This is a genomic window from Aquamicrobium terrae, from assembly GCF_040545735.1.
Taxonomy (GTDB): Bacteria; Pseudomonadota; Alphaproteobacteria; order Rhizobiales; family Rhizobiaceae; genus Mesorhizobium; species Mesorhizobium terrae_A.
Genome location: NZ_JBEPML010000004.1, coordinates 1 through 348677, shown reverse-complemented (window position 1 = coordinate 348677; position 348677 = coordinate 1). Strand labels below are relative to the sequence as shown.

Annotated in this window: 318 protein-coding genes and 3 pseudogenes; 138 read left to right on the top strand and 183 right to left on the bottom strand. The window is 64.7% G+C overall.

What is annotated here, in order from left to right; all coding sequences use genetic code 11:
• Nucleotides 1–165: 165 nt before the first annotated feature.
• The 3 genes from ABID37_RS08740 to ABID37_RS08730 all read right to left on the bottom strand — a co-directional run bounded on the left by ABID37_RS08740 (nt 166) and on the right by ABID37_RS08730 (nt 2332).
• Nucleotides 166–630, bottom strand: a complete 465-nt coding sequence (locus ABID37_RS08740) for a DUF6644 family protein (RefSeq protein WP_354193865.1) — start codon at nt 628–630, stop codon at nt 166–168.
• An 8-nt stretch (nt 631–638) separates the two neighbouring features.
• Nucleotides 639–1019 carry a DUF6152 family protein gene (locus tag ABID37_RS08735; RefSeq protein WP_354193864.1) on the bottom strand — a complete coding sequence of 127 codons (381 nt, stop codon included), beginning with the start codon at nt 1017–1019 and terminating at the stop codon, nt 639–641.
• A 341-nt stretch (nt 1020–1360) separates the two neighbouring features.
• Nucleotides 1361–2332, bottom strand: coding sequence for a glucokinase (locus ABID37_RS08730; protein WP_354193863.1), 972 nt, complete (start codon nt 2330–2332; stop codon nt 1361–1363).
• 264 nt (nt 2333–2596) lie between these two features.
• Here ABID37_RS08730 and ABID37_RS08725 point away from each other — a divergent pair, with 264 nt between their 5' ends.
• The 11 genes and pseudogenes from ABID37_RS08725 (at nt 2597) to ABID37_RS08675 (ending at nt 16246) form a co-directional block, all read left to right on the top strand.
• Nucleotides 2597–3715, top strand: a complete 1119-nt coding sequence (locus ABID37_RS08725) for a GntR family transcriptional regulator (RefSeq protein ID WP_354193862.1) — start codon at nt 2597–2599, stop codon at nt 3713–3715.
• 149 nt (nt 3716–3864) lie between these two features.
• Nucleotides 3865–5415: a CehA/McbA family metallohydrolase domain-containing protein gene (locus tag ABID37_RS08720; protein WP_354193861.1), complete on the top strand. Its 1551-nt coding sequence runs from the start codon at nt 3865–3867 to the stop codon at nt 5413–5415.
• A 110-nt stretch (nt 5416–5525) separates the two neighbouring features.
• A complete protein-coding gene (locus ABID37_RS08715; RefSeq protein WP_354193860.1) occupies nt 5526–6884 on the top strand; it encodes an extracellular solute-binding protein in 1359 nt (452 codons plus the stop codon).
• A gap of 16 nt (nt 6885–6900) precedes the next feature.
• Nucleotides 6901–7887, top strand: a complete 987-nt coding sequence (locus tag ABID37_RS08710) for a carbohydrate ABC transporter permease (protein ID WP_354193859.1) — start codon at nt 6901–6903, stop codon at nt 7885–7887.
• Complete coding sequence (locus ABID37_RS08705; RefSeq protein ID WP_354193858.1) at nt 7884–8711, top strand: carbohydrate ABC transporter permease; 828 nt, start codon at nt 7884–7886, stop codon at nt 8709–8711. Before ABID37_RS08710 ends, ABID37_RS08705 begins: the two co-directional genes overlap by 4 nt.
• A gap of 11 nt (nt 8712–8722) precedes the next feature.
• Nucleotides 8723–10252: a sulfatase gene (locus tag ABID37_RS08700; protein WP_354193857.1), complete on the top strand. Its 1530-nt coding sequence runs from the start codon at nt 8723–8725 to the stop codon at nt 10250–10252.
• On the top strand, nt 10249–11226 hold the full coding sequence (locus ABID37_RS08695) for a DUF4432 family protein (RefSeq protein ID WP_354193856.1): 978 nt from the start codon (nt 10249–10251) through the stop codon (nt 11224–11226). The genes ABID37_RS08700 and ABID37_RS08695 overlap by 4 nt, the downstream gene beginning before the upstream one ends.
• A 5-nt stretch (nt 11227–11231) precedes the next feature.
• A pseudogene (locus ABID37_RS08690) lies at nt 11232–12281 on the top strand (ABC transporter ATP-binding protein); the annotation flags it as partial.
• A 277-nt stretch (nt 12282–12558) separates the two neighbouring features.
• A complete protein-coding gene (locus ABID37_RS08685; RefSeq protein WP_354193855.1) occupies nt 12559–14109 on the top strand; it encodes a sulfatase family protein in 1551 nt (516 codons plus the stop codon).
• 108 nt (nt 14110–14217) lie between these two features.
• A complete protein-coding gene (locus ABID37_RS08680) occupies nt 14218–15078 on the top strand; it encodes a formylglycine-generating enzyme family protein (protein ID WP_354193854.1) in 861 nt (286 codons plus the stop codon).
• Nucleotides 15079–15181: 103 nt separating this feature from the next.
• The gene (locus ABID37_RS08675; RefSeq protein WP_354193853.1) at nt 15182–16246 is read left to right on the top strand and encodes a DNA topoisomerase IB; all 1065 of its coding nucleotides are present in this window, start codon (nt 15182–15184) and stop codon (nt 16244–16246) included.
• Nucleotides 16247–16342: 96 nt separating this feature from the next.
• Here ABID37_RS08675 and ABID37_RS08670 read toward each other — a convergent pair whose 3' ends face one another.
• The 3 genes from ABID37_RS08670 to ABID37_RS08660 all read right to left on the bottom strand — a co-directional run bounded on the left by ABID37_RS08670 (nt 16343) and on the right by ABID37_RS08660 (nt 20042).
• On the bottom strand, nt 16343–17386 hold the full coding sequence (locus ABID37_RS08670; RefSeq protein WP_354193852.1) for a glutathione synthetase: 1044 nt from the start codon (nt 17384–17386) through the stop codon (nt 16343–16345).
• Nucleotides 17387–17394: 8 nt separating this feature from the next.
• Nucleotides 17395–19182: a flavohemoglobin expression-modulating QEGLA motif protein gene (locus ABID37_RS08665; RefSeq protein ID WP_354193851.1), complete on the bottom strand. Its 1788-nt coding sequence runs from the start codon at nt 19180–19182 to the stop codon at nt 17395–17397.
• An 83-nt stretch (nt 19183–19265) separates the two neighbouring features.
• Nucleotides 19266–20042 carry an N-formylglutamate amidohydrolase gene (locus tag ABID37_RS08660; RefSeq protein ID WP_435521547.1) on the bottom strand — a complete coding sequence of 259 codons (777 nt, stop codon included), beginning with the start codon at nt 20040–20042 and terminating at the stop codon, nt 19266–19268.
• Nucleotides 20043–20332: 290 nt separating this feature from the next.
• Here ABID37_RS08660 and ABID37_RS08655 point away from each other — a divergent pair, with 290 nt between their 5' ends.
• The 3 genes from ABID37_RS08655 (at nt 20333) to ABID37_RS08645 (ending at nt 23033) form a co-directional block, all read left to right on the top strand.
• On the top strand, nt 20333–21538 hold the full coding sequence (locus ABID37_RS08655; RefSeq protein ID WP_354193849.1) for an NAD(P)/FAD-dependent oxidoreductase: 1206 nt from the start codon (nt 20333–20335) through the stop codon (nt 21536–21538).
• A 123-nt stretch (nt 21539–21661) separates the two neighbouring features.
• Nucleotides 21662–21967, top strand: coding sequence for a putative quinol monooxygenase (locus ABID37_RS08650; protein WP_354193848.1), 306 nt, complete (start codon nt 21662–21664; stop codon nt 21965–21967).
• 187 nt (nt 21968–22154) lie between these two features.
• A complete protein-coding gene (locus tag ABID37_RS08645) occupies nt 22155–23033 on the top strand; it encodes an alpha/beta hydrolase (protein WP_354193847.1) in 879 nt (292 codons plus the stop codon).
• 13 nt (nt 23034–23046) lie between these two features.
• Here ABID37_RS08645 and ABID37_RS08640 read toward each other — a convergent pair whose 3' ends face one another.
• A complete protein-coding gene (locus tag ABID37_RS08640) occupies nt 23047–24192 on the bottom strand; it encodes a PQQ-dependent sugar dehydrogenase (RefSeq protein ID WP_435521545.1) in 1146 nt (381 codons plus the stop codon).
• Between the two features lie 381 nt (nt 24193–24573).
• On the opposite strand from ABID37_RS08640, the gene ABID37_RS08635 reads away from it, so the two are divergent.
• Complete coding sequence (locus ABID37_RS08635; protein WP_354193846.1) at nt 24574–24957, top strand: VOC family protein; 384 nt, start codon at nt 24574–24576, stop codon at nt 24955–24957.
• A 57-nt stretch (nt 24958–25014) separates the two neighbouring features.
• Complete coding sequence (locus ABID37_RS08630) at nt 25015–25677, top strand: glutathione S-transferase family protein (protein ID WP_354193845.1); 663 nt, start codon at nt 25015–25017, stop codon at nt 25675–25677.
• Between the two features lie 74 nt (nt 25678–25751).
• On the opposite strand, the gene ABID37_RS08625 is transcribed toward ABID37_RS08630, so the two are convergent.
• Nucleotides 25752–26738 (bottom strand): LysR family transcriptional regulator, encoded by a 987-nt coding sequence (locus tag ABID37_RS08625; RefSeq protein WP_354193844.1) that lies wholly within the window; start codon nt 26736–26738, stop codon nt 25752–25754.
• On the opposite strand from ABID37_RS08625, the gene tmpA reads away from it, so the two are divergent.
• Entirely contained in the window at nt 26719–27882 is a 1164-nt protein-coding gene (gene tmpA / locus ABID37_RS08620) for a 2-trimethylaminoethylphosphonate dioxygenase (protein WP_354193843.1), read from the top strand. The two genes, ABID37_RS08625 and tmpA, sit on opposite strands and share 20 nt — an antisense overlap.
• Nucleotides 27879–28487 carry a (R)-1-hydroxy-2-trimethylaminoethylphosphonate oxygenase gene (gene tmpB / locus ABID37_RS08615; protein WP_354193842.1) on the top strand — a complete coding sequence of 203 codons (609 nt, stop codon included), beginning with the start codon at nt 27879–27881 and terminating at the stop codon, nt 28485–28487. The genes tmpA and tmpB overlap by 4 nt, the downstream gene beginning before the upstream one ends.
• 47 nt (nt 28488–28534) lie before the next feature.
• Here the strand turns inward: tmpB and catB are convergent, their stop codons facing one another.
• Complete coding sequence (gene catB / locus ABID37_RS08610; protein WP_354193841.1) at nt 28535–29173, bottom strand: type B chloramphenicol O-acetyltransferase; 639 nt, start codon at nt 29171–29173, stop codon at nt 28535–28537.
• Nucleotides 29174–29721: 548 nt separating this feature from the next.
• Here catB and ABID37_RS08605 point away from each other — a divergent pair.
• From ABID37_RS08605 to ABID37_RS08575, 7 genes are all read left to right on the top strand, one after another.
• Complete coding sequence (locus tag ABID37_RS08605) at nt 29722–31068, top strand: extracellular solute-binding protein (RefSeq protein ID WP_354193840.1); 1347 nt, start codon at nt 29722–29724, stop codon at nt 31066–31068.
• Between the two features lie 97 nt (nt 31069–31165).
• Complete coding sequence (locus ABID37_RS08600; RefSeq protein ID WP_354193883.1) at nt 31166–32473, top strand: carbohydrate ABC transporter permease; 1308 nt, start codon at nt 31166–31168, stop codon at nt 32471–32473.
• Between the two features lie 7 nt (nt 32474–32480).
• Complete coding sequence (locus ABID37_RS08595) at nt 32481–33305, top strand: carbohydrate ABC transporter permease (protein WP_354193839.1); 825 nt, start codon at nt 32481–32483, stop codon at nt 33303–33305.
• Nucleotides 33305–34363 carry an ABC transporter ATP-binding protein gene (locus tag ABID37_RS08590; RefSeq protein ID WP_354193838.1) on the top strand — a complete coding sequence of 353 codons (1059 nt, stop codon included), beginning with the start codon at nt 33305–33307 and terminating at the stop codon, nt 34361–34363. Before ABID37_RS08595 ends, ABID37_RS08590 begins: the two co-directional genes overlap by 1 nt.
• Nucleotides 34360–35121: a glycerophosphodiester phosphodiesterase gene (locus tag ABID37_RS08585; RefSeq protein ID WP_354193837.1), complete on the top strand. Its 762-nt coding sequence runs from the start codon at nt 34360–34362 to the stop codon at nt 35119–35121. The genes ABID37_RS08590 and ABID37_RS08585 overlap by 4 nt, the downstream gene beginning before the upstream one ends.
• Nucleotides 35118–36110, top strand: coding sequence for a LacI family DNA-binding transcriptional regulator (locus ABID37_RS08580; protein WP_354193836.1), 993 nt, complete (start codon nt 35118–35120; stop codon nt 36108–36110). Before ABID37_RS08585 ends, ABID37_RS08580 begins: the two co-directional genes overlap by 4 nt.
• Entirely contained in the window at nt 36110–36964 is an 855-nt protein-coding gene (locus tag ABID37_RS08575; RefSeq protein ID WP_354193835.1) for an inositol monophosphatase family protein, read from the top strand. Before ABID37_RS08580 ends, ABID37_RS08575 begins: the two co-directional genes overlap by 1 nt.
• Here the strand turns inward: ABID37_RS08575 and ABID37_RS08570 are convergent.
• The 9 genes from ABID37_RS08570 to ABID37_RS08530 form a co-directional block, all read right to left on the bottom strand.
• Entirely contained in the window at nt 36937–37824 is an 888-nt protein-coding gene (locus ABID37_RS08570; RefSeq protein WP_354193834.1) for a glycerophosphodiester phosphodiesterase, read from the bottom strand. The genes ABID37_RS08575 and ABID37_RS08570 overlap by 28 nt on opposite strands.
• 94 nt (nt 37825–37918) lie before the next feature.
• On the bottom strand, nt 37919–38806 hold the full coding sequence (locus ABID37_RS08565) for an FAD:protein FMN transferase (RefSeq protein WP_354193833.1): 888 nt from the start codon (nt 38804–38806) through the stop codon (nt 37919–37921).
• 42 nt (nt 38807–38848) lie between these two features.
• Nucleotides 38849–39424 (bottom strand): nitrous oxide reductase accessory protein NosL, encoded by a 576-nt coding sequence (locus tag ABID37_RS08560; protein ID WP_354193832.1) that lies wholly within the window; start codon nt 39422–39424, stop codon nt 38849–38851.
• Complete coding sequence (locus ABID37_RS08555; protein WP_354193831.1) at nt 39421–40242, bottom strand: ABC transporter permease; 822 nt, start codon at nt 40240–40242, stop codon at nt 39421–39423. Before ABID37_RS08555 ends, ABID37_RS08560 begins: the two co-directional genes overlap by 4 nt.
• Nucleotides 40239–41138 carry an ABC transporter ATP-binding protein gene (locus ABID37_RS08550; RefSeq protein ID WP_354193830.1) on the bottom strand — a complete coding sequence of 300 codons (900 nt, stop codon included), beginning with the start codon at nt 41136–41138 and terminating at the stop codon, nt 40239–40241. The genes ABID37_RS08555 and ABID37_RS08550 overlap by 4 nt, the downstream gene beginning before the upstream one ends.
• Nucleotides 41104–42435 (bottom strand): nitrous oxide reductase family maturation protein NosD, encoded by a 1332-nt coding sequence (locus tag ABID37_RS08545; RefSeq protein ID WP_354193829.1) that lies wholly within the window; start codon nt 42433–42435, stop codon nt 41104–41106. The genes ABID37_RS08550 and ABID37_RS08545 overlap by 35 nt, the downstream gene beginning before the upstream one ends.
• A gap of 2 nt (nt 42436–42437) precedes the next feature.
• The gene (gene nosZ, locus ABID37_RS08540) at nt 42438–44390 is read right to left on the bottom strand and encodes a TAT-dependent nitrous-oxide reductase (protein WP_354193828.1); all 1953 of its coding nucleotides are present in this window, start codon (nt 44388–44390) and stop codon (nt 42438–42440) included.
• 17 nt (nt 44391–44407) lie between these two features.
• The gene (locus ABID37_RS08535) at nt 44408–46534 is read right to left on the bottom strand and encodes a 4Fe-4S binding protein (RefSeq protein ID WP_354193882.1); all 2127 of its coding nucleotides are present in this window, start codon (nt 46532–46534) and stop codon (nt 44408–44410) included.
• A gap of 472 nt (nt 46535–47006) precedes the next feature.
• Nucleotides 47007–47891 carry a DMT family transporter gene (locus ABID37_RS08530; RefSeq protein WP_354193827.1) on the bottom strand — a complete coding sequence of 295 codons (885 nt, stop codon included), beginning with the start codon at nt 47889–47891 and terminating at the stop codon, nt 47007–47009.
• Nucleotides 47892–48176: 285 nt separating this feature from the next.
• Here ABID37_RS08530 and ABID37_RS08525 point away from each other — a divergent pair, with 285 nt between their 5' ends.
• Nucleotides 48177–48551 (top strand): hypothetical protein, encoded by a 375-nt coding sequence (locus ABID37_RS08525; protein ID WP_354193826.1) that lies wholly within the window; start codon nt 48177–48179, stop codon nt 48549–48551.
• 26 nt (nt 48552–48577) lie between these two features.
• On the opposite strand, the gene phnE (ABID37_RS08520) is transcribed toward ABID37_RS08525, so the two are convergent.
• The 5 genes from phnE (ABID37_RS08520) to psrA all read right to left on the bottom strand — a co-directional run bounded on the left by phnE (ABID37_RS08520) (nt 48578) and on the right by psrA (nt 53158).
• A complete protein-coding gene (phnE, locus tag ABID37_RS08520) occupies nt 48578–49417 on the bottom strand; it encodes a phosphonate ABC transporter, permease protein PhnE (RefSeq protein WP_354193825.1) in 840 nt (279 codons plus the stop codon).
• 9 nt (nt 49418–49426) lie between these two features.
• On the bottom strand, nt 49427–50254 hold the full coding sequence (gene phnE / locus ABID37_RS08515; RefSeq protein ID WP_354193824.1) for a phosphonate ABC transporter, permease protein PhnE: 828 nt from the start codon (nt 50252–50254) through the stop codon (nt 49427–49429).
• Entirely contained in the window at nt 50254–51006 is a 753-nt protein-coding gene (gene phnC / locus ABID37_RS08510) for a phosphonate ABC transporter ATP-binding protein (protein WP_354193823.1), read from the bottom strand. Before phnC (ABID37_RS08510) ends, phnE (ABID37_RS08515) begins: the two co-directional genes overlap by 1 nt.
• 65 nt (nt 51007–51071) lie before the next feature.
• Entirely contained in the window at nt 51072–51986 is a 915-nt protein-coding gene (locus tag ABID37_RS08505) for a phosphate/phosphite/phosphonate ABC transporter substrate-binding protein (RefSeq protein ID WP_354193822.1), read from the bottom strand.
• Nucleotides 51987–52036: 50 nt separating this feature from the next.
• Nucleotides 52037–53158: an iron-containing alcohol dehydrogenase PsrA gene (psrA, locus tag ABID37_RS08500; RefSeq protein ID WP_354193821.1), complete on the bottom strand. Its 1122-nt coding sequence runs from the start codon at nt 53156–53158 to the stop codon at nt 52037–52039.
• Nucleotides 53159–53250: 92 nt separating this feature from the next.
• Here psrA and ABID37_RS08495 point away from each other — a divergent pair, with 92 nt between their 5' ends.
• The 3 genes from ABID37_RS08495 (at nt 53251) to phnY (ending at nt 57110) form a co-directional block, all read left to right on the top strand.
• Complete coding sequence (locus ABID37_RS08495; protein ID WP_354193820.1) at nt 53251–54153, top strand: LysR substrate-binding domain-containing protein; 903 nt, start codon at nt 53251–53253, stop codon at nt 54151–54153.
• Between the two features lie 101 nt (nt 54154–54254).
• The gene (phnA, locus tag ABID37_RS08490; protein ID WP_354193819.1) at nt 54255–55514 is read left to right on the top strand and encodes a phosphonoacetate hydrolase; all 1260 of its coding nucleotides are present in this window, start codon (nt 54255–54257) and stop codon (nt 55512–55514) included.
• A gap of 138 nt (nt 55515–55652) precedes the next feature.
• On the top strand, nt 55653–57110 hold the full coding sequence (phnY, locus tag ABID37_RS08485) for a phosphonoacetaldehyde dehydrogenase (protein WP_354193818.1): 1458 nt from the start codon (nt 55653–55655) through the stop codon (nt 57108–57110).
• 102 nt (nt 57111–57212) lie between these two features.
• Here phnY and ABID37_RS08480 read toward each other — a convergent pair whose 3' ends face one another.
• On the bottom strand, nt 57213–58097 hold the full coding sequence (locus ABID37_RS08480) for a LysR family transcriptional regulator (protein WP_354193817.1): 885 nt from the start codon (nt 58095–58097) through the stop codon (nt 57213–57215).
• Nucleotides 58098–58253: 156 nt separating this feature from the next.
• Between ABID37_RS08480 and ABID37_RS08475 the strand changes: the two genes are divergently transcribed.
• A complete protein-coding gene (locus tag ABID37_RS08475) occupies nt 58254–58817 on the top strand; it encodes a LysE family translocator (protein WP_354193816.1) in 564 nt (187 codons plus the stop codon).
• Between the two features lie 11 nt (nt 58818–58828).
• Here the strand turns inward: ABID37_RS08475 and ABID37_RS08470 are convergent, their stop codons facing one another.
• On the bottom strand, nt 58829–60832 hold the full coding sequence (locus tag ABID37_RS08470; RefSeq protein ID WP_354193815.1) for a transcriptional regulator: 2004 nt from the start codon (nt 60830–60832) through the stop codon (nt 58829–58831).
• 125 nt (nt 60833–60957) lie between these two features.
• On the opposite strand from ABID37_RS08470, the gene ABID37_RS08465 reads away from it, so the two are divergent.
• Nucleotides 60958–62046, top strand: coding sequence for a PLP-dependent cysteine synthase family protein (locus ABID37_RS08465; protein WP_354193814.1), 1089 nt, complete (start codon nt 60958–60960; stop codon nt 62044–62046).
• Nucleotides 62047–62059: 13 nt separating this feature from the next.
• Nucleotides 62060–63547 (top strand): pyridoxal phosphate-dependent decarboxylase family protein, encoded by a 1488-nt coding sequence (locus ABID37_RS08460; RefSeq protein ID WP_354193813.1) that lies wholly within the window; start codon nt 62060–62062, stop codon nt 63545–63547.
• 68 nt (nt 63548–63615) lie between these two features.
• On the opposite strand, the gene ABID37_RS08455 is transcribed toward ABID37_RS08460, so the two are convergent.
• Both ABID37_RS08455 and ABID37_RS08450 read right to left on the bottom strand, forming a co-directional pair.
• A complete protein-coding gene (locus tag ABID37_RS08455; RefSeq protein ID WP_354193812.1) occupies nt 63616–64848 on the bottom strand; it encodes an MFS transporter in 1233 nt (410 codons plus the stop codon).
• Between the two features lie 139 nt (nt 64849–64987).
• The gene (locus ABID37_RS08450) at nt 64988–65434 is read right to left on the bottom strand and encodes a VOC family protein (RefSeq protein ID WP_354193811.1); all 447 of its coding nucleotides are present in this window, start codon (nt 65432–65434) and stop codon (nt 64988–64990) included.
• A 130-nt stretch (nt 65435–65564) separates the two neighbouring features.
• Between ABID37_RS08450 and ABID37_RS08445 the strand changes: the two genes are divergently transcribed.
• The gene (locus ABID37_RS08445) at nt 65565–66026 is read left to right on the top strand and encodes a MarR family winged helix-turn-helix transcriptional regulator (protein WP_354193810.1); all 462 of its coding nucleotides are present in this window, start codon (nt 65565–65567) and stop codon (nt 66024–66026) included.
• A gap of 25 nt (nt 66027–66051) precedes the next feature.
• On the opposite strand, the gene ABID37_RS08440 is transcribed toward ABID37_RS08445, so the two are convergent.
• The 19 genes from ABID37_RS08440 to ABID37_RS08350 form a co-directional block, all read right to left on the bottom strand.
• On the bottom strand, nt 66052–66954 hold the full coding sequence (locus ABID37_RS08440; RefSeq protein ID WP_354193809.1) for a dihydrodipicolinate synthase family protein: 903 nt from the start codon (nt 66952–66954) through the stop codon (nt 66052–66054).
• 52 nt (nt 66955–67006) lie between these two features.
• Nucleotides 67007–67708 carry a GntR family transcriptional regulator gene (locus ABID37_RS08435; RefSeq protein ID WP_354193808.1) on the bottom strand — a complete coding sequence of 234 codons (702 nt, stop codon included), beginning with the start codon at nt 67706–67708 and terminating at the stop codon, nt 67007–67009.
• Nucleotides 67709–67815: 107 nt separating this feature from the next.
• Nucleotides 67816–69279: an aldehyde dehydrogenase gene (locus ABID37_RS08430; protein WP_354193807.1), complete on the bottom strand. Its 1464-nt coding sequence runs from the start codon at nt 69277–69279 to the stop codon at nt 67816–67818.
• A 55-nt stretch (nt 69280–69334) separates the two neighbouring features.
• Nucleotides 69335–70171: an alpha/beta fold hydrolase gene (locus ABID37_RS08425; RefSeq protein ID WP_354193806.1), complete on the bottom strand. Its 837-nt coding sequence runs from the start codon at nt 70169–70171 to the stop codon at nt 69335–69337.
• A gap of 13 nt (nt 70172–70184) precedes the next feature.
• Nucleotides 70185–70787, bottom strand: a complete 603-nt coding sequence (locus ABID37_RS08420; RefSeq protein ID WP_354193805.1) for an amino acid synthesis family protein — start codon at nt 70785–70787, stop codon at nt 70185–70187.
• Between the two features lie 59 nt (nt 70788–70846).
• Nucleotides 70847–72052 (bottom strand): iron-containing alcohol dehydrogenase, encoded by a 1206-nt coding sequence (locus ABID37_RS08415; protein WP_354193804.1) that lies wholly within the window; start codon nt 72050–72052, stop codon nt 70847–70849.
• 10 nt (nt 72053–72062) lie between these two features.
• Nucleotides 72063–72794 carry an amino acid ABC transporter ATP-binding protein gene (locus ABID37_RS08410; RefSeq protein ID WP_354193881.1) on the bottom strand — a complete coding sequence of 244 codons (732 nt, stop codon included), beginning with the start codon at nt 72792–72794 and terminating at the stop codon, nt 72063–72065.
• Nucleotides 72795–72822: 28 nt separating this feature from the next.
• Nucleotides 72823–73512 (bottom strand): amino acid ABC transporter permease, encoded by a 690-nt coding sequence (locus ABID37_RS08405; RefSeq protein ID WP_354193803.1) that lies wholly within the window; start codon nt 73510–73512, stop codon nt 72823–72825.
• Between the two features lie 88 nt (nt 73513–73600).
• Nucleotides 73601–74458, bottom strand: a complete 858-nt coding sequence (locus ABID37_RS08400; RefSeq protein ID WP_354193802.1) for an ABC transporter substrate-binding protein — start codon at nt 74456–74458, stop codon at nt 73601–73603.
• Between the two features lie 350 nt (nt 74459–74808).
• Nucleotides 74809–76023: a pyridoxal phosphate-dependent aminotransferase gene (locus ABID37_RS08395; protein WP_354193801.1), complete on the bottom strand. Its 1215-nt coding sequence runs from the start codon at nt 76021–76023 to the stop codon at nt 74809–74811.
• A gap of 36 nt (nt 76024–76059) precedes the next feature.
• Nucleotides 76060–77574: an aldehyde dehydrogenase family protein gene (locus tag ABID37_RS08390; RefSeq protein ID WP_354193800.1), complete on the bottom strand. Its 1515-nt coding sequence runs from the start codon at nt 77572–77574 to the stop codon at nt 76060–76062.
• Between the two features lie 136 nt (nt 77575–77710).
• Entirely contained in the window at nt 77711–78088 is a 378-nt protein-coding gene (locus ABID37_RS08385) for a nuclear transport factor 2 family protein (RefSeq protein WP_354193799.1), read from the bottom strand.
• Nucleotides 78089–78102: 14 nt separating this feature from the next.
• The gene (locus tag ABID37_RS08380; protein ID WP_354193798.1) at nt 78103–79407 is read right to left on the bottom strand and encodes an aminotransferase class III-fold pyridoxal phosphate-dependent enzyme; all 1305 of its coding nucleotides are present in this window, start codon (nt 79405–79407) and stop codon (nt 78103–78105) included.
• Nucleotides 79408–79447: 40 nt separating this feature from the next.
• Nucleotides 79448–80647, bottom strand: coding sequence for a M20 family metallopeptidase (locus ABID37_RS08375; RefSeq protein ID WP_354193797.1), 1200 nt, complete (start codon nt 80645–80647; stop codon nt 79448–79450).
• Between the two features lie 102 nt (nt 80648–80749).
• Complete coding sequence (speB, locus tag ABID37_RS08370) at nt 80750–81706, bottom strand: agmatinase (RefSeq protein WP_354193796.1); 957 nt, start codon at nt 81704–81706, stop codon at nt 80750–80752.
• Nucleotides 81707–81742: 36 nt separating this feature from the next.
• Nucleotides 81743–82651 carry an ABC transporter permease gene (locus ABID37_RS08365; RefSeq protein WP_354193795.1) on the bottom strand — a complete coding sequence of 303 codons (909 nt, stop codon included), beginning with the start codon at nt 82649–82651 and terminating at the stop codon, nt 81743–81745.
• A gap of 9 nt (nt 82652–82660) precedes the next feature.
• Nucleotides 82661–83923 carry an ABC transporter permease gene (locus ABID37_RS08360; protein ID WP_354193794.1) on the bottom strand — a complete coding sequence of 421 codons (1263 nt, stop codon included), beginning with the start codon at nt 83921–83923 and terminating at the stop codon, nt 82661–82663.
• Nucleotides 83924–83931: 8 nt separating this feature from the next.
• Nucleotides 83932–85041 carry an ABC transporter ATP-binding protein gene (locus ABID37_RS08355; RefSeq protein ID WP_354193793.1) on the bottom strand — a complete coding sequence of 370 codons (1110 nt, stop codon included), beginning with the start codon at nt 85039–85041 and terminating at the stop codon, nt 83932–83934.
• 84 nt (nt 85042–85125) lie between these two features.
• Nucleotides 85126–86205: an ABC transporter substrate-binding protein gene (locus tag ABID37_RS08350; protein ID WP_354193792.1), complete on the bottom strand. Its 1080-nt coding sequence runs from the start codon at nt 86203–86205 to the stop codon at nt 85126–85128.
• A 154-nt stretch (nt 86206–86359) separates the two neighbouring features.
• Here ABID37_RS08350 and ABID37_RS08345 point away from each other — a divergent pair, with 154 nt between their 5' ends.
• From ABID37_RS08345 to ABID37_RS08330, 4 genes are all read left to right on the top strand, one after another.
• Nucleotides 86360–88009: a 5-guanidino-2-oxopentanoate decarboxylase gene (locus ABID37_RS08345; RefSeq protein WP_354193791.1), complete on the top strand. Its 1650-nt coding sequence runs from the start codon at nt 86360–86362 to the stop codon at nt 88007–88009.
• Nucleotides 88006–89451 (top strand): FAD-binding oxidoreductase, encoded by a 1446-nt coding sequence (locus ABID37_RS08340; RefSeq protein WP_354193790.1) that lies wholly within the window; start codon nt 88006–88008, stop codon nt 89449–89451. The genes ABID37_RS08345 and ABID37_RS08340 overlap by 4 nt, the downstream gene beginning before the upstream one ends.
• Nucleotides 89452–89455: 4 nt before the next feature.
• The gene (locus tag ABID37_RS08335; RefSeq protein WP_354193789.1) at nt 89456–90241 is read left to right on the top strand and encodes an IclR family transcriptional regulator; all 786 of its coding nucleotides are present in this window, start codon (nt 89456–89458) and stop codon (nt 90239–90241) included.
• A 280-nt stretch (nt 90242–90521) separates the two neighbouring features.
• A complete protein-coding gene (locus tag ABID37_RS08330) occupies nt 90522–92468 on the top strand; it encodes an oxidoreductase (protein WP_354193788.1) in 1947 nt (648 codons plus the stop codon).
• Here the strand turns inward: ABID37_RS08330 and ABID37_RS08325 are convergent.
• The 5 genes from ABID37_RS08325 to ABID37_RS08305 form a co-directional block, all read right to left on the bottom strand.
• Nucleotides 92457–93269, bottom strand: coding sequence for an ABC transporter permease (locus tag ABID37_RS08325; RefSeq protein ID WP_354193787.1), 813 nt, complete (start codon nt 93267–93269; stop codon nt 92457–92459). The genes ABID37_RS08330 and ABID37_RS08325 overlap by 12 nt on opposite strands.
• Nucleotides 93266–94099, bottom strand: coding sequence for an ABC transporter permease (locus ABID37_RS08320; RefSeq protein ID WP_354193786.1), 834 nt, complete (start codon nt 94097–94099; stop codon nt 93266–93268). The genes ABID37_RS08325 and ABID37_RS08320 overlap by 4 nt, the downstream gene beginning before the upstream one ends.
• Before the next feature lie 20 nt (nt 94100–94119).
• Entirely contained in the window at nt 94120–95223 is a 1104-nt protein-coding gene (locus ABID37_RS08315) for an ABC transporter substrate-binding protein (RefSeq protein WP_354193785.1), read from the bottom strand.
• A gap of 37 nt (nt 95224–95260) precedes the next feature.
• Entirely contained in the window at nt 95261–96346 is a 1086-nt protein-coding gene (locus tag ABID37_RS08310) for an ABC transporter ATP-binding protein (protein WP_354193784.1), read from the bottom strand.
• A gap of 105 nt (nt 96347–96451) precedes the next feature.
• Nucleotides 96452–97351 (bottom strand): LysR substrate-binding domain-containing protein, encoded by a 900-nt coding sequence (locus ABID37_RS08305; protein WP_354193783.1) that lies wholly within the window; start codon nt 97349–97351, stop codon nt 96452–96454.
• Nucleotides 97352–97446: 95 nt separating this feature from the next.
• On the opposite strand from ABID37_RS08305, the gene ABID37_RS08300 reads away from it, so the two are divergent.
• The 3 genes from ABID37_RS08300 to ABID37_RS08290 are packed head-to-tail and all read left to right on the top strand — an operon-like array spanning nt 97447 to nt 101345.
• On the top strand, nt 97447–99027 hold the full coding sequence (locus ABID37_RS08300; RefSeq protein WP_354193782.1) for a zinc-binding metallopeptidase family protein: 1581 nt from the start codon (nt 97447–97449) through the stop codon (nt 99025–99027).
• A gap of 13 nt (nt 99028–99040) precedes the next feature.
• On the top strand, nt 99041–99967 hold the full coding sequence (locus ABID37_RS08295) for a dimethylarginine dimethylaminohydrolase family protein (protein ID WP_354193781.1): 927 nt from the start codon (nt 99041–99043) through the stop codon (nt 99965–99967).
• A gap of 1 nt (nt 99968) precedes the next feature.
• A complete protein-coding gene (locus ABID37_RS08290; protein ID WP_354193780.1) occupies nt 99969–101345 on the top strand; it encodes an FAD-binding oxidoreductase in 1377 nt (458 codons plus the stop codon).
• Nucleotides 101346–101408: 63 nt separating this feature from the next.
• Here the strand turns inward: ABID37_RS08290 and ABID37_RS08285 are convergent, their stop codons facing one another.
• From ABID37_RS08285 to ABID37_RS08260, 6 genes are read right to left on the bottom strand one after another with little or no spacing between them, the layout of a single operon-like run.
• Complete coding sequence (locus tag ABID37_RS08285; protein WP_354193779.1) at nt 101409–102197, bottom strand: dimethylarginine dimethylaminohydrolase family protein; 789 nt, start codon at nt 102195–102197, stop codon at nt 101409–101411.
• Nucleotides 102194–103366 carry a M20 aminoacylase family protein gene (locus ABID37_RS08280; protein WP_354193778.1) on the bottom strand — a complete coding sequence of 391 codons (1173 nt, stop codon included), beginning with the start codon at nt 103364–103366 and terminating at the stop codon, nt 102194–102196. Before ABID37_RS08280 ends, ABID37_RS08285 begins: the two co-directional genes overlap by 4 nt.
• A gap of 1 nt (nt 103367) precedes the next feature.
• Nucleotides 103368–104180 (bottom strand): ABC transporter permease, encoded by an 813-nt coding sequence (locus ABID37_RS08275; RefSeq protein WP_354193777.1) that lies wholly within the window; start codon nt 104178–104180, stop codon nt 103368–103370.
• Nucleotides 104181–104903 (bottom strand): ABC transporter permease, encoded by a 723-nt coding sequence (locus tag ABID37_RS08270; protein ID WP_354193776.1) that lies wholly within the window; start codon nt 104901–104903, stop codon nt 104181–104183.
• A gap of 55 nt (nt 104904–104958) precedes the next feature.
• Complete coding sequence (locus ABID37_RS08265; protein ID WP_354193775.1) at nt 104959–105741, bottom strand: transporter substrate-binding domain-containing protein; 783 nt, start codon at nt 105739–105741, stop codon at nt 104959–104961.
• Nucleotides 105742–105778: 37 nt separating this feature from the next.
• Entirely contained in the window at nt 105779–106552 is a 774-nt protein-coding gene (locus ABID37_RS08260; protein ID WP_354193774.1) for an ABC transporter ATP-binding protein, read from the bottom strand.
• A gap of 225 nt (nt 106553–106777) precedes the next feature.
• On the opposite strand from ABID37_RS08260, the gene ABID37_RS08255 reads away from it, so the two are divergent.
• Genes ABID37_RS08255 through ABID37_RS08230 form a run of 6 tightly spaced genes read left to right on the top strand, consistent with a single transcriptional unit; the run spans nt 106778 to nt 113289 of the window.
• Nucleotides 106778–107422 carry a TetR family transcriptional regulator C-terminal domain-containing protein gene (locus ABID37_RS08255; RefSeq protein ID WP_354193773.1) on the top strand — a complete coding sequence of 215 codons (645 nt, stop codon included), beginning with the start codon at nt 106778–106780 and terminating at the stop codon, nt 107420–107422.
• A 1-nt stretch (nt 107423) separates the two neighbouring features.
• Nucleotides 107424–108620, top strand: a complete 1197-nt coding sequence (locus ABID37_RS08250) for a pyridoxal phosphate-dependent aminotransferase (protein WP_354193772.1) — start codon at nt 107424–107426, stop codon at nt 108618–108620.
• Nucleotides 108617–110260, top strand: a complete 1644-nt coding sequence (locus ABID37_RS08245) for a 5-guanidino-2-oxopentanoate decarboxylase (protein WP_354193771.1) — start codon at nt 108617–108619, stop codon at nt 110258–110260. The genes ABID37_RS08250 and ABID37_RS08245 overlap by 4 nt, the downstream gene beginning before the upstream one ends.
• Before the next feature lie 55 nt (nt 110261–110315).
• Nucleotides 110316–111104, top strand: a complete 789-nt coding sequence (locus tag ABID37_RS08240) for an enoyl-CoA hydratase-related protein (RefSeq protein ID WP_354193770.1) — start codon at nt 110316–110318, stop codon at nt 111102–111104.
• 14 nt (nt 111105–111118) lie between these two features.
• Nucleotides 111119–111862, top strand: coding sequence for an NAD(P)H-dependent oxidoreductase (locus ABID37_RS08235; RefSeq protein ID WP_354193769.1), 744 nt, complete (start codon nt 111119–111121; stop codon nt 111860–111862).
• Entirely contained in the window at nt 111859–113289 is a 1431-nt protein-coding gene (locus ABID37_RS08230) for an aldehyde dehydrogenase family protein (protein ID WP_354193768.1), read from the top strand. Before ABID37_RS08235 ends, ABID37_RS08230 begins: the two co-directional genes overlap by 4 nt.
• A 50-nt stretch (nt 113290–113339) precedes the next feature.
• Here the strand turns inward: ABID37_RS08230 and ABID37_RS08225 are convergent, their stop codons facing one another.
• From ABID37_RS08225 to ABID37_RS08210, 4 genes are read right to left on the bottom strand one after another with little or no spacing between them, the layout of a single operon-like run.
• Complete coding sequence (locus ABID37_RS08225) at nt 113340–114953, bottom strand: ABC transporter ATP-binding protein (RefSeq protein ID WP_354193880.1); 1614 nt, start codon at nt 114951–114953, stop codon at nt 113340–113342.
• Between the two features lie 10 nt (nt 114954–114963).
• A complete protein-coding gene (locus ABID37_RS08220; protein WP_354193767.1) occupies nt 114964–116094 on the bottom strand; it encodes an ABC transporter permease in 1131 nt (376 codons plus the stop codon).
• Nucleotides 116087–117010 carry an oligopeptide ABC transporter permease OppB gene (gene oppB / locus ABID37_RS08215; protein ID WP_354193766.1) on the bottom strand — a complete coding sequence of 308 codons (924 nt, stop codon included), beginning with the start codon at nt 117008–117010 and terminating at the stop codon, nt 116087–116089. Before oppB ends, ABID37_RS08220 begins: the two co-directional genes overlap by 8 nt.
• Before the next feature lie 59 nt (nt 117011–117069).
• Entirely contained in the window at nt 117070–118665 is a 1596-nt protein-coding gene (locus ABID37_RS08210; protein WP_354193765.1) for a peptide ABC transporter substrate-binding protein, read from the bottom strand.
• Between the two features lie 345 nt (nt 118666–119010).
• Between ABID37_RS08210 and bcsN the strand changes: the two genes are divergently transcribed.
• From bcsN to ABID37_RS08185, 5 genes are all read left to right on the top strand, one after another.
• A complete protein-coding gene (gene bcsN, locus ABID37_RS08205) occupies nt 119011–119919 on the top strand; it encodes a cellulose biosynthesis protein BcsN (RefSeq protein ID WP_354193764.1) in 909 nt (302 codons plus the stop codon).
• Between the two features lie 197 nt (nt 119920–120116).
• The gene (bcsA, locus tag ABID37_RS08200) at nt 120117–122306 is read left to right on the top strand and encodes a UDP-forming cellulose synthase catalytic subunit (RefSeq protein WP_354193879.1); all 2190 of its coding nucleotides are present in this window, start codon (nt 120117–120119) and stop codon (nt 122304–122306) included.
• Nucleotides 122303–124627, top strand: coding sequence for a cellulose biosynthesis cyclic di-GMP-binding regulatory protein BcsB (locus tag ABID37_RS08195; RefSeq protein ID WP_354193763.1), 2325 nt, complete (start codon nt 122303–122305; stop codon nt 124625–124627). Before bcsA ends, ABID37_RS08195 begins: the two co-directional genes overlap by 4 nt.
• Nucleotides 124624–125655 (top strand): family 8 glycosyl hydrolase, encoded by a 1032-nt coding sequence (locus ABID37_RS08190; RefSeq protein WP_354193762.1) that lies wholly within the window; start codon nt 124624–124626, stop codon nt 125653–125655. The genes ABID37_RS08195 and ABID37_RS08190 overlap by 4 nt, the downstream gene beginning before the upstream one ends.
• On the top strand, nt 125646–127799 hold the full coding sequence (locus ABID37_RS08185) for a cellulose synthase (RefSeq protein WP_354193761.1): 2154 nt from the start codon (nt 125646–125648) through the stop codon (nt 127797–127799). Before ABID37_RS08190 ends, ABID37_RS08185 begins: the two co-directional genes overlap by 10 nt.
• 27 nt (nt 127800–127826) lie before the next feature.
• Here ABID37_RS08185 and ABID37_RS08180 read toward each other — a convergent pair whose 3' ends face one another.
• The 3 genes from ABID37_RS08180 to ABID37_RS08170 all read right to left on the bottom strand — a co-directional run bounded on the left by ABID37_RS08180 (nt 127827) and on the right by ABID37_RS08170 (nt 130094).
• Nucleotides 127827–128522 (bottom strand): RES family NAD+ phosphorylase, encoded by a 696-nt coding sequence (locus tag ABID37_RS08180; protein ID WP_435521546.1) that lies wholly within the window; start codon nt 128520–128522, stop codon nt 127827–127829.
• A complete protein-coding gene (locus ABID37_RS08175) occupies nt 128516–128926 on the bottom strand; it encodes an antitoxin Xre-like helix-turn-helix domain-containing protein (protein WP_354193759.1) in 411 nt (136 codons plus the stop codon). Before ABID37_RS08175 ends, ABID37_RS08180 begins: the two co-directional genes overlap by 7 nt.
• An 85-nt stretch (nt 128927–129011) precedes the next feature.
• Complete coding sequence (locus ABID37_RS08170) at nt 129012–130094, bottom strand: site-2 protease family protein (protein ID WP_354193758.1); 1083 nt, start codon at nt 130092–130094, stop codon at nt 129012–129014.
• A 394-nt stretch (nt 130095–130488) separates the two neighbouring features.
• Here ABID37_RS08170 and hutW point away from each other — a divergent pair, with 394 nt between their 5' ends.
• Genes hutW through ABID37_RS08145 form a run of 5 tightly spaced genes read left to right on the top strand, consistent with a single transcriptional unit; the run spans nt 130489 to nt 135764 of the window.
• Nucleotides 130489–131889 (top strand): heme anaerobic degradation radical SAM methyltransferase ChuW/HutW, encoded by a 1401-nt coding sequence (gene hutW, locus ABID37_RS08165; RefSeq protein WP_354193757.1) that lies wholly within the window; start codon nt 130489–130491, stop codon nt 131887–131889.
• Nucleotides 131886–132416 (top strand): heme utilization cystosolic carrier protein HutX, encoded by a 531-nt coding sequence (hutX, locus tag ABID37_RS08160; protein ID WP_354193756.1) that lies wholly within the window; start codon nt 131886–131888, stop codon nt 132414–132416. Before hutW ends, hutX begins: the two co-directional genes overlap by 4 nt.
• 1 nt (nt 132417) lies before the next feature.
• Nucleotides 132418–133110: an NAD(P)H-binding protein gene (locus ABID37_RS08155; protein ID WP_354193755.1), complete on the top strand. Its 693-nt coding sequence runs from the start codon at nt 132418–132420 to the stop codon at nt 133108–133110.
• 28 nt (nt 133111–133138) lie between these two features.
• On the top strand, nt 133139–133492 hold the full coding sequence (locus ABID37_RS08150) for a hypothetical protein (protein WP_354193754.1): 354 nt from the start codon (nt 133139–133141) through the stop codon (nt 133490–133492).
• A 46-nt stretch (nt 133493–133538) separates the two neighbouring features.
• Nucleotides 133539–135764: a TonB-dependent receptor plug domain-containing protein gene (locus ABID37_RS08145; protein ID WP_354193753.1), complete on the top strand. Its 2226-nt coding sequence runs from the start codon at nt 133539–133541 to the stop codon at nt 135762–135764.
• A 109-nt stretch (nt 135765–135873) separates the two neighbouring features.
• Here the strand turns inward: ABID37_RS08145 and ABID37_RS08140 are convergent, their stop codons facing one another.
• The 5 genes from ABID37_RS08140 to ABID37_RS08120 are packed head-to-tail and all read right to left on the bottom strand — an operon-like array spanning nt 135874 to nt 137800.
• Nucleotides 135874–136086, bottom strand: coding sequence for a hypervirulence associated TUDOR domain-containing protein (locus ABID37_RS08140; protein WP_354193752.1), 213 nt, complete (start codon nt 136084–136086; stop codon nt 135874–135876).
• Nucleotides 136087–136126: 40 nt separating this feature from the next.
• Nucleotides 136127–136600, bottom strand: a complete 474-nt coding sequence (locus ABID37_RS08135) for a DUF1801 domain-containing protein (protein WP_354193751.1) — start codon at nt 136598–136600, stop codon at nt 136127–136129.
• 51 nt (nt 136601–136651) lie between these two features.
• Nucleotides 136652–137017, bottom strand: a complete 366-nt coding sequence (locus tag ABID37_RS08130) for a DoxX family protein (RefSeq protein WP_354193750.1) — start codon at nt 137015–137017, stop codon at nt 136652–136654.
• Between the two features lie 28 nt (nt 137018–137045).
• The gene (locus ABID37_RS08125) at nt 137046–137477 is read right to left on the bottom strand and encodes an SRPBCC family protein (RefSeq protein ID WP_354193749.1); all 432 of its coding nucleotides are present in this window, start codon (nt 137475–137477) and stop codon (nt 137046–137048) included.
• Nucleotides 137474–137800 (bottom strand): ArsR/SmtB family transcription factor, encoded by a 327-nt coding sequence (locus ABID37_RS08120; RefSeq protein WP_354193748.1) that lies wholly within the window; start codon nt 137798–137800, stop codon nt 137474–137476. Before ABID37_RS08120 ends, ABID37_RS08125 begins: the two co-directional genes overlap by 4 nt.
• Before the next feature lie 191 nt (nt 137801–137991).
• Here ABID37_RS08120 and ABID37_RS08115 point away from each other — a divergent pair, with 191 nt between their 5' ends.
• The 3 genes from ABID37_RS08115 to ABID37_RS08105 are packed head-to-tail and all read left to right on the top strand — an operon-like array spanning nt 137992 to nt 140539.
• Entirely contained in the window at nt 137992–139563 is a 1572-nt protein-coding gene (locus ABID37_RS08115; RefSeq protein WP_354193747.1) for a VOC family protein, read from the top strand.
• Nucleotides 139544–139861 (top strand): GNAT family N-acetyltransferase, encoded by a 318-nt coding sequence (locus ABID37_RS08110; protein WP_354193746.1) that lies wholly within the window; start codon nt 139544–139546, stop codon nt 139859–139861. The genes ABID37_RS08115 and ABID37_RS08110 overlap by 20 nt, the downstream gene beginning before the upstream one ends.
• A gap of 39 nt (nt 139862–139900) precedes the next feature.
• Nucleotides 139901–140539 carry a hydrolase gene (locus ABID37_RS08105; protein WP_354193745.1) on the top strand — a complete coding sequence of 213 codons (639 nt, stop codon included), beginning with the start codon at nt 139901–139903 and terminating at the stop codon, nt 140537–140539.
• 12 nt (nt 140540–140551) lie between these two features.
• Here ABID37_RS08105 and ABID37_RS08100 read toward each other — a convergent pair.
• Nucleotides 140552–140994 (bottom strand): annotated as a pseudogene (locus ABID37_RS08100) (DUF1810 domain-containing protein).
• 154 nt (nt 140995–141148) lie between these two features.
• Here ABID37_RS08100 and ABID37_RS08095 point away from each other — a divergent pair.
• Both ABID37_RS08095 and ABID37_RS08090 read left to right on the top strand, forming a co-directional pair.
• Nucleotides 141149–141499 (top strand): MbcA/ParS/Xre antitoxin family protein, encoded by a 351-nt coding sequence (locus ABID37_RS08095; RefSeq protein ID WP_354193744.1) that lies wholly within the window; start codon nt 141149–141151, stop codon nt 141497–141499.
• Nucleotides 141500–141505: 6 nt separating this feature from the next.
• Nucleotides 141506–142003, top strand: a complete 498-nt coding sequence (locus tag ABID37_RS08090) for an RES family NAD+ phosphorylase (protein WP_354193743.1) — start codon at nt 141506–141508, stop codon at nt 142001–142003.
• 176 nt (nt 142004–142179) lie between these two features.
• Here ABID37_RS08090 and ABID37_RS08085 read toward each other — a convergent pair whose 3' ends face one another.
• From ABID37_RS08085 to ABID37_RS07990, 20 genes and pseudogenes are all read right to left on the bottom strand, one after another.
• A complete protein-coding gene (locus tag ABID37_RS08085; RefSeq protein WP_354193742.1) occupies nt 142180–142662 on the bottom strand; it encodes a transposase in 483 nt (160 codons plus the stop codon).
• 333 nt (nt 142663–142995) lie between these two features.
• The gene (locus ABID37_RS08080) at nt 142996–143745 is read right to left on the bottom strand and encodes an ABC transporter ATP-binding protein (RefSeq protein WP_354193741.1); all 750 of its coding nucleotides are present in this window, start codon (nt 143743–143745) and stop codon (nt 142996–142998) included.
• Entirely contained in the window at nt 143742–144575 is an 834-nt protein-coding gene (locus tag ABID37_RS08075) for an ABC transporter ATP-binding protein (RefSeq protein ID WP_354193740.1), read from the bottom strand. The genes ABID37_RS08080 and ABID37_RS08075 overlap by 4 nt, the downstream gene beginning before the upstream one ends.
• Nucleotides 144572–145489, bottom strand: a complete 918-nt coding sequence (gene nikC / locus ABID37_RS08070; protein ID WP_354193739.1) for a nickel transporter permease — start codon at nt 145487–145489, stop codon at nt 144572–144574. The genes ABID37_RS08075 and nikC overlap by 4 nt, the downstream gene beginning before the upstream one ends.
• Nucleotides 145490–145494: 5 nt before the next feature.
• Complete coding sequence (locus ABID37_RS08065) at nt 145495–146538, bottom strand: ABC transporter permease (RefSeq protein ID WP_354193738.1); 1044 nt, start codon at nt 146536–146538, stop codon at nt 145495–145497.
• Nucleotides 146539–146577: 39 nt separating this feature from the next.
• Nucleotides 146578–148221, bottom strand: coding sequence for an ABC transporter substrate-binding protein (locus ABID37_RS08060; RefSeq protein WP_354193878.1), 1644 nt, complete (start codon nt 148219–148221; stop codon nt 146578–146580).
• A 282-nt stretch (nt 148222–148503) separates the two neighbouring features.
• Nucleotides 148504–149748 (bottom strand): annotated as a pseudogene (locus tag ABID37_RS08055) (malic enzyme-like NAD(P)-binding protein); the annotation flags it as partial.
• A 105-nt stretch (nt 149749–149853) separates the two neighbouring features.
• A complete protein-coding gene (locus tag ABID37_RS08050) occupies nt 149854–150867 on the bottom strand; it encodes an NAD(P)-dependent oxidoreductase (RefSeq protein ID WP_354193737.1) in 1014 nt (337 codons plus the stop codon).
• A 61-nt stretch (nt 150868–150928) separates the two neighbouring features.
• Nucleotides 150929–151303, bottom strand: a complete 375-nt coding sequence (locus tag ABID37_RS08045) for a RidA family protein (RefSeq protein WP_354193736.1) — start codon at nt 151301–151303, stop codon at nt 150929–150931.
• 32 nt (nt 151304–151335) lie between these two features.
• Entirely contained in the window at nt 151336–151734 is a 399-nt protein-coding gene (locus ABID37_RS08040) for a GlcG/HbpS family heme-binding protein (RefSeq protein ID WP_354193735.1), read from the bottom strand.
• Nucleotides 151735–151758: 24 nt separating this feature from the next.
• A complete protein-coding gene (locus ABID37_RS08035; protein ID WP_354193734.1) occupies nt 151759–152724 on the bottom strand; it encodes an ornithine cyclodeaminase family protein in 966 nt (321 codons plus the stop codon).
• Nucleotides 152725–152732: 8 nt separating this feature from the next.
• Nucleotides 152733–153896, bottom strand: coding sequence for a 3-hydroxy-D-aspartate aldolase BhcC (gene bhcC / locus ABID37_RS08030; RefSeq protein ID WP_354193733.1), 1164 nt, complete (start codon nt 153894–153896; stop codon nt 152733–152735).
• A gap of 37 nt (nt 153897–153933) precedes the next feature.
• Nucleotides 153934–154908 (bottom strand): beta-hydroxyaspartate dehydratase BhcB, encoded by a 975-nt coding sequence (gene bhcB / locus ABID37_RS08025; RefSeq protein WP_354193732.1) that lies wholly within the window; start codon nt 154906–154908, stop codon nt 153934–153936.
• A gap of 3 nt (nt 154909–154911) precedes the next feature.
• Entirely contained in the window at nt 154912–156084 is a 1173-nt protein-coding gene (locus tag ABID37_RS08020; RefSeq protein WP_354193731.1) for a pyridoxal-phosphate-dependent aminotransferase family protein, read from the bottom strand.
• Between the two features lie 101 nt (nt 156085–156185).
• Entirely contained in the window at nt 156186–156929 is a 744-nt protein-coding gene (locus ABID37_RS08015; RefSeq protein ID WP_354193730.1) for a hypothetical protein, read from the bottom strand.
• A gap of 1 nt (nt 156930) precedes the next feature.
• Entirely contained in the window at nt 156931–158331 is a 1401-nt protein-coding gene (locus tag ABID37_RS08010; RefSeq protein ID WP_354193729.1) for an amidase, read from the bottom strand.
• A gap of 1 nt (nt 158332) precedes the next feature.
• Nucleotides 158333–158731, bottom strand: coding sequence for a RidA family protein (locus ABID37_RS08005; protein WP_354193728.1), 399 nt, complete (start codon nt 158729–158731; stop codon nt 158333–158335).
• A gap of 18 nt (nt 158732–158749) precedes the next feature.
• Nucleotides 158750–160252: a leucyl aminopeptidase family protein gene (locus tag ABID37_RS08000; RefSeq protein ID WP_354193727.1), complete on the bottom strand. Its 1503-nt coding sequence runs from the start codon at nt 160250–160252 to the stop codon at nt 158750–158752.
• A 4-nt stretch (nt 160253–160256) separates the two neighbouring features.
• Entirely contained in the window at nt 160257–161186 is a 930-nt protein-coding gene (locus ABID37_RS07995; protein WP_354193726.1) for a polysaccharide deacetylase family protein, read from the bottom strand.
• A 22-nt stretch (nt 161187–161208) separates the two neighbouring features.
• Nucleotides 161209–162399, bottom strand: a complete 1191-nt coding sequence (locus ABID37_RS07990) for a urate hydroxylase PuuD (protein WP_354193725.1) — start codon at nt 162397–162399, stop codon at nt 161209–161211.
• Between the two features lie 150 nt (nt 162400–162549).
• Here ABID37_RS07990 and ABID37_RS07985 point away from each other — a divergent pair, with 150 nt between their 5' ends.
• On the top strand, nt 162550–163443 hold the full coding sequence (locus tag ABID37_RS07985) for a LysR family transcriptional regulator (RefSeq protein WP_354193724.1): 894 nt from the start codon (nt 162550–162552) through the stop codon (nt 163441–163443).
• A 23-nt stretch (nt 163444–163466) separates the two neighbouring features.
• Here ABID37_RS07985 and ABID37_RS07980 read toward each other — a convergent pair whose 3' ends face one another.
• The 8 genes from ABID37_RS07980 to ABID37_RS07945 form a co-directional block, all read right to left on the bottom strand.
• On the bottom strand, nt 163467–163964 hold the full coding sequence (locus ABID37_RS07980) for a DUF2165 family protein (RefSeq protein WP_354193877.1): 498 nt from the start codon (nt 163962–163964) through the stop codon (nt 163467–163469).
• A gap of 137 nt (nt 163965–164101) precedes the next feature.
• Nucleotides 164102–165367: an amidohydrolase family protein gene (locus ABID37_RS07975; RefSeq protein ID WP_354193723.1), complete on the bottom strand. Its 1266-nt coding sequence runs from the start codon at nt 165365–165367 to the stop codon at nt 164102–164104.
• Nucleotides 165368–165374: 7 nt separating this feature from the next.
• Nucleotides 165375–166946, bottom strand: a complete 1572-nt coding sequence (locus ABID37_RS07970; RefSeq protein ID WP_354193722.1) for an ABC transporter ATP-binding protein — start codon at nt 166944–166946, stop codon at nt 165375–165377.
• A gap of 14 nt (nt 166947–166960) precedes the next feature.
• The gene (locus tag ABID37_RS07965; protein ID WP_354193721.1) at nt 166961–167971 is read right to left on the bottom strand and encodes a BMP family protein; all 1011 of its coding nucleotides are present in this window, start codon (nt 167969–167971) and stop codon (nt 166961–166963) included.
• 40 nt (nt 167972–168011) lie between these two features.
• Entirely contained in the window at nt 168012–168911 is a 900-nt protein-coding gene (locus ABID37_RS07960) for an ABC transporter permease (RefSeq protein ID WP_354193720.1), read from the bottom strand.
• Nucleotides 168908–169963: an ABC transporter permease gene (locus ABID37_RS07955; protein ID WP_354193719.1), complete on the bottom strand. Its 1056-nt coding sequence runs from the start codon at nt 169961–169963 to the stop codon at nt 168908–168910. Before ABID37_RS07955 ends, ABID37_RS07960 begins: the two co-directional genes overlap by 4 nt.
• 308 nt (nt 169964–170271) lie before the next feature.
• On the bottom strand, nt 170272–171573 hold the full coding sequence (locus tag ABID37_RS07950) for a glucoamylase family protein (RefSeq protein WP_354193876.1): 1302 nt from the start codon (nt 171571–171573) through the stop codon (nt 170272–170274).
• Nucleotides 171574–171646: 73 nt separating this feature from the next.
• Nucleotides 171647–172498 carry an IclR family transcriptional regulator gene (locus tag ABID37_RS07945; protein WP_354193718.1) on the bottom strand — a complete coding sequence of 284 codons (852 nt, stop codon included), beginning with the start codon at nt 172496–172498 and terminating at the stop codon, nt 171647–171649.
• 221 nt (nt 172499–172719) lie between these two features.
• On the opposite strand from ABID37_RS07945, the gene ABID37_RS07940 reads away from it, so the two are divergent.
• From ABID37_RS07940 to ABID37_RS07890, 11 genes are all read left to right on the top strand, one after another.
• Complete coding sequence (locus ABID37_RS07940) at nt 172720–174309, top strand: ABC transporter substrate-binding protein (RefSeq protein WP_354193717.1); 1590 nt, start codon at nt 172720–172722, stop codon at nt 174307–174309.
• A 93-nt stretch (nt 174310–174402) separates the two neighbouring features.
• Nucleotides 174403–176463, top strand: coding sequence for a hydantoinase/oxoprolinase family protein (locus ABID37_RS07935; protein WP_354193716.1), 2061 nt, complete (start codon nt 174403–174405; stop codon nt 176461–176463).
• 1 nt (nt 176464) lies between these two features.
• The gene (locus tag ABID37_RS07930) at nt 176465–178129 is read left to right on the top strand and encodes a hydantoinase B/oxoprolinase family protein (RefSeq protein ID WP_354193715.1); all 1665 of its coding nucleotides are present in this window, start codon (nt 176465–176467) and stop codon (nt 178127–178129) included.
• Between the two features lie 13 nt (nt 178130–178142).
• The gene (locus tag ABID37_RS07925) at nt 178143–179453 is read left to right on the top strand and encodes an NAD(P)/FAD-dependent oxidoreductase (RefSeq protein WP_354193714.1); all 1311 of its coding nucleotides are present in this window, start codon (nt 178143–178145) and stop codon (nt 179451–179453) included.
• Between the two features lie 29 nt (nt 179454–179482).
• Entirely contained in the window at nt 179483–180994 is a 1512-nt protein-coding gene (locus ABID37_RS07920) for an NAD-dependent succinate-semialdehyde dehydrogenase (RefSeq protein WP_354193713.1), read from the top strand.
• A gap of 40 nt (nt 180995–181034) precedes the next feature.
• Nucleotides 181035–182015, top strand: a complete 981-nt coding sequence (locus ABID37_RS07915) for an ABC transporter permease (protein WP_354193712.1) — start codon at nt 181035–181037, stop codon at nt 182013–182015.
• Complete coding sequence (locus ABID37_RS07910) at nt 182012–182929, top strand: ABC transporter permease (RefSeq protein ID WP_354193711.1); 918 nt, start codon at nt 182012–182014, stop codon at nt 182927–182929. The genes ABID37_RS07915 and ABID37_RS07910 overlap by 4 nt, the downstream gene beginning before the upstream one ends.
• A gap of 6 nt (nt 182930–182935) precedes the next feature.
• Nucleotides 182936–183967 carry an ABC transporter ATP-binding protein gene (locus ABID37_RS07905; protein ID WP_354193710.1) on the top strand — a complete coding sequence of 344 codons (1032 nt, stop codon included), beginning with the start codon at nt 182936–182938 and terminating at the stop codon, nt 183965–183967.
• Nucleotides 183964–184992, top strand: a complete 1029-nt coding sequence (locus tag ABID37_RS07900) for an ABC transporter ATP-binding protein (protein WP_354193709.1) — start codon at nt 183964–183966, stop codon at nt 184990–184992. Before ABID37_RS07905 ends, ABID37_RS07900 begins: the two co-directional genes overlap by 4 nt.
• A gap of 61 nt (nt 184993–185053) precedes the next feature.
• Nucleotides 185054–185434, top strand: coding sequence for a LysR substrate-binding domain-containing protein (locus ABID37_RS07895; protein WP_354193708.1), 381 nt, complete (start codon nt 185054–185056; stop codon nt 185432–185434).
• A 95-nt stretch (nt 185435–185529) separates the two neighbouring features.
• A complete protein-coding gene (locus ABID37_RS07890) occupies nt 185530–186450 on the top strand; it encodes a LysR substrate-binding domain-containing protein (RefSeq protein WP_354193707.1) in 921 nt (306 codons plus the stop codon).
• 13 nt (nt 186451–186463) lie between these two features.
• Here the strand turns inward: ABID37_RS07890 and ABID37_RS07885 are convergent, their stop codons facing one another.
• The 15 genes from ABID37_RS07885 to ABID37_RS07815 form a co-directional block, all read right to left on the bottom strand.
• Nucleotides 186464–187252: an ABC transporter permease gene (locus tag ABID37_RS07885; protein WP_354193706.1), complete on the bottom strand. Its 789-nt coding sequence runs from the start codon at nt 187250–187252 to the stop codon at nt 186464–186466.
• Nucleotides 187253–187258: 6 nt separating this feature from the next.
• A complete protein-coding gene (locus ABID37_RS07880; RefSeq protein WP_354193705.1) occupies nt 187259–188143 on the bottom strand; it encodes an ABC transporter permease in 885 nt (294 codons plus the stop codon).
• The gene (locus ABID37_RS07875) at nt 188136–189224 is read right to left on the bottom strand and encodes an ABC transporter ATP-binding protein (protein WP_354193704.1); all 1089 of its coding nucleotides are present in this window, start codon (nt 189222–189224) and stop codon (nt 188136–188138) included. The genes ABID37_RS07880 and ABID37_RS07875 overlap by 8 nt, the downstream gene beginning before the upstream one ends.
• A 2-nt stretch (nt 189225–189226) precedes the next feature.
• The gene (locus ABID37_RS07870; protein ID WP_354193703.1) at nt 189227–190306 is read right to left on the bottom strand and encodes an extracellular solute-binding protein; all 1080 of its coding nucleotides are present in this window, start codon (nt 190304–190306) and stop codon (nt 189227–189229) included.
• 48 nt (nt 190307–190354) lie between these two features.
• The gene (locus tag ABID37_RS07865; RefSeq protein ID WP_354193702.1) at nt 190355–191620 is read right to left on the bottom strand and encodes an NAD(P)/FAD-dependent oxidoreductase; all 1266 of its coding nucleotides are present in this window, start codon (nt 191618–191620) and stop codon (nt 190355–190357) included.
• Between the two features lie 4 nt (nt 191621–191624).
• Nucleotides 191625–192014 (bottom strand): RidA family protein, encoded by a 390-nt coding sequence (locus tag ABID37_RS07860; RefSeq protein ID WP_354193701.1) that lies wholly within the window; start codon nt 192012–192014, stop codon nt 191625–191627.
• Between the two features lie 92 nt (nt 192015–192106).
• Nucleotides 192107–192802 (bottom strand): class I SAM-dependent methyltransferase, encoded by a 696-nt coding sequence (locus ABID37_RS07855; protein WP_354193700.1) that lies wholly within the window; start codon nt 192800–192802, stop codon nt 192107–192109.
• 3 nt (nt 192803–192805) lie between these two features.
• Complete coding sequence (locus tag ABID37_RS07850) at nt 192806–194056, bottom strand: BtaA family protein (protein ID WP_354193699.1); 1251 nt, start codon at nt 194054–194056, stop codon at nt 192806–192808.
• Entirely contained in the window at nt 194053–195078 is a 1026-nt protein-coding gene (locus ABID37_RS07845) for a glycosyltransferase family 4 protein (protein ID WP_354193875.1), read from the bottom strand. Before ABID37_RS07845 ends, ABID37_RS07850 begins: the two co-directional genes overlap by 4 nt.
• A gap of 24 nt (nt 195079–195102) precedes the next feature.
• Nucleotides 195103–195939, bottom strand: coding sequence for a UDP-2,3-diacylglucosamine diphosphatase (locus ABID37_RS07840; RefSeq protein WP_354193698.1), 837 nt, complete (start codon nt 195937–195939; stop codon nt 195103–195105).
• Nucleotides 195940–195993: 54 nt separating this feature from the next.
• Nucleotides 195994–196752, bottom strand: coding sequence for an iron ABC transporter ATP-binding protein (locus ABID37_RS07835; protein ID WP_354193697.1), 759 nt, complete (start codon nt 196750–196752; stop codon nt 195994–195996).
• Complete coding sequence (locus ABID37_RS07830) at nt 196749–197720, bottom strand: iron chelate uptake ABC transporter family permease subunit (protein ID WP_354193696.1); 972 nt, start codon at nt 197718–197720, stop codon at nt 196749–196751. The genes ABID37_RS07835 and ABID37_RS07830 overlap by 4 nt, the downstream gene beginning before the upstream one ends.
• A 43-nt stretch (nt 197721–197763) precedes the next feature.
• Complete coding sequence (locus ABID37_RS07825) at nt 197764–198726, bottom strand: ABC transporter permease (protein WP_354193695.1); 963 nt, start codon at nt 198724–198726, stop codon at nt 197764–197766.
• Nucleotides 198727–198800: 74 nt separating this feature from the next.
• Complete coding sequence (locus tag ABID37_RS07820; protein ID WP_354193694.1) at nt 198801–199640, bottom strand: siderophore ABC transporter substrate-binding protein; 840 nt, start codon at nt 199638–199640, stop codon at nt 198801–198803.
• A gap of 149 nt (nt 199641–199789) precedes the next feature.
• Nucleotides 199790–201760: a TonB-dependent receptor domain-containing protein gene (locus ABID37_RS07815; protein WP_354193693.1), complete on the bottom strand. Its 1971-nt coding sequence runs from the start codon at nt 201758–201760 to the stop codon at nt 199790–199792.
• Between the two features lie 482 nt (nt 201761–202242).
• On the opposite strand from ABID37_RS07815, the gene ABID37_RS07810 reads away from it, so the two are divergent.
• A complete protein-coding gene (locus ABID37_RS07810; protein WP_354193874.1) occupies nt 202243–203010 on the top strand; it encodes an AraC family transcriptional regulator in 768 nt (255 codons plus the stop codon).
• Between the two features lie 30 nt (nt 203011–203040).
• Here the strand turns inward: ABID37_RS07810 and ABID37_RS07805 are convergent, their stop codons facing one another.
• From ABID37_RS07805 to ABID37_RS07785, 5 genes are all read right to left on the bottom strand, one after another.
• On the bottom strand, nt 203041–203646 hold the full coding sequence (locus tag ABID37_RS07805) for a histidine phosphatase family protein (RefSeq protein WP_354193692.1): 606 nt from the start codon (nt 203644–203646) through the stop codon (nt 203041–203043).
• A complete protein-coding gene (locus ABID37_RS07800; RefSeq protein ID WP_354193691.1) occupies nt 203646–204746 on the bottom strand; it encodes an ABC transporter ATP-binding protein in 1101 nt (366 codons plus the stop codon). Before ABID37_RS07800 ends, ABID37_RS07805 begins: the two co-directional genes overlap by 1 nt.
• A complete protein-coding gene (locus ABID37_RS07795; RefSeq protein WP_354193690.1) occupies nt 204743–206425 on the bottom strand; it encodes an ABC transporter permease in 1683 nt (560 codons plus the stop codon). Before ABID37_RS07795 ends, ABID37_RS07800 begins: the two co-directional genes overlap by 4 nt.
• Before the next feature lie 117 nt (nt 206426–206542).
• Nucleotides 206543–207658 (bottom strand): ABC transporter substrate-binding protein, encoded by a 1116-nt coding sequence (locus ABID37_RS07790; RefSeq protein WP_354193689.1) that lies wholly within the window; start codon nt 207656–207658, stop codon nt 206543–206545.
• A 31-nt stretch (nt 207659–207689) separates the two neighbouring features.
• Complete coding sequence (locus ABID37_RS07785; protein WP_354193688.1) at nt 207690–208526, bottom strand: MurR/RpiR family transcriptional regulator; 837 nt, start codon at nt 208524–208526, stop codon at nt 207690–207692.
• 296 nt (nt 208527–208822) lie between these two features.
• On the opposite strand from ABID37_RS07785, the gene ABID37_RS07780 reads away from it, so the two are divergent.
• Complete coding sequence (locus tag ABID37_RS07780) at nt 208823–209986, top strand: cytochrome P450 (protein ID WP_354193687.1); 1164 nt, start codon at nt 208823–208825, stop codon at nt 209984–209986.
• A gap of 162 nt (nt 209987–210148) precedes the next feature.
• Nucleotides 210149–211216, top strand: a complete 1068-nt coding sequence (locus ABID37_RS07775) for a tellurite resistance/C4-dicarboxylate transporter family protein (protein WP_354193686.1) — start codon at nt 210149–210151, stop codon at nt 211214–211216.
• A gap of 35 nt (nt 211217–211251) precedes the next feature.
• Here the strand turns inward: ABID37_RS07775 and ABID37_RS07770 are convergent, their stop codons facing one another.
• The 4 genes from ABID37_RS07770 to ABID37_RS07755 form a co-directional block, all read right to left on the bottom strand.
• Nucleotides 211252–212094, bottom strand: a complete 843-nt coding sequence (locus ABID37_RS07770; protein WP_354193685.1) for a carbohydrate ABC transporter permease — start codon at nt 212092–212094, stop codon at nt 211252–211254.
• Complete coding sequence (locus ABID37_RS07765; RefSeq protein WP_354193873.1) at nt 212091–212948, bottom strand: carbohydrate ABC transporter permease; 858 nt, start codon at nt 212946–212948, stop codon at nt 212091–212093. The genes ABID37_RS07770 and ABID37_RS07765 overlap by 4 nt, the downstream gene beginning before the upstream one ends.
• 108 nt (nt 212949–213056) lie before the next feature.
• Complete coding sequence (locus tag ABID37_RS07760) at nt 213057–214349, bottom strand: ABC transporter substrate-binding protein (RefSeq protein WP_354193684.1); 1293 nt, start codon at nt 214347–214349, stop codon at nt 213057–213059.
• 82 nt (nt 214350–214431) lie between these two features.
• Nucleotides 214432–215538: an ABC transporter ATP-binding protein gene (locus ABID37_RS07755; protein ID WP_354193683.1), complete on the bottom strand. Its 1107-nt coding sequence runs from the start codon at nt 215536–215538 to the stop codon at nt 214432–214434.
• Between the two features lie 179 nt (nt 215539–215717).
• Here ABID37_RS07755 and ABID37_RS07750 point away from each other — a divergent pair, with 179 nt between their 5' ends.
• Nucleotides 215718–216563 (top strand): metallophosphoesterase family protein, encoded by an 846-nt coding sequence (locus ABID37_RS07750; RefSeq protein ID WP_354193682.1) that lies wholly within the window; start codon nt 215718–215720, stop codon nt 216561–216563.
• Nucleotides 216564–216621: 58 nt separating this feature from the next.
• On the opposite strand, the gene surE is transcribed toward ABID37_RS07750, so the two are convergent.
• The gene (surE, locus tag ABID37_RS07745) at nt 216622–217371 is read right to left on the bottom strand and encodes a 5'/3'-nucleotidase SurE (protein WP_354193681.1); all 750 of its coding nucleotides are present in this window, start codon (nt 217369–217371) and stop codon (nt 216622–216624) included.
• 221 nt (nt 217372–217592) lie between these two features.
• Between surE and ABID37_RS07740 the strand changes: the two genes are divergently transcribed.
• Nucleotides 217593–218579, top strand: coding sequence for a sugar-binding transcriptional regulator (locus tag ABID37_RS07740; protein ID WP_354193680.1), 987 nt, complete (start codon nt 217593–217595; stop codon nt 218577–218579).
• A 44-nt stretch (nt 218580–218623) separates the two neighbouring features.
• On the opposite strand, the gene ABID37_RS07735 is transcribed toward ABID37_RS07740, so the two are convergent.
• From ABID37_RS07735 to ABID37_RS07700, 8 genes are all read right to left on the bottom strand, one after another.
• Nucleotides 218624–219175 carry a hypothetical protein gene (locus ABID37_RS07735; protein ID WP_354193679.1) on the bottom strand — a complete coding sequence of 184 codons (552 nt, stop codon included), beginning with the start codon at nt 219173–219175 and terminating at the stop codon, nt 218624–218626.
• Nucleotides 219172–220974 (bottom strand): ABC transporter ATP-binding protein, encoded by a 1803-nt coding sequence (locus ABID37_RS07730; protein ID WP_354193678.1) that lies wholly within the window; start codon nt 220972–220974, stop codon nt 219172–219174. The genes ABID37_RS07735 and ABID37_RS07730 overlap by 4 nt, the downstream gene beginning before the upstream one ends.
• Nucleotides 220975–221001: 27 nt before the next feature.
• Nucleotides 221002–222237, bottom strand: coding sequence for a metal-dependent hydrolase family protein (locus tag ABID37_RS07725; protein WP_354193677.1), 1236 nt, complete (start codon nt 222235–222237; stop codon nt 221002–221004).
• Entirely contained in the window at nt 222237–223181 is a 945-nt protein-coding gene (locus ABID37_RS07720) for a succinylglutamate desuccinylase/aspartoacylase family protein (protein ID WP_354193676.1), read from the bottom strand. The genes ABID37_RS07725 and ABID37_RS07720 overlap by 1 nt, the downstream gene beginning before the upstream one ends.
• A gap of 11 nt (nt 223182–223192) precedes the next feature.
• The gene (locus ABID37_RS07715) at nt 223193–224050 is read right to left on the bottom strand and encodes an ABC transporter permease (RefSeq protein ID WP_354193675.1); all 858 of its coding nucleotides are present in this window, start codon (nt 224048–224050) and stop codon (nt 223193–223195) included.
• 3 nt (nt 224051–224053) lie between these two features.
• Nucleotides 224054–225034 carry an ABC transporter permease gene (locus tag ABID37_RS07710; protein ID WP_354193674.1) on the bottom strand — a complete coding sequence of 327 codons (981 nt, stop codon included), beginning with the start codon at nt 225032–225034 and terminating at the stop codon, nt 224054–224056.
• Nucleotides 225035–225188: 154 nt separating this feature from the next.
• On the bottom strand, nt 225189–226724 hold the full coding sequence (locus tag ABID37_RS07705) for an ABC transporter substrate-binding protein (RefSeq protein ID WP_354193673.1): 1536 nt from the start codon (nt 226722–226724) through the stop codon (nt 225189–225191).
• Nucleotides 226725–226779: 55 nt separating this feature from the next.
• Nucleotides 226780–227766: a GntR family transcriptional regulator gene (locus ABID37_RS07700; RefSeq protein ID WP_354193672.1), complete on the bottom strand. Its 987-nt coding sequence runs from the start codon at nt 227764–227766 to the stop codon at nt 226780–226782.
• A 199-nt stretch (nt 227767–227965) separates the two neighbouring features.
• Between ABID37_RS07700 and ABID37_RS07695 the strand changes: the two genes are divergently transcribed.
• Both ABID37_RS07695 and ABID37_RS07690 read left to right on the top strand, forming a co-directional pair.
• Nucleotides 227966–228931, top strand: coding sequence for an aldo/keto reductase (locus tag ABID37_RS07695; RefSeq protein ID WP_354193671.1), 966 nt, complete (start codon nt 227966–227968; stop codon nt 228929–228931).
• A complete protein-coding gene (locus ABID37_RS07690) occupies nt 228931–230100 on the top strand; it encodes a hypothetical protein (RefSeq protein WP_354193670.1) in 1170 nt (389 codons plus the stop codon). Before ABID37_RS07695 ends, ABID37_RS07690 begins: the two co-directional genes overlap by 1 nt.
• A 118-nt stretch (nt 230101–230218) precedes the next feature.
• Here the strand turns inward: ABID37_RS07690 and ABID37_RS07685 are convergent, their stop codons facing one another.
• Together ABID37_RS07685 and ABID37_RS07680 are read right to left on the bottom strand one after the other, a co-directional pair.
• Complete coding sequence (locus ABID37_RS07685) at nt 230219–230845, bottom strand: UdgX family uracil-DNA binding protein (RefSeq protein WP_354193669.1); 627 nt, start codon at nt 230843–230845, stop codon at nt 230219–230221.
• A gap of 29 nt (nt 230846–230874) precedes the next feature.
• Nucleotides 230875–231843 (bottom strand): SDR family oxidoreductase, encoded by a 969-nt coding sequence (locus tag ABID37_RS07680; protein ID WP_354193668.1) that lies wholly within the window; start codon nt 231841–231843, stop codon nt 230875–230877.
• Nucleotides 231844–232027: 184 nt separating this feature from the next.
• On the opposite strand from ABID37_RS07680, the gene ABID37_RS07675 reads away from it, so the two are divergent.
• The 3 genes from ABID37_RS07675 (at nt 232028) to ABID37_RS07665 (ending at nt 235260) form a co-directional block, all read left to right on the top strand.
• Nucleotides 232028–232534 carry a YciE/YciF ferroxidase family protein gene (locus ABID37_RS07675; RefSeq protein WP_354193667.1) on the top strand — a complete coding sequence of 169 codons (507 nt, stop codon included), beginning with the start codon at nt 232028–232030 and terminating at the stop codon, nt 232532–232534.
• 73 nt (nt 232535–232607) lie between these two features.
• Complete coding sequence (locus ABID37_RS07670) at nt 232608–232775, top strand: hypothetical protein (protein ID WP_354193666.1); 168 nt, start codon at nt 232608–232610, stop codon at nt 232773–232775.
• 208 nt (nt 232776–232983) lie between these two features.
• The gene (locus ABID37_RS07665; protein ID WP_354193665.1) at nt 232984–235260 is read left to right on the top strand and encodes a TonB-dependent receptor family protein; all 2277 of its coding nucleotides are present in this window, start codon (nt 232984–232986) and stop codon (nt 235258–235260) included.
• Nucleotides 235261–235276: 16 nt separating this feature from the next.
• Here ABID37_RS07665 and ABID37_RS07660 read toward each other — a convergent pair whose 3' ends face one another.
• The 5 genes from ABID37_RS07660 to ABID37_RS07640 all read right to left on the bottom strand — a co-directional run bounded on the left by ABID37_RS07660 (nt 235277) and on the right by ABID37_RS07640 (nt 241012).
• Nucleotides 235277–236230 carry a sugar-binding transcriptional regulator gene (locus ABID37_RS07660; protein ID WP_354193664.1) on the bottom strand — a complete coding sequence of 318 codons (954 nt, stop codon included), beginning with the start codon at nt 236228–236230 and terminating at the stop codon, nt 235277–235279.
• A gap of 204 nt (nt 236231–236434) precedes the next feature.
• Entirely contained in the window at nt 236435–237427 is a 993-nt protein-coding gene (locus ABID37_RS07655; RefSeq protein ID WP_354193663.1) for an ABC transporter permease, read from the bottom strand.
• Nucleotides 237428–237441: 14 nt separating this feature from the next.
• Nucleotides 237442–238965 (bottom strand): sugar ABC transporter ATP-binding protein, encoded by a 1524-nt coding sequence (locus ABID37_RS07650; RefSeq protein ID WP_354193662.1) that lies wholly within the window; start codon nt 238963–238965, stop codon nt 237442–237444.
• A gap of 21 nt (nt 238966–238986) precedes the next feature.
• Nucleotides 238987–239934 (bottom strand): substrate-binding domain-containing protein, encoded by a 948-nt coding sequence (locus ABID37_RS07645; RefSeq protein WP_354193661.1) that lies wholly within the window; start codon nt 239932–239934, stop codon nt 238987–238989.
• A gap of 106 nt (nt 239935–240040) precedes the next feature.
• The gene (locus ABID37_RS07640; protein ID WP_354193660.1) at nt 240041–241012 is read right to left on the bottom strand and encodes a carbohydrate kinase family protein; all 972 of its coding nucleotides are present in this window, start codon (nt 241010–241012) and stop codon (nt 240041–240043) included.
• A gap of 254 nt (nt 241013–241266) precedes the next feature.
• Between ABID37_RS07640 and ABID37_RS07635 the strand changes: the two genes are divergently transcribed.
• From ABID37_RS07635 to ABID37_RS07625, 3 genes are all read left to right on the top strand, one after another.
• Complete coding sequence (locus ABID37_RS07635) at nt 241267–242301, top strand: zinc-dependent dehydrogenase (protein ID WP_354193872.1); 1035 nt, start codon at nt 241267–241269, stop codon at nt 242299–242301.
• Complete coding sequence (locus ABID37_RS07630) at nt 242294–244024, top strand: glycerol-3-phosphate dehydrogenase/oxidase (RefSeq protein WP_354193659.1); 1731 nt, start codon at nt 242294–242296, stop codon at nt 244022–244024. The genes ABID37_RS07635 and ABID37_RS07630 overlap by 8 nt, the downstream gene beginning before the upstream one ends.
• A gap of 108 nt (nt 244025–244132) precedes the next feature.
• Nucleotides 244133–245770, top strand: coding sequence for a GMC family oxidoreductase (locus tag ABID37_RS07625; RefSeq protein ID WP_354193658.1), 1638 nt, complete (start codon nt 244133–244135; stop codon nt 245768–245770).
• Between the two features lie 152 nt (nt 245771–245922).
• On the opposite strand, the gene ABID37_RS07620 is transcribed toward ABID37_RS07625, so the two are convergent.
• The 7 genes from ABID37_RS07620 to ABID37_RS07590 all read right to left on the bottom strand — a co-directional run bounded on the left by ABID37_RS07620 (nt 245923) and on the right by ABID37_RS07590 (nt 253700).
• Entirely contained in the window at nt 245923–246525 is a 603-nt protein-coding gene (locus ABID37_RS07620; protein ID WP_354193657.1) for a glutathione S-transferase family protein, read from the bottom strand.
• Nucleotides 246526–246541: 16 nt separating this feature from the next.
• On the bottom strand, nt 246542–247894 hold the full coding sequence (locus tag ABID37_RS07615) for an MmgE/PrpD family protein (RefSeq protein WP_354193656.1): 1353 nt from the start codon (nt 247892–247894) through the stop codon (nt 246542–246544).
• Between the two features lie 26 nt (nt 247895–247920).
• Nucleotides 247921–249279, bottom strand: a complete 1359-nt coding sequence (locus ABID37_RS07610) for an MmgE/PrpD family protein (protein WP_354193655.1) — start codon at nt 249277–249279, stop codon at nt 247921–247923.
• A 143-nt stretch (nt 249280–249422) separates the two neighbouring features.
• The gene (locus ABID37_RS07605; protein WP_354193654.1) at nt 249423–250178 is read right to left on the bottom strand and encodes an amino acid ABC transporter ATP-binding protein; all 756 of its coding nucleotides are present in this window, start codon (nt 250176–250178) and stop codon (nt 249423–249425) included.
• Between the two features lie 21 nt (nt 250179–250199).
• Nucleotides 250200–251303 (bottom strand): amino acid ABC transporter permease, encoded by a 1104-nt coding sequence (locus ABID37_RS07600; protein WP_354193653.1) that lies wholly within the window; start codon nt 251301–251303, stop codon nt 250200–250202.
• Nucleotides 251304–252503 carry an amino acid ABC transporter permease gene (locus ABID37_RS07595; protein ID WP_354193652.1) on the bottom strand — a complete coding sequence of 400 codons (1200 nt, stop codon included), beginning with the start codon at nt 252501–252503 and terminating at the stop codon, nt 251304–251306.
• A 162-nt stretch (nt 252504–252665) separates the two neighbouring features.
• Nucleotides 252666–253700, bottom strand: a complete 1035-nt coding sequence (locus ABID37_RS07590; protein ID WP_354193651.1) for an amino acid ABC transporter substrate-binding protein — start codon at nt 253698–253700, stop codon at nt 252666–252668.
• Nucleotides 253701–253920: 220 nt separating this feature from the next.
• Here ABID37_RS07590 and metC point away from each other — a divergent pair, with 220 nt between their 5' ends.
• From metC to ABID37_RS07570, 4 genes are all read left to right on the top strand, one after another.
• Nucleotides 253921–255081: a cystathionine beta-lyase gene (gene metC / locus ABID37_RS07585; protein ID WP_354193650.1), complete on the top strand. Its 1161-nt coding sequence runs from the start codon at nt 253921–253923 to the stop codon at nt 255079–255081.
• 36 nt (nt 255082–255117) lie between these two features.
• Nucleotides 255118–255777 (top strand): GntR family transcriptional regulator, encoded by a 660-nt coding sequence (locus ABID37_RS07580; protein WP_354193649.1) that lies wholly within the window; start codon nt 255118–255120, stop codon nt 255775–255777.
• 268 nt (nt 255778–256045) lie between these two features.
• A complete protein-coding gene (locus ABID37_RS07575) occupies nt 256046–257425 on the top strand; it encodes an MmgE/PrpD family protein (RefSeq protein ID WP_354193648.1) in 1380 nt (459 codons plus the stop codon).
• A 188-nt stretch (nt 257426–257613) separates the two neighbouring features.
• Nucleotides 257614–258324: a GntR family transcriptional regulator gene (locus tag ABID37_RS07570; RefSeq protein ID WP_354193647.1), complete on the top strand. Its 711-nt coding sequence runs from the start codon at nt 257614–257616 to the stop codon at nt 258322–258324.
• Between the two features lie 5 nt (nt 258325–258329).
• On the opposite strand, the gene ABID37_RS07565 is transcribed toward ABID37_RS07570, so the two are convergent.
• Nucleotides 258330–259361, bottom strand: coding sequence for an AbrB family transcriptional regulator (locus tag ABID37_RS07565; RefSeq protein WP_354193646.1), 1032 nt, complete (start codon nt 259359–259361; stop codon nt 258330–258332).
• A gap of 145 nt (nt 259362–259506) precedes the next feature.
• Nucleotides 259507–260589, bottom strand: coding sequence for a 4-oxalomesaconate tautomerase (locus ABID37_RS07560; protein WP_354193645.1), 1083 nt, complete (start codon nt 260587–260589; stop codon nt 259507–259509).
• 110 nt (nt 260590–260699) lie between these two features.
• On the opposite strand from ABID37_RS07560, the gene ABID37_RS07555 reads away from it, so the two are divergent.
• Nucleotides 260700–261599, top strand: coding sequence for a LysR family transcriptional regulator (locus ABID37_RS07555; RefSeq protein WP_354193644.1), 900 nt, complete (start codon nt 260700–260702; stop codon nt 261597–261599).
• 37 nt (nt 261600–261636) lie between these two features.
• On the opposite strand, the gene ald is transcribed toward ABID37_RS07555, so the two are convergent.
• Complete coding sequence (ald, locus tag ABID37_RS07550) at nt 261637–262755, bottom strand: alanine dehydrogenase (RefSeq protein ID WP_354193643.1); 1119 nt, start codon at nt 262753–262755, stop codon at nt 261637–261639.
• A 485-nt stretch (nt 262756–263240) separates the two neighbouring features.
• On the opposite strand from ald, the gene ABID37_RS07545 reads away from it, so the two are divergent.
• Nucleotides 263241–263771 (top strand): MgtC/SapB family protein, encoded by a 531-nt coding sequence (locus ABID37_RS07545; RefSeq protein WP_354193871.1) that lies wholly within the window; start codon nt 263241–263243, stop codon nt 263769–263771.
• A 97-nt stretch (nt 263772–263868) separates the two neighbouring features.
• On the opposite strand, the gene ABID37_RS07540 is transcribed toward ABID37_RS07545, so the two are convergent.
• The 6 genes from ABID37_RS07540 to ABID37_RS07515 form a co-directional block, all read right to left on the bottom strand.
• Nucleotides 263869–264078, bottom strand: a complete 210-nt coding sequence (locus ABID37_RS07540) for a CsbD family protein (protein WP_354193642.1) — start codon at nt 264076–264078, stop codon at nt 263869–263871.
• A gap of 109 nt (nt 264079–264187) precedes the next feature.
• Nucleotides 264188–265165, bottom strand: coding sequence for a 2-hydroxyacid dehydrogenase (locus ABID37_RS07535; RefSeq protein ID WP_354193641.1), 978 nt, complete (start codon nt 265163–265165; stop codon nt 264188–264190).
• A gap of 120 nt (nt 265166–265285) precedes the next feature.
• Entirely contained in the window at nt 265286–266569 is a 1284-nt protein-coding gene (locus ABID37_RS07530; RefSeq protein ID WP_354193640.1) for a TRAP transporter large permease, read from the bottom strand.
• A 12-nt stretch (nt 266570–266581) separates the two neighbouring features.
• A complete protein-coding gene (locus ABID37_RS07525; protein ID WP_354193639.1) occupies nt 266582–267082 on the bottom strand; it encodes a TRAP transporter small permease in 501 nt (166 codons plus the stop codon).
• Nucleotides 267079–267888, bottom strand: coding sequence for a maleate cis-trans isomerase family protein (locus ABID37_RS07520; protein ID WP_354193638.1), 810 nt, complete (start codon nt 267886–267888; stop codon nt 267079–267081). Before ABID37_RS07520 ends, ABID37_RS07525 begins: the two co-directional genes overlap by 4 nt.
• Nucleotides 267885–268865: a TRAP transporter substrate-binding protein gene (locus tag ABID37_RS07515; RefSeq protein WP_354193637.1), complete on the bottom strand. Its 981-nt coding sequence runs from the start codon at nt 268863–268865 to the stop codon at nt 267885–267887. The genes ABID37_RS07520 and ABID37_RS07515 overlap by 4 nt, the downstream gene beginning before the upstream one ends.
• A gap of 307 nt (nt 268866–269172) precedes the next feature.
• Here ABID37_RS07515 and ABID37_RS07510 point away from each other — a divergent pair, with 307 nt between their 5' ends.
• Entirely contained in the window at nt 269173–270102 is a 930-nt protein-coding gene (locus tag ABID37_RS07510) for a LysR family transcriptional regulator (protein WP_354193636.1), read from the top strand.
• A gap of 64 nt (nt 270103–270166) precedes the next feature.
• Here ABID37_RS07510 and ABID37_RS07505 read toward each other — a convergent pair whose 3' ends face one another.
• The 5 genes from ABID37_RS07505 to ABID37_RS07485 form a co-directional block, all read right to left on the bottom strand.
• Nucleotides 270167–270802: an SRPBCC family protein gene (locus ABID37_RS07505; protein WP_354193635.1), complete on the bottom strand. Its 636-nt coding sequence runs from the start codon at nt 270800–270802 to the stop codon at nt 270167–270169.
• Between the two features lie 30 nt (nt 270803–270832).
• Nucleotides 270833–272116, bottom strand: a complete 1284-nt coding sequence (locus tag ABID37_RS07500) for an ArgE/DapE family deacylase (RefSeq protein WP_354193634.1) — start codon at nt 272114–272116, stop codon at nt 270833–270835.
• Nucleotides 272117–272156: 40 nt separating this feature from the next.
• On the bottom strand, nt 272157–273470 hold the full coding sequence (locus ABID37_RS07495) for a TRAP transporter large permease (RefSeq protein WP_354193633.1): 1314 nt from the start codon (nt 273468–273470) through the stop codon (nt 272157–272159).
• A 6-nt stretch (nt 273471–273476) separates the two neighbouring features.
• Nucleotides 273477–273992 (bottom strand): TRAP transporter small permease, encoded by a 516-nt coding sequence (locus tag ABID37_RS07490; protein ID WP_354193632.1) that lies wholly within the window; start codon nt 273990–273992, stop codon nt 273477–273479.
• Nucleotides 273993–274054: 62 nt separating this feature from the next.
• Entirely contained in the window at nt 274055–275065 is a 1011-nt protein-coding gene (locus ABID37_RS07485) for a TRAP transporter substrate-binding protein (RefSeq protein WP_354193631.1), read from the bottom strand.
• A gap of 231 nt (nt 275066–275296) precedes the next feature.
• Between ABID37_RS07485 and ABID37_RS07480 the strand changes: the two genes are divergently transcribed.
• Genes ABID37_RS07480 through ABID37_RS07470 form a run of 3 tightly spaced genes read left to right on the top strand, consistent with a single transcriptional unit; the run spans nt 275297 to nt 278995 of the window.
• Nucleotides 275297–276166 carry an FAD binding domain-containing protein gene (locus tag ABID37_RS07480; RefSeq protein WP_354193630.1) on the top strand — a complete coding sequence of 290 codons (870 nt, stop codon included), beginning with the start codon at nt 275297–275299 and terminating at the stop codon, nt 276164–276166.
• Entirely contained in the window at nt 276163–276651 is a 489-nt protein-coding gene (locus ABID37_RS07475) for a (2Fe-2S)-binding protein (RefSeq protein WP_354193629.1), read from the top strand. Before ABID37_RS07480 ends, ABID37_RS07475 begins: the two co-directional genes overlap by 4 nt.
• A 1-nt stretch (nt 276652) precedes the next feature.
• Entirely contained in the window at nt 276653–278995 is a 2343-nt protein-coding gene (locus ABID37_RS07470) for a xanthine dehydrogenase family protein molybdopterin-binding subunit (RefSeq protein ID WP_354193628.1), read from the top strand.
• Nucleotides 278996–279127: 132 nt separating this feature from the next.
• Here ABID37_RS07470 and ABID37_RS07465 read toward each other — a convergent pair whose 3' ends face one another.
• The 4 genes from ABID37_RS07465 to ABID37_RS07450 all read right to left on the bottom strand — a co-directional run bounded on the left by ABID37_RS07465 (nt 279128) and on the right by ABID37_RS07450 (nt 282688).
• A complete protein-coding gene (locus tag ABID37_RS07465; protein ID WP_354193627.1) occupies nt 279128–279811 on the bottom strand; it encodes a GntR family transcriptional regulator in 684 nt (227 codons plus the stop codon).
• 84 nt (nt 279812–279895) lie between these two features.
• Nucleotides 279896–280228: a cupin domain-containing protein gene (locus ABID37_RS07460; protein WP_354193626.1), complete on the bottom strand. Its 333-nt coding sequence runs from the start codon at nt 280226–280228 to the stop codon at nt 279896–279898.
• 26 nt (nt 280229–280254) lie between these two features.
• On the bottom strand, nt 280255–281910 hold the full coding sequence (locus ABID37_RS07455; protein WP_354193625.1) for a thiamine pyrophosphate-binding protein: 1656 nt from the start codon (nt 281908–281910) through the stop codon (nt 280255–280257).
• On the bottom strand, nt 281900–282688 hold the full coding sequence (locus ABID37_RS07450; RefSeq protein WP_354193624.1) for an SDR family oxidoreductase: 789 nt from the start codon (nt 282686–282688) through the stop codon (nt 281900–281902). Before ABID37_RS07450 ends, ABID37_RS07455 begins: the two co-directional genes overlap by 11 nt.
• Before the next feature lie 154 nt (nt 282689–282842).
• On the opposite strand from ABID37_RS07450, the gene ABID37_RS07445 reads away from it, so the two are divergent.
• Nucleotides 282843–284300 (top strand): aldehyde dehydrogenase family protein, encoded by a 1458-nt coding sequence (locus tag ABID37_RS07445; RefSeq protein WP_354193623.1) that lies wholly within the window; start codon nt 282843–282845, stop codon nt 284298–284300.
• Nucleotides 284301–284384: 84 nt separating this feature from the next.
• On the opposite strand, the gene phnF is transcribed toward ABID37_RS07445, so the two are convergent.
• Complete coding sequence (phnF, locus tag ABID37_RS07440) at nt 284385–285149, bottom strand: phosphonate metabolism transcriptional regulator PhnF (protein ID WP_354193622.1); 765 nt, start codon at nt 285147–285149, stop codon at nt 284385–284387.
• A gap of 106 nt (nt 285150–285255) precedes the next feature.
• Here phnF and phnG point away from each other — a divergent pair, with 106 nt between their 5' ends.
• The 13 genes from phnG to phnN all read left to right on the top strand — a co-directional run bounded on the left by phnG (nt 285256) and on the right by phnN (nt 295876).
• On the top strand, nt 285256–285711 hold the full coding sequence (gene phnG, locus ABID37_RS07435; RefSeq protein ID WP_354193621.1) for a phosphonate C-P lyase system protein PhnG: 456 nt from the start codon (nt 285256–285258) through the stop codon (nt 285709–285711).
• Nucleotides 285711–286328: a phosphonate C-P lyase system protein PhnH gene (gene phnH / locus ABID37_RS07430; protein WP_354193620.1), complete on the top strand. Its 618-nt coding sequence runs from the start codon at nt 285711–285713 to the stop codon at nt 286326–286328. The genes phnG and phnH overlap by 1 nt, the downstream gene beginning before the upstream one ends.
• A 2-nt stretch (nt 286329–286330) precedes the next feature.
• The gene (locus ABID37_RS07425) at nt 286331–287440 is read left to right on the top strand and encodes a carbon-phosphorus lyase complex subunit (RefSeq protein WP_354193619.1); all 1110 of its coding nucleotides are present in this window, start codon (nt 286331–286333) and stop codon (nt 287438–287440) included.
• Nucleotides 287437–288315 (top strand): alpha-D-ribose 1-methylphosphonate 5-phosphate C-P-lyase PhnJ, encoded by an 879-nt coding sequence (locus tag ABID37_RS07420; RefSeq protein WP_354193618.1) that lies wholly within the window; start codon nt 287437–287439, stop codon nt 288313–288315. Before ABID37_RS07425 ends, ABID37_RS07420 begins: the two co-directional genes overlap by 4 nt.
• The gene (gene phnK, locus ABID37_RS07415; protein WP_354193617.1) at nt 288312–289130 is read left to right on the top strand and encodes a phosphonate C-P lyase system protein PhnK; all 819 of its coding nucleotides are present in this window, start codon (nt 288312–288314) and stop codon (nt 289128–289130) included. Before ABID37_RS07420 ends, phnK begins: the two co-directional genes overlap by 4 nt.
• Before the next feature lie 10 nt (nt 289131–289140).
• Nucleotides 289141–289851, top strand: coding sequence for a phosphonate C-P lyase system protein PhnL (phnL, locus tag ABID37_RS07410; RefSeq protein ID WP_354193616.1), 711 nt, complete (start codon nt 289141–289143; stop codon nt 289849–289851).
• A 2-nt stretch (nt 289852–289853) separates the two neighbouring features.
• The gene (locus ABID37_RS07405; protein ID WP_354193870.1) at nt 289854–290552 is read left to right on the top strand and encodes a DapH/DapD/GlmU-related protein; all 699 of its coding nucleotides are present in this window, start codon (nt 289854–289856) and stop codon (nt 290550–290552) included.
• Nucleotides 290553–290640: 88 nt separating this feature from the next.
• A complete protein-coding gene (phnC, locus tag ABID37_RS07400; RefSeq protein WP_354193615.1) occupies nt 290641–291495 on the top strand; it encodes a phosphonate ABC transporter ATP-binding protein in 855 nt (284 codons plus the stop codon).
• A 28-nt stretch (nt 291496–291523) separates the two neighbouring features.
• Nucleotides 291524–292513, top strand: a complete 990-nt coding sequence (gene phnD / locus ABID37_RS07395; protein ID WP_354193614.1) for a phosphonate ABC transporter substrate-binding protein — start codon at nt 291524–291526, stop codon at nt 292511–292513.
• A gap of 80 nt (nt 292514–292593) precedes the next feature.
• Nucleotides 292594–293424: a phosphonate ABC transporter, permease protein PhnE gene (gene phnE, locus ABID37_RS07390; protein WP_354193613.1), complete on the top strand. Its 831-nt coding sequence runs from the start codon at nt 292594–292596 to the stop codon at nt 293422–293424.
• On the top strand, nt 293424–294128 hold the full coding sequence (locus tag ABID37_RS07385) for a DUF1045 domain-containing protein (protein WP_354193869.1): 705 nt from the start codon (nt 293424–293426) through the stop codon (nt 294126–294128). Before phnE (ABID37_RS07390) ends, ABID37_RS07385 begins: the two co-directional genes overlap by 1 nt.
• A 1-nt stretch (nt 294129) precedes the next feature.
• Complete coding sequence (locus ABID37_RS07380; protein WP_354193868.1) at nt 294130–295269, top strand: alpha-D-ribose 1-methylphosphonate 5-triphosphate diphosphatase; 1140 nt, start codon at nt 294130–294132, stop codon at nt 295267–295269.
• On the top strand, nt 295259–295876 hold the full coding sequence (gene phnN, locus ABID37_RS07375; protein WP_354193612.1) for a phosphonate metabolism protein/1,5-bisphosphokinase (PRPP-forming) PhnN: 618 nt from the start codon (nt 295259–295261) through the stop codon (nt 295874–295876). The genes ABID37_RS07380 and phnN overlap by 11 nt, the downstream gene beginning before the upstream one ends.
• A gap of 106 nt (nt 295877–295982) precedes the next feature.
• On the opposite strand, the gene ABID37_RS07370 is transcribed toward phnN, so the two are convergent.
• Genes ABID37_RS07370 through ABID37_RS07355 form a run of 4 tightly spaced genes read right to left on the bottom strand, consistent with a single transcriptional unit; the run spans nt 295983 to nt 300293 of the window.
• Complete coding sequence (locus ABID37_RS07370; RefSeq protein WP_354193611.1) at nt 295983–297671, bottom strand: dipeptide ABC transporter ATP-binding protein; 1689 nt, start codon at nt 297669–297671, stop codon at nt 295983–295985.
• Nucleotides 297668–298567 carry an ABC transporter permease gene (locus ABID37_RS07365; protein ID WP_354193610.1) on the bottom strand — a complete coding sequence of 300 codons (900 nt, stop codon included), beginning with the start codon at nt 298565–298567 and terminating at the stop codon, nt 297668–297670. The genes ABID37_RS07370 and ABID37_RS07365 overlap by 4 nt, the downstream gene beginning before the upstream one ends.
• Nucleotide 298568: 1 nt before the next feature.
• Nucleotides 298569–299540, bottom strand: a complete 972-nt coding sequence (locus ABID37_RS07360; RefSeq protein ID WP_354193609.1) for an ABC transporter permease — start codon at nt 299538–299540, stop codon at nt 298569–298571.
• Between the two features lie 51 nt (nt 299541–299591).
• Nucleotides 299592–300293: a creatininase family protein gene (locus ABID37_RS07355; RefSeq protein ID WP_354193608.1), complete on the bottom strand. Its 702-nt coding sequence runs from the start codon at nt 300291–300293 to the stop codon at nt 299592–299594.
• A gap of 192 nt (nt 300294–300485) precedes the next feature.
• On the opposite strand from ABID37_RS07355, the gene ABID37_RS07350 reads away from it, so the two are divergent.
• From ABID37_RS07350 to ABID37_RS07330, 5 genes are all read left to right on the top strand, one after another.
• Nucleotides 300486–301058 carry a MarR family winged helix-turn-helix transcriptional regulator gene (locus ABID37_RS07350; RefSeq protein WP_354193607.1) on the top strand — a complete coding sequence of 191 codons (573 nt, stop codon included), beginning with the start codon at nt 300486–300488 and terminating at the stop codon, nt 301056–301058.
• Between the two features lie 78 nt (nt 301059–301136).
• The gene (locus tag ABID37_RS07345; protein ID WP_354193606.1) at nt 301137–302717 is read left to right on the top strand and encodes an ABC transporter substrate-binding protein; all 1581 of its coding nucleotides are present in this window, start codon (nt 301137–301139) and stop codon (nt 302715–302717) included.
• Nucleotides 302718–302787: 70 nt separating this feature from the next.
• On the top strand, nt 302788–303747 hold the full coding sequence (locus tag ABID37_RS07340) for an isoaspartyl peptidase/L-asparaginase family protein (protein ID WP_354193605.1): 960 nt from the start codon (nt 302788–302790) through the stop codon (nt 303745–303747).
• Between the two features lie 221 nt (nt 303748–303968).
• Nucleotides 303969–304541 (top strand): hypothetical protein, encoded by a 573-nt coding sequence (locus tag ABID37_RS07335; protein WP_354193604.1) that lies wholly within the window; start codon nt 303969–303971, stop codon nt 304539–304541.
• A gap of 12 nt (nt 304542–304553) precedes the next feature.
• The gene (locus tag ABID37_RS07330; protein ID WP_354193603.1) at nt 304554–304850 is read left to right on the top strand and encodes a DUF3175 domain-containing protein; all 297 of its coding nucleotides are present in this window, start codon (nt 304554–304556) and stop codon (nt 304848–304850) included.
• A gap of 59 nt (nt 304851–304909) precedes the next feature.
• Here ABID37_RS07330 and ABID37_RS07325 read toward each other — a convergent pair whose 3' ends face one another.
• Nucleotides 304910–305407: a hypothetical protein gene (locus ABID37_RS07325; protein ID WP_354193602.1), complete on the bottom strand. Its 498-nt coding sequence runs from the start codon at nt 305405–305407 to the stop codon at nt 304910–304912.
• Nucleotides 305408–305768: 361 nt separating this feature from the next.
• On the opposite strand from ABID37_RS07325, the gene ABID37_RS07320 reads away from it, so the two are divergent.
• The 3 genes from ABID37_RS07320 (at nt 305769) to ABID37_RS07310 (ending at nt 309390) form a co-directional block, all read left to right on the top strand.
• Nucleotides 305769–306728, top strand: a complete 960-nt coding sequence (locus tag ABID37_RS07320) for a TAXI family TRAP transporter solute-binding subunit (RefSeq protein WP_354193601.1) — start codon at nt 305769–305771, stop codon at nt 306726–306728.
• 174 nt (nt 306729–306902) lie between these two features.
• Nucleotides 306903–309011 carry a TRAP transporter permease gene (locus ABID37_RS07315; protein WP_354193600.1) on the top strand — a complete coding sequence of 703 codons (2109 nt, stop codon included), beginning with the start codon at nt 306903–306905 and terminating at the stop codon, nt 309009–309011.
• A gap of 10 nt (nt 309012–309021) precedes the next feature.
• Nucleotides 309022–309390 (top strand): DUF1850 domain-containing protein, encoded by a 369-nt coding sequence (locus ABID37_RS07310; RefSeq protein ID WP_354193599.1) that lies wholly within the window; start codon nt 309022–309024, stop codon nt 309388–309390.
• 31 nt (nt 309391–309421) lie between these two features.
• Here the strand turns inward: ABID37_RS07310 and ABID37_RS07305 are convergent, their stop codons facing one another.
• From ABID37_RS07305 to ABID37_RS07265, 9 genes are read right to left on the bottom strand one after another with little or no spacing between them, the layout of a single operon-like run.
• Nucleotides 309422–310246, bottom strand: coding sequence for a sugar phosphate isomerase/epimerase family protein (locus tag ABID37_RS07305; RefSeq protein WP_354193598.1), 825 nt, complete (start codon nt 310244–310246; stop codon nt 309422–309424).
• Nucleotides 310247–310250: 4 nt separating this feature from the next.
• Nucleotides 310251–311423: a dihydrodipicolinate synthase family protein gene (locus tag ABID37_RS07300; protein ID WP_354193597.1), complete on the bottom strand. Its 1173-nt coding sequence runs from the start codon at nt 311421–311423 to the stop codon at nt 310251–310253.
• Nucleotides 311420–312436 (bottom strand): Gfo/Idh/MocA family protein, encoded by a 1017-nt coding sequence (locus ABID37_RS07295; protein ID WP_354193596.1) that lies wholly within the window; start codon nt 312434–312436, stop codon nt 311420–311422. The genes ABID37_RS07300 and ABID37_RS07295 overlap by 4 nt, the downstream gene beginning before the upstream one ends.
• On the bottom strand, nt 312433–313278 hold the full coding sequence (locus ABID37_RS07290) for a shikimate dehydrogenase family protein (RefSeq protein ID WP_354193595.1): 846 nt from the start codon (nt 313276–313278) through the stop codon (nt 312433–312435). Before ABID37_RS07290 ends, ABID37_RS07295 begins: the two co-directional genes overlap by 4 nt.
• Nucleotides 313275–314039 (bottom strand): enoyl-CoA hydratase/isomerase family protein, encoded by a 765-nt coding sequence (locus ABID37_RS07285; protein WP_354193594.1) that lies wholly within the window; start codon nt 314037–314039, stop codon nt 313275–313277. The genes ABID37_RS07290 and ABID37_RS07285 overlap by 4 nt, the downstream gene beginning before the upstream one ends.
• Nucleotides 314036–315562, bottom strand: a complete 1527-nt coding sequence (locus ABID37_RS07280) for an acyl CoA:acetate/3-ketoacid CoA transferase (protein WP_354193593.1) — start codon at nt 315560–315562, stop codon at nt 314036–314038. The genes ABID37_RS07285 and ABID37_RS07280 overlap by 4 nt, the downstream gene beginning before the upstream one ends.
• A 3-nt stretch (nt 315563–315565) precedes the next feature.
• The gene (locus tag ABID37_RS07275) at nt 315566–316840 is read right to left on the bottom strand and encodes a TRAP transporter large permease (RefSeq protein WP_354193592.1); all 1275 of its coding nucleotides are present in this window, start codon (nt 316838–316840) and stop codon (nt 315566–315568) included.
• 2 nt (nt 316841–316842) lie between these two features.
• Nucleotides 316843–317379: a TRAP transporter small permease gene (locus ABID37_RS07270; protein WP_354193591.1), complete on the bottom strand. Its 537-nt coding sequence runs from the start codon at nt 317377–317379 to the stop codon at nt 316843–316845.
• 38 nt (nt 317380–317417) lie between these two features.
• The gene (locus tag ABID37_RS07265) at nt 317418–318392 is read right to left on the bottom strand and encodes a TRAP transporter substrate-binding protein (protein WP_354193590.1); all 975 of its coding nucleotides are present in this window, start codon (nt 318390–318392) and stop codon (nt 317418–317420) included.
• Between the two features lie 211 nt (nt 318393–318603).
• Here ABID37_RS07265 and ABID37_RS07260 point away from each other — a divergent pair, with 211 nt between their 5' ends.
• The 5 genes from ABID37_RS07260 to ABID37_RS07240 are packed head-to-tail and all read left to right on the top strand — an operon-like array spanning nt 318604 to nt 323037.
• A complete protein-coding gene (locus tag ABID37_RS07260) occupies nt 318604–319710 on the top strand; it encodes an acyl-CoA dehydrogenase family protein (RefSeq protein WP_354193867.1) in 1107 nt (368 codons plus the stop codon).
• 8 nt (nt 319711–319718) lie between these two features.
• Entirely contained in the window at nt 319719–320489 is a 771-nt protein-coding gene (locus tag ABID37_RS07255; protein WP_354193589.1) for a 3-ketoacyl-ACP reductase, read from the top strand.
• On the top strand, nt 320489–321019 hold the full coding sequence (locus ABID37_RS07250; RefSeq protein ID WP_354193588.1) for a MaoC family dehydratase: 531 nt from the start codon (nt 320489–320491) through the stop codon (nt 321017–321019). The genes ABID37_RS07255 and ABID37_RS07250 overlap by 1 nt, the downstream gene beginning before the upstream one ends.
• A 28-nt stretch (nt 321020–321047) precedes the next feature.
• The gene (locus ABID37_RS07245; RefSeq protein ID WP_354193587.1) at nt 321048–322199 is read left to right on the top strand and encodes a LacI family DNA-binding transcriptional regulator; all 1152 of its coding nucleotides are present in this window, start codon (nt 321048–321050) and stop codon (nt 322197–322199) included.
• Between the two features lie 13 nt (nt 322200–322212).
• Nucleotides 322213–323037, top strand: coding sequence for an aldo/keto reductase (locus ABID37_RS07240; protein WP_354193586.1), 825 nt, complete (start codon nt 322213–322215; stop codon nt 323035–323037).
• A gap of 65 nt (nt 323038–323102) precedes the next feature.
• On the opposite strand, the gene ABID37_RS07235 is transcribed toward ABID37_RS07240, so the two are convergent.
• The 5 genes from ABID37_RS07235 to ABID37_RS07215 form a co-directional block, all read right to left on the bottom strand.
• Complete coding sequence (locus tag ABID37_RS07235; RefSeq protein ID WP_354193585.1) at nt 323103–324035, bottom strand: LysR family transcriptional regulator; 933 nt, start codon at nt 324033–324035, stop codon at nt 323103–323105.
• A gap of 119 nt (nt 324036–324154) precedes the next feature.
• A complete protein-coding gene (locus tag ABID37_RS07230; RefSeq protein ID WP_354193584.1) occupies nt 324155–325654 on the bottom strand; it encodes a tripartite tricarboxylate transporter permease in 1500 nt (499 codons plus the stop codon).
• A gap of 10 nt (nt 325655–325664) precedes the next feature.
• The gene (locus tag ABID37_RS07225; RefSeq protein ID WP_354193583.1) at nt 325665–326153 is read right to left on the bottom strand and encodes a tripartite tricarboxylate transporter TctB family protein; all 489 of its coding nucleotides are present in this window, start codon (nt 326151–326153) and stop codon (nt 325665–325667) included.
• Between the two features lie 93 nt (nt 326154–326246).
• Entirely contained in the window at nt 326247–327194 is a 948-nt protein-coding gene (locus ABID37_RS07220) for a Bug family tripartite tricarboxylate transporter substrate binding protein (RefSeq protein ID WP_354193582.1), read from the bottom strand.
• A gap of 64 nt (nt 327195–327258) precedes the next feature.
• Nucleotides 327259–328422, bottom strand: coding sequence for a mandelate racemase/muconate lactonizing enzyme family protein (locus tag ABID37_RS07215; RefSeq protein WP_354193581.1), 1164 nt, complete (start codon nt 328420–328422; stop codon nt 327259–327261).
• Nucleotides 328423–328817: 395 nt separating this feature from the next.
• Here ABID37_RS07215 and ABID37_RS07210 point away from each other — a divergent pair, with 395 nt between their 5' ends.
• From ABID37_RS07210 to ABID37_RS07140, 15 genes are all read left to right on the top strand, one after another.
• On the top strand, nt 328818–329975 hold the full coding sequence (locus tag ABID37_RS07210; RefSeq protein ID WP_354193580.1) for an osmoprotectant NAGGN system M42 family peptidase: 1158 nt from the start codon (nt 328818–328820) through the stop codon (nt 329973–329975).
• A gap of 249 nt (nt 329976–330224) precedes the next feature.
• Nucleotides 330225–331790: an ABC transporter substrate-binding protein gene (locus ABID37_RS07205; RefSeq protein WP_354193579.1), complete on the top strand. Its 1566-nt coding sequence runs from the start codon at nt 330225–330227 to the stop codon at nt 331788–331790.
• Between the two features lie 71 nt (nt 331791–331861).
• Complete coding sequence (locus tag ABID37_RS07200) at nt 331862–332809, top strand: ABC transporter permease (RefSeq protein ID WP_354193578.1); 948 nt, start codon at nt 331862–331864, stop codon at nt 332807–332809.
• A complete protein-coding gene (locus ABID37_RS07195) occupies nt 332806–334602 on the top strand; it encodes a dipeptide/oligopeptide/nickel ABC transporter permease/ATP-binding protein (protein ID WP_354193577.1) in 1797 nt (598 codons plus the stop codon). The genes ABID37_RS07200 and ABID37_RS07195 overlap by 4 nt, the downstream gene beginning before the upstream one ends.
• On the top strand, nt 334599–335396 hold the full coding sequence (locus tag ABID37_RS07190; RefSeq protein WP_354193576.1) for an ATP-binding cassette domain-containing protein: 798 nt from the start codon (nt 334599–334601) through the stop codon (nt 335394–335396). The genes ABID37_RS07195 and ABID37_RS07190 overlap by 4 nt, the downstream gene beginning before the upstream one ends.
• A 5-nt stretch (nt 335397–335401) precedes the next feature.
• Nucleotides 335402–336202, top strand: coding sequence for a FadR/GntR family transcriptional regulator (locus ABID37_RS07185; RefSeq protein ID WP_354193575.1), 801 nt, complete (start codon nt 335402–335404; stop codon nt 336200–336202).
• 119 nt (nt 336203–336321) lie between these two features.
• The gene (locus tag ABID37_RS07180; RefSeq protein WP_354193574.1) at nt 336322–338097 is read left to right on the top strand and encodes an N-acetylglutaminylglutamine amidotransferase; all 1776 of its coding nucleotides are present in this window, start codon (nt 336322–336324) and stop codon (nt 338095–338097) included.
• Nucleotide 338098: 1 nt separating this feature from the next.
• Entirely contained in the window at nt 338099–339892 is a 1794-nt protein-coding gene (gene ngg / locus ABID37_RS07175) for an N-acetylglutaminylglutamine synthetase (RefSeq protein WP_354193573.1), read from the top strand.
• Nucleotides 339893–340203: 311 nt separating this feature from the next.
• Complete coding sequence (gene kdpF / locus ABID37_RS07170; protein ID WP_354193572.1) at nt 340204–340293, top strand: K(+)-transporting ATPase subunit F; 90 nt, start codon at nt 340204–340206, stop codon at nt 340291–340293.
• A 7-nt stretch (nt 340294–340300) separates the two neighbouring features.
• A complete protein-coding gene (kdpA, locus tag ABID37_RS07165) occupies nt 340301–342004 on the top strand; it encodes a potassium-transporting ATPase subunit KdpA (RefSeq protein WP_354193571.1) in 1704 nt (567 codons plus the stop codon).
• 23 nt (nt 342005–342027) lie between these two features.
• Nucleotides 342028–344088, top strand: coding sequence for a potassium-transporting ATPase subunit KdpB (gene kdpB, locus ABID37_RS07160; RefSeq protein ID WP_354193570.1), 2061 nt, complete (start codon nt 342028–342030; stop codon nt 344086–344088).
• 12 nt (nt 344089–344100) lie between these two features.
• Nucleotides 344101–344670 (top strand): potassium-transporting ATPase subunit KdpC, encoded by a 570-nt coding sequence (gene kdpC / locus ABID37_RS07155; protein WP_354193569.1) that lies wholly within the window; start codon nt 344101–344103, stop codon nt 344668–344670.
• A 104-nt stretch (nt 344671–344774) separates the two neighbouring features.
• Nucleotides 344775–347471 carry a DUF4118 domain-containing protein gene (locus ABID37_RS07150; RefSeq protein ID WP_354193866.1) on the top strand — a complete coding sequence of 899 codons (2697 nt, stop codon included), beginning with the start codon at nt 344775–344777 and terminating at the stop codon, nt 347469–347471.
• On the top strand, nt 347468–348157 hold the full coding sequence (locus ABID37_RS07145) for a response regulator (RefSeq protein ID WP_354193568.1): 690 nt from the start codon (nt 347468–347470) through the stop codon (nt 348155–348157). Before ABID37_RS07150 ends, ABID37_RS07145 begins: the two co-directional genes overlap by 4 nt.
• A gap of 317 nt (nt 348158–348474) precedes the next feature.
• Nucleotides 348475–348677 (top strand): helix-turn-helix domain-containing protein (locus tag ABID37_RS07140; RefSeq protein ID WP_354193567.1); only part of this gene is annotated, 203 nt, incomplete at its 3' end.

The following is a 348677-nucleotide window of genomic DNA, read 5'->3' as shown; positions in this document are numbered from 1 at the left end:
GCATTTCTAACTTGCCGCGCCCTGCCTTCCCAAGCGTGGGAGGCGACATTTCTATTTTGCACAACCCGCGACATTTCTACATCGCCGCCACATGACATGTAGCGGCCATTTAGTAATGCGACAGTTGGGCCAGTTAGAGATGCGCCCCCTTTCACGCTCTATCAGCTAGATAAAGCCGATCCAGCGACCGGCGACGATCGCGGATATCCAGATCAGGATCGACAATGCCGCCCCGATCCTGGTCGGCACAGGGGCCTCGTTACTGTCTAATGCGACACGCCATCCCGGGCTCGCATGAAGCGCCAAGGCATTGGCGATGCCGGCAACGAGCAGACCGAGTTTTGTCAGAAAGGCTGGGTTGGCCGCATATTCGACGGCGTCGACCGAGAAGATGATGAACCCTGTGACAATCGAAAATACGACGCCGACCATCGCCGAGCGGGCCAGGAACGGCCCCAGGACGGACAGCCGGGGCTCACGAAACAGACCGAGGATGCGCAGGTCGAGCAAAATTATCGAGCCGGCCAGCACGCCGATCGAGAGTATATGGGCAGCATTGGCGAAAATATAGAGCGTTGGCCTGGTGATCAGTGCCCGAGCCAACGCTGTCTCGGACAACCACTCCAGCACGGTCGAGCCTACCGGTTTTCGATCAGTTGCGGATAGAGATCGTAGTTCTGTCCGTCGATCGTTATTCTGACGGCCTTGATCACCAGTTTGCTTTCGTCAAGCGAGCGATGGCCAAGGATGACCACTTCATCGCCGATTTCCGCCTCGCCTTCCACAAAGCCTGCGCGCTGGGTCTGGTTGGGGTTGCCCAGTTCAACATCCCAAACCTTTCCGTCGATCTCCACGACGAGCGAGGGATGCGGTGGCGCAAAGGAAATCGACTGGATGGTGCCGGTCATTTCAATCTGTTCGTCCTCGGCCCAGGACCACCCATGGTGCGCTACAGCCGAGGTGGAGATTGCCAGAACCATCGCGGCGGCAAAGCCACCGATCAGCTTTCTCACGATCATGCTCGCCTCCTGATTGCTTTATACCGTATCTGATGAAGTATACCGGCTCCCGAAAGTTCCCCAATACAATTAATTGCGACACTCAGGATGGCTGGCATGGCCTCGCCGTCTGCTTTTGGCGAATGGGAAGCAGCGGTGGAGTGACATAGAGAGGCCCGACAGCCGTCATTCGACTGTTCGACATCTTGAATCGACACGTATTGGTGGTTTTCAGGTCGAGCGGTATTTTTGGGAAGCCATCCTTAAAAGAGAACCTTCAGCCGAAGGTCGCAATGCCCGTTTGCTGGCCGCCATGCAGCCGACATGTGAGGAAGGCGCGCGGCGTTGCCGCCGTTTTTATTTCAACGCGCGGCAGCCGATAGTCGCATCCATTCGGCGCAGCCATGCAGGGCGCTGGCATCGTCGCTCAGCAGATGGACGGGAAAGCGCTCCATCAGCCCGGCCATGCGGCCCTTGGCCCCGAAAGCCTGCCGGAAGGCCGGCCCGCTTTCCAACAGCGGCGCCAGCGCGCGCGTCACGCCGCCGGCGAGATAGACGCCGTCATAAGGCAGGTAGGCCAGCGCCAGGTCGCCGGCGAGGCGGCCGAGCAGGCGCAGGAACACATTTGCCGCGGCCAGGCAGCGGTCGTCGCTGTGCGCCACGGCACATCTTGAAATGTCGGCTCCAGCATCGAATCGCGGCTCGACGCCCTCGCGGGCGCATTGCCACCTGTAGATCGAAACCAGGCCGTTGCCGGAAAGGGCGCGCTCCACCGAGGCGCGGCCGTTTATGCGCGACAGCGCCTCCTGCAACGAAAACTCTTCTGCGCCGGCCAGCGCCAGCGTCATGTGCCCGCATTCGGCGGCGACCACATGCGGCACGCCGTCGAAGAGCGAGGGACACCACGCGGCGGCGTTGAAGCCGGTGCCCGCCCCCAGAACCAGACGCGGCGCGCCCTTTGTCCCGCCATCGCCTTGTGCGAGACGGCGCGTGCGCAGCTTTTCGGCCTGCCCGAGGGAAAAGCCCAGCGCCTCGAAATCGTTGATGAACTCGACCCGTTCCGCCCTGCAACCTGTCAGCACCCTGCCCCGTTCAATGGTCCAGTCGCGATTGGTCAGCGTTGCGCCCTCGGCCGTCGTCACCGAGGCGAGCGCGATGCACACGGCATCGACCGATGCCTGCCCTGCCCGGGCCAGATAGGCGGCGGCCACGGCGTAGAAATCGGCGAAGTCGTCATTGCGGTAGATGGCGACGGTTTCGGTCAGAAGCAGGCCCTCGTGCACCAGGCCCATGCGCGTGTTGGTTCCTCCGACGTCACAGGCAAGAGCGATCATGATGCGGCGGCCACCTTGTGATGTGGAATGCTGGGCGGGATGAAGGGCTGGAACTGCGTTTCTGGCGGGAAGATAGCTGCGCCATACAAATTGTAAAGTTCAATTTGTATTTTGGTGTGCTATGGTTACGGTCGTGAGTCTGCCGCAAATGGCGGAAGCACCCGAGGAGGCGCGGATTGCGCCGTCGGAGTTCGAAATGTATCCCGTTACAGGCGCCGGGAAACCGGCGAATCGCCCGGGGAATTGACAAGTCGAGGCACAGCATTGCGAGCCGCACCCGCCAATGTCGTACTGACCGCCCTTCGCGAGCAGATCGCGCAGCTGGACGACGGTGCCCGGCTTCCCACCGTGCGCGAGCTGATGCGCGCCCATCGCGTCAGCCAGGCGACCGTGCAGGAGGCGCTAGGGGAACTCAGGCAGGCCGGGCTCCTGACCTCGCAGGTCGGGCGCGGCACCTATGTGGTGAAAAACGGCGCGCCGGTCATTCGCGCGCCCGTGGCGGAAGCGCCTGAGAGCGCGCCCGACGACCGGCTGGAGAGCCTGCTGATCCTGTCCAACGCCAGCCTCAACGAGCGCTGCATGCTGGTGCAGAACCATATTGTCGAGGAACTGTCGCGCTCGGGCAGCAAGGTCGTGCAGATCTCCTATCACAACACCGGCCATCTCCTGGACATCCTCACCTCGATCCCGCGTTTCGACGCCGCTATCCTGCAATCGCACTATGAGAGCATCCCGATCCGACTGCTCAGCCTGCTCCAGGGCAAGGCGCGGGCGCTGGTGGTTGACGGGCACACCGTTTCCGGTGTCGATATCGACCGCGTCGGCACCGACTGGGAGGACGCGCTGGACATGGCGCTGGAGCATCTGGCCGGCATGGGGCACCGCTCCGTGGCGCTTGTGTCGCTGGATTCTATGGCCCAGCCCATCCTTGCCGTGCGCCGGGCCTTCGAGCGCGCCGGACGCCGCAAGGCGCAATGGCAGGAGACGCGGACCATCATGCTGCGCGGCGTCCACAACCCGACCCATGCGGTGGGCGACGCGCTGAAGGAGGCGCTTTCGGGGCTTATGGACGGCAAGGGCCGCCTGCCCTTCAGCGCCATGGTCACGCTCGGCCTGTCCGATTCCTTCGGCATAAGGCGCTGCCTGGACGAGCTGGGCATAGGCCGTCCGCGCGATCTGGCCGTGTTCCTCCTCGGCCATCATGACGTGCCGAGCGAGCATTTCGGGGTCATGAGCATTGCCGGCAGTTCCTATCTGGAAGGCGCGAGGCGGCTGATCGAGACCATCCGCCGGCGGCTGGAAGCGCCGCAGGCCGCGCCGCAGATCGTTTATCTGGAATGCGCGCGGACCCTCCGCGAAAGCACCGCCGCGCCCGCTCCCTGACCGTCCGCCCCCCTGTAAAATCGCTCTGCCCGCGATTCCGTGCTTGCGCCGTCGGACATGTATGATACGCTACAATACATATTGAACTTGAACCGGCGGGCTGCGGCCATGCCGGGGCCGGACCGGCGCGGAGGAGGCGCGAGGGACGCATGATCGGTGAACGTCTGCCGGAAAGGCTGTCTCCGCTGGCTGCGCGCTTCGGCCTGCGCCCCTGGTACGGCGACATCCACAATCATTGCGGCATCTCCTACGGCCATGGCAGCCTGGAAGCCGCGTTGCGGCGGGCGCGCCGCCAGCTCGATTTCGTCTCCGTCACCGGCCATGCCTACTGGCCGGACATGCCGGTGGACGACGCTAGCGTCGCCCATATCGTCGATTTCCACGTCAAGGGCTTCGCCCGCCTCCAGAAGCTGTGGGCCGGCCATTTCGAGGAACTGGCGAGGGCCGACGAGCCGGGTGTCTTCACCGTCTTTCCCGGTTACGAGATCCATTCCTTCGCCCATGGCGACTACACGGTCGTCTATCGCGACATCGCCGGCCAGCCGCTGATCGAGGCGGAAACCCCGGCAGAACTGCATAGGTTGCTGCGCGCCGCCGTGGGCGACGGGGCCTTCGCCTTCCCGCACCATATCGGCTACCGGCTCGGCGCGCGCGGCGTGAACTGGGATTCGGTGGTCGCCGAGCTGTCGCCGGTCATGGAGATCGTCTCCATGCACGGCTGCTCCGAAACTTCGGTCATGGACCGACCCTTCCTGCATTCGATGGGTCCGAGCGACGGGTTCTCGACGGCCCGTCACGGCCTGTCGCGTGGCCACCGTTTCGGCTTCCTCGGCAACACCGACCATCACAGCGGCTATCCGGGCTCCTACGGCCATGGCCGTTCGGCCGTCTACGCGGCCGAGAACGACCGCGACGCCCTGTGGGAGGCCATCAACGGTCGCTGCACCAATGCGCTGACCGGCGACAGCAGCCATCTGTTCCTCGCCGTCGGCGATGCCGTGCAGGGCGCCACGGTGGCGGCGGGCGGCAATGCGGAGCTGGAGCTGGAAGCCGTCGGCGGCGGCTTCATCGATTGCATCGACGTCATCCGCAACGGGGATATCGTCGCCCGCGTCACGCCCGACCTCGCCCCCTCCCCGATCGAGGTCGCCAACGGCTCGATGGAGACGCTGCTGGTGCTGGAGCTCGGCTGGGGCGCGCGTGGCTCCTTCCACGACTGGACCGGCACGCTGGAACTGCTCGACGGCGAGATCCTGGGCGTGGAGCCGCGCCTGCGCGGTCCGGAGGTGGTGTCGCCGCTGGAGGGCGACGGCGATGGCGAGGACGAGGCCCGCGTCGAACTCGACGGCAGTCGCATTTCGTTTGCCCTGCGCGCCATGGCCAACCCGAACAATTCCACCGCCGCCACGCAGGCGATCGCCGCCCGCATCCGCATCCGGCCGGATTCGCGCGTCAGGCTGACGGTGGACGGGCAGGTGTTCGAGGCCAGCGCCGAGCGTCTTTTGCAGGGCGCGCTGTCGGGAAATCTGGGTCCCATCGACAGCCCCGCCTTCCGCCTGCACCCGCTGCCGCGCCCGCATCAGTGGCAGTGGCATGGCTCGATCGGCATCGAGCCGCTGCGGCGCGGCGAATGGCTCTATGCCCGCATGCGGCAGGCCAACGGGCAGTGGAACTGGGCGAGTCCGATTTTCTGCGAATGAGGGGGATCATGGCAAAGGCATCCAATAAAGAGAGGCCGGCCATTTTGCCCTTTGCATGACGGCCCGCAGACCGGGCCATAAATTGGTGGCGCAAATTGGGAGTATTTGAAGTGACCAGGAACATCCGCATTCCAAGACGAACCCTCCTCAAGGGGCTCGGCGCAGCCGGTCTGGGCGGCGCGCTGGCGCCGCTGTCGTGGCGGCCGCTCCATGCGGCCAGCGTGGCCCCCATCACCATCGTCATCAACCAGTCGCCGTGGTTCGACAGTTTCCGCAAGACCGTCGAGGCCTATGAGGCGGCAACGGGCAACAAGGTGGAGCTGGACGTCAACCCCTTCGCCGGCTCGCTGGAGAAGCAGCGCAATTCGGTGCGCTCCAGGGAAGGCCAGTACGACATCCTGATCATGAATTCTGGCTGGTTCACCGAAATGTATGCCGGCGGCTTCGTCGATGCCATCACCGACATCGACCCGGGCTTCCAGCTCGACCCGGACCTCTACACGCTCAACGACACCATCTATTACAATGCCCAGAAGAAGTCGCTGACCAGCGACGGCAAGCTGATGTCGATCCCGGTCTCGCCGCTGATCCCCATGCTCTACTATCGCGGCGACCTCTACGAGGAAGCCGGCCTCACCGTGCCGAAGACCTTCGACGAGCTGGAGGCCAACGCCAGGAAGCTGCACAACCCGCCCGGCATGTATGGCATCGTCCAGCGTGGCGCGCGCGGCCCGGCCACCGTCTCCTACGACTTCTATCCCTATCTCTACGGTTTTGGCGGCGGCATCTTCAAGAACCAGTCGGAAGGCGATTTCACCGTCACGCTGAACTCACCCGAAGGCCGCGCGGCACTCGACTACTATATCCGTCTGGCCAAGGAAGCCGGCCATCCCAAGACCGCCGCCAACGACCAGGCCAATGTCATCCAGGCCATGGTGACGGGTACCGCGGCCCATGTCATGATGGTGATCTCGGCGGTGTCGCAGATGGACGACCCGGACAAGTCGGCGGTCGTCGACAAGGTCGAATACGCCGTGCCGCCCTCCGCGCCCGGCCTGCCCACCGCGCCGGCGCTCGGCCACTGGCTGGCCGGCATTTCGCGCAACGTGCCGGACGAGCGCAAGCGCGCGGCGGTGGAGTTCCTGCGCTGGTTCCAGACCAAGGACGCGCAGCTCGAGACCGCCAGGGCCGGCGGCGTTCCGGTGAACGCCGCGGTCTACAAGGAGCCGATCGCAGAGGAGCGCCAGTATCGCTGGATGAAGCCGTTGGCGCAGGCGCTGCCGCACGCCGTCAATTCCTACCAGTTCCCCGAGGCCAGCGAGGTCATCGCGGTGCTGGAACTGGGCCTCAACCGCGCGATTGCCGGCGAGATCGGCAGCGTGGAGGCGCTGAACGGCATGGCCGGCGAGATCGAGAAGATCATGGCCGGCCACAATTACAGCACCGGGCAGTTGAGCCCCTTGCAGTAGCCCCGGAGGTGAACCGGTGACGACAAGCCAAGCCTCCGCGCGGGCGGCAACCCCGCCCGGCTCCGCCCGCAGCGCGGCCGGGCACGACGCCTCCGGGTGTGACGCCTCGGGTTATGACGCCTCTGGGCGAGGTGACCAGCGCCTGTGGCGCTGGATTACCTTCGCCCCGGCGCTGGCGATGATGGTGGCGCTCAGCGTGCTGCCCATCGCCAACCTTGTCGTGACCAGCTTCCAGAACATAACGTGGGCCGACGGGCAGGCGACGCGAAGCTGGGTGGGCCTTGCCCATTACAGGGCGCTGTTCTCCGACAATCTGTTCGCCGCCGGCCTTTCCAATACCGTCATCTTCGCGCTCGCCGCGGTGGCCGGCCAGATGGTGCTGGCCTTCGCCATGGCGCTGATGGTCTCGAAGATCGGGCGCGGACGCGTGCTCTACCGGGCCATCTTCATCCTGCCGCTGCTCATTCCCGGCATCGTCATCGGCGCGATCTGGAAGCTGATGCTGAATTTCGACTTCGGCCTCGTCAACAAGGCGCTCGGCCTGTTCGGCGTGATGCCGCATGACTGGCTGGGAAGCCCCGAGACCGCCCTGCTTTCGGTCATCGTGGTCGATATCTGGCACTGGACGCCGTTCTGCTTCCTGCTCTTCCTCGCCGGCCTGGAATCGCTGCCGCAGGATGTGTTCGAGGCGGCGAAGATGGACGGCGCGGGGCCGTGGCAGGAACTGGCTTATGTCACCCTGCCGCTGATGGTGCCGACCATCATTGTCACCTTCGCCTTCCGCCTCATCGTGGCGTTCAAGGTGTTCGACGAGGTCTATCTGCTCACCGGCGGCGGACCGGGCACCTCCACCGAGGTGCTGAGCTTCACGCTCTACCAGCGCTTTTTCACCGAGGACAAGGCCGGCTACGGCTCGGCCATGTCGGTGGCGATCATCTTTCTCGTCTCGATCCTGCTGGTCGTCGCCATATCGGCAAGACGCGGAACGGGGAGGCAGCCATGAGACGCCCCCTCCCCTCCTCGCTCATGCTGCATCTGGCGCTGGCGCTGTGCGCTCTGGTCGTCATAGCGCCCATCGTGTGGACCGTGGGCGCCGCCTTCCGCACGCAGATCTCGCTGCTCATGGGTCACATGACCTTCACGCCGATCTGGAACAATTTCAACGAGGTGCTGTGGTCGAAGACCTCGGACTTCCTGCTCAATTACCGCAATTCCATCATCGTGGGCGTGGCGAGCACCGTGCTGTGCGTGGTGGTGGCCACGCTCGCCGCCTTTTCGCTCAACCGGCTGAACTGGCCGGGCTGGGTGGTCCACATCTTCCTCGCCTGGACCATGATCTTCCACATGATCCCGCCGGTGGCGCTGGCCAGCGCCTGGTTCGCCATGGCGCGCACCGTGGGGCTTGAAAACACCTTCACCGGCCTCATACTGGCCCATGCCACGCTCAACCTGCCGATCGCCATCTGGCTGATGGCCGTGTTCATCCGCGAGGTGCCGAAGGAGCTGGAGGAAGCCGCCATCATGGACGGGGCCTCGACGCCGCGCGTGCTGTGGCATGTGGTGCTGCCGCTGATCACGCCGGGCCTCGCGGCCACCTCGATCCTCACCTTCATCTCGTCGTGGAACGAGTTCGCCGTGGCGCTGACCATGACCATGAAGCAGACGGCCACCGTGCCGGTGGCCATCGCCAAGTTCGCGCAGGACTACGAGATCCAGTACACGCAAATGGCGGCCAGCGCCGCGCTCGCCATGCTGCCGGCGCTGATCGTGCTTTTGATCGCGCAGCGCTATATCGTCAGCGGCCTGACGCAGGGCGCGGTGAAATAGGTCGGATCGCCATGAAAGCCGTCTTCATCCTGTTCGATTCGCTCAACCGCCATATGCTCGGCGCCTATGGCGGCGCGCGCGTGCCCACGCCCAATTTCGACCGGCTGGCGGCGCGTTCGGTCACGTTCGACCGCCACTATGTCGGCTCCCTGCCCTGCATGCCGGCGCGGCGTGACATGCTGACCGGGCGGCTGACCTTCCTGCACCGCAGCTGGGGGCCGCTGGAACCGTTCGACAACGCCTTCCCCGAAATACTCAGCCGGCAGAAAAAGACCTACAGCCATCTGGTCACCGACCATTTCCACTATTGGGAAGACGGCGGCGCGACCTATCACAACCGCTATGATTCCTACGAATTCGTGCGCGGGCAGGAAGGCGACCGCTGGAAGGCGATGGTCGCGCCGCATTGGGAGCGGCTGCGCGAGACCTATCACGCCCGCCAGTACAGCGAGGAGCCGCGCTCCTACCACCGCCAGAACATGGTCAACCGCGAGTTCATCAGGCAGGAGAAGGATTTTCCTTCGGTGCGCTGCTTCGCGGAAGGCTTCGAGTTCCTCGACCGCAACCGCGACGCCGACAACTGGCTGTTGCAGATCGAGACCTTCGACCCGCACGAGCCCTTCACCGCGCCGGAACGCTTCAAGGCGCCCTTCGACACCGGCTGGAACGGGCCGATCCGCGACTGGCCGCGCTATGGCCGCGTCGATGAATTGCCGGCCGAATGCGAAGAGCTGCGGGCCAATTATTATGCCGTCGTGTCGATGTGCGACCATCTGCTGGGCCAACTGCTCGACTATTTCGACGAACACGACCTGTGGAAGGACACCGCGCTGGTCGTCACCTCCGATCACGGCTTCCTGCTCGGCGAGCATGATTTCTGGGCCAAGAACCGCATGAACCTCTATGAGGAGGTGGCGCACATCCCGCTGTTCCTGCACGACCCGCGCCATCCCGGCCGTGCCGGGCAGCGCTCGGGCGCGCTCACCCAGACGATCGACATCGCGGCCACCTTCCTCGACCTGTTCGGAGCCGAGCCGCCGCCGGAGAACGAGGGCTTTTCGCTGGCCGGCATGGCCGATGGAACCGAGCGCCGCAAGGGCGCGCTGTTCGGCTATTTCGGCGGCGCGGTGAACGTCACCGACGGCCGCCATACCTATCACCGCTTCCCGGAGGACCTGTCGAAGCAGGCGCTCTACCAGTACACGCTGGTGCCCACTCACATCTTCTCGCCCTTCACGCCGCAGGAGCTGGCCGACATCGAGCTTGCGCCACCCTTTTCCTTCACCAAGGGGGCGTCGCTGCTCAAGGTGCCGGTCATCGACCGCTCGCCCATGTACAACAATTACGGGCCGGGCAGCCTGCTGGAATCCGAGACCCGGCTCTACGACCTCGCCGCCGATCCGGGGCAGGACCGCCCGCTTGACGATCCGGCGCTGGAAACGCGCATGGTGGCGCTGATGGCGGAACTGATGCGGGCCAACGGCGCGCCGTCGGAAGCCTTCACGCGCCTTGCGCTCGACAAGGGCGTCGGTCCGTCATGAACATCGCGGCCACCACCGGGTTCGAGGCGGCGCGGCTGCGGTCCCTGACCGGCGATCTCGCACAGATCGCTTCAGTGCGGCGCATCGCGCTCGACGACGGGCCCGGGCACGGGGCCCGGATGCTCGCCTTCTCCACCGGCGGCGGGCTCGACTTCTGGGTGGCGGCGGACCGGCCGCTCGACATTGCCACCCTCTCCTGGCGCGGCGTACAGCTCGGCTGGCAAAGCCCGGCCGGCCCCGGCGCGCGCCCCGCGAGCGCAGGCGCCGATGGCGGCCGCAGCTTTGACCGCGCTTTCGGCGGATTCCTGGTGACCTGCGGGCTGGAGCATATCCGCCAGCCGGCGGACGGGCACCCGCTGCACGGCTCCCTGCCCTACTCGCCCGCCCGGCTGCGCGCCTATGGCGAGGACTGGGAGGCCGCCGAGCCGATGCTCTATTGCGAGGGCGATGTGGTGCAATGGCGCAATGGTGCGGACGCCTATCTCCTGAAGCGCCGCATCGAGGCGCCCATCGGCGGCGCCGGCCTGCGCATCCTCGACCGCATCGAGAATATCGGCCCCGAGCCGCTGCCGCTCTGCCTGCTCTATCATTTCAACCTCGGTTATCCCGCCGTCGCGCCGGGAACGGTGCTCGAACTCGATGGCGAACGGCTTCTGGGGCCACTTGCCATGCCGGAAGAAGAAGGCCCGGTGCCTGCCAGTCTGCACCTGCTGCAAGCCGGAGCGGTGGCCGAATGCCGGGTGCGTGGGGGCGGCACGCAGGTGCGTTTTCGGTGGCGTTCGGACTGCTTGCCCTACCTTCAGCTTTGGCGGGACCTGCGGCCGCGCCGGGGCGTGTTTTCGGTGGAGCCCTGCACTGTCGGGCGCCGTGCGGACGGCTCCAATGCCGACGCGCCGCTGCTGGAGCCGGGAGAAACGGCGAATTTCGCGATTGAGGTCGGCATAGAGGCGACCGGTGAGGACAAACAAGGATAAGGCTCATGGCTGAGGTCAATCTGCGCGGCGTGCGCAAAGCCTATGGTGCGGTGGAGGTGTTGCGCGGCATCGACTCCGACGTTGAGGACGGCGAGTTCGTCGCGCTGGTGGGGCCGTCCGGCTGCGGCAAGTCCACGCTCCTGCGCATGATCGCCGGGCTGGAGGACATTTCGCAAGGCGAGATCCGCATCGACGGCCGCCTCGTCAACAATGTGCCGCCCAAGCAGCGCGACGTGGCCATGGTGTTCCAGAACTACGCGCTCTATCCGCACATGACCGTGGCCCGCAACATGGGCTTTTCGCTGAAGCTCGCCGGCAAGAAGCAGGCGGAGATCGACCAGCGCGTGGCTTATGCCGCCGGCATTCTCGATCTTGCCCATCTGCTCGATCGTTATCCGCGCCAGCTTTCGGGCGGCCAGCGCCAGCGCGTGGCCATGGGCCGCGCCATCGTGCGCGACCCGCAGGTGTTCCTGTTCGACGAGCCGCTGTCCAATCTCGACGCCAAGCTGCGCGTGCAGATGCGCGCCGAGATCAAGGCGCTGCACCAGCGCCTGCGCACCACCACCGTCTACGTCACCCACGACCAGGTGGAGGCCATGACCATGGCCGACAAGATCGTCGTCATGCGCGACGGCTCGGTCGAGCAGGCCGGCGCGCCGCTCGACCTCTACGACCGGCCGCAGAACATGTTCGTCGCCGGCTTTATCGGTTCTCCATCCATGAATTTCATCGAGGGGCGGATCAAAGACGGCGGGTTCAGCGCGGCTTGCGGAATTGTTGCGCCGGCTAACGGACCGGGTGTCGATACCGGGCGCGAAAATGTGGTGCTGGGCATCCGTCCGGAACATCTGCTGCTCGACCCCTCGGGCGTCGAGGCAACCGTCACCGTGATCGAGCAGACCGGCTCCGAGACCTTTCTGCTTCTCGATGTCGCCGGCCAGCGGATCACCTATCTCGGCCGCGACCGCATCGCCATCAGGCCGGGGGAGACGGTGCGTATCCTGCCCGACCCCGGCCGGCTGCACTTCTTCGACGGCGAAAGCGGCCGGCGGCTGGACGCGCGGGCCGATACCTCGTTGCCCCTCCCCTCCCCTGCCCCTTCGGCGGGGCGGGGCGGCTCGCCGCACAAGCCGCAGCCGGGCGAGGAGCCCGCGCCGCGCCGCAAAGCCGGTCTTGGCAGGGTAGCGGCGGGCATGCTCTTTGCTGTCGGCATCCGCAGCGACGGCTACCGGCCAGAGCTTCACTATATGCGCGGTTCCGGCCCCGCCTCGGCGCGCGCCCGCGCCGAGGCCGAAGCGCACTGAACCCCGCCTGGACGCACGCAGGAACGACATGACCGCACGACCCAACATCCTCTTCATCATGTCGGACGATCACGCCGCGCGCGCGATCTCCTGCTACGGGGCCGGGCTCAACAGCACACCCAATATCGACCGCATCGCCGGCGAAGGCATGCGCCTCGACCGCTGCTATGTCACCAACTCGATCTGCACGCCGAGCCGCGCCTCGATCCTCACCGGCACCTACAACCATGTGAACCGGGTCACCACGCTCGACACCTATATCGACAACCGCCTGCCGCATGTGGCGAAGCACCTGCGCCAAGCCGGCTACCAGACGGCCATGTTCGGCAAGTGGCATCTTGGCGAGGGCAAGGCGCATCAACCGACAGGCTTCGACGAATGGTCGGTGTTTCCGGGTCAGGGCGAGTATTTCGACCCGCTGATGATCGGGCCTGACGGTGCGGAGGTCGTTTCCGGCTACGCCAGTGATATCGTCACCGACAAGTGCATCGATTTCCTGAAGCGGCGCGATCCCGACCGGCCCTTCTTCATGATGTGCCATCACAAGGCCCCTCACCGGCCCTTCGAGCCCCATCCGCGTCACCGTCATCTCCACGCCGACGGCAAGCTGCCGGTGCCGGAGACCTTCGACGACGCCTATGACAACCGCGCCGCGGCGGCGGCGGCCGCGAAGATGCGCATCCGCCGCGACATGACCTACAGGGACCTCGGCCTTGCCCAGCCTGAAGGCGGCGCGGAGGTCGGCGAATTGCTGGTCGCCGGCCGCAGGGACCGCAAGATCCCCGATCTTTCGGCAGGCGGCGAACTGCGTCTGGTCGATGCGGCGACGGGTGAGACCCACGTCTTCACCGATCCGGCCGAGCTCGCCCTGTTCAAGTACCAGCGCTACATGATGCGCTATCTGCAAACCGTCGCCGCCATCGACGAGAATGTCGGCCGCCTGCTCGACCATCTCGACGCCGTGGGGCTGACCGACGACACCATCGTCATCTACACTTCCGATCAGGGCTTCTTCCTCGGTGAGCATGGCTGGTTCGACAAGCGCTTCATGTATGAGGAATCGTTGCAGATGCCGTTCCTCATCCGCTATCCCGGGGTCATCGTGTCCGGCTCCATATCGGATAGGATCGCCATGAATGTCGATTTCGCACCGACCTTCCTCGACTATGCCGGCGCGCCGGTGCCGAACTACATGCAGGGCACCAGCCTGCGCCCGCTGCTGGAGCGGACGGCGGGTGAAGACTGGCAGGATGTCGCCTATCATCGCTACTGGATGCACAAGGACGATTTCCACAACGCCTTCGCCCATTACGGCGTGCGGGATTCCCGCTACAAGCTGATCTATTGGTACAACGATCCGCTTGGCGAGACCGGCGCGAACCATGGTGACGAGCCGCCGGAATGGGAACTGTTCGATTGCGTGGCCGACCCGTTCGAGCTGTGCAACCGGGCGGACGATCCGGCCTGTCGGGACATTTCCCTCGCCATGCTGGACAAGCTCGACGCCAAGATGGCCGAGATCGGCGACCTGCCCGAGCATGACAGCCGCGCGTTGCGCGCCAGCCTTGGCGGCATCTGAGGCGGCATGACCTGCTGTGCCCACTCCCGTTCATCCGGATCGCGGCGGAGCGCGGAGCCGGAGGCCGGGGCCGCGCAAGGCAAGGAAATTGCGGATGGCCCTGCCCGCGTGCGGTTCGAGGCTACAAAAAGCTTCGTTGGCACCGACCGCCCGCTGATCGCCGAGGACGGCGAAGGCCCGGCTCGGCCGGTGCGTCTCGACGCCTTCGAAATCGAGATCGAGACGGTGACTAACGACCGTTTCGCCGCCTTCGTGGCCGCGACGGGCTACGTCACCGAGGCCGAGCGCTTCGGCTGGTCGCCGGTGTTCATCGGCCTGCTTGCCGAAGGCGCCGGCTATTTCGCCAATGAGGGCCGCACACCATGGTGGGTGCGCGTGGACGGCGCCTGCTGGAAGGCCCCGGAAGGACCGGAAAGCGACCTGTCCGGCCGGGGCGACCATCCCGTGGTGCAGGTGTCGTGGAACGATGCACGGGCTTTCGCGCGATGGTGCGGCGGCCGCCTGCCCACCGAGGCGGAATGGGAACACGCCGCGCGCGGCGGCCTTGGTGACGTGCGCTATCCGTGGGGCGACGCCGAGCCCGACGACAACACTGTTTATTGCAACATCTGGCAGGGCGGCTTTCCCCACGGCAACACGCTGGCCGACGGCTATTTCGGCACCAGTCCGGTCCACGCTTTCGAGGCCAACCGGGCCGGCCTCTACGGCATGGCCGGCAATGTGTGGGAATGGACGCAGGATGGGTTTCGCGTGCGGTCACTGTCGAAGGCCGCGAAGGCGCGCAACCGGCACGCGGCGACGCAGCACGAGAAGGTGCTGAAGGGTGGCTCCTTCCTGTGCCACAGCTCCTATTGCCACCGCTACCGCATCGCCGCGCGTTCGGCGCTGGCGATGGATTCCTCCACCAGCAATGCCGGCTTCCGGCTGGCCTACGATATCGATCCGCAGCCCGGTTCTGACCCTGGCTGATGCCGGCCGCCTTCGGGGTGCCCGCCGGTCATTGTTTTGCCGGCGGAACCAAAGCGCATGGCCGCAATTTCCGTACATGTGAGAGCGGGAACCCGGTACGAGCATGGATATCAGGGAAGAACCGGCCCTTTCGGCAGAACGCGTGGGGCTGACTTATGTCAGCGATACCGAACCGGGCTATCGACGCAAGCGTGCGGGAACGGGCTTCTGCTACGTCACCCCGCAAGGTGGCCATGTGAAGGACAAGGCCACCCTTTCCCGGATCAGGGCGCTGGTGATCCCGCCGGCCTGGACCGATGTCTGGATATGCAAGGAGCCGTCCGGCCATCTTCAGGCCACCGGGCGTGATGACCGGGGCCGCAAGCAATATCGCTACCACGACAAATGGACAGAGTGCCGTAACGCCACCAAGTTCTGCAGCCTCACAGGCTTTGCGCAGGCCCTGCCCGACCTCAGAGAGCAGGTGAGTGCCGATCTTCGCCGTCACGGGCTACCGCAGGAACGGGTGCTGGCGGCCGTGGTCCGGCTTCTCGACAACACCCTCGTGCGGGTGGGAAACGAGGCCTATGCCCGGCAGAACAAGAGTTTCGGGCTGACCACGCTGCGCTCCCGCCATCTGGAGGTCGAAGGCGCCGAGATACGGCTCTCGTTCATGGGAAAATCGGGAAAGAAGTGGAATTTGAGCCTCCACGACCGCAGGATAGCCAAGCTCATCCGCACGATCCAGGAACTGCCGGGACAACGTCTGTTCCAGTATGTCGAAGACGGCGTCCGGCATCAGGTCTCTTCCCAGGATGTGAACGACTACATCGCCGACGCGATCGGGCCGGATTTCACCTCGAAGGATTTTCGGACGTGGGGCGCCACGGTCTCGGCGGCACTGGCGCTCGAAAAGACGGCACTGCCGGCATCAAAGCGGGGCAAGACCAAGGCGCTCAATGCCGTGATCGACAAGGTCGCGAGGCTTCTTTGCAACACGAGGGCCGTGTGCCGCAGCTGCTATATCCATCCGGCAATCCTTGCCGCGTGGGAAGAAGGCCGTCTTGCGGCCGGAATGCGGGCGATCCGCCAACGGCAAACCCGTCCTTGCAAGGGGCTCGGCGAGGGCGAAACCGTCGTCCTGCGCTGGCTTTCGCGGCATAAGGATGAGCATTTGAGCCAAGGCTGACGTGGACAGCCGTGGAGAACGAAAACACCTGGTGCGCCAAGTGTTTATCGACGAACCTTGGAATGTGCCGGTAGCTGCTTAGCCCCATTTCTGATGCTAGAGCGTGGCCAGTTCGCGGTTCGACAGCTGGCGGCCGTAACCGTCGCGGATGGTTATTTTCTCTTCAAGCGCGGCGATGACCGCATCGCAGAAACTGACCCCCAGAAGTTCGGAGACATTGTTCAGGCCTCCCGGCGTGAAGGTGTTGATCTCCAGAATCTTGTCGCCGACAATATCGAGGCCGACCAGGAACATGCCGTCCTGCATCAGCTTCGGCCGCACGGCATCAGCCACGGCAAGGACCGCGTCGGTGATCTCTGCCTGAACCACTGTGCCGCCGCGATGTACGTTCGACCGGGTTTCGCCGTCGGCGGGGATACGGCGAAAAGCGGCATATTTCCCCTCATGCATCAGCGGCCTGCCGTTCATCAGGAAAAACCGGATGTCTCCCTCGGTCGCCTCGGGCAGGTAGCGCTGGGCGATGAGATAGCCCTCGCCGCTCACGGCCTCGAATATCTGGTTGAGATTGGCGTCGCCGGGCGATGCGATCTTGAAGACATGCTTGCCGCCTGACCCTTGCAGCGGCTTGACGATGACGCCCTTCTTCTGGGCCTGGATGAAGTCGCGGATTTCATCGATGCTCTTCGCGATCAGCGTTTCGGGCCGCACCGCGTGCGGGAAATCCTGGAAATAGAGCTTGTTCTGTGCCTTGGCCAAACCATCGGGATCGTTGACGACGACGACGCCACGGGCCGCGGCCAGACGACCGAACAGCGTGCCGACATGCGCCGCCCATGGGCGCTCGCTGGCATCGAGGGAAGGATCGTTGCGCAGGAACAGCACATCGATCTCGTCTGTAGCAAGGCGCCTGGTTTCTCCCTCCGATTGCAGGGCTTTGAAGAAAGTCTCCGCCTTCTTGTACTTGCCGGACGGCGGCGTCAGGGCGCGGATGATCAGGGAATCGTCCGGGCACAGCACGAAATCCTCCGGCGTAACGTAGCAGATCTCGTGTCCACGCATGAGCGCCGCAAGCGCCAGGGTGGTCGTCGTGTATGCCGGGCTTTCGCCTTCGATGGAATTGACGAAGAACGCGATGCGCATCGTGGCTCCTATGCGTTGATCATGTCGATGGGAGAAAGGCCGGAACGGGCCTTATCAAGTCGTTCGGCCGCCCCCTTGCGTGAGAGGAACAGAGGCAGGATCCGGGCCGGTTTCAGGAGCCCGCGGCTCTCCAGTTCCTGAATGACCGGAAAATGCGACGCGGCGATCTTGCCGGACCAGAACGGATCGAGGCTGCCGCCGTCCTCGAGGTGGGCCAGAATCTCGAACAGCCCGCGCAGATAGATGGCGTCCTTCACGAAGCCGCCGCCGCGATAGACGCGCAAGGTCAGCGTAAAGGCAGTGTGCTCGCTGAAGCCGTGATCGCGGACCATGGCGTCGAAGGTCGTCTTGAAGCTCGCCCCCTCAAGCATCATGGCGCAGGCGATCACCCGCGCTGCGATGAGGCGCAACCGCGTGGCCGTCATGCCGCCGACGAGATATTCGGCCAGAACGGCCAGCCCTTCCTGCAATCCTTCGTATCCGGCCAGCCCGGACCGGAAAAGACGCAATCCTTGTGCAGACCCGTTGAAATAGGTGAGAAGGTGGACACCGATCTCGTGGCTGAGAAGCGCCTCGACCCTGTGGCGGGGCACCGCCATTCCCTTGGCGATGAGCAACCGGCATCCGGTCACCATCATGCCGGACGGCAGGTCCTCCCGCAACTCGATCCGCGCGTCAAAGCCGGCATTGTCGTCACCATAGGCAGCGATCATCGCTTCGGCATGTTTCTTGATCGTGGTGGAACTCACCTGCCCGGGAGGAGAATCGCTCCGGCGGATGCGGCTCTTCGCGAGGATGCCTTTGGCGGCGTCGAGGAGTGAAGGCTCGACGGACCCATAGAGCGCTCTTCCGAGCTCACGGAAGCGAGCGGTCTCCCGTGCCGCGATCATGGAAAGCTGCAGGTCGATCTCCAGCCGCCGTTCCTCGTAAAGCCGGGACAGAACCGGATCCTCGAAGCGATCGAGATCGATCGAATAAAGCGCCCGTTTCTGTCGGTCCACGTCGACCGTCAAGGGCCGATAGAGAAATCGCGGGAAGCGCTTGTACCCACTTTCGGCGAATTGCTCGAAAGCCGGGCTCGCGTTGATCGGGGTAACGGAAAGCAGGAAGTCGAATGATCGGGCGACCTCGTCGATGGCGTAGTCGGCCCGCGTCACCGTATCGATGAAAACCTTTCGTCCCAGGGCACGATGGGTCGCGGGATTCATGATGCCGGACTTGCGGACGAAGGCGGCAATGCCCTGAAGGATGGAATCCACCATGTTCGCAACGACGCGCTCGGAGAGATCCGGGTAAATCGTCTTTCCGTCCGGCGCGCGGTAGATGGGTGCAAAGGCTATGTGAAGCACGGGATAGCCCGTGAGACGGGAAACCAGCGGGGCGCCGGGCTTCTTTTGTGCAATCGTGGCCTTCGTGATCTGCGGCAGGCGGAATTTGACGTCGACGCCCTGGATGGCGCTGGCCGTGGCCGCGAGCGCCGCCTGCGCGGAGTTCTCCTCGGAGGCGGCGAGTTCGATCTCGAACGGCGGGAGCCGGGACGCATCCTCCGCCAGCGAATCCACGGGGAGTTCCGCCACCTCGATGACGAGGAAGGTGCCAAACCGTTCGATCATCACATCCGCCACTTCCGCGATGATCGCACGCGCTTCGCTCTGGGTGCGGAACAGAAGATGGGAGGCATTGGCCGATGCGACCGCCCGCGCGGCGGCGGCGGAGCGGACAAGCCGATGAATGACGATGAATGGCAGCGGACGATCTATATGGAGGCGCGCGCCTCGACCGAGATCGCACCGCAAGGACTCTCCGTTTGCCAGTGCCTGCCGGATTCGCTCGGCAAGCGGGGCCGCATCCGGCCTGTTCGATCGCTTCCGCCCGGCTGTCACAGGATCGCCCTCAGTCTGTCCTCCAGAACCGGGAGCGTGGCGCTGAGAGCGGCACGCAATTGCTCCAGCGTTTCGGGCAAGGGCTCGCCTGTCCATTCGTCCATGAACACTTTCTTGAACTCGACGGCGATCGCGCAGCCCGTGTGTGAAAACCGCTCATGGACGAAGCGGGTTTGCTCCCCCTTGCCCTCGAATGCCACATTCTCCCTTACGTCGAGATAGGACCCCTGCACCTTCCGCGAAGAAAGCACGTCCATGAAGACATCAAGCAGAGGCGCCCATCGTGCCCGATCCATCGAGAACGTTCCGATGTTGATAACCGGGGCCTTATGCGGGTCCGTCGGCCGGGCGCCTGCCCCGTCGCGTCGATGATTGTAGGAATGGACGTCGAGAAGCACGAAACCGCCATGCATGGCCTCGATGCCGGCCAGCATCTGTTCCAGCATCCCATAGTAGGCGTCATGAAGGGCAAGCGATGCATCGATGACAGGCTGTGGCGGGGCGTCTTTCCACACCTTGAGGCCCCAGGCCTGTTCCGGCCGAAGATAGACCGCCATGTCGCGTGCCCGGTTCAGATCGATCTCGAAGCGGGAGCGGTGAAAGACGATACGGTTGGGAACATCGCGAATGAAGTATTCGGTGAACGGGTCCTCTTCCCGCAAGCGCTCGGCTTGCGGAAGGGCAAGCCGGCCCATGAGGTCGGCGCGGACATGACCGCCATTATGGATTGCCGTTCCAATCAGCGGTGAAAAGCTGCGCTCCACGCTCCACAGCGGCTCGCAAGGCCGAACCGGAAGCCCTGGATATGCGACATCGCTGCTATACGGTTCCAAATCGTCCCCATCTCAAAGCCAACCGACCCGGCTTTCCCGGCGCTTGCGAACAGAACGATTTGATATGAATTGGGGTTCCGCCCCAGTGGAATGAAACGGTGCATTTGCTTCCGGGAGTTTTCCAGCGAAGCAGGCCCGATGCTTCATGCTTTGCCAATGCCGCTGCGGGGGGCGTCGAAAGTGGAACCGCAACCCACGGCGTTCGTTGAACAGCTTTCCGGGGGGACAGTATGCGCAAGCTCGATCTACGGACTGGAAGGACGGTCTGGAGTTCCTATCGTTCTCAACGAATTTCTGAAGAGCCGCTGACGCGTGATTTCCGCACGGACGTGCTTGTCATCGGCATGGGCATATCCGGTGCGATGACGGCCGATCTGCTGACGGAAGCCGGACACGGCGTTATCATGATCGACCGCCGGGGACCTTCTCTCGGCTCAACGCGTGCAACGACCGCCCTGGTTCAGTTCGAAATTGACGTGCCACTTGCAAAACTGCGGCGAACCATCGGAACAGATAGGGCAACACGTGCGTGGCAACGCGCAAGGCTGGCCGTTGCCAATTTGCGCGGACGGATCGAGGAGTTGCAAATCCCCTGCCGGATGAAGGATCGCCCGACGCTCTATCTTGCCGGCAACGTGCTGAGCGGAAGCAGTCTCAGGCAGGAAGCGGAGATACGGGCCGCAGCCGGCCTTTCGGCGCGGTATCTCACGGCATCCGAACTCAAAGCCGGTTTCGACCTCCAACGCGAAGGCGCGATCCTTTCCGACGGCAATCTGGCGCTCGATCCGGTCAAGCTCACTTCAGGCTTGCTTTCGCATGCACGGGCCCGTGGTGCCCAGCTCTTCGCCCCGGAAGAGGCGGTCGAAATCCGGTATCGCCGGGAGTTCGTCGAGGTGATGACACGATCTGGTCATCGGATCGAAGCGCGTTATGTCGTGCTTGCAACAGGCTATGAGCTGCTGGACGTCGCCAGGAATGATCGACACGAGATCATATCCACCTGGGCGATTGCAACGCGCCGGCACCCCAAGAGCAAGCTTTGGCCGGGCGAAGGCCTGATCTGGGAAGCTTCCGACCCCTATCTCTATCTGCGCACGAGGCATGACGGTCGCATTATTTGTGGCGGCGAGGATGAGGAGTTCAAGGATGAGGCTACTCGTGACGCGCTGATCCCTGAGAAGACCGAGCGCATCGTCGAAAAGCTTGGCAAGCTGCTTCCCGCAATCGACCCCACGCCGGAATTTGCATGGGCCGGAAGCTTCGGCACCACCCGCACCGGCTTGCCTCTGATCGGTCCGGTCCCCCGCAAGCCGCGCATTTTTGCGCTCATGGGCTATGGCGGCAACGGCATCACCTTCTCGCGTATCGGCGCAGAACTGATACGCAGCGCACTGGCGGGGCATGAGGATATCGATGCCGATCTTTTCCGGCTGTGAGTTCGGGCCAGGCCCATCCTCAAAGCGAAACTTCTGCAGAATATGACCTGCAAGGTAATGGATCAGGGCCGCCGGGCCTGACAGTCTCAGCCTGAAGGCAGCCGCTGGAAAAGGATGAACTTGATGGAAACCTATATCATACGCTTTACCGTGCGCCCCGGCCAGCGCGAGCGCTTTCTGGGGTTGCTGACCGCGGTTCTGGAGCAGATGCGGAAAGAGAAAACCTTTATTGATGCACGTCTTGCCCAGGTCGCAGACAAGCCGAACGAATTCGTGCTGCACGAGACATGGGCCAGCCGCGAGGACGTGGTCAACGTGCAGCTAAACCGTCCTTATCGGCGGGATTGGCACGCCGCCTTGCCCGATCTTCTCGAATGTGAGCGCGACATCACGATCCTCTCGCCTTGTTGGCCTGCCATGTCGGCCTGATGTTTGCCTGGCCCGGTGGAATTCTGATCCGCCCTACCCCCGGACATGCCCAAGCTCATGATCGTACGATTATCTTGACTAGTTTAATCATATTATAGCAAGGGTAGCTTGTACGATCAGCCAACTTCGACGGTTCGCTATTCGGCTTCAGCGCCACCAGCCCCGCTACCTAAATTGAGTACCCCTTATGCTTGAATTTCCCGCTCACAGGCGCGCCTTCCTCGCCGGGCTGCTGTCCATAATGGGTAGCAAGGCCTTCGCGCAGCCTCGAATATCGGAAGCGGAACTGGCCATCTTTTCAACGGAGCCGGCGACGCATGCCCTGGCGAGGCGATTGGTGCACACCGGCGAAGGACGTACCTATCAACTGTTCACGGCAATGCCCCGGCATCCGTCGCCGGCCGGCGGCTATCCTGTACTTTACATGCTGGACGGCAATGCAGCCTTCAATGCGCTCACGGTCGCGCTTCTTGCCAGCGCACCTCAACTCGTCCTGGTCGGGGTCGGCTACGACACCCCTCTGCGCGTGGATGTGAACCAGCGCTCACTGGACTATACGCCTCCCGTCGGTGAAGAACCGGTCAAGGATCCTGGTCGGGCCGGCAGGATGATCGGAGGCGCAGACCGTTTTCTGACCACCCTGACGGGCGAACTTCGCGACGAAGCGGAGCGTGGCGTCGACGTGAATCCTGACCGTCGCGCCATCTGGGGACATTCCTACGGAGGCCTGTTCGCGCTCTACGCTCTGTTCGCGCGGCCCGAAGCGTTTGCCCGGTATTGCGCGATCAGCCCATCCGTGGGCTGGCACGAAGGAAGGCTCCTTGCATTCGAGCAGGCTGCGGGCCCCCTGAAATCGGCGAAAGATGTGCTGATCGCACTCGGAGACAGCGAGCGGCGGCGTGGCGACAACAGTCCTCCCGCCCCCTCGCCGCGCACCATGGAACTTGTGGAGCGTCTTCGCTCGAAGTCCGCGATCGACCTCCAGAGCCATGTCCTGAAAGGTCTCGGCCATGGCGCGACCATGGCGGCGTCGCTTCCGCTGTCGCTGCCATTTGCGGCCGCCTGACCAGAAAAGAACGTCAGCCTGACGGCGTCAGGCGCAGCAGCCGTCCGGGATTGTCGTCCTCGATGACCCAGACAGCGCCGTCGGGGGCGACGGCGACATCGCGGATGCGTGCGCCCATGCTCCAGCGCTCGGCTTCGTCGGGGCGGCCGTCGGCATTGAATGCGATGCGCACAAGCACGCGGGCCGAAAGCCCGCCGATCAGCGCAGAGCCCTGCCATTCCCGGAACATGGCGCCCTCGTAGAAGGCAAGGCCAGCCGGTGAGATGACGGGATTCCAGTAGACGGCCGGCGCCGCGAATTCGGGCCGGGTATCGTGGTCGGGAATGGCGACGCCGCTGTATTCGCTGCCATTGGAAACGATCGGCCAGCCATAGTTCCGGCCTTGCTCGATCAGGTTCAGTTCGTCGCCGCCGCGCGGTCCCATCTCGTGCTGCCAAAGGCGGCCGTCCGGTGCGAAGGCGAGGCCGTAGGGATTGCGATGGCCTGTCGTCCATGTCTGCGCCTGCACGCCGCCCTGCCCGGCAAGCGGGTTGTCCGACGGCGTGCTGCCGTCGAGATTGAGCCGCAGCACCTTGCCACGTGCCTGTTCGGGATCCTGTGCGCTTGTGGGTCGCATGCGTTCGCCGACCGTCAGGAACAGATGGGTTCCCTGCGGGTCGAAGGCGATGATGCCGCCCGGATGGCCGCTGCCACCTCCCGGTGTTTGCCGCCAGATCACCGCGGCGTCGGCGAGCGTCGCCTCATTGTCCGAAACGGAAAGCGTGGCGCGCGACAGTGCCAGGCGGTTGCCGCCGGCGTCGGGTTCGACATAGGTGAAATAGACCGTCGAGCTGGATTCGAAATCCGGCGCGACGGCGATGTCGAGCATGCCGGTCTGGCCGGATGCCGCAACCTCGGGCACATTGCCGACCTCGATTTTCCCGCCGGTCGGGGTGACGAGAAAGGCCCGGCCCGGCTTTTCGGTGACGAGCATCCGTCCATCGGGCAGGAATGCGATGGCCCAGGGCGTATCGAACTCGGCAACGGCCTGTGCGGCGAAGGGCGGGTTGGTGCTTGCCGGCCGGTCACCGGCATTGATCCTTTGGGCCTGTGCGGCGCTGTTGAACATCAGCGCAGCGGCCAGCGCTGCCGTCGCCAGAGATGTTTTGTGCCGGGTCATGATGCCTCCGATGAGCAAATCTTGTCTTGGCAAGCGTCCGGTGAATTGCAGGGGCGGCGCTTCCGATCCCCGTCCCTGCCCGACAGGACCACAATCGATGGACAAGATAACGACCGGGAGCGGATATTGATCGGTCAACGGGATCAACTTGTCGTCATAAACTGCACTCCTCAATTGGAAAATGGCGCGGCCGGATTCCGGAAACCTGTTCACGCTGCCGGCCGCATGACAGGCCGGTGCCTGGCGAAAGCATCGCCGGACCGCATCGATAACGGCTTCACAACACGGAACTATAGACGGCTGATCATACTTTTTCGTTCGGGGGTGTCGGAACCGAAGCGTCTCATGCGTCCTAATGGTATCAGCAACAGGAGACATCCGATGAGTGGAATTCAGGAAAAGGCTTCCTCGGCCATCGTTGCGGTGGGCGACATCGAGCGGGCGCGGCGCTTCTACAGCGATATGCTGGGGCTGGAACTCGTGCAGGACGGCATGGAAGACGTGCTGGTCTACAAGACCGGCGCGACGCATCTCGTCGTCTACCCCTCCGAATTTGCAGGCACCAACAAGGCCAACGCCGTGGTCTGGGACTGCGGTGCCGATCTGGATGCCATCGCGGCCGATCTGCGCGCCAAGGGTGTGCAATTCGAACGCTACGAGATGGAGGGCGTGACCTACAAGGACGGCGTCCACGACGCGGACGGGTTCAAGATGGTCTGGTTCAAGGATCCCGACGGCAACATCCTGCATCTGAACAGCGCATGAGATACGTCGCCAACCCGCTGCGAAAGCGGCCCCGGCCGCCAACAGGAAAGTGAGCCCATGCCCAAACCGTTGATCATCTGGACCTATGACTGGGTGCCGGGAGGAAAAGGCAGCCCACGCGGCCATGTCCGCGACATCAGGTTGCGTTGGGCCTGCGAGGAAGCCGGGATTGCCTATGAGGTCCGCACCGTTCCCTTCGACGAGCGCGGTCCGGAGCATTTCGCGCGCCAGCCCTTCGGGCAAGTGCCATTTCTCGAAGACGACGGCATCGTGATCTTCGAGAGCGGCGCCGCGCTCCTGCATCTGGCCGGCAAGAGCGACGTGCTGATGCCGCGTGACCGGCAGGGCGCGGCGGAAACGCTCCAATGGATTGTCGCCGCGCTGAACTCGATCGAGATGGTGACGGTGCCGTGGTGGTTCATTGGCTTGTCGACGTCCGGCGACAATCCGCTCGAAGGCTGGATGGCCATGCGGCTGGAACATCTCGAAAAGGTGCTTGCCACCCGCGAGTGGCTGGCGGCCGGCCGCTTTACCGCTGCCGACATCCTCATGGCGGACGTGCTGCGCATCCCGAAAGTCCGCGGGTTCGGAACCTTCCCGGCCCTCGGCGCCTATGTCGAGCGCGCCTGCGCCCGTCCGGCCTTCAGGAAGGCGAAAGACGACCAGATGGCGCATTTCGCCGCGGCGGACACATGCAGAGCGGAAGTGCCCATGAAATGACGGTTCAAAGGCTCAGGACGGGATGCCCCGTTTGAGCCGGCGCCGCAGGTTCATCCGCATCCCGGGCGCGACCTTCATCCAGCGGCAGGTTTAGTAAGAATATCCTTCAAGACCTTGAATTCCCTGAAATTCGGCCGGCGAAGCGGCCACATGATCCAGTAACCCATATCCATGGAAAGGCTTCCGGCCTCGAGGCGGACCAGCCGGCCGGCTTCGAGTGCCGAATGACAGAGCGGCAGCGAGCCGAGCAGCACGCCGGCGCCCGCCTCGGCGGCGCGAAGCGCTTGCACGAAGGTGTCGAAGCGCAGCACCGGGACGGGTGGCGGCTGCGCTTCGGCGGCAAGCGCCCAGTCCCGCCAGCCGAGCCTAGGGCCCGATACGGCAATGCGGGGAAGATCTTGCCAGTCGCGCCCTGTGCTGTGCACTAGGCCGGGCGCGGCGACTGGCGCAAGTTCCTCGCTGTAGAGCCGGTCCGCCTTCATGTCCGGCCAGATACCGGCGCCGAAACGGATTTCGATGCCCGCCTCGCTGCGCGGATAGTCAGGCAGGCGCTGGATCGTCTCGAACGATAGCTGGAGCTGCGGCAAAGCTTGTGCAATTCGAACCAGGCGCGGCGCGACCCACAGTTCGATGATGGACGAAGAAGCCGCGATGGTGAGTTTGCGGCGTGGCGCGGAAAACAGGTTGGCCGTCGAATGGGCAAGCTGGTCGAGCGCGGCCTGCACATGGGGCAGCCAGGTTTCGCCCTGGGTGGACAGGCTCACGCCACGCGCCTGCCGGTCGAAAAGCTGCGCGCCGATCCGCAGCTCGAGATTGCGGATGCGCTGGCTGACGGCAGCCTGCGTCAGGCCCAGCTCACCGCCGGCGGCTGTGAAGCTGCCCAGCCGCGCCGCCGCTTCGAACACGCGAATCCATTCAAGCGGTGGGAGGTCGCCGGAGGCTTTAGTCATAATGAAAACAGGGTCATGTTGTTGGAAATTGTTGATTGTCATTATGCCTTGCCAGGACTTCAATGTCGATGACATGAACCTGGAGGCAAAAATGCTGTCGAAAGCGGACATTCTCGACGACGGAAAATCAATCGCCCTGACATGGTCCGATGGTGTCGTGCGGCGCTTCCATGCGATCTGGCTTCGCGACAACGCTCGTGACGAGCAGACGCGCGCGCCCGGCAATGGACAACGGCTGATCACGCTCGGCGACATCCCGGCCGACACCGTGGTGTCCCGTGCAGAAATCCGCGACGGTGCGCTTCATGCGACCTTTCACCCGGAAGGCCGGACGATTCCCTTCGACAGCGCATGGCTGGCCGACCATGCCTATGACGGTCCGGCGCCCGCCGTCGCGGGATGGACGGCGCCCAATATCGAGACCTGGGATGCTTCGCTTGGCGACAACATCCCGCTGGCGGCGTTCTCCGAGGTTTCCAGTGACAATGACGCTCTGGCGCGCTGGCTGGCGGGCGTGCGCCGCTACGGTTTCGGCAAGCTCGCCGGCGGGCCGGTGAAGCCCGAGGCCTTGCTGGAGGTCGCCGCGCTGTTCGGCTATGTGCGCGAGACCAACTATGGCAGGTATTTCGAGGTGCGCACCGAGGTCAACCCGAGCAACCTTGCCTATACCGGGCTCGGGCTCCAGGCCCATACCGACAATCCCTATCGCGATCCGGTTCCGACCCTGCAGATCCTCTACTGCCTCGAAAATTCTGCCGAGGGCGGCGAGAACATGGTGGTCGACGGGTTCCGGGCGGCCGAGCGCCTGCGGGCGGAAGATCCGCGCGGTTTCGACCTGCTGTCCCGCTATTGCGCCCGCTTCGAGTATGCCGGCAGTTCCGGTGTCTGCCTGCAATCGCGGCGGCCGATGATCGAACTTGCACCGGATGGCGAGCTGATCGGCATCCGCTTCAACAATCGTTCGACGGCCGCCATCACCGATGTGCCCTTCGAGGACATGGCGGACTATTACGCGGCCTATCGGCGGCTGGGCGAAATCATCGACGACCCCTCCATGGAAGTCACCTTCAAGCTCGCTCCCGGCGAAAGCTTCATCGTCGACAACACCCGCGTGCTGCATGCACGCAAGGGTTATTCGGGCGCCGGATCGCGCTGGCTCCAGGGTTGCTACGCCGACAAGGACGGCCTTCTGTCCACGCTGGCCGCCATCGAAGCCGGCAGGAATTCCTCGAAGATCCCGGAGGCAGCTGAATGAACGCGCAGGCCAAGGACGAACTCACCCACCGGACAATCGTGGCGTTTCTGGCCGATATCTTCGAGCGCCGGGGCGGCGAGGAGTATCTCGGCGAGCCTGTAACCATGGCCGAGCACATGCTCCAGGGCGCCTGTCTGGCACAGCGGCAGGGCGAAGAAGAAAAAATCATAGTGGCCGCCCTCCTCCATGATATCGGCCACTTCACCAGCGAATTCGGCACGTTCTCGATGAACGACACACATGACAAGCACCATGAAGAGGCCGGCGCGCTGGTGCTGGAGCGCTTCTTTCCCACCATCGTCACCGATTGCGTACGTTATCATGTGGCTGCCAAGCGTTATATTTGTGCCACCGATCCGAAATATTTCGACGAGCTTTCCGAAGCTTCGATCCATTCGCTGAAACTGCAAGGCGGCCCGATGAACGCCGAGGAGATCGCAGCCTTCGAGAAGCTTCCCAATTTCAGGGAGATCGTGAAGGTCCGCTATCTCGATGATGCGGGTAAGGTGGCGGGAATGGCCACCCCCGGATTTTCCTACTACGCCCCGATAGTGCAAAGGGTCGTGGACGATCATATGCAGGCATCCGGCCGGATTCCGGCTTGAGGAACCTCCGGCCTTCGGGCTGCCGTACGTAGCGAGGCCCCTTGCTGCTACCGGCTGATGTTGATGGTCGCTTTCCAGTGGCGGTGGAGGGCTTCCACGTCGCCGCTGGTCAGGACAGGCATCGCGTCGTGCAGTTGATCGTCGCTCCAGTTCCACCATGCCATTTCCAGCAACCTGTCGATGTCGGCGTCGCTGAAGCGCTTGCGGATCACCTTGCCCGGATTGCCGCCGATGATGGCGTAGGGTTCGACATCGCGCGTCACCAGTGCGCGAGTGCCGATTACCGCGCCATGGCCGATGGTGACGCCCGGCATGACGATGGCTTCGGAGCCGATCCACACATCGTTGCCGATGACCGTATCGCCTGCCGGAAGATAGCCGTTCTGCGCACCCGCAAAGGCCGGAACCTCGCTCATCCAGTAGAACGGAAAGGTGCTGATCCAGTCGTTGCGATGTCCCTGATTGCCCGCCATGATGAAGGCCGCGCCTGAGCCGATGGAGCAGAAGCTGCCGACGATCAGCCTGTCGGCGCCTTCCTCGGGCAGAAGAAACCGGGCGCAATCATCGAAGCCGTGACCGTGGTAATAGCCCGAATAGTAGCTGTAGCGCCCCACGACGATGTTCGGGTGGGTGACCTGCTTGTCGAGCGTAATGCCCCTGAAGGGGCTTTCGAAGAAATTGTGCATGAGAAGTACCGATGAAGGAAGCTGCATTGGCGGCGTCGAGGGGCACGCCGTGGCATAACAAAACCCGCCGGCCACGAGCGGAGAGCCGGCACGAAGGCTTCTCGCGTCGATGACGCGGAAGCGCGTTCAGGTGGTACAGTCAGCGGACTTCATAAAACCCTGATGCCACTTAATTAGAGCACTGGCAAGGCGTCGGTACCTCTCACGGCATTTGCATCGATATGCCGATCGAGGCGGGCAACACCTGGGCAGTGGATCGTCAGCCTGGCTCCCTTGAAGACACAGGAAGACCAATCGGTATTGCCCGGTACGGTCGGTTGACGAAAGGTCGGGTCGATGCCATTGTACACGTGTGCAATGCCTGCTGCGCCAGAAATGGCGGATAATCTGCACACGTGCGCAAAATGTCATCCGACTGTCAGCAGGGAGGATCATAACCAATCGACATTCCGGATCTGGAACGCGGGTCGTCACGAGCTGACGAGCCTCTTTCCCGGACAGATCATGGCGCCGGCAGGCGACGCACCGACAAAGGGAGGTCGAGAGAGATGACAATATCGCGTTTGGCGATCTGGGCAGGCGCTGCGGCCGTGGCGCTTCTTGGCAACATTGGCCTTGCGGCCGCGCAGAACGTCACCATCAGCATCTGGTCCGGCGGCACCGGACCGAACGACAATTACCGCGTGGACGCCATCGAAATGGCGGCCGACATCCTCGAGCGGGAGCGGGCCATCGCCGGCGAGGACCTCAACATCACCGTCGAGAAGAAGGTCTATCCCGGCTGGGACGATTTCAAGCAGGCGCTCACGCTGGCCGCCGAGGCCGGCAATGCCCCCAACATCGTGGTCACCGGCCACGAGGACATCGCGCCGTGGTCGCAGTCGGGCCTGATCGTGCCGGCCGAGGACTATCTGAACCTCGACGCCTGGCCGATCAACGACATCTACGAGAACCTGATGGAGATCGCCTCGTATGGCGGCGTGGTCTACGGCCTGCCGCAGGATGCGGAATCGCGTCCGTTCTTCTTCTGGAAGCCGCACATGAAGGCGATCGGCTATTCCGACGAGGACCTGGAGGCGCTGCCGGCGCGGGTGCAGGCGGGCGAATACACGCTGGCCAACGTACTGGAGGACGCCAAGAAGATGCAGGATGCCGGCGTCGTGCAGCCTGGATACGGCTTCTATCCGCGTCCCGAGAACGGGCCGGATTACTGGCAATTCTACACCTCCTTTGGCGGCGTGATGGAGGAGGACGGCAAGCTCGTTCTCGACAAGGCCGCGATGCAGCGCTTCTACCAGTTCTTCGCCGATGCGGCCGCGGCCGGCGTGACCCGCAAGAACCACATCGGCACGCCAACCGACCAGTGGTATTCGGAAGTGCCGAGCGGCAAGGTCGGCATCTGGCACGGCGGCACATGGCACTATGCCCGCTACGTGAACCAGGAAGGTCTCCAGGACTTCTTCGGCAACGTTGCCTTCACGCTCATTCCCGCAGGCGAAGGCGGCAAGGCCAACACGCTCACCCACCCGCTCGTCTACCTGCTGACCAGCGGCCACGGCGAGGAGCAGACCAATATCGCGGCCGAACTGATCAAGATCGCCTCGGAGCCGCGCATCAACACGCTGCACGCCATCAAGTCGGCGCATCTGGGCATCGCCCATCAGCAGTCCAACATCGATCTCTATTCGAACGACCGCTGGGCGCGCGAGGCGACGGAACGGCTTCTGCCCCATGCCAATGCCATGCCCAACAACACCAATTTCGGCGACTACTGGAGCGCGATGTGGAAGGGGCTGGAAAGTGCGTGGACCGGCCAGAAGACCCCGGAGCAGGCGGTGAGCGACGTGGAGGCGGAACTGCGCAACAGCCTCGGCGAGGCCATCGTCATCCGCTGACGGGCACGAGCTGATGGACGCGTTCCGCGACAAAACAGAGCGCCTTCCGGCATCGGGCGGTGCCGGGGCCGCGCCCGCGCGCCGGAGGCTCGGCCTGCTGGACAGCTCGCGCGGGCTCGGCGTCCTGCTGCTGTTGCCGGCGCTCCTTCTGGTGGTCCTGTTTTTCCTCATGCCCGTGGTGCTCACCGGCGTCTTCGCCTTCACCAACATGAACACCGCGACAGGCATCAGCGGTGGCGCCCATCAGGTCTCGCCCGGTGCGCTGAGAGTGCTCGGCGAACGCTACGAAATGGGCGAACTGGCCGAGCGGCTCGGCCAGCCGACCTATGTGGTGGATGAAAGGGGACTGGCGGCGCTGGAGGAGATGGGCATCGCCTCCGGCATCGTGGCCAGCCTGCGGCGCAGCCATATGGACGAGAGCTTTACCTCGCGGCGCGAATTCGAGCGCGTGATCCGCGCCCTGCCCGACCGGCCGGATACGCGCACGGTCAAGCGCATTTCGGACGCCTTCAGCCGCTCGCTGGCCAATGCGCGCTTTGCCAGTTCCGGCGCCCTCGTCGCGGCGGCGGAGGCCATAGACCCTGACCTCACCGCGGAGGAAAAGGAGGCGCTCGCGGCAGCGACCTACACGGGCTGGAACTGGACGACGGACAATTTCCGCCGCCTCAGCTCCTCGCGCGACACGACGCGCGTGTTCTTCAACACGCTGTTCTTCGTGGCCATGACGCTGGTCTTCTTCAACATCGGCTATGCGATGTTCCTGGCCATCGCCACCCACTACATGCCCGAGCGGCCGGCGGGCATCTTCCGCATCATCTGGTTCCTGCCGCGCATCTCGCCGGTGGTGATCTACGTGCTTTTGTGGAAATGGGTCGCCTGGGACACGGGCTTCCTCAACGCCGTGCTTTCCGATTTCGGCGTCAGGCCGCGCAACTGGATGCTCGACAGCGCAACCCAGGCCTGGTTCTTCGTCATCATGATCAACGGCTTCGTCGGGGCCTCGATGGGCATGTTGATCTTCGCCTCGGCCATCAAGGCTATACCCGAAACCCATTTCCATGCCGCCAGCGTGGACGGCGCCTATCGCTGGCAGCAGATCCGCCACATCATCCTGCCGCAGCTCAAATGGCCGATCCTGTTCGTCACCTGCTACCAGACGCTGTCGCTGCTCACCTCCATCGAGCAGACCTTGCTGGCCACCGATGGCGGGCCGGGCGGCGCGACGGAGATCTGGTCGCTGTGGATCTATCACACGGCGCTGAACAACTATGCGGGCAACCTGCAATATGGCTATGGCGCGGCCATGGCGTTGGTGCTGGTCGTCATCGGCATCGTGCTGTCGCTCATCTATCTGCGCCTGTTCAACTACAATGCGCTGATCACCCGGCCGCGGATAGAGCTGTGAGGGCGCGATGAACGGACACCAGAAAAGCTGGCCGATCATTCTCGTGATCACCATTCTCAGCGCCCCGCTGGTGCTGGCCTATGCCTATCTGTTCGTCGACACCGTCACCAACTCGCCGCCGGGTTCGGTGGTCCCGCACGAATTCACGCTGGAGCACTGGTCGTTCCTGTGGCAGACGCGGCCGGGTCGTCTCAGCATCTGGCGGGTGACGCTCAACTCGCTGTTGTTCGCCACCACCAGCGCAGCACTGGTGGTCGTCGTCTCGTCCATGGCCGGCTATGTGCTGTCGCGCCTCAACGTGCCGGGGAGAAGTTTCTTCCTCGCCGGCGTGATGATGTTGCACGCCTTCCCGGCCATCACGCTGATCGTCGCCATCTTCATCGTGTTGCAGATGGTCGGCCTCTACAACTCGCTGATCGGCGTGATCCTCGTCAAAGCCGCCATCGACATGCCGCTCGGCATCTGGCTGATGAAGGGCTTCTACGACACCGTGCCGTGGGAGATCGAGATGGCCGGCATCCAGGACGGGGCGAGCCGCTTAACCGTCTGGCGCAAGCTGGTGCTGCCGCAGGTCAGGCCCGGCATTTTCGCACTGGCCCTGTTCGCCTTCCTGCTGGCCTGGGGCGAGTTCATCCTGCCGCAGGTGCTGGCCCCCAGCGGCAACGCACAGGTCCTGTCGGTCTATCTCGCCTCGCTGATCGCCGACGACAACAATTTCGACATGGCGCTCTTCAAGTCCGTCGGACTGTTCTACATCGCGCCAGTGCTGGTCCTGTTCTTCGTTTTCCAGAACTACCTGATGAACATCTACGGAGGAGGCACGAAGGGCTGATGCGCATCCTGCTCGACAAGTTCAGCAAGGCGTTCGGCGCCGTCAGCGTCATCGAGGACATGACGCTGGAAATCGGCGACGGGGAAATGCTGGCCCTGCTCGGTCCGTCGGGTTGCGGCAAGTCGACCACGCTGTTCGCCATCTGCGGCATCCACAAGGTGAGCGGCGGCCGCATCCTGTTCGGCGACAGGGACGTGACCTCGCTGCCGCCGCAGGAGCGCAATGTCGGCGTGGTGTTCCAGTCCTATGCGCTCTATCCGCACATGACGGTGCGCGAGAACATCGCCTTTCCGCTGCGCATCGCCGGAAAGTCGGCGGCCGAAATCGCCCGTCAGGTCGACGATATGGCGCAGCTGGTGCACATCGAGCCGCTTCTCGACCGTCGCCCCGCCGAGCTTTCCGGCGGCCAGCAGCAGCGCGTGGCGCTGGCCCGGGCGCTGGTGCGCCGCCCGCACGTGCTGCTTCTCGACGAGCCGCTTGCCAATCTCGACGCAAAGCTGCGGCTGGAAATGCGCTCCGAAATCCGGCGCATCCAGCTCGAGACCGGCATCACGGCCGTGCTCGTCACCCACGATCAGGTCGAGGCGATGAGCATGTGCGACCGCATCGCCATCATGGATGCGGGCAGGATCGTCCAGATCGCCACGCCGACCGAGATGTACAACGACCCGCATACCGCGTTCGTGGCCGGCTTCCTCGGCAATCCGCCGATCGCCTTCCTGCGCGGCGTCGTCAGTGGCGATGCGATCGTGGTGCCACAATCCGATGTGCGGCTGCCGAAACCGAACGGCGCCCGAAACTTGGCCGAGGGCACGCGCGTCTCCGTCGGCATCCGCCCGGAGAATTTCGGTCCCGCAGGCGATGTTCCGGTCAAGGGCCGCATCTCCTTCGTGGAAACGCAGGGACGCGAGAACCTTTATGACCTGATGCTTGCCGACGGCAGCGTTTTGCGGTCGATTCAGCCGGTGCGCTCCGATATCGCCGTGGGCGACGAGGTGGAATGGTCCGTGGCCTCGGACCGGATATTCATGTTCGACGACAAGGGAGAGCGGATTTGAGCGTCACGGCAGGGTCCGGTTTTGCGGAACGCTTCGGCTGGCCCGACCTCCTGGCGCGGCCGCTCGCCATCGGGCATCGCGGCGCCAGCGCCCATGTGCGGGAAAACACGCTCGCCTCCTTCGCCCGCGCCTCCGATCTCGGCGCCCAAATGTGGGAGCTGGACGTCCAGATGACGCGGGACGGCGTGCCCGTCGTCAGCCACGACGATCACCTGCTGCGCGTCTTCGGCATGGATGCGCGCATCTCCACCCTGAATGCGGCGGACCTCGCCGGCATGGCCGGCATCGAGGTGCCGACCTTCGCCGAGGTGGCGGCTCTGGCGCGTGAGCGGAGTGCCGGGCTCTATGTCGAGCTGAAGGCGGCCGGCGCCGGACCGGCGGCATGGCGGGAGCTGGAGAGCCACGGACAGAGTTTTGCCGTGCTCGGCTCCTTCGACACCGATTTCGTGCGCAAGCTGCGGGATGCGGGCTGTCCCTTCCCGTTATCCGTGCTCGTCCCACTCGGTGCCGATCCCTTCGCGGCGGCCAGCGACTGCGACGCCGACATCGTGCATCTGTGCTGGGAACGCGGCGGCGAACGCCCGCAGGAACTGGTGACCGGCGAGCTTCTGGAACGGGCACGGGATGCGAGCCTTGCCGTTGTGCTGTGGCATGAGGAGCGGCCGCCGGTCATCGCCGATCTGGTGCGGCTGCCGGTGCTCGGCATCTGCTCGGACAGGCCGGAACTTCTGCGCAGCGCGATGGATGAGGCCGCATGAGCGAGGGGGACAATCCCAGACGAAAGGTGACGTCTTTCGACGTCGCCGAGCGCGCGGGCGTCTCGCGTGCCGCGGTCTCGCGCACCTTCACGCCGAATGCGAGCGTCTCGCCCGAAACGCGCGAGAAGGTGCACAAGGCGGCCAAGGAGCTCGGCTATCGCGTCAATTATCTGGCCCGCAGCCTCATCAACCGCCGCTCGGACCTTGTCGGGGTGGTCGCGGCCGGCATGGACAACCCGTTCCGCTCCCAGCAGATCCACGAGATCGCCAAGGCGCTCGTCGGCCGCAACTTCCGCCCGATCCTGCTGCCGGCGGACGAGGCCGAAAGCGTCAACCGCATGATGGACCAGCTTCTGCACTACAACGTCTCGGGTGTGCTGGTGACCTCGGACGCCCCGCCGACCGCCTTGTGCGAGGAATTCGCCGCCCACGCCGTTCCCATCGTGCTGATCAACAAGGGCGATGCCATCCCACATGTCGACCGCGTCATCTCCGACGACGAGACGGCGGGACGCATCGCGGCGCAAACGCTGCTGGAAGCGGGCGCGACGCGGCTGGCTGTCATCTGCGGCGCAGAAGTTTCCTACACCGCCCGGCGTCGCCAGGAAGCGTTCCTCGCCACCTGCCGCAAGCTGGGCGCTTCGGCACAGGCGCTGCCGGTGGTGATCAACGACTACGGCAACGGTTTCGCGGCTGCTGCTGCGGCGGCGGATTTCGACGGCCTGTTCTGCGTCAACGACTACATGGCCTTCGGCGTCATCGACGGTCTGCGGGCCGCCGGGCGCGACATCGGCAAGATCAGGATCGTCGGCCATGACGATATTCCTCAGGCGGCCTGGGCGGCCTACGACCTGACCACGCTGCGCCAGCCCTGCGACATTCAGGCCGAGCAGGCGGTGGAACTGCTGATGGGCCGCATGGACGCGCCGCGCATGGCAGAGCGCACCGAGTTCACGCCCGTGACCGTGGTCCGAAGGGCCACCGCCTGATGCGCGCCCTGCCCGCCGCCGATGCCGATGTAGTCGCCCGCCTCGAACTGGCGCGCCGGCTTGCCCTCGATACCGGCAGGCAGGCGGAAGCCTTCCGCTGCACCGCCGATCCGGCCGCGCTCGCGGTCTCGACCAAGAGCTTGCAGGATTTCGTCTCCGCCGCCGACCGGCAGAGTGAGGAGACGATCCGCGCCGCTCTGGCCGATGCCTTTCCGCAGGACGGCTTTCTCGGCGAGGAGACGGGCGGCGAGCCAAACGCGGACGGCTTCTGGGTGGTCGATCCCATCGACGGCACCGCCAACTACATTCGCGGCCTGCGCCACTGGGGCGTGTCCATTGCCTTCGTCCGCGACGGCGCGGTGCAACTGGGCTGCATCTACGACGCGGCCGGCGACCGCGTCTATTCGGCCCTGCCCGGCCAGGGCGCATTCTGCGGTGACCGCCCGGTGCGCGTTTCCGGCATGGCCGATCCCACACAGGCGCTGGCAATCGTCGGCTATTCGCGCCGCACGCCGTTCGAACCCTATCAGGCGCTGCTTGCCCGCCTCCACGGGCTCGGGATCGAATACAGGCGCCTGGGCTCCGCCGCGCTCGGCCTCGTACGGGTCGCCGACGGCATCGCCGATCTCTATTACGAAGCCCATCTCAACAGTTGGGACATATTGGCCGGCGCGCTGATCGCGGCAGAAGCCGGAGCATATGTGGCCATGCCGCCGCTCGACCGCATAATCGCCAATGGCGGCGCGGTTGCCGCCTGCACGCCGGGTCTTGCCGGGACGCTTGACTTCCTGTGGGAGCAGTTGGCGGAATCCCCGGTCGATGGGGCTCAGCCCAAGCCGACGCGTTTGGCGTAGGCAGCCTCCGTCGCCACCGCCTCGTCGGTGGTTATCTGGTCCACGCCCAGTTCCAGCAGGCGCGAGAAGGCGTGCCATTCCGTCTCGGTGAAGCCCTCGGCGGGGTTGGCCGGCGTGAAGGTCCAGGCATCGACCGCCTTGCCCTCGTCATGACAGATCGCCACGAAGTCGAGCCCGGCATCGCGCGCATCCAGCACCATCGTCCAGTGCAGATAGACCATTCGAGGTTGTACGGACCCCGCAAGCTCGGCCCTGAGCAGGGCTTCCGCTCCCTTCACATCCCCTCTCGCGAACAGGTCCATGAGGCGGAAACTCGGTTCGAGGCCGCGCGCAACATTCGGCAGGCGTTGCCCGAGCGCGAGAATGAGGTCGTTGCAATCGCCGCTGACGATGACAGGAAGCCCATCCCCTTGCAGCGCATCGGCCAGCCGGCCCAGACCCTTTGCGCCGATGGTGGCCAGGTCGTCCTTGATGTCGAGTTGCAACAGCGCTTGCGGCTGCGCATCGCGCAAGAGGGCTATCAGGTCGTCGAGGAAAAGCAGGCGCCGCCCATGGCGCGCGACGCCGGGTACGCCGGCATCGTCGTAGTGAAGACCGGCAAGAGCCGGCCGCTTATGGATGGCGACCGGTCCGATGCCGTCCGTCTCCTCGTCCAGCACATCGTCATGGAGCACGGCGAAATCGCCGTCCGCCGTCACCCGCAGGTCGACTTCCATCGAGGCGCCCAGTTGCAGGCCGAGGGCGAGATTGCCGGCACCGAACAGCGGATCGGCACGTCGCCGCCGAAGCCGATGCCATTTCAGCATCACGCGCCGGTTGTCATGCAGGATCGACAGGCCTTGGAGTGTAGCTGGATTCATGCCGCCCACCATAGACGAACCAATCCTGGCCCGACAGGAGGCTATGAAAAATCGGCCGCAACTGTCCTGCTATCCGATCGGCTGCCATATGCCTTTATGAACGGACATTTAGAGCCGCGGCCTCGCAACGCACATCAAGGAAATGCCTGGTCATCGAGACGATGGATACCTCATCGGGCATCAGGCACGAGGCCGTGGACAGTGCGTCCGCGATCGCGGCCGACGGGGCCGAAACCGACACTGACCCCCAGACCCGGCGAACCGGCCGGCCCGTCGCGGGGTCGAGAATGTGTCCGTCATGGCCGGCCTGATCGAAAGTCGTCCCCAAGGGGGAAGAGGTCGCAAGCGCCCGCTGGCGCAGACACAGCCGCGTGCCCGCCTCCAGCAGCATAGGCCAATCGCCGCCGTCAGGCTGTCCGCCCAGCGCGCGGAATTCGCCGGTGTCGATGAGAATGTCGTTCAGCCCTTCGGCTTCCAGCAAGGCTGCGACCCGGTCGGCGACATAGCCCTGGCCGATGCCGTTCAGGGTCAGCGACATGCCCGGCTTCATAACGATCGCTGCCGGACTCACGGTGACTTTTTCCCAGCCGACATGCAGCCGGGCCCGTTCGATGGCAGCATCGGTGGGCTTCTTCCCAACTGCTGCCGCTTCCGCCCACAGCCTCCAAAGCGGCTGCACCGTCGGGTCGAAACGCCCGCCACTTGCTGCGTGGACGGCGCCGGCGGCCGACAGGCATTCCAGCAACTCGAAAGGAGGACTGTCCAACCGGCCGTCGCGGTTCAGGCGGCTGAGTGCGCTATTCGCCCGATAAAGGCTCAAGATATCCTCCAGCCGATCGATCTCGGCGAACACACGGGCGGCAATTGCCTCGGCTTGCGGATGGTCGAGCCGGATAGAGGCGCGGGCACCGAGAGCCTGTCCCGTCCAGAGCCGGGTCGTGGGCCTTGCTTGCGCAATGCCCGCCCAGGACGATGCCGCCATGGCGGCGGAAATTGCGATCAGGCGGCGACGTGTCAGCATGGTTCAGCCTCCAACAGCATTTGGCAAGGCACGCAGACGGCCTTCATAGTCGTCGTCCTGGTCTTCGGCTGTTTCATGCTCCACCGGTGTCAGGACCATGTCGTCCGTGATCGCCATCAGCTTCAGCACGGTGCCGCCCTCGGCCTTGGCGAAAGCCTCGGCATCGGCCTGGGAGGCGAAGGGCACGGTTTCCGGAGCGCCCATGCCGCCTTCGCGAGTCGAGCCGACGACGAAGAATGCCTTTCCGGCATCGATCCAGTTGCCGTCGCCCGGTTTTTCCCAGGTCGCCCGGGGAGCCCCCATGTCGTTGACGTAGATCGCGAGGATCGGCGCGATCTGCTCCGGCGCGCGGGCATACGCGATCGCGTCGCGAACCTGACTGAAGAACAGCGGCGCCGGCATGCCCTTCATGTGGACCTGCGCTTTCGGACCCGGATGCTCGAGTAGGTTCATCTGGCAGTAGTGGCCCAATGTCTCTGCCGTCATCTCCTGCGGCGCGGTATTCTGCACCGCCTCCTGCGTGCAGGCGCTGACCGGCAGCAGAATGGCCAGCAGCATCAGGCGCAGCATCGTCGTCATGGCGTCACCTTTCTGAACGCGGCCCATGCCAGCGCCAACGTGGCAACCGGCCAGAGCAGGATGGATGCGCCGGATTGCCAGAGCGGTATCGCATCGGCGGCGCCGCCAATGCCGCCGGCGGCGGAGACGGCGGCGGCCGCCGACAGGTTGAAGATGCGGAAGGCGTCGGCGGGATTGGACAACAGTGCGATCGGCAGGATGCGCGTGGTAAGGGGGCCTCCGGAATCCGAAACGATCAGGGCCAGGAGTGCCAGGTCGTACAGGACGACCACCGCCAGCCAAAGGCCGATGGCGAGCCCCGCCGCGCTGGATGTGCGCCGGGTCAGGGCCGACAGCGCGTAGCCAGCGCCGAGGAACGTCGCGCCGAGAAGGACCGACGACCAGACGAGCCGCCACAGGGAGGCCAGTCCCGCCAGCGCGCCCCTGTCGGCAAGGATCGCCGCAAGGGCGGCCAGACCGTAGCCGAGGCTCGTCGCGAGGCCGAGGATGGCGACATGGGCGAGAAGCTTGCCCAGCAGGACTTGCAGCCGCGAGACGGGATAGGTCAGGAGCAGAGGCAGCGTTCCCCGCTCGACCTCGCCTGCTACCGCATCGAAGCTCATGAGCAGCGCCAGCAGCGGCACCAGATAGACCGACAGCGAGGTCAGCGAGGCGACGACCACGGAAAGCCGGTCGACGCCGATGTCGCCGGTCGGGGCGGCGCCTGCCGCAGCCAGCACAAGCGCGAACAGCGCCATCATCGCGGTGGCGATGGCCACCCAGCGGTTCCTGAACGCCACCCGGAATTCGCAGAGGGCGGTGGCAAGGATACGTTTCATTGCCCGTCCCTCCGGCTGAAATGGGAATAGATGTCTTCAAGGCTCGGCGGGATGACGTCGAGATCGGCGACCTGCCCGCCGAGGGCCGCGATGCGCGAAAGAAGCGGCAGCTTCCGCGTCTGCTCGCATGACAGCTTCAGCCGGCCGTCTCCCGTGCGGACGGCTTGAGGGAATGCGCCCGCCAGCGCCGCGTCCTCGCCCGCCGCGGGGGTGATCAGCAGCGCGACCGGCAAAGCCGCCTCTTCCCGCAGCTCGGCCAACGTGCCCTCGGCCGCCAGCCGTCCCTGCGAGAGGATCACGATCCGATCGGTGCGAGCCTCGACCTCGGTCAGGACGTGGGAGGAAAGCAATATGGCGGCGCCGTCGGCGGCCAGTCCGTCGAGCAGATCGTAGAAATCGCGGCGCGAAACCGGATCGAGACCGGAGGTCGGCTCGTCCAGAATCAGAAGGCGCGGCTTGCCGATCAGCGTCTGGGCCAGCCCCACGCGCTGGCGCATGCCCTTGGAATAGCCGCCGATCCGGCGGCGCGCCGCATGGGCCAGCCCCACCTTGTCGAGAAGGCCCATCGCCTGTTTCGGGTCCTCGCCGCGCAGGGCCAGATAGAAGCGGATCTGCTCTTCCCCGGTCAGAGCGGGGTGAAATGAGGCATTTTCCGGCAGGTAGGCCACTTGCGTCCGCGCCGCCGCAGCGCCCGGCGCCGTGCCGCAGACGCTGACCGAGCCGCTGTCGAAGGGGATCAGGCCGAGGATGATCTTCATCATCGTCGACTTGCCCGCGCCGTTATGGCCCAGCAGCGCGACGCGCTTGCCGAGTTCCAGCGTGAGCGAGACCTCCTTCAGCGCCTCGACGGTCTGGAAACGCTTAGTGAGACGTGAGATTTGCAGGGTCGAGGTCATCGATATTTCCTTGGGCCCAGCGTCCTTGGACTTCGGCCTCGAAACTTTGCGCATCCGCCGTGACGGGAATGGTCAGGGGACGCATCAGAGGCGCTGAATCGCGCACGCCGCCCGGCAAGGTGGCCGGGAAACTCTGCTGGCTCCAGCGAACAAGCTGCACCGCGGGCGAACCCGTCAGGAGTGCCGCTGCGGGCTGCGACCAGAGGATTTGATCCATCAGGTCGTTCGGGCGGTAGAAGCTGTCGGCGATGCCGTCGCCGTTCAGGTCATAGGCCGGGTGGTCCGACCAGAAATTGCCACGCCCTTCGTGGCTCCATTCCATATGGCGCGTGCCGACATATTTCACCTGTTCGCGGTTGCCCATGAAGGTGTTGGCGGTCAGCACATTACGTTCGGACCCGGCAGTGAAATGGATGCCGATGCCGCAGCCTTCGAACCGGTTTTCCCAGATCAGGTTCTTGTGGGCGTTGTAGATGAAGAGGCATTTCTTCGTGCCGCCGCGCACCAGATTTCCCGTCACGTCCGCATTGTTGGCGTAGTTCAGCATCAGCCCGTGCTCGCGGTCGCCAAGGCTCTGGTTGTGCAGGATCTTCGCGCGGTCGGAGAACATGATGGCGAAGCCGAGATGGTTGCCGACCGAGACGTTCCGCGACACTTCGGTGTTGCGGGTGTACATGAAGTGCACGGCAAAGCGCAGATCGCGCATCAAATTGCCGCGATAGATGCTGTTGGAGCTGGCATTGGAGAAGATGCCGTCGCGGCCGTAGCGGATCGAGTTCCCCTCGATCAGCGTGCCCGGACTGTTCCAGATATAGATGCCGTTGCCGCGCTCGTTCATGTGCGGGTTCTGCGTGCCGACGATCTCGTTGCCGAGGACACGGGCGTCGTGTCCGCCATGGACGTCGATGCCATGCATGTTGCCGGTGACCAGCAACGCCTTCACCTCGGCGCGGTCGGCCCCCTGCTCGATCTTCACGCCGGCGTCGAGATCCTGATTGACATGGCCCGATCCGGTAACGGTGAAGCCCGACAGGGTGATGTCGGGTGCGGTCAGGGTGAGGACGCTGCCCTTGTTGCCGCCGTCGACGATCGCGCCGCGCGGGCCGACGACCGTCAAGGGGCGGTCGATGGTGACGGGGCCGCGATAGACCCCGTCCACCAGCCTGAGCACGTCGCCGGGTGCGGCCCCGGCGACGGCTTTCGCAAGGCTGCCCTGCCCCGGCGCGACCTCGTGCTCCGCCGCGACCAGCGGCGCGGCGGTCATAAGGCCGACAAGCAGGACAGCCAGGTGCCTCATCGTCAGGCGCTCTTCGGTTCGACGAACATGCGACCGCGCATTTCCATGTGGAGCGCATGGCAGAACCACTGGCAGTAGTACCAGTAGACACCGGGATTGGCCGCCACGAACGTCACCGACGAAGTCTGCTGCGGCCCCACTTCCATCGCCACGCCATGGTTGCCCATGGTGAAGCCGTGCGTCAGGTCGTCGATCTCGTCGAGGTTGGTGACGGTGATCGTCACCTCGTCGCCTTCCCTTACGGTAAAGCTCTCGACGCTGAAGGCCGGTGCAACCGAGGTCATGTAGACGCGAACCTTGTTGCCGTCGCGAACCACCTCATCGGTCCACTCGTCGATATTGACGCCGTCCTTTTCGGCCTGTGCCCGCGTTTCGGCCCACATGGGATCGTTGCGGTCCCACACGGACTTCATGTTCGACATGATCGAGGGATGCACGGCGATCGCGTCGTGCGGCTCGGCGAAGGTCGGGCCGTCATGGACCAGCACCATCTTGTCGCCCGAGATGTCGATCAGCTGGTCGTTCTCGGGCTTCAGCGGGCCCACGTTCAGGAAGCGGTCCTTCGAGAACTTGCACAGGCAGACCAGCCAGTCGTTGGTGGCGTCGAGCGTTTCGCCCATCACCGTTTTCAGGTGACCGGGCTGGTAATGGACATCCAGCTTGTCCTTGATCGGATCGACCTTCTCGCCGGCATAGGCGCGGACCGCGTCCTCGATGTTCCACTTCACAACCTGGCTGTCCAGGAAGAGCGAGGTGTAGGCATTGCCGCGCCCGTCGAAGGCAGTGTGGAGCGGGCCGAGGCCGAGCTGCGGCTCCGCCACCACAGCGCTGCGCGGTTCGGCGTTCTCATAGAAGATCGCGTCGAACTTGGTGACGTCCAGAACGGTCACGGTGGGCGACAGCTTGCCGGCAACGCACAGATGCTTCCGGTCCGGTGCCATGTTGCAGCCATGCGGGTTGTTGGCGATCGGGATGTAGCGGGTGAAAAGGGACTTGGCTTCCTTGCGCCCGTCCAGCACCTTGACGCCATTGATCTCCTCGTACTGTCCCGCGGCGACGGCCTTCTCGATCTCGGCGATGTTGAAGACGACGATGTGGTCCATCTCGGACTTGGTCATCTCCTCCAGCGTCGTGCCCATTTCGGAGTTGTAGCTGGTCGAGAAGGCCCATTTGCCCTCATAGTCGGCATCGCAATTGTCGAGATTGCCCGAAACCTGGACCTGCCAGGCCACTTCCCACTTGTCGGCGTCGACGGCGGTAAAGATGTTCACATAGGTCGACACGTCCTGCATCGTCGAGCCGTCATTGTTGAGCGGCGCCTCGTCCTCGCCGTTGCAGAAGACGTAGTTGGAGCGCGGCCACTTTTGCGGGCGCATGCCGTGAATGCCCTTGGCGTTGGGGATCTCGAGGATCGCATCGGTTTTCATGACGTCGCAACGCACCCGCGCCACGCGGGTATTGGCCTTGTCGTTCATGAACAGATAGCGACCGTCATACTTGCCTTCGGTGAAGGACATGTGGACGTGATGGAGATCGCCATTGTCATGGATGTGCTTGCCGTTGGCGGCAAGCTGCTTCTTCGTCCTCTCCGTCATCGTGCGCTGGTGGATGCGGATCGATTCATTGGTCTGGCCCCAACCGGTTGCGGAGCAGCGGTTGAATACCGGCACCCGCATCAGCTCGCGCATGGAGGGAATGCCCAGGATGCGCATTTCGCCGGTCTGGCCTGAGGACCAGAAGCCGTAATAGTCATCGAGCTGGCCGGGCGCGATGGAGCCATCGGCTCCCGCCGCGCGTGCGCTGCCGCCCATCGTGGCGGCAGCCCCGGTCACGCCAAGGCCCAGCGCCGCAGGGCCCAGCGACAGGCCGCCAAACGCGCCCGCCGCCACGGCACCGCCGGCGGTGGCGCCCAGCAGGGTGCGACGGCTGACGCCTTTTTTCTCGTTGGATTCCATAGTCGAAACTCCTTTTGTTAAACTTCGGAAATGGTGGCTCGAGTGACAGTGGGCTGGCCGACGGAAGGACGTCGCGGCCCCGGCGGCGTGCTTTCCGCCAGTTTCTCCCGGCGCTTCAATTTCTTGATCACGACGGGACAAGTGGTCTCGGACTGGTAGAGCACCTGGCAATGCAGGCAGTTGATGCATTCGTTCGGATTGATCTCGCCGGTCGGATGGATCGACTGCACGGGGCACTGGTTTGCGCAGGTCTGACAGGGATTGCCGCATTCGTGATAGCGCTTGAGCCAGTCGAACATCCGCAGCCGCGCGGGGATCGCCAATGCCGCGCCCAGGGGGCACAGGTAACGGCAGTAGAAGCGCTCGACGAACAGCCCGGCGATCAGCAGTGCTGCGGCGTAGGCGACGAAAGGCCATGCGCGCAGGAACTTCAGGATGATCGCGGTCTTGAACGGCTCGACCTCGGCCAGGTGCTCGGCCTGCTCGATGCTGACCAGCGAGACGCCGAACAGGGCCAGGAAGATCATGTATTTGACCGGCCAAAGCCGCTCGTGCAGCCCCCATGGCAAGGTCCATTGCGGGATGCGCAACTTGCGGGCGATCTGGTTGGTCAGTTCCTGCAATGCGCCGAACGGACACAGCCATCCGCAATAGGCGCCGCGCCCCCAGAACAGGAGGGCGGCCGCCACCGCGAACCACAGGATGAATGTCAGCGGATCGAGCAGGAATGCCTGCCAGCTGAAACCGTTCACCAGGCTGCCGAACAGCGCCATGAGATTGACGACCGACAGTTGCGCATTGGCGTACCAGCCCAGGAATACCAGCGTCACCGTGAGGAAGCCCATGCGGAAAAAGTAGAACAGTCTTTCGTTCCTGACTGCGAAGGTCTGGAAGAAGAAGACGCCCGTCAGCACCGTCAGCATGGCACCCAGTACGGCGATCTTCAGTTCCGAATCCGTCCAGATCCGCTTCCACAACTCCGCCTGGGCCGCGCCTTCGTTGTGCTCGGCAACGGGTGCGCCCTCCGAGGGTGACGGCACCGGGGCCGCCGCTATGGCGCGCAGATATTTCTGCGGCAGTTGGTATGCGAGATCGAAGGTGTGGAAGACCTTCTCGATCGGCCCGACCTCGCGCTGGACGAGCAACTGGATACGAAACGGCTTCGTCGGATCGAAACCGACATTTGCGGGAATGCGGAACAGGTCCTTTTCGGTGAAGCCCGGCGCGCCTGCGGCAGCTATGGTCGAAAGACGCCTGTGGTCGCGGTCGCGGAAACGCACCGACACATCATCCTGGATCAGGACGACGCGGTCGAAGATGCCGCCGCGCACATAACCCGATCCCTTGAAGGAATAGAGGCCCCGCCCCATCAGCGCGATGGCGTTCTCTCCTTCCTTTAGCCAGGTCTTCAGGTTTGCTGCCTCGGCGGTGCCGAGAAGTCCCTCGGCGACCGGCGGTGCGGAAACCAGCGCCGCCTGCAATTCGATGAAGAGGGTTTCCGGCGGCTCGGTCAATGCGCGCTCGCGCGCTCTCGTATCGGCATGCGTTGCAAAGGCGTCATTGACCTGCCCGACATCCAGCGACAGCCTTCTCACCGTGCCGTCGCCCTCGGCCTCGAACCAGTCCGCCGGCGCTGCCGCGTCAGGATCGATCTCGAACCGGGGGCCGGCATCCGGCTGTTCGGGCGCCAATCCGCCGAGGCCGAGCGCGCGCGCGACCTTCAGGCCCGACCGGATGATCGAATCGTCGATAACCATCACGGTCACGGTGGCGCCCGAGATGATGTCGACCTCGTGCGCCGTCCCGCCGGCCTTGGCCTCGGCCAGAAGATCGAGGCCGGCATAGCCTTCCACGAGCGCCTTGACCTTGGCTTCGGGAATGCCGACCAGGACGATCGGCTCCGAATGCTTCACCAGTTGCACGCCGACGATCCGGGCGTTCTTGTCGACGGCTACGAGAGAATGGATGGGTTTGCCCGAATACCCGGTCGTCCCGACGAAATCGGATGTGATGAATGCCCAGGCGACCGTCTCGCCGCCCTTCATGACAGGCGCGACGGCAAGATCGCTGCGGATCGGCCCAAAGCTATCGGCGTCGGCAACCAGATCGGAGGCGAGGGAGGTCGGTAGATATTCCTGCAACACGCTAGCCGCGGAGACGCCAGTCCCCAAGCCCAGCACCGCCCAAAGCAAAAACAGAAAACGCAAAAATTTCATCGAGCGGCATTCCGGCAATTCCCGGCCGCGACGTTATACAGTTTCCCCCAAGCGCCCTTGCGCTAGGTCAATGAGCGGGACAATTCATCTGCGACAAAATGGACGAAGGTGCTGGCAAGCCATGCCGGAGTCCGGGGTCGGATTTGACGACCCTGCCCGCCAAGGTCGAAAGGTTTCTGAGCGAAGACGGTGTGATCCTTTGGATTCGCTTTGAGCATCAAGCCCTTGTTTTTGCGCGTGTCGCGGTCCCGAATTGAGCTTCCGCTTGCGGGCGGCATGTTTAAGGCGACAAAGGAGGCTGGCGAGGTCGTCCGGAGCGGCGGCCAACCTGGTTGCAGTGCCCTTACGGAAGCCTCAGCCTGGGCGGCCAGCAGATTCCCCTGATCCGCACCCTGCCCCGTCACGCCTTCGTCTTCTGTTCCCGGAACACGATAAACACGCCGCTCGAAATGATGATGGCCGCGCCGAGAAAGGTGACGAAGTCCGGAACGTCGCTCCAGATCAGCCAGCCAAGAGCCACGGCCCACAGAAGGGCTGTGTATTCAAGAGGAGCGATGACGACGGCTGGCGCAAGGCGGAACGCCTGGGTGACCATTGTCACGCCGGCCGTTCCGACAACCGCGATCCCAATGAACAGCCATAGGTCGTCCACCTGAACTGCGGTCCATGCGAAGGGCATGGTCAGGCCGCTGAGCAACGCGCCGATGCCGGTCAGGTACAGCATGAGTGTCCACACGCTGTCGCGTGGATCGACCCAGCGCGCGCCGACCATCAACATGGCGTAGACGAAGGCCGTGGCGATGGGCAGCAGCGAAACCAGCTGGAAGGTCGCGCTTCCCGGCCGCACAACGACGACCACGCCGATAAAGCCGGCGATGACCGCGGACCATCGTCGCCAACCGACATACTCCCCCAAGAAAATGGCAGAAATCGCCGTAATGATGAGAGGTGCGGCAAAGACCAGCGTGGTGGCTTCGGCAAGCCCCAGATATTTCATGCTGGTGATGAACAGCAGCGCGGCACCGATCCACAGCATTCCCCGAAACAGATGGGCGCTGGGCCGATAGGAACGAAGCGCGCTCCTGCCTCCCATTTTCAGCGTGATCGCCAGGGCAACCGGCAAGGCTATGATGTTGCGCAGAAAGATGATCTGGAGGGGCGAATATCTGTCCGTCAGCGCTTTTGCGATGGCATCGTTCGTCGTCAGGAGCGCAATTCCGGCGCACATCATCAAGACGCCGCTTGTCACGCTGTATTGCTGTTGCTTGTGGAAGGAAATCTGCAAGTCGACCTCTCGAACCGCGCGTGCCGCCTGTCATGAACGCCGACGCGCGCCAGCGAGACGGTTTTGTGAGCCATGTATCCGCGTTTGGCCGGCGCCGCGCCAGCGAAATCCAACATGTGCAGGTACTTCGTGTAACATCCACGATTCTGTCTCATAAAAGGCCAGCAGGCGGGAATTTATTGCGGCACAAGCTCAGGCAATACTTCTCATATGCCGGATTCGCCCTTGTAATTCGGCATTTTTCTCCAATCTTCAGGTAGGAACCGAGTGAGATCGAGAAGTGTCGTGCCGGCTTTTCAGGTCAAGATCGCATATCTCACGCCGTACCGGCATTCGCGGCGCTACTTCCACCAGATCGTTGTGGCTGACGACAAGCAGGCCGCGCTTGTCGAAACACGCGACCTGCTGAGCAAGCGTTCCCCCAGTGCCCGCATCGTGCACGAGGTGGCGAGCCTTCGCCCGGACAGCCAGGATGCGGAGGCCGCGATCAAGGCTGGATGGTCGCTTCGGGATGGCTGGTGGTCACGGCCCATCCGGGCGGGGGACGATCTGGCGGCGATTGCCACGCACGGCTACGCCAGCAGCAGGCGTATCAATGTGCGCACGACGGCAGGCTGTGTCGCGATTGACCGCATCGCGGATGTTTCGAGACCGTCTTGACGGCTATTCCGTCTTTCCCCGGCATTTCACCGCATCCGTCCAATTTTCTTGCGCAACCAGCCCGATCCCATTTCTGCTAGAAGCACCAGCAGGATGATTATCAGCAGGATCGCCGCGACGCGGGTGCTTTCCAGTTGTTGAGTGGTGCGCTTGAGGTACCAGCCCATACCGCCGCCGCCGAAGAAGCCGACCACGGTCGCGGCCCGGAACGCCACATCCCAAGTGTAGATGGTGATGCCGGTGAAGGCCACCCGCACCTGCGGCAGCACCGCATACTGGAATATCTGGAGGTGGCTGGCGCCGACCGAGCGCATCGCCTCGACCGGCCCCATGTCGATCGCTTCCAGCTCGTCGGAAAACAGCTTTCCGGCAAAGCCGATGCAAAAGACCGTCAGCGCCAAGGTGCCGGCCAGCATACCGAAACCGAGAATGGTGACGAACAGGATGGTCCAGATCGTCTCGTGGATCGACCTGCTGCCCATGATGGCGAAGCGACCGAACGGATAGGCGATGGCACGGCTGAATGTGATGTTGCGGGCCGCCATCCAGGCCAGAGGAATCGAGACCAGCACTCCGAAGACGCCGCCCAGCAGGGACATTTCCAGCGTGCGCAACACCGAGCGCAGGAAACCGGCATCGGACACATAGTTGAGGTCCGGTGGGAAATAGCGGGTGGCAAGAATGTCGGCCAGACGGGGAAATGCGCCGAAGATGCGCACCACATCGATGTTGAGGAAGCGGACCGACCAGAAAAGGAAGGTCAGCACCGCCAGCAGCGCGGCAAGGCGTAGTGTCGATTCCGGGTGCCGGTAACGAGACCATTTCCGGCCTGAAAGCCGCATCGGCTCCGATGAAGCAAGCGTCATCGCTCTCTCCTAAATCACTGCCTTGCGGGCATAGTGGGATACCACCTCACCAAAGGCGATCAGCACCAGCACCGCCAGTACTACCAGCGTGACGCCGCCATAGTTGAACATCGCCATCTGGCGAAAGAAGACGAGGCCAAGCCCGCCGGCGCCGACCAGACCCATGATCGCCGAGCGGCGGATATTGATGTCCCATTCGAAGATGATGGTGCCGATGATCACCGGCAGGATTTGCGGCACGATGCCGTAATACATCACCTGGAACTGGTTACCGCCCACGGCCCGGATGGCTTCCACCGGCTTGGGATCAATATTCTCTATGGCCTCGGCGGTGATCTTGGAAATGAATCCGATGGACCGCATGGCCACCGCCAGTATACCCGGCAAGGCGCCGAGACCGACCGCCCCGACGAAGAGCAGCGCCCAGATGATTTCGTGGATGGAGCGCGACAAGACCATCAGGAAGCGGCCGAGCGGGTAGAATACATATCTGCTGGGCGTGACGTTGGCCGCACCAAACCACGCAACAGGCAAAGACAGTACACAGCCGAGCAGTGTCCCGAGCGTCGCCATCATCAGCGTTTCCAATGCCGGAACCACCAGGGAGGGCGCCAGCGACCAGTCGAGCCACAGAAAGCGCTCCAGCGTGCCGACGACGCCGAGCGCGCCGCCCATGCGCGTCCAGTCCGTGTCGAACATGACCGTGTCATGGAAGCACCATGCCAGGACGGCCAGGGACAGAACGAGGATCGCCCGATTCTTGAAGCGGCGGCTGCGCCCATGCGCCAGCCAGGCGTCGAAGCCGCGATCGGGCATGGGTGCTGTAGTGGTGCTCATCACAGCACCTCCATGGCATAGATGGCGTCGAGGTCTTCCTTGCGCATGTCTCTGGAAGGACCATCGAACTTCTTGTAGCCGTCCTGCATGCCGATGATGCGGTTGCAGCTTTCGAGGGCCAGTTGCACATCATGGATGTTGCACAGGACCGGCACCTTGAATTCCTCGGCCAGTTCCTTGATCAGCGCCATCACGCTGCGAGAAATCTTTGGATCGAGCGCCGAAGTGGGCTCGTCTAGCAGGAGAATCTCGGGCTGCTGCATCAGGGCCCGGGCGATGCCGACGCGCTGGCGCTGGCCGCCCGACAGTTCGTCGGCGCGCTTGTCCACATGATCCTGCAGACCCACGCGCTCCAGAAGATGGAGGGCGCGTTCGATGTCCTCGCGTGGAAACGCCTTGAACAGGCTGCGCCATGCGCCCGTGTAGCCAAGCCGTCCCGACAGGACGTTGTCCATAACCGACATGCGGTTGACCAGATTGAACTCCTGGAAAATCATGCCGATACGTCGCCGCAGCCTGCGCAGGTCGCCTCCGGCCAACCGGCAGACATGTTGCCCAAAAAGGATGATCTCGCCCTCGCTGGGTTCCACCAGGCGATTGATGCAGCGGATCAGCGTCGACTTGCCGGCTCCGCTCGGGCCAATGACGGCGCAGAAATCCGAATCATCAACGGCAAATTCGACACCCTTGAGGATCTGCGGGCCGGTTGCCGCATACCGCACTTTCAGGTTCCGGACTTCGAGGACGGGCATGGCAACCTCCCCTTCACGGGCAGAAGCGCACGGCACGCTTCCACCCACGATACCGGTTTCATGTCTCACTGGCCTTCTGCCGCCTTTTCGGCCGCCACCAGTTTGCGGATGATGTCGTAGTCCGAATCCTGCATGGCCACGAACTTCGTCGAGTTTATGCCCTCAAAGAACGACTTCGCTTCCGGATTCTCATGCAGGGTAAGGAAGGCCTCGCGGATGGCCTGTTTGATCGGTTCGCACAGGTCCGACCGATAGACCATCGGGTCCTGCGGGATGATGCCTGACTGCCACAGCACGCGATAGTCGGCCTCGGCAGCAAGGCCGCGGTCGATGACATTGTCGAGACGGTGGGTTGCGACGAAGGCGCTGTCGACGCGCCCCTCCTTGACTGCCAGTGCAGACTGATCGTGGCCGCCCGTATAGACGACCTTGGAGAAGTACTTCTCCAGTTCCGGCCCGGTGCCGATCTCATCGCCAAACACCATGCGGGGCATCAGGTTGCCGGAGGTGCTGGCCGGATCGGCGAGGCCGGTCACGGTCCCCTTCAGGGAGTCCAGATTTTCGAACTTGCTGTCGGCCTTGACGACCAGAACCGCCCTGTAGCCCGGCCCTTCTTCCTGGAAGTGCCCCTTGGCCTTGGTGTAGGTGGCGAAGACCTCCAGCGTCGGGTCCTTTTCGCGGGCCAGCACATAAGAGTTGGGCCCGTGCACGCCGACATGGACCCATCCGTTAACCATGCCCTCGATGACGGAAGCATAGGAGGTCGGCATGAAGAATTCCACGCTCTTGCCGGTCTTTTCTTTCAAGGCCTTGAGCAGGGGCTGATAGATATCCAGTTCCTGGGTCGTTTCCTCGGTCGGAATGATCGAGAATACGAGCTGGCCTGGGTCCTTGCAGTCCTGCGCCAGGGCGGCAGCAGCAATGGTGGACAACACGCTTGCGCCAAGCAGCGCAATGGAAAGCTGTTTCAACGATTTCATCTTCTCCTCCATGATGAAAGTTCGACAGTACGCTTTGTGTGCTGGACCGCTTATGCGGCCGATGCTTTTGCCTCCATTCCGGCTGCCGCCAGCAGTTCCTCGCGCGAGCCGATGAAATTCTGTCCACGCTCGCCGGCAAAGGCAGCCTCGATCAGAGCGCGCCATTCGGCGAGTTCGATGCCATAGGCATGATGGTCTGTGGCCACTCCCAGCTTGTTGAGAGTTGTCTCGAGCCGCTCGGCCGCTCCCTGTGCCTCGCAACCGAAGATCGACCGCAATGCTTCCTCGCAAATTCCTCCCCGGTCGGCGACCGAGCGGATGATCATCGGCAACGTGAACGAACAAGCGATGCCGTGCGGCACGCCATACCGCAAGGTGATCGGATAGGAGAGGGAATGAGCGATCGCGGTCTTGGTATTGGAAAAGGCGAAACCGGCAAGCGTGGCGGCGCGCGCCATGCGTTCGCGCAATTGCAGATTGCCGAGGTCGCCGACCAGCGCCGGCAGAGTGGACAGAACACCCCGGGCCGCGGCTACGGCATGCGCCATCGAGACAGGATTGGCATTGCGGTTCCACAGGCTTTCGAGCGAATGCGACAAGGCATCGAGCCCGGTCTGCACGGTCAGCGCCAGTGGCTTGCCGAGCATCAGCTCGGGATCGACCAGCGCCTGCCGCGGATAGAGGCCGGGATGGGCGAGAGAATATTTGAGCCCGTTGGCGTTGTCCCATACCGTTCCCCAACAGGTCACCTCGCTGCCGGTGCCTGCCGTGGTCGGCACCGCGATCAGCGGCCAGGGATCGAGGGTGCCGGCGCCAGAACGCTTCTTCAGATAGGCGTCCACCACGCCGAAATCGCCGCGGGCGGCTGCGAACGCCTTGGCCGAGTCGATCACCGAACCGCCGCCCAGCGCCACGATTACCTCAGGTGCCGCTGACAGGTCGCGGAAGCGCGCTGTCTGCTGCTCCAAATGGCTGATGTCGGGATTGGGAGCGATATCGTCGACCACCAGCAGCGGCTTGCCGCCCCTACGTTCGAGTTCCGCCCCGAGCTTGTGGAAAGCCGGCTCGCCATAGGTGACGAGCGCATAGCTGCGTCCACCCAGGAGTTCGCCCAGCTTTGCAAAACTGCCCTGTCCGAACCAGACATCGACGGGATTACGATAAGACCACACGGCTGCTACCTGCGCTGAGTTTCCTGATGCTCACAGCGTGGCCGCTTTGCCGTCTATTGACTAATACATATTTCCAGAGCTTATCATAGATAATGGCTATAGTATTTTCCCATCTTCGTTCCTTCCATGCAGTCGCCGAACATCGCGGCTTCACCGCCGCCGCGCAGGCGCTGCACATCAGCCAGCCGACTGTCACCACCCAGGTCAAGGAACTGGAGGAACGTTACGGGGTCGAACTCCTGGTCCGACGCGGGCGGCGTGTCGAGTTGACCGAGACGGGTGCCGCGCTGTTCGACATCAGCCGCCGGCTGATGAAGCTACATGAGGAAGCCGACGAACTGCTCCTGAGCAGCGGCCGTCTGACGATGGGCCAGCTACGGATCGCCGCTGTCGGTCCCTTCCATGCCACGGAAATGGTGGCACGCTTCCTGGCCGCCTACCCGGCCATCAAGGTCAGCATGCTGCTCGGCAACTCCGACCAGACGCTACAACGGATTCTGGAGCTCGAGGCCGATGTCGCCATCCTCGCTCACATCGTCGACGATCCGCGCGTGCTGTCGGTGCCATTCAGCTCCCATGAGGTAGTGGTCTTCGTCAATGCCGATCATGCCTGGAATGGCCGCGAAAGCGTCGAAATGGCCGAACTGGCCGACCAGCCGCTCATTTTGCGTGAAACTGGCTCCACCACGCGGAGGGCCCTTGAGAGGGGGGCCGCCGCCACCGGCACGACCATCACACCTTTCCTCGAGATCGGCAGCCGCGAAGGCATATGGAAGGCGGTCGAGCGTGGGCTTGGTATCGGCGTTGTCGCTGATTTCGAGTTCGTCGCCCACCCGCGATTGACGACGATACGGATTGCCGACGTCGAGGTGCGCACGGAATACAGGCTGGCTTGTCTGCAGGAACGCCGCGAGTCGCCGAAGATCGAGGCCTTCATGCGCAGCGTGTTGCCCGAGGCGGAGTTGCTCAACGCGCAGCACTCGTCTGATCCATAGCTTTCATCAATCGTTCAAATTCAAAATTGCGATTTGGCAAATAGGTATGGCTGGTTCAAACAGAAGATGACTCTCCTCGAAGGCAGGAAGGACCTCCTCTGATGAACCAGCACACTCCTGTTTCTGTTGCCGCGAATGGGCGGACTTATGCGTGGCCGCGTGTGCCTGCGATTGCGATCTGCCTTGACGGCTGCGAGCCGGCCTATCTGGACGCGGCGATTGCGGCGGGGCTGATGCCGGCGCTTGAGAAGATCAAGGCCAGGGGCACGGTGCGCACCGCCCATTCGGTGATCCCCTCCTTCACCAACCCCAACAACCTGTCGATCGCCACCGGGCGGCCGCCGGCGGTGCACGGCATCTGCGGCAACTACCTCTACAACCCCCAGACGGGCGAGGAGGTGATGATGAACGATCCGAAGTTCCTGCGCGCCCCGACCGTGTTCCAGGCCTTCTACGACGCCGGTGCCAGGGTGGCGGTGGTGACGGCCAAGGACAAGCTGCGCGCGCTGCTGGGCCACGGGCTGAAGTTCGACGACGGCCGCGCCGTGTGCTTCTCCTCGGAGAAGTCGGACACCACGACAAAGGCACAGCACGGCATCGACAATGCCTCGCAATGGCTGGGACGCCCGGTGCCGGAGGTCTATTCGGCCGAGCTGTCGGAGTTCGTCTTCGCCGCCGGCGTCAAGCTGCTCAAGGAATTCCGGCCGGATGTCATGTACCTGACCACCACCGACTATGTGCAGCACAAATACGCGCCGGGCGTGAAGCAGGCCAACGACTTCTACGAGATGTTCGACAAATACCTGGCCGAGCTCGATGCGCTGGGCGCGGCCATCGTGGTCACCGCCGACCACGGCATGAAGCCCAAGCACCATGCCGACGGTTCGCCCAACGTGGTCTATGTGCAGGACCTGCTCGACGAATGGCTGGGCAAGGACGCGGCCCGCGTCATCCTGCCGATCACCGATCCCTATGTGGTGCATCACGGGGCGCTCGGCTCCTTCGCCACCGCCTACCTGCCGCAAGGGGCCGACCGCGCGGCAGTGATGGACAGGCTGCGCCAGGTCGAGGGCATCACGCTGGTGCTCGGCCGCGAGGAGGGCTGCGCCCGCTTCGAATTGCCGGAGGACCGCATCGGCGACATCGTCATGGTGTCGGGCGAGAACAAGACCATCGGCACCAGCGCGCACCGCCATGACCTTGCCGCGCTCAACGAGCCGTTGCGCTCGCATGGCGGGCTGACCGAGCAGGAAGTGCCCTTCATCACCAACCGCGTGCTGCCCGACCAGCCGGGCGCGCCGGCGCTGCGCAACTTCGATGCCTTCTACTATGCGGTGCTGGCGGCAGCGCAGGTGGGATGACACTTTCATCCTCCCCCTTCATGGGGAGGATCGCCAACCGGGCCGGCGGGCGGAAGGGCCCTGCCTGGCCTTCCAACCCCACCCCGGCGCCGATGCGCCGTCCCTCCCCATCAAGCGGGAAGGGTGAAGGAGCCAGATATGAACAAGCCCGAGACTTCCCTCAAGCTCCGCCACGAGCCGATGCGCATCGCCGGCGAGAAGGTCGATGCCGACGGCGTCGTCGAGGTGCGCTATCCGTGGAACGACACCGTCATCGGCACGGTGCCGGCCGGCGGCGCCGAGCATGCGCGGCGCGCCTTCGACATCGCCGCCGGCTATACGTCGAAGCTCACCCGCTACGAGCGCCAGCAGATCCTGTTTCGCACGGCCGAGGCGCTGGCCGCGCGCAAGGAGGAGATCTCCGACCTGGTGACGCTGGAGCTCGGCATCTCCAAGGCCGACTCGCTCTACGAGGTCGGCCGCGCCTATGACGTGTTCACGCTGGCCGGCCAGATGTGCATCCGCGACGACGGCGAGATCTTCTCGTGCGACCTCACCCCGCATGGCAAGCAGCGCAAGATCTTCACCCTGCGCGAGCCGCTCAACGCCATCTCGGCCATCACCCCCTTCAACCATCCCCTCAACATGGTCTCGCACAAGGTGGCGCCGGCCATCGCCACCAACAATTGCGTGGTGGTCAAGCCGACCGAACTGACCCCGATGACGGCGCTGGTGCTGGCCGATATCCTCTACGAGGCCGGCCTGCCGCCGCAGATGCTGTCGGTGGTCACCGGCTGGCCCGCCGACATCGGCGACGAGATGATCACCAATCCCAACATCGACCTGATCACCTTCACCGGCGGCGTGCCGGTGGGCAAGCTGATCGCCTCGAAGGCCGGCTACAGGCGCCAGGTGCTGGAGCTGGGCGGCAACGACCCGCTCATCATCCTCAACGACCTGTCCGACGAGGACCTGGCCAGGGCCGCCGATCTGGCGGTCGCCGGCGCCACCAGGAATTCGGGCCAGCGCTGCACCGCCGTCAAGCGCATCCTGGTCCAGGAGAAGGTGGCCGACCGCTTCGTGCCCCTGGTGCTGGAGCGGGCGAAGAAGATCCGCTTCGGCGACCCCATGGACCGGTCGACCGACCTCGGCACCGTGGTGCACGAACAGGCCGCCGCCCTGTTCGAGAAGCGCGTCCACATGGCGGCCGAACAGGGCGCGGAAGTGCTCTACGATCCCGGCCGCAAGGGGGCGCTGCTTCCCCCCATCGTGGTCGACCGCGTGCCGCACGCCTCCGAACTGGTCATGGAGGAGACGTTCGGGCCGATCATCCCGATCATCCGCGCCCCCGACAATGACGACGACCTGATCGCTTTGTCCAACTCCACCGCCTTCGGCCTGTCGTCGGGCGTGTGCACCAACGATTTCCGGCGCATGCAAAAATACATCGCCGGCCTCAGGGTCGGCACCGTTAACATCTGGGAAGTGCCCGGCTACCGCATCGAGATGAGCCCCTTCGGCGGCATCAAGGACTCAGGCAACGGCTACAAGGAAGGCGTCATCGAAGCCATGAAGTCCTTCACCAACATCAAGACCTTCTCACTTCCATGGGCTTGACCCGGACATGACCCCGAATTGGCCGGCACCCGACTGCTCCCGGACAAGAGCGAGAGCGGATCGCCTCCCTGTCAGGCGTTCTCATCTTCAACACTGGTGTTCTTATATCTTCCCCTCACCTCTGCGTCCCAGATCGGCTCTGGGCCTGTGGGTCGTGATCCAGTCGATGACCGAACGCGTATGGAGAGCGGTTTCTTCCGAGAGGCCGGGCCGGACATGGGCCACAAAGTCTACGGCAGGCAGCGGCGGCAGTTGACGATTTACCTCCGAAGAATAGAGCGATGGGGCAACCGAGCTGGAGTTGAGCGGTGTTACGGCAAGCCCGGCCGCAGCCATTGCCGTCAAGCTGCCGAGGCTGGGACTGACGGTCGTTATCTGCCAGGCGCGGTTCATGGCCGCGAGCGCTGCAAGCGCTGCGTCCCGATAGGGACAGGGCTCGGGAAATACGGCCAGGGGGATGGGGCCACTGAGATCCAGCGGATATTTTCCGAACGCCCATACCAGCGGTTCGCTCCACAGATGCGTGCCGGCCTGCTCCCCCCTGCATCTGCACCCGACTATCAAGTCGAGTTCTCCCCGCTCCATGCTCTCCAGCAGCAGCGTGGTATTCGAGATGTGAATCTCCAGTGTCCTGCTCGCGCGCGCGTCGTGAAATTTCTTCAGGACCGACGGCAACCAAGTGCTCGTTAAATCGTCCGACGCGCCGATCCTCAAGTTGAACGCGCTGCTGCTTCCTTTCATGAGGCTCCGGGCATCCTCGCTCAGGCGCAGGATTGCCCGCGCATAACCGAGCAGCGCCTGCCCCTGCGGCGTGAGAGCCACCGTTCGAGTGTTGCGTTCGAACAAGGTGCATCCGGCCTGATCTTCAAGCCTGCGGACATGAGCGCTGACCGCGGATTGGGTCAGGTTCAGCTGCTGACCGGCCTTGGTGAAACTCGAAAGGTTCGCAACTGCCTCGAAGGTGCGAAGCAACGGGATATCGAACATCGATTTACCTCATGACGCACTGAATAGCATGATAATAAATCGTTTCTCATGATCAATGAAGGCTGATTGACTTGATCCCCTCGAAAGACGGGATCTGTCACCTTGTCGTTTGAAGCCTGGATTCCTTTTGCTCTTGCAACGATGACTTTCGCCTGCATGCCTGGACCGGCCATCCTCTATATGTCGGCACAGACGCTGGCCTATGGTCACAGGGCCGGCCTCATGGCCGCTCTTGGCGTCCATCTTGGCTGCTATGTGCATATCATGGCAGCGACTGCCGGGCTGGCCGCGCTTCTCCATCATGCACCGGTTCTCTACTCCGCCATCAGATTTGCCGGCGCGCTCTATATGCTGTGGCTGGGCAGCAAGATGGTGTTTTCCCCGAAGCGTCAGGATGGGGCAGAGACCCCTGCCCCGCACCCAAGGGTGCTGCGGGACAGCATCATCGTGGAGGTCCTCAATCCGAAAACCGCGCTGTTCTTCCTGACGTTCCTTCCGCAGTTCGTGAACCCGGAAGCGGCGCTCCCCAGTTGGCTGCAGTTCCTGGTACTTGGCGTCATCGTCAACGGCGCGTTCTCGATCGCCGATCTCGCCTCGGTCGGAATTGCATCCGTTGCTTCGCCGCAAATCTCGTCGAAAGGATCCCTTGCCTGGGTTTCGAGGGCGAGCGGTGTCATCCTCGTCGGACTGAGTATCGCCATCGTGCTGCGCTATGTCTAAGGACAGGAAGTTCAGGACCCTGCGAGGCCGATCCGTCGGGCCGCACCCCTGTAGAGGGACTGTATGTCCTTGTCGAAGCGGAATGTATCAAGGAAGTGCGTCACGTCGTAATCCGGGATCTGCCGCCTGATCCGCGTCACGTGACTCCGCGCTCCGTCAATATCTCCGGCGAGGGCGAGACAGTGGGCCGCGATGGCCAGTATATGCACATGCGCGTTTGGGCGTGACGCGGCTCTCATGCCCCATTCGGCAGCCTCCTCGAACCTGCCCAGGCGTACCAGCGCCATGGCGCGTGCACCAAGCATGCCGAACAGCAGCGGGTCGCAGGGGCTGAGCAGGCGGGAATGGTCCGACGAGGCGATTGCCGCATCGGGATCACCGTTCTGGGAGTGAATGAATGCGACGGAATAATGCCCCAGCGCGAAGTTCGGGCTGAGTTCGACGGATTGCTCCAGTGCATGGACAGCCTCGGTCGCCTCCCCGCAGAGCCAGAGCGCACGTCCCATCGCCCAGTGCGCGCTGGGGTTCAGGCTGTCGGCTTGCAGGCTGTGGCCCGCCGCCTTCAGCGCCTGCTTTGTCTGGGCGTTCCGATCTTCCCAGCGCTGGAAGGCGTTCTGCCAATGCGTGAAAGACAGACCGGCGTAAGCGCGCGAAAAAGTTGGATCGAGTTTGGCGGATTGCCGGAAAAAATCGGCGGCCCGCGCGTTTTCTTCGGCCGTGAAATTGTACATGTGCCACAGGCCACGATGAAAACACTCCCACGCATCGAGCGAGTCCGCTGGCTTCAAGAGGGCGCGATTGCGTTCGGCCGTCTCGATCTCCGCCGCAATCGACGAGACGATGCCGTCGCATAGGTGATCGAGCACCGGCAGGTGGGCGACCGCATCCGCCTCCAGCTTGTCTGCCCACAGGACGTGGGAAGTGGCGGCCTCGGCAACCTCCACGGTCACGATGGTGTTGTCGGCACTGCGTTGCACATAGCCGTTGGCGATGTAGTCGACAGCGAGCCGCTCGCCGATCTCGCGCACGCTGAGCGCCTCGTCGGCGATGGCGAAGACCGAGCCTCGTGCAATGACGAACAGGCTGCGCAATCGCGCCAGCCTGCTGATGATGTCGTGGGTCAGCGCATTCCCCAGCACGCTGCGTCTTCCCGTGCCGCGGCCGAACTCTGTGAATGGCATGACGGCAATGGAGGCGCGCCGCGAAACGGCATTTCCAGTGTTGGCAAAAACTCCTGATGCCGCTGCTGCCGGTGCGGTCGAGGCGACCCGCATCGCCGCCCATGCGGCCCGCACCGGAGCGAAGTCGATGCCCTCCGATGCGAAGCTGCGCGCGGCTGCGTCGACGTAACGATCGCCCTCCTCGATCATGTGCCGATGGAAGAGCTCCGTCAGAAAACGCCGGTTGCCCTCGATGTCGAACGGCGCGCATTCCAGCCAGTTCCTCGCTGCGGCAAGTCCCTTCGACGTCCCCGGTGTCGACCGGCGGCCGATCTCGACGACGATCTCTGCCTGGATCAAGCGAAATTCGCTGCGCCTCGAGGTCAACCAATGCTGGAGATCGGGACTGCCGTTGACGTCGAGACCGTCGAGCAGGTCACCTGTGAAAGCGGCGGACAAACTCTCCAACTCGTCATCGGAGAGCTGTCCGATCCCATTTTTTGACAGCGAAAGAACCCTGAGCGCATCAACGTCGCAATCGCGCAGGTCGAGAGCCACCCGGCCCTCATCGGTGATCACCCGCAACCGCCCGGGTTCATCGAGAAGCGCACGCAGCTTGGTCAGGCACCATCTGAGTTCGCCACGCGGGTCGTTTGGCGCCTGCCACAAGAGTTCGCAGAGGCGCTCGCGCGATACGGGGTGCGACGCTAACGCCAGATAGGCGACCAGCAGGCGGATTTTCCGAGACGGGGGCAATGGTGCCGCCACGCCGGCGCGCAACACCCTCAACGGCCCGAGCAGCCGCAGTTCAACCGCCGCCACCGACGGCTTTGAAGCGGAACGATCCGATTCCATGCTCGCTCCAACGCCGGCTCCCACGCCGCGGCGCCAGCGCGCATTCTAGCATCGGTCCTGCAATCGCAAAATCTCAATCGACGCCGAGCCCGACGGTCGCGAGCGCCGCATCCAGGGAGGACGACATGTCAATGAAGGAAGCTTCGAGGACCACGAGCGGCCGCGGACGGCTGTTCGACAGCGTGGTGGAGACGATCGGCGACACGCCAACGATCCGCATCAACAATCTCAGCGTCGACGGCCGGACGATCTACGTCAAGGCCGAGTTCTTCAATCCCGCATCCTCGGTCAAGGACCGGCTGGCCGTCGCCATCATCGAGGACGCCGAGAGGAGCGGCGCACTCAAGCCCGGCCAGACCGTGGTCGAGGCGACCAGCGGCAACACCGGCATCGGGCTGGCCATGGTCTGCGCCCAGAAGGGCTATCCGCTGGTCGTCACCATGGCGGACAGCTTCTCTGTCGAACGCCGGCGGCTGATGCGCATGCTCGGTGCCAAGGTCGTGCTTACGCCGCGCATGGAAAAGGGCTTCGGCATGTATCTGAAAGCGGTCGAGCTTGCCGAGAAGAACGGCTGGTTCCTTGCCCGCCAGTTCGAGACGAAGGCCAATGCCGCAATCCACGAGGCGACGACCGCGCGCGAGATCGTCAACGACTTCGCGGGCTCGCGGTTTGACTGGTTCGTCACCGGCTATGGCACCGGCGGCACGGTGGTGGGCGTGTCGCGCGTCCTGCGCCGCGAGCGCCCGGAGACGAAGATCGTGCTTGCCGAGCCGGCCAATGCCCAGCTCATCGGCAGCGGCCACGCCCAGCAGCGCGGTGCGCAGGGCCAGCCGGCTGTGAGCCATCCGGCCTTCGAGCCGCATCCGATCCAGGGTTGGACGCCGGACTTCATCCCCGACGTGCTGCAGGAAGCGATCGACAGGAAGTACTATGATGAGGTGCGGCCGATATCAGGTCCGGAAGCCATGGAATGGACCAGGATGCTTGCGCAGAAGGAAGGGCTCTTCACCGGCATCTCGGGCGGCGCGAGCTTCGGCGTCGCGCGGCAGGTGGCGGAGAACGCACCGGCTGGCTCCGTCATCCTGTGCATGCTGCCCGACACGGGCGAGCGCTATCTCTCCACGCCGCTGTTCGAGACGATCCCGGCCGACATGGACGAGGAGGAACTGGCCCTTTCGCTCTCCACGCCCGGCTTTCAGCTGGCCGCAGCCTGAGCGGGAGGCCGTCATGGCGAATCTTATCGCCCGCAAGATGGATCCGTCGGCCATGAACCCCACCGAAACGCTCGATCCGGTCGACTGGTCGCGCGTGGCGGAACTGGCCCACCGGATGATGGATGATGCGGTGGAGCATGTACGCACCGTGCGCGACCGGCCGGTATGGCGGCCGATGCCGGAGGAAGTCGAGACGGCTTTCCATGGGGCGCCGCCCTGGAGCCCCATGCCGCTGGACGAGGTATACGAGATCGTTCGACGCACCGTGCTTGCCTATCCGATGGGCAACGTCCATCCGCGCTTCTGGTCGTGGTACATGGGAGCCGGCAATTTTACCGGCGCGCTCGCCGATTTTCTCGCCGCCGTGCAAGGATCCAACCTTGGCGGCGGCAGTCATGCCGCCGCGCTCGTCGATCAGCAGGTGGTCGGCTGGCTTCGCGACATGATCGGCCTGCCGCCGACGGCGAGCGGCACGCTGGTCAATGGCGGCTCGGTAGCCAACCTCGTTGGCCTCACCGTGGCCCGCAATGCCATGGCCGGGATCGACCTGCGCGAGGAAGGAGTGGGTGCGCTGGAGCGGCCGCTTCGCTTCTATGCTTCCGACCAAGTTCATTCCTGCCACCGCAAGGCGGTCGAGACCCTCGGCCTCGGCAACAGGGCACTGCGCCGCATTCCGACCGATGCCGCCTTCCGCATCGACCTCGGAGCCCTTCGAACGGCCGTTCATGAGGACCGGGAGGCCGGTTTCCAGCCTGCCTGCATCATCGGCACGGCCGGGACCGTGAACACCGGTTCCGTTGACGACTTGAATGCGCTTGCCGACTTCGCTGCCGAGGAAGGCATGTGGTTCCACGTCGACGGCTGTATCGGGGCGCTGGTTTCTGTTGCCCACGACAACGCATGGCGGGTCAAGGGGATCGAGCGCGCCGATTCCGTTGCGCTCGATCCGCACAAATGGCTGCATGCGCCCTTCGAGGTCGGATGCGTCCTCGTGCGGGATCGCAAGGCGCATCGCCAGGCCTTCGCGGTTTCGCCCGAATATCTCAAGGGCACCGCGCGCGGGCTGGCCTCGGGCGAATGGCTGCACGAATACGGGCTCCAGACCAGCCGGGGCTTCGGGGCGCTGAAGGTCTGGATGGCCCTGATGGAGCATGGCACCGCGAAGTTCGGCCGGCTCATCGACCAGAACATTGCCCAGGCCCGTCACCTTGCCGATCTCATTCGCGACAACGTGCCCCTCGAACTGATGGCGGAGCCGGAATTGAACATCGTCTGCTTCCGCTATGCGCCTGCCGGCCTCACAGAACAGGAATTGAAGGCGCTGGACACCGAAATCATGATCAGGCTTCAGGAAACCGGCGTGGCCGCGCTGTCCGACACGGTCATCGGCGGCCAGCACTGCCTGCGCGCGGCCATCTGCAACCACCGGACACGCCCCGAGGATCTGGAATTGCTCGTCGCCGAAACCTTGAAGCTGGGGTCGGTGTTGGCTGGCTCGTAAAGGCATCGGGCGATGCGCCGGGGTCTGGCGATAGGGGGCGATCATCCGACCCCAAAGGATCGTACTCGTCAGGACACTGCTGCCTTTGGAGCTCCGGCCATCACCTCATCTTTCTGCCTTTCGGGGAATGGCCGGAACGTCATCAGGATCAGCATTGCCGCAAGCCCCATGCCCCAGGAGCCGATATACATCAGGGTGTAAGAGTCGAACCGGTCGTAGACGAGGCCGCCCAGCAGCGGGCCGGTCGACATGCCGAGGCTGCCGGCCATCGCCGAACCGCCTATGATCGTGCCCATCATCTTGAGTGGAAAGTTCTCGCGGATGATGACGGCATAGAGCGGCATGGTGCCGGCATAGATGAAGCCGACAAGCGCCGCCACTGCGTAGAAGGGGCCGAGCGTCGAGACGAACACATAGGCGAGCACGCCGAAGGCCTGTGCCAGCAGACCAATGACGAGGACGCGCTGCGCACCGAAGCGGTCGCCTGCAAGGCCGAAGCCGATGCGGCCGAACATGCCGGCAAGCCCCTCGACGCTGTAGATCGACACGGCTGCGATCATCGGGATGCCGCAGGTCACCGCATAGCTCACCGTGTGGAAGATCGGGCCGGAATGGGTGGCGCAGCAGAAGAAGTTCGCCAGCATCAGCGTGATGAACTGCGGCGAGCGCACCGCCTGTCCGACCGTCATGTCCGATCGCGGTTCGTCGGTTGCCGTCGAGGCCTGCCCGCCCTCCAGCGCCGGCGGGCGGCGCACGAGCAGTGCTGCGGGGATCATCAGGACGGCCGCGATGCCGGCGATGATCAGCATGGCGGTGCGCCAGTCATGCATCGTCACCAGCCAGGCCGCGAGCGGCGCCATGGTCATCGGCGCCATACCCATGCCGGCGGAGACCAGCGAGACGGCGAGACCGCGCTGCGTGTCGAACCAGCCGGTCACGCAGGCCATCATCGGCGCGAAGACGGCGGCGGTCGCGGCACCTACCAGAAGGCCGAACAGGAGCTGGAATTCCACCAGCGATCCCGCCCGGCTGGCGAGCGCCAGGCTCGCGGCCAGCACCACCGATCCTGTCAGCACCACCGGGCGCGGCCCGAACTTGTCGGAGAGGCCGCCCCACACCATGCTGGCCGCGGCCATGGCGAGGAAGCCGATCGTCATCGCCGTGGATATGCCGGTGACCGACCAGCCGGTCGCCTGCGCCATCGGCCGCAGGAAGACGGGCAGCGAGAACATGGCGCCGATCGCGACACAGCCCAGCAGGCCGCCCGCCGCGACGATTACCCAGCGATAGGGATGGTTCATGGGGACACTCCAGAGCTACCCTGTACCGCCCGGCGCCCTGCTCAGCCGCCGGACGGTGGTTGATGCCCCAAGGACGCGTCAGGAGCGCCAGTGCCGACATCCGGTTGGATATTTTTATCGGCACTTCCTGAATACAGGATCAGCCCTGCGGCGGCTTCCAGTCTGCCGAAGGTATGGTGTTGATCATCCAGGGAACGCCGAACCTGTCGACCAGCGAGCCGAAGCCGGGCGACCAGAAGGTTTCGCTGAACGGCATGACCGCCCTGCCCCCCTCGGACAATTGGTCGAACCAGCGCTGGGCCTCGGCCTTGTCCGCGGTGTGCAGGGTGACGTCGAAACCGTTCTTGGGCTTGTCGATATTGGGGGCCCATTGGGCATCCATGTCGGCGCCCATGAGCGCCTGGTCTCCGACTTCGAGCCAGCAATGCATCAGCCAGGTCTTGTACTTCTCGTCGGTGATCGGCATGCCGGGAGGCGCATCGGCATACTCCATGGCAGCGGTGATCTTTCCGCCCAGAACCCTGGCGTAGAACTCGAATGCCTCGCGGCACTGCCCCTGGAAGCTGAGGCTCGTCACAATCTTCATGGTCATCTCCTCTTCTGATTGGGGGTTGCGTGCGTGCCCAGCGCTCGCGGGAAGCGATCGTCGATGCCGATTGTGCCTCCTTGGTTATGTTGATATCAACGTAATAGATTCAACACTGTCAACCTTCCCAATGAATGCTCCTGACAAACCCGGCCACCAAACCACGCTCCTGGTGCGCGACACCTGCCTTTGCCTGCATGCGCAAAGAGCGGCGCGGGCGCTTGCACGCCGCTTCGACGTCGAGCTGAAACCGGCCGGCATCACCAGTGGGCAGTTTTCACTTCTCATGTCGCTCAACCGGCCAGCGCCGCCAAGCATTGGCAGCGTGGCATCCCTGCTGGCCATGGACAGGACGACGTTGACGGCCAATCTCAAGCCGCTGGAGCGCCGCGGCCTTGTCGAGATGGTGGCCGATCCGCTGGACAGGCGTGCCCGCCTGCTGCGTTTGACCGCTGCCGGCCGGGCCGTGCTGGTGGAAGCGGTGCCGATCTGGATGCGTGTCCATGCGGCGATCGAAACGACCCTGCCCGACCCGGACCGCCTGCGTTCCGATCTGGCCCTTCTTTCGAAGCCTGACGATCAGGAGGCCTGATAGGTCCTGCCGCGACGCCGGGAGATCAAGGCCGGATGTTGGCTCCGATATGTTCAAGCGCTGCCTCGACCCGTGCCGCCGCGCCCGCATCGAGCGGCAGGATCGGACGGGGCGGGATTGCCCGGCACAGGCCGAGAGCCTCGGCGAGGGCGTACATGACACGGAAGCTGCCGAACTCGCGAAAAAGATCCCACAATGACTGGAACGCCCGGTCGAGTCGCTCCGCCTCAAGCCGGTCCCCGGCCATGGCCGCGGTTGCGAGCGCCCGTGCCTGAGCCGGCAGAAGCCCGGCGATGACGCTGTACCAGGCGTCGCCACCAGCCAACAGCGATTCTGCCGCGCCCCAGTCGCCGCTGTAGCCAATGGCAAAGTCCGTCGGTGTATGGGCGCGCAGTCGTGCCAACTCGCCGCGGAAGTCGTTATCGGCGGGCAACGGCATCTTTATGGCTGCAATGTTCGGCATCTGCGCCAGACGTGCAATCAGGTCCTCGCTGAAAACAAAGCGCGTGGTGCCGGGGTTGTTGTAGATGCAAAGCGGCAGATCGCCGGCCCCGGCGACCGCCGATATATGTTGGAACACCTCCTCCTCCCTGAGCAGTGTGTAGGACATCGGCGCAAGCAGCAATCCGTCCGCCCCTGCCGTCCTTGCATCGCGGGCGAGTGTCTCCGCCTCATCCGTGCGGAGCGCGCCGACACCGACGATGACAGGGACCCTGCCGCCGACGCTGTCCCTGGCGATCTCGACGGCACGTCGCCGCTCCTCACGCGACAGGAAGGCATAGCCGCCCGTGCTGCCGAGGAGGCCGATCGAGTTGACGCCGGCTGTGCTGATCCGTTCGAGCAGACCCGAAAGCGCGGTCGCGTCGACGCGTCCTACCACATCCGTCGGAGTGATGGAAAAGGCCGAAAGGCCGGTAAACAGGGTCATCATCGTCTTCCTGCCGGCTAACACCGTACATCCGGCAACGTGAGCGGCTGCGTCAGTCTATCCTCTCGTCCCTGCTGGCCAGAAAGACCTCACGCGCGATAGAGGCGGCCCTGCGGACATGATCTCGCGCGGCGGCGGCGGCCCGCTCACCGTCGCGGTCGCGGATCGCTTCGACGATACGGGCCATCTGGGCCGGTCCCTCGACGTTGCGGTTCTCCGTCTGGATCGTCATCGACCGTAGATGGTTGATCCTGACCGTCAGAAGCTTGACGATATCCCAGGCGACGTCACGATTCACCTTGCCGAACAGGATGCGGTAAAACTCCGAAGTCTGGTTCAGCACCTCGGCCAGATCGTGAGCGGCATAGCCGGCGCGGATCCCGGCCAGCGCGGCTTCCAGCTCCGGCACGATGGTCGGATCGTCGGCTTCCGCGCAAAGCCGCGCGGCCATGGCCTCAAGCGCACCGCGCACCTCGTAGATCTGTTCGGCAACAGCCAGATCGAGCCGCGCGACGATCGGCCCCTTGCTGCCCTCCGTGCTGACCAGTCCTTCGGACTCGAGATGGCGCAGGGCTTCGCGCACGATGGTGCGGCTGACGCCCATGCGCTCCACCAGATCGCGCTCGACGAGCCGGTCGCCGGGACGGAAGACGCCGTGGAGAATCGCATCGCGCAGGTTGCCGAGCGCGAGTTCGCGCAAGGTCTTGCCCGGCCGTTCGACCCGAAGCTCCGTGGCTGCGCCTTCCTGATCCATTCCCGCTCCGCCGTCCTCTTCTCCCGCGCCCGGTGCGCTGTGGAATCCGGGCCCGGACACCATATCCCCTTGCCCGGTTTTCACAATATTCTCAATGGTGTGCCGGATCAGCGCATCACGAAGGGGTCCGGGAACGGATCGTCACAGGTGCGCACCCAGACCGTCTTGGTGCGCGTGTAATCGAGCGCCGCCGCAAGTCCGCCCTCACGCCCGTGTCCCGACATGCCGAAGCCGCCGAACGGGGCTATGGGCGAAACTGCGCGGTAGGTATTCACCCAGACCACACCTGCCCTGATGCGCCGGATCAAACGATGGCCCCGCGCCAGATCACGGGTGAAGACGCCCGAGGCCAGTCCGAATTCGGTGTCATTGGCGATACGGATGGCTTCCTCCTCGGTTTCGAAAGATACCACCGACAAAACAGGACCGAAGAATTCCTCGACCAATGAGGGCGAGTCGGTTCCATCGCAATCCAGAATGGTAGGCAGGTAATAGTATCCTTCCCGCCGGGGTGCGGACCCGCCGCAGACCAGCCGCGCACCGGATTGCAAGGCGCGGCCGACCAGGGCGTCGATATGCTCGCGCTGCCGAAGGGTGGCCAAGGGGCCCACCTCGGTCGCCATGTCCAGCGGGCCGCCGATGCGGATGGCTTCTGCCTTGGCCTTCAGCTTCGACAAGAAGACATCCTTGACGCCGCGTTCCACGATCAGTCTCGATCCCGCGACGCAGCTCTGACCGCAGGCGGCGAAAATTCCGGCCACCTGCGCGTTGGCGGCACTGTCGAGATCGGCATCGGCAAAGACGATGAAGGGTGATTTTCCCCCGAGTTCCAGCGAGGTCGAGGCAAGGTTTTCCGCAGAGTGGCGCACGATATGACGTGCTGTCGCCGGCCCGCCGGTAAACGCGATATGCGCCACTTTCGGGTGCGAACTCAGCACGCTGCCGCAGGTCGGGCCAAAACCGGTTATGATGTTGACCACTCCGGGCGGGAACCCGGCTTCATGCACGAGGCGGGCGAATTCCAGGAGCGGCGCAGGCCCGTCCTCCGAAGCTTTCAACACCATGGTGCAGCCGGCCGCCAGTGCCGGACCCAGCTTGACCGCCGAAAGGAAAAGCTGGCTGTTCCACGGTACGATCATGGCGACGACGCCGATCGGTTCGCGGCGCAGCCAGACTTCCATATCCGGCTTGTCGATCGGCAGATGCGCGCCTTCGATCTTGTCCGCCAACCCGGCATAGTAGCGGAAATAATCCGCCACATAGGCGATCTGGGCTGCTGTTTCGCGGATGATTTTGCCGGTGTCCCGGGTTTCCAGTTCGGCAAGCCGCTGCGCGTTCTGCGCGATCAGATCGGCCAGCCGCGACAGCAGCTTGCCCCGCTGCGTGGCGGTCAAACGGGGCCATTCACCCTCATGCAAGGCCCGGTATGCCGCCGCCACTGCGCGCTCGACATCAGCCGCCCGGGCCTCGGGCATTTCGGCCCAGGGGGTGCCGGTCGCGGGATCGAGACTTTCGAACCGGGCCTCGCCATCCGAGAAGGTGCCGTCGATGTAGTATTGGAAACGCTGCATGGCCTGCTCCCTGGGTGTGCGGCGCGACCGCCCGGCCGCGTCGCCGTCGTTCTTATCAGACCGGCTCGGAGAGCCAGCGCTCCAGTTCGGTATTTACCTTGTCCGGTGCCGTCAGGTTCACCATATGGCGATGCCCCTCGATCACCACGGCCCTGCCGCGAGGGGCCAGGGATGCCATGTGCCGTGTCATCTCGGGGGTCGAGTTCGGGTCTCCATCGGCGGTCAGGAACAGTGCAGGCGCGGTCACTCTTGGCCAGGCCTCGGCAAAGGTCTCGTCGCCGGTGGCAAAGGCAGTATAGGTTATCGCATAGGCACGCCGGTCCATCGCCGAAAGCCAGCGGACCACCAGATCGCGCGCGGCAATCCCGGTCGCATCCTCGCCGAACCAGCGCCGCATCGGGCCCAGGATGTCGACGCCCTCGGTCCAGATGGCCGCGGCGCGTTCCATCACGGCACGCTTGGCTTGCGGCTCACGACAAAACACGCCGTTCAGGCAGGCCACGCGGGCGATCCTGTCCGGCAGGCTTGCGGCCGCGCCGCCGGCGATCAGCGCCCCCATCGAATGCCCTGCCAGACTGACGCGGGCTTCACCCAGTTCCTCCAGCGTGCGGCCGACCCAGGCAACGAAATCCTTCAGCCCGCTGCCGACCGGCAGGGCGACGCTTTCCCCATGGCCGGGCATGTCCAGGGCGATCACCTTGCGGGTTTTCGCCAGGTGCAGGATCTGCGGCGCCCAGGCTTCGAGCCGCATGCCGACCCCGTGGATCAGCACCAGCGTCTCCCCTTCGCCGGCCATCGTATAGGCGGTGCCCGCCGGTGTCCGGCGCCGCCCGATTTCCCGGACCGCGGCGACGCAGTCCGGCAGAGAAAGGGATTGAACCCCGGCTTCCATCGTCTTGCGCCTTTCAGACACCGGCCGGATTGGACGCGTCCTGACCCAGATCCTTCAGGTCCTGATAGCGATCACCGATGCGGTGATGCGGCCGCCCGCCGACCGAGGCGCCGAGCGCCACCACGATCTCGTTTGCGGCCGGGGCATCGGGAATTGCGCTCTGGATCGTCAGATAATGCGAACGGCGTCCCTCATCGTTCTTGTCCATCAGGGGGATCATGATCGGCGCATTCGCCGGGCCCCGGGTGTTGGTGAAGGCGAGATAGGATTTTGCCCCCACCGCGCCGCGGTAATGGTTGCCGAACCTGAGGGTGTGGATCAGCGCATTGGCATGTTCGAGTTCACCGTCCAGGCCCACCACGGCGGCTTTGCCGTAGGCCTCGACCGCCTCGCCCGAACCGACGGCGTCGATGATCATACCGGTCAGCAGTTTGCCGAGCTCCGGGGCGACGGCGTGGATTTCGGGTTTCAAATCCTCGACATAGCCGCGCCCGGCCCACGGATTGGCAATCACCGCGAAGGCCGAGAACAACCTCAGCGGCTGGCGAGCAGGACGCCCGCCCTCGATCAAGGTGGTTTCGACCTGCAACAGGGTCTTGCGGATTTCCAGGGACATGACACGCTCCGTCAACAGTAGGTGCTGGCCGAGCCCTGTACCGGGCCCGGGAGATGGGATCAGGCGGTGGCTGGGAGGGCAGGATCGAGCCCGCCGGTGAAGGCCAGTTCATAAAGGCGCGCCATTTCATCGGGTGTTGGCAGGCGCGGGTTGTTATTCGGCGTTCCCGAGGCCAGCCCCTGACGGGCCATCTCGGGGATTAATTCCATGTAGCGGGCGCGGTCGATGCCGAAGCCTTCCGGCGTCGGCACTTTCAGTCGCCGGTTCATCGCCTGAAAGGCCGGGACCAGTGCAGCGGCGGCCTCGGTGTCGCCCGTGGAGGGCGGCACAATGCCCAGCGCCCGCGCTGCCATGGCATATTTCCCCGGCGCCCGCGCCAGCGAAAACTGCGTGACCAGCGGCAGAACCATGGCATTGGACATGCCATGCGGGACGTGGAAGAAGGCACCGATCGGCCGGCTGAGGCCATGGATCAGGGCGGTCGAGGTGTTCGATACCGCCAGCCCGGCATGGGTGGCGCCCAGCATCATTCCTTCACGAGCAGCACGGTTGGCAGGTTCTTGCGCCACCGTTTCCAGATGGGCTCCGATCAGTTGCAGGCCCGAAACCGCCAAGGCGTCCGAATGCGCGTTCGCGTTGCGGTTCACCAGCGCTTCGAGCGCATGGGTCAGAGCGTCGATGCCGGTATCCACCGTCACCCGGAAAGGACAGGTCAGCGTCAGTTCGTAGTCGACGATGGCGGCTGCGGGCAGCGCCGCCGTGCCAAGGATGAGCATCTTCTCATTTGCCGCCACGTCGGTGACGACCGCAGCACGGGTGACCTCGGACCCGGTGCCGGCCGTGGTCGGAATGGCCACCAGAGGCAACACGTCTTGATCGACGATACGCGGTACCTTCAGCGCGTTCAGCGGCTCGCCGGTCGAAAGCACGATGCCTGCCGCCTTGGCCGTGTCGATGGCGCTGCCGCCGCCAAGGGCGACCAGACCGTCATGGCCGCCTTCGCGGGCCTGCACCACCAGCGCGGCGACGGAAACATCGGTCGGGTCCTCGACCACATCGGCAAACAGGCCGAAGCTCAATCCCTCCGCCACCAGGCCTTCGGTGATTGCGGCCGCGTGGCCGACCGTAACCATCGTTTGATCGGTGACCAGCAGCGGGCGGGAGACACCAAGCGATTTCAGCAGGCCCGCCAGCCGGTGGCGCGCGCCGCCTCCGATCAGCAACTCGCGCGGGGCCAGCACCCGGTTGATCGACTGTTGCATCATGTCGCCGCCCTCAGTGCACCAGGATTTTCGAGAGGAAGGAACGGGCGCGTTCAGTCTTCGGATTGTCGAAGAAGGTTCCGCGGTCGCCGATCTCGACGATCTCGCCCTGGTCCATGAAGACGATCCGGTCCGCCACCTTGCGGGCAAAACCCATCTCATGGGTGACAACCATCATGGTCATGCCCTCCTGCGCCAGCGCGACCATGACATCGAGCACCTCGTTGATCATCTCGGGATCGAGCGCCGAGGTGGGCTCGTCAAACAGCATGGCCTGTGGGTCCATCGCAAGAGCGCGGGCGATGGCGACGCGCTGCTGCTGGCCGCCGGAGAGCTGGCCCGGGTATTTCCCGGCATGGGCGGACAGTCCCACCCGTTCCAGCAGGGCCGCAGCCTTGGCCTTGGCTTCGGCCGGGCTGCGTCCGAGAACCTTCTCCTGCCCGATGCAAAGGTTCTCGGTAATGGTCATGTGGGGAAACAGCTCGAAATGCTGGAACACCATCCCGACCTTGGCACGCAAGGCGGGCAGCCTGGTTTTCCTGTCGGTGACGTCCGTACCGGTCACCGTGATGCTGCCGTTGTCCACCGGCTCCAGCCCGTTGACGCATTTGATCAGCGTAGACTTGCCCGAACCGGAAGGGCCGCAGATAACGACCACCTCGCCACGCTTCACGGTCAGGCTGCAATCTTTCAGAACCTGGAAGTTCGGGCCGTACCATTTGTTGACCGACTGCATCTCGATCACGGGTCTGTTGTCCGCCATGATGGTTCCCTCAGTGATTGCCGACCGACATCGGGCCATAGGCCTTGCCGAAGCGACGCTCGATGCGGCGCTGGATCAGGTCCCAGGCAGTGGTCATGATCAGGTAGTAGATCGCGGCCACGACGAAGAGCTCGAGTACGAGGAACTTCTCCTGGATCAGCACCTGCGTACGGCGCAGCAACTCTTCCATCGAGATGATGGAGGCGATCGAGGTGGTCTTGAGGACGCTGTTGACCGAGTTGCCCAGCGGCGGAATGATAATCCGCATGGCCTGGGGGGCGATCACATAACGCATGACCTGGGATTCGGTCATGCCGATGGCGCGCGCGGCCGCGATCTGCCCTTTGGGCACCGCCGAAATGCCCGCCCGGATGATTTCGGCCAGATAGGCTGCCTCACACAGCGCCAGGCCCAGCAAGGTCGATTGAATGACGGTGAAGCGGATGCCGAGCTGCGGCAAGCCGGTGTAGATGATTATGAGCTGCACCAGCAGCGGCGTGCCACGGAAGATCCAGATGTAGAAGCTTGCGGGGGCCGACAGGAAATGATGCCGTGACATCCGCATCAATGCGATGAAAAAACCCAGAACCAGGCCCGAACTGATCGCAAAGACCGTCAGGCCAAGGGTGACCATCGCCCCTTCGAAGAGGTAATAGTTCGTCAGGTATTCGAAGAAGCCCTCCCAGTTCCAGCCTTTCACCACATGCATCCTTTTGCATAGAAGATCGTCTCGCGCCCGGCCGGGAAGCGGCCGGGCCTATCGGGGGAGCGCAAGGGCTGCGCCCCGATCAGTTCTCGATCGGCAGATAGCTCAGATCGCCGTCGGCCGGATTGACGCCATACTGGCTCATCAGCCGATCAAACGTGCCGTCGGCCTTCATTTCCTTCAACGCATCGGAAACGGCCTGGGCGACCTCGGGTGACACCATGGCCAGCGAACCGGGCGTCGGATACATGCCTGCAATGGCCTGGGTGAATTCACCGCGGTCGTCATACTGCTTGGCCACCGGGTCGATCGAGACCGCGGCATCCGCCTGCCCGGCGCGGAGTGCCTGATAGACGGTGGCGTAGTTGTCGAACAGGCTGATGCGCATTTCCGGCAGGCCGCGCTGCTTGAATTCGGCGTTCAGTTCCTTGATCTTCACCTCGGCATAGCCGCCGATATCCGTGGAGACGGTCTTGCCGGCCAGATCCTCGGGCTTGGTGACCGAGGTGTCCCCGGAATTGGTCGAGATCGAAATGGCAAGGTTCTCGTAGGGGATCATCAGAAGGATCTTGCGACGGGCCGGAGTCACAAAGAGGCCGGCGTCGATCAGGTCCCAGCGGCCGCCCTGCAATCCCGGCACCATCGCCGCATATTCGATGCTGATGTACTCCGGCGTCAGGCAAAGCCGTTTGGCGATCTCGACGCCCAATTCGATGCGCAGACCCTTCAGATTGCCTTCGGAGTCGGCATAGGCCATCGGCGGCAGCGTCGGGCTGGTGGCCATGAGCAGATGGCCCGCCTTGACCAGGTGCTCATCGGCGATGCGGGGCGTGCAATCCTGCGCCTGAGCCGCAAAAGCGGACGCCAGCAAGGCGATGCCGGCCAGGATTCCATGAATCGCGAAATTGCCGCGCGGTGCAGTGTCGTGGTGCTGTTTCATGCTCCTCCCTCATATATGAATTCCATATTATGGTATACCATCATACTGAGCATAGCGGAGTCAACAGGAATCGTAGCTCTGGCCGGACGTTCCACGTCCTCTGGAGATCACGGGGCAACCGTCAGGTGAAAAGGTCATCGAAAGGAACGGGCGGCAAAGATACCTGGCAGCGCGAGCAGAAAACTGCCGCAGAAGCAGGAGTGCCGCCGGGTAAACCCGGGACGGCAGTTGCCGGAGCAGCAGATGCTCCAGTTGCCACGATCCACCGCTTCAGCTTGATTTGCCTGGTCGCACTCAAGCAACGCGAGACGATTACGTCTGGCCGTCAAACGGCCCCAGAGGCCAATAGGTCAGAGTCTGGCGCAAAACCGGTGAAGTCGTTTCAGCCCCTCGGTGACAAGATTGTCGGAGCCGGAAAACGACAGCCGGATGAAGTTGCTCATGTTGGGCCCGAATGCGACACCCGGAACGACCGCCAGGCCTTCGGCCCTGAACAGTTCATCGGCAAATTCCGTACCGGAAAGCCCGGTGGCGCTGACGTCGACGAAGCAGAACATGCCGCCACCGGGACGGGTGAACTTCAGGCGGGGCATATCGGAGAGCCGGGCACACATGATGTCCCGCCTTCGCAACAACTCACCGGCAAAGAAACGCATTTCCTCATCCCCGGCTTCTTGCAATGCCACCGCAGCCGCATCCTGGATGAAGGTAGGAGAGCCGAAAAGCATGCACTGTGCCAGGTTTTGGAGATGCTGCGCGGCCGTCAGGGGCGCGAGTGTCCAGCCCACCCGCCAACCGGTCATCGCATGAGATTTCGAAAGGCTGTTTACGACGATCGTGCGTTCGCGGGCACCCGGCAGGGAGGCAATCGAGAGGAACACGCCGTCGAAGACCGTGCTGCGATAGACCTCGTCGCTGATGATCCACAGATTGAAGCGGTCGGCGACCTTGGCAATGACTTCGAGGTCCTGCCGATCCAGAACATACCCGCCGGGATTGTTGGGCGAGTTGAGCAGGATCGCCCGCGTGCTCTCCCCGATGGAGGCCAGAAGAAGGTCTTCCGAGATCTTTTGGCCGTCCGTTTCCAGCGCAAGCTTGATCGGCTTGGCGATCGCGCCTCCGGCACGGATTGTCGCTTCATATGTCGCGTACCAAGGTTCCAGATACAGCACCTCGTCCCCTGCCCCGGCCACGGTCATCACCGCGGCGAACAACGCATTCTGGGCGCCGCCGAAAATCACGGCCTGATCCGCGGTCCAGTCCTGCCCGTCAAACCGCTTTTGCGCGGCGGCGACGTTTTTGCGAAGGTCCAGCGTGCCCGGAACAGGCGCATAGTGCGTCCGGCCGTTGCGGAGACTTTGATTTGCCGCCTCGCAGATCCTGCCCGGTGTATCGAAGGATGTGTCGCCAAGACACAGGCTTATGACGTCCTCGCCTCTTTCCAGGGCGTCGGCCGCCGCATCCGCGATCGCCCAGCCCGCCGCACCCTCGCTGGCGATGGCTCTTGTATGGTCCGAAAAACGGGGCGGCTCCTTGCGGTTCTCAACCTGGTGCGGCTTTTCCATCCGTGTCTCCTCACCACCGTTTGCCGGCATTCGGCCTCAATTTCGAAGTTGCGTGTAGACGCTCTTCGTGGACAAGAAACTGTCGAGCTGTTCCGGCCCCATGTCCTTTCCGAAACCGGACGCTCCCAGTCCGCCAAATGGCATCGCCGGGTCCACGAGGCCATGGGCATTGATGTAGATATTTCCGGCCTTGAGGCGGCGCGCCAACAGGATCGTTTCGTCGACATTTTCGGAATAGACGGCCGCCGCAAGGCCGTACGCGCTCGAATTGGCCCTTTCTACCGCTTCATCAAGGGTTTCAAATCGCGCCACGCCCAGAACCGGACCGAAGATCTCCTCCCGGAAAATCCGCATGTTTTCGGTACAGCGGTCAAATATCGTCGGGAGAAGGATACCATCATGGCGGCCATTACCATCCATGGGCTCGCCGGTAACGAGAACCGCGCCCTCGGCATGTGCCGCATTTATGTGGTCGAGGACGCGTTTCCTGTGGGTTTCCGAGACAAGGGGCGTGATCGCGGCGTCGGGGTCCAGTCCCGGCCCGACCGGCAGGTTTTTCGCACCGACCCTCAGCCTCTCCACCAGCTCGTCGTGAACGCTAGCATGCGCATAGACCCGCGACCCGGCGTCGCAAAGCTGCCCTGAATTCATGAATATTCCGGAGAGGATCGCCGTTGCGGCCGTGTCGAGGTTTGCCTTGTCCGTCACAATGACGGGGGACTTTCCACCGAGTTCGAGCGTCAGCCGCTTCATCGTGTCGAGGGCGGTCTTGCCGACCGCGATGCCTACCGGGGTCGAGCCGGTAAAGGAGAGTTTGTCGACGCCGGGATGGGCAGCCAGGGCTTGCCCGATGACCTGGCCAAAGCCGTTCACGACATTGATGACGCCGTCCGGAAACCCGACCCTGGTCGCCAGATGGGCGAGCCGCATCGCCGAAAGCGGCGTCAGCTCCGACGGCTTGCAGACGATCGTGCAACCGCACGCCAGTGCGGCCGCAAGCTTCCAGGACAATATCTGCAACGGGAAATTCCAGGGAACGATGACCGCAACGACACCCACCGGTTCCTTGACCGTATAGGTCAGGGTCTCCCCGGGCAGCGCAACGGCGCCGGTCGTCCTGCCATCGAGCTTGCTGGTCCAGCCGGCAAAATATTCAAGGTTCGCAACCGCGCCTGGGATATCGATGGTCCTTGCATCGGAAATCGACTTGCCGACGTCGATAGCTTCCAGATGGGCAAAGAAATCCGTTTCCGCCTCCAGCGCCTCAGCCAGCCGCAGGATCAGTTTCTGGCGTTGCAGCGGCGGCATCTTTCCCCAAGGCCCGGCAAGGGCCTTTCGGGCCGCTTTTACGGCAAGATCCACGTCTTGCGCACTGCCGCTGGCCAGTCCCGTCAGTTTGCCCTGCGTGAAAGGCTCGATCAGGTCTATCTGATCGGTACTGGCCGCAATCTCGTGGCCGTCAATGAAGTGACCTATCGTACGATCGACGAACGCAGCGACCTCGGCGGGGACCGAAAATTCATCGAAATAGCTGCCGATGCTTTGGTCCATATGTCTGCGTTCCTTGCGTGGTAGTGGAATTTCATCCGGCTGGCCATTCGCGCTCCCCATCGGGGCAACCATCCGGCAATGGCATTCGCGTCGAAAGGAGCGACCCGCCCCGAAGAGGGCGGGCGCCGTTGCAGGACTAGATGTCGAAGTGCCAGACCTTGGATACGATCTGCCATTTGCCGTCCAGCAGCACAAAAGTGAGCTCGTCGACGAACCGTTTCGGCAGATACACGTCCTTGACGCGGACATGCGCCGTCGTCGGGCTGCCGACCGAGATCGACACGATCTCATCCTGCCGCTCGTCTCCCTTGTCGTGGGGCGACGGACGATTGGCGACAAGATCCATGTAGGCGTCAACGTTCAGGTTCACCAACTTGCCCTCGGTGGCGGAGTAGAGCTGCGCCTGAGGGTGAAAGATCGAGCGAAATCTCTCGACATCGCCGAAGAACAGGGCGTCCAGGTAAACCTGTGTCGCCGCGCGGACGTTTTCCTCTACCGCGTTGGTCGTGCTCATATTGCCACCGCTCCCTATGCCGCGCGCTCGAATTGGGCGTCCGCCAGTTCCAGGCCGTGGTCGAGGGCCGCCAGCAAGGCGTCGAGTTCGGCGTCGGAAATGATGAACGACGGTGCGAGGAACAGGGAGGTCTGCTCGCCGCTGGTACCGATGATGGCTCCAGCCTCGACGGCGCGGGCCGCAACACGGGAGGCGAGCGGGGATTCGGCAGTATCGGCATACCAGTTGCGCCAGTCGGGGCCGTGAAGCTCGACCGTCCAATGGAGGCCGAAGCCATCGACGCGGGCGACACTGGGATGCTTGCGGGCAATCTCCACCAAACCCTTGTGCATCCTGCCTTCCAGCGTCTTGACGCGGCGGATGATCTCGCCGTCGGCCATCACGGAAAGATAGGCGCGGATCGCCGCTACCGCACTCGGATGTGCGCGGAAGGTGCTATAGGTCTGCCAGCTCTTGTCCTTCATCTCCTCGACGATTTCCTTCGACATGACGACCGCGCCGGCCGGCGCCGAACCGCCCGCCAGGCACTTGCCCAGCGTGACGATATCCGGCCGGGTTTCGCCGCCCTGGAAAGCGAACCAGCGGCCGCTGCGGCCGAGGCCGGTCACCACCTCGTCGGCGATCCACAGCGAACCCGCCTTGCGCGCGGCGTTGGCCACGTAGTCCTGATATTCGGGATCGTAGTAGATACCGCCTTGCGTGTAGTCGATGATGGTGGCCGCCACCGACGACAGCATTTCCTGGCTGCCAGCCATGCGTTCCGCCAGCGGCCTGTTGTCGGAGACGCTGCCATATTTGGCGTTGACCGGTGCCGGGATGATGCGAACCGGCACCTGTGCCGGCACCGGCTTGCTACCGCCACCCTGTATGGCGAGGCCGCCATGCCAGTGCGGCTGCACCGTCATCTGGCGGGCAAGGCCGGCCATGCCGTGATAGGCGCGCTCGCGGGTGGCGAGCTCCTTACGCCCGGTCAGCGCCTGCGAGAACGTCAGCGCGAGGTCGTTGGCTTCGCTGCCGCTGAGGAAGAACCGCACGGCACCGACCCAGCTCTTTTCCTCGCCGAAGGCGATGTTGATAAGGTCCTCGGCTGCCGCCTCGCGCTCGGCCCAGAACCAGCCTTCGTTGATAACCGGATTGGAAGCCGCCTTCTTCATGGCCTCGACCATGGCCGGGTGCTTATGGCCCAGCGGGCCGCCGGTGTTGCTTCCGTCGATCAGCCGTCGACCGTCGGCCAGAATGAAATAGACGCCTTCGCCATCGACCACCTTGATCAGCGGGTCCTTGCCGGCGTTCAGTCCGGTTTGCAGAAGTCTGCTCATGTCGAGCCTCCTTGGAGTGTTGGATGAATTGGGGAACGTGTCAGCTCGAGGATGCGACGCCGCACACGTCGGCAATGGTTCGGGTCCAGATGCGGCAGGCCTCGACGAGGTCATCGACGAGGATATGCTCATCGGGCGTGTGGGCCCATTTCTCGTTGCCGGGGCCGAGGCCGACGGTGGGGATGCCGGCGGCGCACATGAAGGTGCCGTTAACGCCGAAGCGCCATGAGGCGACGCCGTTTTTTTGTCCGGTCACGCTTTCCCGCCCGCGCAGCGCCGCCAGCACGACGGGGTTGTCAGGCTCGACCCACATCAGCGGGTAGTGGGTGATGACATCGAGGTCGTATTTGAAACTTGAGCTGGCGCGGGCAACGCCGTCGAGGATTTCCCGAAGCTCGCGTTCGCAGGATTCCGTGGTTTCGCCACGAACATAGCGCCGGTCAACGCGAATGACGCACCTGTCGGGCACGACGGCGGTGCCGTTGTCCGGCGCCGATTTCATGGAAATCAAGGTTACCGTGGCCGGGCCGAGAACGTCGTCGTCCTTCATTCGCGTGGCATAGTTCTGCAGCTCCGCGAGGAAGGGAGCAGCCTCGAACACCGCATTGATGCCGTTGCCGGGCTCAGAGGCATGGGAGGTACGGCCATAGACGGTGATCTCGACATCGATCTTGCCACGATGGCCGATATGGACCTGGCCCCGGCTGGATTCCGTGTTCAGGCCGAAATCGGTGCGCACGCCACGGGCGATGACGGAGGGGACGCCAAGCGGCGAATCCACCTCCTCGCCGACATCGGCAACGAGGACGACATCGCCGCGCAGCCGTACCCCTGCCTTCCTGATGGAGCCGAGCGCATAGGCACTGGCCATGACGTTGCACTTCATGTCGCAGGTGCCGCGGCCGTAGATGGCGGTGCCGACCTCACCCCAACGCCCGGCGTCGACCAGTTCGCCACTGAACGGATCCTTCATGTCGCCGGTCGGCACATGATCGATGTGACCGTTGACCATCAGCGAGGGGCCGTTCCCCTCCCCGCTCAGCACGCCGATCACGTTTCCGTTCGGGTCGATCTCGACCGTGTCGAACCCGAGGTCCTTCAGGTGCCTGGCATAGATCTGGGCGACGGCGCCTTCCTCGAAGGAAAGGCTCGGCGTTCTGACGACCTCCTGGCAGGCCGCGACCATCCGGTCGATATCGAGCGCACTGTCGATGGCGGCGAAAACATTCTCATTGCTCATAATGGACGTGCCTCTGGCAGTTTGGGAACCAAAGTCCTTCAGGATGTTTGCTTCGGTGAGCGCCGGCACGGGACCAATGGCCCCGCGCCGGCCACTCACGTCTCAGCGTGCCTTTTCGACGGCCTTGGCCATCACGCACAGAATCTCGAACATCATGTTCGCGGCGGTGACGCAGGTGATCCCGGTCGGGTCGTAGCAGGGCGCGACCTCGCTGATGTCGGCGCCGACCAGGTCCCTGCCCTGGAGGGCGCGGACGATCACTTGGAGGTCGCGCGGCAGCAAGCCGCCGATCTCGGGAACCGCCGTGCCAGGCGCGTAGGCTGGATCGATGCTGTCGATGTCGAGGGAGATGTAGAAGGGGCCGTCGCCGAGCACTGCATTGATCTTCTCGATCGTCGCAGCTCGGCCCATCTCCTCGTAGTCGTCGAGGGTGATCACGTTGTAGCCCATGTCGTAGCCGAACTGGACGTCGTCGTCGCCGAAGCGGCTGCCGCGCAGGCCGAGTTGCACGACGCGCTTGGGATCGATCAGCTTTTCTTCATATGCGCGGCGCATGAAGGTGGCGTGGTTGACCTTGGTGCCGCACATCGTGTCCATGACATCGGCGTGGGCGTCGATGTGCAGGATGCCGACCGGCCGGTCGGAAGCGAGCGCGCGCAGGATCGGCGTCGGGATCGTGTGGTCGCCGCCGATGGCGATCGGCCGAATGCCGGCATCCTTCACGGCCTGGAAATAGGCCTGAATCTGCTCGACGGACTCGTCCTTGTTGAGTGGATTGATCGGCGCATCGCCGATGTCGGCGACGGTGCAGAGATCATAGGGACGCACCCCGGTAACGGGATGGATGCGGCGGATGATGCGCGATGCCTCGCGCACGCCGGCTGGTCCCTGGCGGGGGCCGGAGCGGTAGTTGAGGCCAAGATCGAAAGGAACGCCGCACAGGCCGATGTCGATGCCGGGCTGGATGTCGTGGCGCCGGGTACGCATGAAGGTCGCGACATCCGAGAAGCGCGGTGTCACCGCAGCGTCAACCGGCTGGAAGTCGTTCTTGTCGAGCATGGATGTCTCCTGAGTTCTATCTGTAATTCTTTGTGGTTACGTGCTTACGCCGCGCATCCGGTCCGAGCGGCGTCGCAGCAACTCGACGGCCGTGAGAAGGCCGAGAGAGAGGAAGACGAGGATCGTCGCCATCGCGAGAATGGTCGGGCTGATCTGTTCGCGGATACCGGCCCACATCTGCCTTGGAACGGTTCGCTGATCGTAGTCGGCCAGGAAGATGACTGTCACGACCTCGTCGAAGGATGTAGCGAAGGCGAACACCCCGCCGGAGATGACGCCGGGCAGGATCAGCGGCACGATGACCTTGAAGAAGACCCGCATCGGCGATGCGCCGAGGCTGAGGCCGGCACGGATCAGGTTCCGGTCGAACCCCTCGAGCGTCGCGGCGACCGTGATGAGCACGAACGGCGTGCCGAGCACGGTATGGGCGATGATGAGGCCGGCGAAGGTTCCGGTCAGCCCGAGCATCGAGAACACGAAGTACATGCCCGCCGAGGTGATGACCAGCGGCACGATCATGGGCGAGATCAGCAGGCTCATCACCAGACCCCGGGCAGGCATGCCGGGGCTCGTCAGGCCGAGCGCCGCCAGCGTGCCGAGCAGCATGGAAAGCAGGGTCGTGGCGATGGCTATGACGAAGCTGTTCTTGAGCGAGTGGATCCACTGCGCATTGTTCCAGCTATCGGCGATGTAGCCCCAGCCGAAAGACGCATTTGGGTCGTTCATGCCGTTCTGAAGAATGTCCCAGTACCATCTCAGCGAGAAGGCCGAGGGGTCGAGCCGCAGCATTTCGCTGGAGAACGTGAAATAGGGCGACGTGTTGAACGACAGCGGAATGATGATCAGGATCGGTGCGATCAGGAACAGGAGGATCAGTCCGCAGACAGTCAGGTAGCTGTAGTGCGCAACCCGGCCGACGAGAGAGGTGTGTGCAGGCAGTGCCATGGTACGCTCCTAGCCCATCCGCAGGCCCTGGCCGCCGGTGAGACGGTTGAAGAGCCAGTAAACAAGGAGGACGCCCACCAGCAGGATCGAACCCAGGGCCGCAGCCAGGCCCCAGTTCAGGGATTGCTGCATGTGGTAGGCAATGACGTTGGAGATCAGCTGGCCGCTTTGACCGCCGACCAGGGCGGGCGTGATGTAGTAGCCAACGGCGAGAACGAAGACGAGCAGCGTGCCGGCAAGCACGCCCGGGATCGTCTGGGGAAGGTACACCCGCCGGAATGCGGTGACCGGAGAGGCGCCCAGCGAAAGCGCGGCGCGCACATAGGATGGCGGGATGGCCTTCATCACGCTGTAGAGCGGAAGAATCATGAACGGCAGCAGGACGTGCGTCATCGCGATGAGTGTGCCCGTGACGTTGAAGATCAGCGACAGCCGGCCGCCCTCACCGACGATCCCGAGCCAGACGAGCAGGTCGTTGACGACCCCGTTCCCCTGCAAAAGGACGATCCAGGAGGTGGTGCGCACCAGCAATGAGGTCCAGAAGGGAAGCAGCACGAGCATCATCAGGAGATTGGACGTTTTGAGAGGAAGCCGTGCCAACAATGCGGCGACCGGATAACCCAGCAGCAGGCAGAGCCCGGCAACCGCGGCGCTGACCCATAGCGTGCGCCAAAAGAGCGTCACGTAGATCGCCTTGTTCGCGTCGACGCCGTGGATCGACCCGTCGGCCGCCTGCTGAAGGTCCAGGGCCGCCAGGAAATGCCGCGACGTGTAGGGCTGGCTCAGCCGCTTGATCAGGGCCCAGAGATCCGGATTTCCCCAGTCGGGCGCAATTTCGATCAGCTTCTCCTTCCAGCCATTCTCGGGCTCGGAAGAGAGCTGCCTCGCCGTTCTCATGATCAGCGGCCGCGCGCCGGTCCAGTCGAAGTTGAGCGCGGAGGTGACCTGGCCGAGCTTTTGCTCTTCGCCGGCCTGCTTCAGGTCAGCGGCCAGGTCCGCATAGGTCTCCTCCGGCGGCGTCTCCTTGCCGTCCCAATCGGCCAGGGAGGCGGACGTCCGGTACAGGACCGCGCCGAATTCGTCATTGCTGACCGCTCTCGTCAGCATCGTGGCCAGGGGCCAGGCGAACATCACCGCCAGAAAGATGCAAAGCGGGGCGACAAGGGCCAGCGCCCTGAGTTGGGCCTGCCTCCGCGAGCGGCGGTGCTGCCGCAGGATGAGGTTTTTCCGGGACGCATCCGTGCCGGCGGTCTGGAGCCAAGAGGCCGCCACGCTTCCCCTCATTGAACCGGCCCCGAGGAATGGCCGGCTGCGGCATCAAGGGCCCGGCAATCGGTGGCGTGCCATCCAAGCGTGATGGCCTCGCCCTTGCTAAAGGTCCGGCGCAGCGATGCATTCTGAACCTTGACGATGAATTCATGTCCGCCGAACACGCGCACCTGAATCCGGGAATGGTCGCCGACATAGATCTGGTCGACGATTTTGCCTGTCACCAAGGTGCGATCGCCGCCGTCCGGTGCCGGATCGACGACGATGCGCTCGGGTCGCAGGGACAATTGCGTCGCTCCCCCGGCCTGCGCATCGGTTACGGCCAGCGCGGCTATCGTGTCGCCATTGGCGAGCATGACCTTGCAAAGGTTGCCGCTGCGTTCGACAATCGTGCCGGGCAGCATGTTGTTCTCACCGATGAACTGGGCAACGAAGCTGTTGCTCGGCGTCTCGTAGACCTCCGCCGGCTTGGCCAGTTGCTGGATCTTGCCGAAGTTGAAGACCGCGATCGTGTCGGACATGGTCAGGGCTTCGGCCTGATCGTGGGTCACATAGACGATCGTCACGCCCAGCCGCTCATGGATGCGCTTGATTTCATATTGCATCTGCTCTCGGAGCTGCTTGTCGAGAGCGCCGAGCGGCTCGTCCATCAATACGAGTTTCGGATCGAAGACGAGCGCCCGGGCGACGGCCACGCGCTGCTGCTGCCCGCCCGAAAGCTGGGCCGGCCGACGGTTTCCCAGATGGGGAAGCTCGACCATTTCCAGCGCCCGGTTCACTTTCTGGGCAATATCCGCCTTGGAGATGTTTCTGACCTGCAACGGAAACGCCAGATTCTCGGCGACCGTCATGTGGGGGAAAAGGGCATAGTTCTGGAAGACCATGCCGATGTTGCGCCGCTGCGGAGCGACCCGGTTGATCGGGCGTCCGTCCAGATAGATCTCGCCCGACGTAGCCGTCTCGAACCCGGCAAGCATCATGAGGCACGTCGTCTTGCCGGACCCCGAAGGCCCCAGCATGCTGAGGAATTCACCTTCCTTGACGTCCAGGTTCAGGTTGTCGACGACCGATGTCTTGCCATCGTAGGTCTTGCTAACGTTTGCAAAGGAAACCGACGCCAATGTTTCTCCTCCAGGCAAAGTATTCACCCTGCTGGCAACGCGCGTTGCCAGCAGTCATTCGTTCGAGGCGAACCGGGTAGCCGCTTATTTGGCCAGCCAGGAATTGAACCGCGCAAAAAGCTCGTCGCGATAGGTCGACCAGAATTCGCTGTCGGATTCCACGGCATTGTCGAGATGCGCCGTCGGGACGAAATCCTTCATTTCGACACCCGTCTTTGCATTCTTGCCGATCAGCGCGATGGCGGATTTGCGCACCGGTCCATAGGAGCTGGAGTTCGTGATCGCCGCCTGCTGCTCGGTCTCGCTGGAGAAATTGACGAACTGCTTCGCTGCATCGAGATTGCGGGTGCCCCTTGGGATCATCCACACATCGCGATCCCAGACCTGTCCGTCCCATACGATTGTGAACGGCTGCTTCTCGTCGTTGATAGCGTTGAAGATGCGGCTGCTGTACGCAGAGGTCATGACGACTTCGCCATCGGCCAGAAGCTGCGGCGGTTGCGATCCCGCCTCCCACCAGACCACTGACGACTTGATCGTGTCGAGCTTGGCGAAGGCCCGGTCGACACCCTCCTTGGTCGCCAGCACCTTGTATATGTCGGCCGCGGGGACGCCATCGGCCAGCAGCGCCCATTCGAGGTTGACGTCGGCGGATTTGCGAAGGCCGCGCTTGCCCGGGAACTTCTCCAGATCGAAGAAGTCGGCGATCGTCTTCGGGCCGTCCGCCAGCTTGGAGGTGTTGTAGGCTATGGCTGTCGACCAGATCACCGATCCGATGCCGCAGTCGCTGATCGTGCCCTCGATGAAGTCTTGGTCGGCCGGTGTGCCGTCCTTTGCGGCCGGAAGCAATGCCGGGTCCTGCTTTTCGAGGATGTTGTCGAAGCAGCCGATTTCGGCGAGCGCCTTCTCGCCGACGACGACATCCCAGGTTACGTTCTTGGCTTCAACCTGGGCTTTGATCTGGCCGAGGCCACCATTGTAGTCCACCGAGTTGATAGTGATACCGGTCGCCTTCGTGAAAGGTTCGTAGAAAGCCTGCCTCTGGGCCTCGGTATAAGCTCCTCCCCAGGATACGACCGTGATCGCATCTGCTGCAAAGACCGGCGCGGACAGGCCGCCTGCGGCGATTGCCAGGACGGCGACAGACGTCAAGAAACGCTTCATGAGCTGGGCTCCCCATTGTTGTTTGCGGTTTTCACAATTTCCGTATTTCGGAAACTATTTTCATTTTTCAGGATGATTAGGGGGTTGTCGGCGCCTTGTCAACGATCTATTCAAAATAACAGAAACTGTTTCCGAAAAACGGAAGGGGAGGAAAATGAAGCATACCGGTGGGGCAGAACTGATAGCGCAACTGGAAGGCTACGGCGTCGACACGGTGTTCGGCATGCCGGGCGTGCATACGCTGGCTTTCTTCGAGCCGCTGGCTGCCAGCGGCATCCGGCATGTCGGCGCACGCCACGAGCAAGGCGCCGGCTTCATGGCGGACGGCTATGCCCGCGCCACCGGGAAGCCGGGCGTTTGCCTGATCATCAGTGGCCCGGGTTTGACCAATGTTGCCACGCCCATCGGCCAGGCCTATTCGGACTCCATCCCCCTTCTTGCCGTCACGAGCGCGATCGCTCGCGACGACATCGGCCTCGGCCGCGGCATGTTGCACGAGATCACCAATCAGCAGGCGGTGAGCGCGCCGATCACAGGCTTTAGCGCAACGGCACTGACCGGTCAGCAGATCGGCGAACACCTGGCCCAGGCCATGACATCGTTCCAGACCGAACGCCCCCGCCCGGCCCATTTGTCGATCCCGCTCGATGTCCTCGAAGAAGAGGTCGAGGCAAGGCGCAGCCGAAAATTCCTTCCCCAGCCACCCGGCCCGAATCTGGCCGATGTCAGGGCCGCCGCGGATCTGATCCGCAAGGCGGCGCGCCCGGTCATCCTGGCAGGCGGCGGCTGCCGCAATGCCGGTTCCGAATTGACCCGCCTTGCCGAAATGCTCCAGGCGCCCGTCGTGACGACCGTCGCGGGCAAGGGCGTGGTGCCTGAATCTCATCCGCTTTCCCTCGGCTCGACGCTGCAAAGGGCCAGGATCCGAAGGCTGGTCGAGGTCGAGGCCGACCTCGTGCTGGCAATTGGGACCGAAATCGCCGAGCCTGACCTCTACGTGACCGCCGACAGCGAAGCTGCCGGCGATGCGCCACCGGTTGCCGATGCGACCCGCCTTTCCATCGCCGGGAAATTCGTGAGAATCGACATCGATCCCGCCACGACGGTCAGGACCTACGCGCCGGATGCGGCGATGGTGTCCGATGCGGCCCTCGCCGCCGACGCCCTTGCCGAGGAGTTGGCGCGCGCGGAATTTCCTCGTTCCGTCCCGTGGCTCACCGACATTGAGGCGATCCGACATCATGTCAGGAACGATGTTTCGCCGCTCGAACGTCAGCACATCGCGGTGCTGACCGCGGTTCGAAACGCGTTGCCCGCCGATGCCCTCGTCTATGGCGACATGACACAGATCGCCTATACCGGCTGCGTCTATTTTCCCGTCGATGTGCCCGGAACCTGGCACTTTCCGATGGGTTACGGCACGCTGGGCTACGCCCTGCCCGCATCGATCGGAGGCGCGCTCGGCGCTTCCGGCCGGGCCTGCGTGGCCATCGTCGGCGACGGCGGCCTTCTTTTTACGGTGCAGGAACTGGCGACGGCGGTCGAGCAGCGATTGCCGCTTCCTATCGTCCTGTGGGACAATGACGGACTTGGCGAGATTGCCGATTTCATGCGGGCTCGCGGCATTCCCGAAGTCAGCGTCCGGCCGCTCAATCCGAACTTCAAGGCGCTTGCCGAATCGTTTGGATGCCTCACCGCCGAACCGCAGTCTCTGGAGGATATCGAGCGTGAGGTGCGCGCCGCCTTGTCGGCCGACCGCCCCACGCTGATCATTGTCAGGCAGAGCTCGGAATATCTGCGATGAGCGATGATATCCGTTCCAGGACTTTCGATTTCAAAAGTGCCGGCGGCGCTCTGGAAGCGCGGTTTGCGTCGAAATTCACCATCGCGCCAGGCGTCCGGGACCACCATGGCCATGACGAAGGCTGGCACGCACCTGCCAGGCCAGACGGGGTGCTCTTTGCCGCGACGACCGAGGATGTCGTCGATGCGGTGCGCATCTGCGCCAGATTCGGCGTTCCCGTCATCGCTTACGGTACCGGAAGCGCCATGGAAGGAAGCGTGAATGCTGTCCAGGGTGGCCTGACGATCGACCTGTCCGGCATGAACGCGGTCGTTGCCGTCAATGCGACCGACATGGATTGTACGGTCGAAGCCGGGTGTACCCGTTCCATGCTCAACTCGTTTCTTCGCGACATCGGGCTTAATTTTCCTGTCGACCCCGGCGCCGATGCGACGCTTGGAGGAATGGCTGCGACGCGCGCATCCGGGACGATGACCGTGAAATACGGTTCCATGCGCGACAATGTCATTGGCCTAGAGGTCGTGCTGGCCGACGGCACGGTCGTGCGAACGGGGGGACGCGCCAGAAAGTCCTCTTCCGGTTATGACCTCACGAAACTGTTCGTCGGTTCGGAGGGCACGCTCGGCATCATCACCCAACTGACCTTGCGGCTTCATCCGATACCCGAACATGTGCTGGCGCTTCGCGCCGTGTTCGAGAACACGGGTGCGGCGGTGGATTTTGTCGTCCTGCTGATGCAGATGGGTTATCCGGTCGCCCGTGCGGAGTTCATGGACGAGCGCGCGCTCGAGGCTGTGTGCAAATATGAAAAACTGGAATACGAGCTTCGTCCCACGATCTTCCTCGAGTTCCATTCCAGCGTGACGCCGCTTGAAGACACCCGCCAGGCAATCCAGGAACTTCTCGAGCATTGTGGCGTGGATGCGGTGCACTTTGCCGAGGATGCCGAACAGCGCGCCGAAATCTGGAAGGCTCGCCACAATGCGGCCCATGCCGAGCCATTGCTGCGGCCCGGTGCAAAGGCGATGGTGACCGATGTCTGCGTGCCCCTGTCCCGCCTGGCGGACTGCATCACCGAAACGCAACGCGATCTGGCGGAGACCGGGCTATGCGCCCCGATTGTGGGCCATATCGGCGACGGAAATTTTCATTTGGCGATTTTGATTGATCCGGAATCTCAATCAGAGATTGAGGAAGCGGAACGTCTTCACGCAAAGCTGGTTGACCGAGCCGTCGGTTTCGGAGGAACAGTGAGTGGCGAACATGGCATTGGACTGGGCAAGAGGCAGTATCTCGAAGGTGAGCATGGATCCGGCCTCACTGTAATGAAGACGATCAAGCGGGCACTCGATCCCCGGGACATCATGAACCCGGGCAAGATCTTTCTGCCCGCGCCCATTGGCTTCGAAGATCGCGGTCCTATAGATGACACCCCGGAATGAGAAAATGGCCAAATTGAACGAAAACGGCTCTGAAAAAGGATCAAATCCGCTGCGGCGAATTGCGACCGTCCTTGATGCCGTCGCATTCTCATCGTCCGGCATGACGCTTCAGGACATTGCGAACGCGGCGCAGATCCCGGTTTCTTCCGCGCACCGGATCACCAACACCCTTCTCGATGTCGGCTATCTTGAAGCCGCGCCGAACAAGAAGGTCTACCTTATCGGACCGCGCCTGAGACGGCTTCTGAACCTGAGTTTCGGCGATGCTCCCATCGAGAAGGTCGCCTCGCCGCTGCTTTCGGAACTGGCCGACAAGCTCCAGGAGGTCGCCTTCATCTGCCGCCTGGTGGGCGGAAAGATAAAGCTGGAAGCATTTGCGCTTCCGCAGGAGGCGCCGTTCGCATTGATCCATCCGGGGTACGAGTTTCCCTTTCACGCGACGGCGAGCGGCAAGGCGATCCTGGCGTTCCAGACCGAGGACTTCATCGAGGAAATACTGAGCCACGATATTCCCCGCTACCAGGCCGAGACAATGGTCGACAAGGCAGCGATCCGGGAACAGCTTGCGGAGGTGCGCCTCAAGGGGTTCGCGGTCAACAACATGGAATTCGATCCCGGGGTGTTCGCCCTCGCAGCACCGGTAACCTTCGAGCATGGGAGCGTCTTCCTGACGGTGGGCATCGTCGGAATGGGCGCCAGAATGCACGCGCGTTTCGATGAGGCGTTCATGGTCAAGTTGCTGAAGGCGACGGCCAGCAGATTGTCGCACCTGCTCTCAAACCATCGCTAAATCATGCTGCCCGAAAGTCAGAAGTGCTTTCAGGACAACGGTATGCATGAAAATAATGAGTTAAAGCGTAAGGAGCGAATCTGAAAGATCCCGTCGGCTGCATCTCGGGCGATCCGGTCAAACGCATGCCGGACCGATATCCAGGGCCGTCGATATGCAGATAGGGGTGGCTGAGACTGGCGTCCGGCCTTCCACGAATTCGATGTCCCAAACCGTATTCGGCAACTGGCCGCTTCAATCCACGCCCCGCCTTTGTTTAGATGTGTCGGGAGGATGAAGAATGTTCACGCATCTGTTCGAGCCGATCACAATCGGCAACGTCACCATCCGCAACCGCATCCTGTCCACTGGGCACGATACGATGCTGCCGACGGACGGCACGGTGAATGAGGAACTCATCGCCTATCACGAGGCCCGTGCGGCCGGTGGCGCCGGCCTGATCGTGCTGCAGGTCTCGGGCGTGCACGAAACCGCGCATTACACCACGCATATGCTGATGGCGACGGAAGACCATGCGATCGCCGGCTATCGCAGGCTTGCCGACAGGCTGCATGCCCACGGCACCGCCGTGTTCGGCCAGCTCTTCCATCCGGGCCGCGAAATCGTCGAGGCGGCGGGCGGCATGGCGCCGATCGCCTACGCGCCCTCGGTGTCGCCGAGCGAGCGGTTCCTCGTCATCCCGCGTCCGCTCAGCCATGCCATGATCCGCGACATCGTCTCCGGCTTCGGCGATGCGGCCCGGCGCATGGCCGAAGCCGGGCTGGACGGTGTGGAGATCGTCGCCAGCCACGGTTATCTGCCGGCCCAGTTCTTCAGCGAACGGGTGAACAAGCGCGAGGACGACTATGGTGGCTCGTTCGACAACCGCCTGCGCTTCACTCGTGAGGTGATCGCCGACATTCGCGCCAAGACACCGCAAGGCTTTGTCCTGGGCCTGCGCATATCCGGCAACGAGATGGACCCGGACGGGATGACGGAAACGGACACGCTGGCCGTCATCGAGGCGCTGGCGCCCGAGCTGGATTATCTCAACGTCATTGCCGGAACCAGTGCGACGGCCGGCGGCGCGGTGCATATCGTGCCGCCGATGAGTGTCAGGAACGCCTATCTGGCCCCTTTTGCCGGGCTGGTCAAAAGCCGGGTCGACATACCGGTGTTCGTTGCCGGGCGGATCAACCAGCCGCAGGAGGCTGAGGCTGTGCTTACGGCCGGACAGGCGGATATGTGCGGCATGACGCGCGCCATGATTTCCGATCCGGAAATGCCGAACAAGGCGCTGGAGGGCCGCGTGGACGATATCCGCGCCTGCATCGGCTGCAACCAGGCCTGTATCGGCCATTTCCAGAAAGGCGTGCCGATCTCCTGTATCCAGCATCCGGCGACCGGCCGGGAGCTGCAATTCGGCACTCTGACACCTGCCGCGCGGCCGAAGCGCATCCTCATCGCCGGCGGCGGGCCGGCCGGCATGAAGGCGGCGGTCATCGCCGCGCAGCGTGGTCATGACGTCACGCTCCACGAGGCCAGCCCGAGGCTCGGCGGCCAGGCACTGCTGGCCCAGCTGCTGCCGGGTCGGTCCGAATTCGGAGGGCTGGTGACCAATTTGTTGCGCGAACTCGAACTGTCGCAGGTGCGTGTCGTCAAGGGCACAAGGGTCGACCGTGCCCTGGTCGAGCGCGAGGCGCCCGATGTTGTGATCATGGCAACCGGCGCCACGCCCTATCGGCCGGATTTCGTGCAGGAAGGCGAAATCCAGGTCGTCGACGCCTGGCAGGTGCTCAAGGGTGAGGTCACGGTCGGGCGTTCGGTGCTGGTGTCCGACTGGCGGTGCGACTGGATCGGCATCGGCATCGCTGAATTGCTGGCGCGGCAGGGCAGTGTCGTCAAGCTGGCGGTGTCGAGCGAGATGGCCGGCAAGTCGATCCCGTCCTATGTGCGCTTCTCGTCGATGGCGACGTTGCATCGCTTCGGCGTCGAGGTCATCGACTATGCGCGCCTCTACGGTTGCGATACGGGAACGGTCTACCTCCAGCATACCGCCAGCGGAGAACCGTTCATCATCGAGGACATCGACACGCTCGTGCTTTGCCAGGGCCATGCGCCGGACATGACGCTTTCGGATGCGCTCGCCGGCCTTCGGGGCGAGCAGCACATCATCGGCGACTGCTTCATCCCCCGCACGGCCGAGGAAGCGATCTACGAAGCGGTAAAGGTGGCCTCAGCGATCTGACGGAGCGCGGCGATACTGCACCACGGCACGCAGGATGAGCACGGCAAGCGTGATCAGGATCAGGATGACCGACAGTGCCGCTACCGCCGGATCGATGTTGTCGCGCAGGCCCATCCACATCAGCCTCGGCAAGGTGATGGCGTTGACGCTGGTGACGAACAGGGTGACGCCGATTTCCTCCCACGACAGGATGAAGGACAGCAGAGCCGCCGTCACCACCCCGAACCTGATGTTGGGAAGGATCACCCTGGTTGCGCGCTCCCAGACGCTGGCGCCAAGCCCGCGGGCGGCGAGATCGATGTTCCGATCCACCTGGCTCAGCGCCACCAGGATCATCACGGCGGCGAAAGGCACGGCCATGACCGTATGCGCCAGCGCGACGCCCAGCCAGGTGTCGTAGCCGATTGCCGGCACCAGCCCGGACAGAGTCGTCAGCAGGAAATAGAGCGTGATGGCCGAGACGACCGGCGGCACGATCATCGGCAGGATGACGAAGCCGACAAGCAGTGCCGTGAAGCGCGGCTGGAACATCCAGATGGCCAGGCCGAAAGTGACGGCAAGCACCGTGGACAGAAGGCTGGTCACGATACCGATGCGCAGGGAAAGCAGGATGCTTTCCAGCCACCGCGGATCGTTGATCAGGGTCTGGTAGTGGCGCAGCGACCACTGCCCGGTCGGCATGGCAAGCATGCGCCCGGGCGTGAAGGAAACCGGCACCACCGCAAACAGCGGCAGCAGCAGGAAGGCTGCGACAAGCAGCGCCAGAAGCAGCGATACGGGACCGGGACGATAGCTGATCATACCATCCGCCTCGGGTTGACGAAACGCATCACCACAGCCATGAGCGCGCCCACGGCAACGACGAGAACGACACTGATCGCCGCGCCAAGCCCCCAATCAGGGCTCTGGAAGATGCGCAGGTAGATGAGTTCGGCGATCATCACGCTGCGGCCGCCGCCGAGAATGGCCGGCGTCACGAAGAAGCCGAGGGCGAAGACGAAGACAATCAAGGCCGCCCCGACGATGCCGGCCCGTGTCATCGGCAGGAAGACGGTCCAGAAGATGCGCGTACGGCTGGCGCCCATGCCGCGCGCGGCAAGAAGCACGCGCTCGTCGAGCGAGCGGATGGCGGACGCGATCGGGAATACCGCGAACGGGATGAGGAAATGCGACATGCCGACGATGACGCCGAATTCGTTGCGCACCAGCGCAAGCGGCTGCGAGATCACGCCGATCGCCTGCAGCCAGGTGTTGATGAGACCGCGATTGGACAACAGCGCAACCCAGCCGAAGGCGCGGGTCAGCACCGAGATCCAGAACGGGATGAGGATGCAGAATTCCACGAAGATGCGCTGTGAGGGCGTGCCGCGCACCCAGACAACCGAAATGGCATAGGCCGCGGCGACCGAAACGACCGTCACGGCAATGCAGATGCGAAAGGTGCGCATGAACACCGATTGCACCAGCGGATCGGAAACCAGCACCGCATACTGGCCAAGGCCGGGCTCGGGCAGGGTCACGCTCCAGCGCGCCACGCCGAGGAAGGGGATGGCATAGCAAAGGCCAAGGAAGAGGAGCAGCGGCGCCATCATCAGCGCCGCGCTCTTCCAGTTGTTTCCGATCCCCCTCATCCTGGTCCCTCAGGCGCTGTTCAGGCGGATATGATCTTGGTGTATTCGTCGAGCGCCTTGCCGTAGTTCTCGGCGTACCAGTCCATGTTCATGGCCACCTGCTTTTCCATGTTGGCCGGATCGACCGGATTGAAGCGCTTGCGATCTTCCGCGATCAGCCCGTCCGCCTCGGGATTGGCCGGTCCCTGGCCCAGCTTCTCGAACATGACAAGCTGCTTTTTCGGGTCCTGCGTACTGGCAATGAACTTCATCGCGGCTTCCTTGCCGCCCGGATTGCCCTTGATGACCGAGAGCGCGCCCGGCGAAATGATGCCCTGGTCCCAGATGAACTTGATCTGTCCGCCGGAGTCCTGCTCGATCAGCGATCCGCGCGTCGACCAGATGATGGCCATGGAGGCCTCGCCGTTCAGAAGCACGCTCTGGCTTTCGGCGCCGCCGCCCCAATAGGAAATGACGTTGTCCTTGAACGCGGCGATCTTGTCATGGGCGCGCTTCAGGTCGAGCGGGTAGAGCTGATCCGGCGCAACGCCGTCGGCCATCAGTGCGGCCTCCCACATCGCCGCGCCCCATTTGTAGAGCGAGCGCTTGCCGGGGAACTTCTCGACATCGAAGAAGTCGGCCATGCCGGTCGGCGCCGTTTCGAACTGCGCCGAATCGTAGGCGATGACATAGGAGAAGAAATAGGTCGAGGCGGCGTGCTCCCAGCCGAAACCCGGACGGAACTTCGACTTGTCGACGACCGCATAATCGATCGGCTCCAGCATGCCCTGCTTGCCGAGCGCGATGGCCGAGAACGGATCGATGTCGACGAGGTCCCAGGTCGGCTTGCCGCTCTTGAATTGGGTGGCGACGGCGCCTTCGGTCGGGCCGGAGCCGTCCATCTTCACCACGATCCCGGTTTCTGCGGTGAAGGGCTCGCCATAGGCTTCGCCGTAAGCCGTGATGGCGTCGCCGCCCCAGTTGACCAGGACAAGCTCGCTCGCCTGCGCATAGGCCTGCGTCGAACGCAGCAGCGGCGCACTGGCCACGAGACCCGCGACGAGTATGGTGAAGTCACGCCGCGATATCTCGCCACGCCTTGCGCGGGCGGTCAGCGCTTGCAGTGTGGTCAGTTCCTTTTCCATCGTATTCCCCTTTTATCGTTGTTGTTGAAAGCCGGTCCTATCCTGCCAAAAGGAAACCTTTCTCCGAAGGCCAGGTCAGCCAGACGGAATTGCCGCTGCCGAGGGCGGCGGCAGCGATCTCGTTGGGTACGGAAACCGAAAGCTTCGAACCGTCGCGCGTGGCAAGATCGAGCTTGGTGGCCGACCCGAGATAGGTCGACATGGTCGCCGTGGCGGCAATCGCGTTCCCGGTCCCGGGCGCTTCGCTGGCGATCGACATATATTCGGGCCGGATCGCCAGAAGGGCATCGCCCCTCTGTCGGTAGGCGGTGCCGTCGAGCTGGATCGTCCGGTCCTCGCATGTCCCGACAGCCTTTCCGCCGTCGTGACGCACGTCCTTGAGCTTGAGCAGGTTTATTTCGCCGAGGAACTCGGCGACGAAGCGGTTTGCCGGGCGGTCATAGACCTCCTGCGGTGCACCGACCTGCAGCAACTCGCCATGATTGAAGATCGCCACGCGCGACGACAGTGCCAGCGCCTCGCTCTGGTCATGCGTGACGAAGACGAAGGTGGTTCCGGTTTCCTTGTGAAGCCGCTTCATCTCGTCCTGCATCTGGGTGCGCAGGCTCTTGTCCAGGGCCGAAAACGGCTCGTCGAGCAGCAGCACGCCCGGCTCGAACACCAGGGCCCTGGCCAGCGCCACGCGCTGCTGCTGGCCACCGGAAAGCTGGGCCGGATGCTTGTGGGCATGCGCCGTCAGGCCGACCCGGTCGATCATCTCGTCGACGCGGCGCTTCATCTCCTCTGCCGGACATTTGCGCACCTTCAGCGGAAAGGCGACATTCTGCCGAACCGTCATGTGAGGAAACAGGGCGTAACCCTGGAACACCATGCCGGCAGCGCGTTTCTCGGCCGGCTGGTTGGTGATGTCCACGCCGTCGCTGACAAGCCTGCCCGTGGTGGGTTTCTCGAAGCCGGCGAGGATCATGAGAAAGGTCGTCTTGCCCGAACCGGAAGGCCCCAGCAGGGTCAGAAACTCCCCCCGGCCGATGTCGATGGCGACATCTTTCAACGCCTGGAAAGAGCCGAAGCTCTTGCCAATTCCCGAGGCTTTTATTTCCGCTGCTCGGCGAGACTTTTGCATCCTGCCTCCTTGCGCTGCACAAAAAAGCGTAAGCCAGTGCACCGCCCTTCCACAACAGAATTATTTTCGTCCGATCGGCAAATTCCATTCACCTTTCACGGCGTTTCAGCCATAGGGCGTCTGCTCCGCATCGTTCAGTTGAGTCGTGATCCAGGTCGCAAAGGCGCCGAGCACCGGATGTCCTGTCTTGGTGTGCTCATGCACCAGGAAATAGGAGCGCGGCGACTTGATGGACCGGTCGAACGGTCGGGCCAGCCGGCCGTCGATCAGGGCCCTGCGGCCGGTCAGTTCGTCACCCAGCGCTATGCCCTGCCCGGCTATCGCCGCCGACATGACCAGGTTCATATCGGAGAAGATAATTCCCGCATCCGGATTGGGGTTCTCGATCTTGTGCATCGCCAGCCAGCGCGACCAGTCCTCCGTATCGCCAAGATGCAGGAGCGTGGCGCGCAGCAGGTCGGCCGGCCTCGACAATCCTCCCATCCGGTTGACGAGCGCCGGGCTGCACAGCGGTGCGAACTCGACCTCGCATAACAGTTCGACCGCGCGGTTCGGCCAGTTTCCGTCACCGAAGGCGATGAACAGGTCCACTTCCGGATTGCTCACCTCGTCCAGCCGTCGCGGCGTGACGATGCGCAAGGACACGTCCGGATAGGTCCTCTGGAAATCGCCGATATGCGTGCACAGCCAAAGCGAGGCGAAACCCGGTGTGCAGCTTACCGTGAACGTTCCGCCCACACCCTTGCCGGCGTGGCGGCCCGTGGCATCGCCCAGCACCGTCAGCGCCTTGCGCACGTCGTTGGCGTAGTGGCGGCCACGCGGCGTCAGCGCCACCCGCTTGCCGACGCGCTCCAGAAGATCGAAGCCCAGATCGCGTTCGAGCAGGCGCAATTGGTGGCTGACCGCACTGCGCGTCAGGTTCAGCTCGTCGGCCGCCCGCCACACGCTGCCATGGCGGGCAAAGCTGTCGAGAGCCCTCAGAGCCTGGGTCGAAGGAATTCGCACATACGCCTCAGGTGAATGGAATTTGTAAAAACAGGAAAAACATATCACTTTTTGACGACGGCGTTCACTGCTTTTCTGAAGCGGAGGGATATGCCGTGATCAGCTCAGCCCAGCAGACAGCGCTCGACCATGTGGAGGCCAATCGCCGGAACCTGTCGGTCTGGACGAGGACGATCTTCGATTTTGGCGAGACGGCCTGGCGCGAGTATCGATCCAGCGCCTGGTATGTCGAGCGGCTGAAAGCCGAGGGGTTCTCGGTGGAGGAAGGCTCGGGCGGCATGCCCACCGCCTTCTGCGCCCACTGGTCCAACGGCTTCGGACCGACCATCGGCATGTATGCGGAATATGACGCGGTGCCCGGCAACTGCCAGGACGCGGCCACCGTGAAACGGCCGCGCCCAGGGCTGTCGGAACATGCCGGCGGCCACACCGATCCCCATTCCGCGCTGGGGATGGCCGGCCTGGGCGGCCTTCTGGCCACCAAGGCGGCCATGGAGCGGCACGGCATCGGCGGCACGCTGCGCTTCACCGGAGAACCGGCCGAGAAGGTGCGCGGATCGAAGCCCATCCATGCCGCCAAGGGCTACTATGATGGCCTTGCGGCGATGCTGTCCTTCCATCCCTTCTACATGCTGCCGCTGTGCAACACGGCACGCTGGGATACGCATTGCGGCGCCGCCTGGTCGATGATCTACCGCTTCGTCTGCGACGAGCCGCAGCGCTGGCTGCAAGCCGGCGCGGGCGGCACGCCCATTCCGCAATCCCACTCGGCCGTCCGCGCGCCCGGCGCGAACGATGCGCTGATGACCATGTACATGTCGTCCAAGGCGCTCAGGGACTCGATGCTGCCGCATCAGGGCGGCTGGTCGCTCTCCGAGGCGATCCTGACCGCTGGGCAGGCGACCGCCGACAATCTGCCGGCTGGGATTGCCGAGATCCAGTACATGCTTCGCGTGCCGACCGTCGCCATGGCCGAGCAGGCGACGGCCATGCTGGACCGCAACGCCGCGGCGGCCGCGGCCATGACCGGGTGCAGGTTCGAGCGCCACTGGGTCTGCAAGTCGCGGCCGGGCCTTGCCAATCACATCATGGCCAACACCGTCTTCGAGGCGCTGTCGCAGGTCGGACCGCCGCGCTGGGACGAGCGCGCCATAGCCATCGCCCGCGAGATCCAGACCAACGATGTCGGCCGCACCAGCGACGCGCCGTTCCTGCCCGAATGCGAGCGGTTGATCACACCGCAGGAAGCGGAGGCGATCCTGCGCCGTGATCTGCCGCCTTCGCAGACGCATTCCACCTCCGACGATTACACCGATATGTGCTGGCATGCGCCGACGGCGCGTTTCTATGTGGCGCGCCCGGCCCTGCGGCACGTCGAAGGCACCCTGCCCTCGGCCTGGGCGATGAACGCGCTCGGCGGCATTCCCGAAACCATCGATCCGACGGTTTTATGCGCTGCAAAGACGCTGGCGCTGTCCGCCCTGCGCCTGCTGGAAGACGATGCGACCCGCGAGGTGGCGATGGACGAGTTCGTGCGTCGCACCGGCGGCGGTATCGGCGGCTCGGAGTGGATCGCGCCGCTGTGCGACTACGACCCGCCCATCCATTTCCGCTGGCCCGAATATGTCGAGACCGCGCGCGGCCGCGACTGGTGGATACCTACAGTTTCGAACTGAAGAGGAGACAGCCATGAACGTGCATGCGCCCAACGAGGCTTTCACGCTCCAGCGCCGCAATCCGCAGGGCGGCACGCAGCCGCTGGAGAAATGGGGCTTCACCAATGAAACCGACGTGCTGACCGACGTCCTGCTCGGATCGCCCGCCTATCTGCGGCACCTGGCCACCAGTTCGCTGTCGCGCAAGCATTTGCGCGAGGCCCCCTGCAACATCCAGACGGCGCAGGCGCAGCACAAGGACCTTGTCGCCGCCTATGAGCATTTCGGCGTGCGCGTGCATTGGCATGAACCGACACCGGAACTGCCGATGCAGGTCTATGCGCGCGACTCCAGCGTCATGACGCCCTATGGCGCCATCATCACCGCCATGGCCAACTGGTGGCGGCGTGGAGAGAATTTTGCCGCGATCCGCACCTACGAGAAGCTGGGCATCCCGATCTACGACATGGTGACCGCCGGCACTTTCGAGGGCGGCGATTTCAACGTCATCGGGGAAGGGTGCGTGCTGATCGGCTGCGGCGGCGCCCGCACGCAGGAGGAAGGCGCGCGCCAGGTGCAGGAGTGGTTCGAGAAGGAGGGCTGGGAAACCCGCCTCGCCTTCATCGATGAATATTATGTCCATATCGACCTGATGGTGGTACCGATTGCCGAGAAGCTCACGGCCGTATGCCTTGCCTGCACCGAACCGGGCATCGTCGACTGGCTGAAGGGCAAGGGTCATGAGATCATCGACGTTCCGTTCCAGGATACGATGGCGCTCGGCTGCAACTTCATGTCCTTGGGCAGGGACCGCGTGATCGCACCGACCTCCAGCAAGACGTTGATCGCCCAGTTGAAGGCGCGCGGCTTCGACGTGATGGCGGTCGACACGGACGAAATCTCCAAGACCGGCGGCGGCATCCACTGCATGGCGCAGGCGCTGCGGCGCGAGAAGGCCTGACTTGACAGGCGGTGGCCATGCCGTGATCGCTGCGCTGCGCGACGCGCTCGGCCCCCGCGCCTTGCTGTCGGGCGATGCGGTCGGCGCGCGCTACTGCTCCGACGCCAGTCTCACCGGCTCATGCCTGCCGAGGGCCGTCCTGCGGCCGGACACGGTGGAGGCGGTTGCCGCCGCCTTGCGCATCTGCAACGCGGCCGGCCAGTCCGTGGTGCCGCAGGGTGGCCTGACGGGGCTGGCGGGCGGCGCCAATCCGCGCGCAGACGACATCGCGCTGTCGCTGGAGCGGTTTGCAGGCGTGGAAGAGATCGACGAGGCGTCGGGCACGATGACGGTGCGTGCCGGCACCGTTCTGGAATCCGCCCAGTCGGTCGCGGCGGCGGCCGGTTTCCTGCTGCCGATCGACCTCGGCGCGCGCGGATCGTGCCAGATCGGCGGGATCGTCGCCACCAATGCCGGCGGCATCCGTGTGCTGCGCCATGGCCAGACGCGCGAGAATGTGCTGGGCCTGGAAGTGGTGCTGGCCGACGGCACCGTGATTACCTCCCTCAACAAGGCCGTCAAGAACAACACCGGCTACGACCTGCGCCAGCTTTTCATCGGTTCGGAAGGCACGCTGGGCGTGGTGACGCGCGCCGTGCTGCGGCTTCGCCCTGCCCCCGCGGCGTGCCATACCGCGCTTTGTGCGCTGCGCAGCTATGGCCATGTCGTCGAACTGCTCAAGCGGGCGCAGGCTGCGCTGCCGGGCTTGTCCGCCTTCGAGGTGATGTGGGAGAGCTATGTCCGTTTCAACGAGGAGGCGGAACGCATCCGCCACTTCGTTGACCGCCCTTCCCTCACCGTCCTCCTCGAACAGCAGGGAGCGGAAGAGGACGCCCATCGGTTCGAGGCGTTCCTTGCCGATGCGCTGGAGGAAGAACTGATCGGAGACGCCCTCATCGCGCAGTCGCAAAAGGAGCGGGACAGTTTTTGGGCAGTACGCGAGGGCCATCAGATGGACCGCCTGCTTCCCGGGCTGATCAACCTCGATGTCAGCATGGCGATCGGCCGGCTGGGCGATTTCGCCGAAACCTGCGGCCAGCGTCTCGCACGGCGCTTCCCCGACGCCCACATCTCCTTTTACGGTCATCTGGCCGACGGCAATCTGCATGTCGCCGTCTCGGTGCCGACAAGCACCGACCAAGCTGCCGCCGAGGTCAGCCGCATCACCTACGAACTGGTGAGGCAGCGTGGCGGCTCCATTTCGGCCGAGCACGGGATCGGCACGCTCAAGCGGCCCTATCTTGGCTATTCGCGCAGCGCTGCCGAGATCGAGCTGATGCGACGGATGAAGACGGCTCTCGATCCGAACGGCATTCTCAACCCCGGCAAGGTCATCTGAAGCAGGAAGAAGGCAATGCTGCCGCGCCGACCGGCTTTGAGGGTGGGACTGTCTCCAGGGTCCTCACTGCCACCAGCGCAGCGACATGCAGGAAAGGCCGGCGTCGATCTTGCCGATCTCGCTCGTCTTCAGGGGAACGACCTTGTAGCCCCTGGCGTCGAGCAGGTCGATGGTCCGGGGATAGTCGGAACCGACGAAGACGACCCCGTTGACGCGCAGCGCATTGGCCGCCGGCTCCTCGCCCTCGGGAACGACGATCTCGCGTAGCCCCGTGAAGAAGCTCGACCCGGCAAGGCGGTGGGTGGCAAGGACGGTTTCCTCGTCGAGCAGTGAACAGTCGGTCTTGAAATGCAGGACGCCTTTCGGCGTCTCGACGATCCTGCCGCGCCGGCCAAGCCTGTCGAGGCCGGCCACGAGTGCTTCGGCGCCGGCCCTGTCGGTGCGTGCGGAAAGCCCGATCATCACCGCATCCGGCGTCGTCAGCACGTCTCCGCCTTCGGCAAATCCTTGCGCCGGCCGGTCGATCACCGTGGCGAACATGGAACGCAGTACCGGCTCGACCTCGGCGGTTTCGCCGGCACGCGTTTCCGCGCCCGGCCGCAGCAGGAGCGCGCCCTCGGGAAAGACCAGCGCCGGGTCCTCGACGAAGATCGCATCCGGATAGGCCTCCAGCGCCGGCAGAACCGTGACCTCGACACCGGCGGAGTGCAGGGCCTCCACATAGGCATCGTGCTCGGCAAGCACGCCTTCGTAGGTCGGGTTGCCGCGATCGTCGGCCCGCAGCCCTTGAACGACCGAGGAGCCGGGCTTACGGACGATGGCGGAATTGAATTCGCAGACAGCAGGCATCATTCGCTCTTCAGATAGGTTTCGGCAAGCTCGGTCCAGAAGGCCGCGCCGATGGGGATCAGGTCGTCGTTGAAATCATAGGCCGGATGGTGAAGCGGGTAGCTGTTTCCCGCCCGTGCGCCGCCGAGGAAGAAATAGGTTCCCGGCCGCTCCTTGAGCATATAGCCGAAGTCCTCGCTGCCCATGAAGGGCCGCTCCAGGTCGACCACCTTTTCAGGTCCGGCGAAGCGCCGGGCGAGGCTGCGTGCGAAGTCCGTCTCGGCCTTGTGGTTGATCGTCGGATCGTAGCTGCGCCGATAGTCCACCGTCGCCGTCATGTCGTAGCTCTGCGCCTGCCGCGCGGCGATGAGGCCGATGCGGTGCTCCAGTTCGTCGCGCACCCTGGGGTCGAAGGAGCGGATGCCGACGGTGATGTCGGCGGTCGAGGGAATGACGTTGCTGGCGGCCCCGCCATGAAAGGCCGCCACGGTGACGACCGCCGGATCGAGTGGGTGGATGTTGCGCGAGACGATCGATTGCAGCGCCATGACGATCGATGCGCCCGCCACGATCGGGTCCGCGGTCGCCTGCGGCTCCGCTCCATGGCCACCCGAACCGCGGACCTTGATAAAGGCCTCGTCGACGGCGGCCATGATCGGCCCTTCCCGAAAGGCGAACTGGCCGAAAGGCAGGTTCGGCTCGTTGTGCAGCGCAAACACCGCATCGCAGGGGAAGCGCTCGAACAGCCCCTCCTCGACCATGATCCTGGCGCCGCCGACATTTTCCTCGGCCGGCTGGAATATGAGATGAATGGTGCCGTCGAAGTTCCGGCGCTCGGCAAGCGCTTTCGCGGCGCCCAGCAGCATGGTGGTGTGGCCGTCATGGCCGCAGGCATGCATCAGGCCGGGCATCCTGCTGGCATAGGCAAGTCCGGTTTCTTCGGCGATCGGCAAGGCATCCATGTCGGCGCGGATGCCGATCGACCGGCGGCCGGTCCCGTTGCTCAGCGTCGCCACGATGCCGGTCCGCGCCAGCCCGCGCGTGACCCTGTAGCCCATCGCCTCTAGCTGCCGTGCCACCAGATTCGAGGTTCGCACTTCCTCCAGTCCGAGTTCGGGATGCGCATGCAGATCATGGCGCACGGCGACCAGCTCCGGCAGGCTGTTGAGGATGGTCGGCTGGACGGTGGTCAAATCAAACGCCTCGTGTCGGTATGCGGTTCTCGAAATAGCGGAAAAGGATCACAAGCACGGCCGTGAGCAGCATGTAGATGGCCGCCAGAAGCAGCAGCGGCTCATAGGTGAGAAAGGTTTCCTGGCGCACGCGCGAGATGACGCCGTAGAGATCGACCACCGTGATCGTCGCGACCAGCGGCGTCGACTTGAGCTGCAGCACCGTCTCGCCGTTCAGCGTCGGCAAGGCGCGATGGACGGCGCGCGGCAGCCAGATGCGACGAAACACCTTGAAAGGCGACATGCCGAAGGCGCGGCCTGCCTGCAACTCGCCGGACGGCACGCCGGCGAAGGCGCCGCGCATGACTTCGCCCTCATAGGCGGCGAACGAGATGGTGAGCGCCGCCAGCCCGTACGGCCAGGCCTCGCGCAGGTACGGCCACAGGAAGGAGCTGCGGATTCCGGGGATCGACGGGAACAGCGAGCCGAGCCCGTAATAGAGAAGCCATAGCTGGAGCAGGAGCGGCGTGCCCCTTATGACGGTGCAGAACGCCGCCGCCGGCCACTTCAGCCAGAACGGGCCCGTCACCTGCGCCAGCCCCAGCGGCACCGCGAACAGGAAGCCGAGCGCCGCCGAACCGAATAGCATGGCGAGCGTCACGACGACGCCGTGTCCGAGCCGCGGCAGATAATTGGGAAGCCAGTCCCAGCGCCCGAAGATGATCGCGCTTGCCACCAGCGCGACGGCGATTGCGATGAGCGCGATGCGATGCGGTTTCAGCCACAGGCTGGTGCGCGCTGCGCGGTCGATCATGGTCGAAGCCGGGTGCGCCATTCAGGTCATCCTGGCGAAACCGCGCCGGGAGCGGCGCTCGACGAAGCCGATAAGGACGTTCGAGACCAGGGTAAGGGTCAGATAGATCGCCCCGGCGGCCATGAAGAACAGCAGATAATGCTTGGTGGCGCCGGCGGCCTGCCGCGTCACCAGCGTCAGCTCGCTGAAGCCGACGACCGCCAGAAGCGCGGTGTCCTTCGTGGCGATCAGCCACAGGTTGGCCAGCCCGGGAATGGCGAAGGGAAGCATGGCGGGAATCGTGATGCGGGTCAGGATCTTGCGGGGCGACATGCCGAAGGCGCGGCCGGCGTCCAGCTGGCCGGGCGCGATCGACTTGATCGCGCCGCGCAGCACCTCCGTCGAATAGGCGCCCTGGACGACCCCGATGACGAAGATGCCCGCGGCAAGGCCGCTGATGTCCACCCGGCCGTAACCAAGCGTGAGAAGAAGCTGATTGAGCAGGTCGGTTCCCGCATAATACAGGATGAGGATCAGCACCAGTTCGGGCACCGCCCGCACCACGGTGGTGTAGACCTCCAGCAGGTCGCGCGCGACCGGTCCGCCATAGAGCTTGCCGAGCGCGCCGAACATGCCGATCAGCAGGCCCAGCGAATAGCCGCCCACCGCGATCTGCAACGTGTTCCAGAAACCGCGCAGAAGCACGCCGCCCCAACCTGGCGGGTCGAGCGCGAGCAAAGCCCAGTTGATCAGGGGTGCATCCATGGAAGCTGCGCCAGCGAAGGGCGCGGCCAACAGCTATGGCCGCGCCGATGCTCCATCAATCGCCATAGATGTCGAAGTCGAAATACTTCTTCGAGAACTCCTGATATGTGCCATCGGCGCGAATGGCCTTGATGGCGGCGTTGATCTTGTCCTTCAGTTCCGTGTCGCCCTTGCGCAAGCCCACCCCGATGCCCGGCCCGAGCACGTCGACATCCGGCGCGACATTTCCCTTGTCGCTGCAGCAGGCCTTGCCCACCTCGGTGTCGAGGAACTCCTTGAGTGCGAGCGCGTCGGCCTGCACGGCGTCAATGCGCCCGGAGACAAGGTCATTGTTGGCCTCATCCTGGGTCTGGTATTCTTTCACCGTGGTGCCGTTCGGCGCGAAATGCTTCATCGCATAGGCCTGGTGGATGGTCGCAACCTGAACACCCAGTACCTTGTCGGCGAGGCTCTCCGGCGTGGAGTCGAACTCCATATCCTTGGAGCCGATGATGAGCGGCAGCGTATTGTAGTATTTGTCGGAGAAGTCGATGGTCTTGAGGCGCTCCGGCGTGATGGACATCGAACCGACGATCATGTCGATCTTGTTCGTGGTCAGGGCGGGAATGATGCCGTCCCACGCGACCGGCGTGACCACGCAATCCAGCTTGGCTTCGGCGCAGATGGCGTTCATGAAATCGATCTCCCATCCCTGCCAGTTGCCGGATGCATCCGGAGACGTGAAGGGCGGATAAGGCTCGGCCGCGACGCCGACCTTGACCTGCTGGGCGTTGGCGACGGCGGCGCTGGCGACGATCATCGCCACGGTGGCCAACAGGCTGACTGACAATCTCCTCATAGTGCTCCCTTTCTTCTTTTGATTTAAATTCATATTTTTAGTGGACCGAGCTGATAAACTTCTTGAGCCGTTCGGATCTGGGTGCATCGAACACCGCTTCCGGCGGTCCCTGCTCCTCGATCCTGCCGCCATGCAGGAACACGATGTGGCTCGCCACATTGCGCGCGAACTTCATTTCGTGCGTGACCAGGATCATGGTGCGCCGCTCCTTGGCGAGGTCGCCGATGACCGAGAGCACTTCGCCGACAAGTTCCGGATCGAGCGCCGAGGTCGGCTCGTCGAAGAGCATCACCAGCGGCTGGATGGCGAGCGCGCGGGCGATCGCCGCCCGCTGCTGCTGGCCGCCCGACATGAAGGCCGGATAGACGTCCCGCTTCTCGTAGAGGCCGACGCGCCGCAGCAGCGTCTCGGCCGTCGCGACGGCCTGGTCCTTCGGCACGCCGAGGACATGAACTGGCGCCTCGATGACGTTTTCCAGCACTGTCATGTGCTGCCACAGATTGAAGCTCTGGAAGACCATGCCGAGGCGCGTGCGCATGCGCTCGACCTGTCGGCGGTCGGCGGGCATCTGACCGCCCTGCCCGTCGCTCTTCATGGCGATCGTCTCGCCATGGATCGCCACGCTTCCGGAGGTCGGCAGCTCCAGCATGTTGATGCAGCGCAGAAAAGTCGACTTGCCCGAGCCGCTGCCGCCGATGATGGCGATGACATCCCCTTCCCTAGCGTTGAGCGAAATGCCCTTCAGGACTTCAAGCTGTCCAAACCGCTTGTGCAGGTCGACGACTGAAATCGCCTGATCGCCTTGGCTCATCGGGTGACTGCCTCCTCAAGCCCGGATATTCGTCCGGATAGCTCGGCCCCTCAATTCCCGTGGCGGTATCTTTCCGTCATTCCCGCCGACTGTCGAATCCTATTTCGCCAGCGGCGGCTCCGCCTTGTTGTTCGTCTCAAACTATACAGTTGAATAGTTGTTATGCAAGTGCATAATGACGGAGATCGAAACCGGAATTGATGTCGACAAACTGGGGAGGAGGCGATGACGGGTTCGTTCAGGCGCGCCCCCGATTTCGACCGGCGCACCGACATGGTCGAGGCCACGCTCGACTGCATCGCCGACCTCGGCATTCAGGGCACCACCGTGCGTGCCGTGGCGGCCCGCGCCGGCGTCAGCAACGGTCTCATCCGCCACCATTTCGCTTCCAAGGACAATCTGATCGTCGCCGCCTACCGCCGCACGATCGAGATGATGACGGGACCGGCTCTCGCCGTCCTGGAATCGGAGGAAGGCACCCCGCATGACAGGCTCGGCCGCTTCATCGTCGCCAGCCTCGGCGGTCCGGTTGCCGATCCGCGCATGCTGTCCCTATGGGCGACGTTCATCAGCCAGGTTCATCACAATCCCGATCTGGCGCGCGAGCATCGCGACGGATATCTCGCCTATCGCCGGGCGACCGAAACGCTGATTGCCGATGCCATAGTGGCCGAAGGTCGTGCCTTGGGCGGGCCCGAACGGGAACGGCTCGGCATTGCCTTCAATGCGCTCATAGACGGGTTGTGGCTCGAAGGTTGCCTGAGCGCCGAGGAAATCAACGAAAGCCTGCAGATCGAGATCGGCTTCAGGTCGGCCGAAAGCCTGCTGGCAATCAAGCTTCCGGCGCCTCGTGAAGACGGAGAAAACTGACATGCATTACGCATCCATCACGGACCGTCTGGCCGATCTCGGATCGGAGAAATGGGAAATCCACCTGCGCGGCCGCGAAATGCGGGCGCTGGGAAAACCGCTGATCGAACTGACGATCGGCGAGCCGGACGTCTCCCCGGACGACCGTCTGCTCGATGCCTGCAGCGCCGCCATGCGGGCCGGACGCACGCGCTATTCCAATGGTCGGGGCGAGCCGCCCCTGCTTGCCGCGCTGGCGCGCAAATATACGCGCCGCAGCGGCCGCGAGGTCACGGAGCGGAACATCCTGTGCTTCCCCGGCACCCAGACCGCGCTCTTCGCCGTCATGATGGGTCTTGTCGAAAAGGGCGACAAGGTGCTGATGCCGGACCCCTACTACGCCACTTATGAAGGTCTGGTGCGCGGTCCGGGTGCCGAGCTCGTTCCGGTTCCGTTGAGCGTAGCCAATGGCTTCCATCTGCGGCCGCAAGACCTTGAAGCCGCCATTGTGCCCGGTTGCCGCGTCTTGCTCCTCAACAGCCCGCACAATCCAAGCGGCGCGGTGCTCTCGCGCGCCGAGATCGAGGCGATCGGCGAAGTCTGCCGCAGGCACGATCTGTGGCTCGTCAGCGACGAAGTCTATGAGGAACTGACCTTCGGCGCGGATTTTGCCTCTCCTTTCGACATCGAGGGGCTGGCTGACCGCACCATCGTCGTCTCCTCGATATCGAAGTCGCATGCCGCGCCGGGCTTCCGCAGCGGCTGGGCCGTCGGCCCGGAGGAATTCTGCCGGCGCCTTCTGCCGCTTTCGGAATCGATGCTGTTCGGCAGCCAGCCTTTCATTTCCGACATGACGGCCTATGCGCTGACCCATGAGCTTCCGACCGCTGCCTTGATGCGCGAGCAATATGCCGCCCGGGCCGGACTGATTGTCGAGCGGTTGGACGGCGTGGGCGGATTGCGCGCGCTGCCGCCCGAAGCCGGCATGTTCGTGTTGCTGGACGTCAGCGGAACCGGGCTGGACGGCCTTGGCTTCGCCTCACGCCTTCTTCAGGAACGTCATGTCTCGGTCATGCCTGGCAGCTCCTTTGGGGAAGCCGCGAAATATCTCGTCCGGCTCAGCCTGACCGTACCTGACGAGCAGCTTGCCGAGGCGTGTGATCGCATCGCCTCCTTCGCCCGTGGCATCAACACGCGATCCGAACGGATGGCATCATGAGCGCGAAACATACCGTCGGACTGGAGCTGATCCGGCTGCTGGAGGCGCATGACGTCGACACGGTGTTCGGCATTCCGGGCGTCCATACGGCCGAGCTTTACAGGGGGCTGGCCGGTTCGAAAATCCGCCATGTGACGCCCCGCCACGAGCTGGACGCCGGCTTCATGGCGGACGGCTACGCCCGCGCGTCGGGCAAGCCGGGGGTCTGCCTGCTCATCACCGGTCCGGGCCTCACCAACGCGATCACCGCCATGGGGCAGGCGCGCGCGGACTCGATCCCGATGCTGGTCATCTCCGGCATCAACGCACTCGACACGCATGGCCGCTATCGCGGCCATCTTCACCAACTTCCGGACCAGTCGGCCATGATCCGCACGATCGCCCTGTCGTCGGAGCGGCTGGAACGTCCGCAGGATCTGCCGGCCGTCGTTTCACGCGCCTTTGCGGCGATGCGTGCCGGACGGCCGGGGCCGGTGCATATCGAGATCCCCACCGACCTGATGGAGGCTGCGCTGCCGTTGGGGACGCTTCCGCACCAGCCTTCGCCGCCTGCGGAGCCTTCCGCACAGGCAATCGAAGCCGCAGCCGGCCTCTGCCGAGCGGCGCGCAGCCCGCTCATCCTTGCCGGCGGCGGTGCCGTGTGGGCCGACGGGGCGATCCGAGATCTGGCGGAGCTTCTCGACGCGCCGGTCGTCACCACCACCAACGGCAGGGGCCTGCTTGCCGGCCATCCGCTGGTCGTGCCGGCAAGCCCCAGCCTTGAAGCGGTGCGGACGTTGATGCGCGATTGCGACCTCGCCATCGCCATCGGCACACAGTTCGGACCGACCGACTACGACGCCTATGAGGACGGCGGCTTCGTGCGGCCGGACAATCTCATCCGCATCGATATCGACCCGCATGCGGAGGCGACGAGCTTCCCCGCCACGGTATCGATCGTCGCGGATGCCGGGGTTGCCGCAAATGCACTGGCCTCCGCATTGCGCGGCGCCGCCGCCGCCTCGCGGCAGCCACCGGCGCAGGGGCGCGCCGCCGCCGCGCGCAAAGGGGCTCTCGAAGGCCTGTCGGACAAGATGCGGGCGCTGATCGAAGTGCTCGGTGCCATCCGCGACACGCTGCCGGGCTGCACCATCGTCGGCGATTCCACGCAGCTCGCCTATGCGGGCAACCTCTACTGGGAGGCGGCCGCGCCGCGCACATGGTTCAATGCCGCGACGGGTTACGGATCGCTTGGCTACGGTCCGCCGGCAGCGCTCGGCGCAGGCATCGCGCTCGGCACCGCGCCTGTCGTCTGCATCGTCGGCGATGGCGGTTTCCAGTTCTGCCTCGGCACGCTGGGGACGGCTGCCGACGAGAACGCGCCCGTCATCTTCGTCGTGTGGAACAACAACGGCTATCAGGAAATCGAGGACTATATGCTGGCGCGCGACATCGAGCCTGTCGGCGTGCGGCCGTCCGCGCCCGATTTCACCGGGATCGCGGCCGCCTATGGCATTCCGGCCCAGCGTATCCGCCTGACCGACGCCACCAGCCAGGATGCCCTGGTGCCGGGCGGCCTCGATCTGGCGCCCCTGACGGCCGCCCTGCAGGCGGCCCGCGCCGCTGGCGGACCCGCGCTTGTCGAAATTCTCACGCCTTGAGGGCGCAGGATCGGATATTGGACGAAGCGGATGTCGATCCGCAGGAGGGACCGGAATGTCAGATGAGGTCAGGCTTGTCCGCAACGGGCAGATCGCCGAGATAACGCTCGACCGGCCCAAGGCCAATGCGATCGACCAGCCGACGAGCCGCAAGCTCGGCGATGCGTTCGCGGCCTTCCGCGACGATCCCAAGTTGCGGGTGGCGATCTTCACCGGCGGCGGCGAGAAGTTCTTCTCGGCCGGATGGGACCTCAAGGAAGCGTCCGCCGAGGGCGGCGATGGCTATATCGCTGATTACGGCCAGGGCGGCATCTACGGTTTCTCGGAGCTTCCGGAGCTTCACAAGCCGGTTATCTGCGCCGTGAACGGCTACGCCATCGGGGCCGGCTTCGAAATCCTGCTCTGCGCCGATTTCATCGTCGCTGCCGACCATGCCCAGTTCTGGCTGCCCGAGACCTCGCTCGGCGTCCTGCCCGACATCGGCTCCTTCGTGCTGCCGAAGATCCTGCCCAAGGTCATCGCCAATGAAGTGCTATATGGCGGCCGCCGCTTCGACGCGCAGGACTGCCTGCGCTGGGGCCTGGTCAACGAAGTCGTGCCGCAGGCCGGGCTGATGGAGGCGGCGCGCGCCCTGGCGGGCCGCATCCTGCGCTCGGCGCCGCTTTCGGTCGCGGCGGCCAAGGAGACCACGCGGCTGGCGCAGCATATGAGCCTCGAGGAAGCCTATGCCGCCATGCGCGCCGGCCGGTTCCCCCTGTTCGGCAAGCTGATCGCAAGCGAGGATGCGCTGGAGGGGCCGCGCGCCGCCGTCGAGAAGCGGGATCCGGTCTGGAAGGGAAGATAGGAGAGGCCGCCCGCATGAAGGTATTCGTTGTCAGTGCGACGCCGGAAGCCAATTCCTTCGTTGCGTCCATGGCGCGCTCGTCGGTCGAGACGATGCGTGCGCTGGGCCATGACGTCGTTCATTCCGACCTCTATGCGATGGGCTGGAACCCGGTTGCCAGCGCGGCGGATTTCGGCTCCCGCGCCAATGGCGATTATCTCACCTATGCGCTGGAGCAGCGCCACAACGTTGCCGAACGCACTATTGCCGCCGACATTCGCGCCGAACTGGACAAGCTGATGGCGGCCGACCTGCTGATCCTCAACTTCCCCATCTACTGGTTTTCGACCCCGGCGATCCTGAAGGGGTGGATCGACCGCGTGCTGGTGTCGGGCCTCTGCTATGGCGGGCGGCGCATCTACGACAAGGGCGGCATGGTGGGCAAGCGCGCCTTTGTCGGGCTCACCCTCGGCGGACGCGAGCACATGTTCGGCGAAGGCGCGATCCACGGCCCCATCGAGCACCTGCTCAAGCCGCTGGTCCAGGGCACGCTGGGCTACGTAGGCTACGATGTGATCAAGCCCTTCATCGGCTGGCACATCCCCTACATCACGCCCGAGGCACGGGCCGGCATACTGGCCGATTACGAGGCCTGCTTGCATAAGCTCGACAGCCGTCCCATCCTGCCTATGCCTTCCATGGAGACCTTCAACGCCGATATGAGCCCGAGGGCGCCAGCGGAAAGGCCGCTCGCAGAAGAAGAGAGACAAGCGCCATGACCACGCATCACCTCCAGTTCTTCATCGACGGCGCCTGGGTGGAGCCCGTCAAGCCCGCCACGCTGGATGTCATCGATCCGTCCACGGAAGAGCCGTTCACCCGCATCTCCGTCGGCTCCGGCGCGGATGTGGACCGGGCCGTGGCGGCGGCAAAGGCCGCGTTTCCCGCTTTCGCCGCGACGAGCCAGCAAGAGCGCCTCGCCCTGTTGCGCCGCATCCTCGAAATCTACAATGAGCGCTACGAGGACATAGCCCAGGCGGTCAGCCACGAGATGGGGGCGCCGATCACCTGGGCGCGCGAGGCGCAGGCCTGGGCCGGACAGGCGCATCTGGAAGCGACGATCAAGGGGCTGGAGGATTTTGCCTTCTCCGAAATGCGTGGCGAGACCCTCATCGTGCGGGAGCCGATCGGCGTCTGCGCCCTCATCACGCCATGGAACTGGCCGCTCAACCAGATCGTGTGCAAGGTCGCGCCGGCGATCGCGGCCGGCTGCACGGTGGTGCTGAAGCCCAGCGAGATCGCACCGGTCAGCGGCATCGTCTTTTCGGAGATCATGGAAGCCGCAGGCGTGCCGAAGGGCGTGTACAACATGATCAACGGCACCGGTCCCGATGTCGGACAGGTGATGGCGGGGCATCCCGACGTCGACATGGTGTCGTTCACCGGTTCGACGCGCGCCGGCATCATCGTGGCCAAGACTGCCGCTGACACGGTCAAACGCGTGGCGCAGGAACTCGGCGGCAAGTCGCCCAACATCATCTTGCGGGACGCGGACTTCGAGACCGCGATCATCAAGGGTGTCGAGGGATGCATGGGCAACACGGGGCAGTCCTGCGATGCACCGACACGCATGCTGGTGCCGGTCGAGCGGCACGACGAGGCGCTGGCCATCGCCAAGAAGGCTGCCGAGGCTTTCGTCGTCGGCGATCCGCGTTCGGAAGAAACGCAACTGGGGCCGCTCGTCAGCCAGCAGCAATTCGACAAGGTGCAGCGGCTGATCGAGGCCGGCATCAGTGAGGGCGCGACACTGGTGACCGGTGGCACCGGCCGGCCGGGCCACCTCAATCGCGGCTATTATGCCCGGCCCACCGTCTTCGGCCATGTAAGGCCCGGCATGACCATCGAGCGCGAGGAGATATTCGGCCCGGTGCTTTCCGTCATCTCCTACGAGGATGACGACGACGCGGTGCGCATCGCCAACGACACGGTGTATGGCCTGGCCGCCTATGTCCAGTCGCAGGACCTCGCGCATGCGCGCGCCGTCGCGGCACGGCTGCGGGCCGGACAGGTCAGCCTGAACTATCCCGACTGGGACACCTTCGCTCCCTTCGGCGGCTACAAGCAGTCGGGCAACGGCCGTGAATATGCCGACTGGGCGATCCACGACTTCCTCGAACTCAAGGCCATCGTCGGCCACGGTGCATAGAGGTGGCCAGAGGCCAGAGGCCGGACGAACGGACGATCAGGCGTCTGGCCTCAGCCCTGGAGTGCGAGGTTGTAGGCGGCGCCGATCAGTGTCCTGGTGTAATCCTGTCGGGGGGCGCTGAAAATCGCGTCTGCCGGCCCCTCCTCGACGATCTTGCCGTCCTTCATCACCACGACATAGTCGGACATGGCGCGCACCACCGACAGGTCGTGGCTGATGAAGATGTAGGAGAGCCCGTGGCGGGCCTGGAGGTCACGCAGAAGCTCGATCACCTGGCCCTGCACGGAGCGGTCGAGCGCCGAGGTCGGCTCGTCCAGCACCACGGCCCGGGGCTTGAGGATCAGCGCACGGGCAATCGCGATGCGCTGCCGCTGGCCGCCTGAGAACTCGTGCGGATAGCGGTTGCGTGCCGCCGGATCGAGCCCCACCTCCTTCAGCGCCTCGATCGCCCGCTTGTCGCGGGCGGCGCGCGAAAGCTGCGGTTCGTGGACATACAGGCCCTCGGTGATGATCTCGCCCACCGTCTGGCGCGGCGAAAGCGAACCGTAGGGATCCTGGAAGACGAGTTGCATGCTGCGCCGCAATGGCCGCATGCCGGCCCGGTCCAGATGGGAAATGTCGGTCTTGCCGAAACGGTAGCTGCCGGTGCTGGGAACGAGGCGCAGCAGCGCCCGGCCCAGCGTCGACTTGCCGGAACCGGATTCTCCCACCACGCCGATGGTCTGTCCCTCGCGCAGGCTGATGCTGACATCGTCGACGGCGCGAAACAGCAAGGCCCGCTTCCTGAACATGCCGGCATCGATCTTGTAGTCGACGGTGACGTTGCGGCCCTCGAAAATGATCGGCGCGCCGTCGGGCGGTGGCTGTTTGCGCCCCGAAGGCTCGGCCTCGATCAGCATGCGGGTATAGTCGGCCTTCGGATTGTCGAAGATGTCGGCGGCCGCACCCTGTTCCACCACTTCACCGCGCCGCATGACCATGACACGCTCGGCAAAATGCCGGACGATGCCGAGATCGTGCGTGATCAGCACGATCGCCATGTCGAAACGCTTCTGCAGGTCCCGCAGCAACTTGAGGATCTGTGCCTGGATGGTCACGTCGAGCGCCGTCGTCGGTTCGTCGGCGATCAGGATGTCCGGCTCGTTGGCCAATGCCATGGCGATCATCACGCGCTGACGCTGGCCGCCGGACATTTCGTGCGGATAACTGTTGATGCGGCGCTCCGGGTCGGGAATGCCGACCAGCTTCAAAAGCTCCAGCACGCGCGGACGCGCGGCCTTGCGGGTGCCGCCGCGATGGTGCGCGATCACTTCGGCGATCTGCCTGCCGACCGGGTAGAGCGGATCGAGCGAGGTCATCGGCTCCTGGAAGATCATGGTGATCCTGGCGCCACGGATCTCGTTGAGCGCCTTCGTGGAAAGTCCGATCATCTCCCGCCCGCGATATTTCGCCGAACCCGAGACGGTGCCGTTGGCGGCAAGCAGGCCCATGATGCCCATCATGGTCTGGCTCTTGCCGGAACCGGACTCGCCGACGACAGCCAACGTCTCGCCGGGGCGGACATCGAGGTCGATGCCCTTCACCGCGTCGACGTCGCCGTCCGGCGTCGTGAACGAGACCTTGAGGTCGCGCACGGTGAGGATCGGTTCCATGGTCTTTCGCATGTCCGCCATGTCAGCGATCCTTCGGGTCGAACGCGTCGCGCAGGCCGTCGCCGACGAAGTTCAGCGAGAACAGCGTGACGACGAAGAAGATGGCGGGGAAGATCAGCAGCCACGGCGCCGACTGCATGTTGTTGGCGCCTTCCGCGATCAGCGATCCCCAGCTCGTCAAGGGTGCCTGCACGCCGAGGCCGAGGAAGGAGAGGAAGCTTTCGAGCAGGATCACCTTCGGCACGATGACCGTGACGAAGATGACGACCGGACCGATCGTGTTGGGGATGACGTGGCGGCGGATGATCTGCCAGTCGGTGAGGCCCAGTGCTTCCGCCGCGCCAATGAACTCCCGCCGTTTCAGCGACAGCGTCTGGCCGCGCACGATGCGGGCCATATCCAGCCACTCCACCGCCCCGATGACGATGAAGATCAAGACGAAGCTGCGCCCGAAGAAGACGACGAGCACCACGACGAGGAAGACGAAGGGCAGCGAATAGAGGATTTCGACGAAGCGCATCATCACATTGTCGACGCGCCCGCCCATGTAACCCGAGATCGCGCCGTAGACGACGCCGATGCCGAGCGAGACGAGGCTGGCGAGAAGCCCGACGGCAATGGAGATCTGCCCGCCAAGCATGACGCGGGCCATGAGGTCGCGCCCGTTGGTATCCGTGCCGAACAGGAAATATTCCCGGTCGACGATGCCGGTAAGGGTGAGCTTGCGGCCCTCGTCCTCGCTTGTGACGACCTCGGTCCTGTCGAACTCGTTGGCGCGGTCGAAGTAGCGCGTCGTGCGCGGATCGATGGGGTCCTCTGCCGTGACGACGGCCGTGAAGGTCTCGCCTTCGACGGAGAAGGACTGAAGCTCGACGCGCGCCCGCGTCGCCACGCCCTTCATCGCCGCCTCCAGCGCATCGGCGCCCGGCCGCGGCTCGAGGCTCGGCGGGACCGTCACATAGGAGGAGAAGACCTGATCGTAGCTGTGGCTGATGACGAATGGGCCGAGGAAGGAGAAGCACGCGATCAGCACCAGCATGACGCTGCCGGCCATGGCGGGGCGGTTGCGGCGGAAGCGCAGGACGGCGAGCTGGAAGAGGCTGCGTCCCTTCACCTCGCCCTCGGGAGCGGAAGAAACGGTGGTGTCAGTCATCGCGCACCCTCGGATCGAGCAGGCCGTAGAGGATGTCGACAGCCAGGTTGAAGACGATGACGAAGATGGCGATCAGGACGACCGTGCCCATGACCAGCGTATAGTCGCGGTTGATCGCGCCGAGCACGAAATAGCGGCCGACGCCGGGAATGGTGAAGATCGTCTCGATGACCGCCGAACCGGTGAGCAGCGCCGCCGCGCAGGGTGCGAGATAGGAAACGACCGGCAGCATGGCGCCACGCATGGCGTGCACCACGACCACCGATTTCGCCGGCAACCCATAGGCCCGCGCGGTGCGGATATGGTCGGTGCGCAACGCCTCGATCATCGAGCCGCGGGTGAGGCGCGCGAAAACGGCGAGCTGCGGCAAGGCGAGCGCGATCATCGGCAGGATGAGGAAGCGCAGCGACCCGTCGCCCCAGCCGCCGGCCGGCAGCCAGGACAGCATGATGGCGAAGATCAGCGTCAGAACCGGGCCGACAACGAAGTTCGGCACCGTGACGCCGATGGTCGCCACCGACATGACGGCAAAATCGAGCATGCTGTTCTGGCGCAGCGCCGCGATCGTGCCGACGATGACGCCGCCGACAAGCGCCAGAAGCAGCGCGTAGAAGCCGAGTTCGATCGAATAGGGAAGACCCTTGCCGATGAGCTCGGCGACGGTGTTGTCCTTGTAGATGTAGCTCGGGCCGAAATCGCCGGTGACGGCATTGCCGATATAGGTGAGATACTGCCGCCACAAAGGCTGATCGAGCTGATAGGCCCGCATCAGGTTTTCCATCGTGGCGGGCGGCAGCGGCCGTTCGAGATTGAACGGTCCGCCCGGCGCGAAGCGCATGAGGAAGAACGAGATCGTGACGACGATAAACAGCGTCGGCACGGCGCTTGCGAGGCGCCTCAGAACGAAGGCAAGCATGACCGGGTCTCCCCAGCGGTGCGGTGCGCGGCCTCAGGCGGCCGCGCATCTGCAGCTGATCATTCCGAAACGCTGAGGAAGCGGCTCAAGTGCTGGTTGGCTGCGTTGTCCTGCCAGCCCTGCACCTTGCTGGAAACCAGCCACAGGTCGGCCTGGGTCAGCAGCGGCGCGATCGGCTGTTCCTGCATGAGCAGCGCTTCCGCCTCATGCAGAACCTTGGCGCGTGCCGCCGGGTCCCGTTCCTCGTACGACTTCTTCATCAGGGCGTCGTATTCGGCGTTGTTGAACTTGCCGTAGTTGAAGGTCTTGTTGGAGCTGACGCTCAGCGCCAGGAAGTTTTCCGGGTCCGCATAGTCGGCCACCCAGCCGGCGCGGGCCACGTTGAACGCACCGCCTTCCTGAAGGTAGGCGTAGTGCGAGGACACGTCGAGATTCACCAGCGAGACGTCCGCGCCGAAGGTGTTCTTCCACATGTCGGCCACCGCCGTCGCCACGCGCTCGTGGTTCGGGTTGGTGTTGTAGCGGATTTCGATCTTGAGCGGCTTGCCGCCCTCGCCGTAGCCGGCTTCCTTCATCAGTTCGATCGCCTTGTCCTCGCGGTCGAGCTGCGAGAGCGCACCGAAATCGGCATAGGCCGGTTCGTAGCCTTCCATGCCTGGAGGCACCATGGAATAGGCCGGGATCTGCGAGCCCGAGTAGATTTCCTTGGCCAGGAAATCGCGGTCGACCGCCATGGAGAGCGCCCGGCGCACGCGCACGTCGCTATAAGGCTCCTGCCGGGTGTCGAAGGCATAGTAATAGGTCGCCAGCGTGGGCGAGACGTGGACCTGATCGCCATAGCTCTGCTTCAGCCGGTCGATCTGGTCGGCCGAGAAGTTGTAGACGAGGTCCATTTCCTTCGCCTCGAAACGACGCACGGAGGCGGCCTGGTCGTCGATCGGGTAGAAGATCACCTTGTCGAGCTTGACGTTGGCGGCGTCCCAGTACTCCGTGTTCTTCTCCACCACGAGGTTGTCGTTCGGTACGTGGCTGACCAGTTTGAACGCACCGTTGGAGACCATCGTGCCGGGCTTGACGAAGTCGGCGCCGTTCTTCTCGACGCTCGCCTTGGAAACCGGCAGTGCCGTCTGGTGCGCGAGCAATTCGAGGAAGAAGGGCGTCGGGCGCTCCAGCGTCACTTCCAGCGTCTTGGCGTCGACCGCCTTGAGACCGAGCTGGTCCAGGCCGAGTTCGCCCTTGTTGACCTTTTCCGCGTTCTTGATCGGGTAGAGGATGTTGGCGTAGCCGGCCGCCGTCTTGGGGTCCTCGATACGGGTGAAGGAGAAGACGAAGTCTTCGGCCGTCACCGGGGAGCCGTCCGACCACTTCGCGTCCTCGCGCAGCTTGAAGGTGTAGACAGTGCCGTCGTCGGAAACGGTCCAGCTTTCGGCGGCGCCGGGAACGATTTTGCCGACGGCGTCATAGATCGTCAGGCCCTCATAGAGGTCCTTCAGGATGAACTCCTCGATGTTGATGGAAGTATGCGCCTGATCGAGCGTCTGGGGTTCGCCGGCATTGCCGCGATGAAGCACCGCTTCAGCAAAAGCCGGGCTCGCAACCACGAGGATTGCACTTGCAAAGAGGGTCGCAAGAAAGCCGTTAAATCCTTTCGGCATTTTCCCTTCCTTTCTTCCCATTTCGTAGGTGGCCAATCAATTGGCCATGTTTGGGTGCTTGGCAAGGGGGAAAAGTCCAGGCTAAGTTGTTGTGGGGAGCTTGCTTTTCCGATGGTCGACAGTGTCGATGCGCGCTGTTTTGGCCAGGATATTTATTGTGCCTGAATGGCACAGAGATCCTGTCCCCAGCGACCTGGCCACCGCATCGGAAGGCGCAGCGGAGAAATCCCGCTTCGTCCAGGCGGGTTGGCGAACCCGAGAAGCCGTCGCCGACACCCAATTATCTCTTGTTCCCCCGGATGCGGTGGCTACCATCGCATCCAAGGGGCCAAACTGATTCGATGCATGGTGAAGACCAGAGCGGAACCCCTGCCGTATGTTACCTATACGTCCTGTCTGCGTGGCGTGGCCTTGTCCGTTCTGGCCGTCGTCGTCGCGGCCTGCGCCCAGCCGAACCGGCTCGAGCGTTCTTCGCTGACCGAGAGCCTTCCGGCGCAGCAGGCGCTCGTGCTGCCGCCGCCGGGCGGGCCGGCAGTCGTCGGGGTCATCGAACGCCGGTACTCCAACGCTATCCAGCAAGATGTCGTGCTGGCGGCCGAAACCGCCGTGCCCGGGCAGAACCTCCTGCGCATACAGGCCTTCGGCCCCGTTGGCTCAGGCGGCACCACGGCACTCGTCGACAGGCATCTGTCGGAGGCGGCGATCGGGCGGGAGATGCGCGGCCTGCTGCCCGGCGTCGCCATGCGGCGCTCGGCCTTGTATGCGCAGAATGCCTATGGCCCCTTCGGCTATGCGACCGGCCGCCACGGCAAATCCGATCTTTGCCTCTACGCCTGGCAGCGGATAGCCGCCCCCCAGGCCAATGCGCCGCTTGGCAGCAGGGGTACGATCCAGATCCGCCTGCGTGTTTGCCGGGCCGGCGCCACGGAACAGGCGCTCCTCGCCATCATGCACGGCTACACCATCAACGCCTCCTTTGCCGGCTCGGGATGGAACCCCTACGGCCCGCCCTCCCCGGCCGATCCCCGCCTCGGCAGGACGGGCCAGCCGATCCATTCGGCCGGGCCCCCCGTGCCTCAGGCAAGCGATGATCCGGAGCCTGCACCCGCACCGGTTCGCCGGAGCCCCACCCCTGTCGCCGCGCCCGTGCTCCAGACCCTGCCTGCCCCGCCCGCCGGGGCGCCCATCGTTCCTCCGCCACCGGCCGCCGCAGCCGGAGAAGATATCACCGTACCGGCACCACCGGCCGAATAGGGGGAGACGGCGTTGCGCGATCCTGAAGCCACGACAAGGTCTTTTCTTAACCACCCGTTAGCTATGAAAGCGGCCAGGCCCTCACCTGTGGGGAAAATTGTGAACCCCGGCGCATCTTGCGTGTTGAGTGGAGGAGAGGCGTTCCGGCCCGAAAAGGAGACTGCACGTCTGGGCATCCCGGTCATGAGAGCTGGATGATGGGAAAGCTTGTCCTGGGAATTATGTGGGCCCTCGCGGCAGCCTGCGTGATCTTCATCGTCTCGATGCCCATCAATCTCCAGGCGCACCTCATCGCGGGCACCATCGTGCTTGCGGTGATGATCGCCATGAAGATGTTCCGTCCGGAAGGCACGTGGCGGCTGGTGGCACTCTCGCTGGGAACGGCGATCGTGCTGCGCTATGTCTACTGGCGCACGACCAGCACCATCCCGCCTGTCAGCCAGCTCGAAAACTTCATTCCGGGCCTGCTGCTCTACCTGGCCGAGATGTACAGCGTCTTCATGCTGGCGCTCAGCCTGTTCATCGTTGCCAGGCCGTTGCCCTCGCGCCCCGCCATCGAGGTGGCCGAGGCAGAGCTGCCCAGCGTCGACGTCTTCATCCCCAGCTACAACGAGCCTGCCGTCCTGCTTGCCGATACGGTGGCGGCAGCAAAGGCGATGGATTATCCGCCGGATCGCCTGACGGTATGGCTGCTCGACGACGGCGGCACCGTCCAGAAGCGCAATGCGGATGACGTGGCCACAGCGCAGGCCGCGCAGGAGCGGCACCTCGAGTTGCAGCAGCTCTGCGCCGATCTCGGCGCGCACTACCTGACGCGCGAGCGCAACGAGCACGCCAAGGCCGGCAACCTCAACAACGGGCTCGCCCATTCCAGCGGCGATCTCATTGCCGTTTTCGATGCCGATCATGCGCCAGCACGCAGCTTCCTGCGGGAAACGGTCGGCTATTTCAACGAAGACCCCCGGCTTTTCCTTGTCCAGACACCGCACTTCTTCCTCAATCCCGATCCGCTGGAGCGGAACCTCAGAACCTTCGAGAAGATGCCGTCGGAGAACGAGATGTTCTACGGCATCATCCAGCGCGGTCTCGACAAATGGAATGCCTCCTTCTTCTGCGGCTCGGCCGCGGTTCTGCGGCGGGAGGCACTGGAGGAGACGGACGGCTTCGCCGGCATCTCGATCACCGAGGATTGCGAGACGGCGGTCGAGCTGCATTCGCGCGGCTGGAACAGCGTCTATGTCGACAAGCCGCTGATCGCCGGACTCCAGCCCGCCACCTTCGCCAGCTTCATCGGCCAGCGCAGCCGCTGGGCGCAGGGCATGATGCAGATCTTGCGTTTCCGCTTCCCCCCGCTGAAGCGCGGGCTCAGCCTGCCGCAGCGTCTGTGCTACATGTCCTCGACGCTGTTCTGGCTGTTTCCTTTCCCGCGCACCATCTTCCTGCTCGCGCCGCTGTTCTACCTGTTCTTCGACCTGCAGATCTTCACCGCTTCGGGCGGGGAGTTCCTCGCCTACACGCTCAGCTACATGGTCGTGAACCTGATGATGCAGAACTATCTCTACGGCAGGTTCCGCTGGCCGTGGATTTCGGAGCTGTACGAATACATCCAGTCGGTGCATCTCCTGCCGGCGGTGATCTCGGTCATGCTCAATCCGCGCAAGCCGACCTTCAAGGTCACGGCCAAGGACGAATCCATCTCCACCAGCCGGCTTTCGGAACTCAGCCGGCCGTTCTTCCTGATCTTCGCCTTGCTGCTGGTCGGGGTCGGCGTCACCGCATGGCGCGTCTATGCCGAGCCGTGGAAGGCCGATGTCACGCTGGTCGTCGGCGGCTGGAACCTGCTCAACCTGATCATGGCCGGCTGTGCGCTGGGCGTGGTGTCGGAGCGGCGCGAGCGGGCCGCAACGCGCCGCGTCAAGGTCAACCGCCGCTGCGAGTTCGGCCGCGAGGGTCTCTGGCTGCCGGCCATGATAGAGGATGTTTCGGTCAACGGCGCGCGCGTGCGCATCCATGGCAAGAACGCGCAGGGCGCGGTTGCCGAGGGCCAGGCGAACATCCGGTTCACGCCGCTGTCGGGCGGTGACCCCGCTGCCCTGCCGGTGGTGATCCGCAATAGCGAGAAAGAAGGAGACACCCTGGCGGTCGGGTGCCAATATGTGCGCTCGCTCCCCGACCATCATCGCCTTGTGGCCGACCTGATCTTCGCCAATGCCGATCAGTGGACCCAGTTCCAGAAGTCGCGGCGGCGCAACCCCGGCGTGGTGATCGGCACGCTCTGGTTCCTGCGGCTGGCGCTTTACCAGACCTGGCGCGGCCTCGTCTATCTGCTGCGCGGCGTGCGTGCATCCGAGGAGCGGCGACCCGTCGCCGGCGGGGCAAGGACATGAGGCTCGCGGCGGCATCGCTGTTCGTCCTGCTGTCGGCTGTGGGCGCCCTGCAGGCGCAGCCCGCGCCGTTCGACATGACGCCGGAGCGGCCCGCCCCTGAAGATCCGGCTCCACGGCAGCCGGCCACGGAGCCGGAAGCGCCGGCACCTCTCCCCCTGGAACGGGCACGGCCGGCAAGCGATGTCCGCCGGCTCCTGCTGCCGGGCGGCAATCTCACGCTTCCCGGCGAGGTTGCCGCAAGGAGCTGGAGCCTGCACCTCACGCCGGTACAGGCCACCGGGCCGGCGCGGCTCCATCTCGGCTACCGGAACGCCATCGTGGTCGCACCGGAAAGCTCCCGGCTGCAGGTGCTGCTCAACGATGTGGCCGTCATGGATACGCCGATCAGCTCCGCCGGCGGCCTGTCGGAAATCGCCGCGGACCTGCCCGCCGCCCTGCTGCGCGCCGGCCGCAACGAAATCACAGTGCGGGTCCGCCAGCGCCATCGCACCGATTGCACGATCGCCTCCACCTATGAACTGTGGACCGAGATCGATTCCGCCGCCACTTTCCTGTCCTTCGCCGATCCGGCCGCGGGTAAGCCGGCCGCCGTCGACGACCTGCGCGCCCTTGCCGCCGATGCCCAGGGCCGCGCCCATGTAAGCATCGTCGCGCCCGCCATGACGCAGGGCGACATCGGCGCAGACGTCATACGCCTTGCCCAGGCAATCGCGCTTTATGCGGCCCTGCCGGACATCAGGTTCAGCGTCGGGGCCGATGCCTCGTCTTCCCAGGATGCGCTGGCGCTCAGGGTCCTGCTGGGTTCGAACCAGGAACTGGCCGAACAGGGATGGGCCTTGCCGGCCGGGGCCGCCAACGGGCCGGTTGCGGCGTTCCATGCCCAGCGCGACGGCAACGATGCGCCGACACTGGTGATCAGCGGGCGCAACCGCGAGGACTGGTTGGGTGCGATCGACCGTATCTTGGGAGCCGTAGACCGGCCCGCCGGCGGCGCGCGCGACGCGCTCATCACGGAAGCCTGGCGCACGCCGAATGCACCGATGATCTACGGCCGGCGCGATCTCTCCTTCACAGATCTCGGCATCCGGTCCGAACAGTTTTCCGGCCGGCGCTATTCGACCGGCTTCCAGTTCGCCATCCCCGCCGACTTTTACGCCGACGCATATGGCGAGGCGCGCATCCTGCTCGATGCGGGCTATTCGGATGCGGTGCTGCCGGGCAGCCAGATCAACGTCTATGTGAACGGCACCATCGCCGCTTCCGTGCCGCTCACCTCGCAACACGGCATGGTCCTCAACCGGCTGCCCATCAAGCTGACCATGCGCCATTTCAAGCCGGGCCTCAACGATGTGGTGATCGAGGCCAATCTCCTGACCGAACGGGATGCGGCCTGTCTGCCGGGCGCCACGGCGCAAGACAGTCCGCGCTTTGCCATCTTCGGCACGTCGCGTTTCGTGGTTCCCGATTTCGGCCGCATCGCGCAGCGGCCCGACCTCGCGGCGATGGGCGGCACCGGCTACCCCTACGGCCCCGGGCGGGAGGCGGTGCCCGTGTTCATGGAACGCGGCGATGCGGACAGCCTTTCCGCCGCCGCGGACCTGTTCGCCCGCATGGCCCTGAGCGCGGGCCGTTCCATTCCGGTCGCCTTCACGAGTTCGGTGGACGCCGCCCGAACGCACGACGCCGTCTTCATCGGCGGAATCACCGGAATACCGGGAGGCGTTCTGGCCCAGGTGGGCGTCTCCGACGAAAGCCGCACCTCATGGGCGACCTCGCACGGGCGCGTACCGGCGGGCGCAGGCACCGATCAGGCCGACGCCGAGGAATGGCGCCGGCAGATGCAGGAGCGGGGCTGGTCCCACGCGGTGCAGGAATGGTTTGCCGAGACCTTCGATCTCTCGCGTGACATGCTGCGCTTCACCCCGGCAGCGGAAACCGACTTTACGCCCTCGCGTCCGGCAACGCTCCTGCTGGCACAGGGATCGAACCCGGCCGGCACCGGCACATGGACCGTGGTCACGGCCCCGGACAACGACATGTTGAAGCAGGGAGTCGGGACGCTTGCCCGGCTGCCCCTGTGGAACCGGCTGTCCGGCCGCATAACGACGCTGGACGGCGACCTGAAAACCGTGAATGCACTGCCTGCTTCCTCGCTGTCGCTGATCGAAACGCAGCCACGCTCCTTTTCCAATATCCGCCTCATCACCGCCAACTGGCTGTCGGCGAACATCCTTTCCTATTCGCTGCTGCTGGTCGTGGCCTGTGTGGCGCTGGGCATCGTCACTTCCGCGCTGCTGTCGCGTCTGGGGAGGCGGCGATGACCTTCCATGTGCTTGCCCTCGCCCTGCTCGTTGCCGGCCTGATGCCGAACACTGCCCGGCCCCAGATCCTGCCCGAGGAATGGACCACCTATCAGGAGCGTTTCGTGGCCGAGGACGGCCGTGTGGTCGACGACGGCAACGGCGGCATTTCGCACAGCGAGGGACAGGGTTACGGCCTGCTGCTTGCCGTCCTTGCCGGGGACCGTCCAGGTTTCGAGCGCATCTGGTCGTTCACGCAAAGGGAACTGATGCTGCGCGACGACGGACTTGCCGCCTGGAAATGGGACCCTGCCACGACACCCCATATCATGGATGCGAACAACGCGTCCGACGGCGACATCCTCATCGCCTATGCCCTGGCACAGGCGGACGCGCTCTGGAGCGAGGACGGCTTTGGCGAAAGCGCGCGGCAGATCGCGCAAGCGCTCGCCCGCACATCGGTGTTCGAGCATCATGGCGAGATGCTGCTGCGCCCGGGCGTGGCCGGCTTCGCCGCCGGCGAACGTCCCGACGGCCCGGTCGTCAACCCGTCCTACTGGGTGTTCGAGGCGTTTCCGGTTCTCGAAACCCTTGCCCCGGAAACCGACTGGCAGGCCGTTGCGCGCAGCGGAAGGAAGATCGCCAGCGCCGGATTCGGCGACAGGCGCTTGCCGCCGGACTGGCTGTCGATGGCGGCAAAGCCGGTGCCGGCCGAAGGCTTTCCGGCCGAATTCGGCTATAATGCGTTGCGAATCCCCCTTTATCTCATGCGTGCGCATGATCCGGACATGGAACTGCTGAAGCGGATGCGGGACGGAATGACGGGACCGAGCGGAGGTGTCGCCCGCGTCGATCTGGACGCAGGCAGGGTCATCGAGGAACTGACGGACCCCGGCTATCGCATCATCCCGGCGCTGGCCTCCTGCATACTGGACAGGCAGCCGCTTGCGGACGACCTCACGCGCTTCACGCCGACCAACTACTACCCCTCAACACTGCATCTGCTGTCGCTTTCATTTGCCCGGAAGGAACGGCCCGAATGCCTGTGATCCGCGCATGGGTGATCGCGGCCGGCACAGGCGGCCTGCTCGCTTTGCTGGCAGCCGCCGGCGGCGGGCAGTTCCAGAACCGATGGATGGGCGACGTCCTTCCCGCTTCCGATGACGGCAAGGGCGCGCGCGCCGCCCCCGCCCCGGCGGTGCAGGTGCCGTCGCCTGGAAACCGCGCAGCGCCGCTGCTCGCTCAGGCAGGGCCGGAGACAGGATCTCCAGCACCCGCCGCGCCACCACAGGTGGACGAATCCGCTCTGCGTTATTTCGCCCAGCAAGGAGACAAGCAAAGGCTCGAGCGGGAGATTGCGCGGCTGCGGGCGCTTTACCCGAACTGGACACCGCCCGCCGATCCGCTGGCGGCGCCCGCCAATATCGACGAGCGGCTGGAGGCGATCTGGCGCCTCTATTCCGAAGGAAAGCTGGCCGAGGCGCGGCAGGCCATTGCAAGGCGGCAGACCGACGAGCCGAACTGGCAACCGCCCGCCGATCTTCTCGACCGTCTGGCACTTGCCGAGGCGCGCGAGAGGCTGCTCAATGCGTCGCAGATCGGCCAGTACGGTACTGTCATCAACGTCGCTTCCGGCAACCCGCAGCTTTTGACATGCAGCGAGGTCGACGTTTTGTGGCGTGTCGCCGAGGCATTCGTCCGGACCGATCGCGAAGCGCGGGCGCAGGACACCTATCGCTACATTCTTTCCAATTGCGACAACCCGCAGGAGCGGCTTGCGACGATGCAGAATGCCGCCAGGCTGCTGTCGCCGCCGCTGGTGAACGAACTGCTGGCCCTTGAGCGTCCCGGTGAAACTGGCACCGAAGAAGCGGGCACGGGCGAATTCGCATCCGTGCGCGACGATCTCGCGCGCAACGCGGTGGCGCGCGGCGGCAGCGATGCCGCGATCACCGTTGCCGAAGACCAGCTTGCCCGTGTCGAGAAGCTGGCGCGCGAAAAAGGCTCCGCGTCCGACGCGCGGCTGCTCGGCTGGTACGATATCAGGCGCGAGCGCTTCCGGCAGGCCGAGGAATGGTTTTCCATGGCCCGCGAGCGCGAGGACACCGCCGATGCGGCGCAGGGTCTGGCGCTGGCCCTTTCCGCCCGCCATGCCTATGCCGAGGCCGAAGCGACCCTCTACCGCTGGCGCGGCGAGACCGACGAGACACGCGCCACCTATCTTGCGACGGTGGCCAACCTTCTGGGTGTCGAGCCCCGCGTGAAGCTGTCGGGCGAAGTGCTGCAGCGGATCGTGGCGGAAGTCGCAGCCGCGCGCGACGTTCCCGCGGCCCGCCAGCTCGGCTGGTACGCCAGGGCCTGGGAACAGCACCAGACGGCGCGGCAATGGTTCGAAACGGCGTTGCGCTGGAACCCGGACGACGAGCCTTCCGCTTACGGACTGGCGCTGACGCGGCACCTGCTCGGGGATGCAGCTGGCCGCGCCGAGATCAAGCGCAGGTGGGCAGGCCGCTCCGACCGTATCCGGCAGGTGGGCACGGGGGCAACCGAAGCGGCGCCAGCGCCAGGTGTGGACACTCCGTCTGCTGCGCCCCGTCCCGTCGCTTCCGAAACCTCGGCAGCGCCCCTCCCTCGTAAGGCGATGCCTCGTTCAACGCCGCGCACGGTGGCATCCGGAAGGCGAAACTGCCCGGCCCATATCCATCCCGAAACCTTGTCGCCGCAGGCCGCTCTCGAGCGGGGCTGGTGTCTCATGGATGCCAACCGGCCGCTGGAAGCCGCGCAGGCGTTCGAAATTGCCCTGCGGGCTCCGGCCGAGCGGGTGCGTCGCGATGCGTCCTATGGCCAGAGCCTTGCCTATTTGCGATCCGGCCTCGTCGACGACGCGGCCGTGGCCGCTGCCAGGGCGCCGCAAAATGGACAGCGCGCGGCGGAATTGCAGACCGCCATATTGGCGGAACGGGCGCTCGGCGCTTTTGAGCGCGGCCGCTACACGGAAGCCTTGATCGCGCTCGAGCAGCGTGCGCAACTCGCGCCCGAACGCATCGACCTGATGGTGCTGCGCGGCTACGCCTATCTGAAGATGCGCAGGTTCGAGGATGCACGGCGAGTCTTCGAGGCGGCGGCGGGAACCGGCAGTCGCGACGGTTTGCGCGGTCTGGCGGACCTGCGCGCCGCGATGGGCTCGCCGTAGACCTCGATCCGGGATCGGCGCGGATGGCTACAGCGCGAAGATCGCGCTGGTTCGGCAATTGCGGACCTTGTCGACCCGCCTTCCATCCCAATGGAAATCGAAATGGTCCGCTTGCACCGGGACATCCATGAGATCGGGCCAGAAGATCGCCGCGCATTCCCCGTCCGCGCAGCGAACGCTGCGATAGACGATGCCGTTGGCGCCCGCGGCCCTGAGGCTCTGCCCCAAGGCCTGTGAAGCCTTGTAGTCATCCAGGTCATGATAGCGGGCATGGGGCCTCGCATCGTGCAGGTCGAGATCGAGCCGGTTGACCAGCATGCGAAACTGCGAAGTCCACCCCGCGTCCTCGCCGCTGCTGGCCATGGCGTTTCCATGATGATGGGCGACTTCCCGAATGGCCACCTCCTCCGCATCTCCGGCGCTGTAGACGCCGTAGGTGCCATCGGTGAAGCGCCCGGGCCGGTCGGTGCTGATGTGGACGAAAGGGGCCATGAGGTAGCTGGCGCCGGGTCCGCTGACGCGCCGTTCCGGCGGCACGAGGTCGAGCCTGCCGATATGATCCCAGATGCGCGGATTGGTCTTCGATTCCGCCGAGACGAGCGCCTCCCAGTCCTGCGGATCGGCAATGTCCTCGAAGAGATCGATGGGCGGGTGGATGGAGCGGATGATGCGATAGGCCTTCGGCCATTGCACCCGTACAGGCGAAAGGCCGTCGCTCACCAGCCGCCACGCTCCGCATCGAGCCAGGACCGCACCCGCGCCAGCGAGAAAATGTCCCCTTGCGCCATGATCTCGGCCGGGGTGCGCTCGCCAAAGGCCCGGTTCGGCTTCTTCACCCAGGCATATCCCCGCTCCGGATCGGAAAACAGATAGCGCAGCCCCTTGTGAATGCCCATGAGCAGCGAAAGACGGGTGGCGAGATCGCGGTCGATGCGCCCAGGTTCGCCGGCCTTCCACCGGGCATAGGTGCGGGCGGCGAGCCCGCCGAGGATTTCGCGGGCCTCCGCATCGGACAGTTGCCACTTCTCGAAAAGCCGGATCACCGCCCGCGCCATTGCCTCCGCCTCGCGGGCGGTGATCTGCGGGGTGTTCGGTACGGCTTCCGTGCGCGGGATTTCCTGCAACATGGCAAATCTCCTTTCGGCATAAAATAGGGATGATTTTGCCATATGGCAAGATGCTGGCGCCTTGGGAGTGCGAGCGGTCGGCGCGTCAGCGCGCGACGGCATCGCGCAGCATCATGAGTTCGCCGATATTCTCAACGGTGACATAACCGACGAGTTGCCCCTCGGCATCGACGACGCCGACGGCAGGGGTCGTTCTCTCTTGCAGGTGGTCGAGCGCCGTGCTGAGCTTTTCATCGTCCCGGATGACGGGGATATCCGCAACCACTGCTTCCATCACGGAAGCCTGGTTGCCCTGCTGCTGTAGCCCGGCAACCAGCCCGGCGCGCGTCAGCATGCCGCGCAACTTGCCGGCGCCATCGACGACCGGAAACTCATGCTGCGTCGTGCGCAGCAGCGCCTGCGCCGCTTCATCGAGACTCGCGGTCGTCAACAGGCTTTCGAACCGGCTGGTCATGGCATCGCGGACGCTGACCGCGCGCGCCGCATCCTGCAGCCCGGTGGCCTGCATTTCCGCAGTGGCGGCGAGGTAGACGAAGATGGAGATGAACACGAGCAGCACATTGCCCCCGACCAGGCCGATGAAGCCGAAGGCGAAGGCGGCAAACTGGCCGATCGTTCCGGCGATCCGCGTAGCGCGCACACGGTTGTATCGCGTGGCGAGCAGGGCCCGCAGCACGCGGCCGCCATCCATCGGAAACGCCGGAATGAGGTTGAACAGGACAAGCCATATATTGACCGCGGCAAGGCGCGCAATGAAGGCAACCCGCGGATCCTCCATCGAGGTCAGCGCCTCGGGCCCAACGGCGGCTCCAAGCACGACGACGAGGAATAAGGCGATGACGACATTGACCAGCGGCCCGGCCAGTGCCACGAAGATTTCTTCCGACGGTTTCTCCGGCAGACGCTCCAGTTCCGCCACGCCGCCTATCGGCAGGAGCGTGATCTTCGGGGTACGGATGCCATAGCGGCGCGCGGCGGTGGCGTGGCCGAACTCATGCAGCAAGACGCAGGCGAACACGGCGCCGATGAAACCGACACCTTCGATCGCGGCCGAGGGGCCGCCCTGCTGGAAATAGACGATACCGATCCATGCAAGCAGCAGCAGGAAGGTCAGGTGGATGCGAATTTCGGTGCCGCCGACACTGATGATCGGATAAGACCACTGCATGACGTCACTCCATCGGGTTGAGGCATGGACCACCCTTGCGAAACCATGCCTTCCGTGCCGATTGCGTCAAGGGCCTTGTGATGCAGCAACCTTGACCACGGTGCTTCCAAAGCATCGGGGTGTCACCGGATCGACCTTGCAACGCTTTGCCGCGGCTGCATGCCGGGACCGAATGGGATCGATGGACCCGGTGCGGAAGTGCCCGCTGAATTGCTCTTGATTGCAAAGTGGACTTTTCCTATCCACTATTTGACATAGCGCAAAGACCCTACCCGTTCCAGCGTCTTGATTGGTCGCCGCCACCGCGACCGGGACAACCGGATCGGGAGTGGGGCACGAGTGGGTCTGGCGCAGGGGCCGGCGGCATGCCGGATGGGGTTTTGAGGGGAAGGCAATGACGGCGGAAGGACTTGTGCCGCATTTTGCCCGGATGGGCGGCGATCCCGTGCGCGATGCGTTCGCCGCGCGCCGGGCGGTGATGCCTTGGCGCAGCCGGCGGCCGCTGGCTGCCGAGGAGGTCGAAACCGCCTGGGCGCGGCTTCTGGCCGACAGCCGCCCCGCCGGCCCCCGCCTCGCCTATGTCCACGTGCCTTTCTGCGCCAACCATTGCCTGTTCTGCGGTTTCTACCGCAACGCCTACACGCCGCAGGCGGCGACCGCCTATACCGATCTGGTTATCGCCGAGATCGAGCGGGAGGCGGACGCTCCCGCCGTCGGGGCGCAGCCGGTCGAGGCGGTCTATCTCGGCGGCGGCACGCCGAGCGCTTTGTCCGCTTCGGAACTGGCGCGCCTCATCGCCGCCATCCGTCGCTGCCTGCCGCTGGCGTCCGATTGCGAGATCACCATCGAGGGCCGGATCATCCATTTCGACGCCGAGAAGGTCGACGCCTGCCTGGAGGCTGGCGCCAACCGCATCTCCATTGGCGTGCAGAGCTTCGACACCGCCGTGCGACGCAGGCAAGGTCGCCGCGCCGGCAAGCAGGAGGCCATCGCCTTCATCGAGGCACTGCGTGATCGCGACCGTGCCGCCGTCGTCATCGACCTTCTGTTCGGCCTGCCGGGCCAGAGCGAGGCGGTGTGGCGCGAGGACCTGGCTATAGCTGCCGACCTTGCTCCCGACGGGATCGATCTCTACGGCCTCAACCTCATTCCAGGTACCCCCTTGCAGCGCGCCGCCGCTGCCGGAAAATTTCCCGACGCGCCGACGCTGGCCGATCTTGGTGGCATGTACCGCATGGGGTCCGATTTCCTTGCCGAACGGGGCTGGCAGCAGATCAGCAACAGCCACTGGCGGCGCACCGCGCGCGAGCGCAACGTCTACAACCTGCGTATCAAGGAAGGGGTGGAATGCCTCGCCTATGGCTCCGGCGGCGGCGGGTTGCTGGGCGGTTGCAGCTATGCCGTGGCACCCGACCTGCAAAGCTATGCCGATGGCGTGCGCGCCGGCCGCAAGCCGATCGAGGGCATGCGGGTATCGGATACGCTGCAGCCGCTGCGCAACGCCGTCACCGCCGGTATCGAGAAAGGGCTGCTCGACATCGCCGCCCTCGCCCCGCTGGCGCCGGGCGCGGATGTGGCGGGCGCGCTTGCGCCGCTGCTGCGGCAATGGCACGACGCGGGGCTGGTCGAGCTTGACGGCGATGTCATGGCACTCACCACCGCCGGCCGCTTCTGGTACTCCAACCTGGTCTTCGCCTTCGACGCGCTGCTGTGCGCCAGCGCCGCGCCGCCCAGAGGCCCCCTTCCCCGCACCGGTCTTCCTTCCATCCAGCACAGGAAAAGAGAGCTTTCATGAGCAAGCAAGCCGCAACCGCCGACCTCGACGCCATCCGCCGCGAACTCGCCGAAAATCCCGGCGGGGTGCTGGAGGCGACCGCTGCCCAGCACGACCTGCCGCTGCAGACGGTGGTGGAATGCCTGCCGCAGGAGATGTGGGCGCGGGTCCCCGGCGATCTGTTCGTCGAGGTGATGGAGGACCTGTCCGCATGGGGCTCGGTCACCGTCATTGCCCATACCAAGGACATTATCCTCGAGGTCGAGGGCCCGGTGCCGCCCGGCAAGCTCGGCCATGGCTTCTACAATCTGCACGGCGACAGCCCCATCGGCGGCCATCTGCGCGCCGGCAACTGCAAGGCGATCCTGTTCCTGCGCCGGCCGTTCATGGGCAAGGAATCGGTCTCGGTGCAGTTCTTCAACGAAGAAGGTGGCTCGATGTTCAAGGTGTTCGTCGGCCGCGACGAGAACCGCGCGCTCAAGCCCGATCAGGTCGAGCGCTTCGAGCAGCTCAAGGCGCGCCTGACGCGGAAGGCGGAAGCCGCCTGACATGGCTGCCTGCACGGTGATCTTCGGCGCTCGAAGCGGCGTCGGCCTCCATCTCGCGCGGCTGCTGCTGCAGGCGCGCGTGCCGGTGATCGCCATGTTGCGGCCGGGTACCGACGCCGCCGCGCTGGAGGCGATGGGCGTGGGCATCACCCGCGGTGACGCTTTCGTGCGCGATGATATCGAGGCGACGCTCGATCTTGCCGGTGAAGGCGGGGCCGGCGCAGACGGCTTCGACGTGGTTTCCACCGTCGGCGGCCGCCATGAAGACGGCCGCTTCGCCGACGAGGACGGCAACATCAATATTGCCGACGCCACGGCGGCGCGCGGTGTCGGGCGCTTCGTGCTCGTCACCTCGATCGGTTGCGGCGAGATGGCGCCTTACCGTTCAGAGCGCGCCATTGCCGCCTTCGGTGCGGCGGTCGACGCCAAGACACGGGCCGAGGACCATGCGTGGCGCGTCCTCCCCTTTGCCACCTTCATCCGGCCGGGCGGCCTGCGCTCCGAGCCGGCCACCGGCCGCGGCATCCTGTCGGAGGATGCGCAGATGCACGGTTTCATCCACCGCGAGGACGTTGCCGACCTCGTCGCCCGCGCGCTGCGCGACCCGGCGACGCAAGGCCGCGCCTTCGCCGCCGTCGATGCCGACCAGGCACATTCCGTCAACACCATCGAGCCATTTCCCCTAGCCAGATGACGAATTCGAAACGCGAAAGGGACATGACATGAAGCTCGGCTTCCTGATGATCATCCTCACGCTGGTCGACAACGGCCAGCTTTCCGCCGCCTTCGTCAACACCGACACGATGGAAGCGTGCGAGCAGCGCGCCGCCGTGGTCCGAGGCATCCTGGAGAAAGGCGCCTATCCCATCGAGGAGATGGTCTGCCGGGCGGCGGAGGTCGAATTCGAGCCGTTCGTCCACGGCATGGAGGAACCGGCGGACCGCCAAGCCTACCTGATCTCATTCGACGACACGAAGGCAACGGTGGAAAGGGTGGAATCCTGCGAGGCCGCAACTGTGCAAGCCGGCCAGTTCTGTGCCACCTCGACGCAGAAGATCGTCATCGATGGCGAATGACACGCCACGCCGCGGCAGAAATTTCCAGTCCGGAGAGTTGGGACCCATGAACGACACGACCATCCCTGTCGGCCGCAAGGCGCGATGCCCCTCAGGCCAGGCAATCCTCAAGGCGGCGGCGCTGGCGCTGCTGATCTCGTCGGCCCCCGCAGCCATCGGAACCGTCCATGCCCAGGCCCTCGAAAAGGACGGTGTGACCTGGCTCGACACCATCACCGTGGTCGGCACCCGTACCGAGACCTCGGTGCAGGACAACCCAGCCTCCGTGACGGTGGTGGACCAGGAGGAGATGGAGAAGAAAGCGCCTGAAAGCATCGCCGAGATGCTGCGCGACGTGCCCGGCGTGCAGGTGGTGGATTCCTCCGCCCCCGGCATGAAGCGGCTGTCGATCCGCGGTGAATCCTCGCGCCGCGTCACCATCCTCGTCGACGGGCAGGAGATCACCGACCATTCGACCTACGGCACCCCGATCCTGGTCGATCCCTCGAATGTCGAACGCATCGAGGTGGTGCGTGGCCCATCCTCCGTGCTGCACGGTGCCAAGGCCATAGGCGGCGTTATCAACATCGTCACCAAGCGTGGCGCCGACAAGCCGATCCAGGCCGAGCTTGGCGGCAGCTATTATTCCGGCACCGCCGGCTGGCAGGGCTGGGCGGCGGTCTCCGGCACGGTCGACAATTTCGACTACCGCTTCTCGGGAAGCCTCGACGACCATGGCGACCGCCGGGTGCCGGAGGGACGCTATACCTCGACCGGCCGGCTCGATAACACCTCGTTCAACAATGACAACCTGTCGGCGCATCTGGGATATACCTTCGGCGAGGAAGGCAACCACTACATTGCGTTGAAGGCCGAGCAGCACCGGCTGTCGACGGAGAGCTGGATCGACCATTCGACGCTGGAGTACCCGGTGACGGACTTCAACATCGACCTGCCGCAGCGCGATCTGCGCAAGGTCGGAGTCTATTACGACGGCACCGATATCAATGACGTCGTCCGCAAGGTTCATCTCGATGCCTATTACCAGACGGTCGACCGGGAGTTCAGGAACGAGGTGCTCATGCAGCCCTCGCCCCGTGTATCGGTGGGCGTTGCCTCGACTTCCGATGACCGCATCATCAATTATGGTGGCACGGCCCAGGTGGACCTGCAACTCCACCCCGACCACTACACGATCTTCGGCGTGCAATATCTCACGGACAATCTGCAGGCGGCGAAGACGAGCACGATGACCACGACCCTCCACCTGCCGCCGCCGCCCGTTGCCATGGTCACACCGTCATGGGGTTTCGACGATGCCTCGATCCATACGGTTTCGGGCTTTGCCCAGAACGAGTGGTCCTTCGCCGACGATTTCAAGCTGACCACGGGCGCCCGCTACTATTATTCGAGAACCGTGCATGATTATTCGGAGGTGAATTCGGTGGCCGTGCCGACCCGTCCGAACGGCAGTGATGGCAGGTTCGTCACCTCCGCCGGGCTGACCTACACGGGGATCGAGAACACGACACTGCGCACGCTCTATTCCGAAGGCTATATCACGCCGACGCTGCTTCAGCTTTTCACCGACACCTCGGCCGGCAGCGGCGAAACCACCCATGCGAACGCGAACCTCGCCCCCGAGACCTCGCGCAATGTCGAGATCGGCGCGCGCTATAATGCCGGCGACTTCACCTTCGACGTGGCCGGCTTCTACACCAAGGCCCGCAACTACATCACCAGCGTTCCCTGCACCGCCGGTGCCGGATGCCCGGTCGGTTCACTGGATAATGAAAGAATCTATATCAACGCGGATTCGGCAACCTCTTACGGCATCGAACTGGCCGCCGAATACGCCGTGCCCGGCACCGCCTTCACACCCTACGTTTCCGCTACCTGGATGCGCCGGCAGATGGAACTCACCGGCAGCTTCGGCACGATGTCGACCTACAATACCAACACGCCGGCGCTTTCCGGCCGCTTCGGCGTACGCTGGGAGGGCGAGGTCGCCAATCATGCTACATGGGCCGACCTTTTCGTGCGCGCGGCGACCGGCGTGGAACAGACGAACTGGGTGATACGACGGGCGCCAGGGGTCAGCGGGTTCGTTACCAACTCCCTTCCCGGCTGGGCGACGCTCAACTTCGCCTTCGGCGGTTCGTTTGGCGATGAGGATAAATACAGTTACGCCGTTTCCTTCAACAACATCCTCAACAAGGAATATCGGCCCTCCCTGGAGGAGATACCGGGCGTCGGCCGCAGCATAGAGGCCTCCTTGCGCATGAAGTTCTGAGCGATATTCGCCGGAAGAATGGTTTCTTCCCAAGCGCGCCGATCATGTTTGGGCCGTGCCTTGGTGTCGGCCCGCCTGCCCATGCGGAAGAAGGCAGCTTGCGTTTCCATCATTTCGCATGGTCGAGGGTGCTGCCTTTATGCGCGGCGACATGATCGGTCTTGTCGCTCTTGATCTCATATTGAGGATCGTCTTCTGTCGCGTGATGCGTGTGGCCCTTGTAATCGAAGTCGCTGGTGTGGACGGCGATGATGGTTCCCGACACCCGGCCCGCCTCGGAATTCCAGCTCACGTGATCGCCGATCTTGAATCGCCTCGTCATTTCGCAACTCCCTGTTTCGTCTCATCGGCCGGACCGCGTGTCACATCCTTTCGCCGGGCAGCCGGCTCGCCTGCCCGACCCAATCCGCAAACCGGGCCTCGTCGAACTGGTCCTCGTAAATATCGAGGTAGCGCACGTCTTTGTGCTTGGACGCGCCGGGCGGGACCGGATCCAGCGAGGCGCCGCGGAAGAAGGTGACTTTGACGTATCTGGTGAAGCAATGGAAACTGAGGAACCACCCCTCCCCCTCGACGCCGTAGAGTGGCGAGTTCCACTTCACGGCCTTGCTGACACCCGGAACGACGCGCTCGACCACGGCGTCGATGCGGCGCCCGATCTCGCTTTTCCAGCCCGGCATGGCGGCGATATAGGCCTGCACCGGCTCATCGCCATAGCCCTTGGCGATCTGGGGATTGCCGCCGGAAAGCAGTACGGGCTTCGCATCGTCCTGCCCGGCGTCCGTCTTTCGGGCGGTCTTCGGGCGGTCTGTCTTCGGCGTTTTCCTGTCGGCCATGGCGGTCACCTCCGGCACATCGTTCGCGTTTCCGTCAGGTTTGCATTTCCGTCAAAGGGGCCTGAGCGTCAGCCTGCCATAGGCAATGAAGGCGCACAGGGCCGCTACGACCACCCAATAGATAAGCGGACCATAGGTTCCGTCACCGGAAGCGATGTGCAAGGCGCAAAACACCAGCATTTCCGCGGCCACGAAGAGTGCCGCGACCGGCACCAGATAGGCCAGCGGCCTGTGGAAGGCGGGCAGGACGAGGCCCAGGCTGCATAGCAGTTCCACCACGCTCATGCCCAGCCAGACGCCCGGCGGAATCGCGCTCAGGGACGGCATCGTCTGCGCGGGGTTGGAAAACTTCCACACCGCGCCGATGGCGGTGTGCACCGCCAGCAGGATTTGCAGGACCCACAAAACAATGTTCATGACCATTTCCCGTTCGTTGCCGGCGCCTTCAGCCCATCCGCGCCAGCACCTGCTCCAGTTTGCCGAAGAATTCCCGCCAGCCGGCATTGGCACCGCCAAAAGCCTGCTTCTGGTCGGGGCGGAAACCCGCCTGCTCCATGCGCAGAAGCGTGCCGGCGGGCGTCGGGGTGAGCGTGAAGGTCACCACGCTCTCAAGGTTGTAGGCGGGGTCGTCATGCGCGAAATTCCATGTGTAGGCGAGTTTCCTGTCGGGTTCGACCACAAGGACCTCGCAATCCAGCACCCCGCCCCACTCGCCGCGCAGGTTGAAACGGTGGCCTACGACGGGGCTGAAATCGTTCGCCATCAGCCACTCCGCCATCAGATGCGGCTGGGTGAGCGCGCGCCAGATTTTTTGCGGCGGGTGAGCGATCTCACGTTCGACGACGACGGAGCGCGTTTCGGCCGATGTGGCGTTCATTGGTCCATCCTGTTCAGCAGGTTTTCAAGATTGTCGAACCGTCCTTCCCAGAAGCCGCTCATCCGGCTCGTCCAGTCGACCAGCGGGGCAAGCGCGGCAAGCTGCGCGCTGTAATGCGTCTGGCGGCCTTCATGGCGGTCGAGCACCAGCCCGGCCTGCTTCAGCACGCCAAGATGCTTGGACACGGCCGGCTGCGAGACCCCCGCCCGCGCCGTCAGCGCCCCCACCGTCTGCTCCCCTTCCAGACACAGCCGCTCGAAGATGGCCCGCCGCGTCGGATCGGCGAGGGTTCTGAACAGCAGGTCCGTGGGGGCGTTCGGCATCGGATGCATAACTCTCTGGTTATTAGTTTAATTCATAACCGTTGGGATATGAATGAGTCAAGGCCGCAGGTGCGATCGCCGTTCAGGGAACCGCTTGTGCCTGCCGCGATTGAAACTGTAACTTGGGTTCGAGAGCCTTCATAGGCGTTGAAACCGGGTTCCCCTTTCAGGCGGCCTGCTTCAGGAGCGGCATGACGACGAGTTTTTCCAGCGGCATCCACCACCTCACGCTCATCACCCGGCGCGTGCAGGCCAATGTCGATTTCTATGCCGGCTTCCTCGGCCTGCGGCTGGCCAAGCGCACGGGCGGCTATGAGGACGGCGAGCAGCTACATCTGTTCTATGGCGACCGGCTGGGCTCCCCCGGCTCGCTCGTCACCTTCCTGGTCTGGGAGGACGGCGCGTCCGGCCGCGTCGGCAACGGCCAGGTCTCCGAAATCGCCTTCGCCGTGCCGGTATCGGCCATCGGTGAGTGGATGACGCGCGCGCTCGCCCACGGCGTGCCGGTCGAGGGACCTTCGCGCGAGTTCGGCGAGCCGGTGCTGCGCCTGAAGGACCCCGACGGCATCATCGTCAAGCTGGTGGGAGCGGACCTTCCCGCCGCCCACCTTTGGGGTGATGCGGCGACGGCCGTGCGGCGGCTGCGCGCCGCCACCATTCTGACCGAAACGCCGGACGAGACGGCGGCCTTCGTCACGCGCTTCGGCTACCGGCCGGGTCCGCGCGCCGGGGCCATCCAGCGCATGCTGTCGGACACCGACGCCATCGATATCCGCGACGCATCCGGCTACGTGCCCGGCATCCCCGGAACCGGCACCGCCGACCATGTCGCCTTCCGCGCTGCGGACGTGGCGGCCGTGCGCGCCGCGCAGGAGGCGTTTTCGCGGCTCAACTCGTCACCGACCAGCTTCCACGACCGCAAATATTTCACCTCGCTCTATGTGCGCGAGCCGGGCGGCACGCTGTTCGAGCTGGCCACCGATGGTCCCGGTTTCACCGTGGACGAGGCCGAAGACCGGCTCGGCGAGACGCTGCTGATACCGCCGCATGACCGCGAGCGCGCCGAAGACCTCAAGGTGATGCTGCCACAGTTTGCCATGCCCGGCGCGCCGCGCCTGCCATGGCGCGACCTGCCCTTCGTGCATCGCTTCCACACGCCCGAGGCGCCGGACGGCAGCACCATCGTTCTCTTGCACGGCACTGGCGGCGACGAGGCCGACCTGATGCCGCTGGCGCACCGCGCCGCGCCGCATGCCACGCTTCTGGGAGTGCGCGGCCGTGCCCATGAGGAAGGGGTGGCGCGCTGGTTCCGTCGCCTCACCCCCACCAGCTTCGACCAGGCCGACATCCGCTCGGAGGCGGAAGCCTTCGCCGCCTTCGTCGAGGGCGCGGTGACCGGCTACGGCCTCGATCCGGCGCGCACCAGCTTTCTGGGCCTTTCCAACGGCGCCAACTTCCTGGCCGCCGTGATGGGGTTGCATCCGGGCCTGATCCGCCGGGCCATCCTGCTGCGGGCGATACCGGTTCTGGAGGCGCCGCCGCCGGTCGATCTGGCCGGCGCCGAGGTGCTGTTGGTCACCGGTGCGCGCGATCCCTTCGCCCGCACCGCGCCAGAGCTGGAAGCCTGGCTGCGCCGGGCCGGCGTGGATCTCGATGCGCATCGCATCGAGGCAGGCCACGAGATCACCCCGCAGGACGCGGAACTTGCAGGGCAATGGCTTGCCGTAAAACAGGGAGAGCACGATGGCGGACATCAGGATTGAGAAGGAAGAGGGCGAGGGGCGGCACGGACGCTATGTCGCCCGCATCGAGGGTGTCGAGGGCGAGGCCGAGATCACCTTCACCAGGCGCGGGCCGGACCGCATCAGTGCCGACCACACCGGCGCGCCCGAAACCATGCGCGGCACCGGCGCTGCCGCCGCGCTGGTTTCCTTCATGGTCGAGGATGCGCGCCGGAACGGCTTCCGCATCATTCCGATATGCCCCTATGTGCGGGCCCAATATGCCAAGCATGCCGAATGGTCGGACGCATTCACCACCGCGCCCGGCGAAAGCCCCTGAGACGGGACTTAACCCTCAACCGAGGAAGGAGACTTTGCGATGGCCAAGACCCGACCCGAACCGGTCCGCGACCCGAAGACCGACCATTTGCTGACGCCGGAAAACTGCGTGGTGGTGCTGATCGACTACCAGCCCGAGCAATATTCGACGATCACCTCCGGCTCCCATGACGAGATCACCCTGAACGCCGTGGCCGTCTGCAAGCTGGCCGTCGCCTACGACATCCCCGTGGTGCTCTCGACCGTGGGCGTCGACATGGGCGTCAACAAGGGCACGATCGACGCCATCCGCCAGGTGCTGCCCGATGTGGCGGAGATCGACCGGACCGGCGTCAATTCGTGGGAGGACGAGGATTTCCGCAAGGCGGTGGAGGCGACGGGCCGGCGCAAGGTGGTGATCGGCGGCTTGTGGACGGAGGTCTGCCTCGCCTTCCCCGTGCTCGACATGCTGGCCGAGGGCTACGAGGTCTATCCGGTCGCCGACGCGGTGGGCGGCATCTCGCCGGTCAGCCATGAGCGCGCCTTCGACCGCATGATCCAGGCGGGCGCGCACCCCGTCACCGCCATCTCCTTCGGCAGCGAACTGATGCGCAACTGGGCAAGGGAAAGCTCGGACAAGTTCCGCAAGGTCCTGCAATGGTATTTCCCGGAGCGCCGGCGCATCCACGCCAAGGGCTGAGAGGGCGAAAGCTCAGGCCGGACCGTCGCGGTCGAGGAGCGACAGCGTCGGCTCGTCCATTCGGCCCTGCCACCACCGCCCGAGCGCTTCGCTGAAGGGATTTTCCGCCCTGCCCCCGGCAAGGGCGAACAGCGTCATCGACAAGTGGAACTTGAGATCGTCCGGCGTGCCGAAGATCTCGCTACCGAGCGGCCGCTGGTCGACAGCACGGCGCTGGTGGCAAGGTCGAGCCGCGGCCCCAGCACGGCATGGGCGAGATAGGCGCGCGCCTCGTCCAGCGAGGCGATGCCGTAGAACCGGGCCGTCGACGACTGTCCGAGCCCGCGAAGTTGCGGAAAGACGAACCACATCCAGTGCGTCCGCTTTCGCCCGGCGCGCAGTTCCGCCACCGCCGTGTCGAAGACCGGGGCCTGCGCGGCCACGAACCGCTCCAGTTCGTAGGGGTCGTCCGTCATGGTTTCAGTATCGCCCGTCGCCCCGACAACCGCAAACGCCTGATTCCGCCCGCTTGGCCGGCGGCATTCTTTTCCCATAATCGGATTGGACACCGCAAATTATGACGCTATTATGCGTCATAATAATTGGCATTCAGCATTGGAGGTCAGATCCATGGGCATCGCCCAATATGCCGAGGGCGGACTCTTTTCGCCGCGCAAGATCGCTAATGCGCTGCGCACGACGAGCGAGGAGATCGCGCGCACCGCCGGGCTCGGCAAGGATGCGATCCAGCGCAAGAACCGCATCCGCTCCGCCAAGACCCAGCGCCGGCTGCGCGAGATGGCGGAGATCGTCAACAAGGTCGAGCCGCGCTTCGGCTCGGCACTGATGGCCTATGCCTGGTATCGCTCCGAGCCCCTGCCCGGCTTTTCCGGCATGACAGCCATGCAACTGGTCCGCGACGGTCGCGCCGAAGAGGTGCTTGACTATATCGACGCGGTCGACGCCGGCGTGCACACCTGACACCGCATGCATTTTCAGGGTCCACTGTATCGGGCGCTCAGCCCGGTCCATGCCCGACAGCCGCTGTCGGGTCGTGGCACGGAGCTTTACGGCGGCCGCTTCAACCGCAAGGGAACGCCGGCGCTCTACACCTCGCTGGCGATCATGACGGCACTCAGGGAAGCCAATCAGGTCGGCAGCCTGCAACCGACGACGCTGGTGTCCTATGACGCGGACATCGAGCGCGTCTTCGACAGCCGCGACGAGAAGGCCCTGCGCGGGCAAGACATGGATGCCGCCGCGCTCGCCGATGCGACCTGGCGCGACCAGATGAAGGCGACCGGGGACGCCGGAACGCAGACTTTCGCCCGCTGGCTCGCCGCGGCGGGCTATCACGGCCTGCTGGTGCGCAGCTTCGCCCCCGGCGCGAGCACCGACGACCTCAACCTCGTCCTGTGGAAATGGGGCGACGCAGCACCCTGCCGTCTTACTCTGGTCGACGACGAGAACCGGCTGTCGCGGTAGCGCGTTTCTGGTTCTGCCGGAAACGGCCCCTGCCCCGCCGGCAGGAACAGGGTGCCGGCATTGCGGACGACATTTCCCGCTTACCGGGCCGAAACCAATAGCTCAATCCGGCCGTGCCCGGTTGGGCAGCGGCCGGATGCTGATCCGATCGAGCTGGATCGATCAGGTCAACCCGATCAGGCGAGCCCCAGCTTCTTTTTCAGCTCCGCATTTTCCTTGCGAAGACGCTCGGCAAGCTGCTTCTTCAGCCGCTCGTTTTCCTGCTCCAGCGCCAACAGGTCCTTCAGGTGACCGCCTGTGGCGGCAGCCGGTGCTGCTGCCGACCTCTTCCACTGGTAATAGGTCTGCTCCGAAATGCCGGCTTCCTTGACCGCATTGCGGGTGCTCGTGCCACGGCTGATCGATTTATCGATCTCGCCGAGCTTCTGGGTGCGCTCCTTGTCAGAATAGACCTTGCGGGTCTTGCGCGCCTTCGCGGGCTCCACGGCCGGCGCCGGTGCCGCTTTCTTGGCGGCGCGCTTTACCGCAGGTTGCGATTTCTGGGCCTTGGGAGCAGCCCTCTTGCGGGGGGCTCTCTTCTTGGCCGGAGAAGGTGCCGGCGCTGGAGAGGCGTCGACGGCGGCGATCTGCACTGATTCAGTGTCCTGAGGGTCGTCCATTAGATGCTCCACGGGTTCAGAAATCTTTCACAGCATCAATGACCTCAAATATGGAGTCAACAGATGCTCAATTTGCAGACGAACATAAATCAACGAAAATCAGGTTAACGATGGTGAGACACAATAGTTTTGAATGAAGTTCGCGCGCCTGCAGTCCGATCCTCTCGACAGCGGCAGCAACAACATTACCCGGCGTCACCGCACCGCCTGCATGCCTATTTGCAGGACGCGCAAAGCTCTAAGGTGCGCTATGATCTTTCAGCTTCGCTCCTCGCGCTTTATTGATTTTACATATGTTGCTGGAAACCGGTTCCCGCTTTCTGGCGACCTGTTTCAGGCGCTGCGGCGGAAACCTTCGCTGGCTATGAGCAGGTTGCGCGTATAGTCCTGCCCGACATTGCGGCCGGCAAGGTCGGCACTGGTCAGAAGCTCAACTTCGCTTCCGTTTTGCATCACCATCAGGCGGTCGCACATATGGGTGACGACGGCGAGATCGTGGCTGACCATGACGAAGGTGAGCTTGCGGGCGGCGCGCACCTCCTCCAGCAGGTTCAGCACCTCGGCCTGCACCGAGGCGTCGAGCGCCGAGGTCGGCTCATCGAGCAGCAGGATCGATGGTTCGAGGATCAGCGCGCGGGCAATGGCGACGCGCTGGCGCTGGCCGCCGGAAAGCTGGTGCGAATAGCGGAAGCGGAAGCCGGACCCCAGCCCTACCTCGTCCAGCGCCCGTACGATGCGGCGCTCGGTGTCGGCAAAGCCGTGGATGGCCAGCGGTTCGAGCAGCAGGCGATCGACCGTCTGGCGCGGATGCAGCGAACCGTAAGGATCCTGGAACACCATCTGCACCTGCCGGTAGAACGCCTTGCTGCGCCTGGTGTCGAGCCGCTGGCCGTTGACCTCGATGGTGCCGCCGGCAATCGGCGCAAGGCCGGCGACGGCGCGCAGCAGTGTCGACTTGCCGGAGCCGGACTCGCCCACCAGTCCGAAGGATTCCCCCGGCGCCACGGTGAGGCTTACATCGTTCAGCGCGACGAAATCCTCGAAGGTGACGCGCAGCGTGTCGATGGCGAGTGCCGGGGTCATAGCGCCCACTCCGGCTTGCGGTCGAGAACGGGAAGCGGATGGCGGTCGGCGCCGATGCGCGGCATGCAGTTGAGCAGGCCCTGCGTGTAGGGGTGTTTCGCGTGCGCCAGTTCGCCGGCCGGCAGTTCCTCCACGATCCGGCCCGCATACATGACGATGACGCGGTCGCAGAAGGACGACACCAGCCTGAGATCGTGCGAAATGAAGATCAGCCCCATGCCGCGCTCCGCGACCAGCCGGTTGAGGATGCCCAACACCTCGAGTTGCACGGTCACGTCGAGCGCCGAGGTCGGCTCGTCGGCGATCAGAAGTTCGGGGTCCGCCACCAGCATCATGGCGATCATGGCGCGCTGGCCCATGCCGCCGGACACCTCGTGCGGATAGAGATCGAAGACGCGCTCGGGGTCGCGGATCTGCACGGCGGCCAGCATGTCGAGCGCCCGCTTGCGCGCTTCGGCGCCGGAGACCTTCTCATGCGCGCGCAATGTCTCGACGATCTGGCGGCCGATGGTCATCACCGGGTTCAGCGAATATTTGGGGTCCTGCAGGACCATGGCGATGCGGTTGCCGCGCAGCGCCCGCCGTTGGGCCTTTGATGCCTTGAGCAGGTCGATGCCGCTGAATTCCAGCTTCTTCGCCGTGATCTGCCCATGCTCGGGCGTCAGCCCCATGATGGCGCGGCCGGTCTGCGACTTGCCAGAACCGCTCTCACCCACGATGCCCAGCCGCTCGCGTCCCAGCGTGAACGAGACGCCGCGCACCGCCTCCACCACGCCGGTGCGCGTGGGGAAGGAAACGCGCAGGTCCTCGACTTCGAGAAGCGTGCTCATTGGCCGCTTCCCCGCGGGTCGAGCGCATCGCGCAGGCCGTCACCCAGCAGGTTGAAGCCGAGGCTGACGATGAGGATGGCGAAGCCGGGCATCGCCGCCACCCACCACTGGTCGAGGATGAAGCGACGGCCCGAGGCGATCATCGCGCCCCATTCGGGCAGCGGCGGCTGCGCACCGAGGCCAAGGAAGCCGAGCCCGGCGGCGGTGAGGATGATGCCGGCCATGTCCAGCGTCACCCGCACGATGAGCGAGGAGATGCACAAGGGCATGATGTGGCGCAGCACGATGCGCCATGGCGAAGCGCCCATCAGCCGCACCGCCGAAATATAGTCGGAATTGCGCACCGTCAGCGTCTCGGCCCGCGCAATGCGCGCATAGGGCGGCCACGAGGTAATGGCGATGGCGATGATGGCGTTGCCGATGCCGGGGCCGAGCGCGGCGACGAAGGCCAGCGCCAGAACCAGCTTCGGAAAGGCGAGGAAGATATCGGTGATGCGCATCAGCACCGCATCCACCCAGCCGCCCGCGTAGCCGGCGACGGTGCCGACCAGCAGGCCGATGGGCGCGGCGATGATCGCCACCAGCACTACCACCTGCAAGGTGAGGCGCGAACCGTAGATGAGACGCGAGAGGATGTCGCGGCCCTGGTCGTCGGTGCCCAGCCAATGGTCGTCACCCGGCGGCAGCAGGCGCTTGCCGGCCAGGTCGCCGACATAGGGCGAATGCGGCGCCAGCAGCGGGGCGAAGATCGCCACCAGCACCAGCGCCACGATGATCAGCATGCCGACGACGGCGAGCCGGTTGGCGGTGAAGCGCCGCCAGGTGACGTAGGCGCGGCCGAGCCTCGCCTGCAGGCGCGACTGCGGCCGGTCGGTCAAAAGCCATTCGCGGCGGGTCATTGCGGTCTCGCTCATCCGCGTCAGCTCCTCGTGCGGGGATCGAGCATGCGGTAGAGCACGTCGGACAGGAGGTTGATGGCGATGAACACCGAACCGATGACGATGGTGCCGCCGAGCACTGCGTTCATGTCGGCGTTCTGGAGCGAATTGGTGATGTAGAGGCCGAGCCCCGGCCAGGCGAAGACGGTCTCGGTCAGCACCGAGCCTTCGAGCAGGCCGGCATAGGAGAGCGCGATCACCGTCACCAGCGGCACGGCGGCGTTGCGTAGCGCGTGACCCCAGATGATGCGCGTTTCCGACAGGCCCTTGGCGCGGGCGGCGACGATATATTCCTGCTGCAACTCGTTCAGCATGAAGGAGCGCGTCATGCGGCTGATATAGGCGAGCGAGAAATAGCCGAGCAGGGAGCCCGGCAGGATGATGTGCGAGAAGATATCGCGAAAGGCGGCCCAGTCGCGGGTGATGACCGCGTCGATCAGGTAGAAGCCGGTGACCGGGGTGAAGGTGTATTCATAGACCACGTCGATGCGGCCGGGGCCCGAGGTCCAGCCGAGCCTTGCATAGAACACCAGCAGCGCCAGAAGTCCCAGCCAGAAGATCGGCACCGAATAGCCGATGAGGCCGAGGATGCGCACGATCTGGTCGGCGAGGCTGCCGCGCTTGACCGCCGCCAGCACGCCGAGCGGTATGCCGAAGGCGGCGCCGATGATGGTGCCGACGGTGGCCAGTTCCATGGTCGCCGGGAACACGCGGCGGATGTCGGTCATCACTGGATTGGTGGTTAGCACCGAGGTGCCGAAATCGCCCTGCAGAACGCCTTTCGCGTAGAGGATGAACTGTTGGTAATAGGGCAGGTTGAGGCCCATTTCCTGCCGCACCCGCTCCACCACATGGGCAGGCGCGCGGTCGCCGACGATGGCCAGCACCGGATCGATCGGCACCACTCGGCCGATGAAGAAGGTCACCGCGAGAAGGCCGAGATAGGTGGTGGCGACGATCACCAGGAAGCCGGCGACCGATTTGAAGAGGGCCCAGGCGCGCCGGTTGGCGCGCCTGGCCGGCATTGGTGTCTCAGTGCTGCTCACCGGGCTGACCCTGCCGGATCATTCCTTGGAGACGGGCGCGAGGGGGTTGGAGTCGAAGCTCGGCCCCAGCCTGTAGCCCTTGACGTTGCCGCGCACCCCGGCGACCTCGATCTGCTGGAAGATCATGACGAAGGGGCTGGTCTCCAGCGCCTCCTGCTGCAGCTTCTGGTACAGTTCCGCGCGCTTGTCGTTGTCGCGCTCCAGAAGTGCGGCCTGCACCTGCTTGGTCAGCTCCGGAATGTCCCAGGCATTGCGCCATGCCAGCGACTTCACCGCCGCATCGTCGCTGTTGTCCGGATTGGAGGTGAAGGCGTCGGCGTTGGTGTTCGGGTCCCAGTAATCCATGCCCCACTGGCCGATATACATGTCGTGGTTGCGGGCACGGTACTTGGTCAGCGTCTGCTTGCCGTCGCCGGGGATGATCTCGATCTTCACGCCGGCCTGTGCGGCGGTTTGCTGGAAGGATTCGGCGATGCCAGTCACCGGCTGCGTGTTGCGCACGTCGAAGGTGACGGAGAAGCCGTCCTTCAGCCCTGCCTTCTCCAGCAGTTCCTTGGCCTTGGCCACGTCGAAGGTGTAGGGGTTGGACTCCAGTGCGCCGAGCACGCCCTTGACCTGATAGGTCTGGTGGATCTCGCCGATGCCCTTGAGCAGGGTAGCACCGATGGCGTCGTAATCGACCAGATATTTGAACGCCTCGCGGACCTCTGGCTTGGCAAGGTTCTCGTTCTTCTGGTTGAGGCTGATGTAATAGACCGTGCCCTTCGGCGCGCTGGTCGAGGCAAGCTCGGTGTTCTTCTGCACGGCCTCCAGGTCGCCGGGCTCCAGATTGCGGGCGACATCGACGTCGCCGGCCTCGAGCATCAGGCGCTGCGTGGCGCTTTCCTTGACGTGGCGGTAGATGACGCGGGCGAGCGCCGGCTTCTCGCCATAGTAGTTGTCGTTGCGCTCCAGCACGACGAGTTCGTTGGCGCGCCAGTCGCGGATCTTGAACGGACCCGAGCCGGCATAGTTGGTCTTCATCCATGCATAGCCGAAGTCGGTGTCGTATTTGTAGTCGTCGCTCGGCGTGGTGGCCTGCGCATGCTCCATCACCAGCTTCTTGTCGAGCACGGCGCCCACCGTGGCGGTGAGGCAGTTGAGCACGAAGCTCGGCGCATAGGGCTTGTCGACGGTGAAGACGAAGGTGGTATCGTCCACCGCCTTGGCCTTTTCGGCGACATTGTCGCCGGTCAGCCCGAACTGGGTGAGGATGAAGGCCGGGCTCTTGTCGAGCTTGACGACGCGCTCGAACGACCAGGCGACGTCCTCGGCGGTGATCGGATTGCCGGAGGCGAACTTGATGCCCGGCTTTAGCTTGAAGGTGTAAGTCAAGCCGTCGTCGGAGATTTCCCAGCTCTCGGCGATGCCGGGCTTGACCTTGGTGGTGTCGTCGATGTCGAGGCGCACCAGCATGTTATAGGTGTTGCCGATGAACTCGGCCGGCGACAGCTCGAAGGATTCGGCCGGGTCGAGCGTGATGGTGTCGTCGATGGCCCAGGCCTGGACCAGCGTGTCGGCCGGTGTCGCTGCCGATGCGGGCGCAAAACCGCCGGCGACGAGCAGCAGCGACATGGCCGCGCCTGCGAACAGCGGACGAAAACGCGTGTTGATTCTTCCCATATTCATTCCAGCTTCCCCGTTTCTGACGAGCTTTCTTCTTGGAACCCGATGCAAGTCGAGGCACTTGAAACTGTAACAAGTGCCATTGCCGAAGTTCAATCACGTTATAGCCGCAAAAGACAGCCCCTGCGTTATCGATCCTGTTGACTCAAGGTCAACCGAAAAACCCACCCTACCTTTCCGGCACGGTGGGCCAGGGACCCAGCATATCGGTTCCGGGAAGCGGAGATCTCAGCCGCCGGCACCGGTGAGCGAGGCGCCGTAGCTCGCCAGCGATGCGCGATAGGCCGCCATGTCGGCAATTGGCCGGGTGGCGACGCCGGTGTCCATCGCCGCCTGCGCCACCGCCGACGACACGTCCACGATGAGGCGTGGGTCGAAAGGCTTGGGCAGGATGTAATCCGGCCCGAAGCTCATGCCGCTGGCGCCATAGGCCGCCAGAACGCAGTCCAGCGGCTGCGCCTTGGCGAGTGCGGCGATGGCCTCGGCGCAGGCCCGCTTCATCGGCTCGTTGATCTCGGTTGCCCCGACATCGAGCGCGCCGCGAAAAATGAAGGGGAAGCACAGGACGTTGTTCACCTGATTGGGATAGTCGGAGCGGCCGGTGGCGACGATGGCGTCGCCGCGCACCGCATGCACCGCCTCCGGCCGGATTTCGGGCTCGGGATTGGCCATGGCCATGATCAGCGGGCGCGGCGCCATGGTGGCGATCATTTCGGGCGTGACCGCCCCTGCCGAGGACAGGCCGATGAAGATGTCGGCTCCTTTCAGCGCATCGGCAAGGGTGCGCGCGCCGGTATTGCAGGCATGGGCCTGCTTGTAGCGATCGGGGTTGGCGTCGCGGCCCTTGTAGATGACGCCCTTGCGGTCGCAGGCGACGATGTTGCGCTTGTCGGCGCCGAAGCCGACGAGCAGGTCGAGGCAGGCCAGGGCCGCGGCGCCGGCACCGTTGACGACGATGCGCACTTCGCCGATCGCCTTGCCCACCACCTCCAGCGCGTTGAGCACTGCCGCCATGCACACGATGGCCGTGCCGTGCTGGTCGTCATGGAAGACCGGGATCGCCATGCGCCGGCGCAGCCGCTGTTCGATCTCGAAGCATTCAGGAGCCTTGATGTCTTCCAGGTTGATGCCGCCGAAGGTCGGCTCCAGCGCCTCGACCACGTTGCAGAAGGCGTCGATCTCGGTGGGCGAAACCTCGATGTCGAACACGTCGATGCCGGCGAAGCGCTTGAACAGCGCCGCCTTGCCCTCCATCACCGGCTTGGAGGCCAGCGGCCCGATATTTCCGAGCCCCAGAACCGCCGTGCCGTTGGTGATCACCGCGACGAGGTTGCCGCGCATCGTATAGGCGTGTGCCTGACCGGGGTCAGCCGCGATCTCCTCGCAGGGAATGGCGACGCCGGGGCTGTAGGCAAGCGCCAGATCGCGCTGCGTGGTCATCGGCTTGGTCACCGATATCTGGAACTTCCCCCTCGGCAGCGCCGCGTGATAGGCGAGCGCATCCTGCCGCAACTGATCGTTCATGGACTGGCCTTTCGTGTCGAAACAGGGCGGCGGCGGGCAGGCGCGGGAAGGTCCCACGCATGGTCGCGGCAGTAAAAGCGGATTTTGGTTCGGGTACGGCCGGGCTCAGACGAGACGGTAGAGCAGCGGCCGGCCGTCCTTGAGGCGGCGGATGTTTTCGAATTCGCGCGCCCGTGCCGCAACGTCGTTCGAGGCGACACCGCCGGCAATGTGCGGGCTGAGGATGACGTTCGCCTGCGGGTGCTCGCGGGCAAGGCTGAGCAGCGGGCTATCGAGCGGCGCAGGTTCATAGACGAACCCGTCCGAGGCGACGCCGGCAAGGCGGCCGTCCAGCACCGCCTCGGCCACGTCCGCCTCCTTCAGCACCGTCGAGGCGCCGGTCGAGACGAGGAAGGCGCCGGGCTTCATCCTGTCTATGTAGGCGCGGTCGATGGACTCCCCTGCCCCCGGGCTGTGCGGCGTCAGCAGACACAGGAAATCGCTGCGAGCGCGGATGGCGTCGAGATCGGCATAGGCGATACCTAGCTCGGCTTCCACCGCCTCGGGCAGGCGGTTCCGCTTGTAGTAGAGCACCTCGCAGCCGAACCCTTGCAGGCGGCGGGCCACGTCGGCGCCGATCTCGCCGAGGCCGACGATGCCGACCGTGGAGTCGGCCAGCGTGCGCATGCCGGTGCGCCCGGTCCAGTTATAGGCGAAATAATTCTCGTCGCATTTGCGCGGCTGAGGCCAATCGCCGGGCTGGAGCATGGCATGGGCGGCCTCGCGATAGGTCTTGGCGAGCGCCAGGACCTGCATCACCACATGCTCGGAAACCAGCGTGCTGACCAGCAGGGGAGAAAAGCACAGCGCCGCTCCCGCGCGCTCGACCGCCGCGACGTCGATGTCGTGCGTGAAGCGGCCGAGCCGCTGGACGAGGCGCAGCTTGCGGCCCGCCTCGACGATGCCGGCGTCGATGACGCCGCTGCGTTCCGTGATCAGCACCTCGGCATCCGCGATGTTGGCCAGGATGCTGTCGCGGCTCGGCGCCTCCAGCATGGTCATGTCGAGGAAATCCGGTGCCGCCTGCATGGCGATCTTCTGATGGCGCGGAGCCCGGTTCGTCAGAAACAGTGCCTTCATCTTCTTTTCCCCAAACGTGACGGGCCGGTGGCCCCATACAGGTCGGCCCGAGGCCAACCGCTCAGGCCATCGCCACCGCGTCGATCTCGATCTGGAAGCCGTGATGCAGCTTGCCGGTGGGCACGAAGACCCGGGCGGGCCGGTGTTCGCCGAAATAGCTGCGGTAGATTTCGTTGACCTTGTCCCAGTTCGACACGCTCTCGGCATAGATCGTCACCTTGACGACCTGGTCCAGCGCCGAGCCGGCGGCTTCCAGCACCGCCTTCAGGTTGGCGAGCACGATTTCGGTCTGGGCGGCGAGGTCGCGCACGACGATCTCGTGATCGTCGTGGCGCACACCCAGAATGCCGGAAACGAAGACCATGCCGTTGGCCTTCACCGCCTGGGAATAGTGGCCGAAGGGGTGTGGCGCGCGATCCGTTTGAATGAGTTCCATGTCGTTCTCCCGCGCGCCGCCCGTCCGTCCGTTTACCTGACGGTTGCCGCCCCGGCTTCGGCCACCTGATGGTCCTGCTGCGGCAGCACGCCGGAAATGCCGACTGCGCCCACCACCTGGCCGCCGGCCACCAGCGGCACGCCGCCCTTGACCGGCGTGGCGCCGGGCAGCGCCAGCATCGCCAGACGCTCGGCGATGCGGTCCTCCATGGGTCCGGTCGGGCCACGGAACATCGCGGCGGTGCGCGCTTTCTCGTACGCGATGCGGGCGGTCGCCGGCGAGGCGCCGTCCATGCGCTCGTAGAGGATCGGATGACCGCCGGCATCGACCACTGACACGCTTATCTTCCAGCCATTGGCTGCCGCCTCCTTCTGGGCGGCCTCGACCACGGCGCGCGCATCTGCCAGTTCGAGCTGCTTGGTTTCGATCATTTCATATCCTCCATATCGTTCGCTTCAAGCCGTCAGGCTTTTTCCCAGTTCCTGTGCGGCGGCGGCCTCCAGCGCGATTTTGGCGACCGCGAGATCCTGCAAGGCCACGCCGGTTCCGTCGAAGACCGTCACCTCGTCATCCGAGGCGCGGCCCAACCGCTCCCCGACGATGACCCTGCCGATTTGGCAGATGGCATCGCGTCGGAGCCGGCCGGCAGCGAAGGCATGCTGTGCTTCGCCAATGCTGATCGACTGCTCCACCTCGTCGGTGAAAACCGAGCCGAGCGCAAGGATTTCCGGATCGAGTTCCTGCTTTCCACGGGTATCTGTGCCCATGCAGGCGATATGCGTGCCGGGCCTGATCCATCCGGCCTCCAGATGCGCGCTGGCGGCCGAGGTGATGGTGATGATGACATCGGCGCTGGCGCACAGTTCCTGCGGTGTTACCGCCCGGAACGGCAGGCCGAGATCGGCGGCGGTGCGCTCCAGGTTGGGCAGCATGTCGGCGTGAAAATTCCAGCCGACGATCTCACGGAATTTCCTCCGGCGCACCGCGGCCTCGAGCTGGAAGCGGGATTGGAAGCCGGCCCCGACGATGCCGAGGACCTCGGTGTCCTGCCTTGCCAGCAGGTCGATGGACAACGCGCTGGCGGCGGCCGTGCGCACGGCGGTCAGCCAGTTGGCGGCCACCGCCGCCAGCGGCTGGCCGGTGTCCGCATCGAACAGGGTGATGGTCGACTGGTGGTTGGTCAGGCCGCGTTCTTCGTTTCCGGGCCAGTAGCCCCCGGATTTCAGGCCGAGGATCTTGCCCAGCCGGTCGAAGCCCGACTTGATGCCATAGACCGCGCCGGCATGGCCGAGGTCCTCGCGCACCACCGGAAAATTGCGGGCCTCGCCGCGCGCGATCGAGGCGAACACCTCGCGCACCGCGCCGAAGGCGTTCTCATGGCCGACGAGGGCGCGGGCATCCTGTTCCGAAAGATACAGCATCGGCCCGCTCAATAGGCCTTGCCGCGCGCGCTGACCGGCCACACCAGCTCGACCTTGCCGCCGCGCACGCCGACATACCAGTCGTAGATGTTGCAGGTCGGGTCGCAGTGGCCGGGCACCAGCCGCAGCCTGTCGTTGACCTTCAGTACGCCATCCGGATCGTCGATGACGCCGTGTTCGTCGGAGCACTTCACATAGGTCACGTCGTCACGGCCGAAGACTAGCGGCAGGCCGCTGTCGACCGACTGCGACTTCAGGCCGGCGTCGCATACCGCCTTGCCGGGCTTCGCGTGGCTCATGACGGTGGTGAGGATGAACAGCGCGTTTTCCCACTCGCCCTGGTCGATGCGGCGGCCGTCCTTGTCGAGGATGCGGCCGTAGTCGGCGTCCATGAAGGCGTAGGAGCCGCACTGGAGCTCATTGTAGACGCCCGAGGTTCCCTCGAAATAATAGGAACCGGTGCCGGCCCCGCCGACGATGTCGCAATCGAGGCCGGCCGCCTTCAGCGCGGCGATAACATCCTTCACCAGGGCGATGGCGACGTCGATCTTGGCCTTGCGGTCCTCGTATTTGTCCATGTGCTGCATGGCGCCCTGATAGGCCTGCAAGCCGGAGAATTTCAGGCCGGGCGCGGCGTCGATGGCGCGCGCGATCTCCACCACCGCCTGCGGTGTGGTGACGCCGCAACGCCCCGCGCCGCAATCGACCTCGACGATGCATTCGATGGTGGTGCCGTGCTTCACGGCCGCCGCCGACAGGTCGGCGACATTCGGCAGATGGTCGACGCACACGATGGTGCGCGCGCCGAGGTTCGGCAGCCGCGCCAGCCGGTCGATCTTGGCCGGGTCGGTGACCTCGTTGGAAACGAGGATGTCCTTGATGCCGCCGCGGGCGAAGACCTCCGCCTCCGACACCTTCTGGCAGCAGACGCCGCAGGCGCCGCCCAGCTTCTCCTGAAGTTTCGCCACATCGACGGACTTGTGCATCTTACCGTGGACGCGGTGGCGCACGCCCATTTCCCTTGCGATGTCCCCCATCTTGACGATGTTGCGCTCCAGCGCATCGAGATCGAGGATCAGGCACGGGGTCTGGATATCGGCCTCGTCCATGCCCGGAACGGCGGGGATGTCGTAGCCGACGTCGAGAGTGGCGAAGTCCACATGTGCGTTCATTGAAGGCTCCAGCTTGAAACTGCGGCGATGCCGTTCGTCAGGACCTGCCCCAGGGCAGTCTTTCGAGGTCGACATTGCCTCCGGTTACGATCACCCCGACCCGCTTGCCGCGGAATATGTCGGGGTTCCTGAGAATAGCGGCGAGCGGCACCGCGCTCGATGGCTCGATGACGATCTTCATGCGCTTCCACACGAGCTGCATGGCGGCGACGATCTCGTCCTCGCCGGCGGTGAGGATATCGGTGACGTGGTTCTTCACGAAATGCCAGGTCAGCTCCTTGAGCGGAACCTTGAGCCCGTCGGCCACCGTCTCGGGCGAGTCGTCGGCAATGATGTGGCCGGCGCGGAAGGAGCGCGCGGCATCGTCGGCCTGCTCCGGCTCGCCGGCATAGATGCGGATGCCGGGCGCTATGGGGGACAGAGTCAGGCAGGTGCCCGACACCATGCCACCGCCGCCGATGGGCGCGATCACCGCATCCAGCCCCTCGACCTGCTCGACCAGCTCGCGCGAACAGGTGCCCTGCCCGGCGATGACGCGCGGATCGTTGTAGGGGTGGACGAATTCCGCCCCGGTCTCGGCCACGACCTCGGCAAACACCGCCTCGCGGCTGGAGGTCGAGGCCTCGCATTCGACCACGCGGCCGCCATAGCCCTTCACCGCATCCTTCTTGGCCTGCGGCGCGGTGCGCGGCATGACCACGGTGCAGGGAATGCCGCGCCGGCCTGCTGCATAGGAAAGCGACAGGCCGTGATTGCCGGAGGAATGGGTGGCGACGCCCTTCCCTGCCTGTTCGGCGGAGAGACCGAACACCGCATTGGAGGCCCCGCGCGCCTTGAACGCCCCGGCCTTCTGGAAGTTCTCGCATTTGAAGAACAGGCTGGCGCCGGTAAGCGCGTCCAGATAGGCGCTGGTGAGAACCGGCGTGCGATGCACGAACGGGGCGATCCGTTCATGCGCCGCGACGACGTCGGCATAGGTGGGCAGAGCCGGGGAAGAAACGGGAGAATTCATCGCCTAGGCCGCACTGGTTTCCGCAAGATAGCGCATGGCGGTGTCGACGCCCCCCTTCTGGTGTGGGACGCCGGCAAGCTCGAAGCCCATTTCACACCCGGCCAGCGTGCCCATCAAGGTCAACTCGTTGATGTCGCCCAGATGGCCGATGCGGAACACCTTGTCGGCGACCTTGGACAGGCCAGAGCCCAGCGACATGTTGAAGTTCTTCAGCACCTTGCGCCGGTAGGCGTCGGCGCTGTGGCCCTCGGGCATCACCACGGTGGTCAGCACTGGCGAGAAATGGCGCGGCGACTGGCACAGATTCTCCATGCCCCAGGACTGGACCGCCCGGCGGGTGGCCTCGGCCAGCCGCTCATGGCGGGCGAAGACATTGTCGAGGCCCTCGGTCAGCAGCATGTCGATCGCCTTGTCGAGGCCGAACAGGAGATTGGTCGCCGGCGTGTAGGGAAAATAGCCGGTCTTGTTGATGGCGATCATCTCGGCCCAGTCCCAGTAGGAACGGCGGATGCTGGATGTCTTGGAAGCAGCCAGCGCCTTCGGCCCCACGGCGTTGAACGACAGGCCGGGCGGCAGCATCAGGCCCTTCTGGGAACCGGCCACCACGACGTCGATGCCCCATTCGTCCATGCGCAGGTCGGCGGAGCCCAGCCCGGAAATCGTATCGACCATGAGCAGCGCCGGATGGCCGGCGGCGTCGATGGCGTCGCGCACTTCCTTGATGCGCGTGGTCGAGCCGGTTGAGGTCTCGTTGTGGACCACGCACACCGCCTTGATCTCGTGGCCGGTGTCCTTGCGCAGCTCCGCCTCGATGACGTTGGGGTCGACGCCGCCGCGCCAGTTTTCACCGACGGTGATCGGCACCAGCCCGATGCGGGTGGCGAGCTTGGACCAGAGCGAGGCAAAATGGCCGGTCTCGTAGGTCATGATCTTGTCGCCCGGCGACAGCGCGTTGCAGAGCGCCGCCTCCCAGGCGCCGGTGCCCGACGACGGGTAGATGATGACGTCGTACCGGGTCTTGAAGATCTGCTTGACCTTCGACAGCACCTTGGCTCCCAACTCGCCGAATTCCGGACTGCGGTGGTCGATGACCTGTTGCGCGGTCGCGGCCAGAACAGGTTCGGGCACCGGCGAGGGCCCGGGGATCTGCAGGAAATGGCGGCCAGCTTTCGTCACTTTTCTCTCCCGACGGACATAGTGGATACCGGCACTATTCCGGCATCGGATTGACAAATCCATTGAATTAATCTTGGTAACTATTATCGAATTCGAAATTATCAGAGGACGGTCAGGCAAACGTCGCCATAATCCGCGAAAGTTGCCACGAAGCGCTGCGGATCGCGGATTTCGACGATGCCGCAATAGCTTCCGGTAATGATCACATTGCCGCGTTTCAGCCCGCCGCGCTGGCGCGCGACGTGGTTGACGGTCCAGCAGAACAAGTCGAACGGCGCCCCGAACGGATGGGCGACCTCCTCGAAGGCCCCGTCTTGCCCGGAGCCGATGGCGAGGCGCACCTGGCCGGGGTCCTGTCCGGCCCACGGCACCGGTTTGCCAACCACCAGGGCGCCATTGGCCTGCAAATCCGCCAGCTTCCACAGTGGGTCCTGCGCCGCAAGCGGCTCAAGCCGGGTCTCGAGGATTTCCAGCGCCGGCACGATGGCATCGACAAGCGCCGCGCATTCGGCCCTGTCTAGGACGGCAGCCGAAGGCGGCACGTCGCGCCCGAGCCGATAGCCCAGCTCGGCCTCCACCTGCGCCACGCCGTGGAAGCAGGCATAGTCGCCGCCGCTGTTCAGAAGCCGGCTGGCCGGGACCGGGGCGCAATAGGGCTCGGGGTCGGTCTTCGCCCGCCCCACCTTCCAGCCGCAGGCGCCGCCCAGCGCCGCAATCATCCGGTCCTGCACCTGATAGGCTTCGGCACGCGTGCCGGGACCGGACATGGCCGGCTGCGTTTTCGTTCCTTGCCGGAACTGTGCGACCAGAAGGTCGGCGGCGGCATCGGCGGAAAACGCGTTCATGTCACAACTCCGGCCATGCATAGGGTTCGAACGCCTTCTCATAGGCCTCGGCCATGGAGACCAGCAAAAGGTCGGACCGGAAGGGGCCGACGAGCTGGCAGCCGATGGGCAGGCCGGAGACGGACGGCGCCGTGGGCAGGTTGATCGCCGGCAGGCCGCCGGCATTGACGAAGGGCGTGAACACGGCATGGCCGCGCGGCCCGGCGGCGACGCCGTCGATGGTTTGCGGATGGCTTTCGGCCTTCGGCCAGGGCAGCGCGGCGACCGAGGGCGTGAGGATGAAATCGTAGCGCTCGAACAGGAGTCTGAGGTCGTTGCGGAACTCCTGCACGTCGGCCAGAAGCTGGAGATAGGCGCCCGCCCCCGCCTTGCGCCCGGCCTCCACCATCGGCAGCAGCGAGGGGGTCAGGAGGCCGGTGTCGAGCGAGCGGCTGTCCACCAGCCAGGCCAGTCCGGCCGGGCCGATCAGGTTCCAGATCGCGTTCAGCCGGTCAACGTCGAAGGGCACCTCGCCCATCTCGATGTTGTGCCCCATGCCTTCGAGCAGCTTTGCCGCGCCGGCGACGCTCTCCCGGATGTCGGGATCGACGGGGAAATCGCCGAAGGCCGGCACGTAGAGGATGCGGCACCGATGCCCGTTCTTCGGGGCGGCGCTGCGCTCCTCGTCGGAGAAGGCGAAGGAGGCGCGGTCGGCCGGGTGGCGGTGCGCCGCCAGCGACAGCACGGCGCGCATGTCGCCGGCCGAACGGGCGATGACACCCATCGTCTCGAAATCGCCCAGCAGGGGCGGCAGACCGTCGGCGCGGCCGACGAAGCCGGGGCTGGGCTTCAGCCCGTAAAGGCCGGTATGGGCGCAGGGACGGCGGATGGAGCCGCCGCCGTCGGTGGCCATGGCGGCCACGCCCATGCCGCTGGCGACCGCCGCCACCGCGCCGCCGCTCGAACCGCCGGGCGTCAGGCGCGGAGCCCACGGATTGCCGGTGGCGCCGAAGACGAGATTGTCGGTGAAGCCCTGCAAGGTGAATTCCGGCACGTTGGTCTTGCCCAGGATGCCGATGCCTGCGCCGCGCAGATGGGCGATCGGCGACTCGTCACGCTCGGGCACGTAATCGGCATGGGTGCGGCTGCCCCAGGTGCAGCGCAGGCCGCGGACGGGGATGTTGTCCTTGACGGTGATGAACACGCCGTCGAGGGCGCTGCGCGGGGTCCGGTCCTTCCACCTTTGCGTGCTCTGGCGGGCAACCTGGCGCGCTTCCTCCTCGTTTTCGGTGACGATCGCGTTAAGGGCCGGATTGACCGCCGCGATCCGCACCAGGGTGCTGTCGAGCACGTCTTCAGGCGTGAACAACCCCTTGCGGTATCCCGCGACCGTTTCCGCGATGCCCAGGCGCCACAGATGCATCTCAGCTCACTTTCGGATTGTCGATATAGGCGATGACGTCGAACTCGACGAGCAGTTCGGGAATGCCGAAGGTGCCGGTGACGGTGGCGCGCGAAGGCAGGCAATCGCCGAAGAAGAACTTCTTGTAGGCGTTGTTCATGCCCTGGAAGTAGCGCATGTCGGACAGGTAGATCATGACGCGCGCGACATCGTCGATGGTGCCGCCGGCGGCTTCCAGAAGGTGGGTGAGGTTGGTCAGCGCCTGCACCGTCTGGGCCTCGATGTCGCCCACGCCCACCACCTTGCCTTCCACGTCGAGCGCGACGGTGGCGGTGTAGAAATGATTGCCGGCAAGGGTGGCCTGCGAATGCGGGTTCGGCGAGGTGAGTACCTTGGGCGAATAGACGATTTGCTTGCCCATATCGAATTCCTTTCGTGGTTACGATTCCGGATTTGGTTGTTGGGAGACCGCCTCGGCTTCGAGGTCGAGGATGAGCTGGGCGAGAACCCGCGAACCGCTGCCTGTCGGTCCTTGCGGCATCAGCGCGCCGTCCTGCCGGTTCCAGCAGGTGTTGTAGAGGTCGAGATGCAGCCAGGGATGCTCGCCCACGAAATGGGAGAGGAAGGCGGCCGCCACCGGCGTGCTGCCGTTCTGCCCGGTGGTGGAGAAGTTGCGCAGGTCGGCGACCGGGCTTTTCAGGAAGGTTCGGTACTCAGGCCATAGCGGCAGCCGCCAAACCTTTTCGCCCGCCTGTCGGTCGGCCTGTTCCAGCCGGCCGAACCAGCGGTCGTCATTGGCGAAGGTGCCGATGCCGAGCGGCCCGAAGATGCCGAGCGAGGCTCCGGTGAGCGTGGCAAGGTCGATGACGGCAGCCGGCTGCAACCCGGCGGCATAGTGCAGCGCATCGGCCAGGATCAGCCGTCCCTCGGCGTCGGTGTTGATGATCTCGACCGTGGTCCCGCTGGCCATGCGGATCACGTCGCTGGGGCGCATGGCGTCGGGACCGGGCATGTTCTCGACCACGGCGAAGACGGCCGTGACGGGAAAGCGTGGCTGCAATTCAGCGATCATGGCCATGGCGCCGAACACCGCCGCCCCGCCGCCCATGTCGGCCTTCATGTGGTCCATGTCCTCTGCCTTCTTCAGCGAAATGCCGCCGCTGTCGAAGGTCACCGTCTTGCCGACCAGCACCAGCGGCTTCGCCGCACCGGCCATGCCGGCCGGATGCCAGTCCATGCGGATCAGGAACGGTGCGTGGCGGCTGCCGGCGGCGACCGTCATGAGACCGGCCATGCCGGCGGCTTCCAGTTCCTTACGTCCCATGACCGTGAGGCCGAAGCCGGCTTTTTCCGCGAGCACCCGGCAGAGTTCGACGAAAACGGGCGGGGTCAGGATGTTGGCCGGTTCGGTGGCGAGGTCACGCGCCGAAAGTGCTGCCAGGCTGGTCAGCCAGCCGGCGCGCAGCCCGTCCGCAACCGGACCATCGGGATCTGTTGCGGCGAAGTCGATGTCCTCGATGTGCGGGCGCACGTCACGGGCCGAGCCTGCCGAGCGGAACCGGTGGTTGGCCGAGAACACCCCTTCCGCGATCGCCTGTGCAGCGGATCCATCGAGGGCGGGCAGGACGATGGTGCAGGCCGCATGGCCATGCGCCCGCATCAGGGCGACGGCTTCCGCCGCGCGCTGACGCAAAATCTGCACATCGGCATCTCCCAGCCCGGCGACCACAAGCGGATGCTCCCCGCCATCGCCGGCGACGGTCGCCGGCACTGGCCCCGCCCCGGCGCTCGCAAGGCCGGCGGCGCGCAGCCGCCGCACCGCCTCGTCCAGCCAGGCAAGTCCGAAGGCCGCGTCCTGTCCGGCGCTCGCAAAGGCGAGGACCGGGCGCGCGGAAGGCAGTCCGGACAGCGGCCGGACACAAGGAAGACCGGGCAGGTTCATGGTTCTAACCGTTGAATTCCGGCGGAAAATGTCTGCGCCAATGCGCGGCGATGTCGGCGCGCCGTGCCACCCATACGCGCTCATGCTTGCGGATATGGTCGAGGAAGCGGGCCAGCCCCCGGGCGCGGCCCGGATGCCCCACCATGCGCGGATGCAGGCCGATATTGAGCAGCTTCGGTGCGGTCTCGCCTTCCTCGTAGAGCTGGTCGAAGGCATCCGCCAGCAGGGCGAAGAACTCGTCGGCGGTCTGGATGCCGCGCGGAACCAGCTTGCAATCGTTGGTGACCAGCGAATAGGGCACGATTAGTTGGAGGCGTTCGCCGACTTTCGCCCAATAGGGGAGCTCATCGTTATAAGCATCTGAATCGTAGGAGATTCCTTCCTCCACCAGCAATTCGCGGGTGTTGACGCTCGGCCCATAGCGGCAGCACCAGCCCTCGGGCGCGCGGCCGACCGTGCGCTTCAGGCTTTCGACGGCGAGGCGGATATGGTTGCGCTCTTCCTCGCGGCTCAGCAGCCAGTGCTTTTCCCAGCGGTGGCCGTGGCAGCAGATGTCGGCACCGTTCTCGCGCAGCCGGGCGGCCAGTCCTTCATGACGCTCCAGCGCCACCGCGCAGGCGAAGGCGGTGAAGGGGAGCTTGCGCTCCTCGAACAGGCGCGTGATGCGCCACACACCGACGCGGCTGCCATATTCGTACATGGATTCGGCGGCAAGGTCGCGCCCGCCAATGCCGGTGTCCATGCCCTCGCCTTCGGTCAGCGCGGTGTCGGTCTTGGGATCCCCGTCGAGCGGCGAGTATTCGGAGCCTTCCTCGATGTTCAGCGCGAAATTGACGGCGATGCGCGCCTCGCCCGGCCAGCGGGGATGCGGCGGGCTCTCGCCATAGCCGACGAAATCCCGTTGCGGACCGGCATTCGACGGATGATCTATCATGGTGCGTCTCCTGCCTCTTGCATCAATGGGTGGGAGCGCCGGCGGCGATCCAGTCGGCGAGCAGCTTACGCTCCTCGTCGGTCATCTCGGTCATGTTGGCCGGCGGCATCACGTCGGTGGAAATCGCCACCTGCCTGATCTGCTGGGCGTGGGTCGCGGCTCTCTCGATGGTATCGATCACCACGCCCTTCGGCGGTTCCTCGAACCCCTCCATGGTTGGCTTGGCGGCATGGCAGGCGGCGCAGCGCATGTCGATGATCGAGGTCACGCGGCCGACATCCACCGCAGCGGCCTGGGCGCCGCCGTTTGCGCTGAGCAGATCGCGCGGTGCCAAAAGCACCATCGCGGCGAGCGCCAGCACAGCGCCGGCGCCGATCCAGCGCGGCTGGGCATTGCCGGCATGCATGGTGTTGAAGAAGTGGCGGATCGCGACCCCCGCCCCGCTGATGAGGATGAAGCCGAGCCAGCCATAGGCGTTGCCGTAGGTAATCGGGAAGTGGGCGGCGATCATGGCGAACACCACCGGCAGCGTGAGATAGTTGTTGTGGTAATTGCGCCGCTTGGCATCGGCCCCGACGTCGAACTTGTCGATGCTGCCGTCCTGCATGGCCTTCAGCATCTTCTTCTGGCCGGGCAGGATGACGAACCAGACATTGCCGGCCATGATCGTCGCCATGACGATGCCGGCATGCAGGTAGGCCGCCTTGCCGCTGAAGATGTGGGTGAAGGCCCAGATGGAGACGGAGATGAACAGCGCGATCACCACCGACAGCACCTTGTCGCTGGGGATGGAGCGGCACAGCACGTCATAGATCACCCAGCCGGCGATGATCGTGGTGATCGAGGCGAACACGGCCGAAACCGGATCGAGCCCGCCGGGGCGGCCCGACACCAGATTGATGCTGGCGCCCCACCAGTAGACGACGGCCAGCAGGCATGCGCCCGAGACCCAAGTGCTCAGGGATTCCCACTTCGACCATTTCAGCTTTTCGGGCACGTAGCCCGGTCCGACGGGATAGCGGCTGTAGTTGTAGATGGCGCCGCCATGGATCGACCAGAGCTGGCCGCTGACACGGTCTACGGGCGGCACCGGCGGTCGGAAGGAGCGGTCTATACGATTGAAATAAAAGGATGAACCAACCCAGGTAATGGCGGTGATGACATGCAGCCACCGCAGACCGAGATGCAACCATTCGGCAATATACGCTTCCATTATCCTGTCCTTGAATGTCTGGACGCCCGCCGAAACCGGAAGGGGATGGTGGCACTATCCGAATTGGCCACCGATGATGCAAATTCAAAAATCCCATCGATTGATAAAAATCTCGAAACACGCTAAGCCGCTTCGCGGAGGGAGGAGACCATGGTCAACATCACCCTGAAACAGCTTCGCACCTTCGTCGCCGTGGCGGAATCGGGGCGCTTCCGGCTGGCGGCGGAAACGGTCAACCTCACCCAGTCAGCGGTCAGCATCCTCATCAAGGAACTGGAGGGCCAGCTTGGCGTCATCCTGTTCGACCGCCACACGCGCTTCGTCGGCCTCACCGAGGCAGGCAAGCGGCTGTTGCCGCTGGCCATGGACATTCTGGAGCGCGTCGACGGTGCGGTCGATTCCATGGTCGACATCTCGACGCTTAAATCCGGCCGCGTCACCGTCGCATCGGCGACCGTGCTGGCTGCCACCTATCTGCCCAGCCGCATCGCCTCCTTCATGCGCAAGCACCCAGACATCCGCATCGATCTCAGGGACGTGTCGGAGGACGAGATCCGCGAATTGTTGATCAACGGCGAAGCCGACATCGGCGTCGGCACCAGCCGCTTCCTGGAGCAGGAGATCAACGAGAAGGAGCTGTTCGTCGACCACCTCGCCCTGTTCTGCCCGGCGGACGACAAGCTGGCGCATAAGAAGTTCATCTCATGGACGGACTTCAACAACCGGCCGTTCATCGCGCTGACGCCGGAGAACCCGTTGCAGCGGCGCATCGACGAGCTTCTGGAGGTGAACGGCGTCACCACCAAGCGCCAGTTCGCGGTGCGCTTCTCGACCACGCTTCTGGCACTGGTCAACGAGGGGCTCGGCATCGGCATCCTGCCGGCGGGATCGAAGGGCCTGTCGCCGATGGCCAACATCGTCATGCGCCCGATCACCGATCAGATGGTGCCACGCGCCGTGGTGGCGCTGACGCTGCGCGAACGCACGCTGAGCCCGGCCGCGCGCAGCTTCTTCCAGCACCTGACGGCGGACCCGCGCGCCTGAGCACAGCGGGCCGGCCCTGTCGGTCAGGCGAGTTCGTCGTCCTTCAGGGACAGGTAGATCAGAACGGCAAGGATAGTGACGAAGAAGCGGAAGGCATCGGGCACGCCGTTCCATTGCTGCGACATCCACATGCCGAACCATTCGCCGCCGACCGACATGAAGCCGACCTGCCAGACGAGGAAGCCGAGCGTGAGGCCCGCCACCGCAACGCCCTTGGAGCGGTTGAAGGTCGCGGCGTCGGCCCGCAGCCGCCGGGCCAGCCTGACGGCGCCGATCCAGCACAAGATGGCGGTGGCGGTCTCGGCGGCGATGATCAGCATATAGGCCGCATGCTGCAGCGCCGGGTTGGTGATGGCGCGGTACTTGATCGTGGCGTCGGGGAAGATCGTGTCCATCTCGAACACGTGGAAGACGAAATTGAAATTGGTCTGGTAGTCGGTGATGTTGCCGAAAGCGACCAGACTTGCAAAGAAGGCGATGGCGGCGACCGCAGCCACCTTCGAAGCGCGCATGATGAGCATGGTTTGAACGTCCTTCATTTCCGTCCCGGAAACGGTCCGGGATGTTGTGCATGGCCTGGCTGGCTCGAAGCGCTGGGTAGCTGACATCTACGACGATCGCCCCGCGTGCGGTAGCCCCCGGGGGATCGCCATGAAGATCAGGACTTGCCCAGCGTGCCGGCGACCAGCCGTCCCCGGTGCAGGACCACGCGTTCGCTCGCGCCACCGGCCACCAGATGCTCGATGCTCTCGCAGCGGCTGGCGACCAGATCGGCATGGGCGCCGACGCGCAGGCCATGCTCCAGCCCCATGATGGCGGCGGGCGTGTCGGTGATCATGCGGAAGGCGCGGCCGGCGGCGTCCTCGAGCAGATGCGCGGACAGGATCGTCCAGCGTGCCATCTCCAGAAGATCGCCGGAACCGACCGGCACGAACGCATCCTGAATGTTGTCCGAGGCCGTGGCGACCGGCACGCCTGCGGCCAGCAATTCGTTGACGCGGGTGAGCCCGCGCGGCACCAGCCCGTTCCGGTCCCTGCCCTGCAGGAACAGGTTGGCGGCCGGCAGCGTGCACACCGCGACCCCGGCAGCGGCGGCCGCCTCGATTGAACGCCGGGCCTCGTCGTCGGGAAAGGCCGACAGCGACGACACGTGGCTGCCGACGACCCGGCCGCCCATGCCGCGCCTTGCCGTGCAGTCGACCAGATAGTCGAACCAGCGCGCCTGCGGGTTCAGCGTCTCATCGATGTGGAGATCGACGGGAAGATCGTGCTTTTCGGCCACGTCGAGCAGCATGTCGATGTAGCGCTTCGGGTCGGGCGCCAGATTGGGTGTGCCGCCGATGCAGTCGGCGCCCGCAGCGATGGCCCGTTCGAGCAGGGCCCGCGCCGTCTCGGGATCGCCGCGCGCGGCGCTCGACGTGGCGAAGGCCACGACCTGCAGGCGGATGCGGTCGCTGCTGGCGGCGCGCAACTCGCACATCGCCTCGACGCTGCGCAGTTCCATCTCGTAGTCGAGATTGGCATGGGTACGGATGGCCGTGGTGCCCATGGCCACGCACCGGTCCAGCGTCGCCTGGGCGCGGGCCAGCAAATTCTGCCGGGTCAGGCCCTTGGAATAGGCTCTGAACGCCTCGATGGCGCCGATCAGCGTGCCGTCGGGATTGGGCGCCTCGGCGAGCGTGAAGCTTTTGTCGAGATGCTGGTGCATGTCGATGAAGCCGGGCGTGACCAGCCGTCCGTCGAGATCGGCGGACGGGATTTCGGCAGCGCCGATGCTCACATCGATCTCAAGGATGCGCCCTTCGTCGGAGATCAGGATCTCGGCCGGGTCGGTGCCGCGCACGCCGGCCGGTATGCGGGCGTTGCGCAGCAGCAGCGCAGGCGAACCGCTCACAGCCCCCGCCCCTTCCGGTTCCTTATGCATGGGTCCATCATGCCGCGGCACCCCCGATATCGACGTCGGCCGCAGTACTGGCCGCCACATGGGCACCGGCCATGAGCAGCCCGAAATGCTCGGGATCATAGGCACCGGCGTTCACCTTGCCAACGATCCGGCCGCTGTAAAGCACCACCACGCTGGTCGACAGTTCCATCAGCTCGTCCAGATCGCTGGAGATGAGCAGGACGCCCGCCCCGGCCTCGGCCGCCTCGACGAGGCGGCGACGGATATAGGCGGTGGCGGCGAAATCCAGCCCGCGCGACGGCTCATGGGCAATGATCAGCCTGGGCGCGGCCGACAGTTCGCGGCCGATGACCACCTTCTGCTGGTTGCCGCCGGAAAGATATTCGATCTTCGTGGTCACGGAGCGCGCCCGCACGTCGAACTCTCCAAGGCAGCGCTGGGCGAATTCGGCGATGGCCTTGCGGTTCAGCACGCCGCGCCGCGAGAATTGCGGCGCACCCTCGCGGCCGAGGATGAAGTTGGAGGCGATGTCCATCTCGCCTACCACCGCATGGGTGTGGCGATCCTCGGGGATGATGGCGATGCCGCTCCTGCGGCGCTGTTCAACCGAGCTGCTGCCCAGTTCCTTGCCATAGATGCCGATGGTGCCGGAGGTCACCTGCCTGAGGCCGATGATGACGTCGGCCAGTTCCGACTGGCCATTGCCGGCGACACCGGCGACGCCGAGGATCTCGCCTTCGCGCACTTCGAGGTCGATGCCGTCGAGCAGCGGCACTCCGGCGGGGTTGAGCGAGACGTCCCGCATGCCGAGCACGACCTTGCCGAGCGCGGCGGCGCTGGGCCGGTGCGCGGCCTTGACCTCTTGCGACACCATCATGCGCGCGATTTCGGCAACGCTGGATTCGCCCTTGGCGACGGTGGCGATATGGCGGCCGCCGCGCAGCACGGTGATGTGGTCGGCAAGCTCGAGCGCATGTTCGAGCTTGTGGGTGATGATGACCACCGCATAGCCCTGGTCGCGCAATTGCACCAGCATGGCGAGTAGGCGCTCGCTCTGCTGCGGGGTCAGCACCGCCGTCGGCTCGTCGAGGATCAGGATCTTGGCGCCCTGATAGAGCATCTTGAGGATCTCGACCTGCTGGCGCTGGCCGACGGAGAGCTTCTCGACCAGCTTGTCGGGAGACAGGTCGAAGCCGAACCTTTCCGTCAGTTCGCCCAGCGCCTTGCGGCAGTCGTTCCATTTGGGCGCCAGGTCGGTCCACCGGAAGGTGGGCATGATGACGTTGTCGAGGACCGAATGCTCCATCACCAGCGAAAAGTGCTGATGGACCATTCCGACCTGATGCGCGATCGCCTTCCGCGTCGTCCAGTGGGGCGTGACATCCGCCCCCCCGAACAGGATCCGTCCGAAGGTGGGCTGAAGAATGCCGTAGAGCACGTTCATCAGCGTGGACTTGCCGGCACCGTTTTCTCCCACCAGCGCATGGATCTCGCCGAACCTGAGGGTCAGGCTGACGTCGTCCAGTGCCTTGAGCGGGCCGAACTCCTTGGTGATGCCTTCCAGCCGTACCGCTTCGCTTCCGGCGATCGCTGCATTCATCGTTGCGCCCCCTGCTACTTGAACTTGTGCGGGACGACCGGCACGGTGGTCTCGCCCGCCTGATAGCGGCGCACGCTGTCCTCGATCTTGGCGATCTGTTCCGCGCTCAGCAGCTTGTCGTTCAGCGGCATGACCTTGAAGGTCTCCGCGCCGAAGGTGTGGATCTTCGGCTCGACCTTGCCGGCCACCACATCCTTGGCCAGGGCGTCGTACCAGCCGTCTATGCCGAGGATGACGCTGGTCAGCACGATGTCGGGCGCATCCTCAGCCCAGTCGGTGGCATAGCCGATGAACTTGGCCTTGCGGCTCTGCGAGGCGTCGAGGATGCCGCGGGTGCCCACGCCGGCATTGCCGAGCACGACATCGGCGCCGCGCTGGATCTGCAATGCGGTCACCTCGCGGGCGCGGGGAATGTTGGTCCAGTCACCGGAAATGGCATGCAGGAATTCGACGTCCGGGTTGGCAGCCTTTGCCCCCTCGATGATGCCGCTGAACATGTCCTCGACCGCCTTGACCGGCAGGCCGGCGACACCGGCGATCTTGTTGCTTTGGGTCGACTGCGCCGCGATCAGGCCGTTGATGATGCCATAGGCGAAGAAGTCCGGCTCATAGGCGACGACGTTCTGGGACTCGGGCAGCGTGCTGGTCGTGGACAGCATGGCGAAGATGGTGTCGGGATAGTTTGGCGCCACCTGGTCCCAGGCCTTGTACTGGCCGCTGGAGGTGAAGACCACGACCTGGTAGCCGGCCTTGGCGTAGTTCTCGGCGGTGCCGGCGATCAGCGGGAACGGCACGTTCTCGGCGATGGTCACGTCCCAGCCATAGCCGTCGATCAGCTTACGCACGCCCTGGTAGTGGCCGCGGTCCCAGCCGTTGACGGAAGCCGGGTTGCTGACGCCGAAGATGACCGCTGCCTTGATCTTGTCCTGCGCTGCCGCCGGCGTGGCGGCCAGCGCGCCGGCAAGCACCAGTCCGGCAGCTATGTGCCAGAGGCGTTTGCCCATGTTTTTCAGGAATGTACCCATCTTCTCTCTCCCTTTTTGTATGGATATCGGGCCGTTTCGTTCAGCGCCCTTCATAGGGTTTGCCGACCTCGCGCGGCGCCCGGCCGCTTTCCGCGAATGCAAGCACGCAGACGGTCAGCACATAGGGGATCATCAGATAAAGATGCGGGTTGCCGCCGAGCACCTGGGTGCGCAGGGCCAGCGCCTCGCCGATGCCGAACAGCAGGCAGCCGAACAGCGTCCAGCGCGGATACCAGCGCCCGAAATACACCGCCGCCAGCGCGATGAAGCCGCGGCCTGCGGTGATGTCGTCGGAGAAGGAGCGCACCCAGCCCACGGTCAGCGCGGCACCCCCCAGCCCCGACAGGCCGCCGGCGATCGCCAGCGCCACGGTGCGGACCCACGGCACGTTGAGACCCGCCGAATTGGCAGCCTTGACGCTCTGCCCCACCGAGCGCAGCAAGAGGCCCGGCGCGCTGTGGAACAGCACATACCAGACGACCGCGTAGAGGATGATCGCAAGCCAGGCCAGCGGCGGGACGGAGAACAGGAAGGTGGCCACTGCATTGTCCGTCGCCCAGGCGGGCACGGTCCAGTCGATGGTCGGGCTCATCTGCTGGAGATCGTCGGCGGTGACGCGGAAGATGAAGCTGGTGACGCCGATCGCGGCGATGTTCATCGCCAGCCCCATGACCACCTGATCGGTGGGTATCCAGACGATGAGGGCGGCCGAGACGAGACCCGCGACCACGCCGGCGGCAAGCCCGCACATCATGCCCATCCATGGGTCGCCGGTGTAGACCGCGCCCAGTATGCCGAACAGCGCACCGCACAGCATCACGCCCTCGACCCCCAGGAACAGCACGCCGGCGCGTTCCGCGATCAGCACGCCGAGGGCGACGATCATAAGCGGGGTGGCGATGCGCAGGGCGGACAGAAGGAATTCGGGATCGAATATCAACGGCTTGCTCCCGGCAAGGACATCATCTTGAAGAAGTGGGTCGAGCGCACGGCCAGCAGCAGCAGCACCGGAACCGATTGCAGCAGGAAGACGAGCGCGGCCGGCACGCCGGTCATAGCCTGCATGTTGCGGCCGCCGATCTCGAGGCCGGCCAGCAGCAGCGCCGCGAAGATCACGCCGACCGGGTTGCGGCCCATGAGCGCCGCCAATATGCCGAGGAAGCCCCACGGCTTGGCCCAGTGCTCGGCTACCTGGAAGACCACGCCAAGCGCCTGGATGCCCCCGGCAATGCCGCCGATGGCGCCGGCCACCAGCACCGCCTTGGCCAGCGTGGCGCCGGTGCGCATGCCGAGCGCCCCGGCCGCGCTCGGATTGCCGCCCAGAGCGTCGAGGCGGAAGCCGAAAACGGTGTGCTTCAGGATCCAGCCGGCCGCGACGATGATCGCCACGGCAAGGAACACGCCGACATGCACGACCATGACGGGCAGGCGATAGTCGGCCGGGATCAGGTTGGATTCGGCGAAGAAGGAGTCCGGCTGCTGCATCGGGCCGGTGACCATGGCAAGCACGAACTCGATCGCGACGAAATTCAGCATCACCGTCGTCGTCACCTCATTGGCCCCGCGCTTGACCTTGAGCACCAGCGACGGTGCGATCAGCAGCATGCCGGCCAGCGCCGACACAACCAGCGCCAGCGGGATCATCAGGGGTGCCGGCAAGGTGAAGGTGGTGGTGACGAAGACCGCGGCGAGCGCGCCCAGTTGCAGGTGGCCCTGCGCGCCGATGTTGAAGAAGCCGGCCTTGAAGGGAATGAGGAAGGCCAGCCCGCACAGCGCCGTCGGCGTCGCCTCGATCACCGTCTCGACGATCGCCTGCCGGCTGCCGACCACACCCTCCACCATGGCGGAAAGCGCCGCCAGCGCGTCGCCGCCGATCAGTTCGACAAGGCCGGCCACGAGCAGCATGGCCGCCAGCAGCGACAGGACGAAGATGCCTATGTCGCTGAATAGCTGAAAGCCATCGAAACGCATGGAGATTTGCGGCGTCTTCAACTGAACCCTCCAGGCTGGTGCACCATCGCCGGCGACGAACCGCGTCGAGGCCCACCCGAAAGGCTGGCCACGGCGATTGCATCTTCTGCTACGCTGCTTTCATTATCGTGGACACCGATTTTGCAAGTCGTGCCCGAACCCCTTTGTTGGCTGCATCACAAAACCAATCGACTGATAAAACAATCCAAAAAATTGACACTATAGTTTTGATCGACTCATCAATTGCCGGTTTCTCCATGCCATGAGCCGCAGCCGCCGTGGCAACAGGGGGCCTCCCTGGGGGTGGCTGGAGCGAGGTATGAAAGGTTCTAGAGCCAGCCGCCGGTGAAGCCGGCCTGGCGCAGGCCGGCGACGATGGCCGGCGCCTCGCGCATCAGCCGCCACGGGAAACCGCTGCGGTGGTTCTCGATCATCAGCACCACCGGCCCCTGATTCACGCTGACAAGGGCGGGCGAAACCCAACCGGGGTCGGCATCGTCCATGCCGGCCCATGTCGGGTTGAAGCTGGCGGTGAAACGGCAGCGCTCACCCTCGCCGGTCCCGGAACGATGATAGTGGCGCACCAGCGGCTCCACGATCTGCGGCGCGAAGGGCAGCGAGGCGACAGCCGCCCAGGGCGACAGCGTGCCGTCGTCCGGCCCATAGGGCACGCCGCGCGCGGCATAGCCGTAGAAGCGCTGCCTGACGCCGGCGACGGTCCGGCGCGACGGTCCCGGCCCGTCGCCGGCGGAAAAGCCCCAGCCCTCTGCATGATAGCCCCTAAAACCTTTCGGGTTGCGGATCGCATAGTCACGCTGGAGGTAGACGGCGGCGCGGCTGTTCTCGAAATAGTCGAAGCGGCGCGCGCGCATGAATTCGTCGGCTATGCCGCGAAAATCGATCCACAGATGCGAAAGCTGGTGCACGAAAAGCGGCCCGGCATAGAGAAGCTCCTGCCCGTAGACGCGCCGCCAGCGCAGTGTCGACAGCCATGCGCGATAGCTTTCCGGCGGCAGCGGAAAGCTGGGCGAGCCGAGGCCAAGAATGTAGAGGATCAGCGCTTCGTTATAGCCCTCCCAGCGATAGCGCAGGAAGCCGCGTTCCGGCCGCCAGCCATGGCTGACGGTGGCGCCGCCATCCAGCGCCCAGCGCCAGTCGACGCGGCGGTAGAGTGCATCGGCAAGGTTGCGGATTTCGGCTTCGGCCTCGTCGTCGCGGTCGAAATAGCGCGCGGCCGCCAGCACGCCGGCCATCAAAAGGGCGGTGTCGATGGTTGACAGCTCGCTCTTCCAGGCGCGCCGGCCGGTTTCCATGTCGAGGAAATGGTAGAAGAACCCCTTGTAGCCGCTCGCGTCCGGTTCCGGCCCCTGCGGCGCCCGCCACAGGAAGCGCAGGGCCGTCAGCGTTCGCGCGCCCGCCGCCGCACGGGCCATCCAGTTGCGCTCAACGCCCACCGGCCAGATGCTCAGCGCCAGCCCCACGGCCGCGATGCTGGCCGGCGAACCGGGCCGCGAACTGTCGGCGACAAGGCCGTTCCCTACATTGGTCGCGCCCAGGAAATAGGCGAACGACCGGAACTGGATGTCGTCGAGGAGGGTGTCGAAGGCAATGTCACGGGCAATGGCGTCCATGGCCATGCATATAGCGGCTTTGGCGGACTATGCGCAGCCGGAATGGGATAGACGGCCACGATCAGCAGCCCGGTCAGCGATGGGCCCGCACTTCCTCGATGCCGCGCTTGAACGGAGCGGCCTTGCGCGGTTCCGGCGCAGCCGAGGAGATCAGGCGCGAAACCTCAAGGAGCTGCGGCGCCAATTCCTCCTCCATCCGCTGGAGGCTCCAGCGGCTGCTCGGCGCTGACATGTTGATGACGGCGACCGGTTCGCTATTGTGGCCGCGGATGACGATGCCTATGCCCAGATCGCCCTGGTAGTATTCGCCATTGGCCGTGGCATATCCCTGCTGGCGGGCCTTCTCCACCAGATCAAGCAGTTCCTGCCGGTCGGTGACCGTGGTCGGGGTGAATTTCTCCAGCGACGAGCGGTCGATGATGTCGGCGGCCTCGTCCTGCGACAGCGCCGCCAGATAGGCGCGGCCGGCGGATGTGCAGAACATCGGCAGGCGGCGGCCGATGGGCATGTAGACCGGCATGTAATGGAAGCCGGGGAAGCGGCCGACATAGACCATGTCCGTGCCGTCCGGCTCGGAAATGTTGATGTTCTCGCCGCATTTGCGGTTGAGTTCCAGCAGATAGGGACTGGCGCGTTCGAGAACCGGATCGATCAGAAGATAGCGATAGCCGAGTTCGATGACCTTGGGCGTCAGCGCATAGCGCTTCGTTTCCGGATTCTTGCGAAGATAACCCAGTGTCTCCAGGGTAAAGGCGAACCGTTGCACGGCACTTTTGCTCATGCCGGTCTCCGCCGCCAGTTCCGGAAGGTTCATTTCCCTCCGGCCGGGTCCGAAGGCAAGGATGACCGCCAGTCCCTTGGCAAACGACTGGATATAGAGCCGGTTCGCCGGCTCCTCTTCTTGCAACATCACCTTGCTATCCATGTCATCCTCGAAAATGCCGCAGGTCAGGCTGGAGGATCGGTCCCGTCGCGCTGAAAGGACAGGACAATTCCCTCCTAAGCACCCGTTTCCCCGGCCCCTTCCGATTCATCTAACGAGCTTGACATCGCGCTGTCAACGATCTAACCATTCTATTATGCGATTTAGATAAATCGCTATGCGATACAGATAAGCTGAAAAAGCACAGTATGAGGGAGGATACAATGTACTGTTCGCGGAGAAGTTTTCTGGGGCAGGCCGCCAGCCTCGCCGCTGTTCTCGCCCTGCCCAAAGCGGCCGGCGCCCAGGGTGCCGACAAGGTGCTGACGATCGGCAGCCAAAGCATGCGCACGCTGAACCCGGCGATCCAGCCCGGCAACGCCACCGGCGTGCCCGGAACGCAGATATTCGCCGGGCTGGTGCAGCTCGACGCCGCCTTCGCGCCGGTGCCTTATCTGGCGAAGAGCTGGGAAGTGTCGACGGACGGCATGGAATACCGGTTCGAACTGGTCGACAACGCCGTCTTCCATGACGGGCGGCCGATCAAGGCCAGCGACGTGGTGTTCTCGATCGAGACGGTGAAGGCTTCGCATCCGCTGATGTCGGTCACCTACGGCGCGATCCTGGAAGGCGCAAAGGCGCTGGACGACCGCACCGTCTCGATCCGCGTCAAGAAGCCGTTCGTCGGCCTGTTCGGCCTGTTGACGCCGGCGCTCACCCCCATCCTTCCCGAACATGTCTATGGCGGCGCCGGCGGGCCGATCCAGACCAACCCTGCCAACAATGCGCCGGTGGGGTCGGGACCCTACAAATTCGTGGAATGGCGCCAGGGCGAGCATGTGATCCTCGACCGCCATGCCGATTATTTCCGTCCCGAGGCGCCCTATTTCGACCGGCTGGTCTTCAAGCTGATCGAGGATTCCCTGACCAAGGCACTGTCCATGGAGAAGGGCGACATCGACTATCTGCCCTTCTCGTTCCTGCGCGTGAACGACCTGAAGCGGCTGTCGGAGAACGAATCCCTGGTCGTGACCAACAAGGGCTACGAGGCGCTGGGGCCGGTCAACTATCTCGAACTGAACCTGCGCGAGGCTCCCTTCAACGACATCCGCGTGCGCCAGGCAATCGCCCACGCCATCGACAAGGAATTCATCTCCAACACGCTGCACAATGGCCTGTCGCGGCCGCTCGACGGCCCGCTCCACAGCGGCAATGCCTACTTCGCCGGCGATGCGCTCGCCCGCTATCCCTTCGATCTCGACAAGGCCAACCAGCTTCTGGACGAGGCCGGGCTCGCCCGTACAAGCGGCGACATCCGCATCCAGCTCACCCTCGACGTGCCCACCTTCGAGCCCGACAGCATGCAACTGGTGGCCGACTACCTGAAGTCGCAGCTTCGGCGGGTCGGCATCGACGTGCAGATCCGCAAGAGCACCGACCTCGCCGACTGGTCGAGCAAGGTCAGCCAGTGGGACTACCAGATGACCATGAACTCCACCTGGAACTGGTCGGACCCGGTGGTCGGGGTCAACCGCTCCTTCCTGTCGTCCAACATCAAGAAGCAGATCTGGACCAACACCGAAGGCTATGCCAACCCGAAGGTGGATGAGCTGCTGGCCGAGGCGGCCATCGAAAACGATCCGGCCCGGCGCAAGGAAATGTATGCGCAGTTCCAGAAGATCGTCAGCGAGGACCTGGCCTTCATCTGGACGAACGAGGGCATCTACACCACCGTGTACAACAAGAAGCTCGCCAACGTGCCGGCGAGCGTGTTCGGCGCCCTCGCTCCCTTCGACGAGATCCGTCTCGCCTGAGGGACAGCCACGACGCAGCACGATCCTGCCGCCTCGCCCGATGGGCGGCGGGGCCTATGAACCATCGATCCCAAGACCCGGAGCGAGCTGACAATGATTTCTCTTTCCGCAGATGTCGGCGGCACATTCACGGACGTCGTGCTTGCCGACAGCGCCAGCGGCAGGACCTATGCCGACAAGGTCCTCACCACGCCGGGCACCAGCGACGCCATCGTCAGCGGTATATTGCGGCTCAGCGCGCGCGCCGGCGTGAAGCCTTCTGACATCGACATCTTCGTGCACGGTTTTACCATCGCCACCAATGCCTGGCTGACGCGCAGCGGCGCGCGTGTGGTGCTGGCCGTTACCCGCGGCTTTCGCGACGTGCTGGAGATTGCCACCCAGCGCCGCAGCCTGCCCTATTCGCTGACGCAGACGCGAACCACGCCGCTGGCGCCACGCTCGCGCGTGGTCGAGGTGGACGAGCGCATGGATGCTTTCGGCGCGGCGGTGGTGCCTTTGTCCGAACAAGAGGCCGCCCGCGCCGCCGATGCGATACTGGCGCTGAAGCCGGAAGCGGTGGCGATTAGCCTCCTGTTCAGCCATCTCGACCCCGCCCATGAGGACATGCTGGCAGAGGCCCTGCACAAGTGCGCACCCGACCTGCCGGTCTACCGCAGCTCGGTCATCAACCCGCAGATCGAGGAGTATCCGCGCACCAACACCACGGTCACCGCGGCCTATGTCGGCCCGGCCGTGGACGAGTACATCCGCAAGCTGGAGACCGCCCTGCCCGCCATCGGCATGGACGCGCCGGTCCTGCTGATGCGCAGCGACGGGGGCGTCTCGACCATCAAGGCGGCGCGCGACAACCCGGCCACCATGCTGCTGTCGGGGCCGGCGGGTGGCGTCGTGGCCGGCTGCGCCATCAGCCGCGAGCACGGTATCCCCAACATCATCACCTTCGACATGGGCGGCACCTCGGCCGATTTCTCGCTGATTGCCGACGGTGCGGCCGTGACCGCCAATGAACGCCTGATCAACGGCGAGGTGCTGCGGCTGACGACGCTCGACATTCCCACCATCTCGGCCGGCGGCGGCTCCATAGGCTCGGTGGACCTGGGCGGCGCCATCCGTGTCGGCCCGGCTTCGGCGGGGTCGGTGCCGGGTCCCGCCTGCTACGGGCGCGGCGGCACCTTGCCGACCCTGACTGACGCGGCACTGGTGCTCGGCCTGCTCGATGCCGACGAATATCTCGGCGGCGAGATGCGGCTGGATCCCGACAAGGCACGGGAGGCCATCAGATCGGCGATCGCCGACCGGCTGTCGATCACGGTGGAGGATGCCGCCTATGCGATGGTCACCATCGCCAATGCGCAGATGGCGCAGGCCATCCGCAGTCTCTCGGTCGAACGCGGCCACGACCTGCGCGAGTTCTCGCTGCTTGCTTTCGGCGGCGCCGGATCGGTCTTCGCACCCTTCCTGGCGGCCGACCTTGAGATGCGCGACATCGTCATCCCCGCCCGGCCCGGCGTGTTCTCGGCCTCCGGCCTTCTCTTGAGCGACATCCGCTACACGTTCCAGATTCCGTTCCTGGCGCAAATCGACACCGTCGAGGAGCGCGGCCTGAACGACGCCGCCGACGGCATGCGCGAACTGGCCCGGCAGGCTTTCGACCGTGACGGCGTTGCCCTGAAGGACCGGCAGGTCCGGTACTATGCCGACATGCGCTATGTCGGCCAGGTGCATGAGTTGACCCTGCCGCTCGAGGACGATGACGGGACCATCCGCTGGAACGTCGAGCAACTGGCGGCGCAATTCAGCCAGGCACATGAGAGGGCCTATGGTTTCGCCGACGTCTCCATTCCATGCGAGGTCGTGAACCTCAGGCTGGAAGGCATCGGCAAGGTGCAGAAACCGAAGACTGAGAACGCGCTGGCCGAGGCAAGCGCCGCCCCGGCGCAAAACGGCAAGCGCAGCGTCTATCTGGGTCCCAAGCTCGGCTATCGCGAAGCCACGGTGCACCGCCGTGACAGCCTGCGCGAGGGCACCCGGCTGCCCGGCCCGGCCATCATCAACCAGCCCGACACCACAATTTTCGTGTTGCTCGGACAGGAAGCCGAAGTGGGCCTGAACGGCGTGCTGCGGATCAAAGCGGTCAGTGGGGAGAATTGAGATGTCCGCAATTGCCGATATCATCGACCGCGACGTCTTCCGGTATCAGTTGGCGGCCATCGCCGAGGAAATGTCGGCAGCGCTGCGGCGCTCGGCCTTCTCCCCGATCATCTGGGACATGCTGGACTATTCCTGTGCGCTGATCGCGCCGCATGGCGAAATGCTGGCGCAAGCCGACACCATCCCGGCCCAGCTCGGCATCCTGACCTATGCGCTGCAGGGCATCGTCAAGGAAATTCCGCTGGAGACCTGGCGGCCCGGCGACGTGCTGGTCTGCAACGACCCCTATAAGGGCTGCACCCACACGCCCGACATCGTGCTGCTGAGCCCGGTGTTCCATGGCGACGAGATCATCGCCATCGCCGCGACGGTGGCCCACCATGTCGATATCGGCGGCAAGCTGCCCAGCACCACCGCGCCCGACAATCTCGAGGTCTTCGCCGAGGGGCTGATCTTCCCGCCCATGCATCTGGTGCGCGAGGGTGTCCAGAACGAGACGGCCTTCAGGTTCATCGCCGCGAACGTGCGCAATCCGCGCGCCTGCACCGGCGACATCCGCGCCCAGATCGCCGGCTGCCGCACCGGCGAGCGCCGCGTCGCCAAGCTGCTGGAGCGCTATGGCGTCGAGCGCTTCAAGGCCCTGGTGGGCGAGTGCCTCAACTATGGCGAGCGCTTCATGCGCAACGCGATCGCCGCGATACCCGACGTCACCCGATCCGCCGAAATCTGGATCGAGGACGATGTGTCCAGCAAGGAGCCGATCCGGCTGTCGGTCACCGTCTCCATCCATGGCGACGAGATCGAGGTCGATTTCTCCGGTACGGACATGCAGCGCCGCAACGCCTTGAACTGCCCGGTCGCCTCGACCTATTCGATGACCCTCTACGCCATTCGCTGTGTCATCGGCATGGAAACGTTGAGCAATGGCGGCTGCAACCGGCCGATCGCGATCAAGGTGCCGGCAGGCAGCTTCCTCAACCCGCACCGGCCGGCGGCGGTCGGAAACCGGCACTACGCCCAGCAGGCGGTTGCCGACGTCGTGCTCAAGGCGCTGGCCGATCTGGTGCCCGAACGCTCGTCGGCAGGCTGCCACATCTCCTTCCCCTCCTTCCGGGCCGGGGGGTTCGACACCCGTCCGCAGACCGCCGAGCGCTACGGGGAAGCCCGCTACTTCATCGTCCATGACATCATCGGCGGCGGCATGGGCGGCCACGCCCGGGGCGACGGCTTGCAAGCCGTCGACACCCATGGCGGCAATTGCGGTGTGTTGTCGGCCGAGGTTTTCGAGACCACCAGCCCGGTGCGCATCCGGCGCTCGGAGCTGATCGAGGGATCGGGCGGCGCCGGCACCCATCGCGGCGGCCTCGCCATGCGCCGCGACTACGAACTGCTTGCCGACAATCTTATGGTCAGCGTGTTCTTCCAGCAGGGCGACGGCAGGACGGCGCCCTGGGGCTCGGAAGGCGGCGAGCATGGCCGTCCCGCCGGCGCCATCCTCAACCCCGACAAGGACGGCGGCCGCAAACTGTCGTCCAAGGAGATCGGCCTGCCGCTGAGCGCGGGAGACGTGGTGCGTCTCGAAAGCGCGGGCGGCGGCGGCTGGGGCATCGCAGCCAACCGCGACGCGGGGCTGGCCGCGCTCGACGCGGCCGAACGTTACGCCTAGCGAGGATACGACGTTGAGCTTCAACCCGCCGGTCTTCGAGGACCCCGCCAGAGACAGTTTCGAAACCTCCCTCTGGCACGAAACGGCCATCGCCGTGCCCCGCTATCCGAAGCTGTCGGGTCGGCAGAAAGCCGAAGTCGTCGTCATCGGCAGCGGCTATACGGGTCTTTCCGCCGCCATCGACCTTGCCGCGCAGGGCAAGGACGTGGTCGTGCTCGACGCGCGCGAGCCGGGCTTCGGCGCCTCCGGTCGCAATGGCGGGCAGGTCATTCCCGCCTTCAAATACGATCCCGACGGCATCGCCAAGGTCTATGGCGAGGAGCTGGGCGAGGCCGTCCTGGACATGGTTTCGAAGACGGCCGACGTGGTCTTCGACCTGGTGCGCCGCTTCGACATTGCCTGCGATCCGCGGCAGACGGGCTGGATACAGGCCGCCTATGGTTCGAGCGGCATCGACAAGGTAAAGTCGCGCCACCGGCAGTGGCAGCAACGCGGCGCGCCGGTCGAGCTTCTGGAGCGGGATGAACTCGCGCGCCAGACCGGCACCGGCCTCTACCCGCTGGGCGTCCTGTTCCGCAACGGCGGTACGGTGCAGCCGCTCAGCTATGCGCGCGGCATGGCGATCGCCGCCGCGTCGATCGGTGCCCGGATTCTTGCGTATTCGTTGGTTCGGGCCATCGAGCCGGATGCATCGGGCTGGCGGGTGAGCACCGCCGACGGCTCGGTCACCGCCGCGCGGGTCATCATCGCCACCAATGGCTACAACACGCCCATCTGGCCGGGGCTGCGCGAATCCGTGGTGCCGCTCTATTCCATGCAGATCGCATCCCCGCCGCTGCCGCCGGAGCTGAGCCGGCAGGTGCTGCCCGTCGTCGAGGCGATGGCCGATACCCGCCGCCTGGTGTGGTATTTCCGCAAGGACCGCGACCACCGCTTCGTCATCGGCTCGCGCGGGCCGTTCAAGGCGCGGCCCAGCGAAAGCGATGCCCGCACCCTGGTCGAGGCGGCGTGCAAGCTGTTCCCGGCGCTGCGCGACACTGCTTTCCCCTATCGCTGGGCCGGACGCGTGGCCATGACGACCGACCAGATCCCGCATCTGCACCAGCTCGCCCCCGGCGTGTTCGCCGCGCTTGGCTGCAACGGCCGTGGCGTCGGCATGGGAACGATGATGGGCAAGATCCTCGCCGCCGCCTCCATGGGCGCGGAACGGCAAGTGCTGCCCTATCCGGTTTCGGAGCTTCACCCCATCCCCTTCCACGCCTTCCACCGGGTTGGCGTGCACGCCATGATCACCTGTTATCGCATGCTGGACCAGTTCTCCTGAACGGCACCGCCAGCGCATTCGAGGAAGCCATGAAAAGCGCCACCGCCGAAACAAACGCCCCCGACCTGACCGCCGCCGGACTCGGCCTCGAGGATGCCGCGCTGCTGCGCGACCGCTGCTTCGTCGGCGGTCACTGGATGGAGGCCGACGACGGCCGCCGCTTCGAGATCCGCAACCCGGCCGACGGATCGCTCGTCGCCACGGTGCCGGATCTCGGTCGCGCCGAGGTTCGCCGGGCGATCGAGGCGGCCAACGCGGCCTGGCCGCAATGGCGGGCCAGCACCGGCAAGCAGCGTGCCGCGATCCTGAGGAAATGGGCCGATCTGATGGCGGCGCATCGCGAGGATCTCGCGCGCCTGCTCACCGCCGAGCAGGGCAAGCCGCTGAAGGAGGCACGCGGCGAGATCGACTATGCGATGTCATTTCTTGAATGGTTTTCCGAGGAAGCCAAGCGCATCTACGGCGACACCATTCCCGCCCCGCATGGCGACCAGCGCATCGTCGTCATCAAGCAGCCGATCGGCGTCAGCGCCGCCATCACGCCGTGGAACTTCCCATCTGCCATGATCACCCGCAAAGCCGGCGCCGCGCTGGCCGCAGGCAGCCCCATGGTGGTCAAGCCGGCCGAGCAGACACCGCTTTCGGCGCTGGCCCTCGCCGTGTTGGCGGAGCGCGCCGGCCTGCCTGCCGGCCTGTTCAGCGTCGTCACCTCGTCCAGCCCGCAGGAGGTCGGCGCCGAACTCACCGGCAATTCGATCGTGCGCAAGGTCTCGTTCACCGGCTCCACCGCGGTCGGCAAGATCCTGATGCGGCAATGCGCCGACACAGTGAAGCGCGTCTCGCTGGAGCTGGGCGGCAACGCCCCCTTCATCGTGTTCGACGACGCCGATCTCGATGCCGCCGTCGAGGGGCTGATCGCCTCGAAATTCCGCAATGCCGGCCAGACCTGCGTGTGTGCCAACCGTATCTATGTACAAAGCGGCATCTACGCTGATTTTGCCGCGCGGCTAGCCGTACGGGTCAAGGCGATGCGGGTCGGCGCTGGCACCGATCCCGAGGTCGACCAGGGGCCGCTGATCGACGAGGCGGCGATGCGCAAGGTGGAGACGCATCTCGGCGACGCCCGCGCCAAGGGCGCTGCGGTGGCCGCCGGCGGCAGCCGGCATGCGCTGGGCGGCACCTTCTTCGAACCTACGGTGCTGACCGGTGTGAGCGACGACATGCTGATCGCTTCGGAGGAGACGTTCGGCCCGGTGGCGCCGCTGTTCTCGTTCGAGGACGAGGCCGAGGTGATCGCACGGGCCAACGCCACCCCCTTCGGCCTGTGCTCCTATTTCTACGGACGCGACATCGGCCGCGTCTGGCGGGTCGCCGAGGCGCTGGAATCGGGGATCGTCGGCGTCAACACCGGCATCATCTCGACCGACGTCGCACCCTTCGGCGGCATAAAGGAATCCGGCCTCGGCCGCGAAGGCTCGAAATACGGCGTCGAGGACTATCTGGAGGTCAAGTATATCTGCCTCGCCGGCCTGGGAGGCTGAGCTTCCGGAACGGAGACGCGGTGGCAGGGAGGAACTGCTCATGTCGAGAACATTGATCGCGGCAGGCGGCAGGATCGCAGGCGCCGGCCTGCTGATCCTGGCCGTGGTGACGCTCAATTTCGCCCTCATCCAGCTTGCGCCCGGCGACCCGGTGGAAGCCATCGCCGGCGCGGCCGGCGGCATGAGCGAGGAACTGCGGGCCCAGATCCGTGCCACCTACGGGCTCGATCGGAGCTTCCTCGAGCAATTGCTGGCCTATCTGAAGCAGATATTCTCCGGCAATCTTGGCTATTCCTACTACTTCAACCAGCCGGTGTCGAAGCTGATCCTGCAACGCCTGCCGGCGACCATGCTGCTGGTGCTGAGCGCGCTGGTCATCTCGGTCGGTCTCGGCGTGCTGTTCGGCGTGCTGGCGGCGCGCAAGCCGAACGGGTTGCTCAGCCAGTCGGTCACGTTCCTGTCCCTGGTGGGCTATGCCGCCCCGGTGTTCTGGACCGGCATCGTGCTGACCATCCTGTTTGCGTCCACCTTTCCGATCTTCCCGATCTCGGGCATGCGCAATGCCAGCGCGGGCGGCGGGCTGGTGGCCTCGACGCTCGACGTGCTGTGGCATCTGGTGTTGCCGGCCTCCACGCTCGGCATCGTCTATCTGGCCCAGTACAGCCGCCTGACACGTGCCAGCATGCTGGAGGTGCTGGGCGCCGACTATATCCGCACCGCCCGGGCCAAGGGCGTCGGCGAGATCACGCTGCTGGTCAAGCACGGCCTGCGCAATGCCATGCTGCCGGTCATCACCATGATCGGCATGCAGTTCGGCAACATGATCGCCGGCGCCGTGCTGGTGGAGACGGTGTTCAACTGGCCCGGCCTCGGTCGGCTCGCCTTCGATTCCATCCTGCGCCGCGACTACCCGACCATCCTGGCGATCCTCGCCTGCTCGGCCGCCATGACGATCGTCGCCAATACCCTCACCGACCTCGTCTACCAGCGCGTCGACCCACGCATGAAGGATTCCCAATGACCGATGCGCTCCGACAGCCAGCCACAACCACCGATCCCGTGGACACGACCCGGCCGCGACCGGCCAAGGCCGTGCACCCGGCGCGCGAGACGCTGATCCTTTTCGCCTCGAACCCCGCCGCACTGGCCGGGACGGTGATCCTGGCGTTCATCCTCGCCGTTTCGCTGATCGGCCCGGCGGTGATGGATGCCGATCCCTTCGCCATGGCAGGGGCGCCGATGACGCCGCCCGAACTGTTCGGCGACTACCCGCTGGGCACCGATTATCTGGGCCGCGACGTGCTGACCGGCATCGTCTATGGCGGGCGCCCTACCTTGGCCGTGGGCGCCATCGCCGCCGGTCTCAGCCTCGTCATCGGCATCGGCATCGGGGCGCTCGCCGGCTATTTCGGCGGTCTCGTCGACCAGATGCTCATGAAGCTTACCGAGTTCTTCCAGGTACTGCCGGCACTGCTCTTCGCCATGGTGCTGGTCACGCTGTTCTCCTCGTCGCTGTGGACCGTCGCCTTCGCCATCGGCCTGGCAAGCTGGCCCTCGGTCGCGCGCCTCACCCGCGCCGAATTCAAGCGCATCAGGAAGCTGGACTACGTAACCGCCGACCGGGCCATCGGCGCCACCGACAGCCGGCTGATCTGGCTGGTGGTGCTGCCCAACGCCATGCCGCCGCTGATCGTCTCGGCGGCGTTGAGCATCGGCATTGCCATCCTGCTCTCGGCGGGCCTCAACTTCCTCGGTCTCGGCGATGCCAACACCATGACCTGGGGCCTGATGATCGGCACCAGCCGCGACTACATCCTCGACGCCTGGTGGGCGGTGACCATTCCCGGCGCGGCAATCTTCCTGACCGTACTGGCCATCAGCCTGATCGGCGACGGCCTCAACGATGCGCTCAACCCAAAACTCAGGGAAAGGTGAAGCGCCATGGAGACCCTTTCGAAGCGGATGCCCGCCGGCCAGCAAGCCGATCCGACACTCGACGTGCGCAACCTGAATGTCGCGCTGAAGGGACGCTACGGCACCATAAGAGTGCTCAACGACGTCAGTTTCTCGGTCGGCAAGGGCCAGACGCTGGGCGTGGTCGGCGAATCCGGATGCGGCAAGAGCATGACCCTTTTGGCCGTCATGCGCCTCTTGCCGGGGCAGGCCTCGATCTCGTCAGGCGCGATCCGGTTCGGCGGCGACAACCTGGCCGAGGTTTCCGAGCGACGCATGCGGCAGCTTCGCGGCGACCGTATCTCCATGATCTTCCAGGAGCCCATGACAGCGCTCAATCCCGTCCTTACGGTGGGCGAGCAAATCAGCGAGGCGTTGCGCCTGCATCTCGACATTTCCCGCAAGGCCGCGTGGGATCGTGCCGTGGAACTGTTGCAGGCCGTCCGCATTCCCGCGCCCGAGCGCCGTGTCGGCGAATATCCGCACCAGTTCTCGGGCGGCATGCGCCAGCGCGTCGTCATCGCCATGGCCGTCGCCTGCGAGCCGGACCTCATTCTTGCCGACGAGCCCACCACGGCGCTGGACGTCACTGTGCAGGCCCAGATCTTCGATCAGCTCCGGGAGTTGCAGCAGCGGCTGGAAGCCTCGATGGTGCTGGTCACCCACGACATGGGCGTCATCAGCGAGATGACCCAGCGCGTGGTGGTCATGTATGGCGGGATGTCGATCGAAGCGGGCGATACGGCCGAGATCATGCGCCGGCCTGCCCACCCCTACACGCAGGGCCTCATCGCCTGCCTTCCGGAGCTGGGCCGCACCTCCCGGCAGTCGGGGGTGACCTTGCCGGAAATCGCCGGCGTGGTGCCGCCGCTGCACGAGCTAGGCGCAGGCTGCCCCTTCGCCGCGCGTTGTGCTGCCGCCATGCCGCATTGCTTTACCCGCACACCGCCGACGGTCAGCCTCGGCGAGGCCCACGAAGTCGCCTGCTGGCTCTATTCGACGGAGGAGGCGGCCGCATGAGCACGTTGCTGCAGGTCCGGGACCTCAATGTCCATTTCACGCGCAGGCGGCTCAATCCCTTCGCCCCGCCCTCGAAGGTGCATGCCGTGGATGGGGTTTCCTTCGACATAAGGCGCGGCCGCACGCTGGGCCTCGTCGGCGAAAGCGGATCGGGCAAGTCGACCACCGCGCTCGCGGTGATGCGGCTGGTGCAAGCCACCTCCGGCTCGATCCGGCTCGACGGGCGTGACCTCACCTCGCTCGGCGGCGCCGCACTGCGCAGGAGCCGGGCAGACTATCAGATCATCTTCCAGGACCCCTATTCCTCGCTCAACCCGCGTATGCGCATGGGCGACATCGTGCGCGCGCCGCTCGACCGGATCGGACGCGGCACGGCCACCGAGCGTGAGGAAAAAGTGTCCGAACTCCTCAAAGGAGTTGGTTTAAGGACCGACCAGAGGCAATTGTTTCCCCATCAGTTTTCGGGTGGACAGCGCCAGCGCATCAACATCGCCAGAGCGCTTGCCAGCGGGCCCAAGCTGGTCGTATGCGACGAGCCGGTCTCGGCCCTCGACGTTGCCGTGCGCGCGCAGACGCTCAATCTCCTGCGGCGCCTGCAGGACCAGATGGAGCTGACATACCTGTTCATCTCGCACGACATGGCCGTCGTCGAATATATGTGCGACGACATTGCCGTCATGTACATGGGCAAGATCGTCGAACAGGCCCCGGCCGAGGCCTTCTTCGCGCAGCCTCTTCACCCTTATAGCTGGGCGCTGATGTCTGCGGTGCCGCGCGTTTCCCACGAGCCGGCGCCGGAAAAGCGCACAGTGGTGTTGCAGGGCGATCCGCCCGATCCCGCCAATCCGCCGGCGGGCTGCCGCTTTTCCGCGCGGTGCCCGTTTGCCGAGGCTCGATGCCGGCAAGAGGAACCACCCCTGCGCAGCATCGGGCCGCAGGGCAGGCTGGTCGCCTGCCATCTGGTCAGTGAAACTGGCGTGCCGCCGCAGGCCGCCTCCCGGCCGCTTGCGGCAATCGCTGGCTGAAACCGGCGTCGCCCGATCCGTTCACCCGTGCGGGCGGGGTTTGGCGACCTCGCGAACATGCTTGCGCATCGCCAAGGCGACGCCGATGCGCCGCAGCGGCTCGGGAGGGATCCAGGACGGCCTTGCCCATTCCAGGCAGCCGCGCAGCTTCATCGCCGACAGCCGAGCCCTCCCCGTCGAATGCGATGACATCACGTTGCTCAAGCAACTTGTGCCCGGCGCCGACATCGTGCTGATCTGCGCCAACATGCTTGTCGCGCGCGAGATCGCGGCCGGTGACATGGTTCGGCTGCCGATCCCCAATCTCGCGCCGGCCTACGGCGACTGGGGCATCGTCAAGCTGGCGAGCCGGACGCTGTCGCCTGCGGCGCGGATCATGGTCGATCAGCTCTGCGGGATCATGGCGGAGATGGCGGGCGGGAGACCGGCCGGCGGACCGTAGCCGCTGCGGGTCAGTCCGCACGGCAAGCCTGTTTTCCTTTCCCCGCCGAAGCCTCTATACCGATGGCAGGGGACCCGGCAGAGGCGAGGACATCATTGGCGGCCATCAATTTTCGACATCTGGAGGCGATACGCGCCCTCATCCTGTCCGGTTCGGTCACCGGCGCGGCCACCCGGCTGAACGTCACGCAACCGGCCGTGAGCCACCTGATCCGCGACGCGGAGGAACGGCTGGGCTTCGCGCTGTTCAACCGGGAGCTGGGGCGCCTCTCGCCCACCCGGAAGGCCGAACTGATCCTGGAAATGTTCGAGCGCTCCCTGTCGGGGCTGGAGGCACTCAACGACTATTGCGCCCAGCTCAAGCAGTCGGAGCATCGGCAGGTGGTGATCTCAACGATCCCGAGCTTTGCCGCCGCGGTGCTGCCGCAGATCATCAGGACCTATCGGGACGAGATCGGCCCCGACTTCTTCCTCATCAAGTCGGCCAACACCGAGATGGGTATTGCGTCGGTGCGCTACAATTCGTCCGACCTGGCGTTCGGGGTGAACCTCGACCCCGTGCCGGGCGTGGAATGCGCCACCGTCCACAACTCGCGGGCGCTCTGTTACCTGCCGCCGGGCCACCCGCTCGGCGAAAAGACGGTGATCACGCCGCAGGATCTGGCAGGGCTGCCGATGATCACCCTGTCACGCATGGAAGGCATCGCGCAGTCGATCGCGTCGCGGATACCCGATCATGGCGAGGCGGTGGTGGAATGCCCGGCGGCGATCACCGTCCTGGCGCTGGTCGAGGCCGGGATCGGCTACACGCTGCTCGATCCGATGACGGCCTCCGTATTCCGTTCCGACCGTGTGGTGCTGCGCCAGTTCTCCGAGAACATCCCATTCGACCACAGGATCTACTGGTCGACCTCGAAGCCCATGAGCTTCGATCTGGACAAGGTAATCGCCCTGGCGCGGGACTTTACCGCCGATGCGGTCGGCCGGACCCTGGCAAGGGTTCCGGCTGCCGGCTGAACGGCGGACGCCGTCAGCCGGCCGAGCGGCGCGCGACCAGCCTCTTCACCGCTGCATCCGCCAGCAGCACCAGAACGGTGATGCCGATCAGGAAGGCGCTGACGGCGGCGATGGTCGGCTCCACCTCCATGCGCAGGCTGTTCCAGATGCGCACCGGCAGGGTCTCGGAAGCGACGCCTGACAGGAACAGCGCGATGACCAGCTCGTCGAAGGAGGCGAGGAAGCTGAACAGCGCCGACGACATCAGGGCCGGCAGGACCAGCGGCAGCACGATCCTGCGGAAGACGGTGAGCCGGTCGGCGCCGAGGCTGAGCGCGGCCCTTTCCAGATTGATGTCGACGCCCTGCAGGGCGGACATCAGGATCAGCACCACGATGGGAACCGCCACCACGGAATGGCCGACGGCGATCCACAGCCGCACGCCCACCAGCCCGAGCGGCACCGAGGCGAAGTAGAGCGCGATCGCCGTGATGATGTGCGGCACGATCAGCGGCAGCAGCACGAAGGACAGCATGAGCTGCTTGGCCGGGATGCGGCCGCGCACGAAGGCGTAGGCGCCGAGGAAGCCGAGCACCGTGGAGATGGCGCAGGTCGCACCCGCGATGGTGAGGCTGGCGAACAGGGCGGAGCGCCAGCCGTCATCGCCGAAGAACTTGGCGTACCATTGCAGCGACACCGACGAAGGCGGGAAGGACAGGAAGCGGTCCCCCGAGAAGGACAGGATCACCACGATGACGATGGGCGCCACCAAAGCGGCGCACAGCACGCCGGCGATGCCCTTGACGATTGTGTCTGCGCGCATGGCGGCCTACCCCATCATCTTCTGCAGGTTGGAAAACCGGTAATAGACCGCATAGAGCACCAGCGTGATCGCCAGCAGGAACAGCGACATGATCGAGGCCAGCGGCCAGTTCAGCGTCAGCTCCACCTCGCGCTCGATCAGCATGGCGATCATCATGTCCTGCGGTCCGCCCATCAGGGCCGGGGTGATGAAGAAGCCGATGGACAGGATGAAGACGATCAGGCAGCCCGAGAACACGCCGTGCAGGGTCAGCGGCAGGTAGATGCGCCGGAACGTATAGAAGCCGCTGGCGCCGAGGCTGCGGGCCGCGTGCAGCAGCCGGTCGTCGATGCTCTTCATCGAGGCGTAGAGGGTCAGCACCAGATAGGGCAGCAGCACATAGGTCATGCCGATGACGACGCCGCTGGTGTTGTACATCAATTGCAGCGGGGACGAGATCAGGCCCAGTTGCAGCAGCACCTCGTTGACGAGGCCGTTGCGGCCGAGGATCACCATCCACGAATAGGTCCGCACGATGATGGAGGTGAAATAGGGCAGCACGATGCAGATGACCATCAAGGTCAAGGCAAGGCCGCGCGAGCGCGACATGGCGTAGGCGATCGGATAGGCGATCACCAGCGCAACCAGGGTCACGACCAGCGAGATCCAGTTGGTCTTGATGATGGCGTCGCGGATGGTGGAGGAAAACAGCACCGACTGGATGGCCCGCATCACCTCCGGCAGGCTCTGTCCCGTCTCGCGCAGCGAATTGAAGAAGAACCAGAGCGTCGGCGCCACGAAGACGAGGAGCAGCAGCACCAGCAAAGGCAGCAGCAGGAAGCCGGGATCGACGGCCTTTCGCCGTTTTGCTCCGACTTTCCGGCCCCGGGACATCACGGCAGCGTCAACCATGGCGGAACATCAGGCTGTCGGCGGCGTTCCAGGCCGCGACCACCGCCTCGCCCCGGCGGAAAAGCTCCTGCCCGGCGCTGTTCTGAAGGTCCACGGTCAGCGAAGCGCCGTCGCCGATATCGACATTGTAGCGCACGACATTGCCGAGGAACGAGATGCGCGAGACGGTTCCGGGAAGGACGTTCTCCACCTCGGCGGGATCGTTCCGTTCGCGCAGCAGGGATATCTTCTCGGGCCGCACGAAATGGCCAGCCGGCTCGCGGATGGAGCTGTCGCTGAACGTTCTGGAGGCGCGCAGGCGCCGGCCCGTCGAGGTCTCCAGCATACCTTCCGCGCCGTCATGTAGGCGGCCGCCGATGAGGTTCGCCTCGCCGAGGAAATTGCCGGCGAAGATCGAGCCCGGCTCCTCGTAGACCCGCTTCGGTTCGCCGAGCTGTTCGATCCTGCCGCCGTTCATGATGACGATGACATCCGACATGTTCATCGCCTCCTCCTGGTCGTGGGTGACGTAGACCACCGTCATGCCGAGCCGCTGCTGGATCTCCTTGATCTCGACCTGCATCTGGTAGCGCAGGTTCTTGTCGAGCGCGCCCAGCGGCTCGTCCATCAGCACCACGGGCGGGTGGAAAACGACGGCGCGGGCCAGCGCCACGCGCTGCTGCTGGCCGCCGGACAGCGCCCCCGGCAGGCGTTTCTCGAAACCGGACAGGCGTACGACATCGAGCGCCCAGGCGACGCGTTCGGCGATCTCCGCCGCAGGCAGTTTCCTGACCCTGAGCGGAAATGCGATGTTCTCGGCAACGGAAAGATGCGGGAACAGCGCGTAGTTCTGGAACACCACGCCAAGGTTGCGATGCTGCGCCGGCAGGCCGACGACATCCTGCCCATTGATCAGGATCGACCCGGCGGTCGCCTCGACGAAACCGGCGATCATCATCAGCGTCGTCGTCTTGCCCGAGCCGCTGGGCCCGAGCAGGGATACGAACTCGCCCGAACCGATGTTCAGCGACACGTCCGAGACGACGGTCTGCCGGCCATAGTCCTTGCGCAGCCCTTCCAGCCGGATCGATCCTCCCTGCATGCTCAACCTCCCAGGACCCAGGTGGACCACTTCTGGCTGACGGCCTGGCGGTTGTCCGCCCACCATTCGGCATCGAGGACGAAGCCCTTGTCGGCAAGCTCGGGCGAGCCCGGCGTGCGCGACAGCATCTCCTTCGGCAACTGGTCGTAGGCCTTTTGATGGACAGGACCCGCATTCCAGCGCTTGCAGAACTCCGCCTGCACCTCGGGACTGACGCAGAAGTCCACGAACTTGACGGCTGCTTCGCGATTGCGGGCATCCTTGAAGATCGAATAGGCCTGCACCATCATCATATGCTGGTTCCACTGGATGGCCAGCGGCGCGCCGTCCTGAATAATATTGGCGATGCGCGTGTGCCAGACCGAGCCGAGATCGACCTCGCCGTCGGCCAGCATCTGGCTGGACAGGGCGCCCGTATCCCAGAACTTCCTGATTGCCGGGCGCACGCGCGAGAGGGAGGCGAAGGCCCGGTCGATGTCGAGCGGATAGAGCTTGTCCATCGGCACGCCATCCGCGATCAGTGCGAATTCGAGGTTCGCCGTTCCGCTGGCGATGTCGGCCAGCATCCTGTCGCCGGGGAACTTCTCGATGTCCCAGAAGTCGTTCCACGACTGGGGCTCCTTGCCGGTCGGAAACGCCTTGGTGCTGTAGCCGAGCACGGATGCATAGATGAAGTTGCCGACGAGATAGTCGCGCTTGAATTCCGGCTTCAGGTCGTCGGGGTTCGTGAACTGGAAATCGCCATAGGGAATGTCCAGCAGCGCGCCGAGCTTGTGCAACTGAACCAGCGGGTCGTCGCCGGTGTCGATGACGTCGAGTTCGACATTGCCCGACCGGAACATGGCCAGCAGCTTCGCGGTGGTCGCCGCCACGGGCACCACCTTGATGCCGGTCATCTTCTCGAAGGGACCGTAGATCACCTCACGGCGGATGTCGTCATAGGCGCCGCCCGGTGTGCGCACGATGACCTGCTGGGCGGCAAGGGCGCGCGGTATGAACAGATAGGGCGCGGCCAGCGTCGCGCCGGCGGCGGTCAGGAAATGCCTGCGGTCCAGGCCTGTGGTTCTGCGTTTCGAAGACATCGATGTTCCTCCCATTGATGACTGTCGTCTGATTTGCGGACCTGAGAGCTAGAATCTCCCAAGCCGGTAGGGGTCGGCGTCGATCGCCGTCTTGTTGCCGAGCACCTTCTGGGCGACGACGAGGCCGGTCGTCGAGGCCGCCGTCATGCCGAAATGGCCGTGCCCGCAGGCAATGCAGATGCCGGGCTGGCCGGGCACCGTGTCGATGATCGGCAGGCTGTCGGGCGTCGAGGGACGGAACCCCATCCACATCGTATAGCGTTCGCCCTTCAGCGACGGAAACAGCCGCCTGGCATGTTCCAGAAGAATATCGGCGCGCTTCAGGTTCGGCGGCTTGTCCAGACCGGCAAGCTCGACGGTGCCGGCGATCCTTATGCCGTTTTCCAGCGGCGTCGCGCCGAAGCCGCGGCTCTTGTCGAGCACCGGCACGCGCAGGTCGACGGACGGGCCGTGCACCATCACGTGGTAGCCGCGTTCGGTGTCGAGCGCCAGCTTCACGCCAAGCGGCGCCAGCAGCGCGCGCGACCATGCGCCGGCCGAGACCACCACCTTGCTGAAGACATCGTCGTCCAGGTTGGTGACCAGCCTGACGCGGCCGCCGCCCTCTGGCGCGATCCGCATCACCCGCTCCTGGCGGAAGCGGCCGCCCTCCTCCAGAAAGCATTGCAGCAGCGTATCCACCAGCCGGCGCGGGCTCACCGTATAGCCGTTGCGCGGGAAGAACAGCCCGCCCTTGGCCTCGGGCGAGATGTCGGGAACGAGCTGGCGCAGCTCATGCTGCTGCAGCTCCTCCACCTTCACCTTGTTCTGTTCCCAGATCTTGCGGACGGTGCGGCCGGCCTCGGTGTCGGGGCCGCCGTTCCAGAGCTGCACCTGGCCGGACAGGCGGAAAAGATCGTTGAAGCGTTCGCTGCCAAGCAGATCGAGATAATGGTCGAAGGAATCGCGATGCATGGCGTTGAGCGCCTGTGCGGCCAGCAGCGCCCGGCCGGGTGTGCCGGCCCGCAGGAAGCGATACAGCCATGGGAACATGCGCGGCAGATAGGACGGATCGATTGTCAGCGGGCCGAGCGGATCGGCGAGCCAGCGCGGCACGTTGACGACCATGCCGGGCATCGGCCCCGGCACGCAGCTGTCGATGCTGATGAGGCCCGCATTGCCGAAGGACGCGCCGGCGGCGGCCCCGCCCGCGTCGTAGACGGTGACATCGAGCCCCGCGCGCCGAAGATGAAGCGCGCTGCACAGGCCGATGATGCCGGCGCCGATAACCGCTACGCCGGCTCCTTCCGCGTCGGGGACCAGGGAGCGCGCCATGGCCTCAGGCCGCCGGACCGACATGCCCATGCACGACCATCTCGACGCGCATGCCCGACACCAGAAGCTCCTTCACCACCACGGTGGCGCGGTTCGGATAAGGGTCCTTGAAGAACTCCTTGTAGACCTCGTTCATGCCCTCGGCATCGGTGCCCTCGACCAGATAGACGAGCACCTGGACCACGTCGGCCAGCGAGCCGCCGGCGGCCTTCATCACCTTGACGAGGTTGGACAGGCACTGGCGCGTCTGCTCGCGGATATCGCCCTGCGCGAGAACCTCTCCCGATGCGGGATCGCGCGGGATCTGGACGGTGTAGACTTTGCCGCCCGCCCTGACCGCGTTGGAAACCGGTCCCTTGTTCCTGGGCAGACCCCAATCGACCACCTCAAACATGCGCCAACCTCGGAATTCATTGCTGTCCGAGGAAACTAGCGGCCGCGCTCATCGTTGAAAAATGAGAATAAGTGCAGCGCTATAAGCTGAGTTCATGGGTGGGGACCGGCACCTTTCGCCAGCGGCTTGCGGATGATCGCGAGCCAGGAAAAGCCGCGATGCAGGCTTAGCGCCTCGCTCGATCCGCCAAGGGTGGCGGCGATGCCGGCGGCGGCTTCGAACAGGTCGGGGCGCGGCGTGACATGATACCAGCGCAGCCAGCCCTGCATGGCCTTTCTCGTCCATGCCGGCAGGGCGGCCATGTTGCCGAAATCGGCGATGTGAAGCTCGCCGCCGGGCGACAGAAGCTGCGCGGCCCCTTCCATCGCCCGCCGCCATTGCGGGATCATCGACACCGCGTAGGAAATGAAGATGCGGTCGTAGCCATGGCCGTTCCAGCCGCCGAAGCTGCGGTGCGGATCGAAGGCGATAGCGTCGGCAAGGGCGAGACGGACTTTGTCCTGCAAGCCGGCGCGCGCCACGGCGCCGCCGGCCGCGGCCAGCATCTCGCCGGAAATGTCGATGCCGTGGAACCGTACCTGCGGCCAGGCCCGCGCGGCCTTCACCAGATTGCGGCCGGTGCCGCAGCCGATCTCCAGAACCGTGCCGCCGGGCGGCGGGGCAAGCCCGGCCAGCATGGGATCGCGCCCCAGCAGATAATATTTGCGGGTCGCGTCATAGAAGCCGAACCGCCGTTGCAGGCGGTAGACGCGGTCCATCAACGCGCCGTGGTCGAGGCTTGCCGTCATCGCTCAATCCTTCAGAACCAGCAGATGGAAGCCGCCATAGATGGAGGAGCGGTCGCGCGCATGCAGCGCCAGCGACTGCTCGCGCCGGTAGTGCCAGCGCGCCAGCAGCGACGGTGCGAGCCGGCCTTCCAGAAGGTTGGCTTCGGCGGCGGTGCGAAAGATGACGCGCGCGCCGGGTGCTGCGGTGCGGGTGATCTCGCGCCACAGGGCGTCGAGCTGTGCATCGCTCATCCAGTCCTGCGCGTCGAGCAGTACGACGCGGTCGACCGATGCAGAAGGTTTCGCCGCCAGCAATTCGGTGATCGAGACGTTCTCGACGCTGAAGCGGGCGGCGCGGACGCGCAGGGCCTCGAAGTTATCGCGCCGCAAATAGGGCGGCAGCGGCGCCTGCTCGCCCCTGCCATAGCCACGCCCGAAGGCCTGCCAGGCGAAATAGTTCTCCGACAGCGGGAAGTCGCAGGCCAGCCGTTCCAGCCGCTGGCGCAGCACCCCGGCCATGCCGGCGCCACCGGCAAGCACCTCATATTGCTGCGGGGGAATGCCAAGTCCGAACAGCGACGACTTTCGGCTGGTCATCCAGCGCACGAGGCGCTTGTCGAACAGCGGCGCGATCCTGGTGTCGAAGACAAGGCGCTGCTCGTCACGGCTGCGCGCCTCGAGCAGGATGCGCGGATCGACGCCGTAGAGCCGCGCCACGCGATGCCCCCAGCCGATGAAGTGACCGAGCAACCCGTGGCGGTAGAGATGGCGACGAAACATGGAGATGCGCCGGCGCCCGGTGAGCGTGCGGCCCTCCCAATAGGCGCGGCTGGCCTCGTCCAGCGCCGGGCGGATGAAACGCCGGTAGTCCGCGACGTTCTGCGGATCGTCGGCCATCGCATAGAAGCGGTGAAAGCTCTCGTAGGAAGGCAGCGTCTGCAACGCGGCCAGCTTCAGCCGGTTGAAGGCGACATGGGCCGGGTTGAGGTCCACGGCCTCGACGCGGCCGGGATCGGCCAGCAGATAGGACAGCGCGTTGCAGCCGCCCGAGGCGATGGCGACGACGGTGTGCCCCGGCCCGATCGCCAGCGCTTCCATGTCGATCTCCGGGTCTTCCCAGATCTGGGCATAGACCAGCTTCTGGAACAGCCCGGCAAAGATATATTCGGCAAGCCCTTCGCGGGTCAGCGGCGCGTTGCGGCGCACCGCCTCGCGCAACCGTCTTCTCGGATTTTTTGGGGCCGGGTTTTCGTTGCGTGCCAGTACGGTGCTCATGCCGCGCTCCATCTGGGGCCATGGTCGGGGATCGCCGTGGTGATATGGGTGAGGAACTGGCCGGCGCATTCATCCCAGTCATAGGCGCCGGCCCGCGCCCGCGCCGCCTGGCGCGGAACGGCGAGCGCGGCAAGCGCTGCCTGGCGCAGGTCCTCATCCAGCACGCCGCCGCCCCCGGCCAAGATGTCGAGCGGACCGGTGACCGGATAGGCCGCGACCGGCGTGCCGGAAGCCAGCGCCTCGACGATGACGTTGCCGAAGGTGTCGGTGCGGCTGGGGAAGACGAAGACATTGGCCGAGGCGTAGATGGCGGCAAGCTCCTCGCCGCGCTTCACGCCCATGAACACGGCATCAGGATAGCGCGCCTTGAGTTCCGGCAGGGCCGGCCCGTCGCCCACCACGAGCTTGGTGCCGGGCAGGTCGAGGTCGAGGAAGGCCGGCAGGTTCTTCTCCACCGCCACCCGACCGACGCACAGGAAGACCGGGCCGTTCAGGCCGAGGTCGATCCGGCGATCCGGGTGGAAGCGGTCGAGATCCACTCCGCGCGACCACAGCCGGATATTGGCAAAGCCGCGCTGCGCCAGTTCCGCGCCCAGCGACGGTGTTGCCACCATCATGGCGTTGCCGGCATTGTGGAAACGGCGCAGCCAGCGATAGGTCCACTCTTCCGGCACCGGCAGGCGGGCGCTCAGGAACTCGGGGAAGCGCGTGTGATAGCTGGTGGTGAAGGGCAGCCCCCGGGCGAGGCACACCCGCCGGGCCAGAATGCCGAGCGGACCTTCGGTGGCGATGTGGATGCGGTCGGCCCGTGCCGCCTCGATGCGCTGCGCGACCTTCGCGGGCGTGGCCAGCGCCATGCGGATCTCGGCGTAGCCGGGCATCGGCACCGTGCGGAAGCCCTCGGGTGTGAGGAACACGGTCTCCACCCCCATGCCGTCGAGCGACTGCGCCAGCCGCTCCAGCGTCATCACCACGCCGTTGACCTGTGGCCGCCAGGCATCGGTGACGATGAGGATGCGCATGTCGGTGCTCACACGGGTCTCTGATCAGGCGGCGTGGCGCGAGGGCAGGCGCACCGCCGGCACCCGGCCGGCATTGAGCACGGCACTGAAATGCGCCCAGTGGATCAGCTCCATGCGGCCGTCCTCGTGCTCGACGACGGCCGTGCAGCTTTCCACCCAGTCGCCGGTGTTGATGTAGGTGAAGCCGTCGAAGTCGCGGATCGCGGCGCTGTGGATATGGCCGCAGATCACGCCATCGACATTGTGGCGCTCGGCCTCTGTGGCCAGCGTCTCCTCGAAATTGCCGATATAGTTGACGGCGTTCTTGACCTTGGCCTTGGCCCATGCCGACAGCGACCAGTAGGTGAAGCCGAGCTTGCGGCGGATAATGTTGATGCGGGTGGAAAGCGCCAGCGCGATCACATAGGCCCAGTCGCCGAGGAAGGCGAGCCATCTGGCATGACGCACCACCATGTCGAAGGCGTCGCCATGGATGACCAGATAGCGCCGGCCGTCGGCAGCGTCGTGGACGATGCTGTCGCGTACCTCGATACCGCCGAAATGGATGCCGCAGAACTCGCGCAGGAACTCGTCATGGTTGCCCGGCACATAGACGATGCGCGCGCCCTTGCGCCCCTGGCGCAGCAGCTTCTGCACAACGTCGTTGTGGGTCTGGGGCCAATACCATGAAGACCGCAACCGCCAGCCGTCGACGATATCGCCGACCAGATAAATGGTGTCGGCTTCATGCTGCTTCAGGAATTCCAGAAGCGCTTCGGCCTGCGCGCCCTTGGTGCCGAGGTGCAGGTCCGAGATGAACAGGGTGCGGAAGCGTCGTGGCTGCTGCATGGCTGAAGAATCGCCCTGATGCTGCTTTGTCATGCCCGCTTTCAACACGATGCGATGACAGCGGAATGACACTCCGCGGCGGCCCCGTCATTCATAGAACAGGCAGATGCGGCGGCCGTTGATTTCGTGCACCTCGATGTCGGTGTCGTAGATGTCGCGCAGCACCTGCGGGCGCAGCACATGGTCCACGGTGCCGGCGACGAGCAGCTTGCCGGCCCGCAGCGCCACCAGCGCATCCGAGTAGCAGGCGGCGAAGTTGATGTCGTGCAGGACAAGCACGACCGTCTTGCCGAGATCGGCAGCGGCCGAGCGTAATATCTTCATCATCGCCCGGGCGTTTTTCATGTCGAGGTTGTTCAGGGGCTCGTCGAGAAGCACATAGTCCGTGTCCTGGCACAGCACCGTCGCCACGAAGGCGCGCTGGCGCTGGCCGCCGGAAAGCTCGTCCAGATAGCGATCCGCCAGGGTCGCGAGGTCGAGATAGTCGATGGCGCGGTCGATATGCGCCTTGTCCTCGAGCGTGGGACGGCCCTTCGAATAAGGGTAGCGACCGAAGGTCACCAGGTCCCGGACGGTCAGCCGCGAGGTCAAATGGTTGTCCTGGCGCAGGATCGACAGCCGCCGGGCCAGTTGCTCCGACGGCGTCGTCGTCACATCGAGCCCGTCGACGGTGACCGTGCCCTTGTCCATGGCCAGAAGCCGGCTGACCAGCGACAGGAAGGTGGATTTTCCGGCGCCGTTGGGGCCGATGATCGAGGTGATGCCGCGGGCCGGAATGGTCACCGATACATCGTTGACGACAAACGTTTCGCCATAGGACTTGCTGACATTCGACGCGACGATCACCGGGCACCTCGGCGGATGACGAACAGGATGAAGGCGATGCCGCCGACGAATTCGATGATGACGCTGAGTGCCGTGTCGAACGCGAAGACCCGCTCCAGGATTGCCTGGCCGCCGACGAGGCAAATGACAGCCAGAAGCACGGCGGCTGGCAGCAGGTGGCGATGCCTTGAAGAGCCCACCAGCACATGCGCGAGGTTGGCCACCAGGAGGCCGAAGAACGTCACCGGGCCGACGAGCGCCGTCGACACCGACACCAGAACCGCCACCATGGCCAGCACTGCCGAGACGGTACGCCTGTAGTCCAGTCCGAGATTCACCGCCATCGGCCGTCCCAGCGCAAGCACGTCGAGGCGGTTGGTCATGCGGGTGAGCACGACCAGGCTGGCCACCATGATGAGGGCGGACACCGACAGCAGCGTCCTGTCGACGGTGTTGAAGCTGGCAAACAGCGCATCTTGCAGCGCCTGGAACTCATTGGGGTCCAGAACCCGCTGCATGAAACCTGCCAGGCTGCGGAAGAACACGCCGAAGATGATACCCGCAAGGGCCAGCAGATGCAGGCTGCGTTCCTCGCCGGCGAACAGCCAGCGGAACAGCAGGCCGGAAAACACCACCATGGCGGCGATCTGGCCCATGAACAGCAGGTTCGCATCGAGCGTCGTGGCGGCTGCCGCGCCGATGAAGAAGACCAGCCCCGTCTGGATGAGCACATACAACGCGTCGAAGCCCATGATCGACGGCGTCAGGATGCGGTTCCCGGTCACGGTCTGGAACAGCACCGTGGAAGTGGCGATGGCGTAGGCCACGAGGATCAGGCCGGCGAGCTTCAGGCCGCGGAATTTCAGCACGAAGGCCCAGCTTCCTTTCGCCCCCACCACCATGAAGCAACCGACCGCGACAAGCGCCAGCACGCCAAGCGCGATCAGCACCACGCGCGGCCGCACCTGCGGGTGGAGGATGGCCGCCATGTGCAAGCCTCCCCGTGCTTCGGCCGCCCCGGCGGTCATGCCTTCACGCGACATGGCGGCCCCGGCGCAGGATCAGGTGGAGGAAAACAGCGCTGCCGACCACACCGACCACCGTTCCGATCGGGATTTCGTAGGGCGCACGGATGGTTCGTCCGACGATGTCGCAGGCCAGCACGCTCAAGGCGCCGAGCACGGCGACCCAGGGAACGGAACGCCGCATGTTGTCGCCGACGGTGAGGCTGACGATATTCGGCACCACCAGCCCCAGGATGGGGATCATTCCCACCGTCACGACAACGACGGATGTAACCAGCGACACAATGGTCAGGCCCAGCGCCAGGATGGCGCGGTAGTTCAGCCCGAGATTGGTTGCGAAGTCCCGCCCCATGCCGGCGACGGTGAAGCGGTCGGCGGTGACATAAGCGGCGATCGCGAGCAGGAAGGCGACCCACAGCAATTCATATCGCCCGCGCAGCACGCCCGAGAAATCGCCGGTCGTCCAGGACAGCAAGGTCTGGAGCAGGTCGAACCGGTAGGCGAGGAACGTCGTCAGGGCGGCGATCACGCCGCTCAGCATGATACCGATCAACGGAACCATCAGCACGTCACGCAGCGGCACGAAACGTAGCAGCCGCAGGAACAGCATGGTGCCAATGGCAGCGAAGGCGGCACCGACCAGCATCTTGCCGAACACCGGCATGGAGGGGGCCAGAAGCGTGACGAGCAGCAGCCCCAGACTGGCCGATTCCACGGTTCCCGCCGTCGTCGGCTCGACGAAACGGTTGCGTAGCATCATCTGCATGATCAGGCCGGCAACGGCCATTGCCGAACCGGAAAGGATCAGCGCTGCCGTGCGTGGAACGCGGCTGACGAGCAGGACCTGCAAGGCGTGCCCGTCATCGCCGCCGGAGCGCAGGGTGCTCCACGACACGTCGCTGACGCCGATGAAGAGGCTTGCCAGGGCGAGCAGGGCGACGGCCAGGATGGCGAGGGCCAGGATCTTCATTCCATCTGCCGCGCTTTCATGGGCCGCCGGCCGAACCTCGCCGGTGCCCGATCCCGTCTGGCCACGACACACCGTCACTGCTTCGAGACGGCATCCTGCACTTCGTCGATCAGCTTGCTGACCGACGTGTAGCCGGCCGAAGCGATGTAGGCCGCCTGTGGATCGAGATAGACGATATGGCCGTTCTTCGCCGCCCTGGTGCGCGCGATGAGATCGTTGTCCAGGGTCGCCCTTGCATTGTGTCCGGCATTGCCGACACCCGCATCGCGGTCAATCACGAACAGCCAGTCGGGGTCCTTTTCGAGGATGTATTCGAAAGACACGACATCGCCGCCGTCGAAGCGGTCGTCGATGCTCTCCTCGACGGTCGCGAAGCCGACTTCCTTGTGCAGCCAGCCGACACGGCTGCCCGGCCCATAGGCGCCGACCTTGCCTGCATTGGTGACGAGGATCAGTGCGGTGCCCGCCTTCCGGGCGGGCGACTTCAGGGCATCGAGCTTCGCATCGAGGGTGGCGATCATCTCGGCGGCCCTGTCCTTCTTGCCGAAAATCTCGCCCAACAAGGTGATGTTCTGCTTGATGCCGTCGGTGTAGGGCTCTGTATTGGCTGTAAGATCTACCGTTGGCGCGATTTCCGACAGGTCCCCGAACTTCGCGCGCGAGCGCCCGCCGACCACCACCAGATCGGGTTCGGCCGCATTGATGGCCTCGTAGTCCGGCTCGAACAGGGTGCCGGCCTTCAGGTAGGAATCGGAATTATATTTCGACAGATAGCCCGGCAGGTGGGAGCCAGGAACGCCGACGGGCTCGGCCCCTAGTGCGTCCATGATATCCAGGGCGTTGACGTCGAGGACCAAAACCTTCCGTGGCGGCGCATCGAGGACCGTCTCGCCCTGCGCATGCTTGATGACCATGGGATCCGCCAAGGCCGCGGTACAGCCCAGCGCCAATCCCATGGTTAACGTCAAAAGGGCATTTCGCATGATTGTCCTGCCTTCGGTAAAATCATGACCTACTTACTCATGTTCTTCTTCAAGGCAAGCCCGGGCCTTCCCGGCAAGGTTCAGAACTTGATCGACGACTGGAACGTGAAGGTGCGCCCCGGCGCATAGACCGGCTCGATGCCGCCGCGAGCGTCGCTCGTGGCATAGCTCGTGCGTTCGAAATAGGTTTCGTTGAACAGGTTCTCGACGCCGATGCGTAGCGACACGTTCTCGTAGGAAACCGGAGACCATTCGGCATAGGCGTTGATCACCGTGTAGGCCGGCTGCTCGTGGAAATCGCCGATGGCCGCGACCTTGCCTGCCCATGCCAGACTGGCGCCGAGCTTCAGATTGTAATCCGGAATCTCGTGATCGACGTAGAGCGTGGCCATGTCGCCGATCGGCATGAAGGTTCCGCTGTTGGGGAGCAGCGTCTGGCCTCCGCCCGTCACCTTGGCCTTGGTGAAGGTGGCGCCGATGGTGGTCTCGTTCCAGCGGTAACCGGCGTTGAGCGTGACGCCACGAGAACGATACTCGTCCGGGTCATTGTACAATTTGTTGTTTGCGCCTGTCCCGTAGAGCGGCAACCCCCGGATACGCGTATCGAACAGGGTGACGCCGGCATTCCAGTCCCCGCCGCCGAAATTGGCGCCGACCTTGTAGTTCTGTGCTCTCGCGGCCTCGAAGTCCGGATCGGTGAAAAAGGCGTCGTTGCGGGCATGGAGATAGGCGTAGTCGCGCAGCTGATAGCCCAGCCAGGTGCGCGAGGCGCCGGCGAACACTTCGACATGATCGTTGAACCGGTAGGATACCGTGCCGTTCACGCTCGCGCCGCTATCCGAAAAGGTGTTGTCGTCCCAGTCCGAGAAGCGGTGCCCGTCATAGCGCGCGCCGGTCGAAATGCCGAAGCCGTTGTCGAACTCGAATCGTCCCTGCGTGAAGACGCCCACCTGCGTGGTATGGAAATCGCGATAGCGACGGTCATTATGGCCGTAATTGTCGGTGTGGTAATCGTGCCGGCCGAAGTCGACACCGGCGGTGATCTTGCCGTAGTCGACGGTGAGGGTGTTCTGCACCTTGCCCCCATAGAGATCCTCGTTGAGGATCATGTTGCCGTTCGTCCTGGCCTGATAGTCGGTCCGCCAGTAGTCGTTCTGGCTGTAGTAGACGTGCACCTCGGGGTCCCACATGTCCGTCGCTGCCGTCGAGGTGTATTTGATGTTGACGGCGTCGCGAGCGACCTCGAGGGGATGCAGTTCGTCGCCCGCCAGTCCCATGTTCATCTTGATCAGGCGGTCAGCCTTGTCGCGACTGCGCTCATAGCCGAGTTCGACACGGTGGCCGTCGAATTCATAGCCTAGCTTGCCGAGAATGTTGCGGGCGGCAGGCTCGGTGCCGAGGATCTCGACGCCATTACCGTTCTTGTAGTTGTCGCCGGTCGCACCGTGGGTCATCAGGAACCAGTCGAACCCTTCGTGGCGGCCATAGCCGGCGGCGCTGCCCGAGAAGCCACGCCCGTTGGTGCCGTAGGACAGGCCGATGCGGGCGCCGAGGTTCTTGCCGTCCTCCAGCAGGTCGAGCGCGCCCACCGTTTCGTAGCGTATCGCGCCGGCCGCGGCGGCGAAGCCCGAATCGGCGGCGGCCGCGCCCGCTTCCACCTCGACGCGCTTCAGGAAGGCCGGATCGATGACGTTCGAGCCGGTGTGATGCCAGCTCGTCGCGGTCTGCGGCACGCCATCCACGGTGACGGCCAGGTTCGACTGTTCCATGCCCAGAACATGGATGCGTTTCGAAGGCCCGCCACCGCCCGAAACGGAAATCGAGGATTCGCGCGAGAACAGACCCGACACGTCGGCCGGCTGCAGCTTCTCCAGGTCTTCGTGCGTGACGACGGTGCCGCCGGTGGCCTCGACATTGTCCTTGCCTTTGCTGACGACCGTGATGAGGTCGAGAACCGTCTCATTCGCCGTGTCCGCCTCCTGCGCCTGCAACGCGACGGCCGTGGCCAGCAGGGAGACACCGGCAAGCGACAATATCCGATTGAATTTCATGAGACTGTTCCAGAAGGTTCTGAGTTGCGAGGCCGCCGGCTTCGCATTTGGCTACGGGATCGGGTTGGGGAGGAAGGCGTTCAGAGGCGGCGGTAGGTCATGGCGTCACATCGGACATCGGGCAGGCGGCATGAGCGCCTTCTTGCTGCCAGCAGCCTGGAGTTCATGTATTTGGCCCCTACTAGGCGCCCTGCCCCGGCGCGCGGCCACGACTGACGGCCGGCAGTGACAAGACTTGCCACCCGCCCAGGCAGAGCTTAAACTTGATAAAGTCAGTCAGATATAGGCTTGGCTCGATAGGTCTGTCGAGGCGAAAGAGTTTGGCAGGAATGGCAAAGTTTTACGCGCGGACGGCATCGCGCCGCGGCCGGCGCTAGGATCGTCTCATGCAATACACGCCACATGAGCTGTTCGTGGGCGCTCTCGAAAACGTCACGAACTGTACCGACGACATCGGCGAGCAGGAAATCTGGCCGAAATTCATGCTGATGGTGTTCCTGCAGGGCGCGCAGGGTTTCGTCATCGACGGCCGGCCGTTCCGGCTGGATGCGGGCCGCGAGGACGCCTGTTCGCCGGTCGTGTTCATGCTGAATGTCGCCCGCCACAGCAAGCTGCGCTTCTTCGACGAAAGCGACGTTCCGCTTCGCAAGGTGATGATTTCGGCCCCCCTGCCCTGGCTGACCCGCCTGTTCGAGACGCAGGACGGCATCAGCGCGTCGGCCCTGCGGCGTTTTTTCGGCGAGCACCTCGCCCATTTTTCGTTCGAGCCGGGCCAGAACATTATCCAGCTTGCGCACAAGATCATGAACCCGCCCTCTATCCTCGAGGGCGAGTTGAGCTCCCTCTACCTGAAAGCGCAGGGGCTCGACATCATGTGGCAATCGTGCCTGACGATGGTGGCCGAGCAGGAGGAGCACCAGCACTCACCGTCGCTGATGAGCCTGCGCTGTTGCGAGCGCGTCAGGGATTTCATCATGGCCAACCTCACCAGCGAGCTGACCATCGACCTGATCGCGAAGGAAGCAGGATCGAGCACGTCGACCGTCCAGCGACGGTTCAAGGAGCATTTCGGGATCACCATCTTCGACTTCATCAGGCAAAAGCGGCTGGAGGCCGCCCGCACCGCCCTGGCCAATGACGGCGTGCCCGTATCCCACGCCGCCCATCTCGCCGGCTACAACAACGTGTCGAGCTTCACCACCGCTTTCCGCAAGGCCTATGGCGTCACGCCGAAGCGGGTGCGTGTCTAGCGAACCCGTCGCCGCGAAGGACGGCCGGCCTCAATCGGCAACCGACAGGTCGGGCACGACCGAGCCGATGTTGTAACCTTCCAGCAAGGCGACGCCTTCGTCGGCAGAGGCGAAATTGAGGATCGTCGCCGTGCCCGGCGTCACCGGAACGACGCGGGAGGGCGGTAGCCCGAGGAATTCGTGACAGGCCGCCCGGATGACGCCGCCATGCACGATGGCCAGCAGGTCCCCTTCGGTCCTTCGCAGCCAGTCACGGATGCTCTCCGCCACCCTGGCCCGGAACATCTGCCATGTCTCGCCGCGCGGCGGCGTGAACGATCCCGCCCGCCAGGCCGAATAGTCCTCGGGATGGTCACGGATGAGATCCAGCTTGGTGCGTCCCGTCCATTCGCCCATGTCCAGTTCCCGCAGGCGGGCATCGGAAGGGGCGTCCGGATAGCCGATGAGCCGTGCCGTCTGACGCGTGCGGCCGAGATCGGAGGATATGACCTGCGCGGGCACCAGCGCTCGGGCATAGGGCAGGAACTTGCGCGCCTGCCATATGCCTCGCTCGGAAAGGTCGGAATTGTCCTGTCCCTGCAGACGCTGTTCGACATTCCACACGGTTTCGCCGTGCCGCAACATTATCAGTCTCATCAATCGATCCTTTGGCCCTCGGCGGTGAAGACAGCATCCGGCTCCCGTACGAAGGCGAGTTCGATCCTGTCGCCCGGCGCGGCGGTGAAATAACCTTCGGCCATGGCGGTGATCCGCAGATCTCCCACCGTGGCGGTGACCATCGTCTGCCCCGCGATGGGGGCTGCTTCCGCGAAGCTGGCCACCAGCTTCGGCTTGCCTTCGACCGCGCCGACGGCGATGTCCTGCGCGCGGTAGAGCAACTGGGCTTCACCATGAGCGCCGGCCAGTGCGGCGGGCGCCAGGGGCAGGTCGCCGAAGGCGAGCATGTCGCCCTTGCGCGACACCGGCAAAAGGTTGGCCGGCGGCGTGCCAAGAAAGGAAGCGACGAAGGTGGTGTGCGGATAGCGCAAAAGGTCGATCGGGCTGCCGAACTGTTCGACGGCCCCGTTGTTGAGCACCGCCACATGCGATGCCATCGTCATGGCTTCCACTTGGTCATGGGTGACGTAGACCGAGGTCGCGCCGGTGGCGCGGTGGATGCGCATCAGCTCGCTGCGCATTTCGATGCGCAGCTTTGCGTCGAGATTGGACAAGGGCTCGTCGAAGAGAAGAATGCGGGGCCGCGGCGCGATGGTCCGGGCAATCGCCACGCGCTGCTGCTGGCCGCCTGAAATCTCGGCCGGATAGCGATCGCGCAAGGCAAAGATGCCGAGGAAGTTCAGCACCTCCTCGATGCGATCCTCACGCTTCGCCTTCGACCATCCGGCAACCTTCAGCGGCCATGCGATGTTGCCAGAGACGGTCATGTGCGGCCACAGCGCATAGCTTTGGAAGACCAGCCCGGCGTCCCGGGCCCCGGCATCGGCGACCACCCCGGCCTCGCCGCTGGAGACGACGCGCCCTTCAAAGGAGATGGAGCCCGAACTCGGCGCCTCCAGTCCGGCCAGCATGCGCAGCAGCGTGGATTTCCCGCAGCCCGACGGACCCACTAGCACAAGGAAGGCTCCTCTGGGCACCGAGATGTTGACGTCCCTGACGGCGGTGAATTCGCCGAAACGCTTGACGAGATTGCTGATGCGGATGGCGTCCTGCGCCTGGACATGCGGGGCGTTCATCATTGCTTCCACTTCTGCACGCGGTTCTGGAGGACATGGGCAAGGAGCGATGCCGCCAGACAGATTACGAGGATGACGAGGGTGATCGCGTTGGCGAACTGCATGAAGCCTTCGGATGCATAGCGATAGGCGACCATGCTGAGCACCGGCGACGTCGCGGTGAACAGGAGCACCACCAGCGACAGATCGCGCACCATCTTGACGAAGACCAGGATGGCGCCGGCCAGCAGGCCGCGGATGGCGAGCGGGCAGATGATGAAGATCATGCGCGTCAGGAAACTCGCGCCCGTCAGCCGCGCGCTTTCCTCGATGTCGGCCGAGATCTGGCCCAGCACCGATCGCCCCGCCTGCACCGCATATGGCAGGTTGTGGGCGGTAGCGGCAAGGACCAGCAGCGCAAATGTGCCATAGAGCGAGGGAAACGGCCCGATCGGCGCGCCGAACAGCGCGATATAGGCTGCCGCGAAAGCGATGCTGGGAACCAGCAGCGGCAGGAAGGCGAGCTGGCTGAGGGCATTGGCCAGCAAACTGCCCTTGTGGCGCACGATGGTGTAGGCAAGGCACAGGCCGAGCACCATGGTGGTCATGGCCACCACGATGCCGAGTTTCAGCGTGGCGAACAGGGCATCGATCAGCACCGGGTTGCGGAACAGGCCGGCCTGCCCCTGGGCGATCTCGCCACCCCCTTCACCGACCCAGAAATGCAGGGTCCAGTTGGAGAACAGCGCGCCGCTTTGTGGGGCGAAGCTCGACGCGGCCAGGACGAGGACCGGCACCACCGAGGTCATCATCCCGATCGCCGCCGCCAGCGCAAAGAGCGGCCAGCGCCAGACACCGAGCGCAAAGCGCTTGGTGCGGCCGCCCTTGCCGGTGACGGTGGTGAAAGCCTTGCGGCCCGACACCAGCCGGTCGCTGAAAAACAGCAGTGTCGCCGATACCGCGATCAGCAGCAGGGCCAGCACGAAGCCGCGCTCGTTCTGTCCGGTCTCGATCATGCCGAAGAGGCGCGTCGACAGCGTCTGCATGCGCACCGGCAGGCCAAGCAGGGCGGGTGCGGCAAAGTTGGAGACGGCACCGGCGAAGGTCAGAGAGGAGGCCGCGATCAATGCCGGCGTGACGACGGGCAGGATGATGCCGAAAAAGATGCGCGAACGACGCGCGCCCGCCATCTGGCCCGCCTCGATCATGTCCGCGCCAACGGAACTCAGGGCGGCGGCGATGATGGTGTAGGCGAGCGAGAAATAGTGGGCGACGAGCACGATCAGCGTCGGAACAAGGCCCCAGGCAAGCCAGTCGGGAATGGCGAATCCATTGGCCTGGAAAAAGCCGGGCGACCCACCCAGCCTGTCGTTGCGGAACAGCGTGCCCCAGGCCAGCGCTCCGGCAAAGCTCGGGATCATGAACGGCAGGGTAGACAGGGTGCCGATGAAATTGCGTGCCGGCACGTCGGTCAGCACCACCAGCCAGGCGAGGAAGCCACCGAGCAGCAGGCACCCCGTGGCCACCCCGAAACCGAGCAGCAAGGTGTTGAGCAGCGGGCGCCACCACAGATTGTTGGAAAGCGGGCTCGCCAGCACCGTGCGCCAGGCATCCAGGCCGTCGGGCGTAAGGGTCGAGACGAAGATTCGCACCAGCGGCGCGACGACCAGGATCGCCACGATGGCAATGAGAATTGCAGGCATGAGGTATCTCGATCGGGCAAACCTGCCGCCCGACAGAAGCGAAGGAGACAACGATGTCATGGGTCCGGAACCTCGGGTGGCGGCCGGCGCGTCCGCGACGCGCCGGCGTCATGCCACCTACTGAAGGGCAATGATCAGGTCGCTGATGCGGCTGCGGGCGGCGGCTGTCCTGGCCGCGTCGATGGTCCAGGCATTGAGCTTTTCCAGCGGCACCGAATCGGGATCGTCGGTGATTGTCTTGCGGGTTGCGTAGTCGCCCGGGACGTTGAACGGTTCGAAGGCGGGGCCGCCGCTGGGCGAGTCGTCGCCGAACATGAAGTCGATGAGCAGCCGCGCGGCCGCGGGATGCGGGGCGTTGTCGGCAATCGCCAGCACCGCCGGGAACAGAATGCCGTTGGCGGGCACGACGTCGTTGGCCACCTGGAGCGCCCAGCCCTCCTTTTCGTTGTCGCGACGGTCCGAATAGGTGGTGAAACCGACGGGCGGGTTTTTCGCGGTCTTGTCGCCGACCGCCTTGTTGACCACATCGCTGTTGGCAACGAGGATCAGATCGTTCTCGAACAGATCGCGTACATACTGCTCGCCCGCGCCCTGCAGATCGGAATCGACCTCGATATCCTTGCCGAACTCAGCTTTGTAGGCCTCGGCCATCTCATCGGGATGGAGCGCTATCTCGGTCAGCAGATCGAGCAGCTCCCCGCGCTGGCTGGGGTCGACCATCAGCACCTTACCCTTCCATTCCGGCTTCGTCAGTTGCCACAGATTGGAGACGGGCGCCCCGTCCGGGTAGGCGGCCTCGTTGTACATGAGAACCTTGGTCGAGAGACGGTGGATGAGCAGCGGCTCCTTGAAGCGATCTTCCAGTTCGCCGGCCATGCGCGGCGGCACGTAGTTGGAGATGCGCCCGGCAGCCAGGAGCTTGTCATAGACGACCGGCGTATCGGCCAGATAGAGCACGTCGACGGCATGGACGCCGGCCTGCTGCTCCGCCTCGACGCGGGCGATCTGCTTGACCGAGCTCATGTCGACGCCGATCAGGTCGATGCCGGGATAGGCGGCCTCGAAAGCAGCCTCGACGCGCGCGATGCGGCTCGACAGGGAAAAGACGGTCACGCTGCCTTCCTTGACGGCGAGCGGAACCAGTTCCTCCGCCGTGAGCTTGTCGAGGTCCTGCCCGAGCGCAGCACCGGGCATTGCGATCGTGCACGCCAGCCAGGCGGCGCGAAATATCATGGATATGTCCACCACAGTCTTTCCTCCCGATTCAATCGAAGTCGGAGAACAGCCCCGACAGTTTTTCCAGCTTTCCGATGATCGGCTCCTCATGCCGTCCGGCTATCGTCATCAGGATCGCGTTGACGATGGCCAGGGGGATCGTCGGGGTCTGGAATTCGCTGCCTGACCGCCCCCGCGGCGCGGCCAGGAGAAGATCGGCCTTCGGCTCCATCATGGGCCCGGCAAGATCGGAGATCAGGATGCTGCCAGCCCCAACATCGGCCGCGTGGCGCAAGAGCGGGGCATAGCTTTTCGGCTGCTTGCGAAAGGCAAGCGCCAGCACGAGGTCGCCCCTGGCCATGCCCACCACGCGCTCGGCTATGTCGCGGCCACGCCCGGTCAGGGCGATGGTGGTCATGCCGAAGCGGTCGAGCCGGCGTTGCAGAAATGCCGCCACCGACTGGGCATGGCCCTGGCCGAATATGAAAACCCGCCTTGCCTGGAAAATGCGGTCGGCGGCATCGTCGATCTCGCCCTGGGAAATGCAGCGCGCCAGACTTTCCAGTGCCGTGATTTCCGCGGCCACCAGGTCGGCCAGGAAGTCGCCATGCTCTACCTTGGCGACGGAGCGGCGCATGCGATTTGCCGCGTCTTGCCCTTCGATGACCTCACGCTGGAGCTGGGCGCGCAAGTCAGGGTAGCCCTTGTAGCCGAGCTTCTGTGCCAGCCGTGTCGCCGACGCCTCATGGACCTGCGCGCGTTCGGCAAGCTGCGAGCCCGACAGATAGGCCGCTTCCGCGCGGTTCTCGAGCAAAGCGGTCAGCAGCTTCTGGTCGGAATCCGTCAGCTTGGCCGAGTTCGATTTAATCCGTTCCAGAATGGTCATGTGCGCCCTGCAAATTATCTTGCAAGACTAACAATTATTGCAAGTCATCTTGATGTCAAGCACTTTTTGCAAGACTTCTTGCAGAATCTTCAGATACTGCAAGCCTAAACGGCGCTCCTGCGGTGGCGTAAGCCATATGCTGGCAGCTGCCGGACTATCCGCGGCCGATTCCGATAGTCCTCAATCGCGCGGTCGCCGTTTGCGCTTGCACAAAGACGGGTGCGTGCACGCTGCACTAGGGATGCTGCAATGCCGTTGCCCTTGCCGGGCATCGGAACTGTTGCCAGAGGATTTCGATGCACCCGACGCCAGACAAGCCGCAATCGGACTGGGACCCCCGGTCCGAAGCGGTGCTTTCCGACCAGATCAAGGCCTATGATGCGATGCGCCAGCGCTGCCCGGTGGCTTATAGCGGCTATCTGGGCTGGTCGCTGTTCAGGCATGAGGATGTGGTGCGCGCGTTGGACGACCACAACACATTCAGCAGCGTGGTATCAAGCCATCTGTCGGTGCCGAGTGGTATGGACCCGCCCCGGCACACGGCCTACCGGCGGCTGATCGAGCGCCATTTCGAGCCCGGGAGGGTCGGGGCCTTCGAGCCGCTTTGTCGCACGATCTCGGCGGAGCTGGTGTCCACCCTTCAACGGAACGTGGAGATCGATCTGGTGACGCAGCTTGCCCAACGCTTCGCCGTGCGCATCCAGTGCGCCTTTCTCGGGTGGCCCGACGCCTTGCATGCGCCGCTGCTTGCCTGGGTCGGCAAGAACCACGAAGCCACGCTGGCGCGCGACACCGCCGCCATGGCGGCGATCGCACTCGAATTCGACGGCTATATCCGCGATCTGTTGGAAGCGCGGCGCAAGGCTGGCGCGGCCGCGCCGGACGACATCACCACCGATCTCCTGCGCGAACGGATCGGCGAGCGGCCGCTGGACCATGAGGAGATCGTCAGCATCCTGCGCAACTGGACCGTCGGCGAGCTGGGCACCATCACGGCCTGCGTCGGCATCCTCGTCCACTATCTGGCACAGAACGGGCAACTGCAACGCCGGCTTCGCGAAGATCCCGGCATGCTGCCGGCTGCCATCGACGAGATATTGCGGCTGCATGCCCCGCTCATCGCCAACCGGCGGGTGACGACCGGACCTGTCGAGATTGGCGGACGCAGGATCGCCGCCGGCGAACGCGTCATGCTGATATGGGCCTCCGCCAACCGCGACGAGGCGGTCTTCGGCGACCCCGACGAATTCCGGCTCGACCGGGATCCGGACGAGAACCTGCTCTATGGCCGCGGCATCCATGTCTGCCCCGGCGCGCAACTGGCCAGGCTGGAATTGCGTGTCGTCATGGAGGAACTGCTGAAAGGCACAAGCGAGATCGTCCCGGCTTCCGGGCGGCAACCGGTGCTTGCCATCTATCCGGCCAGCGGATTTTCGGCGCTGCCTCTGCGCATCGCATAAAGCGCAGGGCGCCCACGGCGCATTTGCGCACGACTCCCACGGCGCATTTGCGCCGGGCATTCCTTCTCCGCTATAGACGATCCGCTGTCGGGGCACGGGCAGGCGCCGGCCCGCCCCTGGCTGCATCTGCGCATGGCGTCCCGGGGGGCGAACGAAGAAGCGATGCCGATCCACAGCGACGACGAGCCGCGACAGGGGAAATTCTCGGGCCTTGCCGATATGTCGCCTGCCTATTTCGGGCTGGTGATGGCCACCGGCATCGTCTCGCTGGCGGCCTTCATGATGGAGTTTCGCACGCTCGCGCAGGCCCTGTTCTACCTCAATGTGGGACAATATGCCGTCCTCACTGTTCTCTACGCCTTGCGGGCCTGGTTCCATCCGCGGCGCTTCTTCGGCGACATGGTCACCCACCTGGCCGGGCCGGGCTACTTCACCACTGTGGCCGGCACCGGCATCCTCGCCAGCCAGTTCATGGTGCTGCGCGAGAATCTCGCCGCCGGCAAGATTCTGTGGCTGGCGGCCGTCGTCTTGTGGGTGTGCCTCACCTATACGATCTTCACCGCCCTGACGGTCCGGCGCGACAAGCCGACCCTCGACAAGGGCATCAATGGCGGTTGGCTGCTGGCGGTTGTGGCCACGCAGGCCCTGTCGGTATCCAGCGCGCTTCTGGCGGCGCGCATCGGCCAGCCCTATCGGCTGGAACTCAACCTGGTGGCCCTGTCGATGTGGCTGTGGGGCGGCATGCTCTACATCTGGATGATGTCGCTGATCTTTTATCGCTATGCCTTCTTCCGCTTTTCGCCTGGCGACCTGGCGCCACCCTATTGGATCAATATGGGCGCCATGGCCATCTCCACCCTCGCCGGTTCCCTGCTGATCCTCAACGCCCCGCACGCGCCTTATCTGACCTCGCTGTTGCCTTTCCTGAAGGGGTTCACGGTCTTCTACTGGGCGACCGGCACATGGTGGATCCCCATGCTGCTGGTGCTCGGGGTATGGCGCTACGGCTACCAGCGCTTTCCGTTCCGCTACGATCCGCTCTACTGGGGCGCGGTGTTCCCGCTCGGCATGTACGCCGCCTGCACATGGCAGTTGGACCACGCCATGGAGTTCGGCTTCCTCACCCCCTTGCCGCGCACCTTCTTCTACATCGCATTGGCGGCCTGGAGCATCACCTTCCTCGGCATGCTGCACGCCCTGGCCCGCAACCTGACCGGGCGGAAAGCCTGAGCCGTCCGCCGCTGCGAAATCGCGAACCGGGCGAGCTACTTGATGCCGGCGCGCATGAAGCTCTGCACGAACTGGCGCTGGAAGAGCAGGAAGCCGACCAGCAGCGGCGCCGAGGTCATCAGCGTCGCGGCCGAGATCACGCTCCACTGCACGCCCTGGTCCGGCGAGGCGAACACCTGAAGGCCGACGGTGAGCGGGCGCGTGGTCACCGAATTGGTGATGACCAGCGGCCACAACAGGTTGTTCCAGTGATAGCTGACCGAAACCAGCCCGTAGGCGACATAGACGGGGCGCGCGAGCGGCACATAGACCTTGAGCAGCACGGCGAGCGGCCCCGCGCCCTCGACGCGCGCGGCGTCATCCAGTTCCTTCGGCACGGTGAGAAAGGTCTGGCGCAGCAGGAAGATGCCGAAAGCCGACGCCATATAGGGTAGCCCCATGGCCAGCACCGTATCCACCAGCCCGAGCTTGGAGATGGTGCGGTAGTTCTCCACCATCAGCACTTCCGGCATGATCATGAGCTGGATCAGCACCAGCATGAACACCACCGTCTTGCCGCGGAACTCGTAACGGGCGAAGGCATATGCCGCCAGCGTGCAGACAACGAACTGGCACACCAGAATGGTGGTGATCAGCGCAAAGGTGTTGAGGAAGTAGCGCGCGAAGGGCGCTGCGTTCCAGGCGTCGACGAAATTCTGCAGCGTCAGGGGTGCGAGCAGGTCGAAGCGCACCTCATAGGCCGGCGGATGCACCGCCATCCACACCGCGTAGAACAGCGGCAGGATCCACAGAAACCCCAGCAGATAGCAGGCCCCGGTTTCCAGAACCCGCCAGAAGGAGGCTTCGCGGGCATGGTGGGAAAGGGTCATGGCGCTCATTTGTAGTGCACCTTGCGATCGAGAACACCGAACTGGACGAAGGCCAGCAGGGCAAGTACCGCGAGCAGGACGACGGTCAGCGCCGAGGCATAGGCCGTGTCCCAGAAACGGAATGCGACGTTGTAGACGTAGTAGAGCAGCAAGGTGCTCGCATTGTCCGGCCCACCGCGGGTCATGACGATGACATGGTCGATCAACCGGAACGAGTTGATGATGGCGTTGATCATCACGAACAGCGTGGTCGGCATCAGAAGCGGGAAGGTCACGCGGCGGAAGAAATACCAGCGGCTGGTGCCTTCCAGCGCGGCAGCCTCGGAAAGCGTGGGGCTGATCTGCTGCAAGGCGGCCAGATAGAAGATCATGAAGAAGCCGGCTTCCTTCCAGATCGCCAGCACCATCAGGCTGCCGAGCACCGTGTCGGGATCGCCCAGCCAGTTGCGCTCATGAAAGCCGAACAGGCCGAGGAACTGGTCGATGAGGCCGTAGCCCGGCGTGTAGAAGAACAGCCAGATGTTGGCGACCGCGATCATCGGGAGCACGGTCGGCAGAAAGAACGACATGCGCATCAGCGCCCGCCCGCGAATGGCGGAGTTGACGATGATGGCCATCAGCATGGACAGCGCGATCGCCGCCGGGACCGTGCCGAGCGCATAGATGGCGTTGTTCTTCAGCGCCGCCATGAACACTGGATCGCCCAGCATGTCCGCATAGTGATCCATGCCGACGAACCGCGCCGGCCGGTTGCCGCGCGGCGTGCGGTAGAAGCTGTTGATGAAGGTCATCACCGCCGGAATGTGGGTAAAGGCGGCAAGCAGGACCGTGGCCGGCAAAAGCAGCAGCCAGGGCACCACCATGTTATTCGTCTTCTTCACCTGCCAACCTTTCCCGGCTGTGATTTTCGACCCTGCAATCCAATGCGTGCGCCACGGAGCGCAACTGACGCCCCGTGGCCGCAGATACGATCAGTCGCGGTAGTCCTCGAGGATGCGGTCCGCTTCCTTCTGGGCATCGGAAAGCGCCTGCGCGGGCTGCTTCTTGGCCGTCAGGGACGCCTCTATGGCGTCGTCGATGACACGCGAGATGCGCTGGTTCTCATGCGTGGACAGCTCCGGCACCATGTACGGGATCTGTTCATGCGGCACGAGCGCACCGGGGAACTCGGCGACATAGGCCTTCATGGCCTCGGTTGCCCATGCATCCTCGCGCGCGGCGATATAGCCGGTCTTGATGCTCCATTCGGCCGCCTGCTCGGGCGAGGACAACCACTTGACGAACTGGAAGGCGGCCTCCTGCTTCTCCGGTGCCACGCCGTTGAAGATATAGGCGTTGCCGCCGCTGGTCGGCGCGCCGCGCTTCTTGTGCTCGGGCAGAATCTGCACGCCGAAGGGGAACGGCGCGTTGGTCTTGATGTTGGTGAGGTTGCCGCTGGTGGTGGTGATCATCGCGGCACGGCCCTCGAAAAAGTCCTTCGGGTTGGTCGCCCATTCGATGACGCCCGGCTTCATGACCTTGTGCTTGTGGGCGAGATCGACCCAGTACTGCAGCGCCTCGACCACTTCGGGAGAATCGAAGTGGGTCTGCGTGCCGGTCTCATCGGCGATCTTGCCGTCATTCTGGGCAACATAGCCTTGCAGCAGCCAGTAGGAGGTCAGCGAGGACGGAACCTGCATGCCCCAGCGGCTGACATTGCCGTCGGCTTCGCGTTTGGTCAGCTTCGTGGCGAACTCGACCACCTCGTCCCAGTTCTGCGGACCCTTTTCCGGGTCGAGGCCGACTTCCTTGAACGCATCCTTGTTCCAGAAGAACAGCGTGGTGCCGCGCTGGAACGGAACGCCCCATGTCTTGCTGTCATGCTCGCTGTTGACCATGAACACCGGGAAAAACCCTTCCAGCCACGCCTTGTCCTCGTCGGTCTTGACGAAGTCGTCGAAGGGGACGATCGCGTCCTCGTCGATCAGCGTGTACATGTCGGTCGACAGCATGACCGCGACTTCCGGCGGCTGGCCAGCGCGGTAGGCGGTGAGCGCCTTGCTGATCGTCTCGGGATAGGTGCCCGAATAGACCGGCTTCACCTTGATGTCGGGATGATCAGCCTCGAAACGGGTGATCAGGTCCTCTACGATCTTGGCCACCGGCCCGCCTATGGCAACGGGATAGTAGAAATTGATCTCGACGGGCGCCGCCTGTGCGGCGCCTGCACCCAGCATGGCAACGCCTGCCAGCGCGCCCTTTATCCATCCAGTCCAGGAATTCATTGTCTTTCCTCCCGTAAAAAAATCCAGATTTCGATGTGGCTGACCGCCGGCAGAAGGCGGCTTTGCCCGATTACTTGCCCGACTACTTGACTGCCCGCAGAGCCGGCACCTCGCCGGAACCATCGGCAGTCACCAGCACCTTGCGCTCGACGCGCTGGGTCGTTTCCTTGTCGAAGACATGCATGGCCTCCGGCTTCCAGTTGAGGCCGATCGAGTCGCCCACTGCGTGGCGGCGCACACCTTCCACCCGCACCTGAAGAAGCTGGTCGCCCACCAGACACTCCAGAATGCTGTCGGCGCCGTGATAGTCGATCGACTGCACGATGGCGGGTACGATGCCGGTGGAAGCGATCCGGATCTCCTCCGGGCGCACGCCAAGCAGCAGGCCGGCGCCCTCGCCCTCAACCAGAGCAGGGCCATTGGTGCCCTTGACGACGGCACCGCCGGCGCTGTCCTCCAGTTCGACCAGGTTCATCGGCGGCGTGCCGATGAAGCGTGCGGCGAACGAGGTGGCGGGGCGCAGATAGAGCTCGGAAGGCGTCGCCTTCTGCTCGATCCTGCCGTTGCGCATGAGAATGACCTGGTCGGCCAGGCTCATCGCCTCGATCTGGTCATGGGTGACATAGACCATGGTCATGCCGAGCGACTTCTGGATGGAGCGGATCTCCTTGCGCATCTCGTGACGAAGCTGGGCATCGAGATTGGAAAGCGGCTCATCCATCAGGCAGACGGGAGCCTCGGCGACGATGGCCCGGCCGAGCGCGACACGCTGCTGCTGACCACCCGACAATTGCGAAGGTTTGCGATCGAGAAGATGGGAAAGGCCGAGAATATCCACGGCGCGCTGCAGGCGGCGGGCCCGCTCGGCCGCGGGCACCTTGCGCACCTTGAGACCGAACACGATGTTCTCCGCCACGCTCAGATGCGGGAACAGCGCATAGGATTGGAACACCATGGCAAGGTCGCGTTTTGCCGGCGGCTCGTTGGTGACGTCGCGGCCGCCGATGCGGATCGCGCCGGACGTGGCGCTTTCAAGGCCGGCGATGAGCCGCAGCGTCGTCGACTTGCCGCAACCGGAGGGGCCCAGAAGCACGGTCAGCGCACCTGCCTCGACCGTGAAGGAAACGTCCTGCACCGCATTGAAGGTGGCCCAGCTCTTGTTCAGGCTGGCAATCTCGATCCCCGACATTCCGGTTTTCCTCCATGGGATGCGGCTACAGATGCTGATGGCCCAGCACACAAGAAGTGCCCGCATCGCGATCTCTGAAATCGAAAATATTGAACTATTCTATCAAGGTCAATACATTTGTACAAATCCGTAAAATATGCGAAAAGCACGGCGGCGCAATGCCTTCCATGGAGAACCCGATGAGTCCGTTCCGCATCCTGCACATATCCGATACCCACCTTTCGCCGCGCACCGAGCACTTCCGCCAGAACAACGAGGAGATGATCGCTCCGCTCAAGGCTTCCGATCACGATTACATCGTGCACACCGGCGACATCACGCTGGACGGCATCCGTTTCGAGGAAGACTACGCCTTTTGCCGCGATTTTCTCGCCCGGGCCGGCAAGGAGATCCTCTATATTCCCGGTAATCACGACATCGGCGACAATCCGAACCTGTCGAAGCCGGAAGAGGAGAAGGGCAGCCGAATCAATGCCGGCCGCCTTGCCCGCTACAAGCGCTATTACGACAAGGACCGCTGGTCCTTCGACCGTGACGGCTGGCGCATCGTCGGCGTCAACTCCATGCTGATCGGCTCCGGCCTTCCGGAAGAGCAGGAACAGTTCGCCTGGCTGGACGAGCAACTCGACACCCTTGGCGACCTGCATCTTGCGGTGTTCACCCATCAGCCGCTGTTCATCGACGTGCCGGAAGTGACCGAGCTCACCTACTGGACCGTGGACCCCAGTGGCACCGAACGGCTGCGCAGGCTCATCGACCACCCGTCTCTCAAGTTCATCGGCAGCGGCCACCTGCATCAGCAGCGCTCGCGCGCCTATGGCCAGATCCGGCTGGAATGGTGCTCCTCGATCGCCTTCACTACCCGCGAGGAGCTGGTGCCGGAGATGGGCGGCACGCGCCTCGTCGGCTATCTGGAGCACAGCTTCCACCCCGACGGCCGCATCGAGACGGCGGTGCGCACGCTGGACAGCTTCACCAACAACTATCTTGATGACGTACTTGAGACGGTCTACCCAAAATATTGAGATGAAAAGGTCTCCGCCCCTTTTCGAAACAGGGGGTGGAGACCAATCCCGATGATGTTTAAGCGGTCTCCAGATCGTGCAGGGCGCCGGCCGGCACCTGCGCATTGCCGAACCAGTTCAGGCAGGTGACGGCGGCAAAACCGCTGTCGATCAGACCGTTCTCGTCTTCCCCCGTGGTGAAATAGTTGCGGTCGGCCAGCGGCTCGATGCGGGCCGAAACCGCGTCCTCCTCATGGATGAGGACGCGGGTCGCCACCTTGTCGCGGCCGATACGGGCAGCCCGCATGGGTGCGGGCACGCGGCGCGGCAGGTTGACGTTCAGCCAGTGACCTTCGGTGGCCCATTCGCCGCGTGTTTCCCAGAAGGATCGGATGCGTGCCGACAGCCAGTCGAAGCTGGCATTGGAAAAAGTTTCACTGTCGCGCGGAGCCGAGAAGGCGATGCCCGGAATGCCGTTCAGCGCCGCCTCGCGCGCCACCGCCATGGTGCCGGAGTAAGACACGTCCTCGGCCACGTTGCGCCCCTCATTGATACCCGACAGCACCATGTCCGGACGTCTGCCGTCGCGGAACACCCAGTTCAGGCCGGCGATGACGCAATCGGCCGGGGTGCCGGTGCAGGCATAACGCTGCTCAGCGACACGGCTGACGGAAAATCCCTTGCGCAGGCTGATGCAATGACCGAAGCCGCTGCGATTGCCGTCCGGCGCAATGACCCAGACGTCATCGCTCAGGCGCAGCGCGGCCTCCTCAAGAACCTTGATGCCGGGAGCCTCGATCCCGTCGTCGTTCGAAATCAAAATGCGCATGAAATCCTGTCCCTGTTTCAGCCGCGGCCCTGCCCTGCCTGGCCGCATTGCACACCGCATTGCGCAGGGCCTTTCGCACCGCAATAGAACATTTATTGCAAAATAGGAATAATTGTTCAATATTAGAACTTACAAGACCACATAAATCGTGCACCGATGTGCCACACCCGATTCCACTTTGCGTTGAATTCGGCTATCTGCCCTCCGAGGAGGAGACGACCATGGCCCGCACCGCCACCCGCCAGAAAAAGACCAAGTTCCAATCCGACCAGGACGAACTGAAGCTGCGCGCGGCATGGCTCTATTTCATCGAGGGCCTGACGCAGGAGCAGGTCGCCCAGCATCTGGGCATCAGCCGTATCAAGGCATTGCGCCTGCTGGCCGCCACGCGCGAGGACGGCACGGTGCAGATTTCGATCAATGCGCAGGCAGAGCCCTTGCTCAAGCTGCAGCGGGCGCTGGAGCGGCATTTCGGCCTGTTCGAAGCGATCGTCGCGCCGGCGCAGGACCAGACGGAGGCGAGCATCGCCGCCGTGGTCGGCCATGCCACCGGCCGCTACATTTCCGAGCGCGTCAGCGACGGGCTGACGATCGGCGTCGGCTGGGGCGCGACCCTCCAGGCCTGCATGAATTCGCTGAGTTGGCGCGAGGTCGAGAACATGACGGTGGTGTCGCTGCTGGGCGGGCTCACCCATGCCGCGGCCCACAACCCCTCGGCCGTCGCCTGGCGGCTGGCGGAGTTCTACAAGACAGAGCTGTTCCAGATCACCGCGCCGATCTTCGTACCGCATGAGGAACTGGCCACGGCGCTGTGGCAGCTCGAAGACCTCAAGCAGCTTCAGGAACGCGCGCGCCAGGTCGACATGGCCCTGCTCAGCGTCAGCGACATCAGCAAGCAGGCATCGATCTTCCGGCGCGGCATCCTGTCATGGGAGGAAGGCCAGAGCCTGAAGGACGCGGGCGGTGTCGGCGACGTGCTCGGCCGCTTCGTCAACACGGAAGGTACGGTCATCGACCATCAGATCAACCGGCGGGCGATGTCGATCAACCCGGCTGACATCCGCAAGGTGCCGAAGGTCATCATTTCTTCCGGCGGCGTGCGCAAGATCCACGCCATCCGTGCCGGCATTGCCGCCACCAACGCCAAGGTCCTGATCACCGACGAGGCGGCCGCTCACGCCCTGCTGGAACTGCCGCCGCTGGGCTGAACCCGGTTCAAGCGCAGCGATTTGTCCGGAAGGCGGCCTGCCGGTCAGCCTTCCACCTTCCCCTCGCCTGCAATTAGCAAACCATCATGGAAGGTTTCGCCTTCAGCGCCGGGGCGGGTGAGAAGCAGGAAGGCCAGCGTGATCACCGGTTGCCACAGCAGGGCCCGGGCCGCCGTCATTGGCGTGTAGGTGCCCTTGGGCGCCAGGAGATTGGCGGTGCCGATCAGTTCCCCGCCGACCACAGCGGGAATGTTCAGGCTCGATTCGAAGCCGAGTTCCTGGATCTTGCGCCAGTCGAAGAACAGCTCCGCCACGCCCTCGATGTCGGTCGTGGCAAAAGGCGCCTTGCCCATCACCACCTTCTCGAAATAGGGGCCTGCCACCAGCCGCTTGTAATTGCCCACCGGATAGGCATCGAGATCGTCGGAAAACACCCGGCAGGAGCGCATCGACGGCATATCGTAGACCAGTGCCGTCAGCAGGCCGCAGGCCGCGTCCCGCTTCAGCCCTGCGCGCAGATAGTCGAACACCATGACGGCTGGCTTCGGCCCGGCAACGAGACGTGAAATTTCCTGCGGATCGTAGGGCAGGCTCATGCGCCCGCCTCCTGCATGACCAGATGGCCGGGCGAAACCTGGTCATAGAGACGGGCGGGCGGGCGATAATCGAGGCCGCGTACGGGGCTGGCAATCTCGGTGACGTCGAGCCTGCGCTCGCCATGGCGGCGGGTGGGATCGGGCACCGGAACCGCCTCGATCAGGCGCCTGGTATAGGGATGGCGGGGATTGCCCAGCACCTCGGCGCGGGGTCCGATCTCGACGATCTCGCCCAGATACATCACCGCGATGCGATGGCTCACACGTTCCACCACCGCCATGTCATGGCTGATGAACAGATAGGAAAGGCCCAGCCGCTCCTGCAGGTCGAGCATCAGGTTGATGGTCTGTGCCTTGATCGACACATCCAGCGCCGAGACGGATTCGTCGGCGATGATCAGCTTCGGCTCCAGCGCCAGAGCCCGCGCGATGCAGATGCGCTGACGCTGGCCGCCTGAGAACTCGTGCGGATAGCGGCCGGCCATGTCGCGGGAAAGGCCGACCTGCTCCAGCAGGCGACCGACCCTCTCCTTTGCCTCGGCCTCGCCGCAGACCTTGTGGATGAAGAGCGGCTCGGCGATCGCCCGGCCGATCCGACGGCGCGGGTTGAGGCTAGCGAAGGGGTCCTGGAACACCATCTGGACCGAGCGTCGCAGTTCGTCGATATCGGCATCGGTGCCCAATATGTCCTTGCCGAGCAGTTTGACCGAGCCGGATTCGGCATGCGTCATGCGCATCAGCGCGCGCCCCATGGTGGACTTGCCGCAACCCGATTCCCCGACCAGCGCCAGCGTCTCGCCCTGCTTCAGGTCGAAGCTGACATTCTCGATGGCGTGGACCCGAGCCGAAAGGCGGCGGAACACGCCCGAATGCAGCGGATAGCGCACAACGAGGTTCTTCACCTCCAGAAGCGGCTCATCGCGAACCGTGTCGAGGGTTTTCGGCGCCGGCCTGGCGACGCCGGTCACCGGATCGACCAGATCAAAGCGCTTCGGGCGGGTGCTTGCCTGCATCTGCCCCAGCGCCGGCACGGCCGAAAGCAGCGCGCGCGTATAAGGGTGGCGGGGTGCGGCGAACAGGGAGGCTGTCTCTTCCGTCTCCACCACGTCGCCGCGATACATGACCGTGACCCGGTTGGCGATCTCCGCGACCACGCCCATGTCGTGGGTGATGAACAGAACGCCCATCTCTTCCTCGCGCTGCAACTCGCGGATCAGTTCGAGGATCTGGGCCTGGATGGTCACATCGAGCGCGGTGGTCGGCTCGTCGGCGATCAGCAGGCGCGGCCGGCAGGCCAGCGCCATGGCGATCATCACCCGCTGGCGCATGCCGCCGGACAGGAGATGCGGATATTCCGATGCGCGCTGCGCGGCCGCGGGAATGCGCACCCGCTCCAGCAGACGCACCGCCTCCTTCAGCGCCTCGCGCCCCTTGAGGCCGCGATGGATGGACAGCGCTTCGGCGATCTGGTCGCCCACCGTCATTACGGGATTGAGCGAGGTCATCGGCTCCTGGAAGATCATGGCAATGCGGTTGCCGCGTATCGCCTGCATCCGGGTGGCCGAAAGGGTCAGGAGATCCTGCCCCTCAAACAGGATGCGGCCCTCGTGCCGGGCGAGACCCGGCTGGAGAAGGCGCATGATCGACAGTGCAGTCACGCTCTTGCCCGAGCCCGATTCCCCCACCACGGCCAGGGTTTCCCCGGAATCGATGGTGAAGCTCACGTCGCGCACCACGGTCTTCCATCCGTCTTCGGTGCGGAAGGAGGTGGTCAGGTTCTCCACGCTGAGTATCGGCATCTTGATCTCCGGCACGGGCTGGGCGTTTTACGCCTGATGCAACTCGGACTTGACGAACTGCCCGCGCGCCATGATCGCGGGCATGTGGGCGCCGTCTCCGGCAAGCAGCGAGATATCCTCCAGCGGATTGCCTGCAACGATGAGAAGGTCGGCGCAGGCGCCCGGCGCGATAATGCCGATCTCACCTTCGAGCCGGCACAGCTTCGCGCCGATGACGGTGGCAGAACGGACGATCTCGGCCGGCGTCAGCACGCGCGCCAATATCTCGAACTCCATGCAGTGATAGCGACGCAGAGCGCCGAGAAGGTCGGAGCCGAAAGCCATTGGCAGGCCGGCCTCGCGCATGATCTCGAGCGAGCGCAGGCCGCCCTTCTGCACCACCTCGATCTTGGCGAATTCGGCCGCCCCCAGCCCCAGCGCTTTGCCCTCGATGGCAAGCGCGTCATAGGCGACGAGTGTCGGCACGGCGATGCAGCCGCGCTCTGCGGCAAGCGCCGCTGTCTCGGGCTCGATCAGGTTGCAGTGTTCGAGCGAGTGCACGCCCAGCTCGACGCAACGCCGGATCGCCCGGTCGGTATAGACATGGGCCGAGACATAGAGGCCGGCGTTCTCCGCTTCCTCCACCATGGCCGCGATCTCGTCGCGCGAATACTGGATCGAGTGGATCGGGTCATTGGGCGAAGAGACACCGCCATTGGCCATGACCTTGATGAACTTGGCGCCTTCCTTGATCTGCTTGCGGCATTCGGCGCGCACATTGTCGACGCCGTCGGTGACGACGCCCATCGAACCCAGCCGGTCGGACATCATGTCGGGGCGCCCGTCGGTACGCCCGCGCAGGTCGGAATGGCCGCCGGTGGTGGTCAGCGCCTTGCCGCAGATGATGAGGCGGGGGCCCTTGATCAGCCCCTCCTCCAGTGCCAGCACGAGGCCGAGATCGGCCCCGCCGAGATCGCGCAGCGTGGTGAAGCCGCGCGACAGCGCCTCTTCCATCACCCTTGCCGAGCGCAGCGCGGCGAGCGAGGATGGCGCCGTGACGTTGCTCCACAGGTCGAGGCTTTCGGCCGTGACATGGACATGGCAGTCTATCAGTCCCGGCATCAGCGTGTGGCCGCGAAGGTCCAGCTCCACCACATCCCGTGGACGCTCGAGGCCGGCGCCCACAGCGACGATGCGGTCGCCGCTGACCAGGACCTCGGCCTCGATCAGCCGTCCCGCTTCCGCGTCCAGCACGCGGCCGTTGGTGAAGAGTGTGTCCGGCATCAGTCGCTCGCGCCTTCCATGTTGCCCACCATGAAGCCGTAGTCGCCGGCATTGACCAGATTGCGGGTCAGGTGCTGCATGATCATCACGCCGTTCCTGAAAGGCGTCCGAATCTCCTCCAGCGTCTCGAAGGTGTAGGGCGAGACAACCCGGCCCAGAAGTTGGTCGCCGGAGATGAACTCGCCATTTGCCGGGCACAGCGGCTCCAGCCAGCCGCCATGGACAGGTCGAATGCCGGCCAGCTCGGTGACCACGATCTGCTTGGGATTGGGTGCTGCCTCGCCGGAGATGGTGCCACGCACGCGCAGCATGTTGAGAATGCCGTCCAGAGTGCGCTTGCAATAGGGGCCCTGATCGACAATGCCGCCGCCAAGCTCGATCACCACCGAGGAGATGCCAAGCGTCTCGATGGTGACGGCCTTGGTGGTGCCGGCAAAGGTCGTGCCCTGCTTGCCCTGCACCGGGCGGTACAGAACCCTGGAACCGAAGGCACGCGACAGCTCTTCGTCGTTCTCGATATAGACATAATCGACGGTCGGCCGGTCGGTGCCCGAATGCAGGTCGATATGCACGTCGATCTTCTGGAAGAACTCGCGCACCAGCGCATGGGCGAGCTGCTGGCTGTAGGTGCCGTTGGGATTGCCGGGGAACTGTCGGTTGAGGTCGAGTTCGTCAATCGTCGAGAAGCGGTGGTTGACCGCGAACGCATAGGGATTGACCACCGGCAGGAGCAGGACACGGCCCTTGAGCGGCATGTCCTTGAGCACGCGGTAAAGGTCGAGGATTACCTGGCTGCCAGTGTTCTCGTTGCCGTGAATGGAGGCGGAGATACCGATGGTCGGGCCATCCTGTTCGCCCACCAGCTCATGCATGACGAGCACGGCGTCGTTGCCATCGGCCATGGTGGTGAATTTCGGCCGCAGCACGTTGATCGATTTTACCATTTACCAGTTCCTTACTTTGATTTTGCGCCGCCACGCGAAAGCTGGCGCGGATCGAGCACGTCGCGCAGCCCATCGCCAAGCAGGTTGAAGCCCAGCACCGTGATCATGATCGCGGCGCCCGAGACGATGGAAAGCCACGGTTCATCCCGCAGGAAGCGGGTGCCGTAGGAAAGCGTCCAGCCCCAGGTCGGCTGCGGTGGGGGCAGTCCGAATCCGAGGAAACTGAGCGCGGATTCCGCGAGGATGGCGGTGCCCAGTCCCAGCGACGACAGCACGATGATGGGGCCGAGCGCATTGGGCAGGATCTCGCGGAAGATGACGCGCGTGTGGCTGGCGCCGAGCGACCGTGCCGCCTGCACATAGACCTGCTCGCGCAGCACCAGCGTCGCGGCGCGCACCACGCGCGCATATTCGGCCCATGCGACCACGGCAATGGCGACGGCGACGTTGATCACGCCCGGCCCCAGCGCCGCCACGATGGCCAGCGCCAGGACGATGGCCGGAAAGCCGAGGAAGATGTCGGCGATGCGCATCAGCAGCATGTCGACCCAGCCGCCGAAATAGCCGGAGACCAGCCCGACCACGGTGCCGACGAGGGCAGAAACGGCGACTGCGGTCAGCGCGATGCTCAGCGAGATGCGGGCGCCGTAGACCATGCGCGACCACAGATCCCGTCCGAAATTGTCGGTGCCCAGCCAATGCTCCCAGGTGGGACCGGAGAAGCGGTTGGCCATGTCGATCTGCTCGACCGCATGGGTCGCCACCTGTGGCGCGAAGACGGCCAGAAGGAAAATCGTCAGCGTGATCACGGCGCCGAGGATCAGCGAGACGTTACGCAGTTTCTTGGGAACACGCAGGGAAATGGCCATGGTTCAGCTCAGCCTCACGCGCGGATCGACGACGGCATAGAGCAGGTCGACGACGAGGTTCACCAGCGCGAAGATGATCGCGAAGGTCAGCACGATGCCCTGTATCAGCGGGAAGTCGCGCTGCGAGATGGCGGCGACGGTCAACTGGCCGAGGCCCGGCCAGGCGAAGATGCTTTCGGTCAGCACCGCGCCGCCGAGCAGCGCGCCGAAGCGCAGGCCGATCACCGACAGGACCGGCAGCAGCGCGTTGCGCAAGGCATGACGATAGACCACCCGCCGCGGCGCGACGCCCTTGGCCAGGGCGGTGCGCACGAAATCCTCGCGCAGCACTTCCAGCATCGAGCTGCGCACCAGCCGCGATATGATCGCCGCCGAATTGGCGGCCAGCGCCAGCGCCGGCAACGCCATGTGGGACAGCGAATCCCACAAGGTCTGCGGTCGCCCCGACATGAGGTCGAGCAGGCCCTGACTGAGCGGCGCTCCGCGGCCGATGGCCGGCAGCCAGCCGAGATTGACGGCAAAGGCCAGCATGAGCAGCAGGCCGAGCCAATATACCGGCATCGACACGCCAAGCTGCGCCACCAGCATGGCCAGCGTGTCGACAAGCCCACCCTGCCGCACGGCGGCGACGACGCCCAGGAACATGCCCACCATGGTAGCGATGATCAGGGCCACGACGGCCAGCTCGATCGTGGCGCCGAGCCGCTCGTAGATGATCGAGGCGACCGACTGGTTCTGGAACCAGGAGCGGCCCATGTCGCCCTGCAGGAGGGCGATGGAATAATCCCATAGCCGCAGATACCACGGGTTTTCCAGTCCAAGCTGCTGGCGCATGGTGGCGATGGCCTCCGGGGTGGCATCCTGGCCAAGCAGTATGGCCGCCGGGTCTCCCGGAATGATCAGCAGCAGGCAGAATGTCACCACCACCATACCGATCGCCATCGGTATCAGCAGCAGCAGTCGCCGCAGGATATAGCTCAACATGGGATTTCGTTCCGATGATCCATGGGACAGCAGGGCAAGAAGGACTGTTGCGGCAGCCGGCTCCGGTCATGCGGCTCCTGTATGGAACAGGATACCGCACCGCGACGGACGACTTTCTGGCTTCAGCCCTTCAGGATCCTCGTCGTTCAGGCCCCTAGTCGTTCAGGCCTATGACGCCGCGCAGGTTACCGCGCGGGTTCGCCTGGACCTTTTCCACCGGCAGGTCCTTGGCGTAGAACATCTGGTAGCCCTGCGCCGAGATGATGTAGTAGGGCACGTCCTCGGCAATGATGCGGGCGGCTTCCTGATAGGCCTTGGCGCGCTCGGCACGGTCCGTCTCGGTGCGGCCGCGGTTCAGCTGCTCGTCGACCTTGGGGTTCGAGTAGCCGGCCCAGTTGTTGCCGCCGCCAGTGGTGAGCTGCGAGTAGAGCAGCCGGTCGGGATCGACGATCCCCAGCCAGCCGAGCAACGCGATCTGGTGCTCGCCTTTCTGGACATAGTTGGTCGAGAAGGACGCCCAGTCGCTGATGCGGGTCTCGGCCTTGATCCCCGCCATCTCGAAGATGGCCTGTAGATATTCCACCGCCTGGACACGGTTGGGATCCTCGGTATGGGTGGCGATGGTGACCGTCAGCGGCTTGCCGCCCTTGTCGAGGATGCCATCACCATTGGTGTCGGTCCAGCCGAGCTGGTTGAAGGCGGCGACTGCGGCAGCCGGATCGAACTTCGGCTGCGAGATCGACGCGTCATAGGCCCAGGACGAAGGCAGGAGCACGGAATGCGTCACCTCGTCCACGCCCTGATAGATGTCGCGCACCAGTGTTTCCTGGTCGACCAGCATGGCGAAGGCGCGTCGCATCGCCGGGTCGGAGAGCAGCGGATCCTTGACGCCGAAATTCAGGTAGGTGACGCCGAGGCCTGCCATGATCGCATGGCCGAAGCGGTCGTCGGCGCTCAGGCGCTTGACGTCCTGGGGGGAAAGCGGCGACTGGATGACGTCCAGGTTGCCGGCCTCGAAGGCCTGCGCGCGGGCCGAGTTGTCACCGATGATCTTCACCGTCATTTCGGTGACGGTCGGCGCCTTGCCCCAGTAGTGTTCGTTGGCGGCCAGCACCATTTCGCTGCCGCGGGTCCAGCGCACCAGCTTCATAGGCCCTGCTCCGACCGGCTTTAGCGCGAAGTCCGCCCCGTTCCCGGCCAGCGCTTTCGGCACAATGCCCATGTCGAGATAGCTCAGCAGCGGCGCATAGGGTGCGCTCAGGGTGAACTTGACGGTGCGCGGATCGACCGCCTCGACCGCCTTGATCGGCGTGTAGAGCGCCTGCTGGGGCGCGCCGAATTGTGGATCGGTCAATGCCTGATAGGTGTAGACCACATCGTCGGCCGTGAGCGGCGAGCCGTCCGAGAAGGTCAACCCCTCGCGCAGATGAAAGATGAAGGTGGTGGGATCGGGCGTTTCCCAGCTTTCGGCCAGGTCCGGCACCGCCTCCAGCGAGGGGGTGAGATGGACGAGACCGGAAAACAGCAGGTCGCCGATGCGCATTGCGGTCGAGTCACGCGCCAGCCGCGGATCGAGCGTGCCGGCATCGACATCGACGCCGATGGTGATCTTCGTGTCGGCCACGGCGGCCGAATTGTGCGACATGGCCAGGAACACGGCCAGGCCGGCCGAAAGAAGCAGCTTTTTCATTCTCTTCCCTTTTGTCTTCTGCTCGCGCGCGAACCTCCCGGCACGAACGCAAAACCTATGCGACGCGAATGTCTCCCTGCCGCAACTGCGCGAGGCGGGGGACCAGCACCGAGCGCAGAAAGCTCGGGTCCGGCGCGTGACGAAACTCGAAGCAGGCCACGCCCGGCGCCACCAGGGCGGCGATGCGATCCGCGCCGGTGGCGAAGATCACCGCGCCGGAGCGGTCGATTTCCTCGGCCAGGTTTTCCGCCGAGGACCAGGTAACGTTGATCTCCGCCAGATGCGGCGCGAACTCCCGGATGGTCGGCCGCATTATGGCGATGTAGTCCTTGAGATGGGTGACCCCCAGAACCGGCGTCTGCGGCTCCAGCGAAGCCAGGTTCTGCCGGGTCTGCTGCGAGGGAATGAAGCGCAGCCCCAGCACCTTGTCGGAGCCGATGAGGCGGCGGGCGTCCGCCTCGCGGTGGACGAAGGTCAGCACCAGATGGGCGGCGCGACAGGCATCCAGCTCCGGCCCCGGCTGCGATATCTGGTCGAAGGTAACCAGCGTGATCTCCTCCCCCGCCTCCATGCAGGGTTGGATCTGGCGCACGTAGTCGCGCCCGGCCTCCTCGAAGATGCACACGAACACCACGTTCAGTCGCCGCCGCGCATCGCGCATCATGGATTGCGCGTTCAGCATCGATATCAGCGACATGGTCGAGACGCCGAGTTCCGAGGCCCGTACCAGCAGCCTGTCGATATCGTCGCGCAGCAAAGAGACATTGGAAGGCGTCACATCGGCAGACGCGGCCGGCACGATCACGAAGGCGCCCTGCCCCTGATGCGTCTCGATCAGCCCGTCGTCGCGCAACTGCCTGTAGACCTGCGCCACCGTCATCGGCGCGACACCGATATCGGCCGCGAGCTGTCGGATGGACGGCAGCCGGTCGCCATAGCTGTAGCCGCCGAACGCCAGCATGTAGCTGAGCAGCCCGTGGAGCTGGGTGCCCACGGGAACCGGCAGGCTCTTGTCGATGCAGTTGGCGTCGAGAGTGAACATGTGTGATAGTTAAATAGAACAGTTGACCTTTGGCAAGCGATTTTCTTGAATGCACATGAGCCGCGGGAAAACCGTACCAAAAACGCTGGAAATCGATCCGGAATTAAGGATTTTTCGCAAAACCTGCCCCTATGACGCAGGCATAAACCCGGCCCGAATCTCGGGCAGAATCCCAATCCTCAGGAGGAGGTGTGTACTAATGGAATATATCAATCTTGGTCTAACTGGTCTGAAAGTGTCACGCCTGGCATTGGGCTGCATGACATTCGGTTCCCCTTCCTGGGCTCCCTGGGTTCTGGGCCCGCACGATGCGCGGCCGATCATCTTCAAGGCGCTGGAGCTTGGCATCAATTTCTTCGACACGGCCGACATGTACTCGCTGGGTGCCAGCGAGGAGGTGCTGCGCGAGGCGCTGGCCGACGTGCCCCGCCATCGGCTTGTGATCGCTTCCAAGCTTTACAATGCCATGAGCGACGACCCCAACGACCGCGGCCTGTCGCGCAAGCATGTGTTCGAAGCGGTCGATGCCAGCCTCAAGCGGCTCGGCACCGACTATATCGACCTATACCAGTTGCATCGCTTCGACTACGGGACCCCGCTGGAGGAAACGCTGGATGCGCTCAACGACGTGGTGCGCGCCGGCAAGGTGCGCTATCTCGGCGCCTCGTCCATGTTTGCCTGGCAGTTCATGAAGGCGCTCGGTCTGCAACGCGCCAACGGCTGGGCGCCGTTCGTCTCCATGCAACCCCACTACAACCTGATCTACCGCGAGGAAGAGCGCGAGATGCTGCCCATGTGCCGCAGCGAGGGCATCGGCGTCATCCCGTGGAGCCCGCTGGCGCGCGGCCGGCTGGCCGGGCGCAGCGGGACCACGCGGACCGATACGGACCGTACCGCCAGCGCCCTCTATGACCGCAGCCAGGAGCAGGACGAGGCCGTGGCCGCCGCGGTGCGCCAGGTGGCGGAACGCCATGGCCGCCCGATGGCGCAGATCGCCTATGCCTGGGTGGCAAGCCGCCCCGGCATCACCGCGCCCATCGTCGGCATCTCCAAGCTTCACCAGTTCGACGATGCCATTGCCGCGCTCGAGGTGAAGCTCTCCGATGAGGATGTCGCTCTCATGGAAGCTCCCTACCAGCCGAAACCCGTCGCGGGGCATGTGTGATGGAACTGGGACGCCAGCTTGCCCGGTTGACGGCGGGTATCGACGGCCTCTATCGCGCCGCCAACCGTGGCGCGGGGTTCCTCAATGCGGAAGGATTGATCCCGGTGGCCATGGCCGCAGGGATCGCACCGCAGCCGCTTCGTGACTATGACGAAGCGGAGGAGGCACTCATCGACTTCCGCTCACGGCTTGGCGATGCCGAGACGGCGCTGCGCCGTGACTGGCTCGACGAGATGTCGGATTCCCTTCTGGCGCTGGTCGCAACCTTTCGCGGCGACCCGATCAGCTTCGGCGAGCGGCTGGAGCGCCAGATCAGGGTTCCGCTCAAGGCCGTGCCGCAGCCGATCATCGACGGCCTGCATTCGGAAATCCGTTCGGCACTGGACGAACTCGGTTTCCGGGGCGGATCCCTGGCCGAGGATCATGCACGCTGGGCCGAAGGCGCCGTCATTCCCACCGACACGGTGCTGGCGGTCATCGCCGATTATCAGGCCGAGGCCCGTGCCCGCTGTGCGGCGCGCATGTTCGCTTTCGACGACGAATGGATGATGCCGGTGGGTTGCAATGCAGCCCCCTTCTCCGCCTATTGCGACTATCCCAGCCGGCAGATGCTGCTGAATCTCGATTTCCCCTACACGGCCTTCAGCCTGAAGCATCTGGCCACGCACGAAGCCTTCCCCGGCCATCTGGTGCACATGAAGCTGCGCGAGATCGCGGTTGCCGAGGAACGCATGCCGCTCGAAGCTGCACAGGTTGTTACCAGTTCCGCTAGTTCCGCCCTGTACGAAGGCATAGCCGACAACGGCCTGCACTTTCTCGACTGGATCGAGGGACCGGAGGACCGGCTGGGATTGGCATTGCAGAAGCTGCGCAGCGCGCTGCGCTGCACGGCGGCATGGATGCACCATGGCGAGGGCCGACCGCTCGACGAGATCGTGCCCGAGATCGCCGCGGCGTCCTTGCAGGACCTTACCACGACGCGTTCGCGCCTCGCTTTCCTCGCGCACGACCTGCGCGCTCCCTTCGTCCATGCCTATTGGTGCGGCTACACCGCGGTGAATGAAATCTGGACCAGCGTCGAGACGGAGCGCCGCCGGGATTTCTGGGCGTTTCTCTACGGCCACATGCACACGCCGCGAACGCTGGCGCGGCATTGGGAAAGGGCCTGATCGGGCGGCAAGAACCTTCATGGAGCCGAGCCCAAGGAAGCGACGACGTTCGGAGAGCAGTCACGTGCCGGGGGCAAAGCTGAAGGTCGGGTTCTGACAAATCACGCAACCGCCGCTGTCATTCGCCGGCAAGCTGCCAGGCACGTCGAAGGTCGGCGATGAAGCCCTCGTGTTCCCGCGCCCGGCTGTCGGCATCGCGGATGCGTAACAGATAGGACGGATGGACCGTCACGATCAGCGTGGTGCCGTCTTCCGTTTCGCGGGCGCGGCCCCTCAGCGCGGAAATCGTCAGCGGGCGCCCCAGAAGCGTGCGCACCGCCGTCGCACCCAGCGCCACCAGCACTGCCGGCGCCACCAGCCTGCGTTCCTGTTCCAGCCACCACCGGCATTGCTCGATCTCGCCCGCATTGGGGCGCTTGTGGAGGCGCCGCTTGCCGCGCGGCTCGAACTTGAAGTGCTTGACCGCATTGGTGAGGAACACCGAAGCGCGCGGAATCCCGGCCTCGGCCAAAGCCGCATCGAGAAGCCGGCCGGCCGGCCCGACGAAGGGGCGTCCCGCAATGTCCTCCTTGTCTCCCGGCTGTTCACCGACAAGCATCAGCCGTGCCCGCCGCCTCCCTTCGCCCGGGACGACCTGGGTGGCGTGCTTATAAAGAGGGCAGCGCGTGCAACCGGCTTCGGCCTGCTCAAGCTGTGCGAGCGTGCCGATCCGCGTTTCTGCATCGTGGGTGTCGACAGAAGGCATCATCCCGATCCGATGCTCGACACAACCGGTTAGTAGCCGCCGATGATCGGCAGTATCTCGCCGGTGATGTAGCTGGAGCACTGGGGTGAGGCGAGGAACACATAGGCCGGGGCGATCTCCTCCGGTTGGGCCGGGCGTTTCATCGGCGTCTTTGCGCCGAACTGCGAAACATCGGCTGCGTCCTTGTCCGAGGGGTTCAGCGGTGTCCAGACCGGGCCCGGCGCCACCGCATTGACCCTGATCCCCTTGCCGATCAGATTGCCTGCCAGCGCGCGGGTGAAGGCGTGGATGCCGCCCTTGGTCATGGAGTAGTCGACCAGCGCCTTCGAACCGTCGATGCCGGTGACGGAACCGGTATTGATGATCGCCGAACCGCTCTTCATATGCGGAACGGCCGCCTTGGCCATGTGGAAGTAGCCATAGAGATTGGTCTTCACCGTGGTGTCGAAATGCTCTTCCGTCAGGTCCTCGAACCTGTCGGCATGGATCTGGAAGGCGGCATTGTTGACCAGTATGTCGAGCCGGCCGAACGCATCGACGACCCGCGCCACCGCTTTTTCGCAGACGCTGCGCTTCGACACATCGCCACTCAGCACCAGACAACGCCTGCCTTCCTTCTCGACCGCCTTGCGGGTGACTTCCGCGTCGCCTTTTTCAGCAAGATGGTGGATGGCGACATCCGCCCCCTCACGGGCGAACAGCACCGCCACCGCCCGCCCGATGCCCGAATCCCCGCCTGTTATGAGAGCGACCTTGCCCTCCAGCTTTTGCGAACCCTTGTAGAAGGGGGCGTCATAGAGAGGCGCGGGCTCGAGCACCCGCTCCAGGCCTGGTTTGGGGTAATGCTGCCGGGGGAACGGCGGCACGGGATATTTGCGGGCGCCGGCCTGCATGGGTCTGGCGGCCGGCTTTCGGGCGGGCTTGCGGTCGATTTTCTTCTGGATGCGCCTTTGCCTGGCGGCCGCCGTGCGCGTGTCATTCGAACCGGTGCTGGCCATTTTAACCTCCACGTGTCGAGAATGAAGGGTCAACGCCCGAAACCGGCGCGAGTTCATATTCGGGCGCCCTGTTCACAATTCGCCCTGCCCTGAAAGCTTGCGGAACAATCCTCCCAAGGCCGCGTTGGGCCCGTGTCGAAGGCGACAAATCCCCCTGAACCCGAGAAAGCGGAGGACCAACGCAATGGGTTTCTTTTCGAAAGACATCAAGTCGCTCGACGATCTCTTCGTCCACACCTTGCGCGACATCTACTATGCGGAAAAGCAGATCGAGAAAGCGCTTCCGAAGATGATCGACAAGGCCACCAATCCAGCCCTCAAAGCCGGATTCGAGAAGCATTTGCAGGAGACGAAGGGGCACATCGAGCGGGTCGAGCAGGTTTTCGAGATGCACGACGTCAAAGCCAAGGCCGTGAATTGCCCCGCCATCGACGGCATCCTTGAGGAGGCCGACGAAGTTACCGGGGACGTGGATGACAAGCAGGTGCTGGATGCCGCGCTCATCGCTTCGGCGCAGGCCGTCGAGCATTATGAGATCACCCGGTATGGCACCCTGATCGCCTGGGCCAAGGAACTGGGCCGCTCCGACTGCGCCGCGGTTCTGGAGCAGAACCTCCAGGAAGAGAAGGCCACGGACAAGAAACTGACCGAGATGGCCGAGTCGCGGATCAACCTGCAGGCCGCGGAATAGACCGTTCTGGCTGGCCGGCGGTGCGGGCCGCCGGCCAGGCCATGCGCCGTTCGCACATGAAGGAGTTTGCCTCATGACCGATCCCCGAAAGAACCTGCCCTATGACGACGACCCGGATGTGCGCTATCTCGCCGAACACACCGACCTTTCCCCGTTGCAAGCCCGCGAGCTGATCGAAAAGCATGGCCGCGACCGGAAAAAGCTCCTGGAAATTGCCCGTACCATGAAAGCGGAAGGCTGAAGCGCAGGCTGGGTGCTGCAGATTAAACTGGAGAATCTTTCTCCAGTTTGTTCCAGCGCAAAGAAGCGCTTGTCGATCGGCATTATCTGCGCCCGGATGGGGTTGGGTCGAGGGGCCTGCCCGCCGCTTGGGCTGACCGGCGGGACGTACCCATGAATGGTTGGTTTCAGGATGTCACGCCGCTGGGCCGGCGTGCGAGGGGGCATGTATGCGCGATTGGCGGATCGAAGCGAACTCAGGCTACGCGCACGCAAGGCCACGTCGTGCTGTTGGCGGGTTTGCGCTGCGGCTCTCAGCCGCGACCGGCCTTGCACTGGCCGCCACCGGCACATGCGCGCTGGCCCAGTCGGCAACGCCGGGTTCGTCCATCCTGCTCGAACCCATCGTCGTCGATGGCCTGGCGGCAGAGCCGGTTGCGGAACGTTTCGGGGCCCTGCCCGGTGGCGTCGCGCTGGTGAACCAAAGCGACAGGCCGGCCACCGCCAACCAGACCGTTTCCAGCACATTGCGCTGGGTTCCTGGCGTGGTCGTGCAGGATTTCTTCGGCGGCAACGACCAGCCGCGCGTCCAGATCCGCGGCTCCGGCCTCCAGCAGAACCCGGTGGAGCGCGGCGTGCTGGTGCTTCAGGACGGCCTGCCGCTCAACCGGGCAGATGGCTCCTACGCGGTCGGCTTCGCCAATCCGGGCAAGGCCGACTCCATCGAGGTCTATCGCGGCTACATGGCAAACCGGCTTGGGGCCACGGTACTCGGCGGTGCGCTCAACTTCGTCTCGCCCACCGGCTCGCAGCACCCGGGCCTGCGCCTTGGGGTCAGCGGCGGCTCGTTCGGGCAGGCCGGCATTGCCGGGCAGGCCGGCTTCCAGACCGGCACGCTCGACGGCCTGTTCCAGGTCGACGTCACCCGTCGTGATGGTTTCCGCGACTACAACACCTCCGAGCGCGCCAGCCTCGGCGGCAATATCGGCTTTGAGCTCTCCGACACGGTCAGGACGCGCATCTTCGCCGGCTATACCGATCTCGGCTTCGACGTGGCCGGCCCGCTGACCAGGAGCCAGTTGGAGACCGACCCGCGCCAGGTCCACACCGGGCCGACACTGACGCCCAACGGAGCGATCAATCCCGGCCCGAACGTGTGGCGCGACAAGCCACGCCGCGAAGCCAGCCAGTTCCTCATCGGTTCGCGCACCACGGCGGAGTTTGACCGGCACCTGATCGACGTGGCGCTCGGCTACACCTTCACCGACGACATGTTCCGCTTCCCCGTCTCGTCGGGCATCCGCGAGACCAGCGGCGGCGACTTCACCGGCGTGGTGCGCTATGCCTATGGTGCCGACGAGGGTGCGCCGCTGCCGCTGTTCGAGACCACAGCGCAGTATTCGCTCGGGTCGGCGACGCGCGACCACTATCTGAACGCCGCCAGTGAAAAGGGCGCCCTGTTCGGCTCGAACGATCTCGACGCCTCGACCCTGTCGGCGCATGTCGGCTTCAACATCCCCCTGGGTCAGTCCTTTACACTTTCGCCGGCGATCGCCTACGCCCACGCCACGCGCGACAGCCGCGACCGTTACGGTCTGCCGACGCGGCCGACGCTTGCCTTCAATCCGGCCAACCCTACCCAGCGCGTGCCGGACGGGGCCGTCCCGTCGCAGGACACGAGCTACGACCGCAGCTACAATGGCTGGAGCCCCAGCCTCGGTCTGACCTACCGGCCGAACGAGTCCAACACCTTCTTCGCCGCCGTCAGCCGCAGCTTCGAGCCGCCGACCCATGACGATCTGCTGGCCACCATCAACGGCACGCCCAACAGCAGCGCCGGGCGCCCCAATCCGGGCGCTCCGAACGCGCCGGCGGATGTGTTCCGCACGCCGGACCTGAAGGCCCAGACTGCGACGACCATCGAGGGCGGCTGGCGCGGCGATGCCGGGCAATTCACCTGGGATGGCGTTGCCTACTATTCCTGGATCGACAACGAACTGCTCAGCCTGCGAGATGCCACCGGAGCTCCGCTCGGCGCGGTCAATGCCGATGAAACCCGGCATCTCGGCCTCGAACTGGGTGTGTCGGCACAGATCGCTGCCGACTGGCACGCCCGTGTGGCCTACACCTATCAGGACTTCCGGTTCCATGGCGATCTGCTGCGCGGCGACAACCGCCTTGCCGGCGCGCCGCGGCATGTCGTCAACGCCATGCTCCGCTACGATGTCAACGAGAACTGGTCTGTCGAGGGTGCGGTGCGGTGGAATCCCGAAAAGACCCCCGTCGACAACATGAACACGCTCTATGCCGACCCCTATGTGGTGGTGGACCTGCGCACCCAGGTGAAGATCGGCGACAATCTCTCTCTGTTCGGCGAGATCACCAATGTGTTCGACGAGAAATATGCCGGTTCCACCCTGATCGTCGATCAGGCCCGCCCCGACCAGGCCGCCTTCCTGCCGGGCGATGGGCGCGGTTTCTTCGTCGGGCTGAAGGCGGGGTATTGACCGGGTAGAGGAAACGTCAAGGCGGTGTTTCGACGAGGCGTTCGGCGACGACCTCGTCGGTAATCAGCACATGTGGGCGCAACAGCCGGATCGATGCCTGGATCACCTGGTATTTATGCCATCCGCCTGACGCCAGCACGATCTTGCGGGCATTGACCAGATCGCGGGGATCGACCGCCACCACCCGGTCGTTGACAGGGTGGTCGATCACCTCGCCCTCGGCATTGATGAAGCGGCACAGGATATCACCGACCGCTCCGGCACGGTGCAGCGAGGCCAGTTCGTCCCGCTCCAGCAGGCCGTATTCGGCGAAGGTCGATTGCGGCGACAGATCGCCGACGCTCAGTATCGCCATGTCGAGCTGTGTGGCGCGGTGGAATATCTCGCGTATGCCCGGATGCGTCATCAGCGCCTCGCGGGTGCGCACATCGGGCGCGAAGACCGGCGCGGCCAGCATGTAGCAGCTTGCCGCGAGCCGATCGGCGAAACGCCATGCGAATTCGCTGGGGTTCACCGAACTGACCTTGGTCAGGCCGCCGAGCAGGGAAACGACGGTCATCTCGGAATGGCCGTTGCCGGCGATGGCCGGCAGGCTGGAACTCAGCGTCCGCCCCCAGCCGAGGCCAATGGTCATGCGGTCCGCCAGATTGTCGGCAATGTAGGCGCCGAGCACCGAGCCGATGATCTGTGAGACCTGCTGCGCCTCGCGGGGATCCGGGATGACGATGGCGCGCTCGATGCCGTGCGTGGTCTCGATCCGGCGCTCCAGTTCCACGCAGCGGCTGAGCCTCGCCGTCACCCTGATCTGGACGGTGCCGTCCTGACGTGAGGCGGACAGCATGCGCAGGACCCGCGTGCGGTGGATGCCGACCTCCTGCGCGATCTGGTCCTGTGTCATGCCCTCCATGTAGTAGAGCCAGGCCACGCGCGCCTTGAGGTCTTCCGTCAGTTCCGCCTCGCCCTGTTTCATCGACCTTCCGCACCAGAGCAATTCCAGCAAAAAGTGCGACGCGGTGTTTGCGCCCGGAATTGCATAGAAATATAGAGCCGGACCGTTTCACGATTCCGGGAAAAGTGAAACGCTCCAGCGCCGTGCTGCCACGGCCTCATCACCTTCTTACCTGTTTGGCGACGGTGATAAAGCCACGCCGCTCCAGTTTCGCACAGGCGCGGTTCAACCGCGCCGACGGAAAAGGTCGACAAGGACCGCAATCAGCACGACACCGCCGACGATCACGCGCTGCCAGAAACCCGAAACGTTGAGCAGCACCGTGCCATTTGCCAGAACCGCCAGCAAGAGTGCGCCCAGCATCGTGCCGATGATGGACCCCTGCCCGCCCCGCAGGCTCGTGCCGCCGAGGATGGCAGCGGTGATGGCGCCCATCAGCCAACCCTCGCCCACCGAAGGCTGGCCGGCGTCCATGCGGCTGGCGAACAGGATGCCGGCCAGCGCGGCGAACATGCCGGCAAGGCCGAAGGCGACCAGTTCGACATATTTGACGCGGATGCCGGCGAGCACCGCGGCATCGCGATTGCCGCCCACGGCGAAGATGTTGCGGCCGAAACGCGTTTGCGTGAGCATCCAGATGAGGATGATGCCGGCGGCAATAAAGATGAGGACCGGCACCGGCACGCCGAATATATCGCCCCTGCCGAACACTGCGAATGTCTCGCCGAGCGGGCGGATCGGGTAGCCCTTGGTGATGACCAGCGTCATGCCGGCAAAGATTTCCCATGTCGCCAGCGTCACGATGAAGGGGTTGAGCCGCAGTCCGGCGACGAACGCCCCGTTGATCAGGCCGAGTATGAGGCCGAAGACCATGGTAAGCGGAATGACGAGGTAAGGATGCACGCCGAACATCGTCAGAAGCAGCGAGCCGACGATGGCCGAAAGCCCCGCCGCCGCGCCCACCGAGAGATCTATGCCGCCGACCAGCAGCACCAGCGTCTGGCCGAGCGCGACCAGCCCCACGAAGGCGGCCTGGCGGGCGACGACCGACATATTGTAGGTCGACAGGAAATTGTCGGTGGCGAGCGACAGGACGGCGATCAGGACGATCAGCGCGACCAGAATGCCGCTCGCTTCCCATCGCCAGAACCGTGCAAGCAGCCCGGCACTTTTGCGAAGCTGGGGCGCCGATGCTGCGCTGTGGCTGTCAGCAGTCATTGCAATTTCCTCGTTCAACTCATGGCCGCCTGAAGCAGCGTTTCCGGCGTGGCATCGCGTGCGGGGAAGATCCCCTTCAGCCGCCCCTCGTGCATCACCAGGATGCGATCCGACACGTCGAGCACCTCCTCCATCTCGGAGGAGATGAAGATGACCGAGAGACCGGCCTTCTCGGTGAACATGCGCAACTGGCGCTGGATCTCGAACTTCGCGGCCACGTCGATGCCCCGCGTCGGCTCGTCCATGATGAGGATGCGGGAGTTCTTCATCAGCCACCGGCCGATGATGACCTTCTGCTGGTTGCCGCCCGACAGCGATGTGATCGGGTCCTTCGGGTGGCCGATCTTGATCTTCAGGTCGGTGACGAAGCGCTGCACCTCGTCGAACATGTCGGCGCTGCGCATATGCGCCAGACCCCGGAACCTGTCGAGATTGGGCAGCGCCATGTTCTCGGCGATGCTGAGAAGCGGAAATATGCCTTCCTGCTTGCGCTCCTCGGGCAGGTAGACCAGGCCTTGCCTGATGGCGTCAGCGGGCGAGTTTATTTCCGTCGGCTGGCCGGCGATCTCGATGTTTCCGGCATCGCGGCGCGTCAGGCCGAATATGCACTTGGCCACCTCGGTGCGGCCCGAGCCCACCAGCCCGGAGACGCCGAGGATTTCTCCTCGCCTGAGCGTGAAGCTGATGTCTTCGAATTCGCCCTGTCGGGTCAGCCCCGAAACCTTCAGCGCGGTTCCGGCCTCCTCGGGCACGATACGCGAGCCGGCATTGCCCTTGCCGACGATGCGGCCGGCCATCATGCGCACCATCTCGTCCTTGGACGTGGCTTTCGGCTCGAGTTCCCCGACATAGCGGCCATCACGCAGCACGGTTATGCGGTCGGACAGGTCGATGATCTCGTCCAGCCGGTGCGAGATATAGAAGGCGGAGCCGCCGGCGGCGCGGAAGGCGTTGAGATAGGCGTAGAGCTTTTCCGTCTCGCGGTATGTCAGCGCGGCCGTGGGCTCGTCGAAGATGAGGATCTTCGCATCGGTCGCCGCCGCCCGGGCGATCTGCACCAGTTGCTGATGCGCCTTCGACAGCGCGGAAACCGGCATGCGCGGGTCGATCGTGTCGTCCACCGTGTGCAGATGCTCGATGGCCGCCTTGCGGGTTGCGCGCCAGTCGATGGTCAGGCCGCGCGTGATGTGCGCGCCGAGCATGATGTTTTCCGAGACCGACAGGTTTGGAACGAGGTTGACCTCCTGGGGCGCGATGGCGACGCCGGCCCGCTGGGCGTCTATCGGCGAATGGAAGACGACATGCTCGCCGTTTCGCAGAAGCTCCCCTTCTGAGGCAGGCAGCTTGCCGCAGAAGATGTTCATCAGCGTTGACTTGCCGGCGCCGTTCTCGCCGATGATGGCGTGGATCTCGCCCGGCCGGATGCCGACCGAGACGTCCTTCAGCGCCTGCACGACGCCGAAGGAGCGCGAGATATTACGGGCTTCGAAGGCAAACGGATACATGGGCTCGCTCACGAAGGGGCGGAGCGCATGCACGGGCGCTCCGCCGACCAGAGGCTATTTGCATTCTTCCTTGGTGATGAAGCGCGACCCGGTGTTGTGGTCCCACGGATAGGTGTGGTTCTGGTTCATCGCCAGCATGTAGCGCACGGCCCAGTAGCCGATGTCCCACTGTCGCTGTGCCTTGAGCGCGGTGATCGTGCCTTCGCAGACGAAATCGACCGCCTCGGGCAGGTCGTCCATGCCGACCACCGCGACCTTGCCGCTCAGGCCCGCATTCTTGATGGCACGCGCCGCGCCGATGGGGTTCGACGCATTGGAGCCGAAGAAGCCGGCGATGTCGGGATGCGCCTGGAGCGCGTTCTCGGTCAGCGTCACGGCTTCCTCCAGAACGTCGTTGTCGGGCTGCTCGAACACGATCTGCATGTCCGGGTGGCTTTCCAGCGCCTTCTTGAAGCCCTGGATGCGCTCGACATGGTCCGTCGCCGTCAGGCTGCCGGAGAGAATGCCGACCTTGCCCTTGCCGTCGAGATGCTTGGCCAGGTATTCGCCGAGGTCATAGCCGTCCTGATAGCTGTTCTTCTGGCCGACGAAGGGAAACTTCTCGTCGCAGAAGGAATTGAAGGTATAGACGTTGAGACCGGCGTCCTTCGCCTCGGTCAGCATCTGCACATTGGTGGCCTGATCGAGACAGGCGACGGCAAGACCATCCGGCTTCTTGCCGATATTGGCCTCGATGCGCTGGTTCTGGTCGGTGACATCGGCCTGCGGAGGCTGGTCCCAGATGACGTTGATCTTGATGCCTTCCTTGGCGATCTCTTCCGCGGCGAACTTGCTGCCCTCGGCAACCACGTCGTACCAGGGATGGATCACCTTCGGAATGAAGACGAAGGTGAGTTCCTTGTCGATCGGCTTGATCAGATCGGCCTGGCTCTGGGCCAGCGCACTGCCGGCAAGACATGCTGTCGCGACACCGCACATGGCGGCCAAGGTCTTCAGTTTCATGGTTTTCTCCTCACTCCATAAAAATCCGGTGCCGCCTGCATGAGGGCGTGCTCTCCCGGCCCGGAACAGTGCGTCCGGGCTACCCGTCTGCCATATGCGTGGATGCCTACTCCGCGGCCGCCAGACGGCGCTTCGTCGGTGTCTTCTGCATGAATTCCCAGGTGTGCTCGAACGAGCGCACACCTGCCTGCGATCCCAGCCCCGTGGCGTTGAGGGCCGACGTCGCCTGCGCAAACCTGACCGCCGTTTCGGGATCGAAATCGCGGCAGAGGGCAACCGCATAGCCGGCATCGAACGCATCGCCGCAGCCGCAGGTGCATTTCACATCGATGTCAAAGGCAGGAATGCTGAACGAGGTTCCTTGCGCGTCGCCGTAATGTGCGCCGCCCTCGCCCAGCGTGAATACGCATGCATTTGCACCACGATCCAGGAAGAACTTCACGCAATCCTCGATTGCTTCCAGACCGCTCAGCGCCTGCGCCTCCTCGATGGAGGGCATGAAGTAGTCGGTATAGGGCAGAACCGCATCGATATCCGGCAGGTCCGCGGGCGAGCCGGCGAACACATCCACCGTCGTCACGCAGCCGCGCGCCTTCGCATGCTTCATCAGCGCCGCGTTGGGCGCGCCGTCCATGCGGTCCATCAGGCCGACGCCGCCGAGGTGGAACACGCGCGCGTCCGTCACCTTGTCGAAGTCGGAGGGCTCGACGAAAAAGTCACCCGTTGCGCCCTTCATGTGCAGAGCCGGCCGTGATCCATCCTGTCGCGTGAGCACTATGGAAGAGGAGGTGCGTGAGCCTTCGATGCGCTGGAGCGTGCTGATGTCGACGCCGAACCCGGCGATCCGGTCCAGCACCCAGTCGCCCATCAGGTCATTGCCGACGCCGCCGACGGCAAGCGTGTTCAGGCCCATCTTGGCGGCGGCGATGGCGGCCACGCCGGCAGCGCCGGAGACCGCCATGGCGATCTCATCCAGCAGCACCGTGCCGCCGCCTTCCGGCACCGTCGAAAAGGGCCACCCCAGACAGTCGAACGTATAGAAGCCCATCGACGCATAGTCGTAACGCCAGTCAGCCACAGCCTCGCCTCCCAAACAGGTGAACTTTTGTACGGCTCACATCCTAACTGTGCATTGCCTGAGGCGACCCGTCAAGCGATTTGTGCATATATATCTCATCTGAATCACATAAATGCATGCTGCGTTTCGTCGAGAAGGCCTGTAATTTCCCGATTCCGGCCGAGTAACATCGGTTTTTCCTGCCTGAATATGAATATCTTGACATTCAAAATGACAAATGTGCATCCTGAGGATGACCAACGGGAGTGAATGAAATGAAGGCCGGCGTGCTCACGGGCCCGAACGAACTGGTGCTGGACGAGGTGCCCGATCCGCAACTGGAAGCCGGAGACCTCCTCATAAGGGTCAAGGCCGCTACGGTCTGCGGAACCGACATCCGCATATTCCGAGGTCGCAAGACGATGGGCATCAGGTATCCGTCGATACTTGGGCACGAGTTCGCCGGCGAGGTGGTTGAGGGCGGCAACGGCAGATGGAAATCCGGCCAGGCCGTGTGCGTCTGCCCGGCCATTTCCTGCGGCCACTGCCAGCACTGTATTCGCGGCTATGAGAACCTGTGCCAGAACCTGCAGGCCGTGGGTTACGAGATCGATGGCGCCTTCGCCGAATATATCCGTATCCCCGCCGCCGGCGTGGAGCGCGGCAATGTGTTCGCCCTGCCCGAAGGCCTTTCCTTCGACAAGGCTTCCCTGGCCGAACCGCTCGCCTGTGTCATGAACGGCCAGGAGCAGGTGGGCGTCGACCGTGGCGACACCGTGGTCATCCTTGGGTCGGGGCCGATCGGTATCCTGCACATCAAGCTTGCCCGCCATGCCGGGGCGCATCGGATCATCGTCAGCGAACCGAATCCGTTGCGCCGCGCCGCGGCCCAGGCAGCGGGCGCGGATTTCACCGTCGACCCCACCGCCGAGAACCTCGGGGAGTTCGTCCGGGCACACACCGGCGGGCTGGGTGCCGACGTGGTCATCGTCGCCATCGGCGTGCCGGCGCTTGCCAATGATGCGCTGGGGCTTGTGCGCCATCGCGGCCGGGTCAGCCTGTTCGCCGGCTTCTCGGCCGGAGACAGGGCGGAACTGGACGTCAACGCCATTCACTACAACGAAATCCGTCTTACGGGCGCGTTCGGCCTCAGCCGCCTGCAATATGAAAATGCGCTCAAGCTCATCGCAGGCGGCCGCTTCGAGGTGGATTCCATGTTGACGCACCGCTTCGGCCTCGCGGAAATATCGGCGGCGCTGACGACGGCGGAACAGGGAACGGCGATCAAGGTGGCGGTCATCGATGCTTGAAGCAGGCACCATGGCCGAAACCGCCGGCGCCCCAGATGGGACGCGCCCCTTCGCGCGCCCGATCCGCCAGCACTATGCGGTCGTCATACTGGGCGCCGGCATCAATGGCTCCGGCCTGTTCCGCGACCTTTGCGCCCAGGGCGTGGACTGCCTGCTGATAGACAAGGGCGATTTTTGCTCGGGCGCCAGCGCCGCTCCGTCTCGCCTCATCCACGGCGGCATCAAATATCTCGAGACTGGAGAATTCCGTCTGGTCAAGGAATCGGCGCTGGAGCGCAATCTGCTGCTGTGCAACGCGCCGCATTACGTGAAGCCGCTGGAAACCGTGCTGCCCATCCGTTCGACATGGGGTGGCCTGTGGGCCTCGACGTTGCGCTTCCTGCGCCTGAAATCCAGGCTGAACGACCGTGGCGCGATCATAACCAAGATCGGGCTGACCCTTTACGACCTCTATGGCCGTCATCTCCAGACCATGCCGTCGCATCGCTTTCTGCGCGGCGACACGCTGCGCCGCGAAATGCCGGATCTCGACCCGCAGGTCACTTTCGCCGGCATCTATCACGAAGGCCGCGTCACGCATGCCGAGCGGCTGGCCCTCGAGCTCGTCCGCGACGGCCTGGAACTCAACCCCGCCAGCACCGCCCGCAACTACGCCCCGGTCGTCGGGACCGGCGAAGGCGGCACCCTCCTGCTGCGGGAGGAGACGACCGGCAAGACACATTCCGTTGGCGCCGACATCATCGTCAACGCCAGCGGCGCCTGGATCGACAAGGTGAACGCCACGCTTGGCATCGACAGCCGGCACATGGGCGGCAACAAGGGCGCCCATCTGGTGGTGCGGCACCCTCGCCTGCTTGAGGCCCTGCAAGGCCGGATGATTTACTTCGGCACAAGCGACGGGCGCGTCAACCTGCTCTATCCGCTGATGGGCAACGTGCTTATCGGATCGACCGATATCCCGGTCGACGACCCTGACGAAGCGGCCTGCGACGAGACCGAAACGCAGTACCTGCTGGACGTTGTTTCGGAGATTTTCCCGGGTATCCGGCTGACGAAAGACGATATCGTCTTCACCTATTGGGGCGTGCGCCCCCTGCCGCGCGCCGATGGCCTCGATCCCGGCGCGGTAAGCCGCGATCATCACATCGCCGAGGATCGCCTGCCGGGAACCTCCATACCCGTGCTGGCGCTGATCGGCGGCAAGTGGACCACGTTCCGGGGCTTTTCCGAGCAGACGGCCGATCGCATTCTTGAGCAGTTGGGCAGGAAACGCAGGCAGGACACCCGCAACATGCGCATCGGCGGCGGCAGGAATTATCCCGCCGATGGCCGCCTGCGCCACGAGTTCCTGGCCGATCTCGCGAAGAGCGGCGGAACGGACTTGCGCCGCGCCACGATCCTGTTCGAACGCTACGGCACCTATGCCCACACGATCGCCGGCGAAACCGGAAATGGCGAGGTGCTGGAGGGCTTGCCCGACTACTCCCGTCCGGAGCTTGCTTTCCTGTGCCACAGCGAATCCGTGGTGACGCTGTGCGATCTGCTCTTTCGCCGCACCGACATCGCTCTTGGTGGAAAACTGTCCACCCGCGTTATCGAGACGACGGCCCAGATCGCCGCAGAAGTGCTCGGCTGGGACGCCGCACGGACAAAAAGCGAAATCGCCGAGACCATACGCCAGGCACGCCTACACAATGCAGGCGTGGTTCGGCCGCCCACGTAAAGATCCTCCATGCCGCCCGCCCTTCCCCGCTGGCGGCGCGCCATCTGCCCGCTTTTTTCTACACATCCAGCTTGCGCACGGCCCGCTTCTTGCCCAACAATCCCGGTTATGCGGGAAGATCACGGCACCGGCGGCGAAAAGGCTCTCGACCAGGGCGAATGGGATTACATCATCGTCGGTGCCGGCTCGGCCGGTTGCGTGCTCGCCAACCGGCTGAGCGCCGATCCGAAAAACCGCGTGCTCTTGCTGGAGGCCGGCGGCACCGACAACTACCATTGGGTGCACATCCCGGTCGGCTATCTCTACTGCATCGGCAATCCGCGCACGGACTGGTGTTATCGCACGGTGGAGGAAAAGGGCCTCAACGGCCGCTCCCTGCTCTACCCGCGCGGCAAGGTGCTGGGCGGCTGCTCCTCCATCAACGGCATGATCTACATGCGTGGCCAGGCGCGGGACTACGACCGCTGGCGCCAGATGGGCAATCCCGGCTGGGGCTGGGACGATGTGCTGCCGCTGTTTCGCCGCTCGGAGGACCATTACCTCCACGACAACGAGAACCATGGACAGGGCGGGCCGCTGCGCGTCGAGCGCCAGCGCCTGAGCTGGCCGATCCTTGACGCCGTCACCGAGGCGGCGGCCGAGCTGGGTGTTCCGGCCACCGATGATTTCAACGGCGGCAACAACGAAGGCGCCGGCTATTTCGAGGTGAACCAGAAAAACGGCGTGCGCTTCAGCGCTGCCCGCGCCTTCCTTAAGCCGGTGCGTTCGCGGCCCAATCTGCGCATCGTCACCCAGGCGACGGCCGAGCGCATCGTCTTCGACGGCAAGCGGGCGCAGGCGCTGCTTTATCGCGGTGAGGACGGGCGGCTTTCCAGCGTCCGCATCGGGCGCGAGCTGCTTTTATCGGCCGGGGCGATCAACTCGCCGCAGCTTCTGCAATTGTCCGGCGTCGGCCCGGCGACGCTGCTCAGGGACAATGGCATTGAGGTGCGGCATGAAATTGCCGGCGTCGGCGAGAATTTGCAGGACCATCTCCAGATCCGCACCGCCTTCCGCATCGAAGGTGCGCGCACGCTCAACGAGCGGCAGGCGAGCCTGTGGGGCAAGGCGGGCATCGCGCTCGAATATGCGCTGAAGCGCTCCGGGCCGATGGCCATGGCGCCAAGCCAGTACGGCATTTTCATGCGCTCCGATCCGCGCTTCGACACGCCCAATATCGAGTTTCACATCCAGCCGCTGTCGCTGGAAGCGTTCGGCGAGCCGCTGCATGCCTTTCCGGCGATCACTGTTTCGGTGTGCAATCTGCGCCCCGAATCGCGCGGCCATGTGCGCATCCAGTCGGCCGACCCGCGCCAGGCACCGCTGATCGCGCCGAACTACCTTTCCACTGACGGCGACCGCGAGGTGGCGGTGCAATGTGTGCAGCAGGCCCGCCGGCTGATGGCGACGAAGCGCATGAGCGAATTCCGGCCCCAGGAGTTCAAGCCGGGCGCGCATATCTCCACGCCGGAGGAGTTGTGGCGCGCCGCCGGCGACATCGCCACCACCATCTTCCATCCGGTCGGCACCGCCCGCATGGGCAGCGATGATGCTGCCGTGGTGGATCCTCAGCTTAGGGTGCGCGGGCTGGAGAGGCTGCGCGTGGTGGATGCTTCGATCATGCCGACCATCGTTTCGGGCAACACCCATGCGCCGACCGTTATGATCGCCGAAAAAGCGTCCGACATGATCCTCGCCACTGGGTGAATCCCACGCTTGTCCGGCCCAGCAGCGGTGCACGGCCCTCCTTTCGGCACCGCCCGTCCTGCATGGAGATTTTTCCTAATCTTTGCGTTTCAGTTTATAATTTTTACGTATGTCATTATATTAAAATGGATTCGTGATTTCACGACTATGCGTTAGCTCACGGCTCCAACGATCCGGCTCGCGAATGCCGGGCGGGCGCGCAGCCGTTCGTAATAGGCGTTCAGATTGGTAAGGTCCGGCTTGTCGACGGGCAGCAGGAACCAGCGATGGACGGCCGGGCCTGCGGCAATGTCGGCAATGGTGAATGCATTTCCGGCCATATGCTGCGTAAGCCCGAGTTTCGCGTCAAGCTGGGTGAAGGCGCCGATGACCGTCGCGGTCATGGCATCGATGCCGTCGCCGTCGGCCTTCATCGTCTTGCGCAGGCGGGTGAGTGGCGGGGCCAGCGCGGTCGCGCTCCAGTCCATCCACTTGTCGACAGTGGCGCGTCCGGACGGCGTATCCGGCCACAATTCGACGGCGCGGTACTGGCTGGCGATGTAGCGCAGCACGGCATTGGATTCCCACACCACCAGATCGCCGTCCACGACGGTCGGCACCTTGCCGTGCGGGTTCATGGCCAAATAGGCGGGTTCATCGTTGCCGCCGAACCTGCCGCCGCAGTCGATGCGCTCATATTCCATGCCGATTTCGTCGAGCAGCCAGTAGACTTTGGCCGAGTTCGAGGAATCGGAACGCCCATAGACCTTCATCATTGCAGTGCCCTTTCGTTCATGGTTGTCCCGCCGTTGCCGTCATGAGGCCGCAAATGTCTTCGGCATGGTCGATCCCCATCAGGCTGGCGAACAGGCTGTGTGCGGCCACCTCGCCGTGCAGGTTCCGCGCGCAGTCGACGAACTTGGTTTCAAGCTCCGCGTCCGACATCGGGTTTTCCGGTCCGCGCCCGAAGCGGGTGGAGGCGGCTTCCTCCAGAACCGTACCGTCCTTGAGGGTCACGCGCACCCGGCCCAGATATTCATCTGGCTCCCGATGCGCGGCGGAGGTTACCAACCCGAGCATTTCCGCGGTTTCGCCGTCCTTCAGCCGGTCCTTGGTGAAATCGGAAAGACTGATGCGGCCGCCGAGCAATGCCCTGGCGGTGAGATACTGGACGCTGAACTTGGCGTCGAGCCCGGTGCATGGCTGCGGCCGGTTCGTATGGACAAGCCGCCGCTCATGCGTCCAGGTCTCGATCCTGGCAATGCTGCGCGGGTCCAGCGGACCGTGACGCCTGAAGAGGGCGATCGCGGCATCGATGGCCGAATGGGCGCTGCCGCAGCACGGGTGCTGCTTGACTGAAAGACCCGGTTCCAGCACGGCGAGCGGAGCGTCTTCCAGCGCCTTTTCAGGGGAGAAGGTGCCGGCACCGTTGAAGACGTTGAAGAAACCGTAATTATGGTCGAAGGCATCGTGGTTGGCGCTCATGCCCCTGGCGACGGTGAGGGCCGCCAGCATGCCATTATGGGCGGCCTGGCCGACATGCAGCGGTTTCACCGGCGTGCCGAAATTCGCTTTCAGGCCGCCGGCCATGGATACGGCAACCGCCAGCGTGGTGGCCATGCGCTCGTCGTCGAAGCCCAGCAGGCGGGCAGAGGCGGCGGCGGCGCCGAACACGCCGAGCGTGGCGGTCGGGTGCCAGCCCTTGTCGTAGTGGTGGGGCATGATGGCGCGCGCCAGTCGCACCTCCACTTCCACACCGGCCAGATAGGCCTCGATCACCGCCCTGCCCGTCGCCTTGCGCTCCTGGGCCAGCGCCAGCACCGCCGGCACCACAGGAGCGGACGGATGGCCGGCCATGGCCGTGCTGCAATCGTCGAAGTCGAGTGCATGGGCGGCGGTGCCGTTGATGAGCGCTGCATGCAGGACCGAAAAGGCGCCCTTGCGACCGATGCAACTGGCCGTGCCCTGCGCTCCATCGGCGCCGATCACATTTGCCAGGCTGGCGATGAAACAGGTCCGGCTGCCGGCAATGGCCACGCCGATCGTATCGGCGATGGCGCGCCGGGCTACATAGGCGGCCTCGCCGGGAACAGCGTCCAGTCGGATTGCGTTGGCGCGCCGCGCCAGATCCATTGTGAAACTCATGCTTCAATCTCCCCGGTCAGGCAGTGTCAGGCGGCGGTGGTCGCTTCGATCTCGGCGGTCAGCCGACGCATGGAGGCGAGACCGTCGAGGTTCATGAGCATGTGGAACACGGAGCGCGTACCGGCTTCCGTCAGGGCGCGGCGTGCGCAATCGGCAAATTTCTGCTCCAGCATCTCGGCCGGCAGCGGCACTTCCGGCCCTCGCCCCAGCGGCGCGGCCACCGTCTCGGCCAATATGCGGCCGTCGCGCAGAGTCACGCGCACTTCCGCACCGTAGTCATTGGCGTCGTCGTCATGCGGCTGCATCTCGACCAGCCCCATCACGCGGGTGACGTCCGGATCGTGCAGAGCCCCCTCTTCGAAATGGTCGAGCGTGACGGCCCCGCCGAGCAGGCCGCGCGAGACCGCATAGGGCAGCGAGAACTTGGCGTTGAGGGCGCTGGTGGCCGGGTTGCGCACATGCGGCAGCAGCCGGCGCGGATGCATGCGCACCAGCACGGCGCTGACATCACCCGCGGCAAAGCCCCCCGCGCGGTGGAGGGCGATGGCGGCGTCAATGGCGCCGTGCACGCTGTAGACGCACGGATACTTCTTGATCGAGATGCCGGGCTGCAACAGGTCGAGCGGCTCGGCCCAGCCGGACAGCATGCGGGCGGCATCGTGGTTGCCCGGTCCGTTGAAAACGTCGAGGAAGCCCTGCGCATGTTCAAAGGCCACGGGCGAGGCTTCCACGCCCTCGCCTGCCATCAGCGCCGCGAACAGGCCGTTGCGGGCGGCGAGACCGGCATGCATCGGCTTGGTCGAGGTGCCGAAATTCGCCTTGGTACCTGAAGCGAGCGACGTGCACATGGCCAGCGCATGTGCCAGTTTCTCCTCATCGAGGCGCAGCATGTGGCCGGCGGCGGCCGCCGCGCCGAAGATGCCGAGCGTCGCGGTCGGGTGCCAGCCCTTCTCGTAATGATGGAAGTTGACGCCACGCGCGATGCGCGTCGCCGTCTCCACGCCGACGATATAGGCGTCGACGAATTTGCGCCCGCTGGCGTCGAGGGTTTCCGCCAGCGCCAGAAGCCCCGGCACGATGATGACGGTGGGGTGACCCGACAGCGATTTGCTGGTGTCGTCATAATCCAGCGCATGGCCGGAGGTGCCGTTGACGAAGGCCGCGTCGAGGCGGCCCAGCCGTCGACGCCGGCCCAGCACCAGGCAAGGACCGGAAGCGAAGGCATCGGCCGACAGCACGGCCTCGGTGGTTTCGGTTTCGGCACCGAGCAACGCACAGCCAATCATGTCGGCAATGGCATCCTTGGCCCATTTCAGGGCCTGCGGGTCAAAGGCTGCGCAATCGAGCGCTACAGCGCGTTTGGCAATGTCCAGCGCAAGTGGCATGTCGGTCATACTCCGGCAATGGTCCCCAGCCCGGTAGCGGACGGCGGCAAGGCTCCGCCATGCGCTCCGCTGCGGATAAGGAGGGTCTGTTCGGGTCTCGGCAGATCGGTGCGGGAACGCGGTTCCCGCTTCCGTTGGAACTCCTAGTGCTTCAGGATCTGGTCGAGGAAGGTCCTGGTACGCTCGTGCCTCGGATTGCCGAAGAACTCGCCGGGCGGGCCCGACTCCACGATGCAGCCGTCCGCCATCAGCACGACATTGTCGGCCACGGTGCGGGCGAAGCCCATTTCGTGGGTGACCACGATCATGGTCATGCCGCTTTCGGCCAGCGTGATCATGACGTCGAGCACTTCCTTGATCATCTCCGGGTCGAGCGCCGAGGTCGGCTCGTCGAACAGCATGATCTCGGGCTGCATGCACAGCGAGCGGGCGATGGCGACGCGCTGCTGCTGGCCGCCGGAGAGCTGGAGCGGATATTTGTGGGCCTGCTCGGGAATGCGCACCTTCTCCAGGAAGTGCATGGCCAGTTTCTCGGCTTCGGCCTTCTTCATCTGACGCACCAGCGTCGGGCCGATGGTAAGATTCTCCATCACCGTCAGGTGCGGGAACAGGTTGAAGGACTGGAACACCATGCCGATATTGCGGCGGATGGTGTCGATGTTCTTCACATTGCTGTTCATCTCCACACCCTTGACGAAGATGTGGCCGCGCTGATGTTCCTCGAGCCGGTTGATGCAGCGGATCAAGGTCGATTTTCCCGACCCCGATGGACCACAGACGACCACCCGCTCACCCTTGGCGACATTGAGGTCGACTTCTTTCAGCACATGGAACTGGCCGTACCACTTGCTGACCTGCTGCATCTGGATGATCGGATCGCTCTGGCTGTCGATATGCATGGGAAAGATCCTTTTCTGGTCTCAGACGCGCCCCGCATCGGTCCATTTCTCGACCCGACGCGCATAAAGGGAGAGCGAATATCCGAAGGCGAAGTAGATGAAGGCCACGAACAGATAGGCCTCGATGTAGAAGGAGCGCCACAACGGGTCCTGCATCACGGCCGTGGTGGCGGTGAGGATGTCGAACAGGCCGATGATGATGACGAAGGAGGTGTTCTTCATCGCCGCGATGATATGGTTGGTGATGGCCGGCAGGCTGATGCGGATCGCCTGCGGCAGGATGATGCGGCGTGTCGTCTGCCAATAGGTGAGGTTGAGCGAGGCGGCCGCCTCGTACTGGCCGCGCGGGATCGCCTGCAGGCCGCCGCGGATCACCTCCGCCTGATAGCAGGCGAAGAAGACGGCGATGCCGACCACGATGCGCAGCAGCTTGTTGATCTCCATGCCGGCGGGCAGGAACAGCGGGAAGATGTTGACCGCCACGAACAGGATGGTGATGAGCGGCACGCCGCGCAGTGTTTCGATGAAGATCACCGACGCGCCACGGGCGACCGGCAGATGCGAGCGGCGGCCGAGCGCGAGGATGACGGCCACCGGCATGCCGAACAGCACAGTGCCGGAAAACAGGATGATGGTGAGCGGCAGGCCGCCCCACTCCGAGGTCGGCACGTAGCGCAGGCCGAAGACGCCACCGAAGATCAGCACCGTCATCGCGGCGAACGATACGACCCACAGGGGGATCAGCAAGCGGCGGTTCCATAAGGCCGGCGTCAGCGAGACGACCACCGTCACCAGATAGATGGCGATGAACAGCACCAGCCGCCAATGTTCGTCATAGGGGTAGAGGCCGAACAGGATCGGGCGGTGTTTCTCCGCGATCACGGCCCAGCAGGCGCCGGCCGCCTGCTTGCACACTTCCGGATCGGTCGTGTACCAGACCGCGTCGAGCACGCCCCAACGCAACAGGAAGCTGCCGACCTTGAGCACGAGCACCGCGATGACGAGGGTGCACAGGGTCTGCGCCACGCCACCGAACAGGTTGATGCGAGCCCAGTTTGCCCAGCTCTGGCGTCCGTCGAACGGCAGTTGTGAAACGGGGGGCGAAATCTGCTGGATTGCCGACATCTAGCGCTCCTTGATCGCGACGGCGCGGTTGTAGAAATTCATCAGGCTCGAGGTGACCACCGAGATGATCAGGTAGACGACCATCATGATGGCGATGGCCTCGACGGCCTGGCCGGTCTGGTTCATGACCGTGTTGCCGACATTGACGAGGTCGGGATAGCCGACGACCACGGCGATCGAGCTGTTCTTGGACAGGCTGACATACTGGCTGGTGAGCGGCGGTACGATCACCCGCAGCGCCTGCGGCATGACGATGTAGCGCATGATGAAGCGCGGCCTGAGCGAGATCGAGCGCGCCGCCTCGGTCTGCCCCCTCGGCACCGACTTGATGCCGGCCCGCACGATCTCGGCGATGAAGCCCGACGAATACATGGAGATGCCGAGCAGCAGGGCCGTGAACTCGGGGCTGACATTCATGCCGCCGGTGAAGTTGAAGCCCTTGCGCAGGGGGATGTTCATCTCGCTCGGCATGCCGGCGAAGAGCCAGACCAGCAGGGGAAGGCCAATCATCGCGGCGAGGCCGATCCACAGCGTCTCGACATATTTGCCGGTCCGTTCACGGTGCCGGCGGGCCCAGCGGGAGAAGACGATGGAGAAGACGATCGCCACGACGAAGGCGGCAAACATCCACGTATAGGCCGGATTGCCGACCGGCACCGGCACGGTGAGGCCGCGGTTGGAAAGGAATGCCACGCCACCCATCTCGATGGCGCCGCGCGGGCTCGGCAGGTTGCGGATGACCACCGACCAGAAGATGACCTGCAGGATGACGGGAATATTGCGCACCACCTCGATATAGCCGGTGGCGAGCTTGGCCAGGGGCCAGTTGCGCGAGGTGCGCGCAATGCCGATTGCGAAGCCCAGCACTGTTGCCAGCACGATGCCGGCCGCCGTGACCACGAGGGTGTTGAGCAGGCCGACGAGAATCGCCCTGCCATAGGTGTCGCGCGCCGAATAGGCGATCAGCCGCTCGCCGATCTCGAACTGGGAAACCTGGTCCAGGAAGCGGAAGCCGGTGGCGATGTTCTGCGCCGCCAGGTTCGCGACCACGTTGGAATAGAGATAGTAGCCAAGCAGGCCGATGAAGCCCGCAAGCAGGACCTGATAGGCCAGGGACCTGAAGCCCTGGCTGTTCAGCAGGTCGGCCATGGACCGGCCGGGCCGCCGCTGCGAGCCGGTAGTGGTTGGTACGCTGGTCACGGTCTCTCCCTCGGTGCGTTCCTGCGGCACCGCTCCCCGCGGCCGCCGGCGGATGGCCGCCGATGCAGCCACTCCAGTGAACGGACGTTCATAGGCAAAATGAGGGCGGGTCCGATGGGCAAGACCCACCCCTTGGCGCGACCTTGCCGCGCCGTCGAACGGTTATTGGATCGGGAAACCGTAGAGGATGCCGCCGTCGCTCCACAGGCGGTTCAGGTCGCGGTCAAGCGCGATCGGCGACTTGGGTCCGAAGTGGCGGTCATAGATGTCGGCATAGTTGCCGACCTGGCTGATGACGTTGTAGCCCCACTTGTCGTCGAGACCCAGCTTCTGGCCATAGTCGCCGATGACGCCGAGCAGCGACTGGATGTCCGGGTCCTGCGACTTCATCTGCTCCTCGACATTGGCCTGGCCGACGCCCAGTTCCTCGGCGTTGAAGGTGGCGTAGATCACCCACTTGACGATGTCGTACCACTCGTCATCGCCCTGGCGCACGGCCATGGCCAGCGGCTCCTTGGAATAAATGCCCGGCAGCAGCATATGCGCCTCGGGGTCCTGGGTGTCATAGGCGCGGACACCCGGCAGTGCGGCCTTGTCCTTGGTCAGCACGTCGCAGCGGCCGGTCACATAGGCATCGACGAGCTGCTTGTTGTTCTCGATGACCACCGGCGTATAGCTGAGGTTACGGGCGGCGAAGATCTGCGCCACGTTACGCTCGGTGGTGCTGCCGGGGGCCATGCAGATGGTGGCGCCGTCAAGGTCCTCGATCTTCTCGACGCCTGCATCCTTGCGCACCATGAAACCGGTGCCGGTGTAGAAGATTGGCGGAGCGAAATTCAGGCCGAGTGCGGTGTCGCGGGTCAGCGTCGCGGTGACGTTACGAGCCAGCACATCGACCTCGCCCGACTGGATGGCGGGGAAACGCTGCTGGGACGACAGGGCCACGAAACGCACCTTGGCGGCATCGCCGAACACGGCGGAGGCCAGCGCGTGGCAATAGTCGACCTCAAAGCCGGCCCAGGTGCCCTTGCTGTCCGGCGCGGCGAAGCCGTGGCGGGCAGGATGCACGCCACACAGGATCTCCCCGCGCTCACGGATCTGCTTGAGCGTATCGCCGTTCGCGGCATGGGTCGCCTCGACTGTGGGCAGCAGGCCGGCAAGCAGCACGCTCCCCGAGAAAATCAGCTTCTTCAACATTCCGTCGTTCCTTCCCTACCTCTGGCTCTTTTTGCCGCTGGATGAAGCGGGTTCCCCGCAAGCTATTGGAAACATGTAGATTGACATGTAGCAATGCTTTTGTATACCAATGTTTTCACTTGCATGCAACGGATCAAATTACACCGGTAGCGGAAAGTGCGGCAGGCGGGCGAAACGCCCGGAGCCGCCGCGCCCGGCAGCAGGAGCGGAAAGGCAAAGAATGAAGAGCGAATATCGGCCCGACACCATCGTCACCCATGCCGGGCGCGAACCTGCCGCCCATCACGGCGCGGTCAGCGTTCCCGTCTACAGGGCCTCCACCATCCTGTTGCCCACGCTGGAAACGCTCGACAACAAGGAGAGCCTGCGCCTGCGCTACGGACGGCGCGGAACCCCGACCACGCATGCGCTCGAAGACGCCATCTGCGCATTGGAAAACAGCGACCGTGCGCTTCTGGCGCCGTCCGGCGTCATGGCCATCAGTGTCGTCCTGATGAGCTATGCCGAGCCCGGCGCGCATGTTCTGGTCACCGACAGCGCCTATGGGCCTACCCGCAAGTTCTGCGAATCGGTGCTCAGGAAGATGGGAGTCACCACCACCTATTACGACCCTGCCGCCGGTGAGGATATCGAGGCCCTCATCCGGCCCGAGACGCGGCTGATCTGGATGGAATCCCCCGGTTCCCAGACCTTCGAAATCCAAGATGTGGCGACCATCGCTCGCGTCGCCCGCAGCCGCGGCATCGTGACCGTGATCGACAACACCTGGAGCGGCGGCTACTTCTTCAAGCCCCTCGACCATGGCGTCGACATTTCCATACAGGCCGGCACCAAATATATCTCCGGCCATTCCGACCTGATGCTGGGCACCATCGCCTGCCGGGCGAGCGAATATGAGCGGCTGCGCGAAACCTATCTGCGCTTCGGCGTCTGCATCGGCTCCGATGACGCCTATCTGGCCCTGCGTGGCCTGCGCACCCTTGCCGTGCGGATGCGCCAGCATCATGTGGCCGGCCTGGAGGTGGCACAATGGCTCCAGCAACAGGATGAGGTTGTGCAGGTGCTGCATCCCGGCCTGCCCGACAATCCATACCACAATCTGTGGAAGAACTATTTCGGCGGCGCCTCGGGCCTGTTCGGCTTCATCATCCACGAAACCGACCGCAAGCGGCTGGCCCGCATGTTCGACGGCTTCAGCCTGTTCGGCATGGGCTCGAGCTGGGGCGGCTTCGAAAGCCTGATGACGCCGTCCAACCCCTCAGTCTACCGCACTGTCACCAGCTGGGTACCGAGCGGGCAGACTGTGCGCATCCATGTCGGACTGGAGGACCCCAGGGATCTGATCGCCGAGATAAGGGCCGGCTTCGACAGGCTGGGTTGAAACCATGGTCCTTTGCCCACGCATCGGTGGCCGCCCATGAAGCTGACGCTCGACACATTCGAGGCCGGCAATTCGCCCTTCGATACGCTGCTGTCCGCGATCGAGCGCGGCGAACTGCCGCCGGGCTCACGTCTGCGCGAAACGGAGCTGGCCGAGATGTTCGGCATGAGCCGCACGCCGGTGCGCGAGGCGCTGCACCGCTTGCAGGCCATGGGCCTGGCCGTGCCGGGCGCGCGGCGTGGCCTCATCATTGCCGAACTCGACTACGAGCAGTTGCGCCAGCTCTTTTCGGTACGCGAGCGGCTGGAAGGCATGGCAGCCTATTTCGCCGCGCTGAATGCCTTGCCGCCGGAGATTGAACTGCTCCAGAGCATGGTCGCGCATGATGCCGGAATCACCGAGGGCGATGTGCTGCGCGACCGCAACAAGGTCTTCCACCGCCAAATTTGCCGTGCCTCGCACAATGCCTATCTGGTCGAGATGCTGGAGAACCTGCGCATCCACCAGAGCCTTTTGCGCGGCACCACCTACCGCACCGGCGACCGCATCGGCACGGCGCAGGCCGAGCATGCCGAGATCGTCGCCGCCATTGCTCGTCGAGACGCCGATGGCGCCGAGAAGGCCGCGCGCAACCACATCGCGAACGGCTATCGCGTTCGCATTGCGCATCTGTCCGACGGTCGCGCAAACGGCTGAAGGGCCGACGGGGCTCCGCCGTCCTCCCTGCCCCGGGCTTTCACGCCTCGCCCACTGCGCCTTTCCATGCCCGCCATTCCCATTTTCAAGCCATTGGGGCGGCGGGGATAAGGGCGGCGCCAATCGTTACAAGCATAAATATACATTTGTGTACAAAAGTTCTTGAATTGGCGAATGCAGGCGGTAAAGCTGCTTTTCACGTTCCCGCGCCGGGCATGCCGTTGGCAGTGCCGGCCCGGGATGGTCGATCACTTTGGAGTCCACCCGCATGACCGAACAGGCCCGGGAGCAGCACCGCTCCGACAAGCTCGCAGATTTCATTTCCACCGCCGGCCGTCGGGCATTGCCTGCGGACGTGAAGGAGGTCGCCCGCCAGGCGCTGGCGGATTACCTTGCCGTCTCGGTGGCCGGCCATGAGGACGGCGCCGTCAAGGCGCTGCGCAAGCTGGCGGCGGGGTGGGGCATGAACGGCGGCGCCCGGGTCTTCCTCGGGCCGCGCACCCAGCCGGCGGTGGCAGCGCTCATCAATGGCACCATGACGCACGCCATGGACCTCGACGACGTGCACTATGCCGGCGGCGGGCATCCGAGCGGCCCCTGCTGGTCGGCGGCGCTTTGCCTTTCGGAACATCACGGCGCGTCCGAGGAAACCGCTCTTGCCGCCTTCGTTACCGGATACGAGGTCATGGCCCGGCTGGGTGGCGGCGGACAGAACGGCGTCGGCCGCACGCTCCAGCATCTCGGCTTCCATCCCACTTCCATGTTCGGCCGGGCCGGCGCGGCGGCGAGCGCCGGCGTGGTTCTAGGCCTCAACCGGCAGGAGGCCGCCTATGCGCTGGGCGTGGCAGCCACCACCGCAGGCGGCCTGGTGGGCTCCTTCGGCACCCATTCCAAGCCCTTCCATGCCGGCAAGGCCGCAATGGACGGCATCATGGCCGCGGAGATGGCGAAGGCCGGCTTCGTCGCCGCCACCGACCTCTACGAGGTCGACAAGGGCCTGCTGCCTTCGTATTTGCGTGACGCCAGCTATGAACTTCCGGAGCTGAATTTCGACCGTCAATGGTACGTTCTGGGCAATGGCTACAAGCGCTTCGCAAGTTGTCGCGCCACCCACGCGGCGGCTGAAGCCGCGCAGGGCGTGAAGGACAGGATCGGCAACCGCACCGTCACCAAAATCACCGCCTATGTGAACCCGATCGCCCTGATCGCTGCCGGCAACCCGGCGCCCAGGACAGGCCTGGAGGCGCGTTTCAGCACCTATTGCTGCATCGCCATGGGTCTGGCCGGCTACCGGCTGAGCGCCTTCGACTTCACCGACGACATGCTGGCGAACCCGGTCGTCGCCGACCTGCTGCCGAAGATCGAGTGCATCCCGGTCAAGGGTCAGTCAGAAGTCGCCGCCCGGCTGGTGATCGAGCTGTCCGACGGCCAGCAGGTGGAGGGCAATGTCGACATCGTGCTCGGCCATCCCGATAAGCCGATGAGCTGGGACGACATCCATGACAAGTTCAAGGGCCTGACCGAACCCGTGCTGGGCGAAAGCGCGGCCGCGCAACTGTTCGAGCTGGCCCGAAACTTCGGCGCCGCAGACGGCTCCATCGCCGCCATATCGGCGCTTCTGGCCGAACGCGAGCGGGTGGCTGCCTAGCTTCCCGCTTCTCCCGCATTGCCACTGCCGCATTGTGCAAATGTCGGCAACGGCACTTGGCCGTCGGTTCCGATCTCTGTATCAGGGTTGAAGGGGCAGGATTTTTCGCACCCGACAAGAAGACCGGCATGGCAATCCGCCAAGGCGGCCGCCGCGGGGATGAAAATGCTGGAGGAGGGTTGTGGAAGATGGCACCGCGCACCAGGACAGGTAACCGTCCGAAGGACCAGGCTTCGGAGGCGAGGTCCGAGCCCCATGCCATGAGCTCCGGCGATCTCACCACTGAAGTCTACCACAAGGTCCGCGACGCCATCCGCAGGGGTGTTCTGTCAATCGGCGAGCGCGTCACCGAGGCCGAGCTTGCGGCGCGTTTCGGTGTCTCGCGCACACCGGTGCGTGACGCCATCATACGCCTCGAGGCGGACGGGCTGCTCACCAACGAGCCGCGGCGCGGGCTCATCATCACCGATCTCAGCCATCAGCAGACGGTCGAGCTCTATTTCATGCGCGAAGTTCTGGAAGGGGCCGCGGCACGACTGGCGGCGCAGAGCGCCAGCGACATCGAACTGCGCACCATCGCCGAAATCGCCGAATCCGAAGCCGCGCACGAGAACGATTTCGCCGAGCTTGGCGAGATCAACCTGAAATTCCACCAGATGATCGTGCTTGCCGCCCACAACCGCTATCTTCTGCGCAGTCTGGGCCAGCTTTCGGTGACGATGTCGCTGCTGCCCAGCCTGCTGTCGCGCGGCAACCGCGCGGCGATGGCAAGCGCCGAGCACCGGGCCATCGTGACGGCCCTTCTCGCCCGCGACAGCGACGCCGCCGAGGCCGCCGCGCGCCAGCATGTGCGCTCCTCTCTCCAGCATCGCATGCTGCTCAACATCAAGGATGCCTGACTTTTTCAGGAGCGGATCGCGGTCGCGACATGGCTGGCCAGATCCCAGAACGGCCCGACCACCAGATTGTTGATGAGCATGCGCACGAGGTGAAAGCCCAGCACCAGCGGCACCGCGACCTCCAGCGTCGCTGCGGTGATCACCATTTCCGGTGTGCCGCCCGGCGCAAGCCCGAGGACCACGGCCTCCGCCGGCAGGCCCGACAAGGCGGCGAGCCCCATCGCGACGGCGGACAGAAGCACCACCATCAGCAGGGATGAAGCGAGCGAGGCCAGCGCCAGCCGGCGGCTGCCGAGCAGGAACTGCCGTGTCAGCTTGACGCCGAGCCCGGCACCCATGCCGACCTGAGCGGCATTGGTCATCCATTGCGGAAAGCCGGACGGCGCATGCCATAGCACGGTGATCGCCATGGAGCACAGCAGCGGGCCGATCAGCCATGGATTGGCGGCCTTGAGCCTGCCGAGGACCAGCGCCACGCCCACGCCGAGCGCCAGCAGCAAGGCGATGCCCGGCCAGTAGACAGCCAGCGGCTCGGGATGAAAGGCGCTGGCGCCCTGCGGATTGCCGAGTAACGCCACTGCCGGAGGGATGGTCAGTACCACGACGACCATGCGGACGGTCTGGGCGAAGGCGACAGGCGGCACTTCCGCACCGGCCCGCTCGGCCAGCACCGGCATGACGGCGATGCCACCCGGGACGGCACAGAAATAGCTGGTGTTCAGGCTGAGGCCGGCCATCCTGGCAAACAGCGGGGTCAGCGCCAGCCCGCACATCACGGTGATGACGCCGGCGCCAGCGATGGTCGGCAGCGAAGACAGCACCGCGGCCAGTACCGGCGGCGTGAAGCCGACGCCGAAGCTGGCACCCAGCACCACCATGGCCATCGGCCTTGTATGCGCGGGCAGCGACACCGGCTTAGACCACACCAGCATGGCAGCGGCCACCATGGCCCCGATGGTCCAGGCCAGCGGCACATGCAACAGGGAAAAAACGTAGCCGCCGAGCGAGGCGACGGCCAGCGTCAGGAGAATCTGCATCGGGAGTGTTCCCTGTTCATAAAGCCGGCATCAGGCGCGCACCGTGTCGGCCCTCCCGGCCTGGAGGAGCCTACGCCCACCGCTGATGCGGCTGCTGCCCGCCGCCAGGATTTAGCGAAAGTCGATCCGATCTGAAAGGGACATGTCACGCTGCCCGGCCGACCTCGTTGAGCGGGCGGGCGAGAACCCTGCCCTCGAACAGGCGGCGCGCGGTGCGCAGGATACCGGCCAGAAGCTTGCCGTCCCGCAGCCGTAGCCTGACATCGATCTGGCCGCTCGGATGCTCGAGGGCCAAAACCGCCGGCAGGTCGCGCATGCCGATGAGGCGCGACGCCACGGTTCCTTCTGTCACGCAGGCGGTGGCGATGCCGACGGCGCCGGTGGTGGCGAGCGCAGGGTGGCAATCCTGCGGCATGAAATAGCGCACGGCTAGATCTCCGCCTTTGGCCGGGGGGGCGATGAGGACCGGCTTGGGGATGACCTGACCGCTCACGTCGCCCAGCCCCATGCGCCGGCCCGCCTCCACCCGCAATGCGTCCAGCCGGGCAATCAGCGTCGCGTCGGCGTTCAGTCCGGCGGGGGTCTCGTGACCTGTGAGGCCCAGCGCCTGCGCTTCCAGGAGCATCATCGGCATGGCGCAATCGATGCAGGTGACCTCGATACCGTCGATGACCTCGCTGGGGTGGCCGGTGGGCAGAAGCTTGCCGGTGCGTGCGCCGGCCGCATCCATGAAGGTCAGGGCGATGGGCGCCGCCCTGCCCGGCACGCCGTCGATCGCCGCCTCGCCGAGATAGGATACCTGGCCGTTGGGCGTCGGGATTTCGGCCTCGATGATCTTGCGCGTGTTCACATTGTGAATGCGGATCACGGTCGTGCCCTGCCGGACGCGGACAAGACCGGCCTCGGCCGCAAACGGCCCGACGGCGGCCAGCATGTTGCCGCAGTTCGGCGAGGTGTCGACGACGCCCCGGTCCGGGCGCACCTGGGCGAACAGATAGTCGACATCCGCACCCGGCACGCTCGACGGACCGACGATGGCCACCTTGCTGGTCACCGGATTACCGCCGCCGATGCCGTCAATCTGCAAGGGATGCCCGCTGCCCATCACCGACAGCAGAATCTGATCGCGCTCCTGCGGATCTTCTGGAAGGTCGGACGCCAGGAAGAATGCCCCTTTCGAGGTGCCGCCCCTCATCATGACACAAGGAATGGAGAACAGGTCATTCATGCGTGGGTTCCGCAGTATTTATGTGATATTATTATCAGTTACGATTTTTATTCCATTTATCGGATAAACATTGATATGAGAAATGCCGAGATTTGCGGAGTTAATGCGCAATGAGCATCAATTGTGAGATACTGGATCTGCGTGCCTTTCTGGCCGTCCTGGAGTTGGAGAGCTTCCACCGTGCCGCCGAGGCGCTGCACATCTCCCAGCCGGCGCTGAGCCGCCGCATCCAGAAGCTGGAAGCGGCGATCGGAGCGCCGCTTCTGGAGCGCACCACCCGCCATGTCGCGGCCACGGCGCTCGGCGCCGAACTGGTGCCGCTGGTGCGGCGCATGCTGGAGGAGTTCGACGGCTCGCTGTTCGCGGTTCGTGATCCGGGCGTCAATCGCGGTGGGCTCGTCACCATCGCCTGCCTGCCGACGGCGGCCTTCTATTTCCTGCCTACCGTCATTCGCCAGTTCAACAACGAGTATCCCAACATCCGCTTCCGCATCCTCGACCTGCCGGCCACCGACGGCTTGCAGGCGGTGGCGCGCGGGGAGGTCGAGTTCGGTATCAACATCATGGGCACGGCCGACCCCGACCTGATCTTCGACAAGCTTGTCGAGGACCCCTTCGTGCTGGCCGCGCGCAATGACCATCCGCTGGCCGCGCGCGCGGAAGTCGACTGGTCGGAACTGGAGCCGCACCGGCTGATTACCGTGCACCGCTCCAGCGGTAACCGGACCCTGCTCGACGCCGCCCTTGCCCGCTCCAACATCAAACTGCGCTGGTTCTACGAGGTGACGCACCTGTCGACGTCGCTGGGGCTGGTCGAGGCGGGACTGGGGATCTCGGTGCTGCCCAAGACGGCCACGCCGCTCGGGGACCACCCCTTCCTTGTCACCCGCCCGATCCGCAATCCCGAGGTCTCACGCACGATCGGGATCGTGCGCCGCCGTGGCGCCATCCTTTCGCCGGCAGCCGAACGCTTCCTGCAAATGCTGATCGGCACCTGGCGGCACGACTGACCGATGCGCGTCGAACGCTCTAACCGCCAGATAGCTGTCAGGCGACCCGCAGCACCGATTGCGGCTCGGCCATCTCGTAGCCCAGCGCCTCCGCCACGGCGGCATTTGTGATGCGGCCCTTGTGCAGGTTGAGCCCGTTGCGCAGATGCGGATCGTCGAGAATCGCCTTCAGGCCCTTGTCGGCCAGTTGCAGCCCGTGGTGCAGCGTGGCGTTGTTCAGCGCATGGGTCGAGGTGACGGGCACCGCCCCCGGCATGTTGGCGACACAATAATGGATCACGCCGTCGACCTCGTAGGTCGGCTCGGCATGGGTCGTGGGATGCGAGGTCTCGAAGCAGCCGCCCTGGTCGATCGCCACATCGACCAGCACCGCGCCATTCTTCATGCCGGACAGCATCTCGCGGCTGACCAGCTTGGGTGCCGCGGCGCCTGGGATCAGCACCGCGCCGACCACCATGTCGGCCGAGAAGCACTCCTCCTCCAAAGCCTCGACGGTCGAGAAGCGGGTGTGCACGCGGCCGTTGAAGAGGTCGTCCAGCTGGCGCAGACGCGGGATCGAGCGGTCGATGATGGTGACGTCCGCTCCGAGCCCGGCTGCTATTCGGGCGGCCTGGAGCCCGACCACGCCGCCGCCGAGCACCGTCACCTTGCCGGGTGCCACGCCCGGCACCCCGCCCAGCAGCACGCCGCGGCCGCCATTGGGCTTCTGCAAGGCCGTCGCGCCCGCCTGGATGGCGAGGCGGCCGGCCACTTCCGACATCGGCGCGAGCAAGGGCAGGCCGCCGCGCTCGTCGGTTACCGTCTCGTAGGCCACCGCGGTGACGCCGGAGGCCAGCAGGCCCTTGGCCTGCGCCGGATCGGGAGCGAGGTGGAGATAGGTGTAGAGGATCTGGCCTTCGTGCAACTGCGCCCATTCGCCCGGCTGCGGCTCCTTGACCTTCACGATCATGTCCGAGCGGGCATAGACCTCCTCGGCGGTCGCGGCGATATGGGCGCCGGCGGCGCGATAGGCATTGTCGTCTGCGCCGATGCCGATACCGGCGCCGGTTTCCACCAGCACCTCGTGGCCGTGCGCCACATATTCGCGCGCCGAAGCCGGCGTCAGCCCGACGCGATATTCATGGTTCTTGATCTCTTTGGGGCACCCGACGCGCATAAGCTTTTCCTCCCGTCACTCTCCCCTCGCCGCGAAGTAAAACACCGTGAAGGCCGCATGTCCAACGCGACGCGCGACGAGACACCGGCTGTTTGCATATGCAAATAGGCTCCCGGAAAACCTCGGAAAAGGGGAAACCCGCAGCTATCATGCAGGGCCCCGCCGGCGCAAGGCGCCCTGGGCAGACCGATGAAATTTCTACCGCGTGGCGGGTGATGGAATTTAAGAACCGCTGAACACGATGCGGAAACGTTAGGCGCACCCTCGCGCGAGGGTGGTCGCTCAGGGCAACCATCAGGCAACCCGTACGTTGGGAAGACGACTGCGGGCTGCGTCAATCGGGCATGGCGGTAAGGTGAATGGCAGGGTTTTCCCGATTTCCCCTGCTGGCCAACGAAGCGGCAGACGAGCGCCTGTCCCGCCCGGCCCGCAGTTTTGTTGCCCAGCTAAGGAACCGCTTTCGCCTTCGGCCGTTCATGGCCTCGATGGAAACGCTGGCGCAAGAGTTCGGCCATGACACATGGCTTCCCTTTCCGGTCATCGCGGCGCGGCTGCTTCTGGCGGCTGTTTTCGGTGCGGTCGTGGGCATGGAACGGGAGTGGCGGAACCAGCCCGCCGGCCTGCGCACCCACATCCTGATCTGCCTCGCGACGGCGGCCATCGCCATCCTCACCATCGAGATCACCCATGTGGAGGACTTCGACGGACAGGAAATCCGGATCGATCCCATCCGGCTGATCGAGGCGACGACCGCCGGGGTGGCGTTCCTCGCCGCCGGCCTGATCTTCTTCGCCAGAGGCGAGGTTCACGGCCTTACAACAGGCGCCGGCATGTGGCTGGCCGGTGCGATCGGCCTCGCCGTCGGGTTGGGGTTTTGGCAGATCGCCAGCTTCGCCACCCTGCTCGCGGTGATCGTGCTCGGCCTCCTGCACATCGCCCAGCGGCACAAGCAGCCGGATGAAAAAGAAACCCGCCCGGCAAAGCCGGACGGGTCCGATAGGGGTGCCGCTTCCTAAGGCGTTTCTGCTTTTCCTTGTATCGCCAATCCCGCTCCGGGTTTTGTTTTGACGCCTGATCCCGAAAAGCCTGCACTTTCGGGATCATGCTCCAGGATCAGTCAAGCCAAGTCTGACGACCGTACCAGTCATCGACATCGCGCCGCACGCGATCCTTCTCCAGCCCGTAGCGCTCCTGAATCTTGCCTTCGAGCTGGTCGCGCTTGCCGGCAATGACATCCAGATCGTCGTCTGTGAGCTTGCCCCACTGTTCCTTGACCTTGCCCTTGATCTGCTTCCAGTTTCCTTCGACGCGGTTCCAATCCATGTCTGGCCTCCTTGATTTCAGTCACAGGAAGGAAACGCATCAATGGCCAAATGGTTCGCGAACTCTCCGCGTGGACCGCCTGCATCCGGAAGGACTCCGCCCCCGCGCCCTAGTAGCCGCGCCGAGGGTTGACCAGATGCAACGGTTCCCTGCCCGCCCCAACCCGGCGGATGCTCTCGGCCACGTCGCGGGCGGCGGTTTCCGGCACTGTGATGCTCGCCAGATGCGGCGTGATCAGCACATTGTCCATCTCCCAGAATGGGTGATCCGCCGGCAGCGGCTCGGTCCAGAACACGTCGAGCGTCGCCCCGCCGAGGTGACCGCTCTGCAGGGCCTCGATCAGCGCCGGCTCGTCCACCACGGGGCCGCGCGAGGCGTTGACGAACTTGGCGTCCTGCGGCAGGGCGGCAAACACGGATTCGTCGATCAGGCCACGCGTCTCCGCCGTCAAAGGCAGCATGTTGACCAGAACCTCGACCTCGGAAAGGAAACTATCGCGTTCCGAGTTGGAATAGCAGCGCACGCCGGCGATCTCCTTTGGCGCATGGTCCCAGCCGGACACGTCGAAGCCGGCTTCGGCCAGCGCCGCCGCAGCGGCCGCGCCGAGATGGCCGAGCCCCATGACGCCGACCTTGATGCGGTGGAGCGGGCGCGGATGAATATAGCGCCATTGGCGCAGGCGCTTGGCCTCCTCGAAGGCTGGGATGTCGCGCGCATAGCGGATGACCGAAAACAGCACATAGCTGCGCATCAGCGTTACCATGCCGGGATCGGACAGGCGCGCGATCGGCACGTCGGGCAGGTCGGCCCGGCCGGCAAGGGAATCGATGCCGGCGCCCAGATTGACGACGAGCTCGAGGTTGGCGAACGGCGCGAAGAAGCCGGGAAACGGCTTCCAGGCCAGCACGTAGCGGATGTCCGCGGGGTCGCCGACCTCGGGATAGACGCGGAAATCGAGGTCCGGCAGTTCCGCCTTCAGCGCCTCCTCCCACTCCTGCGGATCGTCGAATTCGCTGTAGAACAGCAGGGCGCCGGAGCGGGCATCGAGGGCCGGCTTGGCGCCGGAAAGAACATTGGTCTGGTTCATGTCATGCATCCTGTCGAAAGGCCGGTGTTTCGTGGCAAGGCCGCGAAAAAAGCGCGAGCGGCCCCTGCCCTGCCGTCACGGGCATCGTGACGGCAGGGTTTGCTGGCAAGGGCGGCCGGGTTACTTCATCAGCAGGTTGGGAAGCGTCGTGGAGATTGCCGGGAAACACACCAGCAGCAGCAGGAAGCCGAACAGCGCCAGCAGGAAGGGCGTGTTGGCCCGCACCACCTTCAGCACGTCCTCCTGTCCTATTCGGGCCGCCACGAGCAGGGCAAGGGCCACCGGCGGCGTGATCTGCCCGATGATGACGGTGACGACCATCAATATGCCGAAGTGAACAAGGTCCACATCCAGCGCCAGCAGCGTCGGCAGAAGGATCGGCATGATCATCGGGATCAGCGGGTCGAGCACCATGCCGGCGACGATTGCCAGCCCGAGCAGCACGAGGATCTGCGGAATGGTGGACTCGAAGGGGAACAGGTACTGCAACCCTTCCGCCAGGGCGATCGGCACCCTTGCCTGCGACAGGGCCCAGCCGAGTGCTGTCGAGAAACCGACGACGATCAGCACCTCGCCGGTGAGGATGGCCGCGTCGACCATGACCTCCTTGAGCTGGCGCAGGCTCAATGTCCTGTAGACGAGCATCGACAGGACCAGCGCATAGGCGACGGCGAACGCGCCCGCCTCGGACGGAGTGCAGATGCCCAGCACCAGCCCGCCGAAGATCAGCGTCGGCATGCCGAGCGGCAGCACGGCGCGGCGGAAGGTGCGCACCAGTTCCTGCCAGGCGAAGCCCTGCATCGGCTTCCAGCCGTGGCGGCGCGCCAGAATGCCGACCGTCAGCATCAGCACCAGCGTCATCACCAGACCGGGCACCACCCCGGCCAGGAACAGCGCTCCGAGCGAGGTGCCGGTGACCGCCGAATAGAGGATCATCGGCGAGCTTGGCGGCACGAGAATGCCGATGCCGGACGCGGTCGCGGTCAGGGCCGCCGAGAACGGGCCCGGATAGCCCTCCTCCTTCATCTTGGGAATGACGACGGAGCCGACGCCGGCCAGGTCGGCCACCGAGGTTCCGATCATGCCGCCGAACATCAGGCTGACGGCGACGTTGACATGGGCAAGGCCGCCGCGCAGCCAGCCGAACATGGCGCTGGCGAAGGCGAACAGCCGGTCGGCGATGCCGCCGGCGTTCATCAGCCCGCCGGCAAGGATGAACAGCGGCAGGGTGATCAGGATATAGTCACTGATGCCGGAGATCGTCTGCTGCGGGAAGGACAGCGCCCAACCGCCGCTGATGCCGAGAAACACCAGCACAGAGGCGGCGAGCGCGATGACCACCGGCACGCCGGCCAGCGCCAGCACGCACAGGGTCAGGATCGTTGCAACTGCAAGCCATAACATGTCCGTTTCTCCTCAGCGCCGGCGCAGGTTTGCGGCAAGCGCGATGGTCACGCCCACGGTGGTGAACAACAGGCCGCCGATCACCCACCCCTTGGGGATGCGCAGCACGGGCGTCAGGTCCTTGCCGAACACCATGAGATATTGCCAGGTCAGCCAGCTGAAAATGGCCATGACCCCGATCGAGAACAGCGTGCAGCCAATCATCAGCATGCGCGCCGCCCGCGGCGGAAGCGGACCCGTGAGGATGTCGCACGAGATCAGGGCCCCGCGCATGGTGGCGATCACCATGCCTGCGGCGCCGAGCCATACCAGCATGTTGATGACCAGCTCCTCCGTCCAGGGCAGCGGCATGTTGAGAACATAGCGGCTGAGCGCGTTGCCGAGGACCAGCAGCGTCGTCACGCCCAGAAGCAGGACGGCCAGCCATTCCATGCAGGCATTGACGAACCCTCGCGGCTTCACCTTTTCGGCCTCGCCTGGAATATCGATTCCAATTCCCTGTATGTCGCTCATCCGGCACCTCCCGGCTCATCGGCTTCGAGCCCTGCGAACAGCCGCCCGTAGCCCGGTTTCGCTCCCTTTACGCCCGCCACTTTCAGGCTGTGCCAGAACGAGGCCTGGACGGCGGAGATCACCGGCTTGCCAAGTGCCGTCTCCAGCGCCTCTATGGCGCCGACCGACCTGAAATTGGTGCAGCTTATGAACACGGCTGTGGCGTCGGGATGATCGATGTCCATGACCATGTCGTAGACCTGCTCCAGCGGCACCTCGGCCAGCGCCTGATCCTTGTCGATGCCGAGGTTGCGGTGACGCAGCACCGTGTGCCCGTTTTCCTCCAGGAAGCGGATGGCGCGCGCATGCACGCCGTCCACATAGGGCGTGGCCAGCACCACCGGGCCGGCCTTCACCTGCGCCAACGCCGCAAGGCTGGCGGTCGAGGCTGTGGTGATGTGCGGCCCCGGTGCCCAGGTTTGCAGCTTCCGGGTCAGCGCCACGTCATAGGCCGTTCCATGCAGGAAGGAGGCGCTGGTTCCGCCGAAGCACAGCACGTCGATGGGGGCCGAGCCGAGCAGGCGCGCGGCCTGCTCCAGTTCCGGCGCGTTCATCATCTCCTCGATGCCCTCGACGGTCACCTTGGGCAGCCTGATGCGCGTGGTGTGGACCGAGACGCCCTCGGCCGCCATCGCCCACATCTCGGCCTCCATGACCACGCTGGAGGCCATGAAGATCAGTCCGATCCGGGCCAGCGAGCCATCGCCGTCGTAGCGGAAGCGGGGATGATGCCCGCTTGCGGTCCTTTGTAACAACTGGGTGTTCACTTCACGATCTCCAGCGCCTTGTTCATGAATTCGGGCGTGACGATGTTGGCGAGCTTTTCCGCAACCGGCTCGGCCGCCGCCTGGAACGCGGCGGGATCGATGGTGTTGATCTCAACGCCGGCGGCCTTGAACTCGTCGATCAGCTTGGTGTCGCTCTCGTCGGAAAGCTGGCGGGTTTTCTCGCCTGCCTTGCGCGCGGCATCCTTCAGCTTGGCCTGCAATTCGGGGCTGAGTGCGTCCCAGGCGCTGCCGTTCATGGTCAGGATGATCGGCGTGTAGACGTGATTGGTGATGGAAATGTACTTCTGCACTTCGAACAGCGAAAATTCCTTGATCACCGATAGTGGGTTTTCCTGCCCGTCCAGCGCGCCCTGCCGGAGCGCCACATAGGCTTCGCCGAGCGGCATGGGCGTCGGCGCCGCGCCAAGCGCACTGAAGGCGACGATGCGTCCCTCGTTGCTGGGCGTGCGCAGCTTCAGGCCCTTCAGGTCCTCCGGTTTGGCGATCGGCTTGACATTGTTGCTGATCACCCGAAAGCCCAGCTCACCATAGCCGAGCACTTCCAGGTTGACCGTCTCGCGCAGCGACTCGGCCAGCAACGTCCCCAGTTCGCCATCCATGGCGGCGCGGGCAGTAGCCTTGTCCTTGAGCAGAAACGGCATGTCGAAGACCGCGAACTTGCTGTCCAGCGCCACGATGTCGGACCCCATCGAGACAACCTCGACCTGGCCGGCGCGGATCAGCTCGGCCAGGGCGTTCTCGTCACCGAGCGCGCCGCCCTCGAAATATTCGATCGCCACCTCGTCGCCCGCCGCGGCCTGAAGTTCGTCGCGGAACGCGCCCAGCATGACATTGGTCGGGTCGCGGCCCGTGGTCTCGACCGCGAGGCGCAACCGGGTCTGGGCGTCGGCCCCGGCGGTGAACCCGATGACGAGGCCGATGGCGGCCAGCGCCGCAAGCTTGTATTTTCCGAGCATGTCTTTCCTCCCGTTTCTCCAGATATGAATTCAGTCATTCGCGACGCCGCCCCAGAGGCAGCGCCCGGATTTTGCCTAATCATCAGGCCGGATGCCCGAAATTACGGCAGTGATGTTGCCCTAAATCTTTCTGAAATGCCCATATCGCAGCCATTTCCCCTTTGGTGGCCGGCGACATGCCATCGTTCACCCTCGAGGAGATCATCATCTTTGGACGATTCACCTCATTGATTTCTTGTATTGACTTGATCACAGGATCGGCATCAATAAAAATACTTTTACCCCATAATCAAGATAGGTTTTGCCTATGCATCTCTCCCTGCGCACGCTGAACTACATCGTCACCACCGCCGACACCGGCTCCGTGACCGAGGCTGCGCGTCGGCTCAACGTCTCCCAGCCCTCCATCTCGGCGGCGATCGGCCATATGGAGGAGCAGCTCGGGGCCCAGATCTTCGTGCGCCATCATGCCCGCGGCGTGACCCTGACCGTGGCCGGCCGGCGCGTCGTCAAGGATGCCAGACTTCTGCTCAACCATGCACGTGATTTCGGACAGAGCATCATGTCGCTGGGCGACGGCTTGTCCGGCGAGATCACGGTCGGCAGCTTCGTCACGCTGGCCACGCGCTTCATGCCCGGTCTGCTTGCCGAGTTCGCCCAGCGCGTTCCCGGCATCTCTGTCAATCTGGAGGAAGGCAACCAGCAGGAAATTCTCGACGGGCTGGTTTCGGGGCGCATGGAGACGGCGCTGGCCTATTCCTACGCCCTGACCGACGAGGTGGTCGGCGAGGTGCTGGCCGAACTGCCGCCCTATGTGCTGGTGGCGGCCGATCATCCGCTGGCCGGGCGCAGCTCGGTGAGGCTGCGGGAGCTGGCCGACGAGCCCTTCATCCTGCTTGACCTGCCGCATTCGCGCGAATATTTCTTCAGCCTGTTCCTGGCCTGCAAGATCGAGCCTCGCATCGTCTACCGCACCCGCTCCTACGAGCTGATCCGCGGGCTCGTCGGCCACGGTCATGGCTACACCATCCACAACGCCGTGCCGGGCACCACATTCGGCTATGACGGCTCGCGCATCGCGGTGCTGCCGATCGAGGACCGGCTGGCGCCCGTCCACGTGATGAGCCTGAGCCTGCGCCGCCAGACCATGCGCCCGGCGGCCCGGATGTTTGCCGATTATCTGAAGGAAGCGTTCGCCCCGGGAGGGCTGTTCGGCACGCCGCCGGCGCGCCCGTGACGACAGTCGGCCGGCGCAGTCTCCGGCACGTTGCCGAAAGCGCTGCGCCGGGACCGTCATCGGATCACCGTCCCGTGACGGCGGCCGCCAGCTTGCGGAACTTGGAGCGGATCACCGCCATCATGATCTTGACCATGTTGAGCTCGTTGGGCGGCGCGGGCTGCCGCACCGGCGGCGGAACGGCAGCGGGACCGTCCGTGCCATCCACGGCAACGACGGCCTCCTGTGCATCCGCCACGGGGCTGGCGGCATTGAGCTGGCCTTCGAGATTGCGGGCGAACTCGCGGCAGATCTGCTCGGCCACCGCCTCGACGATGCCGCCGCGCGCGAACTGCGCCAGCGAGCCCGACAGCGTGTAGTCCACTGCCACATCCACGTTGGTGGCGGCCCCGCCATTGGCTTCGGTCAGCGTATAGACCACGTTGCCCTTGGCGCGGGAGGCATGGCTCTTGTCGATGCCGGCACCGATGATCTTGCCGGTATAGGAGGCCTCGTCCGCCTCGATATCGACCTCGCCGCCGAAATCGGCCTTCACCGGGCCGAGCTTCACCGTCATGCGTCCTTTCGCCTTGGTCGGCGAAGACTGTTCGGTCAGGGCCGCGCCGGGTATGCACTGCACGACGTTCGGCAAATCCTGGAAGCGCGCCCAGACCATGGCGCGCGGATGGTTGACGGTGAAGTTCTGCTTCAACTCAGGCATTTCAACTGCTCCTTCTGCGTGCTGGTGCGCTCAGCCTTTGGCGAGGGGTTCGGCGTTGCACCAGTCGTAGATCGACAGGGCCATGACCTTGATGGCCGCGAGGTAATCGTCGATCGACACATATTCGTCGTTGGCGTGCATGACGGCGGTGGAGCCGGGCCCGAAGATGACCGTCGGCGTCTCGCCATAGCTGTTGAGGAAGCGCGTGTCGGCGGCGCCCTGGCGGCCGCTGATGATGGGCTCCTTGCCGGTGATCTCCGTGTAGTTGCGCGCCACCGTATGCACGATGGCGTGGTCGCGCGGAATCTCGGAGGCCTCGGCATCGTAGCCGACGAAGCGCACCACCGGCGGATGGTCCTTCATCCAAGGGTCCTTCGCCGCCGCCTCGGCGATCTTCTTCACCAGGCTCTGCTTGACGCCTTCGTGGTCCTCGCCCGGCACCGTGCCGATCGAGCCCTTCAGCAGCGCCGTTGCCGGGAACGCGCTCGGATAGTTGCCGGCCTGGAACGAGCCGATGATGCAGGGCAGCGAATCGATGGCGCTCGGATAGAGCGGATGCGTCACCGTGGCCACCCGCTCGTCCTCCAGCTCCTGCACGGCCTCGACGATCTTCTGGCCGAGCGCGATGCCGCTCACGCCCAGATAACGCTGCTGGATGCCGGCCGGCTTGCCCTGGATCTCGATCTCGAACCAGATGCGCCCGATGCAGGCCGGCTGCACGTGCAGGTCGCTGGTCTCGCCCGAGATGCCGGCATCGGCCGTGTAGCCACGGATCACCGTGTCCAGCGTGCCGTGGCCGCTCACCTCCTCGTCGATGACGATATTGATGAGCACGTCGCCCTTCAGCTCGATGCCCAGTTCCTTCAGATACTGCACGGCGAGGATGTGGCTGGCCACGCCGCTCTTCATGTCGCACGAGCCGCGCCCGTAGATGCGCCCGTCCCTGATCGCCGCCGACCAGGGGTTGTCGCTCCAGCCCTCGCCATTGCCGACGGGAATCACGTCGGTGTGGCCGTTGAGCAGCAGCGAGCGGCCGCCGCCCGTGCCCTTGGCGGTGGCCACGATGTTGGGACGGCCCTCATAGCCGCGGGCGACCGGGCGATAGCCGGGGTGCTTCTTCAGCTCCTCCCAGTCCGTCTCCCACATGTCGACGTCCAGGCCGATGCCGTTCAGATAGTCGCCGAGGAAGGCCTGGATCGCCGCCTCGTCCCCGGTGACGCTGGGGATGGAGACCATCTTCTGCAGGAACTGGACGGCGCTTTCCCTCGAGGCGTCGATCTTGTCGAGGATGCGCTGGCGTGTCGCGTCGGTCATCAGGATACTCCGGTATGATGTTGGGCTGGACGGTCGGCCGTCATTTCATCTGGTTGGGAAGCCAGAGGACGAGATCCGGCATGGCGATCATCAGGCCCATCAGCAGAATGTTGATAAGGATGAAGGGAATGGCTGCCCGGTAGATGTCGCCCATCGTCGTGTTGCGGGGGGCGATGCCCTTCATGACGAACAGCGACAGGCCGAAGGGCGGAGTGATGGTGGCCATCTCCAGATTGACCATCATGATGATGCCGAACCAGATCGGATCCCAGCCCATCTGATGCACGATGGGAAGGAAGATCGGGATGGTCACCAGCACGATCGAGGTCTGCTCGATGAACATGCCGAGGAACATGACGATCAGCTGCATGAGGATGAGCAGCACCAGCGGGTGCACGGGCAGGTCGCCGGCCAGATTGGTGATGGCGCCGGTGACGCCGGAGAAGGACAGCAACTGGCTGAAGGCGGCGGAACCTGTGAGGATGATGAGGATCATCACCGAAAGCTGCATCGCCTGGCTGACGCCCTTGACCAGCACCTGCCAGTTCAAGCGGCGGTAGACGAAGGCCAAAACGAAGGTGAGGAACGTGCCGATGGCCGCCGCCTCGGTCGGCGTCGCCGTACCGAAGAAGATCAGGCCAATGATCATCACCACCACGCATAGGGGCGGCACCAGATAGAGCGCGGCATCGCGCAGACGCTGCGCCATCGGCACGCGCGGCGCCTCATAGGCCGGCGCCTCATGCGGCCGCAGCGTCGCCCGGATGATTATGTAGCCGATGCACAGGATCGCCAGCAGAATGCCAGGCACGATGATGCCGATCAGGATCTTGGCCACGGAGAAGCCGCCCAGGCTGGCCAGCACGATGGCAAGCGTGCTTGGCGGAATCAGGATGGCGAGGCCGCCGCTGGCCAGGATAGGGCCTAGCGACATGGATTTGGCATAGCCGCGCCGTTCCATCTCGGGCGTCAAGGTGGAGCCCAGCATGGCGACGGAACCCATCGCCATGCCCGTCAGGGTGCCGAGCAGCGCTCCCGCGCCGATGGCAAGCACCGACAATCGGCCGGCGACAAAGCCCAGCCATTGGTCGAGAACCTCGATCATGCGCTGGGCGATGCCCGAATAGAACATGATCGAGCCCATCAGGATGAACATCGGCACCGGCACGAGGACGAATGTCGAGATCGAGCTGTCGATGCTCAGGATGAGCTGATTGAAACCGGAAACCCCGCCCCACAGATAGAAAACGCCGGCCAGATTGACGAGCAGGAAGGCGATTGCCACCGGCAGGCCAATGGCCATGAGAACGCCCAGGCCGACGAAGAACAGAAGAAGGAACTGCCACCATTCCATGAGATTTCAGGCCTCCAGGCGAGGAGTGTCGGGAAGGGCGGCCTCGCCCCTGTGGAAACGGCGGGCGCGGCGCAGAAATTCGATGCCGAGCAGCAGGCAGCCGAGCGGAATGACCCAAAGATTGACGGCGCGCGGAATTTCCAGCTCCGCTGCAACCACGATGCCGCGTTGCAGGGACAGCATCACCGCCTTGGTCGCGAACCAGGTCAGCACGAAACAGACCGCCGCGCCGAGCAGCGAACTGGCGACCATGACGATGCGCTGTGCGGCCGGACGCAGATTGCTGGTGATGATGTCGACCGAAACGTGGCCGTCGCGCCGCAGCACCCAGGCGGCGCCGAGGAAGGTAATGTAGACCATCATCGTGCCGCTTATCTGGTCGATGCCCAGAATGCCGTGGTTGAAGAAGGCGCGCAGAACGACCTTCAACACCGTTGCAAGCATCATTACCACAAGGATGATGCTGGCCAGCAACGCGCCAGCATCGACGATACGGTCCAGGAGCCGTCCGAACAGTTTCATAGGGTCCGTCAATGCAAATGGTTGAAGGGGAAGCCGGCAGGTCGTGCCTGCCGGCGCGTGGCTTATTCGCCCGCGAAGAGGGCCTTGACCTCGTCAACGCGCTCCTTGCCGAGCGTCGTTTCGTAGTAGGCCCACAAGGAGTCGTTGGCGACCTGGGTCCAGCGCTTTTTTTCTTCATCGGAGATTTCGACAATTTCCATGCCGGCCTCCTTCATGATCGCCTCCTGCTCCTTCTGGTTCTTGTCGAACCATTCCAGGGCAAAGTTCTGCGTCTCGGCGATGGCCTTCAGCAGGATTTCCTGCACCTCGGGCGACAGGCTGTCCCACTTGTCGAGGTTCATCGCCACGCTGCCGCCGCTGCGGTACATCGGCTGGTTGATCATGTATTTGGTCACGCTCTGCCAGCCATAGCGGGTAAAGGCATCCGCCACCGGCCAGGAGAAACCCTCGACCGTGCCGCGATCCATGGCAAGGAAGATTTCGGAGGGCGGCAGGGTGATGGATTCGGCACCCGCGGCCTGGACGAAATGACGGGTGAGCGGCGCCACGCGCAGCTTCTTGCCCTTCAGGTCGTCCACCGACTTGACCGCGAAGTTGGAGGATATGTAGTGGGCGCCCTCGCCGGGATCGCCGGCGGCATGGCCGAGATAGCGCACGCCCTTGGCGGCGTAGAGCTTGGCCATATAGTCATAAAGCGGCGAACCCGGGCCGCCGTCGGGAACGGTCATGGGCGAGAGCTCGGTGATGTCGCCGCCCGGAACGATGCCGGCCCAGTAGTTGGGCGCGCCGTACCAGACATCGAACACGCCGTTGACCAGCGCTTCGGGCTGGTCGAAGGGTGGCAGCACATCGTCGGCGCCGATATATTGCACCTTGACCTTGCCTTCTCCCAGCTTGTTCACGTTCTCCATGAAGTTCTTGCCCACTTCGGCCGTCGGCGAGAACCCCGGCGCCCAGGCGCCGACCATCTTCAGCGTGACGGTGTCCTGGGCGTGGGCGACCGTGCTGCCGAGCAAGGCGACGCCGAATGCCACGGCACTCCAGCCTCGCGTAAAGCTAAAATTGATAGACATTGTTCCTCCCCATGGGATCGCCGCGCAGCCCGACCGCGCCGGCCTTGTCGACTTCAGCCATCGGCTTCCTCCCGATCGCGCTTGCACCATAATGCGCAGCTTTGCAGCTTGTCTACAATTTTTTTGCTATTGCATACAAACTGTGCGTCGCCTAGTTTGCCTTCACCACATCAAGGCCATAAGGAAGGCTCGCGGAAGAAACGCGGTGACCAGCACTTCGAGAGGAAAGTGATGAGACCGGCAGCATTCGAATATCATCGCGCCACATCGCTCGAACATGCCCTGGAGCTGCTCGGCGAATTCGGCGAGGACGGGCGGCCGATCGCCGGTGGCCAGAGCCTGGTGCCGATGATGAATTTCCGCCTCGCCCGGCCGGGCCATCTGGTGGACATCAACCGGCTGCCGCTCGACACCATGGAGAGCGACGGACAGGTGTTGCGAATCGGCGCCCTGACCCGCCATATCGCCTATTTCGCCCACCCGCTCATCGCCCGGCATTTTCCGGCCTTTCTCGAGGCCGTCCACTATATCGGACATCCCACGATCCGCCGGAACGGCTCCATCGGAGGCAGCATCTCGCATGCCGACCCAACCGCCGAGCTTCCGGCGGTCTGCGTGCTCCACGATGCCGAGATCGTGGTGCGCTCCACTGCCGGCGAACGGCGCATCAAGGCCGCCGACTTCTTCCTGAGCGCCTATGTGACGGCACTTGAGCCGGGCGAAATGGTGGTGGCGGTGGAATTCCCCGTGCCGCCGGCCAACTCCAGGGGCAGCTTCATCGAACAGGCCGAACGCAGCGGCGACTTCGCCACCGCCTCGATCGGCGTCACCCTCGAATTCGACGCGGGCAGAATCGCCCGGGCCGCCCTGGTCTGCTGCGGCGCGGACCTCGTTCCCATCCGCGCGCCGGAGATCGAGGATTTCCTGCGCGGGAAGCCGCTCGATGCTCCCCGCGCGGCCGAGGCGGCGCGCATGTTCGCGGCCTCGACCGACCCGGTCGACGACCATGTCGCCTCCGCCGGCTACCGGCGCGGTCTGATCGAGGAACTCACCCGGCGCGCCATCGAGGCTGCCTGCAACAAGGCTGTGGAAGGACGATGATCGAAATCACGCTCGAAGTGAACGGCGTCAGCAAGACGTTGCAGGTTGAGCCGCGCCGGCTGCTGGCCGATGTGCTGCGCGAGGAGTTCCGCCTTTCCGGCGTCCATATTGGCTGCGCGCACGGCGCCTGCGGCTGCTGCACGGTGCATCTGGACGGAACGCCGCGCCTGTCCTGCCTCACCTTCGCCGCCCAGTGCGACGGCGCTTCCATCCGCACTGTCGAGAGCGTCGGGGGTCCCAATGCCGAAAATACCCTGCAGCAGGCCTTCAAGAGCGAGCACGGCCTGCAATGCGGCTACTGCACGCCGGGTTTCATCATGACGCTGCTGCCTTTCGTGGAAGAGATGGTCGTGCAGAAGCGCATGCCCGACGACGCCGAAATCCGCGAGGCGATGAGCGGCAACATCTGCCGTTGCACGGGCTACCACGGCATCGTCGCGGCGGTGCGCAAGGCCGTCAGCACCGGCCTGGAAGCGGGAGCCTGACATGAAAGCGGAACAGCCACGGCACATCGGCGCACGTATCCAGCGCTTCGAGGACATCCGTCTGCTTTCGGGTTCCGCCCGCTACATTGACGACATCCGCCTGCCGGACATGCTGCACCTGAACTTCGTGCGGGCCGAGACGGCGCATGCCAATATTGTGGAGGTCGACACCTCCGGGCTCGCCGACCTCGATTATCCAACCTGGGTGTTCACCGGCAAGGACACGGCGGGCCTGTCGATGAAGGCGCATCAGGACTATCCCGAGATGCAATATTCGGAGCAGCCGCTGCTGGCCGAGGGCAAGGTGCGCTTCGTCGGCGAGCCGGTCGCCGTGGTTCTGGCCGAGGACGCCTACAAGGCCGAGGATGCGGCCGAGCTGGTCTTCGTCGACTATGACCCCCTTCCCGTGGTGGGCACGATGGCGCAGGCGCGCGATCCCGAGAGCACACCGCTGTTCGAAGGCTGGAACGGCAATGTCATCGTCCAGCGCCAGATGAAGGGCGGCAACCTCGAGGCGGCGAAGGCACAGGCGGCGCACGTCATCCGCCGCACCTACCGCACCCAGCGCCAGGCCGGCGTGCCGATGGAATGCCGCGGCGTGGTGGCGAGCTTCGACACCGCCAGCCGGGTGCTGACGGTGTGGTCCTCCACCCAGATGCCGCATCTGGTGCGCACCTATATCTCCGAGGAACTCGGCCTGCCCGAATCCCGCATCCGTGTCGTCGCGCCGGATGTCGGCGGCGGCTTCGGCGTCAAGGGCCAGGTCTTCGCCGACGAGGTGCTGGTCGCGTGGCTGGCCATGCAGACCGGGCGCCCGGTGAAATGGATCGAGGACCGCCGCGAGCACCTGATTGCCTCCATTCACGCCCGCGACCACGAGCACACGCTGGAGGCCTATGTCTCGGCGGATGGACGCCTGCTCGGCCTCAAGGCCGACATCACCGTCGACAACGGTGCCTATTCCACCTTCCCCTTCACCTCGGCCGGCGAGCCGGGCATGGTCGGCAAGGTGCTGCCGGGCCCCTATGATTTCCAGGCCTATGAGGCGACCTTCCGCGCCGTGGCGACCAACAAATGCGCCATCGGCACCTATCGCGGCGTCGCCCGCCCCTCGGCCGTCTTCTCGCAGGAGCGGCTGGTGGACGACATCGCCGCCGAACTCGGTCTCGATCCGATCGAGTTCCGCCTCAAGAACGTCGTGCGCCAGTTCCCCTACCGCAACGTGCTGGGCTTCACCTACGACCCCGGCTCCTATGCCGAGGCGCTGGAGAAGATCCGCGAGCTGCTGGCCGATGACATCGCCGAGGCAGCCGCCTCCCGCAATTCGAAGACCCGGCGCATCGGCGTCGGCATTGCCTGCTTCATCGAGCAGACGGCGCATGGCACGCCGGACTTCACCCGGCGCCGCGTTCCCATCGAGACGGGCTACATCGCCGCCCGCGTCGACATGTCGCCCGATGCCGGGGTGACCATCGACCTCGGCCTGCAGAACCACGGCCAGGGGCTGGAGACGACCATGGCGCAGGTGGCCGCCGACGCGCTCGGCATCGAGCCGAAGGACGTCTTCGTGCGCCATGGCGACACCATGACCACCCCCTATTCGGTCGGCACTTGGGGCAGCCGCGGCGGGCCGCTGGGCGGCGGCGCCGTCCACGTCGCCGCGACCAAAATCGCCGACAAGCTGCGCGCCATCGCCGGACACCTCTTGCAGGCCAAGCCCGACCAGATCGTGCTGGCCGAGGGCAAGGCCTCGGTGCGGGACAATCCCGGCAGCTTCATCGAGATCCGCCGGCTCGCCCGCATCGCCCAGCGCAATGTCGACCAACTGCCCGAAGGCATGACGCCGGGGCTGGAGGCCCATGCCAGCGTCGACGGGCCGGCCGACGGCTCCTATGCCAATGCCGTGCATGCGGCGGTGGTCGAGATCGACGTCGAAACCGGCAAGACGAAGCTGCGCCGCTTCGTCGTCGTCGAGGATTGCGGCACCATCCTCAACCCGCTGGTGGTCGACGGACAGGTGCGCGGCGGCGTCGTACAGGGCATCGGCTCGGCCATGTTCGAGCATTTCGTCTACGATTCCGAATGCCAGCCGCTGACCACCAGCTTCGCCGACTATCTGATGCCGCTGGCGCCCGAAATCCCTGACATCGAGGTCCACCATATCGAGACGCCGACGCCGCTGACGCCGCTCGGCGCCAAGGGGTTGGGCGAAGGCGGTGCCATCGGGCCGGCGGCGGCCATCGCCAATGCCGTTGCCAACGCGCTGGAAATCGGCGTGACCAACACGCCGCTCAACACCGATGCGGTGTGGAAACTCGCGCGGCATATCCGCGGGCAGGCCTGACGGCTTCCGGCGGGACAACAAGGTCCCGCCATTCCTGTTCAGAAGAGGGAAAACCGGGCTGGAGCAGCGGAGCGGCGTTCGTCAGAACGGCCGCGAGACCGCCTCGCGTTTGGGGATAGATCGGGTCCGGCTTCAGCCGATGCTGTCGCTTTCCAGCGCCAGCAGCACGTCGGCGGCGGTGCCGGCCAGCAGGTCCACGTGCTGGCGCATCAACGCGTGGGCGAGGTCCTCGTCGCCGGCCACGATCGCATCGGCGATGCGGCTGTGCTCGGCGATCGACTTGGCCATCTTGCGCGGGCTGGTGATGTGGCGGCGGTAGACGTGCAGGCGGTTGCGCAGCTTGCGGCTTTCCTCCTGCAGGAAAACGTTGCGTGCGCCCCGGAAGATGGTGTCGTGGAAGAGGTTGTTGGCCTCGTAGAACCTGTCGAGATCTTCCTTCCCGGCGTGCGCCTGGCATTCCTCGTTCCACTGGCGCATCTCGGCGATCTCGTCGCGGCTCATGCGGCGGGCCGAAAGACGCGCCGACAGGCCCTCATACTCGGCCATGACCTGGAACATCTCGATAAGCTCGGCGGTCGTCAGCCGTCGCACGGTGGCGCCCTGGTTCTTCCTGATGTCGACCAGGCCGCTCGATGCCAGATGGCGCAAGGCCTCGCGCACGGGCGTACGCGAGACCTCGAAGCGGCGCGCCAGCGACTGCTCGTCCAGCCTGTCGCCGGGCTTCAGCACACTGTTGAGAATGTCATCCTCGAGCAGGCGCACCAGATTGTCGGCCGACAATCTGGTCTCCCGCTCATCCTGCACGACTTCGCTCACCGGCAAATCTCCAATCTTGCATACAATCTGCTAGATGCATGTTCATCCAGCCCGTTGCAAGCGCCGATATTGTCGACGTTATCATTATTGCTGGACGGTGATGACCAGATATTCGGCCTCCTCGTCGCCTTCGTTGAGGGTGTAATGGGGGTCGCCCGGCTCGAACAGGACCGCCTCGCCGGCATTGAGCGTGAACCGTTCCTTGCCGCTGTCGAAGGTCATGCGGCCCTTGACCATGTAGAAGACCTGCGACCAGTCGTCGTGATGGTGCATCTCGCCGCCGCCGCCCTTCGGCGCCCGCGAGACCTGGACCGAGAAGTTGCTGTCCTTGAACGGCACCACGTCGAGCACGGTGAGGCCGCCGAAATGGGCGGGCGGGGTGATGCCGGCGGCCGCGCCGTTTTTCCAGATGTTCATGTCTGCTTCTCCGATCTCTGCGAAGCCTACGAGATGTAGGCCATGTAGGGGCTGATGACGCTGCGCACCGGAACCTGGATGATGGCCGGCTTGCCGCTGGCGATGGCATCCCTGACCGCAGCCTGGATGGCCTCGGCATCGCGGGCCAGATAGCCGCGGCCGCCCAAGCCCTCGGCAACCTTGGCCCAGTCGCGGCGCGGCAGGCCCATCTCATAGGTCTCGCCGAAGCTCATCTCCTGCGGCAGGGCGATGGCGCCCCACAGCTCGTCGTCGAGGACGACGATGATGAAGGCCCGCCCGTAGCGCTCGGCCGTATCCAGTTCGGCGACATGGAAGCCGACACCGCCGTCGCCGACGAAGACGACCACCGGGGCATCGGGATCTGCGAAGCTGGCGCCGGCGCCGTAGGGCACCTCCGCCCCCAGCGCGCCGGACTGGCCTGCGCGCAGGTAGCGGCCGGGCGCCGGCATGCGCAGCCTGGCATCGGCCCAGAAGTCCACATTGCCGTGCGAGGTGACATAGATGGTGTTTTCCGGTGCCGCCCCGGTCACCGCATCGACCGCGGCGATCGGATGAATGCCCTTGTTATCGCCCTCGCCGAGCTGGGCGTCGTGTTCCTTGCGCCATTCGCCGACCAGCCCGTTCGTCCAGCCGCTTTCCACCTCAAGCGGCGGAAGCCCGGCCAGCAGCTCGACGAAAGCCGCCGGGGAAGCGGCCAGCGCCACGTCGGCGCGGCGGTTTCGGTGCAGCAGTTCCTGGTCCGAGCAGACCTGGACGATGCGGGTGTCGGCATCGACCGTATCGCCGAATTCAAGGTCGAACTCGAAATGATGGCCGAGCAGGACGATGCAGTCGGCCTTCTTCATGGCCGCGCGCAGCGTCTGGTTGCACGGCGCGTAGGCCGGACCCATCCAGTTGTCGTGGCGCTCGTCGACGATGCCGCGGGCCAGGCGCATGGTGGCGAAGGGCAGGCCGTGCCGTTCCACCGCCTCGGCAAGCCGGTCCGAACGGTCGAAGAACAGCTCGTCGCCAAGGATGAGCAGAGGCCGGCGGCTGGCCGCAAGCACGGCCCGGGCCGCCTCCGTGTCCTTGCCGCAAAGGCCCGGACGGCCCGGCATGGGCGGGCGGCTGGTCTGCGGTGCCGCCGTGAGCGGGGCCGAAAGAATGTCGGTCGGCACTTCGATGAACACCGGGCCGGGGCGACCCGCCCACATTTTGCGCCAGGCGATGTCGAGATATTCCTGCAGCCGGTCCGCATCGGTGCAGCGCGCGGCCCATTTGGTCACGCCCTTCATCAGCGGCAGCACGTCATAGGCCATGCCGGCACCACGCTCCGCCGACCGGGTCGCGGCCTGCGCCCCGACGATGATCACCGGCGTACCGGCGAGCATGGCGACCATGCCCGGCGTCACTGCATTGGTCACGCCCGGACCGAGGGTGACGACCGCCGCCCCGGCCTCGCCGGTGACGCGCGCCTGCGCCTCGGCCATGAAGCAGGCCGCCGCCTCGTGACGGGTGTGGATGAGGGGCAGGCCCTGTTTCGCACAGGCCCGGTAGACCGCGTTGATCGGCCCCCCTGAAACCGAAAAGACGTTGCGCACGCCCGCCGCCTTGAACCAGGCGACGATGGCCGCGCCGCCGTCGGTGACGGCCGTGTCGGATGCGTTGTTCTTAGTAAGCACGGGATTTTCCTCCATCGAGGGCTATGGCCGTGCCGGTGATGAAGCCTGCACGCTCCGAAGCCAGTGTGGCGACGATTGCACCGAAATCCTCCGGGTTGCCGAACTTGCCGACCGGCACCTCCTCCAGCCACAGCGCCTCGGCCGCCTTCCGGTCCAGCCCGTCGCGCTCCATGCTCGAGCGGACCAGATATTCCATGCGGTCGGTGGCGAATGGGCCCGGGCACAGGCAGTTGACCATGATGCCCTCATGGGCGAACTCGATCGACAGCGACTTGGCGAGCCCGACCACGGCCAGACGCACGGAGTCCGACAGCACCATGTTGGGCTGGACGATCTTCACGCCGACGGTGGTGATGAAAATGATGCGGCCCCAGCGATTGGCCTGCATATGCGGCAGCACCGCGTGGCACAGATCGACCATCGGCAGCAGGCTCTCGTTCAGCGCCGCCTCCCAGCCCTCGCGCGGCACGTCCAGGAACGGCGCCGAGACCGGCCCGCCGGTGTTGCCGACGAAGATATCGAGGCCGCCGAAGCGCTCCACTGCCTGATCGACGCCCGGTTTCAGGGAACTCCTGTCCGTCAGGTCCATGCGCACCGGGCAGACGTCGCTTGCGCCGGCCGCGCGCAATTCCTCCACCAGCGAGGCCATCGCCTCCGGGTTGCGGCCGGCCACCGCGACGCAAGCACCTTCGGCCGCGAGGGCGAGCGCCGAAGCTCGTCCCAAGCCGCGGGATGCCGCCGTGACCAGCGCCCGCTTACCCTTCAACCCAAGCTCCATCTGGCCCTCTCTCCGGCATCCTCACCTGGATTCTGGCTACCAGCGTGTAAACACGATGTCAATTCATGTAGACAATCTTTTTCTATTTGCATACAAAATGAATTGGAGCAGAAGCAATGAAATGGGCATTGCGCCCAAGCCCAGGAGACATCGCATGACCGATACGCCGCTGATCCCCCTCGTCATCGGAAACAGGATCTTGAACGAAGCCTCCGACGGGGTCGGCCGGTCCTTCGACCCCGCCACCGGCGCCGTCGTGGCCGAGTATGTGCGGGCCGGCGAGGCCGAGGTGGAGATGGCGGTCGCCGCCGCCCGCGAGGCCTTCGACAACGGCCCGTGGCGGCGTATGCGTCCGTTCGAGCGTGGCCGCGTCCTGCATCGCATCGGCGAGCTGATGCTGGCCCGCCGCGACGAGATCGCGCGCAAGGAGAGCACCGACAGCGGCAAGCCGCTGCGCGATTCCTATTGGGAGGTGGATTGCTCGGCCCGCTTCTTCGAATTCTACGGCGGCGCGGCCGACAAGCTGCAAGGCAACTCCATTCCGCTCGGGCCGGACTGGTCCGACTGGACGGTGAAGGAGCCCGTCGGCGTCAGCCTCCACATCATTCCGTGGAACTACCCTTTCCAGCTCATCGCCCGCGGCGTCGCCCCCGCGCTTGCCGCCGGCTGCGCCGTCATCATCAAGCCGTCGGCCGACACGCCTGTCACCGCCTATGAATTCGTCAAGATCTGCCAGGAAGCAGGCCTGCCGGAAGGGCTGGTCAACCTCGTCAACGGCCGCGGTTCGCTGGCCGGTGACCTGCTCGCCCGCCACAGGGGCGTCGACCAGATCACCTTCACCGGCTCGGTGCCGACCGGCGAGCGCGTGCTGGTCGCCGCCGCCTCGCACGCCGTGCCCTGCAACATGGAGCTGGGCGGCAAGTCGCCGCAAATCCTGTTCGCCGACGCCGATCTCGACCGGGCGCTGCCGCTCGTCGCCGGCGGCTTCCTCACCCATTGCGGCCAGGTCTGCAACGCCGGCACGCGCCTGTTCGTCGAGCGCTCGGTCCATGACAAGGTGGTGGAGAGGCTGCATGCGCGCATCAGCGCCATGACGCTGGGCGCCGGCATCGACGATCCCGACATGGGCCCGCTGATCAACAAGGGCCACCGCCAGGACGTCGAGGCCTATTATGACGTGGCGCGCAAGGAAGGCGAGCTGCTGCTGGGCGCCGAACTGCCTTCCGCACCGGCTCTTGCCGATGGCGCCTTCGTGCGTCCGGGCCTGGTCGTCGGCGCCGACAACGCCACCCGTATCGCCCGCGAGGAGATTTTCGGGCCGATCCTGACCGTCATCCCCTTCGACACCGCGGCCGAGGCCGTGGCTGGCGCCAACGACTCGCCCTTCGGGCTGGTGGCCGGCATCCACACCACCAATATCGACAAGGCGCTCGGCGTCGGCGAGAAGCTGCGCGTCGGCCAGGTGTGGATCAATTCCTTCGGCGTCGGGCTCGACGTGGAGTTCCCGTTCGGCGGCTACAAGCTTTCAGGCTACGGGCGCGAAAAGGGGCTGGAAGCGCTGGCGGCCTACCAGCAGGTCAAGAACATCGCCATCCACCACCCCATGCCCTGACGGCAACGCGGGCAAGAGCGGCCCCCACAAAGACCGGCGCATGGACCCATGCGCCGGATCTGGAATCGGGGCCATGAGGGCCTGTTAACCGGCGGAGCTGCCATCCGGCCCCGGGGTTGCGGCCTCGACCCGCAGTTCCACCCGGTCGGCGGCGAAGCGCGTCACCGAGCACTGGACGGGCGCGCCGGACAAATCGCCATTCACGGCGCGCGTGACGATCACGATGGCCCCCGGCGCCAGCTGCAGCTCGCGCGTATCGGCTTCCTCGGCATGGCGCGCCTCGATCGAGGTCGAGGTGCGGCGGTAGTCGGAAATACCGAAACCGGCGAGCGCGGCCGTCACGGAGCCGGTGCGGGCGAACAATTCGGCGATGCCCTCGAAGCGATCCGCCGCGAACCAGGAGGTCGAGCGGGACACCGGAATGCCGTCGGCCCGGCCGAGGCTTTCCAGGCGGATCACGTCTCTCCCCGTTTCGAGGCCGAGCGCCGCCGCCACCCAGGCGGTGGCCTGTTCTTTTGCTGAGCCGATCATGTCGCTGCGCGTATCGCGCGCCTGATCGCCGAGCCCGGCGGAGAAGCGGGTCCGCTCGCCGATCGGATAGATGAGACGCTGCCGGCGCCGCACATAGGTTCCACGCCCCTGCTGCGATTCCAGCACGCCTTCATGCGCGAGCGCGGCGATGGCCGCCCGCACCGTATGGCGGTTGACGCCGAAGCGTTCCGCCAGCCCGGCTTCCGGTGGCAGCCGGCCCGTCTCGTCCGCCAGCCCATTGGCGATCCCGGCCCGTATGCCGTCCGCGATCTGCCGCCAAAGGGCGACGCCAAGGCCTCGCTGCAATTGCGCCGTCATTGCTTCATCCCCGTTCCCGATCCCTGTCATGTACCCGTCATCTGGCATGGCTATGGTGGCTCCAATTCATCGATTTGTCTAGACTAATAGACAAACTGGAGCAAACATGCATAGCCACGAAGAGATCGCCCTGCGCAGGAACCGGATGTCGGTTCTGGCGCGAGCCGGGACTAGCCGGCTGCGGGAATTGTGGGCGACCCTCGACCTTGCGCCCGCCTACCGGGTCCTGCGCGGCCCCGAATGCGGCCTGATCACCTTGCGGGGTCGCATCGGCGGCAGCGGAGAACCCTTCAATTTCGGCGAGGCGACGGTGACGCGGGCCAGCGTCCGTCTGGACGATGGCTCCGTTGGCCATGCCGTTGCGCTCGGCCGGGACATGGACAAGGCCCGCATCGCCGCGCTGATCGACGCGGTCTGCCGCCGGCCGGATATGGCAACGCTTGTCGACGCGCAAATGATCGCGCCGCTGCAACGCGAACTCGACGCGGCAGACGAGACGCGGCGCCAGGAGACGGCAGCCACCCGCGTCGACTTTTTCACCATGGTGCGGGGAGAAGACTGATGCGAAGCGAGGTAATGGCGCTGGACGGCGGATTTTCTGATCCCGTGCAGGATGCGCAGGCCGTCTTCCGGGCGCTGATGGACGCAATGGCGCGGCCGGCGACCATCGTCGGCGTCAGGCCGTGCGCGGCACCGCCGGCGCCGCTGCCGCCCGTCGTCGGCGCGGTCGCCTCCACGTTGCTGGACGCCGACACGCCGGTCTGGCTGGACCCTGTGCTCGGCGAGAACGCACAGGTGCGCGAATGGCTGGTGTTCCACACCGGCGCAGCGTTTGCGGACCAGCCCGCCGAAGCGGCCTTCGCCCTGATCGGCGACGGCGCGGCCTTGCCCGATCTGGGCGGCTTTGCGCAGGGCACGCAGGAATATCCCGACCGCTCGGCAACTTTGGTCATCGCGATCGAGGCGTTCGACGGCGGCGCACTGCTTGCCTTCCGTGGGCCGGGCATCCCCGGCACGGCAACGATCGCGCCTCGTGGCCTGCCCGAGGACTTTGCCGCACGATGGGAAGAAAACACCCGGGCCTTTCCGCGCGGGGTCGACCTTGTGCTGGCCGCCGGCGATGCCCTCGCCTGTCTGCCGCGCACGGCGCGCCTGATTGCACGCGAAATGGAGGTCTAGCCATGTATGTCGCAGTCAAGGGCGGCGAAGCCGCGATCGACAATGCGCACCGCCTGCTGGCCGATCGCCGCCGCGGCGACCGCTCGGTGCCGGCCCTCACGCTCGACCAGATCGCCGGGCAGCTCGCGCTCGGCGTCGACCGGGTGATGAGCGAAGGTTCGCTCTACGACCGGCGGCTGGCGGCGCTGGCGATCAAGCAGGCGCGGGGCGATCTGATCGAGGCGATCTTCCTCGTGCGCGCCTACCGCGCCACATTGCCGCGCTTCGGCTACAGCGAACCCGTCGACACCGACGCGATGGTGATCGAGCGGCGCATCTCCGCCTGCTTCAAGGACCTGCCGGGCGGCCAGCTTCTCGGACCCACTTTCGACTATACGCATCGCCTGCTGGATGCGGAACTCGACGGCGATCCGCAGGTGGCGGCCGGCGACCGGCGCGAAGCTCCCAAAGAGGCGGCGACGCGGGTGGCCGACATTCTCGGCTCGGAAGGCCTGGTGGAAGAGGATGTCGAGCTGGCCGGGCAAGCAGCGCCCGGCGACATCAACCACACGCCGGTCGAATTCCCGATGTCGCGGGCGATGCGCCTGCAAAGCCTATCGCGTGGCGACGAAGGTTTCCTGCTCGCCCTCGGCTATTCCACCCAGCGCGGCTATGCGCGCTCGCATCCCTTTGCCGGCGAAATCCGCATCGGCGAGGTCGAGGTGGAATTCCTCGTTCCCGAGCTCGGCTTCGCCGTGCCGTTGGGCCGCATCCAGGTGACCGAATGCCAGATGGTCAACCAGTTCAAGGGATCGGCCAAGGCGCCGCCGCAGTTCACGCGCGGCTACGGATTGGTCTTCGGCCAGTCGGAGCGCAAGGCGATGGCGATGTCGCTGTGCGACCGGGCGCTGCGCGCCGAGGAGCTGGGCGAGGATATCGTCGCGCCGCCGCAGGACCAGGAGTTCGTCATCTCCCATTGCGATAACGTGCAGGCGACCGGCTTCGTCGAACACCTGAAGCTGCCGCATTATGTCGACTTTCAGGCCGAACTCGACCTCGTGCGCACCATGCGCGCCGAATATGCGCAGCGCGAAAGCACATTTCGGACTGACCTGCAGGAGGCAGCTGAATGAACGTGCAGAGCCGCAACGCCACCTACAACTTCGCCTATCTGGACGAGCAGACGAAGCGCATGATCCGGCGCGCCATCCTCAAGGCGATCGCCATTCCCGGCTATCAGGTTCCCTTCGCCAGCCGCGAGATGCCGATGCCCTATGGCTGGGGCACCGGCGGCGTGCAGGTGACGGCCGCCATCCTCGGACCGGATGACGTGCTGAAGGTGATCGACCAGGGCGCCGACGACACCACCAACGCGGTGTCGATCCGCAAGTTCTTCGAGCGCGTGGCGGGCATCGAAACGACCACCCACACGGCCGAGGCGACCATCGTCCAGACGCGCCACCGCATCCCGGAAGCCCCGCTCACCGAAGGGCAGGTGCTCGTCTACCAGGTGCCGATCCCGGAGCCACTGCGCTTCCTCGAACCGCGTGAGACCGAGACGCGCAAGATGCACGCGCTCGAGGAATACGGGCTGATGCATGTGAAGCTCTATGAGGATATCGCGAAGAATGGCCACATCGCCACCACCTACGCCTATCCGGTGAAGGTCGAGAGACGCTACGTGATGGACCCCTCCCCGACGCCGAAATTCGACAATCCGAAAATGCACATGTCGGCGGCGCTGCAACTGTTCGGTGCCGGCCGGGAGAAACGCATCTATGCGCTGCCCCCGCATACCGAGGTGGTGAGCCTCGATTTCGAGGATCACCCGTTCGAGGTGCAGCGCTTCGACCGGCCATGCGCGCTGTGCGGGGCCGAGCAGGTCTATCTGGACGAGATCGTGCTCGATGACCGGGGCGGACGGATGTTCGTCTGCTCCGACACCGATCATTGCGAGACGCGCCGCGCCGAAGGCCATCGTGGCGAGTTGGGCGGAGATGCAAAATGACGGTCGCACTTCGAAATGACGACGTATTCGACCACGCCGCCGAGGATCTCCCTCTTCTCTCCGTCCGCTCCCTCACCAAAGCCTACGGGACACGGATCGGCTGCGCTGGGGTCGACCTCGACGTGTGGCCGGGCGAGGTGCTGGCCATCGTCGGCGAATCCGGGTCCGGCAAGTCGACGCTGCTCAACTGCATCTCGGCCCGGCTGGAGCCGACGTCGGGCACGGTCTCCTACCGGATGCGCGACGGCGAGATGCGCGATCTCTACCGTCTGCAGGAGGCGGAGCGCCGTCTGCTGCTGCGCACTGACTGGGGCTTCGTCCACCAGAACCCCGCCGACGGGCTGCGCATGACGGTGTCTGCCGGCGCCAATGTCGGCGAACGTCTCATGGCGATCGGCGAGCGCCACTATCGCAGGATCAGGGGCACGGCCACGGACTGGCTGGGCCGCGTCGAAATCAGCGCCGACCGCATCGACGACCAGCCACGCGCCTTCTCCGGCGGCATGCGCCAGCGCCTGCAGATCGCACGCAACCTGGTGACCGGGCCGCGCCTGATCTTCATGGACGAACCCACCGGCGGTCTCGACGTCTCGGTGCAGGCGCGCCTGCTCGACCTGCTGCGCGGCCTCGTCAACGACCTTGGCCTGGCGGTCATCATCGTCACCCACGATCTCGCCGTGGCGCGTCTTTTGTCGCATCGCATGATCGTGATGAAGGACGGCCGCGTCATCGAGCACGGCCTCACGGATCGCCTGCTGGACGACCCGCAGGCGCCTTACACGCAACTCCTCGTCTCCTCCATCCTCCAGGTCTGAGGTCCACGCCGTGCAATCCCCCGCCCTCATCGCAACCGGCCTTGGCAAGACGTTCACCATGCATCTGCGCGGCGGCATCGAGCTGCCGGTGGTCGCCAATGCCCGCTTCTCCCTGCATTCGGGCACCTGCGCGGTGCTGGGCGGCCCCTCGGGCGCCGGCAAGAGCTCGATCCTCAAGATGCTCTACGGAAACTACGGGGCGAGCGCCGGCAAGATCGTCGTCCACCACCGTGGCCGCGAGGTCGACCTGGCCTCCGCCGACCCGCGCACCGTACTGGAACTGCGCCGCGAGACGATCGGCTATGTCAGCCAATTCCTGCGCGTGGTGCCGCGCATCGGCGCCCTGGACATCGTCGCCGAACCTCTGGTCGAGCGCGGCACGGACCATGTGGAAGCGAAGCGGCGCGCCGGGGAGTTGCTGAGCCGCCTCAACCTGCCGGAGCGCCTGTGGGTCCTGCCGCCGGCCACCTTTTCGGGCGGCGAGCAGCAGCGCGTCAACATCGCGCGCGGCTTCATCACCGATCATCCAATCCTCCTGCTCGACGAGCCCACCGCCTCGCTGGACGCTGCCAACCGCAACGTGGTGGTGGAGATGATCGCCGGGAAGAAGCGGGCTGGCGTCGCCCTGCTCGGCATCTTCCACGACACCGAGGTCCGCAACGCGGTCGCCGATGTCATCATCGACGTGACCGGCTTCGCGCCGGCGAAGAAGGCGGCGTGACCATGACGCGCCTGTCCGAAACGCCGGTCGTCCATCCGACGGCCAGGCTCGAGAACTGCCGTCTCGGCCGCTACACCGAAGTGGCGGAGGGCGGCCGTCTCGTCGAGACGGAACTCGGCGACTATTCCTACGTGATGGAGAACTGCCAGGCGTGGTGCGTCACCATCGGCAAGTTCTCGAACATCGCGGCTGCGGTGCGCATCAACGCCACCCATCATCCGATGGCACGGGCGACGCTGCACCATTTCACCTACCGCGCCTCCGACTATTTCGACGATGCCGGCCACGAGGCCGAGTTCTTCGCCGCCCGCCGCGCCAGGCGGGTCCATATCGGCCACGACACCTGGATCGGCCACGGGGTCACCATCCTGCCCGGCGTGACCATCGGGGACGGCGCGGTCGTCGGTGCCGGCGCAGTGGTCACCAAGGATGTCGCGCCCTACACGATCGTCGCCGGCGTGCCGGCCCGCCTCGTTCGCGAACGGTTTCCGGCGGCGGTAGGGCAACGTCTCCAGGCGCTTGCCTGGTGGGACTGGCCGCACCAACGGCTGCGCGCCGCGCTCGACGATTTCCGTAATCTCGGCATCGAGGAATTCCTCGAGCGCCACGAACACGCCGCATGGCCTGTGGAAACGGTGAACCGTCATCGAACTGACATGTCCGCGACAACCGGCCGTCATGTCCCGGCGCTAGAGCCATGAGTGCCGTCGCCCGCCTGCGGGTCGATGTGGCGTGGGTGAACGAAAATCCGCTTCCTCGAACTTTCAGAACACTGGAAGGAGCAATGCTATGACGGCCATCTCCGTCCGAAATCTGTCCAAGCACTTCGGCAAGAAACGCGCATTGGACAATGTGAGCCTTGAAATTCAACGGGGCGAAATGGTTGCCCTGATCGGAGCGTCCGGTTCCGGCAAGAGCACGCTGATCCGCCACATCTGCGGACTGGAAATCGGCCAGGCGGGGCAAGACAGGGCGGGGCAGAGCCGGATCGAGGTCCTGGGCGGCGCGATGCAGGACGGCGGCCGCCTTGCGGCAAAGGCCAGGAACATGCGCCGCAACATCGGCGTCGTCTTCCAGCAGTTCAATCTGGTCGGCCGCATGTCGGTGTTGTCCAATGTCCTGCTCGGCAATCTCGGGCACATTCCCGGCTGGCGGGGGACACTTGGCCTGTTCACCGCGGGGGAGAAGCAAAAGGCGCGCGAGGCGCTGGCCCGCGTCGGCATACCGGAAGTCGCGTGGCAGCGTGCCTCCACCCTGTCGGGCGGCCAGCAGCAGCGCGCGGCCATAGCCCGCACGCTGGTGCAGCGCTCCAATATCCTGCTCGCCGACGAGCCGATCGCATCGCTCGATCCGTCGTCGGCGCGCCGCGTCATGGAAATCCTCGCCGCGGTGAACCGCGACGAAAAGATCACCTGCGTCGTCTCGCTGCATCAGGTCGAATATGCGCGCCGTTACTGCCCCCGCACGATCGCCCTCCGCGACGGCCGCATCGTGTTCGACGGCCCTTCCTCGGCGCTGACCAACCAGATGCTCGTCGAGCTTTACGGAGACAATTCCGAGGAACTGATTTTGCCGGACGCGCCCATGCAGCCGGCGAAACCGAGGCGCGCGCCGGAACCGGATCGCGTTCCGGCCTTCGCATAAATCCAACCACCAAGCAGGGAAGCTTGATATGAACCTAGTCCTCAAGGGCACCGCCGCCGCCCTGGCGTTCATGCTGTCGGCCGGCGTCGCCATGGCCGAAGAGATCAACTTCGGCATCATCTCCACCGAATCGCAGCAGAACCTGAAGCCGAAATGGGATCCGCTGCTGGCCGATTTCGCCAAGGCCACCGGCCTGGACGTGAAGCCGTTCTTCGCCTCCGACTATGCCGGCGTGATCGAGGGCATGCGCTTCGGCAAGGTGCAACTGGCCTGGTACGGCAACAAGTCGGCCATGGAGGCCGTCGACCGTGCCGAGGGCGCGGTGTTCGCGCAGACCGTTCCCGCCAGCGGCGAGCCGGGCTACTACTCGCTGATCGTCGTGCCCAAGGACAGCAAGCTGAATTCGGTCGAAGACCTGCTCACCTGCGACCAGACGCTCAATTTCGGCCTCGGCGATCCCAACTCCACCTCGGGCTATCTGGTGCCGATGACCTTCGTCTTCTCGGCCAACAAGGTCGACCCGAAGACATGCTTCAAGAACGTCACCAACGCCAACCACGAGACCAACGCCATGGCCGTCGCCAACGGCCAGATCGACGCGGCGGCCAACAACACCGAGAACATGGAGCTGATCGAAAAGAACCAGCCCGCCGCGTTCGAGAAGATCAAGGTGATCTGGAAGTCGCCGCTGATCCCGTCGGACCCGCTGGTCTGGCGCAAGGACCTGTCGGACGACGCCAAGGCCAAGATCAGGGACTTCTTCCTGACCTACGGCACCGATCAGTCGAAGGGCGACATCGCCCATGAGAAAGAGGTGCTGGCCGGTCTCGAATGGGCGCCGTTCCGCGCCTCCTCCGACGACCAGCTTCTGCCGATCCGCGTGATGGAACTGACCAAGACGATCGCGCAGGTCGAGGCCGACGCCTCGCTCTCCGACGCCGACAAGAAGGCGAAGATCGAGCCGCTCGAGACGCAGAAGGCCGAGTTCGAAGCCAGGCTGAAGGAAGTCCAGGGCTGATTGCCCCGGATCTGATCCAGCATGAAAAACAGCCGGCTGCCCGATGAGGTGGCGGCCGGCGCAAATTTCAGGACACCGCAATGGACCAGACCGTCAAGATCGCGTCCGCCGATCCCGCGCGCGCGCCCGCCCGCCCCGAAGTGGAGCGCGAATGGTCGCGCAGCCTGTGGACCTGGGCCTCGTGGATTTCATTGCTTCTCCTGCTTGTCTGGAGCTGGGCGCCGGCCGAAATGTCCCGCTGGACCTACCTGTTCAGCGATGCCGGCAACATGGCGGAATATGCCGGCGGCTTCCTGCGGCCCGATTTCTCGCAGTGGCGCTATTATTTCTCGGAAATGCTCGTCACCATCCAGATCGCGTTGTGGGGCACCTTCCTCGCCACGGTCTTCGCCGTGCCCTTCGGCATCCTCTCGGCCCGCAACATCGCCCCCTGGTACATCGTGCAGCCGGTGCGCCGCGTCATGGATGCCTGCCGTTCGATCCATGAACTGGTCTTTGCCGTGCTTTTCGTCGTCGCCGTGGGCCTTGGCCCGTTCGCCGGCGTGATGGCGCTGTTCGTCCACACCACCGGCATCCTTGCCAAGCTCTTTTCGGAAGCCGTGGAAGCCATCGACGCGCGCCCCGTGGAAGCGATCCGCGCCACTGGCGCCTCGCGGCTGCAGGAGATCATCTTCGGCGTCGTGCCCCAGGTCATGCCGCTGTGGATGTCCTATGCGCTCTACCGTTTCGAATCGAACGTCCGCGCCGCCACCGTGCTCGGCGTCATCGGCGCCGGCGGCATCGGCCAGGTGCTGTTCGAGGCAATCCGCGGGTTCTACTACCCGCAGGCATCGGCCATGCTGATCATCATGCTGGTCACCGTATCGCTGATCGACCTCCTGTCGCAGCGCCTGCGCAAGCTGTTCCTGTGATGCGCTACGCCCTCTACTTCACCCCCGCGCCGGACGATCCGCTGACGCGGGCGGCCCAGTTGTGGCTGGGCCGCAACGCCTTCACCGGCGAAGCGGCCGCAACGACCCTGCCGGCCGGTTTCACGGCCGGAGAATTCGACGACCTGACCCGCGCGCCGCGCCGCTACGGCTTCCACGCCACGCTGGTGGCGCCGTTCCGCCTGCGCGCGGGGCGAACCGAAGCGGATCTGTCGGTTGCCGCCGACGCCTTCGCCCGGCAGGCTGCCCCGCTCGCGATCCCCGGCCTCGCCATCACCAGGATCGGCGATTTCTTTGCGCTGACCCCCGCCGATGCGGCCGGCGTTTCGGCACTGGCATCCGCGGCCGTCGACCATTTCGACGGATTGCGCGCGCCACTCACCGATGCGGAAATCGCGCGCCGCAGGCCCGAGGGCCTGTCGGAACGCCAGCGCCTCTATCTCCACCGCCACGGCTACCCCTATGTGAAGGAAGAGTTCCGCTTCCACATGACCCTGACCGGCCCGGTCGAGGCACGGGCCGCCGTACGCGTCGCAACGGCGCTGCACGACCGCTTCGGCCCGCTGCTTCCATGCCCGGTACAGATCTCGGCGGTCACGCTGTTCATCGAGCCCGAGCCCGGTGCCGATTTCATCGTCCGTTCAACCCACCGCTTCGGCGCGGCCGAAACGAGAAAGTATGCCTGACATGCCGCAGGAAACCGTCCTCACCAACGCGCATATCGTTCTCGAAGACGAGATCGTCGCCGGTTCCGTCGTCATCCGCGACGGGCTTGTCTCGGCCATCGACACCGGCAGGGCCGGCAGCGGCGAGGACATGGACGGCGACTACCTGATCCCCGGGCTGGTCGAACTCCACACCGACCATCTCGAGCAGCATTACAGCCCCCGTCCCGGCGTGGTGTGGGACAGCATAGCCGCCTTGCAGGCGCATGATGCGCAGGTCGCCGCATCCGGCATCACCACGGTGTTCGACTGCCTGCGGCTCGGCTCGGACGAGAATGCCGGCTTCAAGCGCGGCGAGATGCGCGCCATTGCCGACGCCATCGAGACGGCCCAAAGCGAGGACCGGCTGAGGGTCGACCACCTGATCCACCTGCGCTGCGAGGTCTCCTCCGCCGATGTGCTCGATCATTTCGAGGACTTCACCGCCGATCCGCAGGTCCGGCTGGCGTCGCTGATGGACCATGCGCCGGGCCAGCGCCAGTTCCAGAGCCTCGACGCCTACATAGTCTACTACAAGAAGAAGCGCGGCCTGTCAGATACCGAATTCGAGCGCTTCATCGCCCGCCGCATCGAGGAATCGGGGCGCTACGCCGCTCCCCACCGCCGCGCCATTGCCGATGCCTGCGCCGCACGCGGCATCGCGGTGGCAAGCCACGACGACGCCACCGTCGAGCATGTCGAGGAATCGAAAGCCTTCGGCGTGCGTCTGGCGGAGTTCCCGACCAGCATGGAAGCGGCCACAGCCTCGCACCAAGCCGGCATGGCAGTGCTGATGGGCGCCCCCAACATCGTGCGCGGCAAATCCCATTCCGGCAATATCTCGGCCAGGACGCTGGCCGATACCGGCGTGCTCGACGTGCTGTCGTCCGACTATGTGCCGTTCAGCCTGATCCATGCGCCTTTCGTGCTGGCTGATGAGGAGGGCGACATGTCCCTGCCCCAAAGCATCAGGCTGGTCACCGCCAATCCCGCCAAGGCGGTGGGCCTGAGCGACCGGGGCCGCATCGCCGTCGGGCTCAGGGCCGATCTGGTGCGCGTCCGGCGGCCAGCCGGCATTCCCGTCGTCCGCTCCGTCTGGCGCGAGGGCCGGCGTGTCGCCTGAAGCTGCCGCAGCACGCCCGGTCGACGGGGCCGGCCAGCGCGGCACGCTGATCGCCGTCGTCGGCCCGAGCGGCGCGGGCAAGGACAGCCTGATGGCCTACGCCCGCGAAAGGCTTGGCGGGGACCCGGCGGTGCTGTTCGTCCGGCGGGTGATCACCCGCCCAGCCACAGTGGCCGCCGAGGATCACGACACGCTGCCGATCGACAGTTTCCTCGCTTGGCAAGCCGCCGGCAGCTTCGCGGTGACGTGGCAGGCCCATGGGCTGCACTATGCGATACCCGCCAGCGTTCATCGTCATTTGGCGGCGGGTGGCGTCGCCGTCGTCAACGGCTCACGCGCGGCCCTACCGGCGATCCGCACGGCCTTCGGCCGGGTCATGGTGATCCAGGTGACCTGCCGTCCCGAGATTCTCGCCGCCCGCCTTGCGGCCCGCAGCCGCGAGGACCCGCAAACCCAGCAGGCCCGGCTGGCGCGGACGGTGGCCGCCGTCGAAACAGGTGCGGACGTGGTCGAGATCGATAACAGCGGCGATCTTGCCATCTCAGGCCGCGCGTTCTTGGCCGCGGTTCGCAGATACATGAATGATGGTCGGCTGGAGAACCGTTAGAGTATTTCCGCTTTTCTCCGAATCGCAAAAAAGCGCTCTAACCCTTTGTTTTGACGTAATTCCGAACGCAAAACCGCTTCGCACTTTTGCTGGAATTGCTCCAGGCTCAGGCTTCCAGCTTCGGCACGGCGTCGAGCAGCATCTGCGTGTAGGCATGCCGAGGTGCGCTGAAGACCTGTGTCGCCGCGCCTTGCTCGACGATCTCGCCATGGCGCATGACCACGACGCGGTCGCACAGGTGGTGGACGACCGAGAGGTCGTGGCTGATGAACAGCAGGGTGATGTTGAGGTTGCGGCGCAGTTCCATCAGCAGGTTGATGACCTGCGCCTGGATCGACACATCGAGCGAAGCGACCGGCTCGTCGCAGATGATGACCTCGGGCTGCATGGCGAGCGCCCGCGCAATGGCGATGCGCTGGCGCTGTCCGCCCGAGAACTGGTGGGGGTAGCGATCCGCCAGCGCCGGATCGAAGGCCACGGCACGCAGCCATCTGTTGACATAGTCGCGCGCATCGGCGCGGGTGCAGAAGCCGTGGGCGATGGGTCCCTCGGCCACCGACTGGAAGATGGTGCGGCGCGGATCGAGCGAGGCGAAGGGATCCTGGAAGATCATCTGCACATGGGTGCCGAGCTTGCCCGTCGCCGAGCGCACCGGCTTGCCGCCGACGCTGACGGTGCCGGAGGTGGGCGGGTAGATGCCGCACAGGATGCGCCCGAGCGTCGATTTGCCGGAACCGGATTCGCCGACGAGGCCGAGAATTTCGCCGCGGGCGATGGTGACGCTGGCGGATTTCACCGCGTGCACGGGACCGGGCTCGCGCATCAGGCCCCAGCGGATGGCGAGGGCGCGCAGGAAGCCGATGCGCGGGGCGAAGACCTTGTCGATCGCTTCCGCCTTGACGAAGGCGGCGTCGGGTGCGGCGCCAATGGCGGCACCGCCGAGCCCGCTCAAATCCATCGGGCCTGCGGCCTCGGTGGCGGCGGAGGCCAGTGGCTCGCCGGGCTTCGACCGTGACGGCAGGGCATCCAGCAGCCCCTGCGTGTAGGGATGCTGCGGGCTCTGCAGCACCTGCCTTGCGGGGCCTGCCTCGACGATCTTGCCGCGCCGCATCACCGCGATGGTGTCGGCGATGGAGGAGACGGTGGCGAGGTCGTGGCTCACCCAGATGAGCGAGGTGCCCATCTCGGCGACCAGCGCCTTGACCATGTCCAGTATCTCGGCCTGCACCGAAACGTCGAGCGCGGTGGTGGGCTCGTCGGCGATGACGAGCTGGGGGCGGTGCAGCAGCGCGATGGCGATGGCCACGCGCTGGCGCATGCCGCCGGAAAACTCGTGCGGATACTGGTCGACCTTGTTCGCGGGGTCGACGATCCTGACCCGTGCCAGTGCCCCGACGGCGCGGCGCCTGACCTCGGCGTCGGAGACCTGCTCATGCGCCCTGATCGCCATGCCGATCTGGTCGATGATCCTGACTACCGGGTTCAGCGTCATCATCGGGTCCTGGAACACCATGGAGATGTCCCTGCCCCGGATCTTGCGCAGTTCCTTTTCACCGAGCCCGACCAGTTCGCGCCCGTTGAAGCGTATGGAGCTGCCCGGCTGGATGTGACCGTTCTCGTCCAGCAGGCCGATCAGCGAGAAGCCGGTAATCGACTTGCCCGAGCCGGATTCGCCGACCAGCCCCATGACCTCGCCGCGTTCCAGCGTAAACGAGATGTCATCCACCGATTTGACGGTGCCCTTGTCGGTCGCGAAATATGTCCGCAGGTTGCGGACATCCAGAAGATGGCTCATTTGCGCAGCCTCGGATTGAGCTGGTCCCGGATCTGGTCGCCGACCAGGTTGATCGCCATGATGAGGATGATCAGCGCCACGCCCGGATAGATGGCGATCCAGTAACGGCCCGACATCAGATACTGGAAACCGTTGGCGATCAGCATGCCGAGCGACGGCTCGGTCGGCGGCAGGCCGACGCCAAGGAAGGAAAGGGTCGCTTCGAGCGAGATGGCGGAGGCGATCTGCACCGTGGCGACGACGATCAGCGGCGGCAGCGAGTTGGGCAATATGTGACGGGTGATGACGAACCAGCCGTTCATCGGCACCGAAAGGGCCGCCTGTACATAGTCCTTCTGCCGTTCGGCAGCGGCCGCGCCATGGGCGGTGCGCACGAAATAGGCATATTGAGCGAAGACCAGCGCGAGGATGAGCTGCGACTTGCCCTGCCCCAGGATCGCCGCCACGACGAAGGCCAGCAGGATCGCCGGAAAGGACAGCTGGATGTCGACGATGCGCATGATGACGGATTCGGTGCGCCCGCCGACATAAGCTGCGAAACAGCCCACCACGGCGCCGATGGAAAAGGCGATGGCGCCCGCCACGAGGCCCATTTGCAGCGAGATGCGCAGGCCGTAGACGATGGCCGAAAGCAGGTCGCGGCCCTGGCTGTCGGTACCCAGAAGATGGACGATGCCGGTCGAGCCGACATAACCCGGCGGGCGGCGCGCATCGCGCAGCACCAGCGACTTCAGGTCATAGGGGTCCTGCGGCACCAGGAACGGCGCAAACACCGCCATCAGGATGATGGCGATCACCACGGCGAGGGCGGCGACCGCGACCTTGTTGCGGCGGAAGGTGTGCCAGAACTCGGCCAGCGGCGAGACGGATTTCACCGCACGGGCTTCCATCGACATTTCAGCGCCTCCCCTGCCGCAGGCGCGGATCGAGCGCTGCATAGGCGAGATCCACGCACAGATTGATGACCACGAACAGCGCCGAAACCAGCATCAGATAGGCGACCATGACGGGACGGTCGAGCGAGGTGATGGAATCGACGATCAGCTTGCCGAGCCCCGGCCAGCTGAAGATCGTCTCGGTGACCAGGGCGAAGGCCAGCGTCGAGCCGAGTTCCAGCCCGAACACCGTCACCAGTGGGATCGAGATCAGCTTGAGCACATGGCGGCGCAGGATGGTGCTTTCGGAAATGCCGGCCGCGCGCGCGAATTTGATGGTGTCGGTCAGCATGATCTCGCGCGTGCCCGAGGCGGCCAGCCGGCACATCATCGACAGTTTGAACAGCGACAGGTTGAGTGCCGGCAAGAGGAGATGCGACCAGCCGTCGGCGGTGAGGAAGGAAAACGGCACGCCGAACAGTTCCGCTGTCTGCCCGCGCCCGCCAGCCGGCAGGACGCCGAGCTGCACGGCGAAGACCATGATCAGCATCAGGCCGATCCAGAAGGTGGGCACCGAGAAACCGAGGATCGACACGGCCATGATCGCCTTGGCGGCGAGGCTGTCGGGCTTGTAGCCGGCATAGACGCCAAGCGGGATGCCGACCAGCGAGGCGAACAGCACGGCCGTCAGCGTCAGCTCCAGCGTCGCCGGCAGGCGCTGGGCGATCAGCGTGACGACCGGCATGTTGAAGACGAAGGAACGCCCCAGATCGCCGGTCAGCAGCCGTTGCAGGAACTGGAGATATTGCTCCCAGAGCGGCAGGTCGAGCCCGTATTGCTGGATGACCTGCTGGCGCATCTCCTGGGTCACGTCGGGCGAGATGAGCACGTCGACGGGGTTGCCGATGACGTAGACGCCCATGAAGACGAGCATGGACATGACCAGAAGCACGAAGAGCGCCTGTCCCAATCTGCGAAGAATGAAGGATGCCATGTCTGCCCCTTGGGTGCATGAAGGACAGGGGCGCCGCAGCGCCCCCGGGGTTCAGTGCCAGCCGTGCTCGATCTCGTGGCGGGTTTCCTCGACCCCCACCTGCCAGATCGCCAGCATGTCCGCGTCGGGCCGCTGGAAGACGCCGTGGTAATTGCCTTCGCCGATGCGCTCGCGCTTGCGCCCGGCATCGACGCGCGCGGCGGCAGCGAAATCGATCCGCTCCTTCTGAAAGTTGGGGATCGGTGCGCCTTCGAGGCGGGTCCAGGGAAAGTTCTCCATCCAGCTCGCATGCGAGGCGGCGGGGTCGATCTCCAGCACCTTGGCCATGGTCTTCGGCGCGCGCCACCAGTCATGCAGCTTGACCGAGGCGTCGCGGTTGCGGTTCATCCACTCGCTGATCACCGGATTGACCGGCGTGTTGCCGCCATGGCCGTTGACGACCAGGATGCGCCGGAACCCGGCGCGGTGGAGGCTGTCGAGGATATCCTCGAACACGCCGATATAGGTGCGCAGCGACAGGCTCACCGTGCCGGGGAAATCGGCGAAGCTGGAGGCCATGCCGTAGGGCATGCACGGAAACACCGGCACCCCGAGCGGCTCGGCCGCCTCGACGGACACGCGCTCGGCCAGGATCATGTCGGTGGCAAGGCTGAGATAGGCATGCTGCTCGACGGAGCCGACCGGCAGGACGCAGCGATCGTCCTCCCTCACCCGTTCCTCGACCTGGCTCCAATGCATGTCCTGAATGCGCATCTGCTGTCCTTACTCTTGCACGGACGACGCGCCCTGCGTGCATCGTCCGCCCCTTGCCGCCTCGCCCTGTCGCGGGTGGCGGCCTCCTGAAAATTAGTTCTTTATGGATCAGAAATTGCGGTTGACGCAAGATACTTCCGCCCAATAAAGTTCCATTTGGGATTAATATTCATTTTAAGCGAGATGGCGGGAATGGACGAGGCGGTGTGCCAGGCACTGTTTGAGGGGCGAGCCGGCCGGGCAGAGCCCGTGGTTTCGCCCGGCACGGAAATCGACGCCCTCATGCATGTGAAGCTGTGGGACAATCCCTGCTGGTTCTCGTTCCGGCTGAACTATCTGGCCCTTCATTTCAACAATCCGGTCTACGGCTACATCCAGCAGCACCTTGGCCTGCTGCGCCCCGAATTCGTGGTGCTGTGGTCGCTCTATCTCGGCGGCAGCTCGACGCTGACCGATGTGGTGCGCTCGTCGGGCTTCCCGAAGAACACGCTCAGCCGCGCCGCCAACAAGTTGTTCCGGCTGGGCATGATCGACCGCCAGACCAACCAGGACGACCAGCGCCGCATCACGCTCGGCCTGCTCGACAAGGGCAGGCAGGCGGTCGAGTTCGCCAAGGGCATGATGATCGAGCACGAACGCCGGATGCTGGAATGCCTGAGCCCCGCCGAGCGGCTGAGCCTTTCCGAGATCATGACCAAGCTCGTCACGGCATCGGGCCAATGGCCGCAGATGATCGATGGCGAGCAGCCGGACGAAGCCCTGTGATCCGCCGCCGCAGCTTTTCCGGTCACGACCGGACGGCGGCAAGCCTGCGACCAAGCCTGTTAAAATGAGAGGAAACCCATGTACCTGAAATCCATGCTTCGCGCCGCCCTCGTGGCAACTCTGCTGGTCTCGCCCGTCGCCGCGCTGGCCGCCGATCTGGTGATCGCCACCAAGACCGGTCCGGCCTCGATGGACCCGCATTTCACCGCCACCTCGGCCAATGCCGAGGCCACCAAGCACATCTTCGACACGTTGCTGCGCTCGGGAAACGACCTGGAGATCCTGCCGTCGCTGGCGACGAGCTGGCAGGCGCTGGACGACACCACCTGGGAGTTCAAGCTGCGCGAGGGCGTGAAATTCCATGACGGCTCCGACTTCACCGCCGAGGACGTCAAGTTCTCCATCGAACGCATCCCGAACGTCACCGGCCCGAACCCCTCGACCATCTATGTGCGTCGCGTTGCCAGCGTCGAGATCGTCGACGACTACACGGTGCGCGTGAAGACCAACGGCCCGGCGCCTACCCTGCCCAACGATTTCGTGCGCCTGTTCATCGTTTCCCACACGGCCGCCGCCGACTATTCGACCAAGGACAGCTCGGCCGAGGGCTTCAACATGGGCAAGGCGACCATCGGCACCGGCCCCTACAAATTCGTAAGCTGGGCGCCGACGCAGGACCTGGTTCTGGAGAAGTTCGACGGCTACTGGGCTGGCGCACAGCCCTGGAACAAGGTGGTGCGCAAGGAAATCCCCAACGATGCCGCCCGCGTCGCGCAGTTGAAGGCCGGTCAGGTCGACCTGATCTCCAAGGTGCCGGCGACCGACCTCGCCAGCATCGAATCCGACTCCGCCTTGCAGGTGATCAAGACGGAATCGATCTACATTCCCTATCTGGAATTCGACTTCCGCGAGAACTCGCCGCAGGTCTGGGACAATGCCGGCAACAAGCTCGACAAGAACCCCTTCCTCGATCCGAAGGTGCGTGAGGCTTTCGATCTGGCGCTCGACCGCGAAACCATCGTGGAATATGCGCTTGAAGGCATGGGCGTCGTCTCCACCCAGCTCGTCAGCCCCAACATCTTCGGCTACAACAAGGACATCGCCGCGCCGGCCTTCGATGTCGAGAAGGCGCTCAAGCTGATGGCCGACGCCGGCTATCCGGACGGCTTCAAGGTGGCGTTGAGCTACGCCAACGACCGCATGCCGACCGAACTGGGGCCGACCGTCGCCCAGCTTCTGGCCGCGATCAACGTCACGGTCGAGGTGCAGGGCGTCCCGGCGGCGGTGTTCAACCCGGCCAAGACGCGCGGCGAATATTCGCTCTACATGGCCTCCTGGGGCACGCTGACGGGCGAGGCCAACTACATGCTGTCGTCGCTGATGCACACCAACGATGCCGAGAAGTCGCTCGGCGCCTTCAACGTGCGCGGCTATTCCGATCCGAAGATGGACAAGCTGATCGAGGACGCGGCCGTCGAGATGGACGAGGCCAAGCGCCGCGCCCTGCTGGAGGAGGCGAACATGCTGGTGGCGACCGACCGGCCCGACCTGCCGCTGGCGACCAACCTGTCAGCCTGGGGCGCCAAGGCCGACAAGGTGACCTACGATCCGCGGTCGGACGAGGACACCTTGGCGATGGACGTCCACCCCAAGCAGTAGGACCGGCAAGCTACCGGAAGGGCATCGGCACTAGCCAGTGCCCTTTTCCCATGAACAACGGAGACCTCCCATGACGAAATTCGCCCTTGCCATTCATGGCGGCTGCGGCGTGATGGCCAAGCTGGACCTCAGCGAGGCCGAATGGATCGCGGCGCGGCGCGATCTGGGGCGCGCGCTGGAAGCCGGCTACGCCGTTCTCGAACGCGGCGGGCGGGCGCTCGACGCGGTGCAGGCCGCCGTCGTCGTCATGGAGGACAGCCCTCATTTCAACGCCGGCCATGGCGCGGCGCTGAACGAAAACGGCATTCATGAACTCGATGCCTCGATCATGGATGGAACCACGCTGGCGGCCGGCGCGGTCTGTGCCTCGCGGCACATCCGCAATCCGGTGCTGGCCGCCCGTGCCGTCCTGGAGCATGGCGATGCCGTGCTGCTGGCCGGCCCCGCCGCCGACCGCTTCGCCGAGGCGCAAGGGCTAGCGGTCGAGGAACAAGCCTACTTCACTACCGAGCGGCGCCGGCAGGCGCTGGCCGCGATGAAGGCGCATGCCGCCGCCGGCACGCAGGCCGCCGCCAGCGAGTCGGAAAAGCACGGCACGGTGGGCGCGGTGGCGCTCGACCGACATGGCCATCTGGCCGCCGCGACATCGACCGGGGGTTACAATAACAAGCCTGACGGGCGGGTGGGCGACAGCCCCGTCATCGGCGCCGGCACCTATGCCCGTGACGGCGTGTGCGCGGTTTCCGGCACCGGCAAGGGCGAATTCTTCATCCGCCATGTCGTCGGCCACGAGGTCGCCGCGCGCATGGCCTATCTCGGCGAGGACGTGGACGCAGCCGCGACCAAGGTCATCATGGAATACCTGAAGCCGCACAATATCGGTGCCGGCCTGGTCGCCGTCGGCGCCGACGGCGCGATCGCCGCCCCTTACAACACCGACGGCATGTTCCGGGGCTGGGTCACCGACGCGCGCGAGTTCCGGGTCGCCTCGCACGCCGAGGTCATGCGCCATGAGCCGGACGGTCGATAGGTTGTTTACCGGCATGAGTAGCGTGATGCACTAAGGGGTGGCCGCTTGGACGCAGTCAGTGTTCCTTCCTGCAAAGGGGCATAAGGTTCGCGCCCGCAGAAATTGCGGCTGGCAGGCCCGCACCTCCCTTTCGACGTGCCCGCCAATCTCGACATCCGAACGCCGGCCATCTTCTCGGGAACACATCCGGTTCGCAGGGATTGGTATTGAAGAGGCCAAGGATGACCAAGCTCATGCCAGACCCGAACGACCCGCAACCGACGCCGGACAACCCGAATCCGGCGCCGGCACGGCCCCCAACACCTCCTGAAACTCCGCAACCCGACCAGCCGCCGAGCGTTCCCCCACCATCGCCAGACCCCATTCCCTCGCCGAACGACGAGCCGGTCCAGATTCCGCCCGACACACCGAGCGAAGTGCCGCCGCAGCCGGAATTTCCGGGGCCGACCGCTATGCGTGCCTGGGGCCTTGTCGTGGTGTTGCTGGGTTGCGTCGCGGCGATCAGTCCCACGGCCGCACAGATATCGGACAACGAACCAGAGGCATCGGACAAGGAACCAGAGGTAACGGAGCCGATGGACCGGTGTCAGGCGCAGCCTGACGGTGAAAAACAAGCGGACGCCGAACGTGACGACCAGCACGCCAACAACGCTCCGCGCCCCGAACTGGACGACTGCAACGGCGTTCTCACGCCACCGAAGACCGGCGACGGGGAAATGGAGGAACAGCCGCCCGACACCGGAACCACCCCTGTGATCCCGCCGGAAGCCGTGCCCGGACAGCCTCCCGGTTAATGGAGATCACGCATGTCTAACAAAACGAAGAAATGGTCGGCAGAAGTTACGGAACACAGCGACGCGCTCGCACTCGAACCGCATGCCTTCGAGAAGGCCGACCCGAAGGCGATTGCAGCCTCCCTGAAACGGTCTGCCGACGAGAGCAAAAAGCGCAAGGCCGAGCCATTTCGCTCCGCGATGTCCATGCTGACCTTCTACATCAATCGAGCCGGCAAGAACCTGCCGGCCGAGCGCAAGGAGGTGCTGGAAAAGGCCAAGGACGAGCTTCGTCGTCTGTATGGCAGGCCGGCGGACAACAACGATTGATGCGCTTGCCGGAGCCGGTCAGCGCGCCCTGCCCGCGCCTTCATGGATGCTCGTCACAGTCAGTCGACATTGGTTCCCTGCTTGCCCCCGGCAACGAATATCGTGACGCCGTTGGCGTCGTCGAACTCAAGGGCGACAACATCCCTCAGCAACACCGAGCGCGAGTTCAGGGCGTGGAAGAAGATCGCGCTGCCCTCGATTTCCTTGCGCATTTCGACGATCTGGCCGTCGAACTCGGCCAGCTTGGCCTGGACAGTGCTATCCCCGTCGCCGAAATCCGGCAGGAAGACAATATCGACACGATCGATGGTGAAGCGGCGGCGCACCTCGGAGATGTTTTTCGGGGTCTGCTCGATGGCGGCGACGATACGACCCTCTTCGGCGGCGACAGGCTCTTCCTTGGTGTTCACGTCGGAGCCTATGATCGTATCGAGCGCGCCTTCCGCATCTAACCCCTGCGCCGTCAGCCGGCTGTTGGGCATAATGGCCACCGTCAGTGTCAGAAGCAGGAACAGAGGAAAAATGCCGGGGCTTTCCAGAATAAGCTTGGTGTTCAAGGATCAGTCATTCCTTCGTTTGCGCGTTGTCGGAAAATGGGTCGAATAACCTCAACGCGCCAAAAGCGCGATGGTTTCCAGACAGCACCTCGGCCTGCATTTTGGCAAGGCCTGCATGAGGGGCCGTGGTGGCCGGAGATATTTGTATCGCTCGATCGACAGCCTCAGCAAGAACCCGACTTCTTCCCTGGCGAGCAGCGTACCCTGTTAACTCCCAGGCGTTTTGTCCGCAAGGCGATAAAGCGTCACGGGCGGTCGGACAGCAACGCATCTTGTCCGATTGGCCGTAACGCCGAGCTCCGGTCTTTCAGATTTCGTTTCACGCGTCTAAACTTCGCCCGAACATACAGGGAGGAAGAGTATGATCGCATTGACACGACGCGCCTTGATCAGCGGGGCGGCAGCCTTGTCACTTGGCCTGTCAGCCGCGAGCGCGCAGGCCCAGGAATTCATCAACGTGCTCACCGGCGGCACATCGGGCGTCTACTATCCGCTCGGCGTCGCCCTGTCGGAAATCTACGCCAAGGGCATCGAAGGCTCGCGCACGCAGGTGCAGGCGACCAAGGCTTCGGTCGAGAACCTGAACCTGTTGCAGCAGGGCAAGGGCGAGATCGGCTTCTCGCTGGGCGATTCGGTGCAGGAAGCCGTCAAGGGCAACACTGAAGCCGGCTTCCCGCAGCCCCTCGACAAGCTGCGCGGTATCGCCGCCATCTATCCGAACTACATCCAGATCGTCGCCAGCCAGGAGTCCGGCATCAAGTCGCTGGCCGACCTGAAGGGCAAGAGCCTTTCCGTCGGTGCGCCCGCTTCGGGCACCGAACTCAATGCCCGCGCCATCTTCGCCGCGGCCGGCATGAAGTATGAGGACCTCGGCAAGGTCGAGTACCTGCCCTTCGCGGAATCGGTCGAGCTGATCAAGAACCGCCAGCTCGACGCGACCTTGCAGTCGGCCGGGCTTGGCGTCGCCTCGATCCGCGACCTCGCGACCTCGCTGCCGATCAACGTCGTGGCGGTGCCCAAGGCGGATGTCGAGAAGATCGGCGCGCCCTACATCTCGGTCGTCATTCCGGCGGGCACCTATGACGGCCAGAGCGAGGATGTCGAAACGGCCGCCGTCGGCAATTTCCTGATCACGCATGACGGCGTTTCCGACGAAACCGCCTATCAGATGACCAAGCTGCTCTTCGACAATCTGCCGCAGCTCGTCGCCTCCCACGCCGCGGCAAAGGCCATCGACCCGGCCAAGGCGCTGGACGGCATTCCCGTTCCGCTGCATCCGGGCGCCGAACGCTATTATCGCGAAGCCGGCATCCTGAAATAATCGCCTGAAGCCTGACGGGGCGCCCGCACCGGGCGCCCCATGGCCCATCGACAATTCCGAAGCATTTCCAGCAAAAGTGTGAACCGGCTTTGCGCCAGGAAATGCATGAGAAAAAACAGATTGGTCAGGCGCAGCCAAGAATGGCTTGTGCTTCCCATTGCATGGAGGGCGACCGTGAGCACAGCCGCCAAGGTTGAAGGACCGATCATTCCGCAAGATAGCGCGGAAGAGATCATTGAGGGCCTGCCGCCCGGTTTCGGAGACGGCATCCTCGGCCGGGCGGCCTTCTGGATCGCCTTTGCGTTCTCGTTGTTCCAGCTATGGACCGCCGCATACGGAACGCTGGCCAGCCAGATCGTCCGGGCCATGCATGTCGGCTTCCTGCTGCTGCTCGGCTTCGCCCTCATCGGCAATCTTGTCGCGAAGAAGCCTGTCACCAGGGCATGGTTCTGGCTGCTGGGCATCCTTGGCTTCCTGACCGGCATCTACAACTGGGTCTTCTACAAGGACCTGATCATGCGCTCCGGTTTTCACACGGTTCCGGATCTGGTCGTGGGCGCGCTGGTCATCGTCCTGGTCTTCGAAGGCGCGCGCCGCCTGATGGGCTGGCCGCTCACCATCATCGCCGGCCTGTTCCTGGCCTATTGCTTCTTCGGCAATTACCTGCCGCCACCCTTCATCCATCGCGGCTACGACTTTGCCCAGATCATCGAGCATTTCGGCTTCGGCACCGAAGGCATCTACGGTACGCCGATCTATGTCTCGGCGGCCTATATTTTCATCTTCGTCGTGTTCGCCGCCTTCCTCGAACGCGCCGGGATGCTGGCCCTGTTCAACGACTTTGCCCTCGGCCTCGTAGGCAGCTGGCGCGGCGGCCCGGCACAGGTCTGCGTCATGTCCTCGGCGCTGATGGGCACCATCTCGGGCTCGGGCGTCGCCAACGTCGTGGCTTCCGGCCAGTTCACCATTCCGCTGATGAAACGCTTCGGCTTCCGGTCGGCCTTTGCCGGCGGCGTCGAAGCCACCTCGTCCATGGGCGGCCAGATCATGCCCCCGGTCATGGGCGCGGTCGCCTTCATCATGGCCGAGACACTGAACGTTCCTTACGTCGAGGTGGTCAAGGCAGCGCTCATTCCCGCCGTCCTCTATTTCGGCGTCTGCTTCTGGATGGTGCATCTGGAAGCCGGCAAGGCGGGCCTCGGCGGCATGGACAAGAAGACCCTGCCCGATCCCTGGGCAGCGCTGCGGCAGCACTGGCCGCTGGTGCTGCCGCTCGGCATGCTGGTCTACCTGCTGTTCGCCGGTTATACCCCGATCTTCGCCGGAACCATGGGCCTGGCGCTGATCGTCGTGCTGATCCTCGGCACGCCGCTCGCCGCGCTGATCGGCCCCTTCGCCTTCCGCATGGTGTTCTGGGTCGCGCTCGGGCTCGCGGCAGCGGCATTCATGAAATACGGCATCAACGTCCTCGCCCTCGTGATCGGCCTGCTGATCGCTGCCTGCGCGGTCTTCAAGGGCGGCCGCGAGACATTGGCCATCTGCCGCGATTCCATGGCCGAGGGCGCGAAGAACGCGCTGCCTGTCGGCATCGCCTGCGCCATTGTCGGCATCGTCATCGGCACGCTGACACTGACCGGCATCGCCTCCACCTTCATCGGCTGGGTCATTGCCATCGGCGAGAACAATCTGTTCCTGTCGCTGATCCTCACGATGATCACCTGCCTGGTGCTGGGCATGGGCATTCCCACCATCCCGAACTACATCATCACATCGTCGCTGGCCGGACCTGCCCTGCTGGAACTCGGCGTGCCGCTGCTGGTCAGCCACATGTTCGTCTTCTATTTCGGCATCATGGCGGATCTCACGCCGCCGGTCGCGCTCGCCTGCTTCGCAGCCGCGCCCATGGCCAAGACCTCCGGCTTGAAGATTTCGGTCCAGGCGACCAAGCTCGCCACGGCCGGCTTCGTCGTGCCCTTCATGGCGGTCTATACGCCGGCGCTGATGCTGCAGGACCCTGGGCCCCTATCGGCCTATATCGGCTATTGGGGCGAAGTGGCCTACATCTTCCTGAAGGCCTGCTTCGGCATCGCACTCTGGGGTGCGGCGGTCGTCGGCTTCCTGTTTGCGCGGGCGCTGTGGTGGGAGCGTCTGGGCTGTCTCCTCGCCGGGACCCTTCTGGTTCTGGCCCTGCCCCTGACCGACGAGGCCGGCTGGGTGCTCGGCATCGCGGTGGTCGCGGCCCACTGGTGGCGCAGCCACCGCGTGGCCGCACCGGCAACCTGATTCCGGATCCATGAGCGCCCTCTGCGTCCTTGTCGCGGGCAAGACGACCGTCATCGCGGCGTCCGTCTTCTCGCTCTCCTGGACGCATTCGGTGCAGAAATCGGAATGGCACGAGGAATGGCAGGTCACACCGGCCGGTCTCGTGCTGACGCAAGCGCGGGTGAAGGGCTCAGGCGCGGGCATGGAACCGCCCGAAGGGTCGAGGCTGATCGACGGCTGGTGGGTCTACACGCCGAAATTGCCGGCGCAGGAGGCCGTGATGCTGGCATCATCTGGCCTGACCGGCGGCGGCTGGCGGCTCTGCGCTTCCGGTCAATGTATCGACCTCGGCAACACAGCCGGCGCACCGATCAAGCTGACAGGCTGCGAAGAGGAATAATGGTCAAGAAAAATCCGCCTGAACCGAGGGCTCAAACGCAGGTGCGGGCCCTCTCGACCATCGTCCCCAGCACGAGATCGGGGTCTTCCCGCCACCAGCGGTCGTGCGAGAAGATCTCTACTTCCACAAACCCGTCATAGCCGATCGCCTCGACCTGCGCGCGGATGGCCGGGATATCAATTACCCCGTCGCCCATCATGCCTCGGTCGAGGAGCAGGTCGCGTGTCGGCACCAGCCAGTCGCAGACATGGAAGGCCAGAAGCCGGTTGCGGCCAGCACGCGTGATCTGCGCCGACAAGTCCGAGTCCCACCACACATGGTAGACGTCGAGCGCGATGCCCACGCCCTCCCCCAGTTCCTCGCAGAGCGCATTCGCCTCGGCCATCGTGTTCACGCAGGAGCGGTCGCCCGCATACATGGGATGCAAAGGCTCGATAGCCAGCGGCACCCTGGCCGCCCGCGCATGGTCGAGCACGGCGGCGATGCCGTCACGCACCTGGGCCCGGGCGCCAGCGATATCCCTCGATCCTTGCGGCAAGCTGCCCACCACGAGCACCAGGCATTTCGCCCCGATGGCGGCGGCCTCGTCGATGGCGCGCAAATTGTCGTCGATCGCCTGCCGGCGGCCTTCGGCCGTCTCAGCCGGGAACATCCCGCCCCGGCAAAGGCCGGTCACGGTCAGGCCATGGCCGGCGATCAGACGTGTGGCCTCATCCACGCCGCAGGCCGCCAGCATATCGCGCCACGGCGCGATGCCGCCGATACCGTGACGGACGCAGCCCTCGATGCACTGCCGCAGCGTCCAGCGCTCCCTGACCGTCGCAGTGTTGAGCGACAGGCGAGTCGGCTCAACCATCGCCTCAGATCCCCACGCCACGCTGGCGCATTACCAGCGTCATGCGTTCCGCCGCCTGTTCGGGATCGGACAGCAGGCCGGCCTTGTCGGCAAGGCGGAACAGTTCGGCCAGATGCAATGTGGAGCGCGTGCTTTCCTGGCCGCCGACCATGGTGAAATGCGTCTGATGGCCGTTCAACCAGGCCAGGAACACTATGCCGGTCTTGTAAAAACGGGTGGGCGCCCGGAAGATATGGCGCGACAGCGGCACGGTTGGCACCATGAGGTCACGATAGGTTTCCATGTCGTCGGCAGCCAGCGCATCCAGCGCCGCGGCAGCGGCCGGGGCAATGGCATCGAAGATGCCAAGCAGGGCATGCGAGAACCGGCCATCGGCGCCGGCGATCAGGTCGGGATAGTTGAAATCGTCGCCCGTATACATGCGCACGCCTTCGGGAAGGCGGGCGCGCATTGCGATTTCCTTGTCCTCGCTGAGCAGCGACACCTTGATGCCGTCCACCTTCCCGGCATGGGCGGCGATGATTTCCAGGCAGACATCCATGGCCTGCCAGTGGTCGTCATGGCCCCAATAGCCGGCCAGCGCCGGATCGAACATCTCGCCGAGCCAATGCAGGATGATGGGCTCGCGCACGCCCGACAGGATGCGGCCATAGACATGCGCATAGTCTTCCGGTCCGCGGGCACTGGCAGCCAGCGCCCGACTGGCCATAAGGATGATGCGGCTGCCGGCGGCCTCGACGGCGGCGCATTGCTGCTCATAGGCCGCGATCACCTCATCGAGCGTGAGGCCGGGGCGCGGCTCGAGCTGGTCGGTACCGACGCCGGATGCGATCAGCGAGCCGGGTCCGAACGACCTCGCTTCGGCGACAGAACGGCGGATCAGTTCCAGCGACGTGGGCCAGTCCAGCCCCATCCCTCGTTGCGCGGTGTCCATCGCCTCGGCGACGCCGAGCCCGAGGTTCCACAGGTAGCGACGGTAGGCCATGGTCGCTTCCCAGTCGGGTGCCGATGCCAGCCACGGATCGATGTCGGCCAGCGGGTCGGCCACCACATGCGCGGCCGAATAGGCGATGCGGGTGCGCTGCATGGAGGCCGGCCTTGCAAAGGAGCGGGGCGCCGACAGGCGCCAGGTTTCCAGGGAGCCGTCGGCTTGCGGCAGGATGACTTGGGCGGTCATGGTGCAATCCCCTTTGAAATGCTGCGGGCAAACATGGCGTCGATCAGGCGTCGCGTCGCGACGATGTCCGCGCCGCTCACCGCGGGCGCACGATCCTCGTCGATCGCCCGCAGGAAGTCGGTGATCAGGGCGCGGTGGGCATCATGCGCGAAGGCCATCGGGTCGGCACCGCTGCCGAAGGCCTGCGAGCGGCCAACGGTTTCGCTGGAGCCATCATGCCGGAACAGGTTGAGGACGCCGCCTTCCAGATGCGCGGTGGCCGTGGCGAAGACGAGATCGATGGTCTCCGGAAAACCCGGATAGCAGGCCGTGGTGGCCATGATCGTGCCCGGCGCCCGGCCGCCGAAAGTGGCGAGCGCGGCCACATGATCCTCGGCTTCCATCTCGTGCAGCGCCGTGGTCGAGACGAGGGAAGAATGGATATCGATCCTGCCGACCAGCGCGCGCAGGAGATCGAGCGTGTGGATCGCCTGCGTCAGCAGGACCCCGCCGCCGTCGCGCGCGAACATGCCCCGGCCCGGTTCATCATAATAGCTTTGCGGCCGCCACCAGGGTACGCGGCAATGACCGGCCGCAAGCGGGCCCAGGCTCCCTTCCGCGACCAGTTCGGCAAGCCGCAGGAACGCCGGGCGGAAGCGATGCTGGAAAACGACGCCCAGCTTGAGTCCTCTGGCCTCTGCAAGAGCTTGCAGCGCCTCGGCATCGGCGGTGACGAGGCCGACCGGCTTCTCGATCAGGAGGTGCCGGCCGCTCTCCAGAATGCGGGAGCCGAGATCGCGATGTGTGGACGGCGGCGTCAGCAGGATGACCGCCTCGACCCGTTCGTCGGTCAGCGCCTTCTCGAGATCCGTGGCGGTCGGGAACGGATAGTCGGCGGCGAACGCCGCGCAACGCGCCTGCGACTGGCTGACGGCGTAAAGCACCTCGGCTTCGGCGGACAGGTCCATGAGACTCAGCGCATGCGGGCGCACCGCGAGCCCGAGGCCGACGAGGGCAATTCCCTTCCGCCTCATGCCGGCATTCCGACGCCGAAGAAATCGCAGATGGCCTCCACCTGCCCTTCCAGCATGCGGATGCCCGGCTGGGTCGCACAGCCGCGCTTGGCGGCGGCCTCCAGCAGAGGCGAGATCGCCGGCTTCAGGATGACGTCGACAACGAGCGCGGAAGGCGAAATGCGCTCCGGATCGACTGGGTACGGGTCGGACGCCTGCATGCCCAGTGGTGTGCAGTTGACCACCACGTCGAAGCCTTGCGGGTCAGCGGCACCGACCTCGACGACAAGGCCGGGATGAGCCTGGGCAAGGCTGGCGACCAGCTCCGCCTGCCGAGTGGAATCGATGTCGAACAGGCGAAGGCGTGACGGGCCTTCGTCGGCCATGGCATGGGCAACCGCCCGGCCGGCACCGCCGCCACCCACGATCAGCACGCTCTTGCCTTGTATGCCGTGCCCGGCCGCCGACAGACCCCGGATACAGCCCTTGCCGTCGAAATTATCGCCGACGAGGCGCCCGTCCGGCAGCCTGCGGATGGCATTGACCGCGCCGATGCGGCGACCGCTGTCGCGCACCTCGTCGATCAGCTCCATGACGGCGATCTTGTGCGGTACGGTGACGACGATGCCGTCGACATTGCCGAAATGGCGCAATGCCGCCAGCGCCTGCGACAGATGTTCGGACCTGACATGCAACGGTACCAGCACGGCCCCGGCGCCGCGCCGTCGGAAAGCCTGATTGAACAGGCGCGGCGAGCCGGCCTGCGCGATCGGATCGCCGATGATGACGTGGAGCCGCGTTTCTCCCGAAAGCGGCAGCGGCAGGCCGGGAATATCGGGAATTGCTTGCGTCATATCGCTCATCGGGAAGCCGCCTTCCGGTCGAGGAACGCACCCACGCGGGCGCGGCATTCATCAGTGTCGAGAACGAGCGAGGCAAGCAGCCGCTCCAGCCGCAGCGACTGGCGGATAGGGTGATCGGCGGCTTCGCGCAGCACCTCGCGGGCGAAACGGATCGCGGCAGGGCTGCGCTCGGCCATGCCGCGCGCCACCGCCATTGCCTCGTTGACGACATTGTCGGCAGGGCATATGCGCGCGGCGATGCCGAAGGCGCCGGCCTCGACGCCGGTAAGCGAACGGCCGGTCAGGATGAGATCGGCGGCAATCGACCGGCCCGCGAGCTGGAGCAGTCTTTGGGTGCCCCCCTGCCCGGCGATGACGCCGATGCCGGTTTCCGGCAGCGCCAGATGGGCATCTTCCGCGCATACGATCATGTCGCAGGACAGCGCCAGTTCGAAGCCGCCGCCCACCGCATAGCCGCGTACGGCGGCGATGGTCGGCTTGCGGGCATGGGCGAAACGGTCGAACTCCTCCAGCCAGTCGTCGAGAACGGCTTGCGCCGCCGTCATGCCGTGCACTTCGGTCAGGTCCGCGCCGACCGAGAAATGGGTTGCCGTTCCCGCCAGCACGATGACGTGGATGTCCGGCATGCGTTCGGCCTCGACCAGAGCGCCGACCAGATCGCGCGCCAGCTGCTGCGACAGCGGATTGCCGCGCTTCGGCCGGCCGGTCATCGTCAGCAGCCGGACAGGCCCCTCATCCTTGATTTCGAGATGTTCGCTCATGTGCCGAAATACTCCGCGTTCATGCGAGCCGGGTTGCGGACGACGGGCGCGAAATCCATTCGTTCGAGGATGTCGCTGCGAATGTCGATCCCGTCGGCGACCTCGATCAGTTCCACGCCGTTGGCCCCAAGTTGGAAAACCGCCCGCTCGGTGACGTAGACGACCTCCTGGCCCCGCTCCAGCGCCTGTTGGCCGCTGAAGGTGACGGCGCCGACATCGTGGACGAACTTGCGCACCTGTCCGGGCGCCTCGACCCGGATGCCGCCGCCGCGGATCGCCAGCCGGGACCCCTTGGTGTCGAAGGTGCCGCAGAACACGACCTTGCGTGCGTTCTGGGTGATGTCGATGAAGCCACCGGGGCCGATGAAATCGCCGCCCAGATGGCTGACATTGACATTGCCGTGACGGTCGCATTCGGCCATGCCGAGGAAAGCGATGTCGAGGCCGCCGCCATGGTAGAAGTCGAACTGCTGGGTGGCGGCCATGATGGCGAGCGGGTTGACCGCCATGCCGAACAGATTGCCGATCAGCATGGCCCCGCCATGGATGCCCTGCTCGATCGTCGTCCAGTAGCTGGATTGCGTCCCGCGTTCGGAAATGATGGCCGCCACGCCGGCGGAGGCGCCGAATCCGAAATTGACGGTTGCGCCCTCGCGCAATTCCTCTGCCGCCCGCAGGGCCAGCACCCGCTTGACCCCTTCAGACGCCTCGTCCGAGGCCGGCAGTGCGGTGGTGCGCAGGAGGCCCGCCAAGGCCGGGTCGTAGCCACCCCTGTAGGTCTGCTCCTGCTGCGGGCTGACCACGATATGGTCGACGAAGATGCCGGGCACTGCGACCTCGCGCGAGGTGAGGCTGCCGGACTGCACACAGGCCCGCACCTGCACCGCGACCAGTCCGCCATTGTTGTGCGCGGCCAGCGCGGCCGCATAGGTGTCGAGGTCAGCCGGCTCCTCACGCAGCGAGAGGTTGCCGAGCGTATCGGCATAGGTGCCCTTGAGCAGCGCCACGTCAATCTTCAGCGGCAGGTAGCGCAGAAAGGTTTCGCCGCCGATCTCGATCAGTTCGACGATATCCTCGCTGGCGGCCGCGTTCACCTTCCCGCCCTGCCGGCGCGGATCGACGAAGGTGTCGAGGCCCGTCCTTGTAATGAGGCCGGGGCGCCCGGCGCCGCTTTCACGCAGCAGCAGGGAAATGACGCCGCCCGGCAGCGAATAGGCCTCGATCTTGTTGGCACGGGCCAGGTCCTGCATCGGCTTGGACCACGTCCAGTGCCCGCCGATGACCCGCCTGACCATGCCTTCATGGGCGAACCGGTTGGCCCCGCGCCGGCCGCGATCGCCGAAGCCGAGCGCATGGACCAGCGTGAGGTCGCGCGGATGGCCGGTGGTGAGGAAACGGGCCTCGATGGCGGCGAAGATATCGTCCGGCTCCAGCAGGCCGCCGCCGGAAGAGGCGACGGCGATGACGGCACCGTCCTTGATGGCGGCAGCGACCGCCTCGGGGCTCTGTACTTTGCTATGCACGGGTCAGTTTCCGAACATGAGGGACGGCAGGAAGGTGATGATCTGGGGAAACGCCACCAGCACCCCGATCGACACCATCAGGGCGAGGAAGAACGGCAGGCTTGCCCAGAACACGCGCTCGATCGGCAGGCGCGACACCATCGATACCCCGTAGAGGGCGACACCGACCGGGGGCGTGATCAGGCCGATCACGCACATGATGCAGAACAGCACGCCGACATGGATGGGATCGATGCCGGTGGCGTTGAGCAACGGGGTGATAGCCGGAACAACCATGAGGATGATGGGCGTGGCATCCATGAACATGCCGAGCACCAGCACGACCAGCAGGATCAGGATCACGATGAGCGTCGGGTCCGTGGTCAGGGATGTGACCTGTCCCGACAGGAGAACCGGAAGCTGCTCGCGCGAGAACATCCAGCCGTCCAGGCCTGAGACGCTGACGATCAGCAGCAGCGCGCCGACCGCCGTTCCGGCTCCGATGATCTCGCGCGACAGGTCGCGCACGGTCAGCGTGCCGTAGAAGAAGCCGAGCAGCATGACGTAGATGACCGCGATCACACCCGCCTCGGTCGGCGTGCAGATGCCGGAGAATATGCTGCCGATGATGAAGAGCGGCGTGAGGATCACCAGCGACGCGTCCCACAGCGCGCGCCATAGCCGCGCGAAGGAGAAGCTTTCACCCTTGGGATAGCCGCGCTTGTGGCTGAGGAAGCCGACCGTGGCCATCAGGAAGCACACGATCATCAGGCCGGGCAGAAGGCCGCCGACGAACAGCTTGCCGATCGACACGTTGGCGGTGGCGCCGTAGATGATCATGATGATGGAGGGCGGAATGATCGGTGCCAGCGTCGAGGCCGACAGCGTCACGCCGGCAGCGAAAGCAGGATCGTAGCCGCGTTCACGCATGGCCTTGACGGTGACCGTCCCGACGCCGACGGCATCTGCTGCGGCCGAACCCGACATGGCCGAGAAGATCATGCTGGCCAGCACCGCAACATAGCCGAGGCCGCCGCGGATATGGCCAACCAGCGCCTGGGCCAGGTTGAAGATGCGCTCGGTCGCGCCGCAGAAATTCATCAGCCGGCCGGCCAGCAGGAACATCGGCACCGCCGCCAGGATACTGTCGTTGACGGTTCCGGTGATGCGCTGCGGCGCAAGACCGAAAGGAATGCCCTTGGCATAGAGGTAGGCCAGTGCCGGAGCACCGAGCGCGACGAAGATCGGCGCGCGCAGCGCAATCAGGACGAAGATGCCGAGAAGAACGATCGCGAGCATGTTCAGACCCCCACAGGCTCATGGACCACGCCATCGCGCTGGGCGATGGTGGCTGCATCGGGCACGCCGATGTGGCGACGCTTGACGAGGAATACGAGGGCGTGAACCAGCATCATCGCGAAGCCGAGGGGCATGGCGATCGTCTGCACGATCACCGAAATGCCGAGCGCCGGCATGATCTGGCTGGCGCCGAAGAAGCTGGTGCGGAACCCGACCCACGCCATGACCGACATGAAGATGAGAGTCACGGCATCGATCAGGTAGCCGACGGAATTGGAAAGGGCGGGCGGCATGGCGTTGACGACAAAGTCGACGATGAAATGCTCAGCCTCGTAGAGGGCCCGCGCCCCGCCGATGAAGACCAGCCAGATCATGCAGATGCGTGAGATTTCCTCGGTGAAGGCCAAGGGGTCGGACAGCACGAACCGGTAGAGGACCTGCAGGAACATGATCCCGATCAGGCCCGAGAAGGCCAGGAGGATGCACAGCCCCTCCACCCGCACGAGCCATTGCTCGGCGCTCAACAGATATTTCCGCATGACAGTATCTCGCTGGTCGTTGAGAGAGCGATCGAAGTTTAGCGCGAGGCCTGGATGCGCTTGATGAGATCCTCGCCGTAAATCTTCGCGTATTTGTCGATGACCGGTTTGGTGGCCTCGATGAACGGCGCCTTGTCCGGTTGGGTAACTGTGACGCCCTGCGCCTTCAGGTACTGGAGGTCATCGGTCATGTTGGTTGCAAACAGTTCGCGCTGGTGCTTGGTCACCTCGGCAAAGATCTCATCGAATTCCGCCCGCTGATCGGGGGTGAGCTGTGCCAGTGCATCGACGTTGGCGACCACGACCTTGTAGAGGAAGAAATGCCCGGTCAGCGAAAGATGGGGCGCCTGCTCGTAGAAGCGCATGTTGCGATAGCCGGAGCTGTCGTTTTCGGCAGCATCGATCGTGCCGGTGGCAAGGGCAGTATACACCTCGCCATAAGGCATCGGCGTGGCCTTGGCGCCAAGGGCATTGAAGGTGTCGAGATAGACGGGGCTGCCGATCACCCGGATCTTGGTGCCGTCGAGGTCGGCAGGTGTCTTGACGTCCACCGTCCGGGTAAAGGCATGACGCTCGCCGCCCGACCACCAGCCCAGCACCTTCAGTCCCGATTCCTGCTCGATCTTGGCGGCGATCTCCTCGCCGATGGGGCCATCGGAAACGACCCAGGGCTGTACGTCGCCGTTCTCGAACAGGAACGGCAGATCGAAAACGCCAGCGCTCGGCGCAAAGGCCGACAGGTTGGACGTCGCCACCGTGGTCATGGTGACGGCGCCTAGCCGCACCTGCTCGATGGCATCCTTCTCGTCGCCCACCTGCCCTTGCGGGAAGACCGTCATCGACAGGCCGGTCTTCGAGGATTTGAGCCTCTCCGCCAGTTCGGCAAAGGCGGTATTGGAGGGCTCGCCTTGCGGATTGACGTGCGCCGCTGTCAGTTCGAGCGCCGGCGCGATGGAAGTGCCGGCAAGCAGGATGGCGGCCGAAAGCACCCCGGCCAAGTTACGGAATTTCATGTGGTCCTCCCTGAACCCTGCAAATTGCGAATATCGCAAAATTGCCACTAGAACGATCTACTAGATCGATGTAGTAAAGAATTTATCGATTGTCTATCGCTTTTTTGGAGCCCGATGCCGCCTTTCCCGGCGACATCGGTCAAGGGAAGGAAAAACCGGAATGGATCAGTTTGCAGCCTGCCACGACGAGGAAGCCCTCGAACGGCATCGCATGTTTGCCGCAACGGTGCGTGAGTTCGTCGAGGCGGAGGTGCGCGACCGCGCCCAGTCGCTCGATGAGAGCGAAACCTATCCGGAGGACCTTTACCGGACCATGGCTCAGCTCGGGCTGTTTGGCATAACGGTGCCGGCCGAGATGGGCGGCGTCGGCGCGGACACCGTTTCCTACGCCATCGTCATGGAGGAACTGTCGCGCGGCTATGCCTCGGTTGCCGACCAGTGCGGCCTGGTCGAGCTGGTTTCCTCGCTGCTGGCCGCCCATGGCACGCCCGAGCAGCGCAAGCGCTATCTCGAACCGCTGGTCCGTTTCGAGCGCAAATGCGCCTATGCCATCACCGAGCCCGAGGCCGGCTCCGACGTTGGCGGCATCCAGACCCGCGCCGTGCGCACCGCCAACGGATGGCGCCTCGACGGCGGCAAGATCTGGATCCACAATGCCCCGGTCGCCGATTTCGCCATGGTGCTCGCCCGCACTGACCCGGCCGCCGGCAAGCGCGGCATGAGCATCTTCATCGTCGATGCCGACCGGCCCGGCTACATCATCGGCCCCAAGGAACATAAGATGGGCCAGCGCGCCTCGCAGGTTGGCGCGCTGACCTTCGACGGCATAGAACTGCCGGCCGACGCCCTGCTCGGCGAAGAGGGCAAGGGCTTCCACATGATGATGAGCGTGCTCGACAAGGGGCGCATCGGCATTGCCGGCCTTGCGGTCGGCCTGCTTCAGGCGGCTCTCGAGGCTTCCGTGGACTATGCCAGGACCCGCCAGCAATTCGGCAAGCCGATCGGCGAGTTCCAGGGCGTGCAATGGATGATCGCCGATATGGCCAAGGCGCTTCATGCGGGGCGCCTGATGGTGCGCGACGCGGCCGCTCGTCTTGATGCCGGGCAGCGCGCCACCATGCACTGCTCGATGGCCAAGTGCTTCGCCGCCGACGCCGCCGTCGATCATGTGGCCAATGCCGTGCAGATCCATGGCGGTATCGGTTTCATCCGCGGCATCGAGGTCGAACGGCTCTACCGCGACGCCAAGATCGCGCAGATCTACGAGGGCACCAACCAGATCCAGCGCATGATCATCGCGCGCAACATCATGCAGTGAGGCCGGTGATGAGCGATATGGACAAGCGCGCCCTGGTAACCGGCGCGGGCCGCGGCATCGGGCGAGGCATCGCCCTCGCGCTGGCCGACAGGGGGTTTGCCGTCGTGGTCAACGACCTGAACGACAACGAGGACCTTGCCCGGACCGTCGCCTCGATCCGGGAGCGCGGCGGCAAGGCCATGCCCCTGCCCGGCGACATCGCCGATGTCGCCGCCCACGAAAAGCTGGTGGACACGGCCTGGGGGGCCTTCGGCGGTCTGGAGTGCCTGGTCAACAATGCCGGCATCTCGGTGGCCAAGCGTGGCGATCTTCTGGAAGCTACGCCCGAAAGCTTCGACCGGCTGGTCACGGTCAACCTGCGCGGCCCATTCTTCCTCACCCAGGCGGTGGCCCGGCGCATGACGGCGGCCGGGAATGACGGCTTCCGGTCGATCATCACCGTTTCCTCCGCCAATGCCGTCATGGCCTCCACCAATCGCGGCGAATACTGCATTTCCAAGACCGGGCTTTCGATGATGGTGAAGCTGTTCGCCCTGCGCCTGGCCGAGTTCGGCATCAACGCCTATGAAATCCGTCCCGGCGTCATCGAAAGCGCGATGACCGCCGTCGCCCGCGACAACTACGACGCCCGCTACGAACAGGGCTTCACGCCGATCAACCGCTGGGGCAAGCCCGAGGATATCGGGCGAGCCGCCGCCATGCTGGCCGATGGCGCACTGGCCTTCTCCACTGGCGAGGTGCTGCATGTCGACGGCGGCCTTCATGTGAGCAGCCTGTGATGACGGCCGCAACCGATACGCACGCGAAGGGCCGCGCATTGGCGCCCGGTTTCTACGGGCTCGACGACCTGGAGGTGGGCGACCATTTCGCCACCTCCCGCATCACGGTCACGGAAAGCCACGTCGTCGGATTCGCCGGCCTGTCGGGGGACCTATTCGACATCCATATGGACGACGCCTTCGCGCAGGCCCACGGTTTCCCAAGCCGTCTCGCGCACGGGTTGCTGGGCCTGGCCATGGTCGATGGCCTCAAGAACCGCGCGCCGGTGCGCATCGCCGGCATCGCCTCGCTGGGCTGGAACTGGCGCTTCCGCCAGCCGATCCTCATCGGCGACAGCATCCGGGCCACCATCACCGTCAACGCCATGAAGCCGCACCGGAATCCCGAACGGGGCATCCTCACCCTGGGCTTCGTGGTATGCAACCAGAACGACGTCGTCGTGCAGGAAGGCGAAACCTTCCTCTTGTGCGCGCGCCGGGCATCATGCGCAGATGCGCCTGCTGCAAGACAGGACGTACAAGGGCAATGAAAGACGACATGGCAAACCGCAGGATCCCATGAGCATATCGGAAGGCGCACGCCCGACGGGCCGCATCACACTGAGCGACATAGCGCAGGCAGCCGGCGTATCGCGCGCCACTGTTTCGCTGGTGCTGCGCAACAGCCCCACAATACCGGAGCGGACCCGCCAGCATGTGCTCCAGCACGCCGAGGCTCTGGGCTATGTCTACAATCGCGGGGCTGCCAGCCTGCGCACCGACAGCACCCATATCGTGGGGCTGGTCGTGCACGACATTACCAATCCCTACTTTGCGGAAATCGTCGCGGCGATCCAGCGCGAGCTGATCAACCACCGGCTCGTCGCCTTCCTCGGCGATACGCGCGATTCGCCGGAACTGCAGCGCAACTTCGTCGACACGGTGCGTGAGTACAATGTCGACGGAATCATCATGTCACCGGCGCAAGGAACCGACCCCGAGCTGATCGCTCGCCTGCAGCAATGGCGGCTGCCTTGCGTGCTGTTTTCCAGAAACCTGGCCGGGATCGAGGTCGACTACGTCGGTGGCGACAATTTCGCCGGTATGCTTCATCACACCCGCTATCTGCTGTCGCTCGGCCATCGCCGCATCGCGCTGGTGGGAGCCAACAAGATGATCTCGACCGGCCGCGAGCGGCTGGAGGGATATCTGGCAGGGCTGCGCGAGGCCGGTATCACGCCCGATCCGCAACTGATCATCCCCTGCCCGCCGACGCGCGTGGATGCCCACAACAGCCTGATCCGACTGTTGCAACTGGCCGACCCGCCGACTGCGGCGGCCTGCTTCAATGACGTTACCGCGTTCGGCGCCATGCTCGCCGTGCAGAACCTGGGTTTGAAGATTGGGCAGGACGTATCCATCACCGGCTACGACGATGTTGCCGAAGCCGGGCTCTGGCGCCCTGCGCTCACCACGCAACGGATTTCCTGCGAGGACATCGGCCGCGAGGCGGTAAGGCTCCTGCTGCGCCGGATCGCCGACCGCAACGCACCGGCAGAACGCGTCATGGTTCCGCTCGATTTCAAGGTGCGGCAGACCGCATTGACACCGCCGTCGCCGGCCCGCATTACCGCCATTCGGGAAGCTGCGCTGGCATGGGAGCAGACCGGCGAGCAGGCCCGAAGCGAGGATGCAGTGCTTGACGCTGCCCAGGATCTGAGGCGCCAATAGGCGGAGGAACACCATGCAGATGATCGACGGCACCGTCATTCCGGCGCTTGGCTTTGGCACCTGGACGCTGAAGGACGACCAGTGCAGCGAACTGGTCGAACAGGCTTTGGCCGCGGGCTATCGCTATATCGACACCGCCGCGAAATACGACAATGAGGAAGCCGTCGGCGCCGGGTTGCGTGCCTCCTCGGTCGCCCGCGAGGACATGTTCGTCGCCACCAAGGTGTGGTGGACCGACCTGGCGGCGGCCGATTTCGAGCGCTCGGCCGAGGCCAGCCTGCGCCGGCTGGGGCTCGACCATGTCGACCTGCTGCTCATCCACTGGCCCAATCCAAAAATCGCCATGAAGGAGACCGTCGAGGCCCTGAACAGGGTGCACGACAGAGGCCTCACACGCCACATCGGCCTTGCCAACTTCACCACGGCCCTGATGGCCGAGGCGGTGGCCCTGTCCGATGCCCCGCTCATCTGCAACCAGGTGGAATATCACCCCTATCTCGACCAAGAGAAGGTTCTTGCTGCATGCCGGGCGGCCGGGATGGCCATGGTGTCCTACTGCCCGATCTATCGCGGCGGGCCGTTGTTCGAGGAGCCGGCCGTCCTGCAGGCCGCCGCCCGCCATGGGCGCACGCCGGCGCAGATCGTGCTGCGCTGGCACGTCCAGCAAAAGGGTATCGGCGCCATACCGCGCACCACGCGACGGGAGCGGCTGGCCGAGAACATCGCCATCTTCGACTTCGCCCTTTCCGAGGCGGAGATGGACGAGATCGGCGCTTTGCGGGCCCGGAACCGCCGCATCTGCGACTATGACTTTTCGCCGGACTGGGATCGTCCCTGAGTTTGTCCTATTTCGAGGTGTCTGCCGCGAAGATGCGGACATCCGGTTAAACGTATGATGGCGGTTCACGCCAACCGGTCGGTAATGTCTTGCGCGATCAGGCCATAAAGATGTTTCGCGGCCGGAGGCAACAGGGTCCCCTTGCGGGTTATCATGGTGAAACGCCTGTGCAATTCGGGTTCGACGATTTGCAGGATCCTGCAATTCCTGACACGGGAAAGATCGGCGATCGAGGCAGTGAGAACGGCGATGCCAAGACCGGCATTTGCAAAGGCAAGCAGCGTTTCGCCCTGTATGCAGGAATATTCCACGGTAAAGGACAATCCCCGTTCTTCCGCCGCTTTGGAAATGATCTGGTGAACCACCGTATTCGGGTAGAACATCACCAGGGGGTGCCTTAGCACAACATCCAGCGCAATCGTTTCCGTATCCTCACCGGTGTCGATCCAATCGTCGGGAACGACAGCCAGCAGCGGCTCGGCGCGGCCTTGCTCGAAATTCATCTGGGGGTCGGAAAGCGCGGGGCCGACGCCGAAATCCGCCTTGTCCTGCTTCAGCGCATTCAGGATTTCCGCTGACTTATATTCCCCGATGGAAACCTTCACATCGGGGAAGGCGTCCTTGAAGGTCTTGATGACATAGGGAAGGCGCGCCGCCGCATAGGTCGGTGAGCAGGCGACGCGAACATGGCCGCGCCTGAAGTCGATGTCCTCGTGGATATGGCGAAACGTCGTTGAAAGAGCCGAGATCGACACGCGCGCCTGATCCAGCAGCATCTTGCCGGCCGCCGTCAGTTCGAGATGGCGTGTCGTGCGCAGGAAAAGCATGACGCCAAGCTGCGCTTCGAGTTCCCGAACCTGCATCGATATTGCGGACTGGGAGCGGCCGAGCGCCTTGGCGGCCGCGTGAAAGGAGCCAAACTCGGCAACACAGACGAAGGTGTTGATCAGCTTGAGATTGACGTGGGTGAGATCCTGAACGGTCCGGGGTCTGATCATAGTCGCTCCGGATGAGTGGTCTGGCCGCCGCCAGACGTGAACTGCCTGGCCGACCCCCTCATAGACATGGCGCGCCCTGCCATCAAGCGGGGCGCGCCTTTCACCGGAAATGCCCGCACTCAGGCGCTAGCCTTCCTCAACCGGTCCTTGGCCCATTTGAACAGCGGCAGGAGCAGAAGCCCGACGGAAAGCAGCAGGAAGACGATCGAGATTGCGCTGCTGGCGAAGATGCCGACATCGCCATCCGACATGATGAGGGAGCGCCGCACATTCTGTTCCAGAATAGGTCCGAGCACCAATCCGAGAAGTACCGGCACGGAGGGGTAACCAAACTTGCGGAAAAGATACCCGAGCACGCCGAAGCCCATCGCCATGCCAAGATCGAAGAAGGAATAGTTCACGCTGAACACGCCGTAGACGACGATCCCCATCACGATGGGAAAGAGATAGGCGGCGGGGATGAAGACCAGCGAGGCGAGCAGCGGCGTCAGCAGGATCGTCAGCACCACCAGCATCAGATTGCCGGTGTAGAAGGTGCCGATCACTGGCCAGACGAAATCGGGGTTCTGCTCGAACAGCAGCGGCCCGGGCTGGAGGCCCAGCATCAGCAGCCCGCCGAGCATGATCGCTGTGGTTCCCGAACCCGGTATGCCAAGGGTGAAGAGAGGGATCATGGCGGCATAGGAAGCCGAATTGTTGGCGGCCTCGGGAGAGGCGATGCCTTCCGGCGTGCCCTGCCCGAATTTTTCAGGATGGCGCGAAATCTTCTTCGAGAAGGAATAGGAGAAGATGGTGGCCGCCGTCGCCCCAGCGCCGGGCAGAACGCCGACGACGAAGCCGATGATCGAGCCGACGCCCAGATCCTTCCATGTCGTGATCATATCGCTCGCGCGCGGAAGAAGCGCCCTCAGCGAATAGCGCGTCCGCGCGACCTTGGGCGCGGTTTCATTGACGCTCGCGAGGATTTCGCCCACGCCGTACATGCCGATGGCGATGACGGTGAATTCGATGCCCTCCAGCAATTCGAAGGTTCCGAAATTGAAGCGCGGCGATCCGCTGACGATGTCGAGCCCGATGCAGCCCAGCCACAGGCCGAAGCCGAGGGCCGCAAAGCCCTTCGCCCTGTCTTCCCCGCCCAAGGAGGTGGAGAAGATCAGTGTCATGACCATGAGGGCCGTCATCTCGATGGGCCCGAAGCGCAGGGCGAACTCCGCGAAGGGCGCGGCAATGGCGGTGAACAGGAAGATGGCGACGAAACCGCCAACGAAGGAGGCGAAGGTCGCGATGCCCAGCGCCCGCCCCGCCTCGCCCTTCTTCGCCATCGGATAGCCGTCCAGCGTGGTCATCATGGCCGCGCTTTCGCCGGGAATGCCGAGCAGGATCGAGGTGACCGCGCCGCCATACATCGCGCCGTAATAGACGCCGGCAAGCCCGGCGACGGCCACCGCCGGCGGGAACGACACGACGATGGGAAGCAGGATCGCAAGGGCGGCCGGCGGCCCCATTGCCGGCAACACGCCGATGGCAAGGCCGAGCAGGACACCCAGCAGGGTCGCCAGCAGCATCGGCCCGCTCAGGGCGACCGACAGGCCCTGGAAGAGGTCGGAGAAGATTTCCATCCCGGTTTCCTCAGAACAGCCCGCGCGGCATCGGAACGCCGAGGGCTCTGTCAAAGATCGCCCATGCCAGCACCGTGAAGGTGATTGCCGTCGCCACGCCGATGGCAAGGCGCACGGGCCTGAAATCGGGCGTCAGCGACAGGAAGCAGGCGAAGACATAGAAGGGGGTGAGCGCGACCATGCCCACGATGGGAGCAGCCACGATGAACAGCGCGGTAAGCCCGACAAGCAGGACCACGCGAAGCATTTCGACGCGAATTTCGGGTTCGGTGGCATTCCCCGCTCCTTCCGTATCATGCCCGCTTTTGGCGGTCTTCTTCTGCGAAAAAAGCGAGGCGCCGGTGCTGACCAGCATGAGTGCGCCCGCGATTGCCGGAAAGAAGCCCGGCCCGGTAATGGTGCTCGAAAAGATCTCGTAGCGCCAGGATTGCCAGACGACGAAGACGGCAAAAACGGCAAAAAGCGACGTGAACAGTTTCTCGGCCGTAGGCGTCCGCATTCGCATCCTCCCAATTCTCACGATACGACGATGTGCTCCGGAAGCCGACGACCGGCAGGGCCAGCCGTCGGTTTTTCGGAACGCCCGGACGGGCTATTTTTCGATGGTCTTGAGGTAATCGGCGTAAAGCTTGCTGATCTCGGGGATTTTCGCCGCGAACTCCTCCGCATCCCAATAAAGTGGCACGGAGTTGTTCCGCTCCACATACTGGGTTTTCCAGGTATCGCTTTCGGAAACTTTCTTCATCACGTCCTGCCAGAACGCGACCGCCTCTTCCGGCACGTCCTTCGGCATCACCACGCCGCGATAGAGCATCAGCTCGATATTCGAACCAAGCTCCTTGAAGGTCGGCACGTCCGGCAGCGATGCGAGCCTTTCCGGAGAGGTCACGGCGATCGGTTTCACACGGCCGGCCTCGATCTGCGACATGACTTCCGACGCATTGCCGAATTGCAGGTCGATATGGCCGCCGAGGAGCGCGGTGGTCACTTCGCCATCGCCATTGAAGGGAACCGGACGCACTTCCACGCCGAGTTCGTTGCCGAGCGAAACCGCCAGAAGTGCCGGATCGGTCACGGGGCCGGTATTGCCGATACGCAGCGTTTTCCTTGCCTTGACGTCGTCCAGCGTCGCAATGCCCGACTTGGCTTCCGCGACGAGAATGAAGGGATCGCCGGCAATGACGGCGATGGGCTGGAAGTCCTCCACCTTGGCGGGTGACTGACCCATCAGAGGTGCCACGAAGAAGCTCGTGGCGATGGTGCCCATGACGTAGGCGTCGCCCTTGCGCTGGGCCACGTAATTGTAGGCGATGGCGCCGCCGCCCCCGGGCTTGTTCTCCACCAGCATCTGGGTGGGGCTCAGCTTCCCGTCGTTGACGATGCCCGCGATGGTCCGGGCGATGATATCCGAACCGCCGCCGGGCGAGGATTGCACGATCAGCGTGACGTCCCGCTCCGGATAATCGGCGGCGATAGCGGCCGTGGCGAAGACGCCACAGGCGGCGAGTGCGACTGCAAATGTGGAAACGCGCTTCAGCATCCTTTACCTCCCAAAAAATTGCTTCTGCCGGCGGAACCTGCGCGCCACCGGCTGGCTCAATACACTACTTGTTGCGTTTGTACTCCTCGATGAGCCCGGCTTTCGGCTCCAGACCGAAGCCGGGCTCCTGCGAGACGTTCAACCAACCTTTGTCGGGCTGCGGAACATCCTCGAACAGCGCGTTGTAGGTCATCCACTTGTGGAAGTGGTATTCCACAAGGCCGCCGTTCAGAACGCCTGCATGCAGCGCGATGTTGTGAGGGCCATTGCCGTTGCCGTGGCTGAGCGGCACATTGTAGGCGTGGGCCTGCGCGGCGATCCTGAGGCTTGCAGTCAACCCGCCGTCATTGTTGATGTTGGGCTGCAGATAGTCGACGGCCCCTGCCTCCAGATAATCGCGTGCCTTGTAGTGCTCGTTTTCGGCCGCGGCCACGCGGATGCGGGTCTGGCTGCGCAGATGCGCCAGATTGCGCGGCTCGTTATAATGCACGGGCTCCTCGATGAAGGTGATGTCGAGTTCCTCGCAGAGCTTGCACAGGCGTACGGCATCGGGAAGCGACATGCGCAGATTTCCATCCATGGAAAGCTTCACATCGGGACCGACCGCCTCGCGCATCGCCGCCATGCGATAATAGTCGTCGACGGGATCGGGGATCGCCTGCCTGCCGACGGTGTTCTTCAGGTGAGTGTAGCCCAGCGAAACGAGGTGGGCTGCTTCCGCCGCCAACTCCTCGCGGCTGTAGACCGGCGCGCCGTCATAGGCCGCCCCATGGGTGATATAGACCGGCACGCGATCGCGAGCGCCGCCGATCAGGTGATGCACCGGGCGGCCGGTCGTCTTCCCCTTGATGTCCCAGCAGGCGATATCGATCATCGCCATCGCCGAGACCAGCACGCGACCCAGCGGGCGCTCCCAGGTGTGGCGGTCGAAAAGCTGGGGTATCCGATCGGTGCGGAAAGGATCAACGCCTTCCTCGATGATGCGAGGCGCAAGGTATTTTTCGATCAGGTCGATCGCCACGGGATGGGTGTAACCGCTCGTTGACCAGCCGATGACGCCATCATTGGTCTCCATTTCCAGAAGAAGCGCGCCCTCGGTGCTGGGGCGATCGCGAAAGGGCGGTGGTGTGATCGGGATGCCCTTCAGATCATGGATCGAGATTCGCGCAATCTTCTGCCGCGGGGCGGCGACAGAAGTCCTGTAAAGCATGGTTTCATTCAGCATCATGTGTCTCCTGCGCAGGAGAATACCGATATCGTGCTGCCAGAAAATCGAGTTAATCTTTCAGATTGATCAGGTTTTCTGATGAAATTCGCGCCGTGCAAGAGATATGCAGAGCGCCCATATGGCCCGGCGCCACTGAACACGATCCGGAGAACGAGGCCTCCATCCGATGTGGCATCGCAAGCCTCTGCAAAGGCCAGCGGTGATTTTGATCGCCCACCGGCGGAAACGCTGAAGAATGGATCAGGTGATCGTACTGAAAGCGGTGGCACCGATCCCGAATCGCTGCGGTGGCAATGCGTGACAAAAACAATGTCACCCAAGCCGGCTCACCAGGGCATGCCGCCCTTTCCCTCCGGCTGCTTGACGCCGGGGGCGCTGATTGCGACAAGACCCGCATGCAGAATCCGCGGACGATCGACCCCGATTATCTGACCAGCCGCCTGAAAGCCCTGCTCGACATCCCGAGCCCGACCGGCTTCACCGACGAAGCGGTGCGCTATACGGCGCGCGAACTCGAACGTCTCGGCCTCGAGGTCAAGCTCACCCGCCGCGGCGCAATCCGCGCATTGAGGCCAGGGGCTGCCCAGCGACCAGCGCGCGGCATCGTCTCCCATCTCGATACGCTGGGCGCGCAGGTCAAGGCACTGAAGGAGAACGGCCGGCTGGAGCTGGTCTCCATCGGCCACTGGTCGGCGCGCTTTGCCGAGGGGGCCCGCGCCTCGATCTTTTCCTCCAGGGGCACCTATCGCGGAACCATCCTCCCGCTGAAGGCATCGGGGCACACGTTCAACGAAGAGGTCGATACGCAGCCGGTGGGCTGGCCTCATGTGGAATTGCGCGTAGATGCCTTGACGCACCAGCGTGACGATCTCCTCCAGCTCGGCATCGACGTCGGCGACATCGTCGCCATCGATCCACAGCCGGAATTTCTCGACAACGGCTTCATCGTCTCCCGCCACCTGGACGACAAGGCGGGCGTCGCGGTCATGCTGGCGGCACTCGAAGCGATGCAGCGCGCGAAGATCGAAACGCCCGTCGACACCTACTGGCTCTTCACCATCGGCGAGGAGGTCGGCGTCGGGGCTTCGGCGGTGCTGGTGCCGGAGATCGCCTCGCTCGTTGCCATCGATAACGGTACGACCGCAACCGGCCAGAATTCGCAGGAGTTTGGCGTAACGCTTGCCATGGCCGACCAGACCGGCCCCTTCGACTATCATCTGTCGAAAAAGCTTCACGAGCTTTGTGGCGAGCACGCCATCCAGGTTCAGAAGGATGTCTTTCGCCATTATCGCTCCGACGCCGCTTCCGCCGTCGAGGCCGGGCACGACGTGCGCACCGCCCTCCTCACCTTTGGTGTCGATGGGTCGCACGGTTATGAACGCATCCACCTTCAGGCGCTGATCTCGCTCGCGCGCCTGACGATCCACTATGTGGCAAGCGAAGTGCAGATCGAGCGCGATGCCGAGGAAGTCTCGGGCCTGCGTGGCTTCACGCACCAGAAGGTTCACGAGGCCAAGCAGGACCTCAAGGCCGACGAACAGGCCCGGTCCTAGGGCCGTTCCGCTTCTCCCTCGAATGGCAAAACGCTCCGGCTTCTTGTCCGCCGAAATCGCGGACGCGGCACGGCCGCGCGCTTTGACTGGAGATGCCTCCGCAGGCTCGGACAATCGAGCTCATCCATCGGGGCAAGAGGCGCGGAAAGCCGCTGTCATCTAATTTTATAATGATAAATTATTGACTCAACATAATTTATACGAATAAATATTCCATACGAAAGATGCCAAATCGAAAGGATCTTCCCCATGAAGAGGCTGTTTCGGAGCGCTGTTGCAGCGGTCGCAATCGCCCTTGCAGGCAGCATGATTTCCCCCGTCGCCGCGCAGACTCCCCCGGGCGTTCTGGTTGTCGGGCAGATCGCCGAGCCGCAGTCTCTCGATCCCCATACGGTGACGGCGACGAACGACTTCCGCATCCTCGTCAATGTCTATGACGGCCTCGTCCGCTTCAAGGACGGTACGCTCGAAGTCGAGCCGGCCCTTGCCGAGAGCTGGGACATTTCCGAGGATGGCAGAACCTACACGTTCAAGCTGCGCCAGGGCGTGAAGTTCCATGACGGCTCCGATTTCGATGCCGACGCGGTGAAATTCAACTTCGACCGCATGCTTCGTGAGGACCACCCGTTCTACGACACCGGGCCATTTCCCCTCTCCTTCAACTTTTCGTCGATCGAGGCGGTAAACGTAGTCGATCCGCACACGGTCGAGTTCAAGCTGAAGGAAGCCTTCGCGCCATTCCTCTCCAACCTTGCCTATCCGACCGGGCTGATCGTCTCGCCGGCCGCCGTGGAGCAATACGGCAAGGACTATGGCCGCCACCCCTCCGGCACCGGTCCGTTCAAATTCGTCGAATGGTTGTCGAACCAGCGTGTCGTGATCGACCGCAACCCTGACTACTGGGGCGGCGCGGCGAATCTGGAAGCCGTCGTCTTCCGCCCGATCACCGACGCCAATACGCGCGTTGCCGAAATGATGGCCGGCGGCATCGATGTCATGGTCGAGGTTCCGCCGGACAATCTCGCCACCTTCAAGCAGGACGCCAATTTCACGGTGGCCGAACAGGCCGGCCCGCATGTCTGGTTCGCCATCCTCAATGCCAAGAGCGGGCCGTTCGCCGACAAGCGGGTGCGGCAAGCCGCGAACTACGCGGTGAACAAGGAAACGCTCGTCAATGACGTGCTGCAGGGCACGGCGACGGTTGCGGCGGGGCCTATCCCGCCGGCCTTCAACTGGGTGGAGAGCGCGGTTGAACCCTATCCTTACGATCCGGAAAAGGCCAAGGCGCTGTTGGCCGAAGCGGGCGCCGAGAAGCCGCAGTTGACCTTCTATGTCACCGAGGGCGGTTCCGGCATGCTCGATCCGATCACCATGGGCGCGGCGATCCAGGCGGACCTGCAGGCCGTCGGCTTCGCGGTGAAGATCGAGACCTACGAGTGGAACACCTTCCTCGGCCGCGTCAATCCGGGGCTGGAGGGCAAGGCCGACATGGCCGAGATGGCCTGGATGACAAACGATCCGGACACCGTGCCCTATCTTACCTTGCGCACGGATGCCATGCCCGACAAGGGCGGGTTCAACTCGGGCTACTATTCCAACCCGAAGGTCGACGAGCTGCTGGAAAAGGCGCGTAAAGCGACGGACCAGGCCGAACGGGGCAAGCTCTACGGAGAGATCCAGCAGATCGTGCACGAGGATGCACCCTGGCTGTTCGTCGCCAACTGGAAGCAGAACGCCGTGACGACCGCGGGCGTTCAGGACTTTCAGTTGCAACCCTCGTTCCTGCTCGACCTGCGTGGCGTGGCCAAGCAGTAGAGCCGCCCCCTCAACCAGCCGCCGGCCCCCGACTGCCGGCGGCGCCAGCCAAGGAAACTCCCGGGCTCCCCATGCCGGCCTATATCCTCAAGCGCCTGATCGCTGTCGTGCCCGTCATGTTCGGCCTGTCCGTCATCGTCTTCCTGGTGATGGCACTGATCCCCGGAGACACGGCGACAGCCATCCTCGGTGCCTATGCCACGCCGGAAAACGTCGAGCGGATCAATCGCGATCTCGGGCTCGACAAGCCCCTTGTCCACCAATATCTGATCTGGATTGGCAATCTGCTGCACGGCGACTTCGGCCGTTCTTTCGCGCTGAACCGACCGGTGCTGGATGAAGTGCTCGAGCGGTTCCAGGCAACGCTGGTGCTGGCCGGCGTGTCCTTGCTGCTGTGCTCGGTCATCGGCCTTTTGGCGGGTATCGTCTCGGCGGTGCGGCAGTTCGGCTGGGCCGACCGCATCATCACCTTCCTTGTGCTGGCCGGCATCTCGGTGCCTTCCTTCTGGCTGGGCCTCCTCCTCATCTATCTCTTCGCCGTCCATTGGCGCCTGCTTCCCGCCTCGGGCATGTATGCCGTCTATGGCGGCGGCACCTTCGAGGACCTCCTCCTGCACCTGATCCTGCCGGCCGCCACGCTTGCCGTCATCGCCGCCGGCGTCATCGCACGGCTGACACGTGGGGCCATGCTGGAGGTTCTGAGACAGGACTATGTCAGGACGGCCCGCGCCAAGGGCCTCCCCGAACGGCGCGTGATCTACGGCCACGCCTTCCGGGCCGCACTGGTCAGCGTCATTCCCGTCATCGGCATCCAGGCCGGTTTCGTGCTCGGCGGCGCCGTCTATATCGAGACGGTATTCCAATGGCCCGGCATCGGCGCAATGCTGGTGAAGGCGATTTCAACGCGTGACATCCTTCTCGTGCAGGGTGGCGTTCTGATCGTGGCGGCGAGCTACGTGCTCTTCAACCTGCTTGCCGACATCGTGCAATCCCTGCTCGATCCAAGGATCCGCACATGAGCGCGCTTGCCGAAACGACGGCCGCCGAGGCAGGCGCTCGGCTCACCTCATGGCAGCTTCTGCTGAACAACCGGCTGGCCACGGCGGGCCTGGTACTGCTCGCGCTGATTGGCCTGCTTGTCATGTTTGTACCCCTGCTTCCCCTGCCCGACCCCGATGCCACCGCACCGGCCATGCGCCTGAAGCCGGTGTTGGAGGCGGGCCACCTGCTGGGAACGGATCAACTCGGCCGCGATATTCTGAGCCGCCTGCTGTGGGGCACCCGCGTCTCCATTGCCGTCGGATTTGCCGCGACCCTGATCGCCGCCATCGTCGGCTCGGTGATCGGCATCGTGGCGGGCTATGCCGGCGGACGCACCGACAACGTCATGATGCGCGGCATCGACATGCTGATGGCCTTTCCCTACATCCTGCTGGCGCTTGCCATCGTCGCGGCCCTGGGGCCGGGACTGATGAATGCGCTCTATGCCATCGCTGTCGTCAACATCCCCTTCTTCGCCCGCAATGTGCGAGGCGTGACGCTCGGTTATGCCCACCGCGAATTCGTCGATGCCGCGCGGCTTTCGGGCAAGGGGCACCTGTCCATCCTCCTGAGCGAGATTCTGCCGAACGTCCTGCCGGTGATCGTCATCACCATGTCGACGACAGCGGGGTGGATGATCCTGGAAACGGCGGGGCTGAGCTTCCTCGGCCTCGGCGCCCAGCCTCCGCAAGCCGACCTCGGCTCGATGCTCGGCGAAGGACGGGCGCAACTCTTCACCGCACCGCATGTTTCGATCGTGCCCGGCGTCATGATCTTCCTGATTGTCATCAGCCTCAACGTCCTCGGCGACGGCATCCGCGACGTGCTGGACCCGCGCCTGCGCTCCGGCGCGCTCGCCCGGCCAGGCCCGGTCACCGAGGTCGCAAGCGACCGCTCAAGGCCGGCGAACGACACACCGGAAGCCTCGCTTTCGATCGAGGGGCTGGAAACCGGCTTCCGGCGCGGGCGAAAGACGGAATTGGCCGTCAGGGGCGTGTCGCTCCATGTCGAGCCCGGCGAATGCCTCGGCCTTATCGGCGAGAGCGGCTCGGGTAAAAGCGTTGCGGCTCTTTCGATCATGGGGCTCGTGGCCTCACCGCCGGGCGTGATCACGAACGGCGCGATCTATCTCGGCAATGAGGAAGTTCTCGCCCTGCCGCAGACCAAGCTGATCGCCAGCCGCGGTCGTCGCGTCGCCTACGTCTTCCAGGACCCGCTGACGACGCTTCATCCGATGTATCCGGTCGGCAGGCAGGTGGAGGAGGCGATTTCCGCACACCAACGGACTGGAGCCGCAGACTGCCGCAAGAAGGCGGTCGAGCTTCTGGACAAGGTCGGCATCCCCGACGCGCGCGAGCGCGCGGCTCATTATCCCCACCAGCTTTCCGGTGGCCAGCGCCAGCGCGTGGGCATCGCCATGGCACTCGCCAATGATCCGGACGTCATCGTCGCCGACGAGCCGACAACCGCCCTCGACGTGACTGTCCAGGCGCGCATTCTGGAGCTGCTGCGCAATCTTCAGCGCGAGCGCGGGATGGCTCTGCTCTTCATTACCCATGACTTCGGGGTGGTTTCGGAAATCTGCGACCGGGTCGCAGTGATGAAGGACGGCGAGATCGTCGAGACGGGAAGTACCGGTGAGATCCTCACCGATCCGCAGCATCCCTATACCAAGCGGCTGATCGCCTGTGTGCCTGAACTCGGCACAGGCGAACGCTTTCTGGACCGGGTTGCCGGAATTTTCGCCGGCCGGCGGGAGGTGGTCCCATGACCGCCGCTGCGATCGAAATCCTCGGCCTCACCAAGACCTTCGGCGGTGGAAGAGGCCTGTTCGGGCAGGCCCGGCACGAGGTGAAGGCCGTCCGTTCGGTTTCGCTCGCCGTCGCGCGCGGCGAAACGCTTGCCGTGGTCGGCGAAAGCGGTTCGGGCAAGAGCACGCTCGCGCGCATGCTCGTCGGCCTGGAAACGCCGACGTCCGGCACCATGCGGATCGGCGGGCGCGACGCCTCGGAATTGCGCCGCGAAGGTCCGCGCGCCTTCGGCAAAATGATCCAGTATGTCTTTCAGGATCCGGTGGCCTCGCTCAACCCGAGAAAGACAATCCACGACATTCTCGACGCGCCCATGCGCTTGCTGTGCGGCTACGAGGCCCCCCGTCGCAGGGCCCGCATGCAGGAACTGCTCGATGCGGTCGAGCTGTCCCAAGATACGCTGTCGCGCTATCCGCACGAGTTTTCCGGCGGCCAGGCGCAACGCATCGCCATTGCTCGGGCACTGGCGGCTGAAGCCGAAATCATGGTGCTCGACGAGCCCGTCAGCGCGCTCGATGTTTCCGTCCAGGCGCAGGTTCTGCTTCTGCTTCGGGACCTGAAGGCGCGCTTCGACCTGTCCTATCTCTTCATCAGCCACGACCTCGCCGTGGTCGAGGCGATATCCGACCGGGTCGCCGTGATGTATCTCGGCGAAGTGGTGGAGACGGCTCCGGCAAGCCGGCTTTTTGCCCATCCCGAACATGCCTATACCCGGCAGCTTGTCGCAAGCGCTCCGCGCATCAGCAGGAAGTGACGACCATGGCCGGTTCAAGGGAAACCAGAAAGTTGGCGGGCGAGGACAGCAAGCGCCTGTTCACGCCCGCCGGCAAGACCAAACGCCGGCCGGAGGCCATCGCCGACCGGATGAAGGAATACATCCGTTCGGAAGGCCTCGCCCCCGGCGACCGACTGCCGCAGGAACTCGTCCTAATCGACCGCTTCAAGGCGGCGAAAGGCACGGTGCGCGAGGCGATGAAGGCGCTTGAGACACAGGGCCTCGTCTTCACACGCAGCGGACCGGGTGGCGGTGCCTTCGTGGCGAAGCCTTCCGCGCAGCACGCGATGGAACTGTTGTCGACGCATTTCTTCTTCGACCAGCCGAGCCTTTCGGACATCTATGCCATCCGCAAGATCCTCGAGCCTGAAGTCGCCGCCCTGCTGGCGGGCCGGGTGACGGGTGAGCAACTCGCATTGCTGGAAAGCACGATCAGGCTCTACGATCATCCGCCCGGCGATCTGGAGGAGCAGTACCGCCAGCGCGTCGCCGAGCTCGATTTCCATTCGCAGCTCGCGCAATTCTGCCCCAACCCGCTGCTCGGTTTCCTCAGCGGCCTGATGCACAATCTTCTGCGCGAACTCCCTGCCGCGCGGCGGATCTATGCCGATGAATCGGCCGTCTCGCGTGAGGAAGGGCTTTCCTTCCAGTATCGCCTCATGGCCGCCCTGAAGGACGGCCGCGCGGAAGATGCCCGCCGTATCGCCGCGGAGCACATGGCCTTTGCCGAGGCCTACATGCTGGCGCGCGCGGAGGCGATCGCAGGGGCCACTACGGCCGATTGATGAGCGCCAGGGAACATAACGGCGCGTATGACATTGTATTTCATAGGCGCAGGGCCGTGGAACTCTCCACGGCCCTGACGTCATACAGGGTACCAACGATGGAGGTTTAGACCCGGTTTATGTGTGGAATTTGTGGAGAAGTCAGGTTCGACGGCGGTTCGCCGTCGGTGGCGGCAGTCTCGATCATGGCGGACGTGCTCGCGCCTCGCGGGCCCGATGCATCGGGAGTGGTAGTGCGCGGGAATGTGGGATTGGGCCATCGACGATTGCAAATCCTCGACCTCTCCGACAAATCGCAACAACCGATGGTCGATCCGGACCTTGGTTTGTCGCTCGTCTTCAACGGCTGCATCTATAACTTTCGCGAGTTGCGGGCCGAGCTGGAGGGCGAGGGCTACCGCTTCTTTTCGGACGGCGATACCGAGGTGATCCTCAAGGCCTGGCATGCTTGGGGCGAGGATTGCGTCTCGCGCTTCCACGGCATGTTCGCCTTCGTCATCCACGAGCGTGATACCGGTCGTCTGGTGATGGCACGCGATCGCTTCGGCATCAAACCGCTTTACCTGGCCGGCATCGAGGGCGGCCTGCGTTTCGCGTCGACCTTGCCGGCGATCGTAAAGACCGGCGGAATCGACACTTCGATCGATCCCGCAGCCCTGCACAACTACATGACGTTTCACGCGGTCGTGCCGCCACCGCGCACCATCCTCAACGGTGTGCGCAAGCTGCCACCGGCAACCATCCGCATCTATGACCGCGACGGCGCTTTCGTGGATCGCCGCTATTGGGACCCGCCCTATGCACGCCGGCCCGGCGATGCCGCCATGACGCGCGAGGAATGGCAGGAGCATCTGCTGGACGCGCTGCGTATCGCCGTCAAGCGCCGCATGATTGCGGACGTACCCGTCGGCGTGCTCCTGTCCGGCGGTGTCGATTCCAGCCTGATCGTCGGCCTGCTCGCCGAAGCCGGCCAGCACGACCTGATGACCTTTTCCGTCGGCTTCGAGGAGGCGAACGGTGAAAAGGGCGACGAGTTCGTCTATTCCGATCTTATCGCCAGTCATTTCGGCACCGATCACCAAAAGATTTTCGTGCCCTCCGCCGGCTTGATGGATGCCCTGCCCGGCACCATCGCCGCCATGTCCGAACCCATGGTTTCCTACGACAATGTCGGCTTCTACCTGCTGTCGAAGGAGGTTTCGAAGCACATCAAGGTCGTGCAGTCGGGTCAGGGCGCCGACGAGGTCTTCGGCGGTTACCACTGGTACCCGCCGCTCATGAACTCCAACGATGTCGTTGCCGACTACGGCAAAGCCTTCCGCGACCGTTCGCACGCGACGCTGGCGACGCAGCTCTCGGACGAGTGGATCGTCGGGCATGATGTCAGCGCGGACCTTTTGAACGAGCATCTGCTGCGCGATGGCGCCGACACACCGGTGGACCAGGCGCTGCGCCTCGACAGCACGATTATGCTGGTGGACGATCCTGTCAAGCGCGTCGACAACATGACCATGGCCTGGGGACTGGAGGCACGGGTGCCCTTCCTCGACCATGAGCTGGTGGAGCTTGCCGCGCGCATCCCGCCGGAAGAGAAATTGCGCGACGGGGGCAAGGGCATCCTCAAGGATGTGGCGCGCAAGGTCGTGCCAAGCGAGGTGATCGACCGCAAGAAGGGCTATTTTCCGGTGCCGCAGCTCAAATACATCGCCGGCCCCTATCTCGATATGATCCGCGATGTCCTCAACTCGGGAAAAGCGCGGGATCGTGGCCTCTTCCGGCAGGACTACCTCCAGCGCCTGTTCGCAAATCCGTCCGACCACATCACGCCTTTGCGGGGTTCGGAGCTGTGGCAGGCCGGGCTTCTGGAAATGTGGCTCCAGGAGCAGGGAGTGTAGGATGACGAAGACAAAAGACAGGACCGCGGCGAGCCACCGCAACAAGGGAACGAAAGCCGTCACCCACCGGCTGACGCGGCTCAGAACCCGCGCCCAGCCGGGACGGCAGACGGGCCGGCCCGAGCCTTCCGCCAAACCGGGGAAGAACGTGGTGCTGGATTGCGGCTGGGGCCGCCTCCTCTTCGCCCAGACCTTTGCCGGCGACGAGGCATTGCTTTCGGAATTGAGAAAGGAAGCGCCGTCCAGTCGCGACATCGCCTTCTATGTACGCGATCCGCATGTGCTGCTCACTCACGCACCCCAGGAAATCTTCCTCGACCCCTCGCATACCTATCGGCTGGACCTTTCGACCTATCGGCCCCAAACGCGCCGCACACGCGGTATCACCATTCGCCGGCTCGCCAGCGAGGCCGATGGCGAGGGCATCAACCATGTGTATGCCGCCTGCGGCATGGTACAGATCCGGTCGGACTTCCTTTCTTCCGAGCGCGACAACCGGTCCATCACCTATTTTCTGGCTCAGGATGACGCGACGGGCGAAATCGTTGGCACGGTCACGGGGATCGATCACCAGCGGCTGTTCGGCGATCCGGAGTGCGGCGCCTCGCTCTGGTGCCTTGCCGTGCATCCGCAGGCTCGCCAGCCCGGTATTGGCGAGAAACTGGTGCGCAAGCTGGCCGAGCATTTCCAGGCGCGCGGCCTTTCGCACATCGATCTGTCGGTCCTGCACGACAATGCGCTTGCGATCAAACTCTACGAAAAGCTCAAATTCCGCCGTATGCCGCTTTTTGCGGTCAAGCGAAAGAACGCCATCAACGAGAAGTTCTTCGCGATACCCCACCAGTCCTATGATGCGCTCAACCCCTATGCGCGGCTGATCGTCGACGAAGCGACGCGGCGCGGCATCCATGTCGAGATCACCGATGCCGAGGGCGGCTTCTTTCGCCTGTCCTATGGGGGGCGGTCGATCCATTGCCGCGAAAGTCTTTCGGAACTGACCTCGGGTGTCGCCATGTCGATCTGCGACGACAAGGCCATCACCCGCCGGGTCGTTTCCGCGGCAGGCCTCAGCGTTCCCGACCAGATCGAGGCGGGCGAGGACCGCAAGGCCCTTGCGACCTTCCTCGCCAGGCATGGCAAGGTTGTGGTCAAACCGGCACGCGGCGAGCAGGGTCGCGGCATTTCGGTCGGCATCACGACGATGGAGGCACTGGAAGAAGCGATTGCCACGGCTCGCCAGGTCTGCGAGCGGGTACTGCTGGAAGCCTGCTTCACCGGCACCGATCTGCGGCTGGTGATCATCGGCTACAAGCTTGTCGCCGCCGCCGTGCGCTGCCCTCCCCGCGTGATCGGCGACGGTGCCACCGACATTCGCGGCCTCATCAAGCTGCAATCGCGCCGGCGTTCGGCGGCGACCGGTGGAGAAAGCCGCATTCCGCTCGATGCGGAAACGGACCGTTGCCTTGCCGAGCAGGGACTCGACCTCGACACGGTGCTGGAGGAAGGCCGCGAAATCACCGTGCGCAAAGCGGCCAACCTTCACACCGGCGGATCGATCCACGACGTTACGGCCAGCGTGCATCCGGCGCTCGTGGAAGCCGCCTGCACCGCCGCGAACGCGATAGACATCCCCGTTGTCGGCATAGACCTCATGGTCAGGGATCCGGCCCAGCCGGACTATGTCTTCATCGAGGCCAACGAACGTCCGGGCCTGGCGAACCATGAGCCGCAGCCGACTGCCGAGAGCTTTGTCGAGTTGCTCTTTCCGGGCAGCCGCAGCGACAGAAGAAATTGAACTGTGCCGGCAAGCCGGAAGCTTCCGACACGTACCGTTCCCGCGACGGCTCTGACCCAAATCAGCCGCAACCGGCCGGTTCATATATGAAAATACTATGAGGGCCGGCGGCGGCCTCTCTCGAAAATATATGCCGTTCCCATCAATTTCCCGGGGCTGAACACAGCTCATACGTTGCCCTGCCGGGACAGCGCATGAGCCCCGGAGAACGGCTCAATGCTCGATATCACCATGCTGGCCATCGGCCTCGGCTTCTTTGTCCTGTCGATCCTCTACGGCGTCGGCAGTGAACGGCTGTGAGGGGAAACACCATGATCCTCGACTATGCGACGGGCGGCCTCGTGGCCGCGTTCATCCTCGCCTACCTCGTCTATGCCCTTATCCGCCCCGAACGTTTCTGAGGCCATCATGACCTTCAATGGCTGGATCCAGATTGCACTCTTCTGCGCCATCGTGGTGGCGCTGGCACGGCCGCTCGGCGGCTATATCGCGCGGGTGATGGAAGGCGAGCGCACCTTGCTGGCACCGCTGCTCGGGCCCGTCGAAAGGCTTCTCTATGCGGGTGCCGGCGTGAACCAGCGGCGCGAGCAGCACTGGCTCGCCTATACGGTGGCGATGCTCGCCTTCAACGCGGCTGGCTTCGTGTTTCTGTTCGCGCTGCAAAGGGTGCAGGGCCTGCTGCCGGGCAACCCCATGCAGATGGGGGCCGTCGCCCCCGATTCCGCCTTCAACACCGCCGTCAGCTTCGTCACCAACACCAACTGGCAGGGCTATGGCGGCGAAAGCACCATGGGCTACCTCATCCAGATGGCCGGCCTGACGGTGCAGAACTTCGTCTCTGCCGCCACGGGCATCGCGGTCGCCATGGCCCTGATCCGCGGCTTCTCGCGCGCCTCGGCGCAAACGGTCGGCAATTTCTGGGCCGACCTGACCCGCGCCACGCTCTACATTCTGCTGCCGCTGTCCATCCTGTGCGCCCTGTTCTACGTCAGCCAGGGCGTCACCCAGACGCTCGGCGCCTATATCGAGGCGACCACGCTGGAAGGCGCAAAGCAGACCATCGCGGTCGGCCCCACCGCCTCGCAACTGGCGATCAAGATGCTCGGCACCAATGGCGGCGGCTTCTTCAACGCCAATTCGGCGCATCCCTTCGAGAACCCGACGGCGCTCACCAACCTCGTCCAGATGGTGTCGATCTTCGCCATCGGCGCCGCCCTCACCAACGTCTTCGGCCGTATGGTCGGCGACGAGCGGCAGGGTTGGGCGATCTTCGCGGCCATGGGCGTGCTGTTCCTCGCTGGCGTCGCAGTGGCCTACTGGGCCGAGGCCAACGGCAATCCGGCCTTCGCCGCGCTCGGCATCGAAGGCGGCAACATGGAGGGCAAGGAGGTGCGCTTCGGCATCGCCATGTCGGCCCTGTTCGCGGTCGTGACCACCGCCGCCTCGTGCGGCGCGGTCAACGCCATGCTGGACAGCTTCATGCCCCTCGGCGGCCTCGTCCCGCTGGTCAACATGCAGCTTGGCGAGGTCATCATCGGCGGCGTCGGGGCGGGTCTCTACGGCATGCTTTTGTTCGTCATCCTGGCCATCTTCATCGCCGGCCTGATGGTGGGCCGCACGCCCGAATATGTCGGCAAGAAAATCGAGGCCAAGGAGGTCAAGATGACGATGCTGGCCGTGCTGTCGCTGCCGCTCGCCATTCTCGGCTTCACCGCCCTCGCCATCGTGCTACCCAGCGGGCTCGCCTCGCTCGCCAATGCCGGCCCGCATGGCTATTCGGAGGTCCTCTACGCCTACACGTCCGGTGCGGCCAACAATGGCAGCGCGTTCGCCGGCCTGTCCGCCAACACGCCCTGGTACAACGTGACCATCGGCCTGGCGATGCTGATGGGCCGCTTCCTGGTCATCGTGCCGGTGATGGCGATCGCCGGCTCGCTGGCGACGAAGAAGACCGTGCCGGCCTCGATCGGCACATTCCCCACCGATGGCGGATTGTTCGTCGGCCTGCTTGTCGGCGTCGTGCTGATCGTCGGCGGCCTGACCTATTTCCCGGCGCTCGCCGTCGGCCCCGTGGTGGAGCATTTCGCCATGCTCGCCGGGCAGTCCTTCTAGGCGTGGCGCTACAGGAGACCATCATGGCAAAGCCCGCAGACATCAGCGTTTTCGACCCCGACATCATCTGGCCGGCCATGCGCTCGGCCTTCGCCAAGCTCCATCCCCGGTCGCAGATCCGCAACCCGGTCATGTTCGTCGTGGAGGTGGTGGCGGCGCTGACCACGCTGATCTTCGTCCGCGACTTCCTGACCGGCGGCGCACAGCTCGGCTTCTCCTTCCAGATCATCGTCTGGCTCTGGTTCACGCTGCTGTTCGCCAATTTCGCGGAAGCGGTCGCCGAGGGCCGTGGCAAGGCCCAGGCCGACGCCCTGCGCCAAACCCGCACCCAGACCGACGCCAAGCGCCTCGCCCCCGATGAATCGACCTACGAGCTGGTGCCGGCCACCAGCCTCAAGGTCGACGACGTGGTCGTGGTCGAAGCGGGCGACATCATCCCCTCCGACGGTGAGGTGATCGAGGGCGTCGCTTCGGTCAACGAGGCGGCGATCACCGGCGAGTCGGCGCCCGTCATCCGCGAATCCGGCGGCGACCGCTCAGCCGTCACCGGCGGCACCCAGGTGCTGTCCGACCAGATCAAGGTGCGCATCACCGCCGCCGCCGGCTCCACCTTCCTCGACCGCATGATTGCGCTGGTGGAAGGGGCGCAGCGCCAGAAGACGCCCAACGAGATCGCGCTCAACATCCTGCTTGCCGGCATGACCATCATCTTCGTGCTGGCGGTGGCGACCATTCCGAGTTTCGCCACCTATGCCGGCGGCTCGATCCCGGTCGTGGCGCTGGTGGCGCTGTTCGTGACCCTGATCCCGACCACCATCGGGGCCCTGCTGTCGGCGATCGGCATCGCCGGCATGGACCGGCTGGTGCGCTTCAATGTACTGGCCATGTCGGGCCGCGCGGTGGAGGCCGCCGGCGACGTCGACACGCTGCTGCTCGACAAGACCGGCACCATCACCCTCGGCAACCGCCAGGCAACGGAGTTACTGCCGCTGGCGGGCGTTGGCGAGCAGGAGCTTGCCGACGCCGCGCAGCTCTCCTCGCTGGCCGACGAGACGCCGGAAGGCCGCTCGATCGTCGTGCTCGCCAAGGAGAAATATGGCATCAGGGGGCGCGACATGGGCCAGTTGCACGCCCAGTTCGTGCCGTTCACGGCGCAGACGCGCATGAGCGGGGTCGACATCGAGGGCAGCTCCATCCGCAAGGGCGCGGTCGATGCCATGCTCGCCCATCTCGATACGGCGAGCGGTCGGACCGGCAAGGCACGCGATTCCTCACGCGAGCTCCAAAAGATCGCCGAAGGCGTGGCCAAGTCCGGCGGCACGCCGCTGGCGGTGGCGCGCGACGGCCGGCTGCTCGGCATCGTTCACCTGAAGGATATCGTCAAGGGCGGCATCCGCGAACGCTTCGCCGCCTTGCGCCAGATGGGCATCCGCACGGTGATGATCACCGGCGACAATCCGATGACCGCGGCCGCCATCGCCGCCGAAGCCGGCGTCGACGACTTCCTCGCCCAGGCGACACCGGAAAACAAGCTCGACCTGATCCGCGCCGAGCAGGCCAAGGGCAAGCTGGTGGCGATGTGCGGCGACGGCACCAACGACGCCCCGGCGCTCGCCCAGGCCGATGTCGGCGTCGCGATGAACACCGGCACCGTGGCCGCGCGTGAAGCAGGCAATATGGTGGATCTGGACTCCGACCCGACCAAGCTGATCGAGGTGGTGGAGATCGGCAAGCAGCTTTTGATGACGCGCGGCTCGCTGACCACCTTCTCCATCGCCAACGACGTCGCGAAATACTTCGCCATCATCCCTGCGATGTTCGTGGCGTTCTATCCGCAGCTCCAGGCGCTCAACGTCACGCGCCTCGGCTCGCCTGAAAGCGCCATCCTGTCGGCCATCATCTTCAACGCGCTGATCATCGTCGCGCTGATCCCGTTGGCCCTGAGGGGCGTCAAGTACCGTGCCATCGGCGCCGGCGCGCTGCTGCGGCGCAACCTCCTCGTCTATGGCCTCGGCGGCGTCTTGATTCCCTTCGTCGGCATCAAGGCGATCGACATTTCGCTGAACGCCGCCGGCCTCGTTTGAAGGACAATCGACATGCTTGCCCATATCCGTCCCGCCCTGTTCATGATCGTGGCATTCACCGTGATCACCGGCCTCCTCTATCCGCTCGCCGTCACCGGCCTGGCGCAGGCGGTGTTCCCCGCCCGGGCCGACGGAAGCCTGATCGAGCGCGATGGCCGCATCGTCGGCTCGACGCTGATCGGCCAGAACTTCTCCGGCGAGGGCTACTTCCGCCCCCGCCCCTCGGCTGCCGGCGACGGCTACGACGCGGCCCTTTCCGGCGGTTCCAATCTCGGCCCGACGAGCGCAAAGCTGATCGCACGGGTGAAGGCGGATGCCGAGACACTGGCGGGGCAAAATCCGGCCGCACCGGTACCGGTCGATCTCGTGACGAACTCCGGCAGCGGGCTCGACCCGCACCTGACGCCGCAGGCGGCGCTGTTCCAGGTGCCCCGGATCGCCAGGGCGCGTGGGCTTCCCGAAGACGCCGTGCGCGCAGTGGTGGAGGCCGGCACGGAGCCACGCTGGCTCGGGCTGATCGGGGAACCCGTGGTGAATGTGCTTCAGCTCAATCTGGCACTGGACGCGACAGGGACTAAGTAAGGGGGGAGCGTGCCCCTCGATCTTGCCGAATCGTGGAGCGGCGAGGATTCTGGCGCGGCATGGCCGCTTTTGGCCCGGACGATGAGACGGTGAACGGACCCGAAATGCCAGACCAGAACGGCCAGGACAGGCGTCCCGATCCGGTGGCCTTGCTCATGGAGGCGGCGAAGGAAACACGCGGCCACCTGAAGGTGTTCCTTGGCGCCGCGCCTGGCGTCGGCAAGACATATGAGATGCTGCTGAGTGCCGCCGCCCAGCGCCGCGCCGGTGTCGATGTCGTCATCGGCCTGATTGAAACGCATGGGCGCGCCGAAACCGAAGCACTTGTGCACGGCTTCGAGATCGTCCCGCTCAGGCAGGTCCACTATAACGGCCGGCATCTGGAGGAAATGGACCTCGACGCCATACTGGCGCGCAAGCCGGCGCTGGTTCTGGTCGACGAGCTGGCGCATACGAATGCGCCGGGAAGCCGGCATCCGAAGCGCTATCAGGACGTCGAGGACCTGCTTGCCGCGGGCATCGACGTCTATACGGCCGTCAACATCCAGCATCTGGAAAGCCTCAACGACGTCGTCCAGCAGATCACCCGCATCCGCGTGCGCGAGACCGTGCCCGACGCCTTCCTCGACCGCGCCGACGAGATCGAGGTCATCGACCTTACGCCAACCGACCTGATCCAGCGGCTGAGAGAGGGCAAGGTTTACGTCCCGAAAACGGCCGAGCGCGCGCTGTCCCACTATTTCTCGCCCGGCAATCTGACGGCGTTGCGGGAGCTGGCGCTGCGCCGCACCGCGCAACGGGTCGACCAGCAGTTGCTCACCCATATGCAGGCGCACGCGATCTCCGGCCCGTGGTCGGCCGGCGACCGCGTTCTGGTCGTCGTCAACGAGCATCCCAAGGCGGCCGCGCTCGTGCGCTATGCGCGGCGGATGGCGGAACGGCTGCGTGCGCCCTGGACTGCGCTCTATGTCGAGACGCCGCGCGCGCTGCGGCTTGGCGAGGCGGCACGCGACCGCATCGCAGCGGCCCTGCGCATGACCGAGCGGCTGGGTGGCGAGGCGGTGACGGTACCCGGCCGCGAACTCGCCGGAGAAATTCTCGACTATGCGGCAAAGAACAATTTCAGCCACATCGTCATCGGCCGCAGCGAACGCTCGCGCCTGCACGAACTGCTTTTCGGCTCGATCACCTACGAGATCGTGCGGCAGGCGGGCAACGTCGCCGTTCATGTCGTCACCGGCGACGAACGGGATACGCCGACGGCCAAGAGTGTCGATACGCGCCCGGCCACGGCACCGTTCGAGGTGCGGCCCTATCTGGTCAGCGCCGGGCTGGTCGCCGTCGCGCTCGGCTGCGGTGAAGTGCTCGACCGTTTCCTCGACGTGCAAAACGTCGCGCTGGTCTTCCTCACCGCCGTGCTGATCAGCGCCGTCGTCTTCGGCCTGGGTGCTGCGTTGTTCGCCAGTCTGCTCAGCGTGCTTGCCTTCAACCTGTTCTTCCTGCCTCCCTATTACAGCGTCACCATCGCTGACCCCGAGAACGTGGTGGCGCTGTTCTTCTTCCTGGTTGTGGCCCTGGTCGCCTCCAACCTGACGGCCAGCGTACGCGCGCAGGCCATGGTGGCCCGCCAGCGCGCCCGGACCACTGAGGACCTGTATCTCTTCAGCCGCAAGCTGGCCGGCATCGCTTCGATGGATGACCTGCTGTGGGCGATTTCCTCCCAGGTGGCCTCCATGCTCAAGGTCAGGGTCGTGCTCTTTCTGCCGGAGAACGGATCTCTAGAATTGAAGACCGCATGGCCACCCGAAGACGTCGCCGAGGAGGCCGACCTGGCGGCCGCGAAATGGTCGTGGGAAAGCAACCGGCCGGCTGGACGCGGCGCCGACACCCTGCCGGGAGCCCGACGCCTGTTCCTGCCGATGCGAACGGGGCGTGGCCCGGTCGCGGTTGTCGGCATCGACAGCGACAAGCAGGGCCCGATCCTGACGCCGGACGAGCAGCGCTTGCTCGATGCCCTGTCGGATCAGGCGGCCCTGGCCATCGAGCGCATCAATCTGTCGGAGGAATTCGACAAGGCGCAGCGGGCTGCCGAACGCGACCGCCTGCAGGCGGCGTTGCTCACCTCCATCTCGCATGACCTGAGGACACCGCTCGCCTCCATCCTCGGGGCCGCGGACGGTCTGGCGGCGCTGCCAGAGCTGACGCCGGATGATCGCAAGGCGCTGCTTTCCACCATTCAGGAGGAGGCGGAGCGGCTGAACCGCTTCATCGCCAACCTGCTCGACATGACCAAGCTGGAATCGGGCGCGCTGATGCCCAACATGGGGTTGGTGGACGTGAGCGAGGTGGTTGGCAGCACGCTGCGGCGGGCGGAACGAATTCTGGCCGACCACCGGGTCGAGACGGAGCTGGCGCCAGACCTGCCCATGGTGAGGCTCGACCCTGTCCTGTTCGAGCAGGTTCTGTTCAACCTTCTCGACAATGCGTCCAAATACGCCCCGGCTGGAACGGCGATCCGCGTCGCGGGCAGGCGCGAGGGAATGTCGGTTCGTCTCCAGGTGCTGGACGAAGGGCCCGGCATTCCGCAACCGGAACTGGGCCGCGTCTTCGACAAGTTCTATCGCGTGCGCAAATCGGACAGCCAGCGCGCCGGCACCGGGCTTGGCCTTGCCATCTGCCGCGGCTTCGTCGAAGCCATGGGCGGGACGATCGAGGCGGGCAACAGGGTTGTCGGTCACGGCGCCGTCTTCACCGTTACCCTGCCGGTGCCGGACGCCGTCAAACCGGAGACCGCGCCATGAACGCGAATGCCCCCACGATCCTGATCGTCGACGACGAACCGCCGATCCGCAGGCTGTTGCGCACCAGCGTGGGTTCGCAAGGCTTTCAGGTGATTGAAGCTGGCGATGGACGCAGCGCGCTCGCCGACGTGGAGCGCGCCCGCCCCGACCTGGTCATCCTCGATCTTGGCCTGCCCGATATGGACGGGCTGGAGGTGATCCGCGCCCTGCGGGATGGCGGCAACGCCGTGCCGATCCTGGTGCTGTCGAGTCGCGCCGACGAGAAGGGCAAGGTCGAGGCCCTCGATCTGGGTGCCGACGACTATGTAACGAAGCCGTTCGGCACGGCGGAGCTTTTCGCCCGCATCCGGGCAGCGCTGAGGCACCGGCTGCAACAGCAAGGTGAACAGCCGGTCTTCCGCAGCGGCGATCTCGAGGTGGATCTGGTGCGTCGCATCGTGCGCCTGCGCGGCGACGAGGTGAAGCTCACGCCGAAGGAGTACGATATCCTGCGCATGCTGGTCGCCCATGCCGGCAAAGTGCTCACCCATCGCATGCTGATGAACGAGATCTGGGGCGGCGAAACGGATGTGCAGTATCTGCGCATCTACGTCCGCCAGCTTCGTCAGAAGATCGAGGCCAACCCCGAGCAGCCGCGCCATATCCTGACGGAGACGGGCATCGGCTACAGGCTCAGAATGGATTGACCCCCGTAAGATGCGACTAAAGATCCTCCGGATGCGCACGGCCGACGACCTTCAACGGCGCCGGCATCGAGCAGGCGAGCGCAATCTGGCGGACAGGGAAAGACTTTGGCCAGGGACCGAAGCTGTCCTGGTCCCTATTCCTTTGGAAGCGCATAAGCGATCACGTAGTCACCGCGGTCAGGGGATTGGCGGGCGCCGCCAGCCGAAACCACCACGAACTGGCAGCCGCTAGAGCGCATCCGGGGATTGATGAATCGATTGTGATGTGACGCGTTGGCTTCCTGCTGATTCAACGTTGACCTTGATGGAGGTGAACGATGGCGAGAGCGCTCAGTGAGGATCTTCGGTTACGTGTTTTGAAGGCGTCGGATGAAGGCATGTCGGCGCGGCAAGCAGCAGCCCGGTTTGGTGTCGGGGTATCGAGTGCGATCCGGTGGATCGCACGGGCCAAGATCGGCGAGTTGACACCGCGGCCGCAAGGGCGACGGCGCGGCTCGCGCCTCGACGGATTTGCGGACTT

Coding starts and splice junctions, on each gene's coding strand:
- ABID37_RS08735 (WP_354193864.1), bottom strand. CDS start 1,019: ATGATCGTGAGAAAGCTGATCGGTGGCTTTGCCGCCGCGATGGTTCTG.
- ABID37_RS08730 (WP_354193863.1), bottom strand. CDS start 2,332: ATGATCGCTCTTGCCTGTGACGTCGGAGGAACCAACACGCGCATGGGC.
- ABID37_RS08720 (WP_354193861.1), top strand. CDS start 3,865: ATGATCGGTGAACGTCTGCCGGAAAGGCTGTCTCCGCTGGCTGCGCGC.
- ABID37_RS08705 (WP_354193858.1), top strand. CDS start 7,884: ATGAGACGCCCCCTCCCCTCCTCGCTCATGCTGCATCTGGCGCTGGCG.
- ABID37_RS08700 (WP_354193857.1), top strand. CDS start 8,723: ATGAAAGCCGTCTTCATCCTGTTCGATTCGCTCAACCGCCATATGCTC.
- ABID37_RS08695 (WP_354193856.1), top strand. CDS start 10,249: ATGAACATCGCGGCCACCACCGGGTTCGAGGCGGCGCGGCTGCGGTCC.
- ABID37_RS08685 (WP_354193855.1), top strand. CDS start 12,559: ATGACCGCACGACCCAACATCCTCTTCATCATGTCGGACGATCACGCC.
- ABID37_RS08675 (WP_354193853.1), top strand. CDS start 15,182: ATGGATATCAGGGAAGAACCGGCCCTTTCGGCAGAACGCGTGGGGCTG.
- ABID37_RS08670 (WP_354193852.1), bottom strand. CDS start 17,386: ATGCGCATCGCGTTCTTCGTCAATTCCATCGAAGGCGAAAGCCCGGCA.
- ABID37_RS08655 (WP_354193849.1), top strand. CDS start 20,333: ATGCGCAAGCTCGATCTACGGACTGGAAGGACGGTCTGGAGTTCCTAT.
- ABID37_RS08650 (WP_354193848.1), top strand. CDS start 21,662: ATGGAAACCTATATCATACGCTTTACCGTGCGCCCCGGCCAGCGCGAG.
- ABID37_RS08645 (WP_354193847.1), top strand. CDS start 22,155: ATGCTTGAATTTCCCGCTCACAGGCGCGCCTTCCTCGCCGGGCTGCTG.
- ABID37_RS08640 (WP_435521545.1), bottom strand. CDS start 24,192: ATGACCCGGCACAAAACATCTCTGGCGACGGCAGCGCTGGCCGCTGCG.
- ABID37_RS08635 (WP_354193846.1), top strand. CDS start 24,574: ATGAGTGGAATTCAGGAAAAGGCTTCCTCGGCCATCGTTGCGGTGGGC.
- ABID37_RS08630 (WP_354193845.1), top strand. CDS start 25,015: ATGCCCAAACCGTTGATCATCTGGACCTATGACTGGGTGCCGGGAGGA.
- tmpA (WP_354193843.1), top strand. CDS start 26,719: ATGCTGTCGAAAGCGGACATTCTCGACGACGGAAAATCAATCGCCCTG.
- ABID37_RS08625 (WP_354193844.1), bottom strand. CDS start 26,738: ATGTCCGCTTTCGACAGCATTTTTGCCTCCAGGTTCATGTCATCGACA.
- tmpB (WP_354193842.1), top strand. CDS start 27,879: ATGAACGCGCAGGCCAAGGACGAACTCACCCACCGGACAATCGTGGCG.
- catB (WP_354193841.1), bottom strand. CDS start 29,173: ATGCACAATTTCTTCGAAAGCCCCTTCAGGGGCATTACGCTCGACAAG.
- ABID37_RS08605 (WP_354193840.1), top strand. CDS start 29,722: ATGACAATATCGCGTTTGGCGATCTGGGCAGGCGCTGCGGCCGTGGCG.
- ABID37_RS08595 (WP_354193839.1), top strand. CDS start 32,481: ATGAACGGACACCAGAAAAGCTGGCCGATCATTCTCGTGATCACCATT.
- ABID37_RS08590 (WP_354193838.1), top strand. CDS start 33,305: ATGCGCATCCTGCTCGACAAGTTCAGCAAGGCGTTCGGCGCCGTCAGC.
- ABID37_RS08580 (WP_354193836.1), top strand. CDS start 35,118: ATGAGCGAGGGGGACAATCCCAGACGAAAGGTGACGTCTTTCGACGTC.
- ABID37_RS08575 (WP_354193835.1), top strand. CDS start 36,110: ATGCGCGCCCTGCCCGCCGCCGATGCCGATGTAGTCGCCCGCCTCGAA.
- ABID37_RS08570 (WP_354193834.1), bottom strand. CDS start 37,824: ATGAATCCAGCTACACTCCAAGGCCTGTCGATCCTGCATGACAACCGG.
- ABID37_RS08565 (WP_354193833.1), bottom strand. CDS start 38,806: ATGGCGGCATCGTCCTGGGCGGGCATTGCGCAAGCAAGGCCCACGACC.
- ABID37_RS08560 (WP_354193832.1), bottom strand. CDS start 39,424: ATGACGACGATGCTGCGCCTGATGCTGCTGGCCATTCTGCTGCCGGTC.
- ABID37_RS08555 (WP_354193831.1), bottom strand. CDS start 40,242: ATGAAACGTATCCTTGCCACCGCCCTCTGCGAATTCCGGGTGGCGTTC.
- ABID37_RS08550 (WP_354193830.1), bottom strand. CDS start 41,138: ATGACCTCGACCCTGCAAATCTCACGTCTCACTAAGCGTTTCCAGACC.
- ABID37_RS08545 (WP_354193829.1), bottom strand. CDS start 42,435: ATGAGGCACCTGGCTGTCCTGCTTGTCGGCCTTATGACCGCCGCGCCG.
- nosZ (WP_354193828.1), bottom strand. CDS start 44,390: ATGGAATCCAACGAGAAAAAAGGCGTCAGCCGTCGCACCCTGCTGGGC.
- phnE (WP_354193825.1), bottom strand. CDS start 49,417: ATGACGCTTGCTTCATCGGAGCCGATGCGGCTTTCAGGCCGGAAATGG.
- phnE (WP_354193824.1), bottom strand. CDS start 50,254: ATGAGCACCACTACAGCACCCATGCCCGATCGCGGCTTCGACGCCTGG.
- phnC (WP_354193823.1), bottom strand. CDS start 51,006: ATGCCCGTCCTCGAAGTCCGGAACCTGAAAGTGCGGTATGCGGCAACC.
- ABID37_RS08505 (WP_354193822.1), bottom strand. CDS start 51,986: ATGAAATCGTTGAAACAGCTTTCCATTGCGCTGCTTGGCGCAAGCGTG.
- ABID37_RS08495 (WP_354193820.1), top strand. CDS start 53,251: ATGGCTATAGTATTTTCCCATCTTCGTTCCTTCCATGCAGTCGCCGAA.
- phnA (WP_354193819.1), top strand. CDS start 54,255: ATGAACCAGCACACTCCTGTTTCTGTTGCCGCGAATGGGCGGACTTAT.
- phnY (WP_354193818.1), top strand. CDS start 55,653: ATGAACAAGCCCGAGACTTCCCTCAAGCTCCGCCACGAGCCGATGCGC.
- ABID37_RS08480 (WP_354193817.1), bottom strand. CDS start 58,097: ATGTTCGATATCCCGTTGCTTCGCACCTTCGAGGCAGTTGCGAACCTT.
- ABID37_RS08475 (WP_354193816.1), top strand. CDS start 58,254: ATGCCTGGACCGGCCATCCTCTATATGTCGGCACAGACGCTGGCCTAT.
- ABID37_RS08470 (WP_354193815.1), bottom strand. CDS start 60,832: ATGGAATCGGATCGTTCCGCTTCAAAGCCGTCGGTGGCGGCGGTTGAA.
- ABID37_RS08465 (WP_354193814.1), top strand. CDS start 60,958: ATGTCAATGAAGGAAGCTTCGAGGACCACGAGCGGCCGCGGACGGCTG.
- ABID37_RS08460 (WP_354193813.1), top strand. CDS start 62,060: ATGGCGAATCTTATCGCCCGCAAGATGGATCCGTCGGCCATGAACCCC.
- ABID37_RS08455 (WP_354193812.1), bottom strand. CDS start 64,848: ATGAACCATCCCTATCGCTGGGTAATCGTCGCGGCGGGCGGCCTGCTG.
- ABID37_RS08450 (WP_354193811.1), bottom strand. CDS start 65,434: ATGAAGATTGTGACGAGCCTCAGCTTCCAGGGGCAGTGCCGCGAGGCA.
- ABID37_RS08445 (WP_354193810.1), top strand. CDS start 65,565: ATGAATGCTCCTGACAAACCCGGCCACCAAACCACGCTCCTGGTGCGC.
- ABID37_RS08440 (WP_354193809.1), bottom strand. CDS start 66,954: ATGACCCTGTTTACCGGCCTTTCGGCCTTTTCCATCACTCCGACGGAT.
- ABID37_RS08435 (WP_354193808.1), bottom strand. CDS start 67,708: ATGGATCAGGAAGGCGCAGCCACGGAGCTTCGGGTCGAACGGCCGGGC.
- ABID37_RS08430 (WP_354193807.1), bottom strand. CDS start 69,279: ATGCAGCGTTTCCAATACTACATCGACGGCACCTTCTCGGATGGCGAG.
- ABID37_RS08425 (WP_354193806.1), bottom strand. CDS start 70,171: ATGGAAGCCGGGGTTCAATCCCTTTCTCTGCCGGACTGCGTCGCCGCG.
- ABID37_RS08420 (WP_354193805.1), bottom strand. CDS start 70,787: ATGTCCCTGGAAATCCGCAAGACCCTGTTGCAGGTCGAAACCACCTTG.
- ABID37_RS08415 (WP_354193804.1), bottom strand. CDS start 72,052: ATGATGCAACAGTCGATCAACCGGGTGCTGGCCCCGCGCGAGTTGCTG.
- ABID37_RS08400 (WP_354193802.1), bottom strand. CDS start 74,458: ATGAAACAGCACCACGACACTGCACCGCGCGGCAATTTCGCGATTCAT.
- ABID37_RS08395 (WP_354193801.1), bottom strand. CDS start 76,023: ATGGAAAAGCCGCACCAGGTTGAGAACCGCAAGGAGCCGCCCCGTTTT.
- ABID37_RS08390 (WP_354193800.1), bottom strand. CDS start 77,574: ATGGACCAAAGCATCGGCAGCTATTTCGATGAATTTTCGGTCCCCGCC.
- ABID37_RS08385 (WP_354193799.1), bottom strand. CDS start 78,088: ATGAGCACGACCAACGCGGTAGAGGAAAACGTCCGCGCGGCGACACAG.
- ABID37_RS08380 (WP_354193798.1), bottom strand. CDS start 79,407: ATGAGCAGACTTCTGCAAACCGGACTGAACGCCGGCAAGGACCCGCTG.
- ABID37_RS08375 (WP_354193797.1), bottom strand. CDS start 80,647: ATGAGCAATGAGAATGTTTTCGCCGCCATCGACAGTGCGCTCGATATC.
- speB (WP_354193796.1), bottom strand. CDS start 81,706: ATGCTCGACAAGAACGACTTCCAGCCGGTTGACGCTGCGGTGACACCG.
- ABID37_RS08365 (WP_354193795.1), bottom strand. CDS start 82,651: ATGGCACTGCCTGCACACACCTCTCTCGTCGGCCGGGTTGCGCACTAC.
- ABID37_RS08350 (WP_354193792.1), bottom strand. CDS start 86,205: ATGAAGCGTTTCTTGACGTCTGTCGCCGTCCTGGCAATCGCCGCAGGC.
- ABID37_RS08345 (WP_354193791.1), top strand. CDS start 86,360: ATGAAGCATACCGGTGGGGCAGAACTGATAGCGCAACTGGAAGGCTAC.
- ABID37_RS08340 (WP_354193790.1), top strand. CDS start 88,006: ATGAGCGATGATATCCGTTCCAGGACTTTCGATTTCAAAAGTGCCGGC.
- ABID37_RS08335 (WP_354193789.1), top strand. CDS start 89,456: ATGGCCAAATTGAACGAAAACGGCTCTGAAAAAGGATCAAATCCGCTG.
- ABID37_RS08330 (WP_354193788.1), top strand. CDS start 90,522: ATGTTCACGCATCTGTTCGAGCCGATCACAATCGGCAACGTCACCATC.
- ABID37_RS08325 (WP_354193787.1), bottom strand. CDS start 93,269: ATGATCAGCTATCGTCCCGGTCCCGTATCGCTGCTTCTGGCGCTGCTT.
- ABID37_RS08320 (WP_354193786.1), bottom strand. CDS start 94,099: ATGAGGGGGATCGGAAACAACTGGAAGAGCGCGGCGCTGATGATGGCG.
- ABID37_RS08315 (WP_354193785.1), bottom strand. CDS start 95,223: ATGGAAAAGGAACTGACCACACTGCAAGCGCTGACCGCCCGCGCAAGG.
- ABID37_RS08310 (WP_354193784.1), bottom strand. CDS start 96,346: ATGCAAAAGTCTCGCCGAGCAGCGGAAATAAAAGCCTCGGGAATTGGC.
- ABID37_RS08295 (WP_354193781.1), top strand. CDS start 99,041: ATGAACGTGCATGCGCCCAACGAGGCTTTCACGCTCCAGCGCCGCAAT.
- ABID37_RS08285 (WP_354193779.1), bottom strand. CDS start 102,197: ATGATGCCTGCTGTCTGCGAATTCAATTCCGCCATCGTCCGTAAGCCC.
- ABID37_RS08275 (WP_354193777.1), bottom strand. CDS start 104,180: ATGGCGCACCCGGCTTCGACCATGATCGACCGCGCAGCGCGCACCAGC.
- ABID37_RS08270 (WP_354193776.1), bottom strand. CDS start 104,903: ATGGATGCACCCCTGATCAACTGGGCTTTGCTCGCGCTCGACCCGCCA.
- ABID37_RS08265 (WP_354193775.1), bottom strand. CDS start 105,741: ATGAGGAGATTGTCAGTCAGCCTGTTGGCCACCGTGGCGATGATCGTC.
- ABID37_RS08260 (WP_354193774.1), bottom strand. CDS start 106,552: ATGAGCCAAGGCGATCAGGCGATTTCAGTCGTCGACCTGCACAAGCGG.
- ABID37_RS08255 (WP_354193773.1), top strand. CDS start 106,778: ATGACGGGTTCGTTCAGGCGCGCCCCCGATTTCGACCGGCGCACCGAC.
- ABID37_RS08250 (WP_354193772.1), top strand. CDS start 107,424: ATGCATTACGCATCCATCACGGACCGTCTGGCCGATCTCGGATCGGAG.
- ABID37_RS08245 (WP_354193771.1), top strand. CDS start 108,617: ATGAGCGCGAAACATACCGTCGGACTGGAGCTGATCCGGCTGCTGGAG.
- ABID37_RS08240 (WP_354193770.1), top strand. CDS start 110,316: ATGTCAGATGAGGTCAGGCTTGTCCGCAACGGGCAGATCGCCGAGATA.
- ABID37_RS08235 (WP_354193769.1), top strand. CDS start 111,119: ATGAAGGTATTCGTTGTCAGTGCGACGCCGGAAGCCAATTCCTTCGTT.
- ABID37_RS08230 (WP_354193768.1), top strand. CDS start 111,859: ATGACCACGCATCACCTCCAGTTCTTCATCGACGGCGCCTGGGTGGAG.
- ABID37_RS08225 (WP_354193880.1), bottom strand. CDS start 114,953: ATGCGAAAGACCATGGAACCGATCCTCACCGTGCGCGACCTCAAGGTC.
- ABID37_RS08220 (WP_354193767.1), bottom strand. CDS start 116,094: ATGACTGACACCACCGTTTCTTCCGCTCCCGAGGGCGAGGTGAAGGGA.
- oppB (WP_354193766.1), bottom strand. CDS start 117,010: ATGCTTGCCTTCGTTCTGAGGCGCCTCGCAAGCGCCGTGCCGACGCTG.
- ABID37_RS08210 (WP_354193765.1), bottom strand. CDS start 118,665: ATGCCGAAAGGATTTAACGGCTTTCTTGCGACCCTCTTTGCAAGTGCA.
- bcsN (WP_354193764.1), top strand. CDS start 119,011: ATGGTGAAGACCAGAGCGGAACCCCTGCCGTATGTTACCTATACGTCC.
- bcsA (WP_354193879.1), top strand. CDS start 120,117: ATGGGAAAGCTTGTCCTGGGAATTATGTGGGCCCTCGCGGCAGCCTGC.
- ABID37_RS08195 (WP_354193763.1), top strand. CDS start 122,303: ATGAGGCTCGCGGCGGCATCGCTGTTCGTCCTGCTGTCGGCTGTGGGC.
- ABID37_RS08190 (WP_354193762.1), top strand. CDS start 124,624: ATGACCTTCCATGTGCTTGCCCTCGCCCTGCTCGTTGCCGGCCTGATG.
- ABID37_RS08185 (WP_354193761.1), top strand. CDS start 125,646: ATGCCTGTGATCCGCGCATGGGTGATCGCGGCCGGCACAGGCGGCCTG.
- ABID37_RS08175 (WP_354193759.1), bottom strand. CDS start 128,926: ATGTTGCAGGAAATCCCGCGCACGGAAGCCGTACCGAACACCCCGCAG.
- ABID37_RS08170 (WP_354193758.1), bottom strand. CDS start 130,094: ATGCAGTGGTCTTATCCGATCATCAGTGTCGGCGGCACCGAAATTCGC.
- hutW (WP_354193757.1), top strand. CDS start 130,489: ATGACGGCGGAAGGACTTGTGCCGCATTTTGCCCGGATGGGCGGCGAT.
- hutX (WP_354193756.1), top strand. CDS start 131,886: ATGAGCAAGCAAGCCGCAACCGCCGACCTCGACGCCATCCGCCGCGAA.
- ABID37_RS08155 (WP_354193755.1), top strand. CDS start 132,418: ATGGCTGCCTGCACGGTGATCTTCGGCGCTCGAAGCGGCGTCGGCCTC.
- ABID37_RS08150 (WP_354193754.1), top strand. CDS start 133,139: ATGAAGCTCGGCTTCCTGATGATCATCCTCACGCTGGTCGACAACGGC.
- ABID37_RS08145 (WP_354193753.1), top strand. CDS start 133,539: ATGAACGACACGACCATCCCTGTCGGCCGCAAGGCGCGATGCCCCTCA.
- ABID37_RS08140 (WP_354193752.1), bottom strand. CDS start 136,086: ATGACGAGGCGATTCAAGATCGGCGATCACGTGAGCTGGAATTCCGAG.
- ABID37_RS08135 (WP_354193751.1), bottom strand. CDS start 136,600: ATGGCCGACAGGAAAACGCCGAAGACAGACCGCCCGAAGACCGCCCGA.
- ABID37_RS08130 (WP_354193750.1), bottom strand. CDS start 137,017: ATGAACATTGTTTTGTGGGTCCTGCAAATCCTGCTGGCGGTGCACACC.
- ABID37_RS08125 (WP_354193749.1), bottom strand. CDS start 137,477: ATGAACGCCACATCGGCCGAAACGCGCTCCGTCGTCGTCGAACGTGAG.
- ABID37_RS08120 (WP_354193748.1), bottom strand. CDS start 137,800: ATGCCGAACGCCCCCACGGACCTGCTGTTCAGAACCCTCGCCGATCCG.
- ABID37_RS08115 (WP_354193747.1), top strand. CDS start 137,992: ATGACGACGAGTTTTTCCAGCGGCATCCACCACCTCACGCTCATCACC.
- ABID37_RS08110 (WP_354193746.1), top strand. CDS start 139,544: ATGGCGGACATCAGGATTGAGAAGGAAGAGGGCGAGGGGCGGCACGGA.
- ABID37_RS08105 (WP_354193745.1), top strand. CDS start 139,901: ATGGCCAAGACCCGACCCGAACCGGTCCGCGACCCGAAGACCGACCAT.
- ABID37_RS08095 (WP_354193744.1), top strand. CDS start 141,149: ATGGGCATCGCCCAATATGCCGAGGGCGGACTCTTTTCGCCGCGCAAG.
- ABID37_RS08090 (WP_354193743.1), top strand. CDS start 141,506: ATGCATTTTCAGGGTCCACTGTATCGGGCGCTCAGCCCGGTCCATGCC.
- ABID37_RS08085 (WP_354193742.1), bottom strand. CDS start 142,662: ATGGACGACCCTCAGGACACTGAATCAGTGCAGATCGCCGCCGTCGAC.
- ABID37_RS08080 (WP_354193741.1), bottom strand. CDS start 143,745: ATGACCCCGGCACTCGCCATCGACACGCTGCGCGTCACCTTCGAGGAT.
- ABID37_RS08075 (WP_354193740.1), bottom strand. CDS start 144,575: ATGAGCACGCTTCTCGAAGTCGAGGACCTGCGCGTTTCCTTCCCCACG.
- nikC (WP_354193739.1), bottom strand. CDS start 145,489: ATGAGCGAGACCGCAATGACCCGCCGCGAATGGCTTTTGACCGACCGG.
- ABID37_RS08065 (WP_354193738.1), bottom strand. CDS start 146,538: ATGCCGGCCAGGCGCGCCAACCGGCGCGCCTGGGCCCTCTTCAAATCG.
- ABID37_RS08060 (WP_354193878.1), bottom strand. CDS start 148,221: ATGGGAAGAATCAACACGCGTTTTCGTCCGCTGTTCGCAGGCGCGGCC.
- ABID37_RS08050 (WP_354193737.1), bottom strand. CDS start 150,867: ATGAAGGCACTGTTTCTGACGAACCGGGCTCCGCGCCATCAGAAGATC.
- ABID37_RS08045 (WP_354193736.1), bottom strand. CDS start 151,303: ATGGAACTCATTCAAACGGATCGCGCGCCACACCCCTTCGGCCACTAT.
- ABID37_RS08040 (WP_354193735.1), bottom strand. CDS start 151,734: ATGATCGAAACCAAGCAGCTCGAACTGGCAGATGCGCGCGCCGTGGTC.
- ABID37_RS08035 (WP_354193734.1), bottom strand. CDS start 152,724: ATGCTGTATCTTTCGGAACAGGATGCCCGCGCCCTCGTCGGCCATGAG.
- bhcC (WP_354193733.1), bottom strand. CDS start 153,896: ATGAACGCACATGTGGACTTCGCCACTCTCGACGTCGGCTACGACATC.
- bhcB (WP_354193732.1), bottom strand. CDS start 154,908: ATGAATTCTCCCGTTTCTTCCCCGGCTCTGCCCACCTATGCCGACGTC.
- ABID37_RS08015 (WP_354193730.1), bottom strand. CDS start 156,929: ATGAACGCGTTTTCCGCCGATGCCGCCGCCGACCTTCTGGTCGCACAG.
- ABID37_RS08010 (WP_354193729.1), bottom strand. CDS start 158,331: ATGCATCTGTGGCGCCTGGGCATCGCGGAAACGGTCGCGGGATACCGC.
- ABID37_RS08005 (WP_354193728.1), bottom strand. CDS start 158,731: ATGGGCAAGCAAATCGTCTATTCGCCCAAGGTACTCACCTCGCCGAAC.
- ABID37_RS08000 (WP_354193727.1), bottom strand. CDS start 160,252: ATGAACCTGCCCGGTCTTCCTTGTGTCCGGCCGCTGTCCGGACTGCCT.
- ABID37_RS07995 (WP_354193726.1), bottom strand. CDS start 161,186: ATGATAGATCATCCGTCGAATGCCGGTCCGCAACGGGATTTCGTCGGC.
- ABID37_RS07990 (WP_354193725.1), bottom strand. CDS start 162,399: ATGGAAGCGTATATTGCCGAATGGTTGCATCTCGGTCTGCGGTGGCTG.
- ABID37_RS07985 (WP_354193724.1), top strand. CDS start 162,550: ATGGTCAACATCACCCTGAAACAGCTTCGCACCTTCGTCGCCGTGGCG.
- ABID37_RS07980 (WP_354193877.1), bottom strand. CDS start 163,964: ATGCTCATCATGCGCGCTTCGAAGGTGGCTGCGGTCGCCGCCATCGCC.
- ABID37_RS07975 (WP_354193723.1), bottom strand. CDS start 165,367: ATGCATAAGGAACCGGAAGGGGCGGGGGCTGTGAGCGGTTCGCCTGCG.
- ABID37_RS07970 (WP_354193722.1), bottom strand. CDS start 166,946: ATGAATGCAGCGATCGCCGGAAGCGAAGCGGTACGGCTGGAAGGCATC.
- ABID37_RS07965 (WP_354193721.1), bottom strand. CDS start 167,971: ATGGGTACATTCCTGAAAAACATGGGCAAACGCCTCTGGCACATAGCT.
- ABID37_RS07950 (WP_354193876.1), bottom strand. CDS start 171,573: ATGGACGCCATTGCCCGTGACATTGCCTTCGACACCCTCCTCGACGAC.
- ABID37_RS07945 (WP_354193718.1), bottom strand. CDS start 172,498: ATGGATAGCAAGGTGATGTTGCAAGAAGAGGAGCCGGCGAACCGGCTC.
- ABID37_RS07940 (WP_354193717.1), top strand. CDS start 172,720: ATGTACTGTTCGCGGAGAAGTTTTCTGGGGCAGGCCGCCAGCCTCGCC.
- ABID37_RS07935 (WP_354193716.1), top strand. CDS start 174,403: ATGATTTCTCTTTCCGCAGATGTCGGCGGCACATTCACGGACGTCGTG.
- ABID37_RS07930 (WP_354193715.1), top strand. CDS start 176,465: ATGTCCGCAATTGCCGATATCATCGACCGCGACGTCTTCCGGTATCAG.
- ABID37_RS07920 (WP_354193713.1), top strand. CDS start 179,483: ATGAAAAGCGCCACCGCCGAAACAAACGCCCCCGACCTGACCGCCGCC.
- ABID37_RS07915 (WP_354193712.1), top strand. CDS start 181,035: ATGTCGAGAACATTGATCGCGGCAGGCGGCAGGATCGCAGGCGCCGGC.
- ABID37_RS07910 (WP_354193711.1), top strand. CDS start 182,012: ATGACCGATGCGCTCCGACAGCCAGCCACAACCACCGATCCCGTGGAC.
- ABID37_RS07905 (WP_354193710.1), top strand. CDS start 182,936: ATGGAGACCCTTTCGAAGCGGATGCCCGCCGGCCAGCAAGCCGATCCG.
- ABID37_RS07900 (WP_354193709.1), top strand. CDS start 183,964: ATGAGCACGTTGCTGCAGGTCCGGGACCTCAATGTCCATTTCACGCGC.
- ABID37_RS07885 (WP_354193706.1), bottom strand. CDS start 187,252: ATGCGCGCAGACACAATCGTCAAGGGCATCGCCGGCGTGCTGTGCGCC.
- ABID37_RS07880 (WP_354193705.1), bottom strand. CDS start 188,143: ATGGTTGACGCTGCCGTGATGTCCCGGGGCCGGAAAGTCGGAGCAAAA.
- ABID37_RS07875 (WP_354193704.1), bottom strand. CDS start 189,224: ATGCAGGGAGGATCGATCCGGCTGGAAGGGCTGCGCAAGGACTATGGC.
- ABID37_RS07870 (WP_354193703.1), bottom strand. CDS start 190,306: ATGTCTTCGAAACGCAGAACCACAGGCCTGGACCGCAGGCATTTCCTG.
- ABID37_RS07865 (WP_354193702.1), bottom strand. CDS start 191,620: ATGGCGCGCTCCCTGGTCCCCGACGCGGAAGGAGCCGGCGTAGCGGTT.
- ABID37_RS07860 (WP_354193701.1), bottom strand. CDS start 192,014: ATGTTTGAGGTGGTCGATTGGGGTCTGCCCAGGAACAAGGGACCGGTT.
- ABID37_RS07855 (WP_354193700.1), bottom strand. CDS start 192,802: ATGACGGCAAGCCTCGACCACGGCGCGTTGATGGACCGCGTCTACCGC.
- ABID37_RS07850 (WP_354193699.1), bottom strand. CDS start 194,056: ATGAGCACCGTACTGGCACGCAACGAAAACCCGGCCCCAAAAAATCCG.
- ABID37_RS07845 (WP_354193875.1), bottom strand. CDS start 195,078: ATGCGCATCCTCATCGTCACCGATGCCTGGCGGCCACAGGTCAACGGC.
- ABID37_RS07840 (WP_354193698.1), bottom strand. CDS start 195,939: ATGACAAAGCAGCATCAGGGCGATTCTTCAGCCATGCAGCAGCCACGA.
- ABID37_RS07830 (WP_354193696.1), bottom strand. CDS start 197,720: ATGGCGGCCATCCTCCACCCGCAGGTGCGGCCGCGCGTGGTGCTGATC.
- ABID37_RS07825 (WP_354193695.1), bottom strand. CDS start 198,726: ATGAAGATCCTGGCCCTCGCCATCCTGGCCGTCGCCCTGCTCGCCCTG.
- ABID37_RS07820 (WP_354193694.1), bottom strand. CDS start 199,640: ATGGTCATCAAGCATGCGCAGGGCGAGACGGTCCTCGATGCGCCGCCA.
- ABID37_RS07815 (WP_354193693.1), bottom strand. CDS start 201,760: ATGAAATTCAATCGGATATTGTCGCTTGCCGGTGTCTCCCTGCTGGCC.
- ABID37_RS07810 (WP_354193874.1), top strand. CDS start 202,243: ATGCTGATGGTGTTCCTGCAGGGCGCGCAGGGTTTCGTCATCGACGGC.
- ABID37_RS07805 (WP_354193692.1), bottom strand. CDS start 203,646: ATGAGACTGATAATGTTGCGGCACGGCGAAACCGTGTGGAATGTCGAA.
- ABID37_RS07800 (WP_354193691.1), bottom strand. CDS start 204,746: ATGATGAACGCCCCGCATGTCCAGGCGCAGGACGCCATCCGCATCAGC.
- ABID37_RS07795 (WP_354193690.1), bottom strand. CDS start 206,425: ATGCCTGCAATTCTCATTGCCATCGTGGCGATCCTGGTCGTCGCGCCG.
- ABID37_RS07790 (WP_354193689.1), bottom strand. CDS start 207,658: ATGATATTTCGCGCCGCCTGGCTGGCGTGCACGATCGCAATGCCCGGT.
- ABID37_RS07785 (WP_354193688.1), bottom strand. CDS start 208,526: ATGACCATTCTGGAACGGATTAAATCGAACTCGGCCAAGCTGACGGAT.
- ABID37_RS07780 (WP_354193687.1), top strand. CDS start 208,823: ATGCACCCGACGCCAGACAAGCCGCAATCGGACTGGGACCCCCGGTCC.
- ABID37_RS07775 (WP_354193686.1), top strand. CDS start 210,149: ATGCCGATCCACAGCGACGACGAGCCGCGACAGGGGAAATTCTCGGGC.
- ABID37_RS07770 (WP_354193685.1), bottom strand. CDS start 212,094: ATGAGCGCCATGACCCTTTCCCACCATGCCCGCGAAGCCTCCTTCTGG.
- ABID37_RS07765 (WP_354193873.1), bottom strand. CDS start 212,948: ATGGTGGTGCCCTGGCTGCTGCTTTTGCCGGCCACGGTCCTGCTTGCC.
- ABID37_RS07760 (WP_354193684.1), bottom strand. CDS start 214,349: ATGAATTCCTGGACTGGATGGATAAAGGGCGCGCTGGCAGGCGTTGCC.
- ABID37_RS07755 (WP_354193683.1), bottom strand. CDS start 215,538: ATGTCGGGGATCGAGATTGCCAGCCTGAACAAGAGCTGGGCCACCTTC.
- ABID37_RS07750 (WP_354193682.1), top strand. CDS start 215,718: ATGAGTCCGTTCCGCATCCTGCACATATCCGATACCCACCTTTCGCCG.
- surE (WP_354193681.1), bottom strand. CDS start 217,371: ATGCGCATTTTGATTTCGAACGACGACGGGATCGAGGCTCCCGGCATC.
- ABID37_RS07740 (WP_354193680.1), top strand. CDS start 217,593: ATGGCCCGCACCGCCACCCGCCAGAAAAAGACCAAGTTCCAATCCGAC.
- ABID37_RS07735 (WP_354193679.1), bottom strand. CDS start 219,175: ATGAGCCTGCCCTACGATCCGCAGGAAATTTCACGTCTCGTTGCCGGG.
- ABID37_RS07730 (WP_354193678.1), bottom strand. CDS start 220,974: ATGCCGATACTCAGCGTGGAGAACCTGACCACCTCCTTCCGCACCGAA.
- ABID37_RS07725 (WP_354193677.1), bottom strand. CDS start 222,237: ATGCCGGACACACTCTTCACCAACGGCCGCGTGCTGGACGCGGAAGCG.
- ABID37_RS07720 (WP_354193676.1), bottom strand. CDS start 223,181: ATGGTAAAATCGATCAACGTGCTGCGGCCGAAATTCACCACCATGGCC.
- ABID37_RS07715 (WP_354193675.1), bottom strand. CDS start 224,050: ATGGCCATTTCCCTGCGTGTTCCCAAGAAACTGCGTAACGTCTCGCTG.
- ABID37_RS07710 (WP_354193674.1), bottom strand. CDS start 225,034: ATGTTGAGCTATATCCTGCGGCGACTGCTGCTGCTGATACCGATGGCG.
- ABID37_RS07705 (WP_354193673.1), bottom strand. CDS start 226,724: ATGAAAAAGCTGCTTCTTTCGGCCGGCCTGGCCGTGTTCCTGGCCATG.
- ABID37_RS07700 (WP_354193672.1), bottom strand. CDS start 227,766: ATGTTCACTCTCGACGCCAACTGCATCGACAAGAGCCTGCCGGTTCCC.
- ABID37_RS07695 (WP_354193671.1), top strand. CDS start 227,966: ATGGAATATATCAATCTTGGTCTAACTGGTCTGAAAGTGTCACGCCTG.
- ABID37_RS07690 (WP_354193670.1), top strand. CDS start 228,931: ATGGAACTGGGACGCCAGCTTGCCCGGTTGACGGCGGGTATCGACGGC.
- ABID37_RS07685 (WP_354193669.1), bottom strand. CDS start 230,845: ATGCCTTCTGTCGACACCCACGATGCAGAAACGCGGATCGGCACGCTC.
- ABID37_RS07680 (WP_354193668.1), bottom strand. CDS start 231,843: ATGGCCAGCACCGGTTCGAATGACACGCGCACGGCGGCCGCCAGGCAA.
- ABID37_RS07675 (WP_354193667.1), top strand. CDS start 232,028: ATGGGTTTCTTTTCGAAAGACATCAAGTCGCTCGACGATCTCTTCGTC.
- ABID37_RS07670 (WP_354193666.1), top strand. CDS start 232,608: ATGACCGATCCCCGAAAGAACCTGCCCTATGACGACGACCCGGATGTG.
- ABID37_RS07665 (WP_354193665.1), top strand. CDS start 232,984: ATGCGCGATTGGCGGATCGAAGCGAACTCAGGCTACGCGCACGCAAGG.
- ABID37_RS07660 (WP_354193664.1), bottom strand. CDS start 236,230: ATGAAACAGGGCGAGGCGGAACTGACGGAAGACCTCAAGGCGCGCGTG.
- ABID37_RS07655 (WP_354193663.1), bottom strand. CDS start 237,427: ATGACTGCTGACAGCCACAGCGCAGCATCGGCGCCCCAGCTTCGCAAA.
- ABID37_RS07645 (WP_354193661.1), bottom strand. CDS start 239,934: ATGAAACTGAAGACCTTGGCCGCCATGTGCGGTGTCGCGACAGCATGT.
- ABID37_RS07635 (WP_354193872.1), top strand. CDS start 241,267: ATGAAGGCCGGCGTGCTCACGGGCCCGAACGAACTGGTGCTGGACGAG.
- ABID37_RS07630 (WP_354193659.1), top strand. CDS start 242,294: ATGCTTGAAGCAGGCACCATGGCCGAAACCGCCGGCGCCCCAGATGGG.
- ABID37_RS07625 (WP_354193658.1), top strand. CDS start 244,133: ATGCGGGAAGATCACGGCACCGGCGGCGAAAAGGCTCTCGACCAGGGC.
- ABID37_RS07620 (WP_354193657.1), bottom strand. CDS start 246,525: ATGATGAAGGTCTATGGGCGTTCCGATTCCTCGAACTCGGCCAAAGTC.
- ABID37_RS07615 (WP_354193656.1), bottom strand. CDS start 247,894: ATGAGTTTCACAATGGATCTGGCGCGGCGCGCCAACGCAATCCGACTG.
- ABID37_RS07610 (WP_354193655.1), bottom strand. CDS start 249,279: ATGCCACTTGCGCTGGACATTGCCAAACGCGCTGTAGCGCTCGATTGC.
- ABID37_RS07605 (WP_354193654.1), bottom strand. CDS start 250,178: ATGCATATCGACAGCCAGAGCGATCCGATCATCCAGATGCAGCAGGTC.
- ABID37_RS07600 (WP_354193653.1), bottom strand. CDS start 251,303: ATGTCGGCAATCCAGCAGATTTCGCCCCCCGTTTCACAACTGCCGTTC.
- ABID37_RS07590 (WP_354193651.1), bottom strand. CDS start 253,700: ATGTTGAAGAAGCTGATTTTCTCGGGGAGCGTGCTGCTTGCCGGCCTG.
- metC (WP_354193650.1), top strand. CDS start 253,921: ATGAAGAGCGAATATCGGCCCGACACCATCGTCACCCATGCCGGGCGC.
- ABID37_RS07580 (WP_354193649.1), top strand. CDS start 255,118: ATGAAGCTGACGCTCGACACATTCGAGGCCGGCAATTCGCCCTTCGAT.
- ABID37_RS07575 (WP_354193648.1), top strand. CDS start 256,046: ATGACCGAACAGGCCCGGGAGCAGCACCGCTCCGACAAGCTCGCAGAT.
- ABID37_RS07570 (WP_354193647.1), top strand. CDS start 257,614: ATGGCACCGCGCACCAGGACAGGTAACCGTCCGAAGGACCAGGCTTCG.
- ABID37_RS07565 (WP_354193646.1), bottom strand. CDS start 259,361: ATGCAGATTCTCCTGACGCTGGCCGTCGCCTCGCTCGGCGGCTACGTT.
- ABID37_RS07560 (WP_354193645.1), bottom strand. CDS start 260,589: ATGAATGACCTGTTCTCCATTCCTTGTGTCATGATGAGGGGCGGCACC.
- ABID37_RS07555 (WP_354193644.1), top strand. CDS start 260,700: ATGAGCATCAATTGTGAGATACTGGATCTGCGTGCCTTTCTGGCCGTC.
- ald (WP_354193643.1), bottom strand. CDS start 262,755: ATGCGCGTCGGGTGCCCCAAAGAGATCAAGAACCATGAATATCGCGTC.
- ABID37_RS07545 (WP_354193871.1), top strand. CDS start 263,241: ATGGAAACGCTGGCGCAAGAGTTCGGCCATGACACATGGCTTCCCTTT.
- ABID37_RS07540 (WP_354193642.1), bottom strand. CDS start 264,078: ATGGATTGGAACCGCGTCGAAGGAAACTGGAAGCAGATCAAGGGCAAG.
- ABID37_RS07535 (WP_354193641.1), bottom strand. CDS start 265,165: ATGAACCAGACCAATGTTCTTTCCGGCGCCAAGCCGGCCCTCGATGCC.
- ABID37_RS07530 (WP_354193640.1), bottom strand. CDS start 266,569: ATGTTATGGCTTGCAGTTGCAACGATCCTGACCCTGTGCGTGCTGGCG.
- ABID37_RS07525 (WP_354193639.1), bottom strand. CDS start 267,082: ATGAGCGACATACAGGGAATTGGAATCGATATTCCAGGCGAGGCCGAA.
- ABID37_RS07515 (WP_354193637.1), bottom strand. CDS start 268,865: ATGCTCGGAAAATACAAGCTTGCGGCGCTGGCCGCCATCGGCCTCGTC.
- ABID37_RS07510 (WP_354193636.1), top strand. CDS start 269,173: ATGCATCTCTCCCTGCGCACGCTGAACTACATCGTCACCACCGCCGAC.
- ABID37_RS07505 (WP_354193635.1), bottom strand. CDS start 270,802: ATGCCTGAGTTGAAGCAGAACTTCACCGTCAACCATCCGCGCGCCATG.
- ABID37_RS07500 (WP_354193634.1), bottom strand. CDS start 272,116: ATGACCGACGCGACACGCCAGCGCATCCTCGACAAGATCGACGCCTCG.
- ABID37_RS07495 (WP_354193633.1), bottom strand. CDS start 273,470: ATGGAATGGTGGCAGTTCCTTCTTCTGTTCTTCGTCGGCCTGGGCGTT.
- ABID37_RS07490 (WP_354193632.1), bottom strand. CDS start 273,992: ATGAAACTGTTCGGACGGCTCCTGGACCGTATCGTCGATGCTGGCGCG.
- ABID37_RS07485 (WP_354193631.1), bottom strand. CDS start 275,065: ATGTCTATCAATTTTAGCTTTACGCGAGGCTGGAGTGCCGTGGCATTC.
- ABID37_RS07480 (WP_354193630.1), top strand. CDS start 275,297: ATGAGACCGGCAGCATTCGAATATCATCGCGCCACATCGCTCGAACAT.
- ABID37_RS07475 (WP_354193629.1), top strand. CDS start 276,163: ATGATCGAAATCACGCTCGAAGTGAACGGCGTCAGCAAGACGTTGCAG.
- ABID37_RS07470 (WP_354193628.1), top strand. CDS start 276,653: ATGAAAGCGGAACAGCCACGGCACATCGGCGCACGTATCCAGCGCTTC.
- ABID37_RS07460 (WP_354193626.1), bottom strand. CDS start 280,228: ATGAACATCTGGAAAAACGGCGCGGCCGCCGGCATCACCCCGCCCGCC.
- ABID37_RS07450 (WP_354193624.1), bottom strand. CDS start 282,688: ATGGAGCTTGGGTTGAAGGGTAAGCGGGCGCTGGTCACGGCGGCATCC.
- ABID37_RS07445 (WP_354193623.1), top strand. CDS start 282,843: ATGACCGATACGCCGCTGATCCCCCTCGTCATCGGAAACAGGATCTTG.
- phnF (WP_354193622.1), bottom strand. CDS start 285,149: ATGACGGCGCAATTGCAGCGAGGCCTTGGCGTCGCCCTTTGGCGGCAG.
- phnG (WP_354193621.1), top strand. CDS start 285,256: ATGCATAGCCACGAAGAGATCGCCCTGCGCAGGAACCGGATGTCGGTT.
- phnH (WP_354193620.1), top strand. CDS start 285,711: ATGCGAAGCGAGGTAATGGCGCTGGACGGCGGATTTTCTGATCCCGTG.
- ABID37_RS07425 (WP_354193619.1), top strand. CDS start 286,331: ATGTATGTCGCAGTCAAGGGCGGCGAAGCCGCGATCGACAATGCGCAC.
- ABID37_RS07420 (WP_354193618.1), top strand. CDS start 287,437: ATGAACGTGCAGAGCCGCAACGCCACCTACAACTTCGCCTATCTGGAC.
- phnK (WP_354193617.1), top strand. CDS start 288,312: ATGACGGTCGCACTTCGAAATGACGACGTATTCGACCACGCCGCCGAG.
- ABID37_RS07405 (WP_354193870.1), top strand. CDS start 289,854: ATGACGCGCCTGTCCGAAACGCCGGTCGTCCATCCGACGGCCAGGCTC.
- phnC (WP_354193615.1), top strand. CDS start 290,641: ATGACGGCCATCTCCGTCCGAAATCTGTCCAAGCACTTCGGCAAGAAA.
- phnD (WP_354193614.1), top strand. CDS start 291,524: ATGAACCTAGTCCTCAAGGGCACCGCCGCCGCCCTGGCGTTCATGCTG.
- phnE (WP_354193613.1), top strand. CDS start 292,594: ATGGACCAGACCGTCAAGATCGCGTCCGCCGATCCCGCGCGCGCGCCC.
- ABID37_RS07385 (WP_354193869.1), top strand. CDS start 293,424: ATGCGCTACGCCCTCTACTTCACCCCCGCGCCGGACGATCCGCTGACG.
- ABID37_RS07380 (WP_354193868.1), top strand. CDS start 294,130: ATGCCGCAGGAAACCGTCCTCACCAACGCGCATATCGTTCTCGAAGAC.
- ABID37_RS07370 (WP_354193611.1), bottom strand. CDS start 297,671: ATGAGCCATCTTCTGGATGTCCGCAACCTGCGGACATATTTCGCGACC.
- ABID37_RS07365 (WP_354193610.1), bottom strand. CDS start 298,567: ATGTCGATGGAAGCCCGTGCGGTGAAATCCGTCTCGCCGCTGGCCGAG.
- ABID37_RS07360 (WP_354193609.1), bottom strand. CDS start 299,540: ATGGCATCCTTCATTCTTCGCAGATTGGGACAGGCGCTCTTCGTGCTT.
- ABID37_RS07355 (WP_354193608.1), bottom strand. CDS start 300,293: ATGCGCATTCAGGACATGCATTGGAGCCAGGTCGAGGAACGGGTGAGG.
- ABID37_RS07350 (WP_354193607.1), top strand. CDS start 300,486: ATGGACGAGGCGGTGTGCCAGGCACTGTTTGAGGGGCGAGCCGGCCGG.
- ABID37_RS07345 (WP_354193606.1), top strand. CDS start 301,137: ATGTACCTGAAATCCATGCTTCGCGCCGCCCTCGTGGCAACTCTGCTG.
- ABID37_RS07340 (WP_354193605.1), top strand. CDS start 302,788: ATGACGAAATTCGCCCTTGCCATTCATGGCGGCTGCGGCGTGATGGCC.
- ABID37_RS07335 (WP_354193604.1), top strand. CDS start 303,969: ATGACCAAGCTCATGCCAGACCCGAACGACCCGCAACCGACGCCGGAC.
- ABID37_RS07330 (WP_354193603.1), top strand. CDS start 304,554: ATGTCTAACAAAACGAAGAAATGGTCGGCAGAAGTTACGGAACACAGC.
- ABID37_RS07320 (WP_354193601.1), top strand. CDS start 305,769: ATGATCGCATTGACACGACGCGCCTTGATCAGCGGGGCGGCAGCCTTG.
- ABID37_RS07310 (WP_354193599.1), top strand. CDS start 309,022: ATGAGCGCCCTCTGCGTCCTTGTCGCGGGCAAGACGACCGTCATCGCG.
- ABID37_RS07305 (WP_354193598.1), bottom strand. CDS start 310,246: ATGGTTGAGCCGACTCGCCTGTCGCTCAACACTGCGACGGTCAGGGAG.
- ABID37_RS07300 (WP_354193597.1), bottom strand. CDS start 311,423: ATGACCGCCCAAGTCATCCTGCCGCAAGCCGACGGCTCCCTGGAAACC.
- ABID37_RS07295 (WP_354193596.1), bottom strand. CDS start 312,436: ATGAGGCGGAAGGGAATTGCCCTCGTCGGCCTCGGGCTCGCGGTGCGC.
- ABID37_RS07290 (WP_354193595.1), bottom strand. CDS start 313,278: ATGAGCGATATGACGCAAGCAATTCCCGATATTCCCGGCCTGCCGCTG.
- ABID37_RS07285 (WP_354193594.1), bottom strand. CDS start 314,039: ATGAGCGAACATCTCGAAATCAAGGATGAGGGGCCTGTCCGGCTGCTG.
- ABID37_RS07275 (WP_354193592.1), bottom strand. CDS start 316,840: ATGCTCGCGATCGTTCTTCTCGGCATCTTCGTCCTGATTGCGCTGCGC.
- ABID37_RS07270 (WP_354193591.1), bottom strand. CDS start 317,379: ATGCGGAAATATCTGTTGAGCGCCGAGCAATGGCTCGTGCGGGTGGAG.
- ABID37_RS07265 (WP_354193590.1), bottom strand. CDS start 318,392: ATGAAATTCCGTAACTTGGCCGGGGTGCTTTCGGCCGCCATCCTGCTT.
- ABID37_RS07260 (WP_354193867.1), top strand. CDS start 318,604: ATGTTTGCCGCAACGGTGCGTGAGTTCGTCGAGGCGGAGGTGCGCGAC.
- ABID37_RS07255 (WP_354193589.1), top strand. CDS start 319,719: ATGAGCGATATGGACAAGCGCGCCCTGGTAACCGGCGCGGGCCGCGGC.
- ABID37_RS07250 (WP_354193588.1), top strand. CDS start 320,489: ATGACGGCCGCAACCGATACGCACGCGAAGGGCCGCGCATTGGCGCCC.
- ABID37_RS07245 (WP_354193587.1), top strand. CDS start 321,048: ATGAGCATATCGGAAGGCGCACGCCCGACGGGCCGCATCACACTGAGC.
- ABID37_RS07240 (WP_354193586.1), top strand. CDS start 322,213: ATGCAGATGATCGACGGCACCGTCATTCCGGCGCTTGGCTTTGGCACC.
- ABID37_RS07235 (WP_354193585.1), bottom strand. CDS start 324,035: ATGATCAGACCCCGGACCGTTCAGGATCTCACCCACGTCAATCTCAAG.
- ABID37_RS07230 (WP_354193584.1), bottom strand. CDS start 325,654: ATGGAAATCTTCTCCGACCTCTTCCAGGGCCTGTCGGTCGCCCTGAGC.
- ABID37_RS07225 (WP_354193583.1), bottom strand. CDS start 326,153: ATGCGGACGCCTACGGCCGAGAAACTGTTCACGTCGCTTTTTGCCGTT.
- ABID37_RS07220 (WP_354193582.1), bottom strand. CDS start 327,194: ATGCTGAAGCGCGTTTCCACATTTGCAGTCGCACTCGCCGCCTGTGGC.
- ABID37_RS07215 (WP_354193581.1), bottom strand. CDS start 328,422: ATGATGCTGAATGAAACCATGCTTTACAGGACTTCTGTCGCCGCCCCG.
- ABID37_RS07210 (WP_354193580.1), top strand. CDS start 328,818: ATGCAGAATCCGCGGACGATCGACCCCGATTATCTGACCAGCCGCCTG.
- ABID37_RS07205 (WP_354193579.1), top strand. CDS start 330,225: ATGAAGAGGCTGTTTCGGAGCGCTGTTGCAGCGGTCGCAATCGCCCTT.
- ABID37_RS07200 (WP_354193578.1), top strand. CDS start 331,862: ATGCCGGCCTATATCCTCAAGCGCCTGATCGCTGTCGTGCCCGTCATG.
- ABID37_RS07195 (WP_354193577.1), top strand. CDS start 332,806: ATGAGCGCGCTTGCCGAAACGACGGCCGCCGAGGCAGGCGCTCGGCTC.
- ABID37_RS07190 (WP_354193576.1), top strand. CDS start 334,599: ATGACCGCCGCTGCGATCGAAATCCTCGGCCTCACCAAGACCTTCGGC.
- ABID37_RS07185 (WP_354193575.1), top strand. CDS start 335,402: ATGGCCGGTTCAAGGGAAACCAGAAAGTTGGCGGGCGAGGACAGCAAG.
- ABID37_RS07180 (WP_354193574.1), top strand. CDS start 336,322: ATGTGTGGAATTTGTGGAGAAGTCAGGTTCGACGGCGGTTCGCCGTCG.
- ngg (WP_354193573.1), top strand. CDS start 338,099: ATGACGAAGACAAAAGACAGGACCGCGGCGAGCCACCGCAACAAGGGA.
- kdpF (WP_354193572.1), top strand. CDS start 340,204: ATGATCCTCGACTATGCGACGGGCGGCCTCGTGGCCGCGTTCATCCTC.
- kdpA (WP_354193571.1), top strand. CDS start 340,301: ATGACCTTCAATGGCTGGATCCAGATTGCACTCTTCTGCGCCATCGTG.
- kdpB (WP_354193570.1), top strand. CDS start 342,028: ATGGCAAAGCCCGCAGACATCAGCGTTTTCGACCCCGACATCATCTGG.
- kdpC (WP_354193569.1), top strand. CDS start 344,101: ATGCTTGCCCATATCCGTCCCGCCCTGTTCATGATCGTGGCATTCACC.
- ABID37_RS07150 (WP_354193866.1), top strand. CDS start 344,775: ATGCCAGACCAGAACGGCCAGGACAGGCGTCCCGATCCGGTGGCCTTG.
- ABID37_RS07145 (WP_354193568.1), top strand. CDS start 347,468: ATGAACGCGAATGCCCCCACGATCCTGATCGTCGACGACGAACCGCCG.